Here is a 344,730-nt window from a genome sequence, read left to right on the forward strand (position 1 = left end):
TTGGGTATCCTGCTCGTGATTTTGCTGGTTTATCTGATTCGAATTCTAAGCGACGTAAAACACATATCGAATCAGGCTAAAACAGTAAGCGATGACCTTAAACAGGATATCGATGATCTGAGGCAAAATGTGCGCACCGAAGGGATCAGATTCGGGCATGTAATAAATTTTTTAAAAATATCTTTAAAAAAAGTAAGAAAGGAAAATAATGGCAACTAAGAACAAGCATTTGGTTCTCAAGACCGGTCTGGGCCTGGCGGCAGTTGCAACAGCGGCCGCAACTTATTATTTTTTCGGCAAAGACGGGGCGAAACACCGCAAATCCGCAGCAGCCTGGATGAATAAAGCCAAACGGGAAGTTGTGGCAGAGATCAGAAAATTAAAAGAGATCAACGAAAAGAATTACAACCTGGCGGCCCAGAAAGTAATGAAAAAGTACCAGAAATTCCAGAAAGAAAACCCTGAAGCCTATGCCATGCTTGCCAAAGAACTCAAGGCCAATTGGTCGAAGATCAAGAAACACTTGCCGAAGAAGGTCAATAAATTGATCGCGAGCAAAACTTCAGCCAAACGAAAATAGTAGAAAGCTTTAAAAAAAGCCGCTCTGCGGCTTTTTTTATTTTATTTCATTATTTTCAACTTTCAGCATCAGAGCGCTTTTGGCGATTTGGGGCAAATGGTGTTCCTCGGTCGATGTGATGAAAATCTGGTGGCCGGAAAGATTTTCCAAAAGCCTGCCCCGGCGGATCTCATCAAGCTCGGAAAATACGTCGTCGAGCAGTATGATCGGTTTTCTTCCGCTTCCGGACAAATATTCGGCCTGCAGGAGCTTTAGGGCCAACACTTGTGCGCGCAACTCGCCCCGGGAAGAGTTATAAATATTAAGCTGGCTGTCTTTTTGCAATTCAAAATCATCGCGGTGCGGCCCGATCAGGTTTTTTCCGCTTCTGACTTCCGCTTCACCATGCGCTTTGAGGCTGGCAAGCAATTCCTCCTCTGTATTAGCAAACATCCTTTTATATTCAAGCCGGGCTTGATTGTTAAATCCGGTCAATTGGCTGATCCGGCCTGATAATTTTTGATTAATAAAATCAACCAATTCCTGCCGCTTTTTAGTGATCCTTATGGCCACCGGCGCCAATTCCTGATTCCAGACATCAAGCTCAAAAGGCTTGGCCTGGCCCTGATAAATTTGCTCGAACAACGCTGTTTTCTGCTTCAAGATATGATCCAGCGATCCTAAGTCCAGAACATAAGTTTGGTCGACCTGAGATATAGTCTCGTCGAAAAACTTCCTTCTGAGCACGGGACCCAGATGGAATAAATTCAAATCATTGGGCACAAACAGCACCACGGGAAAAGTTTTCCAGAAAGTACGCTGGGTCTTCTGTCCGCCCGATTTAAATTGCCTTTTTAGCGCGGGTTTGGTTTGCACTACCAGTTCCAATTTCTGCTCACCGAAAAGCGCTGATAAGTTAAAATAATTTTCCTGGTTTCTGACCAGCAGATCATCCTGCACTCGGAATGATTTGAGCCGGGATAAAAAATATATGCTTTCCAAAAAATTGGTCTTGCCCGCCGCATTTTCTCCCAGAATAAGAATTAAGTCAGCGTCGGTCGGAACGCTGACTTTGGAATAATTTCTAAAATTTTCTAAGGATATATTCTGAAGTCTCATGGCTATAAGCTGCAATCTTAGTGCTGATAGCTTATAGTTTGATCGGCATCACGATATAAATATAATTATCCCGGCCGGTTGGCGTGATGGCGGCCGGCGAAGCGTCATTGATCATCTTGAAGTTCACTGTCGGTTCAGAAATATTATTCAGGCAATCGAGAAGATACCGGAAATTGAACACAGCCCGGTTCTCATCACCTTCAACTTTTGCCTTGATCAAAGTGATGTTCTCGCCTGAGGCCATGGACGCAGCTGTCACGGTAATGCCCGCGGGACCTGCTTCCAAATTGACATTGTTTGAATCAGGCGCAAACAAAGCTGCCGCCTTAAGAGCATGGATGAACTCTTCGCGGGAAACCACAGCCTCGGTCTTAAAGTCCTTGGGAATGATCTGGCGGTAGTCCGGGTATTGGCCGTCAATCAGCCTTGAGATCAGTTCAGTTTCGTCAAACTTGAATAAAACCTGGCTTTCTGAGAAATAGATCTCAACCTGGCCCTTATCAGTGGTAAGAATCTTATAAAACTCGGACACGGCTCTGGCCGGGATGATCACTTCCTTCGTACTGGCGGCAGGCTCCAAAAGCTGGGCTGTGCGTTCCGCCAGCCGGTACCGGTCAGTGGCAGCCACACGAATTGAATCTTGCTCAAAAGCCATAAAAATACCCGATATTTCAGGCTGGGTTTCGTTGGCTGCGGAAGCCCAAATGGTCTCCGCAAATGCATTTTTCAGTTCAAGAGAATCGATTTTGCTAAACGGCTCCTCACTCACTTGCGGAATAAGGGGAAAGTCTTCATGTGACAGCCCCTTAATGCTTGTGTGATAGTTTTCTGATTCCAAAGTCAGGGTTGTATTATCTTTGCTTTCAAGGGTGATCTTTTCGCTCGGAAGATTATTAATGTATTCATTGATCAGTTTCGCCGGTACTGTCAGCGCTCCTTCTTCTTCGATTTTGCCGCCGACCCAGGTATTCACTCCTATCTCTAAATTAGTTGAAGATAGTTTGATCCTTCCCTGGTCGGTCTTGATCAGAATATTGTTCAAAACCTGCAAAGGGTTCCCGCTTCCCACTACGCGACTGACTATGAACAAACCTTTTTTCAGATTTTCCTTGGTGCATATTAACTTCATGACTTTATTAGATAATAATGATAATAGATTCTGTGGATTTGTGTGTAAGGTTTGTTTAACGAAGTTTTATTAGGTTTTTTGCTGACCGTTAAATTTTTTTCCTGTAGTTAAACTGTTGGCAAGCACCTGATAAGAAAATGTTTTAAAGATTTTCTGAAAAGTTACCGACAGGCACACAACACTTAACCAATAGTTAGCCCACAGGATGTAAACAAAAAATCATACCAGATAAAGCCTGTCGCGGATCAGTTCTATCTCCTGTTTCAATCCGCTTTTTTCCTTAATGATCCGTTCGATCTTATCAATAGCGTGAATAACAGTGGTGTGGTCGCGTCCGCCGAAAAATTCGCCGATGGAAGGCAGCGAGGTTTCGAGTTCTTTGCGGATGATATACATGGCTATCTGCCGCGGATTGACGTATTCTTTTTTTCTCGACTGTTTCAGCAGATCTTCAGTTGTGACATTGTAAAAATCAGATACGATCTCAATGATCTTTTTGGCGGAAACTCCGCGTTTTTTGGGCGGCGTGATGACGTTTACCAGAATGCTTTTGACCTGTTCAATCGTCGGCCTGGTGTTATTCAGCTGGCAATAGACCATGAGGCGGTTTAGAGCGCCTTCCAGTTCGCGGATGTTGCTCTGTATGGTTTCCGCGATGTAGTTGAGGATCTCGGGGTCAACATTGTAGTTTTTTTCGCGGGCCTTGGTCTTCAGGATGGCCAGGCGGGTTTCCAGGTCAGGGGCCTGGATATCTGCGATCATCCCCCACTCGAACCGGGAGACCAGCCGTTCTTCAATGGCCGGTATTTCTTTGGGCAGACGGTCCGAGGTCATGACCACTTGCCTGTTATTTTGGTGCAAAGCGTTAAAAGTATGGAAAAACTCCTCTTGGGTGCCTTCACGTCCGGCCAAAAACTGGATATCATCCACTAAAAGCACGTCCACGTTGCGATAAAGCGATTTAAACTGGTCAGCCCGGCCCTGGCCTAAAGCTTGGACGAATTCATTGGTGAACCGTTCGGAGGTAACGTATAAAACTTTGGCATTCGGGTCTTTTTTGGTGATCTCAGCGCCTACCGCCTGCATCAGATGGGTTTTCCCCAAACCCACCCCGCCATAAATAAAAAGCGGGTTATAAATATTCCCCGGTTTTCTGCTGACGGCCAGGCTGGCAGCATGAGCGAGCTGATTGTTTGAGCCGACGATAAAAGTGGTGAAAGTATATTTCGGATTAAGCGTCTGATTCTCGGCCCGTTTGGGCACGGCCGCTGTTCTGGCAACTTCTTTGGTCGCGGGCTGGGCAGAATACACAGGGCTGACAATTTGGTATTTAACTTCTTTGATCTCGGGAGCGATGGTTTTCAGGGTTTTAACTATATCTTGGTGGTATTTGTTCTGAAGCCATTCTTTGGTAAACGCATTCGGCACCCCTACCACTATTCCGTATTCGCTTTTTTCAATGATCGAAGTGTTTTTGAACCAAGTTGTGAAATTCGCCTTACTTAAAGTCAATTCCAAGTTTCCCAGTATTGCCTGCCAAAGCTGTTGGTTTGTCATCGCGTCGCTTTCAATTCAAAGTGATTGTTTGTCCCTTGGCCACACTTTGAATTGTTAAATTAATAGCTTATATAAATGTCAACGATTTATTCTAACAGATAAGTTATCAACATGTAAATATAAAAATTTTGGCTAATTTAAGCCAAAAAAAAGCTATCATGTTAATATCATGTGGATTATGCGTGTATTAAATGTATAAAGCCGGCGTTTAGGTTAAAACAGATGACAAAAAAGTCTTGATATAGTATAATCATGAAGTTAATAATACAAAAAATTTGAATCGCAGGAATGTCTGACGTTCCCAAGAACAAATTTTGAGATACGACGATGCAACCAACATATCGACCGAAAAAACTGCGGCGCAAGCGGGTACACGGCTTCAGAAAAAGGATGCGAACAAGCAATGGCCGAAATGTTCTGTCGCGCCGAAGAGCTCGCGGCCGAAAGAAATTGACGGTTTAAATGGGAAAACTGGCTTTGCTTAAAAGCGAGCAGGACTTTGAAGGATTTCGGAACAGCAAGTCATATCAGTCAACGAACCTGAAGATAAGGGTCCGCTCTTCATCCCCAGACCAAAACACCCCCCGTTTTGGTTTTATTATCCCCAAAAAACTTGTGCCCAAAGCGGTTCACAGAAATTTGATCAAGCGCCGGATCAAAAACGCATTGCTCAAATCAGCATCAAATCTTCAGGCAGTTGACGTTCTGTTCTTCCCGCGGCCGCAATTGCTTCAGAAAAAATTCGCCGATCTGGAGCAAGAGATCAAGCTAATCTTTATCAAAGCACGTTTATGGAAACCCTAAAGTTAATCAGCCGCATATTAGCCTGGCCACTACGGTTTTTGATCTGGGGTTACCAAAAAACCATTTCTCCGGACCATGGTTTTATCAGCAAGCTGTTTCCTTACGGCTACTGTAAATTCTATCCGTCCTGTTCAGCCTATGCGGATGCTGTTTTGAAACAACAGGGAATCATCGGCTTGCCTAAAATAATCCGCCGAATAATCAGTTGCCGTCCGGGTGCTCTCGGCGGGATCAATCTTCCTTAATTTATGAATATCGGGCATATTTTCAATTCACTTTTAGTCTACCCGCTGCTGAATTTGCTGGTTTTTTTCTACCACTATATCCCTGACATTGGCGTAGTAATAATTCTTTTGACCGTGCTCATCCGCTTGGTGCTTCTCCCTTCATTCCATAAATCACTGAAGCAGCAGAAGGCTTTGGCGGAACTGCAGCCAAAAATGAATGAGATCAAGGAGAAATATAAGGACGACAAGGAAGCGCAGGCCAAAGCCACAATGGAGCTTTACCAGGTCCACAAGGTCAACCCGCTCAGCTCCTGTCTGCCGCTTTTGATCCAGCTCCCGATCTTGATCGCGTTATATCAGGTTTTTATTAAAAGCTTAAGCGGAAAAACCCTGGTCGGTCTGTACAGTTTTGTTCATGCCCCCCAAAGCATTAATCCGATCTTCCTTCACTTTTTAAATTTGGCGCATACGAATGTGGTGATGGCCTTCCTGGCCGGGATCCTGCAGTATTTCCAAAGCCGCTTAATGTTGCCCAAAACCCGATCCGACGACCCAACGGCCAGAATGCTGGCATATCAAACCATGTATTTTTTACCGGCAGTTACGATCCTGCTGGGCATCAGGTTCCCGGCCGGGCTGACGCTTTATTGGGTGGTGACGACGCTGTTTGGGATCGGACAGCAGTATTATATTCTGAGAAAAGAAGCAAAAGGAGCCTTAAATGCAGCCCAGTAACGAAACGTTGAAAAATATTATTCTTGAACTGTTAAAGCGCATGGATTATGATGCGCAGGTTTTTGAGCGACAGGAAGAAGGGCGTACGGTTTTTAATATCAAGACGCGCGATGCACAGCTTCTGATCGGCAAACAGGGGGCGAATATGGAAGCTTTGCAATATATTGTCCGCATAATCTTTCGCAAGCAAACTGACGATGACCTCTTTACTTTTGCGCTGGACGTGGATGATTATAAAGATAAGCGGGTCATTTATCTGAAAGAGCTGGCCCGCAAGGCAGCACATCATGTCCGCCAGACCCGAAAACCCGTGTCGCTTGAGCCAATGCCGTCTTATGAGCGAAGAGTCATCCATAACTATTTGTCATTATTTTCCGATATTTCATCAGAGAGCGTGGGGAAAGAACCTAACCGCAAACTTGTGATCAAAAATAAACAGCGGCCCAAGACCGCTGACGACGGTTTCAATTTTATTGAGAATTCCTAAATATGCGCTGCCGCTACCATGAACCAAAATAATACGGATAAATCATTCTTAAAATAAGGAACATCCACCAATCCGTGTAAGATCACAACCGTGATAAATACACCCGAAGCAAGCGTGAGCGCATTCGGGTGTATTTTATATTGTTTGAAAACAAAAACGCAGACAGCTCCAAAACTTATCAATCCCAACAGGCCCATCTCCAGCCAGAAGTTAAAGAATATGTTGTGCGGATAACTTACTCCCTGATTTAGGATCGCAAAGCCGCCTAAGCCGTTGCCCAAGATCGGATTTTGCATGATTTTTTGCCAGCTCAGGCGGATCAGATCAAGGTGCGCGCTGCTGGAAGGGTCGGCAAGGCCCAACCGAATGCGCTGGTTGATCGCGGGAATGAAAAATAAAATCAACCCGGCGATCACCACGGCCGGCAGGACTTTTTTCAGGCCGTATTTTCTTGCCAACAAGACCAAAGCTACAAGCGCAACAGCAAACCAAGCGCCGCGGGAGAAAGTCAGCAAAAGCCCCAGTCCCATAATTATCAAACCTGTTGGCAGCCATTTTTTCAGACCTAAATCGTAGCGCTTGAGCCAAAGAGTAAAATAAAAACCGATCAAGGGCGCCAAGTATAAGGCCAGGGCATTGGGGTAATCAAAAACCGATGTGATGCGCTCAACTTCGTCCCCTGTCCCCCAAAACCGCAGAGGCAAATGGATATAAGTAAAATATTGGATTATCCCAAACAGGGAGATCAAGCCTGCGGACAAAAACAGCCAGCGTAAAACTGTTGCCAATTTTTCTTTTGAATCAATAATTAGAACCGCGGCATAGAAGACCAGCACCGGCTCTATGATAAAAGCTTTCAACTGGCCCAAAGCCGGCAGTTTTTCCGGCGAGATGATCGTGGAAATAATTCCGGCGAGGACGAACAATCCAATAGCATAGTTGATCTTTCCTAATCGTTTAATAGAAGCCAGTTGATTCATCAGCTTTTTTGAGCCAATTAATCGACTGACCACAGTTCCAAACAAAAAAACCACGATCAATAATTCCAGAAAAGTGGTTGGGAGGCCGAATAATTTTAACCGGATCAAGTACGCCGGCAGCAGCGCCAGAATAAGACTTAATAGATATATCATTGCGAATTGACGTTGATATTGAGGCGGATGCTGTTTTGAACAGTTCCGCCGTTAGGAAGATGTGCTTTCGCAGTCAGGGTCTGCCAGCCATTTTTAACACCGGTGACGGTAAAATTATAAGGCGCCGAATTTTTCGTGCCCAGGTCCACGTTATCCAAAGAAATATCTACGGCATCGGGAGTAATGCCGTTTAGACCCACTTGCACGACAAAAGGCAGGCTGGTAATTTCTTGATTGCCGGAAGGGCTGATGATGTTTATGTTTTGGCTGCTTGTGGGCACAGCGCCTGCTGAGCCGTCATCAAACTCAGTCGGAGGATACTCGTACCCGTTAGTCGTAGCCCAGAGCTCGACCGGCGTTTCCCAGGCCGGGTTATTCGGCATTTCAGAATGGAGCACGGTGAAAACTTTTGTTTCCAGATCCTCAGGCGGAGTTTGACTGGTGGCCAGCTTGCCGTTCAGTTTGTTGATCTGGACCGGCACATGCACATCATCAAAAGCAGTAGGCAAAGCAAAGCTCGTGAAGACCTCGGATTTTGTAGAAAGAGTGTATTGGGTCGGCAGTTTGCCGGAGACTGAGTCAACCATAATATGCTGGATGCCGGAAGGCTCGGCGAATTGTTCCGGCGGCGTGCCTTTCAGGGCATTGCGCATGAACTGGTTCCAGATGGGCGCGGCAACCACTACGCCGTCAGCCCCTTGCTTCATGGGAGTGTAATCATTGTTGCCGACCCAGACGCCGGCTGCCAGGGATGGGGTAAATCCAAGGGTCCAGCCGTCGCGCCAGGCCTGGGTTGTTCCTGTTTTGGCAGCCACCACGCGGTCAGGCAGGATCAGGGGCGATTTGGCGCCGAAAACAAAGGTACGTGCGTCATTATCGGTCATGATGCTGACGATCTGATACGCGATCTGCGGGTCCAAAACCTGCTGGCCGGGATTGTCTTTGTATTGTTCCAAAACCTTCCCGCTGCTGTCGGTAACGCTCAGAATGGAAGTTTGGTCATGTTTTACTCCTCCATCGGCGAATACCGACATGGCTGAAGTGTGGTCAAGCAGCGTCACTTCGCATCCGCCCAGAACCAAGGATAAACCGCAGCGGTCCGCGCTAATATCAGATGTAATACCCATGTCTTTGGCGGTATCAATTGCAGACTGCACCCCGACCAAGGCCAAAGTTTTGACCGCCGGCACGTTCAATGATCCGGCCATGGCTTTGCGGATGTTGACTATGCCATGGTCCTGCCCGTCGTAATTGGTGGGAATATAATCTTTGTTTCCGTAAGTGCCGAAGTTGGTTTTGACATCCATGAGCATTGTGGCCGGGCTCATGCCTTGTTTAAAGGCTGTAGCATAGACGTAAGGCTTGATCGATGAGCCGGGCTGTTCCGGAGCAAGCGCGACGTTGACCTGGCAGAAATCGCAATCAGGTTTAAAATAATCTCGAGATCCGACCATGGCCAAGATCTGATTGGTTTTAGGATCTACGGCCACGAGCGCGGCATTGGAAGCCTTGTCGTTATTTTTTTCATTTTTGGCCACGCCATCTTCGACCGCCTGTTCGGCAGTCTGTTGCAAGTTCCAATCCAAGGTCGTTACAACCTTCAGGCCGCCTTCCTCAAGCGTCGTCTCTCCGTATTTTTGGGCAAGTTGAGATTCCACGTAAAGGACAAAATGCGGAGCCAGGATCGCGTCCCTCACTCCGGTAAAAGCAACTTTTTCGTTTTTTGCGGAGTCGCGCTGATCTTTCGTGATATATCCTTGGTCAAACATCTGATCCAAGATCGTATTTTTTCTGGCTTCCAGCGCGTCTCGGTGGGCGCTATAGTAGGTCGGAGCTTGGGGGAGAGCCGCCAGATAAGCGGCTTGCGCTAAGTCCAGATCATGCGCGTGCTTGCCAAAGTAAGTTTGCGCCGCCGCCTCGATGCCGTAGGCGTTCTGGCCGTAAGGAATTTCATTCAGATAAAGTTTCAGAATGTCGTCTTTGGAATATATTTGATCCAGCTCAATGGCCAAAAGGATCTCTTTGAATTTGCGCGTTATCGTTTTTTCGCGCGTTAATATCGCGTTACGCACAAACTGCTGCGTAATAGTTGATCCGCCCTGGCTTAAGCTGCCGGAAGTCAGGTCGACCCAGACCGATCGGATGATGCCGGTCCAGCTGACGCCCGGGTTTTTATAAAAATTTTTGTCCTCAATGGCGATCGTGGCCTGTTTGACATTGTCCGGAATGTCGTTCCAATCCAGCAACGTCCGCTTGACCTCGCCGTGAATTTCATAAAGCAGGGTCGTGCCGTCGCGCGCGTAGATCTTGGTTGATTGCGCCACGATCCGGCTGTTTAGCTTATTCGGGTCAGGAAGGCTTAAAGAGATCGTCGCAAAGGCCAAGCTTACGAGCAATAAAAGAACCGCTCCCGTGTAGATGAGTGTCTGGAAGATCTTGTGCCGGAAGTTTTTTTCCGTGCGGAATTTATATATCAAAAATTTGGGATAACTTAAGAGGCCGTCCCAAACTTTTTTGAAGCTTGGCTTTTGATTCCTGTTCCATTTGGAATAGTTTAGGTAAACCATAAAATGCCTACTCATTGTACCAAAAAACTGATATAATTGGAATGCACTAAATAATGCTCATGGATAAAAATCAAGCAGCTGATGAATTATTGAATCGGGCAGTTTCCGAGACGATCGACCGCAAGCATCTGGAAACCGCACTTAAGTCTTCCAAAAAATTACGCGTGAAGCTCGGTATCGATCCGACAAGTCCAAACCTTCATATTGGCCGCGCAGTGGTGCTTTGGAAATTGCGCCAGTTCCAGGATCTGGGCCATCAGGTAGTGTTAATAGTCGGAGATTTTACGGGTTTGATCGGAGATACGTCTGATAAAGATTCGGAACGCCCAATGATGACCGAAGTTGCTGTTCGAGCCAATATGAAAACTTATTTGGAACAAGCTTTCAAGATTCTGGACCCGAAGAAAACTGAGACACATTACAATTCCGAGTGGTTAAAGAAATTGGGCTTCCATGAAATCGGAAAAATGGCCGATCTTTTTGGATTGCATGAATTTGAAGCTCGAGAGGTTATTTCAAAACGAATGAAAGCCGGTAAAAGAGTTTCCTTGCGTGAAATCCTCTATCCTTTGATGCAAGGATACGATTCTGTTGCAATTAAAGCCGATGTGGAACTGGGTGGCACTGATCAGAGGTTTAATTTGCTGGCCGGACGGACGATTCAGCCGACTTACGGACAGGCGCCGCAGGATATTTTAATGACGAATCTGCTGGAAGGCACGGATGGCCGAAAAATGTCATCGTCTTGGGGTAATGTCATCAATCTGACCGATGAACCCAATGATATGTTCGGCAAGGTCATGTCAATTGCCGATGAGTTGATCATAAAGTACTTTGAATACGCTACCCGTCTTTCTATGCATAAGGTCAAACAACTGGAAAAAGAATTGAAAGCCGGAACAAATCCTCGTGATATCAAGAAATTGCTGGCTGAAGAGATAGTTTCTTTGTACTATGGCGCCAAAGTTGCCAAGAAAGCTTCTGCTGAGTGGGCTAAAGTTTTTTCAAACAAAGAAAAACCCTCGGCGATAGAGAAGATGCACGTGAGATCAAAAAATATTGTAGATGTTATGGTTGAAACCAAACTTGCGGCCAGCAAAAGCGAGGCGAAAAGATTGATTGAGCAAAAAGGCGTGAAGGTGGATGATGAGATTGCTTCTGAATCAGCCAAAGTTTCAAGCGGTTCTATCATCCAAGTCGGGAAAAGAAAATTTGTCCGGATTAAATAAGATAAAAAATCGCATCTTAAATAAAATACCCCGAAACAAGTTCGGGGTTTCGTTTTAATATTTCATTCGTCCAATTCCGGCCCAAGCGATAGCAACAGCATCAGCCGCGTCATCCGGCTTTGGGATCTTTTTTAGTTTCAGAACCGTTTGCATCATGCGGTGGACCTGGCGCTTGTCCGCCTTGCCATAGCCCGTGGATGCAATTTTGACCTGCAGTGGAGTTACTTCAACGATTTTAAGCTTATGGTCAGCACAAGTCGCAAGAATCACCCCGCGCGCTTGCGATACCATCATGGCAGTTTTGACATTAGCCGCAAAGAATAAAGACTCCACGCAGACGGCGTCAGGCTTAAATTTTTTGATCAGCTGCGAAAGGTCCTGCTTGATCTCCAAAAGCCGCCGGTATTCCGCATCTCCTATTGTAGTTGTGATACAGCCGACTTCTTTCAGCGAAATATTATTGCCGGTTTGCTCCAGCAGTGCATATCCTGTCCTTCCCAGCCCCGGATCAATTCCCAGTATTTTCATAAGTTTGTGTTTGAATGAACCGCCACTACATCGTCATCGTCGTTTAACGCATCGATCAGGGTTTGGACTTTTGTCTGATCAGCTTCCTGCAGTTGAGTGGGCTGTTGCGGACGCATGACGAGTTCACTAGAAAGTACTTTGATCCTTTTGCTTTCAATGAATTTCTTTGTTTTTTCAATGTCCAGCGGCAAAGTATAAACTTCCATTCCTTCTTCCGTTTCTTTAACATCCTCGACTCCTTGGTCGATCAGCTCCAGAGACAGATTCTCAAGTCCCGCTTGTTTTTCTATCAGGATCTCGCCTTTTGATTCGAACATCCAGGCTACAGAACCCTGCTCCCCCATCCGTCCGCCGTTTTTGGAAAAAATATTGCGGATGCTCTGCAGAGTGCGGTTGGAATTGTCAGTCACCGCCTCAACTATAAAAGCCGAGCCTGCCGGCCCGTAGCCTTCGTACGTCACCTGTTCAATTGCTTCTTTGCCTTCGCCGGCGCCTCGTTTGATCGATCGGTCAATGTTGTCTTTCGGCATCCCGGACTCTTTCGCTTTATCCACTGCCATGCGCAACTGAAAATTAAAGGTCGGATCAGGGCCGCCGCCGGTTTTGACGGCAATGGAAATATTTTTGGCAAGCTTAGTAAAAAGCGTGCCGCGCTTGGCATCTGCCGCGCCTTTGCTTCGTTTGATTGTCGCCCACTTGCTGTGTCCTGACATATAAGCATTATAACAAAATTTGCTCAGTAGCATGCTCATGATTAAAGTCTTAAGCAAAACAAAACCGCTTCTTTCGAAGCGGTTAGTTTTTTTATATCAATGTCGTAGTCGCAACTTTATCTCCTGCATCTAGGGTCATGATTCTTACGCCTTGCGTAGCGCGGCCCAGGGTTGAGATCTTGGCCAGAGGCGTGCGCAGGGTTTGGCCGAGCTTACTGATGACGACCAGGTCGTGCTCTTCGGATTTGTCCACCACATGTAAGGATACGATCTTGCCGGTTTTGGGCGTGACTTTCAAAGTCTTGATGCCGGAGCCGCCGCGATGCTGTTTTTTGTAGAACTTCAGATCGGTCTTTTTGCCCAAACCGTTTTCCGTGACGATCAAAAGCTGCACATTATCAATGTTATTTTTCTTGGATACCAGATCCATGCTGATCAGGACATCGTCTTTTTTCAATCGCATGCCTTTGACGCCTGCGGCAGTGCGGCCCATGGCGCGGACATCTTTTTCATCAAATCGGATTGCTTGGCCGTTGGAAGTAGAAAGGATAACGTCATCATCACCTGCAGAATATTTGACCCAGCGCAGTTCGTCCCCTGTTTTGATCTTGATCGCGATGAGACCCGAGCGTCTGACCTTGGCAAACTCTTCAATAGCTGTTTTTTTGATCAAGCCTTTTTTGGTCGCCAGCACCAGGAACTTGGCCGGGATCTTTTTTGATAAGGTCAGCACTGAAGAGACCAATTCGTCGGTCGGCAGTTCCAGGAAATTGACCAAGGCCTGACCTCTGGCCACACGGGAAGCTTCCGGCAGTTCGTAAACTTTGGTCTGGAACACGCGGCCTTTGTTGGTGAAGAACAGGATATCATCATGAGTATTGGTCGTGTTGATCCATTCGACCACGTCCTCTTCCTTGGTGGTCATGCCGATGACGCCTTTGCCGCCGCGGCCCTGGGTTTTGTAAGTGTCAGGCGGCAAACGTTTGACGTAGCCTGATTTGGTGATGATGACAATGGCCTGCTGTTCCGGAATCAGATCTTCGACTTTGAACTCGCCGATCGGCTGCTTGACCAGGGTCGTTTTGCGCGGATTATTGTATTTGTCTTTCAGTTCCAGCAGTTCGGTTTTCACCACGCCGCGGATCTTCTTTTCACTTTTCAGAAGCAGTTCCAGCTCTTCGATCAGTTTGCGTTTTTCTTTCAGTTCATCGTCAACTTTTTTGCGTTCCAGGCCGGCCAGTGCCCGCAGCTGCATCAATAAAATGGCTGCAGCTTGTTTGTCTGATAATTTAAATTTGCTTATCAAAGCCGCATGAGCCTCTTCCGTGGTATCAGATTTTCTGATGATTTGGATGACCGCGTCAATGTGGTCCAGAGCGATCTTCAAGCCTTCCAGGATGTGTGCGCGTTCTTTGGCGCGATTAAGATCGAAAACTGTTCTGCGCGTGATGATCTGGACTCGGTGCTTGATGTAATATTCCAGAATATTTTTCAGGTTCAAAACCTGCGGCTCGATCCCGTCCACCAGCGCCAGCATGTTGACGTGGAAAGTATCCTGCAAGGAAGAATATTTGAACAGCTGATTCAGGATTTTATTCGGCAGGCCTTCTTTTTTCAATTCAATGACGATCCGCACGCCGTCTTTGTCTGATTCATCGCGCAGATCTTTGATGCCCTCTATCTTTTTATCCTTGACCAGCTCCGCGAACTGTTCCAAGAGAGTTGCCTTGTTCACCTGATACGGGATCTCGTTGATGATGATCTTGTGCTGACCTTTTTCTTCCACGATCTCGGTGCGGGCGCGCATGACAACCGGTCCTTTGCCCGTGGCGTAAACCTGCTTGATCGTGTTCCAGTCATAAATAAATCCGCCGGTGGGAAAATCCGGACCTTTCACGAATTCCAGCAGATCTTCCGTGGTGGCAGACGGCTCATCAATGAGCTTGACCGTGGCATCCACAACCTCGCCCAGATTATGCGGCGGAATGTTAGTCGCCATGCCGACCGCAATTCCCAGAGTGCCGTTAAGCAGGAGGTTCGGCGCTTTGGCTGGCAGGACTTTTGGCTCCTGCCTTGTGGCGTCGTAGTTGTCCATCCAATCCACGGTTTCTTTATCCAAATCGGTCAGCATTTCTTCGGCCAGCGCCATCATGCGGGCCTCGGTATAGCGCATTGCGGCCGGCGCATCGCCGTCCATGGAGCCGAAGTTACCCTGCCCGTTCACCAGCGGGTACCGCATGGCGAATTCTTGGGCCATGCGAGCCATGGAATCATAGACCGCGGCATCGCCGTGGGGGGTGGTATTTGGCCAGCACTTCTCCGACCACAGCTGCGGATTTTCGGAATTTGGCATTGGAGCGAAGGCCGAGCTCTGACATGGCGTAAAGGATCCTTCGGTGCACAGGTTTGAGCCCGTCGCGCACATCCGGCAGGGCTCGCTGGACGATCACGCTCATGGCGTAATCCAAATATGACTCCTCCATTTCCCGTTCAATGGACCGGGGGTTGATCTGCCCTATATTTTTATCAATGGCTGCAGGTTCGTTAGGTTTGGCCATATAGATTAGTTCCTTAGGTTATTCGGTTTTCCCAGTTTTTTCAGATCCAGATCAAGTTTTTGGCTTAAGATCTGATCGGGAGAGCCTTCAAAAAACATTTGGTCAAAAGTAAGCTGGGCCGAAGCGCCATCAATTTTTGGAAAGACCAAAATTCCGAAGTTCTGAGTGTGTGAAAGAATTTTTTGCACGAACGGCTTGCCCTGTCTGTCCGTCATCTGGCTGGGTGCGATTGATGCGCCATTGGCGGTCAGGCTTATGTTGCTCAGGGACGAGACGTTCAAAATGTCGTCAGTTGTGTTATTAAAATTAAAGAATATTTTCAGGTTACCGGAACCGGTATCGACCCGTTCCACCGCGGCGTAATTAACTTTGGTTGAATTTGCACCTGCCGTGCTGGGCGATTTCAGCAGATCGCTGGTATCCAGATGTTTTATGCTTGACCTAAGGGTCAGGACCCACAGCCCGAATAAGATTATGGCCGCGACAACCACGCTCCCCCAGAGGATTTTTACCCGGGTATTGTACGGTTGTTTTTGCAGTTTGGTTAAAAAATCTTGAGCAGTCATCTTTGCGGCGTTAAAATGATCAGTTGGGTTTGCTCGCCTGTCAGATCTTTTTTCTTCAGGGTCAGTTTTTCTTCCTCGGTGTGCTTGCCGCCCATTTCCTGCAGAAACTTATCCAGCTTATCAAGGTTTAATGTAAGCCCCGCAGTTTTATAGCTGTGCGGAATGATAATGAACGGCTCAAGCTGGGTGGCGATCTTCGTGGCATTCTCATAGTCCAGGATCTGCTTGCCGCCGACCGGGACCAAGACAATGTCTGAGCCTTCGAGCGTTTCTTTTTGCTCGTCAGTCAGCGAAGCTTGCTTGATCGGCCCTAAAAAAGCGATCCTGATCCCTTCAACCTCTATGCTGTAGATCGTATTCTTGCCAAGTTCCTTGTTCTCAGCTTCGGTGCCGATCACAAACGCGTCTTTAATATCGTATTCCCCCGGACCGTCGATCATAAAAGGATTGCCGGAGATGGATGAAAAATTATTGCACCAGTCAAGCTCGGGATTTGTGCAAATGACAACATCAGCCGCTCCCCGCACAGCGGTGAGTCCAGTGGCTTTGCCGAACGGATCTGTAATAATGGTGATTTCACGGCCTGTGATTTTAAAGCTGGAAAGCCCAAACCAAGATATGGTCATAGATAGAAGATATAATTTGGAATATAGAAATTGGAATAAAAAGGCACTCAAATGAGCCTTTAAATCCTCTATTATTTTAGCAAATTTTAGACATTTTTGGAAGCCCTAAAAGCCCTTGATTTTTGCCCGGATTTGGCTTATAATCGTAAGGCTAAGAAAGGGTTAAATCGTCGTAGCATCGAATGGTTTAACACCAACAAAATTATCATGGCAAATACAGCAACCTTCACGGCAGATCCCAAGACCATGCAGGAGCTTTTGGCCCAGGAAGGCGTGGATATCAAGGTTCCCAAAGTTGGCGATGTCCTGGAAGCAAAAGTTTTGTCAGTAGGCAAAAATGAAGTTTTTGTGGACATTGACGGGATAGGCTTAGGCGTGGTGCGGGGACGAGAGCTTTTTGACGAATCCGTCAGAGCCAGCTCCCTCAAGATCGGCGATCAGGTCATCGCTTCGGTGATAGAACCGGAGAACAAAGACGGCAATATTGAATTGTCATTCCGGGCAGCCGGCCAGGAACGCGTCTGGCAGACTTTGCAGGAGCGCTTAAAATCGCGCGAAGTGATCAAGACCAAGATCCTGGAAGCCAACAAAGGCGGGCTGATGGTGGAGGTTAATGGCGTCATCGGTTTCTTGCCGGTTTCCCAGCTTTCATCGGAACATTATCCGCGCGTGGAAGAAGGCGATAAGAATAAGATCCTGGGCGTACTCAAAAGTTATGTCGGCAAAATTTTTGACGTGCAGATCATCACTGCCGATCCTGCGGATGAAAAATTGATAGTCTCGGAAAAAGCGGTCAGTGAAGAAGAACTGCGCTCCAAGATCGGTAAACTGCAATTGGGAGCCATAGTGGAAGGCGAAGTTTCCGGCATTGTGGACTTTGGGATATTCTTAAAGTTCGGCGAAGGCCTGGAAGGCCTGGTCCATATTTCCGAACTGGCCTGGACCCGAATTGACCATCCGAAAGACCTGTTCCGCGTCGGCCAGAAAGTGCAAGCCCAGGTCATTTCCATTGACCGCGACCGCATCTCCCTGTCCATCAAGCGCCTGCAGCCTGACCCGTGGGCGGAATCAATAAAAAAATACCAGGTCGGGCAGATTGTCCTCGGCAAGGTCACGAAAGTCATGTCATTCGGGGCTTTCGTGGAGCTGGACCCGGATATTTACGGTCTGGTCCACTCCGTGGAGCTTTCCAATGAAGAAGTCAAAGACCCGTCAGAATTAGTGAAGGTCGGCCAAGAGATGGAATTCAAGATAATCTCTATTGAACCGCAGGAACACCGTCTGGGCTTGTCGCTCCGCGCAGTCGCATCCCCTGCTGAAGCACCTGAAGTTAAAGAAGAAAAAACCGCCTAACGGCGGTTTTTTCATAAATTATTTTCTATTGAGACCAGATCATCGTAGACAGTCCTGTTGTTGGCCACCCAATGATCTGCCGGCGGCTGCTTGTATAGTCCGTTCATTTGTTCAAAGCTCATCTGCGCATATTTGATCGGCGAGTGCAAAGGATATTTGTTTAAAAAATGATTCATGGTGATCACTCCATCGCCAAGGTTCGTGCCCATGTTCCAAGGGCTTGTTCCCCCGACCCCCCAGCAGTTGGATGTATCAATATGGTAATGCAGGCACATGGAGCTTTCGGCGTTGGACAGCGCCACGATCTGTTTCCAGTTGCGGAGTGTGACCAAGGTTGAGGCATATTCGGCCAAGGGAGATCTTTGCTCCTGAAGATATGTCCGGACTTTGGATGTGAGCTCCTGCTGTCTCATCGCCTGCTGGCGTATCTGCGCCTGGTAATATTGATCGCTCAGTTCCAGGGAGCGCATATCCAGATAATCATTGAAGCTGGCATCGGACAGATCAAACACCAGTAAGGGTCCTATGTCCGGCTGATTGACTTTGGTGTCTGCAGCATAGGTTACGTGGGGGATAACGGTTGTGGACAGGCTGACCAAAAGAACGATCAGGACCAGTTTATGTTTCAGGGCAAGTGTAGTGAAGCTTGCTTTCAGCTGGGGAAATTTTATTTTAAAGATTATATCAAGATCCATGGGAAATTTAGGATACCAAATTCACATAAGCAACCATATCAGAATTATGTCCAATGGTCAATCTTAGCATGTGGATTGTTTGTGGGGTAATTTATTAGTCTTTAAAAAAAGACTAAAAAAAGCTATAATATTATTAATTCACGAAAAAACTGAGTCGCAGGCGCAAAGGCGCCGAGAACAGTTTTTTCGAGAGAAGCAGCTGTAGACCGTAGCGTATTTGCGAAGCAAATCGCGAAGTGTCTACCAGACTGCGACGAGGCGTCATGGCCGAGCGGTTAGGCAGAGGTCTGCAAAACCTTTTACACCGGTTCAACTCCGGTTGACGCCTCCAATAAAGCCTGGGTGGCGGAACTGGCATACGCATGGGACTTAAAATCCCAGGCCCGCAAGGGATTGAGGGTTCGATTCCCTCCCCAGGCACCAGAAATCGGAATCGAAGGGCAGAAGTGAAGCGAAGCTGAACGTCGACGAATGCGAGCAAGCGCAGCATTCGGCGCTGCCCCGGACAGATTCCCTCCCCAGGCACCAGAAATCGGAATCGAAGGGCAGAAGTGAAGCGAAGCTGAACGTCGACGAATGCGAGCAAGCGCAGCATTCGGCGCTGCCCCGGACAGATTCCCTCCCCAGGCACCAGATTGATATACTATAACCATAACCATGAATAAGAAAAATAAAATCTCCGCATCCAGTAAGAAAACCCTTAAGCTTAAAGTTTTAGCCAAGGAAAAGGAAGGTATCAGGCGCAGACTGGCTGTGACCGCAGGCAAACTTCGCCTTAAAGCCGAAAAACTTGCAGTGACGGCCAAAAAAAAGGAAAGCGTCAGGCGCAAGCTGGCCGTGAGGGCTAAGAGGCTTCCTATTAAAGCCGAAAAGTTGGCGGTAACAGCCAAAGAAAAGGAAAGTATCAGACGAAGGCTGGCTGTGACCGCAGAGAAACTTGCCATTACTGCCAAGGAAAAAGAAAGCATCAGGCGCAACCTGGCTGTGACCGCAAGACAACTTGCCAGAACAGCGAAAGAAAAAGAAAGCGTTCGGAACAAGCTGGTGGTAACGGCAGAGAAACTTGCTATAACAGCTAAGGAAAGAGAAAGCATCAGGCAAAATCTTGCCGTAACCGCCAAGGAAAAAGAAAGCGTTCGGAACAAGCTGGTGGTAACGGCAGAAAAGCTGGCTGTGACCGCCAAGGAAAAAGAAAGTGTGAGGCGCAATTTGGCTGTGACCGCCAAGGAAAAAGAAAGCGTTCGGAACAAGCTGGTGGTTACTGCTAAAAAGCTCGCAATTACCGCCAAGGAAAAAGAAAGCGTTCGGAACAAGCTGGTGGTAACGGCAGAAAAGCTGGCTGTGACCGCCAAGGAAAAAGAAAGTGTGAGGCGCAATTTGGCTGTGACCGCCAAGGAAAAAGAAAGCGTTCGGAACAAGCTGGTGGTTACTGCTAAAAAGCTCGCAATTACCGCCAAGGAAAAAGAAAGCGTTCGGAACAAGCTGGTGGTAACGGCAGAGAAACTTGCTATAACAGCTAAGGAAAGAGAAAGCATCAGGCAAAATCTTGCCGTAACCGCCAAGGAAAAAGAAAGCATCAGGCGCAACCTGGCTGTGACCGCAGAGAAACTTGCCATTACTGCCAAGGAAAAAGAAAGCATCAGACAGAACTTGGCAGTGACAGCCAAGGAAAAAGAAAGCATCAGACAGAACCTGGCTGTGACTGCCAAGGAGCTTGCCGTAACCGCCAAGGAAAAAGAAAGCATCAGACAGAACTTGGCAGTGACAGCAAAAGAAAAAGAAAGTATCAGGGAAAACCTGGCAGTGACAGCAAAAGAAAAAGAAAGTATCAGACAGAACCTGGCTGTGACAGCAGAAAAACTGGCCGTGACTGCCATAGAAAAAGAAACAATGATCGCCAGTATCGGGGAGGGGCTTATTGCTACCGATGAAAAAGGAATTATTACCGTTATAAATAATACGGCTGAAAAACTGCTTGATATTAAAAGCGAAGAAGTTATAGGAAAAGTTTTTTCCGAAGTGATCCCTATGGAAGACGAAAAAGGAGCATCAATTCCGCCCCAAAAACGTCCTATGATCATGGCTTTGACAGCCGGTACGACTACCAGCACAACAACAGAGGGCGCAAGCTATTATTACGTGCGGAAAGACAAAACAAAATTTCCGGTCGCAATGGTGGTGACGCCTATTATTCTTGACAGCAAGGTCATCGGGACCATTGAAGTTTTCCGTGATATCACGCGGGAAAAAGAAGTTGACCGGGCTAAAAGCGAATTTGTGTCGCTTGCTTCTCATCAGCTCCGCACTCCGCCCACGAGCATGAAATGGTTTTTGGAAATGCTGCTTTCCGGTGAGGTCGGAGAATTAAACGAAAAACAGAGAGAATATTTCGAAGAGGTGTATAGGAACAATCAGCGGATGATAACCCTTGTTAATACACTGCTTAATGTGTCGCGGATCGATCTTGGTGTGTTCGCCATTCAGCCCGAACCAACCGACGTAGTAGCCCTCACCAAGGGAATAATTGAAGAAATGAACCCGCAAATACACGAAAAAGAATTGCGCGTGAATGAAAAATATTCGAAGAACCTTCAAAAGATTTTCGTTGATCCGAAACTCATAAGCATCGCGATACAAGATGTTGTCAGCAATGCGGTGAAATATACGCCGCCGAAAGGAACTATTGATGTGGAGATCTCCTTGAAACAAAACGGTGAGAGTATCGGAGGCCGATTGATCAAAAAAGACAGTTTGGTCGTATTTATATCGGACACCGGCTACGGTATTCCCAAAGACCAGCAGGATAAGATCTTTACCAAGCTTTTCCGCGCTGACAATGTGAAAGAAAAGGATACGGACGGGACAGGATTAGGGCTGTACCTGGCCAAGTCTATCATTGACCACGCCCAAGGGAATATTTGGTTCGAGTCTGAACTGAACAAGGGATCGAAATTCTATCTTACGATCCCGCTCGAAGGCATGAAGAAAAAAGAAGGAATAACAAAGATCACCAGCGGTTCTACCGGTTAGGAATTCATTGACATTGCAGCTTGTGCTATAATTCAGGCTATGACAGATACATCAAATAAAAAAATACTTATTGTAGAAGATGAGATGTCCCAGCGGAAAGCTCTTGTGGATAAATTTACACGGGAAGGTTTTCAGGTTGTTTCGGCCAGAGACGGCGAGGAAGGATTGAGCACCGCCCTTAAGGAAAAACCCGACCTAATTCTCCTCGACATTGTAATGCCCAAAATGGACGGCATGACCATGCTCAAAAAACTGAGGCAAGAGAACGAATGGAGCAAAACTGTTCCTGTGATAATGCTTACGAACTTAAGCGCCGATGACGATAAAATAATGAAGGGAGTCACTGAAGATCTACCTTCATATTATTTGGTGAAATCAAACTGGGCGATCAATGATGTGGTGGAAAAGGTCAAAGACCGTCTTTCTCAATAAAATTATATGCCGGAATCAGCAAGTGCTTTAGAAAATAGACCCAGCACGGATAGTCCTGATATCATTGAAAACCAAAAAGAGCAACTGAGTCCGCTTGAGAAAAAAATAGAAGAACTCCGTGATCTGGAAGGGATCATTGGTGCTCTGGATTTGGATTATAATTTCCAGAATAGTGAATCAGATCTCGTTGTAAAAAAAGACAGTAGCGTGAAGACCCATGTCAACAAGATATTGGATCGGATCAGACAAGGATATGAAGGTAAGTTAAAAGGTAAGGATATTGCTGAGCATATCAAGCACGTTCTTTTCGAAGGAAATTTAAAAGAACAAGATCTGACAGATAGGATAAATAATATTTATGCCGATCTTGCAAATTTAGAGGAACGGTTGCAGTCGGCTAAAACTGAGGATGATATAAGCAATTCAATTCAACCTATTGTAGATAAATATGGAGGCCAGGACTGGCCGGAATAATAAATTAAAAAAGCCCTCCGTGCGGAGGGCTTTTTTAATTAGTTTTGCAGGGGTAATTGATTCAATTGATTTAAAATTTGGTTTACCGCCAATACCCAGTTTGCATTGGGATGCCCGACATATCGGTTCACGATTTTTTTCGGAGTGTCTGCGCCGGCCGCAATATATTTGGTGGCCAGCAGCTGGTCGACGTCTGCGAACCCTTCAGAGAAAGACTCGTAGCGTTTCAGGTTCCAAGCGCCGCCCACGCCCCAGCAATTGTTGTACATCTGATGCTTGCAGAGTGTTGATTCTCCGTTGGAAATGGCCAAAACCAATTTCCAATTGTCATTCTGTAAGATGTCAGCGGCATATGGCGCCAAAGGCGAATTTTTTTGCTCCAGATAAGTTTGTAAGATCGCGATGTTCGGATCCGGTTGTTCGGGCTGTTGGGTTTGAAGCACATCCGCAGCCTGATCGTTATTGTTCTGCACAAGCGGAGCCAGATCAGTAAGATTGACGTTTTGTAGTGTTTGTATTTCAAGGACGAGTTTTGTGTTTTGTGTTTGGGCTGAAGCTGAGTATGGCAGTAATGAAACCGCCGAAGTCACAATCAGTGTAGCCAAGACAAAACGGGCTGTCATTGAATATTTCCCCACGCGTTCATAATCCAGGAACCGGGTCACTCTGCTGAGGTTGCAATTCAGGAAAGTTCACATTGAAGTGAGGACCCAGGTATGGGCAATAAACGGTTCGGTAGACCTTTAAATATTCTTAAAGAGCTGTTGCGCGGTTTTACATAGTTTGAATTAGCGAGGGTGTTGCAGAAAAAAGAATTCTGAGGCCGAAGTCACATTGCCGTGACGAGGCCGAGGACTTAGGTGTAAATTTGTGACTAGCAAATTTATACCGTCTTTTTTCGCAATACCCGAGCGCCCTATGTTGCCTGCCCCCGCCTGGCACGGGGCCAGGACGGGGTACGCAACTATCAATATTAGCAAAAAAAAGCTATTTTGTCAATAGCCGGAGGAAGAGGGCAAAAGGCCAAATTGCCCTTAATATATTGGGTATATTTGGTCAAAATAAAAAAGGTTTCTGACAAAATGTCAGAAACCTGTTAGCCCAGGTGGTCGACCAAAAAATCGGTCGTGTAACTGACCACTTTGGGAACGTGTGCGTCCAGCCGGTGGTTGCCGCCGCTGATCACCATCAGCTCCATTTTGGGATAGAGCCCGATCAGTTTTTTGGATTGCTCCAGCGGAATGGACTCATCGTTCTCGCCGTGGATGATCATGACCGGACATTTGATGTGGCCGGCCTCGGCGTAGAAATCGATCCCCTTGCCTACAGGCAGCATGATGCGGTTCTCGACGCGGCCGTTTGGGCCGTCGAAGCTGTACATGTCCTGCCTGACTTCGCTGAAGTCCAAACGGGGCGAGATGAGGACGCCGCAGCGGAATGCGGCCGGATGATAAGCCATTGCCAGCAATGCTGCGGAAGCTCCGATCGAAGCGCCCACGATCCCGATGCCTCTGGGATTGACCCGCGGATTGGTCACAAGATATGCGCAGGCGGCGGCAACATCTTCCGCCTCGGTGGAAACGCTGATTTGGCGGATGTCGCCTTCAGAATCTCCGTGTCCGCGGAAGTCGAATGACAGTGAGCCGATCCCTTCTTGGGCCAGCTTTGTGGCCAGCATGGAGTTGCGCGCTCCCTGCCGGTTGGATTTCCAGCCATGCAGCAGCAGAACGATGTTGACTTCGTTCGTACCACGCGGCATCGTCATGGTTCCTGTGAGCATACTATCGTCTACCGTCGGAAAGCGAACAGTCTCGGACATGGTTCTACCTCCTTTTCCGAATCCTTCTGTGAGTTTTGCGAACCAGGAAGTATACTTCATTTGGAGTTGTTTGTCAATGCCGCAGCAGGTTGCCCATGGAGCTTAGTATCTCCCCGTAGAGCGGCTTGATCTTATTCGTTGCTTCCGCGATCGTGTGCGGAAAAATAAATTTAAACAATCTGGGCACGCCCTGCATTATCGGCTGATTCAATCTTGGGACTGGGTCGATGATAATAAATTCCCGATCATTTTTCAGTTCGTGCAAAAAAGCCCCGGGTCTTAAATATTCCAATGCTTTTTCTTTTTCATGGTAAGTGTAGATCCCGCAGGCAAGATTGACCTTCATCGTTTCGATGCCATAAGGCACGATCGCAATATGGGCAACATTGTGCGGTTGTTTCCATGCGTCGTTGACTGCGTTGAAATCGAACTGGACCGGTATTTTCAGATAAGATACCAGGGTAAAAAAATCTATAGGCGGAACGCCTGTCAATAAATTAAGCTGGGAATATACGGGAATAGCGCCCGTGAATCTGGGATTGCACTCTAGGGGATAAAGGTCGTTTTTCTCCTGATCCAAGATAAAATCTATTCCAAAAATCCCTGTATATCCCCGGCGGTACAGCCAATGGCCGATCGTTTCAACGATCTTTTGCGCTTTTTTTTCGGTTTCCGAAGACCACGGATGGAACCCCCAGTCATGGCCGAAAAAATGCCCTGAGGCCGGATGCCCGTGCAGCGATTCCGGAACGTCCACTAATTGCAGCTGCAATGTTGAAGTCAGCACGCCTTGTTCCGTGGCGCATCCGAGCATGCTTAAGGCATTGCCCGTGACGAAAGGAGTAAGTTTGATCGTATGCACTTTTTCAAATTTTTCGGAGATCACCGTTTGTTTTGCCAGCAAGAGGTCCTGTTCGGAATGGATGAACATCGTGCCGCCTGAAATTTCATAGTCCCCGGGTTGTACGACAACGCTGCTCCCCCAGCGTTTGAAAATTTCCTCAAAATTTTTATCCCGAAATTCCGCGACGGACAGCGTCCAGTCTTCGAGATGCTTGAGTTTTAAAGATTTTAAAAGATTGCGGAAAGTGTCTTTGTGAAGCACCGGATCAAAGGATTTCGGATCATTGCCGATCCAGGGAATATTTTCGGCATTCAGAAAATCAACGATCGGTTTGGTGGTCTGATAAAAAAGCAGCGTATATTGGGATCTCTGATTTTTAAGAAACCCCTGGAACATATAATTTTTAAGAAGATATCCGGTGGATTGGACTTTCAGGGCGATCTTGGGGTTTTTCTGTTCCAGACAGTAAATATTGGCGTAGTTTTGAAGCACATCAATGTCAGCCGAATCTCTGACGCAATATATCTGGTAATGGGACCGGCGCATAAAAAAAGCCGGAATTATCCGCTGGTACGGCGCCACTCCCACAGCGATGATTTGTTGCAGATGGAGCTGTTCAATTACGTCATCCAGGTTCCGGACGTATTTGCGCCAAGAATGTGTGAGATCGTTCATGAACATATTATAAGCTATTGACGGCTTTTGCTCTATAACGAAGAAGAACCAGATAAGCGTAAGCTATATCTGGTTCTTTTCTTTTGCCCGTCCCCTGTTGGTAAGACGGAGCGATGTGCGATCGTGAATTAGATGCTGCGGCTGATTGCCTCGGCCAGCGGCAGACCCCGAAGCGGATGGGTTTCCTTGCCGCCCTCGATTGAGGTGAACCGGTCAGCGATGAGCGGGATGTTCTCCGCGCTCGCCGCAGGGAATGGTCCGTGGCTTTTGCGCACTACGGTGAAATGCTCCTTGCCGCGGGTGACCGTCATCTTGTCGACGGCGAGAACGATGTTGCCGTCGGCCTGTCGGTTGAGCCGGATGACGAAGAAGAATCGAAGTCCTTCCCCTGCCTTATCAAGGCCGTGGAGCGGCATTGAGTAGACATAGTCGCCATTGTCGCGCTTGGCCTGCGTCTTGTCAAAATCCCAAAGCTTGCCTTTGCGATCATCGGTGACCATGGCAAGATTGGCATAGCGGCCAATCGGCAGCGGAGTGACCAGCTTTACCATCATGTGCCCGCCGTAACGAGTGAACACGTCGATGACATGGTGCGGGATGTCCACTGTTCCGTTCTGGTCGATCTCGGCCGGGATGGCGAAGTGCTTGGTCGGATCTGGCCGCGTTTTTGTGCGCGCCCAGTTGACCTTGGCGTCCTTGCCGAGCAGACTCTCGAGCTCCCGGTAGGATGCCTGCGTGCTCTTGATCCGGAAACCGAACTCGAGCCTGGCATTTTCATCGAGCGCATACTGCTTCACGATACTACCCTCCTTAAAATCAACCTCACAAGCGTGAAGTTGTGCATGTATTATTTACCCCATACCGGGCTTGTGCCGTTATGGCATCCGCTTCTACAGTCTCTTCAGAAACTACAGGAGCGGAGGCCAAAAGGCGGGTTTTATAAGGAACTACTAGATTTTACATATTAGCACAAAAAGGTGGTTTTGTCAATAGTAATGACGTGGCCATAACAAAAACCCCGCTTTTAGAGCGGAGTGGCTGCTTTTTTTATCGCGAGATGCTTCACCAGATAATCAGAACGGCCATAACACCTATTCCAATGACAAGAGTGGATGTAATTATTGCATTAACCGGTGTTGCAAATAAACTTTTTGCGGACTGAACAAGCGTTTGGCCTGAGGTTGGCGAAGTTGTGGTGAGGGAAGGTACTGTTTCCGGGAGCGGAGAAGGAGTTGCCGGAATGGCAACCGGGGTTGGCGAAGGAGTAGCTGGCGGAGTCGGTGTCGGTGTGGAAGCGGGAGTAGGTGAAGGTGTGGCCTCCGGAGTCGTTGTTGGCGTGGTTGAAGTAGGATTAACCGATATGGGGCCTTCTGACGGTATGGCATCAGTGAATACCACAAGCCGTTGGGGGTACATACCGTTAACCTGATTCCAAATTCCTTCGCAGGTAATAAGATTTAAGTGCGCTAGGCCGTCGGTAGATGTGAAAACAGTCGTGGCATCCGCATCCCGGTCAAATGAATTGATGGCGCGGACCTGGAATGCAAGAGTTTCATTTTTATCATCCAGTATATATATTTTATCGCCGACCCGCAGCTTGTCCAAATTATAAAAAACCCATGGCACTCCGTTGCTGATGCCGAAGTGTCCGCCGATGACCGCGCTTCCCGTATCGCCGGGGTGTGGACCCAAGGCAAACCAGGCAACATTCACAGAACCGGCCGGCACATCCATTCTCCCGTCAGAAGTGATGAGTGCGTCCTCAATTAAAGAGTCCACTCCTATAACCGGGATCTGAAGGCGGACCGGGAGTCCTGAAGGTATGCCTCCAGGATCGCGGATGTCGGAATAAGCGACCTGGCCGCCCGATCCGGTTGTCGGGAATTTCGTTACCGGGAATTTCCAGCCGAAAAGCGCATCGGGTACGAGTGTCACCGGCTTATTCTTGTTGAGGTGAGGCAACAACAGCAAATACCCGGCTCCCAATATTACTATGGAAACAATTACGATCAATATTCTTTTTAATCTTGATTTGGATTTTCTTTTCATTGTTTTTTTACCGTTCTTTAGGATTTGCGCTTATTTACCGGCTTCCCGAATTTTCTCCGGTAGACGAATCCGATAATAAGCAGCACTAGAAGGCCGGCCAAGATCTCCCACACAATACTTTTGCTGTTATTGTTGACCGATCCTGTTTCCGGGAAATTGGGATTTGCCTGAGCAGTCGCGGCAGGCGAAGTGGCTACGTAGACGGTAAGAGCCACGTTATCTGAAGCCTGCAAACCGTTGGCAAAACCAGTTACTGTAGCTGTGTTCGTGGTTGTTTGCGTCAGGGTCGTGTCGCAGGTATAGATCCAGGCTTCACTAACATCCAGAAGATTGTTGCCGTTAGTGTCTCCCAGCTTGTTGGATATAGCGCTGCACTTATTGTCAGTAACGGTCACGTAGCTTAAAGGCACCACTCCCGGATTGGTGACCCTATAAGTATAGGTGATCTTGCCCCCTTCGGGAGGCAGGGATAAAGGGTAAGCAACTTTGGTGATGTTGATAATGCTGACCAGCGGAGGCGGAGTCTTGGAACCGACAACGACGGTGGCATATGCCTGGTGCGTTGCGGTTATATCATTGGCAGTGCCAGTGGCTGTGGCAGTGCTTTGGGTAGTTTGGGAAACGGTTTTTGTACAGGTAAATCTCCATGTCTCGCTAAAGTCCAACTTTTTATCACCGTTGTCGTCGCCTTCTGAAAATTTAACAGGGCTGCAGTTGTCGTCAGAAACCTTTATGTCGGTCAAAGGCACTTCTTGAAGAAAATTCTTGACCGCATATTTGTATGTTACCTTGCCGGGTCCTTTCGGCAGTGCCAGCGGCTCCGGCACTTCGGTTATGCCGATCAAGGGAACATATAAAACGCTCGGGCTGGTTTGGGCAAGACTCGCCTTTGTGCCGTATCCAAATACCAATGCCGCGGCCAGTATCAGAACAAGGCCCGATGATTTAACTGTTTGTTTCATATTAAATTATTTTAATTACTTTTTTTATTTATAACCTTGATGGTCAGAGCGACATTATCAGTGGCCTGCAAACCGTTGGCAAAGGCGGTAACATGAGCCGTATCTGTTGTTGTTTGCGTCAGAGTTGCGGTGCATGTATAAACCCAGATTTCATTTATATCCAAAAGATTATTGCCGTTGGTATCTCCGAGTCTGCCGGACATATCGGTGCATTTATCGTCAGTGACCGTTACATTGCTTAAAGGCACTACGCCCGGATTGCCGACTCGGAAAGTATAGGTGATCTTGCCCCCTGCGATGGGCAAGGGTAAAGGATAGGCAATTTTGGTGACGTTAACAATACTGACCAGCGGGGGCGGAGTCTTGGAGCCGACAACAACAGTGGCATAGGCTTTATGTGTTGCGGTTAGGTTATTGGCAACTCCTGTTGCCGTCGCAGTGCTGAGAGTCGTTTGGGAAAGTTTTGCAGTGCAGGTATATCTCCATGTTTCATTATAATCAAGTCTGGCATTGCGATTGTCATCGCCGGTTACAAACCTGACAGGGCTGCAGTTGTCATCGACAACCCTGACACCGGCCAAAGGCGCTTCTTTAACGAAACTTTTAACCGCATAACTGTAAGTGATGTTACCCGGCCCATTCGGCAGTGCCAGCGGTTTGGGCACAGATGTAATGCCGATCAAAGGGACATATAATGTTTGTGCCAGCACCGTCTTTAAAGCGTAAACAGATACGAATCCGATTAGCAGTATCAGCACAAAACTTACTATTGATTTAATCGTTTGTTTCATGTTTGATTATTCCGATTCTTGCTTATAGCTTAACATTTTTCGGCAACTTTGTATTGTTCGTCTGTGGGTAAGTTGAATACTTTTTTCCGGGTTTTTTAATCCCCTAACTCCGAAATGAGTTTGGCGCGCGTCAACGGGCCGAAAACACCGACCTGCGGCAATCCTGTGTTTGCCTGGTATTTTTTGACTGCCGCTCTCGTTAGCTGACCGTAGAACCCGTAAGCAACCCCAGCCGGAATTCGCAGAAACCCTTTTTGCACCAGAACTGTTTGAAGCGCTTTGACATCCGCGCCGCGCGCGCCCGTGCCGAGCGATCTGCGGAAAATAGTATTCGCTTCAGTTTTGTTCATTTGAATGGTTCCAGTATTGGGAAAACCGGGAACAACCGGGAGGGCGGACAGGCCGGGAACAGACACAATGACAGTAACAGAAGCCGAATCTGTCGCAGTGATCCCATTGGCTGTTCCGGTAGCCGTGGCCGTGTTCGTTGTGGTAGTTTTGAGATTTGTCCTGCAGGCGTAACTCCAAGTTTCCGAAACATCAAGCAAATTATTGCTATTGGCATCACCGGAAGGGTCTGAGAGCGGACTGCATGTATTATCAATTAGATTCACATTGCTCAAAGCGACGATACCCGGATTGGTTACTGTATATGAGTAGGCAATCATTCCTCCTCCAACAGGCAGTGACATTGGACTTGGAATTTTTGTCACATGAATTAAGGGCGGGATCACGACTCCTGTATTCGGCAGTCCCGGAGCGCCGACAACTACTGTTGCTGTTGCGGTATCAGTGGTGCTCAGCCCATTGGCGAATCCTGTCGCCGTGACTGTGTTCGTCTGGGTCGCTGTAAGTGTCGTTGTGCAGGTGTAGACCCAAGTTTCATTCGCATCGAGCGCGCCGTTGTTATTGGCATCGCCTGAAACCAAGGTTAACGGGCTGCAAGAATCATCCGTCAAAGTTACCGTGGTCATAGGGACTGTTCCGATATTGCGAACCGTATAGTTGTAGATTACAGGCCCTGGTCCTGCCGGCAGAGCGAGAGGGCTAGGTACTTTCACGACATCGATCATGGGCGGAACCGGGACCGGGCCGGAGCTTGCAGATGCAGGGACGCCGCCGGGAACGGGCACCGGTCCGCTGAAAGAAGAAAAATTATCGATCAAGAATCCATTGCCCAAGGTCGCCGGGGCGGCTGTGCCAGCAACGCGGAACATTATTGAATCGACGGGGAAAGGTATGCCGCCGGCAAAATCGCGGAAATAATCTTCCCAGCTCGTTCCCGTGTGGATGAGTACGCCGTCCAGGTAGACGTTCACAATATCGTTTTCTGCCCCATCGATGAATTGCATCGTTATTTTGACCGTGTGCGGGACCGTTCTGTCGATACCGGTGGCGATGGGAGTGAGGACAAAATTCGATATTGAGTGCTGGTAATCCTCAAAATTAAGCTGGAGGCCTGCGGGAGTATCCTGCATCTGCAGCCAGCTCATTCGCATTGTGTCGCCGCGATCCGGGCTTGCGACCACGGACAGGCCTGGCTGTTCGCTTCCCGGGACTGTTGAAGCAAAATCCCATTGCGCTTCAAAATACGGCTGGCGTGTTCCTCCGGAAAATGCGCTGCTGCCAGCCAATGTTTCCCCTGCCTCATCCGCCAAAGATTTGGAAAAAGTCTGGTCGTTAAAACTGCCGCAGGTAATGGCATTGGAAATGCGCAAGCTTTGGGTTCCGAAATTTGCAAAGCCCGCGGTATTGGGAACCACAGCTACGTCATACAAAGGACAGGTCGAAGACCCGTGTCCGCTGGTCCAGCCATCCTGGCCATTTAAGTCGCCAAGGGTGAAACCGTCAAAATTCGTACTATTAGTATCGGCAGCAGCTTTCTTCCCTCCCGCCAGGACCAGAATGGCCATAATAAAACCCAAAAAAAAGCGTTTGAATGTTTTCAACATAAAAAAATTAATGATTAATTAGTAGTTTCTTTATCGGTAAATACGATGAGCCGTTTGGAGTAACTCTTCTGGGCTTCATCCCAAACCCCTTCGCAGGTGATCAGGTTAAGGTGGGCTTTTCCGTCTGTGGAGCCAAAAATATCCGATGAGTCCGCGTCCGGTTCATAGTTTTTGCTGCCAACCACAACGAAAGTCATAATCGTTCCAGTGTCGTCTTCGATGTATAATTTATCACCGCTGCGCAATTTATATAAATTATCAAACACAGACTTGTCCCCGTTTTTCCAAATTCCATAATGGCCGTCAAGAACAGCGCTGCCTGTTTGCCCCGGCCGGGAACCGAGTTGGAACCATCCTACGTCTGAAGGCGCTTTCGGTACATCCATCGCTCCGTCAGCAGCAAGGCCAAGATCTACAACTGCGGCATCAACATTTATTGCAGGGATCTTGAGACGAACCGGAAGTCCCGGGCCTGCTTCGGAATCGGGAGATTCAACTGACTGTCCGCTGATCAGATTTTGGGAAGATTGGCTTGCAACTGAGCCTTGCGGCGCGCCGAGAAAAAAAGTAACTATTAAAGAGATCGAAGAGAAGGCAACTCCCGCAATGCTGATATAAAGCCAAGACCGTTCAAATGAGATTTTCGATCGCATAGATTTTTTTCCGTCAAAAGCGGCGGGCAAAGTTTCATTTATTTACGGGCGGAGTTTCGCCGATTGCCTCGTCTGCGCTGTCGGCATCAGCGTCAGCCTTAGTTTTATGGATTCGGCCGTCAATATGATTGGGAGGAGCATAGACTGTGTAAATTTTGAGGTCTTGCGTGCCGGTATTAGTGAAATTATGTTCCGTCCCCGGGACCACGACGACGACATCGCCGGGTTTGATGGGGAATTTTTTACCGTCCAGTTCGCCCTCGCCCGTACCCGAAAGGAAGAACAGCGTTTGTTCGGTGTACTTATGCGTCTCCGCTCCGACCTCGCCTCCTGGCGGAATGCTCATGATGACCAGCTGGCTGTTCGCACCGGTGAACAGAACGCGCCGGAAATAATCGTTAGCTTGCGTATCTTTGATGATGTTTGTATGGTAGCTCATTTTTTTTGGGGTCTGAACGGCGGCCGTAGGCGCTGGTTTCGTATATAATACCATGCCGCGCTGACCGAGTGTCAGAAAGAAAATAATTATTGATAAGAAAGCAATTCCTGCGATGCCGATGTTCAACAATGGCCATTTTGACGAAATTTTTGGTCGCATAGATCTTTTATGAGCTTCTAAGGTAAAGGCTCCGCTTGAGCGGAGCCTTTACAGTCTTTAGGCTAAGCGCATTTTGCTGACACTTAACATCTAGATTAAGTTGCGTTTTAAAACTACAGTGGACTATGATTAAGCTGTCAGTTTTTTTCTCATCAAGTAGGATGAGAACAATCCGAGGAAGATCCCGGCTGTCGGAATGACGATGCCCCAAGGAGTGTTTTTCTTTTCCGGAGCAAATCCCGCTGCCGGCAAAGGCGGAGCTACGATCGCAGCCGGAGCCAGGCTCGGTACAACCACTGTAGCGGTAGCGACATCTGTTGCGGTAATGCCATTGGCAGTTCCGGTCGCTGTTGCCGTGTTCGTTGTGGTTGCGGTCAGGTTTGAGGTGCAGGTATACGTCCAGGTTTCCGTAGGATCAAGCAAATTATCGGCATTGATGTCGCCGGTATGCCCTGAGATGCCGCTGCAGAAGTTATCGGTCAGAGTGACGTTGCTTAGAGCAACAGTGCCAGGATTGGTTAAATTGTAAGTGTATGTGACCAGTCCGCCGTTGGCTGAAGGAGTGACGAACATGTTTGGTGTTTTTACCACATGGATCAGGGGCGGAATAATTGCCGCGCCAACAATCACTGTTGCGCTGGCAATATGGGTTGTGCTCTGGCCAAGATAATATCCGGTCGCTGTGACAGTGTTCGTGTGCGTGGCCGCAAGCGTCGTGGTGCAGGTGTAGACCCAGGTTTCATTCACATCCAGCGCGCCGTTGTTATTAGTGTCTCCTGACTGCAGAACTATCGGGCTGCAGGTATCACCAACCATGGTTACTGTGGTCATGGGCACGGTTCCAATATTAGTGGCAGTGTAAGTATAAGTTACGGGCCCTGGTCCTCCCGGCAGAGCCAAAGGATTTGGTACTTTCAAGACATCAATAAGCGGTGGAACAACAACTGGGCCATTGGAACCCGCTGGAGGCGTACCCGCGCATGTCGGTGGTACGTTAATGGTGTCGGTATCGGTCGTTACTGTTCCGCCAAATGCCAAAAGCCTTCCAGACCAGTTTGTAGTACTGCCGACAGTAATACCTGCAGCATCAATATCAGTTCCAATCATTGTAGTATTAGCACTAAGCGTCGTGGCCTGGGTCGGTGTCCAAAAAACATCGCATGGTGAAGCTCCGGCGAGTGCGACAATCGCTCCGGGCGATGAAGTAAGAGCGCCAACAGCTCTGAAGATGTAAGTTCCAGCACCTGTAAGAGTAATTGTAGCCGATATATTCATTGCCCCTCCACTGCAATATATTCCAGGAGCATAAACTCCAATCGTACCATGAATAACGTCAGTTCCAAGATCTATTGGACCTCCCCACGTGGTTGTGCACGGTGATTGGGCAGCCAAAGCAGCTAAGGCTGCACCTTGATCCGTACCTGCCGTGGTATATGGAGGGGTATTGCCATAACGTGCCTGAGCTCCCGCAGGATGGACGGGCGCTCCTGTAGTAAATCCGATATCGCCATTGACTGTGGTTCCTGCGGTTGTGTTAGTAAAGGTACTGGCAAGAATAGCATAGGATGTCGCAGCGCCAAGGTTAGGCGTAGTTGCTGCGATTGCGGCCATTGGCTCGGCAAAACCCAGGGCCAAGAGCGTTAAACAGGCTACAAATAGTGTTAAAATAGAGTTTTTATTGAATATTTTCATAATTTTTTATTTTTTGGTTAATGATTTGTGTGAGTTGTATATTGATGTTTACAGGGTTGAAGATATTGGTTTAAGCGGGTCGACCACTCAGCTTGTTCCAATATTTGATGTTTTGTTAAGTAATTTTGGCAACAAAAAATTCCGGGCCAGATTCCCAACTGTCTTTATAATATGATCCTTTGTCTTTTTTTGTTTCAATGTCTTATTAACTTAAGCTATATATATATTATAGCACAATTACAAAAAAATTGCAATATCCACAGAGTAGCTTACGTTGTTGGTGTTTTTTCTTCAGGCTGATTGTTTTTTGCAAGAAACCTTTTTACTTTCTCGACAATATCGCCTACAGCCTGGTTTGATTTGATCAGATATTCGTCTGATCCCAGTCCAAGGCCTTTTTTGATGTCTTCGTCTTCGCCAAGTAGCGTGAGTATTACCACAGGGATGGCTTTCGTGTCAGGAGAATTTTTTAATTCCTCGAGCACTTCCAGGCCCGGCTTTTTTGGAAGGATGAGATCAAGCATCACTACATCGGGGCGCTTGGACTTCACCAGTTCCAGACCGGCAATACCATCAAATGCCTGAAAGACCTCAAATCCGGCATCTCTGAATTCCGTAGAAAGCACTTTGGACAGAATTTCATCGTCTTCAATCAATGCTATTTTTTTTGCGCTCATATAAATTCCGCATTCGCGCCTAATTTATTTATTTAAGATTTTTAACATATGCCAATCCGCTTCCTCCGGCTTTGGACGGCGATATCAAAGGCAGTTCAACAAAGAAAGTCGTGCCTTTTTCTTCCGGCAGTGTGGGCGATTCAACCCAGATCTTTCCTCCCAGCAGTTTTGCCGCTTCGCGGGCGATGTAAAGACCCAATCCCGTGCCGTCGGTTTTTGTAACAACTGCATTGCTCGCGCGCATGAACTTTTCAAACAAATGTTCCTGATCCTTCTTGGGGATCCCGATGCCGGAGTCTTTGACCTGGAGGATCACCGAATTTTCCTTCTTCTCCAGCAAGATATCGATCTTTCCGGCGGGCGGAGTATAATCTATTGCATTGGTAACGAGATTCTGCAGGATGTATTCGAGCAGGTTCATATCCGTAACAATCGTAATTTCTTCCGGGTGCGGCGTGAATTTAAGCGACAATTTTTTCTTTTCGGAAAGCAGGCGGTATTCGCCAATGTGTTTTTCGATAAAACCGACCAACTCCAGGGATTCAGCATGTACACCGACGCTCCCGTTCTCGATCCGGGAAGTATCCAGCAACAATTTTACCAGTGCATTGGAGCGTTGAACCGAATAAAGAATATCATTGAGATATTCTTTACCTTTGTCCGTTAATTTTTCTTTTTTCATGATCAGCTCGATCAGCCACCTTATGCCCGTAAGCGGTGTGCGCAATTGGTGTGATGCGAGCGAAACGAATTCAGTTTTGGCGCGGTCGATCTCTTTTTCGCGGGTTATATCCCGGAAGATGTTTATTGCTCCTATGACTTTGCCGCCAAGGACTATGGGAGACACGGTTCTTGATACAGGGAATTTTGTCCCGTCCTTTCTTATGTAATAAAAGGAAGTTGTTATAGTTGTGGTCGTGGTTGCGGCCGTTGTCAGAGCGGCATGTATAGCCCCTTCCTCAGCTGACAGCGGATTGCCCTTCTCGTCCTCGCGAATCAGGATCTCATACCATTGCTTGCCGATCGATTCGGAGCTGTTATAGCCGAGCATCTGTTCGGCCGTGTGGTTCATAAAAATGATCTTCCCTTTCTCATCAAGCGCTATCAGCCCGTCGCCGACCGAAAGCAAGATCGCCTCTTCTTTGGCTTTTGCCTGCGCTAGCTTTTCCGCCTCAGCCTGAAGATCTTCGTAGACATTCCGCGCGGCTATCTTTGCGTTTTCCAGATCTTTCTCCACCCGTTTCCTGGTAGAGATATTTTGAAATGAAGCTGCGCCTATAATACCTACCGCTATGAGAAGAGAGGAGGTGGTCAGCCCGTCCAGTGGAGTTGCATATAAACTTTTTGCAGAAACAGCTGCTGCTTGAGGGACCTGAATTGATCCTGTTAACGGGAATTTAACCGTTTGGGATAAAGCGGTCTGGGGTAAACTTTGGTTGGATGGAGGCAGCAATAGAAAATAGATCTCAGCTCCAAGGATCACAAAAAAAATTAAGATCAGAATCAAATTGAATAAATATGCAGTTTTTTTTTGAGTCTTCTGTTGCCTGCTTTTTTTGGTTAAAAAGAAAAAAATAAAAAGTGCTAACAATGCACCTGATAAGATGCTCCATACTATGATCTTTATATCGGAATTCACCGTAATAGAGTTCATTTGTCAGCGATTTTTTTGATTACCATCGCCGTTTTTGATTTGTTTTTTCAGGTCATCGATTTCTTTTTTGAGCTCCACCATTTTCAGTTCCCTGCCGATCATGCTTTTATTCACTGATTCCAATTCTGTTACTCTGCTGAGCAGTTCTTTTGCGCGCTCGGCGATCTTGACCTCGAGGCTTTTGGTATATTCGGCTAATTTACCCTCAAGCCCTTTTCTGGTGGTGATGTCTTCCATGGCCAGGATGATCAGTTGCACAGTGTCTATTTGTTTGGCATTGAGCAGTATAGTTTTTTCACCGATGGTTTCGAAAGTATGCGTGACGCCGTAATCCCTGACCATTTTTTTCTCCGGCAGAATTTCTTCCAGCAGGCTCTTCAGTTCAGGAATATTCCACTGGCCGTTCCCCAGTTTATAAAGAAGAATATTTTCCGTTTCTTGGGGCGAAACCTGAAAGGTTTCATAGAAAGTCGGATTCGCTTCAACCACGCGAAGATCAGCGTCAAGAATTAAGAACGACTCTCTGGCAACGTCTACCAAAGTTTTCATATAATGCAAAGCTTCCTGTTGTGATTCTTTGATCTCCTGCTTTGATTCTGTTAACTGCGCTTCTGATTCTTTTATTTTCTCTTCCGATTCTGTTATATTCTGCTTTGATTCTGTTAACTGCGCTTCTGATTTTTTTATTTTTTGTTTCGATTCTTTTACATCCTGCTTTGATTCTCTAATGTCCTCTTCGGATTCTCTTACTCCCAGTTTTGATTCTTTTAACTCCGCTTCCGATTCTTTTAATGTATCTGATTTTTTTGTGTCGTCGTTCATATTTTTGATCCCCCCAGTTAGTTTTAAGATTTTTAAGCTAAAATTAGTTTAATATTCCCTACGGTATAAAATCAGAATAGTTAAATTTTACCCCAATGTCAATAAACGCCAGTAAATCACTATATATCCGGCCAAAAATATTATAAATTGAGCGGGGTTTAATAATAAGGGCTTCGCAAAAGCCGCGAAGCCCCGAGTCCCAGCAGGACGCGTAACAGTCAGTACTTTTTTTTGTCCTTGTCGTGATCTTTGTCTTTGTGTTCGTCCTTGTGGTCTTTATCGTGATCCTTATGATCCTTGTCCTTGTGGTGATCACGATCGTGGTCCTTGTCGTGGTGATGATGGTGGTGCTTCTTGGGCGGCACTTCGCACTTTTCCACCGGCGGGAAAGTGGAACCCTTTGAGCAGACGGCGACATGGTTCGTGTCCATCGTCACCGCTGCCGTGAGGGCTATCACACTGCCGGAAACATTGACGCCGGTCGTCAGGGTGACGCTCGCCAGTGCCAGAATGTTTCCCGCAAATTGCGTGCCGGTTCCGAGGGTAGCGGAGCTTCCGATCTGCCAAAAGACATTTCCGCAATTCGTTGCATCCATCATGACAACGTGCGAGTTGCTTGCGGTTGTCAGCGTGCTTGCGATCTGGAAAACCCAGGGACCGGACCCGGTCAGAACGAGCGTTCCGGTCAGCTGCGCCGAGGAGTTGAAACAGTACACTCCCGGCGGAAGCGTGAGCGTGCCCAGATCTTGGCCGGTCAGATTATTGACGCTTGGGCAAGGCAACGCTTTTAGCGCGGCGTACGCCAGGTGGGCATCTGCTTGAGCTGTTGCCGCGCGCATGTTGCCCGCGTTTATTGTTCCTCCGACCACGACTCCCGGCGGGAAGCCGGTGATCGAGGTGCCGGGACTGACCCCGAGATCACCGGTGACGACGCTCGCGCCGGTGTTGGTGACCGTCGTGGCGCCAAGCACGGCGAAGTTCTGCGCCGAACCGAGCGACTGGGCGGATGCCGCGGAAGCGAAGAGAACAATCGCAGCGAGAGGGACAGACACAAACCACCGCATCTTCTTTCGCATACAATCCTCCATGGAAAACCGAGTATAGCTTCATTATAAAATGTTATTTATTCAATTACAAAAGAAAAAAAACGGAACAGGTCCGTTTACGAAAATTATTTCTGAATTCAGGCCATTATAAAATTGATTGACCTAAGAACGAAATTTGCTTATAATTGATAGGATTTTTGTGCAAATTGAATTCATGCACGGGTGGCGAAATGGTACACGCACTACCTTGAGGTGGTAGCGCCCGCAAGGGCTTGGAGGTTCGAGTCCTCTCCCGTGCACCACGGGCGGTTAGCTCAGTGGTAGAGCGTCTCGTTTACACCGAGAAGGCCGTAGGTCCGATCCCTACACCGCCCACCAATAAGATTTGGTATAATAGGATTTCTAAGACCAAAAAATTGAGTCGCAGTCCCGATTTATCGGGACGAGAACAATTTTTTTGAGGACGCCTCGGTAGCTCATTGGTAGAGCGCAGCCCTGAAGAGGCTGGCGTAGTCAGTTCGATTCTGACCCGAGGCACCAAAGAATATAAGGAATTACAAAAAATTTGAGTCGCAGGCCGAAGGCCGAGAACAAATTTTTTGAGAGGAGCGACGACCAGACCGTAGCACTTTTACGGGGTAAAATGCGAAGCGTCTGTCAGTCGCGACGAGCGGGTATGGTTCAGTGGTAGAACATTGCCTTGCCAAGGCAGAGATGCGGGTTCGATTCCCGCTACCCGCTCCAAAAGAAAGTGCTCCATATGAGGTGATGGAGTTTTTTTTTGGAATCGAACGGGCAGAAGCGAGACGAGGCATCAGCCGAAGTCGAGCGTCGATGAAAGCGAGCAAGCGCAGCTTTCAGCGCTGCCCCGGGCAAGGCGCATTAGCGCCGCGGAATTCCCGCTACCCGCTCCAAAGAAAAAATCCGACCATAATGTCGGATTTTTTCTTTGCTAAACTTTCCTGTCGCGGCCCACGATTATTTTCAATGCCTTGGGCAGGATCTCTATCACCGCAGGTGTTTTGGCGATGACGCGGCTCCCGACGCGCAGGGGCAAGCCGGTGGGCGTCAGGACTTCTATTTTATTGGCGTGGATGACCGACGCTTCGGGAATTTCCTGATAATCGCCTGTGAGAATTTGCTTGCGGTACCGGAAAGTTTTGGATTTGGACAGTTTGGGTAAAAGCAATACTTCGGCGCTGCCTTTGGCGTCATGGTTATTTGTGATTATTCCGCTGACCACTTTTGTGCTGGCCTGGTATTGTCCGTTCACCGAGAATTTAACTTCAAACGCAGGAAGATTAAAAAGCGAACGGATCAATTTTAAATTGAACAGGCTGCCAAATCCCCCATCCGGATTGATGCTTGGTCCGAACATGAGCTTTGATAAAAAATAATTGCCGTTCACCAGGCCCAGATCCAGTTCTTCTATTCTGCGGCCGCCGATGATCTTGGCCGCGCGCGCGATATCCATGATCCCGAGCATCTGGCCGATCCGGGTCTCAAAGATCGGAATAAAACCCACTACTATTTCCCGATTTTTGATCGCATTGATCACGTCGTGCAGGGTATCGTCATAACCCACGGCGACAATGGTTTTGGCGCCGTGAAAAAAAGCGTTCTCCACCAGCTGATTGATGGTGCGAAGCCCGGTCGAGCGCACGACTTCGCCCGAAACCCGGTACTCAGACAAAGACGAGTACAAAAGGTTTTGTACTCGTTCAAACTCTCTTTGTGAGATTTTCTGCGGGTCAACAATGTAGTAGTACATACTATTCCTGCGCGTCAGCTACAGCTTTCGGCTCCTGCATTTTGCATGCTCCCGAGAAGTAAGCTCCTTCGCGGATGCCCAAAGAACCGCAGCTGATATTGCCGATGACCTTTGCTGTTTCCAAAAGCAGCAATGATTCTTTGACCGTGACATTGCCTTTGACCACCCCGCCTATCACTGCGTTGGCAGCGATGATGTCGGCGTCGATCTGGGCGTTCGGGCCGACGAGCAGATCCTGGGAAGTATGAACTTTACCGGAAACTACACCGTCAATTTTTACGTTGCCGTTTGATTTCAGCTCGCCATCGATCCGCATGGAAGCGGCGACAATTGTTTCCGGATTTTGTTCTTGTCGGGCCATAAAAAGTAAATTTCTAATTACTAATTTCTAATTGACCTAAATAATTAGAAATTAGATCAATTAGACTAATTAGGCCAATTTTTATTTTGCTTCTTTTATCGCCTGAATTTCTTCTTCGGTTAATTTGGATTCAGACAAACCGGCTTTCACGGCTTTGGCATAAATTCTGGTCCCTTCTCGGCCGTGAAGGGACGAGATGACTATTCCCTCGTCTGAAGCATCGAGCAGCGCCAAAGTAAAACTGATATTGCCGCCGGCATCATCAAACGGATTGAAACGCAAAAATCCAACCTTTTGGATATTGGAACGGTTATCTTTGTAAAGCCTGGTCAGGCTTTCATCCAGTTCAGTAAGTTCCTGGTTGATCTTCGTGATGCCGCGGTTCTGGTCGATCAGAATCTGCTCCAGGTCCTTGCCCAGGCCGGAAGAAAAAAACTCCCGGCGAACTCGGTCGAGTTTGGCAAGCTTTAACGCCAGCCAAATGACCGCAATAAGCAAGATGGCGCTTAAAATAGTGCTGATCAAAACTAAATATTGATTGTTCATAATTTGGTGGACTTAGGCAGAATCGAACTGCCGCTTCCACAATGCGAATGTGGCGTCATACCACTAGACCATAAGCCCATGAATTAAAATTTCAGCAAGTGGGAGAAAAACGCGTCAACGCGGCCGGTCGAACGATTGAAAAAATATAAACCGAGCAAAAGGGCCAGGAAGATCAGGTTCATCGTTACGACAAAGATCAGGTCCCGGCGCACTTGGCGATATTCTTCTTCCTCATTTCTTACTAAAACAGGATTATTTTTTATCATAAAAGTAGCTTGATTATATAGGTAATCGATAATTTTCTCAACCCTCAATATCGCGCATTTATTTTGATCAAATTTTACAAACCGTTGATGGTCCGCTCAATGCGGGCTTGCGCTTCGCGCAGGTCCTGCTTGAGTTTGTTGCGCTCATCCTGTTCGCCTTGCAAACTCTCAGGCGGAGAATCATAGTGGCGGTCTATCGTGTCTTTTATGATTCCCAGGACATCATCGCGCATGTTTTGCAAATATTTCATTGCTTCCAAATGTTTATCCTTGGCTTCTTGTATTTCATCTGCCATAAATTTTTGTTAATTATTTTTTAATTGATTTTTTTAGCTCTTCTCTTGCCACTTCTCTGTCGTCCCAGGGAATATAACCGTTTTTGACAGCCATTGTTTGCTCAGCCCCCTTGCCCGTGATGAGTACCAGATCATTTTGACCGGCGAGACTGAACGCTTTGGCGATCGCTTCCCGCCTGTCTGTAATTTTGAAAAGATCTTCATTCAGTTTTTTTCCTTTTTCAATGCAGCCTGTTGCGACTTCATTAATAATTTTTTCGGGATTTTCGTCATAAGGATCATCCGTGGTCAGAATAACCATGTCAGCACCGGCTGCCAGTCTGCCAAGAATCGGCCGGCGGGCTTTGTCCCGTCCTCCGCCTGTTCCACCCAGGACGTGAATGATTTTTCCATGCGCCCAGTTGTTAATCGTAGCATAAAGCTGGCGAAGAGCTTCCGGTTCATAAGCGTAATCAACCAGGACGCGGAAATTTTGGCCTTCATCTATCAGTTCCACCCGGCCGGGAATGTTCGGGATCTTTTCCAGCGCTTTTTTTGCAACAGTTATATCCACGTCAGAGCCGATCGCTGTAGCAATTGCCGCTAAGGCATTATAGAAGTCAAAAACTCCTTTTAAGTGAAGGCTAAAATCAGTATCCCATGCCTTAAATCTTATCCCCTGCTCTGAAGCTGACAAATCCGTGCCTCTGACTCGGGCTGTCGGATTTTTTCCATAGGTAATAATTTTATCAACCTTGAAATTCGTAAATTCCGCCTCGTATCGGTCATCCGCGTTGATAACTATCCCCTTCGGAATTTTTTCTTCGTTGATGATTTTGTAAGGCGACCTTTCCAGATGCCGAAAATATTCCAGCTTCGCGTTTTTGTAATTTTCAAATCCCTTATGAGCTTCGATATGCTCCGGCGTCAGGTTCGTGAACACCATGGCGTCATAGTGTATGCCGATATGGCGGTGTTGCATGATGCCTTCGGATGAAGATTCAATGATCGCAAACCGGCAGCCGGCTTTTACCCCGTCTGATAAAAGTTTTTGCAAAAAAAATCTTCCCGGCATGGTGATCTTTTTTGGGTTTAACCATTCTCTGTCCGCAATTTTGAGGCTCACGGTTGATGATACGGCCGTTTTGAACCCGGCTTCTTCCAGAATTTTGGATATCAAATTGGCAGTGGTTGATTTGCCGTTCGTGCCGGTCACTCCGATAACGATCAATTTTTCCGAAGGCCGGCCGTAAATAAAATTCGCCAGATGTGCGAGCGACAAATGATACCAGTTCAGCAAAAAGTCCGGAGTAAATTTTTTAATCAGGTTTTTGAGCATATATATTCGGCAAAGCGGCAATTAATCCCAATACCGTGAAAAACATCAGCCTCCCCTGCTGTATTGTAACAAAATAATGATCGAACAGGCTCATAAATAAAAATAAGATTCCCAGGACCGCAAAAGTAAATGTCAGTGTTTCCCATGAAACATTTTTTAGCCTTGAAAATATTTCAAACAGGATCAGAATGAATAATCCCAACCCAAGTATTCCGAGTTCTGCCGCAATAAAGATGAAAATATTATGAGCCGGCTGATATTGCCAGGCATCAAGTTTGTTTGCGGCTTCCAATGCGGGAATATAGTTCCCCACCCCGACCCCAAACAATGGATGATGGCTGAACAATTCTAAACCCAACCGGTCAAAGAAGGCTCTGTCAGTAATACTGGCTGAATTAGTATCTGAAACCCGTGCCTTAAGCGTATTTGGCATCAAGATAAGTATCGTTGCACATGAAACAATTACCGGAACAAGAATTAAGGCCATGAGTTCTCTTCTATTAACTTTGAGGTAATAGAAGAGGAAGCTTATGGTTGCGATCGTTCCCCCAACCCAGGCTAATCTTGAGAAACTAGCGAATAGGCCTAACATTATTATAAGTAAGCCCACTGAAATTAGGGATTTTTGTCTCTTTGTTGCATGTGAAACAATAAAAAGACCGGATATCAGCCCAAAAACAAGAAAAGCACCTAAAATGTTCGGATGCGGCATAGTTCCATAAGCCCGGATCAGTTTTTGGCTCCCAACTTGGATTGTTGCAAGCCCGGAAGTTCCAAGTGGGGCAATATATTCTCCCAAAAACCCAAGACCTAGAGAATGTTGCACGTGGAACTGAATTAAACCCAATATGCTTTGAAAGACTGCAGCGAGAAAAGTGATCCAAAAAACTGTTAGGAACTGAACCTGAGTTTTTAAGACTTGGGAAACATATAGGATTATCAGAAGTAGTTCAGACCATTTTAAAGCGTTATATAAGCCTAAATCTAATCGTTTCATATGGAACAAGCTTAGCAAAATTAGGGTAAAAAAGGCTAATATAAGCCATAATAACCCATTTTTTGTAATCTTTGGTTGATCAAAGAGAAACCAGGCTATGAAACACACGATTAACAGAAGATCTGAAAGATAAACAAACAAAGCCAGATGATAGTTAAAATACCAACCTATATATGCCTGCTCCGGTTTGTAAAGAATTCTGGTTTGGATAGGAATAAAAAAAAGGAAAACATAGAACAAGAGCTCGTGAATTGGCTTATTTATTGTAGTATTTATAAATTGTTTCACGTGAAACATATATTATTTTGTTGTATATATAAGAATTATACATTTAAAAGAGGATTTGCATGTTATAGATTATTTTTCCTCTTGAAATGCCGGGCAAGACGTGTTAATAATTAATTACTTTCAATAGAAAGGGGGGATTGGTAGTGGCATCCGATGTAGCTCGCAAGAACAAGCTCATCAAACAGGGTCGTTTGCTCCGTGATCAGCCGGAAAAAGCCGAGATGACGCTTGGCGAGTGGTTTGCAGAATACGAAATACTCAGTGAAGAAGGAGAATTTTTGGAGGAGCAGGCCGCAATCGTGAAGAGACTGGCAAGCGTACTTACTTCCGTGCAGCTCGCCCGGCAGTCCAGAGAATCGAACGCAGCATCTGCTTGAGGTGTCGTCGATGCCCACCCGCGTTTTAGAAAAAAGGCTAGTGTTCGTCTTGTGATGCAAAGTTGTTGCCCCCCAGCAGCATACAAACCATCATGACACTAGCCTTTCGTCGCGTCAGGACGCTCGGGCATTGCAAAAAAAGACGTCCGCTGAAGCGGACTAAGGCTCACCGCATTGGAAAGCGGTTCGCAATTCTTTTTTCTGCAACACCCTCGCTGAAGGAATAATGGAAAAATAAAAAACGCCTGAGCGTTTTTATTGGTCGGGGTGCTGGGAATTGAACCCAGTCTACACGCACCCGAAGCGTGCGTACTACCGGTATACGACACCCCGTTTCATGATGTTTAACAATATACTATACTTTTTGTATGAAAAAGGGAATTGATTTTATCGGAGTCGCAGTAGTTTATTTTTGCCATGACGGCAAAGGAAATGTTTTGATGGGAAAAAGAAGCAAGCAGGCACGGGATGAAAATGGCAGATGGGATATCGGCGGCGGGGGCGTGGAGTTTGGTGAAACAGTTGAAGGCACTTTGAAAAAAGAGATCAAGGAAGAATACAGTGCCGATGTTCTAAGTTTTGAATTTTTGGGGTTTCGCGATGTGCACCGAGCGCATGATGGGCAAAAAACGCATTGGCTTGCGCTTGATTATAAAGTTTTGATAAATCCTTTGAATGTAAAAATAGGAGAGCCGCATAAGTTTGACGACCTGAAATGGTTTACGCTGGAAAATTTGCCTGAACCCGTGCACTCCCAATTTCCTGAGTTCCTTGAAAAATACAAAGAAAAGTTGAAATAAAAAACCGCAGGAGATTAGTCGTGCGGCGGCTTCTTAAAAGCCTTGATCCTGTGTCTAGCTGAATTTATACCTGCCCTACTTTATGGCTGTGGCGATGTTTTTCGAGGATCGTTTCCATGCCTCAAGAGCATCTTTGTACAACCAAACGTCTGCGTACCAAGTAAGCGATATTTTACGAAAGTCTGAGGGGACTGGCATGGAAGGGATGTTGATGACTATCTGGCTCGAGCCCTCGGCCTTCCTTAACTTCACTGATTCGGCGATGGTTTTCACGGACTGTTCCCATGCCTCAAGAGCATCTTTGTATTCCCAGACGTTAATCGCCCAGCAATCACTCATGTCACGAAAGTCTGACGGATCAGGCATAGGAGGCAGATTGATGCTGATCGGCAAATTTATGTTCATGTAAACCTCAACTCCTTGTTGAGTTATGGAAATTGCAATTGTTTGCCTCGAGTTTCCTCCCTGATATTGATTTTTAAGCTTATATCAATTTATTTTTTGTGTCAATCAGTAAAAAGCAAACAAAAAAGACCTCTTGAAATATTCCAGAAGTCTTTTTTGGTGGACCCTACCGGGCTCGAACCGGTCACCTCTTCCATGCCATGGAAGCGCTCTACCAAATGAGCTAAGGGCCCATGGTGCCCTCGGAGGGAATCGAACCCCCATTTTATCCTTAGGACGGATCTGTTCTATCCATTGAACTACGAAGGCGACTCCAACTGCAACTTATTTTACTGATTTTATTGGTTATTGTAAAGATTGATTAGATTACATAAATCTGTTAATTTGATACCAGATAATTAACTATTATTTTATGGATAAAGTAGTTCACTTTGAGATCCCGTTTGACGACAAAGATAGGGCAATGAAATTCTATAAAGAAAATTTTGGATGGGAACTGAATGACTTGGGTGCGAAAATGGGTAACTATGTTTTGGCGCATACGGCCAAAACAGATAAGGACAATATGGTAGAAGACAAGGGCGCGATCAATGGCGGCATGTTCCAGAGAAGCGCGACAGCGCATGCGCCTGCAATTGTGATCAGTGTGGATTCAATTGATGAGACGATCAAGAAAGTGGAAAGCGCAGGCGGCAGTGTAGTCTCGCCTAAGATGCCTATTCCAAATGGTTCATTCGCACGGGTTAAAGACAGCGAGGGGAATGTCATCGGAATAATCGATAAATCAAAATAAAACAGTATATGGGAGAAAATAAAGAAGCCCAACAACCGCCTCGGGATATTACGCAGGAATACTTGAACAGTTCTCCTGAGGAGTTTAAGGTTTTTCTAAATTCCTTAAAAGACCAACCGGCAACAATTGAGATTACTCCCTCGGAAGTCACTCCTGATATCGTCAATTTTTTAATTGATCCGAAACACAAGCTAAAATTAAAAGGGACTCCTGAAGAATTGGAGCAATTTAAACAGGATTTCCCAGGTCTCGCGCGACTGATGGAATTTTAGTAAAATGAAATTTCCGACATACAAAAACGAAACACAAAAAATGGAAGAGGGTTTTGCTTTGGTTGCCGGATGCGATGAAGTCGGGATCGCGCCTTTGGCCGGCCCTGTGGTTGCCGCCACTGTGATCCTGGATCCGCGGTCCATCGGCAGGCAGAGAAGTCGCAGCAAATGGTGGTATCGCGTGCGCGATTCGAAGACCACGGACGAAGAAGAACGGAACGAACTTGTTGATTTTATCAAGGACCATTGCCTGGATTTTTCCGTCGGTGTTGTCTCACACGAAACAATTGATGAAATAAATATTCACCAGGCTGCGATGCTGGCCATGGAAAGATCAGTGAACGGATTGAGGAAACTTCCGGGATTTTTATTTCTGGACGGCATACATAAAATAAAGAATCTTGCCGTTCCACAGCAATCGGTAATTGCCGGCGATGAAAAGATACTTTCAATTTCAGCTGCATCGATTGTGGCCAAAGTTGCCAGAGATAAAATTTTGTCAGAGCTGCACGAAATTTATCCTGAATACGGATTTGTGAAACACAAAGGATATGGAACCAAAGTCCACAAACAAGCTTTGTTGAAATTTGGCGTGACACCGGTGCACCGGACCAGTTTCACATTCGTTCAACAGTGTTTAAAAAGGTTTCAGTCGTTGAGCTATTTCCAAAAGTATGTTTTAACGTTAGTATAAATGCTCCGGAGACGTGGCAGAGTGGTCGAATGCGTCGGTTTCGTCCGGTCATACGACCGGACGCCGGGTCGGATGACCCGGCGAAAACAACCTTATGTATTACGTTTATTTTTTGTTTTTAAATAACGGAGATATATACAAAGGCTCTTGTACTGATTTAAAAATACGAATGAAGGAGCATGAGTTAGGGAAGGTGGGGTCTACCCGCAATTATAGACCCGTGAAACTAATAGGCTTCGAAGCCTATGCACTAAAAAGTGATGCTCAACGCAGGGAAATGTTTTTAAAAACAACTGAGGGCCGAAGATTGTTAAAACAGCAGTATAGAGATATAATTAATCGGTTTAAGGGAGAGGTCGCATAGTGGTCTAGTGCGCCTGTTTCGAAAACAGGTAAGGGTTTACACCCTTCGTGGGTTCGACTCCCACCCTCTCCGCCAAGGAAATTTGCAAGGTTCGTCCGGTCATTCGACCGGACGCCCCGTCGGATGACGGGGCGAATCTCACCCCTTCCGCCAAGAAATAATATTAACATTTATATTATATGGACAATATAGTCGGTCACAATATGGTCACCACGACATTCGAGCTTGATAATTTTCGGGTGGTAAAAAATTTCGGGATTTCCCGGGGAATTGTCGTCCGTTCCCGTTCCATATTTGGAACGATCGGCGCCGGTCTGCAAACGCTGTTCGGCGGCAATATCAGCTTATTTACTGAGCTTTGCGAAAAAACCCGCGAGGATGCTTTTGATCTGATGCTGAAGCACGCAGGCGAGATGGGTGCTAATGCCGTGCTCGGCGCCCGCTATGACGCCACGGAAATCATGCAGGGCGTGACCGAAGTCTTGGCTTACGGCACAGCAGTTCTGGTAGAGCCGAAATAAGTGATGCTTAAATTTGATCTGCCTGTCAAAGCTTTTAAAACCCAAAAGGATTGGGAAAAGTGGCTGGCGAAAAATCATAGTAAGCCAGACGGCATTTGGCTGCGATTTTACAAAAAAGCTTCAGGCGTAAAAACAATTGTTTATGCGGAAGCCTTGGACGCGGCGCTTTGTTACGGCTGGATTGACGGACAATCAAATCGGTACGATGAAAAATCCTATGTACAAAGGTTTACTCCCAGAAGGAAGCGAAGCGTGTGGTCAAAAACAAACATTGCGCATACTGCAAGGCTCAAGAAGCTCGGCCGCATGAAGCCTGCGGGTTTGGCAGCTATTGCGGAAGCCAAAAAAGAACGGCCGATGGGCGAATGCGTATCACCCGCAGAGCCGTGCGACACTGCCGGAAGATTTCTTGGAAGCCCTGGGAAAGAAAAAGAAAGCGAAAAAGTTTTTTGAAAGCCTGAACAAAGTGAATAAGTATGCAATTTATTATCGCTTGAACGCAACTCAAAAACCTGAAACAAGAGAAAAAAAGATAAAGAATATTATTGTGATGCTCAAGAACGGCCAGAAATTTCATTAATATGCAAAGCAAACCCAAACAGCGAAACAATATATAAAGTTTGCAGGCATTTGAGGAAATAAATGCAGTATTTAGTCGAAACATTTTACATACACCAAGAAGGATTTGATGTGATTAAGGCCATAGAAGTAACTGCGCAATCTATTGCTCAGTGGGCAAACTATTACCAAGTAAAAATCCATTTTGCCGAAAAAAAAGTAACCGAAAATGAGAAGACGGGCCCGCTTCCGGAAGAAAAGTTAAAAAAATCCGAAATAGCTGGGGAGTTGCTTCAATGGGTGTCTAAGAATTCTAAGCCCGGCTGGGAATTCGATATGAGATTTGTTTTGTCAGAGCTTCCCGAAGCCGAAAAACCTATATTTGCATATTATGACGGACCATGGAATATGTCTCTTGAATTGCATCCCGATGAATTCAAAGAATTACAGGAAATTTGGAAGTTGAATAATTTACCGGAAGATTTGTTTTTTCCACTATACCAGCAAATCTGCATATTGTTGCCACCGGGAAAATTTGTGAAATTTCTGAATATGCTGGGGTTGAATTTCCAAAGCCAGAGATGTCTGTCGCCGAAAGAATGGGAATTGGAAAAAACAAAATATGAGAATTATCCGAGGATTAACAAAAATGACCTTTAGACCATCAACCAGCGACGAAGCGGTAAAGAAGGCCACGGGCAAAGATTGGGGTTCTTGGTTCAAGCTTTTGGACAAAGAAAAAGCGTTTAAATTAGATCATACAAAGATCGCCGCGCTGTTTATGATAAACATTTGAAAAAGCACTGGTGGGCGCAAATGGTGGCTAACACATATGAGCAGCACAAAGGCTTGCGAAAAAAGTATGAAAATATCTTCGGTTTTGAAGCTTCGGTAAGTCAGACAATTGACAGGCCGGCCTCAGTCCTGTACAGTAAGGTACTGGCTGCAAAGCTGCCGATTAGATAACTACCAAAACTTTAAGCAAAAACATCCGAGCGATCTTTACAAAAGACCAAACTCGTATGGATTTCGCATTTTACGCTAAAGGAAAAGATAAAACTCAGGTCGCAATCCAACATCATAAACTGAAAAAAGAGTCTGATGTGAAAAAAATGAAGGAATATTGGAAACAAGTTTTAAATAAATTAAATTAAGGAGATTTATGGCAGAAAAATTTACCGCAAAAAGTGAAGGAGTGATCATGGCGCCGGCGCACGAAGTCTGGCAGGCGCTGACCGATCCTGTCATGGTCAAACAGTGGCTCTACGGGACAGATATGTCGGTCACGGAATGGAAGATCGGCGGCGAGATCAGATATAAAGGTGAGTGGGAAGGTAAGAAATATGAAGACAAAGGCACGATCTTGGAAATTGAGCCGGAAAAATTGCTGGTCAGCACTTATTGGAGCTCCATGTCAGGCACGCCGGATGTGCCGGAAAGCTATCAGAAAGTAAGTTACAAATTGGACCCGTCCGGCGGCGGGACCAAACTTACGATCACCCAAGAGGGGAATGCAACCGAGGAATCAGCGAAGCATTCCGAAGGCAACTGGAATCAAGTTTTGCAAAGTTTGAAAAAAATCGTTGAGAAATAAGTCATTAAGAAGTTTTTTTATGGACAATATAAAGGTCAAGGTTGTAGAGCACGGGGGCAAAGGCGTAGTCTGGGGTATCGGATGGTTGTTTACGATCGGATTTATGCATCTGATGTTTTGGCAGGGAGTACTGGCTGTCATCATATGGCCTTACTACTTGGGCGAGGCTATTAGGACTTTGGTTCATTAGTTTGAGAAATAAAAAAACTCCCGACCGGGGAGTTTTTTTATTTGTTAGAAAGGATCAGAATTTAAAGTTGGAAGCCAGTTGGCCGATCAGCGGCAATTCTTTCATTTGTTTGTTTAAGACATTGATGATCCCAATGACGACCAAAACGAAAATAGCGAATTGAAGAAGCGGCACAAGCACCCAACCCAGAACGCGGGTCTGCCAAAATAGGCCAACAATGACATCACATATTAAAAGCACCAAGCCCTGCTTGACGTGAAATTTTACGAACGGATTGTTTCTGGAGTCGGTTAACAGCGGAATAATGACCAAAATGCCAAGATAGGCCAGAATACCCATAACCGTATTGTTTGATTTAGTGTTTGTGTCCATAAAGATTGTTTAATTACTTACATATAATATATTCTTTTGCTAAAATTAAAGCAATTAAAAGAACTCCCCTGAAAACAAAAATTTTAATTTTACACACTTCCGTTGGTCACGGCATTAAGGCTACAGCAGTTAATATTGGAGAGAAATTGGAAGCGACGGGAAATTATGATGTACGGGTTGAAGATGTGCAGAAGATCATCGGCGGAAGCACGAACAGAGTCCTGGAAAAGATCTACCTGAAGATAATGGAGGAATTTTCTTTCATCTGGGATTTTTGTATAGTTCAAAAATGGTGAATTGGATCAGCCTGCCGCTGAGGAAGCCCCTCGCCGGTCTAAAATCCAAAAATGTCCTGGAACTTTTGCGGGAGTTCCAGCCGTATATCGTCATCAGCACTCAAACCATCTCCACCGGCATCGTCGCCCATTTGAAATCAAAAGGGCTGTATCAAGGCCGGCTGGTGGCCGTATTTTCCGATTTTCATACGCATACATTTTGGGTTTATCATGAGGTTGATCTGTACTTGTGCGCCATTGCCGAGCAGGTTTCGGACCTAATCAAGCTCGGAGTTCCGAAAGAGAAGATCGCAGTCACCGGCATGATCCTGGCCGAAAAGTTCAATGCTAAGATCGATAAAGATCAGGCCAGAAGGGAAGCCGGGTTGTTAACCACGATGCCTGTGATCTTGCTGTTTAACGGGGCCAGACCGCGGATGGGAGTTAAAGCCGTGTTCACCAGGCTGCTGCGTTCCCCCAGAAGTTTTCAGATCCTGGTGGTATGCGGTTTGAACCAGGAATTGAAGACGGAATTGGAAAAAATCTCTCCTCCGGGTCCGCATCCGGTGAAGATACTGGGATATGCGGATAATATGGATGTTCTGATGTCAGCTGCGGATGTGATGGTCGGCAAAACCGGTGGGCCGACAATGGGCGAGGCTTTGCTGAAAAAATTGCCCATCATTCTGACCAACATTCACCCGGGGCATGAGCAGAGCAATCTGGAATATTTGGTCCGGAATAATATTGCGCAGTATGCCCGCAATCCTACGGAGGCGGTATTTTTTGTGGAGCAGATCCTCGATGGCAAGTTGAAAAAAGACTGGGAACATGCTTTCAGTAAGCTGATCGCTCCTAAAGGAGCGGTTTCCGTGGCCTCTGCCATTGGCAGGATCCGGCCGGAAGAACCTGAAAAATATGGCGGAATTACGGTAAAAAATTATCAAGAGATTTAATTTGACATTAGAACTTCAATAAACTAATATCTAACTACAAGATTAAGCAGTATTTATGCCAAAGATAAGAATTTAATCAACAAACTTATGGGAACGCAAACCATATCGGAGGAAGCGGAAGAAGGGATGCAGGAAACTGATGAAAATGAAGTCGGACCGCAGGCCACGGGCTCGCAGGAAGACTGGCTCTCCGAATATGAAGGCCAGCTGACCATCGATATGTACCAGACCAAAGATAACGTCATCATCAAATCAACCATCGCCGGAGTTCGGCCCGAAGATATTGATGTGACGATCGCCAATGATATGGTCACCATCCGCGGCGAGCGCAAGCGGGATTTTGACGCTTCCAGCGAGGATTATTTTTATCAGGAATGTTATTGGGGGAGTTTTTCCAGGTCAGTAGTGCTGCCGGTAGATGTGGATATTGAAGGCGTCAATGCCGATCTGAGGGACGGAATTCTGACCGTCATCCTGCCAAAAGCGGCCAAGGCCAAAGCGCGAAAGATCAAAGTAGGCGCTAAAGTTTAAATAAAGAAAACAAAATAGCCCTCGCCAAAAAGGCGAGGGTTTTAAATTGGCAGTTCCAAGACTTGATTTATATCTAATTTTTCTGCATAATAGTATATGAGTTTTCAAATTTTATGGACATCTCTACATTATCTAAGCAACTGAATATCCCGACCATGCAGCTGCGGGCGAAGATTGCCGCGGCCGGTTTTCACGTATCCCCGAGAGCCAACAAGATCGATAACCAGTTGGCCAAACAGATCCTCAATTCCCTAAGCCAAGCCAAGGCGGAACGGTCAAACCGGGTGCACCCAAAGAAGTTTCTTTGCCGAAAGTATTGAGCGTGAAGGATCTGGCCGCAAAATTGAACTTGGATGTGACGGCTGTTATCCGCAAGCTCATCCAAAACGGTGTCATGGCCACTATAAAATGAAGAAATTGATTATGATACGGCTGCAATTGTGGCGTCAGATCTGGGCTTTAATGTTTCTGAAACCCAGGAGACCACGACCAGATTGGGTTTGGGTTATGTGGCGGATGAAGTAAAAAAAGAACAGGCGGAAAAACCCGCTGAATTTATCACCCGGCCGCCGATCGTGGCGATCATGGGTCATGTGGACCACGGCAAAACCACTTTGCTGGATATGATCCGCTCGACCAAGGTCGTGGATACCGAATCCGGCGGCATCACACAGCACATCGGAGCTTATCAGGTGAACCGCAACGGCAAGCTCATCACATTTTTGGACACTCCCGGGCATGAGGCGTTCGCGGCCATGCGCGCCCGCGGCGCAAATGTCACGGACATTATTGTTTTGGTTGTAGCTGCAGACGATGGCGTCAAACCGCAGACGATCGAGGTCATCAACCGCGCAAAACTCACGGCCACTCCAATGATCGTGGCGATCAATAAAGTTGATCGGCCGGATGCCAATGTTGAACGGGTAAAAAAAGAACTGGCGGATTACGGCGTGCTGGTTGAAGAATGGGCCGGCACGACGCCGGTTGCCAAAATCTCGGCGTTAAGCGGCGCCGGCGTGGACGATCTTTTGGATCTGATCTTATTGCAATCGGAAGTCTTAGACCTGAAGGCCAACCCATCGGGAGCCGCATTAGGCACGGTGATAGAATCGCATCTTTCCAGAACCTTAGGTTCGATCGCGACTATTCTGGTCCAGAACGGCACCTTGAATTTATCCGATTTTGTGGCTGTGGGCCGCGCTTACGGCAAGATCCGGTCCATGACCGATCCCAAAGGCGCGAAAGTGAAATCCGCCGGGCCCTCCTCGGCTGTGCTGATCACCGGACTTTCAGACGTACCGTCTGCCGGTGACGTGCTCAAAACTTACACTACTGCGGATGAAGCCAAGGCTTATGCTGAAAGCATCATCAAATCGGAAAGGGCCAAAAAAATGGCTGTCAGCAAAAAAAAGTTGAACCTGACCGGCAAGGACCTGAACCTGATCATTAAAGTTGATGTGCTCGGCAGTCTTGAAGCCATCAACGAAGCTTTGAATAAACTCAAGAACACCGAGGTCAAGCTGAACATTCTGGAAGAAGGCGCAGGCGAGATCACGGAGAACGATGTGCTGCGAGCCGCGGCCGCGAATGCCGTGATCATAGGGTTCCATACCCGCCTGAATGTCCAGGCCGCTAAACTGGCGCAGGCAAAAAATGTGGTTGTCCAGCAATATGACATTATCTACGAATTGATCGAAGACCTAACGCGCCAGGTGGTCGAGATGCTGACGCCTGAAGTTTTGCGCACAGACCTGGGCCGCGCCAAGGTCCTCGCGATCTTCCGCACGGAAAAAGACAAAATGATCATCGGCGGCAATGTGGCTGAAGGAAAGATCAAGGACGGGGCAGAGTTTGAGATCAAACGCGGCGATGAGATGGTAGGGAAAGGGCAGGTTTTGGAATTGCAGCAAAATAAGATTAAGACCCGCGAAGTTTTGCATGGATCGGAATTCGGCTCCAGCGTTAAGACTTCAAATAAGATAGAAGCCGGCGATGTGCTGGTTATGTTTGAAGAAACTATCAGGAAAAAAACTTTGTAAAAATGAGCAGACGGACCGAAAAAGTCGCATCTTTGATGCATGAAAAAATTGGTGAATATCTTAAACTGCTTGAACTGCCCGCGCTGACCACTATCAGTAAAGTTGAGGTCACGCCGGATTTGAAATGGAGCAAAGTGTGGATCACTGTGATGGGAGATGGAAAAAAACAAACTGAGGTGCTGAAAATAATCGGTGAAAATCTGCGAGATCTGCAAAAGCAGTTGAACCGGGAACTGACCATGAAGTTCGTGCCGAAGATCAAATTCGTGATGGACCACGGTGAAGAGTATGCGGCCAAGATCAATGAACTTTTACGCAAGACCCATGAAGAATAATACGTACAATTTTAAGAAAGCGCTGGATCTGATCAAATCTTCCGATAAGATCCTTTTGACCACGCATGAAGGCACAGACGGGGATGATCTGGGGTCAGCTTTAGCTGTGTTTGGATATTTAAAACAATTAGACAAAAAAGTTCAGGTAGTGATAAAGGGCGGCGTGCCGAATAATTTGATATTTTTGCCGGATTCGGATGAGGTTAAATCGCAGTTGGAAAATTTAGATCCGGATCTGCTGATCAGTTTCGGCTGCAATAAAATCGAGCGCACGGGTCTAAGACAACTTCAGAATATCGGCAGCCCGATCATTAATTTTGACCATCATCCTGATAACACAAACTTCGGCACCGTTAATATCGTGGACCCTGATACCGCGGCTGTGGCTGAACTGGTTTATTATTTTTTGAAGTTTGCCAGCGCGGAGATCGATAAAAATATGGCCACCGCGATGCTGACCGGGATTTTCACCGACACCGGAGGGTTCAAGCATGCCAATACTTCCGCCAGCGCATTGGAAGTGGCATCCGAGCTTTTGAAAAAAGGGGCCAGGATCGATAAGATCGCTCTGCAGACCATTGGTAAAAAAAGGCCTACCACGATCAAAGCCTGGTCCAAAGGTCTGGAGAACGCCCGGTTTGATCCGGAAAAAAAGATGGTGTTCTCAGTGCTGACGGAAGATGATCTGAAAGAGATCGGCGCGACTGATGAGGATCTGGATGGATTCGTGGAACTATTGAACAATATACCGCAAGCACGTTTCGCGCTGCTGCTGCGGCAGGACGGCAGCGTGGTCAAAGGCAGTCTTCGTTCTGAGCTGAATAAAAAAGTGGATGTATCCAAGATCGCCAAATCTTTCGGCGGCGGCGGTCACAAACTGGCATCCGGGTTTAAGATCAACGGCAAGCTTACCCGAGAAGGAGATAATTGGCGTATAAAATAGTTAGTAGTGAGTAGTACGCATTTATGTTAAAATAAACATACTTTATGGCAAAAAAACGAAACCAAGACGATTACGATTTCTCAAATTTCAAACGGCCGCAGCTGAATCTGAAAAGCGGCACGCGTAAAACTGTGGCCATGGTGTTTTTTACGGTTCTAGCCATTTTGTTTACCTTAAGCTTGGCTAATCTGGCAGGTCCGTTTGGTAATGTGGCGAATCAGGTTCTGAAACTGGCCTTTGGATGGGTGGCATATTTGGTCCCGATCATTTTTTTATTCGTGGCGATCGCTCTGTTCCGCCAAAAGCCCGAGGAAGAAGCATCCACCGTTTCCACGCATGCGTATGTCGGCGCCGTGCTTTTGCTCCTGACGCTTACCGGAGTTCTGCATTTGTGGGTCATCCGCACGGATGTGAATTTGGCATTTGATCTGGTGAAATCCGGCCGGGGCGGGGGCTACCTGGGAGTTTTGACCAGCTATCCGCTGATGCATCTGATGGGTTTTGCCGCAAGTATGGTGATCTTGATCGCCGGGATCATGGTTTCTTTTTTAGTCACATTCAATATTTCTTTTTCGGATCTGTTCCGTAAAAGAGAAGTTTTGGACAGTAAACAAAAAACCAACGGCAAACTGCGGATAAACAATGCCGCCAATGCCGGATTTACAAAAGAAAGCGTGGGCGAGCTCAATAAGATCGTTTCCAGAGACCGGCCTGAGGTTACGGTCAACGGATTGGATGAATTAAAGACATCGAAGAGGGTCAAAATGACGGCACCGGAGGACAAGAACTGGAAATTTCCGCCGCTGGATCTTTTGGATGAAGCGAAAACCAAGGTTGATTCAGGCAATATTGAAGCCAATGTAGCGATCATCCAAAAAACTCTGAATGATTTTGGGATCGACGTGGAGATGGGAGAAGTTAATGTCGGCCCGACCGTGACCCAGTATACTTTCCGTCCCGCTGTCGGCGTAAAACTTTCCCAGATCGCCAGCCTGCAAAACGATTTGGCTTTGGCTTTGGCAGCCAAATCGGTGCGCATGGAATTGCCGATCCCGGGCAAGGCTCTGGTCGGAATTGAGATCCCTAACAAATCCACAGCCCTGGTCCGTCTTAAGGAACTCATTTCGCATGCCGCATTCGCAGAGCAGCCTTCAAAACTGGCCTTTGCCTTAGGGCGCGACGTGGCAGGGCATCCGATGATAGCTGATCTTTCCCGCATGCCGCATTTGCTGATCGCGGGAGCGACGGGTACCGGCAAGTCTGTGGCCATCAATTCTTTTCTTATCAGCCTGATGTATCGCGTGACTCCTTCGGAAGTGAAATTGATCATCATTGACCCGAAAAGAGTGGAGCTGGCTTTGTATAATGGCCTACCGCATCTGATGACGCCGGTGATAACTGACCACCAGAAAGCCGTAAACGCCCTGAAGTGGGCCGTGGCTGAGATGGACAGGCGATATAAATTGTTGTCCGAGGTCCATAAACGGAGTATCGCCGAATATAACAGCGCTTCGCTTCTTAAGCTGCCATACTTGGTAATTGTGGTGGATGAATTGGCTGATCTGATGAGCGTTGCCCAGAATGAAGTGGAAGCGACTATCGTCAGATTGGCGCAGATGGCCCGGGCTGTAGGCATTCATTTGGTGGTGGCAACCCAAAGGCCTTCGGTTGATGTCATCACAGGATTGATCAAAGCCAATATCACCTCTCGTATGGCATTTGCCGTAGCGTCGCAAGTTGATTCGCGGACGATCCTGGACTCATCCGGAGCTGAAAAACTTTTGGGCTTGGGGGACATGCTCTATGTCACCGCAGAATTTACCAAACCTAAGCGTGTGCAGGGAACATTTGTTGCGGAAAAAGAGATCAAGCGGGTGGTAGATTTTATTAAAGAGCAGACCGGCAATACTATTTATGATGAGTCGATCGTGGAGAAGCCAATCAGAGGCGTCAGTGTTCCAGGATTTGAAAATTCAGACGATGAGGACGATGATGAGCTGATGGCGGAAGCAATTGAAGTGGTTCAAAACGCAGGCAAAGCATCAGCATCTTTATTGCAACGAAGACTAAGAGTCGGCTATGCCAGAGCGGCCAGGCTTCTGGATCTGATGGAAGACAAAGGATTGATCGGTCCCGGTGAAGGCGCCAAACCCCGGGAAGTTTACGGCAGCGAGGGTGCCGTGGAAGTTTCCGAAGAAGAAGAATTCGAAAAAGCGCAAAAGGGAGATTATGATAGTTGACAATTTGATTGCTCGGATTTAGGATTACTTTATCAGGCGGCTGAAAAAGCCGCTTTTGTATTTTGTGGTATTATTTACCCACACACCAAAATTTGGTGTGTGGGTTTAGGGACTAATTGGGCGGCAGAAAGATACTTATGACTGAAGAAAACAAAGGCGAAATTGTTATTTATAAGGCTGAAGAAGGGCCTGAGCTACAAGTTACTCTTGAGAATGAGACCGTTTGGCTTAATTTACAGCAAATGACTGATTTGTTCCAAAGAGACAAGTCGGTTATCTCAAGGCATATCCAAAATATCTATAAAGAGGCTGAACTTAGCCAAAATGCAACAGTTGCATTTTTTGCAACAGTTCAAAAAGAAGGCAATCGTGAAGTGAAACGCGAAATTGAGTTTTATAACCTCGACATGATCATCTCGGTGGGCTATCGGGTCAATTCCAAGCGCGGTACGCAATTTCGGATATGGGCCACGCAGAGATTGCGTGATTATTTGCTGAAAGGTTATCTGGTCAATGAAAAGCGTTTGAAAGAAAACGAAGAAATAAAGCTCAAGGAGCTTCAACAGGCAGTCGGCTTGATGCAGCAAGCTCTTTCTGTTAAGAGGCTCGAAGGTTATGAAAAAGAACTTTTGAATATTATCACTGACTATGCCAATACATGGCTGACTTTTTATCAGTTCGATGCCGGAACTTTGGCTTTGGAAGGAAATAAAAAAACCACGAAGCATTTGGAATATGAGCAGATCAAAAAATCCATCGTGCGGTTCAAACAGCGCCTGATGAAAGACGATGAAGCCAGCGAGCTGTTCGGAACGGAAGTGTCGGAAAAACTGCTGTCACTTTTGGGCAACGTCAAACAAAGCTTGGGAGGCAAAGATGTGTATCCGACCCTGGAAGAAAAAGCCGCTCATCTTTTATACTTTGCCGTAAAAAACCATCCGTTCGTGGACGGCAACAAACGGATCGGGGCATTGCTGTTCATTTTGTTCCTGGTCCAGAATAATTTTCTGATCAATAAGCGGGGCGAACGCAAGATCAATGATTCGGCGCTCACCGCCGTGACCCTGCTCGTGGCCGAGTCGAAGCCGGCACAGAAAGATGTCATGGTAAAATTGATAGTGAATCTGATTAACAAAAAATAGATGCCTGCTGGCGCTTTATTTAAAACTAAAGCGGTGAAGATCGACACGCTCGGCGAATATCTGGTTCAAGTGCGCACGCAGCTGAATTTGGACCTGAAAACCGTCAGTCTCTTAACCCAGATCAAGCCTTCATATATAGAGTACTTGGAAGCGGGCAATTTTGATGTCCTGCCGGCCGATGTCTATATCCGGGGTTTTTTGAAAAGCCTGGCCAATCTTTACCGTATAAAAGAACAGATCCTGATCGATCAGTATGAAAAAGAACGCGGATTCGAAGTAGCACAACCTCGGGCCAAAAATACCCAAAGCAAGCTTTCGTTGAATCCGAAGATCATTATTCTAGGCTTAAGTTTACTGGTAGCTTTGGCCGCGCTGGGCTATGTGGCGACAGAGATCCGCTCTATCCTGGCTCCGCCGCATCTGGCAATAGATGAGCCTAGTTCAGACCAAACCGTGACCAGCAACAGTATTGTGGTCTCAGGCGCAGCCGAACCCGGGGCCGAGGTTTCGATCAACAACCAGCCGGTACTGACCGATTCGACCGGCCAGTTCACGGAAAATTTATTGCTCAACACTGGCCTTAATATCATTGAGATCTCGGAAAAAAATAAATTCAACAAAGTCAGCAAGATCACAAGACAGATCATCAGCGAGCCGGTCAGCGCCGTTGTCGCGCCGAAGCAGGCAGTGAACCTGACCATTCAAACCGGACCGAACAGCGCATGGGTATATCTGGAGGCGGACGGCATCGTGATCCAAAGAGGGACCATGCTGGCAGGTGCGACCAAAACGGTTTCGGCAAAGGACGAAATTATTTTAACTTCAGCCGACGCCGGCTCTACACAAGTGATCTACAACGGCAAGGATCTGGGAAAACTCGGTCGTGAAGGCGAAGTCATCCGCAACGTGCAATTTAGTTCGCAGTAGTAATTTAGCCGGCAATCATTTATAATAAATAATATTAAATAGGCGGCGGGAAAGAAAAAGTATATGGCGAAAAGCAATGATACTAAAAGTTCGGAAAAATTGAATCTGGAAGAAACACTGTCCTCGATCAGGGAAAAATTCGGCGAGGGTTCGATCATGACCCTGCAGAAAGCCAAGACCATGAATGTGGAAGTCATCCCCACCGGATGCCTGTCTTTGGATCTGGCATTGGGTGTTGGCGGAATTCCGAAAGGGCGCATTATAGAAATTTACGGACCTGAAGCTTCCGGCAAAACTACGCTGGCCATGCACATCGTGGCCGAGGTCCAAAAGCGCGGAGGAGTTGCCGCGTTCGTGGATGCGGAACATGCTCTCGATCCTGACCGCGCCAAAGCCGTGGGCGTGAAGATCGATAAACTTTTGATTTCCCAGCCTGACAACGGCGAGCAGGCGTTGGATATCGTGGAAGCTTTGGTGAGATCAAACAGCGTTGAAATTATTGTGGTTGATTCTGTTGCCGCCTTAACACCGCGCGCGGAGATAGAAGGAGATATGGGCGACTCGCACATGGGCTTGCATGCGCGCCTCATGAGCCAGGCCCTGCGCAAGCTGACCGCGATCATTTCCAAATCCAATTCTACCGTAATTTTCATCAACCAGATCCGAATGAAGATCGGAGTGATGTTCGGCAACCCGGAAACCACTACCGGCGGGCAGGCTCTGAAGTTTTATTCCTCGGTCCGCATCGAAGTGCGCAAGCTTGCCCAGATCAAACAGGGCGATGTCATCATGGGCAACCGGGTGAAGGCCAAGATCGTGAAGAACAAAGTTGCTGCGCCTTTCCGGACCACGGAATTTGATATCATGTTCGGCGAAGGCGGCATTTCTTATGCCGGTGACCTGCTGGACACCGGGGTGCAGTATAATGTCCTGGCCAAAAGCGGCAACACTTACAGTTTTGGCGAAGTTAAGGTGGGAGTCGGGCGGGAAAATGCCAAGAACTTCCTGAAAGACAATCCAAAGGTAGCTCACGACATAGAAAAAGCGGTGCGGACCCGGTCTAAAGACCAGGAATGGGTGCCCGTGGCCTCCTAAACAGGATTTTTTTGCCAAAAAATTGTGAATAAGCCTGTTAGTTTCACTGAAAAAAATTAAAAAAGCTCAGTAAATCAATATATTTTTTTATTTTGGGAGCAAATTATTGACAACGCTTAATTTTTCTGCTATACTGGCTCTATCAATACCGGACAGAACCTTGAAAATTGAAAAAAGCATTAGCGGAGAAAGCCGGAAGCTTAAAAATTGAACTTCCTGCGTTCTCCACTATTCGTCATAGCTGTTCTAACCCAGCTGATTGTAAAACAAAAATAAAAATCGTTTGTATAAAAATAAAACAAACATAAAACAAAAATTGTTAGGTAGTTCTCTACCACAAGAACAGTGAAGAACTTCGTCTTATAAAGCGGTTAGATATATAAGTGTTCTTTTTACGGTTTCTACATACGAATGTTGACCTCTGCTTCAGGCTTTGGAGCTTGATACTTAAGGACAAAATTTTCTTAAGACAAATTTCAAGCCCCGTAGCCTGCAAGCGGAGATGAACTTCAGTAGAGATCGCCCACAGGGCGGATCTCGCCACATAATTTTTTATCGGGCGGTATGATCCGCTCTGTACCCAATAACCTTCAAAGATACAGAGCCTAAAGAATGAGGCTTTTTTTGTTGCCCGGTTTCCTGTATACTTTATTTATATGAACCAAACACTGATCAAAGAAAACAAAGCCAAGCTTCTGGACGAACAAAAGCGCATCCAGACGATCCTGAACCGCGACACTGTGCCTGATTCGGAAATTCCGGGCGGACGCAGGCCGAAGTATGATGAGGTCGGAACCAGGGAAAGCGAGAGCGCGCATGAGTCCGAACAATTCGGCAACGACCTTTCGGTCACTGAAGATCTGGATGTGCGCTTAAAAAAAGTGGTGGCTGCTCTGCAAAGAATTGCCGACAATACTTACGGCAAGTGCTTGGTCGGCGGAGAAGATATCGACGAAGCGCGCCTTAGGGCAGAACCCGCTGCCGAAACCTGCATCAAACATGCAAAGTAATGCATAAGAAAATTTTTGCGTTAATTGTCGTTGACCAGATCACGAAACTGATTTTCAGCCCTCGTGATTTTTTTGTGGGTTTCATGCATGTGCACTTGGTAAAAAATTACGGCTTGGGATTTTCTTTGAATTTCGGCCTGCTGCCGAATTTGATCATTGTAGCGGCAGCACTAATATTTTTTTTGTATTATTATTTTTCTCATCAGGCCGAACTGTCATGGCGGGGAAAAATTGTTTTTGTACTGATCTTTGCAGGTGCCATTTCCAATATCATTGACCGGCTGTACTTAGGATACGTCCGGGATTTTCTGGATCTGGGTTTGGGATTTACATTTAACTTAGCGGACGCGTTCGTTGTCATCGGGTTGATAATTATAATATTTACGCAATCAAAGCCAAAGGATATAATAGAAATATGAAATATATTTTAGGGATTGATGTCGGCGGCACCAAGATCGCCTCGGGCTTAGTGGATGAAAACCTGAAAGTAATGGATGTGACGGTTTCGCAAACTTCTCAAACAGACCTGCTGGGTCAATTGTTTGATCTGATAAGCACTTACGATAAATTTGAAGCAGTCGGCCTTGGCATGCCGGGGCAGGTTTTGACTGACGGCACAGTTATCAAGCTGCCGAATATCAAAAATTTCGAATCGGCCAATATTAAGCAAATATTGGAAAAAAGATTCAAATTAGAGGCAACTGTCATAAATGATGCCAAAGCTTTTGCGTTAGCCGAAGCTATAGCGGGAGCCGGCAAAAAGTTTGATGTTGTCGCCGGAGTTGTTTTAGGAACAGGGATAGGGGTGGGCCTCATAAGCGACAAAAGGGTTTACTTTGGCAAAGACGGCATTGCCGGAGAAATGGAGCATATTGTGCTGTTGGACGGAAAAATGCTCCGGGATCATCGGCACAATGCCGGCCAGTTCAAAACAGCAGCCGAAACCAAGAAGTATCTAAAAACCATTTTGGATACAGTCGTATTAAGCTGGAACCCCGATATCATTGTTTTGGGAGGGGGCTGGTCTAAACTTTCAGGTATGGCTGAAATGGCCAATAAATTGACGGTCAATGTCGGCGGATATAAGAACAAAACGCCGGTCAAGATCTCCAAAATGGCAAATCCCGGCGTTCTGGGTGCGGCCTTAAGCGTGTTGAATCAATAGCTGAAACAGAATATAATAATGCGACGAGCGCGCGTAGCTCAGCGGTAGAGCAGATGTCTTATACACATCGGGTCCTAGGTTCGAATCCTAGCGCGCGCACCAAATAAGTTCGTCCGGTCATTCGACCGGACGCCCGATCGGATGATCGGGCGAGTCCAGGCAGGCGCACCAAAAGTTCTGTGGATAAAGCCGAAAGGCTTTTTAATTTTGCCCAAAATAAAGCCTCTTGACACTAGGTGAACGTTCGTATACCATTAAGTTCAGGAGGGATGAGGCGAAGAAACTGGTGTTATTTCACCGCCGCCGAAGTAATACTGGTTTCTTCGAACCCCTTCTCAAAACCATATGAATGAACTTACTCCAAAGCAAAAACAATTATTAGACCTATTGACCCATGAAATCCAAGATACAGGCCTTCCTCCGTCTATTTCGGAGATCGCCAAAAGCCTCAAAGTTAAATCTAAAAACGCAGTGGCAAAACTGCTCCGGATTCTGGAAGATAAAGGATATATCCGCAGATCGCATAAGGCTCGGGGAATAGAAGTTTTAAATCCGGACGGTGAACCGATGGGTCTGGGCACAATAAGCCTGCCTGTGATCGGGCGCATTACCGCAGGATTGCCCATGCTGGCTGAGGAACAGATAGAAGACTGGCTGAACCTGCCGGTGAGCATGGTTCGCGGGCGCAAGGATGTATTTTTACTGAAAGTTATGGGCATGAGCATGAAGGATGCGGGAATTCTAAACGGAGACCTGGTGATCGTGAAGCAGCAGAAGATCGCGGACATCAATGATATTGTGGTTGCCCTCCTGGAAGACGAAGCAACGGTCAAGCGTCTGGTAAAAAAAGACAATAAGTTTTATTTGAAAGCGGAGAATAAAGATTATCCAAATATATACCCTGAGCACGAATGGTCGATCCAGGGCAAAGTAATCGGAGTAATAAGAAGGTTGGAGTAATTATGAGCGAATTTGAGAAACAAAAATTCCAGGTCTTGGACCAATTGAAGGGTCTTTGCGCCCATTGCGCGAATGAAGTGACTCATAGCTGTAAGCTGCAAAATATAATGCACGAGCTTGACAGTCTTTCTGGGATCCCTTTGATCGTCAACGACCGGTTCAACGGATTGCTCCTGACCAATTAAATATATGCAAGAATTTGCGCCAGCGTTATTTTCCACCAGGGTCAGCAATGGCCGCCGAACTTTCTTCTTTGACGTCAAGAATACGAAAGAGGCCAAACCGTATATCAAGATCACGGAATCATCCATCAGTAAGGATGGAGAAAAGAAGAAAAGTTATATGACAATCTTTGACAGCGAAATGAACGATTTTCGCCAAGCTGTGGACGAGGTCATGGGTTTTGTGAACCAAGCCAAATAACGAAAAGCCCTGACCAACAGTCGGGGCTTTTATTAATAAAATGACAACTAAAGTTTTTTCAGCCGCCTTGGTGGGATTAAGCGCCGATGTAGTGGAAGTGGAAGTTGATATTTCTTCGGGCCTTCCGGCTACGATCGTCGTCGGACTTCCGGACACGGCCGTGCAGGAAGCCCGCGAACGCGTGAAGTCCGCGATCAAGAATTCCAGCGCGATATTTCCGCGCAACCGCGTGGCTATCAATCTGGCGCCGGCTGACGTGCCGAAGAACGGCACACATTACGATCTGCCGATCGCGCTATCAGTGCTTTTAAATTCCGGACAAGTATTTTTTGAACCAAAAGATAAACTATTTCTCGGGGAATTAGCTCTAGACGGCAATTTAAGGCCGGTTTCAGGCGTCTTGCCTATTTTGCTTATGGCCAGAGAAAAAGGATTTAAACAAGTGTTTATTCCCAAAGCGAACAGCCGTGAAGCAAGCTTGGTCACCGATATTGAGATCATTCCTATAAAAAGTTTATACGAGGTAGTGGGATTTTTGCAGGGTTTGATCAAGCTTGAATCGGTAAAATCTGCAGATTGGCAGAAAATATTGCAGATGCCGGAAGCAACATTTGATATGCAGCTGATCAAGGGGCAAGAAGTTGCCAAGCGGGCGCTTGAAATTGCAGCGGCCGGCGGGCATAATATTCTGCTGTCAGGACCTCCGGGCACAGGCAAGACATTATTGGCGAAAGCCCTGCCATCCATATTACCGAAACTTACCGTGGACGAAGTTCTGGAAATTACCAAGATCTACAGCATAGCCGGCTTGCTTGGCGCGAATAAAACCCTGATAACATTGCGCCCATTCCGCAGCCCGCATCATACGACTTCCGGGGTGGCTCTGGTTGGAGGAGGGACCAATCCCAAGCCGGGTGAGATTTCGCTGTCGCACCGCGGTGTTTTGTTCTTGGATGAATTTCCGGAATTTTCGCGGAATGTTTTGGAAAATTTGCGGCAGCCTTTGGAGGACGGGTTAGTGACCGTTGCGCGCGCGCATGCCACTGTTACTTTCCCGGCACAATTTACTTTGGTGGCTGCGCAAAATCCGTGTCCTTGCGGATACTACTCTGATCCGACCAAAAGCTGCATCTGCACACCGGGGCAGATCATGAAGTATCACAAGAAAATCTCAGGACCCCTGCTTGACCGGATCGATCTGCATGTGGAGGTGGGGAGGATCGAATATGACAAACTTTCGGCTGAAGAAGGCGGAGAGGCTTCAGACCACATTCAGGAAAGGGTCCAAAAAGCCCGTGACGTTCAAACCAGCAGATTTAAAAATTTATCAGAAATTAAAACAAATTCTGAAATGACCATTCGCGAGATAAAGGAATATTGCGGATTAGGATCGGCAGAACAGAATTTTATGAAAACCGCGGTCATTAAAATGTATTTATCAGCCCGTTCATATCACAGGATCTTGAAACTTGCCCGAACCATCGCTGATCTGGCCGGGGAAGCGGATATCGCCATGAATCATTTGGCCGAAGCGTTGCAATACCGTCCGCAGGTGGAGTAGAATGTATGGGCAATGTCTATTACTAAAAAGGTTCGCAAAGCTGTAATTCCCGCGGCCGGATTCGGTACGCGGTTTTTGCCGGCCACCAAAGCCCAGCCTAAGGAAATGTTGCCCATTGTTGATAAACCGATCATTCAATATGTTGTTGAAGATGCGGTTTCGGCAGGAATCGAAGATGTAATTATTGTTACCGGTTGGTCAAAGCGAAATATCGAGGACCATTTTGATTATCCGTTTGAATTGGAAAAAAGATTGCAAGAAACGGGCAAGACCCAAGAACTGGAAGAAATAAGAAGAATTGCCAACTTGGCCAACTTCACTTACCTTCGACAAAAAGGTCCTTTGGGAACCGGGACTGCTATTTTGAACGCCAAGCATTTGATCGGCGATGAGCCGTTCATGGTATTGTGGGGGGATGATTTTGTGGAAGCAAGTCCAACCCGCGGTCAGCAGCTGGTCAGCGCTTATGAAAAATTAGGAGGCAGTGCTGTTTTATCCGCTATCCGCGCCGATAAAGAAGAGGATTACAAGCGCTATGGGTATGCTACCGGTACCAAGTTGAGTCCCGAAGTTTTGAAGATCAGAACAACTGTAGAAAAGCCCGGTAAGGGTAAAATTGATTCGGACCTTGCCATCATTGGCGGTGCGATTTATGGGCCGGAGATGTTTGAGGCGTTGGAGGAAGCGCTTCGGCGATGGATAAAAGAAAATACCACAAAGGAATTTCTTTATATAGATGCCCTGAATGTAATGCTTGAACAAAATAAAGATTGCTATGCTTTAGAAATCAAAAATGGCAAGTATTATGACTGCGGCAATAAGCTCGAATATCTGAAAGCCGTGGTGGAATTCGGTTTAAAGCACGATGATCTGAGTGCAGAGTTCAGGGAGTATTTGAAAGAGCTTAAACTTCCGTAGTTTGCCTTTTTACTCATATTATTGTAAAATAAATTCAGGTCATAAAAATACCAGAAACAAAACATGGAAAAAAAATACTACATCATAGGCGGGGTTTTGGTTTTACTCCTCATTCTGGGAGGTGTCTTGTTTTTTACATCCGGCTCCAAACCCGCCCCTACCAATAATGGAAAAATCGAACTGGTTTGGTGGAAGACCTTTGAGGATACGGAAAATGTCCAGGATTTTATCAATGATTATCAAACCACACATAAAAACGTCTCTATAACTTTCGTAAAAAAAGACCCTTCGACTTACGAACAGGATCTGGTCAATGCGATCGCCGCAGGCAACGGTCCTGATATTTTTTCCATTCACAATGACTGGCTGGCCAAGCACTCGGATAAGATTGCGCCCGCTCCTGATAATTTGATCAGCCTGAGGACATATAGTGATAATTTTGTGGATGTGGCCTCATCAGATTTTGTGGAGGATAATAAGATCTATGCGATCCCGCTGTCAGTGGATTTGCTGGCGCTTTATTACAACAAGGATATTTTAGGTTCAGCCGGTATTGCCCAGCCTCCCGCGACCTGGCCGGAACTGGTCAGCGATGTGGAGAAAATCACCAAGGTGGCCCAGCCCGGCGTCTTTAGCCGGTCAGGCGTGGCAATGGGTACCTCCGGCAATGTCAGCCGCGCCGTAGATATTTTAAACCTGCTCATGATCCAAAACGGCACTAAGTTTTATTCCGATGATTTGAATACGGCGACTTTCGACCAGCAGCAGAATTTACCCGGTAGCAGCGAAGGATTTAATCCGGGCGCCACAGCTTTGGCTTTCTATACCCAGTTTGCCGACCCGTCAAAAGTTTCTTACACTTGGAATTCAAAATCCGACTACAGCATTGACGCCTTTACCCAAGGCAAGGTCGCCATGATGCTCGGCTACCAGTATATGGAGCCGATGATCCGGTCAAAGTCGCCGAACCTGAATTGGGGCGTGTCCGCAGTTCCTCAGGTCAGCGATCAGGCTACAAAAGTTAATTTTGCGAATTATTGGGGCGAAGCGGTTTCCAAATCTTCAAAGAATACGGCTGCTGCCTGGGATTTTTTGAATTTTATTTCCAGCAACGCGGAGCTGACCAAATATTATGCCAAGCATCAGCTCGTGGCCTCGCGAAAAGATATGTTGCCCCAGCAAGTACCGGATACGGATATCGGCGTGTTTGCGGAAAATGCCCTGACCGCCAGAAGTGTTTACAAGAAAGATGCCAACTTGTTCGAGAGCGTGTTTCTCAAAATGATTGACGATGTGATCCTGCGGAATTTTCAGCCGCAGGATGCCCTGAACAATGCCGCCCAGCAGATCAATCTGGATTTGCAAAATAAATAGGTTTTTGGTATAATACCGGCAACACTTAAAGCTTTAGATGAAAGAAAATCAAAAGACAAAAATTGCTATTCTGGTTTTTTTTGTTTTAGTAACTTTGGCTGTGACGGCCCGACCGGTTCATGCAGATATCGGATTAGTTCAATGCGGACAAACTGATAGTGCGGGAGTAGTCACGAACCCGTGCGATTTCCAGGACTTGGTCGTGCTTTTGATCCGGGTGATCAATCTGCTTCTGGGTTTTTCTTGGCTGGTGGCGACATTTTTTGTTTTTTGGGGCGCTTATAAGATGATCTCTGCATTCGGGAACTCTGAAGGCATTGCCAACGGTAAAGAAACTTTGCGCCAGGCACTTGTCGGATTTTTTTTAGTGCTGGTCGCTTTTGTTCTGCTTAATTTCGTTGTAGCTTCCTTTACCGGCTACAATTTTAATTTTAGCGGGAGTGATTCAAAGAGCATTATTAAGTTTTTGCCCTAACGTAATTGATGAAATTCAGAAAACAAGTTTTAATACCTCTTATCGTCTTTGGTCTATTTACAGCTTTCATGGTCTCTGCCCAGGGGCACTGTCAGCCGGGCCAGCCTGCTTCCGGCGCGCTTTGCAATCCGATAGCCGGAGCCACGACTCTTAAAGAGCTTGCCCTTAAGATTTTAATCGTTTTTGCCGGCTTTACCACTTTAATTCCGATCATGGCCGTGGTCTTTGCGGGTTTCCAAATGCTGATCTCCCAGGGCAACCCGGAGAGCATCCAGAAGGCTAAGCAAACCCTGACCTGGACGATCTACGGTTTTGTACTGGCGATTTGTTCCTATATAATAATTGCGGCAACCATAAAATTTCTGGGAGCGGAGAATCTCAATCAGATTGATCCGAATTCGCCGGCCCCGACCGTGGTTAATCCTTTGGGAAGCGCAGATTTTACGGTATTTTTGAAAAACCTCCTCCTTAACTTTTTGGGGATCGTCGGGGTGCTCGCAATTTTGATGATCATATTTAACGGTTTTCGCTACATGACGGCCGGCGGCAATGAGGAGCAGACGACAATAGCCAAAGACGGATTAAAGTGGTCGGTTGCCGGGGTCATCACTATTGTTCTGGCTTATGTGATCATTCGCGCGACCGCGACTCTTTTTGGATTAAAATAATAAATTAATTTATGAGAAAATTTTTGGCAAAAAATCTACACAAGTTATCGGCAGCTGTTTTAAGTTTCCTGTTGTTTCATGCGCCTGTGGTTTTTGCCCAGCAAATCAGCAATCCTGCCCCTGACTACTTTACCACAGGCCCAGGCACCGATTTTAAAAGCATTATTTTGTTTTTCATCAAGGGAGCTTTGGGAATAGCCGGACTTCTGGCCGTGGCTTTTGTCATTTACGGTGGTTTCCAGTATATAACCTCGGGCGGGAACGAAGAACAGGCGGAAGCTGGCAGGAAAACCCTGACCAATGCTATAATAGGAGTAGTGATAGTTGTCCTATCTTATGTGATCGTAGCTGTTATATCAAATGCCTTAGCAAAAGTATAAAAAGGTCGAACTCAAGTCTTCTTGACCCTCTCGGCGGGTGCTCGAGGTCAACCCTGAGCGATTAGCCGAATGGGTTGACGAAAGCAATACTAAATATTAAAATATAATTAATTAATAAAAACATTATGAAACAAATTTCCAATTGGTTCAAAAAGCTTTCGGTTATCCAGATAACTCAAATTTCCGCCATTGTGCTCACTTTTGTTTTTGCGCTGGCTCCTTTGGCTCTGGCCCAATACACGATCCCGAACTCTACCGGCGGATTGCCGAACAACTCAAACTTTACGAGCATAATTTTGCAGGTCATTAATGTGGCTTTGGCCGTGGCCGGACTGATCGCGGTTTTGTTCCTGATCATCGGCGGCTTTCGTTACATCACTTCAGCCGGCAATGAAGAGACGGCGGAACAAGCCAGAAAGATCATCACCAATGCCATCATCGGTATCGTGGTCATCATTTTGTCGTTCGTCATCGTGCGCGTCATCTCCAACGCTTTGATCAACAACCAGGCATAAGAAATCAAACATGAAAAAAATTAACGGCCTATTACTTACATTATTCGGTTTGGCACTGCCGTTTTTAAGCCGCGCTGATTTGCTTAGCGGGGGTGATTGCCAGGTCGGTTTAGGGCAGGCTTGTACCACTTCCAGCGTACACCAATTAGTTATTGTTGTAATTGATATGCTGCTGGGAGTAGCCGGGCTTGTGGCGGTGCTGTTCATCATCATCGGCGGTTTCCAGTACATAACTTCAGCAGGAAACGAGGAACTGGCGGAACGGGGCAAGAAAAATTTACAGAATGCCGTTATCGGAATCGTGATTATTGTTCTGTCTTACGTAATAGTCAGAGTCGTGAGCACATTTTTCGGAGTTAACTGATCAGAAAATTACGAATAATATACAATAAAGAAACGGCCCGCTGATGGGCTGTTTTTTTATCAAAAAGAAGAGGCCAACTGTCAGCGACAGTTGGCCTTGTAGATTGGTCCGCGAGCTTATTTGTCCGCGGGTTTGATCTCGCCGCTCACGTCTTCTTGGAAGACATGAGTTTTGAGGTTATAGCGATCCCGTGCAGTGGAGAGCTTCTGCTCCTGCACGATGACCGGGGTTGCGTTGTGCTGGACCGCACGCGGCTGCAGCCAGAGCTGCCGGCCGAATGCCCTCGGATTCTCTGATCCATCCTCGAGGATGAACAGCAGAGTCACGGATTGGTCCGCGTTGATGGGCACCGTAACATCCGAGTCCCACCGGTTATTCCCTTCAGCAGCATCAACGATGACGAACTGCCTCGGGCAACCTTGGGTATCGTGGACGAGCGCGACGACCGAGACCTTCTCGAGAAACTTCTCGTCTCGGCCGCGCTTGCGACCCTTGAACTTGACTGAAGCCGTGTTCCAGCTGTTGTCCAAACGCCGCGACTGATCCCGGTGTGCCAGGTCTACAAAGTAGGGCAAACCGTTCCAGGTGTTGCCCATGTAGCCTGAGTAGGCAGACGGAACTTCGAGATCCACCGGCTTTGCATTCGGCAATTGCGCCTGAGTGTAGCCAAGCGGCTCGCACTTCGGAAGCCCGGCCGGTTGGCCATTTGCCTGGGTCAAGGGACGCGTCAGGTTATCCAGACTCGATTGTCTGGCCTGTTGAGCCCGCACCATCCCCGCAAGGTTTTCCCTCACGAGATCCGGATTGATCCGTAACGCCGTCTCCAGGTTGGAGCGGGACGTTGTAGTGCCGTTCGGCAGCGTCACGGTTCCGTCGGCCGCAACGGGCAGGCCGAGGAAGGTCGTGGATTGGGCAGGAGCGGGTGAGGTGCCGGTCGCCGCTTGCGCGAGGCGGATGTGCAGGACATTCTGGTCATCAAGCTGTGCAACGTACAAACCGGGCAGAAAGTTGCCGATTGCATTGGCGTCGCATTTTTCGATCTTGGCCGGCACTGCCAGCTTCTGATTTTGAATGCGCGCGCCTTGCTCGTAGACCACGCCGTTGAAACCGGCGCAAACTACTACAAAGTTCACAGCTTCGCCGATCGTAGTGGAGATAGTCTGTGGTTGTGCCGCGTGGCTGTTGACGGTGAGACCGAGAACGAACAGCGTGGACAGTGACAGTAAACGCTTCATGCAAATACCCTCCTTGGGCATTGGCCATTTAGGCCTGTGTTGTTGTGTTGTAAAGGCATACTAAACAGAGACGTTTAGTAATATATCAGTTTAGCATAAAAAGGGTGTTTTGTCAAGACCCTATGTCCAAAGCCCCGCAATATGCGGCAATTGGCTTATATTTTTGGCAAAAAGAAAAGGGTGCAGAAGCTGGTAAGCTTCATGCACCCTTTGAGTCCGAACCGGTCGTTCAGCCAAAGCGTGCTATTGGCACGCCTGGCTGGGAGCCGGTTGGTGATTGTACGAGTATCCTCCTGTATTGCCTCCTATAAGAGACTTGTTCTGGTTTACCTTCATTTCGATCCATCCCGTCTTGCCCACTTGCGCGGGACAGAACGTTTTGGCTGAGCCGATGAAGAACGGCTCAGTGCAATCGGTTGCCGTGTGACATACACGGCCGATCAGTGCCAGATGCAGTTGGTTGTCGTCCAACGGCAGAGGGAATCTTTCCAAGCCGTCAGCTTTCTTGATGCCGTCCGGTGTGGAAGTGAACTTCCCGACTCCGCTGTCTGTATCCACGTAGCCAGTGACTCCGTAGACCATCAGCGGACCTTCGAATACGATGTGCCCCTGCCACTGGGGATTCATGGCATTCACGAACATCGGCGCCTGCCTGATGGTTTTGCCATCCGCAGTCGCCAATGCTTCTTCGTAGGTTTGGCGAATCTCGTTCGCCTTCGCTGCCCGGGGGAGAACCGTGTCGCGCAGTTCCCGAGTGTTGACGTCGCCGTCTTTCTTGAACCCGGCGTTCATATCCGAATAGAGCTCCTTGCTCTTTCCGGCTGCGGTTGATGACGCAGTCTTGATCGCCGCTGTGGTCTTCTCCTGTTCCGCACGCTGCGGGGTCCAGGTGTTGGTGCGCCACAACCACCAGCCGACGCCGATCAGCAAGAACCAGAAGGCGCCGACGAATATCTTACGCATGTGATGACCCTCCTTTTCTTGTGACCATGAGCCCGATGCCCAATGCCACCACGAGCGCGATGGCGATCGGCAGCAGTGAGTCTTCGTCAGGCATTTCCCAGCCCATGTTCGGTACCTTGGGTTCGCCCTTGGCCACCGCTGCTTCCTGACGTTTGAGGAGAGCAAGCAACTCATCGAGCTGCTTCTGATCGGCGTCTTTGAGTCCGCCGTATTTGGTCTCCTGCTGCCGCCAGAAGTAGATTGAAGCGTTGGTCTTGTCGATCTCCGACAAGCCCAAATTCTGCAACCCTTCCTGGCGGTCAGACTGGTTCTTGATCAGCTGGTTTTCGTACTTGACGCGGTTCCAGCCGACATTGAGCCACCCGATCTGGGTGACCGTGATAACGATCGTTGCCGCGACGATGAACAACACCGCCGCGGTTCTTACCGACCACTTGATCCACGCTGGAACTGCTGCTCCTCTTCCCGTGTGCCAGAGAATGTCTGTCATCGGGAGAGCAAGAAGCAACAGAGCCAGGGCCTTGGGGCTGACCGGTATTGAAGCCGGCCAGAGGAATCCCAAGATCGCGAGGCCATAGAGTACGACTGCGGTCGTCGCTCCCCACGTTTTACCGAAGATCGAGGAGAACTTGAACAGCATGTACGCACACGTAGCGATCAGGGCAGCTTCCACTGCCAGGACCGTGAGGTTGCCGTAGGCAATGCCGATCACATTGATCAGCACTACGGCTACGAGCAACCAGCCGACGACGCGAAGCACTGTCGTGATCCAGTTGAGCGTTCCGCGAGCGGCGTTGCCCAGACTGATAGCGAGTCGGATCATCCAAGCCGGTACGGTGGCGAACATCCGCTGAACAAGCCAGATGAGCCCCTGCATTACAACGTACAGAACCTGAAGTACGAACCTGCGGATCCCGCCGATCAAGAGAATGATCGGCAGGACAGCGACGATGAGAATCAGAGTCGGTGTCATGTCACTTCTCCTTACGGCTTGATGCCTGTTTTGTTTTCGAGAGACGTGGCCCAGCGGTCGAGAAGACCCTTGGCCTTACTGTTGTCAATGCCGGTCGAGATGGCGGCTTCGGCGTTCTTGATCGCCGTTCCCGTCTTCTTGACACCGCTGACAACAGTGCCCATCGTTGTCTTGATCGTAGCGTGCGGCTGAGTCACGTCGAGGTCTTCGAGGTCTTTGAGCGCTTCATCCGTTGACATAGTTGCCAGGTACTTGAAGTAGACAACCGTATCATCCAGACTGTCCAAGCCACCGTGCGCGGCGGCGTGGAGGATGAAGTACTCCTGCTTCTGCTGGTCGGCGCGGAGAGCCTTGAGAATTGCTCTCACCGCGTCCTGCTCCGGCAGAGTCATTCGGGGATCCGCCAGAGCGCGTCGGAACACCTGAAAGGCGTCGCCCTTGCGGAAGTGAACCTGAATGTGCGGCGGGATGTTATCGAACGTGTTGCGCTTCAGATCCCGGAACAACAGGATCAGATCCGAGATATCTCCCGCCGGCTGAAGTGCTGCTTTGAGTGCTGCTAAAATTCCCATGTTGTCCTCTTGCGGCGTTATGGCCGCGTTGCGTTTTCCGGATGCCTGATGTACAAGGGTTCGTTGATAGAAACGTCGGGGTCGGTCGTGCAGTGGATAATTACCCGACCGCGGTGGTGCGGCTGGACGAAGAACACCTGCTCGGTGAATCGCCCATTCGCGTCCGTTGAAACGGTAATAGTCCTGCCACGCTGTGTCCCGATCTGGAGTTCGCCTTCACCCATGCCTTTGAGCGTGAGCTCGCAAGCGACATCAGACGCGTCGGGATCTTCTCCCGTACGTGTCTTGATCTTGAGGATGTTGGAAAATCCAGAATCTCCTTGTACGACTTCGGCGGTAATATGCTTGCAGGTCTTGAGAGGAGCTTGCGGTTCGGCCGGTGCCAACGGCTCTGTCGCCGGTGGCGGTTCGGGTTCAGTTGTTGCCGGCGGGACGACTTCCTTTCGTGTGACCGTGAAAGGTCCCTGCAACTTAGCCGGGAACTTGGTCAGACGAAAGTAGACAGTCGCTTCGCCGGGTTTGCTCGGACGAATCGGGACGATATCCTGTCCGTCTTCATCCGTGACGTTCCCGTACGAACGCGCGGTCTGTACTTGGTCAGACTCCACAGCTTCCAGCTCTGCGCTGCTAATGACTGTGTAGTCTGCCGGCACGCCTTCGGCATCTGGCCCATCTTCGGTCAGGGTCAGGACTTCGAAGGTTGTAAAGCCTTCGTTGTCGGTACCAGTCTCGAGCACCTTGATCGCTTTCGCGACCTTCGGCGGTTCGACTGGTTCGGAAGCAGGCGGCGCCGGTTCGTGAGTGTCGGTTGCGACGTTGCTGTCTGCGGGAGGAGCCGTAAGATTTGCTTCCAGAGTTGCTCCAAACGCTTCCAGCGAATCGCTGTACCACACACAAGAGTAGAGCCGTTCACCGATCTGCGCCTTGAGGCCCACTTGTTTGGTGTTGGGCTTGATAGGCAACAGGTAGGTGACGCTACCGATGACACTGTCGAGGTAGGTCGGTTTCTCGAACTTCTTGCCGTTGACGATCAACTGTACAGGAAGGTCGAGTACGGGTTGGGTTCCGCGGGCGATAAACACTTCAGCTATTAGTAGTGTCTTATCGGCTGCGAGTCGGGGTTTCCCCCACCAGACCCGTAAGGGCTTCGTGTCCGGCATCGGCGCAACAGGCGCCGGCGCCGGAATTGGTGCGGCGATCGGTGTAGTCGGTGCAGCAGCGATCACTCGTGCATTGTCTGTGTGCGGGCCTTTCGGCCGGTCGATCGAGTCGTACTCAACTCGCGTTCCGATGATCTTCATCTCAGGAGGAGTATGTCCTCTGATGCTGAAGTGAACGTCGGCTAAGCCGTCAGATGAACCGCCGTCGGGTCGAATAAACCCGTCGTGGCCACCTGAAGAGAATCGATTGACCGTTCCTGTACTACTCATTGTGCCTCCGGGCCCACTCACGCAATGCGCTGAGGAGCTGATGCTGATGTTGACGAACTGAACTGATGAACTGTTGATGTTGTTGTTAAAGCCGCCTTTTTATAGGCGACGATATAGAGATATTCTGTTTTCAAGGAGCTTCCGGCGCCTCATCTGAGGTACCGGAATCACCATGGAGGTGATTAAGTATGTTAGCATAAATGAGGTGTTTTGTCAATAGTATAAATCAAAAAGCCCAATATAAAGGCGTGAGTTAGTTATAGTATAAATTCTGTTAGAAAGTGATTATACCATAAATTGGTAATATATGTCAAATAGACGAATTAGTGACTTTAATTAAAAAAAGAGCCGTTCAGATGCTTTCGCAATCTGACGACTCTACATACTTATAGACAAACCTCCTTTGAGTTTGCTGCTATCGCCCGACAAGATGGGCGATAAGGAAGATCAACCACGAACCGATAACGATCGTGGATAATCTTGGATAGACGGCCCATCTCCATGACTGAGGTAATTTCCCGCGTCGCGAAAGATTAGCCGCACGCCCGGAAACGAATGCCAACCAGAAAGGCAAGGTCGCAAGCCACGGATTTTTTAACGCGACGCCGACGAGACCCGTGATTGTGAATACCACCGCGAACAGCACGTACAGATTAGTTGTTGCTGTCGCGGAGCTGGACGAACCCGCGTGACCTTTGAACCACTGACCGGCTTTGTGTGCTTTCTGGTTGAACGAACCGGCATGATTTTTTAACCACACACCGGCTTGCTGCGCTTTCTGGCTTGCGGCGTGCGTGCGCGGCCGATTGACTCTGACCGTTTCGTCGTGGATCGGCCTTCCCGTGGTTTCTTCCACAACGATGCGCAGCCGCCGTTCCACGACTGTGATCGGCACGCGAGTGTCGATCTGATCAAGATGGAAATAACCCGTCGCATCGGTGAGCACTCGGCTGACACCGGTCGGATGTCCGCCGCCGCTGTCCACGATGTCCGCCACGACAACGTTGACGGCAGGTACCGGCTGGTTGCGGCTGAATCGGTGAACTTCAATGACCTTGCCCATGAGATCCCTCTGGTACTCGGTACCGTTGGGCATGACCACGGTCGGTGTTTTTCCCCAAACGATCTTGTATCGACCCGCCAGTTGGGGAACGGGAGCGGCAACTGTAGGTGTTGCAACAGGCACAGGTGCGGGTTTGGTGACAGGCCGGAGATGGACAGGCAGAGGTTGGTGCGCTTCGTGAACGCGAACCAGTTCCAGCCGGAGTTCTTCCGCCGACTGGTATCGTCCGGCGGGATTTTCATCCGTTCCCTTGATGAGGACCGCCTGCAGCTCCACGTCCTGAACGAACGTGCGAATAGCATGCAGCTGGTCGGGCCGGGTGTCCGGGAAGTCCTTGGCGTTGGCAATCAGTGCCCAGAGAGAAGCGCACAAGCTCCCGATGTCTGTGGAGGCAGAGATCGGTTTTCCTTTCTGCAACTGCTCCGGCATGGCAAACGCCGGGCTTCCCGCTCGGGTGCCGCCCCGACCCATAGTGGCGGCGGAGAAGGATTCGAATCGAGAAATGCCGAAGTCCAGAAGACAGGCTGTGTTGCTTGTGCGAAGGACGTGGAGATTGGCAGGTTTGATGTCCCGGTGGATGACCGGTTTGGCGATGCCCATCTCGACATAGCCGTGCAGGTAGTCTCGAAGAATAATGCAGATCTCGATACCATACGGCAAGACTTGCAGGAACGGGATGGAGCCGACGCGGTCTTGGATCTTGTCCAGATCCTCGCCGGGCATGAACTCCATGGCCATGAGCAGCCGTCCATGAGCGCGGAACGCTCCTTCGCCGATGGGGAACGGAGCGAATACTGGAGGATTGGCCACAAGTTGATGGCCAAGCCGTTCCTGGATATGCGCTTCACGTTCAAACATGGCTTCCAGTTTGCGCTGAACCTTCGGATTGCCGCTGGGCAGCATTTCCTTCACGGCGCGCTGGTCGCCACTGCGATTGGTCGTCAGGTATGTCGTGGCCATACCGCCCCAGCCAAGCACTCTGATAACAGTGTACTCGTCTGTTGCCGCGGGTAGGGCCGTTCCTGCGATCAACGCCGCGGGTGGCTGGGGATCGAGATTGCTGCAGGCCGGATTGATGCAGAGGGTTGCTGCCTCTGGATAATCACGGCTGCATTTCGGGCATCTTCGTTGGATAGGCATATCGGCTCTCCTCTTGCGAAACGAGTTGATGTTGATCGCCTTGCGGCGAGATGTAAATTCGAAAGAACAATTGGTCTTACTGAGACCATCGTGGAATCAATCAGCTTAAATCCATAATGCTCGCAGTAAAAAGAGATGGGAGAGAGCAAGGACATCATGTCCATGAACTCTCTCCCTAACTTGCTTGAACGAATAGCTACTTGATGGGGAACCTTGCGGTCTTGCCGGCGGTCACCGCGACATTGGCACCGCGCGGAATTTCCACCGAGTCCATCGGCTTGTACCGGACTGTGGTGATGAGTGAGAAGCCGTTGCCGCCGCCGCCGGTCGCGAACATCTTGCCGTCGCGGGCAAAGATCTTCACCGGCGTGCGCGACACGGTTTCGTCGTCGCTCTTGAACGTGACCGTCTCGTCGGTGTCGGTGTGCGCGATGGTGAACTCGTCACCCTCGCGCATCTCGATGCGGCGTGCGTCCGGCAGAACGATGGTGCCGACCACCGGACCTTTGACGTCTGTGGGGACGCTCACGCTCGGCATATCCGGCATGGCCGGCGGCGCTTCGTTGACTGCCACAGCGTCGGTCGTTTGAGAGGAGGAACCGGCTTCCGTTGTCAGATCCTCGCTGCCGCAGTCCGGACAGGAGGTGGCGGTAAAGCCGATGTTTCCGCATGCGTTACACTTCATGTGATTGTCTCCATAGAAGGTGAGTCGATCCCGGCTGCTTTTTGTGGCAGCCGGGTAGGATGATCTAGTCGTCGTCGGTGAAGACTTGAGTGGCGCGTCCGGCTTTCTTGGCCGTTGCTGAGCCGCCCTTGGTCGCAGACTCCTGGCGCAGCTGGTCAAGATCCGTGAGGGATCCCGCCAGATCAGCGTCGTCGGCGAACACCTGGGTTGCGCGCTTCACTCTTTCCGCGGCCTTGCCGAGGATGTCCTGTTGCGCTTTGGCGTCCGTGGTCCTGCTGGCCTGATCGAGAGCGCGCGCCGCGTCGGCCTGCGCTGCGATCTTTTCCACGTAGGAGTTGACCTTGCCGCCGGTGACCTTCGCGAATCTCTGTCGCATCTCATCGCTTGCCAGCTCGATCGGGTCATTGATGCCCATGCCTGAGCAGGCGCCGAACACCGCGAGTTTGCCGAAAGTGCGTTCCTGGCTATCAACGTTGTCCGGGAACTTCGGCATCTGGGTGACGAATTGCACGAACACGTCGAGTCGGTCACCGGGACCGATCTCGCCGAGTTGCACGGTTGCCGGTGTGTTGGAACCGGCCACGTAGTTGCGCTTGCCGTTCTTCCAGACAAATTCGCAGTGCGCCACCTCCTGGACCAGGCCGATGGGAGTGAACTCCAACCGGGCATTGGTGACCGAGGCGTGAATCGCCTTGCGGAGCGAGCCTGCGAAGAACTTGCCGACCTCGAACGATGACGAGCAGGGTTTGAAGTTCGCCCCGCCCGACATTTCTTTGAGGCGCATTTCATCGTCCGCCGAGAGGTTGTCCGCGACACTGGCCGTGTAGATGACTATGCCGCCGTCGCGGATCTCGGTCGACATGGGGCGCGGGTCTTCGAAGTGCGCTTCGTGCGCGCCGTCGCTGATGAAAGCGATGGCGCGCGTCATTCCCGCGATCTTCCCCAGCTCGCGCCTGGCCGTGTCCAGCCCGACGTTGTAGTTGGTGCCTCCCTGCGGGTAGACATCGTCTTCGATCGCGCTGAGTGCGGCTTCCTTGCCGTCCGTATTGCACAAGGTGAAAGGCAATGCCATCTTCGCATCTCGGTGGAAGGTGATGATGGCAACCTGGTCGCCGTCGCGGAGCAGGTCAATGACCTGCTTGGCAGCGCTTTTGATGGCCTTGTAGATCTGATTGTCGCTGCCGCCATCAGAGCTGATGGGGTTGTCGGTCGAGTTGGAGACGTCGAGGACGAGGGCGAGTGCGACGTTGCCGTCGTTTTCACCTTCACTGCTTTCCGGCATCCTGATGCTGATGCAGGTTTTCACCGTCGGTACGAGCGCGGGATTCATCTTCATCTGCACTGAGTGTGTCAGGCAGGAAAGACTGAGATTCGGTCTCTTCATGATCGTAAGCTCCTTCGACGAAGGTTGAACGGATGGTTGTGATCGCGGCGAAAACATTGTCGTCGCCCGGCGTGATCGGCGGGTCTTTCTCGGGCTCAAGAACCTGGCCGTATGGCAATTGGACGTTGACGGCTTGGTCGAGAAGCTGGCTGACAGCGTGTTCTGGTTCGGCTTCACCCCGTGCGATACCTGCGATGGCGTCCGGACTGAGCATGTTCGTCAGTCCATCCGAGCAGTGCAGAATATGTACATAAGGAGTCTCCTGATCGAGTTGGAACTCGCGGAGGATAACTTGGCCGTTGGCTTGCGGACTTTGTCCGACCCAGCGGGTAAGAGATCCTTTATGCGGTCCTTCAGCCCAGGCATCGTCAGTGTTGAGCTTTTCCACCTTGTCCTCAGTTATGAGGAACAGGGCGGGGTCGCCGACGCAGTAGCCGTGCATGATGCCGCGTCCTTTTTTGAGATCGCAGATCAGAACACTGGCTGTCCATGTGGCACCGAAGACTTTCGCCGGCCGCTGATGCTTGTCAATTCCGACCTCCTGTACGCCGAAGCTGTAGACGCACCCCGTCACCCAGTTGATGCTGGGGAAAAAATAAGTCTTCACCTTTTCGTTCAGAAGCTGCCAGAATTGGTCGCGGTCGACGAATTTGTCTTCTTGGTCGAACGCCGGGAGGCGCACGCCCATTGCCGCGAGAAAGAGATGGACCGTGGTGGCGGCCCAGCGTTCTCCGCCCGTACCGCCGCCGATGCCGTCGGCACCGGTTTGCAGAATGACGCAGTAGCCGTGAAGCGGATAGTCGACCCTGCTGATCGCGCAATAGTCTTGGTTGTTTTCCTTGACCTTGCCGATCACGTGGTCGCAGCCCGTGGCCACTTTCATCCGGTCGTTGAGCGAAATCCCAGCCGGAAGTTCCGGCTGGTGCTCCGGCTCGTCGATGAGTGTGTTGCCGATCAGGTCCTCTTGTTGCGGGGGACCGTTACCGATTGCAGGAGGCGGGTTTGTGAGAGGTGCACCGCACGTCCCACAATAGTCCCGTCCTTCGGCAACAGGTTCGTTGCATTCCGGGCAAGTCATCCTTGTGGTTCCTTTCGAGGAAACGGTTGTGTATGTGGAAAGACCGGAATCGGTCTGTAAATAAGTAGCTATTCAAGTTGTAAAGAACAGGCCTCCTTAAACAAAAACGGCAAGAGATTATCTTGCCGAAAAGCTTACCGAAACAGTTCCTGTAGGCTATTCGGAAAGACAAAAAAATGAACAGGGATTTATTATTAAAGTAACTTTAAAGATTATCACTTTCGGGTCATTTTGTCAAGACATTCAATAAAAGACCTATTTTTTAGAGGGTTTTTTGACATCAGAAAAATTGATTGCGCCATATAATATAAGTATTGTCAAATTTACTTTGAGGGGTTTATTAATTTAAGAAATAAAAAAAGAGGAGATCAGAGGATCCCCTCAAGGAAATGAAGCAGGGCTAAGGCCCGGCGATTTACTTGCGCAAGCGTACTTCAGCTGTCCCACCATCCTCTAGCTGAAATACTATCTTCGTCATCAAGCCGGGAAAATCGACATATAGCATATAGTTTCCCGGCGAGTTCGATGAGAAGTTTGTTACCGGAATGAGAGTGCCTTCGATTCGTTGCTTGAATACGATCGAAATGTCTGAAACTGCTATAAACGGAAGATCAGCCGCCTTCCCATTGACCGTAGTTGCCACAGTCACCAAGAACAGGCCTGTGACAGGATCTTGGTCTCTCGGTGGATTGACTACCTTGATCGCAAGAGTCTGTTTTTCAGGGATTGTTTCAGCAACAGGGCGTGCCGGGGAAGGTGACGATGAGGATGAGGCCTGCGATCGAGTCTGCCCGGAATGGTTCAGATTGATACCATCCGTCATGATCTTGACTGCCTCTTTCCAAGTTTCCAGCGCGTGGTAGTAGGCTTCACGCTGTTCTCGAAGATCACTAGAGTTCCATCTGATCTGAAAATCTTCAGGTTTCGGCATCGGGGGAAAGTCGACTGTGACTATCGGTGTAGAAACAACGTGCGAAGTGCTCACAGGTGCTTGTTCAGATTTCATGACCCTCCTTAGGTTTTCTAATAACTGCCTTCAAAAAACGTAAATGTGCAGTATGCTAGTATAGTTTAATGTTGGTTCAATGTCAATAGTTTACCGTTTCACTATTCAACGGCCTTTGTTATAATAAATAAGTTGGTTGATACGCCGACGTGGCGAAACTGGCAGACGCACTGGGTTTAGGACCCAGCGCTCGCAAGAGCATGTCGGTTCGAATCCGACCGTCGGCACCAAAAAATTCATTGGTTTGCAAGATTGACATATTGAGCTGTTTCATGTAAAATTCATAAGCTATGAACAAATTTTTTCGCAACCTGCTTATAATTCTCGCCATATTCCTGGTCATTGCCGGCGCCTTTACGCTTTTCAACAATGACAATGCCAATGTCAGTCAAGTGACACTGGGCAAAGTTGCTGATGAGGTTAGCGCCGGACAGATTAATAAAATTGAGGTTTCCGACAACGAGGTTGATCTGACGGTTTATCTTAAAGATGGAACCAAACAAATATCCACTAAAGAAAAATCCTCTGTTCTTTCAGACACATTAAAAAATACATACGCGGTTGATAATTCTAAGATCAAGGACGCGAACATTGAACCGCTCTCAGGTTCAACTTCTATTCTTCAGTCAACCATTCTGCCGTTTGCGCTTCCGTTCCTTTTGATCGGGGCTTTCATCTGGTTTCTTATGCGCCAAGTCCAAGGATCAAACAATCGCGCAATGTCATTCGGCCAATCGGGCGCTAAGCTCCTTGAACAGTCAGACCGAAGAAAGCGCGTGACTTTTGCCGATGTGGCCGGGATCAAGGAAGCGAAAGAAGAATTGAAGGAAGTTGTGGAGTTTTTGCGTTTTCCGCAGAAATTTTTCTCGCTTGGCGCGCGCATTCCCAAAGGCGTATTGCTGCTGGGGCCTCCCGGAGTCGGCAAGACCCTGGTCGCCCGCGCCGTGGCCGGGGAAGCCAATGTGCCTTTTTTCCATATTTCCGGTTCGGAGTTTGTGGAGATGTTCGTGGGAGTTGGCGCTTCCCGCGTGCGCGATTTATTTAAGAAAGCCAAACGGAATGCTCCGTGCATTGTGTTTATAGATGAGATAGATGCTGTGGGAAGGCAAAGAGGAGCGGGTTTGGGCGGCTCACATGACGAGCGTGAGCAGACCTTAAATCAGATCCTGGTGGAGATGGACGGTTTTGAAAATGAGACCAATGTCATTGTGATCGCTGCGACCAACCGGCCGGATGTTTTAGACCCCGCTCTGCTTCGTCCCGGCAGATTCGACCGGCAGGTGGTTTTGGACCCGCCGGATATCAATGACCGGGAAGCTATTTTGAAAGTGCATTCTATCGGCAAACCGTTGGCTAAAGAGGTCAATTTGCGGGCAATTGCCGAACGCACCCCCGGATTTTCCGGCGCTGATTTGTCCAACCTGATAAATGAAGGGGCGATTTTGGCGGCTCGGCGAAACCTAAAAGTGGTCGGACAAAATGAATTGATCGAAGCCATAGAGAAAGTTATGCTCGGACCGGAGCGCAAAAGCCATTTGCTGTCTAAGAAAGAAAAAGAGATCGCGGCCTGGCATGAGGCCGGCCATGCTCTGGTGGCTACGGTCATGCCGCACGCCGACCCGGTGCATAAGGTTTCCATAGTATCCCGCGGCAGGGCGGCAGGCTATACCATGAAGCTGCCGAGCGAGGATAAGAACTTGCATTCCAAATCTGAATTTCTGGCAGACTTGGCCGTGTCATTGGGCGGCTATGCCACAGAGAAAATGATCTTTGATGAACTGACCACAGGCGCTTCCAATGATCTGCGCGTGGCCACAGGCCTTGCCCGCAAACTTGTGACCAGTTACGGCATGTCGGAAACTCTGGGTCCCATGACCTTTGGCGACACACACGAGATGATATTTTTGGGCCGCGAGATTTCCGAGCAGAAGAATTATTCGGAGAAAGTTGCCGCCAAGATCGACGAAGAAGTCTCCGGTTTCATTGAACGGGCATACCGCACTGCTGCGGACGTTATCAAAAAATACCGCAAGCAGCTGACCTTGATCGCTAATGAACTCATCGAGAAAGAGACAATAGAGCGCGCAGAGTTTGAGAACCTCGTCGCCGATATCATTCCCCAGGAAAAGTTAAACAAGAATATTGCGACCGGGGGGCTGTCATCAGTTCCGGTCTAGAGATGATCTTACCGTACCGCAAAATATTCAAACAGGCTTATGAGATCGTTTGGAACAACAAGTTCTTATGGATCTTCGGCCTGTTTTTGCTGTTCGGGAATTTTTTTAATTTCAACTATGTTTTTCAAAGCCAAGGCACTAACTCCGGTGATCTTTCATGGTTTCAAAACCATGCTTTTTTGGGAAATCTGACTTTGCTTATCGTCCTGGGCGTGATCTTGGAATTGATCCTTTTGCTGTTCAAGGCCCGGGCAGGCAATATCATTGCGGTGAAAGCGATTATTGACAGGCAGGAAACCTCTTTTGTCAAAAGTTTTAATTATGGCGGGCTTTTTCATTTGCGTTTGCTTGGAGTTTTTTTGCTGATGCAAATAGCTTTGTTTCTGGCATTAGTTGTTATCGGCGGGCCTATATTTTACCTATTTTCTCTCAAATTCTTTATCCGAGCTCTGATACTTTCAGCAATTGGTTTGATTATTTTTATTCCGATTTCCGTTATTGCGGCCTTGATCAGCTTTCTTGCTCCGATGTTTGTCGTATTGCATGATTTCAAAATAGGCGAGGCGATCCAACGCAGTTTTGAACTTGTCAGTCAGTTTTGGTTCACTCTTCTGGTCTTCAGTTTTATGTTGTTCTGCTTGGCTGTTTTGGCTTTTTTAGCAAGCCTAATAGCCGCTGCGATCACGGCTTTGCCATTTGTTCTTTTGGCATATTTGGCTTATCATAAAGTAGGTTTCGGTGCCGGAGTCGCTTTGACGATCGTTTCTGTAACTGCCGGTTCAATTGTTTTTTTAATTATCCAGGCTCTGGTTGCAACCTTTGCGCAAACCGCCTGGGTTCTGGCTTTCCTCGAGCTGATCAAACCGCAGAAATTGGAGGAAGAGGAGTCTCTGCCAGTGCCGGAAATTGTTTGATAATTGATATAATTACAAAAAATTTGAGTCGCAGCCCAGCTCGTGCTTGCAAGAGCTGGGCGAGAACAAATTTTTTGAGAGGAGCATCTGCAGATCGTAGCACATTTCGCCTTTTGCGAAATTGCGAAGTATCTGCAAGACTGCGACGAGGGCGGTTAGCTCAGTGGTAGAGCATTTCTTTGACGTAGAAAGGGTCGCTGGTTCGATCCCAGCACCGCCCACCAGAAAATTAAAGCTACGAAATTACGAAAAGTTACGTAAGTACGAAAGTTTTGTTTCGTATTTTCGTAAAAAATTCGTAGTTCGCAGAGAATCGATCTCTATGGACCTAGAAAAACTCGAGACTAAAATAAAAATACAATTTAAAGACCGGAACCTGCTGCAGTCAGCGTTGACCCATCGTTCATATCTGAATGAGAACCGCCGCTGGCCGCTGGCGCATAACGAGCGCCTGGAATTTTTGGGCGACGCGGTTTTGGAATTGATCACAACCGAGTACCTGTACCGGAATTTTCCCAACCCTGAAGGCGAACTGACCAATTTGCGCTCCGCTTTGGTCAATTATAAGATGTTGTCCGAAATTGCCAGCAGCCTGGAACTGGATAAGTACATTTTGCTTTCCCGAGGAGAATCAAACGATATGGGAAGAGCTCGCCAGGTGATTTTGGCAAATGCAATTGAGGCCTTGATCGGCGCGATCTATCTGGACTCGGGATTTGAGGTATCAAGAACTTTCATCCATGATTTTGTGATCAATCATCTGGAAACCATAGTAAATGCCGGCAATATCCTGGACCCCAAAAGCAAATTTCAGGAACTGGCGCAGGAAAAGCTGGGCGTGACGCCGCATTATAAGGTTTTGGCCGAATGGGGGCCTGATCATAACAAAAATTTTGAGGTTGGAGTGTTTATCAATGACAAGCAGATCGCCAAGGGTTCAGGCCCGTCCAAACAGGAGGCGGAAATTGCGGCGGCGGAAAACGGCCTCAAGGTTTCTGATCTATAATTCGGGAAACTAACACTAAATGTATTTAAAGCGACTGGAACTGCAGGGGTTCAAATCCTTTGCGCATAAAACCGTGCTTGATTTTGATCCCGGAATGACTGCCGTGGTCGGTCCGAACGGCTCGGGCAAATCAAATGTGGCTGATGCTCTCCGCTGGGTCATGGGCGAGCAGTCTTTGAAGCTGCTGCGCGGTAAAAAATCCGAGGACGTGATCTTTGCCGGCTCAGACAAAAAATCCAAGCTTTCCGTGGCTGAAGTGTCTTTAACTTTTGACAATAAAGATCATAAGATTCCCGTGGAATATGGGGAAGTGGTGATCACCAGAAGATTGTTCCGCAACGGCGACTCAGAATACCTGATGAACAACCAGCGGGTCCGACTGTTCGACGTGATAGACGCGCTCATGCGTTCTGGTTTTGGGGCGACAAATTATGCCGTGATAGGCCAGGGAACCATTGATCAGATGGTTTTGGCCGGTCCCTCTGAGATCAAAAATTTGGTCGAGGAAGCATCCGGGGTCAAGCCTTATTATTTGAAGCGTGAAAAAACATTAAGGCGCCTGGCGCAGACCGAGGAAAACCTGGGCCGGGTCTCGGAGCTTCTGAAGGAGATCGAGCCAAGGCTCAAGTCCTTAAAGCGCCAGGCCAAGCGCATGGAGGAGCGCGAAGCTCTTGCATCTGAATTGAGTATTTTGCAAATGGAATATTTCGGCAATCAGTCGTTTTTGCTGGAAACGGAACTTAATGCAGTAGCAGAACGTTTGGCCATCAAAAGCGCGGTGATCACGCAGGCGGATAGTGAGATCGCGGCCTTCCAGAAAACTTTGGATAAAGAAGAACAGCAGACCGGAAAAGCAAATAATTTTATCGAAGAATTGGAAAAAAAGCTCAAGGATTTAGAGGATGGAAAATTAACTCTGCTGGAACAATTGGCGGAACTTCGCGGCAAGCTGAAATTGGAATCATCCAATGATGCAGCTAATAAATTTTCTTTAGAAAATTTTTCAAATAAACTTGTCCAATTCAAGCATTCATTTGAAATGATCCTGGATTCGCTCAAGGCGGATAACATTGCCGAGATCAGGCACAAGTTAAGAGAATTGGTGGAAAGTTTCAGCAAGCATTCCGATCCCGCCCATCAGGATCTGAAACCGGCCAATGATGAATTGCTAAATCAGAAGAAAACTTTAGATGTTAAGCTTGAAGTGATCGTGAAAGAGATCCATGAACAAAACAGCGCCAAGAATAAATTATTGGCCGAAGAAAGGCAGAAAAAAGGATTTTTGACCGAAGAAGAAAAAAAATTCCGCAGTAAATCGCTGGAATTAGTCCGCCTCAAAGACGAACAAAACCTGGTTTTGGTGGAGAAAGCCAAGTTGGAAACGAGACTAGAAGGGCTCCACAAAGAGATCAAGGAAGCCTTGGGCCAGATCCCGGCAGATCTTGCCCGGTACAAAAAACCTCAGATTCTGCCGAATCTGCCGAATCAAATATTAAAATTAAAGCATCAGCTGGAGTTGGCCGGCGGCATTGATGAATCGACTTTAAATGAGTTTAAAGAAACTCAGCAGAGGTTTGACTATTTATCCGAACAATCGTCTGATCTGAGCCAGGCAGTGGTTGATCTTAGGAGCGTGATCGAAGATCTGGACCAGATCATCAAGAAGCAGTTTGACGAGGCGTTCGATAAAATTTCTGCGAAGTTCTCTGAATATTTCCGGATATTGTTCAACGGCGGACGCTCGCAGATGAGTCTGCTTCGTGCCGCAAAGGAATCGGAGGAAAGTCTGCAAGAAGCCGAGGAAGATGAGGAAGAATCCGCAGCAATGGACGGGGTCAGGCATAAAAAAGCCGTGCAGGAAATCGTCGGAATTGAAATAAAAGCCACGCCACCGGGTAAGAAACTGGCCTCGATCACGGCTCTGTCAGGAGGCGAGCGGGCGCTTACGGCAATTGCTTTGCTTTGCAGCATGCTGGCCTGTTATCCTTCGCCGTTCGTGGTTCTGGATGAGGTTGATGCAGCCCTTGATGAAGCCAATTCCATCCGTTTTGCCAGTATTCTGGGAACTCTGGCCCATCAAACGCAGTTCATCACGATCACGCATAACCGCGAAACTATGCGCCAGGCCCATACGCTGTATGGCGTGACCATGACCGAGGAAGGGATTTCCAAGATCTTGTCGTTAAAACTTGAGCAGGCGGAAAAGATCGAAGTGAAATGATCGCAAATATTTTTTCACATATAACGAATTTTATAATTCATACGATTGATCTATGGGGATACACCGGCGTTGCAGTATTGATGGCAATTGAATCGGCTGCAATTCCTTTGCCGAGCGAGGTCATCATGCCGTTTGCCGGATTTTTGGTGGCTTCCCAAAGATTCAGTCTGCTAGGCTTGGGTTTGGCAGGCGCTACCGGTTCTACGATAGGCTCCTGGCTGACTTATTGTTTAGGCTATTACGGCGGACGGCCTTTGATTGAGCGTTACGGCCATTGGGTTTTCTTGAGTGAACGGGAACTTAACCTGACTGAAAAGTTTTTTAAAAAATTCGGCCATTGGTCGACTTTTTTCGGCCGCCTGCTCCCTGTGATCAGGACTTTCGTTTCGATTCCCGCCGGCATCAGTAAAGTTGATTTTTTATCGTTTACGATAACAGCTTTCATCGGCTCTTTTATCTGGTCCTATTTTTTGGCCTGGCTGGGGCAGCGCCTGGGCGAGCATTGGCATGATCTGGAAAACTATTTCAGAAAATTTGATATACTGATAGTTGCTGTTATCGTGATTTTTATTATCTACTGGATCAGAAGACATTTAAAAGCGGTTTCTTTAAGGAGTTGACCTTGCAACTTACTTTTGTTATGCTATGCAGGCATAAAAAATATGTTAACAATACGATTACAACGTACAGGGACCAAGAACAAAGCCGACTTCCGGATCGTTTTGGCGCAGGCTCACCGCAGCGCGTCCAAAAAAGTTTTGGAAGTTTTGGGGCACTATAATCCGCGCAGCAAGAACTTCGGCATCAAAGACCCGGAACGGCTGAACTATTGGATCGCCCAGCATGTCCAGATTTCTCCGACAGTCCACAATTTATTCGTAGAGAAAAAATTGGTAACCAGCAAGAAGGTTAAAGCCTGGCAGCCCAAGAAAAAAGCGGGTGCTTCCGCTGTGGTGAGTGAGGCTGCTGCGCCGGCAGAACCTGCTAAGGTTGAATCCCCAGCGTAGATTTGGTATTATTTATTTAACAATTAACCATACAGACATGGCACAAGAACAAGACCAGGAATTTGTTGAATATCTCGTGCGCGCTCTGGTTGATCATCCCGAAGATGTGAAAACCGAACGGACAGTGGACGAGATGGGGGTGTTGATCACCCTGCACCTGCACCCGGAAGATATGGGTCAGGTGATCGGCCGGCAAGGCCAGACCGCCAAATCCATTCGCACATTACTGCGGGTGGTCGGGGCAAAAAGAAAGTCTCGCGTGAATCTGAAGATCCACGAACCGGAAGGTTCGAAGCGGCCGATGGGCCGGGATTCGAGAGATACGGAAGGTCGGGAGTCAAAAGATACGGATAAAGAATTGGCAACCGACATCGACGAGTTTAAACTCTAAATCAAAACCCCGCAAACTGTGCGGGGTTTTTAATTCCCAAATGAAATTTATTATTCTAACTTTATTCCCCGAAGCATTTGAGTCTTACCTGAACGTAAGCTTACTTAAGCGCGCTCTGGCGAAAAAATTGATCAGGATCGAACTGAAGAATTTGCGGGATTGGGGAGAAGGGGCACATAAAAGCGTAGACCAAAGACCATACGGCGGAGGGGTGGGTATGGTCTTGCGAGTTGATATTATTGATAAGGCCCTGAAGAGTCTAAAACTTAGGAAAGGCAAAAAAGGACAAGCGATAATTCTGATGACTCCGCAGGGAAAAGTTTTCAATCAAAGAACAGCCAATAAATTAGCTGACTACAAAACTATTTGCTTAATTTGTGGTCGCTATGAGGGTTTTGACGAGCGCATTCGTGATCTGGTTGACATGGAAATATCTTTGGGCGATTTTGTTTTGACGGGCGGCGAAATTCCGGCTCTGGCAATTCTGGATACTGTTGCCCGCTTAGTCCCGGGCGTGGTGGGCAAAGAAGAATCTTTGATCAATGAAAGCTTTAGCGACGGGATTCTTGAATATCCGCAATACACGCGACCCGAAAATTATAAAGGCAAACGAGTACCGAAAGTTTTGTTAACCGGCCATCATGCCAAGATCAATGAATGGCGAAAGTCTGAGGCTTTAAAACGGACAAAAAAAAGAAGACCGGATTTATTGAAAAACAATGCCAAAATTTGAATCACAAGAAACGAATCGTTTGGATAAATTTTTAGCAACAGTTGCCAGTGTTTCTCGCGGCAAGGTTCAAAAAGCTATCAAACAAGGCCAGGTTTCAGTGAATCAAAAAGTCATCATTGAGCCTGATTTCAAAATTGCTCCAGGTGACCAGATCGAACTGCCTGAATTTGAAAGCGAAGAACTAAAGCCAAGCAATTTGGAACTAAAAGTTGTTTTTGAGAATGACGATGTTGCGGTAATTGATAAGCCGGCAGGATTGGTTGTACACCCAGGTGCCGGGAACAAGGAAGATACTCTGGCCCAGGCTTTGATTACCAAATATCCCGGTATTGAAAACGTAGGAGAACCTCATCGGCCCGGAATTGTTCATCGATTGGATGAGGATACCTCGGGTTTGATCCTGATCGCCAAAAATCCCAAAAGCTTTGAATACTTTAAAAAACTGTTCCTGGACAGGAAAGTGGAAAAAGAATATTTGGCTTTAGTTCATGGCATCTCGCCCAAAACCCACGACGTGATTGATCTGCCGATACAACGGGTGCCGCTGAAACAAAAAATGAAGATCGGATTGGGTAAACCTGCGTTGACCGAATACTGGGTTTTGGCCGACTCTGGACAATATTCTTTGCTTCGTGTAAAATTGCATACAGGTCGCACACATCAGATCAGAGTTCATCTTTCCCATATCGGCCATCCGATTGTTGGAGACCAGGTTTACGGAAAAAAAGAAGACACGAAAATCCTTTCCCGGCAGTTCCTGCATGCGTATAAACTCAAGTTTCAATTGCCCAATGGGACGTGGATAGAATTATTTTCAAGTTTACCCCGGGATTTAAAAGATATACTTAAAAAAGTTAATATCACTTATGACAATGATCCAAACATTTAGAGAAGAACAGTTAAAGGCAATTCCGAAACTAAAAGCCGGATACATCGTGCGCGTATATCAAAAGATCAAAGATGTCTCGCCTGACGGCAAAGAAAAAGAACGCGTCCAGATATTTGAAGGCCAGGTTATCGGTACCCGCGGCGGCAAAGCCATCAACGGCACTGTGACCGTGCGCAAGATCTCTTCCGGCATCGGCGTGGAACGCATTTTTCCCATTCATTCACCAAACATAGAAAAGATAGAAGTAGTGAAAGAAACCCCGGCCAGAAAAACCAAGCTCTACTACACAAGAAAAGGACAGGAAGCGAAGGTCAGAGAATAAATTTAAAACCGCCAGCGATGGCGGTTTTTTTGTTCATGACTTTGCTCAGTAGCATGCTACTGAGCAAAAAATATCTCTATATCAATTTCAGCACTTTCCACCAAGCATCAATATACTCAGGCCGTTTGTTTTGATATTTCAAATAATATGCATGTTCCCAGACATCAAGGCCCAGAACCGGCGTGTGGCCATGCAGATACGGTGAATCTTGATTGGGCATGCCATGCAGATGCAGTTTGCCGGACACATCCCGTGCCAGCCAGGCCCAGCCTGAGCCAAATTGCTTGGTCGCAATATCCGTAAATTGTTTTTTGAATTCATCAACTGAGCCAAAGACTTTGTTGATATCTGAAACTAGCTTTTCATTCTTATTGTTCGCAGGGTCCAGGATCTTCCAAAACAGGGAATGGTTGAGGTGTCCGCCGCCGTGATTGCGGATCGCGATCCGGTCCTCATCATCAACCTTGAGCGAATAGAGATCTCTTAATAGTTCGTCAACCGGTTTGTCCTGCAATTCCGGATATTTTGCCAAAGCGGCGTTTAATTTATCTATATAGGCCTGATGATGCTTGGTATAATGGATTTCCATGGTTTTGGCGTCAATGTAAGGCTCCAATGCATTATAAGCATAGGGAAGTTTTGGCAATTCTTGTTTCATAAGTATAGGTTAATGTTGATATTTGCAAATTAACATTTGTTGTTACTCAAGTCAATCGGCAGGTTGACATACAGGCAGTTTATGGTATATTAGAAATAGCTTAAAAAGCTAAATATATTGAATTTTAAGTATTGCTGATCGTTGGTTGCATCTTTGATTCATGACTAATTCTTTTGTGTCCAATTTAATCCTAAAAATTTCCACTCTCACAAATTTCGAAAGAGGGTTTTCAACGTTTTAATTTGATACAAACAATAAAGTTCAGAATGATGCGACCAACAAAGCTTGGAAAGGTTTTGTATGCTTATTGGAATTATTGTTGGAGCGCTTTTAGGAGCAATGGTGGGTTATCTGATCCGCAAAGTGCAGATCGCCAACCAGGTAAACTCCATTGAAGGCCGGGTCGCCAGGGCTTTGGAGGAAGCAAAAAATAAGGAAAAGGAAATTTTGCTTGATGCCAAATCGAAAGCACTGGAAATTGTAGGCCAGGGTAAAAAGGCAGAAGAAGAATTTCGGAACCAGATCATCAAAGTCGAGGACCGCTTAAGCCGCAAGGAATCGGACCTCGAACGCAAGCTGTCCGAATCCGAGAAGCTCAAAGAAGATCTGAATTTCAAAAAAACAGAGATCGAGAAAACCAAAGATGAGATGCGGGGACTGAAGCAAAAACAGCTTGAGCAACTGCAGAAGATCTCAGGGCTTTCAACTGAGGACGCCAAAAGAGTTCTTTTGGAATCCACGGAAAAGAGCGTGAAAGAAGAGCTGACCATGCTGACCCACAAACTGGTCAACCAGGCCCGCGAGGATGCGGATAAAAAAGCCCGCGATATTGTAGCTCTCGCCATACAGCGCTGCGCATCAGAGGTCACCAGCGAAATGACGACCACGGCTGTGACTTTGCCGAGCGAAGAAATGAAAGGGCGGATCATCGGCAAAGAAGGCCGAAACATCCGGACCTTTGAGCAGATGCTGGGAGTGGAGGTCATCGTTGACGACACGCCTGATGCCGTGATCATTTCCGGCTTCAATTCGGTCCGCCGCCATATCGCGAAGATCGCCCTGGAAAAATTGATTTTGGACGGCCGCATTCATCCTGCTAAAATTGAAGAAGCAACGGAGAAAGCCAAAAAAGAAGTTTCTGACATGATCAAAGAAGCAGGCGAGCAGGCAGTGTATGAACTGGGTATTGCCAATTTTCCGCCAAAATTAGTGCAGCTGATCGGGAGGCTCAAATTCCGCACCAGCTACGGCCAAAACGTACTCAAACATTCGATAGAGATGGCCAAGCTGGCGGCATTGATGGCCGAAGAGATCGGCGCTGATGTTATGACCGTCAAACAAGGAGCCCTGCTGCATGACATCGGCAAAGCCTTGGACCAGGATATGGAAGGTACTCACGTGGAGATCGGCAAACAGATCGCGAAAAAGTTCAATCTGCCCGAAAAAATAGTGAATGCGATCGAAGCCCATCACGGCGATGTGGAATACACTTCTATTGAAGCCGCTATCGTTGATGCTGCTGACAATATTTCCGGAGCAAGGCCCGGAGCTAGGCGCGATACCTATGAAAATTACGTAAAAAGACTTGAGGAACTGGAGAGCCTGGCGCACAGCTTTGAGGGCGTTGATAAAGTTTACGCTATTCAGGCAGGAAGAGAGATCCGGGTGTTTGTTAAACCCGACAAACTGGATGATTGGGGGGCGACGAAATTGGCCCGCGAGATCGCCAATAAGATAGAACAGGATCTGAAGTATCCGGGAGAGATCAGGGTCATGGTCATCAGGGAAACAAGAGTAATCGAATATGCAAGGTAATGCTTAAGATAATATTTTTTGGAGACATCACAGGCGAGCCGGGCCGGGCGGCCGTTAAAAAAACCCTGCCGGATTTGATCAAGTCCGAGCAGCCTGATTTGATCTTGGCGAATGTTGAAAATTTGGCTCACGGCAAAGGCGTGACTGTCAAAACTTTGGAAGAATTGATCCGCCTCGGCATCTCCGGGTTTACTTCAGGCAATCATATTTATTCCAAAAAAGATCTGTCGGATGAAACTTTCCGAAAATATCCGGACAAACTTGTCCGGCCGGCTAATATTCCCGACACCTATGCGGGGAAAAACGCGGTGGTCATCCCGACCGCCAAAGGCGATGTCTTGATCGGCAATTTCCTGGGCCAGGTGTTCATGGAAAAACAATTCCACGATCCGATCAGTTCGCCTTTTGCTGAAGCGGAAAAATGGCTTACAGCCAACGATCCAAAAAATTACGCAGCGGTGGTGATCGATTTTCACGCCGAAGCGACAAGTGAGAAAGTCGCCTTCGGATATTTTTTGGATGGCCGGGTCAGCGCAGTTTTGGGCACGCATACCCATATCCCCACTGCAGATGCAAAAATCCTGCCCGGGGGAACCGCCTATATCACGGACGTCGGCATGTGCGGAGCAGCAGGGGGAGTGCTGGGTGTTAAGAAAGAATTGTCTCTGGAACGGTTTACCTCGGGCACACGGGTGCCGTTTGATATCCCGGAAGACCCTTCTTCTGCGGAATTAAGTTATGTTATCATAGAGGTGGACGAAACCAGCCGGAAAGCCCTCAAAATTTCCAGCCAACATCAAATAATTAAAATCAATGGATAATTTTATTTTTGACCCAGCCAGTAAATTTTTAGACCCGGAAAAGATCCTGTTCGCCGCAGGCCTTTCTGCCGGCCAGATCGTGGCCGATCTGGGCACCGGCAGCGGATTTTATACCCTGGCGGCCGGGAAAATTGTCGGGGATGGGGGACAAGTTTTTGCCGTGGATATTTTAGATACAGCCTTAGACCATGTCTCGGCGGAAGCCCGGATGAAAGGCTTGAGAAATCTTAAAATCTTACGCGCGGACCTGGAACAGGCCGATTCCTGCCGCAATATTCCCACAGGCAGCATTGATATGGCGATCATGGCCAATATCTTTCACCAAATAAAAAACCATGCCGCTTTGTTCACTGAAGCTTACCGGATGCTGAAAACCGGCGGCAAGCTGGTGGCGATAGATTGGAATGATATGCCCGGTCCGATCGGGCCTATGGCGGCGGATAGGGTCAAACCGGAAGTTTTAAAAAAATTGGCTAAGCAAACAACATTGAAGGAAGCGGGAGTGCTGCCTACTGATATTTATCATTATGGATTAATGTTCATTAAATGATCATGTGGGCCAAATTATTTGACCGCAATTTGTGGTTTGCGCAGCCTTCGATCGTTCTTGCCCATACGGATCTATACTTGGGATATTTTTTTGCCGCTTGCATAATTTTGGCGATCGTCTTAAAGCTGTCCGAGCGGTTTGTCATAAACAAGGTCAAGGCAAAACTGATCGACAGACTTTTTTATCTTCTATTAACGATCGGGATCTCAGGCCTGGTCTGGTTTGGGTTCAGGTACGAAAATACTCAGATCTTTGCCATGCGCGCCTGGGCCGGTTTGGTGCTGTTGACAGGATTGGTTTGGTTTTTGTTCGTAATAAAATACCTGATCTTTAAATTTTCTACAGAGCTGAAGGAATATGAGCATACGCTCATCAGAAATAAATATATTCCCGGCCCGAAAAACCGATGACCAACCTCGGATCGGCGGGAGAGAAGCTGGTTGCTGAAACCTATCAGGAGCAGGGCTGCCGGTTGCTTGAAAAAAATTATATCTTTCCTCACGGCAAACAGATCGGAGAGATCGACCTGATTTTTGAAAAAGACAAAGAGATCATATTCGTGGAAGTGAAAGCACGTTCGTCTGAGAAATTCGGCGGTCCGTTCGAGGCGGTGGATCTTAATAAGCGCAGAAGGCTGATCAAAACAGCCAAATTATATCTTCAGCTGCATCCTAAATTTCTGGAGCACAATTACCGGATTGACGTGGCAGGAGTCGATATTGACAACCCAACCGAACCTGTTATAATACTTACGAACGCTATTGAAGATTTAGATTAAACGAGCATTAAGCTCGTTTTTTTGTTACAAGGAATATTTTAATTAACGAAAAAATTGAGTCGCAGACCCGCAGGGTCGAGAACAATTTTTTCGAGAGGAGCGGCAAGTAGACCGAAGCGTATTTGCAAAGCAAATCGCGAAGTGTCTATCCGACGCGACGAATGAATGAGCAGTTTGAACAGGCGCTGAATCAGATCGCCGAAGAGAAAGATATAAATAAAGAAGAGATCTTGAAAATGATCGAGGTTTCTTTGGCCGCGGCTTTCCGCAAAGATTACGGCAAAAAAGACCAGAATATCGTGGTCGAGTTTTTGCCTGACACTTTAGGCACGAAAGTCTTTGACGTGAAAAAAGTCGTAGAAGAAGTAACCGACCCGGTTAAAGAAATGACCCTTGAGGATGCCAAAAAAGCGAAAAAAGGCGCTAAGGTCGGCGATGAGATAAAAATTGACATCACGCCCAAAACCGGCGCCACATTCGGCCGGATCGCCGCGCAGACCGCAAAGCAGGTCATTGTCCAGAAGATCAGGGAAGCGGAGCGGGGAGTGCTGTTCACGGATTATAAAGCCAAAGAGCGCCAGTTGGTTTCAGGGATTGTCCAACGAATTGAAGGCGAGACTGTACTGATAGATTTGGGGAAAACCACGGGAGTTTTGTTTCCTTCCGAACAGATCAAAGGTGAGAAATATGCCATAGGCGCACGGATCAAAGTTTTAATTCTGCATGTTGAACCCACGGCCAAGGGACCAAAGATCACATTATCCCGATCGCATCCGGACGTGGTCAGAAGGCTGTTTGAAATTGAAGTGCCGGAGATCTTTAACGGCATTGTTGAAGTCAAAGCCATCGCCCGCGAAGCGGGAAGTCGGACCAAGATCGCAGTCTGGTCGTCACAGGACGGCGTGGACCCGATCGGCGCTTGCGTGGGCCAGCGCGGGACCCGCGTGCAGGTCATCATGGCAGAGCTCAACGGCGAAAAGATAGATATCATTTCCTGGTCTGAGGATCCCGTGAAATTTATCGCCAATGCTTTGTCCCCGGCAAAGATCTTGAATGTGACGTTGAACGAGGATGCCAAAGAAGCCAAGGTCGGTGTGCTTGAGGACCAGCTGTCTTTGGCCATCGGCAAGACCGGTCAAAACGTCCGGCTGGCAGCGCGGTTGACCGGCTGGAAAATTGATATTGCGGAAGAGAAAATTTCAGGAGGCCAGCCTGAGTCGGAGGTGACGAGCGAAGAATTAAATCCGGAAGAACCCGCTGTTGCCGCGGAAGGAGAACAAATAAATGCGCAATAAAATAATAGAGATGCCTCTGGTGCCGATGGTGGTTGAAAAATCCCAATTCGGCGAGCGGGCCTTTGACATCTATTCAAGGCTTTTGAAAGAAAGAATTATTTTTTTGGGCGAGGCGATCGATGATCATGTGGCGAATTTGGTGATCGCTCAATTGCTGTTCCTGGAAGCAGAGGACCCGAAGAAAGAAATTAAACTGTACATTAATTCTCCGGGTGGCTCGGTCACATCCGCTTTGGCGATCTATGATACCATGCAGTTTGTAAAAGCAGATGTGATCACGGTCTGCATCGGACAAGCCGCTTCTGCCGCGGCCGTACTTCTGGCCGCTGGCGCTGCCGGAAAAAGAATGTCACTGCCGAACGCGCGCGTCATGATCCACCAGGTCATGGGCGGAGTGGAAGGCCAGGTGCGCGATGTCGAGATCCAGACCAAAGAAATGGTCCGCATCAAGCATCAGATAAACGACATTTTGATCAAACACACAGGGCAGTCATTGAAGAAAATTGAAACTGACACTGACCGAGATTTCTTCATGACCCCGGAAGAAGCAAAAAATTACGGTCTGATCGACAAGGTCATTCTGCCGTAGATTTATTATTTAATTGCACAAAGGAAAACAGGACAATTGTCCTGTTTTTTTGTTAACGACTACAGATTGACAAGTACGCTTAAATTTGCTATAATAATATCAGTAATGGTAAGTTTTGTTAGGTTCGAAACCAAAATAAAAAACAATTGAATATAAGACTACTGAAAAGGCCCAAAATTGGCCATTTTCTGGTGTTTATTATGTCTTTACCCTTGGTAGCTAAGTAAGTTTAATCAAGGGCCGGTTGTTGAAACAAAAACAAAATCAAAATGTCTTTTGAGGAACTGCCAGAGCTTCTGACGATCCGCGAGGTGACTCATTTGCTGAATGTTCATCCGAATACCCTTCGGAATTGGGAAAAAGAAGGGCTGATTAATGTTGTCCGGATCGGTCCCAGAAAAGACAGGCGATATGAGAAGCAGGTTATCAGGAAAATAATGCGGCCGTAAAATATGAGCCAAAATAAAATCAAAATTTTAGCGCTCAAAGTCACCATAAGTATTTTAATACTTGGTTTTGTCGCACCTGATATTTTTCCGATCCAGGCTTATTTTATTCCTATTGCACAGGCTGCAACGGGTGTGCCGAAGGCATTTAGCTATCAAGGCCGTTTAACCGATTCAACCGGCGCACTGCTGGGGGGAGCGGGAACTAACTATACTTTTAAATTTTCCATTTGGGACAGTGCCACGCCTCCCGGTGGGACACGGTTGTGGCCAGCAAGCCCGCCCGGTTCTGTAACGCTTAATGTTACCCAAGGAGTGTTCAACGTAAATATTGGAGATACGGCGCATGGTTATCCGGATGCGCTGACATTTGATTTCAATTCCACCGATACGGCATATCTGCAAGTCGAAGTTTTAAATCCTGCTACCTCCACGTACGAAACTTTATCACCGCGGCAATTGATCGCATCTTCGGGCTATGCGATCAATGCCGGGACAGCTACTGCCTTGCAGACAGCTCGGAATATAAACGGCGTACCTTTCAATGGCACAGCGGATATTACTATCCCTTCCAATACAGACGCCGGAGCTTTAACCGGTACGACCCTGGCCGCTAATATAGTTAATTCATCTTTAACTTTGGTGGGACACCTGGTTTCAGGCACGCTCATCGGCACTCAGACTTTTACCAACAACAATATTTCTGACAGCGGAGGACTCACAATCGACTCGGGTGGCGCTTTGAATTTAGGCACATCTACTTCGACCAGTGTTTCGATTGGCAAAACAGGAACCGTCACCACGATTAATGGTTCTCTGACGATCCCGAACTACATTGACTTCACTAACTTAACCGCACCTGCCTACAAGGAGGGCCGATTATTCTACGATCCTGTCAGCAAGTCTTTATCTTTCTACAACGATCTCAGTGGGCTTAGTTTGCATATTGGTCAAACACTCTGGACACGTGTAAAAAATGTAACAGGTGCAACAATTCCCAAAGGTTCATCCGTATATTTTAGCGGTGTTGACGCATTTGGTTTTCCAACAGTTGCTAAAGCCCAGGCAAACAGTCCCGTAACTACCCAATCAGCAGGAGTTACAACCCAGGATATTCCGAACGGAGCTTATGGTTATGCCACCGGCGTCGGTTTGGTTGAGAACCTTGATACCTCAGCATTCACCGCGGGTGACCGGCTTTTTCTGTCGCCTACAACACCCGGCGGGTTTGTAACAACCCAGCCTGCTGCTCCGTTTTTTTCAATGCCTATTGGACGGGTCATAAAATCTGATGCTGTCTCAGGTAGTATTGAAGTTGTCGCTACTCCATTCACCATCGGTGCATTTACCTCCGGTTCAATGATATTTGCAAGCCCATTAGGTTTGACGGCCCAGGATAATGCCAATCTGTTCTGGGACAATGCAACAAAGCGCTTGGGCATCGGTGACAATACGCCTGCGGCAACTCTGACCATCGGCAACGGCACAGCCGGCAGCGGTCTGTTTGAAGTGTTCGGGGCCAACGGCAATGTCACGACGCAAGGCGATATTACTTTGGCAAACGGAGGAGGCAGCATCACCGCAACAGGCGGCGGTCTGACATTAGTTGGCGGAGCGGCTTCCAATCTTTCAACTACGGCTGGCAATATTACGTTGCAGCCTGCAGGCGCCGGAACGACTGCAAATGTACAAATTGGAGCAGGTGGGGCTGGATCAGCAACGCCAGATCTTCTGGTCGTGGATGCGAAATCATCGGCGGGTGATCCGGCCGGTACCAATGGCGCGATCTACTACAATATTGCTAATAACAGATTCCGTTGTTTTGAAAATAATGCGTGGAAAGATTGCGATTCCGTCACTGCCGCAACTTTGCAGGTCGCTTATAATAATAGCGGAGCGATTACGACTTCCGGATCCCATGATATTGCTTTCACGCTCACGTCCGGGAATTTCATCGCTTCCGGGGCTGGCTCAGTAAATCTTACTCCGACCGCTGCTTCATCTTTTACTTCCGGAGGCGCGTTAACTCTGACTGGGGGAGCGGCATCCGCATTATCTACCACTTCCGGTGATCTTACTTTGCAAGCCGGTTCAGGTACGGTTTCCCTGGGTAGCTCGACTAATTTGACCGCAGCAACCGGCTTAACTATCTCAACAGGATTCGGCAATATAATATTGCATCCGGCAGGAGCCGGAACAACGGCCACTGTCCAGATCGGTTCCGGCGGAGCCGGCTCTACCGCTCCTGATCTGTTTGGCGTTGACACAAAGTCAGATGCCGGAGATCCGGCAGGATTTAATGGAGCGATGTATTACAATACCAATTCCAACAGTTTCCGCTGTTATGAAAACGGGGCATGGAAAAATTGCGATACGACAGGCGGAACTACAACATTACAATCGGCTTACAGCGCCGGCGCAACTATCACGACCGGAAGCTCAACTGATATTGTATTTACGCTCGCTTCCGGAAACTTCGATGTTTCAGGGGCCGGCTCGGTAAATCTTACACCCACAGGTAACTCCAGCTTTACTTCTGACGCAAATTTAACACTCACTTCCGGTACGGCAACTACATGGGGCACAACTGCCGGAGATCTGACTTTGCAAGTTAACGGCGTCGGGACTACAGGCAGTGTTCATATTGGAGCTGGAGCTCCCGGTTCCAACGGCCCTGATCTGTTCGGCCTTGATGTGAAATCAACAGCCGGCGATCCGGCCGGGTATAATGGAGCGATGTATTACAACGGCTCATCAAACGTTTTCCGTTGTTTTGAAAATGGAGCATGGAAAGATTGCGGTGCGACGGGAAGCGGAGGAGGATTGTCACTGCAGCAAACGTACATAAATGGTCCAACTATTACTACGACCGCGTCAACTGATCTGGCTTTGATCCTTGCTTCCGGTGATTTCACAGCCTCGGGAGCCGGTTCGGTAAATCTTAACCCGACAGGTGCTTCCAGTTTTACTTCCGGCGGAGCATTAACGCTTACCGGCGGAGCGGCATCTGTTTTCGGAACGAGTGCCGGAGATCTGACTTTGCAAGCTGCCGGAAATGGAACTACGGCAAATGTTCATATTGGCGCAGGAGGTGTCGGGTCCGCCACGCCGGATCTGCTTGCTTTGGATGTGAAATCTACAAGCGGAGACCCGACCGGTGTCAACGGGTCAATGTACTACAATGCGAGTACAAACAGGTTCAGATGTTATGAAAATAACGCTTGGAAAGATTGTGATATCAGCGGTACTGATACTTTGCAAACTGTTTATAATAATGGCGCAACTATTGTTACAGCCGGTTCCGTTCCAATCACGTTTAATCTTGCGTCGGGAAATTTTAATGTCTCCGGCGCAGGGTCTGTAAATCTGACCCCAACCGGAGCGTTAACGCTCACCGGAGGCGCTGCGTCAACATTCTCAACAAGTTCCGGCGCGCTCACAATCGACTCAGCAGCTACTTTGAATTTAGGCACCACTAATGCCACCGGAGTCTCCATCGGTAAAACAGGAACTGTCGCCACTGTGAACGGTTCGCTTACGATACCAAATTACATTGATTTTACGAACACGGTAAAGCCGCCGTATTCTGAAGGCCGAGTTTTTTATGACACAACTGACAAGACTCTTGCATATTATAATGATGCCTCTAACAGTACGCTGAACATCGGTCAGGAAGAATGGATCCGTGTTAAGAACATTACCGGCACCGATATTGCCGATGGCAAAGTAGTATATATTAGCGGTTCCTCAGGAGGCATACCGACAGTTGCGTTGGCCAGGGCTGATAGTCCAACTACTTCTCAGGCGGCCGGCATCACAACTAATGCGATTCCCAACGGCAGCATCAGTTATATTACTAATTTTGGATTAATTCATAAGGAGAATACCGCGTCGTTCAGTGCGGGAGACCAAATATTCCTTTCAGCCACATCTGCGGGTGATTACACGGCCACCAGGCCCTCTTCCCCGAATCTTACGGTAAAACTTGGTTATATCGCAGTGTCAGATTCAACTTTAGGCATTGTTCTGGCAAATATCGCGCCAGCGCCGTTTCAATCTGGAATTTTAGGTACCGGCAGTATCCCGTTTGCCAATTCCAGCGGCCTGTTGATTTCAAATAACAACAATTTATTTTGGGACCAGGTAAATAACCGTCTCGGTATCGGTGACAATACGCCCGCAGCAACTCTGACCATCGGCAATGGCACACCCGGCAGCGCCTTGTTTGAAGTTTTTGGGTCAACTGGAAATATAACGACGAAAGGGGATATTAATTTGGCTGCCGGCGGTACTATTACAGGTACCGGTCCTTTGGCCATTACTGCAACTGGAGCAAATGCTCTAACTTTAGATACAGGAACTACGGGTACAATCAATATCGGTACCGGGATTTCTGGCAAAACTATAAATATTGGCACAGACAACACCGCTGCTGATACGATTGTCATCGGTTCTTCTCTGGATACTCTTAAACTGGGAAAGTTCAATACGGCTAACGCCATTATCTATACTGCGAATGGAACTACCGATGGCACTCTGGCCTCAATAGCCAACGGTACGACAGGGCAATGTTTGGTAGCCACCACAGGGCTTGCCCCTGCTTGGGGAACGTGTCCTGCAGATGCAAGTGCTCTTACAGGAACCACTCTTGCAGCCAGTGTAGTTAATTCTTCCTTAACATCAGTTGGAACGTTAACAGGCCTGACCGTCACTGCTCCCATCATAGGTTCTATCACTGGTTCCTCCGGTTCTACTACCGGCAATGCTGCAACTGCCACCACTCTCGAAACTGCCAGACTCATCAACGGAGTATCATTCAACGGTTCTGCTGACATCACGGTAGCTGCCGATGCCGGCACTCTGACCGGAAACACTCTTGCTGCGAATGTGGTTAATTCATCTTTAACTTCAGTCGGACCCTTAACAGGTCTTACTGTCATTGCTCCTATTGCCGGCAGCGTCACCGGTTCAGCCGCCACTGTTACAGATGCTGCACAACCGGCTATTACTTCCGTCGGAACGTTAACAGGTCTTACGGTAACAGCGCCGATAGTTGGAAGTGTGACAGGAAGTTCCGGTTCTACCACAGGCAATGCTGCTACTGCTACAAAGTTGGAAACGCCTCGTCTCATCAACGGAGTTGCTTTTGACGGCTCAGCAGATATTACGATCACTGCCGTTGCTGCAGCAGGAACTCTGACAGGTACAACCCTTGCAGCCAATGTGGTTAATTCTTCCTTAACATCTGTAGGAACATTGGCAGGATTGACTGTCACAGCTCCGATAGTAGGAAGTGTTACTGGTTCCTCCGGTTCTACCACAGGCAATGCGGCTACAGCTACCACTCTTGCAACCCCAAGACTAATCAACGGGGTATCCTTCAATGGTTCTGCCGACATCACAGTTACAGCAGCAGCAGGAACTCTGACAGGAACAACCCTGGCAGCAGGAGTCACAGCTTCATCTCTAACATCTGTAGGAACATTGGCAGGCTTGACTGTCACAGCTCCGATAGTAGGAAGTATCACAGGCAATGCGGCAACAGCAACCACTGCTACTTCTGCCACCAACCTTGCCGGAGGCTTGGGAGGCCAGATCCCTTACCAATCAGCTGCAGGAACAACAGCATTCTTAGCCAATGGTACTGCAGGACAAGTTCTTCAAAGCAACGGCACAACCCTGGCTCCTACTTGGGTTGCAGCTGCTACCGGAACACTGACCGGATTATCGGTTGTATCAGCAAATGGTTTTGCCGGATCTTCCAGCGGCGGCACCACCCCTGCTATTACTATCTCAACCACGATCACAGGATTACTAAAGGGGAATGGAACAGCCATATCTGCTGCCACAGCAGGCACTGATTATTCCCTGGGAACCTCTGCTTTAGCCACCGGTATCTTAAAGAGCACCACCACTACAGGGGCATTAAGTATTGCAGTGCCGGCGGACTTCCCGGTATTGAACCAGAACACTACTGGCTCTGCCGCAACATTAACAACCCCCCGCCTAATCAACGGGGTATCCTTCAATGGTTCTGCTGACATCACAGTTACAGCAGCAGCAGGAACTCTGACAGGAACAACCCTGGCAGCAGGAGTCACAGCTTCATCTCTAACATCTGTAGGAACATTGGCAGGCTTGACTGTCACAGCTCCGATAGTAGGAAGTATCACAGGCAATGCGGCAACAGCAACCACTGCTACTTCTGCCACTAACCTTGCCGGAGGATTAGGAGGCCAGATCCCTTACCAATCAGCTGCAGGAACAACAGCATTCTTAGCCAATGGTACTGCAGGACAAGTTCTTCAAAGCAACGGCACAACATTAGCTCCGACTTGGGTAGTTCCAAGTTCAATAGCAGCAGCAGGAACTCTGACAGGAACCACTCTTGCAGCCAATGTGGTTAATTCATCCTTAACATCTGTAGGAACATTGGCAGGCCTTACTGTCACAGCTCCGATAGTAGGAAGTATCACAGGTTCCTCCGGTTCTACCACAGGCAATGCTGCTACAGCTACCACTCTTGCAACCCCCCGCCTAATCAACGGGGTATCATTCAACGGTTCTGCCGACATCACAGTTACAGCAGCAGCAGGAACTCTGACAGGAACAACCCTGGCAGCAGGAGTCACAGCTTCATCTCTAACATCTGTAGGAACATTGGCAGGATTGACTGTCACAGCTCCGATAGTAGGAAGTATTACGGGGAATGCCGGGAGTGCGACCAAGCTAGCAACACCTCGCCTCATCAACGGAGTTGCTTTTGACGGCACTGCCGATATTACAATCACCGCAGCTGCGGCAGCTGGTACTCTGACCGGCACTACTCTGGCTGCCAATGTGGTCAACTCGTCCTTAACCTCAGTAGGAGCTTTGGTTTCCGGAACACAGATCGCTTCTCAAACGTTTACCACCAACAACATTGCAGACTCAGGAGCCTTGACCATAACTTCAGGGGGAGCTGGCAATTTGGCGCTCAACTCTGCTTCAGGCATAGTGACTTCCAACGGCACAACCGTAACATTGGGAGGCTCAGCCACCATCAACGGAGGCAATGCCGCTGCCGGCACCTTAACCTTAGTCTCCACTACCAATGGCACTAAGGGTGATATTCAATTTTTCTCATCCGCTAACAAGATTACTTCAGCCGGCGCTCTGACCATTGCCGGACCAATAGTTGCTTCCAACTTCACCGGCACATTGACCGGCACCAACACCGGAGACCAGACCATAACCTTAACCGGAGATGTCACCGGATCAGGCACCGGTACATTTGCCGCTACGATTGCCCCGAATGCTGTGACGACAGGTAAGATCCTTGACGGTACAATTTTAAATGCTGATCTTGCTAATTCAACAATAGGATTGCTTATTGGTACATCTGGAACAGATGTAGGCGTAACGGGTTCTCCCGCATCACTTGGGGGCAGCCTTACCCTCAATATTCCAAACGCCTCCGCAACCAACCGTGGAGTGCTTACCGCAGCCGACTGGGCAGCGTTTAATTCTAAACAGGCAGCTTTTGGATATACGCCGGAAGATGTTGCTAATAAATCATCAAATGTCAATCTTGGCACTTCCAATATTTTATATCCAACTCAAAATGCGGTAAAAACTTATGTTGACAATCTTACCACTGGCCTCATTTGGCAAAACCCGATAGAAAATGCCGGCGTTATTGCCGATACGGCAACTCCGGTCGGATCTCCAGTGAGCGGTGATTCTTACATAATTAATACCGGCGGCAATACCGGCGTTTGGGCGGGTTTCAGTGCCGGGGACCTGGTCCAGTACCAAGGGACTACATGGGTAAAGGTCAAAAGTCTTGTGGTCGGAGACCGCTTTGGCGTGAGTTTCTTGTCTCCGACAGTTCCATCCGGAGCCATGACAGGAAAAAGTGACAACCTGGTACAAGTCAGCGGCGGAACTCCCGGCGCATTTACGTATACCTTTATCGCCCCAGTAAACAACTATGCAGTGTTTGATCAAAATCCAAACAGTATGAATTACGGAGTGTCCTTCACTTATACCTCATCACTCGGAGAATGGGTTGCGCTTTCCGCAAATACCAGATTATCGGCAGGCAACGGTCTGCAAACGGTCGGAACTACCGTAAGTTTAGGAGCCTTGACTGCGGACTGGAACCAGACAGGTGTGTTCAATATCAACACCGCAGGCAATGTCAATGTTAACGGCGGAACCCTTGGCACAACAGCATTAACCGGGAATCTTTTTAATACTACAGCGACAACTTTAAATATTGGCGGAGCTGCGACGAATATTGTCTTGGGAGCCGCAGGCGCAACCCTTACAGGGGGCGGAGCGCTTACTATCAGTTCAGCTCCAACGACTGCTTTAACTCTTGATTCCGGCACCACCGGAACCGTTAACCTTGCCACAGGCAATAATGGCAAGACCGTCAACATCGGCACCGGTACTTCCGGAGATATTATTAACATCGGTACGAATAATACAACTGCCGACACCATCTCTATCGGCTCTGCTCTTGATTCACTTAGTATCTCGTCGGCTCACTTTACAGCCACCTCAGCCGGAGCGTTGACCATTTCCGGAGCTTTGTCTGCCTCCAACTTCTCCGGCAGTTCATCCGGCACAAACACCGGAGACCAGACTTCTGTTTCCGGCAATGCCGGTACGGCAACAGCCCTTCAAACACCTCGAGCTATTAATGGAGTAAATTTTGATGGAACTGCTCCGATTACCATCACGGCCGCTGCCGGAACCTTAACCGGGACCGTCCTGGCTGCCAATGTAGTTAACTCTTCTCTAACATCAGTAGGAACCTTAGCAGGCTTAACTGTCACAGCTCCGATAGTAGGAAGTATCACAGGCAATGCGGCTACTGCTACCACTGCTACTTCTGCCACTAACCTTGCCGGAGGATTAGGAGGACAGATCCCTTACCAATCAGCTGCAGGAACAACAGCATTCTTAGCCAATGGTACTGCAGGACAAGTTCTTCAAAGCAACGGCACAACCCTGGCTCCTACTTGGGTTGCAGCTGCTACCGGAACACTGACCGGATTATCGGTTGTATCAGCAAATGGTTTTGCCGGATCTTCCAGCGGCGGCACCACCCCTGCTATTACTATCTCAACCACGATCACAGGATTACTAAAGGGGAATGGAACAGCCATATCTGCTGCCACAGCAGGCACTGATTATTCCCTGGGAACCTCTGCTTTAGCCACCGGTATCTTAAAGAGCACCACCACTACAGGGGCATTAAGTATTGCAGTGCCGGCGGACTTCCCGGTATTGAACCAGAACACTACTGGCTCTGCCGCAACATTAACAACCCCCCGCCTAATCAACGGGGTATCCTTCAATGGTTCTGCTGACATCACAGTTACAGCAGCAGCAGGAACTCTGACAGGAACAACCCTGGCAGCAGGAGTCACAGCTTCATCTCTAACATCTGTAGGAACATTGGCAGGCTTGACTGTCACAGCTCCGATAGTAGGAAGTATCACAGGCAATGCGGCAACAGCAACCACTGCTACTTCTGCCACTAACCTTGCCGGAGGATTAGGAGGCCAGATCCCTTACCAATCAGCTGCAGGAACAACAGCATTCTTAGCCAATGGTACTGCAGGACAAGTTCTTCAAAGCAACGGCACAACATTAGCTCCGACTTGGGTAGTTCCAAGTTCAATAGCAGCAGCAGGAACTCTGACAGGAACCACTCTTGCAGCCAATGTGGTTAATTCATCCTTAACATCTGTAGGAACATTGGCAGGCCTTACTGTCACAGCTCCGATAGTAGGAAGTATCACAGGTTCCTCCGGTTCTACCACAGGCAATGCTGCTACAGCTACCACTCTTGCAACCCCCCGCCTAATCAACGGGGTATCATTCAACGGTTCTGCCGACATCACAGTTACAGCAGCAGCAGGAACTCTGACAGGAACAACCCTGGCAGCAGGAGTCACAGCTTCATCTCTAACATCTGTAGGAACATTGGCAGGATTGACTGTCACAGCTCCGATAGTAGGAAGTATTACGGGGAATGCCGGGAGTGCTACTACTGCTACCAACGCTACTAATACCGGAATAACAGATGATACTACTACCAATGCATCGGTATATCCGACCTGGGTAACTGCTAATACAGGAAACCTGCCTCAAAAAGTTTCTTCAACCAAACTTTTCTTCAACCCTTCTACCGGGTTATTAACTTCTACAGGATTTGCAGGGCCTCTAACAGGAAATGTAACCGGTAATGTTACTGGTTCCTCCGGTTCTACCACAGGCAATGCTGCTACAGCTACCACTCTTGCCACCCCCCGCCTAATCAACGGGGTATCCTTCAATGGTTCTGCTGACATCACAGTTACAGCAGCAGCAGGAACTCTGACAGGAACAACCCTGGCAGCAGGAGTCACAGCTTCATCTCTAACATCTGTAGGAACATTGGCAGGCTTGACTGTCACAGCTCCGATAGTAGGAAGTATCACAGGCAATGCGGCAACAGCAACCACTGCTACTTCTGCCACTAACCTTGCCGGAGGATTAGGAGGCCAGATCCCTTACCAATCAGCTGCAGGAACAACAGCATTCTTAGCCAATGGTACTGCAGGACAAGTTCTTCAAAGCAACGGCACAACATTAGCTCCGACTTGGGTAGTTCCAAGTTCAATAGCAGCAGCAGGAACTCTGACAGGAACCACTCTTGCAGCCAATGTGGTTAATTCATCCTTAACATCTGTAGGAACATTGGCAGGCCTTACTGTCACAGCTCCGATAGTAGGAAGTATCACAGGTTCCTCCGGTTCTACCACAGGCAATGCTGCTACAGCCACTGCTTTGCAGACACCACGAGCTATTAATGGAGTAAACTTCGATGGCACTGCTCCGATTACTATCACAGCGGCAGCAGGCACATTAACAGGAGCTACATTAGCAGCCAATGTACTTGCCTCGTCCTTAACATCCGTAGGAACACTTACGAGTCTTTCTACTTCCGGCCAGATCACATCAAGTCTTGCGACAGGAACTGCACCATTTATCGTCGCCTCCACTACAAATGTTGCCAATCTAAATGCTTCTTCTTTGAACGGCGCAACCTTTGCCGCTCCAGGAGCCATCGGAAGCGGAACAGCCAGCACCGGGGCTTTCACCGGACTTACTCTAGCTGGTCTTGCCGGCAACAACGCCGTGCTCTATGCCACAACCGGCACTGGAGTTGTAGCAACAGCTCCTACTTCTACCGCAGGCTTATGTTTAACCTCCGGAGCTGGGGCGGGATTTGTTCCTGTTTGGGCCGCTTGCGGCGGAGCAACTCCTACATTACAAACAGTTTATGCCGCGGCTTCCGGCAACACCATTACTACTACTGATGCCAGAAACATTGCTTTCACTTTTGCTGATACCGCTACTGACCAATCCTTGACCTTAACTCAGCAGGGAACTGCTCCTTCCTTGATCGTGGATGATACCAATGCCGGCACCAACACTGCCATAGACATCAGATCAGGCGGAGCGACCAAGCTGACTATTAATGAGCTGGGAACTATCTCTACTTCGGGAAACATTACAGTCAGCGGCACCGGCACCATTACCTCCGCAGGATTAGTTACAGCATCAGCCGGCCTAACTGTTACGACCGGAGATCTGGCTATCACCGGCGGCAACTTATCCTTGGGCGGCACACAAAGGATCTCCAATGCCGGAGTGGGAGCGTTCATCACCGGCACAACAATCGGCTCCATGACTTTTACTACAAACAACATCGCAGACTCAGGAGCATTAACTATCAAATCGGCCGGCACTAATCCTTTAACCTTAGACTCGGGTACTACCGGAACAATTAATATTGGCACGGGTACTGCAGGCAAAACCATCAACATTGGGACAGACAATACAACTGCCGACACGATTGTCATTGGTTCTCCTTTAGATACCATAAGACTTGGCAAGTTTTCAGCAGTGAACGGAGTATTGTATGTGGACAATGCCAATGGCAATGTCTCTGAAACTGCCGCTTCAACAGGTATTCAATGTTTGCAAACTTCCGGCGTCGGCACAGCTCCGATCTGGGGAGCTTGCGGTGGCGGCGGGACTCTGCAAGCAGCTTACAACTCAGGAAATACAATTCTGACCACAGCTGCCAGCAACGTTACTATTACGGATATTGCCGGGACTCAACTCGCGGTGAATATGAATGGTGGAGTTGCTCCGACAGTTGATATGGTTAACATTTCAAATGCCACTGGCGTCACGACTGCGGGTGTCAGCGGTTTGCAGATCACTTATCTGGGAGGCGCGGCAGCGGTGGAAGCTTCCGGGGAACGAATTGATATTACTGGAGGTACTACGGCGGGCGGCATTTGGAATGGATTGAGACTGACACAGGGAACGGTTACGCCCGGTATAACGGTCCAGGATCTTAAATTGGAAACAGCGACACTGACTCAATCTACAGCTGCAACAACGAATATTAACGGCTTGAATTTGGGTGTAGCCGGAGCTTTAGTTCAACAGACTTTGGCTGGTGCAATCAACTGGGACGGCTTAAATATTACTACTCCCGCTTTAACAGAGACAACGGGAACCGTGATTGCTAATGGCTTGAATATAACTCCTGGTTCAGCCGGGGTGGGAGCCGAGCTGAACGGTATTAATATAGGCAACTCTGCCGGGGGCGCATCTACCCAGGAATCAGCAATTAAAGTAGGTACCGGTTGGGACAATATTCTCAGCAGCCCTAATGCATCGATAACGGGAGCAGGCGCCATGACAGTCACTTCTTGTACCGGTTGCGGAACCTTGATCGGAGTACAGACGTTCGTCAACGGCAACGTTACATACACAAAAACAGCAGGAACAACCAATGCGATCATTGAACTCTGGGGTGGCGGCGGCGCTGGCGGCAGCTGTACAGCCGTAGCCGGATGCGCAGCTGGCGGCGGAGGCTCCGGCGGTTACGCGCGATATTACTTTACTGGTATGGGGGCCGGACCTTTCACAATCGCTGTGGGTGCTGGTGGAACTGCTGTCGCTGGAGCCACGGGTAATACCGGAGGCATAACCACATTCAACACAGGCGTAACCACAATAACTGCAAACGGCGGCTTGGGTGGAACAACGGCGGCAGGCACTGCAGTTATTAAATATGTGGCAGGTGGAGCAGGAGGCGGTATTTCCACAAACGGCACAGTGAACCTTGCCGGCGCTCCGGGAGGCTCAGGCATGACCAGTACTGTTGTCACAACAGAATCATCAGGATTTGGTGGGTCAACATCTCTTGGCGGCGGCGGTGTAGCAGTTACAAATAATATTGGCGCAACAGCGCTAGCCGGTATTGCGGCAATTGCAAATACAGGGTCCGGCGGTTCGGGCGCAGCAACAGGCACAACAACATTGGCAACAGGAGGGGCGGGAGCCGGGGGCAGAATCATTATCTATGAGTTCAGATAAAAATGACGGAGAGAAAAACCAAATTAATATTAATAGCAGTTATTTCTGCAGGAATATTCGGAGTCGGATTTTATTTTCTTGCGTTGCCTCATCTCAATTTGAATAAAACGGCAACTACTGTAACCAAGTTGTTTGGCTCAGTATTTCCGACGCCTAAATTCCCTTCAACCGGAACGATAGAAACGCCGGTTGAAGGAACTCCCACCGCAGTAACACCTGATGTAAACACTCCGGCTGCAGGAACATCTGCCGGTACGACACCAGCTATTGTAATACCACTTGCAACTAGACAAGCATTTGCGAGACCGATCACCGATACGACACCACAATTGCTCGGCAAGACAATATTTAGAAAGAAAGACCAGGCGACGATACCGGTTCATCCTCGTTTCAAGAACGGTAATACAAATATTGCTTTTTATGCATTGTGTCCGACCGTGGCTTGTCCTGCCGTCGGTACCACGGCTTCACCCAAGTATAATTTTTTTGCAGAAGATACAACTACCGGTGATCAACCGTTTTCAAATTATTGGACTCCTGACCCTTCTTTTCATAAAATTGTAGTAGTAGAATATGTTAATGATAATCACCAATTTACGTGTTCGGATCTTAGCTTAGATCAGTGTATTGCCAATCGACATTTCATCAGTCAAACTTCTATACAACTTGTAGATGACAATGCGATAACTTTTCATATAATTACGCTCGTTGAGAACGGGACCGACGGTACGGCCGTTCCTTCTGACTTTATGGTTCACGTCAAGAATGCCGGTGCGGATGTTGCAGCAAGTCCTGCATCCGGAACGGCAGTATTACCGGGAACTTTATATACACTTTCTGCCGGCACCTATGCTGTCAGTGAGGATGCAAATGCTCTTTACACCCAAAGCTTCAGCGGGGATTGTGATTTGACCGGCGGCATTACTCTGGTGGCAGGGGATGACAAGACATGTACCATCACCAACACTTTCGGTCCGCCGGTGACAACAACGGCCACCCTGCACGTCATTAAACAGGTTAATAACAGTAGCGGCGGCACGGCAGTTGCTTCCGACTTTAATATTCACGTCAAGAATGCCGGAGCGGATGTCGCAGGAAGCCCGACAGTCGGAACAGCTGCGCCGGGATCTTTATATTCACTCGCTGTCGGCATATACAACGTCAGCGAAGATGCCAACACTTCTTATACGCCAAGCTTTAGCGGTAATTGTGATATAACCGGCAGCATTACTCTGGTGGCAGGGGATGACAAGACATGTACCATCACCAACAATCAAATATCTGCAAACACGACACCGGCTGCTCTTCATGTCATTAAGCTCGTAGTTAATGGAAGTGACGGCATCGCAACTTCTTCTGACTTTAATATCCACGTAAAGAATGCAGGTGGGGATGTTGTGGGAAGTCCTGCGGTCGGAGTTGCAGCACCCGGAACTTTGTATACACTTTCTGCAGGCGCGTATGCTGTCAGTGAGGATGCGAATGCCCTATACACGCAAAGCTTCAGCGGGGATTGTGATGCTGGTGGCAATGTGACGTTGCTGGCTGGCGACAATAAGACATGTACCATCACCAACACTCAAATTTCTTCAGTACCGATAGTACCGCCACCTGGGACGGGTACAGTTTTGGCAACACTTCATGTAATCAAACTCGTGGTTAATAGCAGCGACAGCACGGCGGTTGCATCCGACTTTAATATCCACGTAAAGAATGCCGATGTGGATGTGCCGGGGAGCCCGGCAGTCGGGGCTGCGACGCCCGGAACTTCTTATTCTCTCTCTCCCGGCACGGTTGTAATAAGCGAAGATGCCAACATCGCTTATGTACAAAGCTTTAGCGGGGATTGTGATTCGACCGGCAATATTACGCTGTCGGTTGGCGACGACAAGACATGTACGATTACCAACACCAATATTTCTGTTCCGGTACCTACCCCTATTCCCGAGCCCACCCCAACTCCAACTACCTCGCCAGACACCACAGCACCGGTCATCATACTTATTGGCGATCCAACGATTAATCTAAATGTCGGCGACACATATATAGAACAAGGTGCTACCGCAACAGATGATGTCGATAGCTCGGTTGCAGTTGTGGTCAGCGGGACTGTGGACACATCTACAGCCGGTACTTATATAATTCACTACAACGCCACAGACGCTGCCGACAACCCTGCGACCGAAGTTACCCGAACGATCAATGTAGCCGAATCAGTCCCAGCTTTACCCAGTACGGGATCGGGTCCTCTTATGCTAAGTAATTCATCAGGTATTATTATACTGAATGTGATCCTCGGGATAATTTTGGCTTCGCTTGTTTTCTTGTTTATAAGGAAACGCAGGGGTAGCCCGGTTGTTAAACAGGATCAGCAAATAGACAGCACCGCGATTAGTTCTGCCCCAACTGCACTCGTCGGGCGTAATAATCCCGAACAACCCACAGCGTCAGGGGATCATACAAGCACCGGCAATAATCAGATCGATAAGCCGCCGATCCAGACCCCCACCCCAGAGCCTACTCCGCTCCCAGCACCAAAAATAACTCCCGAACCTACACAGCCGGAAAACAATGATAAGGAAGTTTTGAAATAAGAACCGGGAACGGTTGACTTGCCATTTGAAATAATATTTGTTATCATTTGGGTACAAGAAATTAATATAAACGAAACAAATGCCAAATGAAATAGATACTCCACCAGCAGGTGGAAGCACTCCTACACCAACTCCGGCTCCGAGCGAGCCGATACCAGGCGGTGTTAATCGCTGGCGCTGGGCGAACTGGACAACCAAAGCCGTAATGACTTTGGCAGTCTTACTGCTTTTAGGAGCAGTTGGAACCGCAGGATTTTTTTATAAGCAGTTGACGGATATTAAGAAAGACCCAAACAAGGTGGCTGCTGATGAAACTAATGCCACTATCAGTGCAATTGGCAAATTGATAGTTTTGCCGACCGATGAACAGCCAACGCTGGCGACCGTAACCGATCCGAGCAAACTTGCGGATCAGCCGTTCTTTGCTTCCGCCAAAATGGGCGATAAGGTTTTGATCTACACCAATGCCAAGAAAGCCATCCTATACGATCCTGTCGCTAATAAGATCGTGGAAGTAGCGCCGATCAATATCGGCAATACTGCCGCGGCTCCAAGTGCCGTATCCGGCGCTTCAACTGACGCTTCAAAAACCTCCGCACCCGCAACCCAAACCCCAAAGAAATAAAAATAGAAGAAATAGCAAACAGTAAGAAATAAATAGAATAAAACCCAGGTATGAGCCAGGGTTTTATTTTGCTATACTTTGCTTAAGAAAATGAAACTGAAAGAAACAAATATTGTCGTCCTGTTTACTATAGGCGGACTGCTGATTTTATCCATAAATCTAGCACAAGCTACAGATTATTCTTCCGCCAATTTCACCGTGACCAATCCGGTAATTGATACAGGCAGTGCTTCGTCGTCATCCGCTAATTTTGGTCTGGGGCAATCTTCCTCCCAAACCGCCATCGGTAGATCTTCATCCGGCAGTTTTCAGGTCTGGAGCGGGTTTCAATATTTTTTCAAAGTCAATGCCAATACGTTAACCGCGACCGCGGGAGACGGCTTGATTGATTTGAGCTGGACCGTGCCGGCAACGTTTTTGGGGATCGCGGTTTCTTCATATGAAGTCGGTGTTGGGACCGTGTCCGGTTCCTATGTTTTTACCGACGTAGGCAATGTTACAAGTTTTTCCAAAACGGGCTTGGCCAACGGCACGCCGTATTTTTTCAAGATCAAAGCCAAATCAGCCGGCGGTTTGCTGTTGGTGTTTTCCAACGAAGCATCAGCCACACCCGTGGGAGCAACTTATCCGACTCCTTACGCTACTCCTTATCAAACGCCGGGTGGAGGTGGTGGGGGAGGAGGCGGAGGCGGGTCACCACCCCCTCCACCGTCCGGTACCGCGAGTATTGTCCTGAAAGGTTTGGCGTCACCCGGAGCTTCTGTATTTGTTTTGCGTGACGGGGCCGTGGCCGCCACGAGCACTGCTGATCCGGCAGCGGGATTCAGCATAACCATAAGCGGCCTTGGCACAGGCATTTATTCGTTTACTCTTTATGCGGAGGATGTAAAGGGAGTGCGGACCTCTACCACCAGTTTCATACAAGCGTTGACCAATGGCGTCAGCACTACGGTTGATAATATTTTTTTGGGCCCCAGCATCGGCACGGATAAAAGTGTTGTGAAGCTCGGCGATACTCTGAATATTTTCGGCTATACCGCGCCGACCTCGCAAGTTTCGGTATTCGTGAATTCTGCCCCGGTCATAACTAAGGTTACCGCGGCCCAAAGCGGCGCCTGGTTTCAGGCCTTCAATACAGCCGTACTCGACCAAGGTGCGCACACCACCCGTTCACAGTCAGCCAAGGACAATTTACTTTCGGTTTACAGCAATACCGTGGACTTTCAGGTAGGCGATACTTCCGTGCCAATCACTCCCGGCACCTGCGGCCGGTCAGACCTTAACTGCGACGGCAAGGTCAACTTGGTAGATTTTTCAATCTTGCTGTTCTTTTGGCAGCAGACCAACCCGTCAAATCCCAGAGCCGATATTAAGAAAGACGGCGTTGTCGATCTGACGGATTTTTCAATATTATTATTTGATTGGTCTGGCTGATATGAAGAAAAAAAATAAAAATCGAATTTGCGAGCGAAGCGAAGCAATCTATTCCATGTCTAAGATTGCTTCGTCGCTGCGCTCCTCGCAAATGCCTATTATGCTTGGCTTGGTTTTATTTATCTTGTTTTTTAGCGTCTGCTCTCGAGCTCACGCAGCCGTTCTCTTTTCCGGCGCTGCCAATCAGGACGTTTACGAAGGCCAGACGTTTGTAGTGGATTGGTATCTTGATTCCGAAGGCAAATCCATCAATTCCCTTGATCTGAAACTGAATTTTTCCAAGGATACGTTGGAAGTATCCAATGCCACCGCAGGCAACAGCCTGATCAGTCTTTGGATAAAAGATCCGACCGCTGACAATTCAAACGGCAATGTTGAACTGGTGGGCGGGATCACAAACGGCATTAACAGCAACAAAATTCCGGTTTTCAGGACAGTATTTCGGGCCAAAACCGCGGGGGCCGGATTTATTAATCTGGATCCCTCTTCAGTTGTTTTGTTGAATGACGGATCAGGAAGCAATGAACCGCTTAGATTTAAGAACGAAACGTTCGATGTCCTTCCTAAAGGTTTTATACCCATCCTAATCACCTCAACCAGCCATCCTGATCCCGATGCGTGGTACAAAAATCGTGACGTGGTGATCAAATTTACCCCCAAAACGGGCGAAGACTACAGTTACAGTTTCAGTTCAAACATAGATATTATTCCGGATGATAAAAAACAGGATGTGCCGGCGCAGATTTCGTACCCAAACATGCCGGACGGCATTTATTACTTTAAATTGAATTCCAAAGTAGGAGATGCTAATTGGAGCGAGGCGGCAGTGTTTCGGGTCCAGATCGATGCCACACCACCTGAACCTTTCAGTCCGGCCATCGCTTCAGATCCGACGATCTTCGGCGGAAATAAATTTGTAAGTTTTTCCACAGTGGACAAAATCTCGGGAATATCGTATTATAAAGTCCAAGTTGGTTTGTTCGGCCGATCCATTGAAACACAAAGTCCCTATAAATTGTCAAAACCTTTCGTCGGCGATTCGGTTCAGGTTGAAGCCGTAGATATAGCGGGGAACATGCGAGATGCCAGCATTGCGTTTCCCGGTTTTCTTTCAACAAAAGCATTTGAATGGATTTTAGTTTTGATAGGTCTTGCGGCAATTGCCCTGGGTTTTCGAAAACAAATCACAAAATTCATAACAAAAAGAAATGAAAATAACATCTCAACATAAATCCGGAATGACAATCCTCGGTTTTCTGGCGGTTTTTTTGTTTTTGCCCCAAATTTCTCACGCCGCAACCATATTCACCACTCCCTCCTCAGGAAGTTTTGGAGTAGGCTCTTCTTTTACAGTTTCCATAAAAACCAACACGCAGGGAGCTGCGGTCAACACTGCTGAAGCCACGATCTCTTATTCCACCGACACCCTGGACCTGGTCTCGGTCAAACAAGGTTCAACTTTTTTCCTCTCCGCACCCGGTTCGCCTGCCAAAGGAACAGGCACCGCTTATTTTGGCGGGGGAGTGCCCTCACCGGGTTACAATGGTAGCGGGGGCACTCTCGGTACCGCCACATTCCGCGCCAAGGCAGCGGGGGCAGCGACTGTCACTATCAGTTCCGGCAAGGTTTTATTGAATGACGGCAATGGCACTGATGCTTTTTCAGGCGGTTCAGGCGGCCGGTTTAATATTACGGCACCGGCGCCTTACGCAACCCCTTCAACATCACCGGCAGGCGCGTTAACCGTAACAGTGACATCCGGTACACATCCGGTGCAGGATAATTCGTACAGCAGCCGCGATGTTATTCTGAACTGGGATAGGCCGGCTGGTGTTTTTGGCTATAGTTTTGCGCTGGACCAAATTCCGGATACGATCCCTGACAATACATTAGATACGACGGTCACCACTACCAAGACATACACCGGTTTAGCGGACGGGACCTGGTATTTTCATATCAAGGCTCGTACGCAATCTTCTTCTGCCGGGTTTGGACCGACTACAAATTTTAAAATCCAAATTAATACCCAAAATCCAGCATCGCTGACTCCTCCGGCACCGATAGCGGCACCGGGTTCGGCAAGCGTCGGGTTTTTTCAGAGCACCGTGTCCGTTCCGGTCTATATTTTGTATTCACTGATTGTGCTGATCCTGATCTTGTCCGGATTTTTAATTTGGTTTATGGCTAAGAGCAGTAAGAAAAAGCGTTGATGAAAAAAATATTAATTGTTTTCGGAATCGTATTTGCTTTCGCGGTTTTGCCGCGGATGGTTTTGGCTGCAACTTTATATGCCAGCCCCTCCTCAGGAAGTTTTGGAGTAGGCTCTTCTTTTACAGTTTCCATAAAAACCAACACGCAGGGAGCTGCGGTCAACACTGCTGAAGCCACGATCTCTTATTCCACCGACACCCTGGACCTGGTCTCGGTCAAACAAGGTTCAACTTTTTTCCTCTCCGCACCCGGTTCGCCTGCCAAAGGAACAGGCACCGCTTATTTTGGCGGGGGATTACCGACTCCAGGATATAATGATACTGCCGGCGTACTCGGCACCATGACGTTCCGCGCCAAAGCTTCAGGCACGGGAATTGTTACGATCGATTCAGGAAAAGTTTTGTTGAATGACGGCAATGGCACCAATGCTTTTACTTCCAGCTCAGGCGGCCGATTTACGATAACAGCAGCATCGCTCCCAGCCGGCGCGGTCACAGTAACAAGCGTCACGGATCCGGTTTCTGATGATTGGTATAACCAACCCAATGCGACTTTCAGCTGGGATCGGCCGGCCGGCGTTTTTGGTTATAGTTTTGTGCTGGATCAAATTCCTGATACTGTCCCGGATGATATTTTAGACACGACTATCACAACTTCTAAATCATACACGGGTTTAACAGACGGAACTTGGTATTTCCATATTAAAGCGCGGGTGCAATCCGCATCTGCCGGGTTTGGCCGGACCACGGATTATAAAATTCAGGTTGATACGTCGTCGTCGCCGGCTTTTGAGGTGAAACTGCTCGGGGGAACTGATGCTAATCATGTGACCCAAACACCCACGATAATATTTGAGGCAATGGATGCAACATCCGGCATTGATCATTATGAAATAGTCCTTGATAACCGGACAATCGCAAATAAAGCTGACTCGCCATATACTTTTGATAAGATCGCAACCCCGGGCGCGCATTTAATCAAGGTTTTGGCTTTTGATAAAGCGGGTAACGAACAAACTGCCCAGCTGCCGATCCAGATCTCTGTGGCGGGCGGATTTTTGCAAAAAACCTGGACGCTCCCTGTATATCTTTTGCTGATCGTCAATCTGCTGATCCTGCTGATAATAACGCTGATCCTGTGGCTGATATTCAAGCGGAAGAAAAAGCGGACTGCTGTATCTGACGAGATCGCGGATATTCAAGCCGAGATCGATCACAGTTTGGAGCAACTGAAGCAGAGGATCAACAATAAGCTTTTGACTCTGACAGCGCGGTCAACCCAGGAAATATTTAATAAGGAAGAACAAGCGTCTAAAGATATTTCGGTCAGCGTGAACAAAACCCGCAAGAGCGTGGATAAGAAGATAGGCAAACTTTCCAGAAAAATTTCGAAACAAAAAGAAGACAAAATTTTAGAATAAAAAGAAAACGCGGATCCAGAGGATTCGCGTTTTGACTCCCGCCTTAGGGTTGATTTTCCAGCAGAGAGCGGACCTTGTCCAGGAACTGCTGCTCTGTGAAAGGCCATGTGATCTCCGGTATTCCGTTTCCTGCCAGAACCGGCGTAGTCACGAGGATTGTTTGGCCTGACAAAGATAAGTCTTTAACTACGATCCCGCCTCGATCGCCGATTTCATCGATGACGATCAGATCTTGCCGGCTGCAGAATCTTTTGAGCTCATCCGCGTCCCTCGCACGCATAACCTGATACTCGTCATGCAGCCAGGTATGAAAGCGGTCAAGCTTGGTCTTCCTGATGCCTGCGATGAGAACTTTTTTCATTTGCCGGCTCCGATCGAACGATCTCTTTCGCGGGGTTGGTTCGGGTTAACGACCACTACCTTGTATAGATAGTGACGGTGTTCATCGCCTTTGACAACACGTATTCTGTAAGCTGAGTTTGTGTGCTTCAAAGCTTCGGAGAGCCGATTGAAGGAGATCTTCTCATGGCTCCATCGGACGACACCGAGATATTGCAGTCTGGTTATGACCTCGTCGTAGCTGATGGGCTGATTGGAATTATCTTTGAAGACCTTTAAGTACGCTAAAAAGAGAGGTCTGAGATTGAGAGAGAGAATTGCAGCCCAGTCCGACTCGGTTAACCGGTCCGTCACAATTTTTTCATACGCCCTTTGAGCGGCCACTTGCTCCTCCTTCTGACTTTAGAATATATCAGATTTAAGCAAAAAGAAAACGCGGATTACGGGAATCCGCGTTTTGAGCAGGCTTACCTGAAAATTAGTTGGTGTGGACCTGCGATTTCGACTTTTCCTGCAAGTTCCAGCACACTTATTTTGAGATCTTTGCTCCTATCAGGCGCTTCTGTAGTGAGGCTGACAACGACTGTGTCGCCAACTTCAAACAGCATCCAAACTCCTGGCGTGTCTTTTTGAGACACGTAAACTTTCATGCGTCCTCCGTAGACTTTCGCTCGCCGCTAGTGTAGCATACCTAGCGCGTTTCGCAGTCCGAACTCAACGGGAAGAAACTTGATGACCATGTAACTCAAGAGAGCGTAGAAGAAAAAAAATGCTATGAATAACCCGATAAGTTTCCGGCGCGGGATCTCTTGCACTCGCTCTCCTTATCCGTGGGTATTTGCCGCCGGTTCTTTAGGTAGGACACTCTGAGACTCAACCAGTCGTACCCTTCGCCCGCAATATAGAGAGAGTACCCGATCAAGTACCCAAGGAGTTTCTTCATCTTATCCTCCTGCCAGGTCCATGTTATGGACATTTGAATATAGCAGGTTTGGCAAGTTTTGCCAATCCATAGAAATACTAATGAGTTTGCTACTGAGCAAAAAAAATCCTCCCAGCTCTGTTGCAGAACTAAGAGGAGTTTGATCACTTTTTTTTCTTCAAGTAATCGTTGTTCAAGTGCTTAGCTATCGCCTCCGCCATTGACTGGCGGTTGGCCGCGCCCCGGCCTTTGTTCACGGAGTAACTCCAGAGCACGATGCCGTCTTTACTGACCAGAGTGACCGAAGTGGAACCCGTATCTGCGATCCCGGCGCAATAGGCAAACAGACACCTTGCGATCTTGCCGGCTCCGCTTTCAGATTTGATTTCTACTTTCGTCGCCTTTAGCGTGTAGGTCGAGCCTTCTTCTTTGGTCGTCACCTGCACTGCGACTTCCTTTTTCAGCATGGCGGCGGCGATGTATGTATCAAAGCCGTCTTCCATGGGTTCGATGTAGAGCGTCGGCTTCGGTGCCTGAGCGAGCGCATTCGCCGTTACAGTCAGCACCATGAGCATCATCAGCAATCGTTTCATCGGTCCTTCTTCCTGTGGGTTATTCGTCCGGGATTGGAATTTCTTCGGTCCGGTCCTCTACGCCGAAGATAAGTTTCGGGTTCATCATCTCCTGTTTTGAAAGCTCGGCCGTGATCTTGCTGCCGCCGGATTCAAGCAGTTTTTCCGCCAATCTCAAATAGAGCACGTCTTTTTCTTCTTGACTGCGTGCAAACGGCTCGATAGCGGTGCTTATGTATGCATCAAAGAAATGAAGCATGTCCTCATCCAGCCGCGCGGTGAAGCCAGGTTGGGCGCTTGCTTCTTTCGCAGACAGGAGCGCTACGAGAAACGAAGCTAGCCCCATGATCCACGCATCCGGTTGGTTTGCTTCCAAAATATTGTCGAAGAGCTTTTCCAAAAGTTTTTGCCTCTGCATATCACGAACCTGCCAGGCGGGCGCTGTTCCTTCTGACATAAGTCCTCCAAATCTTTTGATTGGTAAGGTCAGAGTTTCAGGCGGGTTTGCGTCGGTTCCGGACGTTTGAATATATCAGTTTTTGTCCGCAATGTCAATTGGTCAGTTCCCATTTTTTTAAAAAAGGACAAAAGAAAACCTCTCAGTTCTGTTGCAGAACTAAGAGGTTGAATTGCCTGGGGCTCAAGCAAACCTCAGGCAGTCAGCTATCGGAGGTTTTTTGGCGTTGCTCCAAAAATCTTCCTATACCCAGTATTTTCATCTTGTAGTTTATAACACGCGGGCTGATAGAAAGAAGTTCGGCTGCGCCTTTTTGCACCCAGTCACTCATCCTGAGCGCTTCGATGATCGCCTGGCGCTCTATCTCTTTGAGGGAAGTGCCGGCGAGCGGAATGTGTACCAGTTTGCCGCAGGGTGGTTCATCAATTTTATCGGGAGGCGGTTCCCGTCCTCCTCCGTCGAGTCCGTGGCTCATGCGGCTCCTCCTGTCGTTAAAGGAAGTTTTAGATAAGCGCGGCGTATGCCAGCATCGTAGCCAGCAAGAGAGCGGCGATCACCAGCCGTTTGTCTTTCTTGGGCGTAACCCGCTGGATCTTTCTGAGTGCAAAAACCGCCAGGGCGAGAATAGCCACTCCGGATAAGACTTGGAAGTCGGTAGCATCCATTGTCCCTCCTTTCGTCTACAGTGCCAGAAGTTTTTCTAGCAGCAAGTCTGGTGCATCCTTAGAGTTTTTCCAGACGAATGGCATGCCTTCGGGTACGTCCACAGGCCGCATGGTCGAGAACAGCACCACTTTTTTCCCCTGCGTCAGGAGTTGCTGCACGAACCGGAAACCGTCGTTGCGATTTTTCGGGTCAAGCGTGCCGTCGCAGATGATGCCGTCGAACCGGTCGTTGGACATTTCTTCGAGCGCACGAGAGATCTTGTCGGCCCAGACGACTTCGTGGCCGTGATCTTGCAAGTAACCTTGGACTGTCTTGGCCAGTTGTTCGTGGTCCTCGATATACAGGATCTTCATCTAAAGCCTCCGCTTTCGATTGTTCAGGTCTGTGTTCAGTCGTAGTTTGGGCCGGTTCTGACATTAAACTATATCAGATTCCAGGCAAAAAGAAAACCCCTTAGCTTTGTTGCAGAACTAAGAGGTTTTAAGCAAAACATCAAGTGCCTTGTGGTGCTATTGGCTGAACTCTTCTTATAGTTCCTGCGCCAATTGAAGACAACCTTTGAGCTTACGCATTCGGAACGGAAGACCTTTCCTGATGAAGAAGATGTCGTACCCTTTTGAAGAGTCGTACCCTAAAGGGGTCTCCTCAACAAGCTCCGGTATAGACCAGGTACTGATTGGTTTGTTGTCGGTCTCGCGTAATTTCTTGAGAACCAGCAACTTTCTCGGCTTCCATTTGATACTGAATATCTTTCGCCAATCTTCTTTCGTGAGCCGAGTGTCGAACTGGCGATTCACAATGACGTTGTGCTGCACTACCAAACCGCGACGGGTATGCCGGGCAGTGAACACGATCTTGTCTTCGAGAATGGTCTTACCCGCAAGTGATTGCTTGATAGCTTTTGCAATTTCAAGAGCGAGAGGGGTCAGGGTAGTCATCTGGTCTGTTTTATGAGACATAAATCCTCCAAACAAATTCTCGTGTTAAGGTCAGTATTTCTGCGGCTCATCCCATTACTAATTTATAATTATAGCAGATTTTAGTGTTATTGTCAAGATACCTATTTGACTAAACGTTTTAGTATAGCCAACAAGGGCATCTTATGAACAAAAGTACCGCCAGCTTGACAACCTTGGTAAATAACCCTATTATATTTGTACGTTAAAAATCTAATAAAGGAGCCTTAAAAAACACTACACGTTTTTGAGCCAATTTCTTTGATCCCGCAAGCTTATATGGGATATCAGGAAACACGAAGAAGCTCGTGTTTTTTACTTGCTTAAAGGTTTTTAAAGAACCTTAACAAATCAATACAGTAATAGATTGTACACTCAATAGACTTTGCAAGCAGTTTATTGGGAATAAGAATACGTCAATAACTTTGAATTTATAAAGGTTTATGTAATTGACCTTTTAAAAAAATAATTGCGCCAGTTTGTTTCTGAACAAGAAGCAAGCTCAACAATTTCTGGTAGAGGTATCGCAAGAAATCCTCTCAACAGAATTATATGAAGAGTTTGATCCTGGCTCAGGATGAACGCTGGCGGCGTGCCTAAGACATGCAAGTCGAAAGGGTTAGACCCTTGGCGAACGGGTGAGTAACGCGTGGGAACTTCCATTAAGTAGAGGATAACCTTCCGAAAGGGAGGATAATACTCTATGTGGCCGCAAGGCTAAAGATTTATCGCTTAATGCAAGGCCCGCGTCCCATCAGCTAGTTGGTAAGGTAAAAGCTTACCAAGGCTATGACGGGTAGCGGAAGCGAGAGCTTGATCCGCCACACTGGGACTGCGACACGGCCCAGACTCCTACGGGAGGCAGCAGTTTGGAATTTTGGACAATGGGCGAAAGCCTGATCCAGCGACGCCGCGTGCGGGAAGAAGGACTTCGGTTCGTAAACCGCTTTTAGCAGGAACGAATTTTTGACGGTACCTGCAGAATAAGAGGTTGCTAACTCTGTGCCAGCAGCAGCGGTAATACAGAGACCTCAAGCGTTATCCGGAATCATTGGGCGTAAAGCGTGCCGATAGGTGGTTTTATTAGTCTTGGGTAAAAGCCAGAAGCTTAACTTCTGAGTTTGCTTAAGATACTGTAAAACTTGAGGGGCAAAGAGGTGCTTGGAACGAACGGTGTAGTAGTGAAATGCGTTGATATCGTTCGGAACACCGAAAGCGAAGGCAGAGCACTGGGTGCCACCTGACACTGCTAGGACGAAAGCGTGGGGAGCGAATGGGATTAGATACCCCAGTAGTCCACGCTGTAAACGATGAATACTAGGCATGCGCGAGTATCGACCCTCGTGCGAGCCGTAGCTAACGCGTTAAGTATTCCGCCTGGGGAGTACGGTCGCAAGACTAAAACTCAAAGGAATTGACGGGGACCCGCACAAGCGGTGGAGCATGTGGTTTAATTCGACGGTAAGCGAGGAACCTTACCAAGGCTTGACATGTAGCTGCAAGCGCACGGAAACGTGTGACCTTCGAGGGTGCTACACAGGTGCTGCACGGTTGTCGTCAGCTCGTGTCGTGAGATGTTCCCTTAAGTGGGAGAACGAGCGCAACCCCCGTAGTATGTTGATTTTCATACTAGACTGCCAGCGTTTAAGCTGGAGGAAGGTGGGGATGACGTCAAATCAGCGTGGCTCTTACGCTTTGGGCTACACACGTGCTACAATGGATAGGAACAAAGGGACGCAATACCGTAAGGTGGAGCAAATCCTCTCAAAAACTATCCTCAGTTCGGATTGGGGGCTGCAACTCGCCCCCATGAAGCTGGAATCGCTAGTAACCGTGAATCAGCCTCGTCACGGTGAATACGTTCTCGGGTTTTGTACACACCGCCCGTCACACCATGGAAGTGGTTAACGCCCGAAAGCCTCTTTTGAGGAATAAGGTGAGAATCATGACTGGGGTGAAGTCGTAACAAGGCATCGGTAGCGGAAGCTGTCGATGGATCACCTCCTTTCTAAGGAGAATTCCGCAACATGTAGTACAGAGATTTCGATCTTTTGCTACTAGCGGTATATGGTCGATTGCTCAGACCTAAAGTCGGAGCGATACTAAAAGATTTCAAAGTGAAAAGACGAAAAACTTATTCCCAATAATTTGTTTGCAAACAAATAAAAGCCTCGTGGCCATTCGGTCAGAGGCTTTTTAAATTGCATAGTATTGACAATTCGGCCATTCTGATGTATTATGTTTAGTCTCGCAACCCGGGATCATATTCGATTTTTTGAGGAGGATGGAATGAAAATCAATGCGCGTTTTCCCAAAGCGATGCCGGCAGTTGGTTCTCTAGTGCGGTTTACGACAAGCGAGAACGAGTTGAAACCGAAAGAAGGCAACGACCTCATTGAGGCCATCATCATCTCTCGTTGGTTCGATAGCGCAACGGGTCTGTTTTACGCCACGACGAGCAATCTATTTTTCCAGGATCTGACATACAATCCTTATCGACGCGCGCGTGGGTGGGAAAGTTCGATCGGGCAATCCGAAGGCAAAGAATTCCGGAAAAATATCTTGCAACTCCGAGTTCTCAAACGCCGCTAGACGAATCACAGAGCCTTCGTAATTCGAAGGCTCTTTTCTTTTTGCCAAAAAAAGAACCCCGATACTAGACGCTACGCGTCAGTACGGGGTATGGCGGTCGTCGGGAATGACCGCTTTGTGCGGTCACGATCCGCTTTTGCGTCCGGCCCAGTTGAAAATGTTCTCTTCGAGGAAGAATTCGAAGATGAACACTTTTTGTTTCTGGGAGTACTGGATATTGGTATATCCTGGTTCCATGCGGGTTTCTCCGTACGAAAATCCGGCCAGAAACCCATAGCCTGCCCGAGAATCCTTATCGCAATCTCCACAGAATCTGAATCCGGCAAGAGCGATCAGAGGAACTCGGTAGCTGCCGATAGTTTGTTCCGGCAGACTGGGCTTAAGATCGTCGAGAGCGTGGCGTCCTTGGCTGAAATTGATGTCCCGCCAGAGACCATACGACGACACCTCAGTTGTAAACCAGATTGGACCAGCTACTTTCACGGAAGCTTCTGCAAAAACTCCAATGTTTGCAGCGGCTGTCGAAAGCTCGAAGTAGTCGTAAAAACTACCGCACTCACCGCCACCTTCGCAGTAGATATCAGAAGTACCTGATCTGAATGAAAAAGCAGGTCCGGCTGCTATTTGAATCCGATTGCCGAAATTCAGAGTAGGTCCAAACTGAAGAGGAACTTGGTAGGTCGGTCGAAGGGTGAAGTTGACCCCATCGTCTTTGAAGGAGCCACCTTGGACAAATACAAAGGTCGTGAGGTTTTCGGGAAAGTTTCCGAAAACGTTTTTGGCCCACAGGACTGGTTGCAGGCCGCCTTTCATTTTGAAACCAATTGTGACACCTTCCGGGTGGTCCACTTTCTTTTCTTCATCTTGCTGGGCCGAAACTGGTGGCGCAATCATCAGGAGAGCGACGACCAGAGCACTTGACCATTTTTCCATAGGTCCTCCTTGGACATTAGAGCATATCATTTTAATGAATTGAAATCAAGAGCCTAAAGATCCCGTCAAACGGGACAAGTCGGCTCTTTTTTGTTTTGCAAAACTACGTATCTAACTACGTAGTTTGCGACGTCGTAAAAAAAGAAGCGGTCGTCTGGGACGAACCGCTTAGCCTAATTCAGGACTTTTCTTTGTGGTTGATAAACAATCGAAAGTTGAACGAAAATCCAACCGCCAGCTTTCTGACATTTTCCGTATATCGGATATCCGAGAATTGCGGATTGAGAGTCGTACTAGATGGGATATACCCGATCATCAGCCGCGCGTCCACGCCATTGTCCTCGTCACAATCACAAAGCCCGATTCCAAACAGGATGCCGTACGGTACGCGGCGTGTGGCGATAGTCTGTTTGAGTAGAGTATCGTCGCCACCATAAGCACTAAATCCCTGTTTGAAATCTATCGTGGTGGTGTCTTTGTTGTTGAGCAGTCCTTGAACATGTAGCCAGACCGGCCCAATTGCGCGGACAGACCCCTCGACATATTCGCCGTAATATCCGCCAGTGTTGAGCATCTGGAAATATGTGACTGTGGAACCTTCGCAGTAGCACCCTTGGACGATATTTTTATCGCTGTTGCCGCCCGTTATCAGCATATTGAAGCCGCCCGCCAACTCCACCCGGTTTTTGATGTTTACGAAAATTCCGAGCTGGCCTGTACCCATGGTCAAATCCTGTATGAAATGGTCAGCTGGGAACGTTTGGGTAGAGTCCGGGATCGTCCGGAGTGATTCGGGGATGTTTGCGAAATCGGAGTTACCCCGCCAGCCAAACGAAACTCCGAACGTGCTACCGACAATCACCGCGGGTGCGTGGTTGGCCACCGGGTTGTCCTGGGCATTCGCAACCGACGCTAGAAGTGAAAAGACTGCGATTGCTGCAAAAGTCAGTTTTTTCATATGTCCTCCTTTGGCTATCAATCCTAACATGTTCGGAAGCGGTTCGTAAAGAACCTTCGGCGGCTCTTTTTTTGTTCGGTCGGTTTGTGTTAATATACTTCAAACGAAAACAAAAACCGCTAATCGCGGTTAAGTTTGTCTTAAGGAGGGTGATTGTGAAGGAATGGGTTTTCCTGCTCGTCGCTGCTCTCGCGGCTGCTTCATGCAGCAACACTACATCCGTGTCAGCGCCTACGCAGACGGCCACGAACTCTGTGCCGATCAGCAAAAGCGTGATCTTCGATGCCATTTCCGAAGGCAATAAAATGTCTTCCTTCGCCGAGTTCCGTAAGAACGGAACTGCCTTCTACCATAAGACCGGGGGTGCCGGCGGTGGGAGGGGATTCAATATCGCCGTGATCGATTTGAATACTGGTGAGCAGGTAGGCCAGGTACAGAATTTCGATACATGGGGCTCGGTAAGTCCAAGCCTGGTCACTGCCTATCTGGACTCCATCCCGAACAAAAGCCTGATCTTGATCGCCGTCGGAGATGAAGCAGGGATCAATCACTGGGATACCTGTGATTTTTACTCCGGTAGCAGTCTGAATCTCATAGACAGCTTGAGAGCGCTTGGGTCGACGATGATTTCAAATTATTGCTACGGATATTCCTGGAGCATGATCGCCATCAAAGGCGGCGACAAGAAAGACGAGCAGTTGCTTACGATCGGGGATGCGAAAAGCACTTTCAGCCTTCAACTTCCGTAGTTTGCGAAGTTCAGCCGTTTTCACATGCAGTGAAGTCGGCTCTTTTTTTTGGCAAAAAAAGAAGCGGTCGTCTGTGACGCCGCTTAGAAATCGCTTAGCTTGCTGAATTTTGGCGGAGGAAGCTGCAAACAGGTATGCGTAATGACCGTTTGGTTGATCCAGCGCCGCCTCCATTCTGACCACTCTCCTCTCTCTCGGATAGTGGCGCACACGCTACGCCGGCCTTCTCTGGGTGCAAAAACATGAGCAGCCGACGCTTCGACTCCGGGAGGTATAACGCCGCTGTTAAAACTTCCTTCCTCTAAGCCATCTCCCCATGTCCATACCGGTTCTCCGCGGCTACCGGCTACCCAATCGTTTTCTCGCATGTGACGGATCGAGACCACCACACCATTACCATCATCGCTGACAGACTCAAGAACAAGACTGACCGTTTTTGGAGGTTTGGCCTCAGCCCAGTCGTTGAACGCGTGTACTAGCAGACCCAATATCGCCATGGGGACAAGAACGGGTCCGAATACCAGCGCCAGAATACTAACTATGAAAAATAAGGCGTTATTGAAGAGTTTATCGAGGACAGTATCCTTAATTGAACGCCCTTGATTCATTGCGTCCTCCTTCGACTCCAAGGTATACCTTTTCGTCCCGCTAATCAAGAGTCTTGAGAACGGCTCTTTTTTGTTTGTCAAAAAATTGTTATACTAAACTCGTAGAAGATCAAAAATGAAATCAAAAAAACCTGACAAAAAATCGCCAATAGTTCGTCACATTCACAAGACCATCAAGAAGAGCACTTGGATGGCTCGGGAAGTTGTGAAATTCACAGGCATTCCAACGGCCTACTCTGAGACCGTGGCGTGGTTTGCGGAACGCATGATCTTGGCAACTATATGTCTGCTGATTGCGGGATTTACCGTCGGAGTAATTTTTGCTTTGTATGTATCACCTCCGATTGCCCTAAGTCCCACATATACTTATCTGGCTGACCACGCGGACATGGTTAAGGCACAGTTCATTGATTTTGCTTCGCCTTTTTTTGAACAATTCTTAAGGGAAAATTATAAAGAAGAGAAACTCCAGGCGAAAGCTCTGGCTTTACGCAAACAACAACTCCAGGCATATTTGGAGAAGAAAGATTCGCCGTTTGCCGATGATGATCAGACCTTGACCGCGCTGGCCTCGGCCAAAAACATGAAATTGATCCTGGCGATCTCGTTTGTGGAGAGCAACTTCGGCAAGCATTGTTATTATTTCAATTGCTCGGGCATTGGCGGGTCCGTACCGAATCTGCGGAAGTATAAAAGCTACGCGGAGTGGGTAGTGGACTTTGACAAACTGCTGGAAGACCACTACAAAGGTGTGGCTCCGGAAAAGTTTATCGGCCTCTATGTCCAGCCGGGGAGTCCGAATTGGATCAACGGAGTGAGCCAAGTTTTGGAAGAATTTAAAGAACAAGGAATAGCATAAATCAATCGCCCGGAGGCGGTTGTTTTATGAGCCTGGATAATTTTGAGCTCATTTTTTTCACCATTGACATTTTCTTTGGCCGGGTATATACCATAAACATATATGTCCAATTGCAAATGGGAAATTCTATATCTTGTTGACCCGCCTGTCCGCCCGACTTGAGGTTATATTTAACAGTGGAAAGGGCAGATTTATGTGGAATCATTATCTTCTGTGGGCGATTGATGAAGCCATGCGCCATCTCTGGCCGGGTAAAAAATAAACTGCGAGAAGAAACAAAAAGTAATAAAATGACAAAAACCGCCTGTTGGCGGTTTTTTCTTTTGCACTTTTATTGTTCCGGCTATATAGTTAGAACATGAATAAACTCCTGAAAATAGAAGAACTGGCAATGTTTTGTCTGGGCATCTTTCTGTTCTCGCAGCTTCATTTTGCCTGGTGGTGGTTCGCGCTTTTGTTGCTGACGCCGGATATCGGAATGATAGGGTATCTGATAAATCCAAAGATCGGAGCTTTTACTTATAACCTCCTGCATCACAGAGCCGTGGCCATAAGCGTATATTTATCGGGGATCTATTTCGGCAACAGCATTCTGCAGCTTGCCGGAGTGATCATGTTCGCGCACAGCAGCATGGATCGGATCTTAGGCTTTGGGCTTAAGTATCCTGATTCTTTTACTCACACTCATTTGGAAAAAATAGGGAAATAATGAAAACTATTTTGCACGAAGGCAATCAATACGTGTTAAGGTTTGACAGGGGAGAGGAAGTCATCTCTTCACTCAAACAATTTTGTCAGCAGGAGAAAATCGTTTCCGTCTTTTTTTACGGGTTGGGCGCATGCAGTTATTTGAAGCTTGCTTACTATAATCTGGAGACAAAAAAATACCAGGAGCAGGAATTCGATCGGGATCTGGAGATAGCAGGTGTCAGCGGAAATATTGCAGAATTTGAGAATGACCTGACTGTGCACATGCACGGCAGCTTTGCCGACGAAACCATGAAAGCATTGGGCGGGCATGTTGTGTCCATGAAAACAGCCGGGACCTGCGAAATATTCCTGACGAAATTCGGACAGCCGATGACCCGTAAATTCAACCCCGAAACCGGCCTGAAGCTTTTGGATTGACTTCGCATTTTCTTGATCCAATAAAAAAACGGGCGTCTCACGGCGGTCCGTTTGTATTATTTTGGAGGGATGTCCTTTGGCGGGGGAATGAAATTCTGTTCAGGGCCGGGCTTGATCTTGTCACCCGCTTCGCGCCAGAGCGAATCGATGAAGATGCGGATCGTGCCGTCGCCTATACGCATATATTCGACTTTATTGGTCTCAATCCAGTTGTATATCGTGCGCCGGCTGACACCGACCAGTTCACAGGCTTTCGGTATTGAAATTGTTTTGCGCTCCATTGAGCTCCTCCTGAATAAAGATTAACACATGCGCTTGATTTATCAAGAATTAGTCATATTTTTTTGATTTGATATAATAAATGCATGAAAAGATTGTATTGGGAAATTTTGTTCGGTGCGCTGTTCGTTCTGGCCGGCAGTTTCCTGGCGTATAGATTCCTTTCCGGTTACAGTGCTTTCTGGACTGCCCAAAAATTATGGAGTTTGATCTTGGTTGTTGGTTATGTTTTCGTTGCCGGCGGCTATTGGCGACAGGGAGCAATTATTCACAGGGCGAAAAACGCCACAAATGTATCTTTGATCCTGCCCAGCGCAGTTTTTGTGGTGCAGTGCATAATATTCGTCAAAGGAATTTATTACCATGATGCGGCGTTGGTTACGGGCGCGATTCTGGTAAACTCGGCCGTAGTCTTCGATATTTATCAAATAATAAGAGCTGGCAGTCATTAAACAAGGAAATTTTATGTACAAAGTAAAACCGTCAGAGGAATGCGAAATGATAGAAGACATGCCGTTGAAAGCTTTGGTGCTGAATGCTTCTTTAAAACATAAAGGCAAGGAGATATCAAACACCGAGGAACTGGCGCAGCTGGTTTTGGATAATATGAAGCCTCATAAAGTGGAGTCCGAGATCATCCGCCTGGCTGATCTGAGAATTCCTGTGGGCTTGGATTATAAAGAAAGCGATGACGACGAGTGGCCTTCGATCGTGGCTAAAATTAAAGCTGCGGATATTGTCATCTTTGCCACGCCGATCTGGTGGGGCGGACGCTCCAGCCTAATGCAGAGGATAATTGAGAGATTGGATTCTTTGGACGAAGAGTATTCGGCTTCGGGTAGATCGGCTTTATTGAATAAAGTGGCGGGGATATGCATTACCGGTTCGGAAGACGGGGCGCAGGCGGTGCAGGGAGCGATCATGGAAGTTCTGACCTGGATGAATTTTACTTTGCCTCCGGAGTGCTGCGCTTACTGGGTCGGGGAAGTGGGACAGCCGCCGGCGAAGGATCGCGAAAAGCGGCTAGCCAATGAAGCCACCAAGCACATGGCGCACAATCTGGCCCGCAATCTGGTTTATTATGCGCAACTTCTGAAAAAGCATCCGATGGTGATGAAATAGTTTAGGAGGATTTATGAAGCAGGCCATCATCGGCCTTGCGATCGGCTGGCTTTTCGCAAAGCTCCTGGGCAGGAAAGACGAACAGGAATTCAAGCTTTGGAAGCAAGCCGATCGGGAGTACGACTTGTTGTTCCATAAGCTGCTGGAATTGCGGGACGATCCGACCATGACCGACAGAAAATGGGCGAGCTGGCTCCCTGTCTTTGAGTATATGGACAGGCACTATGCAGCCAATAATTTTCTGAATGTGAAAGTTGTATCGCTTGGCGAGTTCGTCAGAAAACAGATCGATGACAAATGTTATTTATAGGAGACCAAAAAGCGGCCTTGGGGCTCCTTTTTTATTTGGAAAGTTTTGTTATAATATCTTTAGAAAGGAAAATTTTATGGCTGACGAAAATATGCCCGAAGGCGATAAAGTGTGCGGCACATGTCACCATGTCCACGGCAAGGCCGATGGAACATGCGACTGCGGTTGCACAGTTATCCAATAGTTTAAGAAAAGAAAACCGTCCTGAGGAACCAGGACGGTTTTGATTTGAGATATTTTTTTTCCTTTTTAATTTTGAAAATTTAGTATAAGCTATTTATATGGAAACTATTTCACGCAAACAGGAGTGGCTGATCTTATTTGCGGCCATTATTGCCAGCGGCATGGCTTTCTTGGACAGCAGTGTTGTGAACATCGCTATCCCGGCCATTCAAAACCAATTTCACGCCAGTTTTGACAATATGCTTTGGGTCGTCAATGCCTTTCCGCTTCTTTTGGCATCATTGCTTTTGGTTTCAGGCTCATTGTCCGACCGGTACGGCAGAAAAAAAGTTTTTGTTCTGGGGATCATTGTTTTTACTCTTGCTTCGATTCTGTGCGCTTTGGCGCAAAGCATCATCCAGCTGGCGGTTTTCAGGGCTTTGCAGGGGATTGGGGCTGCGATGATGATCCCGGGAAGTTTGACCATCATTAATCTTAGTTTTCCTGAAAGCAGAAGAGGCCGGGCGATAGGTTTGTGGTCAGGCTTTTCCGGCGGGATAGCCGCAATCGGCCCGTTCATCGGCGGCTGGCTGGTCCAAACCCTGTCCTGGCGGGCAATTTTTTATATCAATCTTCCTTTAGGCATTCTGGCATTGGCCTTGACTGTATACGCCGTGGCTGAGACCAAAAATGCTGAATCAAGGAAATTGGATGTTTGGGGGACGCTGCTGATCCTGCTTGGCTTGTTCGGGATAGCTTACGGATTGATGACAGGGCCTGTCAAAACTTGGCAGGACCGATCTGTCCTGGCAGGTTTGCTTGGCGGATTGGCGTGTCTGATCGCGTTTGTTTTCGTGGAAAGAAAAACCGCCGAGCCGTTAGTTCCATCAGCGATATTCAGATCCAAACTGGTTTTGGGCGCTAACTTGGCGACTTTATTTTTATACGGAGCCCTCAACTCGCTTATATTCTTCGTGGTCTTAAATATGCAGCAGGTGCAGGATTTTTCTCCGCTTAAGGCAGGCTTAGCCTTACTGCCTGCCGTACTTATCATAACTTTCCTGTCCGGTTTCGGCGGGACAGTGGCGGATAAGATCGGTCCCAGGCTGCCTATGATCGTAGGCCCTTTACTGGTTTCTGCCGGCACTGTCTGGATGATCTTCGCGGGTGTTGGGGCGGATTATTTTAAAGCGTTTTTACCGGGCTTGATTTTGTTCGGCCTCGGCATGGCCGTGGTCATAGCTCCCTTGACCAAAAGCGCTCTGATGGTTCCGGAACATTTTTCCGGTTCAGCCTCAGGGGTCAACAATGCAGTGGCACGCGTGGCGGCGCTTTTGGCTGTCGCGGTTTTGGGGGCAGTGGCGATTTCTTTTTTTGGGAGCAGTCTTAGGAATCGGATAGCACAAACTTCACTGGCGGTTTCGGAAAAACAGCAGATCCTTGCGCAATCCGACAGACTGGGCGGCATTGAGGTTGCGGAAAATTTTACTCCGCAAGAAAAGTTAGAGGCGAAAACCGCGATCAAACGATCTTTCGTTGACAGTTTTCGCATAGTCCTTGCTATTACTGCTGTACTGGCTTTTATCAGCAGTATTATTTCAGCGATCTTGATCTATTGACGTTCGATCAGGGTCCTTAAATACTACTTTTTTGTTTGCCCGAACGATTGACTTGTTCGGGCTTTTTTGATAGGCTTTAGAGTCATTTAAGGAGGACGTGATGCGCTTCATTCGGGAAACCCCGTGGTATATTTTCTTTCCGCTCGTGCTTGCAGCCGTCGGTTGCATCATCGCCCTCTTCAGGTTGCTGAGGATAAATTCACAGTCGAACCAGGCCATATCCAACCAAGGTCGGAATGACGCCCGCGGCCTCGCGCAAGGACGATACCATCTCAAAGAAAAGAAAGTTCTCCTATTCCGGGGGATCAGGCTGGAGCTTGCGACAACCGGCCGTAACCGGGAAAAAAAGATCATCAGGTTTCCGATGAAGCATCCGGATTATGAGGAATTCAAAAACCTCGCAAACCTGGAGATCGTCGAGTTCAATTATGTGGGGCTGGCTCTTTTTGAAACGAAGGAGTCAGAGGTCAGCCCTTACTTGAGATTGAAGCGCAGATAACTAAGACTCATTTTTAAATGGGTCTTTTCTTTTTGTAACAATTCAGGTTCAGTTGCGTTTTAGTTATTAAACTTCTAGACTGCTAATATTGTGCTTCAAGGAGGGATCTATGACTGTCAAAACCTGGCCATGGGAATGGGTTTTTATTGCTCCTGTCCGGGTTTGGAGCCTCACTATATGGCCGGTGCGCCATCTTTTTTACCGTAACAGGGGTAATCCGGATCCGCGTCGGATGATCATCGACTTTACGCACACCGATATTCTGGAAAAGATCAGGCGGCGCGGCGATGATCGGCATTCTGGCCACAGCTTTTAGCTACCCAATTGATTTTTTGAAAGGAACCCGAGCGGTTCCTTTTTTATTATGCTAAAATTAATTTATGAAGTTTGAGCCAGACAGCCTTTTGAATTTATTTTATAAACTCCCGAAGAATCTTGTCCGGTGTTTTTCCGGCTATAATTTTTCCTGGCAGATATTGGCCATGGTCTTAACGTATATTCTTGCCGTCACAGGATTCGATTGGGCTTATTTTCAGTTTTTCAGGCACACCTTCCTCTATACTTTTTCGTTTTCCGCGGCTGTCCTCGGAAGTATTCTGCCGATCCTGGTTCCGGGATTTCTGTTTATTGACGGCAGGATCAAGAAAGATCCGGAAAAACTGAATGCTGCTTTTGCATTAGGGCAGGCCGCGATTCTGGCTTCATTTGTCTCATCTTTTTATAAAGCCTTGACCGGGCGAATGTATCCGCCGCAATTTTTGGATAGCATCGACATCAGCAAAGTGTTCAGATTCGGATTTTTGCGGGGAGGAGTTTTTTGGGGCTGGCCCTCTTCGCATTCGGCAATTGCTTTTGCAACTGCAGTGGCTTTGATCATGCTGTATCCGAAAAATAAAACAGTTAAATATTTAGCTCTGCTTTATGCGTTTTTTATCGGTGTGGGAGTGTCTATCAGCATCCATTGGTTCTCTGATTTTGTGGCCGGGGCCATCATCGGCACTGTGATCGGGATGGTTGTCGGCAAAAGTTTTTTGCACCGAAGTTCAACAATAGCCCGACCGGTCTCGAAATAAATAAAATATGAAAGATAAATATAAAGTGCCGGCGGCGGGCTTGAAATCTTTATATCGATTCATGGCCGGCAGCGCCATGGCAGAATTTGATAAATTTTTCGCGATTTGGTAATATTGAATATAAGATTATAAGTAGAAAAGAAACAAAATATGAAAAATAGAGTGATAACCTCAGGTTTTACCTTGAATAAAGTAATTCCCTTAGGTTTTACCCTGATCGAATTGTTGGTTGTTATCGCCATCATCGGCATTTTGGCTTCCATCGTGCTGGTTTCCCTGAACTCTGGTCGGCAAAAATCCCGTGACGCCAGACGCCTTTCTGACGTGCGGCAGACCATAACGGCTTTGGAAATTTATTACAATGACCAAAACGGCTACCCTGTTGCGGCAACGGCTACGGTTATAGAAGGTATGGGACTCGGGTCTACCAGTGGATGGAACGCGGCTCCGACCGGAACGATTTATCCTGACCAAAGAAGCTGTTGCTCCTACTCCTTTTGACGGGAGCTGTACTACGGCCCAGAATCAATACACTTATACTGCGGCTACAGCTGCAACTTACACCCTCACATTCTGTTTAGGTGCCACCACAGGCGGATATGCACCGGGTGTCCGTACAGCCCGGCCCTCAGGCATTAATTAATATTTACAGCCGACAGCCATCCTTGAATCGGGATGGTTTTTGATTTGCTATAATGCTTTCATGAAAAATCGATTGAAATATTTGCTGGTTTTAGTCCTGGTCATGCCGGTTTTGGCATCGGCACATGGCCTGGTCACGACTCAGTCCCAGACAGTAGGCAAGTATTTAATAGAATTTGAATATAATACTCTCGGCAACATCTTAACCGGAGATTTCACGCTTTACGATGTTTATCTTCTGAACCCTGCCACCCGCGACGGCATTGATTTTGATTCAGCGTTCATTCGAATTGAAAAACAGAACGGGCCCGCGATGCTTGCGGGTAATTTGGCGCAGGCCGCGGATATCACGGGCTATGCCAGTTTGAGCGGAGTACTGAACGATCCGGGAACTTATACCGCGGAAGTTAGTTTTTACAAGGACGGCGATACCCTGGCAGAATCGAAGTTTAATTTTACCGTGGAAAAAGATCAGACTTATTCGGCTGACGGTTCTGCCGACCAAAAGAAAACGAATTATTTTAACATTCTGCTACTTCCCGTCGGATTGGTATTGGTCGCCGGCGGAGTCTGGTTATTTAAAAAAACCAAGCAGTAAAAGACGCTCTCCAAGAAGGTTTACAAAGTGCTCGGAATTTGGTAAATTATGTAGGCAAATTTGATTTTAGGGCTTGATAATGAGGGTGTGTAGCTCAGTGGTAGAGCACGTCACTGATAATGACGGGGTCGGAAGTTCGATCCTTCCCACACCCACCAGAAAAATTTATGCATTTTATTTCAGGAACGATCGGAGTGATAGCAGGGATTTTGCTCATTCGATACTCCGTCGCGCTCACCGATATCTTTGGCCGGGTTCAATGGGCCGAGAATCACCTTCGCGGAGGACTGGCCGGCACGTATTCTTTGTACCGGATCGTTGGCGTGGTTTTCGTAATCCTTTCGCTGTTTTACATATTTAATGTTTTAGGTTTTATACTCAGCCCTTTAAGTTCGATATTTGGCGGCCTTAAGCAATAGATTTCATAAAATTAGGGAAATTCCGAGCAATCCGGGGAGTTGCGAATGACTAAGGGGCCTGTAGCATAGTGGTAGTGCACCCGGTTTGCATCCGGGGGGTGGGAGTCCGATTCTCCCCAGGTCCACCAAAGAAGACTTTTTCACCCCTTTTTTAGGATTGGAAAGGTCTTTTTTGTTTAAATGGACCTTTTGTTTCCGCGGATTTCATCAAAATTATTGATTATCGTGTCCAATTTGACGGAAAAAGTAATATTTATTATAATTCAGAAGCAATTGAGGATATCCTCAGGTTAAAACCCTCACACCCCCGGCCCCTCAACCCGAGGTGGGATAGGGGAATTATAAACTGAAGAGAAACAAACAATGCTATTTGGTAAATCAAAAAGTCAGTTGGGGGTGGATATCGGATCATCAAACATCAAGATTGTCCAATTAAGGCCAAAAGATAGCAAATTTATCCTGGAAACCTACGGTTTAGTGAATTTTTCTTACCAGATTGCGGCCAAGGACGGTAATAACGGGGTGACCCAAACCGCTCAATTGCTCAAAAATCTCATTACAAAGTCAAGAGTTACAACCAATCAGATAGTCGCTTCGCTTCCCAACAGCTCGGTCTTCACCTCTGTCATTGAGATGCCGAAAATTCCCGACAATGAGATGAAAACCGCCGTAGAATTTGAAGCCAAGAAATACGTCCCCCTGCCTTTGCAAGAAGTGGCCCTGTCCTGGAGTGTAATAGAGGATAAACGGGCAAGAAATGATCAAGACCTCAAGCCCGGCAATTCCAGACCTGAATTAAAGATCAAAGTTCTGTTAACAGCAGTGCCAACCACGGTAATAGATAATTATTTGAAAGTATTTGAGATGGCGGGATTAGAGCCCTTGGCCTTGGAAATCGAATCTCTGTCGCTTATAAGATCATTGGTAGGAGAGGATTTAAACATTAATCTTGTGATTGATATTGGAGCTAAAAGCACCAGCATTAATCTTGTGGAGAGCGGATATCTGCGGCTGTCGAAGAACTTAAATGTCGGCGGAGATACGGTAACGGGAAGCATTGCACAAAGTTTGTCAGTGAACTTTGCCCGCGCCGAGCAGTTCAAAAAGGATTTTGGGTTGTCGGGTTCAGCGCAGCAGATTCCTGCCGTCATGCGGCCGATCCTGGATATCATCAAAAGCGAAGCATCCCAATTGATCAGCCTGTTTGAAAGCCGGGGGGAGCGGATTGATAAAATTTTACTCTCAGGCGGCGGCTCGAAGCTCCCGAGTTTGAAAGAATATTTTTCCGGATTAGGCAAACCCGTAGTCTTGGCCGATCCTTGGAGCCAAGTGTTGTTCTCCCCAAGCCTTAGGCCGGTTATCGAACCTTTGGGATTAAATTTGGCGGTCGCGGTCGGATTGGCAATGCGACGCTCCGATAAATAAAAATGATTATTAATGAAATAAAAAATTACGAAGAAATTGAGTTGCGGCCCAGCCCTTTCACGCAAGAGCTGGACGAGAACAATTTTTTCGAGAGAAGTAATACGTCGACCATTGCATATTTTGTGCAAGCAAAATCGCAGAGGTTTGACCAATTACGACAATGGCTGAAATAAACCTGCTTCAAAACCGATTGAAAGACACCACTAATCTCGGCCAGCGCCAAAACAGATTAGTGATTACTGTTTTGTCAGCGATTTTAGTCGTTTTAGTCGGTATTACCGCGGTAATATTTTTCCTGAATAAATCTCTGGCTGACCAGACAATTACCGCCACAAGCACCAATCAGGATCTTACGAAACAACTAAATGATCAGCAAAGCAAACTCGGAAATGCCAAGTCATTCCAGGCGCAACTGGCGAATTTGCGCTTTCTGCTGAACGGCCATACATATGTATCGCCGTTGCTGGACGAATTATCAAGGGTAACTTATGCCAGATCACAGTTCATAAGTTTGGACGTGACACAGGTCGGTAAAATTCACCTTGAAGGCCGGGTTGATTCTTATACGGATCTCGGGAAATTGATCTTGGGCCTGTCCACTTCCCCCAAATTCAGTCAGATCAAACTGTTATCCGCAGTACCGTCCACCGGCAGCATTAACGGATATATCTTCTCCATCGATATGAACGTGACACCGGATATTTTTCTTAAAAAATAATTATGGCCCAAGTAACTTTTAAAACAATCATTTACATAGCCATATTGCTGATCCTCGCGTGTTTTGGCGTCGGGTATTTTCTTACAACACCGCAATGGAGCCAATATTCCATTGGGAAAGCCCAGCTGGCAAAAGTGCAAAGCGACAACGTGCAAATAACTTCCGACCTAGCCTCTGTTCAGAGCTTTTTGGACGATTATCAGACCTATCAAAAAGACGCTGATACGGTCAACCTGTCCCTCCCGATTAAATCATCAGACATGGCCAACTTTGCGGCCAGTCTCGGAGATCTGGCAAAATCATCCGGAGTAGTGCTCTCCAATATTGCCATACAAGAAACACCCACCACCGCGGCAACCACGGTTAATGCTATTCAGGTAATACCCGTGTCTCTTACTGCTTCCGGCACCTTTGCTTCGTTCAAGGACTTTATGATCAGGCTGGAAGACCATCTGCGGATAGTAGACGTAGGCCACGTGTCTTTGAAAACAGATGAAAATGGTTTAATCCAGTACCAAATGAATTTACAGACTTATTATCAGAAATAATATATGGATCCAAAACGCAAAAAACTTTATATTATTTTAATCATAGCATGCGTAGTTATCAGCATCGGGGTTTTTCTTTGGGGCAGAGGCGGCTCAACCCCCGCGACGCCGGAAGCTAATGCACCAAGCCCGCTTAACACAACCGGCAATGCCGCAGGCCTAGGCCCGGTGCTTAAACCTGACGGGACTTATTCGGCGCCGGCCGTATTTCCGGAAAGCACGAAGCTGGACACATCAGTTTTGAATTTAGGTACTTTTACGTTATTAAAAGTCTACCCGCCGGCGACGGTTAGTGCGGGCGAACTTGGACGCGATGACCCATTTAAGAATTATTAGGCGATGGCGAATAACAAAGTCATAAGCTCTCCGCAACAAAAGACCCTCAGTTTTGAAAATTTTTTGCTGGAAAAGGGCTTCATAACTAAAGATAATTTGATCAAAGCCCGGGCCGAATCAACTACAGCCCACCGGAACTTGTTCGATTATCTAGTCAGCGAGCGATATATTTCAGAAGAAGATCTGACAAAAGCCCGCGGTCTTTTTTTTAATGTGCCTTATGTTGACCTGCGGAACAAAACTATTCCGAAGGAAGTTATAGATATTACTTCCAAGGAAGCTGTATCCAATTACAAGTTCATGCCGTTTGAGCTGACAGATAATGTCCTTAAAGTAGCCTTGACCGATCCCACCAATCTTGCTGCGCTGGAAGCTTTGGAGTTTTTATCGCAAAAAAATAAATACAGAGTAGAACTTTATATCACCTCATACAATAGTTTTCAGACAGTTTTTCGGAAGTCCGGCAGTATCACGAAAGAAGTAACCCAGGCATTGGAGGAGGTGGTTAATAAAGAAAAGATCGACCAGCGCAAGCTTGAAAGCAAAGTTGTTTTTGATGAGGGTCAAAGAATTTTTGACGAGGCTCCTATTTCCAAGATCGTGGATGTTTTTATCCGCCACGCGATCGAGGCCCGTGCTTCCGATATCCACATTGAGCCTTCGGAAGAGGATCTGCGCGTCAGATATCGCGTTGACGGCGTGCTTCACAGTTCCCTGATCTTGCCGAAATCCGTACATGCGGCGATCTTGTCGCGTATCAAAATTTTATCCAATCTGAAGATCGACGAACAGCGCCTGCCCCAGGACGGCCGGTTCCATCTGAACCTGGAAGGCAAGCCTATCGACTTCCGTGTCTCAACTTTTCCGACTGTTGTGGGCGAAAAAGCGGTTTTGCGCATTCTGGATAAATCAGCCGGCGCGCCGACCCTGAGCGAACTGGGATTGACCGGCCGCAGGCTGGAGATCGTGGAGGAAGCTATTAGAAAGCCGCACGGCATGTTTCTGATGACCGGGCCCACTGGGAGCGGCAAATCAACTACGCTGTATTCCATTTTAAGCATATTAAATACGACAGCAGTCAATATTGTGACCCTGGAAGATCCGGTGGAATATTTTATTGATGGGGTCAACCAGGCTCAGATCCGTCCGGAGATCGGATTGACTTTTGCTTCGGGGCTTCGGTCCATTTTGCGCCAAGACCCGAATATTATAATGGTGGGGGAGATCCGCGACCGGGAAACGGCGGACCTGGCCGTCAACTCGGCTTTGACGGGACATTTGGTATTTTCCACTTTGCACACAAATAGCGCCGTAGGCGGCATTCCTCGCCTGATGGACATGGGTATAGAGCCGTTTTTATTGACCGACTCGCTGAACTTGATCGGAGCCCAGCGTCTGGTGCGAAAAATTTGCGATAAATGCAAAACAGCGGTAAAACCGACTGAAGAAATCGAGAAGATCATACGTGAGGGCATGGTCACAGTCGATAAGAAAGAATTGGAAGGTATTGATATGGAAAATATTAAGGTCTATATCGGACGCGGCTGTCCGGTTTGCGGCAATACCGGATACCGGGGCCGGATCGGCATTTATGAAATGCTGGCGATCTCAAGGCAAATTCAGATCATGATCGGTGACCGTCAGCCGGCTGCAAAAATTCAAGACTATGCCATCAAAGAGGAACATTTTATTTTAATGCAACAAAGCGGCATAATAAAAGCATTGCGCGGCATCACAACTGTTGAAGAAGTGGTGAGAGCGACCAAAGAATAAATATGTTTAACGTATTATTTGCCCATTCAGATCCAAAGATAGTTGACCTCTATCATCCCCGCCTGGCTGTTCATTTTTCCGTGGATTCGGCGCACGACGGCTTAACCGCCCTGCGCAAACTAAAACTTGCCAAGCCCGGATTAGTCGTTTCGGATTATGACCTTCCCTTGCTGTCAGGACTGGCATTGTTGAAGTTTTGCAGGCGGCAAAGCGCTTATGCTTCCATCCCGTTTATCTTCCTTGCCGACATTGCAAACGCCCAGCAGGCTCTAAGTTCCGGCGCCAATGATTGGCTTCAACTGTCTTCAGTCACTCCGGACCTGCTTATCGGCAGAATTTACGGGCAATTAAAGCTAAATCGATATGGTTTACAAATCAACAGAACTTGAAGTCAATACTTTATTGATGCTGGTGCTTCAAAGAGAAGCATCAGATCTGCATTTAATTGCCGGCAAGCCCCCGACACTTAGAATTGACAGCCAACTCGTGGAGCTGAAAGATTATGAGGTTTTATCCGGCAATGCGATTTCCGGCATCGTGGACGTTTTACTGGATACCGAGCAGAAAAAAAAAGAATTCCGCGACAACAAGGACTTGGATTTTTCTTTTTCTTTCAAAGACAATGTCCGGTTTCGGATCAACGTTTATTATCAGAAAGGTTATCCGGCCGCGGCCCTGCGCCTGATCTCGAACAAGATCAAAACGATCGAGGAATTGTACCTGCCGACCCAGCTTAAGGACCTGATCAATTACAAACAGGGTTTGGTCCTGATGGTCGGTCCTACCGGGCACGGAAAATCGACAACTCTGGCGGCTCTGATCGATCTGATCAACCATACCCGCGCGCAAAATATCGTGACCATTGAAGACCCGATCGAATTTGTTTATCTTCAGGACAAGTCGCTGGTCAACCAGCGCGAGGTCGGGTTTGATACGACTTCGTTTGGCCGCGCTCTTCGTGCAGTTTTGCGTGAAGATCCGGATGTGGTTTTGGTCGGAGAAATGCGCGATTTGGAATCCATCGCCACGACGATCACCGTGGCTGAAACGGGACATCTCGTGTTTGCGACACTGCACACCAATAACGCCGCCCAGACCATTGACCGCATCATCGATGTCTTTCCCGCGTATCAGCAAAATCAAATTCGGACGCAGCTGGCCAATATTTTGGTGGCTGTCATCTCCCAGCGATTGCTTCCAAAGATCGGCGGGGGACGGGTGCCGGCGGTGGAGATCATGATGAAGAATAACGCCGTATCCAACGTTATTCGGGAAAACAAGACCTACGAACTGCCGAACATTATCCATACCTCGGCCGCCGCAGGGATGGTTTCTTTAGACAACAGTTTGGCGCTGCTGGTGAGGAGTAACGTGGTCAGGCTGGAAGACATAGTCGCGTATGTGACGGATCAGGATTTATTTGAAGGATTATTAAGAAGATAATTTATGGAATTTGCATACCAAGCGCGGGATAATACAGGCAAGATGCGGACCGGCACGGTTCAAGCCGTCAATGAAACCAATGCATTGGAGATCCTCGGAGAGCACGGTCTGATCGTGATCAAAATGCTGCCGAGCAACAAGGTTGACATCTTTGAACGCGTGAAAATTTTTGACAGGGTCTCTTCGAAAGATATTGTGCTGTTTTCACGACAGCTGGCTACTTTGATCAGCGCTAAGGTTCCGATCGTGGAAGCGATAAAAATTTTGCAAAGCCAGGTAGCTTCCAAAAAATTGAAATCCGTTCTGGGCGAGATCGCTCAGCTTGTGGAATCCGGCGACAGCTTTTCCTCGGCCGTGGCCCGTTACCCGAAAATATTTTCAAAACTTTATGTGAACCTGATCCGGGCCGGCGAACTGTCGGGGACTATGGATGAATCCTTGTCGTTTTTGGCCAATCAATTGGAAAAGGACTATGACCTGCGGTCCAAGGTCATCGGTGCTTTGACTTACCCGGCATTCATTGTGGGAACCCTGGTCGTCGTCGGGTTTTTGATGTTTACTTACGTTCTGCCGCCGCTGGTCAGCGTTTTGCAGGCCTCATCCGTTGAATTACCGTTCACAACCAAGATTTTGATAGCGACCATGAATTTTGTCCAGCATTTCTGGTGGCTGGTCCTGGCAATCATCATCGGACTGATCGTTGGCTATCGGTTTTACAGTAAAACCCCGGGCGGACAATATTTTATCGATAATGTCAAAATCCACCTGCCGGTGTTCGGTTCCTTGTTCCAAAAAATCTATATGACCCGATTCGCCAGAAATTTATCAACACTGATTGCAGGCGGGATCCCAATCGTCAGGGCGCTAGAATCGGTTGCCGATATAGTGGGGAACGAAGTCTATAAAGAGATCATATTGGAGGCGGCTGAACAGGTCCGCAACGGCAAAAGCATTGCTTCCGCCCTAACCTCCAGGCCCGAATTCCCGGCGATTGTGGCGCAAATGACGCAAATCGGCGAGACTACCGGCCGTTTGCAGGAAATTTTGGACAAATTGGCGATATTTTATGAGAAGGAGATGGAGGTAGTTTTGAACACCTTAACGACCCTGCTTGAGCCTATTATAATGCTGGTCCTGGGCGTGGCGGTGGCGGTCATGGTTGCAGGAATTTTACTTCCGATATATAGTTTAGCTGGAGCTGCTTAAGACAGGTATGAGACAAAAATTAACAGGAAGCAATAATACATAAGAGGTAGTTAGGGAATTGAACAAATTCTTCATTTTCCTTTTTGCCTCTGATGTAATTTGTGGTTTCCTTCTTAAATGGAAGGGGGTGAAATTATGAGAAACATGTTTAATCGAAAAAATAAGGGTTTTACTTTGATCGAATTATTGGTGGTTATCGCTATTATCGGCATTTTGGCTTCTATCGTGCTGGTTTCTCTGAACTCTGCTCGTCAAAAATCACGTGACGCCAGACGTCTCGCAGACATCAGACAGGTTATGACCGCTTTGGAAATATTCTACAACGATAATAACCGTTATCCGTTGCCGCTAACTGCGTCAACCACAGGCCCTACACCAGCGGACGGCTCCCCAGCTTGGAGCACTTACGTTGCTATTTGGCCGACAACGCCGACGCCTAACGACGGTGCATGTACAGCCCCGCAAAACTTGTACACCTATACGCAAGGCCCAGGCGGCACTGCCTACAAAATCGCCTTTTGTTTAGGTGCTCTTACAGGGGGATACCCCGGAGGTGTACCGCTGTATGCTTCGGGCGCAGGTATCAGCACTACGGCTCCATTCTAGCCTGAAGTATAAGAGTTGAGCGTACTTTCTTCCCTCACTTTCTTCTATGAGATTTCTCAAATTAGAAAGTGGGGGATCAAGTGCATTTAAATCACCTAACTTGTAACATGTATCATGGAACAAAAAAAACAAAACCGAAAAAAATTGATTCATGTTCCATATTCCATGAACTAGGCTTTATCAGCATTGAATCGCTGATTTTAATTATTATGATTGGTTTGCTCATATTGACCGGTTTGACGGCTTATTTTTTTGCCGTTGGCCAAGCCCGCGACAAACAGAGAATGTCGGATATTGCCGCCATCCAAACTGCATTGCAGATTTATTATAAAGAAAATGGTTTTTATCCGACCGGCCAAAGCATTGCTCAGCCTATGGGAATGACCGGTTACCTCGATAACTGGCCCACACCTCCGCAGCCTTCCGGCTTATGCACAAAAACGCAGAACCAATACCTTTATTCTCAAAAAGCCAACGGAGAAGACTTTAACCTGAGTTTCTGTCTGGGCCAAAAAACTGACGTTTTGTCCGCCGGGCCGCACACATTAGCTTCAAAAGGTATCCAATAGTTCTGAACAAAAACTATGAAAAATTTATCTTCAAAATTGAAAAGGGCCGAGGGATTTACTCTGATTGAACTTCTGGTGGTCGTATCGATCATCGGGCTTTTGGCTTCTATCATAGTAGTTGCGCTTAGCAACGTACGGCTCAAATCCCGCGATGCCAGGCGTCTGGCGGATATGCAACAGATCAAAACAGGCTTAGATATTTACTACAATTTAGGCTCAGGCTATCCGGATCCCGCCGATTGGAACGCGGCGCAGGCCGTACAAGGACAGCTTTCCTGTTCCGGGTCTCCAACTTTGACAGTTCCTCAGGATCCTCTGCATAATGGCACTCCGGCCTACGCGTATACTTACTCACAGGGAGGGAATATTTCTACGGGGTGTGGGGGAAACGTCTCCGCTGATTATGAAATTCAGTTTCAAACCGAGGGCGCTACTGACCTCGGTCCAGCAGGTACTTATTGGCTTTCCGGTTCCGCCGGAATAACTACTTCAGCTCCGTTTTAATTGACTGGAAAGTGAATTTAGAATAAATCCCGATGCTTGAGCAACGGGGTTTGTCATATTATGACGCTACTATTTATTTTTATTTTCGGATTGATTGTCGGCAGTTTTTTGAATGTTGTGATTTTTCGGCTTGCTTCCGGCGAATCTTTTTTATTTGCCCGTTCTCATTGCCGCAGCTGTAAAAAGGAACTGCAGGCCAAGGATTTGATCCCAGTGTTTAGTTTTTTATATTTGCGCGGCCGATGCCGGTATTGCGCCGCTGCAATTTCCAGGCAATATCCGGTTGTTGAACTGGCCACAGGGTTAATTTTTGTTTTGTTCGCCTTAAAGTTTCAAATGGTTTTCAGTTGGGTTTTTGCACTAAATATAATTTTCGCCTGTTTTCTGCTGGTGATAGCAGTGTATGATTTTAACCATTATCTGATCCTGGATAAGGTTTTGCTGCCGGGTTTGGTCCTGGTTCTTCTTTATAACATTCTTCAAGGCTGGCCGGTCTTTTGGGCAGGCTTGCTTTCCGGGGCAGGGTTTGCAGGATTTTTTCTTGCGCAGTACCTGATCTCGCGGGGTAAATGGATCGGATTAGGCGATGTAAAATTAGGTTTCGTTTTGGGGAACCTGGCCGGCTGGCCAATGAGTATTTTAGTTTTGATCTTAGCTTATGGGTCAGGCGCAGTTGTGGGAATAGCCTTGATCCTAATGGGACGCAAAAAATTCGGCTCTAAGTTGCCCTTTGGGATATTTTTGAGCTTGTCTGCTATAATAGTAATGCTGGCAGGGAACCCGATCATGACCTGGTATCTTAGATTGATCGGACTATAAAGCTTTTTGCAATATGAAACTTAAATACATAAAAAAGAATAAGCCTACAGACCACAGGTTACACGCTACAAGTTATGGCTTCACCCTGATTGAGCTGATGGTGGTGCTTTTTATAACCACAATGATCGCAGGGATCAGTGTGGCTAATTTCCGGGCTGCTGAAAAACAGAAACAAGCGGTGATAGCCGGCGATACGGTAGTTAATGCCATAAGAAACGCCCAGAATTTTACCCTCACGGGTAAAAATACGAATAACACGGATGCAACTTGCCGTGTGCCGCAGTATTACTATATTACTTTTAATTATTCGGGCGCCATTGTTTTATCCGCTGTCCACAACAACAACAGCGCGGGCACATGCAGTTCGGCTCCTGATACTATTGAAACTTATCCTTTGCCGATCAATACCAGGATCAAAGCAAGCGGCCTGGTATTGGACGGAGCCATTGCCAGTTCTTCTATATCATTTATGTTCATGCCGCCGTTTGGCGTCCTGACTGCAGGTAAGGATATCGGAACGATCAATGCCACTACTACTGCTGCTTTTACCACGGCGACGATAAGCGTGGAAACATTAGAAGGGTCGGCCAGCAAGACCGTAACTATTGATGGAATAGCGGGCAAGATTCAGTAAAATAAATGTCAGCTTACTTAAAAAAATTTATTGAATATGCAGGCAAGTACGGATGGGTAATCAGCATCATATTGAGTGTTGCTGCTTTGGGATTCAGCGTATACAATTTACGTGTTTTGAAAATCAAGATTACTCAGCAAAATTCGCAGGCAGCAGCTGCGCCAGCTCCAGGAGGGGTGGCGGGGATATCAGTTGATAAGTTATTGGCGGGCATGAGCGGCAGCGAGCCTGTGCTCGGAGATAAAAACGCGCCGGTCACTATGTATGAGTTTGCCGATTTCCAATGTCCTTTCTGCAAAAGATTTTTTGACAGCAGCCTGCCTGAGCTGAAGCAGAAATATGTTGATACCGGTAAGGTCAAGGTTATTTTCGTCAATGTGGCATTTTTAGGACAGGAATCCAAAGACGCGGCTGAAGCCGCCAAGTGCGCCTCTGACCAGGGTCAATTTTGGCCCTATCATGACAGTTTGTATGACAACCAAAGCGGCGAAAACCAGGGAACTTTCAGTGCCGCCAAACTCCAAAGCCTGGCGAAGAACCTGCACCTTAACTTAAATGATTTTAACCAGTGCACCGCCAGCCACAAATATCAAAAAGCCGTGAGCGATGAAACTGACCTGGCAAACCAAAACGGCGTTTCCAGCACGCCCACTTTTTTAATTAACGGCCAGCAAATCATCGGAGCCCAGCCGACAGCAACATTTGAACAAAAGCTTGATGATCTTTTAAAAAATTAATGTCCCAATCCGTAAGCCTAACTGTTGCATTTTTAGGCGGAGTACTGACATTGCTCCCTGCTTGCGGGCCGGCTCTATTGCCGGCATTTTTTGGTTTTGTGTTCACTGAAAAACAAAAATTGGTTCTGGCCACGGTGTTTTTCGGTCTGGGGTTTGCCTTAGTTTTTTTTCCTTTCAGCTATGGGTTTAATTTTTTGGTCCATTTGTTGATTTATTCGCGGGAGGTTTTATTTGGCATCATAGGCTGGCTGCTCGTAATTTTCGGTCTATTGTCGCTGTTTAATTTTTATTTGCCTTTATACTCAGGCGGAATCAGGCCTGTTCACAAGTTTTGGCAAACTTTTTTTTTGGGCATTATTTTTGGCCTGACAAGCAGCACTTGCACGGCTCCCATTTACGGGGCGATTTTGTCGTTGAATAGCTTGAGCTCAGGCTTTGTGCAAGTCAACCTGCTGCTCTTAAGCTTTATGGCCGGCATGATCATTCCGCTTTTGATCCTGGCAGGTCTTGTCGAACATTATGGATTGTTAAATTTAAGCATCTTTCAAAAACCTGTTCTGAGAATAAATGTGGGCCATCGCATTTTTTCATTCTTTCTCGGCAATCTGCTGGCAGCGCTGGTTTTTATCCCTCTGGGATTTGCTTTTATCGTCTCAAAAGGCGGCGCACCATTCCTGTCCTTTGCCCAGTCAACGGGAATTTTGATAAAGTTTGAAACTTTGAACGAATCCCTGATCACTTACAATGCGGCCCATCCCCATCTTGATTACTGGGTTTTGGGCTTATTGCTGGCATTTTGCCTGTTGCTGTGGTTAAATACATACAGGAATAAAGAGTGATGCGAATAAATTTTAATTTGCCTGCGGCGGTTTTGATTATTTTTTTATTTGCCGCGGGGATTGGTATCGCTTTGCTTAGCTCTAAATCCATCCGGCAGCAAGCGGTTTCACTCGGCCTGCCGCCGATTGATCAGTTTCGGAACCTAAATTACCAAGATCAGCTGGATTTGATCAAGAGGGCTGCGGAAGCAGATCCGGTTAAGACATGGACTTATGTGAAATCGGCGTTTTTGATCAATGGCCAGCAGGCAGAGAATGCTCATGAGTTCGCTCATTTGGTCGGGAACGGGATGTACAGCAAGTATGGGCTTGATGGCATCACCAATTGCGATGAAACTTTTGGATTCGGCTGTTTCCACGGCGTCTCACAAGAACTGCTGGAACAAAAAGGCGTGTCCGTGGTCAAAGAAATCCAAAGCCGTTGCATTCAAATTTTCCCGCCTGATAAAACTCAGAATTATAACGGTTGTATCCATGGCATGGGGCACGGACTTCTGACCTGGGAACATTTCCAGGTCGGGAAAGCTCTGCTTGATTGTGATAATCTTGACCAACTTTACCAAAATTATTGTTATGACGGAGTGTTCATGGAACATGCATCGGATCTGGCCCAAAATGAATTTGATCCGGCGCATTCCTGGCAGTTTTGCTCGGCGCTTGCTGACAAATACCATTATAATTGCGCGCGGTATCAATCCCAGGTTTTTTTAACCCGGTTCGGCATCGATATTCCGAAGATCGGAGCTTATTGCGCGCAAGCGCCTGACGAAATATCCAGCTCCACGTGTTCCGAAAGTCTGGGTTATTATATTACTGACATGAATCTGGGTAAATTGCCGCAGATCTTACGATCTTGCAGTCAGATAAAGGGCGACGGTTCGTATCATTGCATCATTGGCGCTTCCCGGGAAGTCGCATTCCAAACTTATGTCGGATGGCAAGAAACGGCGGAAGCTTTGTGCGAAAGCCTGCCTGCTAATTGGAAAAATCAGTGCCCTACAACCAGCCAATCTCTTGCTCCAATGTAATTTTATGATCGAATTTCGGCAAAAATTGAAAAAACCTAACTTTGTTTATTTCTGGGGGTTCTTAGCCGTTGTCTTCCTTGTCCTAGGATCGATCTTGTTTTTTGCGTCCAGGCTTATTATCAGGAGAAACGGACCGCTTCCGGTTTCGACAGCCGATGAGATCATTCAGATCAAAGATACCACGATTCTTACCGAACAAGTTGCATGGTACAAAAAATTGATCGAAAGGGTAGGCCCGTCCGAAGCTCAGGACGATCTGGTTAATTCCGGGCTGCCGTTTACCGGGCAAACCCATTTACTCAATCATACAGTGGGTGATTATCTGTACGAGAAGTTCGGGGTTACAGGGCTTTCGCAATGCAAAGAATATTTTCTGGCCTCCTGCTATCACGGATTTATACTGGACGCGATCGCCACGGGCGGCATTCCGGAAGTGGCGAAGGTCATGAATGCCTGCAGGACTGAGGGTGTCAGCACCGTTTTTCCGCAATGCTCCCACGCCGTGGGACATGGATTTCTCGCATTTGTCGGTTATAAAAATTTAACCCAATCACTGACCATGTGCGATGACATGGTTAAAAGCGTTCCCGATTTTCCGACCTTTAACTGCCAGGACGGCGTGTTTATGGAAAATATCTGGGCTCTGCACGACGGATCTGTTTCTGCCGATCGCTGGGTCAAACCTTCAGATCCGGTTTATCCCTGTGACGATTCCAGGATCGGCCAGAAATATTTGCTGGCCTGCTGGTCGAACCAGCCGTCGCTGATGTACCAGCAGTTTAGCGGCGATCTGAAAAAAGTGGCTGGCCAGTGCGGTATCTTGCAGCAAACCGACTTGCGGCAGATGTGTTACAACGGGCTTGCCAGGCAGATCCATCCGATCGCCGCCGGGAATCTGGATCAGACCTTTGACCTTTGCGGTTTGCTCGGGCGGACTTGGACCGATTACTGCATTCTGGTCAATGACACGGCTTCTTTTTCAGTCGGGGACAGGTCATTGCCGTTTGCGATCTGCGCCCGGATTGACGCTGCCAGCAAGGACAGCTGTTATCAACAACTGCTAGGCATGATCAATGCCTATGCCAAAAGCTCCTCTGAACAGACTGATTGGTGCAATAAGATCGACAGTCCGACATGGAAAGACCAGTGTCAGGCGCAGCAAAGACAATAAAATATCTTTCTCCTTGACAGATTTACTTTTATGTTGTTTAATTTTATGAAATTGCTTGAGTTTTGAATATAACTGATAATAAGTGTTATAATATAAAATATAAACAAACCATTATGAGAAACAGAAATAAAAACTATAGGCAAAGCGGGCAAACCCTTATCGAAACCATCGTAGCGATTTTCATTTTGACCACAGCGCTAACCGCGGGGCTGGGGCTGGCAATATATGCTTTTTCCAGCGCAACTACGTCACAAAACGAAATTGTTGCCTCTAATTTGGCCCGCGAAGGTGTTGAAATCGTGCGGATGATGCGCGATTCCAACTGGCTGGCAGCTGATGCCAAGGATCCTACGAGTGTACAGGGCTGGGGATTGCAGTCATGTGCTGACCTCATTGGCGGCAGGCTTTGCTACCCCAAAGTCTATCAGGCTGTTCCCGGATACAATACCTATAATCTTACTTCCGGTAATCAGCGGGCGATTTTTGCCCCTAACCCTACGACTTCCACCTGGTCGTTAGATGCTACGGCTAATTATGATCTGTATCTGCAGGCCGACGGCACTTATTCCTCCACAGCCAACGGTCAGGCCGTTTTTGCCCGCATGATTAACATCAGATTTAATCCTCCGGACGCTGGCACTCCTTCGGTCCCCGCTAATACTTATACTTTTCAGAATCCGGAGATGATCGTAAAATCCGTTGTGGCATGGCGGGGAAAAAGCTGCCCGTCCTTTAGTTCCAATCAAGATCTTTTGGCATTATCTTCGTCCTGCAAGGTCGTGGTCGAGGAGCATATGACCAATTGGAAGGACTATAGGTAGAAATGCCAAATAACAAATTCCAAATACCGAATAAAATCTCAAATTTTAAAATTGGGAAGTCTCAATCGGCGTTCACGCTGATTGAGACGGTAGTCGCCACGGCTGTGTTCGCTTTTGTCGTGACTTCAATTCTGGGTGTATATATATCAACCATCCAGCTGGACCGCAAAAGCCGGGCGCAGAGAGCCGTGGCCCAGGACGCCCGGTTCATCATGGAGTTCTTAGCCAAAGAGGTCCGCAACGGGACCATCAATTACCCAAGTTACGCATCAAGCACGGTTTCCGGCACCAGTGACTTATATATCCAGAACCAGGCCAACGTAGTTGAGCACTTTTTTTTGAGCGGAACGAACATGCTCATAAACAAAGGCGGGGCCAACGCTAATATGAATTCCAGCGGCACAAAGGTTACCAATCTGCTGTTTTATATCCAGCCCACAACCGATCCCTATACACCGGCCAAGAGCGCTAACGATCAGCCTCATGTGACAGTGGTCCTGGATCTGCAGTCAAACTACGGAACTGCGGCCAAAGACACCGTGACCATGAGCCTGCAGGACTCGTTTGCTATCAGTCGGTATACAAGCAGGAGATGATCGCAAAATCTTTTGGCATTATCTTTGTCCCGTAAACAAACCCGCAGCCTGAAAGCGCTATGAATCTAAAACCTATAACCCGTAACCTGAGATCTGATTCAGGCTTTACCCTGATCGAAGCGGTAGTCGCCACGGCTGTGTTCGCTTTTGTCGTGACTTCAATTCTGGGTGTATATATATCAACCATCCAGCTGGACCGCAAAAGCCGGGCGCAGAGAGCCGTGGCCCAGGACGCCCGGTTCATCATGGAGTTCTTAGCCAAAGAGGTCCGCAACGGGACCATCAATTACCCAAGTTACGCATCAAGCACGGTTTCCGGCACCAGTGACTTATATATCCAGAACCAGGCCAACGTAGTTGAGCACTTTTTTTTGAGCGGAACGAACATGCTCATAAACAAAGGCGGGGCCAACGCTAATATGAATTCCAGCGGCACAAAGGTTACCAATCTGCTGTTTTATATCCAGCCCACAACCGATCCCTATACACCGGCCAAGAGCGCTAACGATCAGCCTCATGTGACAGTGGTCCTGGATCTGCAGTCAAACTACGGAACTGCGGCCAAAGACACCGTGACCATGAGCCTGCAGGACTCGTTTGCTACAAGGCAATATCCGCTCCGGGTGTTTGGCGCAGGTTATACCACTCCTCTCTATACCACCCCTACTTACCCGACTCCGGCTTCAGGATTCGCCACCGGCGGCGCTGTCAGTACCAGTGGTTCAAATACTGTCCGTACTTTTAGTACAAGCGACACACTTACGGTTTTCAGCGCAGGGACGATTCAATACCTGATAGTTGCCGGCGGCGGCGGCGGCGGACAAGCTGACGGCGCCGGTGGTGGTGCCGGAGGAGTGATTACAGGACAGATGTCAATTGCGGCGGGTACCTACCCTATAATTGTGGGCGGCGGGGGCACAGGTGCCACAGGCAGTTGTCTAATTTCTGGAGACACTGGTAGCTCAGGGTCAAACTCGAGTTTTCATGGTCTCACTGCTATCGCCGGCGGCGGCGGCGGCAGTTATGGTACCAGCGGTCTCAATGGCGGCTCAGGCGGCGGGGGCGGCGCAGGCAATGGTGCTGCCACTGCCGGGCTTGGAACACCTAACCAAGGACATGACGGCATGAACTCAAACAATCCTCCTTTTGGCGGCGGCGGCGGCGGTGCTACGGCGGTTGGTGGTGGTTGGACTGCTGCAGCCGGCATCGGTGGCGCTGGAATACCTTCCGATATCACCGGCGCGACTGTTTACTACGGCGGCGGCGGCGGTGGTGGTGCTAATAGTGCCAACGGATCTGGCGGTACCGGAGGAGTTGGCGGCGGCGGCACTGGCGGTACCGGCGGCGGCGGCGGCAATGGCATCAACGGTACAGGCGGCGGCGGCGGAGGAGGAGGCCGCATCAATACCGTTCCTAATCCTACCTGCAGCGGCGGCGGCACTGGCGGCAATGGCGTTGTACTCATTCGCTATCTGACAAATCCCGATATTACTCCTCCGGTTGTCACAGCTTTTGATGTTCAGCCAAAATTTACTTCAGGCGCGGTTACCGCAACTTTCACAACCACTGACTCTGGAGGCTCGCATCTGAAGGATGCTGAGCTTTGGCGGGCCACTGCCCGATCCAACTGCACGACTACAGATGACTCCGGCTGTAATGATTGGGCTGCTGTGGAAAGCGAAGTCGCCGTGAGCGACGTTGTATGGACAAGTTTGGTAAATACGACTGCTACCGGAAATACTCTGACAAAAACCGGCGGAGCGGTCGGTACCAATGATGCGGGAGCCGTTTCGACTCGGACCATCGACTCCGGTGACGGTTATGTGGAATTCACTTACAACGGCAGCGGTTTTGGCGGCTTTGTGGATGGGGGATTAAGCAATGGAAATACTGACCAGAGTGTTGCCGATATAGATTTTGGAATAAAGCTGCAGCAAAGTAATTTTTTCTATGCTGAGGAAAATGGAGTGCCTAAAGGCTCTGCCGGCTCTTATGTTGTCGGGGATGTATTCAGAATCGCAGTTGTAGGAGGCGTAGTCCAATATTCGAGGAACGGGACGGTATTTTATACCAGCGTTCAATCGCCGACTTACCCCTTGTTATTTGATACATCCATAAAAGAACTTAATAGTTCAATCGCTAATGCCAAGATAGCCTCAACAGTCTCAGATTCCTGGACCGGAAATCTTACCGATACTCCTCCGGCCAATATTGCCGAAGTTTACGGACTGCGTGTCCATGACAATGCGGGAAACACAGGATTCCAGCAGACGAAGATAATGGTCGGCGAAGTTACCCCGCCTGTCGTCACAGCGTTTGACGTTCAGCCCAGAACTACTTCAGGTTCAGTTACCGCCACATTTACGGCCACTGATTCCGGAGGCTCGCATCTGAAGAATGCCGAGCTTTGGCGCGCTACTGCCCGAACCAACTGCACGATTTCGGATAATTCCGGCTGCAATGATTGGGCTGTTGCGGCAAACACAACCATTCCCGCCAATAATGTTGTATGGACAAGCGCGGTAAATGCGACTGCGACAGGAAACACTCTGACAAAAACCGGCGGAACGGATGGAACCTATGACGCAGGAGCTGTTTCGACCCAGACCATCGGCACTGATGGCGGTTATGTGGAATTCACTTACGCGAGCGGTACCGGCTTGATGGCCGGCGGATTAAGCAATGGAAATACTGATCAGAGTGATGCCGATATAGATTTTGGAATAAAGCTGCAACAAAGTAGTTTTTTCTATGTTTATGAAAAAGGAGTACAAAAAGGCAGTACAGGCACTTATGCTGTCGGGGATGTATTCAGAATCGCAGTTGTAGGAGGCGTAGTCCAATATTCAAGGAACGGGACGGTATTTTATACCAGCGTTCAATCGCCGACTTACCCCTTGTTATTTGATACATCCATAGGCGGCAGTAATAATTCAATCTCTAATGCCAAGATTTATTATCCCTCCTTAGATTCCTGGTCGGGTACCATGACTGATACTCCTCCCACCGATACCTCATACATCTATGGCGTGCACGTTTATGACTATTCGGGAAACTTTGGACTGGAACCTGCCAAGATCTTTGTGAGCTCAACCTCATACGGTGTCACAACTTCCGGTTTTTATACCGTATATACGTTTACGATAAGCGGCACGTTTACGGTTGCATCTCCGCAAAGTGTCCAAGTTCTGGTGGTGGGCGGAGGCGGAGGCGGCAGCGGCAGTGCTAGCGGTGGCGGTGGCGGAGGAGGAGGAGCCGGCGGTTATAATTACAATGCGAATTATAGTGTGACTCCAGGTTCATACTCTGTCACAGTAGGTGCCGGAGGTGCTGGAGGCGTTGCCAATGTCCGTGCCAATGCACCAAATGGTTCTAATTCAAGTTTCGGAACCATCACCTCTATCGGTGGTGGTGGCGGCAATGGTTGGACTGATCCGAAAGCTTCTAATGGCGGTTCGGGTGGCGGAGCGGAATGGGGTGATACAGTCGGATTAGGCACAGCCGGCCAGGGGAACAATGGCGGTCTTGCCTCTACTACTGCTCCTGCCTCCGGCGGCGGAGGCGGCGGAGGCGCAGGTGCGGTTGGAGGAGCCGGCTCTAGCACAAATGGCGGAAATGGGGGAATTGGTCTTGCAAATTCCATCACCGGTACGTCTGTCTACTATGCCGGCGGCGGCGGCGGCGGCTCAACCAATGCTGCAGGATCTGCAAGCGCCGGCGGCCTTGGCGGCGGCGGCGTCGGAGGAAAAGTTTCTGCCGGGTCGCCCGGAACTGCCGGCACAGGCGGAGGCGGCGGTTCAGGCTCGAATGGGCTTGCCGGCGGCGCAGGAGGCAGCGGTATTGTGATCATCAGTTTTCTTACAACCCCGGATACGACGCTTCCTGTAGTATCTGCTTTTGACGTACAACCCAGGACAGCATCAAGTTCTGTTACTGCCACATTCACTGCCACTGATAGCGGAGGCTCGCATCTGCAGAAAGCAAATCTAATGAGAGCGGTTTACGACGCTTCCACTTGTACAACCACGGTCAATACCGGTTGTGTATGGTCTGTTGCATCAACTATCACCGCTCCAGCGGCTGCAGATACTTGGAACGCCGGATCATCACCGCCGGCAATGTTTTCTGAAATTCCTCCGGCCGCATCTTATATCTATGGCATTCAAGTCTATGACAATGCGGGAAACTTTGGTCTTGAGCCTGCAAAGATCAAAGTTGATGCATTCGGATTATCAGCCTCCGGCGGTACCATTACAACCTCAGGCGGAGTTACGACTGCGACATTCACAACCAGCGGTACATTTACGGTTAGCGGTTCCGGGACAATTGATTATCTTGTGGTCGGCGGCGGCGGAGCCGGTGGTGCGGGCGGCGGTGTTGGCGGCGGCGGCGGCGGAGCCGGTGGCGTGTTCAGCGGTTCCATGGCCGTTACTGCTCAAGCCTACCCTATAACAATTGGTGCCGGCGGTGCCGGAGGAGGAGCGGCCGTAGGCCCCAAGGGCTCCAATACAGTATTTGGAGCTATCACAGCTCTCGGCGGCGGCGGCGGCGGTAATTATTGTAATAATGCTACAAATGGCGCTTCAGGCGGAGGCGGCTCTTATAACTGTACTGCTGGAACGGGTACGGCAGGTCAAGGGCATGATGGCGGAGCGGGTAGTACTGACTCGCCATACGGCGGCGGCGGCGGCGGCGGGGTTAGCGGCAGTGGCGGAGCCGGCAGCAATACAAACGGCGGTGCCGGCGGAGCCGGTATTGCAAGTTCTATCACGGGTTCGCCTGTCTTCTATGGCGGCGGCGGCGGGGGCAGTATCTCAAGCGGTCCTCCTGGTCCTGGCGGCTCAGGCGGCGGGGGAGCTGGCGGAAGCGGCGCTAGTAACGGAACAAATGCGACCCCCAACACGGGCGGCGGCGGCGGTTCAGGCAGCGGTGCCGGCGGCAGCGGCGTAGTTATTATTCGTTATATTTCACCTGTAGTGGAGGGCATTGCCCCGGTCGTTTCAGCTTTCGATGTGCAGCCGAGAAGCGGTTCAAATTTAGCTACTGCAACGTTCACAGCCACTGATGCCGGAGGCTCGCATCTACAGAAAGCTGACCTCTGGAGAGCTCCTTATGATGCCAGTGTTTGCAATCCTGCGGGCAGTACTGCCGGATGTAATTTCGGTGCATCTCCGGTAGATTCAGTCAATGCTCCGCCCGCCTCGGATGGCCCATGGAACGGCACCTTGCATGATTATGCCGTCGGGTCTTTGGTCTATGGCCTCCATGTATATGACAATTCAGGCAATACCGGATTTGAGCCCGCAAAGATCAAAGTTGACGGTCATGCGGCATTCGCCACAGGCGGCACTATTACAACTTCTGGTATTTATGCGATCCATACTTTTACCTCAAGCGGTACATTCACGGTTATTGGATCGTCCCCCGCATCAGTTGATTATCTTGTGATCGGCGGCGGCGGAGCGGGCGGTGGTGCCGGCAATCCGGGCGGCGGCGGCGGTGGTGCCGGCGGCATGCGTAACGGTTCGCTGGCAGTTAGCCCTCAATCCTACACAGTAACAATCGGCGGAGGAGGTGCGAGCGTCGGCGCGAATGGTTCTAATTCTGTATTTGGATCTATCACTGCTCTCGGTGGCGGTGGCGGTGGCACTTATGGTTCTGCTGCTGCAAGTGGCGGGTCGGGTGGTGGCGGCTCTTATACCTATTCCGTTGGAAATGGTACGTCCGGTCAGGGTAACAATGGCGGATCAGGTACTACTAATTCTCCTTACGGAGCCGGCGGCGGCGGCGGCGCGGGTGCTGTTGGAGGAGCCGGCAGCGCTTCTGTTGGCGGAACCGGCGGAGCCGGTGCTTCGAGTACCATTTCCGGCGCAACTGTCTTCTATGCCGGCGGCGGCGGAGGTAATGTCTCAAGCGGTACTTCGGGTCCTGGCGGCGCCGGCGGCGGCGGAGCGGGCGGCCTCGGCGGCGCCGGAACAAATGGGACCGCCAATACAGGAGGAGGCGGCGGCGGCGGCAGCGGTTCCGGCGGCAGCGGCATTGTTATTATTCGTTATCTTATACCGGTTCTAGAAGCCACTCCTCCGGTCGTTTCAGCCTTTGATGTGCAGCCGAGAAATGGTTCAAACGCAGTTACCGCAACTTTCACAGCCACTGATGCCGGAGGATCGCATCTTCTGAAAGCTGACCTCTGGAAAGCTGTCTATGATGTCAGCAACTGCAATCCTGCGGGCAGCACTGCCGGCTGTAACTTCGGAGCAACTCCGGTAAACTCAGTCAATGCTCCGGCTGGCTCGGATGGCCCATGGAGCAGCTCTATGCTTGATAATGCCGCGGGGTCTGTGGTCTATGGCCTGCATGTTTATGACAATTCTGGCAATACCGGATTTGAGCCGGCAAAGATCAGAGTTGATGCCCCGGCAGCATTCGCCACAGGTGGCACTATTACAAGTTCTGGCTTCAATGAGATCCATACCTTTACGTCGAGTGGGACTTTCACGCCCAGCGGTTCCGGGTCGATTCAATATCTGATAGTCGGCGGCGGAGGCGCAGGAGGCAGCGGCAGCGGCGGCACGGGCGGCGGCGGCGGAGGCGGGGGAGGAGTGCAAACCGGCACGCTGGCAGTTACTGCTCAACCCTACACTGTAACAATCGGCGGCGGCGGGGCAGGAGGTGCCAGCTCTGGAGCGAACGGTTCTAATTCAGTATTTGCATCTATCACTGCTACCGGCGGCGGCGGCGGCGCTACTTATGGAGTTGCTCCCGGAAACGGCGGTTCCGGCGGCGGCGGCGATTATAACGGAGTTGCGGGAACCGGTACCTCGGGTCAGGGTAACAATGGCGGATTGGGTTCCACTACTTCTACTTACGGCGGCGGTGGTGGTGGAGGAGGTGGTACTGCTGGAGGAGCCGGCAGTGCTACTGTTGGCGGAACCGGCGGCGCGGGTTTTTCGAGTTCCATTTCCGGCTCAGCTATCTTCTATGCCGGCGGCGGTGGAGGAGGCATTGTAAGCGGCACTCCCGGTCTTGGCGGAGGCGGCGGAGGAGGCGCGGGCGGAGCCGCTGGAAACGGTACCAGCGCTACACCCAACACCGGCGGCGGAGGAGGCGCGGGCGGAAGCTCATCAGGACTTGGAGCTGCCGGCGGTTCCGGAATTGTTATTATCCGGTATAATCCTAGTCCTAGTGCATTTTTGCTGACCTCAGGCTCCTCTTGGACGGTTCCTGCTGGAGTTACAAGTATACAAACATGGGCAATCGGCGGCGGCGGTGGGGCAGGAGGAGCCGGACCCGCAGATGCCTCAACTGGTAGCGGTGGTGGAGCGGGAGGAGTAGCCTATAGTGCTTTTACTGTATCTCCTGGGGCGACTGTTTCTTATAGTTTGGGCAGCGCAGGTACAGGGGGTTCCGGCTGCGCCGGCGGTTCGACCGGTACGGCCGGCGGAAATACTACTGTGACAGTAGGCGGAGTAACCATCACCGGAAATGGCGGCGGGGCGGGCGGCTGCAATACGGGAGTCGGCGGTACGGGTGGAAGTTTCAGCCCTAGCGGTGCAGCTGGCGCAGCCGGTCAAGGTGTAACTGGCGAAGGAGGGGGAGGATACGGCGGCGCAATAGGCGGCGGCATTGGTACCGCAGGAGGCAATGCCGGAAGTACAGGCGGTCAAGCTGTGGATGTTTCGGGCTCGAATGCGGTAATATCTGCGGCAGGATTCAGTACTTCGTCTCCTGGTGTTGGAGGCGGCACTGCTAGTACCCCTGCAAACGCGGTGAATGGAACGAGCGCAACGGGAGTAGGCGCGGGCGGGGGAGGAGCAGGTTGGTATGGGGGAACCGGAGGAAACGGTCTGTATGGAGGAGGCGGAGCAGGCGCTGCGGGATATCAAACTAGTACGACGGGCGGAGCGGGCGGAGCCGGAGCAGTTCTTATAACATTCCCTTAATCTTGTTCCGGATACAATCATTATTCGGTATTTTACTCCATAACTGATATAATATTGTTATATATGAAGCTAGATTTGACTTTTAGGAAAATTCAACCAAAAAGAAGCCAAGAAGGTGTTACCCTGCTGATCTCGGTTTTGGTCATGTCGGGTTTGGCTTTGATCAGTTTGTCGGTTGCGGCTTTCGCCATTCAGGAATTGCGAGCATCCAGAGCCGTGATAGCCACGGAACCTGCGATCTCAGCTGCGGAGTCAGGCGGCGAAGAAGGCTTATGGGCGATCAAACGTTTACCAGCTTCATCTCTGGTAAATTGCGCCACCGGTCAAACCCCGCTAACCTTAAGCAACGGTTCTTTTGATACTTTGTGCAAAACGTACGGCAGTGCAGTCATAAAACTGCAAGCCAATGTCCCTTTTATTTTTTATCTATATGATCCGGGTAATATCAACGGCGATATGGACCTGCTGGCTTATCCCTATACTAATTTGACGGTCATTGACCAATCAGGAACTAACAATGTTTCCGTAAATATCGTGCGCATAGATCAAAGCGCCACTCCGGTTGCCGGGGTAACGGTACCACCCGGTGCAACGCAGGTAATTAATATTATTAGCGTAGCGCCAGGCTCTGAAGGACGGATGAAAGTGACTTTGTTGTCCGTCAGTGATGCGACCGTGAACTTGAATACCAATCAGGGCATGCCGAATTTCCCGACAATCAATTCGGGAGGCTGTGCCGCCAGAACTGCCGTGGCTGATTGCGATACCTCAAACTCAGAATTATTCAGCCGCAGGATCAATATTACCGTGCCGCAGCCGCAATAAGCAGAATTATGAAAACCGCCCTCAACGGGCGGTTTTGTTATTATATTTTTAAATTCTATATTCTGCCTGTTAGGGAAGCTTGATCACCTGACCCACGGTAATTAAATCCGAATTCTGCAGATTTGGGTTTACTGCAATAATGTCATCAACCGTAATGTTGAACTGCTTGGCAATGCTTGCCAGCGTATCGCCGTTTTTGATCGTATAAATTTTATTAGGGACCTTACTAGTGGTATCTTGGGGGATCTTCAGAGTTTGCCCGGCGTGCAGAACGTATGGTTCGGCCAAATTGTTGATCTGGGCGATCGAGTCCCAGCGGACATTATACTGCTGGCTGATGTTGAACAGAGTATCGCCGTTCTTTACGGCATATTGGGTGAACTGCGGCTCAGGATCCTGATGAGTGGCGGCACCCAGGACCTGTTTTTGGTCGGTAATTGCCGGGTCAGCAGTTGATTGTGCAATTGGCGCGGTTGATTTATTATTAACTACGGGAGAGATGTCCTTTTTCGGCCAAAGGTTGACTATGAGCAGAATGCTTGCGACTAAAAAAAATACCCCGGCTGCGGTCAATTTCACATCCCGCCGCTTCTGCGGGGTGATCTGAGCTCTCAGCTCGGGTGATAAGTGGGGTTTAATGTATTTCATTCTCTCTCGTTTTTGTATTTCAAATTTACGTAATCAAACTTACCCCAATTTTACGATATTAAAAACACTATGTCAAAGATCAACGATCAGGATATCAAGAAACGCATCATAAAGCTTGCAAATCAGATAAATACGCTCCGATTCCGCTACCATGTGGAGGATGACCCGACTGTCACTGATGAGATTTATGACTCCCTGACCCAGGAGCTGATTGCGCTTGAGAGTAAATATCCACAGTTCAAACTGAAAAATTCGCCGACCCAACGGATCGGGGGAGTGGCTTTGGATAAGTTTGAAAAAGTCAGGCACAAACAGCGGATGCTGTCCTTAAATGATGCATTTTCGGCAGACGAGGTCAGGGATTGGGAGATCCGTATCAAGAAGATCCTGCCTGAAGAGAAGTTTGACTATTTTTGCGAGCTGAAATTCGACGGACTGGCCATCAGTCTGCGTTACGAGAGCGGCGAGCTGGCCATTGCCGCCACGCGCGGGGATGGATTTGTCGGCGAGAATGTCACGGAGAACATCAAAACCATCCAATCCATCCCTTTGGAACTGCCCGTCAAAAAAGATCTTGAAGTACGCGGCGAGACGATCATGACCAAACAGGTTTGGGAGGATCTGAACAAGCAGCAGGAGAAAGAGGACAAGCCTTTGTACGCGAATACGCGCAATGCAGCTGCCGGTTCCATCCGCCAGCTCGACCCCAAGATCACATCAACGCGCAAGCTTCAGTTTTTTGCTTATGATATCGTCACTGACTTCGCGCAGAAGACTCATGAGCATGTTCATGCGGAATTGAAAAAATTGGGATTCAAAGCCAGCAAGCACCAAAAGCTCGCCAAAAATTTGGACGAGGTCTTTAAATTTTACAAAGAGATAGATAAGGTCCGCGACAGCCTGCCGTTCGGGATCGACGGCATTGTTGTTTCGGTCAATGACCTCAGTCTGTTCAACCGATTGGGAGCGGTGGGGAAAGCGCCACGCGGCATGATCGCATACAAATTCGCGCCCGAACAGGTCACGACAATCGTTGAGGATATTTTTGTGCAGGTCGGCCGCACCGGCAAATTAACTCCTGTGGCCAAACTTCGCCCGGTGTTCGTGTCGGGAACCACGGTTTCCCGGGCCACATTGCATAATGAGGATGAAATCCGGAGAAAAGATGTCCGCATAGGAGATACTGCGGTCATCCAGCGGGCGGGAGACGTCATTCCCGAAGTTGTCCAGGTTTTGCCAAAGATGCGCACCGGCAGGGAGAAAAAGTTTGTCATGCCCAAGCACTGCCCGGTTTGTAAAAGTGCCGCAGTCCGCCGTGTTATCGGCGGGAAAGAGGAGAGCGCTGATTATTTTTGCGAAAACCCCAAATGCCCGACCAAGAACTTGCGGGCCATGGAGCATTTTGTCTCAGCTTTTGATATTTACACGGTCGGGCCGAAAATTTTGAAGCGATTCAAAGATGAGGGATTGATCTCTGATGTCGTGGATCTGTTTTATTTAAAAAAAGAAGATATCCAGTCGCTGGAGCGATTTGGTGAAAAGAGCGCTGAGAATATTGTCGCTTCAATTCAAGCTCACAAAAAGATCACATTGCCTAAATTTATTTATGCTCTGGGAATCCCGCATGTGGGCGAAGAAACAGCCTTTGATCTGGCCCAGCGGTTCGGTTCAGTTGAAAAGATCATGAACGCGGCCAAAGAAGAAATTAATGCAATATCAAACATCGGGGAAGTCGTGGCAGAAAGTGTATTTAGCTGGTTTGCCAGCAAAGCCAATAAGGATCTGGTGAAAAATTTGATCAAAGCCGGAATTAAAATTGAAACGATTAAAATAAAAAATACGCCTCTGACCGGAAAGTCAGTTGTCGTCACAGGAAGCCTTGATTCCATGAGCCGGGATGAGGCGAAAGAAGCTGTGCGCACAGCCGGCGGCGATTGGGTCGGTTCAGTTTCAAAAAATACTGATTACGTGGTGGTGGGCGACAGCCCCGGGAGCAAAGCCGACAAAGCCGAAAAGCTGAGTGTTAAAATAATTAATGAAAAAGAGTTCTTAAAGCTTTTGGGAAGAGATTGATTTATATTATAAGTTTATCAACCGCAGGTCCTGAACAACTGAAGTGGAGGAATACTTGGCTTCTTTATGCCCCAAGCAGCGAAAACGGATCGCCCGCAAGGGAGGCCGGGTTTCACAAAAACTTGGCCGCGCGCACATTTGGAAGACTTCGGAAGATGCTTTGCGTGCAGCTCTGCTCAAAAGCAAGTTTTACGGCCGGCTTTTTGCCAACAAGCCGCCACCGGTCAAGAGTACTATGACCGTTCGCGAAGTCGTGGATTTTCTGGGCTTGTCCGTCCGTACGATCCATAACCGCCTGGCTGACGGCAAGCTTTACGGCAAGAAAAAAGGGAAAAAACTCCAGATCACTACGGCATCGGTCATCGCTTTGCGGCAAGAGTACAAAAAACTGTTTTGAGCGAGATTCTTTTTGTCCAAGGCTCAAAATTTTTGAAGCAAAGGAGGAGGCGGATGAGCGATCCTTCGAACTTGGCAACTCGTGAAGACGCCGCCCGGATCTTTGGCGTATCCCTGCGTGAATTATCCGAACTCATCGCTCCGGCAAGCTTAACTGGACCGTGTCTGACGCTGACAAAACCTTCCTGGTCGTAATGCCCGAAGATCCTGAAAAGTTCATGGCCGAGATCCGGGGCCCTAAACTTTTACGCGTCGTCGAAGCGGCAAGGAAGCATGATGCGCCTACCTCAAGAAAACCGCTCGCCAGTGTGTCCGATGAATTCTACTGGTCTCAGCCCAAATAGCGTTGCAAGCAAGTTGCCGCGCTTTTCTTTTTGCAAAGCAGGTTGTTTAAGGGGTTAAATTGTATTATCATGCCAGTAATTTGTGAAGCTTCGATTTTTAGGGAGGGCATATGGGTAAGGAAGACCGTACGGACCGCCGAGGATTTGCTTCCATGGATCCAGAAAAACAGCGCAGGATCGCCAGCAAAGGCGGACGTTCTGCTCACGAGAAAGGCAAGGCTTACGAATGGGACGCCGAGGCGGCGCGTAACGCTGGCCGCAAGGCGGACAAGTAAGCCGCGGCGGCCGTGGACGACTTGATCAGCCCGCAGCGCCATTCCAGATCCATCAATAGAATAAAGAGCAGTCAAATGATGACTCTCCAACAGCGTTTGCGAGCATTTGCGGCGCTTTTTTTTGCCAAAGCAGATTGTTCAAGAGGTTAAATTGTATTATCATGCCAGTAATTTGAGCAATTTTTTGAGGAGGATGCATGGACCAGCAAGACCGCAAAAACCCTCGGGGGTTTGCATCTCTGTCAGTGGAAAGGCGGCGCGAGCTCGGCAGCAAGGGCGGACCGCGCGGCGCACGAGAAGGGCACTGCGTTTGAATGGAACTCCGATGAGGCGCGAGATGCCGGCCGCAAAGGAGGACGACTCAGTCGCGGCGGCCGTGGACGGCTCAGTGTGCTGGCGGAGAACTCTCCGCCTCTTTTTCCAGAACCAACCGAACAGGAGCAAGCGAGCTCAGTAGAACTGGTACGATCAAAGTTGAAGTCGGATGCGCGAACTGTCAGGTACCTTCCACGCATTCAGGCTCTGACGGCTTGTGCTATTCGTGCACGAAATTCCGCGGTGAACTGCGGACTTTTGATAATGCAGGCCTTGAGCGTCTTCTGCTTAGACAGAATTGGAGCGACAGTTGCTTTGGAATATTCTGCAGTGAGTACAAGCGCCGGGGTTTGCACCTGCCACAATAAGCGGCGTAACGTGTGTGTTGCGCCGCTTATTTATTTTGACCGCAGTTGCTGCACTTATTTTTTTGATTTAAGCTTGAATGGCAAGAGGAGGAAGGGTGGTTCAATCAAAAAAACCTGTGACGGTTGGGTATGCTTGTCAGGTTTTGGACGTGACCGAAACCGAGCTTATGAAGCTTTTGGTGAAGAACAGGCTCAAATGGGCCATGGCAGCAGATAAAACCGTGGCCGTGGAACTGCCGGATGATGTTCCGCGATTTTCGGCAGAATTGAAGATCCAGCGGGAATCAATAAGCTTGGGGTCTGCGCGGCCGAACTTTCTGTGGCGCAAGACACGATCAAAACTTACTTGAAGAATGGCAAACTCAAGCGCGCACCCGCAGGCGTTACCTGATCACCAGCGAATCTGTGGAAAAACTGAAAGCTGTGCAAACAGCACAGCGAAGGAGACGGGCAAGGAGAGCGCGTCATGGCTGAACCCGAAACTGATCTGATTCCTCGGCCTGCGCTCAGGGAGATCGAGAAGCGATACATTCTCGAGATCCTTGAATACACAGGTTGGGATAAGAAGAAATCTGCCAAGATCTTGGAGATCAGCCGCGGTACATTGTATCGCAAGATCTTAGTGTACGGTCTGATTCAGGCCAAGGAGGCGGTGTAATCGATTACGGCCGCTTTTTTTTTCCCCAGACTATCCCCAATAGGGGGTTGACACTCTTTTCAAAAAAAGTTATAATTTAATAAGTTTAGTCAAAACAAACAATTAATTTGATAAATAGGGCATAAATTATGGTTAATCAGGACATTTTCACGATAAAGATAGGCGGTTCCATGAACTAGCACGCATTTTTTATGTGTGTGTGAGCATGACCCGCCAAAAGGCGGTTTTTTGTTGGAATTTATATCTAGGATTCACTGCTTCCCCGCACAGCTTGACTTAAGCAGGGTCTGAAAGCAAGCAGTGGATTCTGGACGTAAAGGTTAGCACTTTGGACAACTAACCGGCATCAAAAGAAACATGTTTTGCCGAATGCGTATGGGAACTGATGAGGTTCCGGTAGGCGCAGACGGACAGATTAATTTCTGAACATGTTTGAATCCAAGTCCTCGTCATGTAAACGGGCAAATAATAAGTAATTAGTAATCACTATTGCTAGTCAAATATATTATGAGGAAAGAACCTTCGGTTCTCTCCTCATCGCGCCCGTCGCAGAGCCGATTTTGCTTCGCAAAACAAGCGCCGCTTACTCCTCTCTCCTCCAAAAAGGAAAAGGAGCAGGCTGCTTGCCGAACGAAGTGAGGTCAGCTTTGCTGACAGCCGATGAGGGAAAACCGCAGGTTGTCCCTCATAACTTGAATTAAACAATTAAGAGTGTATGGTGGATGCCTTGCAGATCAAGCCTAAGAAGGACGTAGCAGCCTGCCGATATGCTTCGGTGAGGTGGCAAGCAACTCTTTGACCCGGAGATTTCCGAATGGGGCAACCTACATGCTGGAAGAGCATGTGTCTCATAGCCGTGGTGGTTATGTTGACGGGATACCGCGTGAAGTGAAACATCTCAGTAACGCGAGGAAAAGAAAATAAGGGCATTAAATAATTTACAAGTAAACAAAATTTGCTCTCAAGGATCTCTTGGGGCCGAATATTTGTTTATTTGGGAGGTCACGCCCCAGTTTTGCAAAAAACTGGAGCTGACCGACCAAAATATTTATTGTCTCATTCTCCTAGTAGTGGCGAGCGAACGGGGAAGAGTCTAAACTAACTTTGTGTTTTCGGGCCGAAGTGTAATAGCAATATTATTCCAAGCCTGATTTAAAGCTTACAGGCGTTGCAAAGATAGGGTAACAACAATCATTCATTAGGTCACTGTAATGATCTTGGAGATTTCAATTGGAGCTGTTTAGCCGAATGGTCCTGGAAAGGCCAGCCAAAGAGCGTGATAGCCCCCGCGTAGTGCGAAAAACCTCTTATATCTTCCGAATGGTTTGTTAAGTACAACTAGACACGTGAAATCTAGTTGGAATTCGTGTCGACTACGACATAAGACTAAATACTTGATCTGACCGATAGTGAACTAGTACCGTGAGGGAAAGGTGAAAAGCAGCCCGGTGAGGGCGATGAAATAGTACCTGAAACCATACACTTACAATCGAGTGGGAGCCTGGACATCGCAAGATGTTACGGGTGACCGCGTGCCTATTGAAGAATGATCCAACGAGTTAGCAGTACGTAGCCCTTACTTAAGCCATAAAACTGGCGAATGTACAGTGAAAGCAAGCGTGAATAGCGCGTAATAAGATTTTAGATATTTAAAATTTTTAATTTTAAATTTTAATTTCTTATAGGTTGCGTACTCTAAACCCGAAACCCGGTGAGCTACCCTTGGCCAGGATGAACGTGGTGTAACAACCACGGGAGGTCCGAACGCTAGTATGTTGCAAAATACCGCGATGAGCTGAGGGTAGGGGAGAAATTCCAATCGAACTGGGTAATAGCTGGTTCTCCTCGAAATAGCTTTAGGGCTAGCCTGTGCCGCACGTGTTTGAGGTAGAGCACTGAATCGGCTTTACGGTCGCAAGATCGTGAACCGAACCAAACTCCGAATTCAAACACTTAAGGGCATGGAGTCAGACAATGAGGTCTAAGCTTCGTTTGTCTAATGGAGAAGAATCCGAACCGCCGTTTAAGGTCCCCAAATCAAAGCTATAGTGTAAAGGATGTGGGATCGCTCATACAACCAGGAGGTTGGCTTAGAAGCAGCCATCCTTAAAGAAAGCGTAACAGCTCACTGGTCAAGCGATCTTGCGCCGACAATGTACTGGGACTAAGCTTTGTACCGAAGGCGCGGGTGCTTGCAATTTATTGCAGGCGCGGTAGAGGAGCGTTGTATAAGGGCTGAAGGTGTAAGGTAACTTATGCTGGACTTTATACAAGTGAGAATGTTGGAATAAGTAATATATATGCATGTGAGAATCATGCTCACCAAAAATCCAAGGTTTCCTGGGCAATGATAATCATCCCAGGGTTAGTCGATCCTAAGTCTGGATCCGAACGGATCCAGATAATGGCAAATACGGTTGATATTCCGTAACCGCTTATAAAACTGAAGCAATTACACATCATGATAATCTGAGCGCGATTTGACTATTCGCGTCGTCGCATTTGTAGTCGTATGTCCGAGGCAAGTCCCGGATGTTCTAACGGCGAGAGTGCGAAGGAAGCCCGGTAACGGGCAATTCGGACGAATCAAGGTGTCAAGAAACACTGCTAGGGCTTAGTGAGATTGCAAAGCAATTTGTAGTCTTGCTAAATATTTATAAGTGATCGTACCGTAAACCGACACAGGTGGATGAGTAGAGAATACTAAGGTGACCGGGACAATAATCCTTAAGGAACTCGGCAAAAAAGCAGGCGTACCTTCGGTATAAGCCTTGCCCAGCCCCACTCTTTTATTTCTATTAATGAAATTAAGAGTGTGTGTTCCAAATTAAAATAAGAACTACACACCAAAGACATTAGTAGCGATGAATGAGTGGAGCTGGGTCGCAGCGAATGACCCCTCCCGACTGTTTATCAAAAACTTAGGTCCATGCAAACCCGCAAGGGGAAGTATATGGGCTGATGCCTGGCCAGTGTTAGAAGGTTAAGGTTCCTTGCGCAAGCTCGGAGCTCAAGCCCTAATGAACGCCGGCAGTAACTATAACTGTCCTATGGTAGCGAAATTCCTTGTCGTGTAAGTTACGACCCGCACGAATGGCATAACGAGTAGGGGACTGTCTTAAGGATTAACCCGATGAATTTACATTGACGGTAAAGATGCCGTCTACCCGCAACAAGACGGAAAGACCCTATGAAGCTTTACTATAGGGTGTCATTGATGCAAGAATTTTTTTGTTTAGCATAGGTGGGAGCCTTTGAATCCTCGGCGCCAGCTGAGGTGGAGGCAACAAGTGAAATACCACCCTAAAAGATTTTTGTTTCTAACCAATATTTAACCAAGATTGGAACAGTGGCTCCTGGGTAGTTTAACTGGGGCGGTTGCCTCCTAAATGGTAACGGAGGCGTTTATTAAGGTAAGCTTAGCTCCGATGGAAACGGAGCTGGACGCGCAAACGCAAAAGCTTGCTTGACTGCAAGGCTGGCACGCCGCGCAGATACGAAAGTAGAAGTTAGTGATCCGACCATCCTTCGTGGAAGGGTGGAAGCTCAACGGATAAAAGTTACTCTAGGGATAACAGGCTGATCGAATTGATCGAATCCAAGAGTCCATATCGACGATTCGGTTTGGCACCTCGATGTCGGCTCATCGCATCCTGGGGCTGGAGAAGGTCCCAAGGGTTTGGCTGTTCGCCAATTAAAGCGATACGCGAGCTGGGTTCAAAACGTCGTGAGACAGTTTGGTCCTTATCTGTTGTGGGTGTTCGAAACTTGAGTGGGTACATCCTTAGTACGAGAGGACCAGGATGTATAGACCTCTGGTGTATTCCGTTGTCCCGTCCGGGGCATGGCGGAGTAGCTAGGTCTAGTTAAGATAAACGCTGAATGCATATAAGCGTGAAGCTGTCCACAAAACTAGGTTTCGTTGCGCTATACGCGCGATAGGTTCGGGGAAGGACTACCCCGTACAAAAACCAATGCTTCGCGGTGCGGAGTGCTGGTCTATAGGTTGCAGGTGTAAGCACAGTAATGTGTTGAGCCGAGCAATACTAATCAACCGAAAGTTTAATTCAAAATTAAAATTTTCCTCAGAAAATTTTATCCCGAGGATATATTTCTTGGGAAGGTTTTAGTTTTTTTGACTAGCAGTTAGTGATTATTAAAAATTACATAATTGTGTGCTGGGTAATGGAGTTGGGCGGATATGTTGTTGACGCGAAACCGGCGTGCGGAGTTTCTACCGTCCACGTTTCGAGGTTAGCGAATACACAACTTCTTCCCATCCTGGGAAAGTTACCAGGCTGGTGGGGCATTGTCTTGACCGCGTAATAAGGTCAAGACGCGACAGATGTCTGCCTAAGCCAGTCTGGTAACTCTTCCCGGTTTCAAAAGTTACAAATTCGACTGTGAGATGTATTCCATCAAGAGTGAGTGAGGTGGAAGCAGGCTGCGGCCGAAGCGTCAAATCCTAACCTGTTGCGGGTTAGGACACAGTTCGGATACCGGAAAGTCACCAGGCTAAGTGAACAACGGCGCAACCTCCCCGGTTGCGAGGGAACGTTTGTCTGCGGTCTGGTGACTCTTCCCGGTTTTAATGGGGAAGGTTGCGGTTCTGAAACACGATGCAATTGGTTCGTGCGACGAACGGTAACTGACCCCCGCCAATTTCAAGGAGAAATAAGTTTGTGGGCGTGTAGCTCAGACGGTAGAGTGCTGAATTAGGATCGACTTTCTTTGCCATGTCGTCTCCTGATCAGAAGCCGCAGGTTCGAGTCCTGCCACGTCCACCAACCTTTGCAACAAGAGTGGGATTAACTCAATGGTAGAGTGCCGCCTTGCAAAGGTGGAAGTTGGTGGGTTCGAATCCCATGTCCCGCTCCAACTTTTTTGGCGAAGACAACAAATTCGCCTCCATTTCCCAGCACGCAAGATAAGATGCCGATTGACGAAAGGCAATATTTTTGCTAAAATAATTAAGTATGCAAAGATATTCTGCTTCGTTAAAGTTGGTTGGTTTGTTGTTGGTCATTGCGGCAATAGGCATCATTGTCTTTGCTGTAACGAGCAACACATTATAAATTTCATTTAATCTCCTCGTGTTTCAAGGCTTGTGGCCCGACCTGATCCCATCCCGAACTCAGAAGTCAAACGCAAGACCGCCGATGATACTTCAGTGTAAGACTGACGGGAAAGTAGGCAATGCGGGGTTTTTAATTTGTCTAAAATATTGCGTGTAGATATGCCTGTAAGCACTAGACATAATTATGGATTTCCGCTAGGCTTTGGAACATTGGGAGGACTTATGAAAAGGCTTCTTTTTCTGGTTTTTGGAGTAATTTGTGCTTGGTTTTTTGTTTTCGTCTTCGGCTTCGCAGATCCTTCGCAATTTCCAGAACCCTGGGTTTGGGTTATCATTCCAAGCGCATTTACTTTGGCCATTACGTGTTTCGCTGGCGCTGTAATGTCCCCATCAGATAAATTTGAGTGGCAACTGTTGTTTTTATTTGGAATGGCAGTCGCGGGATTAAATGCCACTTTTACATGTTTTTTTACTTTTCTGGTGAAATTTAAGGATGGAGGTAATTCCGGCCGCCTATCTGGTGGCAACAGTCATTTTGGGCTCGCTCACTTCTCTTTTTTGGGGAGCTGAGCCTTGTTACCCGAATCAGAAAAAAAAAGCATAATGTTTTCACGGCTGCGCGCAATGCGTAGCCTTTTTATTGCTGCCGGGCAAGCGATATGAACGAGCGCTAGCAATACAGATGAATATGCGTATTTGCCAAAAGGCCATTTGAGGGTTATTATTTCTAATATGACAGAAGCAACCGTCCCAAAAAGCGAACCTGAGCTCGTCCAGCAGGTGGAAAAGATGTACTTCGCGGTCCAGAGAAACCTGACCATAGAAGCCAAGAATATTATTTGGCATTGCCTGGAAACAGCCAAAGAGTACTATCCGACAACTTCATATAAAGAAGATTGGGTAGGGATGTTACACGCTCTGCAGGATGTTATAAATGACTTTGAAAATCAACTGTCCGGGCAAGCGGAACTAAAGCTCCATGCGCTGCAAAAAAATTTAGAAGAACTTAAAAAGAAAGAGACAGGCAAGTAAACTGCTCCCCGAAGTATCGATCATTTTCGGGCCGCGCGCATGCGTGGCTTTTTTAAAGAAACTTGACAAACAATTGGCTCGGAGTTAAACTCTTTTTTGTACGAATTAAAAGCAAAATAAACATATGGTTCCCACCTATGAGGCCTATATTGAAGACGAGGAGTCAGATGCGGAAAATGACGAGATCGAAGAAGTGATCACCGACATTGAAGATGAGTGTGCCTTAGTTTTTGACAACGAGGCCAATGGCAAAATGCTGAATGAAATTTTTGACGCCGCCAGGGCTAATTATGAAAAAGACCGCAGCGGTTGGAAAAGCTTTTTCGGCGACTTGAAGTTCGAATTGATCGCAACTGATGATGAAGACAACCTGCGGGATATTCTCTCTCATCATTTAAGAAAGGCCAGGCTGGAATTAAGCTGATGCGAATCATCGCTGACCTACAAATCCATTCAAAATACTCCCGAGCGTGTTCCCAGGACCTGAATCCTGGGAACATTGGTAAGTGGGCGGATAAAAAAGGCATCCAGGTGATCGGCACCGGAGACTTTACGCATCCCAAGTGGCTGGCGGAACTCAAAGATGCTTTGGAAGAAACCAAGCCCGGGCTTTATCAGCTCAAGGACAGATCCGCAAGGGCTTATTTTATGCTGACCGCGGAAGTGTCGTCTATCTATAAACAGGGCGACAAGGTCCGCAGGATCCACAATATGATCTTGGCCCCGAATTTTGCAGCAGTTGAAAAGATAATTGCGGGTTTGGAAAAAACAGGCGCCAATCTTAAGTCCGACGGCCGGCCGATCATGGGCGTGAAGTGTCCGGACCTGGTCAAAATAGTTTTAGATGCAGATCCCGGGAATGTGATCATTCCGGCGCATGCCTGGACCCCGCATTTCGGGTTGTTCGGCTCGCTTTCAGGGTTTGACACGATCGAAGAAGCCTTCGGCGACCAGGCAAAGCATATTTTTGCGATTGAAACCGGGTTGTCATCTGACCCAAAGATGAATTGGCAGATCTCGAGGCTTGATAATTATAGTTTGGTATCCAATTCTGATGCGCACAGTTTGCGGAAGATCGGCCGCGAAGCCAATGTCTTTGAAATTCCTGAAGAAAAATTATCATTTGATGAAATTATCCGGGTGATCAAAGATAAAAACCCAAAAGAATTTTTGTTTACAATAGAATTCTTCCCGGAAGAGGGCAAATATCATCTGGATGGGCACGCGGACTGCAAGTTCTCCTGTTTGCCGAAAGAAACCAAGCGATTGAAAGGAATTTGCCCGGTTTGCGGCAAGAAATTATTGATCGGCGTTTTAAACAGGGTTGAGGCGTTGGGGGATAGGGAATTCGGCTTTATCCCAAAACGCGCAATTCCGTTTAGAAGTGTTATTCCCTTGGAAGAGGTGATAGCTGAAACATACGGCACCGGTATTGGCAAAAAAGTTTTGGAAACATATGAACGAATGGTTAGTAACGCCCCCGGCGCTGTCGCGCCACCCCCTCTTAATTTAAGAGGGGGTAGGGGGAGTTATTATACAGAGTTTGAGATACTCTTAGATTTACCACGAGAGGAAATAGTAAAAATTTCCGACCCGATTGTGGCAGAATCAATCATCCGTATTCGGGAAGGCAAAGTCCGCATTGAAGGCGGGTATGACGGAGTGTTTGGTAAAATCCATATATATTCTGACGAGGAAAGAAAGAAAGCCGAACAGCATAGTTTGTTTTGAATATTTAATCGCAATTCCGAACTTGTTTCGGAATCTCAGATTAAAAGACCCTGAACCAAGTTCAGGGTTGCGATACGAAACCCCAGGCCTTGACATGGGCTTGGCTTTTTTGATAGGTTGGAAATATCCAAGGAGGCGAGCCATGGTGGGGAGTTTCGAGTCCGACGCGCAGCCGCAGTTCTGCTCCGATTGTGAAATCAAAATGGTCTTTGTGCCGGGCACACAGACCGACGGCGCCCATTTCATCTGTCCGAAATGCGGGTCTACGATGCCTCATCCGACTCCACTGCCGCTGATCCCTTTCACTGCCGCATGCTTCCAAGCCTTTTGGCTTCGGCCGCATCCGCTGCTGGGAAATCAGATCCCGGCCGACGTTTGGCTTCAGGGCCCTGAGATGCGGGAGCACATCAGGAATCTTCTGGGACTTGAATGGTCCTGACGTCAGGGTCAACACGCGACCAAACCAATCGGTGAGGTCGTTCTTTTTTTGTGATATAATTTTGGCATGAGATGATTGTTTGATTTTGCTGCAGGAGGTTTTATGCCAGAGGCGAAGTACTGCGGCCTGGATAGCCCGGCTCCGGACGGACTAAGGTTCCTACCGAAAACGAATGTCTATGACCGCAACATGTTGGCGCATCTGACGCGCGAACATGTCACGATGCCCGAACCTCAGATCAAAGAATTCGTGGAAGCCGTCACGCCCGATATGCGTTCGGAGTGGGATGCGGAGAATCTCTGTCGATTGCTGGTCATCCAGCCGCGGCAAGCAGGGTTCGCCTCATTCAGTCCGGAATTTGAGGCGTGTGAGGCACATTGGCGCCGCGACGAACTTGATCATTTTCGCATGTTCAGCCTGCTGATCGGTCTGCTGACCGGCAGATCAGCAGAAGCTATCGAAGCCGAGATGCGGCCGGAGGATCCTGATTACACGAATCAGAGACCGATCATCGGCCAAGAGCTTGAGATCGCTTTGGCCCTGGCATGGGACGAGTTCTTTACGACCTACTACTACGGCCAGGATCGCGCTCTTTATCGCGCGCTTGGCCATCCCAAATTTTTGCGCTGGTTCAACCAGGTCATCAGGGACGAAAAGCTCCACTTCGATAATTTCAGTTCGGTCGCCATCAGCTGCCATGCGAACAGAGCCTCGGAATTTCCGGCGATCATCGATCGGCTGGAAAGCATGGAGCTGGCCCGGTCAGAATCCCGCCAACTCGGAAAACGAGTCGATTTCCGGACATTCCTCATGGATCGGGGAAACTCCGAACAGACTCCCAGAGAGATCAAGCGCCTAAGCTCGCAATTTCGGAAAGCCATCACCGGCAAACTGAAGCTCGCGCAAGAGTTCGTTTGATTAAAGCGGCCAAACCCGACAACGGGCGAGGTCGTTTTTTATTTCTGCTGAAGCATTGACATATGTCCGGGTTTTTGCTAGGGTTGGGGTTGTAAGGAGGCTCGGCATGAGTACGTTTCGACTTCCGGCAGAAGTGAGCCTGATGATTGGAATGGCGATTCCTAGAGATAAGCGCAGGCAGTTTTGGACAATGCGCAATGAGCTGCTTGGCAATCAAAGCCCTCAGCAGATCTGGCGTTCAGGCGCTGCGGGCCGAAAGAAGATCCGTGAGTTTATCCTCGCGGCCAAAAGCGGGGACATAACATGACGGACAGCGGCTAAGCCCACGGGCGAGGTCGTTCTTTTTTTTGTTTCTGCGGAGCATTGACTAATGCTTGGTTTTCTGATATACTTTATTGTTCAGCGAATTTCCGCTGGCATCCAAGGAGGAGCATTTGGCAAAAAAACGATACCCAAAGTCAAAGTTGCGGACGTATAAAAATCCCGATAACCTAAAGACGGCGGAGCGAGCTGAGCGTGAAGCCAAATTGCTCCGGAGATTGGATCAACGCGCTTTATTTATACCGGCTTCGCTGATGCTGTCTTGTAATGTCCTCACACCCGAAGGCCGCATGAGGATATTTGGTTTGGGCAGGCTTGAGACTGACAGTTTCGGATCAGACATCAAAGGTCTGAGCACCGACTCGAATGTACTGCGAATCATAAAGGAGCGTCTGGCTCAGAAGATTCGTCCGGGAGAGCAGGAAGTGGTGGTCACTCTTCGCTTAGGGAAGAAAGGACAGGGGGTTCGAGTCCGTCTGTAATTGATGTTGCTTTATGCGACCAAACCCCGATAACGGGCGAGGTCGTTCTTTTTTTGTTTTTTTGATATACTTAGCCCATGCAAAAATATATCGCTGTTGTAAATCCGCGGATGGATGATGACGAAATTTCCAGTCTGATCGCCAAAGATATTGCCGGCGCGCTTTTTGAGATCTCACATCAAAATTATCCGCTGGCCGCGAAGATCATTCGGCAGATAAAAGAGCAAAGCGCTTTGCATAACCGGCCGATCAGCATTATCCAGGATGTTTCGAACATGGAAGACCCGCTTGATCTGCAATTTGGGCTGCGAAGCGGGGTGGATTGGGTGGCAACTGACCGCCCTGAGCACGTTAGATTGTCCAAAGGGTTTAATAAACTGCCTGGTGTGATCTTTAAAGGCCGCGATCTGCCGAAACGCCTGCGCGTGGATAGTGTCATGGCGGACGGTTTTTTGGATCCTGATGCTGAAGTTATCGGGATGCAAAATGGGCAGATCAAGCACTTGATCTCGGAACATCCTGACCAACGGGTTTTGGATGCATTAGCAGATATCCTATCTTATGCCGCAACTTCGGCAATCGCTGTGTCTGATCTTGACCTGGCGAAGGCTTTGTCTTTCAGGCGTGCCAGTAAGAAAATATTTTTTGCACCCAAGGATAAGAGTGCTGCAGCCCGGGGCGGGATTTATTGGGGTGTTTATCCGATCTATATGGGCAACGATCTTATTTCGAGCCTCAAAAATACCCGGTTTGTAAAAAAAGGAGAACGCATGGTGGATGCCACTAATATTAAGCATGTTGCAATTCATTCGATCCCATGAGCAAAAAAAAGATCAAAGCCATAATTTTTGATTTCGGCGGTGTGGTGGCGTACGGCGGATATTTGGATTTTATCAGGCATTATTGCGTGGAATGCATGACGCCTTCCGGCATGAAAAAGATTAATAAGATGGAACACCAGGTGAATCTTGGGAATATATCCCAAACGGAATTTTACCGCGAGATAGCAAAGATCTTTCATGTGCATTTGACCCCTGCTCGCATGCATCGTTTGATAGTGAATAAAATGCAAACCAACTCATCTTTGGTTCGCTTGATCCCAAAATTGAAGAAAGCCAAAATTATTCTATTCAGCAATTCCATAGGCTACATGGCCGCGGAAGTTATGAAAGCGAGACATCTGAGCAGTAAAAAATTATTTGACCGCGTGTTCTTATCCAACATCATGCATCTGGCCAAGCCGGACGAAAAATCTTACGAGTTTGTTCTGAAAAAACTTAAAGTAAAACCCGCCGAATCGCTGATGGTAGACGATAGAATAGAAAACATTCTGCCCGCTAAGCGACTGGGCATGAACGGTATCGTTTTCAAAAACACCCGGCAATTTGCCGGGGAATTAAAAAAATACGAGTTGATTTAGAGTTGATTTCTATGCCGAAATAAGCTACAATGAGGCGACTAAACGCCTTATTTTGTTAAATAGGAAGGGTCGCATAGTGGCCTAGTGCACGCGCTTGGAAAGCGCGCATACCGCAAGGTATCGGGAGTTCGAATCTCCCCCCTTCCGCCAGAGAATTTATAATGGAAGAAATAATTTTAAAAGAACTACTGGTCATTCCAGGTATCGGAAAAAGCATTGCGCAAGATTTATTTGATCTGGGAATCAGAAAGGTTTCGGACTTGAAGGGCAAAGATCCGGAGAAACTTTATAAAGATTTTTGCTATCTGCAAGGGCAGCAGATAGACAGATGTTTATTGTATGTTTTTCGGGGAGCAGTTTATTTCGCCAGCCATAAAACTCACGATCCTGAAAAATTAAAGTGGTGGAACTGGAAAGATCAAAATGGCGGAAGATAAGAAAAAATGGAAGCGGGAGATCTCGGCCGGCGGCGTTGTTTATAAGAAACAAAAGGGCCAGATTTTCGTATTAATGATCATGCCTACGGGCAGAAAGTACGGTCCACCCGAGGGCTACTGGGCTTTTCCCAAAGGCAAAATAGACGAAGGGGAGGACAAGAGGCATGCCGCGCTGCGGGAAGTTAAGGAAGAAACAGGCGTGCAGGCAAAGATCATGGAAGATCTGAGCTATGTTAAGTTTTTTCGAAATTACGACCAGACGCTTAAGTTTGTCCATTATTTTTTGATGGAATATGCCTTGGGCAAGCTTGCTGACCACGACAGGGAAGTCGCAAAGGTGAAGTGGTTCAAATTAAGCGAGATTGAATCTCATCTGAAATGGCCTGCTGATAAAGAAGTTTTTGAGAGAGCGAAGAAAATATTAGAAAATGTCTAAAGGTCTAATTTCTGAATTTCTAAATTAGGCATTCAGGACTTGAGAAATTTTCGTTTATGTTCGATTCACCGATTGACGAGATCAAATCCCGGCTGACCATTACTGAAGTTCTGGGAGATTATATCCAGATGAAGAAAGCCGGGACGAATTTTAAAGCGGTTTGTCCGTTCCATTCGGAAAAAACGCCGTCTTTAATGGTGTCGCCGTCAAAACAGATCTGGCACTGCTTTGGCTGCGGCCTGGGCGGGGATATTTTTGAATTCATCAAACTGATAGAGAACGTAGAGTTTCCCGAAGCGCTTGCGGATCCTGGCGGACCGCGCCGGCGTAGAACTGAAAAAACCGACAGTTGAGCAGATCCAGATGGGGCGAGAAAAAAGATGTGCTGTTTGAGATCAACCTGCAAGCCGCCAAGTATTTTGCCAAAGTTCTGTGGGAATCCAATGCCGGTTCCGAAGCCCTATCTTACCTACGCAAGCGGGGACTGACCGATCAGACGATCAAAAATTGGCAGCTGGGTTTGCACCGGATGATTTTCATTACCTTGAGAATTTTTTGGCCAAAAGTTTTGACAAAAAAGATATTGAGCAGGCTGGTTTGATCGTCAAAAGCGACCGAGGTGATCACTTTGACCGTTTTCATGACCGGATCATGTTCCCGATCACGAGTTTGCACGGCCAAGTTGTGGGCTTTACCGGCCGACTGCTTCACGATAAACCCAACACCGGCAAATACGTAAATAGCCCGGAGACCCCGATCTATAACAAGAGCCAGGTCATCTATGGTTTGTACCAGGGAAAAAATACGGTCCGCAAAGAAAATCGCGCAGTGGTTGTGGAAGGGAACATGGATGTCATCGCCTGCCATCAGATCGGTTTTAGCCAAACTGTGGCTTCTTCCGGCACGGCCCTCACCGAGCAGCAGCTTTTGATTCTGCAAAGATTTACCAATAATCTTATTTTTGCTTTTGATTCAGACGCGGCCGGTTCCACGGCTACGAAACGGGCGTTGGAACTGGCGTTAAATCAGGGGTTCAATGTGAAGATCGCGGAGCTTGGAGGCGCCAAGGACCCGGATGAGCTGATCAGGCGGGGGATCGGGCTATGGGAGAAAGCGGTTGAGGGAGCGGAGAATTACGTTGACTTCTTTTTTGACCGGATCTTTGCGCAATATGATCCGACGAAAGTCGATGATAAGCGGCAAATCACCAAAGAACTGGGGCCTTTGATCTTTCGCGTGACAGACCCCGTATCGCGCGCGCATTATGTCAGAAAGCTGGCAAATGGCATCAATGTTGCAGAAAATAGCATCTGGGATATAATAAACAAGCTAAGTATGCCTAAACCGGTCCGTGCCGCCATCAAAAATGAGCCGCACAAGATGCGCCGGGAAGTGCTGATAGATCAGCTGTTAGGCCTAAGTATCAGTCAAAAGAACACTACAATGCTGCAGCAGTTCAAGCTGCAGGATTTTGGCCTACGGGCGGAAATATTCAGACTGCTCACCGAAAGCCAGCCTGATCTGGAAAAGTTAAGCCGAGCCAATCCCGAATTAGCCGCAACGCTGGAACTGCTCGTGTTTGCGGCAGAGATCGACCTGAAAGAGCAGCAACTGGACCCGAAAACCGAATTACCGAAGATCGCCGACCAGCTGCAGCAAATGGTCATTCGGCAGAGGATGCAAGAGCTGTCGGAGCAATTAAAGAACGCCGAGCAGAACAAGAATAAGATATTGATAGACGAGCTGTCAAAAGAATATATGATACTGAGCAACCGGATAAAAATTTCTAATTAATAATTTTAAGCATGGCTAAAGCAAAGAAGAAGAAAGTAAAAAAGGCAAAGAAAGCCGTTAAGAAAGTTATAAAGAAAGTCAGCAAGGCTGTAAAGGTGCGGTCGCGTATGCCTATGAAGCGGGAGCCCGAAAAAAAGACCGGGAGTTCTTTTGATTGGGATAAAGCGGTTGACGACCTGGTCAAACGGGGAGTGGCGCGCGGGTTTCTGACCGAAGCTGAGGTCACGCACGCTTTGCCTGAAATGGAAAACAATCTGCCGGCTCTGGAAAAACTGCTGGATGTTCTGGATTCCAAGGGCTTGGAGATCATGGATCAGGAAGTGGCCTCGGTCTGGCAGCAGGCGGCTGAATCGGCGCGCGTCAAGACGAAAAAAGAAGAGCAGATGGCAGAGTCCTACAATCTCGGAGATATTTATGACGATTCAATTCAAATGTATTTGCGCGAGATCGGCAAAACCGCTTTGCTGAAAGGCGTGGAAGAAGTTGAACTGGCAAAAAGGATCGGCAAAGGCGATGTGGCGGCCAGAAAAAGACTGATCGAAGCCAACTTGCGTTTGGTGGTATCTATTGCGAAAAAATACATGGGCCGCAACTTGGGGGCTTCTGGACCTGATCCAGGAAGGCAATCTCGGACTGTTCCGCGCGGTGGAGAAATTTGACTGGCGCAAAGGCTACAAATTCTCAACTTACGCCACCTGGTGGATCCGCCAAGCCATCACACGCGCTCTGGCTGACCAGTCGCGCACGATCCGCATTCCCGTGCATATGGTGGAAACGCTGAACAAATACGCTCAGGCGGAGCGCCAGCTGGTCCAGGACCTGGGACGCGAGCCTTTGCCGGAAGAGATTGCCTCTGAGATGGGCATTGAAGTTGAAAAAGTTTATCAGCTCAAGAAAATTTCTCAGGAAACCGTGTCCATAGACACGCCGGTGGGGGACAGCGATGAAGAAGATTCGTACCTGGGCGATTTCATCGAAGACCCGGATACGGTCACGCCTTCGGAAACCGCGGGCCGGCAGATCCTGCGCGAATATGTCCAGGGGATCCTCAAGGACCTGGATCCGCGCGAGCAGAAGATCTTGAAAATGCGATTTGGCCTGGAAGACGGGGTCACGCACACTTTGGAAGAGGTCGGCAAGGAATTCGGCGTCACGCGCGAGCGCATCCGGCAGATAGAAGCCAAAGCCCTGGAGCGCATCAAGGATCACTATAATATTTCCAAACTGCGGGATTACTAACAAAATTTTGAAATAAAAAAAGAGGAGAGTACAAACATTGATGTTTGTACTCTCCTTAAGTATTGTTCTAAAACCTCCTTAAGATTTTATTACTTGCTTACTGACAAAGTCACGAATCCGGAACTCAGATTCCCGGGATTATTAATGACCTTGAAGTAAACGGTGCCGACCAAATTCCATTGAACGTTGGACAAAGTGAGCTGCCCTTCGTTATTGAAAGTGGTTGCGGCCGGATAACAAGTAGTGGTTGCGGGTCCGCATGCGTACGCCTGTGACCCGTTGACGAAACCAGAACCGATGAGCGTCACCGTGAATGGCTTGGCAGCGTGCGGTGCGATGTTTGTCGTCAAGCGGCTGAGCACCAGCGGTTTTGGAATAGGCGCAAGATAGACGAAATACGAGATCGTCGTTCCTCCCGCCAGATTCTGGGTCGCTGACGGCGAGATCGAGCTGATGATGAATCCGGAGGGAGCCATGCATACAAGCGCATAGTTGCCAGCGGGCTTTCCGGTCAGGTTCATCGGCGCAACCGTTGCAACTCCATTGAGCGTGCATCCGATGTTGCCATTGCCGCCGATCACATAAAGGTTGATCCCTCCTGTTGGCGGCAATTTCGTGAGCGTAACTGTGAAGCTCACCGTTCCTCCGCCCAGAAGGTTCTGGAAAGAGGTAGGTGAAATTGAGGTTACGGTGTAACCAATCGGAGCGACGCATGACGACAAGGTATAGTTGCCAATAGTCTGATTACTCAAACTGGTAGGAACGCTACTAATTGTCTGGGTGCCCGAGGGTTTCGTGAGAATGCAGGACAGGCCGCCGTTGAGAACCGCTCCATCCTTGATGCCAAAGATGTTGACGGTGCCGGTGGGCGGAGCCGTAACCGTTATCGCGATTTTGGTTTTGGCGATCAGATTGCCCATCGTTGCCCAGAATTCGAAGCTGTATGTTCCCGGGATGGTGGTGGGACCCGGGGTGAGAGTGGCCTGGACAGAGATGCTTCCGTTTGCGGCGATCGCAATCTGACCTGACGTGTAGCTGTTGTAGCTGAAGCCGGCAGGACAAGCCAGCGAGCAGTAGAAATTCACAGTCACGTTTCCGGCTGTGTTGTTCTTCGGTTGCAGAGTTGCGCTGGCAGACACCAACTGTCCGGCAACCACAGATTTGGTCTGTGTATCCGGCGTGAAGGTGAGGGTTGGCGGTGGCAGGGCGACAGTGAAACTGTCCGAAGGATTCGACCAAGCTCCGGCATCGGTGTTGCGGAACTTAAAGAAGTAGCTGCCCGCGCCCAGTTGGAGGTTGTGCATCGTCAGACTAATGCTTGTGACATTAGTTACCCCAACATCAGGATGTCTGCAACCGGCAGGACATCCGTTGGAACCAAATACCCAGACCTGGGTTTGTCCGAGAACAAAGTTGGTTCCGGTTCCCAAGGCGTCAAAATTCGTATTTGCAATTGGTGCGAATACCGCAATTTTGCCAATGGTGGGTTGAAGCGGCGCAGGCTTGTTGATCTGCACTTGGCAGGTGGCTGTGACTGTCTGTTTGGGATTGCCGCTGTCGGTGACCGTGAAGGTGGCCGTGACAGTGCCAGCCTGAGCCGAAGTCGGTGCGGTATACGCGACAGAAGGAAAGCCGCCAGAAACAGCGCCTCCCCAACTGTGAGTAACCGTGCCTGTACCAAAGGAGTAGCTGCTGCTAAAGAGAGTGGCTTGTCCCGGATAGAGAAAGGCAGGGCTGGCGGAGCAGGAGGCCGTGAGGGGCGGGATCGGCGGGCCGATAGGCACGACGGGGAGCGAGGCTTCCATCTGCCGGTAGATCTGTTTTTGAGTGGCAGAGCCATCGGCCATGTACCTAGACAAGTCATGGCCAGCTATTCCGTAGCCGATTTTGATCGCATCCCCAATCGCACCAAAAAGGCTTAGGAAAGCATCATCAACGGATTTGGCAAAGCAGGAAAGCCCGATATCATTTACATTCCAAGGCAAAGCTTTCTTAAAGCCGGCCATGCTCGGAGTCAGATAAATGAAATCACTACATTCTGTGGTATACATCTGCCTACCGTCAGCCACGTAGTTGGCGGGGGTGGCAATTGCAATCACAGAAAGTTGATTGGAATCGGGCAATTTCTTCCCCTTACCATCAGCGTCTCGCAGACGGATACCATATTCCAAGTTGGCGTAAAAATTGCCTTGGCTATGGCCGACTAGCACCACGCGATAACCTTTGGCCCATAAGTCAAGTACAGCCTGATCCAAGGTTGCCAGGTCAGGATCGTCTTTGAACTGATCCTCTTGGAACTCCAAGGCACCGGCCATAAAAGCTATGTGCGCCTTAGGATTGGTGTTCAGCAGGCTTGAGTCATTGAGATACTTGTCCACCTCCGAGAGAGCCATCTGGTCAATTGCCTGTGCGCTGTCGCCCTTTAGCAAAAAGGTCTTGAGCTTGCCAGCGCTATGGTTGTAGAGAGGATAGAAGATAGTGGTGGTGGTGTCGAGCATGGGATGAGCAGCGAAGAATTTTTTTCTCATATCTTCGACTGTGTTTGCCCACACCACGTTGCCAGGTGTCAGAACGCCGTTGATTTTCTGATCGGTGACCAAAACCCCATTCACCCAGATGAACACAGCGCAGGTCCCGACCTTGAGACATGGTTGAACTGTCGTTGCCTGCGCCATTGCCTGGGCACTGGACAAAACCAGCAGACAGAACAGAATCACGGTACGAACGAAACTATTTCTCATCATTCCTCCTATGGGATCGGCAAAACAAAAAACACCGCCAGTCTTAGGATTAAGAATTGTTTGTGTTTATATTTTAGAGTTTTTTTTCCCCTCCTAGCTACCAGTAATTACTGATAACCAGTAAGGGAAAGAAAAAGCATTTATTTAGTATTGGCCTTGGACTAGAGGTTGGGTGCAGGCCTGGATCGTTCCATAAACTGGATTTCCGTAAGGAAGAGCTGTATTACTATTTTCTCTAGCTTTTTGGAGACGTTCTGGTGTGTTTCGCACAAGACTAATCAAATAATTAGATTTTGAGTGATCTGTCGGACTATTACCAAAAGCTAGGTAATTATAACAATCCAAGAAAGAAAGAGAAGATACTTCCAGTTCCTTAAAGTGTTCGTGATCGCCAGTGGTGGTAATTATGTCTTGTTCTTTCTTCACCATAGCCCTTAGCACCCTTCTGATTTGGTCATTTTGAGGATACATATAGACTATTTCTCTTTGTAGATCGTCCCGAACTCCATCATGATCCGAGTCTATGCCAGCCAAAGTTGCTTTCCCAGCTTCTCCTGGATCTGGCGGAAGGACTACCGGGACATCAGTAGCCGGGGGAGGAAGACCTCTAGTAGATAGCGGTTGCGGCAGGACCGGGTGATTAGCGCGGTATTGTCTTAAGCCAATTACTGCCACTGTCACAGCAATTATTAGTATACCTGCTATCCAATATACTTTGTTCATATTCATTATTTTAGGTCTTTCTTAGCTAAATTAGCTATTATTGATAATTATATCATCTTTTTTGCCTCCTATATATTGTCAAAGAACGGTATCATGGCTTTCTTGCTTTGAAGCCAAGCTACTTTAACTTGGAAGCATAAGTGATTTTACAATTGTTGTCAATCATTAACAGCAATTTAAAACTGATTTCTTTTGAACCAAAAAAAGTTGGCGGAAGCCAACTTGTTTTAGCCAATGTTTAATTGCCTTTATATTAAATTGTTGGTATATTATAACAGTAGAATCAGCGAATTTCTTTTTGACTAGGCCTACTGTCAGCATTCATAAACAAATATGGACTTATGGCCTAAATAGTTGAAAAAAGCCGGACGATCGTCCGGCTTTTTTTAGTTTTAGAACAATAGTTACTATTACTTCATTCATCAAAAATTACTCCTTGTTTAATTAAGAAGCCTTTCTCGTCTGGAGTAATATTGAGCATCGCAGCGCTTTCGTGGGTTATCACACTTCCAATCATTTGTCGGTTATTGTAGAAAGTAGGATCTTCAAGACCATAAAATTGTTTATCGCTATGCGGCCACCAAACTAAAAGAGTCTCATTTAGCTTTTGCTTCATTTTGTCTGACAAGTTAAAAAAGTAATGAACAAATAATTTATTTTTATTCCAAACACCTTGTTCAATATCATTGTATTTCGTATTATCCCTTACTTCTTTTACGAAATCTTCTTTCAATTCACTAAATTGCTTCAAAAATCTCTGTTCCTTCTCAACGAAACCTGGTTCTACTGACGATTTACCCATTTCAAAATTAATAAAATTTAAGAAATTCAATTTTTTTGAAAAATATCGGGTAAATCTAACGGTATTGGAATTTGTGAAAAAGAAATTCCTGATTGCCGGTTCGGTCGCATCACTTCTGCTAAACCAAACCATATATTCTTTTGTCTTGTATTCGTTTTCGTTCATACAGTTGCTTTTTTCTTCCACCTCCTGTGAGTGAAATATGAACCAATAAGAGCAATCACCCCACCTAAAACAAAGTAAGATGGGCTCATTATCAAAATTACCAATAGGGGCAGTAATAAAACTAATAACTGTGCTTGTGCAGTTTTCAAAGAATATAGGTATGTTTGTTCAATTTGACCCTTAAGCATATTTGGATTTTTCTTTAATGCTTTGAAGATCACTATATTTCGTAGATGATTAGCATTGATATATACCATCGTAGTAAACAATAAACCTGGGATTATGGCAAAACTTTGAGAGTTATAAATAATATTCTTTTGAGATAAATAATAAAATAAATAGATAAGCAAAGAGACTAAGACTACATACAATAAATGACGGAAGTTATATTTAAATTCCGCAACGTTTTTCTGAAACATTGGATTCATTTCGTAATTATCAGCTTTAATATGTTCAGAATAACCTTGTGTATATAATCTTGCCCCTTTAATGGTCAAATAAAAATCTAAGAACATTAGAGCGGCTGTTACGATGATTATAAAGAATACATTGTGGATCATAATGGTTTTAACATAAAATATTCTAGAGTTAGTATACTTATATATTTATTTAAGATTACTAAAAGAAACTACTAGTGGCATCGTTCCTAGCAATTCCGCGGGTTTTTATATTATTTTTCAGTTTTAAAAATGTCAGATACAAAGTAACAATGATAGCCCATTTTTTCAATAGCGACCAGGAGTTGTTCTTTAGTAGTACCAAACTGGGGATCATACGCAATTTCAATAAAGCCAGTATGAATTCCGACCCAAAGAACACCCGGTAAATCTATACCATTGTCAAAATCCTCATTGCTATCACTGCGAAGATTGTCTACTGTAAAAGTTAATATATTCATATATTGATAAAATTTAATAAGTAGACCAGTGGTATAGAGATTTTTCTATACCACTGGAGATGACCGGGCTTACAAAGCGAGGAGCAAACCCCAGATTGCACCGGCGATTGTGCCTGCTGCTCCCGATAACAACCATGAATAAAGGTTGATTCCGACAGCAGAGAGCGACTGTTGCATAGCGTTCTGGATAACGATCTGCAGATCGTGGAAGTTCGGACAGGGTGGAGTGGCCAAGCAGAGCCACTTATTCCGAGAATCGTAGATCACAAATCGTTTGCAAACAACGCCACTGCCATTTCGTGTTGTAGCCGTCCCAATGTGCAGATGCGACCACGCTTTTGAATCCGGTGTGTTTACATTTGCCTTGATGGTGATATGGAAATGATCCACTGGATTTGTCACACATGGGGCAAGCGGATGAGGCGGTTCACTGTCGTGAGAGCCGACGTAGATGTATGCGACACCAAGATTTACACCCACATCACTTGGGTTCAAACGGCCGTTAGTTCGTGACTGCAAACTGCCGTCAGTGAGGTTCAAGCCAATTTCGCCACCAGCGGCGACAATCGCTTCCAATCCTGCGGGGTCGATTTGCTGCCCGGCAGGATTCGAGATCGTCGTCGTACCATCCGGAGCTACAGTGACTTGGTATGCTCCTGATTGAGAGCTGGCGCCAGGAGGGGAGTCAGCCATGATTTGGCTTGGTTGAGTCGACAGCTTGTTGCATCCAACCATACCCAGCATAGAGAGAGCGACGAGTACGACGAGTGCTCTTCGTTGTCTCATTCTATCATCCTACCTTTTGAAGCCGTTGTCAATTAGGACTAAAAACAGTCCTGTGAAGCGTCTCTTGAGATCCTCCTTGAATCTGAAAAAAGACAAATCGACCGCGATGTTTGGATAGGTCTTTTTGTCTTTGATTTAAGTCTACGCTATTAAAGTTTGTTGTCAATCATTAACAGCAATTTAAAACTGATTTCTTTTGAGCCAAAAAAAGTTGGCAGAAGCCAACCGGTTTTGACCAATGTTTAATTGCCTTTATATTAAATTGTTGGTATATTATAACAGTAGAAGTTGCGGGTTTTCTTTTTTACCCCTCTACTGTCAATATTCATAAACAAATATGGATTTATTGCTTAAACAACTCATAGATTTCGGCCTTTCCGACAAAGAGGCGAAGATATACCTCGCTTTGCTTAAACTGGAAGCGGCAACAGTGTTTGAGGTAGCGAAGCAATCGGGGATCAATCGAAGTTCGGCTTATGTTGTCTTGGAAGCCTTGAAGAAAAAAGGCCTGGTCGGGGTTTCAGACGATAAAAAGGTCCGCAGGTACGTCGCAGCTTCTCCGGAAACCTTGCTTTACGCGGCAAAAAGCACCGCCAAAAAACAGGAAAATATAAAATCCGGAATAGAATCAATTCTTCCTGAACTGAAAGCCTTACACAAAGATACAAAACGAAAACCAAAAGTGAAAGTGTTCGAAGGTGAAAATGGCGCAAGAGAAGTATATTTGGATCCTTTTCGAACAAAGACTAAAGAATTTAGAACTTTTGCAAATCCAATAAATATATTCAAGCGCGTTCCTGATCTGATGCAAGAGTATGATAAAGAAACAGAGGGAAGTGGTGGAATCAAAATGTATTTCATAAATCCTGCAACCAAAGAACTGTTGGAGTTATATAAACATATATCACCTCCTAAACATGCTGAAATTTCTTTAATTCCGGAAGACAAATTCAAATTCTCGTCTGATATGGGGATATATGGCGACAAAGTCTCTCTTGTTTCTCCAAAAGATAATTTTGGGATTATCATTGAGAGTAAAGAGATTGCCGATATGCTTAAAAATAGTTTTGATCTGGCGTGGGAAGAAGCGAAAAGATTAAATAAAAAAATAAAGAAGTCTTAGCAATAAAAAAACCGGACGATCGTCCGGTTTTTTTAGTTCATTCTTTTTATACTTTTTTTGCCGCTTTTTTCGCCAGTGTTTCCTTCAGTCTGGTCACAATTTCTTCAGTGGTATAGTAAGCTTTGACCATATAGTCATCTATATTCAATTCTTTGGCTTTTTGGATCTCTTCTTTGCCGAAGAGGTTGCTCAGAACGATGACTGAAGTTCCGGCAACAACCGGGTCGGGATCTTTCCGGATAACTTCCAGGATCTGGAACCCGTCCATCTCCGGCAGCATCAGGTCCAAAAGCACGATATCGGGTTTTTCCTTTTTCCAGTTTGCTATCGCAGATTTGCCGTCAGCGGCTTCGACAACGGCGAAACCCGAGGTGGACAGCTTATGAACCATGATCTCGCGCATGGTCACGTCATCTTCGACAACCAGGACTTTAGTTTGTTTTTCGGCCATTTTGGCTATTCCCAAGCTTTCTTGGAGGATAATTAATGATACCGATAATATAGCAAATATTGATTTTTATTGCAATATTGGTTAGAATAAAAAAGTGAAAGTTACAAAAAGACACCAAATACTCAAACAAAAAAAATGCCTGTAAAAGAGGCCAAAAAGCCCAAACTTATTGTTGATTTAAGTAAAAGTTCCAAGTTAAAAGGCTTTATTGTCATTTACAATGATAATCTAGGCCCGGCACTGGGAGGAACCAGGATCGTTGACTACAAGTCAACCAAGGAAGCTTTGATTGATGCTAAGAGATTAGCAAGAGCTATGACATATAAATCAGCTGTGGCCGGCCTGCCATTCGGCGGCGGCAAGGGTGTGATAGTCAAGCAACCGGGGATGAGTAAAAAAGAAACACTCAAAGAATACGCATTACAGGTTCATAAACTGAAAGGAAAATTTCATACTGGCGAAGATGTGGGTTTGAATGAAGCAGATGTCCAGTATATGCTGAAATTCAGCCCTTACTTCGTAGGGAAAACTGGCATGGCTGGAGATCCTTCTCAGTTTGCCGCGTTAAGCGCATTCAAAACCCTGAAGATTGCTTTAAAGTTTTTATACAAAAGCGATAAAATTGCCGGCCGGACATTTGCGGTCAAAGGAGTCGGCAATACCGGATCTTCTTTGACCAAGCTTTTATCAAAGGCCGGGGGCAAGGTTTTTGTTTTTGATCCGGACATAAAGAAAGTAAAAAAACTTGTCCGCTCAACAAAAAATGTTTTTGCAGCGAAAGACGATATAGCTGAATTAAAGGTCGATGTTTTTTGTCCTTGTGCTTTGGGCAATGATATTACAAAAAAGAACGTGAACAAGATCCAAGCCAAAATTATTTGCGGAACGGCGAATAATCAGCTGGAATCTCCTGAAATTGCCGATATTTTGTTTAAGCGCGGAATTTTGAAAGTACCGGATTATATCGCCAATGCCGGAGGGGTCATTGATGTTGCCGATGAACTATTGCCGGGCGGGTATGACAAAAAACGGGTCTTGCGCAAGATCGACAGTATGAAGAAAATTTTGCTTTTTGTCTTAAATCAGTCAAAAAAGACCAAGAAAAGTCCCATCAGAATATCCGATGCCATGGCAGAAAGATCTTTTCTCGGGAAGAAAGAGAGCTACAATGTCTATAACAGGTGAAAAAATATCAGCTCAGGATATTATAAAGTCATACAAAGTCAAACCGGAAGAACATTGGCTGTCTGTCCAGAGAAAAAAAACTTTGACGTTGTTCCGGCAAATGTCGAAACAAGTCCCGGCTTATGTGAAATTTTTGAAACAAAATGATTTTGATCCAAAAAAGGTCAAAAATTATGAAGATCTGAAAACTGTTCCTTTTATCGACAAAAAGAATTATTTTCAAAGATTTCCGATTTCCGAATTTGTCTGGCAAAATGAGTTTGAACGGACACCTTTTGTCTTTACGTCAACATCCGGTTCAACCGGCATGCCGACGTATTTTTTAAGAGACGAAATATTGGACTGGCAATTTTCCGTACTCGCCCAAATGTTCATGGATAAGGGAAGAAAAGGAACCACTCTCCTGATTGACTGCTTTGGTATGGGTGTGTGGATCGGCGGGCTGATAACCTACCAAGCTTTTCGGTTATGCGCGCTGAGGGGTTATCCTTTGTCCATCATAACCCCGGGGATAAACAAAAAAGAGATTTTTCACAGTCTGAAAAACGCCGCGCCTCATTTTGACAATGTTATTCTGGCCGGTTATCCGCCGTTTATTAAAGACGTGATTGATGAGGCGGAATCAGAAGGGATAAAATTTGGCAGCCATATGCGCTTGTTTTTTGCTGCCGAAGGGTTTACAGAAAATTTTCGCGATCATATTGTGAAGAATCTTCATGTGCGTAATCTTTATTTCGATACCATGAATATTTACGGCACTGCGGAACATGGCGGAATGGCGTCCGAAACACCGGGCTCAATACTGATCCGGCGGTTAGCTATAAAAAACCCCGCGGTTTACGAAGAAATTTTTCATAATGAAAAGTTGCCGACTCTGGCTCAATACAATCCGATGTTCATTAGTTTTGAGGCAGAACAGAACAAAATTTTGATCAGCGCTCACAGTACAATGCCGATCTTCCGTTACAAAATCGGGGACAATGGCGGAATTTTGAGCTTAAGCCAGATCGAATCCGCATTTACCAAAAATAAGATCAATTTGCGTTCGGAAGCAAAAAGATTGAGGATCGATTTGCTGGATCTGCCTTTTGTATATATCTATGAAAGAAGCGATCTTTCAACGAAGCTTTACGGAGCAATTATTTATCCTGAACCGATCAAGGAAGCGCTTTTGGATAAAAGGCTGCGAAGACATGTCAGCGGGAAATTCACTCTGATTACGAAATTCGACCCGAAACAGAACGAATACCTGGAGATCAATATTGAGTTGCTGCCGAAATTCAAAAGCAGCGCGGCTCTTCACAAGCTTTGCCAGAAATTAATTGTTGAAAGCCTGCTCAAGAAGAACGCGGAGTATAAGAATAATTACAGCTCCATTCCGCATAAAGTCACGCCGAAAATAGTTTTTTGGACTTACGGCGATCCTATATATTTTAGCGGCCAAGGAAAGCAGAAATGGACAAAGAATTAGAAAAATTGATCGGAGATAAAAACAATCCGGCTGAATCGAAGCCTAAGATTTTTAGTTTGGCTAAAGAGTCAGGCAGAGATGAATTGAAACAGCTTTTTGCGCAGAATAGGATACAAACCACGGTTGACGATTTCCGCCAGCAGCATCAGGAACTTTTCGCCATAAATAATCCGGCGAAAGTTTACACTCCGGATTTTGAAAAGGAATTCGGCGAATACTACGACCAACTGAGTAAAAAACAGCCGATGGCCGAACAGGGCAACTGGGTTTATTTTCCGTGGCTTGCGACGGTTGTGCATCTGCTAGAAGATGTTGATTTTCAGCGGGTCCGCACGGCAAGAAACAGAAACCTGATCAGTGAAGAGGAACAAAAAAAGTTTTACAATTCCACCATCGGGATCGGCGGATTGAGTGTGGGAAATAGCGTCATTTTGGCCATTGTCCTGCAGGGCGGGGCAAAACATTTACGGCTGGCGGACTTTGATAATTTGGCTTTGTCCAATCTTAACCGCATCCGCAGCGGGGTGGAAAGTTTAGGGCTTAGAAAAGTCGAGATGACGGCACGGCAAATTTATGCCCTCAACCCATATGCTGAAGTCGAATTATTTGCGGAAGGGCTTACAACGGACAACCTCGATAAGTTTTTTGCAGGGCCGCCCAAACTCGATTTGGTCATCGATGAATTGGATAATATTGCGGTCAAATATTTGATCCGCGAGCAGGCAAAAAAGCACGGCGTACCGCTCGTAATGGGCGCCGATAACGGGGACAATGCGGTCGTGGATGTGGAACGCTATGATCTTGATCCGAACACGCCGTTCTTCCACGGTAGACTGGGGGATGTGAATTATGAGCAGCTGACCAAGCTGGACAAATTTGGCATCGGGAGAACCATCACCCAGCACATCGGTCCGGAGAATGTTACTGATAAAATGCAGAATTCTCTGATGGAAATGGGTAAAACGATCGTTTCTTGGCCGCAACTCGGCGGCGCGGCGCTCTTAAACGGTTCTGCCGTTGCATACAGCGTCAGAAGAATTCTGAACGGCCAGCCATTGGAACAAAACCGCGCGCTGATATCGCTGGATGAAAAATTGGATCCGGAATATAACACACCTCAAGCCCAAGAAAAACGAAACAAACTGACGGAAGACTTCAAAAAGATAATGAAGTTATAAATGGAAGAAACAATATTAAAAATTATTGAAGCAGCAATTCGAGCTCCTTCAGGCGAGAATTGCCAACCTTGGTTGATAAAGCTTTCTGAAAATAAACTCAATCTTTATAACGATCCGTCCAAGGATACATCTGTTTACAACTATGGTCAGAAAGGATCAATGGTCGCTCAAGGTGCTTTTATAGAGAATCTGGCGATTGCATCCAAAGCCTTAGGATTAAGTGCGCAGCTAAATATGTTTCCCGATCCTTCAAACGAAGATTTGATTGCTACGGTTGGTTTTTCACAATCTTCTGCGGTTGATGATCCACTATATGGCGCTATTTTCAATCGATCGAGCAACAGAAAATCTTATAAAAAGATAAAATTTACGGAGGAACAGCGAGCCAGTATTCTTATTTCAGGAATTGAAACAGGTAGCAAGGTTATATTGCTCGAAGATCCGCTTAAAATTAAAGATTTATCAAAACCCATAAGTCTGAACGAACAATTGATTTTTGAGAACCAATTTTTGCATGATTTTTTTTATGCTCATATTCACTGGACTCAGGAAGAAGATGAAAAATATAAATTCGGCTTTTATATCAAGACCCTTGAACTGAATCTGCCACAATCAATCGCCATAAAGTTGTTGCGATCGTGGAAATGGACGAACCTATTAGATAAAATTGGCATCTCAAAACAGATCGCAAAAGACAACGCAAAAAATTATGAAACCGCTTCAGCACTAGGAATCATTGTCATTCCAACTAATTCCCGAAATGATTATGTTGTCGCTGGTCGCGCGATGGAAAGAGTGTGGCTTAAGGTAACATCTATGGGCCTGAGTTTGCAGCCGATGACAGGCATATTATTTTTTATGCAGAAGATATTATCCGGAAAACATGAGGAATTCAGTACTGAGCAGGTTCAGTTGATTAAAGAGGGCTATCAAAAAATTTCTTCTGGGTTCGACGTTACAAACCAAACAATCGCCATGCTGTTTCGGATCGGCGATGGAGGCGAACCCTCCGCAAAATCTTTGCGCTATACCATTCCGGAAATAATGCAAAAATAATTTCATAAGAATAAATATCTAAAAATGAATTTTTTGGCAAATTTAAGCATAATTCCCGTAGGAATCGCAGTATCTGCTATTGGAATTTTGGGTTTTGTCATTTTTTTCAATAACCGCAATAGCATTACCAATCGAACTTTTCTTTGGTTTTCGTTGATTGCTATCTTATGGAACACGACAAGTTATTTATCTTACCAATTTACTTCAACGGTTCTGATTTTGTGGCTGCTGAGAATTCAACTATTTTTTGCGGTTTGGTATTGTTTCTTTTTATTTAGATTTTTCTATGTTTTTCCCAATGAAAAAATAATTTTTTCAAAAATACATAAATTTATAATTATTCCATTTGTAGCTTTGACTTCCTTAGTGACACTAAGTCCATTAGCAATAACGGAAGTGAACAGAGCTTCCAATCAAGGTAAATCCGGTGATGTGATCGGATTAGGAATGATCTTATTTGGCGTTACAGTCGTTTCTTTGATCGCAAGCGGCATTGTGGTTTTTTTCGAAAAAAGGAAAAGGAAGAAAGGAAAAGAAAGAACCCCGTATAATTATATTTTGATCGGAACGATCATAACTTTTTCTTTATACATTGTGTTCAATTTCGTTTTCCCGGTTTTTTTACAAAACGTTCGGTATATTTCATATGGAGCGATTTTCAGTTTTCCTTTTATTGCCTTCACAAGTTATGCGATTATTCGGCATAGGTTCCTGGATGTAAAAGTCATTTCCACGGAAATTTTGGTTTTTGTTCTGTCTGCAGTGACTCTGATTGAAATTCTCACTTCCCAGAGTATTCCCGTGGTATTAGTAAGAATCTTGGAGTTTTTCCTGGTTTTGGTAATCGGAATCCTGCTTATCAGAAGTGTTGTGCGGGAAGTAAAACAGCGCGAACAGTTGGAAATTTTAGACAAACAACTCGAGGCTGCAAATCAACAGCTTAAAATCCTGGACCAAGCCAGAGCCGAGTTTATCACCATCGCCAGCCATCAGCTGCGCACGCCGCCTGCGACCATCAAATGGTATCTGGCCGCGATCCTCGACGGCGATTACGGCAAATTTGACGAATCGGTGAAACAAGAGCTGCGCAAAACGGCCTCCACTAATAATTCCATGATCGCCTTGATCGATGACCTTCTGAACGCTTCGCGCATTGAACGGGGTAAAATGGAATTTGTTTTCGTACCCACGAATCTGACTGAAATTACGCAGATCACGGTGGACCAGCTTTTGCCTCAGGCGGAAATGAGAAAGTTGAAATTAGTTTTTGAAAAGCCGAAAGTTGACTTGCCGATCATCTCGGCGGACAAGGAAAAACTGCGCCAGGTCATCAATAACCTCATCGATAATGCCATCAAATATACAACAGAGGGGACGATCGAAGTAACTTTGTCTCAAACCAAAACGGATGTCATCCTGAAGGTCACGGATTCGGGCCGGGGAGTGGCGCCCGGACAGCTGGGCGAGATATTCAAGAAATACGAGCGGGGCGCGAGTCCGGCCAGAAATTCTTCCGGCTTGGGGCTGGGGCTATACGTAGCCAAAGTCATTATTGATCAGCATAAGGGCAAAATTTGGGTTGAGTCAAAAGGAGAAGGAAAAGGATCAAGCTTTATTTTTTCCCTCCCGATCAAAGCGCAGCTGACGGACAGCGAATTTGATCTGGCCAAGGGACAGGCAACCCCGCCCGGTAAAACATGAAAACTAAAACCAAAATCGCTGCTATCATTCTGCCGGCAGTTTTGCTGTTTTTTTTGCTGTTTCTGCTTGCAGGGCACAGTAATTGGTCACTGCTGAATCCGAAAGGACCAATTGCCCAACAGGAGCGCAATCTGATGGTTGTTGGCATATCGCTCATGCTTATCGTAGTCGTGCCGGTGTTCATTTTGTTGTTTACTTTTGCCTTCAAATATCGGGAAGGGAACAAAGCCAAATACGCCCCCAACCAGCGCCACAGCACGAAATTTCAATTATTGTTGTGGGCGATCCCAACGGTGATCATTCTGATTTTGGCAGTGATCAACTGGAAAAGCACGCACCAGTTAGACCCTTTCAAACCTCTTATCTCGAACGTAAAACCGATTACGATCCAGGTCGTATCTTTGCCGTGGAAATGGCTGTTTATTTATCCGGAGCAAAATATCGCAACGGTTAACTTTGTGGAGTTCCCACAGACCACGCCCGTTAATTTTCAATTGACTTCCGATGCCGCGATGAATTCATTCTGGATCCCACAGCTTGGCGGGCAGATGTACGCGATGGCCGGAATGAGCACGCAACTGCACCTTATGGCTTCCGCGCCCGGCTCTTTTGCCGGTTCGGCTGCGGAGATAAGCGGGCAAGGTTTCTCAGGGATGAAATTTACGGCCAAGGCAGTTACAAACTCTGACTTTGACAGTTGGGTTAAGTCAGTTCAGGCTAGGCGCACCCCATTGGGCCTTGCGGAATACAATAAATTAGCCGCACCGAGTTCAAACAACCCGCCGGCTTTTTATTCCTCCACGGACAAAAATTTATATAATAATATAATCATGAAATACATGATGCCCACGCAGGGGATCCAATGAGCATATTATTCGGAAAACTGACCCTTGCCGCTTTGCCGCACGAATGGTTCACCATCGCCGGAACTATTTTTATCACCATTATGGGCATAGCCGTTGTGGCTTTTTTAACGCACAAAAAGCTTTGGAAATGGCTTTGGAAGGAGTGGCTGACATCAACTGACCCGAAAAAGATCGGGATCATGTATATTATTGTCGCTTCGCTTATGCTGTTTCGCGGCGCCATTGATGCCGGAATGATATGGCTGCAGCAGTCGCTTTCTGTCGGGGTTTCTAACGGGTATATTTCTCCCAATCACTTTCAGCAGATCTTTACGGCACACGGCGATATTATGATCTTTTTCGTTACGATGGGATTTCTGGCGGGGCTTTGGAATCTGATCCTGCCGTTGCAGATCGGCAGCAGGGACGTGGCTTTTCCGTTTTTAAATACTTTAAGCTTATGGCTGTATATTGCGGGAGCGATCTTTGTTAACCTGTTTTTTGTCCTGGGAGGGGAGTTCGCCGCAACCGGCTGGCTCGCGCTGCCGCCATTATCCGAACTCCAGTTCAGCCCCGGGGTCGGGGTTGACTATTGGATATGGAGCCTGCAGATATCGGGCTTGGGGACATTGCTTGGAGGCATTAATTTTCTCGTGACCATCCTCAAGATGCGAGCGCCCGGAATGACCTTGATGAAAATGCCGATGTTCGTGTGGACTTCCCTCTGCAGCATGGTGCTTGTTGTTTCTATTTTCCCGATCCTGGCCGCAACGATCGCGCTTCTGACGCTGGACCGATTCATGGGTATGCATTTTTTTACTACTTCGTTTGGCGGCAACCCGATGATGTACATTAGCCTTATCTGGTCATGGGGGCACCCGGAAGTATATGTTCTTATCCTCCCTGCTTACGGCATCTATTCAGAAATAGTCGCAACGTTCAGCCAAAAACGCCTATCCGGATACGGTTCGGTAGTTGCCGGCTCGATCGGCATCACGCTTTTGGCCCTGCTGGTGTGGCTGCATCATTTCTTTACCATGGGCGCCGGCGCGGATGTCAACGCGTTCTTCGGCATCATGACCATGTTCATCACGGTGCCCACGGCTGCGCTGGTTTTCAACTGGCTTGCCACTATGTACAAAGGCCGCATCCGATTTTTCACGCCTATGGATTGGTTTGTGGGATTCGTTTTCACATTCACTTTGGGCGGCATGGCCGGAGTGCTGATGGGGATCCCGGGAGTGGATTTTCAGGTGCATAACACTTTGTATCTAGTGGCGCATTTCCACACTATGATCATTGGTGGTGCATTGTTCGGGATCTTTGCTGGCATTACTTATTGGTTTCCCAAGGCCACAGGGTTTACCCTGAATGAACGGCTCGGCAGATATGCGTTTTGGTGCTGGATCATAGGATTTTTTGCGTCGTTTGTCCCGCTGTATATTTTAGGATTCATGGGCGCCACCAGAAGGCTCGACCACTATGAGGCATCTACCGGCTGGCAGCCGTTGTTCATTGTTGCGGGAGTTGGCCTGATCATCATTGCGTGCGGCGCGCTCTTCCAAGTATTGCAAATAATCGTCAGCATCAAGCAGAGAAAACAGAACATTGATAAGACCGGAGATCCGTGGAACGGCAGAACGCTTGAGTGGGCGATTCCATCGCCGCCGCCTGTATATAATTTTGCGATCATACCCAAAGTTACAGAGCGCGATCAGTTCTGGGCGGATAAAGCATCCAAGCAAACGGCCAAACAGGTTTACGAAGATATTCATATGCCCAAAAATACCGCGCTGGGAATATATACTTCCGGATTCATCTTCTTGTTCGGGTTTGCCATGGTCTGGCATATTGTTTGGCTGGCAATAGTTGGCCTTCTCGGTGCGATAAGCTGCGTCATCATCAGATCGTTCGATGAAGACACCGAATATGTCATCCCGGCTGACGAAGTTGCGAAAATGGAAGCCGAAAGGAAAAGCTTTTATGGATGAACACGAAAAAAACGATAAACTTAAATTAGGATTCTGGGTCTATCTGATGACTGACCTGATAATGTTTGCGGTCCTGTTTGCGGCTTTCGCAGTGCTCCGGGGCAATACTTTTGGTGGGGCTTCGGCAAAAGAGCTTCTCAGCTTGCCGGGAGCTTTAGCAAATACCCTGATCCTGCTAACCAGCAGTTTTACCTGCGGACTGGCGATCCTCGCAGTTGCTAAAAAAGACAAGATCGGCACACAGATCAGTTTAGGAGTGACGTTTGTACTCGGGCTCACATTCCTTATCCTGGAATTAAATGAATTTTCAAAGCTGGTGGCCGATGGCAATAGCTGGCAGAGAAGCGCATTTCTATCTTCCTTTTTTACTCTAGTCGGCACGCACGGATTGCACATTACCGTGGGGCTGTTATGCATCATTATTTCCATGATAATGATCTGGCGCCGCGGCCTTACTCCTTCCATTTCCGGCAAACTCGTGCGCCTAAGCCTGTTCTGGCATTTTTTGGATGTTGTCTGGATTTTTATTTTTACGATAGTTTATCTGATGGGGACTATAAAATGAACAACGCGACATTCAAGTCATATTTTCTGGGGTTCGTATTGTCAGCCGCCTTGACCCTGACGGCTTTTATCGCGGTCATCAGGCATTTACTTCCCGCATCGAATTTGATTTTTGTGATCATGGGACTTGCCCTGATCCAGCTTTGGGTCCAATTGGTATTTTTCCTGCATCTGGACTACGAGAAGGGGCCGCGGTGGAATTTGGCGATCTTTATCTCCACGATCGGAATTATCCTTATCGTTGTCGTAGGAACGCTTTGGATAATGAAGAATCTTAATTACAATATGACGCCTGCGCAAGTCGACAAATATATCCAGGACCAGGCAGGCGGATTCTAGAAATGTTCAAAATTTATTATCAGCTCACCAAACCGGGAATTATCTATGGCAACGCGATCACGACTATCGCCGGATTTTTTTTGGCGTCAAGAGGACACATGAATTGGCGGCTGCTTTTGGCAACTTTGGTTGGATTATCTTTGGTCATTGCCTCGGCTTGCGTGTTCAACAATTTATACGATCGCGACATTGACAGAAAAATGGAACGCACCCGCAGCCGCGCGTTGGTCACAGGGTCGATATCAAAAACAAATGCCATAATATTTGGCATTGTTCTGATTTTTTTGGGAGCATTTGTTCTTCGCTTTCATACGAACACGCGGGCTTTGCTCGCGGCGCTGTTTGGATTTTTCGTCTATGTATTTGCATATACGCCGCTCAAGCACCGGTCAGTCCATGCCACTCTTGTGGGCGCTATTGCCGGTGCGGTGCCGCCTGTGGTGGGATACACGGCGGTAACAAACCGATTTGATCTTGCGGCCTTGCTTTTGTTCTTGATCTTAGTTGCCTGGCAGATGCCGCATTTTTATGCGATAGCTATCCGCCGGCTTGATGAATACCGATCAGCCGGGATCCCGGTCCTGCCGGTGCAAAAGGGGATTGCGGTTACCAAGATAAACATCTTGCTTTATATCGTGGCCTTTATTATTGCGACCACATTACTAACCTTGTTCGGATTTGCAGGATATATTTATCTTGTTGTTATGCTTTTATTTGGGCTGATATGGCTGACAGTTTGTATTCAAGGTTTTAGGGCCAACAACAATGATTCTGTCTGGGCCCGTAATATGTTTAAATTTTCGCTAGTAGTACTTTTAGTATTTAGTGTTGCCATATCAATTAATGCTATAATATAACTGTGAAAAAAAGATATCTTAAACCTGGCAACATGCTTATAATCGGTTTATTATTATATTATCCAGCAAATTTTTTTCGTACCAGTAATTCTATAGGTTGGTTTATATTATTTTTTGTTGGTAAGTTATTATTTGTTCTGGGATTATTGTTCGCTGCGATTATCGTTTTGGGTTATATATTTGATAAAAAGCTGAAGAATAATAGATTTATGTTTGATTTTTTCGGCATCGGACCAGAACTAAAAAAATAATAATAATATCTATATGATTTTAATTATTCACATAATTGCGGCGGTTTCAAGTCTGGTGTTGACCGGTTATCTGTATTTTCGACCGTCTAAACTTGGACTCAATGCTGATTATTTTTTAGTTGGCACAATGCTGCTTACGGGATTTTACCTGATCTTGAGCAAGCCTGCCCATATGACACAAACCTGCATTGAGGGATTGGTTTACTTGGGAGTTGTGTCTTACGGCATCGTTTTGGCTCGGCATAAATTGGCCAAGTTGATTTGAGCTGCTAGTTTATATGGCTGATCGAGGTTGGCAAGAATATTATCAGACGACAAAAAATAACCCGACGTCTGAATTGTTAGTAAGAGCAGCGTCTTTTGTAAATGAAAAAGACGCTGCTTTAGATTTGGGAGCAGGAGCACTTAAGGATAGCAAATATTTACTATCAATCGGTTTTAATAAAGTCGTCGCTGTTGACCAAGAGACTATTCCTGAAGAATTAGTGAAGCCACTCTCTAAGGATCGTTTTGAGTTCGTGCAATCCAGTTTTGATAAATATAATTTTCCGAAAGATTTTTTCGATTTGATCAACGCACAATTTTCTTTGCCGTTCAACCCACCAGAAACTTTCCATAAAGTCATGAAATCAATAAAAAATTCTCTCAATACAGGCGGTATTTTTACTGGCCAATTGTTTGGTATAAATGACGAATGGAAGAAAGATGAAGCAATGACCTTTCATACAAAAGAGCAAGCCTTGGATTATTTTTCAGATATGGAAATTTTGGAATTTACTGAAGTCGATAAACAGGGCCGCTTGAGCAATGGCCAGTCGAAACATTGGCATTTTTATGCAGTTATCGTCAGAAAGAAATAGAAATAAAAAATACCAGTTATCTGGGATTTTTTAACTTTAAATATTTATATCAACATGGCCACGATGGCGACAGTAAGACCGATCAAAGCGGCATACAAGGTGATGCGGCTGCCTTTTTGTTTATCCATCGCTTTCGAAGCATCGTCTGTGATTGCTTGTGTCTGGCCGGCTGGGCCGAAGTTGAAAAGTCCGCGACGCGCAAAACCGGAGCAGAAATGAAAATATGCCTGCAGGAAACCGGACGCTGACATGGTCGCAGGCAAGAAGACAAACAACCGCCACCACGGATTGACCTTGAACCATATAAGCGCAGCCAGCAGTATTACAACAATTGCAAGACTAACCCAGCCGAGATTTCTCCTTCTGGCTATCTCTGCCGGACCGATATTACATACACCAGGAACATATTCTGATTGAGTCATATGATTATAGATTACCAAAAAAACCATCTGACGCCAATCTGACCTCTTGAAATCCTGAGCAAAATCTGTTAAAATTGCTCTGCGTTCGGGCGTAGCTCAGCGGTAGAGCAGCTGACTGTGAACAAGTTCTTAAAGGCGGCATAAAGGTCTTATTTATGCCAAAATCTAATAGAACATATTCCGACCGTTCTCAATATATAATCCAAGCTGTGACCAAACGCCGTAAAAAGCTTCGGGAGATGGCAAGGACATATAAAGGCGGTAAGTGTATGATCTGTGGTTATGATCGTTACTTGGGTGCATTGGACTTTCATCATCTTGATCCTTCCAAGAAAAAATTTGGTATTTCCATGAATGGACTCACTAAATCTTGGGAAAAGATTAGGATTGAGTTGGATAAATGTATTCTGATTTGCGCCAATTGCCACAGGGAATTACATGCAGGAGTATTGCAGCTTCCTGGTGAAAGCCAGGTTGAAAAACGAGGTGAATTCGGGGAAGTCCAATCTTCTGAAAAGTTGTTGGATAATCCCGAGCCAAGCGCAGACAATTTGTCTGTGAAGGTGTAGAGACTATCCCGACAGGGAGTAGTCCTTGCAGGAATGCAAGGCCGAAGCGCCTCGGACCTTAAACGGTTATGATATAGTCCATACTAAAGGTAACTTTAGATAAAATGTAATCAGCGGGTCGCTGGTTCGAATCCAGCCGCCCGAGCCAAAAGAAAATTGCCGACCTTGTGTCGGCGATTTTCTTTTTGAGTGAGGCAAGTCTTCAAGACCCCATCTTTTAAAGACGGGGCCTTGTTTGCTTTTCAATCTCAGATCTGAAATTATCTGACCTGATTGACAGTGAACTGGGCCTGGCCCGATGTCACGACCATGGAGCCGATCGCCTTATTGACGATCGATTTGAGGTTTGCATTAATTTCGCAGATGCTCTCCTGGACTTCCCCCGGTCTGATAATCGCGTTTATCCCGTCGGTGTAGATGATGAGAGCGGTTACGTCTGTTGGCCCTGGTACGTAGCTTGCATGCGCGTTCGCATCATTGATCATCTGCTGCGCCGCAGTACTGATGCCGAACTGAGGACTCGGATCCCCAACTAGCGCCCAGATAGCTGTCTGCACATCCTTCACAAAATCGAGGTCGGATTTACCGGCTCCGCGGATCTTGTGGTTGAGCGTGTAGTTGACCTTGTTCCAGGCCAGAACAGCGACATCGGCAGGCAAACTACCGGCAGTAGTCGAGTACAGATGCGCTGACTGGTTGTGCAGGTCAGTGGGCACGCCATCCTGTATGCACCAGCACTTATAGGTGCTGTCGGGCACATTGGCACCGGCACCCGTGATAGCAGTGTCTTGCGAGCTATTGGCGAATCCCAGCCAGGCCCCGGTGTTTATGTTCGCCGTGACCCCCTGTATCCAGTTCGTCACGCTACCCAGATCAGAGGCCTGCGTAACGTAGTTCTTCGTGCAGGTGAAGGTCGCGCCAGGAAGTATGATCGTCGCTATTGATCCGCAGGTAAATGTACCGAGTTTGTCATCGTTAATCGTGAATGGGCCGGTAAGCGGCATGTTGCCGTTGTCGGTCAACGCATAGGTATAGACAATCGTCTGGCCGGCGGCAGAGTAAGTAATCGGGTTCGCCGACTTGTTCAGTGACAGGCTGAATGCAGGGGGGACTTGTACGACTAGGGAATTAGCGACCGTGCAGGTGGCCTGACTGCCAGCCACGACAGAAACCGAAGAGCAGGTGCTGGAGTTCTGTGTCCAGCCGGCCTGCGGGGTTTCCGTGATGGAATACGTTCCGGGCATGACCGCGGAGAACGTTTTTGTACCGCTGTTGGCAGTCGTGGTGATGACAAAGCTCGTGTTGCCCGGTATATTGCTGGTGAAGTTGAATGTGCCGTCAACGCCGCTGGTTGTCTTTGTGACTACCAGCGTCCCGGTTGTGGGAGGAGGAGTGCCTGGGCACGATGATGGGTTAAATGTGTCTGCGGCAGTCGTCACGGTTCCGCCAAATGCCAAGGCCCGGCCATTCCATGTTACTTGGTTGCCTACGGTAATAGCCGTACCAATGACAGTTCCTGCAAACGTCGAGTTGGCGCCAAGGGTAGTGGCCCCAGTTGGGGTCCAAAACACATCGCAGACTGTTGCGCCGGGTGAAAATGTGACGGAAGAGGCGGCTGTAGTATTAAGCGCGCCAACCATCCGAAAGAGGTATTGTCCGCTACCCCTAATGGTAATTCCCGGTGCTCCTACTGAAGCCGCGCCTGTAATACAATAGACTCCGGGTTCTAGCGGTTGCGGTAGTGCACTTAGGACAGTGGCAGCACCAAAATTGAAATCACAGGGTTGATCATTCAAGATCGCCAAAGCAGCGGCCTGATCTGCGCCTGCTTGGAGATAAACTGGGTCAGGGGCCACGTAGGTTGTGCCATTCACTACGGGTGACATGGCGGGCGGGACAGTGTATCCTAGGTTTCCATTGATAATAGTTCCTGGTGCCGCGTTGGCCAAGGTACCGGTCAGAACCCTGAATGTGGCCGCAGCCCCAAGAGACGGAGGAAGCGTGGGGGGTATATCGTCATTGGTGACAGTGCAGGTTTTGGTCTCGAATGGGGACAAGGTGCCTGTGCAGTCAGCGGAAAAAGTGGCGGTATAGCTGGAAGGACCCGTTTCAATCACGCTGTAAAAAGAGTCATCCTGGATAGTGACTAAAACTCCCGGTGATTCTACGCCAGGGAAAGTAGTGGGCGTCCCAATAACTCCATTAACCGTCATTGTGAAATCAGAGGCAACCGCAGTGCCGCCGTTATCATTTATGACGTGTTTAATGACATTCAGAAAAGCTGGGGGTTGAAATGCAGCTTCCGCAGGGATAAGCCTTGCAAGACCGAATAAAATGGGCAGAACTAAGACGGCTAGTGCAACTGCCATTGCACTCTTTTTAAGAATTATGGTTTTACTCATTGTTATATGTGTTTATTAATGATTCAAAGGCAAAGTTTGTATTAATGATTGATTTGACGAATTGTTTATAAATTCAAGTACAGTCGACACTATACTTCGTCGAAAATTAAGCTCTCCTTATCTACTATACTTGTATGCTATATGCGGCGGTAAGTAATAGATATGGATGATCCCACAAGATTAACCCCTATTTTGACCGAAAGGTGTCTAAAAGATCTTTCTAAATTGCTACTTCTTCTTTTTTACATAATAAGTTCTAATATCATCCACGATTCGGAGCCCACAAAATAGATTAGCGTGCGCTTACGTTTTTTGTTATTATAGATGTATTAAATTAACAGATTTTTATGGCAGAAATAAAGACTAAGGCCACGAAGGCCAGTGTTATGGAATTTCTTAAATCGGTCAAACCTGAAGATAAACAAAAGGATGGTTTGGCTTTGCTGAAAATGTTCAAAAAAATTACGGGCGAGAAACCCGTGATGTGGGGGACGAGTATTGTGGGCTTCGGGAAATATCATTATAAATCCGTGAGCAGTGAGGGTGAGTGGTTTGAAGTAGGGTTCTCGCCTCGAAAGCAAAATCTGACTCTGTATATCCTGGCGTGGAAGCAGGAAAATCCGGCGCTGGCTAAATTAGGAAAGTATAAAAGAGGCGGTGGATGTCTGTACGTCAACCGCCTTTCTGATGTGGACGAGAAAGTCTTGGCCTCACTCATCAAAACTGTATATACGCATAGGAAGAAAATTCATCAATAGTAAAGGCTAGAGTAATTTGCTATAATATTTATGTAAAAAGGTCGAAGGTTAAGAAATCAAAAACACAATTTTATGGACTCTACAATTGTTTTGGCCAGAATCGTCGGCATCATGTCCCTGCTGGTTGGCTTGTCATTCATGAATAAAAGTTATATCACAGCCATCGTCGATGACATAGTAAATAGCAAGGGATTACTTTGGTTTGTGGGTTTTGTCATGGCTATTCTGGGAGCTCTCATGCTGGCGGGTTACAGCACCTGGAGCTTTCATTGGCCGGTACTGATTACTATCTGGGGCTGGTTGGCTCTCATCAAAGGCACGGTCATCATGTTGTTTCCGACATCATGGCTTTCATGGTACAGGAAGGTTAAGTCCAGCGGCATCATGATGGTTACCGGTGTGGTCCCAATTATCTTCGGAATTATTTTGCTATATAAGGGTTTTATGGGGTAACAGTTCTTATATTGTTCACAAAAGACATTAGCGAAAGCTAGTGTTAAAGAAAAAACCCCAATCTTGTATTGGAGTTTTTTTATTTCTGTTGGCAGGATTCGCTTTTTTATTTGAATGCAAAAGACATCAACACGATTGTTAAGGCATTAAGAACCACTAACGCTATTACTGTTTTTGAACGCGCGGGAAAGGGCTTGATTAAAATATAGATCGTATAGATTATTGCAACAATCGCCGCACCAATAAAATTTCCTTTTACCATATTTTTATAATGAGGTTAATTAAGGCTGGCCCAGTAAGGCAATATCTTTGGGTCCTGCTAAAGTTGCCAGGAATTCAGTATCCGCATACGCCATATACAAATGCGGTTCGCCTAAGACCACTACAATATACTGTTTAGTTTGATATTTCAGAACCGTGGCAAGATTGTAGTGTGACTCCGGAAGATAGCCGGTCTTGCTGCCGACCAGATCAACCACAGAACTGGCCAGAAGAGTATCGCTGTTCGTTATCATTTGGTTGTATTTGGAATTGTTTAGCGAGACCAGGTTATAGTCGGACTTCTGGGCAATCGTGCTCAAGTAGGGGTTGTTGAAGGCCTCAGCAACAATTTTCCCATAATCTGCCGCAGTGATCTTATTATCCGGATCCATTCCCGTCGGTTCATAAAAACGACTGTTGGCAGCCCCCAATGCTTTGGCTTTAGCGTTCATTTTTTTGGCAAATTGTGATGTCGATAATCCGGTACTGCGGGCCAAAGCATTCGCTGCATTGTTTGCGGACTTTATGATGACTGCATTGAAAAGGCCATCTAAAGTGAATTTCACGCCGGAGGCAGACTTGATGCAAACTCCTCCGTTGCTGCACTGACCCGCAGTTTGATCGGCTTTGGCCATCGTTACGGATTTAGAAAGATTGGGTTTGGTATCGAGAACCACCAGGGCTGTAATAAGCTTGGTTAAGGATGCGGCAGTCCAAGCTAGATCAGGATTTTCCGCAGCTACCACCAGCTTGGTATCAGCATCGATGATGACATATGCTTTTGCAGTGACGCCGCCGGAGGTCTGGGCCGAAGCAAAATGGGGAAGAATTGAGGCGATAACTATAGCTAAGACAATGATTTTTTGTTTAATGTGATTCATGGCTGCAAGTATTATACTCTGAATTTAATTATTTACCCAAGCAATCCAGCATCCCGAGCTTTTATAAAATAATTTAATAAAAAAACAGGCTACGCGAGCGCGCAACCTGCCCTTGCTCAAAAATAGACCTCAATTAAGGCACCAAGCCCCGCGGTAAAGCCCATCAGTCCCCCTGGTAGTTTTTAGGGTGTGCAGCCATCGTCGATCCCTCTGGCGCCGTTTGCCAAGAGCAAACGCTTTGAGAGGCGACAGCCTGGGGTTAAGTCGAAATCCTTGTACTCGTAGTTGGGAGCCAGCAGTTTGACGATCCATACAAAAGTTTCGTCATGAGCGTTGTTGCCAAAACCCCACTGCTGATAGTGGAGAAGGTGAGCGACCTCATGCGGAATGACCAATTTGAGGTGATCATCATGGTAGGTGAAAAACATCACCTCGTTGAGATGGATTTCAAACCGACCTGGCTCGCCGCGAGACATCGCAACCTCGATGGGCTTCAGCGAATCCCAATAGACAGTCAACTTGACCCGAGGCAGGCGGTAAGCTTTTTGTCCTTTGAGAAAAAGTTGCGCGGACAGTTTTTCCGCTTCGGTTTTGAACTTCTGTCTAGTTTGAGCGCTCGCGCCGGGAGCCTCTGCCAAGGCGAGGGCTAACTCCTCACGAAAAACTTGTTTCCCGGCAGGTGTTGCGATTTCGAAATCCGGGTCGAGCAGCTTTTGCTCAGGGGTCGGAATCAAACTGATCTGGCCCAGAAGAATAATTGTTAAGAAGCACCGCACACATTCCTCCTTGGTTATTGCTGAAGCGCAGGTCACTGGCTCTTTAAAGTCTACAGGTTCAGACCAACTACTATATCAGTATTTAATAATTTTGTAAATAGCGGTTGTAATCTATTCTGCAGGCTTAGGGTCAGTTCATCCCTTGACAAGGATATTGCCGCAGTATATCATTCAACCATATGGTTGAATATACTATTTCATTAGATAATATCTTTCATTCATTGGCCGATGAAACCAGGCGGGATATACTGCGGCGCGTAGCGAAGAAGACGCTGTCGGTCGGGCAGATTGCCAAGCATTATGGTATGACTTTTGCCGGGATATCGAAGCATCTTAAAGTCCTTGAGAAGGCGAGGCTTATCAGTAAGCACAAGCAGGGCAAAGAGCATATTGTGTCGATCCATCCAATTGCTTTTAAGAACGCTTCGGAGTATATTAGCCAATACCAGAAGATTTGGGAGCGCCGCCTCGACAGGTTAGGGGCTTTGCTTGAAGTCGAAACCAGGAAGATTAAAGGAAGAAGAAAGCTATGACTCAAAAAATTTCTGGAGGTGTAGTTCATAAAATGCCATCAGATTTGCGAAAAGTTCTTGTATCCGACAAAGCAGCGCTAGCGGCGTGGCAGGACCTGACTCCGCTGGCTCGCAATGAATGGATATGCTGGGTGATCTTCGTAAAGCTTGAACAGACGAGAAAGGATCATGTTAAAAGAGTGATCAGTGAGCTCAAGGAGGGGATGCGCCGGCCCTGCTGCTGGCTCGGTTGTCCTCATCGCAAAGATAAACAGGTAAGCCCTTCTGTGCAAGCTGTGCTCAATAGAAGATCTAAGAATAAATAATATAATTAATTCAAGGAGAATATATGGCACCGATTAAAGAGGTTGCTTTCGAAAGAACATATGACGCTCCAGTCGAGCAAGTGTGGCAGGCTTGGACGAAACCGGAAATGCTAAAACAATGGTGGGGTCCGGATAATGTGGTAATTCCTGAATGTGAAGTTGACTTGCGGGTTGGCGGAAGGTTTTTCATAGTCATGGAGGCCGGAGAAGGTATGGGGGAATACAAAGGTACCAAGTGGCCGATGGAAGCAGAATTCACGGTAGTGGAGCCAAAATCAAAGCTATCTTATAACGGCAAGGCTTGGGTGGGGGAAGTACAAAATGAAGAAACTGAGATTGACCAAACCACAGAGCTGACATTAACTGAAGAGAATGGCAAAACGAAGATCAAACTTAAGGCTACAATCAACAAAAGCGGACCAAATGCCCAAATGGCGGTCGAGGGAATGAAGTACGGATTCGATCAACAGCTCAATAAGCTAAATAATTTTTTGGCAAAACACAAGTAAACTGTCATAAAGTTCGCCGGTCGTTGATGTAAGCGAGCTAAGAAAAAGCACCAAATTTGTGGTGCTTTTTTGTTTCCTGCTTGCCGCTATTGTATCAAATAGTCCTTAAATCAATGGGTTTTCTGCGTCCCCTTGACAAAAGCAAGAAAATGTGCTAAAATGTTAAGTTAATACAATTTATTCAGGGATCTCTATATATGTCTAGAAGTTATACTAAACACTCTAAAATAAGGGCTAAAACACGGAAAGCAAAATCCAGTTTGCCGTTTTTTCCATTTGCTGTTTCAACGCTCTTAGTTCTAACGCTCATTGTTTCAGCTGTCAGCTATGGTTTCTCCAAAGCATTAGCCATACCGGCTCCGGTCGTATTTGTCGCGGAGAAGGCCGCAAATCCTGTCCAAGCGAGCGTTCTGGCGGTTCCGGCACCGGCAATTCAGGTTGCTGTAGCCCAGAATTTACCTCAAAAAAAGGTTGTTGTTATTCCAAAAACCGCAGAACTACCGGAAGCGCATTTGAAAATTCCATCGATCAATGTTGACGCTGTCATTAAAGATATGGGCGTGACCACTACCACCGGAGCCATGGCGCTTCCGGGCAATCGATTTGATGTCGGTTGGTATGACTTAGGCACGGTTCCGGGTCAGACGGGGAGCGCTGTTATCGGCGGTCACAACTATTGGGATTCCGGAACAGGGGCGTTTGTTAATTTGAATAAGCTGAAAAAAGGCGATGTTCTGTCCGTCGTAGACGCGAGAGGTGTTTCAACTTCCTTCGTGGTTAGTGACATTCGCACATTTGATGCAAATGATACCAATAGCGGAATATTTCAATCCGTCAGCGGTGTTCATCTTAATCTGATCACTTGCAGCGGCACTTGGGATCCGTCAACAAAAAGCTATACCACGCGTTTAGTTGTCTATACAGATGCTGTGTAAATTATGAAATATCAAAAAAACACCACTGTCAAAAGTGGTGTTTTTTTTTGCACCAAAAATCGGACAAGTTGCGTATAATCAGAGAAATTGGATATAATTAAAACATCATTGCGTGATTAAAAACGGCTAAAAATTAAACAAAACTGTCACATATGAAAAAAATATCTTTTTTTACGGCTTTAATCGGCATTTTTGCGGGTTTAGTGGTTTTTGCAGGGTCTGCCCATGCCATGACGCCAACTTTGTCCTTAACCGGCACCGGCGACGGCGATTCTGTCCAGATCAATGTCACCGGCGATCCCAGCGTTAATGTTTTGCTGTTTTACACCAAAACCAATGTCGGGTCGCAGATAGCCACATTGGGGATGACCAATGCCAGCGGCAATTTTTCAAATACTATCAGCTCTTCCGGCTACGGCATTGCCGCCGGCACCTCGGTTTACGTTGAGACCACCGGTTTGAACGGTCCGCAATCGGCTGCCGTGGCCTGGCCGATCGCATCGACCAGCGGCACGTTTTCCTTGAGTCCGACCGGAGTTGTGCTTTCCGCCGGCCAAAATTCCACCATTACCGCGTCCAACAACGGCGGCAACACGCTTTATTTATCCAACAATTCCAACCCGCCTGTGGCCAACGCCAACATCAGCGGCAATCAAATTAATATTACGGCCTTAAGCAACGGCTCCACGGTCCTGACCGTCTGCACCAGCGGCAATACGTCAACTTGCGCCAGCGCCTATGTTACCGTGCAGAACAGCGGCGGGCAAGCGCTGACATTCAGCCTAAGCAATGTGACCGTGGCTCCGGGCCAGAGCGTGCCCATCACCATCAGCGGCGGCAACGGCAGTTATTCAACGTTAAACAATTCTAATTCCGCGGTCATCCAAACCAATATCAGCGGGTCCACAGTAACTCTCAGTACCAACGGCACCAGCGGCTCCGCGGCCATAACCATTTGTTCGTCGGATATGGCGGCATGCGGCATTATCAATGCCACGGCCGGCAGCGCCAGCACCACGGCGCTGTCGCTCAGTCCGTACAATCCCACCCTGGCACCCGGCCAAAGCTTGAATGTGACCATTTCGGGCGGGGCTTCGTCAACATATTATGTTTCTTCCAACTCCAATCAGACCTCGTTAAGCACAAGCGTAAACGGGAGTAATCTGACGCTGACCGGCAATAGCTACGGTACGGCAAATCTGGTGGTATGTTCATCAAGCGGCAGCTGCGGCAACCTGACCGTGACAGTCAGCTATGTTTCCTACGGCGGCACCATAACTTTAAGCCAAAGCAGCATAGTGCTGCTGGTCGGGCAGGTCTTGAGCGTGACGGTCACAGGCGGCACTACGCCTTATTCCTTGTCTCCGGCTCAGAGCAATTTATTCCAGGCCAGCCTCAATGGCAATGTGGTCACCCTGTCCGGAATTGCGGCCGGATCTTCCACGGTCTACGTCTGTTCTGCCGGCAGTGCCTGTGCCACGTTATCCGTCACAGTCAACGCCTCAGGCGCCGGTACGCCCATAACCTTCAGCCAAAATAATATCAATTTGAGCATGGGAGGAATTACCGCGCTGACCATAACCGGCAGCGGCGGCTACTATGCCTCCACCAACTCCAATCCCAGCGTCGCTACTGTGCAGATCAGCGGCAGCACTGCTCTGGTCACGGCCGGCAGCGCCGGTTCAAACAATATTTCCATTTGCCAAAGCGGCGGACAATGCGCGATCTTATTCGTGACCGTCAGTTCCGGCACCTCCACCGTTTCCATCCCGGCATTCAGCAACACTAATCCCGTGATCACGGCAGGACAGGTCTTGAACGAAACTATTTCCGGAGGCGCTTCAAGCAATTATTATATTCTGGCCAACACCAACCCCGCTGTCGTGCAGTTGAGTCTGAACGGCAATCAGCTGGCCCTGTCAGGCTTAACCGGCGGTTCATCCACAGTTGCGATCTGTGCGACATCCAACAGTTGCGCCGTACTGACCGTTACGGTGAACGGGACTGCCGCATCGAACATTTATTTTGCCACCACCAGCCTGCCTCTTGGCATAGTAGGGCAGGCTTACAACAACCAGATCATGGCCGCGGGCGGCAACGGCAGCTACACGTTCACCTTAACTTCGGGAAGCCTGCCTTCGGGGCTGACTTTATCCGCCACCGGTTTGCTTTCCGGTACCCCTATCGGAACTGCCAATAATAATATTTCCATTATGGCCGCGGACAGCACCGGCAATTCCGCCACAGCGAATTTTACCCTGACCGTAAATAATGCCGCTCCCGTTGCTCCCGCTCCCGCCAGCACGGGCCCATACCAGAACGGCCAATTGATCCTTGAAAACGGCACAGTTTATATCGTTTATCAAAACACCAAAGTCGGGTTTGCCAGTGCGGATGCGTTCGTGGGTCTGGGTTATCAATTCAGCAATGTCACTCCCGTAACTGATTCGGGGTTGGCGGTTTCCAGCAAGGTCGTGGTCACGGCCGACGGGGGACATCCCAGGGGTTCGTGGCTTCTGAGCGGCCAGGCGGTATTTTTTCTGACACCCGACGGGTTGATCCCGGTCCCTGACTGGAATACCTTCCTAAGCAACGGCGGCCAGGCCATTTTCATAGTCAGTGCCAACAGTTTTGATCTGGCCCGGCCCAGACTGGCAAACATGAGCATGAACGATTCCAGGCTGAGCCCCTAAAAGCTGGGTAAACAAAAAAACCGACTTGAAGTCGGTTTTTTTTTCGTCATTCTGCTCATTCGGATCTGAGCATCGGATATTTTTCTTTTATCCATTTGGTAAAGGATGCCGCGTCTATCGCCGGGCTGAACAATTTTCCCTGGCCGCCTTCGCATTTTTGCGATGCAAGAAATTCCAATTGTTCTTTCGTTTCAACTCCTTCGGCAATGACTTTTAATTTCAAATTGTGCGCCATAGAAATGATGGCTCTGACGATTTCCGCATCCTGTTCGCTGGTGAGGCAGTCTTTTATGAACGATCTGTCGATCTTCAGGTTATTCAAAGGAAAACGGTTGAGATAGCTTAACGATGAATAGCCTATGCCGAAGTCATCTATGGAAATCTCAAATCCTAATTTTTTCAGGCGCTCCAGCTGCTCAGTTGTGATTTTGAGATTATGCATGGCAATACTTTCGGTTATTTCCAATTCTATGAAAGCCGGCTTAAGCTTGAGTTCGTGCAGCGTTGAAGCGATTTTTTTGACCAGATTTGCCTGGGTAAATTGATGAGCGGAAAGGTTGACAGCCAGTTTCAGGTCCGGCAGATCTAATTTGTGCCATTTTTTTAATTGCATGCCGGCCGTTTTCAGGACCCAGTCATCGATAGCAATAATTGCGCCGGTGTCCTCAGCCGCAGCAATGAATTCGCGAGGCAGGATCAAACCCAGCTTGGGATGCTGCCATCGGATCAGCGCTTCGACTGACATTAATGTGCCGTCTTTGACGTTTATCACCGGCTGATAAAATATTTTCAATTCTTTGCGGGACAGCGCCGTGCGCAAAGCAGTTTCGATGGCCAATTTTTTGGAGGTCCGCTCGCTCATGCCCTGGTTATAGAGCAGGTGTTTGCTTCTGGCGGATTCTTTCGATCTGTACAAAGCCGTATCCGCGTTTTTCAGAAGCGTGTGAATATCTTTTCCGTCTTCAGGATAGAGCGCAATGCCCATGCTGGCCCCGACGTGGAGCGTATGGTTATTAATTTTAAATGCCGGCTTTAATGCCGCAGTGATCTTTTCCGCAACCTTTACCGTCTGGGTGTCATCCCTGATGTTGATAAGCAGAATGATAAATTCATCACCGCCCCACCTTGACAGCGTATCTTCCCGCCGGATGCACGATCCCAATCGTTCACCGACTTTTTTCAGCAGTTCATCTCCCACGCTGTGTCCCAGCGTGTCGTTGATCGTTTTAAATTGGTCTAAATCCAAAAATATGATGCCTACCCGCTCTTTGTGCCGTTTGGCGCGATTAAGCGTCATGCCCAGGCGATCTTCCAGCAATTTTCTGTTGGGCAGGTTGGTGAGCGTATCATGAAAAGCTTGATGGTGAATTGTCCGTTCGGACTGCTTGCGTTCCCTCACGTCCCGGGCTACGACCGCAATTGCCGAGGATCTCTTTGTTTTGGGATCGCTTATGGCAAATATATGCATTTCCGTCACAATGGGCGTGCTTGTGGGCAAATGTTTGAGCTGCAGTTCGCCCGTCCAATTTTCACCGAGAACTATCGCAGGCAGAATATCCTTTTCCAGTTTTTCCCTGTCAGCTTTCATAAAATAATCAAAAATAGTCATACGTTTTCCATTCCCGTTGCTGCCGCGCGGGTTTCCTACAAGGCGCCTCCCTCCGCCGTTGAGAAAGAGTATCTTGCCTTCCGGCAGCACCAAACTGATAAAATCGCTGCTGTTTTGAATAAGCGAGGATAATTCGCGCTGGCGCTGCGAAATGTCCTCGATCGCCAATAAGATCAGGCCAGGCGACCTTTCTCCGTCCTTTGGAATAGCCCGGGCATTCAGGAGCATGGTCCTGGATTCGTGATTAGGAAAATCATGTTCAATTTCTAAGTCGTGGAATTTTTTACCCTCCGGCAAAATTTCTTCCAAGAGCTTGCGCAAGCGGGGGATATTCCATTGTCCCTTTTCTATTGTGTACAAGGGCTGCCCCACGACATCTTTTTTCAAAAGTTTAAAAGTAGCATAAAAAGCGGAATTCGCTTCTTTGATGCGGAGGTCTCCGTCCAGAACCAAAAGAGGTTCGCGGACCGTGTCAAAAACCGCTTCAATATATTCCAGGCTGGTTTTCAGCTTGTCGATGTCGATCAGCGTAATGACCGTGCCGTTGATCTTGTTGTCGTGGGAGCGGGAAGGATGGATTTGCAGAGAATGCCAGGTGCCTTGCAGATCCTGAACGTCTTTTTTATATGGCGTGCCGGTAATTATCACTTCCCGCAGCAGCTCTTCCATGTTGGGGACTTTGAGGTTGGATTTGATGTCAGTGATGGGGCGGCCGATATCCGAGGGTAATATCCTCAAAATTCTTACTGCAGTGGGGGTAAAGCGCCTCACGGTCAGGTCATGTTCCAGCATCACCACCGGTATATCCACGGTGCTCAGAAGATTGACCAGATCTTCGGACAACTGCCCTAATTCTGAATTTCTGTGCTGGACTTCTTCATTGACCGTGGTTAATTCCTCATTGGTGGACTGCAGTTCTTCCTTGGCTGTTTCCAGTTCTTCGTTGGTGCTTTGCAGCTCTTCGTTGCTGGACATGATCTCTTCGTTGGCTGCCATCAATTCTTCGTTGGCCGCCTCATGGTTTTCGATCAGTTCCTGCAGATATTTTCTGGTTGAGCTGACTTCTTGTTCCAGCTGCTTGTAAGTCTGATTTTTGGAACGTGGCCCTTGGCGCCGATCATTATTTTTTTTGACCTTTGCGGCCTGAGCTGAGCTTTCTTCAAAAAGGATCAGGAAGTATGCTCCATTTTTTCCTATCGGAAGAACTTCAATATTGATGTTCCGATGGCTGCCGTTGATGGTCAGGCCGACATTTTCTTTCCGGAACGGCTTTTTGGTTTTTTTCGCTTCATCAACCGCCTGTGACAATTCTGAAAACAGGCCGACGGCCACCATTTTCAGTAAACTAAAACTTGCCTTCCCGGGCGCCATCTCCAGGTAAGGGCGGGTTTGGCCCCGGAATTGAATAACCTCCAGTTTGTTGTTGATCAAGATGCCGGCCGGAGCAAAATTGTTCACGATCAGGCGGTCAGCTTCTGCCTGAGCGTCCTTGACGCCCAGAATTTTGTTATCTGCAGCGGCTGTCTGCACCTGCTGCGTTACCGTATCGGCGGTTATCAGGTCGCGTTCATGACGCTGGTCAGAAAGCGGCTGATTGAAAGAAGTGATTGCAGCCGGGTTTGCCAGGGGATTTTTGGAATAGATCTTATGCTTTTTATCGATTGGAACGAACAGATCGGAAAAACTTCCGGTTGTCTCGGCGGTTCCGAGCTTTAAGAATCCTCCCGGTTTGAGCGCAAAATGAAACACCGGAAAGATTTTATGGTGCAGTGCCGGCCCCATGTAAATGAGAAGATTTTGGCAGCTGATAAAATCCAGAAACGAAAAGGGAGGATCTTTTATCAAATTTTGCTTGGCAAAAACGCACATCTCTCTTATCTGTTTGCTTATCTGGAAACCGTTTTCTACTCTGTGGAAAAAACGCTCCAGCCGCTCGGGCGAGACGTCCAGAGCAATATTTTCGATGTAGATCCCTTCGCGGGCGCGGGCCAATGACTTATCGCTGACGTCAGTGGCAAATATTTGTACGGGAATGGCGATCTCGCGCTTTTTTAAATATTCAGACAAACTGATGGCAATGGAATAAGCTTCCTCGCCGGTGGAACATCCCGGCACCCAAATTCTTACGGGTTTGTCCGGAGGTTTGTTTTTTACGAGCGCCGGCCAGACCTTATGTTCCAGTATCTTAAACCCTTCGGGTTCGCGGAAGAAGCGGGTTACGGTGATCAGAATTTCGTCATACAGTTCACTGATCTCTTGAGGATGGCTCTTTATGAACTCCACATAATCTTTGTAGCTTTCCATCTTATTGAGTGTCATCCGTCGTTCTATGCGCCGTTTAATTGTGGCGTATTTGTAATTGGCAAAATCAACGCTGGTGTGGATCCGCAGCAAATTCAGAATTTTATGCATCGACTCATTGCCGGATGCTACGAATTCTTGAGCTGTTTCATATTCGGGCTTGGCCAAGTGCCCATTTTTCGCAAGCTGGCCTAATTCTTTACCGATGTTTTTGGCGGAAAGGATATGGTCCACGTTGCCGCTGGCAATGGCAGACTGCGGCATGCCGTTATATTTTGCGGATTCCAGATCCTGGGCAATGGTTATGCCGCCCACGGATTTAATTTCCGAAATACCAAGCGTGCCGTCACTGCCGGTGCCCGACAGAATGACGCCGATCGGCGGCGTACTACTACTACTATCGTCGGCAAGCGATCTGAAAAAAATATCTATTGGCATATGCTGGCCGTCAAACATTTTCCGCGGTGTCAGATACAGGATCCTGTCTTTTATGGTTATATTTTTATTCGGCGGAATAACATACACGGTATTTGGTGAAACCGGCATATTATTCTTGGCTTCCAGGATCGGAATAGAGGTTTTTTTACTGAGAATTTCCTGCAAATAACTTTCGTGATGGGGATCTAAATGCTGAACCAGGACGTAAGCCATATTGGAACGAGGAGGCAAGTATGAAAGCAATTCAAGAAAAGTCTCCAAGCCCCCGGCTGATGCCCCTATACCCACAATAGGAAAATTCCCCCTCGGTGCAAGAGGATATTTCTTTTGCATTAGGGCCTTTTTTAGCGCGCTGGATGGCCGCTGTTTTTTATTCCGATCAGGTTTGATCTTCGTAAAATACCTTTCCTTTTCACTATCACAACAACGTATTGTATTACAGCAAATGGGGCATTGTCAATTGGAATAATTCCAAATTTTTTGTTGTTTTAGTCTGCGTTTTTTTGAAAAATTGTCCATATTTATTTTGGGCTAAACAAAAATTCCCGCCAAACGACAGGGAATCTTTGTTTAAAACAGGTGTTTACTTGCGAACCATTTTTACGATCCAGATGAGTACGACAGCTCCTAACAGAGCGACCAGGAAGCTCGGAACATTGAAGCCGCTTATTCCCGTTTTGCCGATCAGACTCATGATCCATCCGCCGATCACGGCGCCGATGATTCCGACAATGATGTTGGCCAGCAAACCCATTTGGGCATTGGTGCCCATGATCATAGAAGCGACCCAGCCCACTAATGCCCCGAAAATAATCCAAAGGATTATACCCATATATGTTTTTTGTTAATTATTTAATGTTATTTAGGTTCTTCTTTGTCCAGTTTCGCCGCAGCCTCAGGCGTAGATACAGTCTTGCTCATGGAGAACAGCCTGATGATGCCCCAAGCCACAAGCCAGTAGACCAGCATGGCCAGAAGCGTGGTCCATTCAAATATATTGCCTTCGACTTTCGTCATCTTGAAAACGTTGAGAAATGGTGCAGCGAAAGGATAGCTGACATTATAAATAAAACTGCTGAATCCGGCATTCGGGTTGGCGGCAAGCAGCTTTAGCACGAACCGAAACACCAAAAGCGCTTCCAGCAGGCCCAGAATATACCAAACGATCTGAATACCCCGGAATAAGGGCTTGGTTGTGGGTGAATTGTATGAATCCATATAATTAATGGTTAATATTGTTAAATATAGTATATACCTTTTATAGCTTTTTAGGAAAGGTTGCGTTGCACAAAAGAAAGTCGAAGATTGCCGGTGTTTTTTGTTAACCTTATACTTATAATAGTAGTTGAAGTTGCGCCACAATTTGAACAGGAGGACCTGTCATGAGATGGAACGGAATTTACTCTGTTCTGGCAGTACTCGCTGTCATGCTCTGGCTCCAGTGGAAAACGTACAGTAAGGTTAGCGGCCGCCGCAGATTCCGAGAAGGCGATATTGTACTGTACGTAAACCCAGAGAGCGATGACATGAACAATATGATCACCAAGGTACTGCATGTTTTCCACTCGCACGGTACGGTACAGATCCGCGGTAAGGGCACTACGGTGCTTGTATCTGCCAGCCGTTTGCAAATACTCAACATTGACACCAATGCGCCGATGCAAGTGCCGGAAGAACCGATCGCGGGCGATATCGGGCAGGGCGAAAAAACCCTTCGATGGAATCAGGCAAAGTTCCGTTTGATTCCGTTGAGCTGGTTCGATTACCTTGTCCCGGCCGGCGCTACACCGGTAGGTGAGTATGAAAGATTATAGGCAGTTCTGCACGAAAATCCCAGCGATGAGTAGTGCAGTTTTTTTATTGGTTAATTAAGTCTTGACTTAATTAAAGACCTGGTTTATTGTCGAGAAGAAATAATAATTAACCTGAACCATATGCAAAAGATCTCTCCATTTTTGTGGTTTGACAATAATGCCGAAGAGGCAATGAAGTATTATGTTTCGGTTTTCGCGGGAAATCCTGCCAAGAAAGCCGAATCGAAAGTCGTAACCATCCAGCGCTATCCGGACGGACCGCTGGAAGGCCCGATGAAGGGCATGGAAGGAAAAGTTCTGACCGAAGTGTTTGATCTGGAAGGACAACAGCTCATGGCCCTGGACGGCGGGCCGCACTTTAAATTCACTGAAGCCATCTCCATGTTGGTGGACGTTGAAAATCAGGAAGAGCTTGATTATTTTTGGGACAAACTTTCGGCAGTTCCGCAAGCGGAACAATGCGGCTGGTGCAAGGACAAATTCGGCCTGTCCTGGCAGATCGCGCCCATGGCTTTAATGGGGCAAATGATGGGGGATAAGGACCGCGCAAAAGGCGGCAGGGTCATGCAGGCCATGCTGAAGATGAAAAAAATTGACATCGCTGAATTGCAGAGAGCTTACGAACAAGCATAAAATAGCCGCAAAATAGGCTCAAAAAACACTACTTTGGACTAGTGTTTTTTGTTATACTTTAATATCTATTAAGATCCAAAAAGGATAGTATTGACAAAATTGCTTTTCTATGCTATACTTATATATTACAAATAAGGGCTAATAAACTCTATGAAAATACGATATATATACATTGCATTGGTTCTAATAGCTGCAATAGTTGTGATCGTATTCAGTATGTCGAATTTTAAGCTTTCTACCCAGTCAGCCCAGGCAGTTTTCCAAAACATATCGCCTGCTTCTTCAGGTTCTGTTCGCGGTCTCAACCCTAGCGTTGCGTTAGGTCAGATTGCCGGCGCCTCAATTATTGCCCCTCAATTATCCATGCCGATATCAGCAGGCTTAAGCCGCGTTACCAAAAAACCATACGGGCTGTTTGTCACTCCGCAAACTTCTCCTGTACCCGATGATATTTTTACCGGATACCATACGGGAATTGATTTTGAAACTACTCCTGCTGAACAAAATACGGATGTAACCATTACAGCGGCCTGTGACGGAACGGTATTGCTGAAAGAATGGGCAACCGGTTACGGCGGAGTTTTTGTGCAGAGCTGCAAGCTTGACGGCCAAGACGTGACGGTGATTTACGGCCATTTAAATCTTGACAGCATTACTCCCATAGTCGGACAAACCATTACAGCCGGAGATAAGATCGGGAATTTGGGCCAGGGCTTTACGCACGAGACTGACGGCCGCCGCATGCATCTTCACTTTGACATTCACAAAGGTACTGAAATAAATATTCTCGGTTACGTTCCAAATCAAAGCGATCTTACTAACTGGCTTGACCCGATGAAATATTTGCAGTAACTTAAATCTTCCCGCTCATGAGCGGGAATTTTTTTGACTTTCGTTAGCCAATATTTTATAATTAATAACATAATCTTCTAAAACGGAAACCAAAAAGGATGTTCAATGAACTTCGTTAAAAAAATATTTTTTGTTCTTGCGATCATTTCTTTTTTTGTAATGCCCAAGGCCATTTCACTGGCTCAGACGGCATCACCTCTGCTGCCGGCCGGCACGCTTGTCCAAGCAACGGGGGACATTACCGTCTACTATATAGAGAATAACGGGAAGCGGCCGATAGACTCGTTCGAGACTTTCCGGATGCAGGGATTTCATGCGCCGATCATTGCTGTTTCTCCCGCTGACTTAGCGCTTTATCCTACAGGAGATATCATCACCAAAGATTCAACAATCGAAGTTCCCGGTCAATCACAGGTAGTGCCGGACCTGGTGCCATTTGCTCCGAGTGACCTTCAGCTGACACGCCGCAACGGCCGACTGCTGGTCCTTTTTACGACTTCGTTCTGGAACAGGGGGATGGGCCCTTTGGAACTTGACGCGACCTCATCCAAACCCGTGGCGGACAATACTTACGAAACCGCCCAGCATATTGTTTTGCCGGATGGATCGGTCCGCAACAAAGTAGTGGGTGATTTTTTCTGGGACGCGCCCCATAAGCATTTTCATTATAATGATTTTGCCTCTTACATCTTAGCGCCCATGGTCACGTCGCAGGGGCAGGCTCCGACCTTTGTGACGCCGCCCACGAGTACGGTTGTGCCGCCGCCGGCGATCTGGACGCCCGGGCTGACGCCGTCATTGCCCAAGGGAGCTGTGCTTGGGACGTCCACTGTAGCTCCGCAAGTTCTGAATAAATCCACTTTCTGCCTTTATGAAAATCAGCATATCCTGCTGCCGACAGAAGGGGTCAGCAAACCCACGAAATCATACACGATCTGCGGAAGGTTCAAGCAGGGGGTTTCCGTAGGATGGGCGGATGTCTATCCGTATTTGCTGGTTGACCAGAATTTTGATGTTACCGATCTGCCGGCAGGAACTTATTCCATATCTTTCGTGGTTGACCCTCACCAGCATTTAATGGAAGGGTCTCGCGACAACAATATCGGCATGACCATCTTTGATCTGGATCCGGCAAACGGAACCATGAGCATTCTGGCTAGCGGCGCGCCTTTTGCTACGCCGCTTAATCATTATACGAACGGGATGCTGGTGCGAAGCGAGAGCGACCCGGCCATATTTGTAATGCAGAACAATAAAAAGCAACTGTTGTCAGGTCCGTCAACAGGTCAGGTCTTTATTTTGCCGCAGGGGGTTTTTGATGCCATCCCTTCCCTGAATCTGATCCAGGCAACGGGTTCGCCGACCATCTATATTCTGAACAATCAAGGTTTCCGGCGAGGGATCACAAGCATGAATGTTTTCAATTCCTACGGATTGAACCTTTCGGATGTAACTCAGATCAGCCAGGCCGATCTTGTCAATTATCCCGAGTCCGACCTTATTGAAAAGCAGGGTGATAACACGGTGTACTCCATAAGCACACATCAATCCGTGGGCACAATCACATCCTTGCCCCAAGGCCTTGATCCGGCATCGGTTCATATCGTCAACCAAACGGATTTTGAATCGTACATGGTGGCTACGGCCGCCAGCGGCCTGTTCGTTCCGTGGGACATCGCTTTCATGCCTAATGGAGATATGCTCGTGCCCGAGCGCTCAGGGGATGTACGCGAGATCGGCAAAAATCCGGGTATCATCACAGTTCCCGGCGTTTTCAGTACAGGTGAAGGGGGACTCATGGGTCTTACTCTGAGCCCGAAGTTTGCGTCGGACAATTTGATCTATCTTTATTTTACGTCCAACGATAATGGCCAGAAGAACCGGGTGGCCAGTTTTCAGCTGAACGGAAATCAGCTCAGCAACGAGAAAATTATCATAGATAATATCCCTTCCAGGATCTATCATGACGGCGGCAGGCTTGCCTTTGGCCCTGACGGCATGCTCTATATCACTACCGGTGATGCCACTTCTCCGAATTTAGCCCAGGATCTCAACTCCCTGGCCGGCAAGACGCTGCGCCTTATGCCGGACGGACAGATCCCCGCGGATAATCCTTTCGGAACCGCGGTCTGGTCTTACGGCCACCGCAACAGCGAGGGGATAGCCTGGGACAATCTGGGTCGGATGTGGGAAACGGAACACGGGCCGACGCAGGGAGAGCCGGCGGAAAGAGGCCTGTGCTGCCGCGACGAAATAAATCTTATAGAGAAAGGCAAAAATTACGGCTGGCCGACGATCCAGGGAGATGAAACTAAAGCCGGCATGGTCGCGCCTATGCTCACTTCAGGAGCAAGCACGACATGGGCGCCGGCAGGAATCGCCTTTGCGGACAAAAGTTTGTACTTTGCCGGGTTAAAAGGCTCCAGCCTGTATCAGATAAGATTTAATGCCGACGGAAGTTACAAAGACCTGACCGCGCATTTTACCGGACAATTCGGGCGCCTGCGCGCAGTGGTCCTGGGGCCTGACGGTTCATTGTACCTGAGCACATCAAACAGGGACGGCCGCGGAACTCCTCAATCAGGAGACGACAAGATCATACGGGTGTATCCGGGATTTCTTCAGAGCACACAGTAAGTTTTTGCAATATGCGAAAAAATTGCTAATATACGTAATAAGCAATTAATAGGGATAATCGAAAGGACGAAATTATGAATACAACAAAATGGCTGGGAGTAGCCGCAGCCGTTGTGGTTGTGTGTTTATTGGCATTCTGGTTGACGCGGCCGAAAAATTCAACTCCGACCGATCAGACTCAAACATCACAACAGCCGGCCCAAACGCCAACCCCAACACCAACACCAACGCCGCCCAACGGGACCGTAAAATTAAGTTCCAAGACCGCTTTGGGTAATTTTCTTGTCGACTCAAACGGCATGACCTTATATTATTTTGCTAACGACAAAATTAATACAAGCAATTGCGCGGCCGGGCCGTGTTTGGATTTTTGGCCGATATATTCCCAGAGCAATATTGCGGCGCAGCCTCCGCTTTTGCAAACAGATTTCGCCCAAATTACCCGCAGTGACGGGGTTAAACAAACAACGTATAAGGGCTGGCCTGTATACTATTTCATAAAAGACAAACAGCCGGGCGACACGCTCGGCATAGGCGTGATGAATACCTGGTATTTGTTTCCTGATCCTTTTTACACTGTCATGGTGGAAAATCAGGACAGCGTCGGCGGCAATTATTTGATCGATCCCAAGGGCATGACTCTTTATTCCTTTGCCAATGACAAGCAAGGCTCAGCAACCACATCTCCCGTAAGCAACTGCACGGGGAAATGCGTAACCACCTGGCCGGTTTTTTCCACCAGCAGCGTCATCGCTCCGTCATTGCTGAAGAACTCAGACTTTTCAACTTTCAAACGTTCGGACGGCGCAAATCAGCTGGCGTATAAAGGATGGCCGCTCTATTATTACTCTTCCGACACCAAATCCGGGGACGTAATGGGCCAGAACTTCAACAAACTCTGGTTCGTGGTCAAGCCTTAGAGACCGGTAACAAAAAACCTGACATCAGTCAGGTTTTTTGTTATTCTAAGCCCATGGCAGATGCAGAAATTATAATTGTTGGAGCGGGAGCCGCGGGGCTCATGGCAGCGCGAGAATTATCAAAGTCCGGAAGACGGGTTCTGATTCTTGAAGCAAGGGACAGAATAGGCGGCAGGATCTGGCCGCTTTCTGAAAAAGAATTCGGATATCCGGCCCAAGGCGGAGCGGAGTTTGTGCATGGACCCGCGAAGGTGACCAAATCCTTGCTTGCTGAGGCTGGACTTACTTATGTATCCATGTCGGAAGATGGTGAAATGTGGAATGTGCGGGACGGCAAATTTGCAAAGAACAGTTCTGATCCCACAGAAAATGCCGTGTTCACGGCGCACCATAATTTGATGATAGAAAAGCTAAAGGCATTAACGGAAGATATTTCAATTTCTGATTTCCTTCGGAAAAATTTTGCAGAAGAAAAATATACCGCTTTACGCGCGTACATATCCAGAATGGTGGAAGGATTTGACGCGGCCGACCCTGATCACATCAGCACGTTTTCGGTTCGGGATGAATGGCTAGGCGCGGAGGAATGGGAGCAGGGGAGAGTTAAGGAGAGTTACAAGGCTGTTATAGATTTTTTGGAATTGGAATGTAAAAAGCACGGTGTCGCAATACTTTTCAATCAGGAAGTTGTTTCGGTTGAAATGGACACACCCGGCATCAGTGTTAAAGTTAAGGATAATCAAGATTATCATGCACAAAAAGTAGTAATTACCGTCCCGTTGCCTATAATAAGCAAGCTCCGGTTTCAACCGGAATTGCCTGAAAAACTTGAGGCCGCATCAAATATCGGTTTTGGCCAAGTGATAAAGTTACTGCTTCGGTTCAAAGACCAATGGTGGGTCCGTCAAACAGACCAGGATCTGAGCAAAATGTCATTTTTATTTTCTGACCAGGAAATGGGCACTTGGTGGACGCAATATCCTGATCCGCAACCTGTGCTGACAGGCTGGATCGCAGGGCCAAGAGCGCTGAAGTTTAAAGATAAATCATCTGAAGAGATATTTGAACTGGCGCTGAATTCGCTTGCAAATATTTTTAAAACAGATAAACAAAAGCTTAGACAACAAGTGGTCGCATCAAAAGTGATAAACTGGCCCAAAGATCCTTTCGCTTTAGGCGCTTACAGTTATTCCACCATTGAATCCGCCAAAGCGTACGCCGAGTTGCGGGAGCCTGTGAAAAATACAATTTACTTTGCCGGCGAGGCTGTGTATGCTGAAGAAGATACTGCAACAGTGGAAGGAGCTTTGGCCAGCGGCCTGGAAGCTGCGCAAAAGATCTTGGCATTAAATTAAGGAGAACCAATGAGGAAGATAATTGTATTTAACATGGTCTCTGTTGACGGATACTTTGCCGGAGTTGACGGCAATATTGACTGGCATAATACGGATGCCGAATTCGGTAAATTTGCGGATGAGCAAACCGGTGAGTTTGGCGCTCTGATATTTGGGCGTGTCACTTATGATCTGATGGCCGGCTACTGGCCGAAGCAGGAGAGCGTCAAGGATGATCCGATAGTTGCGAATATTATGAATAGCTTGCCGAAGATCGTTTTTTCCAAATCTTTGGGTAAAGTTGAATGGAATAACTCCAAGCTTTATCATGATATTGATGCGGAAGAGGTGAAGAAGTGGAAACAAGAACCGGGCAAGGATATGGCCATATTCGGCAGCGGGACGATCGTTCAGGCTTTTGCCAAGCTCGGTTTGATAGACGAATATCGGCTCATGATAAATCCGATCATTTTGGGCAAAGGCAAACTGCTGTTCAAAGATGTTGACACTCTAAAATTGAAACTGATAAATACAAGAACGTTTGGTAACGGAAACATCCTGCTTGCTTACGAACCTGTAAAATAATGGCAGTTAGCTGTTGTGTCTGAACCAGCCTAAAATGCCTGAAACTATCCGTTCAATTGCGCTTAAGGCCAGAAGCATTGAAATGACGAATGTGGGTGTTGGCCAAAAAATGTAAGCATAGACTATTGCCGCGGCGAGCCAAACTCCGGTGCACGAAGGGCAATAGATCAATAATCCGAAAGCCCTCAATGCTCCGGATCTTTTCGGTATTTCCACCACTTTGCCGTTCTTTTCTGTTTCATCCACGAAAGGGGACCGCAGGGGTTTTGTGATCACTTCATTTGAAAGGATGTTCGCTGCTCTGTAAACAGCCAGCCCCAATACCAAAAGTTTGAAAAAACCGATATTGCTTAAGGTTGAAAGTCTATTTCCGAAGTTGGCAATGAGAAAGATGTTCACCGCCACAAATATCACCATATCCAGCGTCAGCCAGCCAAAAATTCGCTTGTTGTTCATGAGGATATTATAACATTTTTTAATGATCGGGTTGAGCTTTAGCGTATTTTTCGTAAAGCAATTCCATAGCAAAGTATAAGATTCTGCTTATGGTATAGATTAAGTAACTCGATAATCCTAAAATAAACCAAGAGAATAAAATTGGAAATCCAAACCTGATCTGCCCGCTTTGAAACAAAAGAAAGATCAAAGTGAACCAATAAATAAAACAAAAACTGCAATGCAAAACTTTCATTAGAACCCAAGGGAGGGAATGGATAGTTTTGCCGAGTGTTGGAAAATCCTTTTGCAGGTTTTTCCAAATCATCCCAACGCTGGCAATGAATAAGCTATTTAGCAAAAGTTGGTGCATAATATTTAAAAAAGTGGCCCAAGATCACTTGATCTTAGGCCGAATGCAAATCAGCAATCAGCCGATGCCAGTACGCCGTTCTGCAGATTGATCTGCTCTGTCGTGGTCATCTGCAGAGCTTCGCGCGACGGGCCGAGCACCGTGCTGCAGCAGTTGTACAACCCCATGGCAACGCCGAGCTTTTCTTCGCACACGCTGCGCGAGACATCACAGCCCACGAGACGGATCAACTGGCGGCCGAGAGGGGAGTCTGGCGGCGTTGTGGTCAGTTTGCGCTTGCTCGTCGCCAAGACTTCCGAGGCTTCCCGCTCCAGAAATGCAACACCCAGCGGCAGGTCGTGGCGGAAGGCGCTCCACAGCGCGGAGCGCAGAACGTCTTCGTGCGCGGTTTCCGGGTCGGTAAAGCCTTGTTCCAAAAGAACCGAACGGATTGAGGGATACGACACAGCTTCCTCCATTTCTAAATGCGACCAATTCGCATTTAGATAGAGTATACGAAGGCCTTTGATTACTGTCAAGTAAATGCAAATCATTCGCAATTGTAAAAGGCTATAATTTAAGTTATAATCTGATTGATGATAAACAAGGATTATAAGCAGGTTTTACGGGCAGTCAAGCTGAAAGCCACTCCGGGACGCATCGAATTGCTGGCTTTTTTGACCAATACCTTGCAGCCATATTCCATCAAGGAAATTGGCAAGGCTGTGGGATCAAAGACCCTGGATCAAGCCACGATTTACCGCAACCTCGAGCATTTTAGGGAAGCGGGACTTGTGCGGCATATTGATTTTGGTGATGGAGTCGGCCGGTTTGAATTGAAAACCCATAACCACCATCATCATATTATTTGCACCAGCTGTCGGAAGGTGGAGGATATTCACGTCGAACGCGATGTCGGGCCGATCGAGCAAAAAATCCGCCGAAAAAAACATTTCACCGTGCATAGCCATTCTTTGGAATTTTTCGGCTTGTGCAAAGCCTGTGCGAAATAATTAACATAAATCAAATGGAAGCGATCCTACTTTCAATAGCAACTTTTTTCTCCACATTGTTCGGCGGCCTGTTTGCGGTCAGGTTCCGCGACAAATTGCATCTGATCATGGGCTTTACGGCCGGCGTCCTGCTCGGCGTGGTCAGCTTTGATATTTTTCCGGAGATCATAGAGCTGATAAAAGATAACAACCTTAAGACCATTGATGTCATGGTGGCCTTGGTCATCGGTTTTCTGCTGTTCCATATTTTGGAAAAATTCATAGCCCTGCATCATTCGCATGAAGGATTTTATGCTGACCACAAACACCCGCACGTCGGAGTTTTTTCCGCGTTAGCTTTGGCCGGACACAGTTTTATGGACGGGGTGGGGATTGGCCTTGGATTCCAGGTCAATCCGGCAGTGGGCCTGCTTGTGGCTATCGCGGTCATTTCGCATGATTTTACCGACGGCATGAATACGGTGACGCTGATGCTGAACAGCAATAATACAACGCGGAAATCCAAAATGTTCCTGCTGCTTGATTCCGTAACCCCGGTGCTGGGGGCTTTGTCCACGCTCTTGTTCAGGTTTTCGCCGCATTTTCTGGCCTTATACCTCGGTTTCTTTGCGGGCTTCCTCCTCTACATCGGCGCTTCCGATATTTTGCCTGAGGCGCACAGCAAGAACAGCTCTGCCAAGCTGATATTTCTTACCGTACTGGGAGTCGTGTTCATCTTCATAGTCACGCGTTTTGTCTAGTTTATTTATCTGATATAATGGATAACATGCAGCATAAGAAGCTTGTTATCCTGTTAGCATTTCTGATCCTGGTACCGCGTCTGGCATTGGCCCAGGATAATAATTCAGAACCGATTGACGGCGTTCAAAACATTCCCGCAGATGCGTATTACAAAGCCCAGGTAACACAGATCGTGAACCAGGAATATCTCGGATCCGGAGCGGACAAGCAGATCTTCCAGGACCTGAAAGTAAAAATTCTTTCAGGGGATGAAAAAAACAAGGAAGTTGAGATAGACAGGGTGGGAGGGGTCAATATCAACGGCGGCAAGGGATTCAAAGCGGGGGACAAGGTTGTAATTGATAAGACCACGGACAACGGCCAGACGGTTTATTATGTGGAAGACATCTACCGCATCCCTGCGCTGGTGTTTGCCACGATCATTTTTTTGTTGGTCGCAATATTCTTCAGCCGCTGGCGGGGAGTCGGTTCCATTCTGGGCCTCGTGATCACGATTGCGGTGATCATTAAATTCGTCACGCCGCAGATCATTGCCGGAAAGAATCCTATAGAGATAAGTCTCATCGGCGCATTCATTATCGCTTTCGTATCTTTGTATCTGGCTCACGGATTCAATAAGCGCACATCCATCGCCATTTTAAGCACATTCATAACCTTAAGCCTGTCCATTGCTATGGCTTACGGATTTGTTCATTTTACCCGGCTTTTCGGCAACGGCAGCGAAGAGTCGGTATATCTGCAATTCGGACCGACAGGACACATAAATCTGCAAGGACTGCTCTTGGGCGGGATCATTCTGGGTGCCTTGGGCGTTTTGGACGATATCACCACAGCACAGTCGGCCACCGTGCATGAGCTGAAGAAAGCCAATCCTTCATCAACCTTCAAGCAGTTGTATACGGGCGCAGCTTCAGTCGGCCAGGAGCATATTTCTTCTTTAATTAACACTTTATTTTTGGCATATGCCGGTGTTGCCCTGCCGCTATTTTTGCTGTTCACGGTCAACGGCGGCACGCCGATCTGGATCACGCTGAACTCCGAATTCATCGCGGAGGAAATAGTCAGAACTCTGGTCGGAAGCATCACTTTGATCGTGGCAGTGCCCATCACAACTTTATTGGCGGCTTACTTTTTCAGCCGCAGAAAGGAAGAAGCATGAAAAAGACTTCTATAATTATTTTAATTGCCGCGGTTTTGGCCGTGGGATTTTATTTAGCATACAAGCACGATCGGAGTTCAAAAAATCATCCGGGTCCGGCAAACATGTCAGGGATGAATATGGCCGGCATGAACATGGGCGGGGATGTGAGCAAAAGATACACGGTCAGCTTTACGACAAACCCGGTAAACGTTCTGCCGAATCAAAATGTTGAGCTGAAATTCAAAGTTTATGATGCTTCAAGCGGCAACGAGGTGACGGACTACAGCACGGTAATGACCAAATTGATACACCTCGTCATTGTGAACAGCAACCTGGATTATTTTGACCATATCCATCCGGTCCAGAACGGGTCGCAGTTTAGTATCAGCACAAAATTCCCGAAGGCCGATACTTATCACCTTTATATTAATTTTCAGCCGACAGGCGCAACTGAACAGCAGATCGGTTTTTCACTGCCGGTCGGCGGCGGGACTACCAGCCCGCGTTCAAATGTGCCGGTTGATACAAGCTTGACCAAAACATTCGGCGATTATAAGGTGACTTTGAGCACAGCTGACGGCAGTGATTTCAATGCCAATGCCATGAACAACCTGGCCCAGATCATAAATTTTCATCTGGCTGATGCGGCGACCGGCCAGCCGATCACTGATCTTTCGCCGTACTTGGGCGCCTTCGGGCACCTGGTCATGGTCAATGAAGAGACTTACAAATACGTGCATATTCATCCGATAGCCTCGGATAATACTGCGGCCGGGGGGCCTGACGTGAAATTTTTGCCTGCGATATTGTTTGATAAGATAGAACCAGGGATCTACCGGGTCTTCGGGCAGTTCAACCGCAATAACCAGGTCTTTGTCGCGGATTTTACCATTAAGCTCAATTAATGAAGCGGATCATTTTCTATGTTTTTCTGGCTGTGCTGTTTTTTGGTTTTGCTCAGCCGGTTTCAGCGCATGTTTTTAAAACTGACGGATCGATCACAGTGCTTATGCATGCCAATCCGGATGATGACCCTATCGCCGGACAGCCAGCTTCCTTGCTGTTCGGCATCACAGACACGGCCAATAAGTTTGATCCGGCAAACTGCGATTGCAAAGTTTCCATTTCGGATAAAAGCAAGCAGCTGTTAGACGAATCCTTGCTGCGGATTGCGGGGGCAGCCCCGAGCCTGTATGCCTTGACGATACCGTTTACTTTTCCAGAAAGAGCTGTATACAGCATTGTGGTGACCGGAGCGCCAAAAACTGCCGGCGCATTTCAAAACTTTCAGGTCGAGTATGACCTGCGCGTTGATAGAACGGCGGGCAATACTGAAGCAGGAAGCTTCACGAACCATTGGTTACTTTATCTATTTTTAGGCGTTTTGTTTATCGGGTTTTTTGCTTACTATTTAATACGGCTGAAAAATCGCAAAAAGGGGAATCATGGCAAATCAACTCTGACAAGCATTTTTTTGCTGGTGATTCTGGCTGGGTTAACTTTACATCACGCGGCTTTAGCCGCAGTATTTTGCCCGGATCATTTTACGGACAGCCAAGCTCACTCATGCTGTTTTCCGCTGCAAACCCAAGTTGCTAAGGCCGCTCTTGAATCCCGGGAATCGTATTTATTTTGGGAACCGGTAAAGTTGGTTGAAAACAATTATTTTTTCCGCCGGATAATTAATAATAAGTCGCCGCCATCCGCTATTGTCTAAAGTTCGACTTACTATTAATTTGTTTGAAACATGAAAAAGTTAATATCTCTATCAATTACAGCAATTGGTTTGCTGGTTGCTGCAAGTGTTTCTGCACATGTGGTCGTCAAACCCAATACCGCGGGGATCGGAGCGTTTCAGGTTTTTACAATGGGAGTACCGTCCGAAAAGCCGATTGCCACGGTCAGCCTCAAGTTAATGCTGCCTGATGGGCTGAGTTTTGTTACCCCAAACGTTAAACCTGGCTGGCAGGTGCAAGTAAAAACTCAGGCCACCGGTAAAAAGATCACTGACGACGACGGCATGCAAGTTGATGAAATGAAGCCTATAGAAATTGACTGGACCGGCGGATCAGTTCCGGCAGGGCAGCGCGATGAGTTTACGTTCCAGGCCCAGGTCCCCGCAACTCCGACGACGCTGGCATGGAAAGCTTACCAGACTTATTCGGACGGCAGTGTTGTTGCTTGGGATCAGACTCCCGGGGCAAATGTAGAAAATCCTTATTCCCAAACCGCTGTGACGGATGATCTGTCACAGTCCGCGACGTCAATGCCAAAGGAATCCTGGTGGGATTCCCACGGCACCGCCGCTACGGCGGTTTTAAGCATTCTGGCCATTATCCTCGCGGCTTACGCTTTGACGAATAGAAGAACCGGTTAAAGTGTAAAAAACAAAAATACCCCGGCCTTTCGGCCGGGGTATTTTTAAATTCGCGGGTTATTGTTTCAGCGCCGCGTCAATGTCTTTTTTCAGATTATCATAGTCAGTTGCGCTTTCTTGTTTGCCGTTCAAATAAAGCGTAGGCGTGGCATTCACGCCCAGAGCATTCCCGTCATCCAGATCTTCAGTGATTTTGTCTTGAGCCTGGTTGTTTTGAACTGCATCTTTGAATTTATTGATATCCAGGCCTAAAATCTGGGCGAAGCTTGTGAATATATCCAGCGGCTGGCTGTTGCCGGTCCAGGAATTTTGGTTGTCAAAAATTTTGTTATGCATGTCCCAGAATTTGCCTTGAGCTCCGGCTGCTTCGGCCGCCTCGGCGGCAAGTTTGGCATATTGATGCTGGGCGAGCGGGAAGTTTCGGAAGACATAATTAAAATCCTTGTTATCTTTGTAATCAGCAAGCAGTTTTTCTATTACCGGATTCAATGCTCCGCAAAACGGGCATTCATAATCGCCAAATTCCACTAAGGTGACTTTGGCATCTTTACTGCCGGTCATATCGCTGTCATCCCGGACCAGGCGTCCGGCATCCGCAAGCGGAACGTGAGCGGGAGGATTACCTTTTAAAAATAAGAGCACTGCGCCGGCAATCACCACGATGGCGATGCCGAACATGATTTTTAGTTCTTTTGTCATGGGTATATATTACTATATTCAATTCAATTTGTGCAATATGGTATAATGAAGCTATGAAATTTTTTAAAAACAACTCATTATATCTGGCTTGGGGCACGGCATTGATTGCCATGTTAGGAAGCCTGTATTTCAGCAATGTCCGGAATTTTCCTCCCTGTGTACTGTGCTGGTATCAGAGGATCTGCATGTATCCGTTGGTCATTATTTTAGGAGTGGGTATTCTGAAAAAGGATAAAAATTTGCCGTTTTATGTTCTACCGTTCAGCCTCATAGGTTTGGGCATTTCCATTTATCACAACCTTTTATACTACAAGATTTTGCCGGAGAGCCTTTCGCCCTGTGTTGCGGGGGTTTCGTGCACCACTAAATTTATAGAATATTTCCACTTTGTGACCATTCCGTTTTTGTCTTTTGTGGCTTTTCTGGTAATAAATCTTATGATGTACGTTTATCTGAAATCAAAAAATGATCCCATAGAAAATTAGGATATGGATTTTGCTGCCCAAATCAAACAACTGATAAAAGGCGATGTTGCCGGGGATGAAAAGACCCGGGCCGACTTCAGCCGCGATGCCAGTTTGTTCATAGTCAAACCCTCACTGGTGGTTTTTCCGAAAGATTCGGATGATATAGAAGCTCTGGTGAAATTTGTCGCGGAAGAAAACAAAAAAGGAAGCCATTTGTCTTTGACCGCCAGGTCTGCCGGAACTGACATGACAGGCGGGCCGCTCTCCGAATCGATTATAGTGTCCATGACCCGCTACTTTAACCGCATAATAAAGATCGGCAAAGATTCAGCCATAGTTGAACCGGGAGTGTTTTACCGCGATTTTGAAAAACAAACTCTCATGCATAATTTGCTTTTGCCGAGTTACACGGCTTCCAGGGAGATCAACACAGTTGGCGGCATGGTCGCAAATAATTCCGGGGGAGAGCTGAATTTGATCTACGGCAAAACCGAAAGATATGTGCAGGAGCTTAAAATGGTTTTATACGACGGTAAAGAATATACGTTTAAAGCCTTAACGATGCCGGAGTTGGAGAAAAAGAAACAGGAGAACGGACTGGATGCGGAGATCTACCGCAAGCTTTTTGACCTGATCGACGGCAATTTTGATCTGCTGCAAAAAGCCAAACCCGATGTTTCCAAAAATTCCGCGGGATATTATCTGTGGAATGTTTATGACAAGCAAAAAGGGATCTTTGACATCAACAAATTGATCACCGGGTCGCAGGGGACTTTTGGGATCATCACAGAGATCAAGTTCAGCCTGGTCAAGCCAAAAATGCGCGAACATCTGCTGGTGGTATTTTTGAACGACCTGCAAATGCTTCCAGAGATCACCAATCATCTGCTTAAATTCAATCCTGTGAGCATTGAGTCTTATGATGACCAGACTTTTAAGGTTGCCATGAAACTATTGCCGGATATCATGGCCCGCCTAAAAGGGAACGCTGTCAGATTGTTCTTTAGTTTTATTCCTGAACTTTGGATGGTCTTAACCGGCGGCGTGCCGAAACTCGTGCTTCTGGCCGAGTTCAGCTCAGACAGCGAAAAAGATGCCCTTTTGAGAACGCAGGAGGCTCAGGAGAGCCTTAAGGAATTCCCTGTTAAGACCAAATTGGTTTTAAGCGAACAGGCGGCTGAGAAATATTGGGTCATCCGCCGCGAAAGCTTTAATCTTCTCCGCCATCATGTCCAGGGCATGCGGACCGCACCTTTCATTGATGACTTTGTGGTCAGGCCCGAACTGCTGGGAGAATTTTTGCCCAAACTTTATGTGATAATGAATAAATATAATTTGCTTTATACTATTGCCGGACATGTCGGAGACGGCAATTTTCATATTATTCCGTTGATGAAGATCGGCGACCCGAATGCGGCCGAGACCATAAAAAATTTAGGACAAGAAGTGTATGATCTGGTCCTGGAATACAAAGGTTCAATTACCGGCGAGCATAATGACGGATTGGTCAGAAGCCCGTATCTTCCCCAAATGTACGGTCCGAAGGTATATGAGTTATTTACAGAAACTAAAAAGATCTTTGACCCCCAGAATATTTTCAATCCCGGAAAAAAAGTCGATGCTTCGATGGGATACGCCCTTGATCACATTGATTTTAAATAGTTAGAAGACCTAAGTTATGTGGTATACGCTTTCTGATGTTATCCGCTGGCTGATCCATTTTAAATACTGGGTGATTTTTCCGTTTGCGGTTTTTGAAGGGCCCATTGTCACTATTATTACAGGTTTTTTGGCTTCGACCGGCCAGCTGAATTTTTGGGTCGCATTCATGGTTGTGGCCCTGGGTGATCTGGTCGGCGATACTTTTTACTATTGCGTCGGCCGGTTCGGCCGCGAAAGGTTTATCGCCAGGTTTGGGAAATTTTTCGGATTAAATAAAGCCAGGATCGAGCGCCTGGAGCTGCATTTTCAAACCCACCCCTGGAAAACATTCACATTCGGAAAATTTTTCCATGGAACGGGTTCTCTGATACTGGCAGCCGCGGGCCTGAGCCGGGTTCCGTATTTTGAGTTTCTTGGCTATAATGTACCTACAACTTTTGCCAACTCTTTTATTCTGATCACAATTGGCTATTATTTCGGCCATGCCTATGCGCAGATCGATACTTTCTTTAAATATTTCAGCGTTATTGTTATTGCACTCGTCGTGGCAGCCTATATTTATTTCATTAAACGCTACAGCAACATCCCTGACTGATGAAAATACTCATTGTTGCCGATAATTATTATCCGAACGTCAACGGCTCGTCATACTTTACGCAAAGACTGGCCTACTATTTGCAGCAGCGCGGCCATGAGATTTTGGTTATGGCTTCCTCTCCAAGCATAAAAAATGAACCTTTTGTCTACAATGGAGTGAACGTGTTTGGTATCAGATCTTTTTCTCCTCCCTTATATCCCGGGTTCCGCTTTCCGGCCCCGATCGGAATAAGAAAAGCTATCGAAATCGAGATCAAAAAATTTCAGCCCGACGTCATACATATACAAGATCATTTTGTCATCAGCCCGGTAGTCCAAAAAGTCGCCAAAGAATTGTCCATCCCCATGATCGGGACCAACCATTTCATGCCGGAAAACCTCCTGCACTATTTACATCTGCCGAAAAGACTGGAACAAATTGCCAAGAATTGGGCTTGGAGGCAGTTCCGGGCCATCTTTGAGCAACTGCATACCGTTACCACGCCGACCAGGACTGCCGCGAAGCTTTTGGAGGAGGTTAAATTGACCAAACCGGTGCTTGCGGTCTCAAACGGGATCGATCTGCAAAAATTTAAGCCCGGTAACGACGGTGAATATCTGAGAAAACGGCTGAATCTTCCGGACCAGCCCATACTATTGTATGTCGGCCGGCTTGATAAAGAAAAAAATATTGACGCTGTCATGAAAGTCCTGCCCGGCGTTTTAGCCCGAACCGATCTGCATTTCGTTATAGCCGGTAAAGGAGCTGAGCAGGAAAAACTTAAGCGGTTGGCCCGGCAATTGAATTTGGAAAAATCCGTGACCTTTGCGGGATTTGTGCCGGATGAGGATCTGCCTAATCTGTATACGATCGGCGATTGTTTTGTCATTGCCGGGATCGCTGAACTGCAAAGTCTAGTGACCATGGAAGCTATGGCCACGGGATTGCCAGTCGTTGCGGTCAACGCCATGGCCCTGCCTGAACTCGTCAGGCATGGCGAGAACGGCTATCTGTTCGATCTTGGCCGTACCGACATACTATCCGAACATTTGCTGGAAATTTTTTCCAATCCGGATCTGAGAAAAAAAATGGGCGACAGAAGCCTGGAGATCATCCAAGCCCACGACATTAATAAGACCATGGAAATTTTTGAATCTCTCTATGAAAATTTAATCGGTAGAGACAATATCACAATGCCGGCGCCGCGCATCAGAGAATATGAGATCATTAATTGATGCCCATAGAAAAACTTGGAACAGGGAGTTTTCCCGTTCTGTGACTTGGGGCGTAATATTTTTTTTGGCCAGCCTGGTTCCGAATTATCTGGCCACAACATATGCCACGGAACGCGCGAGCATGCCAGTGACAGATCTCATTCTGAGCAACATCAGGGTCTATGACGTGGACGGGATCATAATCTATGGGGCAGTACTGCTGATAATATTCAGCATCCTTGTACTGTTTTACGATCCGAAAAGGATCCCGTTTACGCTGAAAGCATTGGCTTTGTTCATTGTCATCAGGTCAATTTTCGTGAGCTTAACGCACCTGGGGCCGTTTTCGCCTCAGGATGTGATCGATTCGACTCATATTTTTAATTTTCTGGGCTTTGGGACTACGGCTGATCTGTTTTTTTCCGGACACACAGGCATACCATTTTTGCTGGCCCTGATTTATTGGAATAATATTAAGCTGCGTTGGACCTACTTGGCAATTTCCGCGGTTTTTGCAGTCAGCGTTCTGCTTGGCCACTTGCACTATTCGATAGATGTTCTTGCCGCGTTTTTTATCACATACACGATTTTTCACATCGCCCAAAAATTGTTTGCGGATGACTGGCAACTGTCGATAACATGAATATCCATCCGATTTTCGTCCATTTTCCCATCGCACTACTGACCACTTATGCGGTTTTGGAATTATTAAGATTTGATTTTATCAACCGCCAGCCGTATTGGTTTTATGTCAAAGCTGTTCTGGTGATCTTGGGCGCATTGAGCGGATACGTGACGATAGTGACCGGATTAATGGCGGAAAGTTTGATCAAAGACCAAAGTTCTCATACGCTGATCTCCACGCACGAACTTTGGGCCATCACTTCAATTGGAATTTTCAGCATCATCGCTTTGGTCTATCTATGGTCGTGGTGGAATAGCCGGTTCGGAATGAAAAGTAAATTGGTCCTTGTTTTGGCCCTGGCCGGAATTTTATGTTTGCTGATCACAGGCGCCTTGGGCGGGTCGATCATATTCGGACATACCACGGACCCGTTCACGAATTGGATCTACAATTTATTTTTTTAGCTTGAAAATTTTGGAAAGCTGTATTATCATATACCTCTATGACAGACGAAGAATTGAAGAAAAAATTGACGCCCGAGCAGTACCATATCATGCGCGAAAAGGGGACAGAGGCGCCTTTTACGGGCAAGTATTACGATTCGCATGAAAAAGGAATGTACGTTTGCGCTGTCTGCGGCAACGAATTGTTCTCATCCGATACCAAGTTTGATTCAGGCACGGGCTGGCCGTCTTTTACGGACCCGGCAAATTTAAAGAACATAGTGCTTCAGGATGATGACAGCCTTGGCGAGCACCGCACTGAGGTAGTGTGCAAGAATTGCGGTTCGCACTTGGGACACTTGTTTGACGACGGTCCGAAAGACCGAGGGGGTAAACGCTATTGCATCAATTCGGCTTGTCTGTTGCTGAAAAAAGAATAGCTTGACGACAGGTTAAGATTTAACTAGAATTAAAATCTAAACTTATTAAGGCGGCAAAAAAGCCGCCTTTTTATTATGCTTGAACAGATCAATGAGACAATTGAAGTCATCGCCAGATTTTCCGGGAATAAAGCGACTCCTGTCAAGTTTTTATGGCAGGGCCGGGAAATCCCGGTGAAAAAAATTAATCTAACCTATTCGCGTTTTGAAGGCCGGGTAAAATTTTATTTTTTTGCGGTTTCCGATGATACGAATTACTTCAAATTGCAGTTCAACAGCGACAGTTTGATCTGGACATTATTAGAAAGCTATGTGGAATAAACTGCCCCGAATCATGCTCGTAGACATGAACTCTTTTTTTGCTTCTGTGGAACAGCAGGCCAATCCTTTTTTACGTGGGAAGCCTATCGGGGTGGCAGTGTCGCCTCATCCCGGCAGCTGCCTGATCGGGACTTCGAAAGAGGCCAAAGCCATGGGAATTAAAAACGGCATTCCAGTTTATAAAGCGCGGAAGATCTGCCCGAAGATCATAACCGTGGAATCCGAGCCGGAAAAGTACCGCGAAGTGAACCGGCAGATCAATCGGATCTTTTCGGATTATACCGAAACTTTGGAAGCTTACAGCGTCGACGAGTCGTTTTTGGATCTGCAAAACTCCAAATTCAACCCTTTGATCATTGGCGCAGAAATCAAACAAAGGATCAGATCCGAGGTGGGGGAATGGCTGACCTGTTCTGTGGGGATCGCGCCAAACAAATTTATGGCGAAATTGGCCGCAGACCTGCAGAAGCCGGATGGCTTAAGCGTGGTCTGGCGCGAGCAGCTTAGGAATATTTACGAATCGAAAAAACTTTCGGACCTCTGGGGGATCAACCGCGGCTGGACGAACCGGCTGGCCAAATTAAATATCACAAGTCCGCTTCAGCTACTGGATTATCCGGTTGAGAACCTGATCAGTGTTTTCGGCAAGCCCGGATATTTTATCTGGGAACGGGTCAACGGACTGGAACACGACGAAATTTTTTCTAACCAGGAGATTTCCGGATCTGCCACAGGCAGATCTCGGCCTAAATCTTTCGGCCACTCGTGGGTCCTGAATTTCCGCACAACAGACAAAGAACGCCTGAAGGTCGTAATCCTTCGGCTGGCGGAAAAAGCCGCGCGGCGCATGCGGGCGGAAAGATTTATTGCCTCCGGCATGTATTTGTCGGTCACGCTGGCGGACGGCGGTTATTTTCACCGGTCAAAAAAATTGCGGTTCAATATCGAGACCGGGCTGGAGTTGTATACCGAAGCTTTGGATATCTGGAAATCCTGGCAGTTCAAACATGAGGTTTTGCACATTGCGGTCGGGTTTAATTATCTGTTATTCAAGACCAAACAGCTGGTTTTGTTTCCGGACAAATTATCGAACCTGATCCCGACCCTGGATTTTTTAAATGACAAATACGGCGAATTTACAATAAGATCCGGATTGCTGGTGCGAACTTCTGAGTTTGCGCCGGACGCGATCGCTTTTGGAAAGTGATTATTAAACAATGTTAATATCTTGTCAAGCCCGTTAGAAGTTTTTCTAATGATTTTTATATCTGTGTATAAGTTATAAAATGTGACTTTTTACGAACAATCAAATAGGTTTTTACTTCTAACGGGCTCAAATTTTTGTATGAACAAACCATGAATTTTTGGTTGGTTTGAACATTGTTAAGTTCAGCAGGTTAAGACAGAATCTAAGTACCTTTATTAATTTGCGTTTGGGGAAACGCAGAATTGGATGAAAGGAGTGAAGGGACAACAATTCTTCAAAAACTTTAGTTTTCTTCGTAAGCAATATAGTGGGCTTATCAAGAAAACTAAGCATCATTAAAGCCCCGTTATTAAAATAACGGGGCTTTGTTTTGGCAACCCCCAGGCAATCCACAGATATTCTCTAAAGCTCCATAAAAGTCCGTCTAAAAGCCGGTTTTTTGATTTGGATTGTTGATTTTGTTTTGATTTGCATAAGTTTAAGTTTAAGTCAGATGGTTTAGGCCTAAGTCTGGTTCGTTCCACAAAACTTACTGGATTAGGCCTGGGCCGCTTAAATAATTATTTTAATAAGGAGCAGCGCCCGGGGATCCGTAAAACCATTGCAGATTATCTCCCGCATGTAATGTAAAATCAGCCGCACCTAAATTGGGAACAGTTCCATTGACTGCAAATTGCCAGCCGCTGGAACCGACCGGATCGTAGCCGTCAATACTTTGCACAAACTGGCCTAATCCAGTTTGTTTTATTACATACAAGAGGTTGATCTGACTGCAGGCGCTGATCAGCGCCTGCAGTGCAGTCGGGCTGTTTGCAGTTGTGCCGTCAAAAATCTTGTTGCCGGGATAAGCAATAGTGACATGTGTTCCTCCCGCAGCCGGAGTCTGATAAATATTAGGTGTAGGATATGGCGTAGGGTAAGGGGTTGCATAAGGAGTAGCATAGGGCGTTGAATAGATGCCGGGAGTTTGATACGGAGTCGCGTAAGGCGTTGAATAAACAGTTGGAGTCTCATATGGCGTAAGGTAAGGGGTTGCATAAGGAGTAGCATAGGGAGTGGCATAAGGAGTAGCATAGGGAGTCGGATACGGGCTTGGATAAGGCGTTTGATAATTTGATACGGTATTTATCGGCAGAGTATGTCCGGAAAGAGCGATCACAGCATATGCCGTGACCAATCCGGAGCCGCTGGAGTCTGAAGGATGCCATTTAAAAGTTCCGTCGGAAAGCTGAAGGCTGCTTAAAAAAGCCGTGGCAGAGGCCGGAATGGGCTGGCCTGCGGCTAAAAGGCCCCACATAACCCAGGCTGTGGATGCTCCGTCAGCTGACTGTCCCGAAGAAAATCCGTAGCCTCCGGAAGAATCTTGGGATTGGCTGAGGTAATTCACAGCATTATTCGGCGACCCGCCGGTGGCAGCCAGGGCTGCAATAGCCGCGGCAGTGGTATTGGAATCAGAGCCCACCCCTGTCGCATACCCCCAGCCGCCGTCGGAATTCTGGTGAGACAGAATAAATTGGCGGGAGGAAGAAACAGTGGCATCGCTGATGCCTGCCGAAGCCAAAGCAAGCACGCCGAAAATATCGTCATTGATCAGGCTTGCGTCGCCGATCTGACCTCCGGAAGACATGCTTTCAAGCTTGGAGACAAAATTCTCAGAGCCGATAGTTGACGGATTGCCGCCGGTGGCAGTGATGGCCAAGATCCGTTTTTCGTAGTCTGTGGCTATGTTTGAATTCAGGGGAGCGGCCAGAAAACTTTGGCCCAAGTTTTGGCCGACTGAGGCATAAGCCATGATAGCCCATTCGTCATTGGCGGGAAGTGTGGCAACGGCCTGCTGTAAATTAGCCGCGTCGGCAAGATTATTGGTAGCTAAAACAGCAACTGCAAATGCCGAAATAACCGTGAGAATTATTTTTTTGTACTTCATAAATTTATTAATTGTGAAAGTTTTTAAAGAGAATAGAAAAGAGAGTGTAGCCCGCTGATTATCGGCGGGCTACGGGGATTAAACCGGTTCCAGTATGTACCCGAGGTTCTCCGGCACCTGATATTTCCCGACATTGAGCGTGGGGGGTCCGCTTTTGACAGGATCAAGTCCCAACCCTTGGTCAATGCCGATCAGCGAAGCGCCGACGCGAATGCGCGGGATTTTCCCGTTGATGACAAGGTATACTCCGCCGTCCAGATTTTTTCGCTCTACGACAGTGTAACCGTCACGCTGCAGCATTGTAAGCAGGGGAGTGGTCGAGGTTGGTGCGGTTGTGCTCTTAAGAGAACTGCAAGCTGAAGTAAGCAGAGCCGCCAGTGAAGCGAAAAATCCACGTCGGTTCATCACATCCTCCTTCTGAATGTGGTCAAACAAAAAACCTTCTTCCGAACAGAAGAAGGAGTTTTTAAAAATAAAAACCGCTTTCTCCTGCTCGGGAGTAGCTAAGATAAATTGAATTCATATTTGGTTTTCCGGCTATACGGTTGCGGCACAGCGGAGGACTTGCACCTCACTTACCCGAAATGAATTACTTACAGAGTTAAAGAACGTAAACAAATACTAAATCTAAAAAAAAAGCCTGTCAAATCGACAACATAAAAACCAGGTGAGAGAACCTGGTCTTTATGTGTGTCGAAAGCCGTGCTTGGAAAATTACGATTTTGGTAACTCCAGGTCGTGAGCTTTCAATTTTGGTATCCCCGGTCCAGAACAAATCTTCGGTGGTTAAGCCTAATGATTGGGTTCCAGGCTGGAAATAAGCGAATTCAAAAAAGCGGTCTTTGTGTTTCAGCAGGGAAGAGAGGCGATAGGATTAGGTACAAACTTAAACCATCCTTCATATGTTAGGATCGTTTGCTTGTTTATTGCCTGTGCCCTGTAGCCATGTTTTTGTTTTGTCTTTGTTTCCGCTCGAGTACTTTACTCTATGTACATTATAGCAGAAAAAGTCGGACTTGTCCAGACCCTACGTAAAAAATCTCAAAAACCGGGAAATTTTACCTAAATTTTAACGATCATTGATTTAAAATCTTTTGGTATTCCAGAAAAGAGGGTGGATTTTTTGGAAACGAGGACCATGTCTTCGATCCTGACCCCGAATCTGTTAGGCAGGTAGATTCCGGGTTCGATTGTGACCACGTCATTTTTTATGATAATGTCTCCTGATGTTGCTTTAAAATTTGGCGCTTCGTGGATTTTTTTGCCAACGCCGTGGCCGGTGCCATGAATATAGTTTTTGCCAAAGCCTGCCTGATTGATTATATGACGGGCAGCAAAGTCGATCTCATCGCCAAACTTTCCCTGAGCGACTTTTTTGATCGCGGCCAGCTGCGCCCTTAAGACGATCTCGTAAATTTTTTCATGTAGTTTATTGGGACGGCCGATAAATAAAGTCCGCGTGAAATCAGAACAGTAGCCATGAACTTTGACGCCGTAATCCAGCATCAGAAAGTTGTTCTTGCCGATTTTTTTCTTGGAAGGTTTATGATGGATCTCAGCGGAACTTGAACCAAAAGAAACGATCGGAGGGAAAGCCATGCCATCACTCCCAAGTTTTTTTGCCAGAGAACGAATTTTGTTTGCCAGAGAGATTTCAGTTGCGGATTTATGCGATCTAAGGATTACTAAAAGCTCCCGGAAGATCTCATCAATGATCCGGGAGCCTGTTTGAATAAATTTGATTTCCTTGGAGGTTTTCTGTTTGTGCATTATTTCATTGAAGCAACAATCTTTTCAAACGCTTTAGGATTTCGCACTGCCAGTTCGGCCAGCATCTTGCGGTTTAGGCCAACCTTGTTTTGATGAAGCAGTGCCTGGAGCTTGCTGTAGGTCAGACCTTGTTCGCGCGATGCGGCGTTGATGCGGATGGTCCAGAGCTTTTTCATGTCGCGCTTGCGCAGCCTGCGGTGACCGTATGCATATGAATCCGCATGAAGCAAAGCTTCCTTGGCCGCGATCGCATTGGTGCGCCGGCGATTGGTGAAGCCTTTTGTTCTGGCTAAAACGTATTTTCTTCGTTTGTGGGCGGCAACGCCTCTCTTTATTCTTGTCATCCTAACCTCTCATTAATAATGCTATTTTTTGGTTCGTCTTATGCACTGTCAGGTCCCGTCGCTTGTTTTTCGTAGTGCTGCCTGATTCACGGGAATTAAAATGCGCCTGGCCGGATTTGCGGCTCATGAGCTTGCCGGAGCCGGTCTTCCAGAAAGTTTTGGCAACACGCTTGTTCGTTTTCTGTTTAGGCATCTTTGTAATTAAATTTAATTCTTGGCTTGGGGTCCGATGATGATAGAAACCATGTTGCCCATTCTTGTCGGGCCTGCTTCTTTGGTAAAGGGGATAGTAACTAAAGTTTGGAATTTTTTTATAAGGTCAAAAGCCAGTTCCGGGTGTGCCTGCTCGCGGCCGCGCATGACCACATCAACCTTGACTTTATTTCCTTCCGTGAGAAATTCGCCGGTCTGCTTGGATTTGAAATTAAGGTCATGTTCGCCGATGCGGACCGAAAGACGAATGCCTTTCATGGTCACTTTCTTAACTTTTTTCTTGGCTTCCTGAGCGGCTTTTTCCTGCTGGTAGCGGTATTTGTCGTAGTTAAGAAGTTTGACGACCGGCGGGCGGGCTTGCGGCGAGATCTCGACCAGGTCGACTTCGCGCTCGCGGGCCAAGGACAAGGCTTCTTCGATCTTCATGATCCCGACCATTTTGCCCTGGTCGTCGATGACCCGGACCTCCGGCGCGCGTATTTGGTTGTTGATGCGGGTTCTAAGTGCTATCGTTTTATTTTTAATGTCTAAATCAAAGGAATAATAGAGGAAATAGGGGTCTTGGTCAAGTGCTTGTCTTAAGTGTTGTTTGGGCGTATAATAAAATACAATTCAAAATGCGGACAGGGGTCAAGCATCGGATTTTGAATTGAGAGGAGCAGTAGCAGACCGTAGCACTTTTTGCTTAAGCAAAAATGCGAAGTGTCTACAAACTGCGACGAGTGGGGCTGCTCAGATTCGACAGAAGTTCTTTGATAAATATTGCAAGTCCGATTAGCCTAATTTCTCGGTTAAAAAAACAAGGCAAATCATAAATGCCAATTCTTTGGTAAGCAAGGTTAAGAATGCTTTTGCATTCTCTCCTGCTTTGGCTCTCGCTTAATACGTGAAAGCCCATCCGCCCCGCAAAGTCTGTGCGCGGGATACGGGTGTTATATTATCCGGACTCACTTTAGCTGGCGCCTGACGGCTTTAGGACACTAAGGGCTTAACTTAAACCGCTTTCGTCCGTTTTTATGGTTTGAGCCAACAATTCAAGCGGTCCAAACTTGTAGATATATTTGTTAAAATCTTTTGGACGGGAGTGCAATTCTCCCCAGCTCCACCAAATAATTTTATTTTAAAAACAGCAGGTATCTGCTGTTTTTGTTATACTCGAGTTCTTACAGTCCGGTCCAGGTTTCGTTTCAGTTCTTTTTTCTTGATGGATTCGCGTTTATCGAATTGTTTTTTGCCTTTTGCTAAGCCAATTTTGAGTTTGATCAATCCTTTTTTTGTGTAGAGTTCCAGAGGTATTAAAGTCAGGCCTTTTTCTTTGCTCTTAGTCTGCAATCGTTCAATTTCTTTTTTATGCAGCAGCAGTTTGCGCTCCCTTGATTCATCATGGCCTTCCAGGTTGGAGGCTTGTTTGTATTTGCCGATGTAAGCATTGCGTAAGAAACCTTCCCCGGCCCGAATGGTGACGTAAGCACCGGCTAGGGAAGCCTGGCCGGTCTTGGCGCTTTTCACTTCATGACCGGCCAATACTAAGCCGGCCTCTACTGTCTCTTCTATAGAGTAATCATGGAATGCTTTTCTATTTTGGGCCAAAGTCGACATAAGGTAAGTTTATCAGATATAATGTGCTTATGTTAATGAGAGAAAATATAGAAAAACTCGTATTGAAAGCCATTGCTGATTTGGGAATAACAGCTTCAGAGCAATCGATAGTAAAAATTGCCGTTACATACCCAGACCCTAAACTTGGAGACTATGCTTCCAACGCCGCTTTGATCTTGGCCAAGGAAGCAAAAATAAAGCCTTTGGATTTGGCAAACAAGATAGTAGAAAAATTAGACAAAAGCCAGTTTGAAAAAGTGGAGGCAGCGGCTCCCGGGTTTATCAATTTTAAACTTAATACCGAGCAGTTGCTACCACCGGCAACCTATGATCTAAAACCTAAGACCACGGGTAAAATATTGCTTGAGTATTTTCAGCCGAATATTGCCAAACCTTTGCATATGGGGTTATTAAGAAATGTTATTATTGGCGATGCAATCAAAAGAATGCTTAAATTTTTGGGTTATAAGGTTGAATCCGACACCCATATGGGAGATTGGGGGACGCAGTTTGGATTTTTGATCTTAGCTAAAAAAAAGTTTGGCGAAGTCAATGAGAAGCTGTATGCAGAACTCAATGCGGATGAAACTCAAAAAGAAGCTGCGAAACAAGAATTTGTAAATCTGGAAAAAGGAGACAAAGAAAACCGTAAGATCTGGCAAGAGATTGTGGATTCAAGCTTGAAAGAATTTTTGAAAATCAATGATCAGATGGATATTTTACCGTTTGACCACCATTGGCCTGAAAGTTTTTATCAAGATAAAATGTCTGATATTCTTGAAAAATTAAAAACAAAAAAGCTTCTTAAAGAATCTCAAGGTGCACAGATTGTGAACCTTGAAACTCAAGGTTTGGGTATAGCGGTGATTGTTAAATCGGATACGGGTACGACCTATCTTTTGCGCGACCTGGCAACATTTATTTATAGAAAAGAAAAATTTTCGAAACAACTTTATGTCGTTGACAATAGACAATCACACGTGTTCAAGCAATTGTTTGCAATTCTTAAACTATTGGACGAAATTAAAGAAGCTGAAGCTGTACATATTGATTATGGATTCATTAGTTTCAAAGGGGAAGTGCTCTCAACTCGCAAAGGCAATATGATTCTGGCGGAAGATGTGATTACGCAAGCCGAAGAGAAGGTTGCAAAAATTATCGCTGAAAAAAATCCCGATCTGAAAAATAAGGAACATGTCATCAAAGCCGTAACCAAAAGCGCGCTGAAATATTTTGACCTCAAGCACAACCGGCACAGCGATATTGAATTTGATTGGGATGAAGTTCTGGATTTTGAAGGGGACTCCGGGCCCTATTTACAATACGCTTATGCCCGCTTGAATAGTATCCTTAAGAAAGCCGGATCTGAAGGCGAATTTTCTGATATCAAATTTTCAGATACAGAACGCGAAATACTTTTCAAATCTTCGATCTTGGCCGAAGTTGTTGAGGATGCGGCTAAAGATTATCTGCCGAACATTTTGGCCAATTATTTATTTAATTTTGCCACACTTTTGAACAAGTTTTACCATGAAAGCCCGGTTACCCAAGAAAAAGATGAGGACATTCGCAATTTCCGCTTGGCTTTGATCGCCAAAGCCAAGGGAACTTTGGGCCGGGGATTGGATCTGCTCGGGATCGAGGCGCTGGACGAGATGTAACTCTACGTTTTTGCTTACGATTAAAAGAGAGTATACTATTAATTACAGATAATTAACCACAAAAAGATGAAAAAAATCCTTTTAGCCGCTGCTGCCGTCGTGTTGCTGGCTGCCGCCTGCAACAGCCAGCAGGCGAGCAACCCCCCTCCACCGCCTCCAGTCGCGGCCAATCCGCCTGCTCCGCAGCCCCCTCCACCGCCCACTCCGCCGGCCAAGCAAAATTCGGCGCAAGACCAGGTCGACGCCACTGTTAATGATCTGAACGCGAGCATTAACAGCGAGAGTGCAATTAATTCGCAATCAGATGCCGACATCGCGAATTCTGACCAGTCGGTCGTCAATGATTCCAATGGAGTCTTAAATGCAAACTATTAAAAAAATTGCAGTCCTCGCTGCGGCTGCAGGCTTGCTCGCAAGCCCCCTGTTTGCTTTAGCTGTCGATACTTCGGTCAACGTTTCAGGGAACGCCAACGTAAATGTCGGCGCAAATTTTTGCTCCAGAATTAACAGCACTTCCAGCACTCTCAATAATTTGGTAGCCAAACTGCAAAATAATCGCGGCAAGTTCAGATCGCAGATGCTGCAGTCCTTGAGCAACCGCATCACCAGCCGCGCGTCTTCAGTTGCAAAGATCCGAGCTTCAGCTAAAGGCAACTTTGCCGCTGATATCGCCAAACTTAACGCCAAGGCGACAACCGATGCGCAGAAAGCGGCGGTAGCCTCTTTCCAGGTTTCCGTCCAGGCAGCGCAAACTACCCGCCAGCAGGCTATCCAAGCCGCGATCAGCGCGTACATGACAGCCGTGCAGCAAGAGATCACGAACCGCGAAAACACGGTTCAGACAGCAGCAACCACTTTCCAATCAGCGGTCACCGCAGCTCTTGCCAAGGCCAAGTCGGACTGCGCCAGCAAGGTGGATTCGCCGACTGCGCGCGCAACTTTTGCCGCCAGTATTTCCAGCGCTAACACTACTTTCAAGGCTTCCGTGACAGGCCTGGCCACTGGCCAATTGATTGCTTTGGCGCAGACCCGCGACAATGCGATCCAGGCCGCCAACCAAGCTTTCAGAGCCAGTCTGCAACAGGCGGTTGTAACGCTTAAAGCCGCATTCGCAACACCGTAAATTGATGATTTCAGCAAAACGTCCCGGTAATCGGGGCGTTTTTGTTTTTGACCGGGATTTGTTATAATTGATACAATAATTTAAAGGCGCCAGAGTCGGCGATCAACCGACGAGCCGGTAGAAGAAAACCCATAGAACTACCCGCAAGTCCTGCGTAACAGGGCAGAATTAAGAGCCAAATTGGGTTGGTACCTTTCCCGACAAGCCGGGAGAACCCAAAGAAAGTGGCTTTTTATTTTTTCCGCACCATAACGAGTTTATGAAGCAAACTTTTAAACCAATCGATCCGAAGCCTGACTTTCCCAAACTTGAGGAAGAGGTCTTAAAGTTTTGGGAAGACAATCAGATCTTCCAAAAATCTTTGGAGCAGACGAAAAACGGCAAGCCGTACGTTTTTTATGACGGCCCGCCGTTTGCTACAGGTACACCGCATTACGGACATATTTTAGGTTCAACTGTAAAGGACCTGTTTCCGCGCTATCAGACTATGAACGGAAGATTTGTCCGCCGCCGCTGGGGCTGGGACTGCCATGGCCTGCCGATAGAAGAGATAGTTGAGCGGAAATTGGGGATCTCAGGCAAAAAGGACATTGAGAAGCTGGGCATAAAAAAATTCAACGAAACCTGCCGCTCAATGGTTTTGGAATATGTGGGCGAGTGGCGGAAGACCATCCGCCGAATTGCGCGCTGGGTTGATTTTGATAATTCTTACAAAACCATGGATCGCGACTACATGGAGTCCGTCTGGTGGGCATTCAAACAGATCTATGACAAAGGGTTGGTTTACGAAGGCCGCCGGGTGCTTCTTTATTGTCCTCGTTGCGAAACGCCGGTTTCAAATTTTGAAGTGGCTATGGATAACAGTTATCAGGAAGTCACAGAAGAAGCGGTAACCGTAAAATTCAAAATCCAAAAGCAGAAGAACACTTATTTATTGGCCTGGACGACCACCCCCTGGACTTTGCCGGGCAATGTGGCCTTGGCTGTGGGTGCGGATATTGATTACGTAAAAGTTAAAGCAGGCGATGAGTTCTATATTTTGGCAAAAAAAACTGAATAAAGACGGGACAATTATTGAAGAATTCAAAGGCTCCAAACTTGTCGGCTTGGAATACGAACCGTTATTTGATGTGCCTGATGTGAGATCAGACAAGTCATTTAAAATTTATGCGGCTGACTTTGTGAATACCGAAGACGGCACCGGGGTCGTGCACACGGCCGTGGTTTACGGTGAAGATGACTATGATCTGGGGCTGAAAGTCGGTTTGCCCGTGGTTCCTTTGCTTGATGAAAAAGGAAAGTTTAATGATAAGGCGCCGAAGTTATTGCAAGGCGTATATTTTAAAGATTCGGAAAAAATCATTAAGAAAGACCTTGAGGGCAGGGGATTGTTGTTTGCAAAAAATCAGCACAAACATTCTTATCCGCATTGCTGGCGCTGTGGTACGACGCTTTATTACAATGCCATCCCGGCCTGGTTCATGAATATCCAAAAGATCAAGAAAGGCCTTTTGGAAACAAATGACAAAGAGATCAACTGGTTCCCCGAGCATCTGAAACACGGCCGGTACGAAAAAAGCGTGGAAGCAGCCCCTGACTGGAATATTTCCCGCAACCGATACTGGGGCAACCCGATCCCGGTCTGGAAGTGCGAAGACGGGCACAATACCGTGGTTGGCAGTATCAAGGATCTGGGTTTGGAAAGAAATACTTTTTATTTTTCAAGACACGGCCAAGCTGACCTGAACCTTACGATGGTGGCCAGTAATTATCCGGAAATTGTTATCAGCAGCCTGACTGATGAAGGAAAAAAACAAGCCGAAGCATTAGCGAATGACCTCCGGAAGAGCGGTGGTGTTGATCTGATATTTTCATCTGATTTGAAACGGACAAAGGAGACCGCAGAAATTGTCGGAAAATTACTCGGAGTTAAAGTGGTCGAGGATGAACGACTGAGGGAATACAATGTCGGCACATATAACGGCAAACCGGACGCTGACTATGACCGCGATTTTCCTGTTGAAGTGCGGTGGGATAAAGCCGCTCCCCAAGGGGAAACCTGGAAGCAATTGCAAGAGCGGATGGTTGATTTTACTGAAGAAATCAATAAAAAATATCAAGATAAAAAAATACTCGTTGTTTCGCACGGCGACGCGCTATGGATGCTACAGAAATATTTTGGGTCAGAGCGAGAATACCCGAAGTTTGGCCAAGTTTTTGAAGTGTCCGTCAGCGTAACGGATCTGCACCGGCCGTATATTGATGACATCGTTTTGAAGTGCAAACAATGCGGCAAGGACTCTCATAGAACGCCGGAAATCTTTGATTCCTGGGTGGAGGCCGGTTCCATGCCATTTGCGGAATATCATTATCCAATTGATCAGAAAGAAACATTTGAGTCACGCTTTCCGGCCCAGTTCATCTCCGAGTATATTGCCCAGACCAGAGCCTGGTTTTACGTCATGCATGTCATCTCTTACAATTTATTCGGTAAAGCGCCGTTTGAAAACGTGGCGACCACAGGCACTATTCTGGCTGAAGACGGCGACAAGATGAGCAAGTCAAAAAATAACTATCCCGACCCTTGGATCGTGATCGATAAATATGGCGTGGATGCCCTGAGATTTTATCTAATGAATTCTTCTGTCATGAACGCTGACAATTTGAACTTCAGTGAGAAGGAATTGGGGGTTGTTTACCGCAAAAATATTCTGATCCTTTGGAATATTTATAATTATTTTGTGACTTATGCCAATGAAGCTGATTGGGAGCCGAAGGGACCCGGTTACAAACCGGATTTGACAAATGTTCTGGATCTTTGGATCGTAGCCAAGACACAAGATCTGGTAAACGAAGTTACGGAGCAGCTGGATAATTACAACACTGTGCGCGCAACGAGAGCGATAGAAAATTATATCAATGAACTTTCGACTTGGTATGTGAGAAGGAGCAGAGGACGAAAAGACAGCCATTTCTTCGGTAGCCTCCGCCATGCGCTGATGGTTCTGGCAAAAGTTTCAGCTCCCGTAACGCCTTATCTGTCTGAACTGATCTACAGCAATTTGAATAAAAATCCGGATGTGATCTCGGTGCATCTGGCCAAGTGGCCGGAAAAGAAAGAGTTGACCGCTGAACAAAAAGAAATCTTGAGCCAGATGCAGTTTGTCAGAGAAACGGTGGAACAAGGGCACGCGCTGCGGAAAAGATCAAACATAAAACTGCGCCAGCCTCTGGCCTCGGTTACCTATACGCTTAAAGATCAGTTATCAAAAGAATATGAGGATATTTTGGCTGACGAACTGAATGTCAAAGCCGTAAATTTCGGCAGCAAGCTTGAGTTTGATCTGAACATATCCCCGGAACTCAAAAAAGAAGGCTTAGCGCGCGAACTGGAACGGGCTGTTCAGGATATGCGCAAAAAGTCAGGCTTGCAGGTTGGCGAACAGGCCGATTTATCGTATGATACAGATGATGATGAATTAAAAGCCGCTTTTGAACTGTTCGACACCAAAAAGACTTATATCGGGAAGATTTCTCGGGAAAAGGGCGGAGAAATCGTTGAAATAGACGGGAAAAAAGCGGCGATTGCGTTAAAAAAGTGAAATACAAGAAACTTACAGGAATCATCTTAAAGAAACAAAATTACAGGGAAGCCGATCAGATTGTCAGCGTTTGGAGCAGGGAAGCCGGGAAAATAAGGGTTTTGGCCAGATCTCTGCGCAAACCTGCCAGTAAGCTTAACTATGCCATGCAGGACCTGTCCGAAGTTGAGATTTTTGTTGCAGGCAATCATTTGCCGACCTTGATCGGGGCCAAACCCATCCGGCAATTCAAGAGCCTGGTCCAAGATCTGAAAAAGACGGCAATTGCGTTCTACGCTTCAGAGTTAATGCTGAAAATGACCGCTGACGAACATCCAAATCCGCCAGCCTATGATCTGCTCTCTGATTTTTTGGGCAAACTGGAAGAGCAATCAGCGGTAAATGATTATTTTTTGATCGACGGCTTTGCTTTGGGTTTGGCTTCCGTATTAGGATTTGGTTCTCCCAAGAAATCCAATTCTCACATTGACGTTAACAGGTTTATCGAATATATCATCGAGCGCAACGTTAAATCCGAACCATTCTTAATTTCAGTTTAAGTTTATGCCCGACGATCAGATTTTTGACGAGAAAACCCGCGAAGAGATACCAGTGGATTTCAACCGGCCGGAAAGCGGCTGGAAGAGATTTTTTAAAAATAAAAAAATAATCATCCCGTCGGCCGTGGCAATCGTTCTGCTCGGCGGAATTTTCTGGTATTTTTTGTCCCGGGGGACCACTCCAGTCAGCCCTACATCCACGAACGTTTTGCTGACCGTGAAAGGTCCGGACCAGCTGACCTCAGGCAACGAAGCGGAATACGATATTAAATATCTCAATGGCGAAAATGCCGACTTGGTCGGAATTTCGATGGAAGTTTTTTATCCGTCCGGTTTTACATTCAAATCATCTACTCCGGTCGCCACGAATTCCACAGGCCAGGCTTTTAACCTGCCGATCTTAAAGCAGGGGGCGAGTTTCGAAATCGTGATCAGAGGAAAACTTTCCGGTTCCACGGGCGAGGATAAGGAAATTAAGGCCCGGTTGCATTACCGCTTGTCCAACTTCAACTCCGAATTTATAGTGGAGCAGAGCAAACATACCGGTATTTTGCCGCCCAATCTGACCATGGATATCAACGGTCCGGTGGATGTCGTGAACGGCCAGAACACGACATATACCATAAATTTTACCAATGTTTCTTCGCAGGATTTCGATAACCTGGCAGTACAGCTGACCTATCCCGAGGGCTTTATTTTTACTTCCAGCGTCCCGGCGCCTGCCAAGAACAACAGCTATTGGATCATCCCGAAACTTGCGAGCGGCAGTTCGTCGAATATCAATATCACAGGGAGTTTTACGGGGGATTCGTCGCAGGATTTGCTGGTCCGGGCCGATCTTGGGCAAATTATCAATAACACTTTTGCACCGCAGCTGGTTTCCACCGCTACTTTCAAGATCATTCCTTCTTCCTTAGCGTTGACAATCTCATCGACATCCAAGGACTACATCAAACTGGGAGACAGTATCCAGTACGCGCTGAAATATTCCAATCAGGGGAGTATCGGCTTGAGCAATATTATTATCACCCTCAATCTGGACAGCCCAGCGGTGGATTTTACAAGGCTCACGGCGCAAAATGCGATCATCACCGGCAATACCCTGACCTGGAAAGCTGCGACCACGCCCGCCCTTGCGGCTTTATCTCCCAACGACAGCGGCGAGATCGATTTCTCGGTTCCGGTTAAGGACAATCTGCCGACCAATCTGAAAAACCAGTCAGTCACAGCGTCTGCAACAATTTCATCGGATGAAATAACCCAGCCGACTCAGGCCACGGCTTTGGTGCTCAAATTGATCTCCGGCCTTGATCTTACAGTTGACGGCAACTATGTTTCCGGCGTAGTTCCCATGCAGGTCGGCCAAACCACCATTTTTGCCATGACCTTCACGCTTTCTAATTTAAGCAATGATGTGTCGGGAACCACAGTCACGGCATCTTTGCCCTTGCCGCCAACCGCATGGAATAGTGTAATAGTCCCGGATTCGGAAAAACAGCGCTTAAGCTATGATCCCAATTCGGGAAAGATCAGTTGGAAGATCGGAACCCTGCCGGCATTCACCGGCAAGTTCACTCCGGCTTTGGTGGTAACATTCCAGCTGCAGGTCACGCCCACGGAATCAGACCGCGGCAAACCGTTAAACCTGCTTTCGAATGTGCAGGCGGTGGGTACCGACACTTTTGTCAATCAGCCGATTCAAACCCAGAATATAAGTTCTGTATCCTCATCAAGCATTAATGATGATGTCTTGAATGTAAAGGGATCAATAGTACAGTAAACGTGTAACTTGTAACTCAAAAAAAAACCGGAAATCAATTCCGGTTTTTATTACATGTTTTGCGTTACATTTTTAGGGCCTTACGTATGCCAGCGGATTAACTCGCGTGCCGTTCTTTATGATCTCAAAGTGCAAGTGGATACCTGTGACTCCGCGAACACGTCCGGTGTGGCCTTGTTTGGCGATCAGCTGGCCCTGCTTCACAGTATCACCGGCTTGCACGTAAAGCTCTGAAGCATGCCCATAGCGCGTTTTAAAACCATTGCCGTGGTTGATGACGATCGTGTTGCCGTAGCCGTTGGCCTGATAACCTGAGATTTCAACGAACCCGTCAGCCGCAGCATAGATCGGCTCCATTTTGCTGTCGGAAATATCCAGCCCGGTATGACGGGAGGAGAAGCCCTGCGTGATGTTGCGGACCGGGGTCGGCCATATGAAATTAACGGGTCCCGACAACAGATTATCCGGAGCAGCGGCTTGTTTTAAGGCGACCTGATTGCTGTCATCGCGGACGAACTGGGAAGGAGGTTTTGGCTTTGTCGGGACAGTGACATTATCCAAAGGGATGACTACAGTGGCGCCTACATCCAGATCGTCAAAAGATTCGATATTGTTGGCGTCAAGAAAATCATCCTCAGAAACCTTATATTTATTTAAGATCGATTCCAAAGTATCACCTTCCTTGAGCGTGTAGGTAATGCCGGTGATCGGCAAGATCGTCAGTTCTTGCCCCGGTTTTATGACGCTGGTCGTGTCCAGCTTATTTTCCATCATGATAGTTTGCGGGGAAATTCCGAAGCTGGTCGCGACACTGACAACAGAGTCGCCGGGCTGGACGCTGTATTGGGTCAGGCCCTGGCGGTAGTTGTTCTGGGTATCAGCAGGATTGGTTTTTACTATCACGTCAGCCTGGATGGTGGTCGGGTCCGCGGTTGGAGTTTTTGCGCCCACTGACGCGCTCGCCAGGACTATGCCAAGGGAAGACTGGGCCTGCGCCGTATTTACGAACTGATCGCTGCCGGCCATGATCGTAGTGGTATCGCTGGAAGCCATGAGCCTGGTGTTCAGTTTCGGGTTGGCTTTAAGGAAAGAAAAAATCACGCTTTGATCATCGGAGGAAGAGATGAGGTTGGCGTGAGTGCTTAAGGAAAAATTAACCAAAACCGTAAAAGCGGCGATAGTTAAAACCACCAATTCCAAACTAAAACGGGCGACATAGTCCGGAACTGAGAGGGGAAGGAGATGGCGGGAGTGAAGAGACTTGAAAGGATGGATAGTGAACTTGCTATTCGATTTCCAGGATTCTGCGAACTTTTTGAGCGAAGGGATGAGGAAGGAAATAAGAACTCCTTGTATACACCAGTCAAAGGCTCACTTTTTCAACCGCAATAGGGATAAATAATCCGTAAAGTAAGCCAAATTATGGGCTAAATGTTCTTACACAAAACAACAATATTCGTAGCCCCAATCTTATCAAAATTAGCTAATTTGGTCAACACTTTACACACCGCTATATGTGCAAAAGTTGAAAAAAGGGCCAATTCAGGGGCTAATTTTCGTTATAATATCCACAAAAGAGCAGGTGACAGGTTAAAGATGATAGTAGGCAGCAAAAAAATGCGGTTTTTTTATAACCTACAACCTAAAACCTATAACCTGTATAATGCATGAGCCATGAAAGAAAATTTAGGGCTTAATCAAGCTCAATTAGAAGCTGTCACGGCCCCGATGGGACCGGTTTTGATTTTGGCCGGCGCAGGCAGCGGCAAAACGCGCGCTTTGACCATGCGGATCGTTTATCTGATAAAAAAGATCGGTTTAAGCCCGCGCAATATTTTGGCAGTGACGTTTACCAACAAAGCCGCGGGAGAAATGAAGGAGCGGATCACGAAACTGCTCGGAAAGAACCTTGATGGTTTGCCGACCATGGGAACTTTTCATTCCATTGGGGTTAAGATCCTGCGCATCGACGGAAAATTAGTCGGGCTTGATCCTAATTTTTTGATCTACGACAGCCAGGACCAGGAAAGCCTGATCAAAGATATTTTATTAAGACAGCGCGTGGACCCGACCAAATACAAGCCGTCAATGTTCGGCGCCATCATTGACCGGGCGAAAAACAATCTGGAGGAACCCGAGGATATGGAGGAAGACGATAAGGCTTTTTCACGGACGGTAAAAAAAGTTTATGAGACTTATCAGGAGGAGCTGCGGAAGAACAATGCCGTGGATTTCGGCGACCTTTTGGTTTTACCGGTCAGGATCTTTCAAAAGCATCCCGAGGTTTTGGCAAAATACCAGAAACTCTGGCAATACATCCTGGTAGACGAATACCAGGACACGAACTATGCCCAGTATATTTTTACCAAACTCCTGGCCGCGGCCCATGAGAATATTTTTGTGGTCGGGGATGACGCACAGGCGATCTACGGTTTTCGCGGGGCTGACCTGCAGAATATCCTGGACTTTGAAAAAGATTATCCCAAGGCCCGCGTCATCCGCCTCGAGCAGAACTACCGCTCTACGGCTCCGATCCTTTCTATCGCGGAAAAGATCATTGAATTAAGCCCCCGCCAGCATAAAAAAAAGCTCTGGACGGAAAATGAGCAGGGGAAAACCCCGGTCTTGTTCGTGGCCCCGGATGAACTGGCAGAAGCTTACTTTGTCGCCGGCAAGATCATTGAACAGCAGGACGGGAAGTCAGAAGAGATGCAATACGTGGAAGAGGATGACGAGACAATCCTGGGACGAATTATGCGCAATGCCAAATCCAAGATCTTGCCCAAGCTTAGGAACCGGAACGGACTGAACAACATTGCCGTGCTTTACCGTACGCACGCCCAGTCGCGCGTTTTGGAAGAAGTTATGATCGAGGCCTCGATCCCTTACCAGATCGTCGGCGGTTTGAAATTCTACGAACGCAAAGAAATTAAAGATATCTTGAGTTATTTGAGGCTTTTGGTTAATTCCAATGATCTGATAAGCATGAAGCGTGTCATCAACACCCCTCCACGCGGCATTGGTCCGAAGACCTTTGACTTGCTCAAAGAATCTTTGCTCGAAAAGAACGAGAAATTGCTTGGTGAATTGATGGCAGCCAAGCCTGCGGTCAAGAATTTTTTTGAAATGCAGGATCTGCTGACCAATCTGGATGAAAGCGGCAATCTGCTTGATCTGCTTCGCCAGGTCCTGAAACTGACCGGCTATGAAAGTTTTTTGCGCGATGGGTCGGAAGAAGGCGAAGGCCGATGGGAAAACGTCCAGGAACTGTTCAATGTGGCCGGCAGTTTTCGGGGGTTGCCCTGGAAAGAAGGATTGAATCAGTTTTTGGAAGAAGTGGCGCTCATGACCTCTGCTGATGAAGTTGATATGAATTCTCCGAAAGTAACTCTTATGACCTTGCATCAGGCGAAAGGCTTGGAATACGAAACCGTGTTTCTGGTGGGGCTGGAGGAAGGCTTGCTGCCCCATGCCCGCTCTTTGCTTGAACCAAAAGACATTGCCGAGGAAGTGCGCTTGGCTTATGTGGGCGTGACCCGCGCGCGAAAAAATCTGTATCTGGTCTATGCGCAAACGCGCAAACAGTACGGCATGAGGAATGTTTCGATACCGTCAAGGATCCTCAAAGCCATCCCTGAAGAATTATTGGACATCCATGAATCAAATCAATACTGGTGAACTGAAAGATTATTTCCGCGCGCGGGGACTTAAGCCCAAGGATTACATGGGTCAGAATTTTTTGATCGATGCGGATGTGCTGGGGGAGATCCTGAAAGTTGCGGAGCTCAAACCAACCGATATCGTATTAGAGGTTGGCCCTGGTCTTGGAGTTTTGACAAGGCAGTTGGCAGATAAGTCAAAAGAGATCTGGGCTGTGGAAAAAGATCATAAATTAATCCCTCTGCTTAACATAGAATTGAAAGACAAAAAAAACGTTCATATCGTGCATGATGATATTTTAAGATTTCATGTCGCGGAAAATATCAAAGGAGATTATAAAGTTGTCGCCAATATCCCTTATTATTTGACATCAAAGTTAATTCAGAATTTTTTGGAATTACGAAACCCGCCGAAACTTCTGGTGCTCATGGTCCAGAAAGAAGTGGGGGAACGGGTGGTGGCAAAACCGGGAGAACTTTCCGTACTCGGAATATCCGTGCAGATCTATTCAGACCCTGAAGTTGCATTAAATGTCTCCAAACAAAGTTTCTGGCCTGTGCCTGAAGTGGATTCAGTGATACTCAAAATTGTCCCAAGCAACAAATACCCGCAGATCAAAGACAAAAAATTATTTTTCCGCATTATCAAAACAGCTTTTTCCGGCAAACGAAAACAAATTCACAACACGATAAAAGATCCTGCAGCTTTGCAAAAAGCGGGGATCGATCCCAAAGCCAGACCGCAGGACCTCTCAATTGAGCAGTGGATCGAGCTTTATAAAGCCTTGGAAGCATCTGATATCTGAAAAAGTGTTTTGGGGCTTGCAAAGAATCAGAATCTGTGCTATAATATATATATAGTTTGAAACGGTTTTCGAAACAAAAACCAACAAAAATCAATAAAATAAAGCCGAAATGAGAGATTTGGCAAGCCTAGTTTTGAGCTTGTCATTCCTTATTTTGAGAGACGGCATGTTCATGTCAAGAAATAAACAAGAAGCAACCAGATTATTTGCACTAACAGTAATACTTATTAGTGTGCTGTTTTTGCCTCATACTCATAAGGCTCAGGCGCAAGCGGCAGGCCTGCCTTTCGGCGGCCGGCTTTTGTTTACTACGCCCCCAATTATCACAGTATTTGTCAATTGTCCTGCTATAGCTACCGTTTCAAATTTTGGACCAGGACCAAAAGTTTTGCATTTACTACTGCCTCCGATACAACCTAGATCTTTTTATAATTTTTATCTTCCCGGGGTCGCAGTTTTAGGAACATATTTTCCTACCCCGCTTCCTTTTAATTGTCCAATAGCGCCAATTTTTCCAGCATTCTATTTTGGGACAAGCGGCAGATAAAAAAATGTTCAGAAATAAAAAACCAAAAAATCAATACGGAACGTTTGCTACCGACAGGCCACAGAACAAAAAAACTGCGAAAATTTTAATTACGGTTTTGCTGGGCGTGATTTTTGTTTTGGGCGTTGGTATTGCTTTGTTTAGGAAAGCCAATAAGCCTGTCCAGATAGCCGAAGTGCAGCAAATTTCAGCTACGATCCCGGGATGGTGGTATCAGCAATATTTCGGTTCCAGCGTTTGTACTCCTCAAAGCAGCAATTGGAATGTTTGTAAACCCGACGCTGATCCAGACCACGATGTATTGACCAATGCGCAGGAATTTTATTATCACACCGATCCTAATAATAACCACACCGTTGGAGATAAAATGTCTGACGGACAATTGGTCGCTGGTGGATTTGATCCGAGCAAATCAGGAAAAATTACTTTTGATCAGGCAGCCAACGACGGGAATATTTTTGGAGAAAGTTTGGTTTTTGACAAAGACATAAAAAGCATGATTTCGGATATGACCGATGTCAATAATGCACCTTTACCCGACGTTAGTGATGCGAGCATCAAAACTTCGAATGACAATTCGAAGCAAAGCATTAGTGATTATTTAAACCAGCTTAACAATATTTTTAAGAAATATTTTCCAGATGACGTCGACATTGCAACCCTGATCAAGGTTCAGGACCCCAACGGCCTGGATGATTTGAGAACAAATACTGCCAAGGCATTGTCGGAAACAGAGCAAATTACGGTTCCATCTGACGCTGTGCAGCTTCAGAAATATCAAATTGGCCTGTTGCAAACTATTCCTTTAATCATGGTTTTGCCTTCCCAGAGTGAGCTGTCTGACACAACGAACGTAATTAGCAACTCTTGGTATGATAGTGTCCGTACTTACACTTCATTGGTTCAAAAGACCGGCATTGAAGCCACGAAATTAGTGAAAAAATACAATGTCGGTAAATAGAATAAAAAAAACAATCTCGATTGGCTTAACTGGAAGCATTGTTTTATTGCAAGTTTTGTTTTTTTCATTGGCTTCAGCTCCTTCTGTAGCTCACGCGGATGATTTTCCTTTGCCGTCAACCTTTATTCCGCCGTCAACAATAGCAATTACCGTGCCCACAACAACGGCGTTGAACATACCCGATCAGCTCGATAATAAATACATTGCCATTATGAGGGGCATTGCTTTTGCCGCAGTCCAAAAATTCACCTCAGTTTTTATCAATAAATTAACGGAGAAATATAAGATCAGGAACTACCTCTATTATGACCAAGTTTTAACTAATTATTATTTAAGCAATTATATTAGTGATAAGATCCAAGACCCGAATTTGCGGCAAATATACGGCTTGATGAACGCAGGTTATGTAACAGGCCAATCAACAGGAACTACCGGAGGACCCGATCCGAACAAAGCTCTAATCCCAAGGCTTAAAACTGCGATCAATAATTATTATCAGAATAATTTTGGCGTGTCAGATAATGTGATAACCAACAATCCGAATAATTTATCGGGCTATGATTATTATTCCACTGCTTTCAGTTATTATCTCAACCCGCCGGGTTATGTGTATCAAAACCTCCAGGGACAATTTGGGGCATTCCAGTCAGCCGCCACGACAGCGGCGCAGCTGGAAGTAATAGTCGGCAACAGTCTGAAAGCCGGGCGAGTTGTCGGAGGTTTTTGCAGTAATACGACCGATAACGTTTCCTGGGGCGATGGCTGGGCGCCTGCTTCATGTGTAGCCTCCGGCGGCAAATGGAATGCTTCGGCTCTGGATAATGCCCGATCTTTTATCGATAACCCCACCACTTTTATAAATAATTGGTTACAGGGAGTTATATCAAGCCAGACCAACACCAATTTTGACCCAAATAACTTTTGGTACGCGATTGGCGGCGCCTTAGGAAACTTTTTACTTAATTCATTAACCGCCAGTTCCAGTAGCAGTGCAGTAATAAATGAAGATCCAAATCACCCTTATGTTCCATCAAACAATGGGGGAATTACTTCGGGGGCAAATATAGATATTGATGGCGACGGGATAGCAGACGGATTTTCTGTCAATAATAACGGTATAATTGATAATTGTTTCTTTGGCGGCACAGCTCCAAATAATTGCGTCGGATCGAAAACTGCGCTGGCTCCGCCACCAGCGGGGGGAACTTGTACTGTGACCAGTACGGGCACGGCTGGCACACAACCGGATTCAATTGATCTGAATTCCGTTGTATATGAAGCAGGTTCACCTAATGTCGCCGGCTGGGCCCAGACCGCGACCATCACAAATCCCGATCTCTCTGCAAATGGTTCAATTGATTTTACTAAGAAAGATGGTCCTGACCGTTGGCCAGATCAGCCGTATACTGCGGGAAGCGCCGACACAATTCAATACACTATCTGGTATTTCCTGTATATTGACGGCCAATGGTATGGAGCTGCGGTGGTTGATCAGTGGTTTGGAAGGCCAGGCAATGGAGGCGGCATTTATAATTCCAATCCGCCGCTCTGCAATTGGGCAACCGGCAGCCAGTACGGTCCGATGTTCGGGCATATGATCGTGCCAGGCGAGAAAGTCGGAATTATGGTTACTGCAGGAGGGGTGCGGCAGAACCATGATTCAAATATCAAAGAGAGATCAGACGTTGTAGTTGTGCCGGCACCTTGATGTGCTGTTAAATTTGAAAAGATGAAACAAAAAGCAAAAATTAGTATATTTATGAGTTCAATCTTGGCAAGCTTAGTGTTTGCTAATTTTGCTTTGGCGCAGGCAAATCCTCCGATTATTGTCACAAATCCTTTTCCTTCCACGACTACTACACCTTCTACACCCGATACTATTACTTCGGCTGAGCTCATCCAGATGGATAAGACTGGGCAACAAATGCGCGATGCCTACACGAATGGTGCCGGGACCTTCACGGGCTTTACCCATAGCGTGGAAAGCTGGTCTTATGCGCCATTTGATACATATAAACAACAATGCAAGGCCATTGGTGATAAACTCGCCCAAGCGTTCCCAAATACTGTGAATACCAGCAGCGGTGTGAGTACCACCGTAGGTCTGAATACTATATTTGATCCGTACAATTTTTATTGCACCTGGGGCAGGTATACGGGAGTTTCCACAACACCCGACAGCTTAGGAAGGAATATTACTGTTGTAAAAGATGACCAAATTGATAATTTGAGGATCATGAAAATGAGCGGCGGTTCCATCAGTTCCTTGCCTGAAATTCAAAAGAACAGGGAAGCCGCGCAGGCGGCATCGGATAATCAAAGAGCTTCGGTCAATCCTTTAAGCCAGGCGGTAGGCTGGGTTATATCGTTTATTTTGAATGTGATTACATATGTACTTTTGGCATTGAGTTCTTTGGCCGGCATAATATTGAACTGGTCAATTGGGAATTTCGGATCGGCAATTCAGAGCGAAATAGTATTGAGCGGATGGACAATTGTGCGGGATCTAATGAACATGTTTTTCATTCTTGCGTTTATCGCTATGGCTTTGGCCACAATTTTACAGATCGGAGAAGAGTACAACTACAAGCGCTTACTGCCAAAATTGATTATTATGGCTTTACTTATAAATTTCAGCAAAGTCATTGCCGATACGCTGATCAATTTTTCCAATTTTTTAACGCAAGTATTTGTTCCGGCGGGCGGGTTTGGTGATTTTGGTCAATTTATTTCAGGGCTTGTAACTCAGGGCCAGGGACCGTTGGGCCTTTTTATTACCAGTTCCGGCGGAGCGGCAGCGGCATTGGGTCAAGGCATCCTCAAAGTCATAACAGCACTAATTATTACGTTCAGTTTTTTGGCAATTGCCGGATTGCTGCTGGTGAGGATAGTCGGGTTATGGGTTCTGACCGTGATCTCTCCTGTAGCATATGCTTTAAATATTTTACCCATCACTGAACACTATGCTCGGGAGTGGTGGCAGTGGTTCATCAAATATTTGATCTGGGCTCCTGTATCAATTTTCATGTTGAGAATAGGGGAACAACTGATCGCTATTAAAGGCTCGCTTACCACCAATGATATGTTTAGTTTTATATTGGTTTCGTTCTTCATGTTTTCGGCGGTGCTAGTGGCGCAAAAAGCCGGCATGGTGGGAGGCGATATGATAATCAACGGAGTAAAAGGCGGAATGGCATTTGCCGGCGGACTCGTGGGAGGAACCGTAGGGAGAGCGTATACAAAGCGAATGAATGCCAATGCTGATGCCGCAACTGTGTCCGGAAATACATTCAGAGCGGGGCTGTATAAAGCCGCTGCTTTCTTGAATCCTGTAGCGGCGAGGAAGGCTTTTGAACAGCGCAGCCACCATCTCGAAGAAGAAGCTTATGGTCCGGCTGTAGGCGCGATGCACGATACTTTGAACCGCGTTATGCCGACTGAATGGCACAATTTAGGCAATGTACTTAAGGGCCAGGCTCCAAGTTTAGGCAGAACGACCCAGTTTGGCCAAATAGAAAGCAACCGCGTCATAAACAAGAAAGTTAAAGAAATTAACGAAGCCGGTTTGACGGAAAAGCAAAGAAGCGAGGGATATATGTCATCCTCCCATTTGGTGGATAAATTGGCTTATGGCCGGGCCATAGCCATGAATAACGGTCAGGATGGCTTGGCTGGTGAAAGAGGTCAGAAATATGATCCTACAGCCTATAAAGAAATGATATTTAAGGATTTGATCGCGGCGGGAGCTAATCCTTTGCAAGCCGGGCGGGAAGCGAATTATATTTCTGAACTGTCCGATGGAAACAAGAAAATCCGGGATTTGGGAGCGGGGGTTGAGGCTGATGTTGACGGTAAACCGCGCGCGACAGTTGATCTATCTGCAGTTATAGACTTAGGAAAGAAAAATTTTGACGGACCGGATGGATTACAGTCATATTTAAAGAAATTAGGAGTTATTAATCCCACTACAAACCAATTTGAAGATCGAACGGGAAATGAGCTGGGAGTTGTCAATAATATGGATGATTTTAATGCCTTGTTGAATAAAACCGGCATAACAGAAGATGAGAAATTATATGATGGCAAGGACTTCAGGCATGAAATAATGAGCGCCCGCGGAGCGCTCGAAGCCGATAGGCGCGGGAAAAGATGGGACGCTGAAGATCTGGCTAAGGCATTGGAGCCTGCAGGCACCCATGTCCAGGAATTAAACGGAACATGGGAACATCTTAGCGGCCAAGGCTCAAGATTTTATCAAAGAATGAATCCTTCCGTCGGAGCTGCAATTCCGGGAATGCGCAGAACCGCGCCGCGTATGCAAGCCACGATAGGAGGCAGTATAGATGTTAATGGTAAAATTGATTATAGTTCAATACCAACCGATCCCAAAAAGCTAAAAATTTTAGTGGAGAATGTCCATTCCGGGCCTGAAGTTGCTTCTGGATTACTGACAAAGGGTAACATTGATTTTACAACCGCAGAAAGGATAAGAGATCTTGTGAATGCAGAATTAAAGGAATATAGAAATTCGAAAAAAGCCACAAAAGAATTAGTTGTTGCACATGATAGGAATGATCCAAATAAAGCGGTATTTACAGTTAAACCAATATGATTATAAGCGGGATTACTCTTGAAAATTTAGATAAAATTGATCTGAGCCAGCTTCGGGATCCGAATTTTTTTTCCAAAGTTGAGGATTTCGTTTACGGGCTTGATGCGGAAGGAAGTCCGGATAACGCCCGGGTGGTTTTCCTGAGCCTTACTGATCTGATCAGCAAGGCCGACGATAACCGCGAGACTTTAGCCAAAAAATATTTTCCGATTTTATGCGCGCTTAGGTTAATCGGTTTGAGTTCTGTTTCCGATCAGGAAAAAGAGTCGTTTATTTCTCAAAATTTAACCGTACTCCTGAATCAGGATTATGCAGATTTGAAATATTGGCTGAATTTTCTTTTCGTTTCCTACGGTTACGATGAAGAATTGTCAAAAAATCTTCAAAATCTTTTTATTTCAGCTATTTCGCAAAGCAACAGCAGAATAGGCGACAAAGACATGAGGATTTCGACCGGTCTGGTTAAGCCGTTCGTAAAAAATTGGATATATGATTATAACGGCTCCTCGCTCACGTATCAATCAAAAAAGACCGTAGCTGATGAAACCTCTTATACTAATCAATCACCAAATGCCAAATTATTGAGCAAGCTTGAAAGAATCACTCTGTTAAAATTATTGAGACTGTATGATTGGCTGCGTTTTGACGCCGTAAAACCCAAGCTAGAGGTTGAAGAGCCGGCGCTCCCTGCAGAAATCCTGATAACATCAGTAAACTATCCGCCGGTGGCTCCCGGAGTTGCTGCCAAGCCCGTACCTGCAAAGCCTGTTTCGGATTTTGATAAAAAGTTAGCAGGGGTTGCGGCATCCACTGCCCACGGCCAGGATCTGGAAGTAATTCGCAAGCAAATGGAGCCGAAACAGGCAAACCCCGCACCCAGCCTTCGAACATTTGAAAAGACTGCACCTCCTTTGGCTCCTGCGGAAATAAGGCGAGAGGTCGGGACACAAGAGTTGCAGGCGCACCAAGAAACGGTCAGGCCGGTTTTCAAGCCAGCACCTGTTGCGCCAGCGCCCAGGCCGATTGCTCCAAAACCGGCAGCCAGTATTTATCCTTCCAGTCTGCCAACGCCTCCGCCACCCGTCCGACGGTTGGATGAGACACCTTATCAATTAGGGGGAGAAGCAAAAATTGGGCTGCACTCTTTGGACAAAATTAATGTCATTGAAGATCTGAAAAAAGTAGATGTATCGGTTCTGCGAGAGGGACCGGTTGACGTTCAAACCCAGGCGTTAAGATCGAAAATTCTAAACCTGGCAAATGCCAACAAGATCTTACCTTACTACACGGTCAATGCTTTTGAGCAGAGTCCTCTGTTCAATGCCTACCTAGAGATCGGCTCTGCGATAATTGCCGACAACAGTTCGGACCGGAAAGCCGCGTTTAAAGTCGCCGCAGCCAAGGTTGGGAGCCAGCTGACATTCCAGGAATTCGAAGCAATAGCTGATCTGAAAAAAGAGATAGAAAGATTGTAAAAAAAGGAAAAGCTAAAAGTCAAAAGATGTGATACAATAAAGACATTGCGTAAGCATGTCTTTTTATTTTTTTATGCTCAAAGTTGTTATTGACACCAATTTGCTTATTGACGGTTCCGAGGATTTTTATAATTTCGGCAACCGGATCATTGATCTGGCCATCAGCGGGAATATTGAAGCTTATGCCAACAAAGCGACGCTGAGGGAAAATCAGTTCTTGGCCGAAAAAAAAATTCATGACGAGGGCTATTTGAAGAAGCTGAAATATTTTTTTGATGCGGTCAAACCTGCTGAGTCAAGCGCTCATTTGAAAGTTGTGGAGGACAGCGAAGACGATAAGATCCTGGAATCAGCCGTTTCGGCCGGCGTGGATTACCTGATCACCTCAGATCATCATCTGCTAAAACTCGGAAAGTTCCGCGGCGTCAGAATTGTCCGACCGGGCGCGTTTTGGCAGATTTGGGAAGATGAGGGCGAGGGGTGGAAGAAGTGGATAAATAGCTTCCTAAAATAGGTTATTGGTCAAAGAAAAACCCCGAAAGGGGTTATTTTGGTAAATAATAAATATATGGTATAATATTTAGGAACTATAGACATTAGACACCAAAAGAAATATGCAATTCGCAGTCCCACAATTCACGGATGTTGAGGATAAGCTCATTGGCCCGCTAACCTTGAAACAATTCCTTTTTTTGATGGCCACGGGCGGGATCGTTCTGTTCTTTTATTCTCTGCTGAAGCTTTCCATCTTCTTTTTTCTTTTTGCCGTTCCCACCGCTCTTTTGGGTATCGGACTGACTTTCGGAAAATTTAACGGCCGGCCTCTTTTTGGCTATTTGGGAGTTTTTTTTAGTTTCGTGTCCCGCCCTCAGACCAGAATTTTTAAAAGGGAAGAACAGGATGAAATTATCAGCACCGAGAAAGCCAAGCCAGTGGCTGCAAATATCATCCCCGCGAACATAGAGCCTGCCGAAAGCCGGCTTAAGAAACTGGCGTATTTGCTGGATCAGAAAACAGAAGAGGAAAAGGAATTATTGCAAAAATAAAGCCCCACACCAAAATAATATGAATTTTTTTCAGGAACTAATTGTAAAAAAAATAATTAATACGCCTAAATCAAATTTCTTGATCTGGCGTTTGGTGTGGGGCTAAATGGCCAAGCAGGAGATGCAGAATTTAACAGGCAACAAACCCACGGCTTCTACCCAGAAGTACTTGGACATTGCCGAGATCAAGGAAGATACGATAATTATGCGCGACGGGTCATTGCGCGCGGTGATCGTCATTTCCTCGGTCAACTTTTCTTTGAAAAGCGGTGATGAACAAAACGCCTTGATTTCCAGCTACCAGAATTTTTTAAATGCGCTTGAATTTTCGATCGAGATCGTGATGCAGTCAAGGAAATTGGACATTCATGCATATTTGGATAAACTGCGCTCAACCATGCAGCAGCAGACCAATGAATTGCTGCGAATGCAAACTCAGGAATATATAGAATATATCAGCAAGCTGATCGAGTTCGCCAGCATCATGAACAAAACTTTTTATATCGTCGTGCCTCTGACAACGGGCGCGGTCAAGAGCGGCATCTTCGCAAAACTGACCGGATTGTTCAGCCCCGCAAAAGCAATTTCCACCCAGAAGCTCGGGTTTGAGAGTTCGCGCGAAGAATTGTTAAAGCGCACCAATCAAATTTCCGCAGGCTTAGGTTCCATGGGGTTGAAAACGATCGTTTTGAACACCGAGGAGTTGGTCGAACTGATGTATAACAGCTACAATCTTAACACTGCCACCCCGATCAAGATCAAAAGCGTTGAGGACCTGGGCTTAGGCCCGCAACCAAATACATAAATGGCATTATTTTCAAATAAACAACCTGATCCGAACCGCCAGCTCCAACGTCAATTGGTGGAGAAAGAGCGCGAGTATAAAAGAGGTTTGAATACGCTCCGTGATCTGATCGCGCCGTCGGCATTTCGGGTCAGCCAGAATTCTGTTGAAGTTTCCGGAAAATTCGCGCGTTCGTTTTTTATCCTCTCCTATCCGAGATTTATTTCAGTCGATTGGCTGGCGCCCATAATCAACATGGACACGCCCATGGACATGGCCATGTATATCTATCCCATGGATACGGCTGAGATCATGAAAAAGCTCAAGAGCAAAGTAGGCCAGCTGGAATCCGGCATGAAATTATCGGCTGAAAAAGGCAATGTCAGGGATCCCATGATGGAAACGGCTTTCCAGGATGTGGAAGGCTTGCGCGACAGGTTGCAGCAGGGAACTGAGCGTTATTTCCGCTTTTCCATATATTTTACGATCTATGCCGGCGACGAAAAAGAGCTTGACCAGGCTTCGGCCAGTTTGGAATCGATCCTCGGATCCAAACTGATCATTGCCAAACCGGCGGTGCTGCAGATGGAACAGGGCTTCAATTCAACTCTCCCGTTGGGCAATGATGAGCTGGCGATCGCTCAGAACATGAATACCGAGCCGCTGTCCACGACTTTTCCTTTCGTTTCCTCGGAACTTACATCCAACGACGGGATCTTATATGGCATCAACCGCCACAACAACAGCCTGATCCTGTTTGACCGGTTCCAGATGGAAAATGCCAATTCCGTCGTGTTTGCCAAATCCGGGTCAGGCAAAAGTTATGCCGTGAAGCTTGAGATTCTGCGCTCCCTGATGCTTGGCACCGAAGTGATCGTCATTGACCCTGAGAACGAATACAAGCATTTGTCAACGGCGGTCGGCGGATCGTTCCTGAATATATCGCTGAATTCAGAATCGCGGGTCAATCCTTTTGATCTGCCTCGCGGCATTGAAGGCGAGACCAACGAGGATATTTTGCGCGCGTCCGTGGTCAATCTTCTGGGACTGATGAATTTGATGCTCGGCAAACTGGATCCGACGGAAGAGGCGGTGATGGACCGGGCGCTCTGGGAAACTTATGCAAAAAAAGATATAACCGCCAACGCGGATTTCTCCAACATCGAGCCGCCGACCATGCAGGATCTGGTGGAGATCCTGACAGGAATGGTGGGCGGCGAAAGCCTGGCGCAGCGCCTGACCAAATATACGCAAGGAACTTTTTCCGGAATTTTTAACCAGCAGACGAACCTGAATTTGAACAATCAGCTCGTGGTTTTTTCGATCCGCGACCTGGAAGACACTCTGCGCCCGATCGCCATCTATGTAACATTGAATTATATCTGGAATGTTGTGCGCGCCACGCTTAAGAAACGCATTTTGGTCATCGATGAGGCCTGGTGGATGATGCAGCATGACGATTCGGCCAAATTCCTGTTCGGCATAGCCAAGCGCGCCCGCAAATATTATTTGGGCGTGACCACGATCACCCAGGACGTGTCTGATTTTTTGCAGTCGCCTTACGGCAAGCCGATCGTCACCAACTCATCCATCCAGCTGCTCCTCAAGCAATCCCCGGCGGCGATCGATATGATCGTCGAGACTTTCTTTCTGACCGAAGGGGAGAAATATCTGCTCCTGGAATCGGATGTCGGAGAGGGGATCTTCTTCGCCGGCATCAAGCACGTGGCAATCAAGATCATTGCATCATATATGGAAGACCAGATCATCACCACTGACCCGAAACGGGCGCTGGAAATAGAAGAGGCGAAGAAGGAACTGCAATCGCAACATGCACAAACGCCGCAGGAATAATTTATGGCAGATTTAGACGAGGAAGAATTAGTTGAGCGTCAGCACGCAGAAGAATCATCGTTTGAGGAACAACAGAGGCAGGATTGGGAAGCGCGCCAGCAGCAGGACCGATTGTTGAGAATTCAGCAAGAGAGAAACCCAGAAAATCGTGTCCAAAAAGCTGCCAATGCGGTAAAAAAGATTCAAAAGTGGTCGGAACGCTATGAGAAAGCTTCGGCGATAATTACTTTTCTTGCTGCAACGTCTGAGATTTGGGTGCCGATTTTAATAGTTTTAGTTACTGTGATGATTGCTGTTACGGTGTTGATCGCCGGCTGCAATTCAAGCGGGATCAGCGGGTATTTAGCTGCGGGTGCTTCTAGGGTCAGCGGTGCATTGAATAGTATAGGTCTTACTTCATTTCCTCCGGATGTCTGTAAAAATTTAACGTTTAACGGCGGCACCAGTGGCGGCGCGGGCGGAGGCAGTGGATTTGGTACAGGAGTTGGTTATACAGGAGGCAGCAGTGATGCAGAAATACGTGCGTATCTGCTTGCGCTTGGTATTACAATCAATAAAAATGATTGCGCTCCAGGACAAACAACCAATTGCACTTCGCTCGACGGCATGCAGACTTCAACCATAGACGAAATTACAGGCATTGCTAGGGATTGCGACGTGGCGACTAATCCTGAAGGACCGCCGGACAATGCATGTGAAATTCAAGTGACAGGGGGAACAGAAGACTCACATGCAGAAGGCGTTTGTAGCCATGCCAATGGTTATAAAGTTGACCTGGCTTCTACCGCGGCAATCAACAGCTATATTCTTAATCCGGTATATTTTACGAGAAACGGAACCCGAGGCGATGGCGCCCCTTTGTATAAACGAAACAGCGACGGGGCTACTTATGCCGATGAAAGAAATATTCCCGGCGGCGGACCGCACTGGGACATAACCGGTCCCGGTTGCGGATAATAAAAATATATGAATAGACGATTAGTTATAATTCTAAGTGCGGTTGCTGTCGTGATCGTAGTTGTCGGGGTGCTTTTGAGCATTGCAGTACGCAAACAGAATCAGAAACAACCCACGGCTGCAGTGTTTCAGGTCAAAAAAGTTTTGGATGAAGCCGTGATCTCGCCTGTCGCGTCTTTTGACAACAACGCGATCTGGTATTTCAATTCCGAGGGCCGGCTGTTCCGGATAAACACAGACGGATCCGGCTTGTCGGAATTCCCTCTGCCAGCGCTGTCAAGCGGGCTGCTGAATAGAGTTTTGTGGCCCAAAACCGGTTCCGATTTTATGGCGATAGTCGGATCCGGAAGCAATGAGATCAAAAATTATTACAACAGCGCCCAGAAAATTTATATCAATCTGCCTGCTAATATCCAAAGTATTGACTGGATGCCTGATTCGCAGCGCGTGGTGTATATCTGGAAATCAGGTGACAACATGCACCAGCAGTTAGTTATGGCCAATGCCGACGGCACGGGTTTTACGGCGATCAAGGACGTGTTTTGGCCGGATCTGGTTGTAAAAGCGGGCAATGACGGCAAAACCGTTCTGCTTTACCGCTCAGGCATCCAAGGAGACAGCAATAAAGTTTATTATGCAAATTTGGACACGGGAGTAATCGCTACGGCTGTGGATTCAGGAAAAACTATTTCTGCCCAATGGCTGCCGGTAGGCAGCAGGTTCGTATTTGCCCAGATCTCGCTCACGGCCTATCCTAAATTATATCTTTATGATTTTACCAACCACCAAGCGGTGGATTTGAGCTTGAATACCACGCTTGACAAGATCACTTTTGACAGCGACGGCAAATACATGTATGCGGCGGTTCCGAAGAAAGACAATTCCGGCGATATCTTTGTTAAAGTGGATTTGACCAGTTTCAAACAAGAAACTTATTTTGAGCCTGACCAGAACATCAGTGCAACACGATTATTTTTGGCCGGCAGCCAGCTTTATTTCGTGAACAGCCAGGATCAGAAATTGTATACTATAAGCAAATAAGGGCGTTCGGATACTGCAAAAAAATGGAATAAAAAAAGCCGGATGGATCTATAATCCATCCGGTTTGGATAAATAACCGGACAGGCTGGGGACAGCCGCCCGGTTGTTACCTTGGGATGAGGGTTGCTCACCTTCGGGTAACACCCTTGAAAAGTCTAAAAGGTAGCAAGATAACATGCCCCTTTGCTGTCTTTTAGGCTCTTCAGAGTCCCAACGATTAAGTCGCGGCTTGCGCCTGTGATGTTTTCGTTTGCGGCGAGGGTACTGCGACCTGCGGCAGAAGCTTGATTGCCCGATCTACGATCTCTTCCGTTGATAGAGTCGTATTTTGGCAACAGTCTCGTGCACCGCGGGTTGCGGCCACCCAGTCTTCTACTCTGGCGGTCCGACAGTTCATATTGCTTCTTGAGCTGAACTGCGGTTCGATCCTTGGGAGCGACGAACATAAAACAAATCGCACAAGTCTCCATGCAAGCTCCTCAGGTAGTTGACGAATTTTTGAGGGGAACCAGATGGAGTGTTTTCACGGTGAGCGCGAATGCACGAAGCGCCTCCGAAGTCAACGGCGTTACCAGGAATGTAAATGCTCCGGTTCAGACGTTTCTGAAGTGGATGTTGTGGGATCTCAGCAGGTCCACGATGGACGGATCCTCAAAATCCACGAGTCTGGCGTTGATCGGGGGTGGCGATGGCGTCGCCTGACAGATCCAAGGCTTTCAGGGTACGGTATGACTTTGGTCCCGTCTTCCGTAACACCGACCGCTTGGAACTCAGGTTTGCTCAAACCCATTCGCGCCAACGCATCTTTGAACTGCGGTGTACTTGGCGTCCTTGATGCGCGCTGCAACGGGCGTACTAAACACGAAGTGCGACATCTATCAACCTCCAGACTTAGCAGCTAGGGATTGTTCGTGTTGTTCTGCATCTCTGATAGTTGAATTTTGCTATAAACCTCCTTGGTTGACCGAGTGTACGATATGCTAATTTTAAAGATTTGTTTTTGATTAGTCAAGATGTCCTTACTCCAAGTGCACTAATGGCTGCGCCTGGATTTTTTGCTTCAAAAGAGGATAAGGATTTAAATTGATATCCTCATTCAAAAGCTTTTCGGCATACACACGAGTCCGCTGGACCAGATCCAGATTCGTAAGATTGGCAATTTTGAAGTCATAACCTGACTGTTTCGTACCATACAGATCGCCGGCTCCCCGGATCTGCAGGTCTTTTTCCGCCAGTTCAAACCCGTTGTTGCTTTCGACCAGGGCCTGTAATCGGGGATTGGCCAAGGAGTCCGGGTCGTCAGAAAACAGAAAACAATACGATTTATGTTCGCTTCGTCCCACCCGTCCGCGGAACTGGTGAAGCTGGGCCAGGCCGAAGCGCTCAGAACCTTCGATCATCATGACTGTGGCGTTGGGCACATCAACCCCGACTTCAATCACGGAGGTGGAAACCAAAATTTTTATAATATTGTCTTTGAACTGCTGCATAGTTTGTTCTTTGTCCGAAGGTCTCATTTTGCCGTGCAGCAGTCCGATTTTGAAGTTTGGAAAAATTTGCTCCGTCAGTTTTTTATATTCTGCGGCGGCGGATCTCACGCCCAATTTGTCCGACTCTTCGATCAGCGGACAGATCACAAAGGCCTGCCGGCCGGCTGAAATTTGCTTCGCTATAAATTCATAAGCCTTGGTCCGGTTTTCTTCCGATACTATTTTGGTTACGATCTTCTGCCGGCCGGCCGGCAGCTCTTTCAGCCGAGACAGATCCAGGTCGCCATAAAGCGTCAGCGCCAGGGTGCGGGGGATGGGCGTTGCGCTCATGGTCAGCAAATGGGTATTGTTGAGCTGTTTTAAAATAGAGCGCTGTTCAACTCCGAACCGATGCTGTTCGTCTATCACGACCAATGCCAGTTTTGAAAATTTGATGTCTTTTTCCAGCAAAGCGTGAGTGCCTAAAATGATCTTCGTCTTGCCGGAAGTGATGGCGGCCAAGAGCGTATCTTTGGAAACCGGATTGCCGTTCAGGCGGCTTTGGGATGAGGTCAAAAGGCCCAGATCAAACCCGTCGTTTTTAAAAAGCTCAAGAAAGGTAGCGTAATGCTGGGAGGCCAGGATCTCGGTCGGGGAGAGCAAGGCCGTTTGCAGGCTGTTTTTGGCAACCACAAAGCTTGCCAGTGCGACAATAATGGTTTTGCCGCTTCCGACATCGCCTTCCAGCAGCCGATTGGCGGGATAAGGGCGGGAAAAATCCGCAATGATCTCGGTCAGAGCGGTTTTTTTGTCCTTCTGTGAGGCCAAAAGGCAGGCTGCTTATTTTCTCCGTCAGGTCAATACCGGTGTTAATTTTTAGGGAAGATCTCTGCTCGCGTTTTTTTTTTGTATTGCAGAACCCGCAACTGGGTCTTGAAAATTTCATCAAATGCCAGCCGGTTCTGAGCATGATTCAGCGAACCGTAATCTTGGGGGAAATGGAAAGTTTTAACTGCCCGGTTTTCATCCGATAATTTTTCGGTTTTCAATATTTCTCTCGGCAGATATTCGGGAATCATGATCTTATCCAGATAAGTTTTGATTATGGAGCGAAGTTGTTTTTGCGTCAGATTAGCGGTCAGGGAATAAAGCGGAACGAGGCGTGAAGTGTGGATCTGTTCGTTTTTTTCCTGCTCGTAAATTGGATTTTGAAGCTGCAGCTTGTTTTTACTGACAGCGACCTTTCCGGAAAAAATAAAATACTCGTTTTTTTTGAGCACTTTGGCCAAAAACGGCTGATGAACCAAACGCAAAGCATGCTTGCTGAATCGTCCTCGATCAAAGCCTGCGTCAGGGTAAAACGGCGCACTTTGGTACGGAAGCTTTTGACATCCAGGATTTTGGCTTTGACATTGGCGTTGTCTCCTGCTTTCAGATCGGCGATCGAAGTGAACTTTGACAGATCCTGGTGGGTGCGGGGAAAATAAAAAAGCAGGTCCTCAAGCGTGTTGATGCCAAGGTTTTTTAAAAGCTTAGCGCGCGCCGGACCCACTAAGTAAAGTTGTTCTACTGGGGTATTAAGATCAAACATTGTTAACGGTATTCTTGGTGCGCCCGCGAGGAATCGAACCTCGATTACAAGCTCCGCAAGCTTGAGTCCTATCCGTTGAACGACGGGCGCTCGTCGCTAAATCTTATCAAATCTTCAGGTTTCTGGCCAGAGTGTCCGTGAATGACTCTTCGCGGTCCAGATCTTCAGGGATATATTGATTCAAAAATAATTTTAGTTCCACCGGATCCTGGCTGCCCAATTCCAGGCTGATCTGGCTGTTCAGGTAAGCCGAAGTCTCAAAATTCAAAGTTTTTACAGTCGGCGGGTTGTAAATGATCCAGAAAGTTTTAACGGTTTTGTAGGGATAAACAATGCCGCCCGAAACGATGCCCGTTTTGCTGGCTTTAAAGATCAAGGTTTTGGGTTGCTGTGAGGTGAACAGCAAAACCGAGAAGATGATGACCACGAAAGTTACGACCATGAGAATACTGTGGTTATATATGCCGAAAATAATCAATGCGAGAGAGATGAATCCAAAACTTAAATACCAAACGGGCGGCCGTGATTGCCTCGTTTGGCTTAAAGCTTTCCAGGTTATGGTTTCGGGAAGTTTTTTATTTTCCATAAATTTTTGGCGGTGGGGGCGAGATTCGAACTCGCGGTCGGCTTTCACCGACTCCGGTTTTCAAGACCGGTGCACTAAACCGCTATGCGACCCCACCGCATTAATTTTACCATTATTTTGATAGATAAGAAAAGACCCGCGTTTCCGCGGCCTTTTCCTCATATGAGTTTCTTTCCTTAGACGAATTTAATTATGGACAATCCATAATTAGAAAATTTAAATACGCTTACTGTGAGGCAGGAGTGGTGTCTGCGGCTGGGGTTTCAGTTTTAGCATCATCAACTGGTTTAGAATCGGATGTTTTAGCATCAGTTGCTTTAGGGTCAGGTTGGGTAACTGTTGTAGGGTCTTGAGTTAAAGTAATTGTCTGGGCGTATGTTTTATTGTCTTTGATGATTCCGTCAATATCCACCTGTTGATCGATAGTTAGATCGGCGGCTGTTGTATTTACGTATGCCGTATCTTTGGAAACCAGGAATTTGGCCGAGCCAATGCTGACATAGGTGTTTGTTACGGCGGTAAGTTTGCCTTGCGCCGAAACCGAATTATCAGAGCTATTGGAATTGTCATCTGCTTTTGCGCCAGCCAGCTGGATGTTCGCAATAGTTTGTTCCAGTTCGATCTTGACCTCGCCTTCGCTGGTAATGGAAGCAACCTTGAGCTTGTTGGAAAGATCCGCGAGCTTGGTGGCAATTGCGGCCTTCGGCTGCTGACCGCTTGCATTAGCTGCAGCAGTTGCGGTTTTTTGCAGGTCCTTAACGGTGTCAGACACGATCTTTTGGGCTGTTTTGTCCGAGATCTGGCCGTCCTGCTGCTGTTGCAGGACCTGCTGGAGCTCGTCCACGCGATTGTTGGCAAACTGGATCTGCAGGGAAGATTGCTGGTCAGCCGGAGCCAGTTTCAACTGGATATTTTCAACCACTTTTTTCAGCGGATATATTGCTTGTCCAGGCACGCTGTTTAAGGCAGCTACAGACGTACCCAAGGTCAGGCTGATAACGATCAAAACGCTGCCCAGGACCACGGTGCCGATGCGCAGCAACCTTGGGACGGTTGCTACGAACCATCCGGATTCTTGTCTATCCTCTTGGCGAGCAGCAATGCGGTCAAGGATCTGGTTTTTCACCCGCATAAAATCAAAATTTGGGATATGGGCTTTGGGCAGGCTGTTGAGTTGCGAAAGCAAAGTTAGCAATCCGGAAGTTTTGCGGTCTTTTTTATAATCAGAAACATCGCCGTTAGTTTTCAAACGGTCGATGATCTCATCAAGTTTGTCCTGGTCTGGTTCCATATTATTGCTTATTTTTCAAAAGTTCTTTAAGTTTCGCAATTGCGCGGTGCTGAAGCACTCGGACTGAGCCTTCGGTCTTTCCCATAATATAGGAAATTTCTTCATTTGAAAGGTCTTCAAAAAATCTGTATTTGATGATTTGCTGCTGATCCTGCGGGAGTTGGTTCAGGACATTGAGGATCTTGTTCTGCTGAAAGCTGAGATTCACGGAATCAACTGAACTGGCTTCATCTACCAAAAATTCTTCCACTTCTGACAGGGCGATCAGTTCCTTTTTCAACCTATAGTAATCTATAATGTTGTTTTTGGCAATCTGGTAGAGCCACCCTGACAGGGCGCCGGGGGAATTGATCTGATTGATCTTCTCCCAGCTTTTGACAAAAGTATCGGATAAAACGTCCTCTGCCACTTCTTTGTGGCCGACCCGGAAGTAGATGAACCGGTAGATCTTATCGGCAAAGTGGTCATAGATCCGGCCAAATGCGTCTTGGTCGCCGGATTGCGCCTTTTGCAGCCAATTTTTTAATTCTTCTTCCGTCATAGTTTAAGACGATTATTCAGGTAAAATGTTACAAAGCCAGATTTTATTTTACCATAAATTGCGTAAATTGACTTTTAACCCAATTTAAGCCAAAATTAGCTGTAATAACTCTGTCATTCCGGACTTGATCCGGAATCCAGATCCTGAAACAAGTTCAGGATGACAGGGCGACGAGGAGAGTTGGCCGAGTGGCTTAAGGCAGTGGATTGCTAATCCACGGGTGTCTAAAAAACGCCGCACAGGTTCGAATCCTGTACTCTCCGCCAATAAGAATTAGATGAATTTAATCGGATTCGAACGGGTTGAAGCGAGACAAGTCATCAGACGAAGTCGAGCGTCGACAAACGCGAGCAAGCGCAGCGTTTGGCGCAACCCAGTCCGCGCGAGCATCAGCGAGCGCTGAAGAATCCTGTACTCTCCGCCAATAAAATTTAAGTTTACAATGAATAAAAGGCATACAGTGTATCACAAAGACGGCAGTGTTTGGGCCAAAGGTAAAATGTCGGGCAGCGTACCGGATGGTTATTGGGAATGGTTCCGGAAAGACAGGACAAAAATGCGGTCCGGATATTTTAAAAAAGGCAAACAAACCGGAAAATGGACCACTTATGATAGAACCGGAAAAGTGGTCAAGGTAACTAATTTTTAATTTTTTTGGACCTTACCCGTGCGCGGCGGTCAGGAGCCAGACTTCCTGTGCGTGATCATGTTTCAAAAGTTTTGCCAGTTCATTGGCTGTAGATCCTGAAGTGACCACATCATCCACCAGCAGGATCTTTTTGTTTGATGCATCGCCGATCAAACCAAAGGCGTTTTCCATGTTACGTTTTCGTTCTTCTGCTTTGAGTTTGACTTGCGGCTTTGTGAATTTTTGTCGCAACACAAGTTTATTGTCCACGTTGAGTTGCAGGTTTTCAGCAAGTTTACCGGCTAATAATTCTGCCTGATTGAAGCCGCGCCAGTTGAAGCGACGGGCATGCAATGGCACTGGAACAATGGTAAAGTCCCGGAAATATTCGGCCAGCTCCTGCTTTTTTATCTCTTCCAAAATTGTTTCAGCCAGAGGAAGGCTTAGGTCGGAAATAAAGTTGTATTTGAAAGTCTCAATGATCTTATTGACTTGCCGGTCTTTGTAGGGAAGAGCTGCAATACTGCCGTCTATTGTGTTTTTGGTTTTGCAACTAAGGTGCGTTTTGCCGAAAGGCGAAGCTGTCTGGCAGACAAGGCACTGCTGCTTATCCAATCTCGGCAATTCCGTAAGGCACTTATCGCAAAGATACAAGCCGTCCGCGCCGCAGAGGAGGCAAGAGATCGGAAAAAGCAGGTCAAGAAATTCTTGGCCTGCTTTTTTGAGGATATTTTTTACATCCATTTATGCCCGTGCTAATTCAACCTGTTTGATCTGGATAGCATCATTAGCAACCGTGATCTTCGCCTCCGACATTTCGGCGATTTCACCGGTAATGATCTTTTCAGCCAGAGTGTCTTCGATCGTTTCCTGAATGTTGCGGCGGATGAGACGCGCGCCTTGCGCCGGATCGTAACTTTTATCCGCTATGAACTTCAGCACTTCGCGGTCAAATGATAGGGTTATATTTTGCTGTTTTAATATCCGCTCCACCAGCCGGTTCAGTTCCAGGCTGACGATCTTCCGGATCTCTTCCATTCCCAAGGGGCGGAAAACAATGATCTTGTCGATACGATTGAGAAGCTCGGGCCGCATAGCCTCGCGCAGCGAAGATAAAACCTTGTCTTTCACCCGGTCGTATTCATGTTCGGCTTTTACCCGCACGTCCTCCTCGGTTTGGGTATTGCGGTCCTGCGAAAAGCCAAAGCTGCCGGCAGTGCGGGTCAGTTCGCTCATTCCGATGTTGGAGGTCATGATGACCACAGTGTTGCGGAAGTTGATCCTTTTTCCCGCCGCATCCGTCAGCTCGCCCTCTTCCAGGATCTGTAAAAGAATGTTGAATACGTCAGGGTGCGCTTTTTCAATTTCATCGAACAGGATCACGGCATAGGGTTTTTTGCGTATCTCTTCGGTCAGCCGGCCGCCTTCCTCATAGCCAACGTAGCCGGCTGGCGCGCCGATCAATCTTGCCACATTGTGCCGTTCCATGAATTCGGACATATCCACGCGCACCAGAGCGTCTTTGTTCTCAAACACTTCTTCAGCCAAAGCCTTGGCGGTCTCGGTCTTTCCCACGCCCGTAGGGCCTAAGAAAAGGAAAGAGGCGATAGGCCGTTTGGGTGAGGCGATACCTGCTCTGGAGCGCCTGATGGCCGAAGCGATCTGTTTGGTGGCCTCGTCCTGGCCCACGATGCGGGTCTGCAGGGTTTTTTCCAGGCCGATAAGTTTTTTGCTCTCGGATTTTAGAAGTTTGGTCAGCGGGATCTTTGTGATATTAGAAACAGTACGGCCGATATCCTCAGCAGTGATCTGTATGTTGGCGGAGGTCTTGCGGCCCAGGGTTTTTTGGTATTCCTGTTTCTGTTTTTTCAGCTTGTCTTCCTGCGACTTTAAATGCAGCGCTGTGGTGAAATCCTGCAGCATCACAGCTTTGGTCTTTTCCTCTTCCAGGCGCTTCAGTTCACTTTCGATCTTTTTCACGACCCGGATATTGCGGGTCTTGGTGTTCAAAGTTTTGCTGTACGCCGCGGTTTCGTCGATCAGGTCCAGGGCCTTATCGGGCAGAAAACGGTCGGTCAGATAACGGGACGACAGTTCCACAGCCGCTTTGATGGCTTCATCTGTGATCACGACATTATGGTGGCGCTCGTAATTTTCCCGAAGGCCACTTAAGATCTCCAAAGATTCTTCGTTGGACGGCTCTTCCACCAGGATCGGCTGGAAGCGCCTTTCCAGCGCCGCATCATGCTCAATGTGTTTTTTATATTCAGAAAGGGTTGTGGCCCCGATCACTCGGATCTCGCCGCGGGCCAGCGCAGGCTTTAAGATATTGGCCGCATCCAAAGAACCGGTCGTAGCTCCTGCTCCGACAATGGTGTGCAGTTCGTCAATGAATAAAATGATGTTTGAATTGTCCCTGACTTCATCGATAACTTGTTTTAAACGTTGTTCAAATTCTCCGCGGAACATAGAGCCGGCCACGACCAGCGCCATGTCCAAAGTCAGGATCTTTTTATCAGCCAGCGTATCCGGGATCTCCTGTTTGGAAATGGCCAGAGCCAGGCCTTCAACGATCGCGGTTTTGCCGACCCCCGGTTCGCCGATCAGCACGGGGTTATTTTTGGTGCGGCGATTAAGAATGGAGATCAGGCGTTCTATCTCGTTCTTGCGGCCGATGACCGGATCGATCTTGCCCTTCAGAGCTTTTTTGGAAAGGTCCGAGGTGAAATAATCCAGAGCCGGCGTCTTGGTATTTTTTTCAGGAGCGGGCAATTCCGCCTGCTCGTCGACATTCAGCAGATCGGGAAACCTGGAAACATTCTCAAAAATTGACAGCAGATTTTTCCGCAGCTCAGACACTGAAACTTTCAGACCCAGCAGCATGGTTTTCGCTTCGTCGGTCTCCATGTCCGTGATCCCATACAAAAAGTGCTCAGTGCCGATGAACTGGTATTGGTAGCGGCTGGCGATGATGGCGGCCTTCTCAATGACCTCGCGCAGATTGTTGGAGAGCTTCGGCTGCCATTTATCAGAGATATGGTTTTGGTTCAGGCTGATGATCTGCTGCTTGACGGTTTCGCCGTTCACGCGGCTTTTCAGCAGGATTTCCGAGGCAAACGAAGCCTTCTCCTCTACGATGCCGTAAAGCAGATGCTCGGTACCGATGTGGTCATGGTGCAGATCTTCGGAAATGCGCTGTGAAGTTATCAAGGCGCTTTTCGCCCGACTGGATAGCCGTTCTAGAATAAATGAAAAGTGGTTCATAAAGGGTTATACTATATATGTATTATACCATGTGTGTCAAGCCATATGAATATCGAAGAAAAAGCCAAAAGTTTGCTTAAGATCCGGCCTCACCATTCGGAAGAACTGGCGAAAAAACTTCTGATGCGCGGTTTTGACCGTGAGCAGGTCAATGCCGTTATTGCTAAATTAACAGATGAAAAGCTGATTGACAATCAGCAGTTTGCACAAAATTATTTGGACAGTTTGATAAGATATAAAAGTTTTGGTTTCTACGGTCTCAAGGCCAAACTGATGCAGCGGGGGATTGATGGCAAAGATGCGGAAGCTTTGTTGAAAGAAAATTTGCCCATTGAGACAGAAAAAGAAATCGCCCTGAAAGCGGTTGAAAAATCGCAAGAAAAAGATAAAGCGAAACTGGCTCAAAAATTGTCCAGGAAAGGGTTTCGGAGCGAGGTGATTAGGGAAGTGGTCAAAACAAAATGATTATGATAGCATAAGCAAACAAAACAGAAGAAGGGATTTGTATGGATGTAGATGCGGTCATCAAATACCTGCAGGTGACGCAGCAGGATTTGAGTTGGATCACTCCGCCAAATTGGTCAGGACGCCGATATGTCGCTTATGAGATCTATGGAACTTTTAGAATAAGCGGATTTAACCGGTCATGCCCGCTGTCGCGGATCATAGATCAAGGCGTAGATCGATTAAATAGATTTGTGCCAGTCCCGGAACAAAAAAGGATCATCCAGGCTTCTTTTGCGGTAACAGATTTTTTTGATCTTACTTCGAACCACAACACGATGCTTCGAAGAATTAGCCGTCAAGAACTGGAATTTGAAGTTTCGACGCATCCATTTTTGCCGTTCACATAAGAGAAAGCGCTGTGCTTTTCTCTTTTTTATTACTGCATTTGCTCATGACTTTAGTCATGAGCATGCTCAGTAGCAAAAAAAGAGCCAACCGCTTGCGCAGTTGGCTATTTGAACCCCAGGTCAGCCGCCTTCGACGGTCCGAGATGGACCATCAGTCCATGAGACCAGAGGACGTCACGTAGATCGTACAGCGATTTTCTTCCGAAATTGCCGACGCGCATGAGCTCGCCTTCGTCGGCGACCAGGATCTTGCGCAGGGACCACCCCGACAAAGCTTGCTGTACGCGCAGGGGGAGTTCGGCCCGAATCTCGGCTTCCGTTGCTTTCGCTCCGATTTTCCGGATCCGTCCCGACAATCGTGCACGCCGTCCATGCAGTTCGGTTGCTGTTGGTTCGCTCCAGATCATTAACACTGCCTCCTGTTGGCTTTTGAGGAGGTACCGAACTTTAAAGTCCGGAACCGCCTACTATCAGAATAAGAGCAAGGTCCTATCTGTAATAACTAATTTTACTCATAGTTTTGTCATTTTGTCAATAGTTAAATAAACAAAAAAGACCCCGGACCAAGTCCGGGGCGGGGTGTATTAGGGATTATTTCTCCATCTCTTCCAATCTTTTGATGCGTTCCTGAATAGGGGGGTGGGTGTCGAACAGGCGCGACAGGGCAGAACCTGCCTGCCGGACATTGAGATTTTGTTTGAAAGGATTGACTATATAGAGGTGCGCCGTGGCATTATTAGCTTCTTCTAAAGGCTCGGTATCAGCCGCGATTTTTTTGAGCGCCGAAGCCAAACCTTCCGGATAGCGCGTCAGCAAAGCGCCTGAGGCGTCAGCCAGATATTCGCGCTTGCGCGAAATTGCCAGTTGGATCAGAGTTGCGGCGATGGGCGAGAGGATGGCTAGCACCAAACCGACTACCATAAAAATTACGCCGGCTTCACCTTCATTATTGCGGCGCCTGCCGCCGAAGAAACTGGCTCTCAACATCCAGTTGGACAAAAGCGAAACCACGCCAACCAGCACCACAATAATTGTTGAAAGCCGGATGTCATAATTACCGACATGCGACAGCTCGTGGGCGATCACGCCTTCCAGTTCCGGTTTGGTCAGTTTGCTTCGCAGTCCTGTCGTGATGCAGACCACGGCGTGCTTCGGGTCGCGGCCGGTGGCAAATGCATTGGGAGCCGTATCATCTATAAGATAGATTTTTGGTGTCGGCAGGCCCGCGGCGATGGCCAGGTTTTCAACTGTGTGGTAGAGCTCCGGATCATCGGCGCGCTGGATCTGTTTTGCGTGCGACATGGAGAGAATGATCTTGTCCGAATAGAAATAACTGGTCAGGCTTAAGCCAACGGAAAAGATCACGGCGATCGGCAAAATACCCGGCGAGTCAAAATACTGGCCGAAGAAGTAACCGAGCGCAATGATCAGAACCAAAAAGAATGTTATCAGTAGCGCTGTTTTGCGTTTGTTGGAAGAGATTTCAGAGTAGATCATTTAGAATTGCACATTCACCGGCTGCTGGATGGCCTTGTTGTCATCGTCAAAGAAAGTTTTGGCGGTAAACCCGAGCATGCCCGCAAACAGGTTTGATGGGAATGTCTGAATTTTGGTATTGTAGTCGCGGACGTTGCCGTTATAGAACCTTCTGGCCGCCTGAATCTTATCTTCAGTGTCGGTCAGATCTCCCTGCAGCTGCAGGAAATTCTGGTTGGCTTTCAGTTCCGGATAATTTTCCGCCACGGCGAACAAAGAGCGGATGGTCTGCGACAGCTGGTTTTCAGCAGCTAGTTTCTGTCCGGGGGTCGGCGCTGCCATGGCAGTGGCGCGGGCAGCGGTAACCTTAGTAAACACGCCTTCCTCATGTTTGGCGTATCCTTTGACCGTGTTGACCAAATTCGGGATCAGGTCGTAGCGGCGTTTGAGCTGGACTTCTATGTCTGACCAGGCTTCGTCCACGCGATTGCGCGACTGGACCAGGCCGTTGTAAATAGCAATACCGGCTACAACCAGCACGACAACGACAATTAGCAAATAAATCATATTTTTCTCCTTTCTCTATCTTATTATAGATATGGTATAATAAATTATCAATAACCAGTAATTATGGCAATTTCTATAGAAGAAGTCAACAGGATCGCAAAGCTGGCCCGCTTATCATTTAGCGAAGACCAGAAACAAAAATTGCAGCAAGAGTTGTCGGCAATTCTGGATTACGTGGACCAGCTGAAAGAAGTGGAAGGCAGGGTCAGTCCCGAAGCTGCAGATCCGGGTGCGGTTAACCTGATGCGCAACGACGTGGCGCAGGAAACCGCGGCACCGGAAGATTTTTTGAAGCAAGCGCCGGCTCGAGAGGGAAATTTTATTAAAGTAAAGAGTGTTTTAGACTGATGGAAATTCTTGACCTGACAGTTAAAACTGCTGCTGATTTGCTGGCGAATAAGAAAATTTCCGCTAAAGAATTGGCCCAATTATCTTTGAAGCGAATTAAACAGATAGATGATAAATTGCATGCATTTTTGTATGTTGCGGAAAAAGAAGCACTGGCTTCCGCAGACAAAGCTGACGGCCTGATCGCAGATGGCGAGAATTTTTCGCTCACAGGGATCCCTTACGCGGCCAAGGACAATATTTTGGTAAAAGGACTTCAAGCTACCGCCGCTTCGAAAATTTTGGAAAATTACAAAGCAACCTATGACGCTACGGTTATTAAGAAATTAAACGAAGAACAGCCGGTGCTCATGGGTAAAACCAATCTAGATGAATTTGCCATGGGTTCCTCGACCGAAAATTCAGCCTACGGGCCGACGAAAAATCCTTACGATCTCACCCGCGTGCCGGGCGGTTCCTCAGGCGGCTCCGCTGCCGCGGTTGCGTCCGGCGAAGTTCTGTTCGCACTCGGCACAGATACCGGCGGATCGGTCAGGCAGCCGGCCAGCTTTTGCGGGATCGTCGGTTTTAAGCCGACGTACGGCCGCGCTTCCCGCTACGGTTTGATAGCTTTGGGATCCTCCCTGGATCAGGTCGGAGTGCTGGCCAAAACGGTTGAAGATACGGCAGCGGTTTTTGAGATTATTGCGGGACAGGATTCTTATGATTCCACATCATTGCCCAAGCCCGTGCCTGATTACGGCAGTTTTTTAAAAGAAGACATGAAGGGAATAAAAATCGGAATTCCAAAAGAATATTTCATTGACGGCTTAGATCCGGAGGTTGATGCGATCGTAAAGAACGCTGTAAAAAAAATGCAGGAGTTGGGAGCCGAGGTTTCTGAAATGAGCCTGCCGCATTCCTCGTACGCTTTGGCCTGCTATTATATTATTTTGCCGGTTGAAATTTCCGCAAATCTTTCCAGGTATGACGGCATCCGCTACGGCCTGTCAGCCGCCGGGAACAATTTGGAAGAAGTTTATTATAACACCCGGTCAAAGGGATTTGGCGCGGAACCCAAGCGCCGGATCATGATTGGCACTTATGCATCTTCCGCCGGATATTTTGACGCTTATTACAAAAAAGCCAAACAGGCCCAACAGCTCATCCGCCGGGATTTTATCGATGCTTTTAAAAAATTCGATCTGATCGTCACTCCCACAACCCCGGCTCCGGCCTTCAAGCTCGGCGAAAAAACCGATCCGCTTTCCATGTATCTGGCGGATATTTTTACCGTCGGACTGAACATCGCTGGCGTGCCGGGAATTTCAATTCCGGCCGGAACCACAAAGGCAGGCCTCCCGGTCGGGGTCCAGCTTGTGGCCGACCACTTTGCGGAAGAAAAATTGTTTGGCGCCGCGTTTGCTCTAGAAAAATCTTTAAACTTATCATTAAAACCAAAAATATGAAAAAGAAAATTTTTGTTTTGATATTTATTTTCACTCTGACGGCCCCATTGCTTGCCGCTGCCGCTCCATGCTCTGTTAACGTAAATAATAACCCGCCGCTTACACCCAAGGACTTGCCGATATGCGTTAATCAGATCTATATCTGGTCGCTCGGCATTTCGGCCCTTTTGGCCATGCTGATCCTGGTTATAGGCGGATATTACTACATGACAGCTTCCGGGAATGCCGAGCAATCGGGTAAGGGGATTCAAATGATCTGGTCGGCTGTTATTGGTTTGGGGCTTTTGTTCGCTGCCTATTTATTGCTGCATACTATCAATCCGGATCTGGTTAATTTTCCGGTAAATTCGTTAAATACAATTAATCAGCCTCAGCCAGGGCCCCGTCAAACGCCCCAATAAAATGATCAAGGATTACGAACCGGTTATTGGATTGGAAGTCCACGTACAATTGAAAACTTCCAGCAAAATGTTTTGTCGCTCCAAAAATGCCGAAGCTGATCAGCCGAATATTCATATTTGCGAAGTTTGCACAGGACAGCCGGGGACATTGCCGGTGATCAACGAAGAAGCTGTGAAGAAAGCCGTAATGGTCGGCCTGGCTTTGAACTGTAACATCGCCGAGTATTCAAAATTCGACCGCAAGAATTATTTTTATCCGGATCTTCCCAAGGGTTACCAGATATCGCAATTTGATATGCCCATAAACGGCCGCGGGCAAATGAAACTGGCGGTAAACGGAGAAACCCGGACAATAGGCATCACACGCGCTCATTTGGAAGAAGATGCGGGCAAGCTCGTGCATCCGCCGGGCGCAAACTACAGTTTGGTGGATTATAACCGCGCCGGGACGCCGCTTCTTGAGATAGTCTCTGAGCCGGACATCCGCAGTTCAGAAGAAGCCAGGCATTATTTACAGGAACTGCAAAACCTAATGCGTTATTTGAATGTTTCGGATGCTGATATGGAGAAGGGGCATTTGCGATGCGATGCCAATATTTCCCTGCGGAAAAAAGGGGAAAAAGGATTTCCGCCGTATAAAGTTGAGATCAAGAATATGAATTCTTTTAAATCCGTGGCATCAGCAATTGAATTTGAGATCAGGCGGCAAACGGAAATTTTGGATGGAGGAGAAATTCCAAAATTGGAAACCCGCGGCTGGGCGGATGACAAAGCAATTACGGTTTCCCAGCGGTCAAAAGAGGAGTCGCAGGACTACAGATATTTTCCGGAGCCGGACCTGCCGGTTTTGCATTTTACCAAAGATTATTTGTCCGGGTTGAAGCGGGAATTGCCGGAACTGCCGAAAGCCAGAAAGCAAAGGTTTATCAGCGAATTTGGTTTGGCCGAAAAAGACGCGCAGACTTTGGTTTCATACAAAGAACTGGCAGAATATTTTGAACATGTCGCAACCGAACTGGCCGAATGGTTTGAAGCCGAGCACGTGAAAGATGCCGGCAATAGCGGGCAGACGGTGGCGAATTGGGTTTTGGGGCCGTTTTTGGCGGCTATCAATGAACATAACTTGCTTCCGCGGGACTCAAAGGTCACTGAAGAAAATTTTGCGGAACTGATCAAGATGATCCGGCAGGGGAAAGTTTCTAATCTTGCAGCCAAGGATGTATTTGCCAAAATGTTCGAGACCGGCGAGGATCCGCACGTCATCCTGGACCAGCTGGGGCTTCACCAGGTTTCCGATGAATCGGTAATTTTGGAAGCCGTAAAAAAGACAATTTCAGAAAATCCCAAAGGAGTTGCGGATGCTAGGACAAAAGGCGACAAAGCTTTAGGTTTTTTGATCGGGCAGGTTATGAAGGAATTGAAAGGAAAAGGCAATCCGCAGATTATCAATGAAATTTTGAAAAGAGAATTAAAAATTTAATATGAAAGAGTATTTAGTATCATTTGATAATATCCGCCTGGAACATAAGCTGACTGATGAAGAAAAAGCCGAAAAAGTTGAGGTTTTTTTGCGCTATTACCTGATCACAACCGCGGACCAGATACGGCTGACCCAGAGGATCCAAAAAGTATATAATCCGTTCAGTTTTAAAAATTTCAGCTGGGGGAAGAAATTCGGAGGCGATGATGACCCTAAATTCCAAAAAACCCTGGCCAGCCTGAAAGATGATTTTATAAAAAAAGAGACTGATGAAAAGCTTTATCATCTGGATCAGGGTGAGGGAAAAATATTTAACCACTACTATTACAGGCTATCTCCCAAGATCATAGAGATGATAAAAAAATCAACCCTGATCTGGCTGCATTATTATACCGAGAAAACTTATGAGCCTTTTTATGGTTTTGAAGACCCGAGTTTTTATAAAGAAGGCAGACTGGTCGCCCATGTCGTCAGCCATGAGAATTATGTTCATTTATTCTTAGACGAAGATATCGCATATAATTTTATGAGACGTCTGAGTGTGGAATTTCATGATATAACCAGTCAAAATATAAAAAGCTTAAAATAATCAGGCTGACAGGTATTTTCTAACAAGCCGTTCGGCTTGTTTTTGATTTTTGATCCAATGAATGCGGCTGTCGGTCTTAAACCAGGTCGTCTGGCGTCTGGCGAATTTGTGAATTGCTGATTTGAGCTGTTCAATCATCTGCCCGTAGGTTAAGTAGCCTTGCAGGTATAAAGAAACAAAGCGATATTCCAGGCCCATTTCTTGCAGACGTTTGTGAGCAACTTTTTGCTTAAGAAGTTTTTTGACTTCGAAGACCAGTCCTTGTTTAAAGCGGTTTTCTAAACGCTCGTCGATCAGTTTATACAGTTTTGGCAAATCTTTTTTTAAACCGAGTAAAAGAGATCCTGAACCAAGTTCAGGATGACGCAATGGCGGCACCGGCTTCCCCGTGGACTTAATGATCTCAATGGCACGGATGAGGCGGCGCGGGTTCTGGCGGTCAATATTCATAGCGCGCCGGGGATCCAGTTTTTTCAGGATCTTAAAAAGTTCGGCAGGTGTTTTTTTATTCAATCGGTTGCGTAATTTGAAATTGGGCTTAACCCCGGGAATCTGCAAGTCGTCGATTGTGGCGTAAATATAGAAAGGCGTGCCGCCGACCAGAAACGGCAGTTTATTTTTTTCCCTGATCTGTTTGATCGCCTTTAAAGCCTTTGGTTTGAAATCCGCTACGGTGAATTGTGTTTTGGGCGAAGCAACATCAAGCAGGTGATGACGGACTTGCTTTTGTTCTTTTTTCGTGACCTTGCCCGTGCCGATGTCCATGCCTTTATAGACTTGTCTGGAATCTGCCGAAATTATCTCGCCTTGGAATTTTTGAGCAAGTTTAATTGCCAGGCTTGATTTGCCCGAGGAGGTGGGACCCAGAATGACTACCAATCCGGGCTTCATTATTTTTTCTTGGCGATTTTAAGACCCGCAAACTTGGAAGGTTTGCGCAGTGATAATCCATGCACCCGCATTCGCGGGCGCTTTTTTATTTCTCTTTTTTCTGCTTTGAGATTGTGTTCGGTTTTTTGTCTCATATTTGATATGATACGAGTCTGGAGGATCAATGGAGGATCAGCCTGAGAATAAGGTGCAAGACTGCTGTTTATTTTGCTTCCGGCCAATCCCTCAGGAATCAGTGGAATCGATCAGTACTCCTAACGGGGTTTTCTGCAACTTCGGCCATCAGGTGAAACTCGCAGGCTACCTCTATATCTGCGAACTGGCGACAAAGGAGTCGCAGAAGTATCCAAAACACGAGGTAGACTTCGGGCTCGCGAATGCATATTTGATCGAAATGCTTGCCGCTTCTAAGGCCAAAGCCTAGCAGCGGTTTTTTTATTCGCGATTTTGAATTTCACCGGAAACTTTTTTGATGAACTTATCCGTTTTCATCGCACCCAGATCTTTCTGATTCCGGGCGCGGACAGCAACGGACTTTGCCGCAACTTCTTTTTCCCCCACGATCAGCATATAAGGGACTTTTTCCATTTCCGCATCGCGGATCTTTTTGCCCACGGATTCATTTCGGTCATCGAGTTCCACCCGGATCCCGTTTTCTTTTAACTCTTTCAAAACCGTCTCGGCGTATTTATTTTGTTTCTCTGTGATTGGCAGGATTTTTACCTGGACAGGGGAGAGCCATACAGGAAAGGCGCCCGCATAGTGCTCGATCAGGATGCCGATGAATCTTTCAAGCGAGCCGTAGATCACGCGGTGAATTGCAACCGGAGTTTTTTTTGTTCCATCCGCGGCCGTATATTCAAGTTTGAACCTTAACGGCTGCTGGAAATCTAATTGGATCGTACCCATCTGCCATTGCCGTCCTATCGCATCTTTCATTAAAATATCGACTTTAGGGCCGTAAAAAGCACCATCTTTTTCTGCTATGGTAAATTTTTGGACGCTTTTTTTAAGAACATCTTTAAGAGTTTTTTCCGCTTTGTCCCAAGTTTTGATGTCACCCATAAAATTATCCGGCCGAGTTCCTATTCGAAATGAATATTCCAGGCCAAAGATCGAATAAAATTTTTCAACTATTTCAAATATTTCTTCGTATTCTTGTCCGATCTGGTCCTCGCTCACAAAACAATGCGCATCATCCTGCCTGAATTCTCGAACACGCAACAAGCCGTTCAGCGCTCCCGAAATCTCATTTCGATGCAATGTATCCGTGTCGGATAAGCGCAGCGGCAGATCTTTGTAACTTCTGAGCTGGGATCCAAAAACAACCATGGCATTCGGGCAGTTCATCGGCTTCAGGGCGTATTCTTCGTTGTCTTTTGTTTTAACAACAAACATATCTTCCCAATAATGTTCGTAGTGGCCGGAAGTTTGATAAAGCTCTTTTTTATTCAGAAGAGGGGATACGATCTCTTGATAGTTGCGCTTGCTGTGTTCAAAGCGCCAAAAGTTGACCAGTTCGTTGTACATGATCACACCTTTGGGCAGCCAATAAGGCATGCCCGGAGAAGTGTGGTGGAACATGAACAACCCTAATTTAGGTCCTAATTTTTTATGGTCCCGTTTTTCCGCTTCTTCCTGCATTTTTAAGTATTCTTCCAAATGCAACTTAGTTGCAAATGCTAATCCGTAGATCCTTTGCATCTGCGGATTTTTTTGGTCCCCGCGCCAGTAGGCGCCGGAGATTTTAGAAAGTTTGAAACTTTGCGGATCTATCTCGGAAGTATTTTCCACGTGTCCGCCGCGGCACAGGTCAGTGAATTTTCCGGTTTTATACAAACTGACCTTTTCAACTTTTTCGCTTGATTTTTTTTCACCGGCTAAACTTGCCTCGGAGTTTAAAATTTTATCAGCTTCGGTCGTGCCAAACTTCTCAATATCTTTGATCAGTTCGATCTTAAACGGCTGATGAGCTTGATCAAAATAAGTTTTGGCTTCGTGAGTAGTCAATTCCTGCCGTTCGAAAGGGAGTTTTGATTTGACCAGTTCGCGCATGCGTTTTTCGATTTTCGCAATATCCTCGGGAGTCAGGGGGCGGGGGAGCAGGAAATCGTAAAAGAAACCGTTCTCGATCACAGGCCCGACGCCTAACTGGGCTTTCGGGAACATTTCGATCACAGCACTGGCTAAAATGTGAGCGAGCGAATGGCGGATGTTATGCAATTTTTCATCACTGATTTTCATAGATTTTGGTTAAAAAATACCCAAACGTCCTATGACGTTTGGGATCCTCGCGGATGGTTCCACCCAATCTTTGCTTCATTTTTTCCGTAACGCCGGAATTGTGCGGAGAACTCCATGGTTGGTGGCCATTTCTGCGTTCTCAAAACTTAAATAGATTATATAGCTCCCGGCGGTTTAGGGCAAGTTCGAGCCAAGAAGCTCTTTGATCTTCGATTTTAGTTCCTCATTCAGGTCTATCCGGAACGGCGTTTTGATCTTTTGCTGGTCGATCATAAGATTTACATTCAGATCGCCGGGAGCCGATTCAAACAGCTGTTTTAATTGGCCAAACAGTTCATCGGATGCGGCTGTCGGAATTTTGATAGTGACGGATGATTCTTGGGAAGGAGCTGTGGTTTCCGCGAACAGTTTTATCGTGTCAGCCAGAAATTTCGGCTCGCCGTCCTTGTCCGACATCTTGCCGGTCATGAGCACGATCTTTTCCGCCACGATAAGATCCTTGAACTGGCTGAATAAATTTGGAAAAACGATGACTTCTATTGTGCCGGTGGTGTCCTCCAGATCGATAAACGCCATTTGATCGCCTTTTTTTGTAAGAATTTTCTGGACCCTGGTAATAATTCCGCCAATGGTAGCGGTTGGTGTTCTGTTTTCTATGACTTGTTTGATAGATAAGGCCGATCTTTGCAATTTTGCAGCGTGTTCGGCAAGCGGATGAGAGGTAACATAAAGCCCCAGCAGTTCTTTTTCCCAAGCCAAACGTTCCCGCTCGGTTGCCGGTTCCACGTCGCGCAACTTCAATTTTGCATCAGGGATAAAATTTTCGCCAAATAAACTTGTTTGATTGTCAGCCGCCGCTTTTTGCAAATTTCGCGCAAACTCCAGAATTATTTCCGTATTGGCCAAAAGCTTGTTGCGCTCTCCCAAAGCGTCCAAAGCGCCTGACTTAGCCATTGCTTCCCAGGATTTTTTGTTGAAATTGCGCGTTTGCACCCGTTTGACGAAATCTTCGACGGAAGAAAATTTCCCGCCGGCTTTCCGCTGTTCGATAATGATGCTGATGATATCCGAACCTAGATTTTTGACGGCAGTCAGCCCGAACCGGATATTGCGTTCGTCTATGACCGTAAAGTTGGCCAGGCTTTCATTCACATCCGGTGGCAGGACCTGGATGCCCATGATTTTGCATTCTTCAACCGCTTCGGCAATGGTTTCCATATCGCCTGATTCGGCCGTCATCAGGGCGGCCATGAATTCCACGGTGTAATTGGCTTTCATGTAAGCCGTTTGGTAGCTGACAATGCCGTACGATGCGGCGTGGGCTTTGCCAAATCCGTAGGCCGCAAATGGCTCGATCAGTCCGAACAGCTGTTCCGCCCGGTAAGGCTCCATTCCATTTTTTACGCATCCTTTAATGAACTTTTCTTTTTGTTTGGCCATCTCAGCAGGGATCTTTTTACCCATAGCTTTGCGGAGTTTATCCGCTTCTTCCCACGAATAACCGGCAATATTAACAGCCGTTGTGAGTACGTCGTCCTGATACACCAGTAATCCCAGCGATCTTCCAAGATATGCCTGCATGCGCGGATCGAAATATTCGATCTTGCTGCGCTTATGCTGCCGGGTAATATATTCAGGAATGATCCCCATTGGGCCGGGGCGGTATAAAGCGATCATGGCCATGATGTCGAAAATGCTTTTTGGTTTTAGGTCCATCAGGTACCGCGTGATGCCGGACGAGCCCATTTGGAATACGCCGAATGTGTGGCCTTCGGACAGAAGTTTGAAAGTTTTTTCATCCGGATGAGGAAGATTTGCGATATCGATCTGCACTCCCTGTCTTTTCTCTGCAATTTTTACCGCGGCTTCCAGGGTGGACAAATTGCGGATGCCTAAAAGATCGAGTTTGACCACTCCCAATGCTTTTTCGCCGCTGGCATTGACGTCCAATGCGTACATATCGTATTGCGTGATGACGCGTTCGCCATCCGGTTCTTTTTGCAGCGGCATGTAGTCAGTCAGTTCGGTCGGGGTAATGACAATGCCGGCGGCATGCACAGAAGCGTGCCGTGCATTACCCTCCAGTTTTTTGGCAATGTCGAGGATCTTTTTTGTTTCCGGATCTTTTTCGTAAGCGGCTTTCAGGTCGGTATTTAAGTCCATGGCTTTGTCCAAGGTCATATGAAAACCCTGTTTGCCTGTAGGGATCATTTTGGCGATCTGGTCGCATTTGCCGTAGGCAACGCCCAACGCCCGCCCGACATCCCTTACCGCGGCTCTTGCCATCATAGTCCCGAAGGTAATGATCTGTGCGACTTTTTCAGCTCCGTATTTTTTTGTGATATAAGAGATCACTTCATCGCGGTGGTTGTCGGCAATATCCAGGTCGATATCGGGAGGAGTAGGGCGGTGTTCGGTTAAAAATCTTTCGAACGGCAGTTCATAATAAAGAGGGTCTACATTTGTAATGCCTAAGATGCGCCCGACAATGGACCCGGCCGCGCTTCCTCTGGTATTGGTGATGGCGCCAAGCTTATGAGCTCCTTCGACCACGTCCGCGACCATGAGAAAATAAGTGTCAAATCCTTTATTGATTATAATATTAAGCTCGTAATCAATTCGTTGTTTGATATCATCGGGGACAGCGCCATCCTTGCCGTAAAGCGGCAAAGCGCGGGCGTAAGTCAGCTCCCGCAGGTACTCGGCAGTTGTTTTGCCCTCCGGCACCTCAACTTTAGGAAAGTATCTTTGATTGGTTAAAATTTTAAGATTGCATTTTGCGGCAACCAAGGCCGTATTGGCCACGGCTTCGGGCAGATCCTTGAATCGTTCATACATTTTTTCCTCGGTCTTAAGCGACAGGTCGTATCCTCGCATATCCATGCGGTCCGTATCAGAAGTAGTCCTGCCCGTGCCGATGCAGAGCAGAACATCCTGCGCTTCAGCATCCTGCGGTTCAATATAATGGCAGTCAGCGGTGGCGACCAGCGTCAGATTTTCAGCTTTAGCCAAAGCGGCAAGTTTTTGGACCAGTTTTTTTTCATTGGCGTCGGGCAGGCGGCTGTTGCGCTGGATCTCAATATAATAATTATCCGGCCCGAAAATATCCAGGTATTTTTGCAGGATTTCGCGGGTTTCAGAATCGGATTTGTTCATGACGGCCCGGGCCAACTCGCCTCGCTGGCAGCCTGATAGGGCAATCAGCCCCTCGCTGTGTTTTTTTAAAACCTCCAGGTCAATCCGGGGTTTATAGTAATAGCCGTCGATATGGGCTACGGTCGTAAGTTTTAAAAGATTTTTGTATCCTGCCTGATTGGCCGCCAGCAGAGTCAAATGAAAATAGTCAGAATCAATCTTGCCATTTTTTTCTTGCAATGTCCGCGGGGCTACATAAGCTTCAACGCCGATGATCGGTTTGATCCCGGCTTCTTGGCATTTATTATAGAATTCAATGGCGCCGTACATCACCCCGTGGTCGGTCAAAGCCAAACTGTCCATGCCGAGTTTCTTGGCGGTGGATACCAGTTCGTTTATTTTCGGCAGTCCATCAAGCAGGGAAAAGTGCGAATGGACGTGCAAGTGAGTGAATTTGGACATAAGTAAGTCCATTATGGCAAAAGTCGCGTTACAGCGCAAAAAGTGATATAATTAGTCAAGATTTAAGACTTGAAACAAATATGGCACTAACGGATAACGACAGGATTCAGGAGTTATTTCTGGTCGTCGGCGACAAACTCGCTCCCGTGAACAAAAAATGGTGGTATGCCCTGGTCATTTTTCTGATCGTGCTGATCCCGTTTTATTATTTGGCGAAATATTCCTTCGTACAACTGATAATGAGCGGATATCATGCGCCGGAAATAGTTTATACTGCGGGGATCCAGGAATCTTTACAGATAATCGACAAGAAAATTTTTATTCTTGCGCCGAACACATATTCAGGTTACGTGAAAATAAAAAATATCAATCTGGAATGGGGAGTGCCCAGCCAGGATTATACGGCGGAATTTAAAACTTTGGGCGGGACCAGTATTGCAAAAATAAGCGATTCAACGTTTATCCTTCCGGCTTCCGAAAAACTAATCGTTTTTCCGCGTTTTACCTCACAAACCAAACCCGATGAGATCGACGTGACTTTGGGTGAGACGCAGTTTATCCAAAAACCCGATGTGACGGTCAATTATGAACTTCAACGCGTGAATCTTCAGAATAACCCCGCAGGCTTTTCTATGACGGCCGGGATAAAAAACACAATGGCTTTCACGGTCGGGCAGATCGATCTGCCTGTAGCTGTTTACGACAGCAATAATAATATAGTTGCCGTCAATTTTACGACCATTAACGATGTTCTGTCCGGTGAAACCAGGACATTCACATATTCCTGGCCGGGCGCAGTGGCCGGCGCAGTCCGGGCGGAGATCAATCCGGAGATCAATATATTTGACCGGAATATATTTTCGCAGCCCGCCGGAGTCTCGCCATTCGACAGTTCAACGCAGCCCGCGCCCGCATCTCCATGAGAAATTGGTTTGCGAATTTCCGTTATTTTGACCTTTATATTTTCGGCAGCAGCACTCTGCTGCTGATTTTGGGTTTGCTCATGATCTATTCCACCACGCTTGCCAGCCCGACCAATCTTCTAAGCCATCAGCTGGTGTTCGCCGTCCTGGGATTTATTGCGATGTTCCTGCTGGCTTTTTATGACTACAGAAAACTTAAAAAGAGTACGGGGTTTTTCTATGTCCTGATCATATTAAGCCTGCTGCTGGTGTGGTTCTTGGGCCATAATGTCCGCGGATCGACCCGGTGGATCGATCTTGGGATCTTCCGCGCCCAGCCGGCGGAGTTTGCCAAACTGATAATGGTTGTGATCATGGCCAAATTCCTGGATCAAAGCGGCGAAAAATTGAAAGACATCAGGTATGTTCTCCTGTCGGCTGTTTATGTCAGCATTCCGGCAATACTGGTCTTGATCGAGCCGGACCTGGGTTCGGCCCTGGTTATTTTTTTCACCTGGCTGGGCATGCTGCTGTTCTCCAAGATGAATAAAAAACATTTGGGCATCCTGCTTTTAATTGCCGTCCTGGTTTCTTCCTTCAGCTGGTTCTTTGTGCTCCATGATTATCAGAAAAACCGCATTTATACTTTTTTGGACCCGAGCCAGGATCCGCGGGGCAGCGGCTATAATGTCCTGCAATCAATAATCGCCGTAGGCTCAGGCAGCATTACGGGCCGGGGAGTGGGCAGGGGGCTGCAATCCCAGCTGAAATTCTTGCCGGAGCGGCAAACTGACTTTATCTTCGCTTCTACTGCAGAGGAATTGGGCTTGGTGGGAAGCCTGTTCATCCTGAGCATGTTCGCCATATTGTTTTTCGGCCTGGTCCGGGCGATCAAGCATGCCAGGGATAACTTCGGAATGTATCTGACCCTGGGGATTTTTTTCATGCTATTGTCGCAAGTGCTGATAAATATCGGCATGAATGTCGGACTGCTTCCCGTCACCGGCATTCCTTTGCCGCTTTTAAGTTACGGCGGATCCTCACTTCTGACCACTATGGCGGCACTGGGATTAGTGCAAAGCGTTGTGGCCCGCCAGAAGGCTGTGAAGTTCGGCAACTGATCTTTGGTTGACGCCAAAAATATTAGCCCTTACAATATAAGCATCTATGCCGAAGTTTGATTTCAACAAAATCGTCCAGTGGCTGGCTTATATTTTGAAGTGTCCGGTTTGCGGGCACCAGTATACGCCGGAACAAACCAAGATCATTGATACGGGGGAAGAAAAACCGCTTTCCGGCCGCAGCCTTCTGGTCCACACTGACTGTGACCGGTGCAAAAGCTCGGTGGTATTTTCCATTGCGATTGACGGACCCGAGATCTTTTCCATCGGCATGGTGACAGACCTGACCAGCCAGGATACATCCAAATTTAAAAATGCCAAACCTATCACCACGGATGAAGTTTTGGCTACTCACGAATTTTTAAGGGGTTTTGACGGGGACTTCAAATCTGCTTTGAAATAGCTTTGACCTATTCATCAGAAGATGTTATTATATTGCGGCTATGGAAAATATTGCAATTGAAGCGACCAAACGAACTATTTTGGGCAAACGGGTAAAAACATTGCGTCAGGCAGGAAAGCTGCCCGGCATTTTGTATGGGCACAATACAGAGACAGCAGAAATCGAAATTAAGGAAAAAGATTTTTCCAAGGCATTTAAGCAGGCGGGTGAATCAACGCTGGTCAATCTGGTTATGGACGGCAAAACCACGCCGGTCTTGATCTACGATGTCCAGCACCACTATCTGAACGGCCAGCCACTGCATGTGGATTTTTATGCCGTGAACATGACCGAAAAACTGAAGGTCCGCGTGCCAATCCAGTTCACCGGCGAATCGCAGGCGGTAAAGGGCTTAGGCGGGACTTTGCTTAAGAATCTTTCCGATGTTGAGGTGGAATGTTTGCCGGCTGATATTCCTAAATATTTTGAAATCGACATCAGTTCGTTGAACACATTTGAAGATGCTATCCGCATCCAGGACCTGAAAGTCAGCGACAAGGTAACAATTCTGGCTAAACCGGATGAAGTGATCGTCAATGTCGCGCCTCCCCGAACCGAAGAAGAGATGAAAGAATTATCCGAAAAACCGGTTGTTGAAGATGTAACCTTGGTTGAAGGGGTATTAAAGCCGGAAGAAACTCCTGAGGCAGTAGCAGGGGATGAGAAGGCTGAGAAGCCGGAGAAAAAAGAAGAGAAAAAATAGCTTTAGCTTATAGTTGATAGGTTTTGTAGAATTGCAAACCTCTCAAATCCGGATAAATCTTTATAAATTTTTGTTTCAAAAGCTGGTAAATATTTTTTTACCAGCTTTTTGATTGCCGGGCCGTGGGTCTCGCCGATCTCAAGGAAGAGAAATTGAGGCGCTCTTGTCATCCCGGACTTGATCCGGGATCCAGATAAAGAACTTTTTGTCTGGATTCCCGCTTTCGCGGGAATGACAAAAGAAATTTGCTTGAAAAGCTCTTCCAATAATCCGAGTCCTTTTTTTTCCGCGATTAAAGCTTGTTTCGGTTCAAACTTGGTTGATGCGTCAGTTTCTTCAGCCAGGTAAGGCAGATTGGCCACAATAATATCGAAATGCTGTTTTTTCCACGGGGTCAAAAGCGAGCCGTGTTTGAAAATAATTTTAACTTTATGCTGTTTGGCATTCTTTTTTGCTATTAATAAAGCGGCTGGTGAAATGTCCGAGGCGAAATATCGATTTTTTGACCCAAGTTTTTTTGCCACGCTTACGATAATATTTCCTGAGCCGGTCCCGACATCCAGAATGTTTAAGCCGTTTTTGATGCCAATAGTCTTCATGGCCAATTCCACCAGACCCTCGGTTTCGGGGCGGGGGATCAATACGTTTTCATCAACGTAAAAACCAAGGCCATAAAATTCTTTTTTTTTGGCCAGATAAGCAACAGGCCAGCCCATCAGCCTGCGGGTTAGAAATATATGAAATCGTTTTTCCAGCTTCTGACTGACCGTTTGGCCGGGATTGGCAAGCAGATATTCTTTGGGCTTATCCAAGACATGCGACAAAAGCACTTCCGCATCCAGATCCGGGGAAGCGCTTTTTGATCTGGATAATCTTTTTGCGGCTAAATTTAGCAGTTCCCGAACCGTCATTTTGCAATTGATTCCAATTGCCGTTTCTGGTCTTCGGCGATCATGGCTTGGGTGATTTGTTCCATGTTTCCTTCCATGATCGTCTGGATCTGGTTCCAGTTTTGGTTGATCCTGTGGTCTGTGATGCGGTCCTGGGGGAAATTATAGGTCCGGATCTTTTCCGACCTATCCCCGGTGCCGATCTGGGATTTACGTTTGTCGCTTAGTTCCTTTCTTTTGCGCTCTTCCTCGAGCGCGAGCAGGCGGGCGCGCATGACATTCATCGCTTTTTCTTTGTTCTGTGATTGAGAACGCTCGTCCTGGATGACCACGACAATTCCGCTTGGAATATGCGTTAAGCGGACAGCGGAATAAGTGGTGTTTACGGATTGCCCGCCGTGGCCGGATGACGTGGTAGCTTCAAATTTGATATCTTTCGGGTCTATCTTAAAATCAACTTCTTCGATCTCTGGCATGACCGCCACGGTAACAGTTGATGTGTGCACTCGCCCTGATTTTTCCGTTTCCGGGACCCGCTGCACCCGATGTACGCCGGATTCGTATTTAAATTTACTGAAAGCCGCGCGGCCCAGGATCTCAAAAATGATCTCTTTGAACCCGCCGATAGAGGTGCGGCTGGAAGAAAGAACGACGATTTTGTACTTTAACTTTTCCGCGTATTTTGAATACATCCGGAACAATTCGGCCGCGAACAGCCCGGCCTCATCGCCGCCGGCACCTGCGCGGATCTCCACGATAGTGTTTTTTTCATCATATGGATCTTTGGGCAATAAGGCCTGCCGCAGGCTTTCGGCCAGTTTTTCACGCTCGGATCGCAGGGTAGGGAGTTCTGAGGCAGCCATGTCGGATAATTCGGACCCTTCGGCAATCATTTTTTCATGCTCAGCGATCTCGGTTTCCAGTTTTTCCAGCCGGTTGATCTTCTCGATCATAGGCAAAAGCTCGGATTGCCGTTTCCCTAAGCTCGCCAGTTGTTTGCGGTCAGTGGTTTGAGAAAGCTTTTCCGAAATATCGCCGTATTCTTTTTTGATATGGTTATATTGGAGTTCCATAAAGGTTTAAACAAAAAACAGGCCTTAATATAATTCTATATCAGTAGCCTGTTTTTGTCAGTTAAGCAGCTGCGAGTTTTTTGCTGATGCGCTTAGATTTCATTTCTGCAGACTTGGTGCCGCGTTTCTTGAATTTATCGATCGTGCCCGCCACATCAAGCAGGTTTTGCTTGCCGGTATAGAACGGATGGCAATTTGAGCAAATTTCAACATGCAGTTCCTGTTTGGTGGAACCGGTGATAAAGGTGTTGCCGCAGGCGCAGACGACTTTGGCATCAGTAAAATAAGTCGGATGTATGTCTTTTTTCATAACTACAAAATTATATCGCAGATTGACAGAAAAGTCAACAGGGGATATGATTGTATGTCAAAAGGAAGGAGGACACATGAAGTTGGTGTATGCACTTTTTGGGCTAGTGGCACTTCAATGTGTCTTTCTCGTCTGGAGCCTGATCAAACAGCAACTACGCCGCAACCAAAGGTCAAAGAGGTGAGTAGATGAACACGCAACTTGAACTGATGCTGAAGGTTTGGGAGAGGCTGAACAACGAAGTGCTCCAGTACATGCGCATGCTGGACTATTGGATAATGTTCCTGATCGCGCTGCTCGTGTTCCTCATCTACGCTTCGCGACAGGAAGGTTATCGCGATTTCATTGTCTGGGCCGCTGTCACGGGCGCTATTACGCCGGTTTGGATCGGCAGGATAGACGTGCTGATTCACAGGCCGGTGCCGGCCACGATCGCGATCGAAGAGGAGATCAATGAATACCTGAGGCGCGATCCATCAGGGGAGCGGTTGAGGGAGGAACTGAAGCTTGGTCCGAGGTTTAAGACCTGGGAAAATTACTACAAACCCGGACTCAAGACCGGCGTCAAGATCCTCGTCCCTTTGGATGCTGTTGCGCTCGTGTTCCTTCTTTTCCTGTTCGCGCATGCCAACAACCGCGCGGCTCAATTCCTTGCGGACACAGGCTGGTCGGGCGTTTTCTGGTGGGGGTGCTGGGTCGTCTTTGTGTGCGGCGTCGGCATAATTGCCGCAGCCAAACCACTGGCGGAGTGAAGCTGGGAGGAAAAAACGTGACGCTGATCCTGGTAATATTGGCAGCCGCTGCAGGTTTCGCGGCCGGAATACTGTACCGCCATTGGAATCAGTTGCCGGAGACTCGCGAACTTGGGGTATACCGCACCTGGCTCTGGCGGTCAGACATGAATGACGGCCCGATCAATCAGCCCGGAACAAAGTTCAGATTCAGCCTCGACGGCCGCAAGAGCATCTGGTGGGCGCAGGTTAAACCTGACGGCAGCGTAGGACCGGGAGAACTGGTGGCAGAGCCGCTCCCTTATCTGGAAGGTCCGCCAGTCGCGATCCATTAAGCCCTCCGGGCAATCCGGTCGGCTTCTTTTTTTGGCTAATTTTGCTAGAATGTAATGAACTTCAGCAGGAGGATCCATGAAGCCTAAGACCAAACCTTTGCATGAGTTTGAAATAGCGCAGTATGCCGTGTATATGGCGCTACAACAAATGCAGAAAGAGATAGAAACCGGAGTTGAAGGATTCATTTCAAAATATCTTCGGATCTGCGGCGCCTTGGCGGTTGCGATCATTCTCGCGTTTTGGATGGGCGGTGCGATCCATCCGATCCGGTGGGGGTTGGTCGGTCTGAAATGGACAGCGATCGCGTACTGCACGCTGATCCTGCTTTGGACCTGCAGGGTTAAATTCTTCATCAACCGGGACCGCCGGCGGGGGATAAGCGAAGTCAGGCGTTTAAAGGCACTGCTTCGGAGGTGCTTGTTCAAAGGCAAGTGCCTCAATCGCCGCACAAAACTGCATCTAGCCAGAAATTATTTTGTCTGGTACGGACTGGGAATGTTCGGGAATCCCGGCCTTGCCGTCTGGTTGTATGTGATCAAAGCCAGAGCTTTCGTTTGTTGCTACTTTTTTCTGTTCACCGGCCTGTTCCGGCTGCGGAAACTGGATCAGCAAAATGCAGCCAATCTGTAAGATTGGCTTTTCTTTTTGCTCAGTACCTAAGTCATGAGCATGCTCATGACTAAAACACGGTCAGCTTAGTTCAGTCAGGTTTTTTACAAAAAAAAGAACGGTTGCATATGTACAACCGCTCGAAAAAGAAGCGTCAGAGACTGGGAACTGCGATGATCTTTCCATCAACCTCGATCAGATCCTGCAGTCCATCCCAGCCGTAGAAGTACTCGGATTCGATGCCGCGCCGGCCAATATAGATGACCTTGAGAAACGGGTCGGCGCCCAGCCTATGGACCTCAAATTCGGCTTGGGGAAGTTTGTGGCAGATCCATTTCATCAGCATCAGCCCCGGATGAGGGATATCCCGGTTGCGATGAACCGGGCTGATGGTCCACTCATAATTAACCGTGCGTGCCGCCGCCGTGTCCAGACCGCTTTCCGCGTAGGAGAACGCGACTAAAGCTGCGACCGAGAGGATGAATCCCGCAGCCGGATAGAACGTGAGCGATGTCCATCCTAGGCTCGCGAAGTTCGTTGTGAGGTGATCAGCAACCAGGGCCAGAATGCCGATCACGATCCCGAGAGCTGAGCCCAAAGCAGTCCACATGATCGCACAGCAGAGCTTATGGATGCCGGCCAGCAGGCGTGGTTGTGCCACGGCCATGCGTTCAGACCAGCAGGCGGCGGCCAGCGCCTCTTGCCGTACTTGGGCTTTGTACGCTGACACGGCGTCAGGTGAGAACACGGTGATCTGCAGATCTTCCAGGACGTTGGCCAGGGTCGGAGTCACAAGAACAGGTCGCGCCGCAAACACAGCAGTTCCCATACCGCCTCCTTGAGAAAAGTTAAGATTATTTTATCATAAGCTGGTTTTGGTTTCCATTTCGTCTTGCCTTGATCTTGGTTTTATGATAGAATCTTTGGGTTATTAATCATACATGTTCTCCTGATGTATTTGGGGCCTGTTTTAAGGTTCAAGACAATGAATCCTTAAGATCCCAAAGCAAATGACGGGAACAGAAGTATAAAGGACATAATTATGAAACCCATCACTCTGATGGATATGTTGAAAGCCGGAGTCCATTTCGGCCACAAAACTTCTTTGTGGAATCCGAAAATGGCGCCTTTTATTTACACTCAGCGCAACAACATCCACGTCCTGGATCTGGAGAAGACCAAAACCAAGCTTGCCGAGGCTTTGAATTTTGCCAAAGATACGGCAAGCCGGGGCGGCATAATTTTGTTTGTCGGCACCAAGCGGCAAGCCAAAGAAGAAGTGCGCAAAGCGGCCGAAGTCTGCAATATGCCGTACGTGGTGACCCGCTGGCTGGGAGGCACATTTACGAATTTCCGCACTATCCAGCGCACGATCAAGAAAATGGAGCGCTACGAAAAAATGATCGCAGACGGCGAGATAAAGAAGTACACCAAAAAAGAGCAGTTGATGATCGCCCGCGAAGTTACGAAGATGAAAACATTTTTTTCCGGCATCAAAGACATGAAGAAACTGCCGGAGGCGATATTCGTGCTTGATTCCAAATACGATCACATTCCGGTGGAAGAAGCCCGCCAGTCAAAGGTCAAGATCATCGGCCTGGTGGATACGAATGCCGACCCGACCAACATTGATTACATGATCCCGTCAAACGACGATGCAATTAAGGTTATTACATTCATGGCACAGGCTATGGCTGATGCGATCAATGAGGGACGGGCGACTATGGCCCAAGCCATCATGACGCAAACCGAAGGCGCGGCCGTTGCGAAGTAATAAATAATAAAGTAAAAATCATATGAAAATTACACCAGATGATATAAAAAAATTAAGAGATGATACCGGCGCCGGTATGCTGGACGCCAAAAAAGCTTTGGAAGCATCAGAGACTTTTCATGATGCAATAGTTTTTTTGCGCAAGAAAGGCCATGCCACGCTGGCAAAAAAATCCGACAGAGTCGCCAAAGAAGGCCTGATCACTTCCTACATCCACGCCGGCGGCAAAGTAGGCGTTTTGCTGGAGCTCAATTGCGAAACGGATTTTGTGGCGCGTAATGAGGAATTTAGGGAGTTGGCCAATGAAATATCTCTCCATATCGCGGCTGCGTCGCCGCTGTACGTTTCGCGCGAACAAATTCCGGCCAATGCCATAGATAATGAGAAACAGGTATATCTGGAGCAGGTAAAAGACAAACCTGAGAAGATGAAAGAACAGATCGTGGCCGGCAAGCTTGAAAAATACTATGAACAGGCGGCTCTCTTAGACCAGTCGTATGTTCGGGAGCCTGAGAAAAAGATCAAAGACCTGATCGCGGAAAAAGTCGGCAAGCTTGGTGAAAATATCCAGGTCCGCAGATTCGCCAGGTTTGTCCTGGGGGCGGAATAATCATGATCTTATTTATCGCAATTTTATTCGTCGCTTCAGTTCTCGTGATCGTGAGCATGTTTTTGGTAAAGCTCGCGCAACTGAACCAGCGCCCGGTGGTGAGGGTCAAACTTGCAGGCGTGCCGCCGAATTATTATGAGACTTTATGGCCTTATTTCAGACAGAAGCTGGTATTTATCGCAAACAAACTCTGGCGGTTCATTCTAGAGGCAAAAGACCTGACTCCTGCCGCCACTAAAACCCTGCAAACTTCGGTTGCGAAAGCCAAAAATGTTTTCCGCATCCGCATCCGTTCTTCGGCCTCAGAACCGCAATGGCTTCCGGAAGCGGCGGAGTTGAGCATTAAGCCGACCGTATCTCAGAATCCGGAAGATCTTTATCTGGAAGCGATCAAAAAAAATCCGAACGACAAGCAGGCTTATGAAGCTTTGGGCCGCCTGTATCTGCAGAACAAGAATTATTCTGATGCATCGCAGACCTACGAGTATCTGACCAAGCTCGATGCCGGCCGCGATATCTATTTTTCGAATTTGGGATTGGCATATTACTCTCTCGGCGAATATCAGAAAGCCGCGGCATCTTATGAGAAGGCGCTGAATATCAACAATAAAGTCGCGACCCGCTGGATCAACCTGGCGCTTTGCTTTGAAGCTCTGGATGAGTTCACGAAAGCGGTGAAAGCCATCACGCAGGCTTTGGTACTGGACAAGCTGAACGTGAATTACCTGATGCTTCTGGCGGATACCTACATCATGCTTGATAACAGTATCCGGGCAGAAGAAGTTTTAGAGCAGATCATGTCCATGGATCCCATGAACAAGCCGGCTCGCGAGAAGCTGATGAAACTAAAAGTAAAATATAAAGGGGTCGGGATAAAGTATTAGGGTTGGAAAAAGTTCGTAAATTTGCTAAAATGTTCTATTGCCCCCTTAGTTCAGTGGCAGAACAACAGTTTTGTAAACTGTAGGCGGTAGTTCGATTCTACCCGGGGGCTCCAGAAAAATCTGTTGCGAATAACACTTCACAAAACATGAGGCGCAGCGTAGCGAGCACATGTTTTGTGAAAAAAGGAGCAGTATGCCGACCGCAGCACAATCGCTTATGCGATTTGCGAAGGTTCGGCCAACTGCGACGCGGGCAGGTAGCGAAGTGGTCAAACGCGGCTGACTGTAAATCAGCTGGCCTTGCGCCTTCATAGGTTCGAATCCTATCCTGCCCACCAAGAAAAATTCCTGACCTTGTGTCGGGAATTTTTCTTTTTGTTGCATGAAGGGATTCGAACGGGTTGAAATATTAGAAACTGATTTGAAAAGTCGGATTATCCATGCTTGTCCAATCATTTCCTGTGCTGCCGCCCAGGTCTTGATTTTTTAAACCTACTGAATACAATATTTTTTTTGTTGCCGAATATCGGATAGGCTGATGGTCGAATGGATCCTGCGGAACTGCAGTAAGATATTGAGGGACAAGCTCTGCGAGCGTATTTGGAAGCTGGCCTTTGTCCATTTCATATTCCTTGATAGCCAGTTCAATTTGGGCGACGTTGGCAATTAGATCATTCTGGCATTCTTTTGTTACCACACTTCCTAACGAAACAGCGAATGTGGAAAACAAATTTTTGCCGATAGCATTTTCAGCAAACGGCAAGTTTCGGCTCGAAATATCGACTGCAAACTGACTCAGAGTAGTGTTCAGTTGTTGGTTTGATTCAGCTAAATCGCATTTCACTCCGATTGCTGCAACCTGGGAATTATATAAATTTGTAAATAAATTTTTTGTTTGATTAGGTTTGTAGTAGTAACCATATTTGGCGTATTTAGCATAAGCAAAAGAACTGACGTCTCCATCTTTTACCGTCTGAGTAATTTGGTTGGAAATATTCGTATAATCAAACCGGAAACCATCCTTATAACCCTCTAAATTATTACTGCTGTCCTGAAGGGTTGTTCTGACCGTTTCTAAAGTTTGCTTACCCGGATTATTAAAAGGCAGAATCCGCAGGATCGTTTGGGAGCCTAGTTGTCTTATTGCCAGGCCGACCAGAACTCCGATGAGGCCATTGTGGCCATTGATAATATTGTATCCGACTTTATTTAGTTTCGCGGCTTCCAGCAGAGCTTCATCAGGTTTTCCCTGAGCTGACAGTGATAAGGCTTTAATGGCTTGAAGTCTTGCTGCGCTTCGCCAGGTATTCGTCGGAGGCTCGGCAGTATTGGGATTAATGTTAATAGGATTCGCATAATCCGGGACCTGAACGTGACCTTTACCGGCGGCGGCATCAAACAAGCTCAAGGCTTGCTGGTTTTGACTCAGCACCTGATCTACCAAGTGCTGATCCCATTGCACGGGTTTGGTGAAGTCGGTATATTCAAGGTCAAAGGCGATTTTTTGGTCATTGCTCGGCACGTTGATCATCGTCGGCGTTATTTTATTTAGATCATAAAAACCGTTGTCAGCATCCGGCACTGAAACTTTTTGCAGTGTCAATTGAGAATCGTCAATCAATGTTGCATCACCGGGATGCAATACAGTTAAAATGAACGGCAAGAAATAAATCCCTGCGCCGATCACTATTATCAGAATAACCAAAATCATTAGGATTTTTTTCCATAGTTTCATTTTGTGCTTCGGCGGAGGCTGAAGGGGAACAGAGGCAACTGTCGGGGATTCGGCTAATTGGTTTTGATTGTCATTTTCCATATTTTTGTTTCGTTTACATCAATTATGATTATTTGCTTAATTATAGCTCTTGATTGGTCATTAAACAAGTAATTGCGTGCATTTTTCCGTTTTTTGACGAATGTGCTATAATGTTGGCAATCATTATAACCACTAGAGATAAAAATATGAGCGAAAAAAAGACCAAGATCTTAATTGTTGAGGACGAGGAAATTCTGCTGACTGCGCTTTCTGAGGAATTGACTCAGGAGGGATTTGCGGTTGCGGGAGCCAAAGACGGGGTGGAAGGTGTGGAAAAGGCCGTATCCGAAAAGCCTGATTTGATCCTTTTGGATCTGGTCATGCCGCGTCTGGACGGGATCGGAGCATTAAAAAAAATGAAAGAGAACCCGGTAATCAAGGAAATTCCTGTGGTGATCCTGACCAATTTGTCGGATTACGACAAGGTTTCAGATGCCCTGTCTTTAGGCGCCATGGATTATTTGGTAAAGGCCAATTACCGTTTGGATGAATTGGTGAACAAAATTAAAACAGTGCTTGAGCGAAAGCAATCCGGTGTGCTTACAGCGCCGGTTCAGCCGCCCCCGGCTCCGCCGCCAACCGCCTAAGTTTTTGCGAAGCCTGTTTTATTCCGTTTGGTTCAGTTTTTTAAGTTAGGTTTTTCAAACTTGGCGGCAAAAGCCGGAATACTTAAAAACAATGGCGAATGCGCATCTCTGAATCAATTCAATTTTTTTCTTGTCGACAATCTATAGTGTGATTGTCTTTGTTTTTATCAGGGAAATTAAAGCTTGACGAAATGATAGCCACAAAATAATGCCAGAATCAAAAAAACCCCGAAAAAAACATCACAAGGATATCCAGTCAGATTTTATTAATCTGACCTCGCACCAGCTGCGCACTCCGCTTTCCGGAAGCAAGTGGCTTTTGGAGCTTTTGCAGAAACCGGGCACCGGGAGCCTGAATAAAAAGCAGAGGGATTTTTTGGAAAAGATCAATATCGAAAATGAACGCATGATCGCTTTGGTCAATGACCTGCTGGAAGTCACTCGCATTGAGGCCGGACAAACCAAGCTTTACCTGCAGCCCACGGACTTGACCACGGTCATCCGAGGATTGATCAAAGAAAAAGGAAAAGAAGTCAAGAAAAAAAGGCTGCAGATCGTTTTTACCATGCAGCAAAAGCCTTTCCCTCTAGTGCGCACCGAAATGAATAAGATCAGGCATGCCATGTCGAATCTGCTTTCCAATGCCATTGCATATACGCATGAAGGCGGAAAGATCACAATCGACCTGCAGGTACAAGACGGCATGTTGCTGGGAACGATAAGCGATACCGGAGTTGGTATTCCCAAAGATATGCAGGACGAAATATTTACCAAGTTTTTTCGTGGCGCGAACGTCACCAGCCTGGAAACAACCGGTACGGGTTTGGGGTTGTATATTTCCCGGGCTTTTATTGAAGCCTCCGGAGGCAAACTCTGGTTTAAATCAAATGAGGGCCAGGGCACCACGTTTTATTTCACGTTGCCGATAGTAAGATAGGCCGGCTTGATTTATCTGCTGATTTTTGCTATAGTATGCAGGCAAGTTTTAAATTTTGCCCAGGTAGCTCAGCTGGTAGAGCAACTCCATGGTAAGGAGTAGGTCCGCGGTTCAATTCCGCGCCTGGGCTCCAGGAACGCCAATCGTTTCCAGAATTTTAGATTAGAAAGGAAATCATGTCACAAGATAACCTGATCAGTATGGAATGCTCAATTTGCCACCGTGTAAATTATCATTCCAGAAAAAATAAAAAGCTCACTCCCAGCCGTTTGGCTTTGGAGAAATTTTGCCGGTGGTGCCATAAGCATACCGAGCATAAAGAGACAAAATAACAGGGCGATTTTTGTTGGGGGCATAGTGTAACGGTAGCACAACGCTCTCCAAAAGCGTTTGTTGAGGTTCAAATCCTCATGCCCCTGCCAAAAGTCGCTCTGGCTGAAACAAACAATCGTTAGCAATCGTCTTATTAATTGGCGGCTTTTATGTCGCGATTGATACTTTAATATGCTTAAAACCCAGAATTTTCGAACTAAAGATACATTCCGTATTTTTTGGCGGCATGCCAGGGCATATCCCTGGCTGATTTTGGTATTGTCCGCATCATTGCTCGGCGCCACAATTGCCGAAGTGTTCGGGCCTTTCTTCTACAAACAGCTTTTCGACCTTTTGTCGGCTTCGGGATCTCTGCCCGCGCTTTTGGCTGTTGTTCTGAAGATATTAGCGGCTGCCTCCCTTGCCTGGTTCTTTTGGAGGATCGCGACTTTCGCAAACAATATGTTCCAGCCGGCCGTGATGCGGGATTTGGTCAACACATGTTTCAACTATCTTCACGACCATTCTTTTAATTTTTTCACCAATAATTTTGCTGGTAGCCTGGTAAAAAAGATCGGCCGGTATGAAAGGGCATTCGAGGATATAACCGATCAGATCTACTGGAGCCTTGCGCCGACAACGCTGAAAATTTCCATCATTGTCGGTATTTTGTATTTTGTACGGCCGGTATTTGCTTTGGCGGTTCTCGTCTGGTCGGCAGTTTATATTATTTTCAGCATCTGGTTTGCTTTTTACAAGCTTAAGTATGATGTAGAAAATGCGGAACTGGACACGGAGGTCGGGGGCAGACTGGCGGATACGATAACCAACAACGTTAACGTTAAATTGTTCGGCGGATTTAATCGGGAATCGAAATCTTTTGAACAATTAACCCAAAGACAATACAAAATCCGAAAATGGACTTGGGATCTGGGATCCATCAATGAGGCTGTTCAGGGAGCTTTGTTTGCGATCCTGGAATTCACGCTTCTGAGTTTGGCGGTGCGGCTTTGGAAGCACGGATTACTGACGCTCGGCGATTTTGCCCTGCTCCAAGGCTATATGGTCCAGATGTTCGGCAGGCTCTGGGATCTGGGCCGGCAGATAAAGAACATTTATTCCCGCCTGGGTGATGCGGAAGAAATGACTGAGATCCTTCTGACCCCGCACGAAATCCAGGACAAGCCGAATGCCCGCAAGCTTAAAATTGCAGGCGGCAAGATCGATTTTAAGGATGTGACGTTCGGCTACCACAACAGGCGAAAAATCTTCCAGAATTTCAATCTTACGATTACGCCCGGGGAACGCGTGGCCCTGATCGGGCCTTCAGGCGGAGGCAAGACCACCATCGTGAAATTGTTGTTCCGGTTCTTTGACATCCAATCCGGCCAAATTATGATCGACGGACAGAATATTAGCCGCGTCACCCAAGCAAGCTTAAGATCCGCTATGTCATTAGTGCCGCAGGAGCCGATTCTTTTCCATCGTTCGCTGTTTGAAAACATAGCCTACGGCAACCCGAATGCCACCCGCGATGATGTGATCAAAGCTGCCAAATCTGCTCATTGCCACGAATTTATAGTTAAATTTCCGGAACAGTATGAAACTTTAGTGGGCGAACGCGGTATCAAACTTTCCGGAGGCGAGCGCCAGAGGGTGGCTATCGCGCGCGCGATCCTGAAAAATGCGCCGATCTTGGTTTTGGATGAGGCCACAAGTTCCTTGGACTCGGAATCGGAATACTATATCCAGGACGCTCTGAAAAACTTGATGAAAGGCAAAACAACGATCGTGATCGCGCACAGGCTTTCCACCATCATGCAAATGGACAGGATCATTGTCATCGAGAAAGGACGTATAAAAGAAGAGGGGAGACACGAAGAATTGCTCAAAGTGAACCAAGGCACATATCAGAAGCTTTGGCATATCCAGGCCGGGGGGTTTGCCAAAGCCTAGGGAATGTGTTATGCTTTATATGCAAAATATTCTAGGATCAAGAAATTAGTCGAGTTTCGCAAAACCTATTTACTTTGCATTTTTACTCACTAACTTTCAAAATCAATGGACGGTACAATCAAAAAGCTCACCGACAAAGGTTTCGGCTTCATCGCTGTTGAAGGCCAGGAAAAAGACGTTTTTTTCCATGGCAAATCTTTGGTCGGCGTGACTTTTGCAGAACTCCATGAAGGTGACGCAGTCAGCTTCGATATGGAAGATTCTCCAAAGGGTCCAAACGCGGTCAACGTCAAGCGAGCCTAGGCTCTCTTATAAAACCCGCCCTCTAACCGGGGCGGTTTTATTTTTGCTTGACAAGAATTTGAAAGACAATTATACTAATCCTACATTTCTAACTAATAGGAAAGGGAATAATGCATACAAAAGAAAACTGTCCGTTTTATGGCTCGACAACTATCGGAGAAAAAGGCCAGGTCGTAATTCCGCAGCAGGTGCGCGAAACTATGAAATTGGAAAAAGGGGATAAGCTTTTGGTTTTCGGCATGGGCGAGGAGATGGTGGCTTTGGCCAAAGTTTCCCGGTTCGAAAAATTCGAGAAACATCTTTCCTCAAAGCTTGAGTCGATCAGAAAAATTATTAAAGAAAATGGAGACTAATATGTTTGATACAATCCCGTCTGACGAAGTTATAAACAAAACGGCGGAAGCGCTGAAAGCCAATGGTATTGAAACCTTTGTCGTCAATACAGGCGCTGAAGCCAAAGCCAAGCTGTTTGAGATTATCCCGGCGGGCGTGCTGATCATGAACAGCACCTCGGTCACCCTGGATGCGATCGGGGCCGCAGAAGAGATCGTGAATTCGGGCAGGTATGACCCTGTGCGGGCGAAACTGAATGATCCTAATACACCGCCAAAAGAAAAAGTTATTTTAGGGGCTACTGCAGACTGGGCGACAGGAAGCGCAAGTGCGGTCACGCAAGACGGAACTGTGCTGATTGCCTCCAACACAGGCAGCCAGCTTCCCTCCGAGGCTTACGGCTCGGCAAATGTTGTATTTGTTGTTGGAGCGCAGAAGATCGTTAAGGACCGCGATGAGGGCTTCAAAAGAATTTATGACTATGTCCTGCCCAAAGAATCGGTGCGGGCCAACAAAGCATACAATATCACAACCGGCAGTTTTGTAAGCAAATTGCTGATAATCAACCGCGAGATCAAACCCGGCCGCATTAAATTGATTTTGGTCAAAGAAGTCTTGGGCTTCTGATTATTTGACAGAACTAGCGTAAATGCTAAGGATTTGCTATACTAATTTGCGTATTGCCTGCCAGATGGCAGGCAGGTTAATAAAGTAATTAAGAAAGGTATCTTATGGCCAAAGGAATGACCAAATCCGAGGTGCTCAATGCGGTTGCCGAAAAGACCGGCAAGAGCCGCAAAGAAGTCGCCGAATTTATCGACGCTGTCGTGGGTGTTGCCTACGAAGAGACCAAAAAGAGCGGGGAATTCACCATCCCGGGCTTAGGAAAGCTTTTAAAGAAGCACCGCGAAGCCCGCATGGGACGTAACCCGGCCACCGGCGAATCGATCAAGATCGGCGCCAAAACCGTTGTTAAGTTCCGCGTGGCAAAAGCCGCGAAAGACGCAATTCTTTAATTAGAATTACACAAAAGATCCGCTCCTAAGATCAGAGCGGGTTTTTTGTTTGATAAATGTTTGATAAAAATCAGGCTTGACGGCGGAAGGAAAATCTGCTATAATACACATAGATAGATTTTTTTGATGGAAACTAAATATCAATTCAAACTTGGAAAAACCGAGTAAATCCCGCTTTTTGGGTCTTGGTTTTTTTGTCTTGCATAAGTATTCAAATCCTGGGCCTTGATCAAAATCGAGAAACTAAAACTCAAAACCCAAAAACAATTCGAACTCATCGATATTACTGATAAAGTCAAAACAGTTTTGGAATCCGCAGGTATTGATTCCGGGATGCTCACGGTGTTTTCGCCGCACACCACAGCTGCGATCCGCATCAACCACAACGAACCGCTGCTCATCCAGGATATTATCAAAATGATCTATCGGCTGGTGCCGGTGGATATCAATTATTCCCACGATCTGTTTGAGATCCGCTCCGGGATAGATGCGGGGGAGCGCAGCAACGGGCACGCGCATGTCAAAGCTTTTTTGCTGGGGTCATCGGAAACTATTCCCGTGGCTCATAAAGAAATGCAACTGGGGGGAAAGCAAAGTATATTTTTTGTTGAATTGGACGGCGCCAGAGACAGGGAAGTTGTTATTCAAGTAATGGGGGAATGATAAATTTCTAATTGACCTAACTTTAGAAATTAGATCAATTAGGTTAATTAGAAATTTTATTTACTTTGTTTCCAAATCATTGGAAAAAATAAACTAAAGGTCGTCCGGTCGAATGACCGGACGCCCGATCGGATGATCGGGCGAAATGAAAGGGGGTGAATCTAATGAACAATTATTATCAAAATACATATTCACAGGCAATTACCGATTCTTTGAGCAAACTTTATGATCAATTCATAAATTTTCTGCCAAGCTTCCTGGTCGCTGTTATTTTTTTGGTCATCGGCTGGGTCGTGGTAGTATTTATTGCCAAACTTATCAAACAAGCTTTGCATTCTTTAAGGCTGGATGAGTTCGGAGATAAGTTGGGATTAGATGTGGTCTCTGAGAGAACCGGAATGAAAATGACGGTTTCGGGCACGATCGCCTGGCTGGTCAAGTGGTTCCTGCTGTTGGCCATATTCTTGGCCGCAGCTGATATCCTTGGACTGACTCAGGTCTCAGTGTTCTTAAACAATGTATTATTGTACATTCCTAACGTGATTGCCGGAGCTGCAATACTTTTGGTCGGCACAATGGTCGCCAGATTCCTCGCGAAATTGGTCCGCCATTCTGTCGCTGCGGCAGGTTTGTCTTCTGCCGATATGCTGGGAGCAGTGACCCAATGGTCTGTCATGATCTTTACGATCCTGGCGACCCTGGATCAGCTGAAAGTGGCTCAAGCCTTCGTAGCAACCCTGTTCACCGGCATTATTGCCATGCTTGCAATTGCGGGCGGACTTGCTTTCGGTCTCGGCGGCCGTGATCATGCAACCAAGGTTTTGAATAGGATCGAAAGAGATATCAAATCGTAGGAGATAGGTTATAGTTCTTTCTAAAAATTTCCATCTAAAAAAACAAATCAACCGCATTCCAGCGGTTGATTTGTTTTCCGCCGCCGATCGCGAATTAAGAAACTCCACTATAAATATTGGGGTTGCACATCGGAGTAATATGTGCTATAATATAAGTGTAAGTTTGCAGTGTTTCTGAAACAAAAACAAAAGAAAACAAAATAAAAATCAAACAATGATATCCAAGCTCCGCTTTGGGCTTTTATTGGCGTTAATAGGCATGTTTTTGGCCGGCAGCTATTCCAGTTCTCCGCTGACTGCGCAGCAAATTTTGAATTTGGTCAACCGCGACCGTGAAAAGCACGGTCTTTCTTCATTGTCTCTTAATCCTACTTTGAACTTAGCTGCTCTGGCTAAAGCCGATGACATGATCAATAAAAATTATTTTGCGCATGTGAGTCCCGCCGGCACCAAGCCTTGGGACTGGTTTCTGAGCCTCGGCTATAACTACAGTTACGCCGGAGAAAATCTGGCCGAAGGTTATACTGATCCGTATGAGCTTGAAAATTCCTGGATGAGCAGCCCGGCTCACAGGGCCAATATTTTGTCGCCATTCTATTCCGAAGCGGGTTTAGCCGTCGTTGAGAGGAATAACACGAATATCATTGTCCAATTCTTCGGCAGCAAGGAAAACAAAGTCACATTGAGGCAATAATAAATTTGCAGGCTTAACTCCGCTCCGTTTCAGGAGCGGTTTTTTGTTGCCCTTTATACTTTATAACAAATACTTTATACTTGTTTTATGAACGAATACGAAATACCAAGATCAAGCAAAAGCATCAGAAACAAAGTGCAACTGGCAGCGGCAGTAGTTTTGGTCGCGCTTTTGGTCGCTGTAATTTATTATGAAACCAAGGTCAACCAGGCGGCCAGCTCCGAAAGCCGGCAAGTTATGTTCACGGTGGCCAAAGGATCCAGAACGCGGCAGGTGGCGGAAGAACTCGCGAAAGAAAAAATCATCGGCAGTCCGACTGTATTTTTAATTTATACATCTTTACATTCTGCGGCCAAGAAAATCCAAGCCGGGCAGTATTCGCTGAACGCCAACATGGCAATCCCGGAAATTGTTAATGTGCTGACGCAGGGAAAAGTTATTCCGACATCCAGCAAAGTGACCTTTATCGAAGGCGAAACGAATGCTCAAGTGGCGAAAGATCTGGGAGACCAAAATATTGCCGGCGCGGATGATTTTTTGCACGCGACCGCTGACAGCGGATACAGTTTTAAATATTTGAGTGTTGCAGCCAAGGTCAATTACCAGGGCTTTCTTTTTCCGGATACTTACGAGATCGGTAAGACGGATACCGTAAAAGATATCGTGCAAAAAATGCTGACAGATTTTCAGACAAAGTTTACTGACAAAATGTACGCCGACTCGCAGGCCCGCGATGTTAAATTAATTGATTTGATCACATTGGCTTCGATCGTAGAAAAAGAAGTCGGCAGAAACAAAACCAACCTCACAGCCGATGATCTGTCTACAATGCAAAAAGAACGCGAACTGGTTGCTTCGGTTTTTTATAATCGACTGAGTGCAGGCATGCCTTTGGAATCCGATGCCACAGTCAATTACATCACAGGTAAATCTGACCGCTCGGTTACTACTGCGGACACCAAGATCAAATCGGCTTATAATACTTACCAAGTAAAGGGTTTGCCGCCAACACCGATCTCCAACCCGGGCCTAGATTCAATTATGGCCGCCATTTATCCGGCAAAGTCGGATTATCTATATTTTTTGAATGCGCCGGACGGAACCGCGTATTTTGCCAAGACTTTGGATGAGCATAACGCTAATAAAGCCAAGTACCTGAAATAAAAGTGGCCGGAAACCGAAAAAATCACGGATTTACTTTGATAGAATTGCTGGTAGTGATAGCCATAATCGGTCTTTTGGCCACAATAATCCTGGTTTCTTTAAATAGCGCAAGAGTCAAAGCCAGAAATGCCCGCAGACTGGCCGATGCTCATCAATTGGTAACAGCCATGCAATTGTATTTATCCGATAACGGGAATATGATGGCTTGCGGTGGGGCCGTCAGCAATAACCCTACCGATTGGGACAATGGCCGATGTCTGCAAAACGCCCTTTCTCCGTATATGAGCAAACTGCCTTTGGATCCTCTTAATGATGTCAATTATTATTATTATGTTTGTACGGAAGGATCGGGATGTAATGCTAGTTATCCGGATTCCCGTTATTGGGTGCAATTTTGGCTGGAAAATTTGGGCGGGCAAACATTTTTCGTTTACAAATAGGCTTGTTGACATGATCCCGGAATTCATCTATACTGTTTAGGAATTAAATATCTCCAAAGACCGTAGCTGACATTTGTCTTAATTCGCTACGCAGGAACAAAAATCACTTAGTGATATTGAACCGTTGTCTTTGGACAGCGGATTTATTTTTATTAATTTACGAAAAAATTGAGTCGCAGTCCCTACTTGTCGGGACGAGAACAATTTTTTCGAGAGGAGTAATATGTCGACCATAGCGTATTCCGACTTGTCGGGATCGCGAAGGTTCGACAAATTACGACGATATGGCAGTAACCAGAAAAGAAAAAGAAGCATCACTAGCATCGTTAACGGAAGATTTGAAATCCGCTCGCGGTGTGGTCTTTACCGAATACCGCGGCATGACCGTAAAGCAGATGGATAACGTGCGCAAGAATTTGCGCAAAGAAAACGTGAAGTATCAGGTGGTGAAGATCACCTTGCTGAAAAAAGCTTTAGCCGCCTTGGGAATTAATGCTGACGGGTTGAAGTATGCAGGGCCTCTGGCTGTGGCAGTATCGGATGAGGAAGAAACAGCGCCGGCGAGAATTCTTAAGAGTCTTATCCGCGAAAACCCTCAACTGGTTTTGGACGGCGGAATTTTCAATCATGAATTGGTTGGCTCGGATGTTGTGGCTAAGCTGGCTTCATTACCAAGCAAACAGCAGCTGCTGGGGCAATTAGTTTCTGTTCTGTCAGGCCCGGCCCGAGGATTGGTCACTGTACTTTCCGGCAACACCAGAAATCTGTTGAACGTATTGAATGCAATTAAGGATAAGAAGAATAATTAAAGGTCGATTTACTTGTTATAGAGTCTATAATTAATTACGAAAAAATTGAGTCGCAGGCTCGAAGAGCCGAGAACAATTTTTTCGAGAGGAGTAATAAGTCGACCGGAGCGCATTTTACGAAGTAAAATCGCGAAGGTTCGACCAATTACGACGACATGGCAAATTTTGATAACATAGTTTCTGAGATCGAAAAGCTTACCGTGCTGGAAGTTTCCGAATTGGTGAAAACCTTGGAAGAAAAATTCGGTGTTTCGGCTGCCGCTCCCATGATGATGGCAGCAGCAGGTCCTTCAGCCGGTGGAGGCGCACCCGTTGAAGAAAAAACTGAATTTACGGTTGAACTGACGGAAGCCGGCGCTAATAAGATCAACGTCATCAAGGTAGTGCGCGAGGTAACCGGCAAGGGTCTGAAAGAAGCGAAAGATCTGGTTGACGCAGCTCCAAAGCCGATCAAAGAGAACATAGGAAAAGCTGAAGCCGAGGAACTGAAGAAGAAATTGGAAGAAGCCGGCGCGAAGGTAATATTGAAATAGGTAATAAGTAATAAGTTTTAGACCCGAGTCAACACTCGGGTTTTTGTTTTTCTATACCCTAAAACCTATTAACCTCAAACTTATCAAATTGCTCTTTACAAGTTCTCTTTTTTGTGCTATAATGTTTACAGATACAGTATTGGTTAGCCGATACTTTGCGGCAAATCATTACAAATCCCCAAGAAACAAAAATAAAATTGAATAAAGAGAGAAGATCAGGGAACAATTTTTTTCCTGAGCTTTCTTCTTACTTTGATACAAAATGGAAATCCAAACCGACGAGCTTTTAAGCTTAAAAGAAGCTTCCGAACTGTCGCCTTACAGCGCTGATTATTTGAATCTTCTGGCGCGAAAAGGGAAGTTAAAGGCGCGTAAAATAGGCCGCGACTGGCTGATCACCAAAGCCGATCTTTTTGATTATCTGCATAAACAGCATCTGGACTCAAAGAGCCGTCTCAAGCAGCTTTCAAAATATTTAAACCTGCTTATGTAAGTTGTGTCCTTCGAGGATAAATTCCTTACAGCTTTGCGCCACTTCAATGGCACCAAACAATCGTAAATTAATTAGAATTAATTAAATCTATGGCAAAAAAATCGAAACCAAAAACTAAAACAACAAGAGTAAAAAAATATCCGACCCATCATTTGGTCACGATATTGACCTGCGTGCTGGTTCTAGAAGGAATTTTGTTTGCGGTCAGCACTCCGGCTGACTGGCTGAATGCCGCCAATATTTTGGATGTTTCGGGCGGTGTTTCGGAAACCATGCAGGAAACGATCGTAACTTTTCAGCCGATGATCGACGTGGTGCGGGGCATCAATCAGTTTTATCAGCTTTCAGCCACCCAGATGATGCGGCTTTTGGATCTGTCCGACAGCGGCGCTGGTCAGGAGATCGGATATATCTATAACGGTGTGGCTGATTTTTATCAGCAGACCAGTTCTCAGATGGCTCAGCTTCTTGATGTTTCGGATAATCGGTTGTGGACGCCAAAGGTTTCCGGGATTTCAATACAGCGATAATTACACAAAGATCAAAATAAATGCAGAGAGCCGCCGCAATCTTTTATGGTTTGAGTATTTTCGTCCTGATGACGGCTTTTTTCGTCTTGCAGCCGTCGAAGGCGCCGGAAGTCGCGGCTTTTCAGCAAAGCGTGAAACTGCAAGTCAGTGTGGCCTGGCAGCAAACGATCGGTGACGGACCTTATTTTGACACCCTGGCCAATATATATGACGGCGTCACAGGATTTTATATGCAAGCTTCAAATCAGGCGATAGCTTTGCTGTCACAGCCTGATTCTGACGCAGCGGTATATTATGTTTTCCATACAACGTACCAGGATTTTGCGCAAATTTTTAAATCAAGACAAGTTCATTTGGCGCAAACTTTAAATTCACCGGGACCCGATAAATTTATGACCGAAGCTGCGATTGATAATATAATTCCGGATAGCATTGTCCAGGCCAGTGAATCTTCGGGCGTAATTGCGGGTGCTGCCGTCAACGCCGTTGATGCGCCTGTGAACCAAGAAAATTCATGGGTGACGATCCAGGATAATTTTACGGGCCAAAAATATTGCCTGGCGATCTATAACGGGGAAGTGAATAAATATCTGGGAGAATGTAAATCGATTTATCGCTAGAATAAAAAAAACGCTCCACCGGAGCGTTTTTTGTTTTGACTATAATGTGATCTTATAAAGCTTATTGTCGCCCAAAATATACAGGCTGCGTGAACTTTCATCCACGGCCAGGTCAAAAAGTTTATCCAGAGTCGGCAAATATATCTGGTTTAAGAGTTGTCCGTTCTTATTGAGGATGACAACCCGCTTTTTGTTTGCTTCCAGAATATAAAGGTTGGATCCGACAAAGATCTTCGTGGCATTGGTGATCGGGTCACTCAGAGCCGGATAGGGGAAAGACTGGGCCTTATTATTGGTTATCTTCTCAATTTTGTCCGTAAACAGCAGATAAATGTCTTTGTCGGCCCCCAAGTCGCGGATATTTTCCTGGCTTCCCGTACTGATACCGACGCTTGAATACTTATTTTTGGTAAAATTGGTTTTGATAACCTGGCCGGCGGCCGGGTTGAGGGTATATAAATTGCTGCCGAAAGTTGCAAGGCCAATGAACGCGCTACTTGGCGTGGTGACAATCGGTTCAAACTGCTTCAGGGTCGGGTCAATATGATAAATGCTGTCGCCCGATGTCACCACTACGCCGGCCGGATTGAAGTAATTGATGCCGGTAATGTCGGACTTCAGGCTGTTAAGCAAAAAATAATCATTCAGGCTGGAATCATAAAGGGACAATGAATTGGAATCTTTATTTGCAAACAAAAAGCCGATACTTGCGCGGGAGACATAGACGGGCGAGTGCTTCAATTCCACAAAAACCTTAGGATCAGCGATCGTACTGACTTTATTGACCTGATCTTTAAGCTTCTGAAGTTCCCCTGAAAGTCCGTCGGCTTTGGAAGCGCTGAGCTTCTGCAGGGCGGTGAAATCAGATTCAGCCTGGGCCAGGGATTGGAAAGCCTCTTTATCGTTTTTATATATAAGAGCTGACTGCGCATCAGACATATCATTGGCAAGGTTTTGAGCCAGTACATCGATGTTGCTTTGGGATTTTTTGCCGTGCGCCTTTATGGCATAAACGCCAAGATTTCCCAGGAACAGCAGCAGGAAGATAGAGAAGCTGATGAAGAAGAATTTTCCCGATGTGCTGAGGTTTTGAAAAAATCCCAGCTGTAAGCGCGGCATCTTGGGAAGGCTGAATCGCGGCTTTTGTAATTTGGGCAAGGCCGGCATTGCCCAAGAGCTTTTATTTTGTTCCTCGTTTTCCTCCTGCATCGGGGCGTAAATAGAGTTTGCCCTTTCTTGGGCAGGCTTAGCTTCCACGGCTGTTTTTTTGCCGAAGCTTAAGAAGAAAGAAGAAAATCCCTCTTCCGAGCTTTGCGAATCTTGCAGGATCTTTGAAATCTCGTTCGCGGCTTCTCCCAGCGGTTTGTTGGCAAGGATCTTTGAGAATAGTTCGACCGAAATGAAATTAAATATATTTGAAGTGGTGATGATGACGCCGTCGCCTTCCTTTAATCTTCCTTGGGTGAAGTTCGTGAATGTTTTCAGGGGATGGATCCCGTGCTTTTCGGATTTAAGTATTTCCAAAAGCTCCGATTTGCGCAAAAGCCAGGCGGATGTCTGGCCGTCATTCGCAATGTAAATATTCTCGCCGGATTTGAGGGCGATCAGGCAGGAAAATTTGCCAACCCAGGATTTGTGCCCCGAATGGGCCAGATCCGCCAGGTTCTGGTTGACCTGGGCCAATGCTGATTCAAACAGCGTTTCTGCTGCCAGTTTTTTATTGGCGTGGAAGGATTCCAGGATAATTTCAGAGATTTTTTTGAGGTCTTGTGCTTCTGATTTGCGCAGCAGATTTTTCAATTCGGCCAAAACAAACAAATGAGCCGAGTTGCTTATCTCTTCTTCATATAAAATCAAAGAAGATTTTTTACTCTCCGGATCTGTCAGATAAATTTGATTGATTTCTGTTTCCAGCCGCGCCATATTCGGGTTTTATAATAGCATATTTTAATCATTGAGGCTATTTATGCTATAATATTTGCATGTTGGCACAGCTTTTATCATCTAAACCTAAAGCGAATCTGATCAATCTGTTTTTGGCGCACCCCCAGCGCAGTTTTTCTTTCAAAGAATTGAAGATGAGCAGTTTATGCCCGAATAAATTGCTCAAAGAAACTTTGAAAGAGCTGGACAAAATGGACTTTTTGTCCGTGACGCAAAAAAACCGCGTAAAGTATTATCAGATGAACCGGCATTTTCCGCTTTATCCGGAGCTTTTAAATCTTTTGCGGAAAGTAAAAAAAGTGCCTGTGGATCTTCTGGCCAAACAAGCCGCAAGGTTGGGCGATTGCAGGCTGGCAGCCTTGACCGGGGTATTTGTGGGCAGGCCAAGAATTGAGACCGATCTTTTGTTTGTGGGAAAGATCAGCCCGAAAAAACTGCAGGGCTTTTTGAAATTCGCGGAAAAGCTGGCCGAGCAGCAGGTCAGCTATACCGTATTCAGCGTCCAGGAGTTTGAATACCGCAAACTCATGAACGACAGGTTTGTCAAGAATATCCTGGAAAATGACCCGGTATTGGCTGTCGATAAAATGAAGCACCGGACTTTATCTAAGATCGTTTATAAATTTTGATCTATTAATAACTCATAACGATAAAAAAATATGGAACAAATTTCCTCCATTTATAATCAATTCTTAAGTTTTTTTCCTGCCAATCTCCATGGCCTCGTTTCTTTGGTCCTGGCTATCCTGATCGTGATAGGCATTTTCAAAGTCATCCGCAAGGATTTCATATATATTATTTTGTTGATCGTCCTGCTGCCGGCCTCGGTGCCGATCCTAAAGAACATCTGGGAAAGCCTGGTAAATATCTTAAATTTCCTGTTGTCAAAGAAATAGGATGTTTTGACGTTTCAGAAACTATCCAGTATAATATTTGCAATATTAAGATCCGCAGACTCGCGGATCAGAAAGTCACATATTCAATATGGATGACGACGGCAAGATGCCACCAGATGACATGCCATCAGATGATACCGCTGATAAGAAAAAGGATGATGGCGCGGAAGATACTGGTACAGGCGACGAAAGTGATGTTATATAGCAAGGTATCGGAAGTTTGATCAGCTGCTGACAAAGGTTAAAGTAAATTTGTGATCAAACTTCGACATTTTATCAAACTGCTAAAATTATCCAGTAGGGGAGTTCGATTATTCCGGGAAACTCGGATCAACTTCCACTACTGGATTAGAGGCAGTTTTTTAGTGGATAACCTGATTGTGGAGTAAAATTTAACTAGTTGACCAAGTTTAGCAATTCTGTTGCAATTTAGCCTTATTTGAGGGCTTTTTTTGTTTGATTAAACTCTTTGACGAGTGGTTTAAGGTGGATTATAATGATTAGGAAGTGGTAAGTTGTGGATAAAAGTGGGGAAAAGTGGAAAACTATCTTTGAACCTCAAGGAAACAGGAAAATCAATGTTTATCGGGGAATATACAATCAGCATGGATGCCAAGGGGCGAATCGCAGTTCCTTCAAAATTCCGCAGCCTTTTGAACACCGCAGCCGTGGTCACTAGGGGATTGGATCAAAGCTTGTTCTTATATCCGCGGAAAGAATGGGAAGTAATTGCGGCCAAGCTGGCTGCCCTGCCTTTGTCCAAAGCCAATTCCCGGGCATTTTCACGTTTGATGCTGGCCGGGGCATGGGATATTGAGCTCGATAAGCAGGGGCGCATCATGATCCCCGAATATTTGCGCAAATTTGCCGGGTTGAGCAAAAAAATTGTTGTGGCGGGTTTATACGACCGGATCGAGCTCTGGGATGAGCAGACTTGGTTGGAATATAAGAGAAACACGGAACGGGAAAGTACGAAGATCGCCGAAGAATTGGGGGAGTTGGGAGTTTAAATGCATGTCCCGGTACTTCTTAAGGAAGTTCTAGAATATTTAAATGTTCAGAAGGGGAAAAAGTTTGTTGACGGCACAGCCGGGGGAGGGGGGCATATTTTTGCCATCAAACATGCCAATCCGAAAGCAAAAATTTTAGGTATTGATTTGGATCAAACCTCTTTGGATAACTTGCAGACTGAAGTTGACCAAAAAGGCTTGGGCCAAACCATCGAGCTGGTCCAGGGAAATTACAGGGATATTGATAAGATCCTCAGCGCGGCAAAGTTCGGTTCGGTCGACGGGATATTGGTCGATTTGGGTTTCTCGTCAATGCAGCTGGACCATCCAGACCGGGGTTTTTCCTTCCAACAGGATAGCCCTTTGGATATGCGATATGACACCAGTTCCAAGTTAACCGCGGCAGATGTGGTTAACCGGTACCACCAAAAAGAGCTGGAAAAGGTAATTGCCGAGTTTGGAGAGGATCGGTTTTACCGGCGAATTGCCCAGGGTTTGATCGCATCACGCAAGGCCAAGCCGATCGAAACCACAAGCCAACTGGCCGAGTCCGTAAGAAAGGCTGTTCCGCCTCAGGTCAGATTTAAGGCCAATGACAATATCAGGCGGGTGTTCCAGGCGATCCGGATCGAGGTCAACCGGGAACTTGAGAATTTGAAGATATTTTTGCCGAAAGCATTAGACTTGCTGACTCCTGCCGGGCGATTGGTAATAATTTCTTTTCATTCACTTGAAGACCGGATCGTCAAAGAATTTTTTCGGGAACAGGCAAAAGATTGTATTTGCCCGCCGGAGTTCCCGATGTGCGTGTGCGGTAAGGCTTCGAAACTTAGAATTTTGACGCGCAAACCGGTAACGGCAACCGAACAGGAACTTGAGGAAAACCCCAAGAGCAAACCGGCGAAGCTTAGGGCCTGCGAAAAAATAGAAAGTGCGAAAAAAATTAAAACTAAATATTAAAGGCGGCAAAAATGCGTGATTTAACACTAGCGATTCCCGTGGGATTTACTAAAAAAAGAACTGGGAATTCCGTTTCCAATAAAATTTTGAATCTGTCTATTTTGGTTGCTACATTGTGTTTCGGATTTATCTACCTGTTTGAGATCAATGCCATGGGGACAAAAGGCTATCAGATCCGAAGCCTGGAGCAGCAGGTCAGGCAGGTGCAGGAGGTGCAGAAGAATTTGCAGCTTCAGACCTCCGATCTGCAATCAATCAACAGGATCCAATTGCTGGCCCAAACTTTAAATTTTGTCCCGACCACCAATGTCACTTATCTTAAAGATTCCGATTTTGCTCTCAAATAACCGAGCTTTTCATGAATAAGGCTGTGAAAGCAAATCCACCGCCGTCAAAAAATTCTTATAATCTAAGAATTTTTTTGTTAATGCTGCTGCTGACTTCTTTTATCGGCGTGATCGGCATCAGGCTGTTTAATCTGCAAATTTTAGACCATAGTTATTACAAGGCTTTGGCATCAAATCAGCATGGACTTGAAACCACTATCGATCCGCAGCGGGGGCAAATTTATCTGCAGCCAGTAAACCCCGATTCACAGCCGCTGCTGGTGGCGACGAATCTGAGCAAAAATATGGTTTTTGCCATTCCGAAGCAAATTCCCGATAAAGCCGCGGCTGCAGCAAAACTTGCCCGCTTGCTTGATATGTCCGTAAGCGATTTGCAGGCAAGAATAAGCGGTCCCAGTTATGTGGCGTTAAAAAAGCAATTGACCGATGATGTTTCGGCCAAGATCAAGGCCCTCAAAATTCCCGGCATTTATTTGGAAGCCCAGAATATCCGGTTTTATCCGGAAGATAATCTGGCCAGCCAGGTTTTGGGATTTTTGGGCTTCAAAGGAGACCAGCGGGTCGGCCAATACGGAATTGAGGGAAAGTTTGAAAAAAATTTGGCCGGTGACAAGGGTTCGCTGGGCACGGATACTGACCAGACCGGCAGCTGGATCTCTCTATCGGGGCGCAATCTGGTGCCGGCTACCGACGGAGACGACATTTATCTGACGATCGATCCGACCATCCAGTATAAGGCTCAGCAGGTTTTAGCCGACACTGTGAAGGCGCATCAAGCCGATGGCGGCAGTGTGGTCATCTTAAATCCCAAAACCGGCGCGGTACTGGCAATGACTTCGTTCCCTGATTTTGATCCTAATAACTACGGCAACGTGACAGACCCTTCGGCCTTCAGCAATCAAGTACTGACAGAGCCGTATGAACCGGGATCGGTGTTCAAGGGAATCACCATGGCTGCGGCGATCGACACGGGCAAAGTAACCCCTGATACGACATTTGAAAACACCGGTTCCGTCCAGGTGGACGATAAATTGATCAAAAATTCCGATCCTACGCTTTTTTTGGGCACGCAGAATATGATCACGGTTTTGGACGAATCGCTGAACACGGGCGCGTATTTCGCGGAGCAGCAGATCGGCAACGATGTTTTTAAAAATTATGTTGAAAAAATGGGTTTCGGCAAACCGACGGGTTTTGAGCTGCCGGAAGTGGCCGGCAATCTGAAAAATCTTGAGCAAAAAGGCAATGTGTTCTTTGCCACGGCATCATTCGGCCAGGGTATTACAGTTACCCCTCTGGAACTGGCCCAGGCTTATTCCGCACTTGCCAATGGCGGCAAAATGGCCAAACCATACATTGTGGCAAAGATCGTGCATCCCGACGGGTCCCAGGATGTGACCAAACCCGCTGATCCGGTTGAGGTCATCAGCCCCAAGACCGCCTCTACGGTTTCAGCCATGCTCGTGGATGTGGTGGAGAACGGCCATGGGAAAAAAGCCGCAGTCAAAGGCTATTACATCGCAGGCAAGACAGGAACCGCGCAAGTCCCGCTGGTCGGCAAGTCAGGATATGATCCCAATAAAAATATCGGGTCCTTCATCGGATTTGGCCCGGTGGACAACCCGCAATTCGTAATGCTGGTGCGCATTGATAATCCGAAAGACGTAAAATTCGCCGAAACCACAGCTGCGCCGGCATTTGGCGAGATAGCCAGTTTTATCCTAAACTACCTGCAGATTCCTCCCTCTAGACAATGAAGAAGCTAATTCAGAAAATTCTATACGGTTTGGCAAAACTAACCCTGGCCCGCTATCGGCCCAGGGTTATTGCTGTCACCGGAAGCGTGGGGAAAACTTCCACGACAGGAGCTATCGTTAAAGTTTTGGAGACCAAGTTTTCGGTCAGGGGCAGTGCGGGCAATTATAATAATGAATTCGGAGTGCCTCTGACTATTATCAATGAAAAATCCGGGGGGAGAAATCTGCTGCTTTGGATATTGATTATCATTAAAGCCGTGCTTAAGTTAATCTACGCCGATTACCCGCAAGTGCTGGTCTTGGAATTGGGCGCTGACCGCCCGGGCGATATCGGATACTTAGCCGGTATGCTGGGCAGGATCGAGATCGGGGTTTTAACTGACATCGGCATAAGCCATCTGGAGTTTTTTTCCAGTCAAAGCGAACTGGCTAAGGAGAAATGGACTTTGATAAAAAAACTGGATCGCAGCGCCCTGGCTATCCTTAATTTTGACAACCCGAAGATCTTTGAATACAGAACCCAGGCTAAAGCGGATGTTTGGGGTTATGGATTCAATCCTTCTGCCCAGATAATGATCTCTGATTTTCAGATCATCCGGGTGAATGACAAGTGGGGAGTGAATTTCAAGATCCATCATAACGGCAATGTCGTGCCTTACTTTTTGCCGGACGCTTTGGGCAAACCGCCGGTGTATGCGGCGGCGGCCGCAGTAGGATGTGCTGTCAGATTTGGCATTGATCTGGCCACAGCTTCCGAAATATTAAAATCATTTTCACCGCCTCCCGGGCGGCTGCGGATGCTGTCCGGCATCAAGAATACGCTGATCATTGATGATACTTATAATGCGGCTCCTGATTCGACCTTTGCAGCGCTGGAAGCCTTGAGCCAAATTTCATCCGGGCGCAAGGTTATAGCGTTTGGCGGCATGACAGAGTTGGGAAACAAGACGGAATCAGGACACAGGGAAGTGGCGGGGAAAATTATGGAAAATAATATCGACCTTGTTTTTCTGGTTGGCGAAAATGCCAGGATAGTTGAGCATGAATTGCGTAAACGCAAGTTTGGCGGCCAAGTAAAGTGGTTTGAAACCGCAGACCAGGCACGCATCCCGATCCAAGATGAATTACGGGAACAAGATACGATCTTGGTGAAGGGCTCGCAGGCCGGCCGTATGGAAAAGATCGTAAAAGAGATAATGGATGAGCCTCTTCGGGCAGAAGAATTGCTAGTCCGGCAATCCCAAAAATGGCTGGCCACGCCATAATTATGGGTTTTAGTTTTAGCCAAAAGTGAGTATAATAGTGTAGTTCCCGAAAAATTTGAGTCGCAACCGCCGAAGGCGGTGAGAACAAATTTTTCGAGAGGAGCAGCAAGTAAACCGTAGCGCTTTTGACGAAGTCAAAACGCGAAGTGTTTACCGGACTGCGACGAAGGCCCTATCGTCTAGTGGTTAGGACAGGTGGTTCTCATCCACCAAACCCGGGTTCGACTCCCGGTAGGGTCACCAAATATCATTTATTAAAATTAAAAATCCAAATGATCCTAAATCAACTTCATGATTTCCTCCTGGCCAGCGTCGGCGCCTCAGCTTCTTTTATCGGTTTGCTGTTTGTGGCTTTAACTTTGGTCATGGAGCGCGGAGACGTCAACAGCACAGTTTCGGCAAGGGACCGCGTTTTGGCCGAGAGCGCGTATACGGCGCTGTTGACCATATTTTTTATCTCACTTGTGGGCCTTATTCCGAATGCGGATATCAGCTGGGTCCTCATCGTCTTTGGCTTATTGGGTCTTACGCAGTCCTTGCGCATGTTCATCGGCGGAAAAAAACATCACGTTTACATAGGCAATAAATTGATCCTTGTTGCCCTGATAATTGTTTATCTGGTTATTGTGATATATGGCGCATATCTGCTCTCAAACACTGAAGCCATGCTCAATCTTGACATATTCTTCACTATAATTTTTATCCTGTACAGCATAGCACTGGGACGGTCCTGGGCTCTCATTGGCCTAAGAAACAACTCTTCCAATAATAAAAAAGAGCTTTAATAATTATTGCTCATGCCAGAATATCAGATAGTCTGGCCGGAGGGGTTCGACCCCGGCAAATACCCGGTTCATAGTTACAACCAGCTGTTTATTCCGGCCTCAGCGGAAGATATTTGGCGAGTCCTGACAGATGCCGCTGCCTGGCCTTTGTGGTATCCGAACGCTAAAGATGTCAAAATCCTAGAGGGACAGCAAACTTTAAATCAGAATACGAAGTTTACCTGGCGGACTTTTGGCCTGCATGTCATTTCCGAAGTTCTCATATTTCAACCCTTTACGGACTTAGGATGGAATGCCCGCGGATTCGCATCCAGGGGATTCCATGGATGGAAGATCATTCCGCAGGCACAGGGATGCATGCTGGTCACAGAAGAGGTGCAGGGCGGACTCGGCCCTTCTTTGCTTTCTAGATTAGTGGAAAAGAATTTGGTTAAGCAGCATCAGAAATGGTTAGAGGGTATCATCACCCGGGTCAGGCCCGGTCTTTGACCCATACATTAACCTGTGATATGATCATTTTCTAGAACCATATCAAAAGCCAAATCAACAACTTGCAGTTGTTTATTTTTTTATCAGCAGTATCTTATTATGATTCATAAAATTTTTATCGCTGCGGTATTGTTTGTTTTTATTGCCTCGCCGGCAACTGCGGCCGGAGGCGGTTTAGCTTCGTTAAAATTGGTTCCTGACAGCAATAAAATAAATATTGTCGCTGATAGCGGCGATCAGCCTATCAATGCGGTCGCAGCCATCATCAACTACGATCCGGCTAAAGTTAACATCCGCGGCTTGGATTTCACGCAATCATTTTGCCAATTGTTCATCGAAAAAAATATCGATACGCAAAAAGGCCAAATTCGGATTTTGTGCGGCAAGTCCAATCCCGGGCTTTTGGGATCCGGAATTGTCGGAAGTATCAGGCTGGCAAAAGCTTATCCCAACGCTCAATTTAAGTTTGATGCTAAAACGCAAGTTTTGGCCAACGACGGGTTGGGGACAAACGTCTTAGGTACAACTCAAGGAATTGATCTTTCCAAGATAAAATAATAATAATTGATGGTTTAATAAAACACCCAACGAAGAATAGGGTGTTTTTAATTATTAATTAACGGTTATCTGAACTGGAAAAATAGGGTTTGAAATCCGTCACGATAAAAACGTAAGATTCTCGTGCTTCCTTGTGCTGGCGGGGTGTAGCCTTGGATATCGCGGCTGACATGCGACCAGCGGCGGCGAACGTAGCCCGGACCCACAGAACTCGCAGAAGAGGCGCCTGAGCGCGTTACGGTAAAACTGCCCCCGTCCGCTCCTAAAGCCGAAGGCGAGGCCAGGTTCTCCCTGCCTGCATTGACCATGGTCATCATTTGAGCATTGGCACCCGTGATCGTAGTCGGCTGGCCGTTCTGTATCGTTGAACTGTTGGTGAATTGGACTGTGCCGAAATTATCGAGCGGAATAAAGCCGAAGTTGCTGGCCGGCATTTCTTCTATCCATTCTGCGGACGACAGAGAGGAATTATAATTCACAGATGTCTGATAATTTTGTCCCGTGGTGTTGTCATTAAAAGAAATGTTCCAAACTCCTGCAGATCGCTGATCGAGCAAGACGGTGATCGAATCGCCTGCTTTTACCGGCAGGGAAATCGGCGAGATCGCCTGCGGTAAAGTTTCAAACCAGGCTTGGGACTGGCCGGAAGAATTCATGGTGCCGGCCTGGATCAGGTCTGTGCTTCCAACTCCGCCGATCCCGACCCATGTGGCATCCGCTGACAGGCTGTTGCCAGAAGTTACTTGCGGGATTATCCAAGTGCCGGTGATCGAAGTATAACTGCCGTTTGCGGCCACATACCCGGCCCAGTTATAAGAACTGGTGTTTGAGACGGAGGAAATAGGGGATTGGGGTTGGGTTTGGGCCCAAACAGGAGTTGATGTAAACAACAAAGATCCGCCAAGCAGTGTTGTCGCCGCTAAAAAATTCAACTTTTTAGTCATCGTCATAATATATTATACGAATCAGTCAGGGTTTTGTTTCACTGATCAATGCTTGACACACAGCAAGCTTGGGGTCCATACTGGTTATAGGCAGAGTTTGCCGAAAACACATGATTCCCTAGTGTTCTATGGTCAATAGAACGGGGGAAGAACAATTCCAATAGGATACTATAAACGAGTCTATGTTTTAGAGTCGTTTTTTTGTCAAAATTTTGGATTTTTATGAAAAAAGACCGCCGGAAACAAACAACTAAAATAGCAGAAAGCTACCGTTCGCTGATAGAAAACATAAAAGACTATGCTATTTTCATGATGGATAAAAAAGGCATTGTAACGAGCTGGGATCAGGGAGGCGTAAAATTGTTCGGATACAAAAGAAATGAAATTATCGGCAAGAAATTTTCGGTTTTGTTCACTAAAGAAGATCTAAAAAAAGCGGTACCTGACTCAGATATGATAACTGCCGTGAAAGACGACAGGCATTTGGATGAGCGGCAATATATCCGGAAAAACAGAACTAAGTTTTGGAGCAGCGGCGTGCTGACTTCCACGAAAGATAAGAAAGGCGTGCATCAGGGTTTTTCCAAGATCATGAGAGATGTTACCCGGCAAAACGACCTGCACAAAACCGCCGTCCATAGTTCAACGCATGATTTTTTGACGGGGCTGCCTAACCGGAATTTTTTTGAAGAAAATTTGATCGAATCCGTTTCAAGAACGAAAAAAGGAAATATGTTCGCAGTTCTTTATATGGACTTTGACAATTTTAAGCGGACCAATGACGAGCATGGCCACAGATTTGGAGATCTGGTATTGATAGAGATTGCACGTCGCTTATGCGATAGTATAAGAATTTCTGATATAGCAGCAAGGTTCGGCGGCGATGAGTTTGTGATTTTAGCAAATGATCTGCAAAATAAGGATGCAGCCGGTTTCGCAACGAAAATTCTAAATGCGTTCCGGACCCCGATAATTATGGAAAAAAAAATAATACAGACCTCGGTCAGCATCGGTGTTGCGCTTTATCCGGTCAACAGCAGAAAGCCCGGTGAGTTGCTTATTTTTTCCGACAAAGCTTTATATCTGGCCAAAAAATCAGGCGGCAACCAATGCGTGATGTACAGCGCAGCAATTAATGGCCTGAAAGAAGCTGCAGCTGATTATAGCGCACAACTATATCTGAAACTTTAATTTTATTTTTTTCCCGCTTAAATAGCTGTTCACAGTCTGATACAGCCAAAACTTTGCCGTCAGGCAGCTGTTGGCAGGTTCCGTTCCCGAATTCCGTATCGCTTGTCGCGGTGTATTTTTTATCCTTGCTGACGATGAATTTGATGGAACCTGTGATGATATTGCGCTGAGTTGCAACCGGATCCGCCGTATTGAACAGATCTTGGCCTAGGGCGGTCTTGGGTGCCGGCATTCCCAAAAGGTTGGCCAAAGTAGGGTATAGATCAAGATGGCTTGCGGGATCTGAATTTATTCCGTTGAGCGGAAGGCCCGGGGCCAGCAATATCATGGGCACCTGATTGGCCGCGGAATCAGCGGTATCAATGAAGGCATTATGGTCTCCGTAAATAACAATGACCGAATTATCGTAAAGCCCATCCGCTTTCAGTCCGTCGATGAATTTTCCTATCGCCGAATCGGCATAATGCACGCTCTCTAAATAATCTGTGCGCGTTGCGTCCAAATCTAAGCTGCCGTCATCGCTGGTGCTGCCTGATACCGCCGTACTTCCCGCAGGAATGTCCAGGGTCTGCAGATCTTCGGGAATGTTAAACGGCGTGTGCGAGCTTAAAGTGATAGCGGTTGCCATAAAAGGCTGCTTGAGGCTCTGAAGTTTCGGCAGGCTTTGTTCAAAAAAATCTTCGTCGCCCAGTCCGTCAAAGCCGATCGGCCGGCTTTGTTTGTAATCGGCCTGAGTGAATACTTTTTGATAACCGATAGAAGGATAAATGTTGGAACGGTTCCAGAATGTCGCGACATCGCCGTGCATCACAGCCGTGGTGTAACCGTTATTTTTTAGTAAGTAAGGTAATGCCGCCAGCTGATTTTGCGCATGCGTAATGAAGACCACGGAATCGGGCAGGGGATAAAGCGAATCCATGGTGGAAAACTCCGCGTCCGCCGTATTACCTTCAGCGATCTGCGAATAGTAATTATTAAAATACATTCCGGTTGCGGCAATCTTGTTCAAGTTAGGAGTAATTTCTTGCCCTCCGACCGTACCGTTGATCGGCCAGTTTTCCAGGGATTCAACCTGGATAACTATCAGATTACGCCCTTTGGCAATGCCGAAGTTTTTTGGCTGCTGTGCTGGCTGCGGCCTGTTTGCAACCCAGTTTTCGACAAAATCCTGGCCTGCGGCAGAAACCTGATGCATTTGTAAAGCAAACTTTGCGGCGTCCTCAATATAAAAATTCACTATGCCTATTTTTCCGACAAGGGTGCCCAGGTCATATATTTTGCTGTAAAGCCTCGTAGTATCGCCCCAGTCATGCTTTTCCAAAGCGAGTAATGTGCCGTAGCCTCCGGCGAATACAAAGAAAATAAGAGCCGCGGCTGCCAATTTTTCTTTTTTTGAAAGCGCATAATTGTCTTTGCCTGACCAAAAACTTAGGGCGACAAAGATAATAGGCGCAATAAATAATAATAATTTTGCAGTTATTAAATTTTTTATCGTAGCTGTAAGATCGGATGCTTGGCCGGCATAAAATAGGGCCGAAAACTGCAGAAACCCGCCGGAATATTTATAATAAATAAATTGGGAAAGAAAAATCAGCGTCAAAAGCGCCGAAGTTAAAAGCAGGTAGAGATGCCGGCGGCCCCGTTTATTAAAAAAAACTGCCGGGCCAAATACCAGAGCGCCCAACCCCACGGCTGAAGCCGTACGCCGGACAAAATATAGCTGAGGGATTATATTCAGCCAGCGGTTAAAAAAATAAGTTTCCAATACCAATAGAATGACCAACAGCAAAAGCAGCCAGGCAATTTTAAGATATTTTCTTAACTTTTCTCCCAGTTCCGGAAAATTCATCAAGTAATATTGTTATCTCAGAAATGTGTATTTTATACATAACATACGAGTTTCAAATGTTCCTTGGTTCATAATTTCACTCCCGGATTCTTTTGTTGTAAGCTAATAGTATTCAGGGAAGGGGGTGAATATTATAATGCATGTTAATTGGTTAGCGATTTTGGTTTCGGCTGTGGCCAGTATGATCATAGGCAGCATCTGGTTCGGCCCGCTATTTGGTAAAATGTACATGTCAGCCGTGGGTATGGATAAATGGAGCCCGGAAAAACAGGCGGCCATGAAAAAGTCCATGATGATGACATACGTCTGGCAATTTATAGCCTCAGTGGTAATGTTCTATGTGTTTGCGAGGTTTGTGGTCGGTTTGAATCAACTGACTGTAAGTGGCTCAGTGATGACGGCTTTCTGGGTCTGGATCGGCTTTATCGTGCCGCAGAAACTCGGTGATTCCCTCTGGGGCGGAAAAATGACCCTGTTCTGGCTCGGTATCGGCGGCAGCGCAGTAACCCTGCTCGCCACAGGTTTGGTCATCGGCGCAATGCACTAGTTTATATAGTCTTGAAGGTTAAAAATCCGACCTGTTAGGGTCGGGTTTTTCGTTCAGCTTTCCTCTTTCCCATTTCACCGCTTCTTGTTATGATACACTTCCTTACTTAATCTGAAAGGAAAATATATATGATCATGGTCTATGATACTTTTGTTTGCAAACCGGGCAATGCCAGCAAATTGGCTAAATTGTTCAAAGAGTCAATGGTTGGCAATAAAGAACTGGTCAACATCATGACCGACATGACGGGCAAATATAACCGCGTGGTCATGGTCTCAAAATTTGACAGCTTAGCCGCATATGAAGAGAGCTGGAAAGCTTATATGAATCCTACGCCGGAAATGAAAAAAGCCATGGCGAAAATGGAAGGCTATCACGAGATGTATATGACCGGAAAAAGGGAGATCTTCAGGGTCTGGTAAAAATCGTGTAACGTGTAATGTATATCTTGTAAAGTAATTTTTGCTCATGACTATGCTCAGTACTAAAGTCATGAGCAAAAAAGATAAACGAAACCCCGAACTTGTTTCGGGGTCTTTTAATAGATGCTGAAATAAATTCAGCATTATAAGATCTTGACTCTAACGGAAATTTAGTGTAAGCTGTTTAACTCTGCAGGGTTTTGCTTTGCCGAGCAGGAGGCTGGAAATGGAGTGGGAAGAGATCAAATGCAACAGTCATTTTAGAATGTATCGGGCAAAGGTCCATGGCGGATGGATGGTGTTCGTCTCCAGGCTTGGCGATGAGACGGCCGCATTCTTCTATCCTGACCTCAACCACAAGTGGGATGGAAAAACGCTTTCATAATATCAGGAGGTCAGACAGCATCGGGATTTTTTGTGGCAGAGCCGCGGGTTCTGCCTTTTTTATTTGCCCAAAGCATCAATGTCCTGCTGGTACTTTGCGGCTGTAGCCACGACATTGTCGCCGTAGAACCGGTATTTAACATTTGTCCCGCCGGAAAAGTACCGCATGGCAGCGGCCCATTCGCCGTCCTGGGTTCCTGCGCCGCCGGCTTTGAGCTTGATGGCCGCTGCTACGAACGCATCGCGGATATCCCATGGATTGGCCATTTTGCCGCTTAGGGCCGTGACCTGGTTTTTGTAGCCCATCCAGGTGGAGGGAATGAACTGCGCCGGGCCCATCGCCCCGCCCCAGCCATTCTGGCTGCCGTTCTTATTTTTCAAAGGGCAGGAGACAGGTGTAGTTTTCGGGTCCATGCCCAGATCCGCAGTTATCTGCAGGAACGGCGGAATGTCCCGGTCAGGCTTCATAATCACCTGGTAGCCTTTTTCCGGCGGGTCGCCCGGCCTGTTGCAGGTGCCTACGTTTTTTCCGAGGTTTGATTCCTGCGTCAGGATGGCCAGAAGAAACGCGGTTCGCACTCCGGTCAGGCCTTGCGCGTATTGGGCGATCTCCACGGCCTGGCCAAAGCTGATCTGGTTGTTGACATCCAAAAGCGGATATAGGCGCGAGCGGATCGCGGCGGCTTGTTTCTGAGAGTCCGAGAGCACTGCCTGGTAATTGCTTTCCTGGCCTTTTGTTTGGGTCAGCAGAGTTGCCTGCTCGCTGGTGGAAGCGACTAGCTGCTGTTTCTGCAGGCTTTGGATGGAGAGTAAATTATCGTTTTCATCTTTTTGTTGGGACAGGGTATCTTGCCGTTGTTGGAGCTGATTGTTGTTATCTTCAATTTCATTTAAAATTTTATTTAAGCTTTGCGAGATCTGCGAGGAATTTTCCAGTTCGTTCAAGACGTCGGATAAATTATCCTGAGACAAAAGAATATAGAGCAGAGAGTCGTTGTCCTGCTCGTGCAGCAGGCGGATGTAGCCGCTTAGCTGGTCCTTCAGCTTTCCGCTTTGGGCAACGTTGGCGTCAATTGTGGCTTGAGTGGAAACCATCGAGCTGTTGATCGCATCCAACTGCAGGTTGGTGGCCTGGATCTGAAGATTCAGGGAAGCCTGCTGTTTTTTCAGCTGATTGATCTTGTTCTGCAGAGTATTTTTTTGACCCGCGATCTGCTTCAGTTCCTGCTGGTATTGCATGATCTGGCTTTCGATCTGGTCAAGCTGCTGCTGAAGCTGGGCTTTTTCCTCGGGAGTCGGAGGCGTCGGGGCGGTTTGCGCAAATGCGCTGGAAAAAGCCAGGGCCAGCAGCAGACAAACAGCCGCAATTATTTGGTTCTTTCGGATAAAACGCATGATATTTATTATATCATTATTATTGATCGCAGGCAGGAATTGTACGTTTCAATAAAAAAAGAGTCTTTGAGCATCAAGACTCTATGATTGTTCTGCGATTTCTCGGATAGTAATGCCGGGACGAATGACCGCAGGTTTTTGATTTGGCATTACGGCTAGCAAGCGATATGGCCCGGTGCCGATCTTTGAGCCCAAGCCGTTGATGTCAGCAAGGACGAAACTGTCGTCCAGCGAAGCCTCAGGCAGGCCGAAATGCTGGCTTACGATCTGCCTCACTCGGCATCGTTTTATATCGCACTCTTTTTGCCAGGCCTGCTTCCGAAGAACCGAATCCAAACCCTCTTCGGCCAGCCCGATGTTAGTTCCGAAAAGCACGGCCAGACCGGCGGTTCTTGGAGGCACGATCACGGTAATTCTTTCCCAAAGATACTGGCCCGCAGGACAGGTGATGATTCCCGGTTCAACGGGATTGTATTTGGAAAAGTCAACCAGGGTTTGTTCTTTGGTAAGGTTGGCTTTGCGTTTTCCGCGTCTTCTGATGTAACCGGCTTGCGGTTTTTCTACAATCCGCGGGGTACGGCGCAGGTAAGCCCGTTCTTCAGGAGTTTCGCCTTTTTGCAAATCCTTGTTGAGGAGTTGATATCGGTCCAGGGCCAAGACAAGACATACGCGTGACCCGTCGATATTAAGGAATACGGCCATCTTGATCCTCCTTCTGCAGATTGGTAAAAAAAAATCGAGTCCTAGGACTCGATTTCGAGCTTGATTGGTTTGATATCAGTTTGCGGATTTTTTTTCCACATCTCGGCTAATATTAAACCCAAGCCGGAAATCTGTCAAGCGTTTTTAGCAAAAATATTTCAAAAAAGGTATAATTAGTTTGATATGGAATCTTCCAAAACCGAAACAAAATTGAATTTTCCCCCGGGTTTTCTGCTGGGCGCAGCCTCTTCAGCCCACCAGTCAGAAGGCAATAACATGAACTCGGATTGGTGGCGGGCAGAACAGGCCGGGCTGGTGCCAAAATCAGGAGAAGCCGCTGACCATTATAACCGATACGAAGAGGATTTTAAAATAGCTCAGGAGATCGGACTGAATGCCATGAGGATTTCCATCGAGTGGGCCAGGATCGAGCCTGTGGAAGGCCGGTGGGACGCGGTGGCTATAGAACACTATAAAAAAGTTTTGAAGGCCATGAAAGAGCGGGGATTGACCCGAATGGTGACATTATGGCATTGGACACTGCCGCAGTGGCTGGCGGAAAAGAAAGGTTTTGAAAAAAAAGAAGGCGTGGAAGCGTTCGCGCGGTTCACATGGTTTGTCGCCCAGAACCTGGGAGCGGAGATTGATCTGTGGGTCACATTGAATGAGCCGGAAGTCTATTGCCAACAGGCATATTTGTCGGGCGTTTTTCCGCCTTTTAAAAAAAGCAGATTAGTTTATTGGCAGGTGCTTGGCAATTTGGCCCAGGCCCATAATAAAGCTTATGATGCAATTAAGTCTTATGATCCGAAGGCAAAAGTAGGCATCGCAAAAAACAGCAGCTATTACAGGGCTTTCCGGAAAAATAATTTTTTTGACCGCACAGTGGTTTTTTTCGCCGACAGGATCGGCAATCATTATTTGCTGAAAAAACTGATCAGCCGCCTGGATTTTATCGGAGTCAATTATTATTTTTACAATATCGTGAAATTTGACCCAAGGCACATTTACCAGGAAATGAACAATAATTTCGCTAGAGGCCAATTATCCCTCAATGATCAGCAGGACCGTTCGGATATGGGCTGGGTTTTGTATCCGGAAGGCATTTATCATTTACTGCAGGATCTGAAAAAATACCGCTTGCCGATCTATGTTACGGAAAACGGCGTGGCCGATATCCTGGACAGCCGCAGGCCTAAGTTCATCCGCGAAACTTTGGAATGGGTGATAAGTGCGATCAAAGAAGGGGCTGACGTCCGCGGGTATTTCTATTGGGCTTTGACGGATAACTACGAATGGACAAACGGTTTCGGTCCGCGCTTTGGCCTGATAGAAATTGATTATGCCACGCAGAAAAGAACAGTCAGGGAAAAAAGCGCAGGCGTATTTAAGGAGGTATCCATTGATAGCTAGCTGGATATTTATTGCGCTGAGCGGTTATTTTTTATTGGCATTCACGGGAATTGCGGATAAGTTTTTGGTGTCAAAAGTTGTCAGGGAACCGATCGCTTACGCGTTCTATACTGCCATAACCGGACCGTTTTCTCTGGTCTTGGTTCCGTTTGGCGCCAAATTATTGAGTCTCCACGATTTTGCGGTCGCCTTGGCGGCGGGGGTCTTCTTTATCTTTGGGATCTATTATTCTTATTCTGCAATAGCCAAAAGCAGCGTTTCCCGCGTGGTGCCGATACAGGGCGGAATGATCCCTCTGTTTTCACTGCTGTTCGCTTACATAATTTTGGGCGAGCGCTTAAGCTCCACGCAGACCGTCGGGTTTTTGTTTTTGGTCGCAGGGGCAGTGCTGATCTCGGTGAGAAAAGAGGTTGAGGGTTGGACTGCCCAAACCTTTCTTTTGGCCGGCCTGTCCGCGGTTTTCTTTGCCATAGCGTCGGTTCTGACGAAATATATTTTCAATCACAGCAATTTTATTTCCGGCATGGTCTGGACGCGCATGGGGTTTTTCCTCGTGGCTCTGCCGATCCTTTTATTCAAAAAGAACAGAGATGTGATCTTTAACGCCCCGAAACAGGCCGGAGTAAAAAACGTGGCCTTGTATTATTCTTCCAGAGCCTCGGGAACGATCGGCGGATTTCTGCAGAATTATGCGGTGAGTTTGGGAAGCGTTTCTGTGGTCAATGCCCTGCAGGGCACCCAATTCGCATTTCTTCTGGGACTGACCAGTTTTTTGTCCGTTTATTTCCCGAAAGTGCTGAAAGAAAAGATCAGCTATGGCACCATAACGCTGAAACTTGGGGCCATCGCCCTGATCTCCTTCGGATTATTCCTGATAACAAAATGAAAAAGTTTTTAAAAATTTTAGCAATAATTATCGCACTCCTGATCCTTGTTTGCGCCTATTTCTATTTCCGTTATAAGCCCCAAGCCGCGCCGGAATGGGGACTGACCTATTCGTATCAGGAAGCGATCGGATTGGGTTTTGACCCCAAGTTCATGTTTTTGGATATCCTTGCAGACCTGAAGCCAAAAAAACTGCGCCTGATGACGTATTGGAAAGATGCCGAAAAAACCGCGGGTCAATATGATTTTTCTCAGGTAGACTGGGAGCTGGTGCAGGCGCAAAAGGATAATGTTGATGTTTTGCTTGTCCTGGGCCGCAAGCAGCCCAGATGGCCGGAATGTTCGGAGCCTGATTGGGTCAAAAAACTTTCTCCTGCAGACCAGGATGGGGCATTATTGGATTTTTTGAAACAAAGCGTTGAACATTTTAAAACTTTTTCTGCGGTCAAGGATTGGCAGGTTGAAAATGAACCGTTCTTTAACTTCGGACCTGATTGTCCTGAAAGTTCAAAGGAACTTTTTACCAAAGAAGTCAGTTTGGTCAGGCAACTTGATAGCCGTCCGATCGTAGTTACGGACAGCGGGGAGCGCGGTCCATGGATTACCACGGCTCACTCCGGCGGTGACGTTTTGGGAGCGACAGTCTACCGGGTTTCTTATGATGCTAAATTTGGCGGTTATTATAAATATCCCATCCCCGCGATCTTTTACCGCATCAAAGCCGGATTTTTGGAAACATTTACCCACATTAGCGATGTTTGGGATGTTGAGCTTCAAATGGAGCCATGGTTCACGCAGGGCGCTTTCAATATGCCGATAGATCAGCAAAAAAGTCTGATGAATGCCAAAGTTTTTGCCGACAATCTGCAATATGCCCGGCAAACCGACCTATCGCGGCATTATCTGTGGGGTGTGGAATGGTGGTATTGGATGGCCGAGAAGCAGAATGACTGGGGGATGTGGACAGCTGCGAAAAATTTATTTAATAAGTAGAATAATCAGCAATTTGACTGAAACCTTCTATGCACGTTATCGTATAAATAATAGAAGTAACTAGTCTTAAAATTAATCAGGAAATAAGAATAAACATATGTCAATAAAAAATGTCCTGGTTGTTTACGAAATAGCATATAAAGCATCACAAGTTAAAAGTAAAAGGGCATATAAGCATTTTGAAATATGGGTCAAGGATATTGTCAGGACCTACCACGATGCCGCTATTGAGCGAGTGGCTAATATGCACTTGTTCCGGCTTCGAAGCCAATTTGCCCTGTAAAAATTGAGTTTTAAAAACCTCCAGATCTTGGAGGTTTTTTTAGCCTTATCCACCGCCTGCCGAAATAATTGGATCAAAAGTACAAGGTTAAAGCGTATACTCCTGTAGATAAACATGAAAATAAAATAGGTTTGCACAATGGATTTGGGGTAAAAATACGATTTTTTTGTGCAAAAAGTACAAAAAATGCAGAAAAAGAGAAAAAAAGCCTTGTTTTTTTCGTGCTTTGTTGTATAGTTTATACATAAACCTAATTATTATTCTAAGAGGTATTT

General features: G+C 47.2%; 364 protein-coding genes, 27 tRNA genes, 3 rRNA genes, 1 other RNA gene, 1 pseudogene, 1 riboswitch and 1 other annotated feature (1 of these 398 running past the window's edge). Of the genes and pseudogenes, 281 read left to right on the forward strand and 115 right to left on the reverse strand.

Annotation, left to right across the window (positions count from 1 at the left end; genetic code table 11):
• Both WDN47_03560 and WDN47_03565 read left to right on the forward strand, forming a co-directional pair.
• On the forward strand, window positions 1-219 hold the 3' portion of the coding sequence (locus WDN47_03560; GenBank protein MEJ0021634.1) for a hypothetical protein. Its footprint begins 60 nt before the window's first position; only the last 219 of its 279 coding nucleotides appear in the window; its start codon lies off the left edge, out of view; its stop codon occupies window positions 217-219.
• Window positions 209-580 carry a hypothetical protein gene (locus WDN47_03565; protein MEJ0021635.1) on the forward strand — a complete coding sequence of 124 codons (372 nt, stop codon included), beginning with the start codon at window positions 209-211 and terminating at the stop codon, window positions 578-580. The genes WDN47_03560 and WDN47_03565 overlap by 11 nt, the downstream gene beginning before the upstream one ends.
• Window positions 581-616: 36 nt before the next feature.
• Here the strand turns inward: WDN47_03565 and recF are convergent, their stop codons facing one another.
• The 3 genes from recF to dnaA all read right to left on the reverse strand — a co-directional run bounded on the left by recF (window position 617) and on the right by dnaA (window position 4,364).
• Window positions 617-1,678 carry a DNA replication and repair protein RecF gene (gene recF, locus WDN47_03570; GenBank protein MEJ0021636.1) on the reverse strand — a complete coding sequence of 354 codons (1,062 nt, stop codon included), beginning with the start codon at window positions 1,676-1,678 and terminating at the stop codon, window positions 617-619.
• A gap of 31 nt (window positions 1,679-1,709) precedes the next feature.
• Entirely contained in the window at window positions 1,710-2,807 is a 1,098-nt protein-coding gene (dnaN, locus tag WDN47_03575) for a DNA polymerase III subunit beta (protein ID MEJ0021637.1), read from the reverse strand.
• A gap of 219 nt (window positions 2,808-3,026) precedes the next feature.
• The gene (gene dnaA, locus WDN47_03580) at window positions 3,027-4,364 is read right to left on the reverse strand and encodes a chromosomal replication initiator protein DnaA (protein MEJ0021638.1); all 1,338 of its coding nucleotides are present in this window, start codon (window positions 4,362-4,364) and stop codon (window positions 3,027-3,029) included.
• A 327-nt stretch (window positions 4,365-4,691) separates the two neighbouring features.
• Between dnaA and rpmH the strand changes: the two genes are divergently transcribed.
• From rpmH to WDN47_03605, 5 genes are read left to right on the forward strand one after another with little or no spacing between them, the layout of a single operon-like run.
• Window positions 4,692-4,826 carry a 50S ribosomal protein L34 gene (gene rpmH, locus WDN47_03585; GenBank protein ID MEJ0021639.1) on the forward strand — a complete coding sequence of 45 codons (135 nt, stop codon included), beginning with the start codon at window positions 4,692-4,694 and terminating at the stop codon, window positions 4,824-4,826.
• Complete coding sequence (gene rnpA, locus WDN47_03590) at window positions 4,827-5,168, forward strand: ribonuclease P protein component (GenBank protein ID MEJ0021640.1); 342 nt, start codon at window positions 4,827-4,829, stop codon at window positions 5,166-5,168.
• Window positions 5,156-5,413: a membrane protein insertion efficiency factor YidD gene (gene yidD, locus WDN47_03595; GenBank protein MEJ0021641.1), complete on the forward strand. Its 258-nt coding sequence runs from the start codon at window positions 5,156-5,158 to the stop codon at window positions 5,411-5,413. Before rnpA ends, yidD begins: the two co-directional genes overlap by 13 nt.
• 3 nt (window positions 5,414-5,416) lie before the next feature.
• Window positions 5,417-6,130, forward strand: coding sequence for a YidC/Oxa1 family membrane protein insertase (locus tag WDN47_03600; protein MEJ0021642.1), 714 nt, complete (start codon window positions 5,417-5,419; stop codon window positions 6,128-6,130).
• Entirely contained in the window at window positions 6,117-6,617 is a 501-nt protein-coding gene (locus WDN47_03605; GenBank protein ID MEJ0021643.1) for a R3H domain-containing nucleic acid-binding protein, read from the forward strand. Before WDN47_03600 ends, WDN47_03605 begins: the two co-directional genes overlap by 14 nt.
• Here WDN47_03605 and WDN47_03610 read toward each other — a convergent pair.
• Complete coding sequence (locus WDN47_03610) at window positions 6,614-7,750, reverse strand: O-antigen ligase family protein (protein MEJ0021644.1); 1,137 nt, start codon at window positions 7,748-7,750, stop codon at window positions 6,614-6,616. The genes WDN47_03605 and WDN47_03610 overlap by 4 nt on opposite strands.
• The gene (locus WDN47_03615; GenBank protein ID MEJ0021645.1) at window positions 7,747-10,317 is read right to left on the reverse strand and encodes a PBP1A family penicillin-binding protein; all 2,571 of its coding nucleotides are present in this window, start codon (window positions 10,315-10,317) and stop codon (window positions 7,747-7,749) included. Before WDN47_03615 ends, WDN47_03610 begins: the two co-directional genes overlap by 4 nt.
• Before the next feature lie 59 nt (window positions 10,318-10,376).
• Between WDN47_03615 and tyrS the strand changes: the two genes are divergently transcribed.
• The gene (gene tyrS / locus WDN47_03620; GenBank protein MEJ0021646.1) at window positions 10,377-11,546 is read left to right on the forward strand and encodes a tyrosine--tRNA ligase; all 1,170 of its coding nucleotides are present in this window, start codon (window positions 10,377-10,379) and stop codon (window positions 11,544-11,546) included.
• Window positions 11,547-11,600: 54 nt separating this feature from the next.
• On the opposite strand, the gene ruvC is transcribed toward tyrS, so the two are convergent.
• The 6 genes from ruvC to WDN47_03650 form a co-directional block, all read right to left on the reverse strand.
• A complete protein-coding gene (gene ruvC / locus WDN47_03625) occupies window positions 11,601-12,074 on the reverse strand; it encodes a crossover junction endodeoxyribonuclease RuvC (protein ID MEJ0021647.1) in 474 nt (157 codons plus the stop codon).
• Complete coding sequence (locus WDN47_03630; GenBank protein MEJ0021648.1) at window positions 12,071-12,787, reverse strand: YebC/PmpR family DNA-binding transcriptional regulator; 717 nt, start codon at window positions 12,785-12,787, stop codon at window positions 12,071-12,073. Before WDN47_03630 ends, ruvC begins: the two co-directional genes overlap by 4 nt.
• Before the next feature lie 91 nt (window positions 12,788-12,878).
• Window positions 12,879-15,140 (reverse strand): DNA gyrase subunit A, encoded by a 2,262-nt coding sequence (gene gyrA / locus WDN47_03635; protein ID MEJ0021649.1) that lies wholly within the window; start codon window positions 15,138-15,140, stop codon window positions 12,879-12,881.
• Window positions 15,058-15,345, reverse strand: a complete 288-nt coding sequence (locus WDN47_03640) for a DNA gyrase subunit A (protein ID MEJ0021650.1) — start codon at window positions 15,343-15,345, stop codon at window positions 15,058-15,060. The genes gyrA and WDN47_03640 overlap by 83 nt, the downstream gene beginning before the upstream one ends.
• 5 nt (window positions 15,346-15,350) lie before the next feature.
• A complete protein-coding gene (locus WDN47_03645) occupies window positions 15,351-15,911 on the reverse strand; it encodes a hypothetical protein (GenBank protein MEJ0021651.1) in 561 nt (186 codons plus the stop codon).
• Window positions 15,908-16,537 (reverse strand): MBL fold metallo-hydrolase, encoded by a 630-nt coding sequence (locus WDN47_03650; protein ID MEJ0021652.1) that lies wholly within the window; start codon window positions 16,535-16,537, stop codon window positions 15,908-15,910. Before WDN47_03650 ends, WDN47_03645 begins: the two co-directional genes overlap by 4 nt.
• Window positions 16,538-16,744: 207 nt before the next feature.
• Here WDN47_03650 and WDN47_03655 point away from each other — a divergent pair, with 207 nt between their 5' ends.
• Window positions 16,745-17,890 carry a S1 RNA-binding domain-containing protein gene (locus tag WDN47_03655; GenBank protein ID MEJ0021653.1) on the forward strand — a complete coding sequence of 382 codons (1,146 nt, stop codon included), beginning with the start codon at window positions 16,745-16,747 and terminating at the stop codon, window positions 17,888-17,890.
• 11 nt (window positions 17,891-17,901) lie between these two features.
• On the opposite strand, the gene WDN47_03660 is transcribed toward WDN47_03655, so the two are convergent.
• Entirely contained in the window at window positions 17,902-18,585 is a 684-nt protein-coding gene (locus tag WDN47_03660) for a hypothetical protein (protein MEJ0021654.1), read from the reverse strand.
• A 257-nt stretch (window positions 18,586-18,842) separates the two neighbouring features.
• On the opposite strand from WDN47_03660, the gene WDN47_03665 reads away from it, so the two are divergent.
• The 5 genes from WDN47_03665 to WDN47_03685 all read left to right on the forward strand — a co-directional run bounded on the left by WDN47_03665 (window position 18,843) and on the right by WDN47_03685 (window position 22,521).
• Window positions 18,843-18,916 (forward strand) — tRNA-Cys (locus tag WDN47_03665).
• A 5-nt stretch (window positions 18,917-18,921) separates the two neighbouring features.
• Window positions 18,922-19,008, forward strand: a tRNA-Leu gene (locus tag WDN47_03670).
• Window positions 19,009-19,242: 234 nt separating this feature from the next.
• On the forward strand, window positions 19,243-21,615 hold the full coding sequence (locus tag WDN47_03675; GenBank protein ID MEJ0021655.1) for an ATP-binding protein: 2,373 nt from the start codon (window positions 19,243-19,245) through the stop codon (window positions 21,613-21,615).
• A 39-nt stretch (window positions 21,616-21,654) separates the two neighbouring features.
• Entirely contained in the window at window positions 21,655-22,047 is a 393-nt protein-coding gene (locus tag WDN47_03680; GenBank protein ID MEJ0021656.1) for a response regulator, read from the forward strand.
• A 6-nt stretch (window positions 22,048-22,053) separates the two neighbouring features.
• Window positions 22,054-22,521 (forward strand): hypothetical protein, encoded by a 468-nt coding sequence (locus WDN47_03685; GenBank protein ID MEJ0021657.1) that lies wholly within the window; start codon window positions 22,054-22,056, stop codon window positions 22,519-22,521.
• Window positions 22,522-22,559: 38 nt separating this feature from the next.
• Here the strand turns inward: WDN47_03685 and WDN47_03690 are convergent, their stop codons facing one another.
• From WDN47_03690 to WDN47_03760, 15 genes are all read right to left on the reverse strand, one after another.
• A complete protein-coding gene (locus WDN47_03690) occupies window positions 22,560-23,144 on the reverse strand; it encodes a hypothetical protein (GenBank protein ID MEJ0021658.1) in 585 nt (194 codons plus the stop codon).
• A 473-nt stretch (window positions 23,145-23,617) separates the two neighbouring features.
• Window positions 23,618-24,301 carry an alpha/beta fold hydrolase gene (locus WDN47_03695; protein ID MEJ0021659.1) on the reverse strand — a complete coding sequence of 228 codons (684 nt, stop codon included), beginning with the start codon at window positions 24,299-24,301 and terminating at the stop codon, window positions 23,618-23,620.
• A 112-nt stretch (window positions 24,302-24,413) separates the two neighbouring features.
• Window positions 24,414-25,859, reverse strand: coding sequence for an ATP-grasp domain-containing protein (locus tag WDN47_03700; protein ID MEJ0021660.1), 1,446 nt, complete (start codon window positions 25,857-25,859; stop codon window positions 24,414-24,416).
• 128 nt (window positions 25,860-25,987) lie between these two features.
• Window positions 25,988-26,656, reverse strand: coding sequence for a hypothetical protein (locus WDN47_03705; protein MEJ0021661.1), 669 nt, complete (start codon window positions 26,654-26,656; stop codon window positions 25,988-25,990).
• A 265-nt stretch (window positions 26,657-26,921) separates the two neighbouring features.
• On the reverse strand, window positions 26,922-27,908 hold the full coding sequence (locus WDN47_03710; protein MEJ0021662.1) for a class F sortase: 987 nt from the start codon (window positions 27,906-27,908) through the stop codon (window positions 26,922-26,924).
• A 17-nt stretch (window positions 27,909-27,925) separates the two neighbouring features.
• Entirely contained in the window at window positions 27,926-28,870 is a 945-nt protein-coding gene (locus tag WDN47_03715) for a hypothetical protein (protein MEJ0021663.1), read from the reverse strand.
• 11 nt (window positions 28,871-28,881) lie between these two features.
• On the reverse strand, window positions 28,882-29,661 hold the full coding sequence (locus WDN47_03720; GenBank protein ID MEJ0021664.1) for a hypothetical protein: 780 nt from the start codon (window positions 29,659-29,661) through the stop codon (window positions 28,882-28,884).
• 95 nt (window positions 29,662-29,756) lie between these two features.
• Window positions 29,757-31,574: a peptidoglycan-binding domain-containing protein gene (locus WDN47_03725; GenBank protein ID MEJ0021665.1), complete on the reverse strand. Its 1,818-nt coding sequence runs from the start codon at window positions 31,572-31,574 to the stop codon at window positions 29,757-29,759.
• A gap of 53 nt (window positions 31,575-31,627) precedes the next feature.
• On the reverse strand, window positions 31,628-32,266 hold the full coding sequence (locus WDN47_03730; protein ID MEJ0021666.1) for a class F sortase: 639 nt from the start codon (window positions 32,264-32,266) through the stop codon (window positions 31,628-31,630).
• Window positions 32,267-32,300: 34 nt separating this feature from the next.
• Window positions 32,301-32,864: a cupin domain-containing protein gene (locus WDN47_03735; protein ID MEJ0021667.1), complete on the reverse strand. Its 564-nt coding sequence runs from the start codon at window positions 32,862-32,864 to the stop codon at window positions 32,301-32,303.
• A 129-nt stretch (window positions 32,865-32,993) separates the two neighbouring features.
• Entirely contained in the window at window positions 32,994-34,556 is a 1,563-nt protein-coding gene (locus WDN47_03740) for an ice-binding family protein (protein ID MEJ0021668.1), read from the reverse strand.
• A 269-nt stretch (window positions 34,557-34,825) separates the two neighbouring features.
• Window positions 34,826-35,233, reverse strand: a complete 408-nt coding sequence (locus WDN47_03745) for a response regulator (GenBank protein ID MEJ0021669.1) — start codon at window positions 35,231-35,233, stop codon at window positions 34,826-34,828.
• 28 nt (window positions 35,234-35,261) lie between these two features.
• Window positions 35,262-36,740 carry an ATP-binding protein gene (locus WDN47_03750; GenBank protein ID MEJ0021670.1) on the reverse strand — a complete coding sequence of 493 codons (1,479 nt, stop codon included), beginning with the start codon at window positions 36,738-36,740 and terminating at the stop codon, window positions 35,262-35,264.
• Between the two features lie 150 nt (window positions 36,741-36,890).
• Window positions 36,891-37,709, reverse strand: coding sequence for a PAS domain-containing protein (locus WDN47_03755; protein MEJ0021671.1), 819 nt, complete (start codon window positions 37,707-37,709; stop codon window positions 36,891-36,893).
• A 218-nt stretch (window positions 37,710-37,927) separates the two neighbouring features.
• Window positions 37,928-38,761: an ice-binding family protein gene (locus WDN47_03760; GenBank protein MEJ0021672.1), complete on the reverse strand. Its 834-nt coding sequence runs from the start codon at window positions 38,759-38,761 to the stop codon at window positions 37,928-37,930.
• A gap of 210 nt (window positions 38,762-38,971) precedes the next feature.
• Between WDN47_03760 and WDN47_03765 the strand changes: the two genes are divergently transcribed.
• The 4 genes from WDN47_03765 (at window position 38,972) to WDN47_03780 (ending at window position 39,499) form a co-directional block, all read left to right on the forward strand.
• A tRNA-Leu gene (locus WDN47_03765) sits at window positions 38,972-39,057 on the forward strand.
• A 1-nt stretch (window position 39,058) separates the two neighbouring features.
• A tRNA-Val gene (locus WDN47_03770) sits at window positions 39,059-39,133 on the forward strand.
• An 87-nt stretch (window positions 39,134-39,220) separates the two neighbouring features.
• Window positions 39,221-39,295 (forward strand) — tRNA-Phe (locus WDN47_03775).
• Window positions 39,296-39,425: 130 nt separating this feature from the next.
• Window positions 39,426-39,499: transfer RNA gene (locus WDN47_03780), tRNA-Gly, on the forward strand.
• Window positions 39,500-39,707: 208 nt separating this feature from the next.
• Here WDN47_03780 and WDN47_03785 read toward each other — a convergent pair.
• From WDN47_03785 to WDN47_03820, 8 genes are all read right to left on the reverse strand, one after another.
• Window positions 39,708-40,526: a hypothetical protein gene (locus tag WDN47_03785; protein ID MEJ0021673.1), complete on the reverse strand. Its 819-nt coding sequence runs from the start codon at window positions 40,524-40,526 to the stop codon at window positions 39,708-39,710.
• A 1-nt stretch (window position 40,527) separates the two neighbouring features.
• Complete coding sequence (locus WDN47_03790) at window positions 40,528-40,887, reverse strand: polymer-forming cytoskeletal protein (protein MEJ0021674.1); 360 nt, start codon at window positions 40,885-40,887, stop codon at window positions 40,528-40,530.
• Window positions 40,888-40,968: 81 nt separating this feature from the next.
• Window positions 40,969-41,433, reverse strand: a complete 465-nt coding sequence (locus WDN47_03795) for a DUF4446 family protein (GenBank protein ID MEJ0021675.1) — start codon at window positions 41,431-41,433, stop codon at window positions 40,969-40,971.
• Window positions 41,434-41,437: 4 nt separating this feature from the next.
• Window positions 41,438-41,511, reverse strand: a tRNA-Ala gene (locus tag WDN47_03800).
• A 5-nt stretch (window positions 41,512-41,516) separates the two neighbouring features.
• Complete coding sequence (locus WDN47_03805; protein MEJ0021676.1) at window positions 41,517-41,699, reverse strand: hypothetical protein; 183 nt, start codon at window positions 41,697-41,699, stop codon at window positions 41,517-41,519.
• A 74-nt stretch (window positions 41,700-41,773) separates the two neighbouring features.
• Complete coding sequence (locus tag WDN47_03810) at window positions 41,774-41,995, reverse strand: hypothetical protein (protein MEJ0021677.1); 222 nt, start codon at window positions 41,993-41,995, stop codon at window positions 41,774-41,776.
• Window positions 41,996-42,008: 13 nt separating this feature from the next.
• Window positions 42,009-43,313 carry a UDP-N-acetylmuramoyl-L-alanyl-D-glutamate--2,6-diaminopimelate ligase gene (locus WDN47_03815; protein MEJ0021678.1) on the reverse strand — a complete coding sequence of 435 codons (1,305 nt, stop codon included), beginning with the start codon at window positions 43,311-43,313 and terminating at the stop codon, window positions 42,009-42,011.
• Window positions 43,294-44,310 carry an O-antigen ligase family protein gene (locus WDN47_03820; GenBank protein MEJ0021679.1) on the reverse strand — a complete coding sequence of 339 codons (1,017 nt, stop codon included), beginning with the start codon at window positions 44,308-44,310 and terminating at the stop codon, window positions 43,294-43,296. Before WDN47_03820 ends, WDN47_03815 begins: the two co-directional genes overlap by 20 nt.
• 431 nt (window positions 44,311-44,741) lie before the next feature.
• Here WDN47_03820 and WDN47_03825 point away from each other — a divergent pair, with 431 nt between their 5' ends.
• Window positions 44,742-44,975, forward strand: coding sequence for a hypothetical protein (locus WDN47_03825; GenBank protein MEJ0021680.1), 234 nt, complete (start codon window positions 44,742-44,744; stop codon window positions 44,973-44,975).
• Between the two features lie 259 nt (window positions 44,976-45,234).
• Here the strand turns inward: WDN47_03825 and WDN47_03830 are convergent.
• A tRNA-Pro gene (locus tag WDN47_03830) sits at window positions 45,235-45,308 on the reverse strand.
• Between the two features lie 35 nt (window positions 45,309-45,343).
• Between WDN47_03830 and WDN47_03835 the strand changes: the two genes are divergently transcribed.
• A complete protein-coding gene (locus tag WDN47_03835) occupies window positions 45,344-45,775 on the forward strand; it encodes an NUDIX domain-containing protein (protein MEJ0021681.1) in 432 nt (143 codons plus the stop codon).
• 211 nt (window positions 45,776-45,986) lie between these two features.
• Entirely contained in the window at window positions 45,987-46,184 is a 198-nt protein-coding gene (locus WDN47_03840) for a hypothetical protein (protein ID MEJ0021682.1), read from the forward strand.
• Between the two features lie 153 nt (window positions 46,185-46,337).
• On the opposite strand, the gene WDN47_03845 is transcribed toward WDN47_03840, so the two are convergent.
• Together WDN47_03845 and WDN47_03850 are read right to left on the reverse strand one after the other, a co-directional pair.
• Window positions 46,338-46,413 (reverse strand) — tRNA-Ala (locus tag WDN47_03845).
• 1 nt (window position 46,414) lies between these two features.
• A tRNA-Arg gene (locus WDN47_03850) sits at window positions 46,415-46,489 on the reverse strand.
• A 103-nt stretch (window positions 46,490-46,592) separates the two neighbouring features.
• Here WDN47_03850 and WDN47_03855 point away from each other — a divergent pair.
• From WDN47_03855 to WDN47_03905, 11 genes are all read left to right on the forward strand, one after another.
• Window positions 46,593-46,973: a VOC family protein gene (locus tag WDN47_03855; protein ID MEJ0021683.1), complete on the forward strand. Its 381-nt coding sequence runs from the start codon at window positions 46,593-46,595 to the stop codon at window positions 46,971-46,973.
• A gap of 8 nt (window positions 46,974-46,981) precedes the next feature.
• Window positions 46,982-47,245: a hypothetical protein gene (locus tag WDN47_03860; GenBank protein ID MEJ0021684.1), complete on the forward strand. Its 264-nt coding sequence runs from the start codon at window positions 46,982-46,984 to the stop codon at window positions 47,243-47,245.
• Between the two features lie 4 nt (window positions 47,246-47,249).
• The gene (locus WDN47_03865) at window positions 47,250-47,939 is read left to right on the forward strand and encodes a ribonuclease HII (protein ID MEJ0021685.1); all 690 of its coding nucleotides are present in this window, start codon (window positions 47,250-47,252) and stop codon (window positions 47,937-47,939) included.
• 349 nt (window positions 47,940-48,288) lie between these two features.
• Window positions 48,289-48,378 (forward strand) — tRNA-Ser (locus tag WDN47_03870).
• A gap of 104 nt (window positions 48,379-48,482) precedes the next feature.
• Window positions 48,483-48,824 carry a YbjQ family protein gene (locus WDN47_03875; GenBank protein MEJ0021686.1) on the forward strand — a complete coding sequence of 114 codons (342 nt, stop codon included), beginning with the start codon at window positions 48,483-48,485 and terminating at the stop codon, window positions 48,822-48,824.
• A 3-nt stretch (window positions 48,825-48,827) separates the two neighbouring features.
• Window positions 48,828-49,277: a bacteriocin-protection protein, YdeI/OmpD-associated family gene (locus WDN47_03880; GenBank protein ID MEJ0021687.1), complete on the forward strand. Its 450-nt coding sequence runs from the start codon at window positions 48,828-48,830 to the stop codon at window positions 49,275-49,277.
• Entirely contained in the window at window positions 49,234-49,404 is a 171-nt protein-coding gene (locus WDN47_03885) for a YdeI/OmpD-associated family protein (protein ID MEJ0021688.1), read from the forward strand. The genes WDN47_03880 and WDN47_03885 overlap by 44 nt, the downstream gene beginning before the upstream one ends.
• 62 nt (window positions 49,405-49,466) lie before the next feature.
• On the forward strand, window positions 49,467-50,042 hold the full coding sequence (locus WDN47_03890; protein MEJ0021689.1) for a hypothetical protein: 576 nt from the start codon (window positions 49,467-49,469) through the stop codon (window positions 50,040-50,042).
• Entirely contained in the window at window positions 50,032-50,178 is a 147-nt protein-coding gene (locus WDN47_03895) for a hypothetical protein (protein ID MEJ0021690.1), read from the forward strand. The genes WDN47_03890 and WDN47_03895 overlap by 11 nt, the downstream gene beginning before the upstream one ends.
• 366 nt (window positions 50,179-50,544) lie before the next feature.
• Window positions 50,545-50,976 carry an SRPBCC family protein gene (locus WDN47_03900; GenBank protein MEJ0021691.1) on the forward strand — a complete coding sequence of 144 codons (432 nt, stop codon included), beginning with the start codon at window positions 50,545-50,547 and terminating at the stop codon, window positions 50,974-50,976.
• 19 nt (window positions 50,977-50,995) lie between these two features.
• On the forward strand, window positions 50,996-51,166 hold the full coding sequence (locus WDN47_03905; GenBank protein MEJ0021692.1) for a hypothetical protein: 171 nt from the start codon (window positions 50,996-50,998) through the stop codon (window positions 51,164-51,166).
• Between the two features lie 54 nt (window positions 51,167-51,220).
• Here WDN47_03905 and WDN47_03910 read toward each other — a convergent pair whose 3' ends face one another.
• Window positions 51,221-51,538: a hypothetical protein gene (locus tag WDN47_03910; GenBank protein MEJ0021693.1), complete on the reverse strand. Its 318-nt coding sequence runs from the start codon at window positions 51,536-51,538 to the stop codon at window positions 51,221-51,223.
• 146 nt (window positions 51,539-51,684) lie between these two features.
• Here WDN47_03910 and WDN47_03915 point away from each other — a divergent pair, with 146 nt between their 5' ends.
• The 27 genes from WDN47_03915 (at window position 51,685) to WDN47_04045 (ending at window position 71,834) form a co-directional block, all read left to right on the forward strand.
• Entirely contained in the window at window positions 51,685-51,834 is a 150-nt protein-coding gene (locus WDN47_03915) for a hypothetical protein (protein MEJ0021694.1), read from the forward strand.
• Window positions 51,828-52,769 (forward strand): glycosyltransferase, encoded by a 942-nt coding sequence (locus WDN47_03920; GenBank protein MEJ0021695.1) that lies wholly within the window; start codon window positions 51,828-51,830, stop codon window positions 52,767-52,769. The genes WDN47_03915 and WDN47_03920 overlap by 7 nt, the downstream gene beginning before the upstream one ends.
• Window positions 52,770-52,856: 87 nt before the next feature.
• Window positions 52,857-53,300 carry an Hsp20/alpha crystallin family protein gene (locus WDN47_03925; GenBank protein ID MEJ0021696.1) on the forward strand — a complete coding sequence of 148 codons (444 nt, stop codon included), beginning with the start codon at window positions 52,857-52,859 and terminating at the stop codon, window positions 53,298-53,300.
• 113 nt (window positions 53,301-53,413) lie between these two features.
• Window positions 53,414-53,620: a hypothetical protein gene (locus WDN47_03930; GenBank protein MEJ0021697.1), complete on the forward strand. Its 207-nt coding sequence runs from the start codon at window positions 53,414-53,416 to the stop codon at window positions 53,618-53,620.
• The gene (locus WDN47_03935) at window positions 53,605-53,712 is read left to right on the forward strand and encodes a translation initiation factor IF-2 N-terminal domain-containing protein (GenBank protein MEJ0021698.1); all 108 of its coding nucleotides are present in this window, start codon (window positions 53,605-53,607) and stop codon (window positions 53,710-53,712) included. Before WDN47_03930 ends, WDN47_03935 begins: the two co-directional genes overlap by 16 nt.
• A 28-nt stretch (window positions 53,713-53,740) precedes the next feature.
• Window positions 53,741-55,339, forward strand: a complete 1,599-nt coding sequence (gene infB / locus WDN47_03940; protein MEJ0021699.1) for a translation initiation factor IF-2 — start codon at window positions 53,741-53,743, stop codon at window positions 55,337-55,339.
• A gap of 2 nt (window positions 55,340-55,341) precedes the next feature.
• Window positions 55,342-55,674 (forward strand): ribosome-binding factor A, encoded by a 333-nt coding sequence (locus WDN47_03945; protein ID MEJ0021700.1) that lies wholly within the window; start codon window positions 55,342-55,344, stop codon window positions 55,672-55,674.
• Window positions 55,664-56,617 (forward strand): bifunctional oligoribonuclease/PAP phosphatase NrnA, encoded by a 954-nt coding sequence (locus tag WDN47_03950; protein ID MEJ0021701.1) that lies wholly within the window; start codon window positions 55,664-55,666, stop codon window positions 56,615-56,617. The genes WDN47_03945 and WDN47_03950 overlap by 11 nt, the downstream gene beginning before the upstream one ends.
• A 44-nt stretch (window positions 56,618-56,661) precedes the next feature.
• The gene (locus tag WDN47_03955; protein ID MEJ0021702.1) at window positions 56,662-58,857 is read left to right on the forward strand and encodes a DNA translocase FtsK 4TM domain-containing protein; all 2,196 of its coding nucleotides are present in this window, start codon (window positions 56,662-56,664) and stop codon (window positions 58,855-58,857) included.
• Between the two features lie 137 nt (window positions 58,858-58,994).
• Window positions 58,995-59,999 carry a RhuM family protein gene (gene rhuM, locus WDN47_03960; GenBank protein MEJ0021703.1) on the forward strand — a complete coding sequence of 335 codons (1,005 nt, stop codon included), beginning with the start codon at window positions 58,995-58,997 and terminating at the stop codon, window positions 59,997-59,999.
• 33 nt (window positions 60,000-60,032) lie between these two features.
• Window positions 60,033-60,926, forward strand: coding sequence for a RodZ domain-containing protein (locus tag WDN47_03965; protein MEJ0021704.1), 894 nt, complete (start codon window positions 60,033-60,035; stop codon window positions 60,924-60,926).
• A 63-nt stretch (window positions 60,927-60,989) separates the two neighbouring features.
• Window positions 60,990-62,021, forward strand: a complete 1,032-nt coding sequence (recA, locus tag WDN47_03970; GenBank protein ID MEJ0021705.1) for a recombinase RecA — start codon at window positions 60,990-60,992, stop codon at window positions 62,019-62,021.
• Between the two features lie 656 nt (window positions 62,022-62,677).
• Window positions 62,678-63,031 (forward strand): TraR/DksA C4-type zinc finger protein, encoded by a 354-nt coding sequence (locus WDN47_03975; GenBank protein MEJ0021706.1) that lies wholly within the window; start codon window positions 62,678-62,680, stop codon window positions 63,029-63,031.
• A complete protein-coding gene (gene lspA, locus WDN47_03980) occupies window positions 63,031-63,450 on the forward strand; it encodes a signal peptidase II (GenBank protein MEJ0021707.1) in 420 nt (139 codons plus the stop codon). Before WDN47_03975 ends, lspA begins: the two co-directional genes overlap by 1 nt.
• On the forward strand, window positions 63,447-64,196 hold the full coding sequence (locus WDN47_03985) for an ROK family protein (GenBank protein MEJ0021708.1): 750 nt from the start codon (window positions 63,447-63,449) through the stop codon (window positions 64,194-64,196). The genes lspA and WDN47_03985 overlap by 4 nt, the downstream gene beginning before the upstream one ends.
• Before the next feature lie 27 nt (window positions 64,197-64,223).
• Window positions 64,224-64,298: transfer RNA gene (locus WDN47_03990), tRNA-Ile, on the forward strand.
• Window positions 64,299-64,541: 243 nt separating this feature from the next.
• Window positions 64,542-65,156 carry a transcriptional repressor LexA gene (lexA, locus tag WDN47_03995; GenBank protein MEJ0021709.1) on the forward strand — a complete coding sequence of 205 codons (615 nt, stop codon included), beginning with the start codon at window positions 64,542-64,544 and terminating at the stop codon, window positions 65,154-65,156.
• 2 nt (window positions 65,157-65,158) lie between these two features.
• Window positions 65,159-65,341 carry a hypothetical protein gene (locus tag WDN47_04000; GenBank protein MEJ0021710.1) on the forward strand — a complete coding sequence of 61 codons (183 nt, stop codon included), beginning with the start codon at window positions 65,159-65,161 and terminating at the stop codon, window positions 65,339-65,341.
• 4 nt (window positions 65,342-65,345) lie between these two features.
• The gene (locus tag WDN47_04005) at window positions 65,346-65,579 is read left to right on the forward strand and encodes a DUF3276 family protein (GenBank protein MEJ0021711.1); all 234 of its coding nucleotides are present in this window, start codon (window positions 65,346-65,348) and stop codon (window positions 65,577-65,579) included.
• 40 nt (window positions 65,580-65,619) lie between these two features.
• Window positions 65,620-67,140, forward strand: coding sequence for a YifB family Mg chelatase-like AAA ATPase (locus WDN47_04010; GenBank protein ID MEJ0021712.1), 1,521 nt, complete (start codon window positions 65,620-65,622; stop codon window positions 67,138-67,140).
• Window positions 67,141-67,152: 12 nt separating this feature from the next.
• On the forward strand, window positions 67,153-68,058 hold the full coding sequence (locus WDN47_04015; GenBank protein ID MEJ0021713.1) for a UTP--glucose-1-phosphate uridylyltransferase: 906 nt from the start codon (window positions 67,153-67,155) through the stop codon (window positions 68,056-68,058).
• Window positions 68,059-68,121: 63 nt separating this feature from the next.
• On the forward strand, window positions 68,122-69,432 hold the full coding sequence (locus tag WDN47_04020) for an extracellular solute-binding protein (protein ID MEJ0021714.1): 1,311 nt from the start codon (window positions 68,122-68,124) through the stop codon (window positions 69,430-69,432).
• 37 nt (window positions 69,433-69,469) lie between these two features.
• Window positions 69,470-69,907 (forward strand): pilin, encoded by a 438-nt coding sequence (locus tag WDN47_04025; protein MEJ0021715.1) that lies wholly within the window; start codon window positions 69,470-69,472, stop codon window positions 69,905-69,907.
• An 8-nt stretch (window positions 69,908-69,915) separates the two neighbouring features.
• The gene (locus WDN47_04030) at window positions 69,916-70,575 is read left to right on the forward strand and encodes a pilin (protein ID MEJ0021716.1); all 660 of its coding nucleotides are present in this window, start codon (window positions 69,916-69,918) and stop codon (window positions 70,573-70,575) included.
• Window positions 70,576-70,586: 11 nt separating this feature from the next.
• Complete coding sequence (locus tag WDN47_04035) at window positions 70,587-70,955, forward strand: pilin (protein ID MEJ0021717.1); 369 nt, start codon at window positions 70,587-70,589, stop codon at window positions 70,953-70,955.
• A 125-nt stretch (window positions 70,956-71,080) separates the two neighbouring features.
• Entirely contained in the window at window positions 71,081-71,470 is a 390-nt protein-coding gene (locus tag WDN47_04040; GenBank protein ID MEJ0021718.1) for a pilin, read from the forward strand.
• 10 nt (window positions 71,471-71,480) lie between these two features.
• Window positions 71,481-71,834 carry a pilin gene (locus WDN47_04045; protein MEJ0021719.1) on the forward strand — a complete coding sequence of 118 codons (354 nt, stop codon included), beginning with the start codon at window positions 71,481-71,483 and terminating at the stop codon, window positions 71,832-71,834.
• A 116-nt stretch (window positions 71,835-71,950) separates the two neighbouring features.
• On the opposite strand, the gene WDN47_04050 is transcribed toward WDN47_04045, so the two are convergent.
• The 6 genes from WDN47_04050 to WDN47_04075 form a co-directional block, all read right to left on the reverse strand.
• Window positions 71,951-73,069, reverse strand: a complete 1,119-nt coding sequence (locus WDN47_04050) for a hypothetical protein (GenBank protein ID MEJ0021720.1) — start codon at window positions 73,067-73,069, stop codon at window positions 71,951-71,953.
• 243 nt (window positions 73,070-73,312) lie between these two features.
• Window positions 73,313-74,032: a hypothetical protein gene (locus WDN47_04055; GenBank protein ID MEJ0021721.1), complete on the reverse strand. Its 720-nt coding sequence runs from the start codon at window positions 74,030-74,032 to the stop codon at window positions 73,313-73,315.
• Window positions 74,025-75,005, reverse strand: coding sequence for a hypothetical protein (locus WDN47_04060; GenBank protein MEJ0021722.1), 981 nt, complete (start codon window positions 75,003-75,005; stop codon window positions 74,025-74,027). Before WDN47_04060 ends, WDN47_04055 begins: the two co-directional genes overlap by 8 nt.
• Before the next feature lie 11 nt (window positions 75,006-75,016).
• Window positions 75,017-75,577 (reverse strand): hypothetical protein, encoded by a 561-nt coding sequence (locus WDN47_04065; protein ID MEJ0021723.1) that lies wholly within the window; start codon window positions 75,575-75,577, stop codon window positions 75,017-75,019.
• A 17-nt stretch (window positions 75,578-75,594) separates the two neighbouring features.
• Window positions 75,595-77,007 carry a hypothetical protein gene (locus WDN47_04070; GenBank protein ID MEJ0021724.1) on the reverse strand — a complete coding sequence of 471 codons (1,413 nt, stop codon included), beginning with the start codon at window positions 77,005-77,007 and terminating at the stop codon, window positions 75,595-75,597.
• A 415-nt stretch (window positions 77,008-77,422) separates the two neighbouring features.
• Window positions 77,423-78,346, reverse strand: coding sequence for a hypothetical protein (locus WDN47_04075; GenBank protein MEJ0021725.1), 924 nt, complete (start codon window positions 78,344-78,346; stop codon window positions 77,423-77,425).
• Window positions 78,347-78,616: 270 nt separating this feature from the next.
• Between WDN47_04075 and WDN47_04080 the strand changes: the two genes are divergently transcribed.
• Complete coding sequence (locus tag WDN47_04080; GenBank protein MEJ0021726.1) at window positions 78,617-79,084, forward strand: hypothetical protein; 468 nt, start codon at window positions 78,617-78,619, stop codon at window positions 79,082-79,084.
• A 322-nt stretch (window positions 79,085-79,406) separates the two neighbouring features.
• On the opposite strand, the gene WDN47_04085 is transcribed toward WDN47_04080, so the two are convergent.
• The 4 genes from WDN47_04085 to WDN47_04100 all read right to left on the reverse strand — a co-directional run bounded on the left by WDN47_04085 (window position 79,407) and on the right by WDN47_04100 (window position 83,363).
• Entirely contained in the window at window positions 79,407-79,895 is a 489-nt protein-coding gene (locus tag WDN47_04085; protein MEJ0021727.1) for a hypothetical protein, read from the reverse strand.
• Between the two features lie 64 nt (window positions 79,896-79,959).
• The gene (locus WDN47_04090; protein ID MEJ0021728.1) at window positions 79,960-81,231 is read right to left on the reverse strand and encodes a vWA domain-containing protein; all 1,272 of its coding nucleotides are present in this window, start codon (window positions 81,229-81,231) and stop codon (window positions 79,960-79,962) included.
• Window positions 81,161-82,357, reverse strand: coding sequence for a hypothetical protein (locus WDN47_04095; protein ID MEJ0021729.1), 1,197 nt, complete (start codon window positions 82,355-82,357; stop codon window positions 81,161-81,163). The genes WDN47_04090 and WDN47_04095 overlap by 71 nt, the downstream gene beginning before the upstream one ends.
• 415 nt (window positions 82,358-82,772) lie before the next feature.
• Window positions 82,773-83,363, reverse strand: a complete 591-nt coding sequence (locus WDN47_04100) for a hypothetical protein (protein MEJ0021730.1) — start codon at window positions 83,361-83,363, stop codon at window positions 82,773-82,775.
• Window positions 83,364-83,506: 143 nt separating this feature from the next.
• Here WDN47_04100 and WDN47_04105 point away from each other — a divergent pair.
• The 12 genes from WDN47_04105 to rplS all read left to right on the forward strand — a co-directional run bounded on the left by WDN47_04105 (window position 83,507) and on the right by rplS (window position 93,023).
• Window positions 83,507-83,593, forward strand: a tRNA-Leu gene (locus tag WDN47_04105).
• Window positions 83,594-83,653: 60 nt separating this feature from the next.
• Window positions 83,654-85,540, forward strand: a complete 1,887-nt coding sequence (gene ftsH / locus WDN47_04110) for an ATP-dependent zinc metalloprotease FtsH (protein ID MEJ0021731.1) — start codon at window positions 83,654-83,656, stop codon at window positions 85,538-85,540.
• A gap of 2 nt (window positions 85,541-85,542) precedes the next feature.
• On the forward strand, window positions 85,543-86,454 hold the full coding sequence (locus WDN47_04115) for a hypothetical protein (protein MEJ0021732.1): 912 nt from the start codon (window positions 85,543-85,545) through the stop codon (window positions 86,452-86,454).
• Between the two features lie 149 nt (window positions 86,455-86,603).
• Window positions 86,604-86,678, forward strand: a tRNA-Val gene (locus tag WDN47_04120).
• 98 nt (window positions 86,679-86,776) lie between these two features.
• On the forward strand, window positions 86,777-87,460 hold the full coding sequence (gene rnc / locus WDN47_04125) for a ribonuclease III (protein ID MEJ0021733.1): 684 nt from the start codon (window positions 86,777-86,779) through the stop codon (window positions 87,458-87,460).
• A gap of 19 nt (window positions 87,461-87,479) precedes the next feature.
• Complete coding sequence (locus tag WDN47_04130) at window positions 87,480-89,681, forward strand: AAA family ATPase (protein ID MEJ0021734.1); 2,202 nt, start codon at window positions 87,480-87,482, stop codon at window positions 89,679-89,681.
• 80 nt (window positions 89,682-89,761) lie between these two features.
• On the forward strand, window positions 89,762-90,301 hold the full coding sequence (locus WDN47_04135) for a DedA family protein (protein MEJ0021735.1): 540 nt from the start codon (window positions 89,762-89,764) through the stop codon (window positions 90,299-90,301).
• 42 nt (window positions 90,302-90,343) lie between these two features.
• Window positions 90,344-90,688 (forward strand): 30S ribosomal protein S16, encoded by a 345-nt coding sequence (rpsP, locus tag WDN47_04140; GenBank protein MEJ0021736.1) that lies wholly within the window; start codon window positions 90,344-90,346, stop codon window positions 90,686-90,688.
• Between the two features lie 37 nt (window positions 90,689-90,725).
• A complete protein-coding gene (locus WDN47_04145) occupies window positions 90,726-91,079 on the forward strand; it encodes a KH domain-containing protein (protein ID MEJ0021737.1) in 354 nt (117 codons plus the stop codon).
• Between the two features lie 40 nt (window positions 91,080-91,119).
• Window positions 91,120-91,812 carry a tRNA (guanosine(37)-N1)-methyltransferase TrmD gene (gene trmD, locus WDN47_04150; protein MEJ0021738.1) on the forward strand — a complete coding sequence of 231 codons (693 nt, stop codon included), beginning with the start codon at window positions 91,120-91,122 and terminating at the stop codon, window positions 91,810-91,812.
• Entirely contained in the window at window positions 91,799-92,701 is a 903-nt protein-coding gene (locus tag WDN47_04155) for an RluA family pseudouridine synthase (protein ID MEJ0021739.1), read from the forward strand. The genes trmD and WDN47_04155 overlap by 14 nt, the downstream gene beginning before the upstream one ends.
• The gene (gene rplS / locus WDN47_04160; GenBank protein MEJ0021740.1) at window positions 92,679-93,023 is read left to right on the forward strand and encodes a 50S ribosomal protein L19; all 345 of its coding nucleotides are present in this window, start codon (window positions 92,679-92,681) and stop codon (window positions 93,021-93,023) included. Before WDN47_04155 ends, rplS begins: the two co-directional genes overlap by 23 nt.
• Before the next feature lie 76 nt (window positions 93,024-93,099).
• On the opposite strand, the gene WDN47_04165 is transcribed toward rplS, so the two are convergent.
• A complete protein-coding gene (locus WDN47_04165; protein MEJ0021741.1) occupies window positions 93,100-93,681 on the reverse strand; it encodes a superoxide dismutase in 582 nt (193 codons plus the stop codon).
• 300 nt (window positions 93,682-93,981) lie between these two features.
• Here WDN47_04165 and rny point away from each other — a divergent pair, with 300 nt between their 5' ends.
• The 15 genes from rny (at window position 93,982) to WDN47_04240 (ending at window position 121,699) form a co-directional block, all read left to right on the forward strand.
• The gene (rny, locus tag WDN47_04170; GenBank protein ID MEJ0021742.1) at window positions 93,982-95,496 is read left to right on the forward strand and encodes a ribonuclease Y; all 1,515 of its coding nucleotides are present in this window, start codon (window positions 93,982-93,984) and stop codon (window positions 95,494-95,496) included.
• Window positions 95,496-96,317 carry a TIGR00282 family metallophosphoesterase gene (locus tag WDN47_04175; GenBank protein MEJ0021743.1) on the forward strand — a complete coding sequence of 274 codons (822 nt, stop codon included), beginning with the start codon at window positions 95,496-95,498 and terminating at the stop codon, window positions 96,315-96,317. The genes rny and WDN47_04175 overlap by 1 nt, the downstream gene beginning before the upstream one ends.
• Window positions 96,310-96,867, forward strand: coding sequence for a class I SAM-dependent methyltransferase (locus WDN47_04180; protein ID MEJ0021744.1), 558 nt, complete (start codon window positions 96,310-96,312; stop codon window positions 96,865-96,867). The genes WDN47_04175 and WDN47_04180 overlap by 8 nt, the downstream gene beginning before the upstream one ends.
• Complete coding sequence (locus WDN47_04185; protein MEJ0021745.1) at window positions 96,864-97,277, forward strand: hypothetical protein; 414 nt, start codon at window positions 96,864-96,866, stop codon at window positions 97,275-97,277. Before WDN47_04180 ends, WDN47_04185 begins: the two co-directional genes overlap by 4 nt.
• Window positions 97,274-97,645: a YraN family protein gene (locus WDN47_04190; GenBank protein MEJ0021746.1), complete on the forward strand. Its 372-nt coding sequence runs from the start codon at window positions 97,274-97,276 to the stop codon at window positions 97,643-97,645. The genes WDN47_04185 and WDN47_04190 overlap by 4 nt, the downstream gene beginning before the upstream one ends.
• Before the next feature lie 161 nt (window positions 97,646-97,806).
• A complete protein-coding gene (gene nusA, locus WDN47_04195; GenBank protein MEJ0021747.1) occupies window positions 97,807-98,940 on the forward strand; it encodes a transcription termination factor NusA in 1,134 nt (377 codons plus the stop codon).
• Window positions 98,930-99,529, forward strand: coding sequence for an ATP-dependent Clp endopeptidase proteolytic subunit ClpP (gene clpP / locus WDN47_04200; GenBank protein MEJ0021748.1), 600 nt, complete (start codon window positions 98,930-98,932; stop codon window positions 99,527-99,529). Before nusA ends, clpP begins: the two co-directional genes overlap by 11 nt.
• A gap of 269 nt (window positions 99,530-99,798) precedes the next feature.
• Window positions 99,799-99,978, forward strand: a complete 180-nt coding sequence (locus tag WDN47_04205) for a MerR family DNA-binding transcriptional regulator (protein MEJ0021749.1) — start codon at window positions 99,799-99,801, stop codon at window positions 99,976-99,978.
• Window positions 99,979-99,981: 3 nt separating this feature from the next.
• The gene (locus tag WDN47_04210) at window positions 99,982-113,415 is read left to right on the forward strand and encodes a hypothetical protein (GenBank protein MEJ0021750.1); all 13,434 of its coding nucleotides are present in this window, start codon (window positions 99,982-99,984) and stop codon (window positions 113,413-113,415) included.
• Between the two features lie 2 nt (window positions 113,416-113,417).
• Window positions 113,418-116,009, forward strand: a complete 2,592-nt coding sequence (locus WDN47_04215) for an immunoglobulin-like domain-containing protein (protein MEJ0021751.1) — start codon at window positions 113,418-113,420, stop codon at window positions 116,007-116,009.
• Between the two features lie 79 nt (window positions 116,010-116,088).
• The gene (locus tag WDN47_04220) at window positions 116,089-116,634 is read left to right on the forward strand and encodes a hypothetical protein (protein MEJ0021752.1); all 546 of its coding nucleotides are present in this window, start codon (window positions 116,089-116,091) and stop codon (window positions 116,632-116,634) included.
• A gap of 90 nt (window positions 116,635-116,724) precedes the next feature.
• Window positions 116,725-118,068 carry a dockerin type I domain-containing protein gene (locus WDN47_04225; GenBank protein MEJ0021753.1) on the forward strand — a complete coding sequence of 448 codons (1,344 nt, stop codon included), beginning with the start codon at window positions 116,725-116,727 and terminating at the stop codon, window positions 118,066-118,068.
• A 55-nt stretch (window positions 118,069-118,123) separates the two neighbouring features.
• Entirely contained in the window at window positions 118,124-119,299 is a 1,176-nt protein-coding gene (locus WDN47_04230; protein ID MEJ0021754.1) for a hypothetical protein, read from the forward strand.
• Window positions 119,300-119,306: 7 nt separating this feature from the next.
• Window positions 119,307-120,278, forward strand: a complete 972-nt coding sequence (locus WDN47_04235; protein ID MEJ0021755.1) for a cohesin domain-containing protein — start codon at window positions 119,307-119,309, stop codon at window positions 120,276-120,278.
• The gene (locus WDN47_04240) at window positions 120,278-121,699 is read left to right on the forward strand and encodes a cohesin domain-containing protein (protein MEJ0021756.1); all 1,422 of its coding nucleotides are present in this window, start codon (window positions 120,278-120,280) and stop codon (window positions 121,697-121,699) included. The genes WDN47_04235 and WDN47_04240 overlap by 1 nt, the downstream gene beginning before the upstream one ends.
• 43 nt (window positions 121,700-121,742) lie before the next feature.
• Here the strand turns inward: WDN47_04240 and WDN47_04245 are convergent, their stop codons facing one another.
• From WDN47_04245 to WDN47_04285, 9 genes are all read right to left on the reverse strand, one after another.
• On the reverse strand, window positions 121,743-122,060 hold the full coding sequence (locus tag WDN47_04245) for a hypothetical protein (protein MEJ0021757.1): 318 nt from the start codon (window positions 122,058-122,060) through the stop codon (window positions 121,743-121,745).
• The gene (locus WDN47_04250) at window positions 122,057-122,422 is read right to left on the reverse strand and encodes a hypothetical protein (protein MEJ0021758.1); all 366 of its coding nucleotides are present in this window, start codon (window positions 122,420-122,422) and stop codon (window positions 122,057-122,059) included. The genes WDN47_04245 and WDN47_04250 overlap by 4 nt, the downstream gene beginning before the upstream one ends.
• Before the next feature lie 83 nt (window positions 122,423-122,505).
• Entirely contained in the window at window positions 122,506-122,688 is a 183-nt protein-coding gene (locus WDN47_04255) for a hypothetical protein (protein ID MEJ0021759.1), read from the reverse strand.
• 436 nt (window positions 122,689-123,124) lie between these two features.
• Entirely contained in the window at window positions 123,125-123,553 is a 429-nt protein-coding gene (locus WDN47_04260) for a hypothetical protein (protein MEJ0021760.1), read from the reverse strand.
• A gap of 19 nt (window positions 123,554-123,572) precedes the next feature.
• Window positions 123,573-123,989: a hypothetical protein gene (locus tag WDN47_04265; protein MEJ0021761.1), complete on the reverse strand. Its 417-nt coding sequence runs from the start codon at window positions 123,987-123,989 to the stop codon at window positions 123,573-123,575.
• A 202-nt stretch (window positions 123,990-124,191) separates the two neighbouring features.
• On the reverse strand, window positions 124,192-124,464 hold the full coding sequence (locus tag WDN47_04270) for a helix-turn-helix domain-containing protein (protein ID MEJ0021762.1): 273 nt from the start codon (window positions 124,462-124,464) through the stop codon (window positions 124,192-124,194).
• Between the two features lie 28 nt (window positions 124,465-124,492).
• Window positions 124,493-124,654, reverse strand: a complete 162-nt coding sequence (locus tag WDN47_04275) for a hypothetical protein (protein MEJ0021763.1) — start codon at window positions 124,652-124,654, stop codon at window positions 124,493-124,495.
• Window positions 124,655-124,669: 15 nt separating this feature from the next.
• Entirely contained in the window at window positions 124,670-125,008 is a 339-nt protein-coding gene (locus tag WDN47_04280; protein MEJ0021764.1) for a response regulator, read from the reverse strand.
• A 174-nt stretch (window positions 125,009-125,182) separates the two neighbouring features.
• Entirely contained in the window at window positions 125,183-125,614 is a 432-nt protein-coding gene (locus WDN47_04285; protein MEJ0021765.1) for a hypothetical protein, read from the reverse strand.
• A 546-nt stretch (window positions 125,615-126,160) separates the two neighbouring features.
• Between WDN47_04285 and WDN47_04290 the strand changes: the two genes are divergently transcribed.
• Together WDN47_04290 and WDN47_04295 are read left to right on the forward strand one after the other, a co-directional pair.
• Window positions 126,161-127,619, forward strand: a 16S ribosomal RNA gene (locus tag WDN47_04290).
• Between the two features lie 281 nt (window positions 127,620-127,900).
• A complete protein-coding gene (locus WDN47_04295) occupies window positions 127,901-128,203 on the forward strand; it encodes a hypothetical protein (protein MEJ0021766.1) in 303 nt (100 codons plus the stop codon).
• A 123-nt stretch (window positions 128,204-128,326) separates the two neighbouring features.
• Here WDN47_04295 and WDN47_04300 read toward each other — a convergent pair whose 3' ends face one another.
• Both WDN47_04300 and WDN47_04305 read right to left on the reverse strand, forming a co-directional pair.
• Window positions 128,327-129,136: a hypothetical protein gene (locus tag WDN47_04300; GenBank protein ID MEJ0021767.1), complete on the reverse strand. Its 810-nt coding sequence runs from the start codon at window positions 129,134-129,136 to the stop codon at window positions 128,327-128,329.
• Between the two features lie 178 nt (window positions 129,137-129,314).
• Entirely contained in the window at window positions 129,315-130,094 is a 780-nt protein-coding gene (locus tag WDN47_04305; GenBank protein MEJ0021768.1) for a hypothetical protein, read from the reverse strand.
• Between the two features lie 155 nt (window positions 130,095-130,249).
• Between WDN47_04305 and WDN47_04310 the strand changes: the two genes are divergently transcribed.
• Window positions 130,250-130,843 (forward strand): interleukin-like EMT inducer domain-containing protein, encoded by a 594-nt coding sequence (locus WDN47_04310; protein ID MEJ0021769.1) that lies wholly within the window; start codon window positions 130,250-130,252, stop codon window positions 130,841-130,843.
• Window positions 130,844-130,926: 83 nt separating this feature from the next.
• Here the strand turns inward: WDN47_04310 and WDN47_04315 are convergent, their stop codons facing one another.
• Window positions 130,927-131,340 carry a hypothetical protein gene (locus WDN47_04315; GenBank protein MEJ0021770.1) on the reverse strand — a complete coding sequence of 138 codons (414 nt, stop codon included), beginning with the start codon at window positions 131,338-131,340 and terminating at the stop codon, window positions 130,927-130,929.
• Between the two features lie 226 nt (window positions 131,341-131,566).
• Between WDN47_04315 and WDN47_04320 the strand changes: the two genes are divergently transcribed.
• The 3 genes from WDN47_04320 (at window position 131,567) to WDN47_04330 (ending at window position 133,438) form a co-directional block, all read left to right on the forward strand.
• Window positions 131,567-132,310, forward strand: a complete 744-nt coding sequence (locus WDN47_04320) for a hypothetical protein (GenBank protein ID MEJ0021771.1) — start codon at window positions 131,567-131,569, stop codon at window positions 132,308-132,310.
• A 358-nt stretch (window positions 132,311-132,668) separates the two neighbouring features.
• Window positions 132,669-133,019, forward strand: a complete 351-nt coding sequence (locus WDN47_04325; GenBank protein ID MEJ0021772.1) for a DUF4260 domain-containing protein — start codon at window positions 132,669-132,671, stop codon at window positions 133,017-133,019.
• Window positions 133,019-133,438, forward strand: a complete 420-nt coding sequence (locus WDN47_04330) for a PPC domain-containing DNA-binding protein (GenBank protein ID MEJ0021773.1) — start codon at window positions 133,019-133,021, stop codon at window positions 133,436-133,438. Before WDN47_04325 ends, WDN47_04330 begins: the two co-directional genes overlap by 1 nt.
• Before the next feature lie 56 nt (window positions 133,439-133,494).
• Here WDN47_04330 and WDN47_04335 read toward each other — a convergent pair whose 3' ends face one another.
• The gene (locus tag WDN47_04335) at window positions 133,495-133,719 is read right to left on the reverse strand and encodes a helix-turn-helix domain-containing protein (protein MEJ0021774.1); all 225 of its coding nucleotides are present in this window, start codon (window positions 133,717-133,719) and stop codon (window positions 133,495-133,497) included.
• 84 nt (window positions 133,720-133,803) lie between these two features.
• On the opposite strand from WDN47_04335, the gene WDN47_04340 reads away from it, so the two are divergent.
• The 32 genes from WDN47_04340 (at window position 133,804) to WDN47_04495 (ending at window position 164,702) form a co-directional block, all read left to right on the forward strand.
• A complete protein-coding gene (locus WDN47_04340; protein MEJ0021775.1) occupies window positions 133,804-134,169 on the forward strand; it encodes a hypothetical protein in 366 nt (121 codons plus the stop codon).
• A gap of 13 nt (window positions 134,170-134,182) precedes the next feature.
• Window positions 134,183-134,839: an NAD(P)H-dependent oxidoreductase gene (locus WDN47_04345; GenBank protein MEJ0021776.1), complete on the forward strand. Its 657-nt coding sequence runs from the start codon at window positions 134,183-134,185 to the stop codon at window positions 134,837-134,839.
• A 13-nt stretch (window positions 134,840-134,852) separates the two neighbouring features.
• The gene (locus WDN47_04350; GenBank protein MEJ0021777.1) at window positions 134,853-135,149 is read left to right on the forward strand and encodes a hypothetical protein; all 297 of its coding nucleotides are present in this window, start codon (window positions 134,853-134,855) and stop codon (window positions 135,147-135,149) included.
• A 281-nt stretch (window positions 135,150-135,430) separates the two neighbouring features.
• The gene (locus WDN47_04355; protein ID MEJ0021778.1) at window positions 135,431-136,930 is read left to right on the forward strand and encodes an MFS transporter; all 1,500 of its coding nucleotides are present in this window, start codon (window positions 135,431-135,433) and stop codon (window positions 136,928-136,930) included.
• Window positions 136,931-137,030: 100 nt separating this feature from the next.
• Window positions 137,031-137,429 carry a hypothetical protein gene (locus WDN47_04360; protein MEJ0021779.1) on the forward strand — a complete coding sequence of 133 codons (399 nt, stop codon included), beginning with the start codon at window positions 137,031-137,033 and terminating at the stop codon, window positions 137,427-137,429.
• Between the two features lie 380 nt (window positions 137,430-137,809).
• Complete coding sequence (locus WDN47_04365) at window positions 137,810-138,502, forward strand: phosphatase PAP2 family protein (GenBank protein ID MEJ0021780.1); 693 nt, start codon at window positions 137,810-137,812, stop codon at window positions 138,500-138,502.
• A gap of 150 nt (window positions 138,503-138,652) precedes the next feature.
• Window positions 138,653-139,003 carry a prepilin-type N-terminal cleavage/methylation domain-containing protein gene (locus WDN47_04370; protein ID MEJ0021781.1) on the forward strand — a complete coding sequence of 117 codons (351 nt, stop codon included), beginning with the start codon at window positions 138,653-138,655 and terminating at the stop codon, window positions 139,001-139,003.
• Between the two features lie 202 nt (window positions 139,004-139,205).
• On the forward strand, window positions 139,206-139,742 hold the full coding sequence (locus WDN47_04375) for a hypothetical protein (GenBank protein ID MEJ0021782.1): 537 nt from the start codon (window positions 139,206-139,208) through the stop codon (window positions 139,740-139,742).
• A gap of 83 nt (window positions 139,743-139,825) precedes the next feature.
• Window positions 139,826-139,900: transfer RNA gene (locus tag WDN47_04380), tRNA-Ile, on the forward strand.
• A gap of 9 nt (window positions 139,901-139,909) precedes the next feature.
• Window positions 139,910-140,161, forward strand: a complete 252-nt coding sequence (locus tag WDN47_04385; protein ID MEJ0021783.1) for a hypothetical protein — start codon at window positions 139,910-139,912, stop codon at window positions 140,159-140,161.
• Between the two features lie 54 nt (window positions 140,162-140,215).
• A tRNA-Ala gene (locus WDN47_04390) sits at window positions 140,216-140,289 on the forward strand.
• A 268-nt stretch (window positions 140,290-140,557) separates the two neighbouring features.
• Window positions 140,558-141,586 (forward strand): type IV pilus assembly protein PilM, encoded by a 1,029-nt coding sequence (gene pilM, locus WDN47_04395; protein MEJ0021784.1) that lies wholly within the window; start codon window positions 140,558-140,560, stop codon window positions 141,584-141,586.
• 160 nt (window positions 141,587-141,746) lie between these two features.
• Window positions 141,747-142,304 (forward strand): PilN domain-containing protein, encoded by a 558-nt coding sequence (locus WDN47_04400; protein MEJ0021785.1) that lies wholly within the window; start codon window positions 141,747-141,749, stop codon window positions 142,302-142,304.
• 2 nt (window positions 142,305-142,306) lie between these two features.
• Window positions 142,307-142,852 carry a type 4a pilus biogenesis protein PilO gene (gene pilO / locus WDN47_04405; GenBank protein ID MEJ0021786.1) on the forward strand — a complete coding sequence of 182 codons (546 nt, stop codon included), beginning with the start codon at window positions 142,307-142,309 and terminating at the stop codon, window positions 142,850-142,852.
• A 3-nt stretch (window positions 142,853-142,855) separates the two neighbouring features.
• The gene (locus WDN47_04410) at window positions 142,856-143,188 is read left to right on the forward strand and encodes a hypothetical protein (protein MEJ0021787.1); all 333 of its coding nucleotides are present in this window, start codon (window positions 142,856-142,858) and stop codon (window positions 143,186-143,188) included.
• A 3-nt stretch (window positions 143,189-143,191) separates the two neighbouring features.
• Window positions 143,192-144,961, forward strand: coding sequence for a GspE/PulE family protein (locus WDN47_04415; GenBank protein MEJ0021788.1), 1,770 nt, complete (start codon window positions 143,192-143,194; stop codon window positions 144,959-144,961).
• A 2-nt stretch (window positions 144,962-144,963) separates the two neighbouring features.
• Window positions 144,964-145,350 carry a response regulator gene (locus WDN47_04420; GenBank protein MEJ0021789.1) on the forward strand — a complete coding sequence of 129 codons (387 nt, stop codon included), beginning with the start codon at window positions 144,964-144,966 and terminating at the stop codon, window positions 145,348-145,350.
• Entirely contained in the window at window positions 145,325-146,404 is a 1,080-nt protein-coding gene (locus WDN47_04425) for a PilT/PilU family type 4a pilus ATPase (GenBank protein MEJ0021790.1), read from the forward strand. The genes WDN47_04420 and WDN47_04425 overlap by 26 nt, the downstream gene beginning before the upstream one ends.
• Before the next feature lie 3 nt (window positions 146,405-146,407).
• Window positions 146,408-147,610: a type II secretion system F family protein gene (locus tag WDN47_04430; GenBank protein MEJ0021791.1), complete on the forward strand. Its 1,203-nt coding sequence runs from the start codon at window positions 146,408-146,410 to the stop codon at window positions 147,608-147,610.
• A 144-nt stretch (window positions 147,611-147,754) separates the two neighbouring features.
• A complete protein-coding gene (locus WDN47_04435; protein ID MEJ0021792.1) occupies window positions 147,755-148,216 on the forward strand; it encodes a prepilin-type N-terminal cleavage/methylation domain-containing protein in 462 nt (153 codons plus the stop codon).
• A 209-nt stretch (window positions 148,217-148,425) separates the two neighbouring features.
• Window positions 148,426-148,785, forward strand: coding sequence for a hypothetical protein (locus WDN47_04440; protein MEJ0021793.1), 360 nt, complete (start codon window positions 148,426-148,428; stop codon window positions 148,783-148,785).
• A gap of 15 nt (window positions 148,786-148,800) precedes the next feature.
• Window positions 148,801-149,289, forward strand: a complete 489-nt coding sequence (locus WDN47_04445) for a type II secretion system protein (protein ID MEJ0021794.1) — start codon at window positions 148,801-148,803, stop codon at window positions 149,287-149,289.
• 60 nt (window positions 149,290-149,349) lie between these two features.
• Window positions 149,350-150,108, forward strand: a complete 759-nt coding sequence (locus WDN47_04450) for a prepilin peptidase (protein ID MEJ0021795.1) — start codon at window positions 149,350-149,352, stop codon at window positions 150,106-150,108.
• Window positions 150,109-150,121: 13 nt separating this feature from the next.
• Entirely contained in the window at window positions 150,122-150,742 is a 621-nt protein-coding gene (locus tag WDN47_04455) for a type II secretion system protein (GenBank protein ID MEJ0021796.1), read from the forward strand.
• A 5-nt stretch (window positions 150,743-150,747) separates the two neighbouring features.
• Window positions 150,748-151,479, forward strand: a complete 732-nt coding sequence (locus tag WDN47_04460) for a DsbA family protein (protein ID MEJ0021797.1) — start codon at window positions 150,748-150,750, stop codon at window positions 151,477-151,479.
• Complete coding sequence (locus WDN47_04465) at window positions 151,479-152,318, forward strand: cytochrome c biogenesis protein CcdA (GenBank protein MEJ0021798.1); 840 nt, start codon at window positions 151,479-151,481, stop codon at window positions 152,316-152,318. Before WDN47_04460 ends, WDN47_04465 begins: the two co-directional genes overlap by 1 nt.
• On the forward strand, window positions 152,318-153,346 hold the full coding sequence (locus tag WDN47_04470; protein ID MEJ0021799.1) for a hypothetical protein: 1,029 nt from the start codon (window positions 152,318-152,320) through the stop codon (window positions 153,344-153,346). The genes WDN47_04465 and WDN47_04470 overlap by 1 nt, the downstream gene beginning before the upstream one ends.
• 4 nt (window positions 153,347-153,350) lie before the next feature.
• Entirely contained in the window at window positions 153,351-154,517 is a 1,167-nt protein-coding gene (locus WDN47_04475) for a hypothetical protein (protein ID MEJ0021800.1), read from the forward strand.
• A 113-nt stretch (window positions 154,518-154,630) separates the two neighbouring features.
• Window positions 154,631-155,338: a prepilin-type N-terminal cleavage/methylation domain-containing protein gene (locus tag WDN47_04480; GenBank protein ID MEJ0021801.1), complete on the forward strand. Its 708-nt coding sequence runs from the start codon at window positions 154,631-154,633 to the stop codon at window positions 155,336-155,338.
• A gap of 2 nt (window positions 155,339-155,340) precedes the next feature.
• Complete coding sequence (locus tag WDN47_04485; GenBank protein ID MEJ0021802.1) at window positions 155,341-155,934, forward strand: type II secretion system protein; 594 nt, start codon at window positions 155,341-155,343, stop codon at window positions 155,932-155,934.
• Window positions 155,935-155,993: 59 nt separating this feature from the next.
• Window positions 155,994-163,877, forward strand: coding sequence for a type II secretion system protein (locus WDN47_04490; GenBank protein ID MEJ0021803.1), 7,884 nt, complete (start codon window positions 155,994-155,996; stop codon window positions 163,875-163,877).
• A 63-nt stretch (window positions 163,878-163,940) separates the two neighbouring features.
• A complete protein-coding gene (locus tag WDN47_04495; GenBank protein MEJ0021804.1) occupies window positions 163,941-164,702 on the forward strand; it encodes a hypothetical protein in 762 nt (253 codons plus the stop codon).
• A 69-nt stretch (window positions 164,703-164,771) separates the two neighbouring features.
• On the opposite strand, the gene WDN47_04500 is transcribed toward WDN47_04495, so the two are convergent.
• Window positions 164,772-165,350 carry a LysM peptidoglycan-binding domain-containing protein gene (locus tag WDN47_04500; protein MEJ0021805.1) on the reverse strand — a complete coding sequence of 193 codons (579 nt, stop codon included), beginning with the start codon at window positions 165,348-165,350 and terminating at the stop codon, window positions 164,772-164,774.
• Between the two features lie 69 nt (window positions 165,351-165,419).
• On the opposite strand from WDN47_04500, the gene ligA reads away from it, so the two are divergent.
• The 29 genes and pseudogenes from ligA (at window position 165,420) to rpoD (ending at window position 185,105) form a co-directional block, all read left to right on the forward strand.
• Window positions 165,420-167,423 (forward strand): NAD-dependent DNA ligase LigA, encoded by a 2,004-nt coding sequence (ligA, locus tag WDN47_04505; GenBank protein MEJ0021806.1) that lies wholly within the window; start codon window positions 165,420-165,422, stop codon window positions 167,421-167,423.
• Window positions 167,424-167,466: 43 nt separating this feature from the next.
• Window positions 167,467-167,820 (forward strand): helix-turn-helix domain-containing protein, encoded by a 354-nt coding sequence (locus WDN47_04510; protein ID MEJ0021807.1) that lies wholly within the window; start codon window positions 167,467-167,469, stop codon window positions 167,818-167,820.
• A gap of 53 nt (window positions 167,821-167,873) precedes the next feature.
• On the forward strand, window positions 167,874-168,014 hold the full coding sequence (locus tag WDN47_04515) for a hypothetical protein (GenBank protein ID MEJ0021808.1): 141 nt from the start codon (window positions 167,874-167,876) through the stop codon (window positions 168,012-168,014).
• Window positions 168,014-168,163, forward strand: a complete 150-nt coding sequence (locus WDN47_04520) for a hypothetical protein (GenBank protein MEJ0021809.1) — start codon at window positions 168,014-168,016, stop codon at window positions 168,161-168,163. The genes WDN47_04515 and WDN47_04520 overlap by 1 nt, the downstream gene beginning before the upstream one ends.
• Window positions 168,164-168,273: 110 nt before the next feature.
• Window positions 168,274-168,438, forward strand: coding sequence for a KGG domain-containing protein (locus tag WDN47_04525; protein ID MEJ0021810.1), 165 nt, complete (start codon window positions 168,274-168,276; stop codon window positions 168,436-168,438).
• A gap of 197 nt (window positions 168,439-168,635) precedes the next feature.
• Window positions 168,636-168,752 carry a KGG domain-containing protein gene (locus tag WDN47_04530; protein MEJ0021811.1) on the forward strand — a complete coding sequence of 39 codons (117 nt, stop codon included), beginning with the start codon at window positions 168,636-168,638 and terminating at the stop codon, window positions 168,750-168,752.
• A 464-nt stretch (window positions 168,753-169,216) separates the two neighbouring features.
• Window positions 169,217-169,471, forward strand: a complete 255-nt coding sequence (locus WDN47_04535; protein MEJ0021812.1) for a hypothetical protein — start codon at window positions 169,217-169,219, stop codon at window positions 169,469-169,471.
• A 116-nt stretch (window positions 169,472-169,587) separates the two neighbouring features.
• Window positions 169,588-169,779, forward strand: coding sequence for a helix-turn-helix domain-containing protein (locus tag WDN47_04540; protein ID MEJ0021813.1), 192 nt, complete (start codon window positions 169,588-169,590; stop codon window positions 169,777-169,779).
• Window positions 169,780-170,474: 695 nt separating this feature from the next.
• A 23S ribosomal RNA gene (locus tag WDN47_04545) occupies window positions 170,475-173,849 on the forward strand.
• Between the two features lie 614 nt (window positions 173,850-174,463).
• A tRNA-OTHER gene (locus tag WDN47_04550) sits at window positions 174,464-174,566 on the forward strand.
• A gap of 15 nt (window positions 174,567-174,581) precedes the next feature.
• Window positions 174,582-174,657: transfer RNA gene (locus WDN47_04555), tRNA-Cys, on the forward strand.
• A gap of 211 nt (window positions 174,658-174,868) precedes the next feature.
• Window positions 174,869-174,984: ribosomal RNA gene (rrf, locus tag WDN47_04560) — 5S ribosomal RNA — on the forward strand.
• Between the two features lie 94 nt (window positions 174,985-175,078).
• Entirely contained in the window at window positions 175,079-175,426 is a 348-nt protein-coding gene (locus tag WDN47_04565) for a hypothetical protein (protein ID MEJ0021814.1), read from the forward strand.
• A gap of 162 nt (window positions 175,427-175,588) precedes the next feature.
• Window positions 175,589-175,888, forward strand: coding sequence for a hypothetical protein (locus WDN47_04570; GenBank protein MEJ0021815.1), 300 nt, complete (start codon window positions 175,589-175,591; stop codon window positions 175,886-175,888).
• A gap of 124 nt (window positions 175,889-176,012) precedes the next feature.
• On the forward strand, window positions 176,013-176,312 hold the full coding sequence (locus WDN47_04575; protein MEJ0021816.1) for a hypothetical protein: 300 nt from the start codon (window positions 176,013-176,015) through the stop codon (window positions 176,310-176,312).
• Window positions 176,312-177,619: an endonuclease Q family protein gene (locus tag WDN47_04580; GenBank protein MEJ0021817.1), complete on the forward strand. Its 1,308-nt coding sequence runs from the start codon at window positions 176,312-176,314 to the stop codon at window positions 177,617-177,619. Before WDN47_04575 ends, WDN47_04580 begins: the two co-directional genes overlap by 1 nt.
• 142 nt (window positions 177,620-177,761) lie before the next feature.
• Entirely contained in the window at window positions 177,762-178,058 is a 297-nt protein-coding gene (locus WDN47_04585; GenBank protein MEJ0021818.1) for a hypothetical protein, read from the forward strand.
• A 102-nt stretch (window positions 178,059-178,160) separates the two neighbouring features.
• On the forward strand, window positions 178,161-178,976 hold the full coding sequence (locus WDN47_04590) for a hypothetical protein (protein MEJ0021819.1): 816 nt from the start codon (window positions 178,161-178,163) through the stop codon (window positions 178,974-178,976).
• 106 nt (window positions 178,977-179,082) lie between these two features.
• A complete protein-coding gene (locus WDN47_04595) occupies window positions 179,083-179,283 on the forward strand; it encodes a hypothetical protein (GenBank protein ID MEJ0021820.1) in 201 nt (66 codons plus the stop codon).
• A gap of 127 nt (window positions 179,284-179,410) precedes the next feature.
• Window positions 179,411-179,779: a hypothetical protein gene (locus WDN47_04600; GenBank protein MEJ0021821.1), complete on the forward strand. Its 369-nt coding sequence runs from the start codon at window positions 179,411-179,413 to the stop codon at window positions 179,777-179,779.
• A 77-nt stretch (window positions 179,780-179,856) separates the two neighbouring features.
• Window positions 179,857-180,600, forward strand: a complete 744-nt coding sequence (locus tag WDN47_04605) for a hypothetical protein (GenBank protein MEJ0021822.1) — start codon at window positions 179,857-179,859, stop codon at window positions 180,598-180,600.
• Window positions 180,597-181,199: an HAD family phosphatase gene (locus WDN47_04610; protein MEJ0021823.1), complete on the forward strand. Its 603-nt coding sequence runs from the start codon at window positions 180,597-180,599 to the stop codon at window positions 181,197-181,199. Before WDN47_04605 ends, WDN47_04610 begins: the two co-directional genes overlap by 4 nt.
• Window positions 181,200-181,261: 62 nt before the next feature.
• A tRNA-Ser gene (locus WDN47_04615) sits at window positions 181,262-181,349 on the forward strand.
• 11 nt (window positions 181,350-181,360) lie between these two features.
• Window positions 181,361-181,636 carry a helix-hairpin-helix domain-containing protein gene (locus WDN47_04620; protein MEJ0021824.1) on the forward strand — a complete coding sequence of 92 codons (276 nt, stop codon included), beginning with the start codon at window positions 181,361-181,363 and terminating at the stop codon, window positions 181,634-181,636.
• Complete coding sequence (locus tag WDN47_04625; protein ID MEJ0021825.1) at window positions 181,623-182,072, forward strand: NUDIX domain-containing protein; 450 nt, start codon at window positions 181,623-181,625, stop codon at window positions 182,070-182,072. The genes WDN47_04620 and WDN47_04625 overlap by 14 nt, the downstream gene beginning before the upstream one ends.
• Before the next feature lie 56 nt (window positions 182,073-182,128).
• The gene (locus WDN47_04630; GenBank protein MEJ0021826.1) at window positions 182,129-182,425 is read left to right on the forward strand and encodes a CHC2 zinc finger domain-containing protein; all 297 of its coding nucleotides are present in this window, start codon (window positions 182,129-182,131) and stop codon (window positions 182,423-182,425) included.
• On the forward strand, window positions 182,422-182,673 hold the full coding sequence (locus WDN47_04635) for a hypothetical protein (protein ID MEJ0021827.1): 252 nt from the start codon (window positions 182,422-182,424) through the stop codon (window positions 182,671-182,673). Before WDN47_04630 ends, WDN47_04635 begins: the two co-directional genes overlap by 4 nt.
• On the forward strand, window positions 182,580-183,866 hold the full coding sequence (locus WDN47_04640; GenBank protein MEJ0021828.1) for a toprim domain-containing protein: 1,287 nt from the start codon (window positions 182,580-182,582) through the stop codon (window positions 183,864-183,866). The genes WDN47_04635 and WDN47_04640 overlap by 94 nt, the downstream gene beginning before the upstream one ends.
• Before the next feature lie 107 nt (window positions 183,867-183,973).
• Window positions 183,974-185,105 (forward strand): annotated as a pseudogene (rpoD, locus tag WDN47_04645) (RNA polymerase sigma factor RpoD).
• Between the two features lie 89 nt (window positions 185,106-185,194).
• Here rpoD and WDN47_04650 read toward each other — a convergent pair.
• The 6 genes from WDN47_04650 to WDN47_04675 all read right to left on the reverse strand — a co-directional run bounded on the left by WDN47_04650 (window position 185,195) and on the right by WDN47_04675 (window position 191,220).
• Entirely contained in the window at window positions 185,195-187,846 is a 2,652-nt protein-coding gene (locus WDN47_04650; GenBank protein MEJ0021829.1) for a hypothetical protein, read from the reverse strand.
• Between the two features lie 144 nt (window positions 187,847-187,990).
• A complete protein-coding gene (locus WDN47_04655; GenBank protein MEJ0021830.1) occupies window positions 187,991-188,575 on the reverse strand; it encodes a hypothetical protein in 585 nt (194 codons plus the stop codon).
• 409 nt (window positions 188,576-188,984) lie between these two features.
• A complete protein-coding gene (locus tag WDN47_04660; protein MEJ0021831.1) occupies window positions 188,985-189,536 on the reverse strand; it encodes a hypothetical protein in 552 nt (183 codons plus the stop codon).
• The gene (locus tag WDN47_04665) at window positions 189,533-190,096 is read right to left on the reverse strand and encodes a hypothetical protein (protein ID MEJ0021832.1); all 564 of its coding nucleotides are present in this window, start codon (window positions 190,094-190,096) and stop codon (window positions 189,533-189,535) included. Before WDN47_04665 ends, WDN47_04660 begins: the two co-directional genes overlap by 4 nt.
• Before the next feature lie 110 nt (window positions 190,097-190,206).
• Window positions 190,207-190,434, reverse strand: a complete 228-nt coding sequence (locus WDN47_04670) for a hypothetical protein (protein ID MEJ0021833.1) — start codon at window positions 190,432-190,434, stop codon at window positions 190,207-190,209.
• 69 nt (window positions 190,435-190,503) lie between these two features.
• Window positions 190,504-191,220, reverse strand: coding sequence for a hypothetical protein (locus WDN47_04675; protein MEJ0021834.1), 717 nt, complete (start codon window positions 191,218-191,220; stop codon window positions 190,504-190,506).
• A gap of 337 nt (window positions 191,221-191,557) precedes the next feature.
• On the opposite strand from WDN47_04675, the gene WDN47_04680 reads away from it, so the two are divergent.
• A complete protein-coding gene (locus WDN47_04680; GenBank protein ID MEJ0021835.1) occupies window positions 191,558-192,343 on the forward strand; it encodes a helix-turn-helix domain-containing protein in 786 nt (261 codons plus the stop codon).
• Window positions 192,344-192,389: 46 nt separating this feature from the next.
• On the opposite strand, the gene WDN47_04685 is transcribed toward WDN47_04680, so the two are convergent.
• Window positions 192,390-192,794: a response regulator gene (locus WDN47_04685; protein ID MEJ0021836.1), complete on the reverse strand. Its 405-nt coding sequence runs from the start codon at window positions 192,792-192,794 to the stop codon at window positions 192,390-192,392.
• A gap of 135 nt (window positions 192,795-192,929) precedes the next feature.
• Between WDN47_04685 and WDN47_04690 the strand changes: the two genes are divergently transcribed.
• The 12 genes from WDN47_04690 to WDN47_04745 all read left to right on the forward strand — a co-directional run bounded on the left by WDN47_04690 (window position 192,930) and on the right by WDN47_04745 (window position 205,092).
• The gene (locus WDN47_04690; protein MEJ0021837.1) at window positions 192,930-193,979 is read left to right on the forward strand and encodes a Glu/Leu/Phe/Val dehydrogenase dimerization domain-containing protein; all 1,050 of its coding nucleotides are present in this window, start codon (window positions 192,930-192,932) and stop codon (window positions 193,977-193,979) included.
• The gene (locus WDN47_04695; GenBank protein MEJ0021838.1) at window positions 193,963-195,450 is read left to right on the forward strand and encodes a hypothetical protein; all 1,488 of its coding nucleotides are present in this window, start codon (window positions 193,963-193,965) and stop codon (window positions 195,448-195,450) included. Before WDN47_04690 ends, WDN47_04695 begins: the two co-directional genes overlap by 17 nt.
• Window positions 195,435-196,628, forward strand: coding sequence for a ThiF family adenylyltransferase (locus WDN47_04700; protein ID MEJ0021839.1), 1,194 nt, complete (start codon window positions 195,435-195,437; stop codon window positions 196,626-196,628). Before WDN47_04695 ends, WDN47_04700 begins: the two co-directional genes overlap by 16 nt.
• The gene (locus WDN47_04705; protein ID MEJ0021840.1) at window positions 196,629-197,684 is read left to right on the forward strand and encodes a hypothetical protein; all 1,056 of its coding nucleotides are present in this window, start codon (window positions 196,629-196,631) and stop codon (window positions 197,682-197,684) included.
• Between the two features lie 24 nt (window positions 197,685-197,708).
• Entirely contained in the window at window positions 197,709-199,385 is a 1,677-nt protein-coding gene (locus tag WDN47_04710) for an ATP-binding protein (protein ID MEJ0021841.1), read from the forward strand.
• Window positions 199,382-200,251, forward strand: coding sequence for a ubiquinol oxidase subunit II (gene cyoA / locus WDN47_04715; protein MEJ0021842.1), 870 nt, complete (start codon window positions 199,382-199,384; stop codon window positions 200,249-200,251). Before WDN47_04710 ends, cyoA begins: the two co-directional genes overlap by 4 nt.
• Window positions 200,248-202,221 carry a cbb3-type cytochrome c oxidase subunit I gene (locus WDN47_04720; GenBank protein ID MEJ0021843.1) on the forward strand — a complete coding sequence of 658 codons (1,974 nt, stop codon included), beginning with the start codon at window positions 200,248-200,250 and terminating at the stop codon, window positions 202,219-202,221. The genes cyoA and WDN47_04720 overlap by 4 nt, the downstream gene beginning before the upstream one ends.
• Window positions 202,214-202,786: a cytochrome o ubiquinol oxidase subunit III gene (gene cyoC / locus WDN47_04725; GenBank protein ID MEJ0021844.1), complete on the forward strand. Its 573-nt coding sequence runs from the start codon at window positions 202,214-202,216 to the stop codon at window positions 202,784-202,786. Before WDN47_04720 ends, cyoC begins: the two co-directional genes overlap by 8 nt.
• Complete coding sequence (cyoD, locus tag WDN47_04730; protein MEJ0021845.1) at window positions 202,783-203,124, forward strand: cytochrome o ubiquinol oxidase subunit IV; 342 nt, start codon at window positions 202,783-202,785, stop codon at window positions 203,122-203,124. Before cyoC ends, cyoD begins: the two co-directional genes overlap by 4 nt.
• A gap of 2 nt (window positions 203,125-203,126) precedes the next feature.
• Entirely contained in the window at window positions 203,127-203,981 is an 855-nt protein-coding gene (cyoE, locus tag WDN47_04735) for a heme o synthase (protein ID MEJ0021846.1), read from the forward strand.
• A gap of 264 nt (window positions 203,982-204,245) precedes the next feature.
• Window positions 204,246-204,497: a hypothetical protein gene (locus WDN47_04740; GenBank protein ID MEJ0021847.1), complete on the forward strand. Its 252-nt coding sequence runs from the start codon at window positions 204,246-204,248 to the stop codon at window positions 204,495-204,497.
• A gap of 13 nt (window positions 204,498-204,510) precedes the next feature.
• Window positions 204,511-205,092, forward strand: coding sequence for a class I SAM-dependent methyltransferase (locus WDN47_04745; GenBank protein MEJ0021848.1), 582 nt, complete (start codon window positions 204,511-204,513; stop codon window positions 205,090-205,092).
• A 44-nt stretch (window positions 205,093-205,136) separates the two neighbouring features.
• Here the strand turns inward: WDN47_04745 and WDN47_04750 are convergent, their stop codons facing one another.
• Window positions 205,137-205,514 (reverse strand): hypothetical protein, encoded by a 378-nt coding sequence (locus tag WDN47_04750; protein ID MEJ0021849.1) that lies wholly within the window; start codon window positions 205,512-205,514, stop codon window positions 205,137-205,139.
• Window positions 205,515-205,669: 155 nt separating this feature from the next.
• On the opposite strand from WDN47_04750, the gene WDN47_04755 reads away from it, so the two are divergent.
• Entirely contained in the window at window positions 205,670-206,083 is a 414-nt protein-coding gene (locus tag WDN47_04755; GenBank protein MEJ0021850.1) for an HNH endonuclease signature motif containing protein, read from the forward strand.
• A gap of 260 nt (window positions 206,084-206,343) precedes the next feature.
• Here the strand turns inward: WDN47_04755 and WDN47_04760 are convergent, their stop codons facing one another.
• Window positions 206,344-208,452 (reverse strand): ice-binding family protein, encoded by a 2,109-nt coding sequence (locus WDN47_04760; GenBank protein MEJ0021851.1) that lies wholly within the window; start codon window positions 208,450-208,452, stop codon window positions 206,344-206,346.
• 380 nt (window positions 208,453-208,832) lie between these two features.
• Here WDN47_04760 and WDN47_04765 point away from each other — a divergent pair, with 380 nt between their 5' ends.
• A complete protein-coding gene (locus WDN47_04765; GenBank protein MEJ0021852.1) occupies window positions 208,833-209,243 on the forward strand; it encodes a DUF1801 domain-containing protein in 411 nt (136 codons plus the stop codon).
• Window positions 209,244-209,315: 72 nt separating this feature from the next.
• A complete protein-coding gene (locus WDN47_04770) occupies window positions 209,316-209,696 on the forward strand; it encodes a hypothetical protein (protein ID MEJ0021853.1) in 381 nt (126 codons plus the stop codon).
• 281 nt (window positions 209,697-209,977) lie between these two features.
• Here WDN47_04770 and WDN47_04775 read toward each other — a convergent pair whose 3' ends face one another.
• Together WDN47_04775 and WDN47_04780 are read right to left on the reverse strand one after the other, a co-directional pair.
• Window positions 209,978-210,838, reverse strand: a complete 861-nt coding sequence (locus tag WDN47_04775) for a serine hydrolase (protein MEJ0021854.1) — start codon at window positions 210,836-210,838, stop codon at window positions 209,978-209,980.
• Window positions 210,839-211,020: 182 nt separating this feature from the next.
• Window positions 211,021-211,614: a SprT-like domain-containing protein gene (locus tag WDN47_04780; GenBank protein ID MEJ0021855.1), complete on the reverse strand. Its 594-nt coding sequence runs from the start codon at window positions 211,612-211,614 to the stop codon at window positions 211,021-211,023.
• Window positions 211,615-211,793: 179 nt separating this feature from the next.
• Here WDN47_04780 and WDN47_04785 point away from each other — a divergent pair, with 179 nt between their 5' ends.
• The 5 genes from WDN47_04785 to WDN47_04805 all read left to right on the forward strand — a co-directional run bounded on the left by WDN47_04785 (window position 211,794) and on the right by WDN47_04805 (window position 216,589).
• The gene (locus tag WDN47_04785; protein MEJ0021856.1) at window positions 211,794-212,147 is read left to right on the forward strand and encodes a metalloregulator ArsR/SmtB family transcription factor; all 354 of its coding nucleotides are present in this window, start codon (window positions 211,794-211,796) and stop codon (window positions 212,145-212,147) included.
• A 32-nt stretch (window positions 212,148-212,179) separates the two neighbouring features.
• The gene (locus WDN47_04790) at window positions 212,180-212,452 is read left to right on the forward strand and encodes a YdeI/OmpD-associated family protein (protein MEJ0021857.1); all 273 of its coding nucleotides are present in this window, start codon (window positions 212,180-212,182) and stop codon (window positions 212,450-212,452) included.
• A 23-nt stretch (window positions 212,453-212,475) separates the two neighbouring features.
• Window positions 212,476-212,961, forward strand: a complete 486-nt coding sequence (locus WDN47_04795) for an SRPBCC domain-containing protein (GenBank protein MEJ0021858.1) — start codon at window positions 212,476-212,478, stop codon at window positions 212,959-212,961.
• A 260-nt stretch (window positions 212,962-213,221) separates the two neighbouring features.
• On the forward strand, window positions 213,222-213,896 hold the full coding sequence (locus tag WDN47_04800) for a class F sortase (GenBank protein ID MEJ0021859.1): 675 nt from the start codon (window positions 213,222-213,224) through the stop codon (window positions 213,894-213,896).
• Window positions 213,897-214,048: 152 nt separating this feature from the next.
• On the forward strand, window positions 214,049-216,589 hold the full coding sequence (locus WDN47_04805) for a putative Ig domain-containing protein (GenBank protein ID MEJ0021860.1): 2,541 nt from the start codon (window positions 214,049-214,051) through the stop codon (window positions 216,587-216,589).
• A 55-nt stretch (window positions 216,590-216,644) separates the two neighbouring features.
• Here the strand turns inward: WDN47_04805 and WDN47_04810 are convergent, their stop codons facing one another.
• From WDN47_04810 to WDN47_04820, 3 genes are all read right to left on the reverse strand, one after another.
• Window positions 216,645-221,270: an EAL domain-containing protein gene (locus WDN47_04810; protein ID MEJ0021861.1), complete on the reverse strand. Its 4,626-nt coding sequence runs from the start codon at window positions 221,268-221,270 to the stop codon at window positions 216,645-216,647.
• 250 nt (window positions 221,271-221,520) lie between these two features.
• Window positions 221,521-221,769: a GlsB/YeaQ/YmgE family stress response membrane protein gene (locus WDN47_04815; protein MEJ0021862.1), complete on the reverse strand. Its 249-nt coding sequence runs from the start codon at window positions 221,767-221,769 to the stop codon at window positions 221,521-221,523.
• Between the two features lie 26 nt (window positions 221,770-221,795).
• Entirely contained in the window at window positions 221,796-222,155 is a 360-nt protein-coding gene (locus WDN47_04820; protein ID MEJ0021863.1) for a YggT family protein, read from the reverse strand.
• A 164-nt stretch (window positions 222,156-222,319) separates the two neighbouring features.
• Between WDN47_04820 and WDN47_04825 the strand changes: the two genes are divergently transcribed.
• The 7 genes from WDN47_04825 (at window position 222,320) to WDN47_04855 (ending at window position 229,712) form a co-directional block, all read left to right on the forward strand.
• Window positions 222,320-222,751, forward strand: coding sequence for a hypothetical protein (locus WDN47_04825; protein ID MEJ0021864.1), 432 nt, complete (start codon window positions 222,320-222,322; stop codon window positions 222,749-222,751).
• Window positions 222,752-222,871: 120 nt separating this feature from the next.
• Complete coding sequence (locus tag WDN47_04830) at window positions 222,872-223,384, forward strand: VOC family protein (GenBank protein ID MEJ0021865.1); 513 nt, start codon at window positions 222,872-222,874, stop codon at window positions 223,382-223,384.
• A 150-nt stretch (window positions 223,385-223,534) separates the two neighbouring features.
• Window positions 223,535-224,236, forward strand: coding sequence for a M23 family metallopeptidase (locus WDN47_04835; GenBank protein MEJ0021866.1), 702 nt, complete (start codon window positions 223,535-223,537; stop codon window positions 224,234-224,236).
• Between the two features lie 105 nt (window positions 224,237-224,341).
• The gene (locus WDN47_04840; protein ID MEJ0021867.1) at window positions 224,342-226,873 is read left to right on the forward strand and encodes a PQQ-dependent sugar dehydrogenase; all 2,532 of its coding nucleotides are present in this window, start codon (window positions 224,342-224,344) and stop codon (window positions 226,871-226,873) included.
• Between the two features lie 74 nt (window positions 226,874-226,947).
• Window positions 226,948-227,793 carry a hypothetical protein gene (locus tag WDN47_04845; protein ID MEJ0021868.1) on the forward strand — a complete coding sequence of 282 codons (846 nt, stop codon included), beginning with the start codon at window positions 226,948-226,950 and terminating at the stop codon, window positions 227,791-227,793.
• Between the two features lie 53 nt (window positions 227,794-227,846).
• Window positions 227,847-229,148 (forward strand): NAD(P)/FAD-dependent oxidoreductase, encoded by a 1,302-nt coding sequence (locus WDN47_04850; protein MEJ0021869.1) that lies wholly within the window; start codon window positions 227,847-227,849, stop codon window positions 229,146-229,148.
• Between the two features lie 9 nt (window positions 229,149-229,157).
• Window positions 229,158-229,712 carry a dihydrofolate reductase family protein gene (locus WDN47_04855; GenBank protein MEJ0021870.1) on the forward strand — a complete coding sequence of 185 codons (555 nt, stop codon included), beginning with the start codon at window positions 229,158-229,160 and terminating at the stop codon, window positions 229,710-229,712.
• A 6-nt stretch (window positions 229,713-229,718) separates the two neighbouring features.
• Here WDN47_04855 and WDN47_04860 read toward each other — a convergent pair whose 3' ends face one another.
• Together WDN47_04860 and WDN47_04865 are read right to left on the reverse strand one after the other, a co-directional pair.
• Complete coding sequence (locus WDN47_04860; GenBank protein MEJ0021871.1) at window positions 229,719-230,168, reverse strand: DUF1360 domain-containing protein; 450 nt, start codon at window positions 230,166-230,168, stop codon at window positions 229,719-229,721.
• 402 nt (window positions 230,169-230,570) lie between these two features.
• Window positions 230,571-230,978 (reverse strand): hypothetical protein, encoded by a 408-nt coding sequence (locus WDN47_04865; protein MEJ0021872.1) that lies wholly within the window; start codon window positions 230,976-230,978, stop codon window positions 230,571-230,573.
• Window positions 230,979-231,095: 117 nt separating this feature from the next.
• Between WDN47_04865 and WDN47_04870 the strand changes: the two genes are divergently transcribed.
• The 6 genes from WDN47_04870 to WDN47_04895 are packed head-to-tail and all read left to right on the forward strand — an operon-like array spanning window position 231,096 to window position 235,771.
• On the forward strand, window positions 231,096-231,512 hold the full coding sequence (locus WDN47_04870) for a Fur family transcriptional regulator (GenBank protein MEJ0021873.1): 417 nt from the start codon (window positions 231,096-231,098) through the stop codon (window positions 231,510-231,512).
• A 14-nt stretch (window positions 231,513-231,526) separates the two neighbouring features.
• A complete protein-coding gene (locus tag WDN47_04875) occupies window positions 231,527-232,252 on the forward strand; it encodes a ZIP family metal transporter (protein MEJ0021874.1) in 726 nt (241 codons plus the stop codon).
• A 17-nt stretch (window positions 232,253-232,269) separates the two neighbouring features.
• Window positions 232,270-233,412, forward strand: coding sequence for a YibE/F family protein (locus tag WDN47_04880; protein ID MEJ0021875.1), 1,143 nt, complete (start codon window positions 232,270-232,272; stop codon window positions 233,410-233,412).
• Window positions 233,409-234,299 carry a hypothetical protein gene (locus WDN47_04885; protein MEJ0021876.1) on the forward strand — a complete coding sequence of 297 codons (891 nt, stop codon included), beginning with the start codon at window positions 233,409-233,411 and terminating at the stop codon, window positions 234,297-234,299. The genes WDN47_04880 and WDN47_04885 overlap by 4 nt, the downstream gene beginning before the upstream one ends.
• Complete coding sequence (locus tag WDN47_04890; GenBank protein ID MEJ0021877.1) at window positions 234,299-235,111, forward strand: hypothetical protein; 813 nt, start codon at window positions 234,299-234,301, stop codon at window positions 235,109-235,111. The genes WDN47_04885 and WDN47_04890 overlap by 1 nt, the downstream gene beginning before the upstream one ends.
• A gap of 30 nt (window positions 235,112-235,141) precedes the next feature.
• Window positions 235,142-235,771 carry a YcnI family protein gene (locus WDN47_04895; GenBank protein ID MEJ0021878.1) on the forward strand — a complete coding sequence of 210 codons (630 nt, stop codon included), beginning with the start codon at window positions 235,142-235,144 and terminating at the stop codon, window positions 235,769-235,771.
• Window positions 235,772-235,828: 57 nt separating this feature from the next.
• On the opposite strand, the gene WDN47_04900 is transcribed toward WDN47_04895, so the two are convergent.
• Window positions 235,829-236,470: a thioredoxin domain-containing protein gene (locus WDN47_04900; protein MEJ0021879.1), complete on the reverse strand. Its 642-nt coding sequence runs from the start codon at window positions 236,468-236,470 to the stop codon at window positions 235,829-235,831.
• 53 nt (window positions 236,471-236,523) lie between these two features.
• Between WDN47_04900 and WDN47_04905 the strand changes: the two genes are divergently transcribed.
• The 9 genes from WDN47_04905 (at window position 236,524) to WDN47_04945 (ending at window position 243,426) form a co-directional block, all read left to right on the forward strand.
• The gene (locus WDN47_04905; GenBank protein ID MEJ0021880.1) at window positions 236,524-236,955 is read left to right on the forward strand and encodes a disulfide oxidoreductase; all 432 of its coding nucleotides are present in this window, start codon (window positions 236,524-236,526) and stop codon (window positions 236,953-236,955) included.
• A 3-nt stretch (window positions 236,956-236,958) separates the two neighbouring features.
• A complete protein-coding gene (locus WDN47_04910) occupies window positions 236,959-238,599 on the forward strand; it encodes an FAD-binding oxidoreductase (GenBank protein MEJ0021881.1) in 1,641 nt (546 codons plus the stop codon).
• 16 nt (window positions 238,600-238,615) lie between these two features.
• Window positions 238,616-239,194, forward strand: coding sequence for a DedA family protein (locus WDN47_04915; protein ID MEJ0021882.1), 579 nt, complete (start codon window positions 238,616-238,618; stop codon window positions 239,192-239,194).
• A complete protein-coding gene (locus tag WDN47_04920) occupies window positions 239,194-240,411 on the forward strand; it encodes a glycosyltransferase (protein ID MEJ0021883.1) in 1,218 nt (405 codons plus the stop codon). Before WDN47_04915 ends, WDN47_04920 begins: the two co-directional genes overlap by 1 nt.
• Complete coding sequence (locus tag WDN47_04925) at window positions 240,395-241,033, forward strand: phosphatase PAP2-related protein (protein MEJ0021884.1); 639 nt, start codon at window positions 240,395-240,397, stop codon at window positions 241,031-241,033. The genes WDN47_04920 and WDN47_04925 overlap by 17 nt, the downstream gene beginning before the upstream one ends.
• On the forward strand, window positions 241,030-241,479 hold the full coding sequence (locus tag WDN47_04930) for a DUF2231 domain-containing protein (GenBank protein ID MEJ0021885.1): 450 nt from the start codon (window positions 241,030-241,032) through the stop codon (window positions 241,477-241,479). The genes WDN47_04925 and WDN47_04930 overlap by 4 nt, the downstream gene beginning before the upstream one ends.
• A gap of 38 nt (window positions 241,480-241,517) precedes the next feature.
• Window positions 241,518-241,898 carry a peptide-methionine (R)-S-oxide reductase MsrB gene (gene msrB / locus WDN47_04935; GenBank protein MEJ0021886.1) on the forward strand — a complete coding sequence of 127 codons (381 nt, stop codon included), beginning with the start codon at window positions 241,518-241,520 and terminating at the stop codon, window positions 241,896-241,898.
• A 75-nt stretch (window positions 241,899-241,973) separates the two neighbouring features.
• Window positions 241,974-242,219, forward strand: coding sequence for a hypothetical protein (locus WDN47_04940; protein MEJ0021887.1), 246 nt, complete (start codon window positions 241,974-241,976; stop codon window positions 242,217-242,219).
• Window positions 242,209-243,426, forward strand: a complete 1,218-nt coding sequence (locus WDN47_04945) for a DNA polymerase IV (protein MEJ0021888.1) — start codon at window positions 242,209-242,211, stop codon at window positions 243,424-243,426. Before WDN47_04940 ends, WDN47_04945 begins: the two co-directional genes overlap by 11 nt.
• A gap of 565 nt (window positions 243,427-243,991) precedes the next feature.
• On the opposite strand, the gene WDN47_04950 is transcribed toward WDN47_04945, so the two are convergent.
• The 6 genes from WDN47_04950 to infC all read right to left on the reverse strand — a co-directional run bounded on the left by WDN47_04950 (window position 243,992) and on the right by infC (window position 248,292).
• Window positions 243,992-245,353, reverse strand: a complete 1,362-nt coding sequence (locus WDN47_04950; GenBank protein MEJ0021889.1) for a prenyltransferase/squalene oxidase repeat-containing protein — start codon at window positions 245,351-245,353, stop codon at window positions 243,992-243,994.
• A 78-nt stretch (window positions 245,354-245,431) separates the two neighbouring features.
• Window positions 245,432-245,758 (reverse strand): hypothetical protein, encoded by a 327-nt coding sequence (locus WDN47_04955; protein MEJ0021890.1) that lies wholly within the window; start codon window positions 245,756-245,758, stop codon window positions 245,432-245,434.
• A 60-nt stretch (window positions 245,759-245,818) separates the two neighbouring features.
• A riboswitch (adenosylcobalamin-variant (AdoCbl-variant) riboswitch) is annotated at window positions 245,819-245,949 on the reverse strand.
• A 466-nt stretch (window positions 245,950-246,415) separates the two neighbouring features.
• The gene (locus tag WDN47_04960; GenBank protein MEJ0021891.1) at window positions 246,416-247,123 is read right to left on the reverse strand and encodes a M24 family metallopeptidase; all 708 of its coding nucleotides are present in this window, start codon (window positions 247,121-247,123) and stop codon (window positions 246,416-246,418) included.
• Window positions 247,123-247,467, reverse strand: coding sequence for a 50S ribosomal protein L20 (rplT, locus tag WDN47_04965; GenBank protein MEJ0021892.1), 345 nt, complete (start codon window positions 247,465-247,467; stop codon window positions 247,123-247,125). Before rplT ends, WDN47_04960 begins: the two co-directional genes overlap by 1 nt.
• A 1-nt stretch (window position 247,468) precedes the next feature.
• Window positions 247,469-247,660 (reverse strand): bL35 family ribosomal protein, encoded by a 192-nt coding sequence (locus WDN47_04970; GenBank protein ID MEJ0021893.1) that lies wholly within the window; start codon window positions 247,658-247,660, stop codon window positions 247,469-247,471.
• Window positions 247,661-247,674: 14 nt separating this feature from the next.
• Window positions 247,675-248,292, reverse strand: coding sequence for a translation initiation factor IF-3 (gene infC / locus WDN47_04975; GenBank protein ID MEJ0021894.1), 618 nt, complete (start codon window positions 248,290-248,292; stop codon window positions 247,675-247,677).
• A gap of 112 nt (window positions 248,293-248,404) precedes the next feature.
• Between infC and ssrA the strand changes: the two genes are divergently transcribed.
• Window positions 248,405-248,788, forward strand: a transfer-messenger RNA (tmRNA) gene (ssrA, locus tag WDN47_04980).
• Window positions 248,789-248,829: 41 nt separating this feature from the next.
• Here the strand turns inward: ssrA and smpB are convergent.
• The gene (smpB, locus tag WDN47_04985; GenBank protein ID MEJ0021895.1) at window positions 248,830-249,279 is read right to left on the reverse strand and encodes an SsrA-binding protein SmpB; all 450 of its coding nucleotides are present in this window, start codon (window positions 249,277-249,279) and stop codon (window positions 248,830-248,832) included.
• Between the two features lie 29 nt (window positions 249,280-249,308).
• On the opposite strand from smpB, the gene argS reads away from it, so the two are divergent.
• The 7 genes from argS (at window position 249,309) to WDN47_05020 (ending at window position 257,984) form a co-directional block, all read left to right on the forward strand.
• Complete coding sequence (argS, locus tag WDN47_04990) at window positions 249,309-250,940, forward strand: arginine--tRNA ligase (GenBank protein MEJ0021896.1); 1,632 nt, start codon at window positions 249,309-249,311, stop codon at window positions 250,938-250,940.
• Between the two features lie 66 nt (window positions 250,941-251,006).
• Window positions 251,007-251,315 carry a hypothetical protein gene (locus WDN47_04995; GenBank protein ID MEJ0021897.1) on the forward strand — a complete coding sequence of 103 codons (309 nt, stop codon included), beginning with the start codon at window positions 251,007-251,009 and terminating at the stop codon, window positions 251,313-251,315.
• Window positions 251,302-252,063 (forward strand): hypothetical protein, encoded by a 762-nt coding sequence (locus WDN47_05000; GenBank protein ID MEJ0021898.1) that lies wholly within the window; start codon window positions 251,302-251,304, stop codon window positions 252,061-252,063. The genes WDN47_04995 and WDN47_05000 overlap by 14 nt, the downstream gene beginning before the upstream one ends.
• A 259-nt stretch (window positions 252,064-252,322) precedes the next feature.
• The gene (locus WDN47_05005) at window positions 252,323-253,123 is read left to right on the forward strand and encodes a class I tRNA ligase family protein (protein ID MEJ0021899.1); all 801 of its coding nucleotides are present in this window, start codon (window positions 252,323-252,325) and stop codon (window positions 253,121-253,123) included.
• The gene (locus tag WDN47_05010) at window positions 253,089-255,665 is read left to right on the forward strand and encodes a class I tRNA ligase family protein (GenBank protein MEJ0021900.1); all 2,577 of its coding nucleotides are present in this window, start codon (window positions 253,089-253,091) and stop codon (window positions 255,663-255,665) included. The genes WDN47_05005 and WDN47_05010 overlap by 35 nt, the downstream gene beginning before the upstream one ends.
• A complete protein-coding gene (gene recO, locus WDN47_05015; protein MEJ0021901.1) occupies window positions 255,662-256,204 on the forward strand; it encodes a DNA repair protein RecO in 543 nt (180 codons plus the stop codon). Before WDN47_05010 ends, recO begins: the two co-directional genes overlap by 4 nt.
• A gap of 4 nt (window positions 256,205-256,208) precedes the next feature.
• Window positions 256,209-257,984, forward strand: coding sequence for a hypothetical protein (locus tag WDN47_05020; protein MEJ0021902.1), 1,776 nt, complete (start codon window positions 256,209-256,211; stop codon window positions 257,982-257,984).
• A gap of 72 nt (window positions 257,985-258,056) precedes the next feature.
• On the opposite strand, the gene WDN47_05025 is transcribed toward WDN47_05020, so the two are convergent.
• The gene (locus tag WDN47_05025; protein ID MEJ0021903.1) at window positions 258,057-259,175 is read right to left on the reverse strand and encodes a M23 family metallopeptidase; all 1,119 of its coding nucleotides are present in this window, start codon (window positions 259,173-259,175) and stop codon (window positions 258,057-258,059) included.
• Window positions 259,176-259,658: 483 nt separating this feature from the next.
• Here WDN47_05025 and WDN47_05030 point away from each other — a divergent pair, with 483 nt between their 5' ends.
• The 13 genes from WDN47_05030 (at window position 259,659) to WDN47_05090 (ending at window position 275,726) form a co-directional block, all read left to right on the forward strand.
• A complete protein-coding gene (locus WDN47_05030; GenBank protein MEJ0021904.1) occupies window positions 259,659-261,662 on the forward strand; it encodes a UvrD-helicase domain-containing protein in 2,004 nt (667 codons plus the stop codon).
• Window positions 261,640-262,449 carry a 16S rRNA (adenine(1518)-N(6)/adenine(1519)-N(6))-dimethyltransferase RsmA gene (gene rsmA / locus WDN47_05035; GenBank protein MEJ0021905.1) on the forward strand — a complete coding sequence of 270 codons (810 nt, stop codon included), beginning with the start codon at window positions 261,640-261,642 and terminating at the stop codon, window positions 262,447-262,449. Before WDN47_05030 ends, rsmA begins: the two co-directional genes overlap by 23 nt.
• A 109-nt stretch (window positions 262,450-262,558) precedes the next feature.
• The gene (locus tag WDN47_05040; GenBank protein ID MEJ0021906.1) at window positions 262,559-262,996 is read left to right on the forward strand and encodes a hypothetical protein; all 438 of its coding nucleotides are present in this window, start codon (window positions 262,559-262,561) and stop codon (window positions 262,994-262,996) included.
• A gap of 4 nt (window positions 262,997-263,000) precedes the next feature.
• Window positions 263,001-263,957: a hypothetical protein gene (locus WDN47_05045; GenBank protein ID MEJ0021907.1), complete on the forward strand. Its 957-nt coding sequence runs from the start codon at window positions 263,001-263,003 to the stop codon at window positions 263,955-263,957.
• Window positions 263,944-265,665, forward strand: a complete 1,722-nt coding sequence (locus WDN47_05050) for a hypothetical protein (protein ID MEJ0021908.1) — start codon at window positions 263,944-263,946, stop codon at window positions 265,663-265,665. Before WDN47_05045 ends, WDN47_05050 begins: the two co-directional genes overlap by 14 nt.
• 51 nt (window positions 265,666-265,716) lie before the next feature.
• On the forward strand, window positions 265,717-268,569 hold the full coding sequence (locus WDN47_05055; protein ID MEJ0021909.1) for a hypothetical protein: 2,853 nt from the start codon (window positions 265,717-265,719) through the stop codon (window positions 268,567-268,569).
• Window positions 268,566-270,044, forward strand: a complete 1,479-nt coding sequence (locus WDN47_05060) for a hypothetical protein (protein MEJ0021910.1) — start codon at window positions 268,566-268,568, stop codon at window positions 270,042-270,044. The genes WDN47_05055 and WDN47_05060 overlap by 4 nt, the downstream gene beginning before the upstream one ends.
• 55 nt (window positions 270,045-270,099) lie before the next feature.
• Window positions 270,100-270,558: a putative toxin-antitoxin system toxin component, PIN family gene (locus WDN47_05065; protein MEJ0021911.1), complete on the forward strand. Its 459-nt coding sequence runs from the start codon at window positions 270,100-270,102 to the stop codon at window positions 270,556-270,558.
• A gap of 100 nt (window positions 270,559-270,658) precedes the next feature.
• Window positions 270,659-271,090: a PrgI family protein gene (locus WDN47_05070; GenBank protein MEJ0021912.1), complete on the forward strand. Its 432-nt coding sequence runs from the start codon at window positions 270,659-270,661 to the stop codon at window positions 271,088-271,090.
• Between the two features lie 106 nt (window positions 271,091-271,196).
• Complete coding sequence (locus WDN47_05075) at window positions 271,197-271,895, forward strand: hypothetical protein (GenBank protein ID MEJ0021913.1); 699 nt, start codon at window positions 271,197-271,199, stop codon at window positions 271,893-271,895.
• Window positions 271,896-273,728: a DUF87 domain-containing protein gene (locus tag WDN47_05080; GenBank protein MEJ0021914.1), complete on the forward strand. Its 1,833-nt coding sequence runs from the start codon at window positions 271,896-271,898 to the stop codon at window positions 273,726-273,728.
• Window positions 273,729-273,731: 3 nt separating this feature from the next.
• The gene (locus tag WDN47_05085; protein ID MEJ0021915.1) at window positions 273,732-274,685 is read left to right on the forward strand and encodes a hypothetical protein; all 954 of its coding nucleotides are present in this window, start codon (window positions 273,732-273,734) and stop codon (window positions 274,683-274,685) included.
• Window positions 274,686-274,694: 9 nt separating this feature from the next.
• Complete coding sequence (locus WDN47_05090) at window positions 274,695-275,726, forward strand: hypothetical protein (GenBank protein MEJ0021916.1); 1,032 nt, start codon at window positions 274,695-274,697, stop codon at window positions 275,724-275,726.
• 217 nt (window positions 275,727-275,943) lie between these two features.
• On the opposite strand, the gene WDN47_05095 is transcribed toward WDN47_05090, so the two are convergent.
• On the reverse strand, window positions 275,944-276,123 hold the full coding sequence (locus WDN47_05095; protein MEJ0021917.1) for a hypothetical protein: 180 nt from the start codon (window positions 276,121-276,123) through the stop codon (window positions 275,944-275,946).
• Between the two features lie 71 nt (window positions 276,124-276,194).
• Here WDN47_05095 and WDN47_05100 point away from each other — a divergent pair, with 71 nt between their 5' ends.
• Entirely contained in the window at window positions 276,195-276,428 is a 234-nt protein-coding gene (locus tag WDN47_05100; protein MEJ0021918.1) for a hypothetical protein, read from the forward strand.
• A gap of 317 nt (window positions 276,429-276,745) precedes the next feature.
• Here the strand turns inward: WDN47_05100 and WDN47_05105 are convergent, their stop codons facing one another.
• Both WDN47_05105 and WDN47_05110 read right to left on the reverse strand, forming a co-directional pair.
• Window positions 276,746-278,023: an ATP-dependent DNA helicase RecG gene (locus WDN47_05105; protein MEJ0021919.1), complete on the reverse strand. Its 1,278-nt coding sequence runs from the start codon at window positions 278,021-278,023 to the stop codon at window positions 276,746-276,748.
• Between the two features lie 41 nt (window positions 278,024-278,064).
• Entirely contained in the window at window positions 278,065-278,508 is a 444-nt protein-coding gene (locus WDN47_05110; protein MEJ0021920.1) for a hypothetical protein, read from the reverse strand.
• 3 nt (window positions 278,509-278,511) lie between these two features.
• Here WDN47_05110 and WDN47_05115 point away from each other — a divergent pair, with 3 nt between their 5' ends.
• A complete protein-coding gene (locus WDN47_05115) occupies window positions 278,512-278,682 on the forward strand; it encodes a hypothetical protein (protein ID MEJ0021921.1) in 171 nt (56 codons plus the stop codon).
• 119 nt (window positions 278,683-278,801) lie between these two features.
• Here the strand turns inward: WDN47_05115 and WDN47_05120 are convergent.
• The 5 genes from WDN47_05120 to WDN47_05140 form a co-directional block, all read right to left on the reverse strand.
• Window positions 278,802-278,876, reverse strand: a tRNA-Arg gene (locus tag WDN47_05120).
• A 16-nt stretch (window positions 278,877-278,892) separates the two neighbouring features.
• Entirely contained in the window at window positions 278,893-279,372 is a 480-nt protein-coding gene (locus WDN47_05125; GenBank protein ID MEJ0021922.1) for a hypothetical protein, read from the reverse strand.
• A 7-nt stretch (window positions 279,373-279,379) separates the two neighbouring features.
• Window positions 279,380-279,469, reverse strand: a tRNA-Ser gene (locus WDN47_05130).
• A 129-nt stretch (window positions 279,470-279,598) separates the two neighbouring features.
• Complete coding sequence (locus WDN47_05135; protein MEJ0021923.1) at window positions 279,599-280,663, reverse strand: DUF5667 domain-containing protein; 1,065 nt, start codon at window positions 280,661-280,663, stop codon at window positions 279,599-279,601.
• A 1-nt stretch (window position 280,664) separates the two neighbouring features.
• On the reverse strand, window positions 280,665-281,204 hold the full coding sequence (locus tag WDN47_05140; protein MEJ0021924.1) for an RNA polymerase sigma factor: 540 nt from the start codon (window positions 281,202-281,204) through the stop codon (window positions 280,665-280,667).
• Between the two features lie 174 nt (window positions 281,205-281,378).
• Here WDN47_05140 and WDN47_05145 point away from each other — a divergent pair.
• A tRNA-Ser gene (locus WDN47_05145) sits at window positions 281,379-281,470 on the forward strand.
• A 176-nt stretch (window positions 281,471-281,646) separates the two neighbouring features.
• Entirely contained in the window at window positions 281,647-281,853 is a 207-nt protein-coding gene (locus WDN47_05150) for a hypothetical protein (GenBank protein ID MEJ0021925.1), read from the forward strand.
• Window positions 281,854-281,865: 12 nt separating this feature from the next.
• Here WDN47_05150 and WDN47_05155 read toward each other — a convergent pair whose 3' ends face one another.
• Entirely contained in the window at window positions 281,866-282,576 is a 711-nt protein-coding gene (locus WDN47_05155) for a ComF family protein (protein ID MEJ0021926.1), read from the reverse strand.
• Window positions 282,577-285,096 carry an ATP-dependent Clp protease ATP-binding subunit gene (locus WDN47_05160; protein ID MEJ0021927.1) on the reverse strand — a complete coding sequence of 840 codons (2,520 nt, stop codon included), beginning with the start codon at window positions 285,094-285,096 and terminating at the stop codon, window positions 282,577-282,579.
• 45 nt (window positions 285,097-285,141) lie between these two features.
• On the opposite strand from WDN47_05160, the gene WDN47_05165 reads away from it, so the two are divergent.
• Together WDN47_05165 and WDN47_05170 are read left to right on the forward strand one after the other, a co-directional pair.
• Entirely contained in the window at window positions 285,142-285,561 is a 420-nt protein-coding gene (locus WDN47_05165; GenBank protein MEJ0021928.1) for a regulatory protein RecX, read from the forward strand.
• A 41-nt stretch (window positions 285,562-285,602) separates the two neighbouring features.
• Window positions 285,603-285,950: a hypothetical protein gene (locus WDN47_05170; GenBank protein ID MEJ0021929.1), complete on the forward strand. Its 348-nt coding sequence runs from the start codon at window positions 285,603-285,605 to the stop codon at window positions 285,948-285,950.
• 104 nt (window positions 285,951-286,054) lie between these two features.
• Here the strand turns inward: WDN47_05170 and WDN47_05175 are convergent, their stop codons facing one another.
• The 3 genes from WDN47_05175 to WDN47_05185 form a co-directional block, all read right to left on the reverse strand.
• A complete protein-coding gene (locus tag WDN47_05175) occupies window positions 286,055-286,357 on the reverse strand; it encodes a hypothetical protein (protein ID MEJ0021930.1) in 303 nt (100 codons plus the stop codon).
• A 184-nt stretch (window positions 286,358-286,541) separates the two neighbouring features.
• Complete coding sequence (gene htpX, locus WDN47_05180; protein MEJ0021931.1) at window positions 286,542-287,447, reverse strand: zinc metalloprotease HtpX; 906 nt, start codon at window positions 287,445-287,447, stop codon at window positions 286,542-286,544.
• Window positions 287,448-287,993, reverse strand: coding sequence for a LemA family protein (locus WDN47_05185; GenBank protein MEJ0021932.1), 546 nt, complete (start codon window positions 287,991-287,993; stop codon window positions 287,448-287,450).
• Window positions 287,994-288,056: 63 nt separating this feature from the next.
• Between WDN47_05185 and gatC the strand changes: the two genes are divergently transcribed.
• The 5 genes from gatC to WDN47_05210 are packed head-to-tail and all read left to right on the forward strand — an operon-like array spanning window position 288,057 to window position 292,259.
• Window positions 288,057-288,341 carry an Asp-tRNA(Asn)/Glu-tRNA(Gln) amidotransferase subunit GatC gene (gatC, locus tag WDN47_05190; protein ID MEJ0021933.1) on the forward strand — a complete coding sequence of 95 codons (285 nt, stop codon included), beginning with the start codon at window positions 288,057-288,059 and terminating at the stop codon, window positions 288,339-288,341.
• Window positions 288,341-289,789 (forward strand): Asp-tRNA(Asn)/Glu-tRNA(Gln) amidotransferase subunit GatA, encoded by a 1,449-nt coding sequence (gene gatA, locus WDN47_05195; GenBank protein MEJ0021934.1) that lies wholly within the window; start codon window positions 288,341-288,343, stop codon window positions 289,787-289,789. The genes gatC and gatA overlap by 1 nt, the downstream gene beginning before the upstream one ends.
• A complete protein-coding gene (locus WDN47_05200; protein MEJ0021935.1) occupies window positions 289,786-290,190 on the forward strand; it encodes a pilin in 405 nt (134 codons plus the stop codon). The genes gatA and WDN47_05200 overlap by 4 nt, the downstream gene beginning before the upstream one ends.
• 1 nt (window position 290,191) lies before the next feature.
• Complete coding sequence (gene gatB, locus WDN47_05205) at window positions 290,192-291,670, forward strand: Asp-tRNA(Asn)/Glu-tRNA(Gln) amidotransferase subunit GatB (protein MEJ0021936.1); 1,479 nt, start codon at window positions 290,192-290,194, stop codon at window positions 291,668-291,670.
• A gap of 1 nt (window position 291,671) precedes the next feature.
• A complete protein-coding gene (locus tag WDN47_05210) occupies window positions 291,672-292,259 on the forward strand; it encodes a hypothetical protein (GenBank protein ID MEJ0021937.1) in 588 nt (195 codons plus the stop codon).
• Here WDN47_05210 and miaA read toward each other — a convergent pair whose 3' ends face one another.
• Complete coding sequence (miaA, locus tag WDN47_05215; protein ID MEJ0021938.1) at window positions 292,260-293,150, reverse strand: tRNA (adenosine(37)-N6)-dimethylallyltransferase MiaA; 891 nt, start codon at window positions 293,148-293,150, stop codon at window positions 292,260-292,262.
• Window positions 293,151-293,313: 163 nt separating this feature from the next.
• Between miaA and WDN47_05220 the strand changes: the two genes are divergently transcribed.
• Complete coding sequence (locus tag WDN47_05220) at window positions 293,314-293,574, forward strand: hypothetical protein (protein ID MEJ0021939.1); 261 nt, start codon at window positions 293,314-293,316, stop codon at window positions 293,572-293,574.
• 11 nt (window positions 293,575-293,585) lie between these two features.
• Here WDN47_05220 and thrS read toward each other — a convergent pair whose 3' ends face one another.
• Together thrS and dnaE are read right to left on the reverse strand one after the other, a co-directional pair.
• Window positions 293,586-295,394, reverse strand: coding sequence for a threonine--tRNA ligase (gene thrS, locus WDN47_05225; protein MEJ0021940.1), 1,809 nt, complete (start codon window positions 295,392-295,394; stop codon window positions 293,586-293,588).
• Between the two features lie 174 nt (window positions 295,395-295,568).
• Entirely contained in the window at window positions 295,569-298,991 is a 3,423-nt protein-coding gene (gene dnaE / locus WDN47_05230) for a DNA polymerase III subunit alpha (protein MEJ0021941.1), read from the reverse strand.
• An 80-nt stretch (window positions 298,992-299,071) separates the two neighbouring features.
• Here dnaE and WDN47_05235 point away from each other — a divergent pair, with 80 nt between their 5' ends.
• The 4 genes from WDN47_05235 to WDN47_05250 are packed head-to-tail and all read left to right on the forward strand — an operon-like array spanning window position 299,072 to window position 302,159.
• Window positions 299,072-299,914: a hypothetical protein gene (locus WDN47_05235; GenBank protein MEJ0021942.1), complete on the forward strand. Its 843-nt coding sequence runs from the start codon at window positions 299,072-299,074 to the stop codon at window positions 299,912-299,914.
• Window positions 299,911-301,014, forward strand: coding sequence for a rod shape-determining protein RodA (gene rodA, locus WDN47_05240; GenBank protein MEJ0021943.1), 1,104 nt, complete (start codon window positions 299,911-299,913; stop codon window positions 301,012-301,014). Before WDN47_05235 ends, rodA begins: the two co-directional genes overlap by 4 nt.
• A 46-nt stretch (window positions 301,015-301,060) precedes the next feature.
• Window positions 301,061-301,417 carry a hypothetical protein gene (locus WDN47_05245; GenBank protein ID MEJ0021944.1) on the forward strand — a complete coding sequence of 119 codons (357 nt, stop codon included), beginning with the start codon at window positions 301,061-301,063 and terminating at the stop codon, window positions 301,415-301,417.
• 40 nt (window positions 301,418-301,457) lie between these two features.
• Window positions 301,458-302,159: a 50S ribosomal protein L25 gene (locus WDN47_05250; protein MEJ0021945.1), complete on the forward strand. Its 702-nt coding sequence runs from the start codon at window positions 301,458-301,460 to the stop codon at window positions 302,157-302,159.
• 2 nt (window positions 302,160-302,161) lie between these two features.
• Here the strand turns inward: WDN47_05250 and WDN47_05255 are convergent, their stop codons facing one another.
• From WDN47_05255 to rpmE, 3 genes are all read right to left on the reverse strand, one after another.
• Window positions 302,162-303,070 (reverse strand): HemK/PrmC family methyltransferase, encoded by a 909-nt coding sequence (locus WDN47_05255; GenBank protein ID MEJ0021946.1) that lies wholly within the window; start codon window positions 303,068-303,070, stop codon window positions 302,162-302,164.
• The gene (prfA, locus tag WDN47_05260; protein ID MEJ0021947.1) at window positions 303,067-304,122 is read right to left on the reverse strand and encodes a peptide chain release factor 1; all 1,056 of its coding nucleotides are present in this window, start codon (window positions 304,120-304,122) and stop codon (window positions 303,067-303,069) included. The genes WDN47_05255 and prfA overlap by 4 nt, the downstream gene beginning before the upstream one ends.
• 61 nt (window positions 304,123-304,183) lie before the next feature.
• Window positions 304,184-304,432, reverse strand: coding sequence for a 50S ribosomal protein L31 (gene rpmE / locus WDN47_05265; GenBank protein MEJ0021948.1), 249 nt, complete (start codon window positions 304,430-304,432; stop codon window positions 304,184-304,186).
• A gap of 188 nt (window positions 304,433-304,620) precedes the next feature.
• On the opposite strand from rpmE, the gene WDN47_05270 reads away from it, so the two are divergent.
• The 3 genes from WDN47_05270 to WDN47_05280 all read left to right on the forward strand — a co-directional run bounded on the left by WDN47_05270 (window position 304,621) and on the right by WDN47_05280 (window position 306,129).
• A complete protein-coding gene (locus WDN47_05270; GenBank protein ID MEJ0021949.1) occupies window positions 304,621-305,184 on the forward strand; it encodes a hypothetical protein in 564 nt (187 codons plus the stop codon).
• A 17-nt stretch (window positions 305,185-305,201) separates the two neighbouring features.
• Window positions 305,202-305,498: a hypothetical protein gene (locus tag WDN47_05275; protein MEJ0021950.1), complete on the forward strand. Its 297-nt coding sequence runs from the start codon at window positions 305,202-305,204 to the stop codon at window positions 305,496-305,498.
• A 76-nt stretch (window positions 305,499-305,574) separates the two neighbouring features.
• A complete protein-coding gene (locus tag WDN47_05280; protein MEJ0021951.1) occupies window positions 305,575-306,129 on the forward strand; it encodes a hypothetical protein in 555 nt (184 codons plus the stop codon).
• Window positions 306,130-306,262: 133 nt separating this feature from the next.
• Here WDN47_05280 and WDN47_05285 read toward each other — a convergent pair whose 3' ends face one another.
• Window positions 306,263-306,937, reverse strand: a complete 675-nt coding sequence (locus WDN47_05285; protein ID MEJ0021952.1) for a hypothetical protein — start codon at window positions 306,935-306,937, stop codon at window positions 306,263-306,265.
• 213 nt (window positions 306,938-307,150) lie between these two features.
• On the opposite strand from WDN47_05285, the gene rpsB reads away from it, so the two are divergent.
• The 5 genes from rpsB to WDN47_05310 all read left to right on the forward strand — a co-directional run bounded on the left by rpsB (window position 307,151) and on the right by WDN47_05310 (window position 309,714).
• Complete coding sequence (rpsB, locus tag WDN47_05290) at window positions 307,151-307,882, forward strand: 30S ribosomal protein S2 (protein ID MEJ0021953.1); 732 nt, start codon at window positions 307,151-307,153, stop codon at window positions 307,880-307,882.
• A 22-nt stretch (window positions 307,883-307,904) separates the two neighbouring features.
• Window positions 307,905-308,492: a translation elongation factor Ts gene (locus tag WDN47_05295; GenBank protein MEJ0021954.1), complete on the forward strand. Its 588-nt coding sequence runs from the start codon at window positions 307,905-307,907 to the stop codon at window positions 308,490-308,492.
• A 2-nt stretch (window positions 308,493-308,494) separates the two neighbouring features.
• A complete protein-coding gene (locus tag WDN47_05300; GenBank protein MEJ0021955.1) occupies window positions 308,495-309,376 on the forward strand; it encodes a tetratricopeptide repeat protein in 882 nt (293 codons plus the stop codon).
• A gap of 39 nt (window positions 309,377-309,415) precedes the next feature.
• Window positions 309,416-309,489, forward strand: a tRNA-Thr gene (locus tag WDN47_05305).
• 138 nt (window positions 309,490-309,627) lie between these two features.
• Window positions 309,628-309,714 (forward strand) — tRNA-Tyr (locus WDN47_05310).
• A gap of 71 nt (window positions 309,715-309,785) precedes the next feature.
• On the opposite strand, the gene WDN47_05315 is transcribed toward WDN47_05310, so the two are convergent.
• Window positions 309,786-311,192, reverse strand: coding sequence for a hypothetical protein (locus tag WDN47_05315; GenBank protein MEJ0021956.1), 1,407 nt, complete (start codon window positions 311,190-311,192; stop codon window positions 309,786-309,788).
• A gap of 146 nt (window positions 311,193-311,338) precedes the next feature.
• Between WDN47_05315 and WDN47_05320 the strand changes: the two genes are divergently transcribed.
• The 20 genes from WDN47_05320 (at window position 311,339) to WDN47_05415 (ending at window position 323,436) form a co-directional block, all read left to right on the forward strand.
• A complete protein-coding gene (locus WDN47_05320; GenBank protein ID MEJ0021957.1) occupies window positions 311,339-311,779 on the forward strand; it encodes a response regulator in 441 nt (146 codons plus the stop codon).
• Window positions 311,780-311,987: 208 nt separating this feature from the next.
• Window positions 311,988-312,716, forward strand: coding sequence for a HAMP domain-containing sensor histidine kinase (locus tag WDN47_05325; GenBank protein ID MEJ0021958.1), 729 nt, complete (start codon window positions 311,988-311,990; stop codon window positions 312,714-312,716).
• Window positions 312,717-312,773: 57 nt separating this feature from the next.
• Window positions 312,774-312,849, forward strand: a tRNA-Thr gene (locus WDN47_05330).
• Between the two features lie 43 nt (window positions 312,850-312,892).
• Complete coding sequence (gene rpmG / locus WDN47_05335) at window positions 312,893-313,048, forward strand: 50S ribosomal protein L33 (GenBank protein ID MEJ0021959.1); 156 nt, start codon at window positions 312,893-312,895, stop codon at window positions 313,046-313,048.
• 16 nt (window positions 313,049-313,064) lie between these two features.
• Window positions 313,065-313,138: transfer RNA gene (locus WDN47_05340), tRNA-Trp, on the forward strand.
• A gap of 82 nt (window positions 313,139-313,220) precedes the next feature.
• Window positions 313,221-314,984 (forward strand): ABC transporter ATP-binding protein, encoded by a 1,764-nt coding sequence (locus WDN47_05345; protein ID MEJ0021960.1) that lies wholly within the window; start codon window positions 313,221-313,223, stop codon window positions 314,982-314,984.
• A gap of 105 nt (window positions 314,985-315,089) precedes the next feature.
• Entirely contained in the window at window positions 315,090-315,287 is a 198-nt protein-coding gene (locus WDN47_05350; GenBank protein MEJ0021961.1) for a cold shock domain-containing protein, read from the forward strand.
• A 110-nt stretch (window positions 315,288-315,397) separates the two neighbouring features.
• A complete protein-coding gene (locus WDN47_05355; protein ID MEJ0021962.1) occupies window positions 315,398-315,640 on the forward strand; it encodes an AbrB/MazE/SpoVT family DNA-binding domain-containing protein in 243 nt (80 codons plus the stop codon).
• A gap of 1 nt (window position 315,641) precedes the next feature.
• Window positions 315,642-316,247 carry an LUD domain-containing protein gene (locus tag WDN47_05360; GenBank protein MEJ0021963.1) on the forward strand — a complete coding sequence of 202 codons (606 nt, stop codon included), beginning with the start codon at window positions 315,642-315,644 and terminating at the stop codon, window positions 316,245-316,247.
• Between the two features lie 104 nt (window positions 316,248-316,351).
• Window positions 316,352-316,636: an HU family DNA-binding protein gene (locus WDN47_05365; protein ID MEJ0021964.1), complete on the forward strand. Its 285-nt coding sequence runs from the start codon at window positions 316,352-316,354 to the stop codon at window positions 316,634-316,636.
• Window positions 316,637-316,861: 225 nt separating this feature from the next.
• Window positions 316,862-317,299, forward strand: coding sequence for a secondary thiamine-phosphate synthase enzyme YjbQ (locus WDN47_05370; protein MEJ0021965.1), 438 nt, complete (start codon window positions 316,862-316,864; stop codon window positions 317,297-317,299).
• A 164-nt stretch (window positions 317,300-317,463) separates the two neighbouring features.
• Complete coding sequence (locus WDN47_05375) at window positions 317,464-318,153, forward strand: hypothetical protein (GenBank protein MEJ0021966.1); 690 nt, start codon at window positions 317,464-317,466, stop codon at window positions 318,151-318,153.
• Window positions 318,154-318,367: 214 nt separating this feature from the next.
• On the forward strand, window positions 318,368-318,847 hold the full coding sequence (locus WDN47_05380; GenBank protein ID MEJ0021967.1) for a CAP domain-containing protein: 480 nt from the start codon (window positions 318,368-318,370) through the stop codon (window positions 318,845-318,847).
• A gap of 87 nt (window positions 318,848-318,934) precedes the next feature.
• Complete coding sequence (mltG, locus tag WDN47_05385; GenBank protein MEJ0021968.1) at window positions 318,935-320,011, forward strand: endolytic transglycosylase MltG; 1,077 nt, start codon at window positions 318,935-318,937, stop codon at window positions 320,009-320,011.
• 2 nt (window positions 320,012-320,013) lie between these two features.
• Window positions 320,014-320,451: a type II secretion system protein gene (locus tag WDN47_05390; protein ID MEJ0021969.1), complete on the forward strand. Its 438-nt coding sequence runs from the start codon at window positions 320,014-320,016 to the stop codon at window positions 320,449-320,451.
• Window positions 320,452-320,486: 35 nt separating this feature from the next.
• Window positions 320,487-320,607, forward strand: a sequence feature (ribosomal protein L10 leader region).
• 128 nt (window positions 320,608-320,735) lie between these two features.
• A complete protein-coding gene (gene rplJ / locus WDN47_05395; GenBank protein MEJ0021970.1) occupies window positions 320,736-321,260 on the forward strand; it encodes a 50S ribosomal protein L10 in 525 nt (174 codons plus the stop codon).
• A gap of 155 nt (window positions 321,261-321,415) precedes the next feature.
• A complete protein-coding gene (gene rplL, locus WDN47_05400; GenBank protein MEJ0021971.1) occupies window positions 321,416-321,793 on the forward strand; it encodes a 50S ribosomal protein L7/L12 in 378 nt (125 codons plus the stop codon).
• A gap of 262 nt (window positions 321,794-322,055) precedes the next feature.
• On the forward strand, window positions 322,056-322,286 hold the full coding sequence (locus tag WDN47_05405; GenBank protein ID MEJ0021972.1) for a helix-turn-helix domain-containing protein: 231 nt from the start codon (window positions 322,056-322,058) through the stop codon (window positions 322,284-322,286).
• An 89-nt stretch (window positions 322,287-322,375) separates the two neighbouring features.
• Window positions 322,376-322,816, forward strand: coding sequence for a hypothetical protein (locus WDN47_05410; GenBank protein ID MEJ0021973.1), 441 nt, complete (start codon window positions 322,376-322,378; stop codon window positions 322,814-322,816).
• 20 nt (window positions 322,817-322,836) lie between these two features.
• Window positions 322,837-323,436, forward strand: coding sequence for a hypothetical protein (locus WDN47_05415; protein ID MEJ0021974.1), 600 nt, complete (start codon window positions 322,837-322,839; stop codon window positions 323,434-323,436).
• Window positions 323,437-323,475: 39 nt separating this feature from the next.
• On the opposite strand, the gene WDN47_05420 is transcribed toward WDN47_05415, so the two are convergent.
• Window positions 323,476-325,359 (reverse strand): hypothetical protein, encoded by a 1,884-nt coding sequence (locus WDN47_05420; GenBank protein ID MEJ0021975.1) that lies wholly within the window; start codon window positions 325,357-325,359, stop codon window positions 323,476-323,478.
• 59 nt (window positions 325,360-325,418) lie between these two features.
• On the opposite strand from WDN47_05420, the gene WDN47_05425 reads away from it, so the two are divergent.
• The 11 genes from WDN47_05425 to WDN47_05475 all read left to right on the forward strand — a co-directional run bounded on the left by WDN47_05425 (window position 325,419) and on the right by WDN47_05475 (window position 333,447).
• Window positions 325,419-326,009 (forward strand): hypothetical protein, encoded by a 591-nt coding sequence (locus WDN47_05425; protein ID MEJ0021976.1) that lies wholly within the window; start codon window positions 325,419-325,421, stop codon window positions 326,007-326,009.
• Between the two features lie 30 nt (window positions 326,010-326,039).
• Window positions 326,040-326,276 carry a hypothetical protein gene (locus WDN47_05430; GenBank protein ID MEJ0021977.1) on the forward strand — a complete coding sequence of 79 codons (237 nt, stop codon included), beginning with the start codon at window positions 326,040-326,042 and terminating at the stop codon, window positions 326,274-326,276.
• A 578-nt stretch (window positions 326,277-326,854) separates the two neighbouring features.
• Entirely contained in the window at window positions 326,855-327,286 is a 432-nt protein-coding gene (mraZ, locus tag WDN47_05435; GenBank protein MEJ0021978.1) for a division/cell wall cluster transcriptional repressor MraZ, read from the forward strand.
• Window positions 327,287-328,246 (forward strand): 16S rRNA (cytosine(1402)-N(4))-methyltransferase RsmH, encoded by a 960-nt coding sequence (gene rsmH, locus WDN47_05440; GenBank protein MEJ0021979.1) that lies wholly within the window; start codon window positions 327,287-327,289, stop codon window positions 328,244-328,246.
• An 11-nt stretch (window positions 328,247-328,257) separates the two neighbouring features.
• Window positions 328,258-328,593, forward strand: coding sequence for a hypothetical protein (locus WDN47_05445; GenBank protein MEJ0021980.1), 336 nt, complete (start codon window positions 328,258-328,260; stop codon window positions 328,591-328,593).
• An 11-nt stretch (window positions 328,594-328,604) separates the two neighbouring features.
• Window positions 328,605-330,350 (forward strand): penicillin-binding protein 2, encoded by a 1,746-nt coding sequence (locus WDN47_05450; protein ID MEJ0021981.1) that lies wholly within the window; start codon window positions 328,605-328,607, stop codon window positions 330,348-330,350.
• Complete coding sequence (gene murF, locus WDN47_05455) at window positions 330,347-331,615, forward strand: UDP-N-acetylmuramoyl-tripeptide--D-alanyl-D-alanine ligase (protein MEJ0021982.1); 1,269 nt, start codon at window positions 330,347-330,349, stop codon at window positions 331,613-331,615. The genes WDN47_05450 and murF overlap by 4 nt, the downstream gene beginning before the upstream one ends.
• Window positions 331,616-331,783: 168 nt before the next feature.
• A tRNA-Glu gene (locus WDN47_05460) sits at window positions 331,784-331,858 on the forward strand.
• A 29-nt stretch (window positions 331,859-331,887) separates the two neighbouring features.
• Window positions 331,888-332,400, forward strand: a complete 513-nt coding sequence (locus WDN47_05465) for a hypothetical protein (GenBank protein ID MEJ0021983.1) — start codon at window positions 331,888-331,890, stop codon at window positions 332,398-332,400.
• A gap of 12 nt (window positions 332,401-332,412) precedes the next feature.
• Complete coding sequence (locus WDN47_05470; protein ID MEJ0021984.1) at window positions 332,413-332,889, forward strand: SRPBCC family protein; 477 nt, start codon at window positions 332,413-332,415, stop codon at window positions 332,887-332,889.
• A 99-nt stretch (window positions 332,890-332,988) separates the two neighbouring features.
• Entirely contained in the window at window positions 332,989-333,447 is a 459-nt protein-coding gene (locus tag WDN47_05475; GenBank protein ID MEJ0021985.1) for a hypothetical protein, read from the forward strand.
• 65 nt (window positions 333,448-333,512) lie between these two features.
• Here WDN47_05475 and WDN47_05480 read toward each other — a convergent pair whose 3' ends face one another.
• Window positions 333,513-334,391, reverse strand: a complete 879-nt coding sequence (locus WDN47_05480) for a G1 family glutamic endopeptidase (GenBank protein ID MEJ0021986.1) — start codon at window positions 334,389-334,391, stop codon at window positions 333,513-333,515.
• A gap of 222 nt (window positions 334,392-334,613) precedes the next feature.
• On the opposite strand from WDN47_05480, the gene WDN47_05485 reads away from it, so the two are divergent.
• A complete protein-coding gene (locus tag WDN47_05485; GenBank protein ID MEJ0021987.1) occupies window positions 334,614-335,582 on the forward strand; it encodes a sensor domain-containing diguanylate cyclase in 969 nt (322 codons plus the stop codon).
• On the opposite strand, the gene WDN47_05490 is transcribed toward WDN47_05485, so the two are convergent.
• Window positions 335,524-337,431, reverse strand: a complete 1,908-nt coding sequence (locus tag WDN47_05490; protein MEJ0021988.1) for an LTA synthase family protein — start codon at window positions 337,429-337,431, stop codon at window positions 335,524-335,526. The genes WDN47_05485 and WDN47_05490 overlap by 59 nt on opposite strands.
• 136 nt (window positions 337,432-337,567) lie before the next feature.
• Here WDN47_05490 and WDN47_05495 point away from each other — a divergent pair, with 136 nt between their 5' ends.
• The 3 genes from WDN47_05495 (at window position 337,568) to WDN47_05505 (ending at window position 338,785) form a co-directional block, all read left to right on the forward strand.
• Window positions 337,568-337,978: a DUF1761 domain-containing protein gene (locus WDN47_05495; GenBank protein MEJ0021989.1), complete on the forward strand. Its 411-nt coding sequence runs from the start codon at window positions 337,568-337,570 to the stop codon at window positions 337,976-337,978.
• A 128-nt stretch (window positions 337,979-338,106) separates the two neighbouring features.
• The gene (locus tag WDN47_05500) at window positions 338,107-338,400 is read left to right on the forward strand and encodes an NIPSNAP family protein (GenBank protein ID MEJ0021990.1); all 294 of its coding nucleotides are present in this window, start codon (window positions 338,107-338,109) and stop codon (window positions 338,398-338,400) included.
• A 226-nt stretch (window positions 338,401-338,626) separates the two neighbouring features.
• A complete protein-coding gene (locus WDN47_05505; protein ID MEJ0021991.1) occupies window positions 338,627-338,785 on the forward strand; it encodes a hypothetical protein in 159 nt (52 codons plus the stop codon).
• A gap of 59 nt (window positions 338,786-338,844) precedes the next feature.
• Here the strand turns inward: WDN47_05505 and WDN47_05510 are convergent, their stop codons facing one another.
• Both WDN47_05510 and WDN47_05515 read right to left on the reverse strand, forming a co-directional pair.
• Entirely contained in the window at window positions 338,845-340,179 is a 1,335-nt protein-coding gene (locus WDN47_05510) for a hypothetical protein (GenBank protein ID MEJ0021992.1), read from the reverse strand.
• A gap of 81 nt (window positions 340,180-340,260) precedes the next feature.
• Complete coding sequence (locus tag WDN47_05515) at window positions 340,261-340,881, reverse strand: hypothetical protein (protein ID MEJ0021993.1); 621 nt, start codon at window positions 340,879-340,881, stop codon at window positions 340,261-340,263.
• A gap of 183 nt (window positions 340,882-341,064) precedes the next feature.
• On the opposite strand from WDN47_05515, the gene WDN47_05520 reads away from it, so the two are divergent.
• The 4 genes from WDN47_05520 (at window position 341,065) to WDN47_05535 (ending at window position 344,455) form a co-directional block, all read left to right on the forward strand.
• The gene (locus WDN47_05520) at window positions 341,065-342,294 is read left to right on the forward strand and encodes a glycoside hydrolase family 1 protein (protein ID MEJ0021994.1); all 1,230 of its coding nucleotides are present in this window, start codon (window positions 341,065-341,067) and stop codon (window positions 342,292-342,294) included.
• On the forward strand, window positions 342,284-343,180 hold the full coding sequence (locus tag WDN47_05525; protein ID MEJ0021995.1) for a GRP family sugar transporter: 897 nt from the start codon (window positions 342,284-342,286) through the stop codon (window positions 343,178-343,180). Before WDN47_05520 ends, WDN47_05525 begins: the two co-directional genes overlap by 11 nt.
• Window positions 343,177-344,172, forward strand: coding sequence for a hypothetical protein (locus tag WDN47_05530; GenBank protein ID MEJ0021996.1), 996 nt, complete (start codon window positions 343,177-343,179; stop codon window positions 344,170-344,172). The genes WDN47_05525 and WDN47_05530 overlap by 4 nt, the downstream gene beginning before the upstream one ends.
• A 97-nt stretch (window positions 344,173-344,269) precedes the next feature.
• On the forward strand, window positions 344,270-344,455 hold the full coding sequence (locus WDN47_05535; protein ID MEJ0021997.1) for a hypothetical protein: 186 nt from the start codon (window positions 344,270-344,272) through the stop codon (window positions 344,453-344,455).
• Window positions 344,456-344,730 lie beyond the last annotated feature (275 nt).

The organism is Candidatus Doudnabacteria bacterium, assembly GCA_037200925.1.
Taxonomy (GTDB): Bacteria; Patescibacteriota; Doudnabacteria; order UBA920; family O2-02-FULL-48-8; genus JBDTSL01.

What these genes read in the sequence shown, in the direction of transcription:
- WDN47_03565 (MEJ0021635.1), top strand. Translation starts at nt 209, where the DNA reads ATGGCAACTAAGAACAAGCATTTGGTTCTCAAGACCGGTCTGGGCCTG.
- recF (MEJ0021636.1), bottom strand. Translation starts at nt 1,678, where the DNA reads ATGAGACTTCAGAATATATCCTTAGAAAATTTTAGAAATTATTCCAAA.
- dnaN (MEJ0021637.1), bottom strand. Translation starts at nt 2,807, where the DNA reads ATGAAGTTAATATGCACCAAGGAAAATCTGAAAAAAGGTTTGTTCATA.
- dnaA (MEJ0021638.1), bottom strand. Translation starts at nt 4,364, where the DNA reads ATGACAAACCAACAGCTTTGGCAGGCAATACTGGGAAACTTGGAATTG.
- rpmH (MEJ0021639.1), top strand. Translation starts at nt 4,692, where the DNA reads ATGCAACCAACATATCGACCGAAAAAACTGCGGCGCAAGCGGGTACAC.
- rnpA (MEJ0021640.1), top strand. Translation starts at nt 4,827, where the DNA reads ATGGGAAAACTGGCTTTGCTTAAAAGCGAGCAGGACTTTGAAGGATTT.
- yidD (MEJ0021641.1), top strand. Translation starts at nt 5,156, where the DNA reads ATGGAAACCCTAAAGTTAATCAGCCGCATATTAGCCTGGCCACTACGG.
- WDN47_03600 (MEJ0021642.1), top strand. Translation starts at nt 5,417, where the DNA reads ATGAATATCGGGCATATTTTCAATTCACTTTTAGTCTACCCGCTGCTG.
- WDN47_03605 (MEJ0021643.1), top strand. Translation starts at nt 6,117, where the DNA reads ATGCAGCCCAGTAACGAAACGTTGAAAAATATTATTCTTGAACTGTTA.
- WDN47_03610 (MEJ0021644.1), bottom strand. Translation starts at nt 7,750, where the DNA reads ATGATATATCTATTAAGTCTTATTCTGGCGCTGCTGCCGGCGTACTTG.
- WDN47_03615 (MEJ0021645.1), bottom strand. Translation starts at nt 10,317, where the DNA reads ATGGTTTACCTAAACTATTCCAAATGGAACAGGAATCAAAAGCCAAGC.
- tyrS (MEJ0021646.1), top strand. Translation starts at nt 10,377, where the DNA reads ATGGATAAAAATCAAGCAGCTGATGAATTATTGAATCGGGCAGTTTCC.
- ruvC (MEJ0021647.1), bottom strand. Translation starts at nt 12,074, where the DNA reads ATGAAAATACTGGGAATTGATCCGGGGCTGGGAAGGACAGGATATGCA.
- WDN47_03630 (MEJ0021648.1), bottom strand. Translation starts at nt 12,787, where the DNA reads ATGTCAGGACACAGCAAGTGGGCGACAATCAAACGAAGCAAAGGCGCG.
- gyrA (MEJ0021649.1), bottom strand. Translation starts at nt 15,140, where the DNA reads ATGCCAAATTCCGAAAATCCGCAGCTGTGGTCGGAGAAGTGCTGGCCA.
- WDN47_03640 (MEJ0021650.1), bottom strand. Translation starts at nt 15,345, where the DNA reads ATGGCCAAACCTAACGAACCTGCAGCCATTGATAAAAATATAGGGCAG.
- WDN47_03645 (MEJ0021651.1), bottom strand. Translation starts at nt 15,911, where the DNA reads ATGACTGCTCAAGATTTTTTAACCAAACTGCAAAAACAACCGTACAAT.
- WDN47_03650 (MEJ0021652.1), bottom strand. Translation starts at nt 16,537, where the DNA reads ATGACCATATCTTGGTTTGGGCTTTCCAGCTTTAAAATCACAGGCCGT.
- WDN47_03655 (MEJ0021653.1), top strand. Translation starts at nt 16,745, where the DNA reads ATGGCAAATACAGCAACCTTCACGGCAGATCCCAAGACCATGCAGGAG.
- WDN47_03660 (MEJ0021654.1), bottom strand. Translation starts at nt 18,585, where the DNA reads ATGGATCTTGATATAATCTTTAAAATAAAATTTCCCCAGCTGAAAGCA.
- WDN47_03675 (MEJ0021655.1), top strand. Translation starts at nt 19,243, where the DNA reads ATGAATAAGAAAAATAAAATCTCCGCATCCAGTAAGAAAACCCTTAAG.
- WDN47_03680 (MEJ0021656.1), top strand. Translation starts at nt 21,655, where the DNA reads ATGACAGATACATCAAATAAAAAAATACTTATTGTAGAAGATGAGATG.
- WDN47_03685 (MEJ0021657.1), top strand. Translation starts at nt 22,054, where the DNA reads ATGCCGGAATCAGCAAGTGCTTTAGAAAATAGACCCAGCACGGATAGT.
- WDN47_03690 (MEJ0021658.1), bottom strand. Translation starts at nt 23,144, where the DNA reads ATGACAGCCCGTTTTGTCTTGGCTACACTGATTGTGACTTCGGCGGTT.
- WDN47_03695 (MEJ0021659.1), bottom strand. Translation starts at nt 24,301, where the DNA reads ATGCTCACAGGAACCATGACGATGCCGCGTGGTACGAACGAAGTCAAC.
- WDN47_03700 (MEJ0021660.1), bottom strand. Translation starts at nt 25,859, where the DNA reads ATGAACGATCTCACACATTCTTGGCGCAAATACGTCCGGAACCTGGAT.
- WDN47_03710 (MEJ0021662.1), bottom strand. Translation starts at nt 27,908, where the DNA reads ATGAAAAGAAAATCCAAATCAAGATTAAAAAGAATATTGATCGTAATT.
- WDN47_03715 (MEJ0021663.1), bottom strand. Translation starts at nt 28,870, where the DNA reads ATGAAACAAACAGTTAAATCATCGGGCCTTGTTCTGATACTGGCCGCG.
- WDN47_03720 (MEJ0021664.1), bottom strand. Translation starts at nt 29,661, where the DNA reads ATGAAACAAACGATTAAATCAATAGTAAGTTTTGTGCTGATACTGCTA.
- WDN47_03725 (MEJ0021665.1), bottom strand. Translation starts at nt 31,574, where the DNA reads ATGGCCATTCTGGTCCTGGCGGGAGGGAAGAAAGCTGCTGCCGATACT.
- WDN47_03730 (MEJ0021666.1), bottom strand. Translation starts at nt 32,266, where the DNA reads ATGCGATCGAAAATCTCATTTGAACGGTCTTGGCTTTATATCAGCATT.
- WDN47_03735 (MEJ0021667.1), bottom strand. Translation starts at nt 32,864, where the DNA reads ATGCGACCAAAAATTTCGTCAAAATGGCCATTGTTGAACATCGGCATC.
- WDN47_03740 (MEJ0021668.1), bottom strand. Translation starts at nt 34,556, where the DNA reads ATGAAAATATTCAATAAAAACTCTATTTTAACACTATTTGTAGCCTGT.
- WDN47_03745 (MEJ0021669.1), bottom strand. Translation starts at nt 35,233, where the DNA reads ATGAGCGCAAAAAAAATAGCATTGATTGAAGACGATGAAATTCTGTCC.
- WDN47_03755 (MEJ0021671.1), bottom strand. Translation starts at nt 37,709, where the DNA reads ATGAACGACGACACAAAAAAATCAGATACATTAAAAGAATCGGAAGCG.
- WDN47_03785 (MEJ0021673.1), bottom strand. Translation starts at nt 40,526, where the DNA reads ATGTACTACTACATTGTTGACCCGCAGAAAATCTCACAAAGAGAGTTT.
- WDN47_03790 (MEJ0021674.1), bottom strand. Translation starts at nt 40,887, where the DNA reads ATGGCCCGACAAGAACAAAATCCGGAAACAATTGTCGCCGCTTCCATG.
- WDN47_03795 (MEJ0021675.1), bottom strand. Translation starts at nt 41,433, where the DNA reads ATGAACAATCAATATTTAGTTTTGATCAGCACTATTTTAAGCGCCATC.
- WDN47_03805 (MEJ0021676.1), bottom strand. Translation starts at nt 41,699, where the DNA reads ATGATAAAAAATAATCCTGTTTTAGTAAGAAATGAGGAAGAAGAATAT.
- WDN47_03810 (MEJ0021677.1), bottom strand. Translation starts at nt 41,995, where the DNA reads ATGGCAGATGAAATACAAGAAGCCAAGGATAAACATTTGGAAGCAATG.
- WDN47_03815 (MEJ0021678.1), bottom strand. Translation starts at nt 43,313, where the DNA reads ATGCTCAAAAACCTGATTAAAAAATTTACTCCGGACTTTTTGCTGAAC.
- WDN47_03820 (MEJ0021679.1), bottom strand. Translation starts at nt 44,310, where the DNA reads ATGAAACGATTAGATTTAGGCTTATATAACGCTTTAAAATGGTCTGAA.
- WDN47_03835 (MEJ0021681.1), top strand. Translation starts at nt 45,344, where the DNA reads ATGAAAAAGGGAATTGATTTTATCGGAGTCGCAGTAGTTTATTTTTGC.
- WDN47_03840 (MEJ0021682.1), top strand. Translation starts at nt 45,987, where the DNA reads ATGACTATCTGGCTCGAGCCCTCGGCCTTCCTTAACTTCACTGATTCG.
- WDN47_03855 (MEJ0021683.1), top strand. Translation starts at nt 46,593, where the DNA reads ATGGATAAAGTAGTTCACTTTGAGATCCCGTTTGACGACAAAGATAGG.
- WDN47_03860 (MEJ0021684.1), top strand. Translation starts at nt 46,982, where the DNA reads ATGGGAGAAAATAAAGAAGCCCAACAACCGCCTCGGGATATTACGCAG.
- WDN47_03865 (MEJ0021685.1), top strand. Translation starts at nt 47,250, where the DNA reads ATGAAATTTCCGACATACAAAAACGAAACACAAAAAATGGAAGAGGGT.
- WDN47_03875 (MEJ0021686.1), top strand. Translation starts at nt 48,483, where the DNA reads ATGGACAATATAGTCGGTCACAATATGGTCACCACGACATTCGAGCTT.
- WDN47_03880 (MEJ0021687.1), top strand. Translation starts at nt 48,828, where the DNA reads ATGCTTAAATTTGATCTGCCTGTCAAAGCTTTTAAAACCCAAAAGGAT.
- WDN47_03890 (MEJ0021689.1), top strand. Translation starts at nt 49,467, where the DNA reads ATGCAGTATTTAGTCGAAACATTTTACATACACCAAGAAGGATTTGAT.
- WDN47_03895 (MEJ0021690.1), top strand. Translation starts at nt 50,032, where the DNA reads ATGACCTTTAGACCATCAACCAGCGACGAAGCGGTAAAGAAGGCCACG.
- WDN47_03900 (MEJ0021691.1), top strand. Translation starts at nt 50,545, where the DNA reads ATGGCAGAAAAATTTACCGCAAAAAGTGAAGGAGTGATCATGGCGCCG.
- WDN47_03905 (MEJ0021692.1), top strand. Translation starts at nt 50,996, where the DNA reads ATGGACAATATAAAGGTCAAGGTTGTAGAGCACGGGGGCAAAGGCGTA.
- WDN47_03910 (MEJ0021693.1), bottom strand. Translation starts at nt 51,538, where the DNA reads ATGGACACAAACACTAAATCAAACAATACGGTTATGGGTATTCTGGCC.
- WDN47_03920 (MEJ0021695.1), top strand. Translation starts at nt 51,828, where the DNA reads ATGGTGAATTGGATCAGCCTGCCGCTGAGGAAGCCCCTCGCCGGTCTA.
- WDN47_03925 (MEJ0021696.1), top strand. Translation starts at nt 52,857, where the DNA reads ATGGGAACGCAAACCATATCGGAGGAAGCGGAAGAAGGGATGCAGGAA.
- WDN47_03930 (MEJ0021697.1), top strand. Translation starts at nt 53,414, where the DNA reads ATGGACATCTCTACATTATCTAAGCAACTGAATATCCCGACCATGCAG.
- WDN47_03945 (MEJ0021700.1), top strand. Translation starts at nt 55,342, where the DNA reads ATGAGCAGACGGACCGAAAAAGTCGCATCTTTGATGCATGAAAAAATT.
- WDN47_03950 (MEJ0021701.1), top strand. Translation starts at nt 55,664, where the DNA reads ATGAAGAATAATACGTACAATTTTAAGAAAGCGCTGGATCTGATCAAA.
- WDN47_03955 (MEJ0021702.1), top strand. Translation starts at nt 56,662, where the DNA reads ATGGCAAAAAAACGAAACCAAGACGATTACGATTTCTCAAATTTCAAA.
- rhuM (MEJ0021703.1), top strand. Translation starts at nt 58,995, where the DNA reads ATGACTGAAGAAAACAAAGGCGAAATTGTTATTTATAAGGCTGAAGAA.
- recA (MEJ0021705.1), top strand. Translation starts at nt 60,990, where the DNA reads ATGGCGAAAAGCAATGATACTAAAAGTTCGGAAAAATTGAATCTGGAA.
- WDN47_03975 (MEJ0021706.1), top strand. Translation starts at nt 62,678, where the DNA reads ATGAACCAAACACTGATCAAAGAAAACAAAGCCAAGCTTCTGGACGAA.
- lspA (MEJ0021707.1), top strand. Translation starts at nt 63,031, where the DNA reads ATGCATAAGAAAATTTTTGCGTTAATTGTCGTTGACCAGATCACGAAA.
- WDN47_03985 (MEJ0021708.1), top strand. Translation starts at nt 63,447, where the DNA reads ATGAAATATATTTTAGGGATTGATGTCGGCGGCACCAAGATCGCCTCG.
- lexA (MEJ0021709.1), top strand. Translation starts at nt 64,542, where the DNA reads ATGAATGAACTTACTCCAAAGCAAAAACAATTATTAGACCTATTGACC.
- WDN47_04000 (MEJ0021710.1), top strand. Translation starts at nt 65,159, where the DNA reads ATGAGCGAATTTGAGAAACAAAAATTCCAGGTCTTGGACCAATTGAAG.
- WDN47_04005 (MEJ0021711.1), top strand. Translation starts at nt 65,346, where the DNA reads ATGCAAGAATTTGCGCCAGCGTTATTTTCCACCAGGGTCAGCAATGGC.
- WDN47_04010 (MEJ0021712.1), top strand. Translation starts at nt 65,620, where the DNA reads ATGACAACTAAAGTTTTTTCAGCCGCCTTGGTGGGATTAAGCGCCGAT.
- WDN47_04015 (MEJ0021713.1), top strand. Translation starts at nt 67,153, where the DNA reads ATGTCTATTACTAAAAAGGTTCGCAAAGCTGTAATTCCCGCGGCCGGA.
- WDN47_04020 (MEJ0021714.1), top strand. Translation starts at nt 68,122, where the DNA reads ATGGAAAAAAAATACTACATCATAGGCGGGGTTTTGGTTTTACTCCTC.
- WDN47_04025 (MEJ0021715.1), top strand. Translation starts at nt 69,470, where the DNA reads ATGAAAGAAAATCAAAAGACAAAAATTGCTATTCTGGTTTTTTTTGTT.
- WDN47_04030 (MEJ0021716.1), top strand. Translation starts at nt 69,916, where the DNA reads ATGAAATTCAGAAAACAAGTTTTAATACCTCTTATCGTCTTTGGTCTA.
- WDN47_04035 (MEJ0021717.1), top strand. Translation starts at nt 70,587, where the DNA reads ATGAGAAAATTTTTGGCAAAAAATCTACACAAGTTATCGGCAGCTGTT.
- WDN47_04040 (MEJ0021718.1), top strand. Translation starts at nt 71,081, where the DNA reads ATGAAACAAATTTCCAATTGGTTCAAAAAGCTTTCGGTTATCCAGATA.
- WDN47_04045 (MEJ0021719.1), top strand. Translation starts at nt 71,481, where the DNA reads ATGAAAAAAATTAACGGCCTATTACTTACATTATTCGGTTTGGCACTG.
- WDN47_04050 (MEJ0021720.1), bottom strand. Translation starts at nt 73,069, where the DNA reads ATGAAGCGTTTACTGTCACTGTCCACGCTGTTCGTTCTCGGTCTCACC.
- WDN47_04055 (MEJ0021721.1), bottom strand. Translation starts at nt 74,032, where the DNA reads ATGCGTAAGATATTCGTCGGCGCCTTCTGGTTCTTGCTGATCGGCGTC.
- WDN47_04060 (MEJ0021722.1), bottom strand. Translation starts at nt 75,005, where the DNA reads ATGACACCGACTCTGATTCTCATCGTCGCTGTCCTGCCGATCATTCTC.
- WDN47_04065 (MEJ0021723.1), bottom strand. Translation starts at nt 75,577, where the DNA reads ATGGGAATTTTAGCAGCACTCAAAGCAGCACTTCAGCCGGCGGGAGAT.
- WDN47_04070 (MEJ0021724.1), bottom strand. Translation starts at nt 77,007, where the DNA reads ATGAGTAGTACAGGAACGGTCAATCGATTCTCTTCAGGTGGCCACGAC.
- WDN47_04085 (MEJ0021727.1), bottom strand. Translation starts at nt 79,895, where the DNA reads ATGAAGTGTAACGCATGCGGAAACATCGGCTTTACCGCCACCTCCTGT.
- WDN47_04090 (MEJ0021728.1), bottom strand. Translation starts at nt 81,231, where the DNA reads ATGAAGATGAATCCCGCGCTCGTACCGACGGTGAAAACCTGCATCAGC.
- WDN47_04095 (MEJ0021729.1), bottom strand. Translation starts at nt 82,357, where the DNA reads ATGACTTGCCCGGAATGCAACGAACCTGTTGCCGAAGGACGGGACTAT.
- WDN47_04100 (MEJ0021730.1), bottom strand. Translation starts at nt 83,363, where the DNA reads ATGAAATCTGAACAAGCACCTGTGAGCACTTCGCACGTTGTTTCTACA.
- ftsH (MEJ0021731.1), top strand. Translation starts at nt 83,654, where the DNA reads ATGAACAAATTTTTTCGCAACCTGCTTATAATTCTCGCCATATTCCTG.
- WDN47_04115 (MEJ0021732.1), top strand. Translation starts at nt 85,543, where the DNA reads ATGATCTTACCGTACCGCAAAATATTCAAACAGGCTTATGAGATCGTT.
- rnc (MEJ0021733.1), top strand. Translation starts at nt 86,777, where the DNA reads ATGGACCTAGAAAAACTCGAGACTAAAATAAAAATACAATTTAAAGAC.
- WDN47_04130 (MEJ0021734.1), top strand. Translation starts at nt 87,480, where the DNA reads ATGTATTTAAAGCGACTGGAACTGCAGGGGTTCAAATCCTTTGCGCAT.
- WDN47_04135 (MEJ0021735.1), top strand. Translation starts at nt 89,762, where the DNA reads ATGGCAATTGAATCGGCTGCAATTCCTTTGCCGAGCGAGGTCATCATG.
- rpsP (MEJ0021736.1), top strand. Translation starts at nt 90,344, where the DNA reads ATGTTAACAATACGATTACAACGTACAGGGACCAAGAACAAAGCCGAC.
- WDN47_04145 (MEJ0021737.1), top strand. Translation starts at nt 90,726, where the DNA reads ATGGCACAAGAACAAGACCAGGAATTTGTTGAATATCTCGTGCGCGCT.
- trmD (MEJ0021738.1), top strand. Translation starts at nt 91,120, where the DNA reads ATGAAATTTATTATTCTAACTTTATTCCCCGAAGCATTTGAGTCTTAC.
- WDN47_04155 (MEJ0021739.1), top strand. Translation starts at nt 91,799, where the DNA reads ATGCCAAAATTTGAATCACAAGAAACGAATCGTTTGGATAAATTTTTA.
- rplS (MEJ0021740.1), top strand. Translation starts at nt 92,679, where the DNA reads ATGACAATGATCCAAACATTTAGAGAAGAACAGTTAAAGGCAATTCCG.
- WDN47_04165 (MEJ0021741.1), bottom strand. Translation starts at nt 93,681, where the DNA reads ATGAAACAAGAATTGCCAAAACTTCCCTATGCTTATAATGCATTGGAG.
- rny (MEJ0021742.1), top strand. Translation starts at nt 93,982, where the DNA reads ATGCTTATTGGAATTATTGTTGGAGCGCTTTTAGGAGCAATGGTGGGT.
- WDN47_04175 (MEJ0021743.1), top strand. Translation starts at nt 95,496, where the DNA reads ATGCTTAAGATAATATTTTTTGGAGACATCACAGGCGAGCCGGGCCGG.
- WDN47_04180 (MEJ0021744.1), top strand. Translation starts at nt 96,310, where the DNA reads ATGGATAATTTTATTTTTGACCCAGCCAGTAAATTTTTAGACCCGGAA.
- WDN47_04185 (MEJ0021745.1), top strand. Translation starts at nt 96,864, where the DNA reads ATGATCATGTGGGCCAAATTATTTGACCGCAATTTGTGGTTTGCGCAG.
- WDN47_04190 (MEJ0021746.1), top strand. Translation starts at nt 97,274, where the DNA reads ATGACCAACCTCGGATCGGCGGGAGAGAAGCTGGTTGCTGAAACCTAT.
- nusA (MEJ0021747.1), top strand. Translation starts at nt 97,807, where the DNA reads ATGAATGAGCAGTTTGAACAGGCGCTGAATCAGATCGCCGAAGAGAAA.
- clpP (MEJ0021748.1), top strand. Translation starts at nt 98,930, where the DNA reads ATGCGCAATAAAATAATAGAGATGCCTCTGGTGCCGATGGTGGTTGAA.
- WDN47_04205 (MEJ0021749.1), top strand. Translation starts at nt 99,799, where the DNA reads ATGTCTTTTGAGGAACTGCCAGAGCTTCTGACGATCCGCGAGGTGACT.
- WDN47_04210 (MEJ0021750.1), top strand. Translation starts at nt 99,982, where the DNA reads ATGAGCCAAAATAAAATCAAAATTTTAGCGCTCAAAGTCACCATAAGT.
- WDN47_04215 (MEJ0021751.1), top strand. Translation starts at nt 113,418, where the DNA reads ATGACGGAGAGAAAAACCAAATTAATATTAATAGCAGTTATTTCTGCA.
- WDN47_04220 (MEJ0021752.1), top strand. Translation starts at nt 116,089, where the DNA reads ATGCCAAATGAAATAGATACTCCACCAGCAGGTGGAAGCACTCCTACA.
- WDN47_04225 (MEJ0021753.1), top strand. Translation starts at nt 116,725, where the DNA reads ATGAAACTGAAAGAAACAAATATTGTCGTCCTGTTTACTATAGGCGGA.
- WDN47_04230 (MEJ0021754.1), top strand. Translation starts at nt 118,124, where the DNA reads ATGTCTAAGATTGCTTCGTCGCTGCGCTCCTCGCAAATGCCTATTATG.
- WDN47_04235 (MEJ0021755.1), top strand. Translation starts at nt 119,307, where the DNA reads ATGACAATCCTCGGTTTTCTGGCGGTTTTTTTGTTTTTGCCCCAAATT.
- WDN47_04240 (MEJ0021756.1), top strand. Translation starts at nt 120,278, where the DNA reads ATGAAAAAAATATTAATTGTTTTCGGAATCGTATTTGCTTTCGCGGTT.
- WDN47_04245 (MEJ0021757.1), bottom strand. Translation starts at nt 122,060, where the DNA reads ATGAAAAAAGTTCTCATCGCAGGCATCAGGAAGACCAAGCTTGACCGC.
- WDN47_04255 (MEJ0021759.1), bottom strand. Translation starts at nt 122,688, where the DNA reads ATGAAAGTTTACGTGTCTCAAAAAGACACGCCAGGAGTTTGGATGCTG.
- WDN47_04260 (MEJ0021760.1), bottom strand. Translation starts at nt 123,553, where the DNA reads ATGAAACGATTGCTGATGATGCTCATGGTGCTGACTGTAACGGCGAAT.
- WDN47_04265 (MEJ0021761.1), bottom strand. Translation starts at nt 123,989, where the DNA reads ATGTCAGAAGGAACAGCGCCCGCCTGGCAGGTTCGTGATATGCAGAGG.
- WDN47_04270 (MEJ0021762.1), bottom strand. Translation starts at nt 124,464, where the DNA reads ATGAGCCACGGACTCGACGGAGGAGGACGGGAACCGCCTCCCGATAAA.
- WDN47_04275 (MEJ0021763.1), bottom strand. Translation starts at nt 124,654, where the DNA reads ATGGATGCTACCGACTTCCAAGTCTTATCCGGAGTGGCTATTCTCGCC.
- WDN47_04280 (MEJ0021764.1), bottom strand. Translation starts at nt 125,008, where the DNA reads ATGAAGATCCTGTATATCGAGGACCACGAACAACTGGCCAAGACAGTC.
- WDN47_04285 (MEJ0021765.1), bottom strand. Translation starts at nt 125,614, where the DNA reads ATGTCTCATAAAACAGACCAGATGACTACCCTGACCCCTCTCGCTCTT.
- WDN47_04295 (MEJ0021766.1), top strand. Translation starts at nt 127,901, where the DNA reads ATGAAAATCAATGCGCGTTTTCCCAAAGCGATGCCGGCAGTTGGTTCT.
- WDN47_04300 (MEJ0021767.1), bottom strand. Translation starts at nt 129,136, where the DNA reads ATGGAAAAATGGTCAAGTGCTCTGGTCGTCGCTCTCCTGATGATTGCG.
- WDN47_04305 (MEJ0021768.1), bottom strand. Translation starts at nt 130,094, where the DNA reads ATGAAAAAACTGACTTTTGCAGCAATCGCAGTCTTTTCACTTCTAGCG.
- WDN47_04315 (MEJ0021770.1), bottom strand. Translation starts at nt 131,340, where the DNA reads ATGGCGATATTGGGTCTGCTAGTACACGCGTTCAACGACTGGGCTGAG.
- WDN47_04320 (MEJ0021771.1), top strand. Translation starts at nt 131,567, where the DNA reads ATGAAATCAAAAAAACCTGACAAAAAATCGCCAATAGTTCGTCACATT.
- WDN47_04325 (MEJ0021772.1), top strand. Translation starts at nt 132,669, where the DNA reads ATGAATAAACTCCTGAAAATAGAAGAACTGGCAATGTTTTGTCTGGGC.
- WDN47_04330 (MEJ0021773.1), top strand. Translation starts at nt 133,019, where the DNA reads ATGAAAACTATTTTGCACGAAGGCAATCAATACGTGTTAAGGTTTGAC.
- WDN47_04335 (MEJ0021774.1), bottom strand. Translation starts at nt 133,719, where the DNA reads ATGGAGCGCAAAACAATTTCAATACCGAAAGCCTGTGAACTGGTCGGT.
- WDN47_04340 (MEJ0021775.1), top strand. Translation starts at nt 133,804, where the DNA reads ATGAAAAGATTGTATTGGGAAATTTTGTTCGGTGCGCTGTTCGTTCTG.
- WDN47_04345 (MEJ0021776.1), top strand. Translation starts at nt 134,183, where the DNA reads ATGTACAAAGTAAAACCGTCAGAGGAATGCGAAATGATAGAAGACATG.
- WDN47_04350 (MEJ0021777.1), top strand. Translation starts at nt 134,853, where the DNA reads ATGAAGCAGGCCATCATCGGCCTTGCGATCGGCTGGCTTTTCGCAAAG.
- WDN47_04355 (MEJ0021778.1), top strand. Translation starts at nt 135,431, where the DNA reads ATGGAAACTATTTCACGCAAACAGGAGTGGCTGATCTTATTTGCGGCC.
- WDN47_04360 (MEJ0021779.1), top strand. Translation starts at nt 137,031, where the DNA reads ATGCGCTTCATTCGGGAAACCCCGTGGTATATTTTCTTTCCGCTCGTG.
- WDN47_04365 (MEJ0021780.1), top strand. Translation starts at nt 137,810, where the DNA reads ATGAAGTTTGAGCCAGACAGCCTTTTGAATTTATTTTATAAACTCCCG.
- WDN47_04370 (MEJ0021781.1), top strand. Translation starts at nt 138,653, where the DNA reads ATGAAAAATAGAGTGATAACCTCAGGTTTTACCTTGAATAAAGTAATT.
- WDN47_04375 (MEJ0021782.1), top strand. Translation starts at nt 139,206, where the DNA reads ATGAAAAATCGATTGAAATATTTGCTGGTTTTAGTCCTGGTCATGCCG.
- WDN47_04385 (MEJ0021783.1), top strand. Translation starts at nt 139,910, where the DNA reads ATGCATTTTATTTCAGGAACGATCGGAGTGATAGCAGGGATTTTGCTC.
- WDN47_04400 (MEJ0021785.1), top strand. Translation starts at nt 141,747, where the DNA reads ATGGCTGAAATAAACCTGCTTCAAAACCGATTGAAAGACACCACTAAT.
- pilO (MEJ0021786.1), top strand. Translation starts at nt 142,307, where the DNA reads ATGGCCCAAGTAACTTTTAAAACAATCATTTACATAGCCATATTGCTG.
- WDN47_04410 (MEJ0021787.1), top strand. Translation starts at nt 142,856, where the DNA reads ATGGATCCAAAACGCAAAAAACTTTATATTATTTTAATCATAGCATGC.
- WDN47_04415 (MEJ0021788.1), top strand. Translation starts at nt 143,192, where the DNA reads ATGGCGAATAACAAAGTCATAAGCTCTCCGCAACAAAAGACCCTCAGT.
- WDN47_04420 (MEJ0021789.1), top strand. Translation starts at nt 144,964, where the DNA reads ATGTTTAACGTATTATTTGCCCATTCAGATCCAAAGATAGTTGACCTC.
- WDN47_04425 (MEJ0021790.1), top strand. Translation starts at nt 145,325, where the DNA reads ATGGTTTACAAATCAACAGAACTTGAAGTCAATACTTTATTGATGCTG.
- WDN47_04430 (MEJ0021791.1), top strand. Translation starts at nt 146,408, where the DNA reads ATGGAATTTGCATACCAAGCGCGGGATAATACAGGCAAGATGCGGACC.
- WDN47_04435 (MEJ0021792.1), top strand. Translation starts at nt 147,755, where the DNA reads ATGTTTAATCGAAAAAATAAGGGTTTTACTTTGATCGAATTATTGGTG.
- WDN47_04440 (MEJ0021793.1), top strand. Translation starts at nt 148,426, where the DNA reads ATGATTGGTTTGCTCATATTGACCGGTTTGACGGCTTATTTTTTTGCC.
- WDN47_04445 (MEJ0021794.1), top strand. Translation starts at nt 148,801, where the DNA reads ATGAAAAATTTATCTTCAAAATTGAAAAGGGCCGAGGGATTTACTCTG.
- WDN47_04450 (MEJ0021795.1), top strand. Translation starts at nt 149,350, where the DNA reads ATGACGCTACTATTTATTTTTATTTTCGGATTGATTGTCGGCAGTTTT.
- WDN47_04455 (MEJ0021796.1), top strand. Translation starts at nt 150,122, where the DNA reads ATGAAACTTAAATACATAAAAAAGAATAAGCCTACAGACCACAGGTTA.
- WDN47_04460 (MEJ0021797.1), top strand. Translation starts at nt 150,748, where the DNA reads ATGTCAGCTTACTTAAAAAAATTTATTGAATATGCAGGCAAGTACGGA.
- WDN47_04465 (MEJ0021798.1), top strand. Translation starts at nt 151,479, where the DNA reads ATGTCCCAATCCGTAAGCCTAACTGTTGCATTTTTAGGCGGAGTACTG.
- WDN47_04470 (MEJ0021799.1), top strand. Translation starts at nt 152,318, where the DNA reads ATGCGAATAAATTTTAATTTGCCTGCGGCGGTTTTGATTATTTTTTTA.
- WDN47_04475 (MEJ0021800.1), top strand. Translation starts at nt 153,351, where the DNA reads ATGATCGAATTTCGGCAAAAATTGAAAAAACCTAACTTTGTTTATTTC.
- WDN47_04480 (MEJ0021801.1), top strand. Translation starts at nt 154,631, where the DNA reads ATGAGAAACAGAAATAAAAACTATAGGCAAAGCGGGCAAACCCTTATC.
- WDN47_04485 (MEJ0021802.1), top strand. Translation starts at nt 155,341, where the DNA reads ATGCCAAATAACAAATTCCAAATACCGAATAAAATCTCAAATTTTAAA.
- WDN47_04490 (MEJ0021803.1), top strand. Translation starts at nt 155,994, where the DNA reads ATGAATCTAAAACCTATAACCCGTAACCTGAGATCTGATTCAGGCTTT.
- WDN47_04495 (MEJ0021804.1), top strand. Translation starts at nt 163,941, where the DNA reads ATGAAGCTAGATTTGACTTTTAGGAAAATTCAACCAAAAAGAAGCCAA.
- WDN47_04500 (MEJ0021805.1), bottom strand. Translation starts at nt 165,350, where the DNA reads ATGAAATACATTAAACCCCACTTATCACCCGAGCTGAGAGCTCAGATC.
- ligA (MEJ0021806.1), top strand. Translation starts at nt 165,420, where the DNA reads ATGTCAAAGATCAACGATCAGGATATCAAGAAACGCATCATAAAGCTT.
- WDN47_04515 (MEJ0021808.1), top strand. Translation starts at nt 167,874, where the DNA reads ATGAGCGATCCTTCGAACTTGGCAACTCGTGAAGACGCCGCCCGGATC.
- WDN47_04520 (MEJ0021809.1), top strand. Translation starts at nt 168,014, where the DNA reads ATGCCCGAAGATCCTGAAAAGTTCATGGCCGAGATCCGGGGCCCTAAA.
- WDN47_04525 (MEJ0021810.1), top strand. Translation starts at nt 168,274, where the DNA reads ATGGGTAAGGAAGACCGTACGGACCGCCGAGGATTTGCTTCCATGGAT.
- WDN47_04530 (MEJ0021811.1), top strand. Translation starts at nt 168,636, where the DNA reads ATGGACCAGCAAGACCGCAAAAACCCTCGGGGGTTTGCATCTCTGTCA.
- WDN47_04540 (MEJ0021813.1), top strand. Translation starts at nt 169,588, where the DNA reads ATGGCTGAACCCGAAACTGATCTGATTCCTCGGCCTGCGCTCAGGGAG.
- WDN47_04565 (MEJ0021814.1), top strand. Translation starts at nt 175,079, where the DNA reads ATGAAAAGGCTTCTTTTTCTGGTTTTTGGAGTAATTTGTGCTTGGTTT.
- WDN47_04570 (MEJ0021815.1), top strand. Translation starts at nt 175,589, where the DNA reads ATGACAGAAGCAACCGTCCCAAAAAGCGAACCTGAGCTCGTCCAGCAG.
- WDN47_04575 (MEJ0021816.1), top strand. Translation starts at nt 176,013, where the DNA reads ATGGTTCCCACCTATGAGGCCTATATTGAAGACGAGGAGTCAGATGCG.
- WDN47_04580 (MEJ0021817.1), top strand. Translation starts at nt 176,312, where the DNA reads ATGCGAATCATCGCTGACCTACAAATCCATTCAAAATACTCCCGAGCG.
- WDN47_04585 (MEJ0021818.1), top strand. Translation starts at nt 177,762, where the DNA reads ATGGTGGGGAGTTTCGAGTCCGACGCGCAGCCGCAGTTCTGCTCCGAT.
- WDN47_04590 (MEJ0021819.1), top strand. Translation starts at nt 178,161, where the DNA reads ATGCCAGAGGCGAAGTACTGCGGCCTGGATAGCCCGGCTCCGGACGGA.
- WDN47_04595 (MEJ0021820.1), top strand. Translation starts at nt 179,083, where the DNA reads ATGAGTACGTTTCGACTTCCGGCAGAAGTGAGCCTGATGATTGGAATG.
- WDN47_04605 (MEJ0021822.1), top strand. Translation starts at nt 179,857, where the DNA reads ATGCAAAAATATATCGCTGTTGTAAATCCGCGGATGGATGATGACGAA.
- WDN47_04610 (MEJ0021823.1), top strand. Translation starts at nt 180,597, where the DNA reads ATGAGCAAAAAAAAGATCAAAGCCATAATTTTTGATTTCGGCGGTGTG.
- WDN47_04620 (MEJ0021824.1), top strand. Translation starts at nt 181,361, where the DNA reads ATGGAAGAAATAATTTTAAAAGAACTACTGGTCATTCCAGGTATCGGA.
- WDN47_04625 (MEJ0021825.1), top strand. Translation starts at nt 181,623, where the DNA reads ATGGCGGAAGATAAGAAAAAATGGAAGCGGGAGATCTCGGCCGGCGGC.
- WDN47_04630 (MEJ0021826.1), top strand. Translation starts at nt 182,129, where the DNA reads ATGTTCGATTCACCGATTGACGAGATCAAATCCCGGCTGACCATTACT.
- WDN47_04650 (MEJ0021829.1), bottom strand. Translation starts at nt 187,846, where the DNA reads ATGAGAAATAGTTTCGTTCGTACCGTGATTCTGTTCTGTCTGCTGGTT.
- WDN47_04655 (MEJ0021830.1), bottom strand. Translation starts at nt 188,575, where the DNA reads ATGAATATGAACAAAGTATATTGGATAGCAGGTATACTAATAATTGCT.
- WDN47_04660 (MEJ0021831.1), bottom strand. Translation starts at nt 189,536, where the DNA reads ATGAACGAAAACGAATACAAGACAAAAGAATATATGGTTTGGTTTAGC.
- WDN47_04665 (MEJ0021832.1), bottom strand. Translation starts at nt 190,096, where the DNA reads ATGATCCACAATGTATTCTTTATAATCATCGTAACAGCCGCTCTAATG.
- WDN47_04670 (MEJ0021833.1), bottom strand. Translation starts at nt 190,434, where the DNA reads ATGAATATATTAACTTTTACAGTAGACAATCTTCGCAGTGATAGCAAT.
- WDN47_04675 (MEJ0021834.1), bottom strand. Translation starts at nt 191,220, where the DNA reads ATGAGACAACGAAGAGCACTCGTCGTACTCGTCGCTCTCTCTATGCTG.
- WDN47_04680 (MEJ0021835.1), top strand. Translation starts at nt 191,558, where the DNA reads ATGGATTTATTGCTTAAACAACTCATAGATTTCGGCCTTTCCGACAAA.
- WDN47_04685 (MEJ0021836.1), bottom strand. Translation starts at nt 192,794, where the DNA reads ATGGCCGAAAAACAAACTAAAGTCCTGGTTGTCGAAGATGACGTGACC.
- WDN47_04690 (MEJ0021837.1), top strand. Translation starts at nt 192,930, where the DNA reads ATGCCTGTAAAAGAGGCCAAAAAGCCCAAACTTATTGTTGATTTAAGT.
- WDN47_04695 (MEJ0021838.1), top strand. Translation starts at nt 193,963, where the DNA reads ATGTCTATAACAGGTGAAAAAATATCAGCTCAGGATATTATAAAGTCA.
- WDN47_04700 (MEJ0021839.1), top strand. Translation starts at nt 195,435, where the DNA reads ATGGACAAAGAATTAGAAAAATTGATCGGAGATAAAAACAATCCGGCT.
- WDN47_04705 (MEJ0021840.1), top strand. Translation starts at nt 196,629, where the DNA reads ATGGAAGAAACAATATTAAAAATTATTGAAGCAGCAATTCGAGCTCCT.
- WDN47_04710 (MEJ0021841.1), top strand. Translation starts at nt 197,709, where the DNA reads ATGAATTTTTTGGCAAATTTAAGCATAATTCCCGTAGGAATCGCAGTA.
- cyoA (MEJ0021842.1), top strand. Translation starts at nt 199,382, where the DNA reads ATGAAAACTAAAACCAAAATCGCTGCTATCATTCTGCCGGCAGTTTTG.
- WDN47_04720 (MEJ0021843.1), top strand. Translation starts at nt 200,248, where the DNA reads ATGAGCATATTATTCGGAAAACTGACCCTTGCCGCTTTGCCGCACGAA.
- cyoC (MEJ0021844.1), top strand. Translation starts at nt 202,214, where the DNA reads ATGGATGAACACGAAAAAAACGATAAACTTAAATTAGGATTCTGGGTC.
- cyoD (MEJ0021845.1), top strand. Translation starts at nt 202,783, where the DNA reads ATGAACAACGCGACATTCAAGTCATATTTTCTGGGGTTCGTATTGTCA.
- cyoE (MEJ0021846.1), top strand. Translation starts at nt 203,127, where the DNA reads ATGTTCAAAATTTATTATCAGCTCACCAAACCGGGAATTATCTATGGC.
- WDN47_04740 (MEJ0021847.1), top strand. Translation starts at nt 204,246, where the DNA reads ATGATTTTAATTATTCACATAATTGCGGCGGTTTCAAGTCTGGTGTTG.
- WDN47_04745 (MEJ0021848.1), top strand. Translation starts at nt 204,511, where the DNA reads ATGGCTGATCGAGGTTGGCAAGAATATTATCAGACGACAAAAAATAAC.
- WDN47_04750 (MEJ0021849.1), bottom strand. Translation starts at nt 205,514, where the DNA reads ATGACTCAATCAGAATATGTTCCTGGTGTATGTAATATCGGTCCGGCA.
- WDN47_04755 (MEJ0021850.1), top strand. Translation starts at nt 205,670, where the DNA reads ATGCCAAAATCTAATAGAACATATTCCGACCGTTCTCAATATATAATC.
- WDN47_04760 (MEJ0021851.1), bottom strand. Translation starts at nt 208,452, where the DNA reads ATGGCAGTTGCACTAGCCGTCTTAGTTCTGCCCATTTTATTCGGTCTT.
- WDN47_04765 (MEJ0021852.1), top strand. Translation starts at nt 208,833, where the DNA reads ATGGCAGAAATAAAGACTAAGGCCACGAAGGCCAGTGTTATGGAATTT.
- WDN47_04770 (MEJ0021853.1), top strand. Translation starts at nt 209,316, where the DNA reads ATGGACTCTACAATTGTTTTGGCCAGAATCGTCGGCATCATGTCCCTG.
- WDN47_04775 (MEJ0021854.1), bottom strand. Translation starts at nt 210,838, where the DNA reads ATGAATCACATTAAACAAAAAATCATTGTCTTAGCTATAGTTATCGCC.
- WDN47_04785 (MEJ0021856.1), top strand. Translation starts at nt 211,794, where the DNA reads ATGGTTGAATATACTATTTCATTAGATAATATCTTTCATTCATTGGCC.
- WDN47_04790 (MEJ0021857.1), top strand. Translation starts at nt 212,180, where the DNA reads ATGCCATCAGATTTGCGAAAAGTTCTTGTATCCGACAAAGCAGCGCTA.
- WDN47_04795 (MEJ0021858.1), top strand. Translation starts at nt 212,476, where the DNA reads ATGGCACCGATTAAAGAGGTTGCTTTCGAAAGAACATATGACGCTCCA.
- WDN47_04805 (MEJ0021860.1), top strand. Translation starts at nt 214,049, where the DNA reads ATGAAAAAAATATCTTTTTTTACGGCTTTAATCGGCATTTTTGCGGGT.
- WDN47_04810 (MEJ0021861.1), bottom strand. Translation starts at nt 221,270, where the DNA reads ATGCAAAAGAAATATCCTCTTGCACCGAGGGGGAATTTTCCTATTGTG.
- WDN47_04815 (MEJ0021862.1), bottom strand. Translation starts at nt 221,769, where the DNA reads ATGGGTATAATCCTTTGGATTATTTTCGGGGCATTAGTGGGCTGGGTC.
- WDN47_04820 (MEJ0021863.1), bottom strand. Translation starts at nt 222,155, where the DNA reads ATGGATTCATACAATTCACCCACAACCAAGCCCTTATTCCGGGGTATT.
- WDN47_04825 (MEJ0021864.1), top strand. Translation starts at nt 222,320, where the DNA reads ATGAGATGGAACGGAATTTACTCTGTTCTGGCAGTACTCGCTGTCATG.
- WDN47_04830 (MEJ0021865.1), top strand. Translation starts at nt 222,872, where the DNA reads ATGCAAAAGATCTCTCCATTTTTGTGGTTTGACAATAATGCCGAAGAG.
- WDN47_04835 (MEJ0021866.1), top strand. Translation starts at nt 223,535, where the DNA reads ATGAAAATACGATATATATACATTGCATTGGTTCTAATAGCTGCAATA.
- WDN47_04840 (MEJ0021867.1), top strand. Translation starts at nt 224,342, where the DNA reads ATGAACTTCGTTAAAAAAATATTTTTTGTTCTTGCGATCATTTCTTTT.
- WDN47_04845 (MEJ0021868.1), top strand. Translation starts at nt 226,948, where the DNA reads ATGAATACAACAAAATGGCTGGGAGTAGCCGCAGCCGTTGTGGTTGTG.
- WDN47_04850 (MEJ0021869.1), top strand. Translation starts at nt 227,847, where the DNA reads ATGGCAGATGCAGAAATTATAATTGTTGGAGCGGGAGCCGCGGGGCTC.
- WDN47_04855 (MEJ0021870.1), top strand. Translation starts at nt 229,158, where the DNA reads ATGAGGAAGATAATTGTATTTAACATGGTCTCTGTTGACGGATACTTT.
- WDN47_04860 (MEJ0021871.1), bottom strand. Translation starts at nt 230,168, where the DNA reads ATGAACAACAAGCGAATTTTTGGCTGGCTGACGCTGGATATGGTGATA.
- WDN47_04865 (MEJ0021872.1), bottom strand. Translation starts at nt 230,978, where the DNA reads ATGGAGGAAGCTGTGTCGTATCCCTCAATCCGTTCGGTTCTTTTGGAA.
- WDN47_04870 (MEJ0021873.1), top strand. Translation starts at nt 231,096, where the DNA reads ATGATAAACAAGGATTATAAGCAGGTTTTACGGGCAGTCAAGCTGAAA.
- WDN47_04875 (MEJ0021874.1), top strand. Translation starts at nt 231,527, where the DNA reads ATGGAAGCGATCCTACTTTCAATAGCAACTTTTTTCTCCACATTGTTC.
- WDN47_04880 (MEJ0021875.1), top strand. Translation starts at nt 232,270, where the DNA reads ATGGATAACATGCAGCATAAGAAGCTTGTTATCCTGTTAGCATTTCTG.
- WDN47_04885 (MEJ0021876.1), top strand. Translation starts at nt 233,409, where the DNA reads ATGAAAAAGACTTCTATAATTATTTTAATTGCCGCGGTTTTGGCCGTG.
- WDN47_04890 (MEJ0021877.1), top strand. Translation starts at nt 234,299, where the DNA reads ATGAAGCGGATCATTTTCTATGTTTTTCTGGCTGTGCTGTTTTTTGGT.
- WDN47_04895 (MEJ0021878.1), top strand. Translation starts at nt 235,142, where the DNA reads ATGAAAAAGTTAATATCTCTATCAATTACAGCAATTGGTTTGCTGGTT.
- WDN47_04900 (MEJ0021879.1), bottom strand. Translation starts at nt 236,470, where the DNA reads ATGACAAAAGAACTAAAAATCATGTTCGGCATCGCCATCGTGGTGATT.
- WDN47_04905 (MEJ0021880.1), top strand. Translation starts at nt 236,524, where the DNA reads ATGAAATTTTTTAAAAACAACTCATTATATCTGGCTTGGGGCACGGCA.
- WDN47_04910 (MEJ0021881.1), top strand. Translation starts at nt 236,959, where the DNA reads ATGGATTTTGCTGCCCAAATCAAACAACTGATAAAAGGCGATGTTGCC.
- WDN47_04915 (MEJ0021882.1), top strand. Translation starts at nt 238,616, where the DNA reads ATGTGGTATACGCTTTCTGATGTTATCCGCTGGCTGATCCATTTTAAA.
- WDN47_04920 (MEJ0021883.1), top strand. Translation starts at nt 239,194, where the DNA reads ATGAAAATACTCATTGTTGCCGATAATTATTATCCGAACGTCAACGGC.
- WDN47_04925 (MEJ0021884.1), top strand. Translation starts at nt 240,395, where the DNA reads ATGAGATCATTAATTGATGCCCATAGAAAAACTTGGAACAGGGAGTTT.
- WDN47_04930 (MEJ0021885.1), top strand. Translation starts at nt 241,030, where the DNA reads ATGAATATCCATCCGATTTTCGTCCATTTTCCCATCGCACTACTGACC.
- msrB (MEJ0021886.1), top strand. Translation starts at nt 241,518, where the DNA reads ATGACAGACGAAGAATTGAAGAAAAAATTGACGCCCGAGCAGTACCAT.
- WDN47_04940 (MEJ0021887.1), top strand. Translation starts at nt 241,974, where the DNA reads ATGCTTGAACAGATCAATGAGACAATTGAAGTCATCGCCAGATTTTCC.
- WDN47_04945 (MEJ0021888.1), top strand. Translation starts at nt 242,209, where the DNA reads ATGTGGAATAAACTGCCCCGAATCATGCTCGTAGACATGAACTCTTTT.
- WDN47_04950 (MEJ0021889.1), bottom strand. Translation starts at nt 245,353, where the DNA reads ATGAAGTACAAAAAAATAATTCTCACGGTTATTTCGGCATTTGCAGTT.
- WDN47_04955 (MEJ0021890.1), bottom strand. Translation starts at nt 245,758, where the DNA reads ATGAACCGACGTGGATTTTTCGCTTCACTGGCGGCTCTGCTTACTTCA.
- WDN47_04960 (MEJ0021891.1), bottom strand. Translation starts at nt 247,123, where the DNA reads ATGCACAAACAGAAAACCTCCAAGGAAATCAAATTTATTCAAACAGGC.
- rplT (MEJ0021892.1), bottom strand. Translation starts at nt 247,467, where the DNA reads ATGACAAGAATAAAGAGAGGCGTTGCCGCCCACAAACGAAGAAAATAC.
- WDN47_04970 (MEJ0021893.1), bottom strand. Translation starts at nt 247,660, where the DNA reads ATGCCTAAACAGAAAACGAACAAGCGTGTTGCCAAAACTTTCTGGAAG.
- smpB (MEJ0021895.1), bottom strand. Translation starts at nt 249,279, where the DNA reads ATGTCGACTTTGGCCCAAAATAGAAAAGCATTCCATGATTACTCTATA.
- argS (MEJ0021896.1), top strand. Translation starts at nt 249,309, where the DNA reads ATGTTAATGAGAGAAAATATAGAAAAACTCGTATTGAAAGCCATTGCT.
- WDN47_04995 (MEJ0021897.1), top strand. Translation starts at nt 251,007, where the DNA reads ATGAAAAAAATCCTTTTAGCCGCTGCTGCCGTCGTGTTGCTGGCTGCC.
- WDN47_05000 (MEJ0021898.1), top strand. Translation starts at nt 251,302, where the DNA reads ATGCAAACTATTAAAAAAATTGCAGTCCTCGCTGCGGCTGCAGGCTTG.
- WDN47_05005 (MEJ0021899.1), top strand. Translation starts at nt 252,323, where the DNA reads ATGAAGCAAACTTTTAAACCAATCGATCCGAAGCCTGACTTTCCCAAA.
- WDN47_05010 (MEJ0021900.1), top strand. Translation starts at nt 253,089, where the DNA reads ATGAGTTCTATATTTTGGCAAAAAAAACTGAATAAAGACGGGACAATT.
- WDN47_05020 (MEJ0021902.1), top strand. Translation starts at nt 256,209, where the DNA reads ATGCCCGACGATCAGATTTTTGACGAGAAAACCCGCGAAGAGATACCA.
- WDN47_05030 (MEJ0021904.1), top strand. Translation starts at nt 259,659, where the DNA reads ATGAAAGAAAATTTAGGGCTTAATCAAGCTCAATTAGAAGCTGTCACG.
- rsmA (MEJ0021905.1), top strand. Translation starts at nt 261,640, where the DNA reads ATGAATCAAATCAATACTGGTGAACTGAAAGATTATTTCCGCGCGCGG.
- WDN47_05040 (MEJ0021906.1), top strand. Translation starts at nt 262,559, where the DNA reads ATGAGAGATTTGGCAAGCCTAGTTTTGAGCTTGTCATTCCTTATTTTG.
- WDN47_05045 (MEJ0021907.1), top strand. Translation starts at nt 263,001, where the DNA reads ATGTTCAGAAATAAAAAACCAAAAAATCAATACGGAACGTTTGCTACC.
- WDN47_05050 (MEJ0021908.1), top strand. Translation starts at nt 263,944, where the DNA reads ATGTCGGTAAATAGAATAAAAAAAACAATCTCGATTGGCTTAACTGGA.
- WDN47_05055 (MEJ0021909.1), top strand. Translation starts at nt 265,717, where the DNA reads ATGAGTTCAATCTTGGCAAGCTTAGTGTTTGCTAATTTTGCTTTGGCG.
- WDN47_05060 (MEJ0021910.1), top strand. Translation starts at nt 268,566, where the DNA reads ATGATTATAAGCGGGATTACTCTTGAAAATTTAGATAAAATTGATCTG.
- WDN47_05065 (MEJ0021911.1), top strand. Translation starts at nt 270,100, where the DNA reads ATGTCTTTTTATTTTTTTATGCTCAAAGTTGTTATTGACACCAATTTG.
- WDN47_05070 (MEJ0021912.1), top strand. Translation starts at nt 270,659, where the DNA reads ATGCAATTCGCAGTCCCACAATTCACGGATGTTGAGGATAAGCTCATT.
- WDN47_05075 (MEJ0021913.1), top strand. Translation starts at nt 271,197, where the DNA reads ATGGCCAAGCAGGAGATGCAGAATTTAACAGGCAACAAACCCACGGCT.
- WDN47_05080 (MEJ0021914.1), top strand. Translation starts at nt 271,896, where the DNA reads ATGGCATTATTTTCAAATAAACAACCTGATCCGAACCGCCAGCTCCAA.
- WDN47_05085 (MEJ0021915.1), top strand. Translation starts at nt 273,732, where the DNA reads ATGGCAGATTTAGACGAGGAAGAATTAGTTGAGCGTCAGCACGCAGAA.
- WDN47_05090 (MEJ0021916.1), top strand. Translation starts at nt 274,695, where the DNA reads ATGAATAGACGATTAGTTATAATTCTAAGTGCGGTTGCTGTCGTGATC.
- WDN47_05095 (MEJ0021917.1), bottom strand. Translation starts at nt 276,123, where the DNA reads ATGAACTGTCGGACCGCCAGAGTAGAAGACTGGGTGGCCGCAACCCGC.
- WDN47_05100 (MEJ0021918.1), top strand. Translation starts at nt 276,195, where the DNA reads ATGCAAGCTCCTCAGGTAGTTGACGAATTTTTGAGGGGAACCAGATGG.
- WDN47_05115 (MEJ0021921.1), top strand. Translation starts at nt 278,512, where the DNA reads ATGCTTGCTGAATCGTCCTCGATCAAAGCCTGCGTCAGGGTAAAACGG.
- WDN47_05125 (MEJ0021922.1), bottom strand. Translation starts at nt 279,372, where the DNA reads ATGGAAAATAAAAAACTTCCCGAAACCATAACCTGGAAAGCTTTAAGC.
- WDN47_05135 (MEJ0021923.1), bottom strand. Translation starts at nt 280,663, where the DNA reads ATGGAACCAGACCAGGACAAACTTGATGAGATCATCGACCGTTTGAAA.
- WDN47_05140 (MEJ0021924.1), bottom strand. Translation starts at nt 281,204, where the DNA reads ATGACGGAAGAAGAATTAAAAAATTGGCTGCAAAAGGCGCAATCCGGC.
- WDN47_05150 (MEJ0021925.1), top strand. Translation starts at nt 281,647, where the DNA reads ATGAATAAAAGGCATACAGTGTATCACAAAGACGGCAGTGTTTGGGCC.
- WDN47_05155 (MEJ0021926.1), bottom strand. Translation starts at nt 282,576, where the DNA reads ATGGATGTAAAAAATATCCTCAAAAAAGCAGGCCAAGAATTTCTTGAC.
- WDN47_05160 (MEJ0021927.1), bottom strand. Translation starts at nt 285,096, where the DNA reads ATGAACCACTTTTCATTTATTCTAGAACGGCTATCCAGTCGGGCGAAA.
- WDN47_05165 (MEJ0021928.1), top strand. Translation starts at nt 285,142, where the DNA reads ATGAATATCGAAGAAAAAGCCAAAAGTTTGCTTAAGATCCGGCCTCAC.
- WDN47_05170 (MEJ0021929.1), top strand. Translation starts at nt 285,603, where the DNA reads ATGGATGTAGATGCGGTCATCAAATACCTGCAGGTGACGCAGCAGGAT.
- WDN47_05175 (MEJ0021930.1), bottom strand. Translation starts at nt 286,357, where the DNA reads ATGATCTGGAGCGAACCAACAGCAACCGAACTGCATGGACGGCGTGCA.
- htpX (MEJ0021931.1), bottom strand. Translation starts at nt 287,447, where the DNA reads ATGATCTACTCTGAAATCTCTTCCAACAAACGCAAAACAGCGCTACTG.
- WDN47_05185 (MEJ0021932.1), bottom strand. Translation starts at nt 287,993, where the DNA reads ATGATTTATTTGCTAATTGTCGTTGTCGTGCTGGTTGTAGCCGGTATT.
- gatC (MEJ0021933.1), top strand. Translation starts at nt 288,057, where the DNA reads ATGGCAATTTCTATAGAAGAAGTCAACAGGATCGCAAAGCTGGCCCGC.
- gatA (MEJ0021934.1), top strand. Translation starts at nt 288,341, where the DNA reads ATGGAAATTCTTGACCTGACAGTTAAAACTGCTGCTGATTTGCTGGCG.
- WDN47_05200 (MEJ0021935.1), top strand. Translation starts at nt 289,786, where the DNA reads ATGAAAAAGAAAATTTTTGTTTTGATATTTATTTTCACTCTGACGGCC.
- gatB (MEJ0021936.1), top strand. Translation starts at nt 290,192, where the DNA reads ATGATCAAGGATTACGAACCGGTTATTGGATTGGAAGTCCACGTACAA.
- WDN47_05210 (MEJ0021937.1), top strand. Translation starts at nt 291,672, where the DNA reads ATGAAAGAGTATTTAGTATCATTTGATAATATCCGCCTGGAACATAAG.
- miaA (MEJ0021938.1), bottom strand. Translation starts at nt 293,150, where the DNA reads ATGAAGCCCGGATTGGTAGTCATTCTGGGTCCCACCTCCTCGGGCAAA.
- WDN47_05220 (MEJ0021939.1), top strand. Translation starts at nt 293,314, where the DNA reads ATGGAGGATCAGCCTGAGAATAAGGTGCAAGACTGCTGTTTATTTTGC.
- thrS (MEJ0021940.1), bottom strand. Translation starts at nt 295,394, where the DNA reads ATGAAAATCAGTGATGAAAAATTGCATAACATCCGCCATTCGCTCGCT.
- dnaE (MEJ0021941.1), bottom strand. Translation starts at nt 298,991, where the DNA reads ATGTCCAAATTCACTCACTTGCACGTCCATTCGCACTTTTCCCTGCTT.
- WDN47_05235 (MEJ0021942.1), top strand. Translation starts at nt 299,072, where the DNA reads ATGGCACTAACGGATAACGACAGGATTCAGGAGTTATTTCTGGTCGTC.
- rodA (MEJ0021943.1), top strand. Translation starts at nt 299,911, where the DNA reads ATGAGAAATTGGTTTGCGAATTTCCGTTATTTTGACCTTTATATTTTC.
- WDN47_05245 (MEJ0021944.1), top strand. Translation starts at nt 301,061, where the DNA reads ATGCCGAAGTTTGATTTCAACAAAATCGTCCAGTGGCTGGCTTATATT.
- WDN47_05250 (MEJ0021945.1), top strand. Translation starts at nt 301,458, where the DNA reads ATGGAAAATATTGCAATTGAAGCGACCAAACGAACTATTTTGGGCAAA.
- WDN47_05255 (MEJ0021946.1), bottom strand. Translation starts at nt 303,070, where the DNA reads ATGACGGTTCGGGAACTGCTAAATTTAGCCGCAAAAAGATTATCCAGA.
- prfA (MEJ0021947.1), bottom strand. Translation starts at nt 304,122, where the DNA reads ATGGAACTCCAATATAACCATATCAAAAAAGAATACGGCGATATTTCG.
- rpmE (MEJ0021948.1), bottom strand. Translation starts at nt 304,432, where the DNA reads ATGAAAAAAGACATACATCCGACTTATTTTACTGATGCCAAAGTCGTC.
- WDN47_05270 (MEJ0021949.1), top strand. Translation starts at nt 304,621, where the DNA reads ATGAACACGCAACTTGAACTGATGCTGAAGGTTTGGGAGAGGCTGAAC.
- WDN47_05280 (MEJ0021951.1), top strand. Translation starts at nt 305,575, where the DNA reads ATGAAGCCTAAGACCAAACCTTTGCATGAGTTTGAAATAGCGCAGTAT.
- WDN47_05285 (MEJ0021952.1), bottom strand. Translation starts at nt 306,937, where the DNA reads ATGGGAACTGCTGTGTTTGCGGCGCGACCTGTTCTTGTGACTCCGACC.
- rpsB (MEJ0021953.1), top strand. Translation starts at nt 307,151, where the DNA reads ATGAAACCCATCACTCTGATGGATATGTTGAAAGCCGGAGTCCATTTC.
- WDN47_05295 (MEJ0021954.1), top strand. Translation starts at nt 307,905, where the DNA reads ATGAAAATTACACCAGATGATATAAAAAAATTAAGAGATGATACCGGC.
- WDN47_05300 (MEJ0021955.1), top strand. Translation starts at nt 308,495, where the DNA reads ATGATCTTATTTATCGCAATTTTATTCGTCGCTTCAGTTCTCGTGATC.
- WDN47_05315 (MEJ0021956.1), bottom strand. Translation starts at nt 311,192, where the DNA reads ATGGAAAATGACAATCAAAACCAATTAGCCGAATCCCCGACAGTTGCC.
- WDN47_05320 (MEJ0021957.1), top strand. Translation starts at nt 311,339, where the DNA reads ATGAGCGAAAAAAAGACCAAGATCTTAATTGTTGAGGACGAGGAAATT.
- WDN47_05325 (MEJ0021958.1), top strand. Translation starts at nt 311,988, where the DNA reads ATGCCAGAATCAAAAAAACCCCGAAAAAAACATCACAAGGATATCCAG.
- rpmG (MEJ0021959.1), top strand. Translation starts at nt 312,893, where the DNA reads ATGTCACAAGATAACCTGATCAGTATGGAATGCTCAATTTGCCACCGT.
- WDN47_05345 (MEJ0021960.1), top strand. Translation starts at nt 313,221, where the DNA reads ATGCTTAAAACCCAGAATTTTCGAACTAAAGATACATTCCGTATTTTT.
- WDN47_05350 (MEJ0021961.1), top strand. Translation starts at nt 315,090, where the DNA reads ATGGACGGTACAATCAAAAAGCTCACCGACAAAGGTTTCGGCTTCATC.
- WDN47_05355 (MEJ0021962.1), top strand. Translation starts at nt 315,398, where the DNA reads ATGCATACAAAAGAAAACTGTCCGTTTTATGGCTCGACAACTATCGGA.
- WDN47_05360 (MEJ0021963.1), top strand. Translation starts at nt 315,642, where the DNA reads ATGTTTGATACAATCCCGTCTGACGAAGTTATAAACAAAACGGCGGAA.
- WDN47_05365 (MEJ0021964.1), top strand. Translation starts at nt 316,352, where the DNA reads ATGGCCAAAGGAATGACCAAATCCGAGGTGCTCAATGCGGTTGCCGAA.
- WDN47_05375 (MEJ0021966.1), top strand. Translation starts at nt 317,464, where the DNA reads ATGAACAATTATTATCAAAATACATATTCACAGGCAATTACCGATTCT.
- WDN47_05380 (MEJ0021967.1), top strand. Translation starts at nt 318,368, where the DNA reads ATGATATCCAAGCTCCGCTTTGGGCTTTTATTGGCGTTAATAGGCATG.
- mltG (MEJ0021968.1), top strand. Translation starts at nt 318,935, where the DNA reads ATGAACGAATACGAAATACCAAGATCAAGCAAAAGCATCAGAAACAAA.
- rplJ (MEJ0021970.1), top strand. Translation starts at nt 320,736, where the DNA reads ATGGCAGTAACCAGAAAAGAAAAAGAAGCATCACTAGCATCGTTAACG.
- rplL (MEJ0021971.1), top strand. Translation starts at nt 321,416, where the DNA reads ATGGCAAATTTTGATAACATAGTTTCTGAGATCGAAAAGCTTACCGTG.
- WDN47_05405 (MEJ0021972.1), top strand. Translation starts at nt 322,056, where the DNA reads ATGGAAATCCAAACCGACGAGCTTTTAAGCTTAAAAGAAGCTTCCGAA.
- WDN47_05410 (MEJ0021973.1), top strand. Translation starts at nt 322,376, where the DNA reads ATGGCAAAAAAATCGAAACCAAAAACTAAAACAACAAGAGTAAAAAAA.
- WDN47_05415 (MEJ0021974.1), top strand. Translation starts at nt 322,837, where the DNA reads ATGCAGAGAGCCGCCGCAATCTTTTATGGTTTGAGTATTTTCGTCCTG.
- WDN47_05420 (MEJ0021975.1), bottom strand. Translation starts at nt 325,359, where the DNA reads ATGGCGCGGCTGGAAACAGAAATCAATCAAATTTATCTGACAGATCCG.
- WDN47_05425 (MEJ0021976.1), top strand. Translation starts at nt 325,419, where the DNA reads ATGTTGGCACAGCTTTTATCATCTAAACCTAAAGCGAATCTGATCAAT.
- WDN47_05430 (MEJ0021977.1), top strand. Translation starts at nt 326,040, where the DNA reads ATGGAACAAATTTCCTCCATTTATAATCAATTCTTAAGTTTTTTTCCT.
- mraZ (MEJ0021978.1), top strand. Translation starts at nt 326,855, where the DNA reads ATGTTTATCGGGGAATATACAATCAGCATGGATGCCAAGGGGCGAATC.
- rsmH (MEJ0021979.1), top strand. Translation starts at nt 327,287, where the DNA reads ATGCATGTCCCGGTACTTCTTAAGGAAGTTCTAGAATATTTAAATGTT.
- WDN47_05445 (MEJ0021980.1), top strand. Translation starts at nt 328,258, where the DNA reads ATGCGTGATTTAACACTAGCGATTCCCGTGGGATTTACTAAAAAAAGA.
- WDN47_05450 (MEJ0021981.1), top strand. Translation starts at nt 328,605, where the DNA reads ATGAATAAGGCTGTGAAAGCAAATCCACCGCCGTCAAAAAATTCTTAT.
- murF (MEJ0021982.1), top strand. Translation starts at nt 330,347, where the DNA reads ATGAAGAAGCTAATTCAGAAAATTCTATACGGTTTGGCAAAACTAACC.
- WDN47_05465 (MEJ0021983.1), top strand. Translation starts at nt 331,888, where the DNA reads ATGATCCTAAATCAACTTCATGATTTCCTCCTGGCCAGCGTCGGCGCC.
- WDN47_05470 (MEJ0021984.1), top strand. Translation starts at nt 332,413, where the DNA reads ATGCCAGAATATCAGATAGTCTGGCCGGAGGGGTTCGACCCCGGCAAA.
- WDN47_05475 (MEJ0021985.1), top strand. Translation starts at nt 332,989, where the DNA reads ATGATTCATAAAATTTTTATCGCTGCGGTATTGTTTGTTTTTATTGCC.
- WDN47_05480 (MEJ0021986.1), bottom strand. Translation starts at nt 334,391, where the DNA reads ATGACTAAAAAGTTGAATTTTTTAGCGGCGACAACACTGCTTGGCGGA.
- WDN47_05485 (MEJ0021987.1), top strand. Translation starts at nt 334,614, where the DNA reads ATGAAAAAAGACCGCCGGAAACAAACAACTAAAATAGCAGAAAGCTAC.
- WDN47_05490 (MEJ0021988.1), bottom strand. Translation starts at nt 337,431, where the DNA reads ATGAATTTTCCGGAACTGGGAGAAAAGTTAAGAAAATATCTTAAAATT.
- WDN47_05495 (MEJ0021989.1), top strand. Translation starts at nt 337,568, where the DNA reads ATGCATGTTAATTGGTTAGCGATTTTGGTTTCGGCTGTGGCCAGTATG.
- WDN47_05500 (MEJ0021990.1), top strand. Translation starts at nt 338,107, where the DNA reads ATGATCATGGTCTATGATACTTTTGTTTGCAAACCGGGCAATGCCAGC.
- WDN47_05505 (MEJ0021991.1), top strand. Translation starts at nt 338,627, where the DNA reads ATGGAGTGGGAAGAGATCAAATGCAACAGTCATTTTAGAATGTATCGG.
- WDN47_05510 (MEJ0021992.1), bottom strand. Translation starts at nt 340,179, where the DNA reads ATGCGTTTTATCCGAAAGAACCAAATAATTGCGGCTGTTTGTCTGCTG.
- WDN47_05515 (MEJ0021993.1), bottom strand. Translation starts at nt 340,881, where the DNA reads ATGGCCGTATTCCTTAATATCGACGGGTCACGCGTATGTCTTGTCTTG.
- WDN47_05520 (MEJ0021994.1), top strand. Translation starts at nt 341,065, where the DNA reads ATGGAATCTTCCAAAACCGAAACAAAATTGAATTTTCCCCCGGGTTTT.
- WDN47_05530 (MEJ0021996.1), top strand. Translation starts at nt 343,177, where the DNA reads ATGAAAAAGTTTTTAAAAATTTTAGCAATAATTATCGCACTCCTGATC.
- WDN47_05535 (MEJ0021997.1), top strand. Translation starts at nt 344,270, where the DNA reads ATGTCAATAAAAAATGTCCTGGTTGTTTACGAAATAGCATATAAAGCA.